The sequence below is a fragment of the Arenibacter algicola genome, assembly GCF_000733925.1.
Lineage (GTDB): Bacteria > Bacteroidota > Bacteroidia > Flavobacteriales > Flavobacteriaceae > Arenibacter > Arenibacter algicola.
On record NZ_JPOO01000001.1, the window covers coordinates 1,787,815 to 2,249,187 of the forward strand.

The 461,373-nt window shown below is 39.2% G+C and carries 356 protein-coding genes, 1 tRNA gene and 1 pseudogene; 167 read left to right on the plus strand and 191 right to left on the minus strand.

The features are described 5' to 3' along the window. Positions 1 to 19: 19 nt before the first annotated feature. Positions 20 to 763 (minus strand): SOS response-associated peptidase, encoded by a 744-nt coding sequence (locus U735_RS0107650; RefSeq protein WP_031443258.1) that lies wholly within the window; start codon positions 761 to 763, stop codon positions 20 to 22. A 107-nt stretch (positions 764 to 870) separates the two neighbouring features. On the opposite strand from U735_RS0107650, the gene U735_RS0107655 reads away from it, so the two are divergent. The 3 genes from U735_RS0107655 to U735_RS0107665 all read left to right on the plus strand — a co-directional run bounded on the left by U735_RS0107655 (position 871) and on the right by U735_RS0107665 (position 4,450). Next, positions 871 to 1,128: a hypothetical protein gene (locus U735_RS0107655; protein ID WP_031443259.1), complete on the plus strand. Its 258-nt coding sequence runs from the start codon at positions 871 to 873 to the stop codon at positions 1,126 to 1,128. A gap of 469 nt (positions 1,129 to 1,597) precedes the next feature. Beyond that, a complete protein-coding gene (locus U735_RS0107660; protein ID WP_031443260.1) occupies positions 1,598 to 3,058 on the plus strand; it encodes a hypothetical protein in 1,461 nt (486 codons plus the stop codon). A gap of 153 nt (positions 3,059 to 3,211) precedes the next feature. Further along, a complete protein-coding gene (locus U735_RS0107665; RefSeq protein WP_198036620.1) occupies positions 3,212 to 4,450 on the plus strand; it encodes a PAS domain-containing sensor histidine kinase in 1,239 nt (412 codons plus the stop codon). Positions 4,451 to 4,714: 264 nt separating this feature from the next. On the opposite strand, the gene U735_RS0107670 is transcribed toward U735_RS0107665, so the two are convergent. The 4 genes from U735_RS0107670 to U735_RS0107685 all read right to left on the minus strand — a co-directional run bounded on the left by U735_RS0107670 (position 4,715) and on the right by U735_RS0107685 (position 12,043). Next, positions 4,715 to 5,437, minus strand: a complete 723-nt coding sequence (locus tag U735_RS0107670) for a head GIN domain-containing protein (protein WP_031443262.1) — start codon at positions 5,435 to 5,437, stop codon at positions 4,715 to 4,717. Between the two features lie 637 nt (positions 5,438 to 6,074). After that, the gene (locus U735_RS0107675) at positions 6,075 to 8,159 is read right to left on the minus strand and encodes a hypothetical protein (RefSeq protein WP_031443263.1); all 2,085 of its coding nucleotides are present in this window, start codon (positions 8,157 to 8,159) and stop codon (positions 6,075 to 6,077) included. Between the two features lie 123 nt (positions 8,160 to 8,282). Next, positions 8,283 to 8,915, minus strand: a complete 633-nt coding sequence (locus tag U735_RS0107680) for a response regulator (protein WP_031443264.1) — start codon at positions 8,913 to 8,915, stop codon at positions 8,283 to 8,285. Positions 8,916 to 8,986: 71 nt separating this feature from the next. After that, positions 8,987 to 12,043 carry a ligand-binding sensor domain-containing protein gene (locus U735_RS0107685; protein WP_031443265.1) on the minus strand — a complete coding sequence of 1,019 codons (3,057 nt, stop codon included), beginning with the start codon at positions 12,041 to 12,043 and terminating at the stop codon, positions 8,987 to 8,989. A 593-nt stretch (positions 12,044 to 12,636) separates the two neighbouring features. Here U735_RS0107685 and U735_RS0107695 point away from each other — a divergent pair. The 10 genes from U735_RS0107695 (at position 12,637) to U735_RS0107745 (ending at position 21,423) form a co-directional block, all read left to right on the plus strand. Then, positions 12,637 to 14,076 (plus strand): S41 family peptidase, encoded by a 1,440-nt coding sequence (locus U735_RS0107695; protein WP_031443266.1) that lies wholly within the window; start codon positions 12,637 to 12,639, stop codon positions 14,074 to 14,076. A gap of 72 nt (positions 14,077 to 14,148) precedes the next feature. Next, a complete protein-coding gene (locus U735_RS0107700) occupies positions 14,149 to 14,688 on the plus strand; it encodes a dihydrofolate reductase family protein (RefSeq protein WP_031443267.1) in 540 nt (179 codons plus the stop codon). Positions 14,689 to 14,812: 124 nt separating this feature from the next. Beyond that, entirely contained in the window at positions 14,813 to 15,691 is an 879-nt protein-coding gene (locus U735_RS0107705) for a hypothetical protein (protein ID WP_157365014.1), read from the plus strand. 210 nt (positions 15,692 to 15,901) lie between these two features. Beyond that, positions 15,902 to 16,747 (plus strand): alpha/beta hydrolase, encoded by an 846-nt coding sequence (locus tag U735_RS0107710; RefSeq protein WP_051891911.1) that lies wholly within the window; start codon positions 15,902 to 15,904, stop codon positions 16,745 to 16,747. Positions 16,748 to 16,811: 64 nt separating this feature from the next. Further along, complete coding sequence (locus tag U735_RS0107715) at positions 16,812 to 17,138, plus strand: DMT family transporter (protein WP_031443270.1); 327 nt, start codon at positions 16,812 to 16,814, stop codon at positions 17,136 to 17,138. A 65-nt stretch (positions 17,139 to 17,203) separates the two neighbouring features. Beyond that, positions 17,204 to 17,542 carry a hypothetical protein gene (locus U735_RS0107720; RefSeq protein ID WP_031443271.1) on the plus strand — a complete coding sequence of 113 codons (339 nt, stop codon included), beginning with the start codon at positions 17,204 to 17,206 and terminating at the stop codon, positions 17,540 to 17,542. A 149-nt stretch (positions 17,543 to 17,691) separates the two neighbouring features. Then, on the plus strand, positions 17,692 to 18,630 hold the full coding sequence (locus U735_RS0107725; RefSeq protein ID WP_031443272.1) for an SGNH/GDSL hydrolase family protein: 939 nt from the start codon (positions 17,692 to 17,694) through the stop codon (positions 18,628 to 18,630). Positions 18,631 to 18,651: 21 nt separating this feature from the next. After that, positions 18,652 to 19,140 carry a YqiA/YcfP family alpha/beta fold hydrolase gene (locus tag U735_RS0107730; protein WP_031443273.1) on the plus strand — a complete coding sequence of 163 codons (489 nt, stop codon included), beginning with the start codon at positions 18,652 to 18,654 and terminating at the stop codon, positions 19,138 to 19,140. A 115-nt stretch (positions 19,141 to 19,255) separates the two neighbouring features. Continuing rightward, positions 19,256 to 20,647 carry an exonuclease domain-containing protein gene (locus tag U735_RS0107740; RefSeq protein WP_034248095.1) on the plus strand — a complete coding sequence of 464 codons (1,392 nt, stop codon included), beginning with the start codon at positions 19,256 to 19,258 and terminating at the stop codon, positions 20,645 to 20,647. Between the two features lie 110 nt (positions 20,648 to 20,757). Beyond that, positions 20,758 to 21,423, plus strand: a complete 666-nt coding sequence (locus tag U735_RS0107745; RefSeq protein WP_180994023.1) for a ferredoxin reductase domain-containing protein — start codon at positions 20,758 to 20,760, stop codon at positions 21,421 to 21,423. A gap of 137 nt (positions 21,424 to 21,560) precedes the next feature. Here U735_RS0107745 and U735_RS0107750 read toward each other — a convergent pair whose 3' ends face one another. The 3 genes from U735_RS0107750 to U735_RS0107760 all read right to left on the minus strand — a co-directional run bounded on the left by U735_RS0107750 (position 21,561) and on the right by U735_RS0107760 (position 24,292). Then, the gene (locus U735_RS0107750) at positions 21,561 to 22,919 is read right to left on the minus strand and encodes a hypothetical protein (RefSeq protein ID WP_031443276.1); all 1,359 of its coding nucleotides are present in this window, start codon (positions 22,917 to 22,919) and stop codon (positions 21,561 to 21,563) included. Between the two features lie 69 nt (positions 22,920 to 22,988). Continuing rightward, on the minus strand, positions 22,989 to 23,624 hold the full coding sequence (gene folE / locus U735_RS0107755) for a GTP cyclohydrolase I FolE (protein WP_157365015.1): 636 nt from the start codon (positions 23,622 to 23,624) through the stop codon (positions 22,989 to 22,991). A gap of 2 nt (positions 23,625 to 23,626) precedes the next feature. Then, positions 23,627 to 24,292 (minus strand): ferredoxin reductase domain-containing protein, encoded by a 666-nt coding sequence (locus tag U735_RS0107760; RefSeq protein WP_034248097.1) that lies wholly within the window; start codon positions 24,290 to 24,292, stop codon positions 23,627 to 23,629. 192 nt (positions 24,293 to 24,484) lie between these two features. Between U735_RS0107760 and U735_RS0107765 the strand changes: the two genes are divergently transcribed. The 4 genes from U735_RS0107765 to U735_RS0107785 all read left to right on the plus strand — a co-directional run bounded on the left by U735_RS0107765 (position 24,485) and on the right by U735_RS0107785 (position 27,864). After that, a complete protein-coding gene (locus tag U735_RS0107765) occupies positions 24,485 to 25,174 on the plus strand; it encodes an RNA polymerase sigma factor (RefSeq protein ID WP_232233199.1) in 690 nt (229 codons plus the stop codon). A 90-nt stretch (positions 25,175 to 25,264) separates the two neighbouring features. Next, entirely contained in the window at positions 25,265 to 25,633 is a 369-nt protein-coding gene (locus U735_RS0107770) for a hypothetical protein (protein ID WP_031443280.1), read from the plus strand. Positions 25,634 to 25,946: 313 nt separating this feature from the next. Continuing rightward, on the plus strand, positions 25,947 to 26,966 hold the full coding sequence (locus U735_RS0107780; protein ID WP_031443281.1) for a quinone oxidoreductase family protein: 1,020 nt from the start codon (positions 25,947 to 25,949) through the stop codon (positions 26,964 to 26,966). Positions 26,967 to 26,985: 19 nt separating this feature from the next. Beyond that, positions 26,986 to 27,864, plus strand: coding sequence for an SDR family oxidoreductase (locus tag U735_RS0107785; protein WP_084681081.1), 879 nt, complete (start codon positions 26,986 to 26,988; stop codon positions 27,862 to 27,864). 137 nt (positions 27,865 to 28,001) lie between these two features. Here U735_RS0107785 and U735_RS0107790 read toward each other — a convergent pair whose 3' ends face one another. The 5 genes from U735_RS0107790 to U735_RS0107810 form a co-directional block, all read right to left on the minus strand. Next, positions 28,002 to 28,604, minus strand: coding sequence for a c-type cytochrome (locus U735_RS0107790; protein ID WP_031443283.1), 603 nt, complete (start codon positions 28,602 to 28,604; stop codon positions 28,002 to 28,004). Between the two features lie 423 nt (positions 28,605 to 29,027). Next, positions 29,028 to 30,149: a ThuA domain-containing protein gene (locus U735_RS0107795; protein ID WP_034248099.1), complete on the minus strand. Its 1,122-nt coding sequence runs from the start codon at positions 30,147 to 30,149 to the stop codon at positions 29,028 to 29,030. 47 nt (positions 30,150 to 30,196) lie between these two features. Continuing rightward, a complete protein-coding gene (locus U735_RS0107800) occupies positions 30,197 to 31,039 on the minus strand; it encodes a sugar phosphate isomerase/epimerase family protein (protein ID WP_031443285.1) in 843 nt (280 codons plus the stop codon). Positions 31,040 to 31,059: 20 nt separating this feature from the next. Next, on the minus strand, positions 31,060 to 32,328 hold the full coding sequence (locus U735_RS0107805; RefSeq protein ID WP_031443286.1) for an MFS transporter: 1,269 nt from the start codon (positions 32,326 to 32,328) through the stop codon (positions 31,060 to 31,062). Between the two features lie 530 nt (positions 32,329 to 32,858). After that, entirely contained in the window at positions 32,859 to 33,743 is an 885-nt protein-coding gene (locus U735_RS0107810) for an AraC family transcriptional regulator (protein ID WP_031443287.1), read from the minus strand. Between the two features lie 309 nt (positions 33,744 to 34,052). On the opposite strand from U735_RS0107810, the gene U735_RS0107815 reads away from it, so the two are divergent. From U735_RS0107815 to U735_RS0107850, 8 genes are all read left to right on the plus strand, one after another. Continuing rightward, positions 34,053 to 35,246 carry a ThuA domain-containing protein gene (locus U735_RS0107815; RefSeq protein ID WP_084681083.1) on the plus strand — a complete coding sequence of 398 codons (1,194 nt, stop codon included), beginning with the start codon at positions 34,053 to 34,055 and terminating at the stop codon, positions 35,244 to 35,246. A gap of 23 nt (positions 35,247 to 35,269) precedes the next feature. Beyond that, entirely contained in the window at positions 35,270 to 36,319 is a 1,050-nt protein-coding gene (locus tag U735_RS0107820; RefSeq protein WP_031443289.1) for a sugar phosphate isomerase/epimerase family protein, read from the plus strand. Between the two features lie 67 nt (positions 36,320 to 36,386). Continuing rightward, on the plus strand, positions 36,387 to 37,541 hold the full coding sequence (locus U735_RS0107825; RefSeq protein ID WP_031443290.1) for a Gfo/Idh/MocA family protein: 1,155 nt from the start codon (positions 36,387 to 36,389) through the stop codon (positions 37,539 to 37,541). A gap of 101 nt (positions 37,542 to 37,642) precedes the next feature. Continuing rightward, the gene (locus U735_RS0107830) at positions 37,643 to 38,755 is read left to right on the plus strand and encodes a zinc-dependent alcohol dehydrogenase (RefSeq protein WP_031443291.1); all 1,113 of its coding nucleotides are present in this window, start codon (positions 37,643 to 37,645) and stop codon (positions 38,753 to 38,755) included. Positions 38,756 to 38,815: 60 nt separating this feature from the next. Beyond that, positions 38,816 to 39,835 (plus strand): NAD-dependent epimerase/dehydratase family protein, encoded by a 1,020-nt coding sequence (locus tag U735_RS0107835; protein ID WP_031443292.1) that lies wholly within the window; start codon positions 38,816 to 38,818, stop codon positions 39,833 to 39,835. Continuing rightward, a complete protein-coding gene (locus U735_RS0107840; RefSeq protein ID WP_031443293.1) occupies positions 39,832 to 40,803 on the plus strand; it encodes a Gfo/Idh/MocA family protein in 972 nt (323 codons plus the stop codon). Before U735_RS0107835 ends, U735_RS0107840 begins: the two co-directional genes overlap by 4 nt. 18 nt (positions 40,804 to 40,821) lie before the next feature. Then, complete coding sequence (locus U735_RS0107845) at positions 40,822 to 44,031, plus strand: PVC-type heme-binding CxxCH protein (RefSeq protein WP_031443294.1); 3,210 nt, start codon at positions 40,822 to 40,824, stop codon at positions 44,029 to 44,031. A 392-nt stretch (positions 44,032 to 44,423) separates the two neighbouring features. Next, positions 44,424 to 44,630 (plus strand): hypothetical protein, encoded by a 207-nt coding sequence (locus U735_RS0107850; RefSeq protein WP_031443295.1) that lies wholly within the window; start codon positions 44,424 to 44,426, stop codon positions 44,628 to 44,630. 443 nt (positions 44,631 to 45,073) lie between these two features. On the opposite strand, the gene nhaD is transcribed toward U735_RS0107850, so the two are convergent. The 7 genes from nhaD to U735_RS0107885 all read right to left on the minus strand — a co-directional run bounded on the left by nhaD (position 45,074) and on the right by U735_RS0107885 (position 58,482). After that, the gene (gene nhaD / locus U735_RS0107855) at positions 45,074 to 46,339 is read right to left on the minus strand and encodes a sodium:proton antiporter NhaD (RefSeq protein WP_198036621.1); all 1,266 of its coding nucleotides are present in this window, start codon (positions 46,337 to 46,339) and stop codon (positions 45,074 to 45,076) included. Positions 46,340 to 46,831: 492 nt separating this feature from the next. Then, on the minus strand, positions 46,832 to 48,196 hold the full coding sequence (locus tag U735_RS0107860) for an aldehyde dehydrogenase (RefSeq protein WP_031443297.1): 1,365 nt from the start codon (positions 48,194 to 48,196) through the stop codon (positions 46,832 to 46,834). Between the two features lie 203 nt (positions 48,197 to 48,399). After that, a complete protein-coding gene (locus U735_RS0107865) occupies positions 48,400 to 49,908 on the minus strand; it encodes a parallel beta-helix domain-containing protein (protein ID WP_031443298.1) in 1,509 nt (502 codons plus the stop codon). Between the two features lie 17 nt (positions 49,909 to 49,925). Then, positions 49,926 to 51,152, minus strand: a complete 1,227-nt coding sequence (locus U735_RS0107870; RefSeq protein ID WP_083260566.1) for a cytochrome-c peroxidase — start codon at positions 51,150 to 51,152, stop codon at positions 49,926 to 49,928. Positions 51,153 to 51,283: 131 nt separating this feature from the next. After that, on the minus strand, positions 51,284 to 52,141 hold the full coding sequence (locus U735_RS0107875; RefSeq protein WP_031443300.1) for a LytR/AlgR family response regulator transcription factor: 858 nt from the start codon (positions 52,139 to 52,141) through the stop codon (positions 51,284 to 51,286). Positions 52,142 to 52,425: 284 nt separating this feature from the next. Further along, entirely contained in the window at positions 52,426 to 55,434 is a 3,009-nt protein-coding gene (locus tag U735_RS0107880; RefSeq protein ID WP_031443301.1) for a DNA polymerase III subunit alpha, read from the minus strand. 342 nt (positions 55,435 to 55,776) lie between these two features. Continuing rightward, a complete protein-coding gene (locus U735_RS0107885) occupies positions 55,777 to 58,482 on the minus strand; it encodes a putative LPS assembly protein LptD (protein WP_031443302.1) in 2,706 nt (901 codons plus the stop codon). A gap of 129 nt (positions 58,483 to 58,611) precedes the next feature. Here U735_RS0107885 and U735_RS0107890 point away from each other — a divergent pair, with 129 nt between their 5' ends. The 9 genes from U735_RS0107890 to U735_RS0107930 all read left to right on the plus strand — a co-directional run bounded on the left by U735_RS0107890 (position 58,612) and on the right by U735_RS0107930 (position 70,005). Continuing rightward, positions 58,612 to 59,922, plus strand: coding sequence for an N-acetylmuramoyl-L-alanine amidase family protein (locus tag U735_RS0107890; RefSeq protein ID WP_031443303.1), 1,311 nt, complete (start codon positions 58,612 to 58,614; stop codon positions 59,920 to 59,922). Positions 59,923 to 59,978: 56 nt separating this feature from the next. Beyond that, positions 59,979 to 60,935, plus strand: a complete 957-nt coding sequence (locus tag U735_RS0107895) for an MlaD family protein (protein WP_031443304.1) — start codon at positions 59,979 to 59,981, stop codon at positions 60,933 to 60,935. A gap of 11 nt (positions 60,936 to 60,946) precedes the next feature. Continuing rightward, positions 60,947 to 62,272: a (Fe-S)-binding protein gene (locus tag U735_RS0107900; protein ID WP_031443305.1), complete on the plus strand. Its 1,326-nt coding sequence runs from the start codon at positions 60,947 to 60,949 to the stop codon at positions 62,270 to 62,272. 16 nt (positions 62,273 to 62,288) lie between these two features. Next, positions 62,289 to 63,080, plus strand: coding sequence for a (Fe-S)-binding protein (locus U735_RS0107905; RefSeq protein WP_031443306.1), 792 nt, complete (start codon positions 62,289 to 62,291; stop codon positions 63,078 to 63,080). 180 nt (positions 63,081 to 63,260) lie between these two features. Further along, positions 63,261 to 63,743 carry an ABC transporter ATPase gene (locus U735_RS0107910; RefSeq protein ID WP_031443307.1) on the plus strand — a complete coding sequence of 161 codons (483 nt, stop codon included), beginning with the start codon at positions 63,261 to 63,263 and terminating at the stop codon, positions 63,741 to 63,743. A gap of 104 nt (positions 63,744 to 63,847) precedes the next feature. Further along, complete coding sequence (locus U735_RS0107915) at positions 63,848 to 66,760, plus strand: glycoside hydrolase family 3 N-terminal domain-containing protein (RefSeq protein ID WP_031443308.1); 2,913 nt, start codon at positions 63,848 to 63,850, stop codon at positions 66,758 to 66,760. Between the two features lie 174 nt (positions 66,761 to 66,934). Further along, positions 66,935 to 68,083 (plus strand): N-acetyl-alpha-D-glucosaminyl L-malate synthase BshA, encoded by a 1,149-nt coding sequence (gene bshA, locus U735_RS0107920; RefSeq protein WP_031443309.1) that lies wholly within the window; start codon positions 66,935 to 66,937, stop codon positions 68,081 to 68,083. Then, positions 68,083 to 68,547, plus strand: a complete 465-nt coding sequence (locus tag U735_RS0107925) for a hypothetical protein (protein ID WP_031443310.1) — start codon at positions 68,083 to 68,085, stop codon at positions 68,545 to 68,547. Before bshA ends, U735_RS0107925 begins: the two co-directional genes overlap by 1 nt. A 291-nt stretch (positions 68,548 to 68,838) precedes the next feature. After that, a complete protein-coding gene (locus U735_RS0107930; RefSeq protein ID WP_031443311.1) occupies positions 68,839 to 70,005 on the plus strand; it encodes an OmpA family protein in 1,167 nt (388 codons plus the stop codon). A 98-nt stretch (positions 70,006 to 70,103) separates the two neighbouring features. Here U735_RS0107930 and U735_RS24480 read toward each other — a convergent pair whose 3' ends face one another. The 10 genes from U735_RS24480 to U735_RS0107985 form a co-directional block, all read right to left on the minus strand. Further along, positions 70,104 to 72,677 (minus strand): PQQ-dependent sugar dehydrogenase, encoded by a 2,574-nt coding sequence (locus U735_RS24480; RefSeq protein ID WP_034248101.1) that lies wholly within the window; start codon positions 72,675 to 72,677, stop codon positions 70,104 to 70,106. A gap of 102 nt (positions 72,678 to 72,779) precedes the next feature. Beyond that, a complete protein-coding gene (locus U735_RS0107940; protein ID WP_051891914.1) occupies positions 72,780 to 73,469 on the minus strand; it encodes a fibronectin type III domain-containing protein in 690 nt (229 codons plus the stop codon). Further along, positions 73,466 to 76,834, minus strand: a complete 3,369-nt coding sequence (locus tag U735_RS25250; RefSeq protein WP_084681085.1) for a PQQ-dependent sugar dehydrogenase — start codon at positions 76,832 to 76,834, stop codon at positions 73,466 to 73,468. The genes U735_RS0107940 and U735_RS25250 overlap by 4 nt, the downstream gene beginning before the upstream one ends. A 579-nt stretch (positions 76,835 to 77,413) precedes the next feature. After that, on the minus strand, positions 77,414 to 78,205 hold the full coding sequence (locus U735_RS0107955) for a formyl transferase (RefSeq protein ID WP_051891915.1): 792 nt from the start codon (positions 78,203 to 78,205) through the stop codon (positions 77,414 to 77,416). Positions 78,206 to 78,242: 37 nt separating this feature from the next. Then, positions 78,243 to 79,493, minus strand: coding sequence for a GNAT family N-acetyltransferase (locus tag U735_RS0107960; protein ID WP_051891916.1), 1,251 nt, complete (start codon positions 79,491 to 79,493; stop codon positions 78,243 to 78,245). An 18-nt stretch (positions 79,494 to 79,511) separates the two neighbouring features. Continuing rightward, positions 79,512 to 80,564 (minus strand): peptidoglycan bridge formation glycyltransferase FemA/FemB family protein, encoded by a 1,053-nt coding sequence (locus tag U735_RS0107965; RefSeq protein WP_031443317.1) that lies wholly within the window; start codon positions 80,562 to 80,564, stop codon positions 79,512 to 79,514. A gap of 169 nt (positions 80,565 to 80,733) precedes the next feature. After that, positions 80,734 to 82,194 carry a class I adenylate-forming enzyme family protein gene (locus U735_RS0107970; protein ID WP_031443318.1) on the minus strand — a complete coding sequence of 487 codons (1,461 nt, stop codon included), beginning with the start codon at positions 82,192 to 82,194 and terminating at the stop codon, positions 80,734 to 80,736. A 19-nt stretch (positions 82,195 to 82,213) separates the two neighbouring features. After that, positions 82,214 to 83,179, minus strand: coding sequence for an NAD(+) synthase (gene nadE, locus U735_RS0107975; protein WP_031443319.1), 966 nt, complete (start codon positions 83,177 to 83,179; stop codon positions 82,214 to 82,216). A gap of 19 nt (positions 83,180 to 83,198) precedes the next feature. Next, the gene (asnB, locus tag U735_RS0107980; protein WP_031443320.1) at positions 83,199 to 85,181 is read right to left on the minus strand and encodes an asparagine synthase (glutamine-hydrolyzing); all 1,983 of its coding nucleotides are present in this window, start codon (positions 85,179 to 85,181) and stop codon (positions 83,199 to 83,201) included. Between the two features lie 26 nt (positions 85,182 to 85,207). Then, entirely contained in the window at positions 85,208 to 85,456 is a 249-nt protein-coding gene (locus U735_RS0107985) for an acyl carrier protein (protein ID WP_031443321.1), read from the minus strand. Positions 85,457 to 85,855: 399 nt separating this feature from the next. On the opposite strand from U735_RS0107985, the gene U735_RS0107995 reads away from it, so the two are divergent. The 3 genes from U735_RS0107995 to U735_RS0108005 are packed head-to-tail and all read left to right on the plus strand — an operon-like array spanning position 85,856 to position 88,759. Then, entirely contained in the window at positions 85,856 to 86,944 is a 1,089-nt protein-coding gene (locus U735_RS0107995) for a glycosyltransferase family 4 protein (protein ID WP_031443322.1), read from the plus strand. Further along, positions 86,941 to 88,167: a DegT/DnrJ/EryC1/StrS family aminotransferase gene (locus tag U735_RS0108000; protein ID WP_031443323.1), complete on the plus strand. Its 1,227-nt coding sequence runs from the start codon at positions 86,941 to 86,943 to the stop codon at positions 88,165 to 88,167. Before U735_RS0107995 ends, U735_RS0108000 begins: the two co-directional genes overlap by 4 nt. Then, positions 88,148 to 88,759 carry a sugar transferase gene (locus U735_RS0108005; RefSeq protein ID WP_031443324.1) on the plus strand — a complete coding sequence of 204 codons (612 nt, stop codon included), beginning with the start codon at positions 88,148 to 88,150 and terminating at the stop codon, positions 88,757 to 88,759. Before U735_RS0108000 ends, U735_RS0108005 begins: the two co-directional genes overlap by 20 nt. A 55-nt stretch (positions 88,760 to 88,814) precedes the next feature. Here the strand turns inward: U735_RS0108005 and U735_RS0108010 are convergent, their stop codons facing one another. From U735_RS0108010 to U735_RS0108020, 3 genes are all read right to left on the minus strand, one after another. Further along, positions 88,815 to 89,963, minus strand: coding sequence for an aminotransferase class I/II-fold pyridoxal phosphate-dependent enzyme (locus tag U735_RS0108010; RefSeq protein WP_394357437.1), 1,149 nt, complete (start codon positions 89,961 to 89,963; stop codon positions 88,815 to 88,817). Positions 89,964 to 90,711: 748 nt separating this feature from the next. Next, on the minus strand, positions 90,712 to 91,320 hold the full coding sequence (locus tag U735_RS0108015; RefSeq protein ID WP_031443326.1) for a sugar transferase: 609 nt from the start codon (positions 91,318 to 91,320) through the stop codon (positions 90,712 to 90,714). A 146-nt stretch (positions 91,321 to 91,466) separates the two neighbouring features. Then, on the minus strand, positions 91,467 to 92,534 hold the full coding sequence (locus U735_RS0108020; protein WP_051891917.1) for a glycosyltransferase family 4 protein: 1,068 nt from the start codon (positions 92,532 to 92,534) through the stop codon (positions 91,467 to 91,469). A gap of 207 nt (positions 92,535 to 92,741) precedes the next feature. On the opposite strand from U735_RS0108020, the gene U735_RS0108025 reads away from it, so the two are divergent. Both U735_RS0108025 and U735_RS0108030 read left to right on the plus strand, forming a co-directional pair. Then, entirely contained in the window at positions 92,742 to 93,740 is a 999-nt protein-coding gene (locus U735_RS0108025; RefSeq protein WP_031443328.1) for a polysaccharide deacetylase family protein, read from the plus strand. A 308-nt stretch (positions 93,741 to 94,048) separates the two neighbouring features. After that, a complete protein-coding gene (locus U735_RS0108030) occupies positions 94,049 to 94,726 on the plus strand; it encodes a hypothetical protein (RefSeq protein ID WP_031443329.1) in 678 nt (225 codons plus the stop codon). A gap of 237 nt (positions 94,727 to 94,963) precedes the next feature. Here the strand turns inward: U735_RS0108030 and U735_RS0108035 are convergent, their stop codons facing one another. From U735_RS0108035 to U735_RS0108095, 11 genes are all read right to left on the minus strand, one after another. Beyond that, a complete protein-coding gene (locus U735_RS0108035) occupies positions 94,964 to 96,067 on the minus strand; it encodes a glycosyltransferase (protein ID WP_031443330.1) in 1,104 nt (367 codons plus the stop codon). Next, positions 96,064 to 97,137 carry a glycosyltransferase gene (locus tag U735_RS0108040; protein ID WP_031443331.1) on the minus strand — a complete coding sequence of 358 codons (1,074 nt, stop codon included), beginning with the start codon at positions 97,135 to 97,137 and terminating at the stop codon, positions 96,064 to 96,066. Before U735_RS0108040 ends, U735_RS0108035 begins: the two co-directional genes overlap by 4 nt. A 47-nt stretch (positions 97,138 to 97,184) precedes the next feature. Beyond that, the gene (locus U735_RS0108045; RefSeq protein WP_031443332.1) at positions 97,185 to 98,393 is read right to left on the minus strand and encodes an O-antigen ligase family protein; all 1,209 of its coding nucleotides are present in this window, start codon (positions 98,391 to 98,393) and stop codon (positions 97,185 to 97,187) included. After that, on the minus strand, positions 98,390 to 99,460 hold the full coding sequence (locus U735_RS0108050) for a glycosyltransferase family 4 protein (protein ID WP_031443333.1): 1,071 nt from the start codon (positions 99,458 to 99,460) through the stop codon (positions 98,390 to 98,392). The genes U735_RS0108045 and U735_RS0108050 overlap by 4 nt, the downstream gene beginning before the upstream one ends. A 61-nt stretch (positions 99,461 to 99,521) precedes the next feature. Then, positions 99,522 to 100,862, minus strand: a complete 1,341-nt coding sequence (murJ, locus tag U735_RS0108055) for a murein biosynthesis integral membrane protein MurJ (RefSeq protein ID WP_034248104.1) — start codon at positions 100,860 to 100,862, stop codon at positions 99,522 to 99,524. A gap of 439 nt (positions 100,863 to 101,301) precedes the next feature. Continuing rightward, complete coding sequence (locus U735_RS0108060; protein WP_031443335.1) at positions 101,302 to 102,846, minus strand: IS1182 family transposase; 1,545 nt, start codon at positions 102,844 to 102,846, stop codon at positions 101,302 to 101,304. A 131-nt stretch (positions 102,847 to 102,977) separates the two neighbouring features. Continuing rightward, on the minus strand, positions 102,978 to 104,639 hold the full coding sequence (locus U735_RS0108065; protein WP_031443336.1) for an Ig-like domain-containing protein: 1,662 nt from the start codon (positions 104,637 to 104,639) through the stop codon (positions 102,978 to 102,980). 945 nt (positions 104,640 to 105,584) lie between these two features. After that, positions 105,585 to 106,865 carry a nucleotide sugar dehydrogenase gene (locus U735_RS0108080; protein ID WP_031443337.1) on the minus strand — a complete coding sequence of 427 codons (1,281 nt, stop codon included), beginning with the start codon at positions 106,863 to 106,865 and terminating at the stop codon, positions 105,585 to 105,587. A gap of 24 nt (positions 106,866 to 106,889) precedes the next feature. Continuing rightward, on the minus strand, positions 106,890 to 108,218 hold the full coding sequence (locus U735_RS0108085) for a UDP-glucose dehydrogenase family protein (protein ID WP_031443338.1): 1,329 nt from the start codon (positions 108,216 to 108,218) through the stop codon (positions 106,890 to 106,892). 9 nt (positions 108,219 to 108,227) lie between these two features. Continuing rightward, positions 108,228 to 109,226 carry an SDR family oxidoreductase gene (locus tag U735_RS0108090; protein ID WP_051891918.1) on the minus strand — a complete coding sequence of 333 codons (999 nt, stop codon included), beginning with the start codon at positions 109,224 to 109,226 and terminating at the stop codon, positions 108,228 to 108,230. 197 nt (positions 109,227 to 109,423) lie between these two features. Beyond that, positions 109,424 to 110,455, minus strand: coding sequence for an NAD-dependent epimerase (locus U735_RS0108095; RefSeq protein ID WP_031443340.1), 1,032 nt, complete (start codon positions 110,453 to 110,455; stop codon positions 109,424 to 109,426). 700 nt (positions 110,456 to 111,155) lie between these two features. Here U735_RS0108095 and U735_RS0108100 point away from each other — a divergent pair. From U735_RS0108100 to U735_RS0108110, 3 genes are read left to right on the plus strand one after another with little or no spacing between them, the layout of a single operon-like run. Beyond that, the gene (locus U735_RS0108100; protein WP_031443341.1) at positions 111,156 to 113,093 is read left to right on the plus strand and encodes a polysaccharide biosynthesis protein; all 1,938 of its coding nucleotides are present in this window, start codon (positions 111,156 to 111,158) and stop codon (positions 113,091 to 113,093) included. 55 nt (positions 113,094 to 113,148) lie between these two features. Then, positions 113,149 to 113,910, plus strand: a complete 762-nt coding sequence (locus U735_RS0108105; RefSeq protein ID WP_031443342.1) for a polysaccharide biosynthesis/export family protein — start codon at positions 113,149 to 113,151, stop codon at positions 113,908 to 113,910. A gap of 21 nt (positions 113,911 to 113,931) precedes the next feature. Then, positions 113,932 to 116,310, plus strand: coding sequence for a GumC family protein (locus U735_RS0108110; protein ID WP_031443343.1), 2,379 nt, complete (start codon positions 113,932 to 113,934; stop codon positions 116,308 to 116,310). Positions 116,311 to 116,488: 178 nt separating this feature from the next. Here the strand turns inward: U735_RS0108110 and U735_RS0108115 are convergent, their stop codons facing one another. Beyond that, a complete protein-coding gene (locus U735_RS0108115) occupies positions 116,489 to 117,229 on the minus strand; it encodes a tyrosine-protein phosphatase (RefSeq protein ID WP_031443344.1) in 741 nt (246 codons plus the stop codon). 1,381 nt (positions 117,230 to 118,610) lie between these two features. Between U735_RS0108115 and U735_RS0108135 the strand changes: the two genes are divergently transcribed. Further along, on the plus strand, positions 118,611 to 119,921 hold the full coding sequence (locus U735_RS0108135) for a phosphoribosylamine--glycine ligase (RefSeq protein WP_232233200.1): 1,311 nt from the start codon (positions 118,611 to 118,613) through the stop codon (positions 119,919 to 119,921). 36 nt (positions 119,922 to 119,957) lie between these two features. After that, positions 119,958 to 120,425: a GNAT family N-acetyltransferase gene (locus U735_RS0108140; protein WP_031443346.1), complete on the plus strand. Its 468-nt coding sequence runs from the start codon at positions 119,958 to 119,960 to the stop codon at positions 120,423 to 120,425. Between the two features lie 221 nt (positions 120,426 to 120,646). Here U735_RS0108140 and U735_RS0108145 read toward each other — a convergent pair whose 3' ends face one another. Beyond that, complete coding sequence (locus U735_RS0108145; RefSeq protein ID WP_031443347.1) at positions 120,647 to 121,918, minus strand: MFS transporter; 1,272 nt, start codon at positions 121,916 to 121,918, stop codon at positions 120,647 to 120,649. A 102-nt stretch (positions 121,919 to 122,020) separates the two neighbouring features. Beyond that, positions 122,021 to 122,599 (minus strand): PhnA domain-containing protein, encoded by a 579-nt coding sequence (locus U735_RS0108150; protein ID WP_031443348.1) that lies wholly within the window; start codon positions 122,597 to 122,599, stop codon positions 122,021 to 122,023. A gap of 202 nt (positions 122,600 to 122,801) precedes the next feature. Between U735_RS0108150 and U735_RS0108155 the strand changes: the two genes are divergently transcribed. Next, a complete protein-coding gene (locus U735_RS0108155; RefSeq protein WP_031443349.1) occupies positions 122,802 to 123,155 on the plus strand; it encodes a hypothetical protein in 354 nt (117 codons plus the stop codon). A 199-nt stretch (positions 123,156 to 123,354) separates the two neighbouring features. Here U735_RS0108155 and U735_RS0108160 read toward each other — a convergent pair whose 3' ends face one another. Together U735_RS0108160 and U735_RS0108165 are read right to left on the minus strand one after the other, a co-directional pair. Next, entirely contained in the window at positions 123,355 to 125,553 is a 2,199-nt protein-coding gene (locus tag U735_RS0108160; RefSeq protein ID WP_031443350.1) for a xanthine dehydrogenase family protein molybdopterin-binding subunit, read from the minus strand. A 29-nt stretch (positions 125,554 to 125,582) separates the two neighbouring features. After that, positions 125,583 to 126,047, minus strand: coding sequence for a (2Fe-2S)-binding protein (locus U735_RS0108165; RefSeq protein ID WP_031443351.1), 465 nt, complete (start codon positions 126,045 to 126,047; stop codon positions 125,583 to 125,585). Positions 126,048 to 126,791: 744 nt separating this feature from the next. Between U735_RS0108165 and U735_RS0108175 the strand changes: the two genes are divergently transcribed. The 4 genes from U735_RS0108175 (at position 126,792) to U735_RS0108190 (ending at position 129,911) form a co-directional block, all read left to right on the plus strand. After that, positions 126,792 to 127,160, plus strand: a complete 369-nt coding sequence (locus U735_RS0108175) for a hypothetical protein (RefSeq protein ID WP_031443352.1) — start codon at positions 126,792 to 126,794, stop codon at positions 127,158 to 127,160. Positions 127,161 to 127,302: 142 nt separating this feature from the next. Continuing rightward, positions 127,303 to 127,938: an MCP four helix bundle domain-containing protein gene (locus U735_RS0108180; RefSeq protein ID WP_031443353.1), complete on the plus strand. Its 636-nt coding sequence runs from the start codon at positions 127,303 to 127,305 to the stop codon at positions 127,936 to 127,938. 607 nt (positions 127,939 to 128,545) lie between these two features. After that, complete coding sequence (locus tag U735_RS0108185) at positions 128,546 to 129,307, plus strand: hypothetical protein (protein ID WP_031443354.1); 762 nt, start codon at positions 128,546 to 128,548, stop codon at positions 129,305 to 129,307. Positions 129,308 to 129,365: 58 nt separating this feature from the next. Beyond that, positions 129,366 to 129,911 carry a hypothetical protein gene (locus tag U735_RS0108190; protein WP_031443355.1) on the plus strand — a complete coding sequence of 182 codons (546 nt, stop codon included), beginning with the start codon at positions 129,366 to 129,368 and terminating at the stop codon, positions 129,909 to 129,911. A 542-nt stretch (positions 129,912 to 130,453) separates the two neighbouring features. On the opposite strand, the gene U735_RS0108195 is transcribed toward U735_RS0108190, so the two are convergent. Beyond that, complete coding sequence (locus tag U735_RS0108195) at positions 130,454 to 131,044, minus strand: RNA polymerase sigma factor (RefSeq protein ID WP_031443356.1); 591 nt, start codon at positions 131,042 to 131,044, stop codon at positions 130,454 to 130,456. Positions 131,045 to 131,162: 118 nt separating this feature from the next. On the opposite strand from U735_RS0108195, the gene U735_RS0108200 reads away from it, so the two are divergent. The 8 genes from U735_RS0108200 (at position 131,163) to U735_RS0108235 (ending at position 145,509) form a co-directional block, all read left to right on the plus strand. Continuing rightward, entirely contained in the window at positions 131,163 to 132,323 is a 1,161-nt protein-coding gene (locus U735_RS0108200) for a FecR family protein (RefSeq protein ID WP_034248107.1), read from the plus strand. 172 nt (positions 132,324 to 132,495) lie between these two features. Then, positions 132,496 to 135,855: a TonB-dependent receptor gene (locus U735_RS0108205; RefSeq protein ID WP_051891919.1), complete on the plus strand. Its 3,360-nt coding sequence runs from the start codon at positions 132,496 to 132,498 to the stop codon at positions 135,853 to 135,855. Positions 135,856 to 135,873: 18 nt separating this feature from the next. Beyond that, positions 135,874 to 137,325, plus strand: a complete 1,452-nt coding sequence (locus tag U735_RS0108210) for a RagB/SusD family nutrient uptake outer membrane protein (RefSeq protein WP_031443359.1) — start codon at positions 135,874 to 135,876, stop codon at positions 137,323 to 137,325. 99 nt (positions 137,326 to 137,424) lie between these two features. Continuing rightward, on the plus strand, positions 137,425 to 139,050 hold the full coding sequence (locus U735_RS0108215; RefSeq protein WP_051891920.1) for an arylsulfatase: 1,626 nt from the start codon (positions 137,425 to 137,427) through the stop codon (positions 139,048 to 139,050). Between the two features lie 7 nt (positions 139,051 to 139,057). Next, on the plus strand, positions 139,058 to 140,743 hold the full coding sequence (locus U735_RS0108220) for an FAD-dependent oxidoreductase (protein ID WP_031443361.1): 1,686 nt from the start codon (positions 139,058 to 139,060) through the stop codon (positions 140,741 to 140,743). Positions 140,744 to 140,753: 10 nt separating this feature from the next. Continuing rightward, positions 140,754 to 142,334, plus strand: coding sequence for a sulfatase family protein (locus U735_RS0108225; protein ID WP_198036623.1), 1,581 nt, complete (start codon positions 140,754 to 140,756; stop codon positions 142,332 to 142,334). Positions 142,335 to 142,387: 53 nt separating this feature from the next. Continuing rightward, positions 142,388 to 144,052 carry an FAD-dependent oxidoreductase gene (locus U735_RS0108230; RefSeq protein ID WP_031443363.1) on the plus strand — a complete coding sequence of 555 codons (1,665 nt, stop codon included), beginning with the start codon at positions 142,388 to 142,390 and terminating at the stop codon, positions 144,050 to 144,052. A gap of 11 nt (positions 144,053 to 144,063) precedes the next feature. Then, positions 144,064 to 145,509, plus strand: coding sequence for a carbon starvation CstA family protein (locus U735_RS0108235; protein WP_031443364.1), 1,446 nt, complete (start codon positions 144,064 to 144,066; stop codon positions 145,507 to 145,509). Positions 145,510 to 145,833: 324 nt separating this feature from the next. On the opposite strand, the gene U735_RS0108240 is transcribed toward U735_RS0108235, so the two are convergent. Next, positions 145,834 to 146,079, minus strand: a complete 246-nt coding sequence (locus U735_RS0108240; RefSeq protein ID WP_031443365.1) for a hypothetical protein — start codon at positions 146,077 to 146,079, stop codon at positions 145,834 to 145,836. Positions 146,080 to 146,468: 389 nt separating this feature from the next. After that, positions 146,469 to 146,624 carry a transposase gene (locus U735_RS25255; protein ID WP_316933011.1) on the minus strand — a complete coding sequence of 52 codons (156 nt, stop codon included), beginning with the start codon at positions 146,622 to 146,624 and terminating at the stop codon, positions 146,469 to 146,471. Between the two features lie 397 nt (positions 146,625 to 147,021). Between U735_RS25255 and U735_RS0108245 the strand changes: the two genes are divergently transcribed. Next, positions 147,022 to 147,336: a cupin domain-containing protein gene (locus tag U735_RS0108245; RefSeq protein WP_051891922.1), complete on the plus strand. Its 315-nt coding sequence runs from the start codon at positions 147,022 to 147,024 to the stop codon at positions 147,334 to 147,336. 110 nt (positions 147,337 to 147,446) lie between these two features. Continuing rightward, positions 147,447 to 149,813, plus strand: coding sequence for a glycosyl hydrolase family 95 catalytic domain-containing protein (locus U735_RS0108250; protein WP_232233201.1), 2,367 nt, complete (start codon positions 147,447 to 147,449; stop codon positions 149,811 to 149,813). 670 nt (positions 149,814 to 150,483) lie between these two features. On the opposite strand, the gene U735_RS0108255 is transcribed toward U735_RS0108250, so the two are convergent. Then, positions 150,484 to 151,077 (minus strand): RNA polymerase sigma factor, encoded by a 594-nt coding sequence (locus U735_RS0108255; protein ID WP_031443368.1) that lies wholly within the window; start codon positions 151,075 to 151,077, stop codon positions 150,484 to 150,486. Positions 151,078 to 151,183: 106 nt separating this feature from the next. Here U735_RS0108255 and U735_RS0108260 point away from each other — a divergent pair, with 106 nt between their 5' ends. The 5 genes from U735_RS0108260 to U735_RS0108280 all read left to right on the plus strand — a co-directional run bounded on the left by U735_RS0108260 (position 151,184) and on the right by U735_RS0108280 (position 164,321). Then, positions 151,184 to 152,335: a FecR family protein gene (locus tag U735_RS0108260; protein WP_051891923.1), complete on the plus strand. Its 1,152-nt coding sequence runs from the start codon at positions 151,184 to 151,186 to the stop codon at positions 152,333 to 152,335. 202 nt (positions 152,336 to 152,537) lie between these two features. Further along, positions 152,538 to 155,876, plus strand: coding sequence for a TonB-dependent receptor (locus U735_RS0108265; RefSeq protein WP_180994040.1), 3,339 nt, complete (start codon positions 152,538 to 152,540; stop codon positions 155,874 to 155,876). Positions 155,877 to 155,901: 25 nt separating this feature from the next. Further along, complete coding sequence (locus tag U735_RS0108270) at positions 155,902 to 157,383, plus strand: RagB/SusD family nutrient uptake outer membrane protein (protein ID WP_031443371.1); 1,482 nt, start codon at positions 155,902 to 155,904, stop codon at positions 157,381 to 157,383. Between the two features lie 119 nt (positions 157,384 to 157,502). Further along, positions 157,503 to 160,973, plus strand: coding sequence for a VCBS repeat-containing protein (locus tag U735_RS0108275; protein ID WP_198036624.1), 3,471 nt, complete (start codon positions 157,503 to 157,505; stop codon positions 160,971 to 160,973). Between the two features lie 12 nt (positions 160,974 to 160,985). Next, positions 160,986 to 164,321, plus strand: a complete 3,336-nt coding sequence (locus tag U735_RS0108280; RefSeq protein WP_051891924.1) for a VCBS repeat-containing protein — start codon at positions 160,986 to 160,988, stop codon at positions 164,319 to 164,321. Between the two features lie 365 nt (positions 164,322 to 164,686). Here the strand turns inward: U735_RS0108280 and U735_RS0108285 are convergent, their stop codons facing one another. The 14 genes from U735_RS0108285 to U735_RS0108355 all read right to left on the minus strand — a co-directional run bounded on the left by U735_RS0108285 (position 164,687) and on the right by U735_RS0108355 (position 179,125). Next, positions 164,687 to 166,942, minus strand: a complete 2,256-nt coding sequence (locus tag U735_RS0108285; RefSeq protein ID WP_034248111.1) for a carbohydrate binding family 9 domain-containing protein — start codon at positions 166,940 to 166,942, stop codon at positions 164,687 to 164,689. A gap of 336 nt (positions 166,943 to 167,278) precedes the next feature. Continuing rightward, positions 167,279 to 167,656 carry a PH domain-containing protein gene (locus U735_RS0108290; RefSeq protein WP_031443375.1) on the minus strand — a complete coding sequence of 126 codons (378 nt, stop codon included), beginning with the start codon at positions 167,654 to 167,656 and terminating at the stop codon, positions 167,279 to 167,281. Positions 167,657 to 168,438: 782 nt separating this feature from the next. After that, on the minus strand, positions 168,439 to 168,801 hold the full coding sequence (locus tag U735_RS0108295) for a helix-turn-helix domain-containing protein (RefSeq protein WP_031443376.1): 363 nt from the start codon (positions 168,799 to 168,801) through the stop codon (positions 168,439 to 168,441). Between the two features lie 4 nt (positions 168,802 to 168,805). Beyond that, on the minus strand, positions 168,806 to 169,102 hold the full coding sequence (locus tag U735_RS0108300) for a type II toxin-antitoxin system HigB family toxin (RefSeq protein ID WP_031443377.1): 297 nt from the start codon (positions 169,100 to 169,102) through the stop codon (positions 168,806 to 168,808). Between the two features lie 88 nt (positions 169,103 to 169,190). Next, positions 169,191 to 170,078, minus strand: a complete 888-nt coding sequence (locus U735_RS24945) for a restriction endonuclease (protein ID WP_051891925.1) — start codon at positions 170,076 to 170,078, stop codon at positions 169,191 to 169,193. Positions 170,079 to 170,096: 18 nt separating this feature from the next. Then, positions 170,097 to 172,079: a DUF4365 domain-containing protein gene (locus tag U735_RS0108310; RefSeq protein WP_031443379.1), complete on the minus strand. Its 1,983-nt coding sequence runs from the start codon at positions 172,077 to 172,079 to the stop codon at positions 170,097 to 170,099. Between the two features lie 25 nt (positions 172,080 to 172,104). After that, on the minus strand, positions 172,105 to 174,108 hold the full coding sequence (locus U735_RS0108315; RefSeq protein WP_031443380.1) for a DUF4365 domain-containing protein: 2,004 nt from the start codon (positions 174,106 to 174,108) through the stop codon (positions 172,105 to 172,107). Between the two features lie 175 nt (positions 174,109 to 174,283). After that, entirely contained in the window at positions 174,284 to 174,739 is a 456-nt protein-coding gene (locus U735_RS0108320) for a DUF6730 family protein (RefSeq protein ID WP_031443381.1), read from the minus strand. A 4-nt stretch (positions 174,740 to 174,743) separates the two neighbouring features. After that, positions 174,744 to 175,604, minus strand: coding sequence for a relaxase/mobilization nuclease domain-containing protein (locus tag U735_RS0108325; protein ID WP_232233202.1), 861 nt, complete (start codon positions 175,602 to 175,604; stop codon positions 174,744 to 174,746). Positions 175,605 to 175,609: 5 nt separating this feature from the next. Beyond that, entirely contained in the window at positions 175,610 to 175,906 is a 297-nt protein-coding gene (mbpA, locus tag U735_RS0108330) for a mobilization protein MbpA (protein ID WP_031443383.1), read from the minus strand. A gap of 183 nt (positions 175,907 to 176,089) precedes the next feature. Next, the gene (locus U735_RS0108335; RefSeq protein WP_031443384.1) at positions 176,090 to 176,947 is read right to left on the minus strand and encodes a toprim domain-containing protein; all 858 of its coding nucleotides are present in this window, start codon (positions 176,945 to 176,947) and stop codon (positions 176,090 to 176,092) included. Further along, the gene (locus U735_RS0108340) at positions 176,944 to 177,231 is read right to left on the minus strand and encodes a helix-turn-helix transcriptional regulator (RefSeq protein WP_031443385.1); all 288 of its coding nucleotides are present in this window, start codon (positions 177,229 to 177,231) and stop codon (positions 176,944 to 176,946) included. Before U735_RS0108340 ends, U735_RS0108335 begins: the two co-directional genes overlap by 4 nt. A 534-nt stretch (positions 177,232 to 177,765) precedes the next feature. Further along, entirely contained in the window at positions 177,766 to 178,212 is a 447-nt protein-coding gene (locus tag U735_RS0108350; RefSeq protein WP_031443387.1) for a GNAT family N-acetyltransferase, read from the minus strand. 187 nt (positions 178,213 to 178,399) lie between these two features. Beyond that, on the minus strand, positions 178,400 to 179,125 hold the full coding sequence (locus tag U735_RS0108355) for an NUDIX hydrolase (protein WP_031443388.1): 726 nt from the start codon (positions 179,123 to 179,125) through the stop codon (positions 178,400 to 178,402). A gap of 188 nt (positions 179,126 to 179,313) precedes the next feature. On the opposite strand from U735_RS0108355, the gene U735_RS0108360 reads away from it, so the two are divergent. The 6 genes from U735_RS0108360 (at position 179,314) to U735_RS0108385 (ending at position 189,980) form a co-directional block, all read left to right on the plus strand. Beyond that, positions 179,314 to 181,437, plus strand: a complete 2,124-nt coding sequence (locus U735_RS0108360; RefSeq protein ID WP_198036625.1) for a hypothetical protein — start codon at positions 179,314 to 179,316, stop codon at positions 181,435 to 181,437. Positions 181,438 to 181,717: 280 nt separating this feature from the next. After that, entirely contained in the window at positions 181,718 to 185,506 is a 3,789-nt protein-coding gene (locus tag U735_RS0108370) for a ThuA domain-containing protein (protein WP_031443391.1), read from the plus strand. 47 nt (positions 185,507 to 185,553) lie between these two features. Next, positions 185,554 to 186,672, plus strand: coding sequence for a beta-galactosidase (locus U735_RS24950; RefSeq protein ID WP_083260649.1), 1,119 nt, complete (start codon positions 185,554 to 185,556; stop codon positions 186,670 to 186,672). Further along, positions 186,672 to 187,286, plus strand: a complete 615-nt coding sequence (locus U735_RS24955) for a DUF5597 domain-containing protein (RefSeq protein ID WP_051891927.1) — start codon at positions 186,672 to 186,674, stop codon at positions 187,284 to 187,286. Before U735_RS24950 ends, U735_RS24955 begins: the two co-directional genes overlap by 1 nt. A 291-nt stretch (positions 187,287 to 187,577) precedes the next feature. Next, complete coding sequence (locus U735_RS0108380) at positions 187,578 to 188,381, plus strand: SDR family NAD(P)-dependent oxidoreductase (RefSeq protein ID WP_031443392.1); 804 nt, start codon at positions 187,578 to 187,580, stop codon at positions 188,379 to 188,381. Between the two features lie 45 nt (positions 188,382 to 188,426). Further along, a complete protein-coding gene (locus tag U735_RS0108385) occupies positions 188,427 to 189,980 on the plus strand; it encodes a glycosyl hydrolase family 79 N-terminal domain-containing protein (protein WP_051891928.1) in 1,554 nt (517 codons plus the stop codon). 265 nt (positions 189,981 to 190,245) lie between these two features. On the opposite strand, the gene U735_RS0108395 is transcribed toward U735_RS0108385, so the two are convergent. Together U735_RS0108395 and mnmE are read right to left on the minus strand one after the other, a co-directional pair. Next, complete coding sequence (locus U735_RS0108395; protein WP_031443394.1) at positions 190,246 to 191,379, minus strand: tyrosine-type recombinase/integrase; 1,134 nt, start codon at positions 191,377 to 191,379, stop codon at positions 190,246 to 190,248. Positions 191,380 to 191,571: 192 nt separating this feature from the next. Further along, positions 191,572 to 192,969 carry a tRNA uridine-5-carboxymethylaminomethyl(34) synthesis GTPase MnmE gene (mnmE, locus tag U735_RS0108400; RefSeq protein WP_031443395.1) on the minus strand — a complete coding sequence of 466 codons (1,398 nt, stop codon included), beginning with the start codon at positions 192,967 to 192,969 and terminating at the stop codon, positions 191,572 to 191,574. Between the two features lie 314 nt (positions 192,970 to 193,283). On the opposite strand from mnmE, the gene U735_RS0108405 reads away from it, so the two are divergent. Further along, a complete protein-coding gene (locus tag U735_RS0108405) occupies positions 193,284 to 193,736 on the plus strand; it encodes a hypothetical protein (protein ID WP_051891929.1) in 453 nt (150 codons plus the stop codon). 130 nt (positions 193,737 to 193,866) lie between these two features. Beyond that, positions 193,867 to 194,205 carry a DUF4870 domain-containing protein gene (locus tag U735_RS0108410; RefSeq protein ID WP_031443397.1) on the plus strand — a complete coding sequence of 113 codons (339 nt, stop codon included), beginning with the start codon at positions 193,867 to 193,869 and terminating at the stop codon, positions 194,203 to 194,205. Positions 194,206 to 194,318: 113 nt separating this feature from the next. Here the strand turns inward: U735_RS0108410 and dnaN are convergent, their stop codons facing one another. From dnaN to U735_RS0108435, 5 genes are all read right to left on the minus strand, one after another. Further along, positions 194,319 to 195,437, minus strand: coding sequence for a DNA polymerase III subunit beta (gene dnaN / locus U735_RS0108415; RefSeq protein WP_031443398.1), 1,119 nt, complete (start codon positions 195,435 to 195,437; stop codon positions 194,319 to 194,321). Between the two features lie 146 nt (positions 195,438 to 195,583). After that, the gene (gene gldG / locus U735_RS0108420) at positions 195,584 to 197,248 is read right to left on the minus strand and encodes a gliding motility-associated ABC transporter substrate-binding protein GldG (RefSeq protein ID WP_031443399.1); all 1,665 of its coding nucleotides are present in this window, start codon (positions 197,246 to 197,248) and stop codon (positions 195,584 to 195,586) included. Then, positions 197,248 to 197,979, minus strand: a complete 732-nt coding sequence (gldF, locus tag U735_RS0108425; RefSeq protein ID WP_031443400.1) for a gliding motility-associated ABC transporter permease subunit GldF — start codon at positions 197,977 to 197,979, stop codon at positions 197,248 to 197,250. Before gldF ends, gldG begins: the two co-directional genes overlap by 1 nt. 5 nt (positions 197,980 to 197,984) lie before the next feature. Then, positions 197,985 to 198,281 (minus strand): putative quinol monooxygenase, encoded by a 297-nt coding sequence (locus U735_RS0108430; RefSeq protein ID WP_031443401.1) that lies wholly within the window; start codon positions 198,279 to 198,281, stop codon positions 197,985 to 197,987. A 13-nt stretch (positions 198,282 to 198,294) separates the two neighbouring features. After that, positions 198,295 to 199,125, minus strand: coding sequence for an SAM hydrolase/SAM-dependent halogenase family protein (locus U735_RS0108435; RefSeq protein ID WP_031443402.1), 831 nt, complete (start codon positions 199,123 to 199,125; stop codon positions 198,295 to 198,297). A 130-nt stretch (positions 199,126 to 199,255) separates the two neighbouring features. Here U735_RS0108435 and U735_RS0108440 point away from each other — a divergent pair, with 130 nt between their 5' ends. Further along, positions 199,256 to 200,209, plus strand: a complete 954-nt coding sequence (locus U735_RS0108440) for a PhoH family protein (RefSeq protein WP_031443403.1) — start codon at positions 199,256 to 199,258, stop codon at positions 200,207 to 200,209. Positions 200,210 to 200,219: 10 nt separating this feature from the next. Then, positions 200,220 to 201,176, plus strand: a complete 957-nt coding sequence (locus tag U735_RS0108445) for a phosphoribosylaminoimidazolesuccinocarboxamide synthase (protein ID WP_031443404.1) — start codon at positions 200,220 to 200,222, stop codon at positions 201,174 to 201,176. Here U735_RS0108445 and U735_RS0108450 read toward each other — a convergent pair whose 3' ends face one another. Together U735_RS0108450 and U735_RS0108455 are read right to left on the minus strand one after the other, a co-directional pair. Further along, a complete protein-coding gene (locus U735_RS0108450) occupies positions 201,177 to 201,842 on the minus strand; it encodes a 3'-5' exonuclease (protein ID WP_031443405.1) in 666 nt (221 codons plus the stop codon). After that, positions 201,839 to 203,761: a DUF294 nucleotidyltransferase-like domain-containing protein gene (locus tag U735_RS0108455; protein ID WP_031443406.1), complete on the minus strand. Its 1,923-nt coding sequence runs from the start codon at positions 203,759 to 203,761 to the stop codon at positions 201,839 to 201,841. The genes U735_RS0108450 and U735_RS0108455 overlap by 4 nt, the downstream gene beginning before the upstream one ends. An 808-nt stretch (positions 203,762 to 204,569) precedes the next feature. Between U735_RS0108455 and U735_RS0108470 the strand changes: the two genes are divergently transcribed. Together U735_RS0108470 and U735_RS0108475 are read left to right on the plus strand one after the other, a co-directional pair. Then, positions 204,570 to 206,387 (plus strand): SLC13 family permease, encoded by a 1,818-nt coding sequence (locus tag U735_RS0108470; RefSeq protein ID WP_031443407.1) that lies wholly within the window; start codon positions 204,570 to 204,572, stop codon positions 206,385 to 206,387. Between the two features lie 165 nt (positions 206,388 to 206,552). After that, positions 206,553 to 208,130: an FG-GAP repeat domain-containing protein gene (locus U735_RS0108475; protein ID WP_031443408.1), complete on the plus strand. Its 1,578-nt coding sequence runs from the start codon at positions 206,553 to 206,555 to the stop codon at positions 208,128 to 208,130. Positions 208,131 to 208,274: 144 nt separating this feature from the next. Here the strand turns inward: U735_RS0108475 and U735_RS0108480 are convergent, their stop codons facing one another. Further along, positions 208,275 to 208,871: a YdeI/OmpD-associated family protein gene (locus tag U735_RS0108480; protein WP_031443409.1), complete on the minus strand. Its 597-nt coding sequence runs from the start codon at positions 208,869 to 208,871 to the stop codon at positions 208,275 to 208,277. Between the two features lie 58 nt (positions 208,872 to 208,929). Then, positions 208,930 to 210,153: a peptidase T gene (gene pepT, locus U735_RS0108485; RefSeq protein WP_031443410.1), complete on the minus strand. Its 1,224-nt coding sequence runs from the start codon at positions 210,151 to 210,153 to the stop codon at positions 208,930 to 208,932. A 241-nt stretch (positions 210,154 to 210,394) separates the two neighbouring features. Here pepT and U735_RS0108490 point away from each other — a divergent pair, with 241 nt between their 5' ends. Next, positions 210,395 to 210,811 carry a hypothetical protein gene (locus U735_RS0108490; protein WP_031443411.1) on the plus strand — a complete coding sequence of 139 codons (417 nt, stop codon included), beginning with the start codon at positions 210,395 to 210,397 and terminating at the stop codon, positions 210,809 to 210,811. An 81-nt stretch (positions 210,812 to 210,892) separates the two neighbouring features. After that, positions 210,893 to 211,936, plus strand: a complete 1,044-nt coding sequence (locus U735_RS0108495) for a quinone-dependent dihydroorotate dehydrogenase (RefSeq protein ID WP_031443412.1) — start codon at positions 210,893 to 210,895, stop codon at positions 211,934 to 211,936. 108 nt (positions 211,937 to 212,044) lie between these two features. Here the strand turns inward: U735_RS0108495 and U735_RS0108500 are convergent, their stop codons facing one another. Continuing rightward, on the minus strand, positions 212,045 to 212,467 hold the full coding sequence (locus tag U735_RS0108500) for a Dabb family protein (RefSeq protein WP_031443413.1): 423 nt from the start codon (positions 212,465 to 212,467) through the stop codon (positions 212,045 to 212,047). Positions 212,468 to 212,607: 140 nt separating this feature from the next. Here U735_RS0108500 and U735_RS0108505 point away from each other — a divergent pair, with 140 nt between their 5' ends. The 7 genes from U735_RS0108505 to guaB all read left to right on the plus strand — a co-directional run bounded on the left by U735_RS0108505 (position 212,608) and on the right by guaB (position 219,849). Beyond that, the gene (locus U735_RS0108505) at positions 212,608 to 213,234 is read left to right on the plus strand and encodes a LysE family translocator (protein ID WP_031443414.1); all 627 of its coding nucleotides are present in this window, start codon (positions 212,608 to 212,610) and stop codon (positions 213,232 to 213,234) included. 30 nt (positions 213,235 to 213,264) lie between these two features. Then, the gene (locus U735_RS0108510; protein WP_031443415.1) at positions 213,265 to 214,128 is read left to right on the plus strand and encodes a hydroxymethylglutaryl-CoA lyase; all 864 of its coding nucleotides are present in this window, start codon (positions 213,265 to 213,267) and stop codon (positions 214,126 to 214,128) included. Between the two features lie 132 nt (positions 214,129 to 214,260). Further along, positions 214,261 to 215,841 carry a cupin domain-containing protein gene (locus tag U735_RS25265; RefSeq protein WP_069858965.1) on the plus strand — a complete coding sequence of 527 codons (1,581 nt, stop codon included), beginning with the start codon at positions 214,261 to 214,263 and terminating at the stop codon, positions 215,839 to 215,841. A 170-nt stretch (positions 215,842 to 216,011) separates the two neighbouring features. After that, positions 216,012 to 217,190 (plus strand): hypothetical protein, encoded by a 1,179-nt coding sequence (locus U735_RS0108520; protein WP_031443417.1) that lies wholly within the window; start codon positions 216,012 to 216,014, stop codon positions 217,188 to 217,190. A gap of 84 nt (positions 217,191 to 217,274) precedes the next feature. Beyond that, positions 217,275 to 217,811, plus strand: coding sequence for an FMN-binding protein (locus U735_RS0108525; RefSeq protein ID WP_031443418.1), 537 nt, complete (start codon positions 217,275 to 217,277; stop codon positions 217,809 to 217,811). Further along, positions 217,811 to 218,311: a hypothetical protein gene (locus U735_RS0108530; RefSeq protein WP_031443419.1), complete on the plus strand. Its 501-nt coding sequence runs from the start codon at positions 217,811 to 217,813 to the stop codon at positions 218,309 to 218,311. Before U735_RS0108525 ends, U735_RS0108530 begins: the two co-directional genes overlap by 1 nt. 65 nt (positions 218,312 to 218,376) lie before the next feature. Continuing rightward, positions 218,377 to 219,849 (plus strand): IMP dehydrogenase, encoded by a 1,473-nt coding sequence (gene guaB / locus U735_RS0108535; RefSeq protein ID WP_031443420.1) that lies wholly within the window; start codon positions 218,377 to 218,379, stop codon positions 219,847 to 219,849. Between the two features lie 96 nt (positions 219,850 to 219,945). Here guaB and U735_RS0108540 read toward each other — a convergent pair whose 3' ends face one another. Both U735_RS0108540 and lysA read right to left on the minus strand, forming a co-directional pair. Beyond that, the gene (locus U735_RS0108540; protein ID WP_227020869.1) at positions 219,946 to 220,407 is read right to left on the minus strand and encodes a thioredoxin family protein; all 462 of its coding nucleotides are present in this window, start codon (positions 220,405 to 220,407) and stop codon (positions 219,946 to 219,948) included. Positions 220,408 to 220,539: 132 nt separating this feature from the next. Further along, positions 220,540 to 221,781, minus strand: coding sequence for a diaminopimelate decarboxylase (lysA, locus tag U735_RS0108545; protein ID WP_031443422.1), 1,242 nt, complete (start codon positions 221,779 to 221,781; stop codon positions 220,540 to 220,542). Positions 221,782 to 221,939: 158 nt separating this feature from the next. Between lysA and U735_RS0108550 the strand changes: the two genes are divergently transcribed. Further along, a complete protein-coding gene (locus tag U735_RS0108550; protein ID WP_031443423.1) occupies positions 221,940 to 222,578 on the plus strand; it encodes an LON peptidase substrate-binding domain-containing protein in 639 nt (212 codons plus the stop codon). A 244-nt stretch (positions 222,579 to 222,822) separates the two neighbouring features. Beyond that, complete coding sequence (gene sucC, locus U735_RS0108555) at positions 222,823 to 224,016, plus strand: ADP-forming succinate--CoA ligase subunit beta (RefSeq protein ID WP_031443424.1); 1,194 nt, start codon at positions 222,823 to 222,825, stop codon at positions 224,014 to 224,016. A 220-nt stretch (positions 224,017 to 224,236) separates the two neighbouring features. On the opposite strand, the gene U735_RS0108560 is transcribed toward sucC, so the two are convergent. Then, positions 224,237 to 224,605, minus strand: a complete 369-nt coding sequence (locus U735_RS0108560) for a DUF1456 family protein (protein ID WP_031443425.1) — start codon at positions 224,603 to 224,605, stop codon at positions 224,237 to 224,239. Between the two features lie 124 nt (positions 224,606 to 224,729). Here U735_RS0108560 and U735_RS0108565 point away from each other — a divergent pair, with 124 nt between their 5' ends. Then, complete coding sequence (locus U735_RS0108565; RefSeq protein WP_031443426.1) at positions 224,730 to 225,131, plus strand: hypothetical protein; 402 nt, start codon at positions 224,730 to 224,732, stop codon at positions 225,129 to 225,131. 125 nt (positions 225,132 to 225,256) lie between these two features. Next, positions 225,257 to 225,682, plus strand: coding sequence for an Hsp20/alpha crystallin family protein (locus U735_RS0108570; RefSeq protein WP_031443427.1), 426 nt, complete (start codon positions 225,257 to 225,259; stop codon positions 225,680 to 225,682). A gap of 141 nt (positions 225,683 to 225,823) precedes the next feature. Here U735_RS0108570 and uvrB read toward each other — a convergent pair whose 3' ends face one another. From uvrB to U735_RS0108590, 3 genes are all read right to left on the minus strand, one after another. After that, positions 225,824 to 227,812 carry an excinuclease ABC subunit UvrB gene (gene uvrB, locus U735_RS0108575; protein ID WP_031443428.1) on the minus strand — a complete coding sequence of 663 codons (1,989 nt, stop codon included), beginning with the start codon at positions 227,810 to 227,812 and terminating at the stop codon, positions 225,824 to 225,826. A 210-nt stretch (positions 227,813 to 228,022) separates the two neighbouring features. Next, positions 228,023 to 228,856: an ABC transporter permease gene (locus tag U735_RS0108585; protein ID WP_031443429.1), complete on the minus strand. Its 834-nt coding sequence runs from the start codon at positions 228,854 to 228,856 to the stop codon at positions 228,023 to 228,025. 29 nt (positions 228,857 to 228,885) lie between these two features. Then, on the minus strand, positions 228,886 to 229,785 hold the full coding sequence (locus U735_RS0108590; RefSeq protein WP_031443430.1) for an ABC transporter ATP-binding protein: 900 nt from the start codon (positions 229,783 to 229,785) through the stop codon (positions 228,886 to 228,888). A gap of 77 nt (positions 229,786 to 229,862) precedes the next feature. On the opposite strand from U735_RS0108590, the gene U735_RS0108595 reads away from it, so the two are divergent. Further along, positions 229,863 to 230,942: a hypothetical protein gene (locus U735_RS0108595; protein ID WP_031443431.1), complete on the plus strand. Its 1,080-nt coding sequence runs from the start codon at positions 229,863 to 229,865 to the stop codon at positions 230,940 to 230,942. A 141-nt stretch (positions 230,943 to 231,083) separates the two neighbouring features. On the opposite strand, the gene U735_RS0108600 is transcribed toward U735_RS0108595, so the two are convergent. The 8 genes from U735_RS0108600 to U735_RS0108640 form a co-directional block, all read right to left on the minus strand. Further along, positions 231,084 to 232,142: a nucleoid-associated protein gene (locus tag U735_RS0108600; protein ID WP_031443432.1), complete on the minus strand. Its 1,059-nt coding sequence runs from the start codon at positions 232,140 to 232,142 to the stop codon at positions 231,084 to 231,086. 112 nt (positions 232,143 to 232,254) lie between these two features. Then, positions 232,255 to 232,752: an IS1096 element passenger TnpR family protein gene (locus U735_RS0108605; protein ID WP_031443433.1), complete on the minus strand. Its 498-nt coding sequence runs from the start codon at positions 232,750 to 232,752 to the stop codon at positions 232,255 to 232,257. Between the two features lie 26 nt (positions 232,753 to 232,778). Continuing rightward, a complete protein-coding gene (locus tag U735_RS0108610) occupies positions 232,779 to 233,813 on the minus strand; it encodes a COX15/CtaA family protein (protein WP_031443434.1) in 1,035 nt (344 codons plus the stop codon). Positions 233,814 to 234,078: 265 nt separating this feature from the next. After that, on the minus strand, positions 234,079 to 235,503 hold the full coding sequence (locus tag U735_RS0108620; protein WP_031443435.1) for a CCA tRNA nucleotidyltransferase: 1,425 nt from the start codon (positions 235,501 to 235,503) through the stop codon (positions 234,079 to 234,081). A gap of 2 nt (positions 235,504 to 235,505) precedes the next feature. Then, positions 235,506 to 236,075, minus strand: coding sequence for an L-threonylcarbamoyladenylate synthase (locus U735_RS0108625; RefSeq protein ID WP_031443436.1), 570 nt, complete (start codon positions 236,073 to 236,075; stop codon positions 235,506 to 235,508). 6 nt (positions 236,076 to 236,081) lie between these two features. Beyond that, entirely contained in the window at positions 236,082 to 237,905 is a 1,824-nt protein-coding gene (locus tag U735_RS26125) for a CDP-glycerol glycerophosphotransferase family protein (RefSeq protein ID WP_031443437.1), read from the minus strand. Continuing rightward, positions 237,902 to 238,588 (minus strand): phosphocholine cytidylyltransferase family protein, encoded by a 687-nt coding sequence (locus U735_RS0108635; protein ID WP_031443438.1) that lies wholly within the window; start codon positions 238,586 to 238,588, stop codon positions 237,902 to 237,904. Before U735_RS0108635 ends, U735_RS26125 begins: the two co-directional genes overlap by 4 nt. A 17-nt stretch (positions 238,589 to 238,605) precedes the next feature. Continuing rightward, entirely contained in the window at positions 238,606 to 239,514 is a 909-nt protein-coding gene (locus U735_RS0108640; RefSeq protein ID WP_031443439.1) for an ATP-grasp fold amidoligase family protein, read from the minus strand. Between the two features lie 64 nt (positions 239,515 to 239,578). Here U735_RS0108640 and U735_RS0108645 point away from each other — a divergent pair, with 64 nt between their 5' ends. Then, a complete protein-coding gene (locus tag U735_RS0108645) occupies positions 239,579 to 240,406 on the plus strand; it encodes a glycosyltransferase family 2 protein (protein WP_031443440.1) in 828 nt (275 codons plus the stop codon). Here U735_RS0108645 and U735_RS0108650 read toward each other — a convergent pair. Then, positions 240,385 to 241,179 carry a glycosyltransferase family 2 protein gene (locus U735_RS0108650; RefSeq protein WP_031443441.1) on the minus strand — a complete coding sequence of 265 codons (795 nt, stop codon included), beginning with the start codon at positions 241,177 to 241,179 and terminating at the stop codon, positions 240,385 to 240,387. The genes U735_RS0108645 and U735_RS0108650 overlap by 22 nt on opposite strands. Before the next feature lie 331 nt (positions 241,180 to 241,510). On the opposite strand from U735_RS0108650, the gene U735_RS25705 reads away from it, so the two are divergent. After that, positions 241,511 to 242,206 (plus strand): adenylyltransferase/cytidyltransferase family protein, encoded by a 696-nt coding sequence (locus tag U735_RS25705; RefSeq protein WP_198036626.1) that lies wholly within the window; start codon positions 241,511 to 241,513, stop codon positions 242,204 to 242,206. On the opposite strand, the gene U735_RS0108660 is transcribed toward U735_RS25705, so the two are convergent. From U735_RS0108660 to U735_RS0108670, 3 genes are read right to left on the minus strand one after another with little or no spacing between them, the layout of a single operon-like run. After that, entirely contained in the window at positions 242,203 to 242,787 is a 585-nt protein-coding gene (locus U735_RS0108660; RefSeq protein ID WP_031443443.1) for a LicD family protein, read from the minus strand. The genes U735_RS25705 and U735_RS0108660 overlap by 4 nt on opposite strands. Positions 242,788 to 242,800: 13 nt before the next feature. Next, positions 242,801 to 243,181, minus strand: coding sequence for a hypothetical protein (locus U735_RS0108665; RefSeq protein ID WP_031443444.1), 381 nt, complete (start codon positions 243,179 to 243,181; stop codon positions 242,801 to 242,803). 10 nt (positions 243,182 to 243,191) lie between these two features. Continuing rightward, positions 243,192 to 244,007, minus strand: coding sequence for a 2,3,4,5-tetrahydropyridine-2,6-dicarboxylate N-succinyltransferase (locus U735_RS0108670; RefSeq protein ID WP_031443445.1), 816 nt, complete (start codon positions 244,005 to 244,007; stop codon positions 243,192 to 243,194). 102 nt (positions 244,008 to 244,109) lie between these two features. Here U735_RS0108670 and ruvX point away from each other — a divergent pair, with 102 nt between their 5' ends. The 4 genes from ruvX to U735_RS0108690 all read left to right on the plus strand — a co-directional run bounded on the left by ruvX (position 244,110) and on the right by U735_RS0108690 (position 248,392). Beyond that, complete coding sequence (gene ruvX, locus U735_RS0108675; RefSeq protein ID WP_031443446.1) at positions 244,110 to 244,520, plus strand: Holliday junction resolvase RuvX; 411 nt, start codon at positions 244,110 to 244,112, stop codon at positions 244,518 to 244,520. A gap of 4 nt (positions 244,521 to 244,524) precedes the next feature. Further along, a complete protein-coding gene (gene def / locus U735_RS0108680; protein WP_031443447.1) occupies positions 244,525 to 245,115 on the plus strand; it encodes a peptide deformylase in 591 nt (196 codons plus the stop codon). Positions 245,116 to 245,173: 58 nt separating this feature from the next. Further along, complete coding sequence (locus U735_RS0108685) at positions 245,174 to 245,602, plus strand: DUF5606 family protein (protein WP_031443448.1); 429 nt, start codon at positions 245,174 to 245,176, stop codon at positions 245,600 to 245,602. Between the two features lie 210 nt (positions 245,603 to 245,812). Then, positions 245,813 to 248,392: a carboxylesterase family protein gene (locus tag U735_RS0108690; RefSeq protein WP_034248114.1), complete on the plus strand. Its 2,580-nt coding sequence runs from the start codon at positions 245,813 to 245,815 to the stop codon at positions 248,390 to 248,392. Positions 248,393 to 248,606: 214 nt separating this feature from the next. On the opposite strand, the gene U735_RS0108695 is transcribed toward U735_RS0108690, so the two are convergent. From U735_RS0108695 to U735_RS0108715, 5 genes are all read right to left on the minus strand, one after another. Beyond that, positions 248,607 to 250,112 carry a S10 family peptidase gene (locus U735_RS0108695; RefSeq protein WP_034248116.1) on the minus strand — a complete coding sequence of 502 codons (1,506 nt, stop codon included), beginning with the start codon at positions 250,110 to 250,112 and terminating at the stop codon, positions 248,607 to 248,609. A 113-nt stretch (positions 250,113 to 250,225) separates the two neighbouring features. Then, complete coding sequence (locus U735_RS0108700; protein ID WP_031443451.1) at positions 250,226 to 251,845, minus strand: family 20 glycosylhydrolase; 1,620 nt, start codon at positions 251,843 to 251,845, stop codon at positions 250,226 to 250,228. Between the two features lie 46 nt (positions 251,846 to 251,891). After that, the gene (locus tag U735_RS0108705; RefSeq protein ID WP_031443452.1) at positions 251,892 to 252,536 is read right to left on the minus strand and encodes a GDSL-type esterase/lipase family protein; all 645 of its coding nucleotides are present in this window, start codon (positions 252,534 to 252,536) and stop codon (positions 251,892 to 251,894) included. Positions 252,537 to 252,649: 113 nt separating this feature from the next. Further along, positions 252,650 to 253,537 (minus strand): alpha/beta hydrolase, encoded by an 888-nt coding sequence (locus U735_RS0108710; protein WP_031443453.1) that lies wholly within the window; start codon positions 253,535 to 253,537, stop codon positions 252,650 to 252,652. Positions 253,538 to 253,548: 11 nt separating this feature from the next. Further along, on the minus strand, positions 253,549 to 254,799 hold the full coding sequence (locus tag U735_RS0108715) for a serine hydrolase domain-containing protein (RefSeq protein ID WP_031443454.1): 1,251 nt from the start codon (positions 254,797 to 254,799) through the stop codon (positions 253,549 to 253,551). Positions 254,800 to 254,912: 113 nt separating this feature from the next. On the opposite strand from U735_RS0108715, the gene U735_RS0108720 reads away from it, so the two are divergent. Further along, positions 254,913 to 257,123: a DUF5916 domain-containing protein gene (locus U735_RS0108720; RefSeq protein ID WP_232233204.1), complete on the plus strand. Its 2,211-nt coding sequence runs from the start codon at positions 254,913 to 254,915 to the stop codon at positions 257,121 to 257,123. Positions 257,124 to 257,145: 22 nt separating this feature from the next. Here the strand turns inward: U735_RS0108720 and U735_RS0108725 are convergent, their stop codons facing one another. From U735_RS0108725 to U735_RS0108740, 4 genes are all read right to left on the minus strand, one after another. After that, positions 257,146 to 257,469: an EthD family reductase gene (locus U735_RS0108725; RefSeq protein WP_227020864.1), complete on the minus strand. Its 324-nt coding sequence runs from the start codon at positions 257,467 to 257,469 to the stop codon at positions 257,146 to 257,148. 130 nt (positions 257,470 to 257,599) lie between these two features. Next, on the minus strand, positions 257,600 to 258,496 hold the full coding sequence (locus U735_RS0108730; protein WP_031443457.1) for an SMP-30/gluconolactonase/LRE family protein: 897 nt from the start codon (positions 258,494 to 258,496) through the stop codon (positions 257,600 to 257,602). A 70-nt stretch (positions 258,497 to 258,566) separates the two neighbouring features. Next, complete coding sequence (locus U735_RS0108735; protein ID WP_034248118.1) at positions 258,567 to 259,595, minus strand: DUF3500 domain-containing protein; 1,029 nt, start codon at positions 259,593 to 259,595, stop codon at positions 258,567 to 258,569. Between the two features lie 59 nt (positions 259,596 to 259,654). Further along, positions 259,655 to 261,145 (minus strand): TolB family protein, encoded by a 1,491-nt coding sequence (locus tag U735_RS0108740; RefSeq protein ID WP_031443459.1) that lies wholly within the window; start codon positions 261,143 to 261,145, stop codon positions 259,655 to 259,657. Between the two features lie 105 nt (positions 261,146 to 261,250). Here U735_RS0108740 and mazG point away from each other — a divergent pair, with 105 nt between their 5' ends. Beyond that, on the plus strand, positions 261,251 to 262,024 hold the full coding sequence (gene mazG, locus U735_RS0108745; RefSeq protein WP_031443460.1) for a nucleoside triphosphate pyrophosphohydrolase: 774 nt from the start codon (positions 261,251 to 261,253) through the stop codon (positions 262,022 to 262,024). Between the two features lie 91 nt (positions 262,025 to 262,115). On the opposite strand, the gene U735_RS0108750 is transcribed toward mazG, so the two are convergent. After that, positions 262,116 to 264,722: a PAS domain S-box protein gene (locus U735_RS0108750; protein ID WP_031443461.1), complete on the minus strand. Its 2,607-nt coding sequence runs from the start codon at positions 264,720 to 264,722 to the stop codon at positions 262,116 to 262,118. A 381-nt stretch (positions 264,723 to 265,103) separates the two neighbouring features. On the opposite strand from U735_RS0108750, the gene U735_RS0108755 reads away from it, so the two are divergent. The 3 genes from U735_RS0108755 (at position 265,104) to U735_RS0108765 (ending at position 267,366) form a co-directional block, all read left to right on the plus strand. Beyond that, entirely contained in the window at positions 265,104 to 266,492 is a 1,389-nt protein-coding gene (locus U735_RS0108755; protein ID WP_031443462.1) for an MATE family efflux transporter, read from the plus strand. Positions 266,493 to 266,565: 73 nt separating this feature from the next. Further along, a complete protein-coding gene (locus tag U735_RS0108760) occupies positions 266,566 to 266,793 on the plus strand; it encodes a hypothetical protein (RefSeq protein WP_031443463.1) in 228 nt (75 codons plus the stop codon). A 3-nt stretch (positions 266,794 to 266,796) separates the two neighbouring features. Then, positions 266,797 to 267,366: a phosphatase PAP2 family protein gene (locus U735_RS0108765; RefSeq protein WP_031443464.1), complete on the plus strand. Its 570-nt coding sequence runs from the start codon at positions 266,797 to 266,799 to the stop codon at positions 267,364 to 267,366. A 43-nt stretch (positions 267,367 to 267,409) separates the two neighbouring features. Here U735_RS0108765 and U735_RS0108770 read toward each other — a convergent pair whose 3' ends face one another. The 7 genes from U735_RS0108770 to U735_RS0108800 form a co-directional block, all read right to left on the minus strand. Then, the gene (locus U735_RS0108770) at positions 267,410 to 268,090 is read right to left on the minus strand and encodes a hypothetical protein (RefSeq protein WP_232233205.1); all 681 of its coding nucleotides are present in this window, start codon (positions 268,088 to 268,090) and stop codon (positions 267,410 to 267,412) included. Further along, positions 268,087 to 269,730, minus strand: coding sequence for an ArnT family glycosyltransferase (locus U735_RS0108775; RefSeq protein ID WP_031443466.1), 1,644 nt, complete (start codon positions 269,728 to 269,730; stop codon positions 268,087 to 268,089). The genes U735_RS0108770 and U735_RS0108775 overlap by 4 nt, the downstream gene beginning before the upstream one ends. After that, on the minus strand, positions 269,711 to 270,349 hold the full coding sequence (locus tag U735_RS0108780; RefSeq protein WP_031443467.1) for a lipid-A-disaccharide synthase N-terminal domain-containing protein: 639 nt from the start codon (positions 270,347 to 270,349) through the stop codon (positions 269,711 to 269,713). The genes U735_RS0108775 and U735_RS0108780 overlap by 20 nt, the downstream gene beginning before the upstream one ends. After that, positions 270,350 to 271,063, minus strand: a complete 714-nt coding sequence (locus U735_RS0108785) for a glycosyltransferase (RefSeq protein WP_031443468.1) — start codon at positions 271,061 to 271,063, stop codon at positions 270,350 to 270,352. 183 nt (positions 271,064 to 271,246) lie between these two features. Continuing rightward, positions 271,247 to 272,287: a methylmalonyl Co-A mutase-associated GTPase MeaB gene (meaB, locus tag U735_RS0108790; protein ID WP_034248122.1), complete on the minus strand. Its 1,041-nt coding sequence runs from the start codon at positions 272,285 to 272,287 to the stop codon at positions 271,247 to 271,249. A 2-nt stretch (positions 272,288 to 272,289) separates the two neighbouring features. Next, complete coding sequence (locus tag U735_RS0108795; protein WP_031443470.1) at positions 272,290 to 272,850, minus strand: DUF2911 domain-containing protein; 561 nt, start codon at positions 272,848 to 272,850, stop codon at positions 272,290 to 272,292. Positions 272,851 to 272,879: 29 nt separating this feature from the next. Next, positions 272,880 to 273,788: an aldose epimerase family protein gene (locus U735_RS0108800; RefSeq protein WP_031443471.1), complete on the minus strand. Its 909-nt coding sequence runs from the start codon at positions 273,786 to 273,788 to the stop codon at positions 272,880 to 272,882. A gap of 142 nt (positions 273,789 to 273,930) precedes the next feature. Here U735_RS0108800 and U735_RS0108805 point away from each other — a divergent pair, with 142 nt between their 5' ends. Genes U735_RS0108805 through U735_RS0108815 form a run of 3 tightly spaced genes read left to right on the plus strand, consistent with a single transcriptional unit; the run spans position 273,931 to position 276,612 of the window. After that, complete coding sequence (locus U735_RS0108805; RefSeq protein ID WP_031443472.1) at positions 273,931 to 274,473, plus strand: RNA polymerase sigma factor; 543 nt, start codon at positions 273,931 to 273,933, stop codon at positions 274,471 to 274,473. Continuing rightward, on the plus strand, positions 274,457 to 275,053 hold the full coding sequence (locus U735_RS0108810; RefSeq protein ID WP_031443473.1) for a hypothetical protein: 597 nt from the start codon (positions 274,457 to 274,459) through the stop codon (positions 275,051 to 275,053). The genes U735_RS0108805 and U735_RS0108810 overlap by 17 nt, the downstream gene beginning before the upstream one ends. Positions 275,054 to 275,091: 38 nt before the next feature. Beyond that, a complete protein-coding gene (locus tag U735_RS0108815) occupies positions 275,092 to 276,612 on the plus strand; it encodes a BAR domain-containing protein (RefSeq protein WP_069858961.1) in 1,521 nt (506 codons plus the stop codon). A 75-nt stretch (positions 276,613 to 276,687) separates the two neighbouring features. On the opposite strand, the gene U735_RS0108820 is transcribed toward U735_RS0108815, so the two are convergent. The 3 genes from U735_RS0108820 to msrA all read right to left on the minus strand — a co-directional run bounded on the left by U735_RS0108820 (position 276,688) and on the right by msrA (position 280,290). Beyond that, positions 276,688 to 278,016 (minus strand): Gfo/Idh/MocA family oxidoreductase, encoded by a 1,329-nt coding sequence (locus U735_RS0108820; protein WP_031443475.1) that lies wholly within the window; start codon positions 278,014 to 278,016, stop codon positions 276,688 to 276,690. Beyond that, positions 278,017 to 279,408 (minus strand): 3-keto-disaccharide hydrolase, encoded by a 1,392-nt coding sequence (locus U735_RS0108825; RefSeq protein ID WP_031443476.1) that lies wholly within the window; start codon positions 279,406 to 279,408, stop codon positions 278,017 to 278,019. Positions 279,409 to 279,627: 219 nt separating this feature from the next. Further along, on the minus strand, positions 279,628 to 280,290 hold the full coding sequence (gene msrA / locus U735_RS0108830; protein ID WP_031443477.1) for a peptide-methionine (S)-S-oxide reductase MsrA: 663 nt from the start codon (positions 280,288 to 280,290) through the stop codon (positions 279,628 to 279,630). 582 nt (positions 280,291 to 280,872) lie between these two features. On the opposite strand from msrA, the gene U735_RS0108835 reads away from it, so the two are divergent. Then, entirely contained in the window at positions 280,873 to 281,109 is a 237-nt protein-coding gene (locus tag U735_RS0108835; protein ID WP_031443478.1) for a hypothetical protein, read from the plus strand. Positions 281,110 to 281,580: 471 nt separating this feature from the next. Next, entirely contained in the window at positions 281,581 to 281,817 is a 237-nt protein-coding gene (locus U735_RS0108840; RefSeq protein ID WP_031443479.1) for a hypothetical protein, read from the plus strand. A gap of 50 nt (positions 281,818 to 281,867) precedes the next feature. On the opposite strand, the gene U735_RS0108845 is transcribed toward U735_RS0108840, so the two are convergent. After that, a complete protein-coding gene (locus tag U735_RS0108845) occupies positions 281,868 to 283,181 on the minus strand; it encodes an APC family permease (RefSeq protein WP_031443480.1) in 1,314 nt (437 codons plus the stop codon). A 482-nt stretch (positions 283,182 to 283,663) separates the two neighbouring features. On the opposite strand from U735_RS0108845, the gene U735_RS0108850 reads away from it, so the two are divergent. Together U735_RS0108850 and U735_RS0108855 are read left to right on the plus strand one after the other, a co-directional pair. Continuing rightward, entirely contained in the window at positions 283,664 to 286,306 is a 2,643-nt protein-coding gene (locus tag U735_RS0108850) for a PAS domain S-box protein (protein ID WP_031443481.1), read from the plus strand. Positions 286,307 to 286,313: 7 nt separating this feature from the next. Continuing rightward, entirely contained in the window at positions 286,314 to 286,724 is a 411-nt protein-coding gene (locus tag U735_RS0108855; RefSeq protein ID WP_031443482.1) for a response regulator, read from the plus strand. A 24-nt stretch (positions 286,725 to 286,748) separates the two neighbouring features. On the opposite strand, the gene U735_RS0108860 is transcribed toward U735_RS0108855, so the two are convergent. From U735_RS0108860 to U735_RS0108925, 12 genes are all read right to left on the minus strand, one after another. Next, positions 286,749 to 287,132: a DUF3037 domain-containing protein gene (locus U735_RS0108860; RefSeq protein WP_031443483.1), complete on the minus strand. Its 384-nt coding sequence runs from the start codon at positions 287,130 to 287,132 to the stop codon at positions 286,749 to 286,751. Then, the gene (locus U735_RS0108865; protein WP_031443484.1) at positions 287,122 to 287,901 is read right to left on the minus strand and encodes a HipA family kinase; all 780 of its coding nucleotides are present in this window, start codon (positions 287,899 to 287,901) and stop codon (positions 287,122 to 287,124) included. The genes U735_RS0108860 and U735_RS0108865 overlap by 11 nt, the downstream gene beginning before the upstream one ends. 490 nt (positions 287,902 to 288,391) lie before the next feature. Further along, positions 288,392 to 290,299: an acetate--CoA ligase gene (acs, locus tag U735_RS0108875; RefSeq protein WP_031443486.1), complete on the minus strand. Its 1,908-nt coding sequence runs from the start codon at positions 290,297 to 290,299 to the stop codon at positions 288,392 to 288,394. Between the two features lie 216 nt (positions 290,300 to 290,515). Continuing rightward, positions 290,516 to 292,213, minus strand: a complete 1,698-nt coding sequence (locus U735_RS0108885; RefSeq protein ID WP_031443488.1) for a sodium:solute symporter family protein — start codon at positions 292,211 to 292,213, stop codon at positions 290,516 to 290,518. A gap of 105 nt (positions 292,214 to 292,318) precedes the next feature. Next, positions 292,319 to 292,579 carry a DUF4212 domain-containing protein gene (locus tag U735_RS0108890; protein ID WP_031443489.1) on the minus strand — a complete coding sequence of 87 codons (261 nt, stop codon included), beginning with the start codon at positions 292,577 to 292,579 and terminating at the stop codon, positions 292,319 to 292,321. Between the two features lie 78 nt (positions 292,580 to 292,657). After that, positions 292,658 to 293,734: an anhydro-N-acetylmuramic acid kinase gene (locus tag U735_RS0108895; RefSeq protein ID WP_031443490.1), complete on the minus strand. Its 1,077-nt coding sequence runs from the start codon at positions 293,732 to 293,734 to the stop codon at positions 292,658 to 292,660. A gap of 44 nt (positions 293,735 to 293,778) precedes the next feature. Then, a complete protein-coding gene (locus tag U735_RS0108900; RefSeq protein WP_031443491.1) occupies positions 293,779 to 294,441 on the minus strand; it encodes a class I SAM-dependent methyltransferase in 663 nt (220 codons plus the stop codon). 5 nt (positions 294,442 to 294,446) lie between these two features. Then, complete coding sequence (locus U735_RS0108905) at positions 294,447 to 296,012, minus strand: glycoside hydrolase family 3 protein (protein ID WP_232233206.1); 1,566 nt, start codon at positions 296,010 to 296,012, stop codon at positions 294,447 to 294,449. Beyond that, positions 296,002 to 297,276, minus strand: coding sequence for an MFS transporter (locus tag U735_RS0108910; RefSeq protein ID WP_031443493.1), 1,275 nt, complete (start codon positions 297,274 to 297,276; stop codon positions 296,002 to 296,004). Before U735_RS0108910 ends, U735_RS0108905 begins: the two co-directional genes overlap by 11 nt. 72 nt (positions 297,277 to 297,348) lie before the next feature. Then, the gene (locus U735_RS0108915; protein WP_031443494.1) at positions 297,349 to 298,860 is read right to left on the minus strand and encodes a glycoside hydrolase family 10 protein; all 1,512 of its coding nucleotides are present in this window, start codon (positions 298,858 to 298,860) and stop codon (positions 297,349 to 297,351) included. 79 nt (positions 298,861 to 298,939) lie between these two features. Continuing rightward, positions 298,940 to 300,283 carry a RagB/SusD family nutrient uptake outer membrane protein gene (locus U735_RS0108920; RefSeq protein ID WP_031443495.1) on the minus strand — a complete coding sequence of 448 codons (1,344 nt, stop codon included), beginning with the start codon at positions 300,281 to 300,283 and terminating at the stop codon, positions 298,940 to 298,942. A 17-nt stretch (positions 300,284 to 300,300) separates the two neighbouring features. Continuing rightward, complete coding sequence (locus U735_RS0108925; protein ID WP_069858969.1) at positions 300,301 to 303,210, minus strand: SusC/RagA family TonB-linked outer membrane protein; 2,910 nt, start codon at positions 303,208 to 303,210, stop codon at positions 300,301 to 300,303. 258 nt (positions 303,211 to 303,468) lie between these two features. On the opposite strand from U735_RS0108925, the gene U735_RS0108930 reads away from it, so the two are divergent. Both U735_RS0108930 and U735_RS0108935 read left to right on the plus strand, forming a co-directional pair. After that, positions 303,469 to 304,218: a DeoR/GlpR family DNA-binding transcription regulator gene (locus U735_RS0108930; protein ID WP_031443497.1), complete on the plus strand. Its 750-nt coding sequence runs from the start codon at positions 303,469 to 303,471 to the stop codon at positions 304,216 to 304,218. A 294-nt stretch (positions 304,219 to 304,512) separates the two neighbouring features. Next, on the plus strand, positions 304,513 to 305,328 hold the full coding sequence (locus tag U735_RS0108935; RefSeq protein ID WP_031443498.1) for an N-acetylmuramic acid 6-phosphate etherase: 816 nt from the start codon (positions 304,513 to 304,515) through the stop codon (positions 305,326 to 305,328). A gap of 1 nt (position 305,329) precedes the next feature. Here the strand turns inward: U735_RS0108935 and U735_RS0108940 are convergent, their stop codons facing one another. Both U735_RS0108940 and U735_RS0108945 read right to left on the minus strand, forming a co-directional pair. Continuing rightward, entirely contained in the window at positions 305,330 to 305,734 is a 405-nt protein-coding gene (locus tag U735_RS0108940; RefSeq protein ID WP_031443499.1) for a c-type cytochrome, read from the minus strand. Positions 305,735 to 305,779: 45 nt separating this feature from the next. Next, positions 305,780 to 306,901 carry a PQQ-dependent sugar dehydrogenase gene (locus tag U735_RS0108945; RefSeq protein WP_031443500.1) on the minus strand — a complete coding sequence of 374 codons (1,122 nt, stop codon included), beginning with the start codon at positions 306,899 to 306,901 and terminating at the stop codon, positions 305,780 to 305,782. Between the two features lie 134 nt (positions 306,902 to 307,035). On the opposite strand from U735_RS0108945, the gene U735_RS0108950 reads away from it, so the two are divergent. The 5 genes from U735_RS0108950 (at position 307,036) to U735_RS0108965 (ending at position 316,693) form a co-directional block, all read left to right on the plus strand. Next, positions 307,036 to 315,477 carry a T9SS type B sorting domain-containing protein gene (locus tag U735_RS0108950; RefSeq protein WP_031443501.1) on the plus strand — a complete coding sequence of 2,814 codons (8,442 nt, stop codon included), beginning with the start codon at positions 307,036 to 307,038 and terminating at the stop codon, positions 315,475 to 315,477. A 273-nt stretch (positions 315,478 to 315,750) separates the two neighbouring features. Next, entirely contained in the window at positions 315,751 to 315,990 is a 240-nt protein-coding gene (locus U735_RS0108955) for a GIY-YIG nuclease family protein (RefSeq protein ID WP_031443502.1), read from the plus strand. 79 nt (positions 315,991 to 316,069) lie between these two features. Beyond that, complete coding sequence (locus tag U735_RS24495; protein ID WP_198036627.1) at positions 316,070 to 316,225, plus strand: GIY-YIG nuclease family protein; 156 nt, start codon at positions 316,070 to 316,072, stop codon at positions 316,223 to 316,225. Positions 316,226 to 316,388: 163 nt separating this feature from the next. Next, on the plus strand, positions 316,389 to 316,628 hold the full coding sequence (locus U735_RS24960; RefSeq protein WP_051892030.1) for a GIY-YIG nuclease family protein: 240 nt from the start codon (positions 316,389 to 316,391) through the stop codon (positions 316,626 to 316,628). Next, positions 316,619 to 316,693 (plus strand) — tRNA-Pro (locus tag U735_RS0108965). The genes U735_RS24960 and U735_RS0108965 overlap by 10 nt, the downstream gene beginning before the upstream one ends. A 158-nt stretch (positions 316,694 to 316,851) precedes the next feature. Here the strand turns inward: U735_RS0108965 and U735_RS0108970 are convergent. Both U735_RS0108970 and U735_RS0108975 read right to left on the minus strand, forming a co-directional pair. Continuing rightward, positions 316,852 to 317,820: an ISAon1 family transposase gene (locus U735_RS0108970; RefSeq protein ID WP_455550045.1), complete on the minus strand. Its 969-nt coding sequence runs from the start codon at positions 317,818 to 317,820 to the stop codon at positions 316,852 to 316,854. A 7-nt stretch (positions 317,821 to 317,827) separates the two neighbouring features. Then, complete coding sequence (locus U735_RS0108975; protein WP_031443504.1) at positions 317,828 to 318,214, minus strand: ISAon1 family transposase N-terminal region protein; 387 nt, start codon at positions 318,212 to 318,214, stop codon at positions 317,828 to 317,830. 173 nt (positions 318,215 to 318,387) lie between these two features. Here U735_RS0108975 and U735_RS0108980 point away from each other — a divergent pair, with 173 nt between their 5' ends. From U735_RS0108980 to fsa, 7 genes and pseudogenes are all read left to right on the plus strand, one after another. Beyond that, the gene (locus tag U735_RS0108980; protein WP_084681088.1) at positions 318,388 to 319,704 is read left to right on the plus strand and encodes a site-specific integrase; all 1,317 of its coding nucleotides are present in this window, start codon (positions 318,388 to 318,390) and stop codon (positions 319,702 to 319,704) included. Positions 319,705 to 320,683: 979 nt separating this feature from the next. Further along, positions 320,684 to 322,843: a family 43 glycosylhydrolase gene (locus tag U735_RS0108985; protein ID WP_031443506.1), complete on the plus strand. Its 2,160-nt coding sequence runs from the start codon at positions 320,684 to 320,686 to the stop codon at positions 322,841 to 322,843. Between the two features lie 151 nt (positions 322,844 to 322,994). After that, positions 322,995 to 323,711 (plus strand): annotated as a pseudogene (locus tag U735_RS25950) (glycoside hydrolase family 27 protein). Further along, positions 323,681 to 324,247, plus strand: a complete 567-nt coding sequence (locus U735_RS25955; RefSeq protein ID WP_232233209.1) for an alpha-galactosidase — start codon at positions 323,681 to 323,683, stop codon at positions 324,245 to 324,247. The pseudogene U735_RS25950 and the gene U735_RS25955 overlap by 31 nt, the downstream one beginning before the upstream one ends. Positions 324,248 to 324,293: 46 nt before the next feature. After that, the gene (locus U735_RS0108995; protein WP_051891931.1) at positions 324,294 to 325,322 is read left to right on the plus strand and encodes a glycoside hydrolase family 43 protein; all 1,029 of its coding nucleotides are present in this window, start codon (positions 324,294 to 324,296) and stop codon (positions 325,320 to 325,322) included. Between the two features lie 54 nt (positions 325,323 to 325,376). Beyond that, positions 325,377 to 326,381 (plus strand): glycoside hydrolase family 43 protein, encoded by a 1,005-nt coding sequence (locus U735_RS0109000; protein ID WP_031443508.1) that lies wholly within the window; start codon positions 325,377 to 325,379, stop codon positions 326,379 to 326,381. Between the two features lie 44 nt (positions 326,382 to 326,425). Further along, complete coding sequence (gene fsa, locus U735_RS0109005) at positions 326,426 to 327,082, plus strand: fructose-6-phosphate aldolase (RefSeq protein ID WP_031443509.1); 657 nt, start codon at positions 326,426 to 326,428, stop codon at positions 327,080 to 327,082. A gap of 54 nt (positions 327,083 to 327,136) precedes the next feature. On the opposite strand, the gene U735_RS0109010 is transcribed toward fsa, so the two are convergent. Then, positions 327,137 to 327,832, minus strand: a complete 696-nt coding sequence (locus tag U735_RS0109010; protein ID WP_371514387.1) for an NUDIX hydrolase — start codon at positions 327,830 to 327,832, stop codon at positions 327,137 to 327,139. 998 nt (positions 327,833 to 328,830) lie between these two features. On the opposite strand from U735_RS0109010, the gene U735_RS0109015 reads away from it, so the two are divergent. The 12 genes from U735_RS0109015 (at position 328,831) to U735_RS0109070 (ending at position 351,345) form a co-directional block, all read left to right on the plus strand. Beyond that, the gene (locus U735_RS0109015; protein ID WP_031443511.1) at positions 328,831 to 330,180 is read left to right on the plus strand and encodes a vanadium-dependent haloperoxidase; all 1,350 of its coding nucleotides are present in this window, start codon (positions 328,831 to 328,833) and stop codon (positions 330,178 to 330,180) included. A gap of 816 nt (positions 330,181 to 330,996) precedes the next feature. Continuing rightward, entirely contained in the window at positions 330,997 to 332,661 is a 1,665-nt protein-coding gene (locus U735_RS0109020) for a ribulokinase (protein ID WP_031443512.1), read from the plus strand. An 11-nt stretch (positions 332,662 to 332,672) separates the two neighbouring features. Continuing rightward, positions 332,673 to 333,374: an L-ribulose-5-phosphate 4-epimerase gene (locus tag U735_RS0109025; RefSeq protein WP_031443513.1), complete on the plus strand. Its 702-nt coding sequence runs from the start codon at positions 332,673 to 332,675 to the stop codon at positions 333,372 to 333,374. A gap of 21 nt (positions 333,375 to 333,395) precedes the next feature. Next, positions 333,396 to 334,892, plus strand: coding sequence for an L-arabinose isomerase (gene araA / locus U735_RS0109030; RefSeq protein WP_031443514.1), 1,497 nt, complete (start codon positions 333,396 to 333,398; stop codon positions 334,890 to 334,892). A gap of 30 nt (positions 334,893 to 334,922) precedes the next feature. Further along, positions 334,923 to 336,107, plus strand: coding sequence for an aldose epimerase family protein (locus tag U735_RS0109035; RefSeq protein ID WP_031443515.1), 1,185 nt, complete (start codon positions 334,923 to 334,925; stop codon positions 336,105 to 336,107). A 59-nt stretch (positions 336,108 to 336,166) separates the two neighbouring features. Next, on the plus strand, positions 336,167 to 337,732 hold the full coding sequence (locus U735_RS0109040; RefSeq protein WP_031443516.1) for a solute:sodium symporter family transporter: 1,566 nt from the start codon (positions 336,167 to 336,169) through the stop codon (positions 337,730 to 337,732). A 384-nt stretch (positions 337,733 to 338,116) separates the two neighbouring features. Next, complete coding sequence (locus U735_RS0109045; RefSeq protein WP_031443517.1) at positions 338,117 to 341,185, plus strand: SusC/RagA family TonB-linked outer membrane protein; 3,069 nt, start codon at positions 338,117 to 338,119, stop codon at positions 341,183 to 341,185. 11 nt (positions 341,186 to 341,196) lie between these two features. Beyond that, complete coding sequence (locus U735_RS0109050) at positions 341,197 to 342,846, plus strand: RagB/SusD family nutrient uptake outer membrane protein (protein ID WP_083260621.1); 1,650 nt, start codon at positions 341,197 to 341,199, stop codon at positions 342,844 to 342,846. A 126-nt stretch (positions 342,847 to 342,972) separates the two neighbouring features. Next, a complete protein-coding gene (locus U735_RS0109055) occupies positions 342,973 to 346,359 on the plus strand; it encodes a VCBS repeat-containing protein (protein ID WP_083260622.1) in 3,387 nt (1,128 codons plus the stop codon). A 723-nt stretch (positions 346,360 to 347,082) separates the two neighbouring features. Beyond that, positions 347,083 to 348,489 carry a group II intron reverse transcriptase/maturase gene (gene ltrA, locus U735_RS0109060; protein ID WP_031443520.1) on the plus strand — a complete coding sequence of 469 codons (1,407 nt, stop codon included), beginning with the start codon at positions 347,083 to 347,085 and terminating at the stop codon, positions 348,487 to 348,489. Positions 348,490 to 348,980: 491 nt separating this feature from the next. Further along, positions 348,981 to 350,387 (plus strand): group II intron reverse transcriptase/maturase, encoded by a 1,407-nt coding sequence (ltrA, locus tag U735_RS0109065; RefSeq protein WP_031443520.1) that lies wholly within the window; start codon positions 348,981 to 348,983, stop codon positions 350,385 to 350,387. A 601-nt stretch (positions 350,388 to 350,988) separates the two neighbouring features. Continuing rightward, positions 350,989 to 351,345: a hypothetical protein gene (locus U735_RS0109070; RefSeq protein ID WP_031443521.1), complete on the plus strand. Its 357-nt coding sequence runs from the start codon at positions 350,989 to 350,991 to the stop codon at positions 351,343 to 351,345. 92 nt (positions 351,346 to 351,437) lie between these two features. Here the strand turns inward: U735_RS0109070 and U735_RS0109075 are convergent, their stop codons facing one another. The 4 genes from U735_RS0109075 to U735_RS0109090 all read right to left on the minus strand — a co-directional run bounded on the left by U735_RS0109075 (position 351,438) and on the right by U735_RS0109090 (position 357,408). After that, a complete protein-coding gene (locus U735_RS0109075; protein WP_034248126.1) occupies positions 351,438 to 352,589 on the minus strand; it encodes an AEC family transporter in 1,152 nt (383 codons plus the stop codon). Between the two features lie 125 nt (positions 352,590 to 352,714). Further along, positions 352,715 to 353,908, minus strand: coding sequence for a pyridoxal phosphate-dependent aminotransferase (locus U735_RS0109080; RefSeq protein ID WP_031443523.1), 1,194 nt, complete (start codon positions 353,906 to 353,908; stop codon positions 352,715 to 352,717). A 34-nt stretch (positions 353,909 to 353,942) separates the two neighbouring features. After that, positions 353,943 to 354,443, minus strand: coding sequence for a hypothetical protein (locus U735_RS0109085; RefSeq protein ID WP_083260630.1), 501 nt, complete (start codon positions 354,441 to 354,443; stop codon positions 353,943 to 353,945). A 28-nt stretch (positions 354,444 to 354,471) separates the two neighbouring features. Continuing rightward, a complete protein-coding gene (locus U735_RS0109090) occupies positions 354,472 to 357,408 on the minus strand; it encodes a TonB-dependent receptor (protein WP_034248346.1) in 2,937 nt (978 codons plus the stop codon). 1,594 nt (positions 357,409 to 359,002) lie between these two features. Between U735_RS0109090 and U735_RS0109095 the strand changes: the two genes are divergently transcribed. Next, on the plus strand, positions 359,003 to 359,461 hold the full coding sequence (locus U735_RS0109095; RefSeq protein WP_031443526.1) for an Lrp/AsnC family transcriptional regulator: 459 nt from the start codon (positions 359,003 to 359,005) through the stop codon (positions 359,459 to 359,461). A 255-nt stretch (positions 359,462 to 359,716) separates the two neighbouring features. Here U735_RS0109095 and U735_RS0109100 read toward each other — a convergent pair whose 3' ends face one another. From U735_RS0109100 to U735_RS0109110, 3 genes are read right to left on the minus strand one after another with little or no spacing between them, the layout of a single operon-like run. After that, positions 359,717 to 361,096 carry an NAD(P)(+) transhydrogenase (Re/Si-specific) subunit beta gene (locus U735_RS0109100; RefSeq protein ID WP_031443527.1) on the minus strand — a complete coding sequence of 460 codons (1,380 nt, stop codon included), beginning with the start codon at positions 361,094 to 361,096 and terminating at the stop codon, positions 359,717 to 359,719. Beyond that, entirely contained in the window at positions 361,096 to 361,404 is a 309-nt protein-coding gene (locus U735_RS0109105; protein ID WP_031443528.1) for an NAD(P) transhydrogenase subunit alpha, read from the minus strand. The genes U735_RS0109100 and U735_RS0109105 overlap by 1 nt, the downstream gene beginning before the upstream one ends. A gap of 11 nt (positions 361,405 to 361,415) precedes the next feature. Beyond that, the gene (locus U735_RS0109110; RefSeq protein WP_031443529.1) at positions 361,416 to 362,516 is read right to left on the minus strand and encodes a Re/Si-specific NAD(P)(+) transhydrogenase subunit alpha; all 1,101 of its coding nucleotides are present in this window, start codon (positions 362,514 to 362,516) and stop codon (positions 361,416 to 361,418) included. Positions 362,517 to 362,668: 152 nt separating this feature from the next. On the opposite strand from U735_RS0109110, the gene U735_RS25710 reads away from it, so the two are divergent. Further along, the gene (locus U735_RS25710) at positions 362,669 to 362,818 is read left to right on the plus strand and encodes a hypothetical protein (RefSeq protein ID WP_198036628.1); all 150 of its coding nucleotides are present in this window, start codon (positions 362,669 to 362,671) and stop codon (positions 362,816 to 362,818) included. A 318-nt stretch (positions 362,819 to 363,136) separates the two neighbouring features. Here U735_RS25710 and U735_RS0109120 read toward each other — a convergent pair whose 3' ends face one another. The 6 genes from U735_RS0109120 to U735_RS0109145 all read right to left on the minus strand — a co-directional run bounded on the left by U735_RS0109120 (position 363,137) and on the right by U735_RS0109145 (position 370,640). Then, positions 363,137 to 365,023 carry a monovalent cation:proton antiporter-2 (CPA2) family protein gene (locus tag U735_RS0109120; protein ID WP_031443530.1) on the minus strand — a complete coding sequence of 629 codons (1,887 nt, stop codon included), beginning with the start codon at positions 365,021 to 365,023 and terminating at the stop codon, positions 363,137 to 363,139. Next, positions 365,020 to 365,625: a glutathione-regulated potassium-efflux system oxidoreductase KefF gene (gene kefF / locus U735_RS0109125; protein WP_031443531.1), complete on the minus strand. Its 606-nt coding sequence runs from the start codon at positions 365,623 to 365,625 to the stop codon at positions 365,020 to 365,022. Before kefF ends, U735_RS0109120 begins: the two co-directional genes overlap by 4 nt. A gap of 79 nt (positions 365,626 to 365,704) precedes the next feature. Next, positions 365,705 to 366,973, minus strand: a complete 1,269-nt coding sequence (locus U735_RS0109130) for a mechanosensitive ion channel family protein (protein ID WP_031443532.1) — start codon at positions 366,971 to 366,973, stop codon at positions 365,705 to 365,707. Positions 366,974 to 367,221: 248 nt separating this feature from the next. Further along, positions 367,222 to 368,115 (minus strand): sugar phosphate isomerase/epimerase family protein, encoded by an 894-nt coding sequence (locus U735_RS0109135; protein WP_031443533.1) that lies wholly within the window; start codon positions 368,113 to 368,115, stop codon positions 367,222 to 367,224. A gap of 63 nt (positions 368,116 to 368,178) precedes the next feature. Then, positions 368,179 to 369,591, minus strand: coding sequence for an alkaline phosphatase D family protein (locus U735_RS0109140; protein ID WP_232233210.1), 1,413 nt, complete (start codon positions 369,589 to 369,591; stop codon positions 368,179 to 368,181). Between the two features lie 137 nt (positions 369,592 to 369,728). Then, positions 369,729 to 370,640 (minus strand): LysR family transcriptional regulator, encoded by a 912-nt coding sequence (locus U735_RS0109145; protein ID WP_031443535.1) that lies wholly within the window; start codon positions 370,638 to 370,640, stop codon positions 369,729 to 369,731. Between the two features lie 93 nt (positions 370,641 to 370,733). Between U735_RS0109145 and U735_RS0109150 the strand changes: the two genes are divergently transcribed. The 4 genes from U735_RS0109150 to cls all read left to right on the plus strand — a co-directional run bounded on the left by U735_RS0109150 (position 370,734) and on the right by cls (position 374,639). After that, positions 370,734 to 371,369, plus strand: a complete 636-nt coding sequence (locus U735_RS0109150) for an NAD(P)H-dependent oxidoreductase (RefSeq protein WP_051892035.1) — start codon at positions 370,734 to 370,736, stop codon at positions 371,367 to 371,369. A 246-nt stretch (positions 371,370 to 371,615) separates the two neighbouring features. Beyond that, positions 371,616 to 372,161 carry a hypothetical protein gene (locus U735_RS0109155; RefSeq protein WP_146032800.1) on the plus strand — a complete coding sequence of 182 codons (546 nt, stop codon included), beginning with the start codon at positions 371,616 to 371,618 and terminating at the stop codon, positions 372,159 to 372,161. Positions 372,162 to 372,413: 252 nt separating this feature from the next. Beyond that, positions 372,414 to 372,965, plus strand: a complete 552-nt coding sequence (locus U735_RS0109160; RefSeq protein WP_031443538.1) for a hypothetical protein — start codon at positions 372,414 to 372,416, stop codon at positions 372,963 to 372,965. Positions 372,966 to 373,226: 261 nt separating this feature from the next. Continuing rightward, positions 373,227 to 374,639 carry a cardiolipin synthase gene (gene cls / locus U735_RS0109165; protein WP_031443539.1) on the plus strand — a complete coding sequence of 471 codons (1,413 nt, stop codon included), beginning with the start codon at positions 373,227 to 373,229 and terminating at the stop codon, positions 374,637 to 374,639. Here the strand turns inward: cls and U735_RS0109170 are convergent. The 10 genes from U735_RS0109170 to U735_RS0109215 all read right to left on the minus strand — a co-directional run bounded on the left by U735_RS0109170 (position 374,634) and on the right by U735_RS0109215 (position 383,096). Continuing rightward, positions 374,634 to 375,641: a 2-hydroxyacid dehydrogenase gene (locus tag U735_RS0109170; protein ID WP_031443540.1), complete on the minus strand. Its 1,008-nt coding sequence runs from the start codon at positions 375,639 to 375,641 to the stop codon at positions 374,634 to 374,636. The two genes, cls and U735_RS0109170, sit on opposite strands and share 6 nt — an antisense overlap. Next, positions 375,622 to 376,278: a hypothetical protein gene (locus U735_RS0109175; RefSeq protein WP_031443541.1), complete on the minus strand. Its 657-nt coding sequence runs from the start codon at positions 376,276 to 376,278 to the stop codon at positions 375,622 to 375,624. Before U735_RS0109175 ends, U735_RS0109170 begins: the two co-directional genes overlap by 20 nt. 100 nt (positions 376,279 to 376,378) lie before the next feature. Beyond that, positions 376,379 to 376,807 carry a hypothetical protein gene (locus U735_RS0109180; protein WP_034248129.1) on the minus strand — a complete coding sequence of 143 codons (429 nt, stop codon included), beginning with the start codon at positions 376,805 to 376,807 and terminating at the stop codon, positions 376,379 to 376,381. Positions 376,808 to 376,876: 69 nt separating this feature from the next. Continuing rightward, positions 376,877 to 378,247, minus strand: a complete 1,371-nt coding sequence (locus tag U735_RS0109185) for an MBL fold metallo-hydrolase RNA specificity domain-containing protein (protein WP_031443543.1) — start codon at positions 378,245 to 378,247, stop codon at positions 376,877 to 376,879. Between the two features lie 3 nt (positions 378,248 to 378,250). Then, a complete protein-coding gene (locus U735_RS0109190; RefSeq protein ID WP_031443544.1) occupies positions 378,251 to 379,096 on the minus strand; it encodes an ATP cone domain-containing protein in 846 nt (281 codons plus the stop codon). 1 nt (position 379,097) lies between these two features. Next, entirely contained in the window at positions 379,098 to 379,997 is a 900-nt protein-coding gene (locus tag U735_RS0109195) for a mechanosensitive ion channel family protein (protein WP_031443545.1), read from the minus strand. A gap of 71 nt (positions 379,998 to 380,068) precedes the next feature. Next, positions 380,069 to 380,482 carry a hypothetical protein gene (locus U735_RS0109200; RefSeq protein ID WP_031443546.1) on the minus strand — a complete coding sequence of 138 codons (414 nt, stop codon included), beginning with the start codon at positions 380,480 to 380,482 and terminating at the stop codon, positions 380,069 to 380,071. A 13-nt stretch (positions 380,483 to 380,495) separates the two neighbouring features. Then, on the minus strand, positions 380,496 to 381,341 hold the full coding sequence (locus tag U735_RS0109205; RefSeq protein ID WP_031443547.1) for a universal stress protein: 846 nt from the start codon (positions 381,339 to 381,341) through the stop codon (positions 380,496 to 380,498). A 62-nt stretch (positions 381,342 to 381,403) separates the two neighbouring features. Continuing rightward, positions 381,404 to 382,249, minus strand: coding sequence for a universal stress protein (locus tag U735_RS0109210; RefSeq protein WP_031443548.1), 846 nt, complete (start codon positions 382,247 to 382,249; stop codon positions 381,404 to 381,406). A gap of 10 nt (positions 382,250 to 382,259) precedes the next feature. Further along, positions 382,260 to 383,096, minus strand: a complete 837-nt coding sequence (locus U735_RS0109215; protein ID WP_031443549.1) for a universal stress protein — start codon at positions 383,094 to 383,096, stop codon at positions 382,260 to 382,262. Positions 383,097 to 383,275: 179 nt separating this feature from the next. Here U735_RS0109215 and trxA point away from each other — a divergent pair, with 179 nt between their 5' ends. After that, the gene (gene trxA, locus U735_RS0109220) at positions 383,276 to 383,575 is read left to right on the plus strand and encodes a thioredoxin (protein ID WP_031443550.1); all 300 of its coding nucleotides are present in this window, start codon (positions 383,276 to 383,278) and stop codon (positions 383,573 to 383,575) included. 44 nt (positions 383,576 to 383,619) lie between these two features. Here the strand turns inward: trxA and U735_RS0109225 are convergent, their stop codons facing one another. The 8 genes from U735_RS0109225 to U735_RS0109260 form a co-directional block, all read right to left on the minus strand. Then, complete coding sequence (locus U735_RS0109225; protein ID WP_031443551.1) at positions 383,620 to 384,459, minus strand: universal stress protein; 840 nt, start codon at positions 384,457 to 384,459, stop codon at positions 383,620 to 383,622. A gap of 134 nt (positions 384,460 to 384,593) precedes the next feature. Continuing rightward, positions 384,594 to 385,454 (minus strand): universal stress protein, encoded by an 861-nt coding sequence (locus U735_RS0109230; protein WP_031443552.1) that lies wholly within the window; start codon positions 385,452 to 385,454, stop codon positions 384,594 to 384,596. 164 nt (positions 385,455 to 385,618) lie between these two features. Continuing rightward, positions 385,619 to 386,470 (minus strand): universal stress protein, encoded by an 852-nt coding sequence (locus tag U735_RS0109235; RefSeq protein ID WP_232233211.1) that lies wholly within the window; start codon positions 386,468 to 386,470, stop codon positions 385,619 to 385,621. After that, positions 386,470 to 387,333: a universal stress protein gene (locus tag U735_RS0109240; protein ID WP_031443554.1), complete on the minus strand. Its 864-nt coding sequence runs from the start codon at positions 387,331 to 387,333 to the stop codon at positions 386,470 to 386,472. The genes U735_RS0109235 and U735_RS0109240 overlap by 1 nt, the downstream gene beginning before the upstream one ends. Before the next feature lie 17 nt (positions 387,334 to 387,350). Beyond that, entirely contained in the window at positions 387,351 to 388,196 is an 846-nt protein-coding gene (locus tag U735_RS0109245; protein WP_031443555.1) for a universal stress protein, read from the minus strand. 95 nt (positions 388,197 to 388,291) lie between these two features. Next, complete coding sequence (locus U735_RS0109250) at positions 388,292 to 389,128, minus strand: universal stress protein (protein WP_031443556.1); 837 nt, start codon at positions 389,126 to 389,128, stop codon at positions 388,292 to 388,294. A 101-nt stretch (positions 389,129 to 389,229) separates the two neighbouring features. Further along, entirely contained in the window at positions 389,230 to 390,282 is a 1,053-nt protein-coding gene (locus U735_RS0109255) for a response regulator (protein ID WP_031443557.1), read from the minus strand. A gap of 7 nt (positions 390,283 to 390,289) precedes the next feature. Then, positions 390,290 to 391,801, minus strand: coding sequence for a sensor histidine kinase (locus U735_RS0109260; protein ID WP_031443558.1), 1,512 nt, complete (start codon positions 391,799 to 391,801; stop codon positions 390,290 to 390,292). Between the two features lie 92 nt (positions 391,802 to 391,893). On the opposite strand from U735_RS0109260, the gene U735_RS0109265 reads away from it, so the two are divergent. Next, positions 391,894 to 392,298, plus strand: coding sequence for a hypothetical protein (locus U735_RS0109265; protein ID WP_031443559.1), 405 nt, complete (start codon positions 391,894 to 391,896; stop codon positions 392,296 to 392,298). A gap of 33 nt (positions 392,299 to 392,331) precedes the next feature. Here U735_RS0109265 and U735_RS0109270 read toward each other — a convergent pair whose 3' ends face one another. Continuing rightward, entirely contained in the window at positions 392,332 to 393,156 is an 825-nt protein-coding gene (locus U735_RS0109270; protein WP_031443560.1) for a universal stress protein, read from the minus strand. Between the two features lie 382 nt (positions 393,157 to 393,538). Here U735_RS0109270 and U735_RS0109275 point away from each other — a divergent pair, with 382 nt between their 5' ends. From U735_RS0109275 to upp, 6 genes are all read left to right on the plus strand, one after another. Further along, complete coding sequence (locus tag U735_RS0109275) at positions 393,539 to 394,177, plus strand: WG repeat-containing protein (RefSeq protein ID WP_031443561.1); 639 nt, start codon at positions 393,539 to 393,541, stop codon at positions 394,175 to 394,177. Positions 394,178 to 394,179: 2 nt separating this feature from the next. Then, entirely contained in the window at positions 394,180 to 394,941 is a 762-nt protein-coding gene (locus tag U735_RS0109280; protein ID WP_031443562.1) for an SDR family NAD(P)-dependent oxidoreductase, read from the plus strand. A gap of 3 nt (positions 394,942 to 394,944) precedes the next feature. Continuing rightward, on the plus strand, positions 394,945 to 395,460 hold the full coding sequence (locus U735_RS0109285; RefSeq protein WP_031443563.1) for a hypothetical protein: 516 nt from the start codon (positions 394,945 to 394,947) through the stop codon (positions 395,458 to 395,460). A 231-nt stretch (positions 395,461 to 395,691) separates the two neighbouring features. After that, positions 395,692 to 396,780, plus strand: a complete 1,089-nt coding sequence (locus U735_RS0109290) for a site-2 protease family protein (RefSeq protein WP_031443564.1) — start codon at positions 395,692 to 395,694, stop codon at positions 396,778 to 396,780. A 175-nt stretch (positions 396,781 to 396,955) separates the two neighbouring features. Then, positions 396,956 to 399,520 carry an alpha-glucan family phosphorylase gene (gene glgP / locus U735_RS0109295; RefSeq protein ID WP_031443565.1) on the plus strand — a complete coding sequence of 855 codons (2,565 nt, stop codon included), beginning with the start codon at positions 396,956 to 396,958 and terminating at the stop codon, positions 399,518 to 399,520. 101 nt (positions 399,521 to 399,621) lie between these two features. Then, positions 399,622 to 400,275 carry a uracil phosphoribosyltransferase gene (upp, locus tag U735_RS0109300; RefSeq protein ID WP_031443566.1) on the plus strand — a complete coding sequence of 218 codons (654 nt, stop codon included), beginning with the start codon at positions 399,622 to 399,624 and terminating at the stop codon, positions 400,273 to 400,275. A gap of 28 nt (positions 400,276 to 400,303) precedes the next feature. Here the strand turns inward: upp and U735_RS0109305 are convergent, their stop codons facing one another. After that, positions 400,304 to 402,814 carry a cation-translocating P-type ATPase gene (locus U735_RS0109305; RefSeq protein WP_031443567.1) on the minus strand — a complete coding sequence of 837 codons (2,511 nt, stop codon included), beginning with the start codon at positions 402,812 to 402,814 and terminating at the stop codon, positions 400,304 to 400,306. Between the two features lie 220 nt (positions 402,815 to 403,034). On the opposite strand from U735_RS0109305, the gene U735_RS0109310 reads away from it, so the two are divergent. Next, a complete protein-coding gene (locus U735_RS0109310) occupies positions 403,035 to 403,499 on the plus strand; it encodes an Hsp20/alpha crystallin family protein (protein ID WP_031443568.1) in 465 nt (154 codons plus the stop codon). Positions 403,500 to 403,606: 107 nt separating this feature from the next. After that, positions 403,607 to 406,282, plus strand: a complete 2,676-nt coding sequence (locus tag U735_RS0109315) for a cation-translocating P-type ATPase (RefSeq protein ID WP_051891935.1) — start codon at positions 403,607 to 403,609, stop codon at positions 406,280 to 406,282. Between the two features lie 269 nt (positions 406,283 to 406,551). Here the strand turns inward: U735_RS0109315 and U735_RS0109320 are convergent, their stop codons facing one another. Then, entirely contained in the window at positions 406,552 to 407,391 is an 840-nt protein-coding gene (locus tag U735_RS0109320) for a patatin-like phospholipase family protein (RefSeq protein WP_034248132.1), read from the minus strand. 261 nt (positions 407,392 to 407,652) lie between these two features. Here U735_RS0109320 and U735_RS24965 point away from each other — a divergent pair, with 261 nt between their 5' ends. Continuing rightward, complete coding sequence (locus U735_RS24965) at positions 407,653 to 410,406, plus strand: PAS domain-containing sensor histidine kinase (protein ID WP_051891936.1); 2,754 nt, start codon at positions 407,653 to 407,655, stop codon at positions 410,404 to 410,406. After that, on the plus strand, positions 410,384 to 411,451 hold the full coding sequence (locus U735_RS0109330) for a response regulator (protein ID WP_031443572.1): 1,068 nt from the start codon (positions 410,384 to 410,386) through the stop codon (positions 411,449 to 411,451). Before U735_RS24965 ends, U735_RS0109330 begins: the two co-directional genes overlap by 23 nt. Positions 411,452 to 411,485: 34 nt before the next feature. On the opposite strand, the gene U735_RS0109335 is transcribed toward U735_RS0109330, so the two are convergent. The 3 genes from U735_RS0109335 to U735_RS0109345 are packed head-to-tail and all read right to left on the minus strand — an operon-like array spanning position 411,486 to position 412,389. Then, positions 411,486 to 411,704, minus strand: coding sequence for a DUF6327 family protein (locus tag U735_RS0109335; protein WP_031443573.1), 219 nt, complete (start codon positions 411,702 to 411,704; stop codon positions 411,486 to 411,488). 4 nt (positions 411,705 to 411,708) lie between these two features. Then, positions 411,709 to 412,053, minus strand: a complete 345-nt coding sequence (locus U735_RS0109340) for a hypothetical protein (RefSeq protein ID WP_031443574.1) — start codon at positions 412,051 to 412,053, stop codon at positions 411,709 to 411,711. A 6-nt stretch (positions 412,054 to 412,059) separates the two neighbouring features. After that, complete coding sequence (locus tag U735_RS0109345; protein WP_031443575.1) at positions 412,060 to 412,389, minus strand: YtxH domain-containing protein; 330 nt, start codon at positions 412,387 to 412,389, stop codon at positions 412,060 to 412,062. Positions 412,390 to 412,552: 163 nt separating this feature from the next. Here U735_RS0109345 and U735_RS0109350 point away from each other — a divergent pair, with 163 nt between their 5' ends. The 4 genes from U735_RS0109350 (at position 412,553) to U735_RS0109365 (ending at position 414,787) form a co-directional block, all read left to right on the plus strand. Next, a complete protein-coding gene (locus U735_RS0109350; RefSeq protein ID WP_031443576.1) occupies positions 412,553 to 413,044 on the plus strand; it encodes a hypothetical protein in 492 nt (163 codons plus the stop codon). Positions 413,045 to 413,182: 138 nt separating this feature from the next. After that, positions 413,183 to 413,950, plus strand: a complete 768-nt coding sequence (locus U735_RS0109355; RefSeq protein ID WP_031443577.1) for an RNA polymerase sigma factor — start codon at positions 413,183 to 413,185, stop codon at positions 413,948 to 413,950. Positions 413,951 to 413,977: 27 nt separating this feature from the next. Then, on the plus strand, positions 413,978 to 414,373 hold the full coding sequence (locus tag U735_RS0109360; RefSeq protein WP_031443578.1) for a hypothetical protein: 396 nt from the start codon (positions 413,978 to 413,980) through the stop codon (positions 414,371 to 414,373). A 48-nt stretch (positions 414,374 to 414,421) separates the two neighbouring features. Next, positions 414,422 to 414,787, plus strand: coding sequence for a hypothetical protein (locus tag U735_RS0109365; protein WP_031443579.1), 366 nt, complete (start codon positions 414,422 to 414,424; stop codon positions 414,785 to 414,787). Here U735_RS0109365 and U735_RS0109370 read toward each other — a convergent pair. From U735_RS0109370 to U735_RS0109380, 3 genes are all read right to left on the minus strand, one after another. Further along, positions 414,784 to 415,548: an exodeoxyribonuclease III gene (locus U735_RS0109370; RefSeq protein WP_031443580.1), complete on the minus strand. Its 765-nt coding sequence runs from the start codon at positions 415,546 to 415,548 to the stop codon at positions 414,784 to 414,786. The genes U735_RS0109365 and U735_RS0109370 overlap by 4 nt on opposite strands. Positions 415,549 to 415,686: 138 nt before the next feature. Further along, a complete protein-coding gene (locus U735_RS0109375; RefSeq protein ID WP_031443581.1) occupies positions 415,687 to 417,369 on the minus strand; it encodes an ABC1 kinase family protein in 1,683 nt (560 codons plus the stop codon). Positions 417,370 to 417,374: 5 nt separating this feature from the next. After that, a complete protein-coding gene (locus tag U735_RS0109380) occupies positions 417,375 to 417,761 on the minus strand; it encodes a hypothetical protein (protein WP_031443582.1) in 387 nt (128 codons plus the stop codon). Positions 417,762 to 418,043: 282 nt separating this feature from the next. On the opposite strand from U735_RS0109380, the gene U735_RS0109390 reads away from it, so the two are divergent. Next, positions 418,044 to 418,253 carry a YgaP family membrane protein gene (locus tag U735_RS0109390; RefSeq protein WP_031443584.1) on the plus strand — a complete coding sequence of 70 codons (210 nt, stop codon included), beginning with the start codon at positions 418,044 to 418,046 and terminating at the stop codon, positions 418,251 to 418,253. A 110-nt stretch (positions 418,254 to 418,363) separates the two neighbouring features. Here U735_RS0109390 and U735_RS0109395 read toward each other — a convergent pair whose 3' ends face one another. Together U735_RS0109395 and pta are read right to left on the minus strand one after the other, a co-directional pair. Continuing rightward, a complete protein-coding gene (locus U735_RS0109395; RefSeq protein WP_031443585.1) occupies positions 418,364 to 419,545 on the minus strand; it encodes an acetate/propionate family kinase in 1,182 nt (393 codons plus the stop codon). A 24-nt stretch (positions 419,546 to 419,569) separates the two neighbouring features. Further along, a complete protein-coding gene (gene pta, locus U735_RS0109400) occupies positions 419,570 to 421,663 on the minus strand; it encodes a phosphate acetyltransferase (RefSeq protein ID WP_031443586.1) in 2,094 nt (697 codons plus the stop codon). A gap of 247 nt (positions 421,664 to 421,910) precedes the next feature. On the opposite strand from pta, the gene U735_RS0109405 reads away from it, so the two are divergent. Beyond that, positions 421,911 to 422,771, plus strand: coding sequence for a universal stress protein (locus tag U735_RS0109405; protein WP_031443587.1), 861 nt, complete (start codon positions 421,911 to 421,913; stop codon positions 422,769 to 422,771). A gap of 101 nt (positions 422,772 to 422,872) precedes the next feature. Here the strand turns inward: U735_RS0109405 and glk are convergent, their stop codons facing one another. The 6 genes from glk to U735_RS0109435 form a co-directional block, all read right to left on the minus strand. Further along, complete coding sequence (glk, locus tag U735_RS0109410; protein ID WP_051891937.1) at positions 422,873 to 423,949, minus strand: glucokinase; 1,077 nt, start codon at positions 423,947 to 423,949, stop codon at positions 422,873 to 422,875. A 195-nt stretch (positions 423,950 to 424,144) separates the two neighbouring features. Next, positions 424,145 to 425,092, minus strand: a complete 948-nt coding sequence (locus U735_RS0109415; RefSeq protein WP_031443589.1) for a 1-phosphofructokinase family hexose kinase — start codon at positions 425,090 to 425,092, stop codon at positions 424,145 to 424,147. A gap of 96 nt (positions 425,093 to 425,188) precedes the next feature. Beyond that, complete coding sequence (locus U735_RS0109420) at positions 425,189 to 426,178, minus strand: 2-hydroxyacid dehydrogenase (RefSeq protein WP_031443590.1); 990 nt, start codon at positions 426,176 to 426,178, stop codon at positions 425,189 to 425,191. 212 nt (positions 426,179 to 426,390) lie between these two features. Continuing rightward, complete coding sequence (locus tag U735_RS0109425; protein ID WP_031443591.1) at positions 426,391 to 426,957, minus strand: cupin domain-containing protein; 567 nt, start codon at positions 426,955 to 426,957, stop codon at positions 426,391 to 426,393. Between the two features lie 229 nt (positions 426,958 to 427,186). After that, on the minus strand, positions 427,187 to 429,595 hold the full coding sequence (gene ppsA, locus U735_RS0109430; protein WP_031443592.1) for a phosphoenolpyruvate synthase: 2,409 nt from the start codon (positions 429,593 to 429,595) through the stop codon (positions 427,187 to 427,189). Between the two features lie 101 nt (positions 429,596 to 429,696). Continuing rightward, the gene (locus U735_RS0109435; RefSeq protein WP_031443593.1) at positions 429,697 to 430,149 is read right to left on the minus strand and encodes a pyridoxamine 5'-phosphate oxidase family protein; all 453 of its coding nucleotides are present in this window, start codon (positions 430,147 to 430,149) and stop codon (positions 429,697 to 429,699) included. A gap of 273 nt (positions 430,150 to 430,422) precedes the next feature. Here U735_RS0109435 and U735_RS0109440 point away from each other — a divergent pair, with 273 nt between their 5' ends. The 4 genes from U735_RS0109440 to U735_RS0109455 all read left to right on the plus strand — a co-directional run bounded on the left by U735_RS0109440 (position 430,423) and on the right by U735_RS0109455 (position 434,335). Further along, complete coding sequence (locus U735_RS0109440) at positions 430,423 to 430,932, plus strand: nicotinate-nucleotide adenylyltransferase (RefSeq protein WP_031443594.1); 510 nt, start codon at positions 430,423 to 430,425, stop codon at positions 430,930 to 430,932. A 377-nt stretch (positions 430,933 to 431,309) separates the two neighbouring features. Then, the gene (locus U735_RS0109445; RefSeq protein WP_031443595.1) at positions 431,310 to 432,392 is read left to right on the plus strand and encodes an efflux RND transporter periplasmic adaptor subunit; all 1,083 of its coding nucleotides are present in this window, start codon (positions 431,310 to 431,312) and stop codon (positions 432,390 to 432,392) included. Further along, complete coding sequence (locus U735_RS0109450) at positions 432,389 to 433,651, plus strand: ABC transporter permease (protein ID WP_031443596.1); 1,263 nt, start codon at positions 432,389 to 432,391, stop codon at positions 433,649 to 433,651. Before U735_RS0109445 ends, U735_RS0109450 begins: the two co-directional genes overlap by 4 nt. Positions 433,652 to 433,660: 9 nt before the next feature. Beyond that, positions 433,661 to 434,335 carry an ABC transporter ATP-binding protein gene (locus U735_RS0109455; protein ID WP_031443597.1) on the plus strand — a complete coding sequence of 225 codons (675 nt, stop codon included), beginning with the start codon at positions 433,661 to 433,663 and terminating at the stop codon, positions 434,333 to 434,335. Positions 434,336 to 434,373: 38 nt separating this feature from the next. Here the strand turns inward: U735_RS0109455 and U735_RS0109460 are convergent, their stop codons facing one another. The 3 genes from U735_RS0109460 to U735_RS0109470 form a co-directional block, all read right to left on the minus strand. Further along, on the minus strand, positions 434,374 to 435,750 hold the full coding sequence (locus U735_RS0109460; RefSeq protein WP_031443598.1) for a Gfo/Idh/MocA family oxidoreductase: 1,377 nt from the start codon (positions 435,748 to 435,750) through the stop codon (positions 434,374 to 434,376). A gap of 121 nt (positions 435,751 to 435,871) precedes the next feature. Further along, a complete protein-coding gene (locus tag U735_RS0109465; protein WP_051891938.1) occupies positions 435,872 to 437,848 on the minus strand; it encodes an amylo-alpha-1,6-glucosidase in 1,977 nt (658 codons plus the stop codon). Positions 437,849 to 437,855: 7 nt separating this feature from the next. Continuing rightward, on the minus strand, positions 437,856 to 440,492 hold the full coding sequence (locus U735_RS0109470) for an MGH1-like glycoside hydrolase domain-containing protein (RefSeq protein ID WP_031443600.1): 2,637 nt from the start codon (positions 440,490 to 440,492) through the stop codon (positions 437,856 to 437,858). A 194-nt stretch (positions 440,493 to 440,686) separates the two neighbouring features. On the opposite strand from U735_RS0109470, the gene U735_RS0109475 reads away from it, so the two are divergent. After that, complete coding sequence (locus U735_RS0109475) at positions 440,687 to 441,196, plus strand: hypothetical protein (RefSeq protein ID WP_031443601.1); 510 nt, start codon at positions 440,687 to 440,689, stop codon at positions 441,194 to 441,196. A 254-nt stretch (positions 441,197 to 441,450) separates the two neighbouring features. Next, positions 441,451 to 442,767 carry a Gfo/Idh/MocA family protein gene (locus tag U735_RS0109480; RefSeq protein ID WP_031443602.1) on the plus strand — a complete coding sequence of 439 codons (1,317 nt, stop codon included), beginning with the start codon at positions 441,451 to 441,453 and terminating at the stop codon, positions 442,765 to 442,767. 102 nt (positions 442,768 to 442,869) lie between these two features. On the opposite strand, the gene U735_RS0109485 is transcribed toward U735_RS0109480, so the two are convergent. From U735_RS0109485 to U735_RS0109505, 5 genes are all read right to left on the minus strand, one after another. After that, positions 442,870 to 445,488, minus strand: a complete 2,619-nt coding sequence (locus tag U735_RS0109485) for an alkaline phosphatase D family protein (RefSeq protein WP_031443603.1) — start codon at positions 445,486 to 445,488, stop codon at positions 442,870 to 442,872. A gap of 15 nt (positions 445,489 to 445,503) precedes the next feature. After that, on the minus strand, positions 445,504 to 446,898 hold the full coding sequence (locus U735_RS0109490) for a sulfatase-like hydrolase/transferase (RefSeq protein ID WP_031443604.1): 1,395 nt from the start codon (positions 446,896 to 446,898) through the stop codon (positions 445,504 to 445,506). A 204-nt stretch (positions 446,899 to 447,102) separates the two neighbouring features. Then, on the minus strand, positions 447,103 to 448,884 hold the full coding sequence (locus U735_RS0109495; RefSeq protein WP_031443605.1) for a RagB/SusD family nutrient uptake outer membrane protein: 1,782 nt from the start codon (positions 448,882 to 448,884) through the stop codon (positions 447,103 to 447,105). Positions 448,885 to 448,894: 10 nt separating this feature from the next. Continuing rightward, complete coding sequence (locus U735_RS0109500) at positions 448,895 to 452,059, minus strand: SusC/RagA family TonB-linked outer membrane protein (RefSeq protein WP_051891939.1); 3,165 nt, start codon at positions 452,057 to 452,059, stop codon at positions 448,895 to 448,897. A 407-nt stretch (positions 452,060 to 452,466) separates the two neighbouring features. Continuing rightward, positions 452,467 to 453,831, minus strand: a complete 1,365-nt coding sequence (locus U735_RS0109505) for a Gfo/Idh/MocA family protein (RefSeq protein WP_031443607.1) — start codon at positions 453,829 to 453,831, stop codon at positions 452,467 to 452,469. 218 nt (positions 453,832 to 454,049) lie between these two features. Here U735_RS0109505 and U735_RS0109510 point away from each other — a divergent pair, with 218 nt between their 5' ends. The 3 genes from U735_RS0109510 to U735_RS0109520 all read left to right on the plus strand — a co-directional run bounded on the left by U735_RS0109510 (position 454,050) and on the right by U735_RS0109520 (position 461,281). Beyond that, positions 454,050 to 458,132 carry a hybrid sensor histidine kinase/response regulator transcription factor gene (locus U735_RS0109510; RefSeq protein ID WP_031443608.1) on the plus strand — a complete coding sequence of 1,361 codons (4,083 nt, stop codon included), beginning with the start codon at positions 454,050 to 454,052 and terminating at the stop codon, positions 458,130 to 458,132. A 69-nt stretch (positions 458,133 to 458,201) separates the two neighbouring features. Beyond that, entirely contained in the window at positions 458,202 to 459,596 is a 1,395-nt protein-coding gene (locus U735_RS0109515; RefSeq protein WP_232233212.1) for a DUF3472 domain-containing protein, read from the plus strand. A gap of 137 nt (positions 459,597 to 459,733) precedes the next feature. Beyond that, complete coding sequence (locus U735_RS0109520) at positions 459,734 to 461,281, plus strand: arylsulfatase (protein WP_031443610.1); 1,548 nt, start codon at positions 459,734 to 459,736, stop codon at positions 461,279 to 461,281. The last annotated feature ends 92 nt before the right edge of the window (positions 461,282 to 461,373 follow it).

Genomic DNA, 461,373 nt, shown 5'->3' on the forward strand with positions numbered 1-461,373 from the left:
TCTCTTATTTGTTGTAATCCTAATATTCTATCTCCAGTTCCTCATAGCTTACTTCGTCAATAATATTTGGTCTATTGGAATCTACTTTTGGATTGTATAGGTCCTTGCTTATAGGATAGGCGTTGATGGCCATATCGTCCATATCATCTTCCATAACATTACGAATTTCCTGCTCGCCGTGGTCGTTGTTCAACCATACGTCCACATCCTCATCCCTTAAGATAATGGGTCTCCTATTTTTGGTATTGTGGATTTTCTTGAAGAGGGGAGTGGCTGCCTTCGTCAAGATGGTAAAGGTGTTGTACCCATCCTTGGTCGTGGTATAGAGACCGGCCAGACTCATAAGAGCTTCATTTTTTCGTTCAAAATAAAATGGGATATTAAACTTCTTGGGAGCTGTGTGCGGTTCATAAAATCCGTTTACGGGGATTACGCAACGTTTGGTCATGGCACTGAACTTATAGATAAAATGATCGAAGAGCTTTTCTGATTGGGCGTTGAGTCCGGCCCCGAACCTGGCCGCGTCTTTGTAGTATTTTTTAAAATCGGCCCCCATAGTGTTCTGTGGCATTATACCCCACATGGAAGGGGTAATATGGTTGCTTTTTTCTTGTGGAATAATCCATAATAAGGGGTGTGCCCATCCGTTGGCGTGGTGATAGGTAAGCTCGCCTTCAATGGGGGTTTTACCCATTAATTTGGAAACATTGTAATATTTCTCCACCTCCTTGGCAGAAGTGGTTACCCTAGTACCGAAACACATAATAATAGTTTTACCCTAATTTAAGAATTTAACTTTTCTGGACCGACTTCAAAATCTAAAATTTGTAAATTTGGAAAATATCCATAAAATAGGATTATATCCATTAAATGAAAAATATTGTTTACAGAAATCATGATCGATATGCCATTAAACGCCTTTTAATGGAGATCGGTGCACACCAATTAAACAAGGAATGTGAGTTGATGAAACTTCCATTTCCAAAACGCCTCGGTCTCTTTTATATAGAAAGTTCCGATGACTGTGTGTACCTGGTGTATAAATATTATGATGGGACAAGAAAGATCATGAAATTGGACCGTTACGAACTTCCGGAGGCGGGTTGGGAACGGGTTTCATTGGAGTAAGGTTTAGTGGACAATTAGTATTGTGGTAAGAATCTATAGATTAGACTTATGGCAAGTAACAAATTCCCCTCTTGAGCGGGGTTAGGGGTGTGTTTTTGACAAGAGCTCATTGCGTATTTCTCCGACTGCCCCCATTCTCTTGTTCATAATTCAAGGATTTTTTGGAACTAAGGATAAAGGCTCCTTCACCTAGACGGGCCTACAATGCTTTTCTGTATAGGGCTTGGGGCATATGAAGTAGTCAATATTCTTCTAGGGTATGTCCATTTATAAGTGGTTTTGACCCTAGATGTGAATATGATCCGACTTCAATTTAGTTCTACCTTGTTCCACTAAAACAACGTATGTTTACGTCCGTAAAAACCGCCATCATCTTTAAACCAAATATGACACCAATATTCCAGGGATATAAAGGAATTAATTCCATTTTTCAACCTATCCTATTTAGGGTGATGTACCCATCCTGTCAATGAAAAAAAATCTTCTTTATTCAATTTTTTTATTGATAATTGCTTGTAATTCGGACAATGTTGTTCCAGAAACAAATGTAGAAGTAATTCCAACAGTGGAAGAGACTTTGCCAGAAGTTGTGGAGGAGGAAACGCCTGTGGAAGAGTTACTGGTGCCTGAGGAGGTTTTCCCGGTGGGGAGTTTGAATAGCTTTTTCTCTAACGGTCTAATCTCCGATAGATCCAATAATATAGCCAGAAGGAATCCCATACAGCTTATAGAATATGATCAGGTCAATAACAGGGTCAAAACCAATTATTCATACTTGGAAAACCTATTGGTGCAGGGCACCAATAATCAAAGTTGGTTTGTAACCCAAAATGCTGAAGCTTCAACCGTAGTGGAAATTGTAAGTGTTGATATAACGGAGGGTTGGATAGGCCTAGGCAACACCTATTTTGGAAGTTTAAATACCAGAATTGGTGCGACCTTGGAATTTTTTAATCCTTTTATCAACTACGAAATAATAAATGATAGGCCATTATTTAGTCCTTATCCTACCGTTGCATCCCAAGAAAACCTTCATTATATACAACCTGGAGGTCTCATTGAAAAATCTGATGGTACCTTTATTCTATTGACTCCAGTAGTATTCGGGCCACATGCCAAAAGAAGTATTTATTATGCCAGTAGTACCAATTTGGAAGATTGGACCTTTCATGATGACTTAATATTGGAAACCATGACCATTCCCTTTGCCAAACCAAGCGGTAACGTATTCTCCACAGGAAATCCGTATAAGCTGGATGATGGGAGTTTACTGGTATTGCTAGGGGTTCAGCAGCCTAACAATAATTATACTTCTGCATACATGATTTTGGATGAAGACCTGAATATTTTAAAGCAGCCAACCGAAATTATGATTCCGGAATGGAACGGTTTGGATCAAAACAGTTTTCCTTTGTCCATCACAAAATTTAACAATGAGTACAGGCTATTATTTCATAGAAGAAATCCTAGTTTTATTGATCGGGAAATCCATGAAATTGTAGCCACGGATTTGTTCGATGCCCTGAATTTAAATCAAAGCATTGTATCTTCCAATATTATCCACAAAGGAAATACAAGTAGCGGCTATTTAAGGGGGAAGGCGGATGATGCCTCCTATATGGAATTTAATTCGGAACTCTATTTACTCCTTGGCGGTGAGGAGTTGGGGTCTACTTATTTAACATCGAGGAATAGGGAATACGGATTGGCAAAGTGGAATGGAGGAAGTTGGGACCATGATAGCAGAAGTCCGTTATTGGTTAACCCGGTACAATTGCACAAAAAGTATCCGGCCTATAATTGGGCTTGGGACCATATGGGAGCATTTGTTTCCCCAATTATAAAAAACAATACACTTTATGTTTTTATGGCCTTTGGTACGGATAATCCGGATTATTTTATATCAGGTATAAAGGTTTCATTAAATTAAATATCAAAATTAGCAAAGCCCTATTTGGGAGTACTGTCTTAAACTTTGAAGTTAACTTTTTTTTGTCTCTTTGGGAGAAATCTCTGGCAAAATTGTACCGTACTAATTTATAGAAATCGTAGATTTACAGCCTTAGCCTAAAATTGTAATAATTTGATTTGGTATAATTTATATAACCGGTTTAAGCGAATAAAAAGAGTAAAGGAAAAAACACGTCGCGAATTGGAAAATCAGATTGCCGAACTTCAAAAACAAAATGAAATTCTTAAATCTGTTTTGGCCTTCCAAAGTGGGGATGACAAGGATGAAAGTGAGAAATACGCCAATACCATTCTCAATAATATGGGCGATGCCGTATTTGTAAAGGACAACGGGAGCAGGTTACTTTTGGTCAACGACGCTTTTTGCAATCTGTTCGATCTTCCAAGAACCAAAATAATAGGCAAAACACTTGCTGAAAATGTTCCGCCCGATGAACGGGAAAGTTTCTTGCGGATAGATAAGCAGGTACTGTTGGATGGAATAGATAATATTAATGAAGAGCCTCTAACCGTAGAGGGAGGCCAAAGGAAAATTATCTCAACTAGGAAGTCGAGGTTTATAGATGAAGACGGTAAGAAGTTTTTGGTTGGGGTAATACGGGATATTACGGAACGTAAAAAGGCGGAGGAAGATTTAAGGGAAAGCGAAATTCAACTAAGGGAACTTAATGCTACAAAAGACAAGTTGTTTTCTATCATTGCCCATGACCTAAGAAGTCCGTTTAATAATATTTTGGTATTGAGCGATATCCTAAAGGCACAATTATCCAAATCAGAAGATTCAGATACCCAAGTGTATTTGGGCCTCATACATTCTACTGCCAAAAACACCTTGGTACTCCTTGAAAATTTATTGGATTGGGCAAAATCGCAGTCCGGCCAAATCAGTTTTAAAAACGAAAAAATAAGTATTTCCTCTGTTATCAATGAAATATTGGACCTCTCCAGATCCATTGCCCAGACAAAAGGTATTTCAATAAAGACAAATGCAAAGGAGGAAGTTGAAGTCAATTCCGATAAGAAAATATTGAAAACCGTTATTAGAAACCTTATTTCCAATGCTATTAAATATAGTAGACCTGGAGATGAAATAACGATTAGCACTGTTGAAGAGGAAGATCTTGTTAGGATTATTATTTCTGATTCGGGTGTGGGAATGGATGAAAAAACACTTGAGAATTTGTTCAGTATAACTAACAATACTCCATTGCCCGGTACCCTTAACGAAAAAGGTTCTGGTTTTGGACTGGTATTGTGTAAGGAATTTATTGAAAAACTAGGTGGTAAAATATGGGTTGAAAGCGAAAAAGGCAAGGGAAGCGATTTTATTTTTACAATACCACGGAATTGATTATCTAATAAATATTCTAGGAATAACAGGAATATTGTGTAGGCTAGGTACCTTTCTTTTAATGGAAATACCACATTGATAAAGCCTATACACTTTGCTGATATTTGCAAAATGCATAGGCTTTGAATTGTGAAGATTCCTATTATGGGTCTACTCTAACCATTTGGCGGTTAGTTCCCGTTAGTTGCCAAAGACACTCTGAACTGAACATTACCAGTGGATTTCTTGCTTTTTTAATTTACATCGAATAACTGCAACCACCAATTACCCCTTTTTTACAATTTTGGAGCCAGAGGAAAGTTTTTGATGTGCAATGTTGGCACTGCCCTTATACGATAGTACACTATTGCCACTGGCATCGATTGATATGGAATTGTTTACAGTAAGATAAGCATTGCTATTACCGGAAAGGTCAATTTTTAAGGTTTCAACGCTCAAGTCGTAATCCGATAGTTCACAGTTGCCGTCAAGTTCCACTTCCATGTTTTTTACGCTGCCAGAGAAATCTATCATACAGTTTCCGCTAGAAACCAGATCAAGCTTCTCTGTAGCCAAGACACCGGTAAAGAAACCATTACCACTTAAATAGATTTTTAGGTTTTCTGTTTCCAAGGGATCTTCCAGTTCCAATTTGGCATTTCCCTTAACAGTAAAATTGTCTATACTTTTGGTAGTAATAAACACATTTAAGGTTTCCTTTCCTTTGATCCTCCGAACCTTGTCCAGTTTCACCGTTAACTTATTGCTTTCCTTGTTTACCAGGATATACTTATGAAGGTTGTCGTTGGCCTGAACCCTCAATTTCTCTTCAGTGTCCGAGAAGTTTATATAGACCTTAAAATTATCGTTTACCTCCAAAGAGGTATAAGCGGAGAATTCATAGTCTTTTGTAGTTATTTCTTCGGAAGCGGTTACAGTGTCCTTGTCACAGGACATTAATAGAATGGCAAATACAATTGCCAAGTTAAGTTTTGATGTTGTACCCATATTTTTTATTTGTTTGCTGTTAATAGTAGATAGATGAGAAAAATTGTGTAGATGACATATATACATCTTCTATAAAATTCAATACCTAGATTTTTCATTTTTCATTTGTTTTAGAGATTTTTTAAGAGGCCGTGGCATTTTTATATTATTGTTATTGGCTTGCCGTAAAGCGCCTTAAGGCTAACCATTGACTTCTTTTTCCAAATTTCAATTGAGAAAAGAAGACATGTTTATTGGATTCTGAAGGTATTCTTCGGTAATTATCAAATGCTTTCATGACTATATTTTTTTGATTAATAATGGTAACAAAGATCGTTTGGAGTTCAATGGCCCACAATCGCATAATTATGTGGAAGTTGATTGGTTCGCCATTGCGATTGGGCCATTTATCACATCTTTGATCTGTATTCCTTTTCAACCCATACTTAAAATTTATTAGTGAAATTTAATTTGGAGAAGTCAGTAAGACGCACTTAAAATTGCAAGTTGAACTAATCCCGCCTTTTTCGGCGGGATCTAGGTTTAATACCTCGACCCTTGGGTCGATTCCTATTGTTGGGTTCAGGGCCTGCCTTTGTCAGACAGGCTTGCTTTGAGGTTTAATGCCTTTTATTTATTATATGTCCTATCCAATCTTCTAGGGTAGGGAAACGTTCCCAAGGGTTAGATCTTCAAAAACATTTACCATATTATAATCCGAGTTCATGGAGGTGTTACGGTTTTCAAAGGCAATTCCGTAGCCATGACCATGAGCAATTTTCGAATTTTTTATGGTTAGATTGGCCCAGTAGTCCCCATCCAAGCCAATACTTGCTATTTTAGAGACTCCGGGCATTTCGGTTTTACCCGCATAGAGTACTTCCGTATGGTCCATTAGGTTTAATGCGCTGGTCGATTGAATTCGGATCCCGTTCCAAAATCCTTTGGTAGTACTGGCCCCAGTAAACACAATCTTATTATTTGCTGTGCCTTGGGCAATTAAATATCCATTGGGAAATACCCCGAACATCTTATCTTCGGCAAATTTGAAAATCGCTCCTGGAAGAATTTTTAATCCCGATTGAATGCTCAAATTACCACTAACCAAATAGCTTGCTTCAAAGTGTAGGGCCGGCCAAATAGTTTCACTCCTATCCGGATTTAACAATTGAGACCCAAAAATTTCTACCCCATCGTGTCCGTTGCCAATAAATTCCATTGCTGTGGCATAATTAAGAGTTTTTACCTGATTGGCAGCCATGGAAATGGCCGGACCTTGGTTTTCGTGGAACCTAATTTGGTCTATACGTACTAGTTCCGCCCCATTTTCAACGTAAATTCCGTTGCCGCCACTGGCCACAATTTTGGAGCTAAATAGCTTTAATTTTGCCCCATGGGCCCCTGCCAATCCAATGGCAGTCTTGAACTGTAAGCCGTCCATGATTTCACTTCCGGCATTATGTATTTCTACATTGTCCAATTCGTTTTTCATGTCGGCGGACATTATGGAAATACCTTTCCAATACCCTCCGTCAACGGATTCCCTTCCAAGGAACTTTATGGGGTATTGAGTGCTTCCAAGAGCAATTATATAACCATTTTGTGTAACATTTATTTCTGAATCCCTGTCCATGTATAATTCAAGGCCTTCCAAAATCCTAAGCCCGGAAACCACCTCTATAGTCCCTTTTACCACGTATTGCATGTTTTCTGAGCTATTGTATAGATCGCTCCAAACGGTTTCTCTGGTGGTAGAGATTCGGTCACCTATAACATCTATAATGTTCTCTGCATTATTTTGGAATTCCGATAAACTGGATAAACTCCCCAATTGCGATGCCGGTAACCGGAGGGTCTTGTTATTGTTCCTATAGACATTATAGGATTCCGTATTCCATGTAGCCCCTACTTCAATTGCTACTGAATATGCAGCGCTATACTGGATAATGGAGGAGACCAGGGTTAGATGTCCTCGTCCTTCATTGTCTAGGCCCAAGCTAGTGGCGACTTCCATTCCTTGGGCAATGGCCCCACCCGCATATTCAATGGTTACCCGGTCTAATTTGTTTAAAGGACTATTGGAGTTTATGATCAAACCTTTCCAATACCCAGGAACCTTATTCTTTCCGGTGAAGGTGGTAAAGGAACTTGCAGCGGCTGTGGTAATAATGGCGCCGGGGTTGTCTATATACATGGCCGTATTTTCCTCAAAGGCTATGACTACGTTCGGATCCATGGTTAGTAGGTCCGTAACATGAATGTCGCCGGTTACTAAATAATCTATTTTGTTGGGATCATCAAAGACATTGGCCAAGTGGCGACGCGCCGTAATATTCTCCGAGATGATTATGGTTTCCTGTACAGGTGGGGTTTCTACATCCTTTACCGCGATTGCCAATTCATCCGTATCATAAAATTCGGTATTGAAAATCTTTAGTTCCACAGAATAGTTCCCCGCCTTATCGGGAGTAAATTTTGGTTTGGCGGTGGTTTCTTCCGTCAACTCGGATAAACTGCCACCTGGTTTAGCCTTGAATCTCCATAGGTATTGAAAGGGTTTTCCGGCCTTGTCCAAAGACTTGGAACCGTTCAGGACAACAGCTTGACCGGCATAAATATCTCCTTGATTCTCGGTATATGCGTCCGCCTCCAAGGTGTTGGAAGGAATTTCTGTGTAGTCATCATCGGAACATCCAAGGAGCATTAAGAAAATAATTGAAAGAGTGATAAATTTTGTTTTCATTGCCTGATATTGAGTTATTGTTTCAAATTTTTTTTCAGGACAAAGGAAGTGAGCTAACGCAGTTTATACAATCGCATATGTATGTGAAATTCGAGGATTTTTTACGGTTTTTAACGGGATATGTTATAGCAATTTATCCTTAAATGCCTTGGCAACGGCTTCGCTCTTACTATTTACATGCAGTTTTTCGTAAATTTTTTTGATGTGTGATCGGACTGTATCAATAGCTATAAAAAGTTCCGAAGCAATCATTTTATAGCTATAGCCATCTACTAGAAGTTGTAGTACCTCTGTTTCCCTTTCACTTAAGCAATAGTCCTGGTTCTTGGTCTGCGGTATAACCTGGAACATTTTTAGCACTTGGGTGGCGATGGAGGAAGTCATGGGAGCTCCGCCCAAGGTGGCATCCTGAATATATTCCAATAATTTGGCAGGAGGGGTCTTTTTTAGCAAATAACCATTGGCCCCGTTCCTTAGCGCCTCGAAAACATTTTTGTTGTCGTCAAAGACGGTAAGCATCAATACCTTGACCTCGGCGTTCACTTCCCTAATTTTTTTTAATCCTTCCAGGCCGTCGGTTCCGGGCATATTGATATCCATCAAAATGACGTCTGGCGACCATTTTTTTACCTCTTCGGCAACATTGTTGCAATTCTTGTAAGACGCCAAAACGGAAAACCCATCACTACCATTGATCAACATGGTAAGCCCTTCCCGAAATTGGGGATTATCCTCATATATTACTACCCTTATCATAATTGTTGCTTTTTGTAAAGTTAGACAGGAAATCCATAGGACAAAACCACATAAATATGTTAAAATGTCCTCTAACGCACAGGAACCGTCAAACCAATTTCGGTGCCAAGATCTGGTTTACTGTCAATTTTTAGTTTTCCTCCCATTTTGGAAGCCCTTTTAACCATATTGTCCAGACCATTCCCGTTGTCGACCTTTTCAAGTTCAAACCCTATTCCGTTATCCATGATCTGCATTTGGAGCCATTTGTCCCTATAGGTTATTTGCACTTCTGCCCGCTTGGCAAGGGAGTATTTGGCAATGTTATTGATGGCTTCCTTGAAAATAAGAAAGAGATCGCGCCGGGCTTCCATATCCGGTTTTAAATCGTTTATTTTATCCTCTACCTGAAATTCGAACTCTATGTTCTTGGCTTCCAGGATACCGGTAGCATATTCCCTCATTCTGGCAATAACCCTGTGCATGTTATCGTTGTCAGGTTTAATGCTCCAAACAATATCATCCATGGCCTCCATCATTCTTTGGCTGTTGTCCGTAATCTTGGAAAGGTAGTTGCTACTGGTTACGGTATCACTGTTCATTTTGCTTTTGGCCATGGAACTCAGAATGTTGATAGTGCTCAAGGTAGAGCCCATATCATCATGCAGGTCCCTGGCCACTTTGTTCCTCAAGTTTTCAACGGCCAAGATGCGGTTTACCTTAAGTCTGTAGATTAAATAAGCTATGCCTGTTCCAGTAATGAGGACCAAGGCAATAAACCACCAGCTACGATAGAAGGGAGGGCGTATCCTAAAATCGATACTGGTAATTTCGTCCGGTTCCAATCCCTGGAGGTTCATGCATTTTACTTCAAAAGTATACTTTCCGGAAGGCATAGTGGTGTAGGTGGCGGCCATATCCCTTTCGGCTTTGACCCAGTCTTTGTTCACTCCGGGAATGCGATAGTAATACTGTAATTTTCTTTGTTGTGAAAAGCTCAGGGCGGAAAAATAAAAAGTAAACGAGTTTTGATAATGATTGAATACAATTTCTTTTTGGGCCATGATCGAATCCAGTGGCATATAAGTGTTAAAGAGCTTAAAATCCGTAATATTTACCTTGGGAGGTTTTTGCTTATAATTTAGTTTTTCGGGCGAAAAGCCAAAAACTACATCCTCGCCGCCAAACCATATCTCCCCGTTTTGCATCATCCATTTTGCACTATATGTCTTTTCCGCATAGATTACGCCATGAAGGTTGCTATAGGAACTTATTATGTTCTTTTCATAATTATAACTGCTAAGGCCATTGCTGGTTATCATCCATGCTATTCCTTCCCTATCCATCATTAATTGCAAAACCCTTGAACCATAGAGCCCTTCGTAAGAAGTAATTTTTTTTACTTCGGCCGTTTTGATGTTTAGAATGTTCAAGGCCTCGGCACCCACAAAAAAAATACTGTCGTTATATTGCTGGATATCAGAAATGGTATTGTCCATTATCCCATAACTATCATTGAACTCTGTGTTAAAATGAAAAAGGATTTTGTTGGTGTCCACATCAAGTACGTATACTCCTTGCTTGTGGGTTCCTACCCATAATCGGCCCTGTAGATCTAAATAGAGCCTGTAAATGATAGTGTTGAAATTGTGTAGTTCTTCAAAATAGTTATCGGCAATGGGATCGTTCTTTTTCCATTTAACCAAACGCCCGCCCTGTGTGCCAAACCAAAGATTTCCGTTGTGATCCTCCTCTACCTGCCGTACCGTAGAATTTTTAAATATTGGAGGGTTTAGCCAATGTAATGCCTTTTTCGTATTGGCATCAAAAACAGCCAGTCTGCCCCCCTGACAGGCAGACCAAATATGTCCCGATTCACTGTGTTGTTGAAGGTCCCAAATGGATGCATATAATTTGAAGGATTCGGTTCCCAGACCAGTAAAGGGGTTACCTTCCATTTTGTTGAATTGCTGATCATAAAATAGGATGCCCTTGCCCCATGTTCCAATCCAATTTTCCTTGGCTTTGGTTTCCAGTATGGCATTTACAGGGGAGTCCAAGCCAAGACCATCTATAACTACAAGGCTATATATGTCCTTTTGATCGGGATTCATAACAAAAAGTCCATTTTCCGTACTCAACCAAATATTGCCTTCCCTGTCTTCAAAGAGATGTCTTGCCTGATTGCATTTTATATCGAACTCCAAAGGGTTGCCTTTGAAATGTTGATAAAAACCTTGAAGGTCCTTATCATAGCTCAACAGGGAATTTTCTCCCCCTATCCATATCTGTCCGCTACTGGTTTCCAAAATTTGCCTTAGAACGGTATATTTTTTTGTCCCCTTTTGGCTTATTATGGTATCGGTTAGATACTGATTTTTTTTCGGGTCGAAATGGAGGAGAACTGGGTGTTCCCGATGTGGATTGTAATCCCAATAGGTTAGCCACCAAGTGCCGTTTTTGTCCTTAATAAAATCTCCCGAATTGGTAATGGCTATGTTGTTCAGTAAAGGTATATTCTCAGGATTGTTGAGCCGGTGAAAGACCTCGTCACTAGAACTTCGGTATACCGCTAGTCCCTGTTCACTGCAGATCCAATATTCTCCGTTCTGCTTGTCTTCATATAGGGAACCAACGCCCCAACCTCTAGGGATTTTTATAGGTAAATTGGACTCCACAAAAGCATTGGTTTTGGCATCGTACCATAAAAGACCATATTGGGAGGCGCAGAGAAATACCTGCTTTTTACTATCTATATACAGCTTGAATTCCGACCTTGGAGGAATGCTGCCGTAACTTCTAATAGGTACCGGGGTATAATGAAAATCTACTGTGTTGAATTTCCCCACCTGGCCTCCTTGCAATAACCAAAGATTGCCATTACCGGCATCCAAAATTTGGTCCACCCCCATGCTAGGTGGCAGCTGGTAATTTTCGGGACCTACAAAGGAAATGAATTTTCTCCCATCAAAGCGTTGTATACCTACCTCGGTGCCTACCCAAAGAAAACCAGTGGAGTCTTGCCAGACACATTTTACTTTATTGGTATTCAAACCATCCGCCGTTGAAAATCTGTTAAAGACGTAGGAATTCTGTCCAAATAAATAGGCTTGGAAACATAGCAAACAACAAAGAATCCTTATGCTCATGCAGCCAGGTGGTTTATAATAAAATTACGCAAAGATTGGACATCCAAAATATAAAAAATCCGAAATTTTATGTTACTGCGGAAGTCCAGTTCCTGTGCCGGTGAATCCAAGTACCTATTAAAGTATAATTGTAATCCAAAGCTCTATTAACAGGTCTATCAGAATTTGAAATAATGTTATCATGATTGTTTTTGTTTAATTGAATTTTATTGATTGATGAATAAACCCCTTTTGCATTTGATTCGGGTGCCATTTACAATGAGAATTTCGTTTAGTTCCTTTTGCTAAAATTCCAAAGGTGAATAACAGTACAAATATAATTCTGGTCGGTCATCTTGGAAATAGCATAAATATGTGAAAAAATCCACCTTTAGGGCAGAAAGGAAATTATACATACTGAGTGGGCTAGAGAAGTTGGAGGTCGTAATCCAGGAGTTGTATTAAAAATCACATTCTTGTGTGATTGTTGGGTAATCCAGATCGTTAGATCTTTGTAGACAGCTAATAATTCTAATATATACCAAAGCTAAACCTGGAAGTAAAGTCGCCCATAAGCCCTAAGTATAGGAAAGGCCCATTAAAATTTTAAAACTATGAAATCAAAAACGTTGTTACAGTTAGTGTTTAATATGGCACTATTTATAAGTACCGTGATTGTCGGAGCCCAAAATGCCTATAACCCTATGGAATTAAAGGAAGATTTTCAACTTTTCAGGACGGCATTGGAGGAGGCACATCCTGGAATCTACCGCTATGAAACCAAATCATCAATGGATGGAAGTTTTGAGGCTATTGAAAAGCAGCTTCATCAGCCACTTAATCAACAGGAGTTTTATAAAATACTGAACCCGGCATTAGCTAAAATTGGATGTGGGCATACCAAATTAATACCTTCTGAGGATAATGGTTTTATGTATTATTACAACACGGATACTCTATTTCAATTGAAACTTTTTCTGGACAAGAACAAGGCCTATGTACGTTATAGTTATGATACTGATAATAAATTGGAACCTGGTACCGAAATAACTTCTATCAATGGCATGGATATGGAGGAGATTATTCAAGGCTTGTTGAACAATCTGTTTTCTGATGGACATAATCAAACCTTCAAGTACTACGAGCTTAACAGGTATTTTAATGCCCTGTTCTCCAATTTCTATTTGGATGAGGGCAAGTCCCACAACGAATTTAACATCACCTATAAGCATCATGGGAGGAAGGGCAGTATGGCGTTACCTTCGGTTTCCTATCAAAAAGTATTGGAGCATGATGCCGCAGAGCAAAACAGCACACCTTATCAATTGGAGTTCAAGAACGCGAAGACGGCCCTAATGACCATACGTACCTTCTGGCCGGACGGGGAGAAATATAATTTTGAGGCATTTTTAAAAGAATCCTTTGCGGAGATCAACGATAAAAATATTGAAAATTTAATTTTGGATCTGAGGGGAAACGAAGGGGGAAAGGATGCCTTTGGGTCACTACTGTTGTCCTATTTGGTAAATGTCGATTTTAGGTATTATGACAAATTGGTAGTAGCCACCAATGAAAAATTTTCATTTGTAGACCATGCCCAATTACCGGAAGGTTATGATGAGTTAAGGGCTTTAATCACCCAAACCGAGGATGGGGAGTTTCGTTGGGAGCACAACGGAAACCTGGCGGTACAAACACCAAAGGAACATCCATTTAAGGGGCAAATATATGTATTGATAGACGGAGCTTGTTTCTCGGTTACTTCCGAATTCTGTGCCGTGGCAAACCATCTGGATAGGGTTAGCTTTATAGGGGAGGAAACAGGTGGCGGATATTACGGGAATAATAGTGGTGCCTTTGCCATAGTTACACTCCCGAACTCCAAAATGAAACTGGGGATTCCGTTGATGGCCTATTATACCGCGGTTAAAGATTATGAATTTACAGATAGAGGTATTATGCCCGATCATCCTATTAGGAATACCATTAAGGAAGTGTTGACGCCCGGTGATGAGGTGTTGGATTGGACCTTGGGAAGGATAAACAAAAAGTAGGTTTGGTAATGATCGAAGCTTGAAGATACTTTCCTTTGAAAGGATTTTCACCTTATTTATATATTTACAATTATGGAAAAAAGAAATTTGGTTTTTATAGGGGCCAGTTTGGATGGTTATATAGCCGATAGAAATGGCGGATTAAATTGGCTTACCGCAATTCCCAATCCCGAGCAATCGGATATGGGTTATACTAAATTTATGGGCCAGGTGGATGCCCTTGTAATGGGCCGAAAAACTTTTGAAACGGTCTGTGGTTTTGAAGGGGATTGGCCTTATGCCAAACCGATTTTTATAGTGAGCAGGACCTTGGATACAATAGCTGAGGAATATAGGGATAAAGCCGAATTGGTTAAAGGAAGCTTAGTGCAAATCTTGGAGAAAATACATAACAAGGGATACCATAGGCTATACATTGATGGAGGGGTTACCATTCAGAATTTTTTAAAAGAAGATCTCATAGATGAAATAACAATTACAACCATCCCCATAGTATTGGGAGGTGGAAGTGCTTTGTTTTCAGTACTTCCCAAAGAATTGGAATTTACTTTGGTAGCCTCAAAAGTCTTTTTGGATCAGTTAGTGCAGAATCATTACATCCGAAAAGGGTAGGGTTGTATTTGCGCCCTTGCCTCGTAAATGTATTAGAGAACAATAGTGAATTTTATGGAAGTTGGATCTGCATGGCTAGCTTACCTTATTGAAATTTAGAACAAAAATTGAAAATTATTATACAATGAAATACTTCGTTTTAATACTATTGATGGGGTCCTTGGCCATAATTAGGGCTCAAATCCCAGGCGACTGTAATGATCTTTTAATGGATTATTCGGATTTTGTGGAGACGGACAGTACTATATGGCAAATAGAACTAAAGGATGCTGCTACCATAGCAACCCTGATGTATTATGGGGCCAGTCATTCCAAGGACATATCCCACCCTCAATTTCAGGAAATAGTGGATAAATGGAATTCGGATAAATTTGATATTGCTCTATTTGAAGGGCCCAATAGGGGAATTCTGTCAACTAAGGAAGAGACGATTGCAAACTTGGGGGAATCTGGCTATGTTCGGTATTTGGCCAATGAAAAAAATATTCCGGTGTCCACCCTTGAACCAAGTCCAATATCTGAAATAGAATACCTGTCCACTTTATTTCCTATAGACCAGATTAAACTTTTCTTTTTATTGCGTGAAGCGCAACGGGTCAGGGAAACATTGGGAATGGACAAGGACCAGATCATTGATTATATGGAAAAATTGTTGGTCAAGGCAAATGCCATTCCCCAATTGGAAAATACGATAACTACGATTAGTGGCTTGGAAAAGGCTTACATTAAGTATTGGGGTGATAAGGGAGAATGGTGGCAGGCACCTTCGGCTTGGTTTACACCCTCTGGAAATTCGTTGGAAACAGGAGGGATTTTTACGAATGAAATAAATAAATTTTCAAGTGAGTTCCGTAACCTACATATGGTACAATTAATTAGTAGCCTTTTAAGTGAAGGTAAAAAAATATTCGCGGTGGTTGGTAGAAATCACGTTCCCATGCAAGCAGATGCCTTGGCTTGCGAATGGGGAAAGTTGATTAGTATATCCAATTATGGTAATTGAACTCCAATTTTATATTTAATTGGATGATATATACAAGCTAGATGCGTGGAGTTTTCTCAATAATCTTGGTTTGGTTTCAAACTTCATGAAGACGATTCTTATCTACATCATTTTTTAGCTATATGGTTTACAATGCATTTCCTATCTTAGGACCATAATTTCAATTAATGAATGTAACTGTCCTAATCTAGCCTTTCTAAAAAACAGTCAATGCGTTTGAATTTCTTTATTGTCCTAATAATTGGTACTCTCCTCAGTACCCAAATTTGTAATTCCCAAGAAGAAATACTTTATAAGAGGGTGGATACTACCCAGTTGTTTTTGGAAGTACATTATCCCCCTAATATGGAATCCTCCAGGTCATACCCGGCCATGGTTTTCTTTTTTGGCGGCGGTTGGGTAGGGGGCAACAGATCCCAATTCCTGCATCAGGCACAATATTTTGCCAAAAGGGGGGTGGTTTGTTTTTTGGCAGACTATCGTACCTCAAAAATAAATGGAACAACTCCCTTCGAATCCGTTAAAGATGCTAAGTCGGCCATAAGGTTTATCAGAAAAAATGCGACCAAATTTAATATAGATGGTACCAAGCTTATTGCTTCAGGTGGCTCTGCCGGGGGACACTTAGCGGCCGCAACGGCTTTGGTTGAAGGCTACAATGACCCAGCCGATGATATGTCCATAGATTGTATCCCGAACGCCCTGGTACTTTTTAACCCTGTTGTAGATAATGGTCCAGGAGGTTATGGTTATGAAAGAATTGGGGAGACTTACAAAGACTTTTCGCCTCTTCACAATATTAAAAAAGATGCTCCTTCTACGATTCTTTTCCTTGGAACAAAGGACCACTTGATTCCCGTAGTGACCGCCGAATATTATAAATTGGTAATGGAAAAAGTGGAGAGTAGGTGCGATCTTAAATTATATGATGGCAAGGGCCATGGTTTTTTCAATTATAAGGATTTTGAATCCTACAAAAGTACTGTTGCGGCAGTGGATCAATTTTTGGTGTCGTTGGGATATTTGAAGACCGAACCAATAGTGAATATCGAGTAATTAAATGTTGCTGTTGGAAAACGATAGAGAATTTTGATCAATAGGCAATGACTAAAGAGAATTTATGAATTGGATTTTTCTAATTATAGCCGGACTATTTGAAGTGGCTTTTGCAGCCTGTTTGGGCAAGGCGAAAGAATCAACTGGAATGGAAGCTTCCTATTGGTACATTGGTTTTTTGTTGTGTTTGGCGATAAGTATGTTATTGTTGGTCAAGGCTACACAAGAATTGCCCATAGGGACAGCTTATGCCGTATGGACAGGGATTGGTGCGGTTGGCACCGTACTGGTGGGGATTCTAGTATTTAAAGAACCTGCCACCTTTTGGAGGATGTTCTTTATTACCACTTTAATTGGTTCCATTATTGGACTGAAGTTTGTATCCAACTAATTCTAGCCGTACTCCTTTACAAGAACTAGGTATATGTTTGGAGCAATTATTTTATTAATTTTTAAATGAGTCCAGCAAATCGGCTTCTCGTAATCAAATGGGTACACACCCTGATCTGGCTATTTTTTGTAGCCGTGATTTTGTATATTTTGTATTCAGGAATTTTTGATGATGTCGATAAATATACCTGGGTAGGTATAGGCTTAATTATAGGGGAAGGTATTGTTCTTTTGATTTTTAAAATGTTTTGTCCCCTTACGGTCATGGCAAGGAAATATTCGGATTCGGACAAGGATAATTTTGACATTTTTCTTCCCAATTGGTTGGCTAAATATAATAAGTTGATTTTTACCACCCTATATGTTATCGGGCTGATTATAGTATTGGTACGAACTGTATTTTAAGACCATTTTCTTTAAGGGCTTGGATAGTTGCATTGGTTATCTTGGAATAAGATTTTAAAAGATAAAAATCCCCTTCTAGAAAAATACAACACATCCTTAGGATTGATAAAAACAGGGAGCGAATATCTAAACATACAAATGGAACACAAATGATGAATACCAAATTTTTAATAATATGTCTCTTCTTCTTAATCGGGTCTCATTTCCATGGTAAGGCACAAAATTCTTATGAAATCCCCCAAGATGTTAAGCGAATACTTTTTCTGGGGAACAGTATAACCTATTCCGGGCAGTACGTGTCTTATATAGATACCTATTTTACCTTGAAATACCCAGATCGGGATTTTGAAATTATTAATGTAGGCTTGCCCAGTGAAACGGTTTCAGGTCTTTCGGAACCAGGGCATGCAGACGGTAAATTTCCGCGTCCAGATCTTCATGAGCGCTTAGAGCGCGTCCTTTTGCATACAAAACCGGATTTGGTATTTTCCTGTTATGGAATGAATGATGGTATTTATTTGCCTTTTGATGAAGGGCGTTTCCAAAAGTATAAGGAAGGAATAAATTGTTTGAATGGGGAAGTTATAAAAAATGGTACGCCAATAATTCATATTACCCCTCCTATTTATGATGGGCGTAAGGGAGAAGCCTACGCCAATGTCTTGGATATTTATGCAGATTGGATTATAAGTAAAAGATATACAGATGGCTGGAAAGTTATTGATATTCATTGGCCAATGAAAAAATACTTGGAAGATAAACGACTTTCCGATGACGACTTTTTTTTAGCTAAGGACGGTGTGCACCCCAATGATACGGGGCATTGGATAATGGCCAAGCAACTGCTTCTATATCTTGGGGAAGTGGAAGTATCCAAAGCTAACGGCATTGAAGAAGTGGTTTCACAATTTAATCATGGTGCAGAAATATGGAAACTTGTAGAGGAAAGTCAGAAAATAATGAAAGATGCCTGGCTCACTTCCATAGGTCACCAAAGGCCTGGTATGAACGCGGGACTTACTCTTGAAGAAGCTCTGGACAAGACAGATATACTGCAGAAGGAGATACGTAATTTACAGAAGAAGTAAAGAAGATAATCAACCCATATAATGAACATACTCTATCTACATGGACTTAACGGCAGCCTTAGCGACGAAAAAAGTACAATTCTTGAAAAGTACGGTACCGTTTATTCCCCGGCTATCGACTACGAATCTGACGTTAACAGCATCGAAAATTTAAGAAGGCAATTTGTAGATGGGAAAATAGATGTTGTAATGGGTAGCAGTATGGGTGGTTTTGCAGGGTATTATTTGTCCATTGCATTCAAAAAACCGGCCCTATTGTTCAATCCGGCTCTGGTTACGCGTTCCGTTTTTCAAAATATTCCGGATTACAACAGTTCAGATCGATCCTTTAAGCGTTTGGTCCTAGGGGCAATGGATGAGGTTGTTGATCCAAAGGACACCTTGAAATTTATAGGGGAAAGAATTGCCGAAAATACGGATTACCATATTTCCCTTAGACAGGACCTGGCACATAGGATTCCATTGGACATATTCGAATATGAGGTTCGTTACTTTTTTAATCATCTATGAGCGTAACGGTCTACCAAGGACAAAGATCCAATTTGTATATGGTAAACGTTAAATACAAGAAAAGCCATTCAGTTGGCTTATACTTTTCTAATTTTATCCAAAATTCAGATATTTAGTGTACGCCATAGTTGAAACAGAAACCACAGGATTGAGGGGAGAGGACAACAGGATTACGGAAATCTGCATCCTGGTTCACGATGGAGAAAGTGTGGTGAAGGAATTCTCATCCTTGATAAATCCGGAAGTATCCATTAGGTACAGGGTATCCCGTCGTAATGGGATTAGTAATGATAAGGTGAACAACGCACCTAAATTCTATGAATTGGCAATGGAAATTGTAGAACTCACCCAGGACTGCATTTTTATTTCACATCATGTCAATTTTAACTTTAACGGTATAAAAAATGAATTGGCATCTCTTGGGGGTGAATATAAACGCAAGAAGATATCTACACTAAGATTGTCCCGAAAACTAATTCCCGGGCAACAAAGCTATAGTCTGGGGGCTATGTGCAACCATTTGGGCATTAATGCAGGTCATGTGCAAACCGCAAAGGACAAGGCGGAGGCCACGGTTGGCTTGCTGGAAAAACTTTGGGCAATGGACACGGACGGGGTCTTTAATTTCATGCTGGGGCCAAAATCGGGGCAGGCAGGCGTACCTCCTCAATGGCCTAGATCTGTAGTAACCTCCTTGCCCAACGTTACTGGAGTGTATTATTTTAAAAATGCCCAGGGAAAAATCATTTATGTAGGCAAGGCCAAGGATATTAAACAACGGGTGTTGAGCCATCTCTACAGCAAGGCGCATAAGGAAATGCGACTGTGTTTTGAAACTGCCCATATAGATTATACCCATACGGGAAGTGAGTTGGTGGCTTTATTGTTGGAATCCGATGAAATAAAAAAACACCTACCAAAATTCAATCGCGCTCAAAAACGAATCGGATACCGATATGGGATAGGCGCAAGGATGGATAAAAACGGAATTACAAATCTGTTTTATGATCGATTGGGAAACATAAAATCACCTTTGGCCTGTTTTTACAACCAAGGGGAATGTAAGGCCTTTTTGGAGGAACTGTGCGAGACCTATGGACTTTGTCCGCGGTTTTGCAGTCTACAGCATATTTCAGGGGCCTGTTTTCATTTTCATATAAAAAAATGCCATGGTATTTGTCGCGATTTGGAAACTGTGGAAGCCTACAATAAACGCGTTGAAAATGCCTTGATGCCTACAGCCGATGATAATAATACTTACATTATCAAGACAGCTGGAAGAAAGGCGAATGAAAAATCGGTAATAGTTGTAGAAAATGGAGTGTACAAGGGTTATGGATATATTCTCGGGAAAAAAGTATTTGGGTCCTTTACGGAATATAATAAATACATTATTCCTATGGACGATAACAATGATGTTCAAAAAATTCTTAGGCGATATTTACGGGCAGGGAATGGGGAGCCAATTTTGATTGATTATCACCAAGATGTGACATCCCTCCCTTAAACTCCATAATTTTTGGAATATCAAGTTGAAATGTAACCCAATGGGGACGTTTACATCAAATTAAGGTAACTATTTATTTTAAGAAGATGGGCTTTACATTTCCTTACAGAGTGAAAATTTTAGAAAAGAAATATCTCAACCACAATGTAATCCGGTTTCTTATAGAAAAACCTTACGGATATGTCCATAAACCTGGACAGGCCATGGAATTAAGTATTGATAAACCAGGGTATGAACTAGCGATTGCCCCTTTTACAATTACCAACTTGAATGGTGATCCTTACTTGGAATTGATTGTAAAGATCAACCCAGAGGTGAACAGTCTTACTTATGGATTGTCCGTTTTGGCAATAGGGGAGACCTTGCAAATAACCGAACCTTGGGATTCCTATAATTATAAGGGCCCAGGAGTATTCATTGCCGGAGGTACTGGGATAACTCCTTTTTTGCCAATTCTAAAGGAGCTTCAGGCCAAAGGTGGGAATTTAATTAAAGAGCATATGCTATTATATGGCAATAGGACTCAGGCAGATATTTTGTTCCAAAGGAAATTAGGAAAGGTTTTTGGGAAAAACTGTATACACATTCTCAGCAGGTCAAAATCTCCTGATTCCGTTTTTGGTAGGATCAATATTGATATTTTAAAGCAATACATCAATGACCTTCACCAGCAATTCTATATCTGTGGACCTAGGCATTTCGAAAGCGAAATATCCAAGCAGTTAGTAAGCTTGGGCGTTAAGGGGGCACGGATCCAAACAGGATATAAATTTTAAATACCCTTGTGTTTCTGGGAATCCGAGCATGCTGATATGAGTATGTTAAAGCGAAAAAATACCCACGAACATGTAGGACTAGGCCTAATGCCATGGGTATTTTCAACATGAACCAATAAGTAAAAAAACAACTGAAATTATATGGATTTTAGATATTCCTCTAGATCGATTTTATCCTGAGCAGATAATTCTAATTCAAAATGGGTATCATAATGGTTAATAACATCATTGAGGGCAGCAAATCGTCCGTCATGATAAAATCCACCTTTCATTCTGGCGAACAGACCCCTTAGTGGAGTTGTCCTATATAATCCTGTAGGCGATCTTTTAGCCTCAAAGTCGTCGATGCCAATTTCCTCCGCACTGTGAAGATTGTATCCGGCATCGGTGAATATGGGATATATATGGCAGCTTGCGCATTGAGCCTTTCCATTGAACAGGTCTTGGCCTCGTGCTGCGGCCGTAGCATCGTAGCTTCCTTCTGGAGGGGTAGGTGCCTTTAATGACAACTGATAAGCCTGAAGACCTGGAAGTTTGGAAGTTATCAAATCCGGCTCATTCACAATATTTCCAAAATTGTTTTCTGCCGCTATTGGGAATTGGGTAGCATCATTAAGTCTTGCATCGGTAAAGTTACCTTGACCGTGCATTTCCAAATTGGCTACAAAGGCATTCCAATAGACCATGTCTCCCCATCCTGTATAGGTAGCCAGGTTAACCCCCTGTAGGCCATAAGCGGCAGGAAGTAGATTGGCGGCAATACTTCCATCTGGACGTAAGGCCTTACCATCCACAAATAGGCCGGCATTGAATTTGCCTGGTCCCCATCCGTTAAGTACGGTCTCCACGGTAGGTTCATCTACATGAAGTAGATCGGCCAAAAATTTCTTGTTGTCGGTTAAATTTACAATTGCTCCTACGTTCAGGTCCCTATTGGGATAGCCGTCTAAACGTTTCCCTATGCCATCCGCGAAGGAGTTGTCCACTGTGGAGTGGCACAATGCACAATTAATCCCCACGGTGGTCATATTGCCATCTTCATCAAATGTTCCTTTAACCCCCACAACAGCGTTCAATTGAAGCAAAGCAATGGTGGTTGCCGGATCATTAAGGTCTACCTCACCCGCCTGAATCGCAGCTACCACCTCTGCCGGTAAGGCCTCCGAATCCACTTTTAATCCTACTCCCAAAGCGGTAGCCGGACTAACCCCATCTCCGTAACCGCCATTGGCTTCTCCCAATATGGCCTTGTCTATATGCAAAATACCGCTCCAAAAGACTTCGTCCCCAAAGGTGTCATATCTGAAAATTTGTTTTCCCTCTGCTACCAAAGCGGGGTCTAAATGAAGGGTTAGGGTATCCGTTCTGGTCTCAATAATGGTGTCGTTTACTATTTCTGTTTTGGTTTCGGTAATGGTTTCTGTCTTGGTGCAACTGATTAACGTATTCAGAATTATCAATAGGCTAAGTAGTTTGATTAAATTAAGTGCTTTCATTTGTCGTTATTTATTTGTTTTACCTTTGGATGTAGAAAGCACAACAGGGTTACAAAAAAATAGCAAAGTTTAATGGGCAATGGAATTTAAATATTGATTTTGGACCTTGCTCTTGCGGAACTTTCCTGAAAAAAAATTGGTATTGGTAAGGCTATTGGTATCACCAATTCCTCTGGAAGCCACACATAAGTGTTTTGCTTCAATGGCTACTGCAATGTCTTCGGTATTCAATAACTTCATAAATACATGGCCAAGTTCCATGGTTAATTTTTCTTGTACTTGAGGTTTACTGGCTATAAATTGTACAATCCTATTAATTTTGGAAAGACCTATTACGCGATTCTTTGGGAAATAGGCAATGCTTACTGTACCAAAAAATGGCACAAAATGATGTTCGCAATAAGAGAAAAGGTTAATATTCTTGATCAAAACCATTTCATCGTATTTGTAGTGGTTCCCGAAAAATGATATTTTGGGAAAATTGGATTCGTCCAAGCCTTTAAAAACTTCATTGACATACATTTTGGCTACTCTTTCAGGAGTATCCCTCAAACTGGGGTCGTCTAGGTTGAGTTCCAAGGTTTCCATTATTTTTCTAAAATAAAAGGCTATGGTATTAATTTTAACCGATTTCTTCTCACTACTCTCTATTGCTTCCTGGTCTTTGATGTCTGCCGTCATTGGTATTCTTCCGTTTGTTTTCATAGTTAATAGCCAGTTTGAATGTTAGCTTCCTTTGCCCCGCCTCGTATCAGGTCTTTTTTTACATTGTCTATAAAAGCATCTGGTCCACAGACGTAGAAATGTTGATCAAACTTGTCAATTTTGGACAATAGGTAGTTATAATCAATGGTGCCGTAATCGTAGTCTGAGTTTTTTTCGTCACTTAGAATATTGTAAAAGTTTTGCTTGAATAGGTCATGGAGTTCTGCCTGAAGAATAATATCGTTAACCCTTCGGTTGGCGTAAATCAACCTGTGCTTTCCTAGTCGTTTTTTATTATTTAGATTCCGAAACATTGGAATGAAGGGAGTAATGCCCGAGCCAGCGGCAATAAAGGTTCCCTTTCCTTTATATACATATGAATCCCAGGCACTTGTAATGATCAAAGGATCTGTAGGTTTTGCCTGGGACAATGCTTCCGTTAATCCATGGTGTTGGGGATAGATTTTTACAATAAGTTTTAACTGTTCTTCTTCCGGAGAGCTAACAAGGGTGAAAGGAGCAAACTGACTTCTAAACTTGGGGGTGTCCAGAGTTAGTTCAATGGCTTGCCCGATATTATGTGTAAATCCTTCTGGTTTTTCTAAAACCAACAAAGTTACATTATGGGTTAGCCAGGATTTGTCTAGAATTTTTATAGGATATTTCACAATTGAATTGATTTATATATTTTATAAATAGACTATTTTGTATATTGTAATAAGTTGATATTGCCCTGTTTGTATCTTGTAAAACTGATTTTTTTGGGCATTTGCCGTAAGATTTGATGTGAATATTGAGTTCAGGTTACAAAACTTTGTAACCTTTTTTATCAAATGACATCCAATACTAAAACAATGATAATGGACAACTGTAAACCCATAAGAAAGATAGACATGTCTTCACAGGGAACCATACCGGATTTCATGGTGGTTCAGAAGGTACTGGATGGTGAAACCGAATTATTCGAAATACTATTAAGACGCTATAATGAACTGCTGTATAGAACAGTAAGAAGCTATATAGACAGGCCATCGGATATTGATGATGTAATGCAGGATACCTATATTAAAGCTTTCCAAAAATTATATCAGTTTAAAAATGAATCCTTATTTTCTACTTGGTTAATAAGGATAGGAATAAATGAGGCTTTACAGAGAAAAAGAAAGTTCAAAAGGTATCAAATGTTGGATATTAGTAACGAAAAAGGTATCGTTCAATTGGCGGATAGGTCTATTATGAATCCAGAAAGAAAAACCATGTATGCGGAATCGGTACATATTATTGAAAAAGCAATAGATCTGCTACCGGAGAAATATAAAATTGTATATATGCTGAAAGAAGTCCAAGATTTAGAGATTTCAGAAATTTCGGATAGTCTGGGATTGAGCAATAGCAATGTAAAAGTGAGGCTTCACAGGGCCAGGAACATGATGAAAGAATCAGTAATGAAGTTTTCCAATGCTAAAAATGCCTTTGAGTTTGGTAATTCAAAATGCGATCGCTTGGTGGAACAAGTGATGGGCAAGATCCAAGAGCTTACCAGACATTAAACCTGCTGTCATAGGTGATATTTACCAATATTTTTGTAACCCAAACCTGGCGATTACATCTAAAGATCATAATATTTAAATAATAAAATTATGAGTGGAAATGCACAGTTTGTTAGTGGCATGCTAAAGTTTACTTTTGGATTGGTTCCTATCATTGCGGGTTTGGACAAGTTTACCAACATTCTTGTAGATTGGGCCATCTATTCATCCCCTGGATTGATAGATTTATTGCCTTTTGATGCAAATACCTTTATGGGAATTGTAGGGGTAATTGAAATAGCAGCGGGGATTTTGGTTTTGGTGAAGCCGGCGATAGGGGCATTGGTTGTTTCATCCTGGTTGGTTCTTATAGCTTTGACTTTGATAATTAGTGGTCAATATTTGGATGTTGCTGTTAGGGATGTTGTTATGGCCATAGGTGCTTTTTCCCTTGCCAAATTATCTAAGAATGCCGTGTAGCTTGTACTTATCCTTGGTAAGTTCATAATCGGCCGCACAAGCCTTTAGGTTTATCCCTCTGTTAGTTGTTACAGAGGGATATTTTTTTGGGATAATTTCCTCATTATCCATTTATAGAGACCCATTATAGAGATGGAACAATATCCTAACGAACAATGTTTAAGGGATATAAAGTAGGTCTTATTTTAAGTGCTATTCTGGTGCTAATAATATTCAAAATTTAAAGGGTTATTTAAACCCAATCTATTGTTGATAAGGTCCCTTTCCATTTTTTAATTGACTACCTTACTACTCATATCCTATAATTTAATCAATGAAGGCCGTTTATTTGGTGAAATATGGCAAGTCTAATACTGCATTTGAAATTCGGGAAGTCAATACTCCAGAAGTATCGGATGATCAGGTGCTTATTAAGGTGGAAGCTTTCGGAATTAACTTTGCCGATGTCATGGCCAGGTTGGGACTTTATAAAGGGGCGCCACCATTACCTGCTTTGTTGGGATATGAGGTTGTTGGGCATGTTGAAAAATTTGGGAGTAATGTTCAGAATATAAAAGTGGGAGACCGTGTTAGCGCTATGACCCAATTTGGAGGGTATGCGGAATATGCCGTGGCCCAAAAGGAAGTAGCTTGCGTAATACCAGAATCCATGTCTGCAGGAACAGCCGTGGCCTTGGGTACACAATACACTACGGCTTATTTTTTATCCCATAATATGGCCAATATTCAAGAAGGGGATAAGGTACTTGTGCATGCTGCTGCCGGAGGTGTAGGAACCGCCTTGGTGCAAATGGCACTGCACAAAAAATGTCTTGTTTTTGGAACCTGCAGTTCTTCGGATAAAATAGACTACTTACGGAAAAATGGGGTACATCATCCCATTAACTATTTGAAAAAGGATTTTGTATCCGAAATTAGGACGATACTGGGAACAGGAGGATTGGATGTCATTTTTGACCCTGTTGGCGGTCTTTCTGTACGGAAGGGGTATAAACTGCTAGGAGCTGGAGGAAGATTGGTAAGCTACGGGGTTTCTTCTATGAACAGGACAAAATCGATTTTAGGAAAAATAAGAGTTTTGGCCCAATTTGGAATTTATCACCCACTTCAATTTTTGAGCAATTCCAGGGGGATGATCGGGGTAAATATGCTTAAAATGGGGGAGGATAATCCAGAGAAGGTGGCCAGGGCCATGAAGGCCGTTATCGCTCTTGCCCAAAATGGCATTATTAAACCCTTTGTTGGTGGAGAGTTTAAAGTTGCTCAAATAGCCGAGGCACATGAGTATTTGGAATCGCGAAAATCCATGGGTAAAATAGTGGTAAAATGGTAAAGTGGAAAGACCTAAAGGCATGAATAATCACTCTCTAAAAGATAAGGTTGCCTTAGTCAGTGGATCTAGTATGGGCATAGGAAAGGCCATAGCTATTGAGTTGGCCCAAAGAGGTGCAAAAGTGGTTATGAACGGTCGGGAAAAGGATAGACTTGAAAATAGTCGCGAGGAATTGTCCTCAATGGGCTATGATGTAAAAGCTTTTATGGCAGACGTACGTCTTCCGGATCAATGTGCCAACCTAATTGATGAAACTATTCTTAGCTATGGACAGTTGGATATCTTGGTCAACAATGCAGGAATAAGTAGTAGGGGTTCCTTGGAGGAAATGGCCACTTCCAATTTTATTATGCTTATGGAAACCAATTTTAATGGCTCCGCCTATCTTAGCAAATATGCCCTTGAGCATTTAAAAAAGACCCGCGGACATGTTGTCTTTATTAATAGTGCCGGTGGTTTCCGGGGAATGCCCTATAATTCTGCCTATACAGCATCAAAATTGGCCCAGGCGGCCTTGGTGGATGCTTTACGGATAGAGTGGTATGACTATGGAATCCATGTGGGTATTGCCCATGTTGGCTTTACTGTTAATGATCCCGAAAAAAGAATTCTGGACGTAGATGGTTCATGGATCTATTTGCCGCAAAGAACAAATGTAAACTTGGCATCTCCACAATCCGTTGCCAAAAGCGTTTGTGATATGATCGCCAAAAGAAAAAAGAGAATCACGTTAACACGATTAGGGATTCTGGCCAATTTAATAATTCGCTATTTTCCCATACTTACTGATTGGATAGTATGGACAAATAGGGAAAAGATCAAAGAAGAATTTACTTTAATAGGGGGTGAAAAAGCGTATGAAAACACCTCGCCCTCCATCTTTCCCAAGAAAGATTAGACTTGTAATGGCCTCAAAGAACCCACTGTCGAATTAATCTTAACTTAAATGAAAAAATCATCCATTCCCAGAGTTGCTGGGAATGGATGTGATAATTAAACCCCATTTTAATTTTTTCAAAGTCGTTTAATCAAAACCTATTTGGCTTCCAATGGCTGAGGTGTGGCTAGTATGGCCGCGGGCACTACATTGTCAATTGGTTTAATTGTTTTTAAATATGCAAAAATAGCCTTAAGGTCCTCATCAGGGAAATTCCGATATTCGGTCCACGGCATGGGCGGTAGCAAAGGTCTTGTATTTTCCATTCCCTTAAATTTCCCTTCTTTTATGGCCTTTAAGAATTGAGCTTCGGACCAGTTGCCGATTCCAGTTTCATCCGGTGTGAGATTAGCGGCAAATGAGGTTCCCCAAGGTCCTACGGCGGCAGTAAGTCCCATACTGAAAAGTACATAAGATTTTGCAGTTTCCTTATCGTAAGGGGGTAGGTTCTCTTGGGAAGGATGCCCTGAGAGTCTTCTATCCGGATCAACCTCCGGACCTCTGTCGGTCATGATTTTGGGGGAATGACAATCATTACATCCAACGGAAGCAACTAATTGCTGACCTCTTGTAACCTTATCGACTATAGTATTGGGTTCTGCTTTTGCCACAACGGCTTTGGCGATTTCTTTTTGCTTGGGGGAATTACAGGAAATACATAATATTCCCAACATACTAAATACTAGATAGCACTTTTTCATATTTTTTGATTTAAATTATATTGAACGAATTATTTGTAGATATTTTTCAATCTTCTTCTGTGTAGACATACTACCTTGGATTAAGGAGGTATGTTAGAGCCAACTACCCATTTGTTGGAAGGTAATGTTGGTTAGGTCCAATTATAAGAGAATAAAAAACTGTGTACGGTCAACCGGCCTGTAGATTACGGGAAAATAAAATCAATATCTAAAAAAAAGAGAGGGGAAATACATCTGTCCAATTTAAATTGGACATAAAACACGGCCTAAAATTGCTTGCTTTGGCTTAAGTCAATAATCTAAAATTAATAAATATTCCAATATGAAATTGAAATATTTTTGGCTTTATGGAAGTATTGTAAATAAAAAAAGCCAATAGAATTTGTTCTATTGGCTTGGTAAAGATTGGTTGGTTAATTGGTGTTATTTAAAATCGGATACTTTTAGTTGTTTCTGATCCCAGTATTCGTCCTTCCTAAACTCATAGGTAGTAGGATTATAAGAACCTACCAATTCAACCTTGGTATTGGCAGGTACCGGTAGATCCAGCGCCCAATAAACGGCATTTACGACTAATCTCCTTGTTCCTTCAATCGTGAAATCTACTGCTGAAAAGGCCGTGGAGGTAAAGGCCTTTCCTTTATTTCCTCCAGGAATTTGATAGGTTTTGGTCCATGCTACCGGCATTAGTGGTGCACTTACATCTTTTCCTGTATTGTTGGTCTTGGCAGCTTCATCATCTGTGGGGCGCATTCCATAAAATATATCATTTTCGTCGAATTCGCCTTTCCTATTCATTACCTTTCCATAAATTATAGGTTGGGAATCACCGGACATTGGCAGGCGAACCTCATAGACATCGGCAGAGGCCCAGACATCCCCATCTGCAATACTATTGGTAATTCCTGTAGTTTTTCCTGCATCGGCCACAAAACCTTTGGTACTTTGGTGCTTGTGGTGCCCGTGATGGCTTACCCAATTTTCGCCTAGAACAAGCCGGCCAAATCCACCGTCCCATTCTTCCAAATCCCCCTTATAGGAGTTTCCATAATGTTTATAACTGGAGACATCCTCATCTTTAAAGTTAAAGGCATGAGTAGCCGTTCTAAGTCCAATTACAGGTTTACCAGCCATAAGATAATCATCAATGTGTTTCATTTGATCGTCTGGCAAAGCTCTAAACCTTGTAGAAATAATCATCAGGTCTGCACTGTCAAGAGCTTCCAGGCCTGGGATGTTTTTCACATAATTTGCATCAATTATACCAGGGTTGGCCGGATCTTGGGCGAACAATACGGTACAGTTAAAACCATGGTGTTCGGAAAGGATTTTAGCCAATTGCGGCATCGATTCCTCAGAGCGGTATTCTTCATCCCCAGAAATAAGGACTATATGCTTTGCATTCTTATCACCACCTTCAAAAGTTAGCCATTGCTGGGGAGTGTCCGTAGTTTCCACGGGTGCCGTTTCATTCGTTTTGGCCTCTTTTTGTTCTTTACAGGCGAACAGAAAAAGGCAGATAAGGATGGGTAATAGATTTTTCATTAATTATTTTTTAGTGTATTCATATTGGACATAATGGACTGGATTAATTATTTAATTCCCATGCCTTCTTGGATCAATTTCAAGCCTTTGGTATAGATTTCTTCGGAGGGAGAGTAATCCCGCCATACGTTTATGGCATTGGCGAACTCGGGAATAATGGTGCTAAAAGCCTCAATGGTAAGCCAGCCGTCATACTTTATCTCTTTCAGGGCGGCAAAGACCTCATCCCAATGTACTTGTCCACTACCGGGGGTACCCCTATCGTTCTCGCTAATATGCACGTGCTTTAAATGGGGAGCAATGGTTCTAATTGCTTGGCCCTGACTTTTTTCTTCAATATTCGCATGGTGTGTATCGAACATGGCGCCCAAATTTGGATGGTTTACCTCCTGGACCATACTGCCAAGGTCGGCCATAGTGTTGTATAGGTAACATTCAAATCTGTTCACGGCTTCAGGAGTAAGCACAATATTGGCTTTTTGGGCATATTCGGCCGCTTTATAAAGCATCTCATTGCTCCATTGTTTTTCTTGCAGTGTAGGTGGTTGGCGTGTAAATAGGGCAAAGGTGGAATGAAAAGGACCGCATATCACTTCAACATTGGCGGCCTCGGCCATATCTATGGTCCACTTTAAACGCTCCAGGCCTGCCTCCCTTGTTTTTTTGTCGGGACTGGCAATATTCTGCTCTGGAGATAATGCACCTACTGCAGTGACACCCATATTGATGCTGGAAAAATGCTTGCCTAATTTTGTATAATGCTTAAGATCCCCTTCTCCTAAGAACAGCTCAATACCATCATAGCCAGTTTTTTTTAGGGTATCTACAATATCAAAGTGTTGCTCTGTGACATGGTTAGTCCAGAGCAACATATTCATTCCAATTTTCATACTTTAATTTTATGTATTTTCTAATAGTCTGTTACGGGTTGGCCACTAGTAGCTTCAGCGGCATCGGTGTTTTTGCGTTTTTTGACCCAAAACCAAAGTATGGTAAATAGGACGATCAAAATAGCGGGGAAGGCTACCATAGTACCAAGGGTGGCCTGTCCGGATACCAGTTCCAATTCATCCCCGGTAAATCCTGCGGCAGCGGCTTCTGCCTTGTCAGAATCGATCCAACCTCCAATAATAGGTTGGAATATGGATGAGGAGAACATACCTACAGCACCAATAATGGACATTCCCAAGGCACCACTTTTTGGTATTTTGTCTGCAATGAAACCAATCATGTTTGGCCAGAAATAGGCTATTCCCAATGCAAAAAAGATGGCAGCAACATAAGCCATGGTTCCAGTTTGGGTACTAAAAAGATAGATACCTATTGTGGCTAGAACGGCAGAACCCAATAGGACTCCCGTTTGATCGAATTTGTGAACTACTTCCCCTCCAAAATAACGGGCTACGGCCATTAGTCCTGTAACCAGCGCTAATATAATCATTGGTTCTGCACCACTCTTGGCCAAGATAAGGCCTACCCATTGTTGTGGACCAAATTCGGAGATAGCTGTCAAAGACATACATATAATCATGAAAATAAATAGTGGGGACACCATGGCTTTTAAATTACCACTAAGGGTGGCAGCAGCTTCAATTTTGGCTTTAGGCCAAGACTGTCCAAAGTACAAATAGGCATAGATCAAGGTTGGAATCATAATCACCCAGATTTGAGTCTCCCAACTTAAGCCTGCATCGGTCATGAATTTGGATACAAGACTGCCTATTACAATACCTCCGGGGAACCACATATGGAAACGGTTCATCATTCTACTCATTCTGGTTCCGGAGTAGGCGTCCGCAATCATAGGGTTACAGGCAGCTTCGGTACAACCATTACCAAGACCTATTAATAAGGTGGAAATGAGTAAGCCAACATAACTGCCAGAATAAATGGTTAGAATAATCCCTAAGGCATGGGCAAAGAAGGCAAATTGCATAATGGCCTTTCCACCAACCTTATGGTATATCAATCCTCCGATAACCATGGATATCGGAAAGCCAAAGAACCACATGGAATTGATAAAGCCCAGTTGTTCAGCGCTTAAACTTAGTTCTTCTCCTAACTGTGGAAGAATACCGGCTCTAATACTAAAAGAAAATGCGGTAGTAATTAATGCGAAACAGCTACCGTAAAACAGTCTGTTGGCATTGGTTTTTTGTTGATCATTTGATTTTTCCATTGGATTTAATAGATTTTTAATTAGTTGGTGTATAATTTAATTTTTGATTTCAGCGTATAAGTTTAATCTCTTTTTTACAATAATCATAATTTATTTTTAATTGATTTATCAAATAACAAATTAAAGACTACCTATTTTGCGCTTTTATTATACGGCATTTACACCTTTTGTTTGAGATCCTTTCAACCAGAAAATTTAAAAGCTGATAAATTTAAACTTTAATGATTTTTTAAAGTTCCTATATCCTACTAAATAATGGTACTTTTTTGTCATTGTAATAAATTGGGTCATTGTCATTAAAACCTAAATGCATTGCAGCTTATAATATGTGTAGTATATAAGGAAGAATTATTCTGTATTATGTGGCCCGAAATTGACAGATAATATGGTGAGGGTAAAATATGCTTATAATTTATTTAGACTGAGTTTTAAACTCTGGTAAATGGGTTAGGGTTGGTTATTACCGGATTTTAATCCTAAACTTCTAAATAATAATTGCGCCAATAGGGTGTGGGCCATAATTTATTTCATTAGGATATGCTTGTTTTGATATTCAAAAACAATTTTCGGTACTCATGGGGGCTCATATGTACGATTGCCTTGAATTGTCTGTTGAAGTTTGATAGGGCATTAAATCCACACTCATAACTTATTTGCGAAATATTGAAATTATCCTCCAGCAATAACTTTCTTGAATGCCCTATTCGGATTTCATTTACAAAGCGTGTAAAAGTCTTATTGGCCCTAGGTTTAAAATACCTACAGAAAGAGGTGGTGGTCATATTGAGCATTTCCGCTATTTCTTCCAATGAGATTTTGGTCTTGAAGTTAGACATCACATAGTCGTAGACAATCCGCATTTTGTCGGCATCATCCCCTTTAAAGACATTGGTGTACCCCGGACTGGACAATAGGTGATATTCTTCACTATTGGCCAGGATATCTATTATTTCCAGTAGTTTTATGATTCTTCGAAATCCTAGTTCATTATTTATTTTATGAATAAGTTTATTTATTTTATTTCGGGTTTCGCCATAGAATTCCATGCCCCGGACCGAATTCTCCACAAACTTGTTTATATTATAAAACTCTTCCTTGCCCAATAAGGATTCACTAAAGAGATCGTGGTCAAAATAAATTACCAAGCCTCTGGTAGAGAGTTTGCTGTTTTTGTCAAAATAAGCGTCATCACTACGCCATAAATGTGGAAGGTTTGGGCCCGTAACAACCAGGTCGCCTTTTTCAAAAGATTGTACATGGTCCCCAACAAATCTGGTGCCTTTGCCCTCTGCAATCAAGGATATTTGGAAGTCCGGGTGAAAGTGCCAATTTGGATTGAAGTAGGGGCCTACCATATCCTTGAAAATAAAAGTTTCTTTTGTTGTTAGGGTTTTTTCAATGTTGGGGGTACTCATAAATTGGCGGATTAAATTTTATTTTGGCTAATTTAAGACAAAAAAGTGTCATCTTTTAGTAAGATATAGGGAATATTCATGCGGATAGTATTTTAGATTTGTAAACCTAAGTTTTTATTGTCAAATTTTATTGCTATAAATTTTAAGAATAGTGTATAAAAAGTGATAATAAATGTGGATATTGATAAACTAAATGGCTTAGTGTGCCCATTGGTTATCCGTGGAATTTTTATACTGTGATTCCCGCTAACTCTTGAGGGTAGGGTATTGAAATAGTTCATGCGCCGGGTATTTAAGATTTGTATTATTATGTTGGAATCAGTAATTTTCGGATATTCTTTTTTTGGGAAGTTCACATGGAATGCCCTATGGTCTTTCTTGGTGGCTGGTGTGCTTGTTTCTTGTGGGAATAAGGACGGCAATGCCGTTGCCGATCTAGGTAAGGAATATTCGGAACAATTGATAGCGCAGACGGACAGAGTGGAGTTGGACAATGATGGTCCCTTGTTAAATGGGCAGGCCATTAAGGGTGAAAGGAGTCCGGATGAATACCGTATAACATACAATGGCTCGGAAGGTCCTGGAAAAGGTAAACATATTGTTTTTATAGCTACGGATCATGAATATAGGGGTGAGGAAACCTTACCTGCATTGGCCAGGATTTTGGCCAAAAGATATGGTTTTAGTTGTACCGTGGTTTGGGCTTTGGACGATGACGGCAATATCTTTCCCGGAGGGTCGGACCTTAAGGGACTCGATGTACTTAAAAAGGCGGACCTTATGGTAATGTTCATGAGGTTTGCAAATTTTGAAGATGAGCAGATGCAATACATAGATGACTATCTAAATAGGGGGGGGGCTGTAATAGGCTTACGGACTACCACACATGCTTTTAAAAATGCCGACAACCCTAACTGGAATCATTATGACTTTAAATATGAAGGTGAAAACAAGGCTTGGCACGGTGGATTTGGAGAAGTGGTTTTAGGGGAAACCTGGGTAGGCCACTATGGCAAGAACCATCAACAGGCTTCCAAACTGATTATGGAAGAAAATAATAAGGAACATCCAATAATGCGCGGAGTACAAAATGCATGGGCGCAATGTGGAGGCTATAATGCCTACCCCCAAGGCAATGATTTGAAGATATTGGCCAGGGGAAGGGTGTTGAACGGAATGACCCCTGATGCGGCACCCGACACTAGCAAGGAAGAATTACCTGTTGCCTGGGTTAGGACTTACCAGTTGGAAAAAGGAAAGCCCGGAAGGGCATTTACAACTACCCATGGGGCTTCAGAGGATATCCTGAATGAAGGTTTTAGAAGAATGCTCATCAACGCCTGTTTTTGGGGATTGGAAATGGAAGATGTAATTAAAGAGGACAATCCGATAGATTTTGTAGGGGGGTATGAGCCAACTACATTTAATTTCGAGGGGTATCAGAAAAATGTAAAACCGTCCGATCTGAAGGGGTGGGAATCGGTAATAATGCCAAGAAAATAATATAACGAATAAAAACTATTGTTATGCCAGAAAACAATTATCCAAAACTCCACAACGCTTCGTGGCCCGGCGTGGTAGGGAAAGGACCTGATTCAGAGCCACCAATTTCTATAGATACCATGATAGAGCTAACCGCCAATGCGGAGGTAGATGGGGTTAAATTTGATGGATTTGACCTTTTTGCTGCCGACCCCCATTTGGATATAGATTCCAATGATGATGGTATTAAAAAAATGGCGGATAAGGCAAGGGCCAAAAACCTTGAAATTGGAAGTTTGGTAGCTCCTGTATGGGCCGGTACCGGAGGAGGCTCCGCAATGGGATCCAGGGAGGAACGCAATCAGTTTGTAACCCAGGTCCGCAAGGCTTGTATTTTAGGTAAAAAATTGCGCGATTTAGGGATACGTCCCAATGGAGTAATTAGAATAGATTCGTCCGTTGATCCACATAGCTGGGCAGCAGATCCCGTGGCCAATACAAAATTAATAGCACAAACCTTCCGTGAAGCTTGCGATGTGGCAGCAGATTATGGGGAGTCTCTAGCGGCAGAAGGTGAAATTTGCTGGGGCGGGATGCACGGTTGGAAGACCATGGTGAACACCCTTGAAGCCGTTGATAGACCTAATATTGGGTTTCAGGCCGATATGGCCCATACCTTGTTGTATCTCTTAGGTTATAATAAGGAGGACGAAAGAATATTGCCCAAAGACTTCGATTGGAACGATAGGGCAACATTAACCGAAGGCCTTAAGACCGTAACGGCTGCACTACGCCCATGGACAATTGATTTTCATGTGGCCCAAAATGATGGCACGGTGTTCGGGTCTGGATCCCATGATAAAACAGGAAGGCATTGCCAAGCCACGGATCCAAACGGAAAATTGGACATCGCTGTGGATGCGGGCCATTGGTTGCGGGATGAAAACGGTATCCTGACCAAAAAAATCAGGCATATCTGTTGGGATGGCTGTATGTTTCCCAACGATGTTATGATGCAGCCCAAAACTTGGAACGATATTTTAGGTGCCATGATCAAGGTTCGCCAAATGCATGGCTGGTACGAAGCGCCTTAAGATAATAGGCGTATTGTACATTCGATAAAGTTGGAATTTTAATTTAAAATAAAAAAATAGAGTACACATGTCAAGTAAGAAAGAATTACGAATAGGAATGGTAGGTTACGGATTTATGGGAAGAACCCATTCCAATGGATATCGCAGGGTGGGCAATTTTTTTCCCGAACTGGAATATCAACCTGTATTAAAAGCAATTTGCGGGCGAAACCTTGAACGTACCCAGGCCTTTGCCGATCAATGGGGCTATGAGTCCGTGGAAACCGATTGGAGAAAGCTTATTGCCCGTGATGACATTGATGCCATAGATATTTGTACCCCTAATAATATGCACGCCGAAATTGCCATTGCGGCGGCAGAAGCCGGAAAAATGGTTTTATGTGAAAAACCTTTGGCGCGTACCGTTGCGGAAGCTCAGCCTATGGTCGATGCCATAGAAAAGGCAGGAGTTCCCAATACAGTGTATTTCAATTACAGGAGATTGCCATCGGTAACTCTTGCCAAACAACTTATAGATGCTGGTAAATTGGGTAAAATATTTCATTATAGGGCTAATTTCCTGCAGGATTGGACCATTAGTCCAGAACTTCCACAAGGTGGGGAGGGTTTATGGCGCTTGGATAATGATGCGGCCGGATCGGGTGTTACTGGAGACCTGTTGGCACATTGTATAGATACGGCCATGTGGTTAAATGGAGGGATCAAGGATGTTTCCGCCATGACCGAAACTTTTATCAAAGAAAGAGTACATACCGGTACGGGGGAAAAACAGGAAGTAACCATAGATGACGCCTGTATGTTTCATTGTCATTTCGATAATGGCTCTTTGGGCCTTTTTGAATCTACAAGATATGCTAGAGGACATAAGGCCTTATATACATTTGAAATAAATGGGGAACACGCCTCCATAAAATGGAACTTGCATGACTTAAGTCGCTTGGAATATTTTGACCATAGGGATGAATCCCAGGAGAGAGGATGGCGTTCCATCCATGTTACGGATGGTGATCATCCTTACATGGATAAATGGTGGGTACCAGGACTGTCTATTGGGTATGAGCATAGTTTTGTACATCAAATAGCAGATTTTCTCAAAGCCCTTCAGGAAGGGAAACCATGCTCACCTACATTTAGGGAAGCTCAGGAAACACAGAAAGTTTGCGAGGCCGTTTTGGAGTCGGCAAAAACGAAGAGCTGGAAAGACACTGGTGTCAAATGGTAACCTCAAGCTTATCCAGATAAGGGAAGTTCATTGTTTATAATTGAATAATCAATTTTTAAACTTTATTTTGAACAAGAAAATAAAATTAACAATTTAATGCTATGAGTAATTCTATAAAAGGATTTTGTCTTCAATCCAACGAAAAAATATATCCGAACACCGGTCAATCTGTCCTTAGTAATTCTGCAGTGGTAGACATGGAAATGCCGCCTTTAAAGGAGGGGGAAATTTTGGCAAAAACACTGTATACGGGAATTTGTGGTTCGGACAATAGTGCAACTATTGGTAAGGCCAATTTTGATTGGGTGCAGCGTCCAAGGGTAATTGGGCACGAGTTTAGCGCCGAGGTTTTGGAATTGGGACCTGGTGACCATGGTGACCTTAAGGTGGGGGATATTTTTACTCCCTTGGCCATGTTGGGTTGCAGGGATGAGGAATGTCCGGCCTGTAGCGTTTCCAAATGGAATTTATGTCCGAAAAAGGAAATAATCGGTTTTCATAGAAACGGCGGGTTTGGACAACAAGTAGTGTTGGAGTCGGATCGGGTGGTGCCCTTAATGAAAGGCCTTACCCCGGCCCAAGGTGCCTTGGTAGAACCTTTATCCATAATAACCAATGCCCTATATAACAAATGCGACATTAAGCCGGGACAGGACGTAGTTGTAACAGGCTGCGGAATTATCGGAATGATGTCGGCCGAAGTTGCCCGTGCGGCCGGAGCTAGAGTTGCTGTAACAGGAATTGCCCACGATCGGGATATCAGATTGAAAAGAGCCAAGGAAAGAGGTTTCATTACCATAGAAGTGTCACCGGAAAATTCCTTGACCACCCAATTGAAAAACGGCATTACCGATGATAACGGTGTTCCGTTTGGATCAAATGGAAAGGTAGATTTGCTAATAGAATGTTCAGGTGTTCCACCAGTATTAACAGAAGCGATTGGTGTTGTTAAACCTGAAGGAGATATATGCGTTATTGCCACTTACGGAACGGATGTACAGATAAATGCCACTCACCTTACCCGAACCTCCTTAAATATGAGAGGCTCCATGGGGTCTTGCAGGGCAGACTATATGGCTGCACAAAAATTGATGGTAACCGGTATTTTTCCTTCTGAACACTACACGGATTACTACGATTTTAAAGACATTAACCAAGCTTTTGAAGATTCGATAAAGGCAAATAATATGAAGGCCGTTGTAAAAATGAACTGATAATTCGTTAGTCCTTGTACAGGCCTACAACCTAATATAAAAAAAACTAGCATTAAGATTATGCACAAAATATTTATTACCGGAGGTACCGGCTGTATAGGATCGGTGACGATTTATAAGCTTCTACAATCAAAAGAGGTTGGGAAAATTGTTATTGCAACCCGCTCCAATAATGTAGACCCATTAAAATTATGGCTACCTGATGATTTGGATCCCCGTTTAGAGTTCGTTACTCTGGATGTTTCCAATTACAAGGAGCTTGAAAGGGTGTTGTTCGAAGTGGATCCCACACACATTATACATTTAGGGGCATATCAAAGTCCGGATTGTTCCCGTGATCATATTGGTGGCATGGAAATAAATACTGGTGGTACGATGGCCCTTTTTGATGCCGCTGAAAAATTAACCAACCTCAAGAGGTTCGTTTTTGCAAGCTCAGCTGCCGTTTACGGAATGAGGTCTATGTATCCACAAGATATAATTAATGAGGATGTTCCCTTGGCTCCACCCAACCACTATGGGATATGGAAGTTATCTGGTGAACACTTGGCTCGTTTATTTCACGATAATACCAAAGTACCTACCGTTTGTCTTAGGTTGAACACCACCTATGGAAAAGGAAGGGACAAAGGAAAGACATCTGCACCGACCAATGCCTTAAAGGCCATTGTCTTGGGAGCTGTGGATGGAAAAGTAATTCCATTTGAAATGCCATACCAGGGTAGGGAAAACTACCATTTTGTGGAGGATGTGGGAGCACAATTCGCTGCCTGTGCTCTACAGCCATACGAAGGCTTCGGTGCTTTTAATATACAGGGGGAGACTATTCCGATTACATCATTTTTGGATATTATAAAAGAACAGGCTACCGCTTTGGGTATGGGGGAATATGTATCCCTTTCCGTTACCGACGGTGCTCCGCCCAACCTGTTCGTATGCGATTTGGATCATAGTAAAATAGCAAGCACATTCAAAGACTTGCCGTTGACAGAAATAGCAGAGGGAATACGAAGGTCGTTGATCGAGTTCAAAGCTATGGCAGAAAAGGGCACATTAAAATATTCTACGGCTGCCTCATGAAAGATATAGGAATAGGATTTATTGGAGCGGGAGATATAGCCAATTTGCATGCAGAAGCTATAAATAGTTTACCAGGTGCCCAACTTGTGGGTCTATGGAACAGAACTTTTGAGAAGGGGGCAAAAAAAGCGAAAATTTTCGGGTGTAAAACCTATAAAACGGAAGATGAATTGTTTCAGGACCCCCAAATCGATGCCGTTTTTATATTGACCAATATGGAAACCCATTGCGATTATACCATTAGGGCGGCCAAGGCAGGAAAACATATATTGGTAGAAAAACCGGCAGCCTCTAGTATTGCCGAATTGGAATTGATGCAGGCAGCTGTTAAATCTGCAGGTGTAAAATGCATGCCTGTCCATAATTATATCTATGAGGCAGGGATAAAAAGAGCAAAGTCTATGATCGAGAGCGGCAAATTGGGTGATATTTCCCAATTCTATATGATGTACAACATACATCATGCCGAGGATATCAGGGCCCGTTATCCCGGGGTCATTCGCCAGATATTGACCCATCATAGCTATACTATGCTATATTTGGCCGGACAGCCAAAAACAATTTCTTGTTTAAAACATACTGTAGATACGACCATTGCCCCGCAAGAGAATGTGGCCATGGCCAATATTAAAATGCAGAACGGTACCTTGAGCCATTTATCGGCTAGCTTTGCCAATGATGACCATGCAGGAGATCCCTGGACTTGTATTATAAAAGTTATTGGGACAAAAGGTAGTACGCGATACAGCTATAGGGATTGGGTAATAAATGATCGTAACGGAGCCCATTCGCAAACGTATCAGGCCTATCCCGAATCCATAAAGAATACGGCAACGCATTTCATAAATAATGTACTTCGGAATAATGAAGAGGCACTTTCCAGCCTAGAGGATGCCATTACATGCCAGCAAATTATAGAGGCTTGTGAAAAATCCGAAAAGGAAGGAATACACGTGAATATCAATTAATTATATACCAAAAAAAAGATGAATATTAACAAAAACGTTGTTAGCGGAAAGTTATTCCTAATGCTTTTCCTAGTCCTTGGATTCTACAGTTGTAGTAAAGAGGAAGACAACACCTTAAAAATTTCCCCCAATTCCCATATCGTTCTGGTGGGTAATAATTTGGGATCACGTATGATGAACTTTGGGCATTTCGAAACTGAAATGCAACTTCGCTACCCCAATGATTCATTGTTTATCCGTAATATGTGCGATGGCGGTAACACACCCGGTTTTAGGCCACATCCCGCAAGAAATTCGCCTTGGGCGTTTCCTGGTGCGGAAAAATTTGAGCATGAGTCCGGACAGGCTATACATTTTGAGGATGATGAAGACGGACGTCGGTCTGGCCCTATAGGCCATTTTCCTTCTCCTGATGAGTGGATTACCAGCCTAAAGGCCGATATAATCATCGGATTTTTTGGATATCCAGAATCCTTTGAAGGAGCAGACGGGGTTGATAATTACAAAGAGGAATTACGCGCTTTTATCAAGCACACGCTTAGTCAAAAATATAATGGTTCCACTCCTCCACAATTGGCGCTTGTTTCCCCAATAGCCTTTGAAGACCTTTCTGATAAGATGGATCTGCCTGATGGAAAAAAGGAAAATGGGAACCTTGAGCTGTATACGGCTGCCATGAAGGAGGTTGCGGCTGAAGAAGGAGTCTTACTTGTAGATGCATATGAACAAACCAAGGAATGGTACCAAACGGAAAGTACAGATTTAACACAAGATGGATTTCAGTTGACCGATTATGGTTATCAGAAATTTGCCAAGCTATTGGCCGATAAAGTTTTTGGAACCAAGGAAAGTAAGGCAGAAGAGAACCGTGAATTGGTACATGAAGCTGTGAATGAGAAAAACTGGTTCTGGCACAACGATTTTAAAATTCCCAATACTGTTCATGTTTATGGAAGACGTTATGATCCCTATGGTCCGGACAATTACCCTTACGAAATAGAGAAAATACGGCAGATGACCGCCATTAGGGATACGGCCATTTGGCAGGCTCTTGAGGGTAAAAAAATGGATTTGGCCAAAAGCGATGCCAAGACCAGAACATTGCCCGAAGTTGAGACCAATTATAAGCCCAGCGACAAAAATGGAACCCCTGAATATTTATATGGACAGGATGCATTGGACAAGATTAAGCCGGCGCCAGGGTACAAGGTAGAACTTTTTGCTTCGGAAGTGGAGTTTCCAGATCTTGCCAATCCCGTACAAATATCCTTCGACAACAAAGGAAGGCTATGGGTAGGGGTAATGCCCAGTTACCCACATTACAAACCTGGTGACAGTAAACCCAACGATAAGTTATTGATATTTGAGGATACCGATAATGATGGTAAGGCAGATAAACAAACTGTTTTTGCGGACGGACTTCATCTCACTATAGGGTTTGAATTTGCGCCAGAAGGCGTATACGTTTCCCAAGGGACCAACTTGGTTTTGTTAAAGGATACCGACGGGGACGACAAGGCCGATACAAAGGACATCATTTTAAGTGGTTTTGATGATCATGATACCCACCATGCCATTAGCGCCTTTACAACCGATCCATCTGGGGCTATCTATATGGGAGAAGGGGTGTTCCTGCATACAAATGTGGAAACCGCTTATGGAAATGTTAGAGGAACCAATGGTGGTTTTTATAGGTACAGCCCACAAAGACATCATCTGGAGCGTACGGCACAACTGCCCATTCCTAATCCATGGGGTATTGCTTTCGATGATTGGGGACAACCATTTTTTGAACATACCTCGGGACCGTCTGCTACTTGGATGATGCCGGGAACCATTGTACCTAGGTATGGTGTAAGTTCTCCCTTGCCTGAAAACCTTATTGAAAAGGACCACTTGGTGAGGCCCACTTCAGGATTGGAATTTGTGTCGAGTAGGCATTTTCCTGACGCGGCACAGGGCAATATGTTGATTGCCAATACAATTGGATTTTTGGGGATCAAAGAGCATTCTATGGTAGATGACCCCAAAACGGCTGGTTATGTGAGTAAACATCAAGAGGATTTAATATCTGCAAGCGATAAGAATTTTAGACCTGTTGATATGGAATTTGCTCCGGATGGCTCCCTGTACTTCATAGATTGGCACAATGTACTTATAGGCCATATGCAGCACAATGCGCGCGACCCACTACGTGATCATGTTCATGGAAGAATATATCGTATTACCTATCCATCCAGACCCTTGGTGGAACCGGCCAAAATTGTTGATGCCAGCATTGATGAATTATTGGATAATCTTAAACTTCCGGAATATCGTACCCGCTACAGGACCAAAAGGGAATTGAGGGCCAGGGATGCCTCCGAAGTTTTATCAAAATTAAAAACATGGGTGTCAAGCTTGGATACAAATGACCCAAGGTACGAACACCACGTCTTGGAAGCCCTTTGGGTTACATGGGGCTTGAATAAGGTTGATGGGCAATTGCTTGAACAAATGCTGAATGCCAAAGATTTCAAGGCTCGTGCAGCTGCAGTAGGTGTTCTAAGGTATGCCGGACATCAGATACCAGATCAGGCTGAACTTCTTATGCAGGCCGCCAAAGATGACAATCCAAGGGTAAGGTTGGAAGCCTTGGTTGCAGCTTCATGGTTGGGCAGGGACACTGGAATTCCAATTATCACCGAAGCTGGTAAAAAAGGCTTGGATAAATGGATGGAAAAGCCATATGAATCAGCTATTGCCCATTTAAACGGACACAAGGCGGGTGAAGAACCCAAAGAGGTGATAAAGACCGACCTTAAAGGCAAGGATTTGGAACTTTTGGTTGCAGGTAGGGAAATATACATGAGGGATGGCTATTGTGCCACCTGTCACCAAGCCGATGGTCAAGGGCTGGAGGCCTCAGGCTTTCCACCACTTGCAGGATCGGAATGGGTAACCGGTAATGTGGATAGACTTATAAAGTTGACCACCAATGGTCTCATGGGGCCAATTGTGGTCAATGGTAAGACCTATCCAGGTCAGGTGCCTATGACCCCTTTTGGAAATTTACTTACTGCAGATGAAACTGCAGCTGTATTGACTTATATAAGAAATACCTTTGGTAATAAGGCCACCCCAATTTCACCGGAGAAAGTGAAAGAGGTACGTGAGCAGATCAAGGATAAGCAAGGATTTTATTCGCCGGAAGAATTATTAAAAGAACACCCGCACGGTAGCAAGTAATTCGGTAAAAGTTTAATATAAATATTTGGTTCAAAGGCCGGTTGAAGGATTTTCCTCATACCGGCCTTTTTATATTTTTATGCCTCAAGGTTATTTTTGATAGGACCTTTGGGTATTTTTATTACAGTAATTAAAAGGTGGCTATCTCTAGTTCAAATCTGTTTATTTTTAGTTCCAAAAGCCGATATGAAGTTTAGAATCCGATTTAAATTTTTGCTGGGAAAAAGTTCTTTTCTGCTAAGTTTATGTTAAAAATCGTTGTTTTTTAGGTTTAATCATTAATAAGCCATATTATTCCCGATTAATGTGTTAAGTTTTCATATGTTTATGCGACTAAGGAAATTTAGTACACTTTGAATTAATAGTTGAACAGTAAAAACTAGTTATTAAATATGGGAAGGCCGGCGACAAAACCAACGGAACTTAAGGACGGATATTATATAGAAGTTCGAAATAGAAACCAGAAAACTGGGGGTATAAAAATTAGAAGGGATACAGAGGAGCAAATGCTTCTTGCCCTGGAAGAATATAAAAAGAGCAAGGACGTAACAGTACTTGGAGAATTAAAAAATGGTAAAATGCTGGATTTGGCGGGTTAACCCCGCAAAAATACAGTGTGGTAATAAAAAACCCTGCTTTCTTTTGGGCAGGGTTAATTTTTTGTAAAAAGCATTACTATATTTTAATGCAACAGTATTTCAGTCATCGGGAATATCCCCGAGCGAAAATTTATCACTGATGATTTAATATGCTGCTCCAGCATCCGTTGGGCCCCCAATAATCTTTATGCTCTAAGTTCTTGGAATTCCTACTATTTTTAATTGGGTTCAATCTATATCATTACTTAATTAACGTGAGTTCGACATAAAAATATTATCAATACATTGATTTAATGTAAGTTATAATAAATGCTACGGTCCCCTCGAGCGGAGTCGAGAGGTTATTTTACTGTAATGTATTTACAATGAGGTCTCGACTCCGCTCGACCGGACAGATGTCATATAAACAACTGATTTTAAATAAAATACATATCGAACTCACGTTAATTAATTAAAATAAATACCAGGATACCTGAAAAGTAACCGATTAAGGCCAACCAGGCTATACGGCGTAAGTACCATAAAAAATCTATTTTCAAAATGCCCATGGCAGCTACCCCAGCGGCAGATCCAATAATAAGTACACTACCGCCCGTACCCGCACAATAGGCCAAAAATGTCCAGAATTCATGATCTTGGGGAAAGGTCTCCATGGAGTACATGCCCATGGCACCTGCCACCAATGGTACGTTGTCTATTATGGAGGATAAAAGCCCCAATAAGGTATTGGTAATATGAAAATCATTAAAGGTGGTTTCCAAGGCACCTCCCATAAACTCTAGGGAGCCATTGGTTTCAATGGCAGCGACCGCCAATAGGATTCCCAAAAAGAAAAGAATACTTGGGGTATCAATTCTTTGAACCGTAGTAGCAACGGATAAATGGTGCTTTAGTTCAATAGGCTTATTTTTATGCAGTATTTCCGTGATTAGCCACAAAACACATAAGCTGAATAGCATACCCAAAAAAGGCGGTAAATGCGTAATGCCTTTAAAAACGGGTACCATCAAAAGTAGGCCTACTCCCAAAAGCAGTATAAAATTACTTTCTCTGGGACTTATCTGTTGAATCTTAGGGGCAGAGGGCAGCTCTGCCTCAATAGTTTTACCCTTAAAACTATAAGAGGCAATTAGTAAAGGAACCAATAAACAGGCTAAACTAGGTAGAAATACCTCGGTAATTATCGAGTTTGTAGAAACTTGACCGCCATTCCAAAGCATAATTGTGGTGACATCGCCAATGGGAGACCAAGCCCCACCTGCATTGGCTGCAATGATGATAAACCCGGCAAAATACCAGAGATCCGACTTGCTGGTCAAAAATTTTCTTAAAATGGCCATCATTACTATGGTAGTGGTGAGGTTGTCCAATACAGCAGAAAGGATAAAGGTGAGTAAACAAAGTACCCATAGTAGCACTAACATGCTTCGGGTCTTTATGACTCTAAGGATAATTTCAAAACCGTTGTGAATGTCTATTAATTCAACTATAGTCATTGCTCCAAGAAGAAAGAAGAGAATTTCGGCGATTTCTTCAAAATGTTCCTTAAGACTTATTATGGTTTCTGAAAAATCCACTCCCGTATGGGCAACAATGACCCATAATACTACTCCTGTAAACAGGGCAGTCGCCGCCTTATCAATTTTAACAACATGCTCTAGGGCTATGATCATATAGCCGGCAATAAAGAAAAGGGTTGTAATTAGCATGATAGAACTTTTGAAAATCTATTGTTTGTTCTCATAACATTTTCAGTTTGGCCTGAGTGGGGTCAGGGAATTAATTATTGCAAATTATTCTTTTGTTTATAAGATTTTATATCCTCGCTGAATTGACTATTGGAGGAATTAAGACTTTTGAATGGTGCAGTTGCCCATTTTTATTTCTATAAGGCCGGTTGGCACTTACTAAATGAAATATTATATAGATGCTATGTGCATAGGAGAAAACCGAATTATGTACCGGCATGGGATTAAAAGAGTAAAGGCACTGGCCAAAACTCTAGTTTATCTGTTTGCCAATTCGAAGGTATAAATAATAATCGTTAATAGATTGTTAAAAATATGTCCCGTCATATACTGCAAAATAAGGTTGCAAAGACCAAACACAGAACCCAAGAATCTCTAGTGTAGACGAACTACACGGTCCTGTCGCAAACAAACTGCAAAGGGCTTGCCTCAACGGTTTGCCTGCTAAATTACTTAAAACAGATATTTTATTTTCTTAACCAACTTCATGGGTAGGTTGTAAGGTGGATATCTAAGTGGTGCATCCAACCAATTCGCTTTTTTAACTATTGCTTTTTGATGTGAAAAAAGGTCAAACGATCGTTTGCCGTGATAGGCCCCTATTCCACTTGCGCCAACTCCCCCGAATGGGAGATTTTTATTGGTGATTTGAATTACAGTGTCGTTAATTGCTCCCCCACCGAAACTATACCTATTGATTATTTTTTTTTGGAAGGATTTTCGATTGGAGAATATATAGGTAGCCAAAGGTTTTCCATAATTGGTTAAATGCCTCTCTATATCATCTTCATTTTCGTAGGCAATAATGGGGAGAATAGGTCCGAAAATTTCGCCATGCATCAATTTACTATCCAAGTTCGGCTCATTGATCAGGGTAGGGGCCAGATAATTATCTTCATCATTGCTATCGCCGCCAAAAAGTATTTCTTCGCCAACAAGCATTTCTTTTAGACCATTATAATGGCTTTTGCTTACCGTTCTCGAAAAATCTGGAGACTGTTCAATATTTTCTCCGTAGCACTTAATGATATTTTGTTTTAGTGCGTCCACAAGTTTGTCCTTCACATTTTTATGAACAAGTATATAATCCGTAGCAATGCATGTTTGACCGGCGTTTAAAAATTTGCCCCAAACAATTCGTTTGGCGGCGAGCTTAATAGAGGCAGTTTCATCCACTATGGTGGGGTTTTTACCTCCCAGTTCCAAGGTTACCGGCGTTAGGTGCTTTGCGGCAGATTCATACACTATTTGCCCAACACGGCTACTACCGGTAAAAAAAATGTAATCCCATTTTTCCGCCAAAAGTTCTTGGGAAACTTCCACACCGCCTTCCACAACGGTAACATGTTCCGTTACAAAAACCGCGCTGACAATTTCCGAGATGATCGATGCCGTATGGGGTGTTACTTCGGAGGGTTTTACTACAACTGTATTTCCCGCGGCCACAGCTGCGATCATAGGTGCAAATGCCAACTGAAAGGGATAGTTCCATGGTGCAATAATTAGTACTGCACCATAGGGTTCCCTATATATCCAATCCGAAGAGGGCCAATTCATTAAGGAGGCAGATTTTCTCTCAGGGGCGGCCCAATGGTCAATATTTTTTAACGTCAATTTTAATTCCGCCAAAACAAATTGCGTTTCCGCTGCCAAGGTCTCAAACTTGGGTTTTTTGAAATCTTTGTAAATGGCCTCTGCAATATCATCCTCACGCGCAATTATTTCTTTTTGCAACCGCTTTAAGGCCTCTTTTCGGAAAGAAACATCCTTGGTCTTTTGCCTTATAAAAAAATCGCGCTGTTTTCCTAATACGTTCATGGCATTAAATTAATATAAAAAGCATCCCCAAACTTATCCATTTGGGGATATTATAAAATTTTGTTTTAAATCACTTCAAAATGAAAATGAATATTCAAACCATGGCAATCCCTTTAATTTGTATTGACTTCGAACTTTAATGTAGGAATGATTTCATATTTATTTAAAAATGGCCTTGTTTTCATGGAGCGGCTGTCCTTGGTTCAATGCTTCAATGCCAGGATATATTCGGCTACGGCCATTTTGGCTTCCTCCGATAAATAATCTTGGGGCGGCATTTCCGGATAATCTTCCCTCAGGTTTTTTGGAGCAGTGATATAATCTACTATACCCTGGGGGTTATTCTGGTGAATAGCCTGAAGGATTTCTGTTGGTGGACCTATCAATCTAGTGCCAAAGGCATGACAACCGGCGCAGACGCCGTAATAGGTAAGCTCGCCCAATTCTTCAGCGGAAACCGATCTTGGCGGTACCGGAGACGGGGTCATCATGGTTGGTATATCTTTGGTATCGGTTATTTGTGCCATTCCGTAATTATCCAAACCAAAGGTCCTATACCTGTTCTTGTCCCTGATAGTACTTCCGGTTCCACCTCCATATGCAAAAATATCAGGCCCTTTGGTTTCCATTTGGGTAAGCATTACCGCCTTTAATTCACCTGTTGGGGCATTCCCATTGTCGAACATGATATTGTCTAGGATAACCACCCTGTCCGGATTTCCTTCAGAATTGGGGTCATTGGCTTTAGGGTCGCCCGTAGCAAGGTCTACAATGGTAATTCCTGTATTGTTATTACCAGTTATGATATTGTTTTCCACAATTACATCATCGGCGGCCATGATTAAAATACCCGTGCCCGGCGGAATTCCGGAAACCGTTGATCCAGGGGCACCGAAGTTTTCGTGGTTGTTGTTAACCACAAAATTGTTGCGCAAGATTACATCAAAGGTTGTTTTAATAGGCAATCCCGGTGTTACAAAGGCAAGTAGTCCCCCTGTATTGTTGTGCGCATAATTGTTTTCTACCAAACAGTGCCTGGAATTTTCAATTTCAATACCCGCAACGTTGTCGAATACCTCGTTATGTAAAACGTCAACATTATCGCACATTCCAATATATATGGCGGCATCCGCAATTTTGCTTAGTACATTATGCTCCACCAATCCGTTTTTGCCATACTGTGGAAATATGCCATATACACCAGTATCTATAATCCAGTTGTTACGTATTATAAAATTGTTACCGGCTTGGCCCATTATGCCATTGCCCTTGTAGTTTATTATTTTAAAATTTTCAATTAGAATTCCATTTCCCGAATATAGGAAGGCATCGTTTATTTCCTTTTTGCCGTCCAAGGTTGGCCATTCTCCGTTGATTACCACTCCCTGCATGCTAATATTGTCCTTGTCAATATATACGTTCTCTGAATACGTTCCAGGGTAAACACGAATTAGATCTCCCGGACTAGCCTCTTTTACGGCATTTTGAATGGATGAGCCTTTTTTGACTTCAATGATCCTTCCAGTAAATTCTTGAGCGGAAGCTACTTGTGTAGTGTCGTTACTAAGCCCTGCATTTCTATATTTTATGGTGGATGGTATGGGAACAGTCTCCACATTTTTTGGTCCAAAGAAAGATTTTCCAATGAATACACCTATTCCTAGGAGCAAAATAGAGGTGATAATTTTAATAAAAGGCGATTTTTTCTTCATTTCTTAACTGTTATTTTTTAGGTTGATATTTTAAGTCCGGAAGGCAGGACCTCCGGTGTTTTGGGTTTAAACGATTCATCGGTCAAGGTTTTAAGAAAATCCACTAGGCGGTCCAATTCGTAATCGGTTAAATTGGGTTCCCATATATGCCAGTGAATTAACAGGTTTTCCCCCTCAGGTACGGCATGCCCTCTACCGTCTGTATAAAATTGAACGGTTTCCCGCAGGGTTTTGAATCTTCCAGAGTGCATATAAGGGGCAGTTTGGGCTATATTCCTAAGACTGGGGACCTTAAATGCCCCTCTTAGGCTTTTGTCATTAAAGGGAATTTCGGCCCCGGGATCCAATGGTAAACCATCTGGTTCGGGGCTGCCAATTACAGCAAATTGTTGATTTGTAAATAGGGGAGGGGTATGGCATTCTGCACATCGGGCTACGAACGACCTAAATATATTTAATCCTTCAATTTCGTTTTTATTCAACGCTTCGTCATAACCATGTGCATATTGGTCATATTTACTGTTAAGGGAAACCAAGGAAGATTGGAAAGCCGCAATGGCCTTGGTAATTTCATTGAGAGCAATTGGTTGGTCCCCATCCCTTTTGGGATATGCTTCCGCAAATAATTTTCTGTAATTTTCAATTTCATTTATAGTATTGAGTAAGTTTTCCGGAGTATTTCCCATTTCATCCTTGGAGAACAATGGTTCCAGCATTTGCTCTTCCAAAGAAGTGGCTCGACCGTCCCAAAAGAGTTTTTTTAAATAGCCTACGTTATATAGGGAAGGTGCCGCTCTTTTTAATTTATGCCCATCCTTACCCTGGCTAGTTGCTAATCCATCGCCTAATCCTTTATCGGGATCATGGCACGTTGCACAGGAAACGGTTTGGTCGGCAGAAAGAGCGGGATCAAAAAATAAATACCTTCCCAAATCAATTTCTTGGGGAGAAAAACCATCCCTAATTTCTGGTAAGGCCGATTTTAACCCTCCTACACCGGCCTTGTTGGTCGTGGCATATTGACTATAGAGATTTTTGGCAATACACTCATTATTTTCATTAAGCTTAAATCCGGGAGGGCAACTGCTTTTTAAAAGAGGAACCGGATAGTAGGCAGTAGGTCTTTGGCCGGCAAAAAATACGCCCGCCATGATTCCTAGAACCGCTACCGATATAATTACTTTTAATATGACCCTGCCTTTTTCCACCAGATCTTGTATTATCTTTTGGTTATTCCATAACATTCATATAAAGTATAAGTGAAAAATCCTGCCCACCAGGCAGTCAAATACTCTATATTGACACAAATTAACAATGGTGTTTCAACAACCCATTATGTCTTTGGTACTTTGTGATGAAATATCCCTATTTGGGATTAATGGGACATTTTTATTAGTTGGAGGGCTTTTTCGAAATCGGTCTTATAACCAAACGAAACGGGAATTTTTTCTTCTGGGATATATTGGATACCAAGGGTATATCCCTTTTTAGTTTTCTTTGCAGTGCTGATGTGTATGGTATTTACCATATAGGACCTATGGATGCGAATTACCTTAGTGTCCTTGATGATATCCTCCAATTCCTTGAAACTCATTCTTATGAGTTCTTTGTTGATTTTTTCTCCAGTGAAATAAAAGAGTTCCAGATAATTTCCTGCGGATTTGATATATAGCAACTGATTATATTTAATGGCCAATACCACCTTGTTGTTTTCTCCGTTCAAAATCAACAATTCACCGATTCCCTCACCATTTGTACCTTTTGTATTGAATTGGATTTCTTCTTTAAACGACGATATTTTTTGATTGATCTGGGCATACCATAAAAACAGTGTATAGGGTACCACCACTACAAGACCTATTTGCCAAAAGGTTAGTAGGAATTCCGAAATTTGTTCTTGAAGTGTTCGCATTGGCGGACTATAGGTAAGCTCAAATATAACGGCCATTAATCCCATCTCCATTAGGCCCCAAGGGAGTAAACTATAGATTTTAAATCTTTTGGGTCCAAATAGGGTACGCAATATAAACTGGGTGAAAATAAAAACACTAAGACCTATTAGGATAAACTCCCAATAATAATTTTCGCCCCATTTGTTGATGTTGTAAGGGGCATATATATTTATGAAAATAAAGGAATACAGGCTAATAAAGCCAATCAATAGAAGTTTGCTCCTTGCGGAATCCATATAAGGGATATCCTGTTTTAATATTGCTTCTATACGCTTCCTCATAGGCCGGACGGGTTACAAAAACAAGACATGGTAATTTTTTTTGATTTTAATGTTTGGGTTATTTAGTGACATCGAATCTAGTGAAAATACTTTTTATAGGAATGCCCTCGCGAAATTAACTTAATAAAACTTGGTGTTGGGTTAGTTTTTTTTAATCTATAATTTCATTCAAGAATTGTCCGGGTAAACTAAAAACCTTTTTCGCATCCGATGATAAATGGCCGGAAATAGATTCAATACCTAAGATTTTATGAACAATTCCAATCAGCCAAATGGGACCTGCTTTATGTATTATTGGAATTATTTCGCAATACACTTGTTTTCATGTCCGCATATCTTGGATCGGGAATATAATCCTGTTTTTGCATTTTTATGACCTCTATACTTAAGAAGCCAAATTCGCTCACCACTTTTCCATAAAAGCGATAGATACCTCTTCCCCTAAAGAAATATTTTGCAGCTACAGGTGGAAAAAGTACAGTGTCAAAAACCTCTCCGTGTTGATCCACCAAGGTGGCAAAATTCATCCGGGTGCCCTGATGGGTCCTTGTATTTTTTACGGTCACCAGATATCCGTAAATATCAATATTCTTGCCCAGATAAGATTCCAAGTCTCTTTTGCCATGTGTGTTGTTGGGAGGTTCCGCCAAAATATCGAACGGACTACAAAGGGTAAACCCCATAAGTTCCAATTGGGTAAAGGCCATTTCCAAATTGGTGGAGTATAATTTGGGGATTTCAAAATGTTGGTGATTGGCATTGAACAATTTAGGGTGGTCCAATTTGGTGTTTTTGGATAGGGATAGGTGAGCTTGCCATAAGAGTTCGTGCTTGTTTACTCCTGTAAATGCAAAGGCATCGATACGGATAAGGATACTCAATTGTTCTATGGATATAAAGACCCTATCCAGAAAATTTGTCAATGATAAAAATGAACCATTGGTTGTTCTTTCATTTATAATCTGATCTACCACCTTGCTTTCCAAATCCCTGAGGTACATAAACCCTAGGTACATTTCTTTCCCATAAATGCAGGTGGCCATAAAACTCTTGTTTATACAGGGAGAATGTATTTTGGCCCCTAGCATACGTACTTCATGGATATAGAATTCGGCACTATAGAAACCCCCTCCATTGTTTAACACGGCCACCATATATTCCAAAGGGTAATACGCTTTAAGGAATAGGGTCTGATAACTTTCAACCGCATAGGAGGCCGAATGGCCCTTGGCAAAGGCGTAGCCAGCGAAACTCGCGACCTGGTCCCATATTTCAAAAATAAGCTTATCGTCATAGCCTTTCTTTCTACAGTTGTCCACAAACTTATCCTTTACTTTTTGGAACTCTTCCCTAGAGCGAAACTTACCGCTCATACCTCGTCTTAGAACATCGGCCTCGCCAAGGGTGAGATCGGCAAAGTAGTGGGCCACCTTAATTACATCTTCCTGATATACCATTACGCCGTAGGTTTCTGGCATAATGGACAGCATAACGGGATGAGCCCTTTCCTTGGCGCGTTGTGGGTCTCGATGGCGTAATATGTATTCCCGCATCATACCACTTTTGGCCACTCCGGGGCGTATTATGGAACTGGCAGCTACCAATCCCAAATAATTGTCGACCTCCAGTTTCTTTAGCAACATCCGCATGGCTGGAGATTCAACATAAAAACAACCCATACATTGGGCGCTCTTTACCAAGTTGTTGATGATGGGGTCGTTTTTAAACTGGGCAACATCATGGATGTCTATACTGCTTATTTTCTCCGGTTGATTGTAGCTTATAATTTCCAAGGTCTCTTCAATTTTGGCCAGACCGCGTTGAGATAGGATATCAAACTTAAAAAGCCCAACATCCTCCGCTATCACCATGTCGAACTGTGTGGTAGGATAACCCTTGGGCGGTAGGTGGGTGGCAGAAAAATAATGAATGGGCTTTTCGGTTATAAGGATACCACCGGCATGGATACTTAAATAATTGGGCATTCCTTTAAGCAATTGACCGTATTTAAGGACCAACAAGGCAACCTTGTCCAATTCCGAAACATTGTATTTTTTATCGCATAGAACATCTATTTCCTCCTTGGGCAGTCCAAACACCTTGCCCAGTTCACGTACAACCCCTTTTTCCTGAAAGGTAACATAGGTGCCCAAGAGTGAAACGTTGGGGAATCGTTCAAAAATATATTGGGTCATGGCCTCGCGGTCCCTCCATGAAAAGTCTATGTCAAAATCGGGGGGATTTACACGGTATAGGTTAATAAATCGCTCAAAATACAAGTCCAATTCAATGGGGTCCACATCGGTAATGTGGAGCAAATAAGCCACTATACTGTTCGCTCCGCTTCCTCGGCCCACATAAAAGAAGCCCTGTTTTCTGGCATGGGAAACAATATCCCAATTAATGAGAAAGTAGGATACAAATCCCATTTTCTTTATCAAGTCCAATTCCTTTTGGAGGCGTTCCAGGATTACATGGCCAATTTCGGTATGTTTGTATCTTTCCGGTAGGCCTTTTTGGCACAATTCTTCCAAAAGAGCCTCATCTTTCTTTCTGTCCCCAAGGTAAGTAACAAGGTTTTGGGGCTTCCTGTTTTCTGAAAAATCAAAATAAATTTGGCAGGACTGCATTAATCGCTCGGTATTTTCCAAAATATATTGATATTCGGAAAAAGCGGTTAACAGATCCTCCATGGGAAGCATTTTCTCTTCAGGATCGGCTTCCTCGCTTTGGGACAATTTACTTAGGAGGATGTTGTTGTCAATGGCTCGAAGCAGACGGTGAGCGTTAAAATCGCGTTTATTCCGGAAAGTAACAGCTTGTTGTACTACCAATTTATCCTTAAAATCCATTATTTTGGAAAAGGGTAATCTTCTAAGATCCCTAATGGATATGCCTATAAATTCATGTTCCAAAAAAGTATCCTGTTTGTTGAGTAATACTTTTTCGAAGGGATATATTACGAAAGCATGGCTAAAAATAGGGGCTCGGGATTTAAATTTTTTGTCATGGTGCAGATGTTCGGACAAGAAATTGTTCAGCTCATGGTAGCCATGGTTATTTTTGGCCAGACCAATAAAGCACGGCTCTACCCCGTTTCTGAAGTCGATCCCCAGTATAGGTTTAATGCCTTTTTCCTGTGCTTTTCGCACAAAGTTTAATCCAGCCGATGTATTGTTGATGTCCGTTAGTGCCAAATGATCTACATGGTTCTTTTTAGCCAATTCCAGGAGTTCTACCTCGGATATGGTTCCAAAACGAAGGCTGTAATATGTATGGCAGTTTAGGTACATTTCTTGGCTTGGAATAAAAGGCACAGTACTGGCCAATTGCACAAGTGCTTAACTACGGCATCGATATAAACGCCCTACTATAAACCTGTTATAATATTTAGTCGGCATGCCTTATTGATTATATGGCAATGGGGCATTGTCAATAAATTTGAGTTTATGAAACCCTTTAATTCCTATTGTTAAAGATAAGATTAATTAACCCATCCTGCTGTCTGATGAGTGAATTTTAACTGCCCTTTCGACCTGAACAAATAGATATAATAAAGTTGAAGAATATAAGGGGAATACTTTTGGTTATTAATGGTAAAATAATAGGGTAAATTCCAATAGTCGTATTTTACGCTAGTTCCGTTTACTCCTGTTTTCCCACTTAAGATCCTGTAATATGGAGCTCTTTATTCCTATAAAGAAATACCAGCGTTTGTAGGTGCCAAAGGGTGTCCAGTTAAAGTTCATCCTAAAACTTTTAAGGTCCCTCTCAAACCGAAGTTGGGTTAGGGTGAATCCTTTGTTTTTGAAATCGTAACCGGAAGAACCTCCAATTTTCCATCTCGGGGAAAGTTGAATGTTTCCTGAAAACATTAAGGAGTGGCTGCCAATAGTGTTTTGTCTATTGGAATTGCTATAGTTTACGGCATATGCCAATCTTAGATCCCAGGGTAATTTTGTGCCATAAACTGGATTTTCCACGTCTTCGGAGTCCTTGTCCCTTTCGTCTTTCGGCCTATTTTCGTTAAAGTCATTGGCCCTTCCAAAAAGGTCGTCATCCCTACCTCCACTAGCTGCTACATAGTCATATTCATCCTTGTCATCTTCCTTCTTTTCGTCTTTCTTTTTTCCAAAAGTTTCACTGCTCAGGGAGTAACTAAGGTTGGCTCTTGCGGTTGTAAGCCTAAATAGGCTACCGCCATTATCCACATTGAAGGTGTTTATGCGGGTCCCATTATTATCAATGGCATAGGGGTCAAAACTGGCACCAAAGTTAATGGCCATTTTATTGTTGAGGATATTGGTTCCACCGCTAAGGTTCAAAGGACTTAGCTTCAAGGAATCTGCTTCAAAATTATATCCGGTAGAGAGATTGAGATTGCTTAAAAGCGATATTTTTTTCGGTTTAGTGGCCGTGGAATCTTTGTCGCGCACCTTTGCCTCAAATTGGTTGCCCAGGGAAAAACTCATGGAACTGGACTTGTTTAGGCCCGGAGCGCCGTTCAATGTACCTTCGAACCTGCTATATAGTTCCAATTCATCATCGGCGCCGATATAACTGTCATAATATTGATCGAAAGATGGAGTATAGCCATAGCTCACAGATGGTCTCATAACGTGCCTGATGGCCTGTATTTTTTTATCCTCCCCAAAGTTTACCAGACCATATAATGTGGTGCCAATACTGGCACTAAAATTATATGTACCAAAGCGGTCAAATCCATTAATGGTATCTGTAACCACTTCCCTTTTGGTATCCGGGTCATAGCCTCTCTCATAAGTTTCAATGGCCCAAACGTCTTCATAGGAACCACCTACACTTACACTAAAGTGTTTGGCTACTTTGAAATTGGTACTGAGGGGAATGGAGTTTCTGGCTCCAAAACGAGTATTTTCAAACATTCTACTGGTCAAGAAATCATCTTCCGTAGTAGAAATACTATTTCTTGCATTTAGGTTATATTGAAAGTTTACATTTTGAATGATCCCTTTTTTTATACCCTCGCGTGGAGCAAAAGGAAATATACGTTCCATACTGGCTTGTAAAGTGGGCAAGGTTACATCCACTACCCCGGTATTGGTATTTTGGTTATGCGTGGCCGTTAAACTTAGGTTTACGGACGGATATTCCGGAAACGTCTTTGAATAGGATATGGAGGATGATAAATTGTTTACCTGGGTATTTGGCAGGTTTTGTTGCAACAGGGAATTCCTGTAATAAGAACTACTCCCAAGGTTTACCGAGGCTTGAAACCTGGAATTAGGATTACTTTTGGCATCTTGCGCATGCGACACTTGGATATTGTATATGGTAGATCTACTGTAGTCACTAAATCCTTTTTGACTGGTGACCAAGTTTTCATATCTAAAATTTACATTCCCTCTATACTTATATCTTTTACTGTACACGGACTGGGTTCTAAATCCATAACTACCATTGGTATAGAGATCGCCCGTAAGGGTAAGATCCACATAATCGTTTATGGGAACATAATATCCACCGTTCTGTAAAAAATATCCCCTGTCAGGGTCGCTCCCAAAAGTTGGCATCATTACTCCTGCCGTTCTGCCAACGGTCAAGGGAAAATACGCAAAAGGTAGTGCCACAGGGGTGGGTACATCGGCTATATATAGGTTGCTAAACCCGGCAATTACCTTCTTTTGGGGTACAAATTTGGCCTTTTTTACACGGATATAATAATCTGGATTTACGGTGTCCTTGGATGTTGTTAACTTGCCCTCACTAAGGAAATAAACGGAATCGTTTTCTTTTTTGGTAATCTGGGCATAGACCTTCATTGCATCACTGCCCAATTGACCCAAACCGGCCTGTTGTTCCGTTCTGGAATTCCAAATAATCGCCTTTTGGGTGTCAAAGTTAAACCGTATGGAGTCTGGAATTACTTCATTTGTGCCCTGTTTAAAAAATGGTAATTGCGTATAATTCCCTAAAGAATCCTTTAAACGGCCTGCATAGACTTCATTTTTTACGTAGTCCATTATAATGATTCCAGCCTTTAATTCCGTGTCCTGGTAATAGAGTTCGGCTTCGTTATAAAGATATATTTTTTGATCCTTTTGACTCATTTTTACATAATCCTTGGCCTTGTATTTTATTTTGTCCAGGAGAAGCGGTTTTTTACCGTTCAAAGAGTCTACTTTTGTAGTATCAGTTACAAGGGTATCCTGTAATTTGGGATCTGGTAAAAGGGGAGCTTTAATGGTATCTCTAAAGGCAACAATGGGCAGGGGCTTAATTTGATCTTCTTGGGCAGATGCAGTAAACGCACCATATAATAGGAGCAATACGAAAAGTACATGATGTTTATTTGATTGCAAAGCTATATATCCTATTTTTGTAACGGTTTAGCTACATTTTGGGTTCAAACTTACATATATTTTTTGTTCCGCTTGTAGGGTATTGCGATAAATTTAACCTAATTAAAAGATCAAATTATCTCTAGTTATATGAATATGAAACGGTTTTATATTATTCCATTTATAATTTTAACATATTTCCTGACTTCTTTCAGCAAAGATATGGAGACCGATGACAATGACGGAAAATTTGTCGTTGTTTTGGATGCGGGGCATGGAGGGCATGATCCTGGCAATTTGGGGAACGGATATTTGGAAAAAAATATAGCCTTAAAGATAGTTCTGAAAGTAGGGGAGATTTTGGAAAGGAATCCGAATATCAAGGTCATATATACGCGTAAGGACGATACCTTTGTGGATTTGTACCGTAGGGGTGAAATTGCCAACAAGGCCAATGCGGATTTGTTTGTTTCTGTCCATTGTGATTCGCATAGTTCCGATGCGCACGGTGCGGGAACCTTTGTATTGGGATTGCACGCCAATAAACAAAACTTTGAAATAGCAAAGAAGGAAAACTCGGTAATATATCTGGAGGATAATTATGAAAGTAGATATGCGGCCTATGATATTAATTCTCCGGAATCCATTATTGGTCTTACCATTATGCAAGAAGAGTTTCTGGATCAAAGCATCAATCTTGCAAAACTGATGCAGGATAATTTTGCAAACAAGTTGAAAAGAACCGATAGAAAAGTGAAGCAAGCAGGCTTTATTGTGCTTCACCAGACCTTTATGCCCAGCGTATTGGTAGAAACCGGCTTTTTAACGAATAGGGATGAAGGCGCCTATTTAAATTCTTCAAAAGGACATAACGAAATGGGCAAGGCTATAGCCGATGCCATTTTAGCCTACCAGGGCGAGATGATATCTGGGACAGATCAGATTGCTATGAACAATACCCCTGTTTCCCAGGAACCAAAGAAGGAGGAGGTTAAGAAAGCGGCAGAAAAAGCAGTGTCCAATACAGGAGAAAAGAAATCTGAACAACTCGTCCTAGAGCAAAAACCGGTCAAGAATATACCCAAAACAGTACTAGTGGTAAAGAATGAAACGGATAATACCACCAAAGAAATAGTAAAAGAGCCTATTAAGAAGGAAGAGCCGAAGGTAGTTGAAAAGGCGCCTAAGAAATCTGAAAACATTATTTTTAAGGTACAAATTTTTGCCAGCTCAAAAAATATTCCATTGCACTCGGAGAACTTTAAAGGCTTAAATACCTTGTCCAAAGAGCCTTACAATAATTTGTACCGCTATATGTACGGCAATACTGATTCCCATTTCCAGGCCACACTTTTAAAGAGCAACGCCGATGCAAAAGGGTATACTACTTCTTATATAGTAGCCTATAAAGATGGGGTTCGTATTTCTGAAACGGAAGCGCTTAAATACGTTTCCGAATAATAGTCACTCTTCTAAAAATTATTTCTAATTTTGTTAGGAACTGAAAATAAAAGCTTTTGAAAATATCTAGGGAAATAAAAACGGGTATTATAGTCTTGGGGGGTATCCTTTTGTTCATACTTGGTTTTAGTTATTTAAAATCTACACCTCTTTTCGATAATAGCAAGACTTTCTATGCGGTATATCACCATGTGGGAGGATTACAATCCGGGACGCAGGTTACTATCAATGGTTTCACCGTTGGGAAGGTAAATGATATTAAATTCAATGATGCCTCTGGGAATCTTTTGGTAACCTTTACAGTAGACAACGGCTTCTCTTTTTCCAAAAATAGTAATGCGGAATTATATGATACTGGAATTATAGGAGGAAAGGGAATACAGATAAAGCCTGTTTTTGATGATGCCGTTATGGCCAAATCAGGAGACACCTTACCTTCGAGTACCAGACCGGGGCTTACGGAATTGGTACAACAACGCTTGACTCCACTGCAAATGAAAGTGGAAGGCGCGGTAACCAATGCGGATTCCCTACTGATGAATGTTAATGATATTTTGGATATAAAAACTAAAAAGGACTTAAGGGAAAGTATTGCAGGATTGAACCAATTGGTGAAAAGTTTTCAGGGCAGCGCTAATTCCCTAAACCAAATTCTAACGGATAACAAGGATGACCTTGACAAATCCATTAGTAATTTGGGTGTCATTACAGATAATTTTAACAAGCTTTCAGACACGTTGGCCAATGCCGGTTTGGGTGAGACCATAAAAAAATTACAGTTCACTATGGGCAACATTAACGATATGATGGCCAAAATTGAAGGAGGTGAAGGTTCTTTGGGAAAATTGGTTAACGACAAAGCACTTTATAACAATCTAGCAGACGCCTCAAGGGAACTGGATTTACTTTTACAGGATTTTCGCCTAAATCCAAAACGGTATGTAAATGTTTCCGTATTTGGTAAAAAGCAAATAGATTATGCCATTCCTGAAGAAGACCCGGCCGAAAAATAGAGAATCACAATATGGATTATATTCCTAATATTATTTTTGCAATTGTACTTTTTGCGGGAATTGGATTTTTTGCAAAAAATATTAAAAAGCTCTCCCGAAATATAAAATTGGGCAAAGCGGTAGACACCAGTGATAATAAATCCCAACGGTGGAACAACATGTTCAGGATTGCACTGGGACAGACCAAAATGGTAGTACGTCCTATTCCAGGGATTCTTCATATCATTGTCTATCTAGGTTTTATCATTATTAATCTGGAGGTGCTGGAGATTATTATAGATGGTCTTTTTGGTACCCATAGGATATTTGCCTTTTTAGGTGGATTTTACAGTTTTCTAATAGGATCGTTTGAAATTCTTGCCTTGTTGGTAATTATAGCAGTGGTTGTTTTTTGGATTCGCAGAAACCTTATTAAGTTGAAGAGATTCCTGAATCCCGAGATGAGCGGGTGGCCAAAAAAAGATGGAAATTTAATTCTGTATATAGAATTGGTCCTGATGGTACTTTTTCTGACCATGAATGCCTCTGATTATCAATTGCAGCAAATGGACGTGGCACATTATACCAAGGCAGGGGCTTTTCCTGTGAGCCAGTTTATTGCCCCCTTATTTCAAGAAATGTCTGTATCCTCCATCATTTTGATAGAAAGATCGGCATGGTGGTTACATATTGTTGGTATTCTAATGTTCCTGAATTATTTATATTATTCCAAGCACTTACATATTTTGTTGGCATTTCCAAATACCTATTTTGGAAGGCTTAAACCTAAGGGCCAGTTCGATAATTTAGAGGCGGTGACCAAGGAAGTGAGGTTAATGATGGATCCAAGTGCTGATCCCTTCGCTGCCCCTGATGAGAATGCACCTGTGCCAGAAAAATTTGGAGCTTCAGATGTCATGGATCTTAAATGGGTACAACTGCTTAACGCCTACACCTGTACTGAATGTGGGCGATGTACCAGTGAATGTCCGGCCAACCAAACGGGTAAGAAATTATCCCCACGGAAGATTATGATGGACACAAGGGATAGGTTGGAAGAAGTTGGCAAGAATATTGATGCCAATAAGGGAGAGTTCGTTGCAGATGGTAAACAGTTATTGGGAGACTATATAACACATGAGGAGCTTTGGGCATGTACCTCGTGTAATGCTTGTGTAGAGGCCTGCCCTGTTAGTATTGATCCTTTGTCCATAATAATGGATATGCGCCAATATTTGGTCATGGAACAATCCGCTGCGCCATCGGATTTAAATAATATGATGGGAAATATTGAAAATAATGGGGCTCCTTGGCCATTCAATCAAATGGATAGGCTTAACTGGTCCAAGGAATCATAAAGAAATTACCGTTATCATGGAAAATGAATTGAAAGTACCCACAATGGCAGAACTTTTTGCAGCAGGCCAGCAACCGGAAGTATTGTTTTGGGTGGGCTGCGCTGGAAGTTTTGATGATCGGGCAAAAAAAATAACGAAGGCTTTTGTAAAGATTTTGAACAAGGCAAATGTTAGCTTTGCCGTATTGGGTACCGAAGAGAGCTGTACGGGAGATCCCGCAAAAAGAGCGGGAAATGAATTTTTGTTTCAAATGCAGGCAGTGACCAACATAGAGGTATTAAACGCCTATGAGGTAAAGAAAGTGGTTACGGCTTGTCCTCATTGTTTTAATACCCTTAAAAATGAATATCCTGGCCTTGGCGGTAATTATGAGGTGGTTCATCATACCCAATTTCTAAAACAATTGTTGGATGAAGGCTGTATCAGTATGGAAGGTGGTCAGTTTAAAGGTAAAAGAATTACTTTTCACGACCCATGTTATTTGGGTAGGGCCAACAATGTGTATGAAGCACCACGCGATTTGATACGCAAGTTGGATGCCGAACTGGTGGAAATGAAGAATTGTAAAAAACGTGGATTGTGTTGTGGTGCTGGAGGGGCCCAAATGTTCAAAGAACCGGAAAAAGGTAATAAGGATGTTAACATTGAACGTACAGAACAGGCCTTGGAAACCAAACCCGAAATAATAGCCGCCGGTTGTCCATTTTGCAACACCATGTTGACCGATGGGGTAAAAAATAAGGAAAAAGAGTCCTCCGTGGCGGTAATGGATATTGCCGAGTTGATCGCCAGTGCAGAGGATTTGTAAATATGGCGAAAAAATAAACATGATATCCTAGGGCTACTTTGAATAGCTATGGAGGAAATCAACATAATAGCAAATAACCATACTTTAGATTAGACAGACCAAGATCAAGACCAGGTAGAATAGAACCGAACGATATATTAAATAGAAAAATCGTTTGGGTGAACATTAAAAATTTAATAAATGCTCGTAGAATTTAACACATTACCGGATGAATCTAGAGTTTGGATCTTTCAAGCTAGCAGAAGTTTTTCTGAAGAGGAATTACAGCAGTTGAGGAAAGAATTGGATGCCTTTATAGCGGATTGGACTGCTCATGGTAGCGATTTGCGCGCCGGCTATGAAATTAGGTATAATAGATTTATCATCCTAGCCTTGGATCAGACCCTTAACGCTGCCAGTGGATGCTCTATAGATGCTTCTGTACGCTTTATTCAGCAGATGGAGCAAAAATACAAGGAGGAATTGTTGGACAAAATGAATGTTTCTTATAAACAGGGCGATTTTGTAGCTTACAAATCCTTGGTCGACTTCAAGAAAATGGCCAAGCAAAAAGCTGTTTCCAAAAACACCATTGTCTTTAATAATTTGGTTACCAATAAGCACGAATATCAGAATCATTGGGAGGTGCCGGCAGAAGAGAGTTGGCATGGTCGTTTTATGTAAGCTTAATCGGATTAAAAGACAGCTAAACTATAGGTTTGTGTTCTTTTTCGGATAAGTACAATAATTCAAATAATTCTTAGTTACCATCAAAGATGGATTTTTTTATGCGCATTAATTACCTCGTATTACTATTTATAATTTCAATATACACTGTTCAAGGTCAAATAAACCCTTTGGTTACCAAGGATACTTTGGTTCAACGCAATTGGGTAGAGACGACATATAGTCAAATGTCCCTCGATGAAAGGTTGGGACAGTTGTTTATGGTTATGGTTACTTCGGATCAGGATAAGGCCAGTACAGAAAAAACAAAAAGGTTGATCAAGGACCATCATATTGGCGGTGTCATTTTTTCTACAGGGGGTCCGGTACGTCAGGCAAAATTGACCAACGATTTTCAAAGGAATTCGAAAGTTCCCCTAATGATAGGCATGGATGCCGAATGGGGTCTGGCAATGAGATTGGATTCTACCTATGCCTTTCCATGGAATATGACCTTGGGGGCAATTAAGGATAATGCCATTGTGGAAAAAGTTGGGAATAGGATAGGTAAACACGCCAAAAGATTGGGCGTGCACATTAATTTTGCCCCTGACATTGATATCAATATTAATCCGCAGAATCCAATAATTGGGAATCGTTCTTTTGGTGAGGACCGTGAGAATGTAGCCCAAAAAGGGATTGCCTATATGAAAGGTATGGAAAACGCCGGAGTTTTATCAAGTGGGAAGCATTTTCCAGGACATGGGGATACCGCTGTGGATTCGCACAAAGCTTTACCGGTAATCGATTTTACAAGGGAACGTTTGGACAGTATTGAGCTATATCCTTATCGGAAGTTGATCAAGGAGGGCCTCAGCAGTGTTATGGTGGCCCATTTAAGTGTACCTAGCTTGGAAATCAAAGAAGGCTATCCATCGTCCTTATCCGAACAGATTATTGGAGATGTTTTGCAGGAACAGCTTAACTTCAAAGGATTGGTATTCACCGATGCACTAAATATGAAGGGAGTATCCAATTTTGCCAAGGAAGGCGAGGTAGAACTTTCCGCGTTTTTGGCAGGGAACGATATTCTATTAATGCCTTTAGATGTTGCCAAGGCGAAATCCAAACTTTTGGAAGCCTATAATAAAGGTAGGATTACGGAAAATAGACTGGCTACTTCCGTAAAGAAGATTTTGATGGCAAAGTATAAGGTGGGACTTAATGACTATAAACCTATAGACACCAATAATCTTTATGAAGATTTAAATTCATTGGACGATGATGTACTTTATGAGGAGGCTATCGAGAACGCCATTACCGTGGTTAAAAACGATTTTTCTTTGATGGCGATCAAGAAGTTGGAAAATAAGAAAATTGCCTATGTAAAATTCGGGGATGCAGATAGTGATCCCTTTCTCAAAGAATTGAACAAATACGCTACAGTAACACAGATTAACGGTAAGGATATAACCACCTTAAAACAGAAGTTAAGTGATTATAATTTGGTGATCATTGGCCTGCACAAGAGCAATGAGAGTCCATGGAAAGCCTATAAGTTCACTAAAAATGAACTTTCCTGGTTGGGGGAAATAGCGAGGGAGCGCACCTCCAATCTTATTCTGGCCGTATTTGCAAAGCCCTACGCTCTTTTGGATGTGACGTCTTTCGAAAGTATCGACGCGGTGATCGTGGGATATCAAAATAGTGAAATAGCCCAGGAAAAAACGGCGCAGGTAATTTTTGGGGCCCTTCCTGCAAAAGGGGTTTTACCCGTTACTTCCCATCCCGATTTTCCTGTCAATACAACTATTCCATTGGAATCTTTGATGCGTTTGGGATATAGTTTTCCGGAGAGGGTTGGTATAAGTTCCAGTAAATTGGCAAGGGTAGATCAAATGGTCAAAAATGGAATAGACTCCTTGATGTTTCCAGGAGCACAGATTGTTGTAGCGAGGAAGGGAAAGGTAATTTACAATAAGGGGTTTGGAAAGCCAACATATGATTCTGACGAAAAAATAACACCGGACCATATTTATGATTTGGCATCCATAACCAAGATTTTGGCAACCCTGCCCATGGTCATGAAGATGGAGGAGGAGGGGAAAATTGCCTTGGACAATACCTTCGAGGAACTTATACCGGCCTATTCCAATTCCGACCTAAAAAATGTCACTGTCCTAAAGGCGCTATCGCACTACGGTCGGTTGCCCGCTTGGATCGCTTTTTATATCGATACTTTGGATGACAAACGAAAACCTTCCAGCGAATTTTACAGACAGCAACCAACCAGCGGTTATTCTTTTAAGGTGGCGGATCAATTGTACATAAAGGATGTGTATAAGGATTCTATATATAACAGGATTGGGAGACAACATCTAAAATCCAACAGGTATCGCTATAGTGACATAGCCTATTATGTGATGAAAAAGTATATTGAGGATACCTATAAGGAGCGGTTGGATGGTTTGGCAGAAGAGTTTTTGTATAAGCCAATAGGCGCTACACGTACCGGTTTTAATCCTCTGGATAGATTTCTAAAGGGGGATATTGTTCCTTCGGAGGAGGATAATTATTATAGATACCAGACGGTACAAGGGTATGTGCATGATATGGGGGCAGCTATGCAGGGCGGAGTAGGGGGGCATGCCGGACTTTTTAGCAATGCGAATGATGTTGCCAAGATTATGCAGATGTATCTTCAAAATGGTTTTTATGGGGGACAACAGTTTTTGGAGGCCAGAACGATCAAGAAGTTCAATACCTGCTATTTTTGTGATAGAAATGTAAGGCGTGGTATTGGTTTCGATAAACCAGAACCACATGGGGGTGGCCCCGCCTGCAGTTTAGTTTCAAGGAAAAGTTTCGGACATAGTGGTTTTACCGGTACTTATACCTGGGCCGATCCCGAAAAGGATTTGGTATATGTTTTTTTGTCCAACCGTACCTACCCCTCAGCTTCAAATACACTATTGGTTAAATCTGGGTTAAGAACACGGATTCAGAAGGCCATTTATGAAGCGATTATAAATTAAATCTTTACTTTGTATAAATATAAACTGAGGTTTATAGGAGGAAATTATCATTTTGTTTTAGTATTCTGAAATTTTATCCATATTCGTCCGACTAAGGTTTTTTAGGCCAATAGCTGAGGGATCCTTGAGGCATGCCAAGTCATACAACCTCTAAAATGAATTAAAAATAAACAGATGAAAATAGCAATAGTATGTTATCCCACTTTTGGAGGTAGCGGGGTAGTGGCAACAGAATTGGGAATTGCCCTGGCAAATAGAGGGCATGAAGTCCATTTCATTACTTACCGCCAACCAGTGCGTTTGGAGTTGCTGAGCAATAAGATTTACTTTCATGAGGTACACGTACCTGAGTACCCCTTGTTCCATTACCAACCGTATGAATTGGCTCTTTCCAGTAAGCTGGTAGATACTATTAAGTTGTTTGGCATTGAGTTATTGCATGTGCATTATGCCATTCCGCACGCCTATGCCGGGTATATGGCCAAGAAGATGTTGGAGGAGGAGGGAATTTATATCCCTATGGTTACCACCTTGCACGGTACGGATATAACCTTGGTTGGCAAACATCCGTTTTATAGGCCAGCAGTCAATTTTAGTATAAATCAGTCCGATGTGGTTACCTCGGTTTCCCAAAACCTCAAGGAGAGTACGCTGGAATTGTTCGATATAAAAAATGAAATAGAGGTTGTCCCGAATTTTATAGATAAAAGGAAATACAGCATGCACTTCACAGACTGTCAGCGATCCCTGATGGCCTCGGAAGATGAAAAAATTATAACCCACATCAGTAATTTTAGAAAGGTAAAGCGCATTCCTGACGTGATACATATTTTTAATAAGATTCAAAAACAAATACCCGCCAAGTTGATCATGGTGGGGGAGGGGCCTGAAAAAGAAGGTGCCGAACGTTTGTGCGAGGAGCTTGGGATTGCCAGTAAGGTAATCTTTTTGGGTAATAGTAATGAAATTGATAGGATTTTATGTTTTTCGGATCTCTTCCTTTTGCCGTCGCAGACTGAAAGTTTTGGACTGGCCGCTTTGGAGGCAATGATCAATAGGGTAGCCATAATTTCAAGTAATACAGGGGGAATACCGGAAGTTAACCGTCAAGGCATCACTGGCTATTTAAGCGATGTAGGCAATGTAGAGGAGATGGCCGAAAATGCACTCAAGATATTGAGCGACGACCAAACTTTAGAGAAGTTCAAGAACAATGCGGCCAAAGCCGCTATGGATTTTGATATCTTGAAAGTGCTACCATTGTACGAGGCAATATATGAAAAGGCCTTATTGGCGAGACACGAAAGTTTACAGCAAAATTAATGCGATTATTAATATTACTTATATGCCTTTTGGGAATTTCCTGTTCTGGGCAAAAAGGGGCGTCCAAGGATAAGGCAGATAGTACCATTCAAAATTCAAAGTACCTGCAACTGGTTTTAAAGGATAATTATAGTGGGGTTGAAGAATCGGAATTTCAAGTTGTAAGGGACCCAAAGGCATTAAGGAATTTTTTTATTCAAATAAACAAGACCAGAAAGCCAGGTCTTTCAATTCCAGAGGTGGATTTTAGCAAGGAACTACTCTTAATATATTGTGCAGGTACTACTAGGGGTGTCGGCGGATCGGAGTTGCTTCTTATTAAAAATTCCCAGGATAGTATTGTATTTGGTCCAAAAGAGCGGACACCTTCCAAGAAGGAATTCACCGAGGTAACTACCACTCCCTTTAGCATTTATAAAATGCCCCTTACCCCTAAAGAAATCGGTTTCCACAAATCAGACTAAGGTTCATCAACCTTTGTTCTCCATTAAAAACGAGACTTCAATATATTTTAAACTCCTCTTAATTATCTTAGGGACATAGAAATTCCATTAGGTAATATATTAGGCCCATTCTGTCGGTTAAAATACCGTTTTCTTGGATGAAAAAATATTGGGATTTCGAAATCGTAATTACAGGTTTTGTAGGAAACCGCTTAACGATTTTTAAGGCTTTTTGTAGAATTTAAATGGTCTCCATTTAACATTGCCATAGCTTTGGACAAAGATTATAAAGAATCCCAAAATTACATTGTTATGAAAACCTACGCGCTTGGTATTGCTATTTTTTGTGCTCTCTCATTTAATTGTATTAGTGGCCAAGAACTACAATTGAATTCCAAAGACAGTATTGTGTCCAGTTCATGGATGATTGGCTTGGGTTATAATTTTGTGGATGATTCGGGGGATATGATTAAAGAATTATTCGATTTCAAAGATCAATGGAATGCAGTTGCTTTTCCGTCCCGTCTAAGTTTGGGTAGATATTTTAAAAATGGTTTGGGGGTCGAGGCCATTGGGACGTACAATAAATATAAAGTTGGCAAACTAATAGATGGCAGCATTAACTCAACTGAAATGGACTATTTTGGTTTAGACGCCAGATTAAGTTATGATCTAAATAAGTTAATAGGTGAAACTAGTTGGTTTGATCCTTATGTAGGGGTAGGGATTGGTTATTCCGAAGCAAGTAATGAAGGAAGAGGAACTTATAACGCAGTGGTGGGTTTCAGGACATGGATTTCCGATAGATTTGGTTTAGATTTCAGTTCCTCGGGTAAGTGGACCATGGACAATTCTTTAACCAATCATTTGCAACATTCTGCTTCATTAATGTATCGCTTTGACATTGAAAAGGGTTTAAGTAAAAAAGGACTTGAAAAGCTTGCCTTAATCCAGGAAAACCAAAGAGTTTCCGATTCCATTGCTGCTGCTAAAAAGGCCGAAGAAGAGGCCAGACTTATGGCCGAGCGTTTGGCCCAAGAGAAAGAAAAAGCAAGATTGGCTGCAGAAGAGCAGGCTAGAAAAGATGCAGAGAACAAGAGAAGGACAGATTTGGAGAATAAAATCAAAGATCTGGGCAATGTATACTTCAGTCTCAACTCTTCGAACCTTAGCAAGGAATACAAGGAATTGTTGGACAAGTTGGCCATGTTAATGGAAGAAAATCCAGCATTGACCTTAAAAGTCGGATCACATGCCGATTCCAGAGGAGCGGAGAAATACAACCAATGGCTATCTGAAAAGAGGGTAAAACAGACCTTGGATTATTTGATCGGTCAGAAGGGAATAGATGCTTCAAGGTTAACTGGTGATGGATATGGAGAAACCCAATTAACGAACGAATGTGACAATAACACCTACTGTCCTGAATCCAAACATAAACTGAATAGAAGATCTGAGTTTGAGATTGTTGAGTTTTAAATATAAAGTAAACATAAAAAGGTCTAAAGGGAGTCCTCCACTTAGACCTTTTTTTTAGTATACTAGTCAGGGAATTATTTATTAATACTCTCGTAATATCATCTTTTAATAACTTTATACGCCTTATCCGTATCCTCATTTTGTATTTTCAGGTAATATAGACCACTGGATAAGATGGGGAACTCCAGTGTAACTAAATCATTTTGAATTGGGTAACTCTTTGAACTTACCAATATCCCAGAAATTGTATAGAGTACGGCATTTATTGTGTCTTGTGTAGAATTTTTCACTTCTACATTTATTAAATGCTCGAATGGATTTGGATAGAGTAATTCTGTAGCCTCAGGATTGATTGGAGGAAGGACTAATGTTTCAGACCAAATGGCAATGTTATTTGCACTGTCTTCGCCTGCACTGTCAAAAGTACCGCCCACATACAACCTGGATTTTGTGCCGTCGAACGTCAAGGAGTTTACGATGTTGCCGACCCCAACATCGGTTCCGTTGCCCAGAGCCTCCCAGCCTTTGTCCTCGCTCCATCGGGCAATATTGTTTACGATCATGTTGATGTCCGTCTCATCGGAGGCCGTTTCGAAATTTCCCCCTGCATACAGGTAGTCGCCATCTATGGCCAGTGCGTTCACATTGCCGCTAAGCCCCTGTCCCATGGCTTCCCATAGCATGGACGTACGGTCCCATCGCGCGATCCTGTTCACGGTATTGTTTCCGGCAATGGCGAAGTTTCCCCCCGCATAGACATGTTCCTGTGTAATGGCAATTGCCTGGACGAAGCCGCTAGTTCCCTGGCCCAAAGTACTCCAATCGGTGCCGTCCCAAACCGCGATCCTAGGAGCCGATTCTCCTCCCGCCGAGTCGAAATTCCCCCCGATGTAGATATGGCCGCTTTGATCTATTGAAATAGCGCGCACCTCATTATTGGTCCCCGCTGTCCCGGTAGTGGCGTCCGTCAAAGGCAGCCAAGAGCCGTCGGACCAAAGGGCAATGTTGTTTACAGTGGTGCCGCCGGCGATTTCGAAGGTGCCGCCAACGTACACTTTATTGTCCGGCGCGATTGCGATACTAGAAACGGGGCCGTTGGTCCCTTGGCCCAGTGCGGACCAACTTCCGCTCCAAACGGCAATGTTGTTTGCAGGGATCCCGCCTATTTGGGTAAAATCGCCTCCCACAAAAACGTTGCCCTCACTATCTATGGCAATACTTTTTATGTCCCCGTTGGCGCCATTGGCTAATTCATTCCATTCCAATTCTGGGTCGTACAGGGCGATATTGGACGGGGCCATATTGCCTGCTGCGGTAAAACCTCCGGCAACAACGATAGCATCGTCGCTCGTGGCCGCCATTGCACCAACGGTCCCATTGGTCCCTTCCCCCATGCCGTACCAATCGCCAACTCCGTTGACCGCAATGGTCTGGGGGCCATTGTTGCCTCCGATTATTTTGTAGAGTTTTGATGATGTTCCATAATCGCTAAAGTAAAGTTCTCCCGTTTCATCCAGGCCAAAGGATGAGATGTACTGCCCGTTGGTCCTAAAAAGCAGCTCGGATGTGGCGTCCCCTGAAGAGGGGTCGTAACCAAGGGCCCATACCCTGCCAGTGATATAGTCGCCAAAGATATACTTGTCCTTTATCTGGGGATTGTTGCTTGCGCCCCTGTATACATACCCCCCGGTTATGGAGATGTCCCCATTGCCCCTGCCATATTCGAAGATGGGCTTTAAATCCGGGGTGGTGGCCAGTACTGTGGATCCGTCTTCAACAGTATTCCCCTCGAACCTGTTCCATCCATAATTCCCTCCTTTTACGATAAGGTTGATCTCCTCCATGTCCCCTTGTCCCACATCGGCTCCCCACATGCGCCCTGTAGGTCGGTCAAAGGAGAACTTCCAAGTGTTCCTTATTCCCCAGGCAAAGAGTTCGTCCAATCCATTTTGTCCCACCCTGGGATTGTCGGAGGGTATCTCATAATTGCCGTTGGGCTCGTCTGGGTTTGATTCAACGGTGTTATTCCCATCGAGGTCAACATCTATCCTAAGGATGCTTCCAAAGACGTTGTTCAAATTTTGTGCGTTCTTGTTGGGGTCGCCGCCACCGCCTCCGTCCCCTATGGAGAGGTAAAGGTAGCCGTCCGGGCCAAAGGCGATCTTACCGCCATTATGGTTGGAATTGCCTTGGTTCTTGTCGAAGCTTAAGATTTCCAACCGGGTTGAAGCATCAGCAAGGTTTGGATTGTTGGCCATTACGGTGTACCTGGCCAAAACGATCTCTACGTTGATACCGGAGACACTGCTCTGTCGTGTGTGGTAAACATAAAAATATCTGTTTTGTCTGAAATTAGGATGAAAGGCTAGTCCTAAAAGTCCAATTTCCTGCCCAGAGGAAAAACTGACGGTACTCTGGATGTCTAGAAAAGTATTCACTACGGTAGTGCCTTGGTCGTTCTGGAAAACCTTTATTCGTCCGGCTTGTTCCAGAACGAACAACCTGTTCGTGCCATCATTGGCATTCATTATTTCCGTGGGATATTCGAAACTAAGGTTTGGAAAGGCATCTTGATAAGTTACTTGGGAATGGCAATAGATTATTCCAATGAAGAAAACCAAACATATTAGAGATGTTCTTTTTCCTGATTTTGCTTTTAAGTTTAAAGCCATAATTGTCCTTAATTAATTCATAATATAAATATATCGTTTATCTTCTTGAATCTAAATTGTATCAGGGATTAAAATAGAAGGATAATATATTAGGATGCCATTCTATTCGACTTCAAAGGTAAAAATATTTGAGTTGGATTCATTGCCCAATACATCCCTTGTGGAAATTCTCCAATAATATTTTTTACCTGAAGATAAGGTAACTATGGTAATGCTGTTCTTATTGTATTTCTCCTGATAAATGGCTGGAGGAGTTGTTTCGTCGAAATAAACGTCATATTCCAAAATATCTGAATCCAGATCATTTCCAATCCATTCCAAGATAACTGAATTTAGATTGGTGGTCAGAATGGTCCCATTTTCTGGTTGAATGTATTGGGCCGGAAATGGGATATAATATTCCGTTTGGTTACCTGAATTATAGAAGGACCAAGTATCGCTAGGTATTGACATGGGATTATTTGGAGAGGAAATGTACCAAGTATAGGGGGTACCTCTTTGGATGGTAATGGGCAATTGTGTATTTTGGGTTGAATAAGTTCTTGTTTCAGATAAAAATAGGTTTGTGATATGTACCTCATAGGTGTCCGTGTTCTCCAATGGCGCCCATCTGAAAACTACTTCACTTTGTGTTACCGAAATAACACTTCCCTCTATACATTCGGAAACGTTTTCAGGAAAAATCAATTCGATTTGCCTCGGGGTAACCTCTACATTCTCCTTCGAATTATTGTCCTTGCTACATGAGGCTGTCAAAAGGAATATGAATCCTGAAATTAATACTATTTTCATTGTTTGACTATTTTGTGGGTATCTATGGATATCCCGTCATTGACTAATAAATAATAAGTTCCTGATGAGAGGTTGGGAATTTCTAGTTGTGCCGTACCATTTTGGTACTTGAAGGAAGAAGACATGATTAATTCGCCTGCTGTTGAATAAATAGAAATTTCGATTTCCCCATTGGTTTCCCTAAAAGCTGATAGTATTACATGGTGGTCAAAGGGATTCGGGTGTATGAACGAATTTTTTAATGTAATTATCTCTTCATGTAAACCTTGACAACTTAAATCTGTTGAGACTTGAATGATGTTGATATTTTGATCCAATATTAATTTAAATGTATTTTCACTGGTGTTAAAATAGGATCCGTTATGGGTTATCTTATAATTATTGGCACCGCTCATTTTTAGTGTTAGAATATGGTTTTTGGTATCCAAGGCTGTTGTCACCAACAATTCTTCCGGTTGGGTAATTACAATATTTGAACAATTATTATAGTTGGGGAAACCTTGATTAGTCAAGCATATTTCATATAGTCCTGATTTTAAATTAGTTATTTCAACATTTTCTGTAAAGGTATAGGTGTTATTTACATCTTGTCCAACTAACATAGCCGATGAATCAAAATTTTTGTTTTTGGATGAAACAGTTATTATGCCGTTGTCAGAACCATTGCAGCTGAGTCCTGATGCCGTAATAGTATAATTATCAATTGGTAATTCAGAAATTGTGCATCCAAGATTGTCTACAGCTTCATCAGGTGCTGTATTGGGGCATTGGTCAAGATTGTCGGGTATGCCATCATTGTCGCCATCCTGAATTATGAATTCTACAATGATTTTTAGAGTTTGTATACAACCGTCGTCAGTTTCGAAAGTATAAGTTCCTTCATGGGATTTGTTAATATTGTTTATAGTAAGGTCACCTAAAACCAAAGAGCCATCCATTAGTTCGATTGTGAATCCAATTTCATTTGGTAGCATACTTAATATTAATTCCGAACCTTCCTGGACCGTTATTTCGTTAAGGCCACTATCTGCTGTTCCATTAATCGTATATTCTGTACTTGTAGATGGCGGGCAAATTAGATTTAAACTCCATTGGCTAATATTATTTGCACTGTCTTCTCCTGCACTGTCAAAAGTACCTCCGACATACAACCTGGATTTTGTGCCGTCGAACGTCAAGGAGTTTACGCTGTTGCCGACCCCAACATCGGTTCCGTTGCCCAGAGCCTCCCAGCCGTTGTCCTCGCTCCATCGGGCAATATTGTTTACGATCATGTTGATGTCCGCCTCATTGGAGGCCGTTTCGAAATTTCCCCCTGCATACAGGTAGTCGCCATCTATGGCCAGTGCGTTCACATTGCCGCTAAGCCCCTGTCCCATGGTTTCCCATAGCAAGGACGTACGGTCCCATCGCGCGATCCTGTTCACGGTGTTGTTTCCGGCAATGGCGAAATTTCCCCCTGCATATATATGTTCCTGTGTAATAGCTATTGCCTGGACGAAGCCGCTAGTTCCCTGGCCCAAAGTACTCCAATCGGTGCCGTCCCAAACCGCGATCCTAGGAGCCGATTCTCCTCCCACCGAGTCGAAATTCCCCCCGATGTAGATATGGCCGCTTTGATCTATTGAAATGGCGCGCACCTCATTATTGGTCCCCGCTGTCCCGGTAGTGGCGTCCGCCAATGGCAGCCAAGAGCTGTCGGACCAAAGGGCAATGTTGTTTACAGTGGTGCCGCCGGCGATTTCGAAGGTACCGCCAACGTACACTTTATTGTCCGGCGCGATTGCGATACTGGAGACGGGGCCGTTGGTCCCTTGGCCCAGTGCGGACCAACTTCCGCTCCAAAGGGCAATGTTGTTTGCAGGGATCCCGCCTATTTGGGTAAAATCGCCTCCCACAAAAACGTTGCCCTCACTATCTATGGCAACACTTTTTATGTCCCCGTTGGCGCCATTGGCCAATTCGTTCCATCCCAGATCTGGGTCGTACAGGGCGATATTGGACGGGGCCATATTGCCTGCTGCGGTAAAGCCTCCGGCAACAACGATAGCATCGTCGCTCGTGGCCGCCATTGCGTTAACGGTCCCATTGGCCCCTTCCCCCATGCCGTACCAATCGCCAACTCCGTTGACCGCAATGGTCTGGGGGCCATTGTTGCCTCCGATTATTTTGTAGAGTTTTGATGATGTTCCATAATCGCTAAAGTAAAGTTCTCCCGTTTCATCCAGGCCAAAGGATGAGATGTACTGCCCGTTGGTCCTAAAAAGCAGCTCGGATGTGGCGTCCCCTGAAGAGGGGTCGTAACTGAGGGCCCATACCCTGCCAGAGATATAGTCGCCAAAGATATACTTGTCCTTTATCTGGGGATTGTTGCTAGCGCCCCTGTATACATACCCCCCGGTTATGGAGATGTCCCCGTTGCCCCTGCCATATTCAAATATGGGCTTTATGTCGGGCGTAGTGGCCAAAACGGTGGCCCCATCTTCCGTGGTCTTCCCCTCGAACCTGTTCCACCCATAATTTCCCCCCTTTAGGATCAGGTTTATCTCTTCCCTGTCCCCTTGTCCCACATCGGCCCCCCACATATTTCCCAAAGGCGTGTCAAAGGAGAATTTCCATGTGTTCCTTATCCCCCAGGCGTATTGTTCGTCCAAACCGTTTTGTCCCACCCTGGGATTGTCCGCGGGTATTTCATAGTTGCCGTCCGGCAGGTCCGGGTTGGACTCCACGGGGTTATCCCCGTCCAGGTCCACGTCTATCCTCAGAATGCTCCCGAAGACGTTCTCCAGGTTCTGTGCGTTCTTGTTGGGATCTCCGCCCCCTCCGCCATCGCCTATTGAGACGTAGAGGTATCCGTCTGGCCCGAAAGCGATCTTGCCCCCGTTGTGGTTGGACTGTCCCTGGTTCTTGTCGAAACTTAAGATATCCAATCGGGACGAAGGATCCGCCTGGTTGGGGTTGTCCGCCCTAACGCTGTAACGCGCCAAAACGATCTCCACATTGACCCCCGAAACACTGCTCTGCCTGGTGTGGTAAACATAGAAAAGACCGTTGCTGGCATAATCCGGGTGGAAGGCCAGTCCCAACAGTCCAATTTCCTGACCGCTGGAAAAGCTCACGGTTGAGGTAATATCCAAAAAGGTCTCCGCGACCGCAGTGTTTTCATTGTTCAGGAAGACCTTTATCCTTCCCGCCTGTTCCAGGACGAATAATCTGTTGGTACCATCACCTGGGTTCACTATTTCCGTGGGATATTCAAAGCTAAGGCCGGGAAAGGCATCCTCATAGGTTACTTGGGCTTGGCCTAATGCCGATATGAGGAAAATTAGGAAGTATGCCGCGAAAGCTTGAATTCGTAGTTTCATAGAAAATAAAATACCAAGTTGAAAAATTAAGGGGAGACTATATATAAATGTACGTTAATACAGATTGATTACTAGCTCTTTAGCTTAAAAAAATGACGCTATTACATTAATTATAATTTAAAGGAAGAAAAGTTAAATAACAAATAGAGAAATTACATACAATTTTATGAGCGTATGCTACTTGGAATGGTACAAAGGGATGTTATATGTAATTTTAGCAATCTTTATAGTACTATAGTGATCCAATTTAACCTCGTAATGTTCATAATATAGAACTTAGATATTTCAGTCCTAAAATAATGTTTTTTCATTTCAATTGGTTAAAAATTTAAAGGAGCCAACTATGAATGGACTTTGATCGTGTAAGGACTTTGATTCTGGGAAATAAAATGGTGTTCAAAATTATAAGTTCATTATTCCATCTTCCTATAAAATTGTACGAGCCCAATCCTATTTCCAATATCTTACCCAGTAAAAAATTACATAAAAAGGTCCCGACCTAAGTTTAGAATAGTTAAGGTCTTAAGAAGATATAAAGCTAAAAAGAACTCAAATTTTAATGGACTTAACAGAAGTGGATTACTTAACTTTTTTATTTAACCGATTAGAAATGTATTCCCAAATAGTTGGGTGGTAATATAAGTTTCCTTCATGATTTTTATTCCATATTTTTATTTCATAATTTTCATTTAATATATCTTTAATCGCTTTTTTTAAAATTGGTAAACCGGCAATAAGTTGAAGAAATGGATAGGTGTAGTAATTATCTTGATTTGTTGGGTTGATTTTTTTTTGGTACAACACGCCTCCTGTATCTATCCCATTATCAACCAAGTGAATTGTAGTTCCACAATTGGCACTATCGTTATTTACAAGAGCCCAGTATCCACCATGCCATCCTCTGTAGTTTGGTGTAATCCCCGCATGAATATTAATAAATTTTCCTTGGATGGAAGTTAAGGTTTTATTACCCAAAATTCTGGTATTAACAACTACTACCACCTCTGGATTTAGTTGTTGTAAGATATTTAAACATTCCGTGGAATTGACAGATGGGACTTTTGAGATAATGTCATTTTTAGCAGGTGTGCTATTAAGTTGCCCCAATTCCTTGATTATTAGCAATCTTTTTGTTGCCTCTATTTTTAGTAGGGGAACAATTAGTACGCGATTTAAGACTTGACCTAGAACATTTAATACACCTAATTTTTTAATTCTTCGCTTTAGAAAAATTTGAGTATTTACAGGTTGCTCAATAATTAGCCGCTCAATTTGAAGGCCGTTTTCAATTAAATAGTTGTACACCATTATAGGATACTCTCCAGGGCCACAAATCATTACTATTTTTTGGGACGGATTATTGATATCCATGTACCAATTCTTTGGAAATTTTATAATTTTTCATTATCTAATTGGATTTTGACATAGTGAGAATCACCCTCTTGTCTTTACACTCGAGTACAAATCTGTTTTTATCCAGAGTACTTTTTTTGACCTTCAAATCTTTTTCAGATGAGTTGTTCAGATATAAAAACTCAAAAATATTGGACTTTAAATCCTGCCATTCATCACTATCCCTGTTTATTTCAATAAATTTTTCCAAATTCATCTCACCCTCTATGGGTATAGACAGGTACCTTTCCCTTTCATTCTTCTTGACTTGTAGGTTTCTAAACCAAAAAGTCAACTTATGAATTTTGGCATTCAGATTCTTATCCCTGAAATATTGTTTAAGATTAAAATATAATGCTATGGTATTACCTAATACAATTGATATTATAGATGATTTATCGTAATACAGGTGATATTCAAAATAATACTCCTTAGTAGCCCATCTTTTTTTATAGTCGAAATAACCCTTTGAGAAATCAAAATATTTAAACTTTTGATTTATGGACCATTCAATAAGCTTCATAATAGTAACCGATCCCAAATGAAACTTTTCATAATCAATATCAAAAACGGTTATAGCGTCGAAAACAATAGTATCTGAAAAATAGTTTAAGGTTACACCAATGGGGGTATCCCCATTATAAATTACAAAAAGTGAGGCTTTCTTTTCAAGGATCATTGGATATGCCACCTCGGTATAAAAGTTCCATTCCTTTGGGTCTAGATTATTGTTGGTAGTACCTTTGTCCAAAAATCGTTTTTCCAATAGTTGCTTAAAATACACAAAAATGGTCCTGTATTGATCGGGATCTATGGCGCCATAATACATTTTATATGAAATATCAAAACAACTCTCCAGCCGTTTTTTGTATTTGTTCAGTTTGTATCTGGAACTTTTGCTAAATGAGGTTGAAAAGTATTGGTTAAAATCCGTGTAATTCCCAAGATCTACCAAATAACCAGGGTATTGTAGTATTTTAGTTAGTTTTAATTTAGTGTTGGAACTATTCAATTCCAAATCCAGGAATGTTGGGACATCATAAATTAAAAAAACTTTGTTTTCTACTCCTTCAGTCCGGTCATCAAAAAGTGAATAGGAGATTCCTTTGGTATAATTTTTACCGGTATTGACATAGATAGGCCACCTAGAAGATTTGACGAAGGATAATGGGTTAAAACATGGAAAAGAATAAGTGGGCTTATCTTGGTTGAAATGTCTTAACCAAATCTTTGTGAAAGTATCCGAAAGAAACGGATTGTCGATCATGAGTTGTATTTTAGGGTGTTATGCCTGACCTTCCCATCTATATGCCGGGAAATAGGCGTTTATATTGTCGTTATTGGAAGAGTGTAGCCCTTGTTGGTTCCGAATGGTCAGCTCTGTGTAGACAGAATCATTTACTATGTATTTCCATAACTTGAATTCTTTAAAATTTTTGGAAAATCCAGACTTAAAGCGAAATAGTGAATCTTCACTGCTTCCTAAGCCCCCACCCAAATTTAGGTATTTAAAATTTTCTTTGGTGGCCTTAATGCGCATTTCGTCAATAAGCATTTTAATTGGGTTTAAATGTAGAAAATCCTCAGAAGCCCCTGATAAATGATATTGAACAATATTATTTTTTTTTATAAACATGGCGCCTGCAATAATTCTCTTGGATTTATTGTCTTCTGCAATTAGGACTTCGGTTTTAAAATCACTACAATTAAAAAGATTAAAGAAGTAATCACGGCTAAAGAAGTAACCTTTTGTTGCATTTACTCGGCTCATATTTTCATAATACAAGTCGATAAACGCAATAATTTCACTATCGGTGGTGGCTGATTTTGCTGTATAATGATTTCTGGATTTGTTGATATAGGATTTAAGTCTACGATTATAACATTTCTTTTGTGTCTCAAGATCCTGGGTTAGATCTATATTCACAATTTTTCCAGCAATGGAAATTTTGCCAAGATTTTCCAAGACCGTGGACTGTAAAGGAATAAATGGATTTAATCGCGAAAAAATTGCAACTATATTAATTTTAAGAAAAAAATTCTGTAGTAGTGTCCTAAAATGAAGGTTGTCGTATGTAACACCCAGGTTTTTGGTCAATGGCCCAGCATAACCGTAAACAGAAGTTGCATCCTTAAATGAAGAACCGGGGATTTCCCTTATCAATAAAGGCAATGCAATTGTTTTATCTTCCTCAATATACTTAATGAGTATGGGGCGATCGTTATTATTTTTAGTTATTATGTGGTAATCATAAGTATGATAGAAGTCCGAATGTTCAAAGGATGCTACCAAGTCATCCCATTCCCCTTTCTTTTCTACAATGCTAATGTGCGGCATGGATCGAGTAATCTTTATAAAATAAACTAATCTAAAGTGAATCTTCCCCTTGCAAAGTACTTTCAGAAAGGTAAGAATATCCGGCATTCAATCTTACTGAATATAATATATATGGTGTTTGTTTTTCCATTTAATTTATAGTCCAGTATTGTAATTGGAACGGAATATTTTATTTTTTTATTTTCTTACCGGTAGAATTAACCGATATATTACTCTCGAATTCAATTTGTTGGGGGATCTTATATAGTGATAATTTCTCAGAACACCTCAGTAGGATTTTATCCTTCATTGCTTGTTGGTCCATCGGGCCGTTAAGCACAATAACAGCTTTTATTGCCTCCCCTAGTATATCATCTTCAACGCCAGAAATGGTGCAATCCACTACCTCCGAAACGGACAGAATAACCTCTTCTATCTCCTTAGGGCTAACGCGCTTTCCACCTACTTTAATAATTTCCTTTTTACGGGCCATAAGATAAAGGTAGCCATCGTTGTCGGCAACGGCGATATCCCCAGTACAAAGCCATCCATCTATTATGGCTTTTTTGGTTTCCTCCGGATCTTTATAATATCCTATCATAATATTTTCCCCTTTCGCCATTAGTTCTCCTTCTTCTCCAGAATTAACCACGTGCCCATAATTATTTACAATTTTTAATGATACACCTGGGATACCTTTACCAATAGATCCCTTTTTTTTACGGATCATACTTGGCGGTAAATAAGATAAACGTGCCGTTGCTTCGGTTTGTCCGTACATGACAAAAAATTCAATTTTGGGAAAGGCTTCGACAAATTCGTCAATAAAAATATTGTGTAATTTGCCTCCGGCCTGTGTAACATACCTTAGATCGGGAAAATCAGTATTCTTGAAATTTTTGGACTTTTTTAGCAAAATTTGGAAATGGCTAGGAACTCCGGCAAACCCTGTACATTTATATTTTTTTAAGTCATTTATTACCGACCCTAAAAAAATAAAGCTGTTATTTAACACTATAGATCCTCCCACCCGTAAATGGGTATGTAACAAGGAAAGACCATAACAATAAAAAAAGGGTAAAACAACTCCAATTACGTCCTTGGATGATAGGCTCAAGTATTCAATTATTGATTGGGTATTGGCTATAACATTTTGATGACTGATCATGACCCCTTTTGGTGTCCCTGTTGATCCAGAGGTAAAAATAATTTCCGCCAACCTATTTTTATCAAATTTAGGATCGAAGAAAACGGATTCCTGGCTGTTGATAATTTCGCCAAGGGCAGTTTCATCAAAAGGTTGTACACCGTTTGCCACTTGTTGTTGGGATTGTAAGCTCTTGGCCATAAAAACAGTGGTACAATCCGTAGCCTTTACAATAAAATCCAAATTTTCCTGCTCAATTGCGAAATTAAGAGGCACACAAACGTTGCCGGATTTAAGTATACCGAGGTAAGCGGTAATGAAAAAAACTGAGTTGGGACTGATCAAAATTACGTTTCGATCTTCGCCTATATTGTGTTTTAGATACGCGGCAACCTTTAAACTATCTTCATGAAGTTTTTTATATGAAATTGTTTCTTTAGGTCCCAACACAAAATCCTTTTCAAGATTTTGTGTTGAGGCAAATAAATAATCAAAAACATTCATAAATAAAGTGGTTATAGATTTAGAATATTGGTTTCATTCTCAAATATTCAGTGGTTTTTTTCTTTCTTTCAAAACTCTTATAAATATTTTCGATTTCTTGGGTCGTTTTGCCCATTACCTTTCCAACTTCTTCTGCTGGATAATTATTCTCCCAACCGTACCATACTAGATCCATTTCCTTAAATGGCATTTGGTAGAAAAAGTCTTCCTGAGTCTGTTCTGCGGTATAGGTATCGGTAGTTGGGGTTCTATCAATTATTTCCTGAGGAACACCCAAGTGTTTGGCCAACTGATATACCTGTGTTTTATATAAGTGTCCAATTGGCATTACATCTGCACCACCATCACCGTACTTTACAAAAAAACCTTGTTCAACCTCGTGCTTGTTTGGTGTTCCAATAACGGCACAATGAAGTCTTTCGGCATGATAGTATAACATGGACATCCTGCTGCGTTGTTTAAAGTTGGTGGAGGCAACAATTTGCAGATATTCCTTGGCAGGTAGCAACTTGCTGATTACTTCCCCATTGGGCTTTATAACAGTAATAGAAAATATAGCTGGAATGTTTTGACCTATATTTTGCTTGATCTCAATTTTGGCTTTATCCACTTTTGGGTCAAAATTGGTTATTACGTTGGCAATAGCCTCGTCCCTTCTTTCATAACAACCAAATCCGTCAAGAGCTTTTGTAATGTTTTCTTCCAATGTTTTAACATTGAATTTATTTGCTAGTTTCAAGGCAAGATTTTTACTGTCATCACTGGAATCTTGCTCGGGCAACATTATAGCTGTTACGTTCTGCGGACCAAAAGCTTTCGCCGATAAGGCCATACAAACAGATGAATCGATGCCACCGCTTATGCCTATCACGGCTCCTCTACGCTGTAATTTTTGGGCGACGTCTGTCTTTAATTTGGCGATGATATTATTGCAAACTTCATCAATGTTTTCAATGTGTAGAATGTCTTTTGAAAATGGTTTCATAAAAATGTTTTATTTAGGTTTAAAAGTCTAATATGATCTTGTCGAGTTCAACGAGTTCATCTTCGTTTAATTCTTGTATAGATCTGTTTATGAAAAGGTCATTTAGTATTTGTGTAGACAAAATTGCGGTAATCGCCATATTGTCTATTTCCGATACTTGATTTTTACTTTTCATTTTGTTAAGCAACTGGTTTACGTGATCTGGATTAAATATTCCCGCCTGTACAATTGCCTTTTCGGAAAGCATGTCTTTAAGGTAGGCTGGCAGGTTGTCGGAAACAAACGAACTACGTATGGGAGCCCTATAGGCTTGCTTGGGCCGGTTTAAAATAACATCGGGTAAGCGATCTTTCATTAATTTTTTTAAGAGATACTTTTCGTTTAGCCCATTAAGCTTTAAATCGGGATGTAAGCCCATACAAAATTCTATCACCCTGTGATCTAAAAATGGATACCTTCCCTCAATGGAATTTGCCATGCCCATCCTATCGCCTTGAGATGATAAAAGGTAGCCCGACATGAATATATTTAGCTCTAACCACTGTGCTTTGGCCAAAGAATCAAGGCCGTTAAGTTTTTCGCTAAATTTTTGTTCAATGATATTTATTGGATTGTAGTCACCTATGGCCTCCCTGTATTCCTTGGTTAAATAATTATTAATTCTAGAGGTGTTGTTCCATCTTAATAAGTGTGAATAGATAGGGGAGGAGGTTTCTTTAAGTTTGTACCCGAAGAACATTTTAAGGACATTGTTGTTCGCATTGTTCATTTGGGGCAAGTAGGGGTACAATTTCTTTAGCAAAAGTGGACGATATTTTGATGTGGGGTCCTTTGCCCAAAATCGCCTGATTTTAGTTTCCTTAAATATATTGTAACCGCCCAAAAGTTCGTCAGCACCTTCACCAGTTATGACAACCTTAATATTTTGGTCGCGCACACTTTTGGCCAATAGACTCATTGGAGTAGGAGCGGTGCGCAGTAAAGGCGCTTCTGAATGCCAAACTACCTCTTTAAAGTTATTGGCAATGTCATTTGGACCACAAACTACACTGGAATGCTGCGTTTTAAAATAGTCGGCTGCTATACTTTGATAGGAGGATTCGTCATAATCTTTTTCTGTAAACCCAATGGAAAAGGTTTGTAAGTTATCAGGGGATATACTTTTAATAAAAGAGGTTGTTACACTGGAATCCAGACCTCCACTAAGATATGCCGCTACTTGCACGTCTGCCCTTAACCGCAGTCTTACGGCATCGGAAAAAATTCTTTCAAATTCCTTAGCTGCTTCTTCAACTTTGGTATACTTGTATTCACCGGGTTTGTATAAGGGCAATTCCCAATAAGATGTGATGTTTTTGGAATGTTTGTTGATAGTCATGTAACTTCCAGGAGGAACTTCAAAAATACCTTCAAAAGCAGTACCCGGGGAAATAGAAGTCCAGAATGTGAAATATTCCGAAACGGCCATAGGTGAAAGTTTTGGTTTAAAACCTGGAAATTCCAACATACTCTTAATTTCAGAGGCAAAAACAAATGAATCTCCCACCTCGGTATAATAAAGCGGCCTAATGCCAACCCTATCTCTCGCCAAAAACAATTCCTCTTTATTTTTATCCCAAATGGCAATGGCAAATTGACCGTTTAGTTTATGGACGAATTCTGGCCCATATTCCTCGTATAAATGAACAATTACCTCGGTATCACTATGGGTTTTAAATTTATGGTTTTTAGATTCAAGTTCCTGCCTCAATTCAATATGATTGAATATTTCACCGTTAAAGACAATCCATAATGAATCGTCAAAATTGGAAATTGGCATAGTACCACTACTCAAATCCACAATGCTTAATCTAACACTTCCCAAACCAACGGAGTTGGTCAGGTATACCCCACTTTGGTCTGGCCCCCTATGTTTGATACGCGTAAGCATTCGGCGCAGCGTAGCGGTTGGCTGATCCTGCTTACCAGTTTGGAAATTATAGAAACCGGCGATACCGCACATATCTATTGATAATTGTTAATTAATAATTATAGTTTGCCTTCAATGAACTTTATAATACTGTTGACAGATTCAAAATTTTCCGGTAATAGCTCTTCATCACTCACTTCAACGTTAAATTCTTCTTTCAAATACTCAATAAGGAATAATAGTCCCATAGAATCTAATAGACCGGTTTCAAAAATTAATGTATCATCAGCAATGGCCTTGTTGTCGGATAGGGTAGCGTTGATTATGTAATCCTTTATTTTACCCTTGGTTTCAATTTGTGTTATCATTTTATAAAATAATTTATGTTAATTTCGTAGAATTACCTTTTCGGCTTGTAAACTTAATTGTTATTCTTAAAACAGAATATTATTGTGCCTATAATTCGGCCAAAAGCAAAATTATGGGGGTTAAATGATTGTTGGTGGGAGAAGTTTTGGATTTTGGTGCTATTGTCACAGCAATATAGTAAAATCCAATTACAATACTATTGGATATCATCGAAATACATAGTAAAAATAATGTCCAAAAATGGTATAGGACAATTGGGATAATCTGCTTTTCAATTCCAAACTTTAGCCATAATTACTATTTAACGTTTAAAATTGTAGTTTTACCTACAATATATTATATGGCAACAACTAAGTGGTTTCTTTGTAGTGGATAGAAATTTATAGGAATCCCTTTTGATGAATAAAAAAGTAAGTATTTGTTTGGTTGGAAGTGAGGATGCCCATAAGAGAATAGGGTTGGCGCAGTGTTTAATTCGCAATAATTTTGATGTAACCATTTTGGGGACCAAGGATTATGCTTATCCTGAAGGTATTCGTTATTTAGGTTATAATTTAAATAGAAAATTTAATCCCATTTCCGACTTTAAGACCATTTTGGCATATAGAAGAATTCTTAAAAGCAATAACTTTGACATTGTCCAGACATTTGATACGAAACCGGCCTTTATCCTACCGTTCGCAACATTTGGCCTTAAATCCAAAATAATTAGGACGATTACGGGCATGGGTACCATCTTTATGTCCAATGCCCTAAAATTTAAAATATTTAGAATTTTTTATAAAACGTGTCATTTTCTGGTTAGGGGCAGAGTGTACCATACCACATTTCAAAATGAAGACGATAGAAAGTATTTTATAGATAATAAGTTGGTCAATACTTCCAATAGTTCCTTAATTTACGGCAGTGGCATAGAGCTTACCAATAGTAAGGAAAGAACGATAAATAAGGATAGGGATTTTACTTTCATATGTGTGTCAAGATTGGTCTATGAAAAGGGAATTATTAATTATTTGGAAGCGGCAAAAATTTGTAGGGACAACAATCACAGGTTTAAATTTTTATTGGTAGGTCCATTGGAAGAAGAGTCTAAAAGATTAAATTTACAGATTGTTGAACAGTACAGCAATGTTGTTGATTGGTTGGGCCCAAGAAAGGATGTTCAAGAATTAATGCTGGATTCGGATGCATTTGTCCTGCCTACTTTTAGAGAGGGATTTTCCAGAGTGTTATTGGAAGCTTCTGCTTTGGGGTTGCCCAGTATTACGACCGATGTTCCTGGAACGAATGAAATTATCAGACATTTACAAGAAGGCCTCCATATTGAAGTGGATAATTCGGAGGATTTGGCAAACGCCATGATCCAATTAGCTTCGGATAGGGAATTTGCGGCTGAGTTGGGAAAAAACGCAAGGCTGCATGTTAAGCAATTTAGTTTGGACGTTATTAGTGATAAGTATATAGAATTATATAAAAAAGCAATATGAAAATTCCATTTTCTCCCCCCTTTATCAATGAATCTGTAAAAAATGAGGTATTGGATTCTCTTGAATCCGGGTGGATTACTACCGGTCCTAAAGTGAAAAAATTGGAGGGCCAGATATGTGAACTAACAAAGGCTCCACAAGTTCTATGTGTAAATTCGTGGACCTCCGGTGCTTTGCTAATGCTAAAATGGTTTGGGGTGCAACCAGAGGATGAGGTTATTATCCCGGCCTATACTTATTCTGCTACGGCACTTGCTGTCATACATGCCCACGCCAAACCGGTAATGGTGGATGTCTCTGATGATGATTTCAACATATCCTTGGAAGCAATTGAAAAAGCTATAACCAATAAAACCAAGGTGATATTTCCTGTTGATATAGCAGGGTGGCCTTGCGACTATCGCCAAATTAATGAATTGGTTCGTCAAAAAAAGCAATTATTTCAGGCCGATAACGAAATTCAGGAGACTTTGGGCAGAATCTTGGTGGTATCGGATGCGGCCCATTCCATTGGGGCAGAGTATGAAGGCAAACAGACCGGAGTGTTGACAGATGTTACCATATTTTCACTTCATGCAGTAAAAAATGTTACTACTGCGGAAGGCGGGGCAATATGTTTAAATTTACCACTTCCATTTAACAATGAGGAATTGTACAATACACTAAGATGCTATTCCTTAAATGGTCAAACAAAAGATGCCTTTACAAAGAGTAAGGCCGGGGCATGGAGTTACGATATTATTTATCCAGGTTTAAAAATAAATATGCCCGATGTATTGGCAGCTATAGGAATAGGTCAAATGGAAAGTTATACTAGTATGGCACTCCCGGAAAGAATAAGAATTTTTGAAGATTACAATGATCATTTCTCCAATAAGGATTGGGCAATTACTCCTCAATATAAATCCAATATCAAACGTTCCTCGTGCCATATATATGCGTTACGGATCGAAGGAATAAACGAGGATGAGCGTGATCAAATCATAACACTTATTGCCAACTTTGATGTTGCTGTAAACGTTCACTTCAAACCACTGCCATTGCTTTCCTTATTCAAGGAAATGGGTTATTCTATTAACGACTATCCAAATGCCTACAAGCAATATGCCAATGAAATATCCTTGCCAATTTATCCACAATTATCCAAAGAGGACATTGCCTATGTCATTAAGGTGGTGTGTGAATCCGTAGAACAAGTGCTTTATGCTCAAGAGAAGCTTTGATATACTAAGTTCCGGTCTAGGCCTATTACTTATTTCCCCCATCCTGTTAATTGTTTCACTGGCCATAACATTATCTTCCAAAGGTGGTGTTTTTTATAAACAAAGTAGGGTAGGTTTAAATGGTGTAAACTTTAATATTTTGAAGTTTAGGACCATGTTTACAGGTTCGGATAAAAAAGGACTTTTAACGGTTGGTGATCGCGATCCCAGAGTTACTCCCGTAGGGTATTATCTTAGAAAATACAAATTGGATGAATTGCCCCAATTGATCAATGTCCTTTTAGGTGATATGAGTCTGGTAGGTCCCAGGCCCGAAGTTTCAAAGTATGTAAATTTATATTCCAAGGAGGATAGGGTTGTTCTTTCCATTAAACCGGGAATTACCGATTATGCTTCTATTTACTTTAGAAATGAAAACGAAATTTTAAATTCGTCCAGTAATCCTGAGAAAAAATATATTGAAGAAGTAATGCCATTGAAATTGGAATTGAACAAAAAATATATTAGGGAAAAGGGCTTGTTGACCGATTTGAAAATCATATTTATGACCTTAAAATCGATATTCCATAAGAATGAAAATTCCGTTACTTAATAGTACTACGTTTACACTATTTTAATGTAAAAAATGGGTGGGCATTATTACCTGCCTATGCTAATTTAAGTGCTCTACGGGAAATTATACTCGAAATGACAGAAATAACTCGCTCTTGATCAGCCTCTTCAAGATTTGAGCCGCTCGGCAAGCATAATCCCCGATTAAAGATATCTTCTGAAGTTCCATCTATATAACTTGGAAATTTAATGAATACGGGTTGCAGGTGCAGTGGTTTCCATAATGGTCTGGATTCTATGTTATTGGCTTCCAGGGAAAGACGGATTTCCTCTCTAAGCTCATAGGATGCGGTTAAAATGCAACTTAGCCATCTATTGGAAAAATGACCCTTTGGTTCATTTAAGAAATCGATATTTGGAAATCTCTCCAATTTATTCTTGTAATTATCATATATATTCCGCCTAGCTTCAATTCTTTTGTTCAAAACTTCCATTTGCCCCCTGCCAATACCAGCAAGAATATTACTCATTCTATAATTATATCCAATTTCCGAATGCTGGTAATATGGGGCATTGTCACGTGCTTGGGTTGCCAAATAGATTGCTTTTTTCTTTATGTCCAGATTTTTGGTAACCAAGGCCCCTCCGGCCGAAGTAGTAATAATCTTATTGCCGTTAAAGGATACAATGCCCAAGTCTCCAAAGCTGCAGCATTGAACACCCCTAAAGGTACTTCCCAACGCTTCTGCGCTATCCTCTATAATTGGAATTCCATATTTATCGGCAATTTTTCTAATTTCGTTGACCTTATATGGCATTCCATACAGGTGTACTGCAATTATGGCCTTAGGTTTCTTACCCAGTTTTATTCTATGGTTAATGGCGCGCTCCATTAAAACTGGGGATATATTCCATGTGTCCGATTCACTATCTACAAATATGGGAGTGGCACCAAGGTATCTAATGGGATTCGCAGAGGCGGCAAAAGTTAAGGTTTGGCATATAACTTCATCACCTTTGGAAATGCCTAGTATTATGAGGGCCAAATGAATAGCCGCTGTTCCAGAATTTAGGGCAGTGACGTAAACCCCTTCCTTTATAAATTTCCCCAAGGAGTTTTCAAAAAGGTCAATATTGTTTCCTATGGGGGCAATCCAATTATTGTTGAATGCCTGAGCGATATAATTTTGCTCAGAACCACACATATGTGGGGGGGAAAGATATATCTTTTTAGGGGAGATCAATATATTCTATAATTTAAAAACCTAATAATGGTCTACAATTTAAACTGTTTTAAATTGAATTATTTAATTGTAAAGGTAATGTAAAATCTCTGGTTCAATATAAAAAGAACTTAATAATTCGATGAATAGACGAAATATAGGCTGAGTTCATTAATTGTACTCCTTAATTGGATTGTGTTTTTTACACTTTAATGTTGTAGAAGAACAGGTTATATAGTTTTGTTAGCTTCATTACGTGGGTATATGGACTATCATAATTTCATAATCTATTCTATGAATTAATTGTACAGGGATTGTGGTCATTATAAGGGTTTCCCAATAGCTTTGTGTCTTGCTTCTCTGATGAAACTAATTATGCAAATATGGAAAAGGTTATTTTTTTGAACAGATAACGGTTAAGGCCAAAACAAGCACAATGCGCCTTTGTAGGGCCACTTGCCCCATCGGGCCAAATGACGTGGAAAGTAATAGGCATAGGCTCTAGTTTATAATAACTATGGTTTGATTAATTCTTGATTTTCGGCCTTTTTTCCTACCTTTTAGGGCCGGGGCAAGAACAAAAGGTAGAAAATTCGCTTATTCTTTCCCTAGCCCTAAAGGGAATAGCCGGATTTTCTACCTCTGAACCAATTTAATCCTTCGTACTCTTGATCTATAGCAAAATATCAACGCGGATCTAAACTATAGCCTTAGATATATTAAAAAACCCTCATAGCTGACCTAGGTGGTGGTAGTTTCAACCCAGTGATTAGGGGTCTGTTCCTCTAAATTTTTCCATAGTTATATCTGGGCTAGCCGATATACCTTCGCTCCCCAACACTTTTTTTATTGTTTTCAAAATGATTATTAAATCTGTTTTAAGACTTATATTATGGATATACCAAACATCATATTCAAATTTTTGTTGCCAACTTATCGTATTCCTGCCATGTACTTGTGCCCATCCTGTAATTCCGGGCCGAACATCATGGCGCTGTGCCTGTATGTTGTTGTAAAGAGGTAGGTATTCTATTAATAAAGGCCTAGGTCCAACGATGGACATATCGCCCTTGAGAACATTTACCAATTGCAGGAGTTCATCTAAAGAGGCTTTTCGCATCAGCCCCCCAATTTTTGTAATTCTTTCCGTATCTGGCAATAGATGCCCATGATCGTCCCTACTATCGTTCATGGTCTTAAACTTGAGTATGGTGAAAATTTTACCCTCCTTACCGGGTCTCCTTTGTAGAAAAAACGGGTTGCCTTGGGTGGCGGGCATAAGGATTAGTATACACAATAAAATTAAGGGACTTAATACAACTAAGCCTATAAGTGCAAAAAAAAAGTCAAATAATCTTTTGAAAAAATTGTGGTACATAGCAAATTTCAATTACTAATTCCTATATAAAAAAATGGTTGGTTCGTATTTATACATTTTTATGACTATGATAACGTAGAATAACAGTTAATGATAAAAAGATAATCTTACCATAATATAAACCTAATGGCCTGTTATGGCAAATTTCAAAGATTATTATTTATGATTTTAAGAATCATATCATTTATAATATCCACATTAAATCTTTTTTCTGCCAATTTCCTACTTCTGTTTCCCATAGGGCCTATGGCCGCCGGATTTTCTAAAAAAAAACGAATGCCCAAAATCAATTCATTCAATTGTTTGGGTTCTACAAGTATTCCATTTTCATTTCTTAATACTGTTTCCTTACAACCTGGTGTATTGGTGGTGATGATGGGCATACCAATGGAAAGGGCCTCCAATATAGATCTTGGAATTCCTTCCCTATAGTACGTTGGTAGCACAAAAACATCGGAGTTGGTTAAATAATTCTCAACATTCTTTTTAAAACCGTGATAAGTTATAATTTTTCTTTCATTAAGTTCCGATAATCTATTGGGGCTGATGGATGATGGTGAGTTATCAATGTTGCCAATAATATGAAATTCAGCTTTTGGAAATTCAGTCTTCAGTTTTTGTGCCGCATCCATAAATAAGTCTGCACCTTTTTCGCGAATCAACCTAGCAACAAATACAAAAATTATTTTATCGGAAACCTTGTTGTTTTCCCTGAAGGGATATCTTTCCAAGTGTATTCCCGAGCCATCAACAATATGTGTATTTTGGTTTTTGTTCAATATGCCTTTTTCCCTAAATAGGGCTACATCATCTGAATTTTGAAATATTATAGCTTTGTTCTTGGAAAGTGCTAATTTATAAAGAACCTCTGTGACTTTTTGCAATACCCGTGCTTTAATTGAACTTTTGCTGAAGGTGAAACCTAAGCCCGTTATCAGGGAAATTACGGGTGTGCCTGTAAATCGGCCTGCTAATGAGCCATAAATCACTGGTTTTATGGTGTATGGAAATAATAGGTCAATTTCATTTTTTATGATGATATTTCTTATTTTGAGAACCGACAGTAGGTCTTTCCAAGGATTCAATCCGGTTCTTTGCAGTGGGAACTCAATGGTGACTACTCCTAGATCGGACAAAGCTTGGGACGTATTGTCTTGAAAATTGGGGGCGCCGGCAAATACTTTATAACCGTTGGCCATAAATGATTTTATCATGTCAAGTCTGAAGCTAATCAATGATTGGTCTAGCGAGCACAAGATTAAGATGCTGGGGCACTTTTTGGAAGGCATTTAATAAAATAATTTATATAGGATTATCATTATTAAAACAACGGTTTGTCTTTTTTAATTGTCGTATAACGTATGAAATATCAATATTACGTAGATAATGTTAATTTTAATCCATATACATATATTTAATTTATGAATTCTGGAGGACAGTTTGTGATATCGTTGGATTTTGAACTTTTTTGGGGTGTTCGTGATAAACGAAAGATTGGGGACTATTCGTCCGCATTGGAAAAAGTCCATGCTTTGGTCCCAGAGATGTTGGCCATGTTCAGGGAATATGAGGTCAATACAACTTTTGCCACCGTGGGATTGTTGTTTGCCCAGGACAAAAAGGAACTTATTAAGTATAGTCCAGCTTTAAAGCCGAATTACAAGGATTCCAATCTGTCTCCGTATACGGATGGTTTTGGAATTGTAAAGGACAATGCGGTAGATGATCCTTATCATTTTGCCCTGCCTTTGATAGAGATGATAAAAGATAAGTACCCGGAACATGAAATTGGCACCCATACCTTTTCCCATTATTATTGCCAGGAAGAGGGACAGACTTTGGAAACGTTTAAAGCTGATTTAGTGTCTGCAATTGAAATAGCAAAAGCCAAGGGAATAGAATTATATAGTTTGGTCTTTCCAAGAAATCAATATAATCCTGAATACTTACAGGTGTGTAAGGAATTGGGGATTTTGACTTATAGGGGTAATGAGGAGGCCTGGTATTTTGCCCCGGATAGCAAAGAAGGTACCACCCTAAAGAAAAAAATATATAGGACCTTGGATTGTTACATTAACATTTCTGGTCATAATACTTATAAATTGTCAGATTTAATTTCAGAGAAGCCTTATAACATTCCATCCAGCCGTTTTTTTAGACCCTATATGGCAAAAGGGGGGATGATATTGGAAGAATTGAAATTGAGGCGGATAAAAAATAGTATGACCTATGCCGCAAAGAATAATTTGTTATACCATTTGTGGTGGCATCCCCATAATTTTGGGCAAAATACATATCGAAATATGGAAACTTTAAAATCTGTTTTGGAGCATTACAGGAAATTAAAACTTCAGCATGGCTTTGAGAGTTTTACCATGAAGGATTGTGCCCTGTCGCTAAACACAATGGAAATGAAGTAGTCATTAATGTTGAATTATGCGTTAATTCTTTGACTAGTATTAAGAAATTACAAATTAAGTGTTTCTACAGTCTAGGAATTTGAAAGCTTAAAATGGTAAGTCATGTACAAGTCTGGGCAATGTTGTACATTTCATATATGAGCCATTATCCTCTTATGTAATCCTTTTTTGGAGAAACATAAATAAATAGATAGAATTGAATTTTAGAATTGTTCCCCATTTTTTAACACAAAAAAAAGTATCAACAACTTTAAATCAATCTGTGCAAATGTGCTGCACTTTTTCGTTTTAGTTAATTTTAGTTTATTATGTTTGGTAAAATAAGAAAAAAAATTACGTATGCATGTAAATTGATCCAAAGTGGGGAAATAAGGGACGTATTTCAAGCTTTGGTCAGACGTTTAAGATCTGAAGAAATAGCCTACGGATTTAAAAGAGATTTAAATATAAAGTTCTCTAAACCTAGAAGTTTGGTTAAAGTTAGTATTCGCGTTTATCAACCTGATGATGGACAATATTTTACGGAACGAAAAAATGATGGTCTAATAAATGAATTTCATACCTGTTATGTGGGCATTACAAAGGAGGGAATTGCCTGTTGCCATGTGTGGCTAATAGATGCTTCCCAAAATAAGAAGCTAAAAAAAGCTTGGGGAAATATTTTTCCTACTTTAAATGCGGATGAATTGTTGGCCGAGAATGTATATACTGTTCCCAAGTATAGGGGGATGGGAATTTTTCCGACAGTGCTCGACCAATTGGTTGAAAAAGGTATTGCATTAGGTGCCAATTATATTATTTCATTTGGTGAGGCGAATAATATTAACATGTCCCGATCATTTGTTTACGCCGGGTATCAGCCTTATATATTGAGAAGGAAAAAGTGGTTTTTATTTTATAAGTCCATTACGTTTGAGGAAATATCAGCGGAAGATATGGATGTCTTTAATAAACAAACCAAAGCCTATAGGGCCAGGCCATTATAAAATAAGGTACTTACCTAATCAACGTAATGGGTTTAATCAATGGTTGTTAGTTTTGTTATGTATTTAAAATAAATTCTACGCAGCTGAAACGCACCAAAATCTTTGGTTTTCCTTTTCAATCTTACTTACAAGGCCGGAATACATGGTTACATGTTTTAGCGATCTTGGAGAAAGCAAAATTTAATTCCAAATTCTCTAGCAATAGAAAAAAGTGAATTTTAGGCATGCCATTTTGAATTATTCTATTTCTTTTAGAATAGCATTCATAAAGCTGTGTATGGTACGTTTTTCTAAAAACTCATCAAATTGTATTCGATTATCTGAGTTATTGGAATCAAGGCATTTCGCCATAGCGTTAGCCAATGCGGTTACATTTTCAGTTTCACAGGTATATATACCCTGAATTTCTTCGATTCCCCCAGCACTTAGAGTAGAAACAATATTGGTGTTCAAGGTCATCATTTGTAATAGTACATTGGGAAAGCCTTCGATACGTGAAGACAAAACACACATTCTCGCCTTTTTAAAATATGGAAATGGATTCTTTGAAAAGCCCGTCAATTTAGCCCTATTCCCTAAATTAAGATCGTTGATTATGGCTTGTAAGGATTCATGCTCAGCTCCTTCTCCAAGTATCCATAATTCCAATTTAGGAAACTTGTCCTTAATTTCATTGAATGAATGAATCAATACATCAAACCCTTTGGCAGGCACCAACCTACCAGCAGCAACTATGAATTGGGACTGTTCATCAAATTTGATTTTTTTGAGGGCATTGGCCTTAACTAGATCAAGGTTTATTGGATTTTTTTGTACAAAGACCTTAAGCTTCTTTTTCATCCAAGGTATTTCCTCTATTAATTGATTTTTCATGAACTCCGTTTGACAAATAAGTAGATCCACTTTGGAATACCCTATTTGATAAGCTATTTTGTATCTCAGCAGCTTTAGGCCTGTCAATAAATGAAAGATAGAATTAGATTCCCTTACTATCACCTTCGATTTTCTCAAAAAACCAATACGTTTCATTAACCCTAGCATTGCGTTGATGAGTGTTTGGGAAGAGAGTGTGTGTTTAATGGAGTTTTTTAGTGAGAATTTGATTATAAAAAAAAATAGCGCAATATATCCCAGAAAGTAACTCGGAAAAGGGGAGTAGATTAATTTACATCTATTATCAAGATATTTCCACCCGTCCAATCTTTCTGAGTTTAGGAAGTAAATGGCGCAGTTTTCACCAGAATTGCTTAAATAGTCTGCAAGATTCATTAATAGTTGTTCGGCGCCTCCGCCAAGTCGGTCATTGGGCACTACAATCAACCAATCAATACTATTTTTCATTTTATTATATTTAGGAATAACTGTTCGTATTTTAATAATATTTCTTCTTTACTAAATTTTTTGAAAACAGATTTGTTTATGGTCTGTGGATCTAATGGGCTTGAAACTAAGTAATTTATTTTGTTTAAAAACTCACGTTCATTTTGAACAATAAAACCATTTACCCCATTTTCAATTATTTCCTTGGTCCCTCCTGGTGCATCATAGGCTATTACTGGAGTGCCAACAGCACAACTTTCCAATAAAGCATTGGGGAATCCTTCAGTAAAGGAACCTTGCAAGAAGATATCGCTATCCGCAAGATATTTAGCTACTTCGTCCGTATAGTCAATGAATTCTACACGGTTGCTAATATTTAATGAAGTAACTTTATCTATAATGGCAGACTTTTCTGGACCAACACCTATTATAGTATAATTAAAAGGGAGGTTTAAGTCGGCTAACACCTCTAAAATCCTGACATGCCCTTTTACTTTCACAAGGCGGCCAACAGTTATGAAACTAATACTACCTTTAGCTTTCAGATTAATTTTAGATTTAGAAAGGGTAAAGTTATCGGTAATTGGATTATTTATAATTTTTAGTTTTTCGGCTTTGATTTTGTATTGGTCTTTACATTTTTGTAACATGTCCGTGGACTGACAAATGATATAATCTAATTTACCAAGGCCTATTTTTGTTATGTATTTAAGCACGGAATTCTTTAAGCCTCCATCTATGTTGTCCATATTAGTATGTCTGCCAATAAATGTTGTTTTAGGGGATAAGAATGAAATTAAGCCCATTACAAGATTTAAATGACCTATTGAGCTAAGAACAATTTGTGGGTTATGCTGAAAAAGATATTGTATTAATTTGGGGATTGATGTTAAGACTCTTTTTTTATTTAAAAATACTAGGCTAATATTTCGAATGGAATAGGACTGATCCAAAGAGGATCCAATAACCAATAAAGTAACATCAAATTTATCTCTATCCAAGTTGTCCGCCACAAAAGACATGACCCGTTCGGCACCACCCGCCCTTAAAGATGGCAAGATAATGGTAGTTTTAATTATATTGTTTAACATTTGGATATTAATTTTCAGAAAATATTATTCTAATTGGGGTGCATATATTATGCTATAACTCCAGCATTAATTTCAGCATCGTATTTCGGGAAATATTCAACGGTATAGGCCAGATACATGAATATTACCATCAGATAAGCCTCCGATATTATGGTTTGTAAAGTAATCATAAAGACAAACAAAACTGTTAGAATTGAAAGACAATAGAACTTAATGGTTACTGGCGCAATCATTGATTTTTTAAAATATTGGAAAAGAAGAAATAAAAATAGCAGAAAACAAAAAATACCGGCATCTGCCCAAACCCCGAATAGTGTATTGTGTGATGAAATGTCTTTATAGAAATAAACTCCATTTCCCAGTATTGGGTTTGCGTTTATGTAATTCAGCATATTTTGAAACAATACATCCCTTCCAGAATAGGAAACTTTGTTGGTATTAAGTGTTAATATATTCACGATATCTTGAACCCTCGATTTTTGCACTAGTGATAAATGTGTACTGTTCAGTGCCGATTGAAGGGCAAAATAAAGAGATAGTGGGAGGGCAAATATCAATAATAAGATTCTGCTCGGGTTGAAAAAACGATGGAACATTAAGGCACATACAACAAAAAACACCAAAAAACCTGTTTTGGAAAAACAAAGGATTATGCCATAAAGTGTTATTCCAATAGCTGCTATTTTAAAGATTTTAGTAATTAAATTTTTAGCAATTATATGGTGTTGGATGAATACAAATGCCAATATACATACAATGGCTGCATTATTTGAGTCTCCATAAACTCCTCCAGCTCTGTCCAGTTCATAATTGAGGGTGCTATTGTCATCATATGAGAAATTAATGGCACTTAGATATATTAATAGGATAACTGAAACGAAAAATGTAACTACAGCAACCTTTTCGAATATTTTTCTATTTTCATAAGTGCTGAAAAAAAAGGCGAAGCCAATGGCATATACCAAAGGAACAGTGGTCCTTAAGAGTGAAATCTCATTGTTATGTACTACATTGGCCAGTAATCCCAAACCATAATATGCCAAATAGAAAAAGAACCATGTTTTTACTATCGAGGGAAATTTTTCCCTGTTTTTGTTATTTAAGCATAATATTGTTCCGGCTAGAACTAAACCATAATTTAGAAATGCTAAATATTGAGATAGGGATTCGGAAATGAATTTCCCAACTAAACTTTGAATATTAAGTGCACTTAAGACAAATGGTACCAAAAAAAATAAAAGACCTATTTTTTTCATAAAAGGTTAAGTTCTTTGAATAAGTTATTCCATTTGTTAATTATGGTGGTAATAGAAAAACGATCTAGGTTTTTTAGCGCATTATTACTGTAGTTTTTTCTAATTTTATCATTATTTATAAGAAAATCCAATCCTTTTTGCATTTCTTTTTGGTTCTGGTCTTCAATAAGCAGACCATTTTTATTATGATCAATGATTTCGGAAGGTCCGGTTTTGCAGTCATAGGCAATGCATACCATACCTTGGGACATGGCTTCTAATAAAACCATAGGAAGGCCCTCGTGACGGGAGGAAAGGCAAAAAATGTCATATGTTCTCATTAATTCGCTTATATTGTCCACGAAGCCAATAAACTCTACTTGATTTTGAATTTGATTGACCTGAACCATTTGGTTTAATATTTGAAATCCTTCTTCTCCTCCTCCGGCTATTTTAAGATTCCATTCAGGATTGTTATTTAAAACCGGGACGATTAAATCCAACAAGTTATCAAAACCTTTGGTTTTATACCTATTTAGGCTTCCTACGGCTAAAATAGTTTTTTCTCTATTATGACTATTGTTCTTAAGTGTATCAAAAGAGCAGGGATTGGGCATTACAACAACATTGGCTTTTTTTCTTTCAAAAAAGTTTCGGTCAAACTCTGTCAATACCGTTATCATATTTGCAAACCTATAAATATAATTCCATGTGAATTTAGTTAGTGGTTCGACTAGCCTTAAATGATTATTATGTTCGCACCCAATTATTTTTATTCCATAAAGCTTGCAAACGATAATGGAAATCAAATTCATCCGTGGCATTAGGGCAATAGCCACAGCTGGACGATTTTTTCTTTTAAAATAGTACGAGTATAGATTTATTAAACTGCGTATGGTATGATTCTTTATAAATCCCTGATGAAGATCGACGGAGTTGATTTGAGGGTGAAGATCGTAAAATTGCCCTTTATTAAACGTGATAATACTTACTTCATGCCTTAAATCAGTAAATTCATTAGCCAATAAGACCATAACCCTTTCGGCTCCCCCTCCCCTTATAGAAGATGCAATGAAGTGTATTTTCATAAATTTAATAAGTAAAAAAATTTAAATCAATATTCAAATATCTGTAAATCTTATAGATTAACTAAGTTTTCTGGTTTAAATACTTACTATATAGTTTAAATGTGTAACCTACATAAATGGTACTAGCTATTACATATACTATGGTTGTACTCAGTACCAAACCATACACGGCCAAATATTTAACCAGTATAATATTCATTATAAGGTTCAAAATCAAGTTCCAAAAAGAAGTCCAAGCCATGAATTTGTTTTGATTGATAGCAGTAAGGAATTTTACACATACCAAGGTACACAAATAAAATGGGACGTAAATCAATGTGATTTTTTGAATATTCGAAACAACATAGGTATCTTTTGATGTAAATTCATTTCTTTCGAATAAAAGTCTTACAATATCACTGGATAAAATAATCCCACAAAGTGATACTAAAAAACTAATTAGAAAAACTATTTTTAGTATTTTAAACAATTGTTTGTATGCCCTTTCAATATTTTCATTGACCGAATTGGAAAAGTGAGGTAGAAGCACATTGCCTAGTGCGAGCATCAATATACCAACCACGAAAGCTGGTATTTTTGTTCCGTAATTAATCGCGGATATTGATCCAATTACTAGCCGCGCTGCAAAAAATTGATCCACAAAAGGATTAATTCCGGTCAATAAGCCTGAAGTTACTTTTGGGGTATATTGTTGAATCATTGAACTTATGTTCTCGTTTAGTTCAGGTTTTCCAAATATCAAAACTTTTTCACGAAATGCCATGTATAACAAATGTACGAATGAACAAAAACTTCCAAGGGTTAATCCTAATACCAAAGTAATATCCCCAGAAATTGGTTTTAGGAAAACAATACATAGGATTGTGACTATGGGGAGGAAAAATTGTGATAGTGAGGTAATAAGAAATTTATTTTTTATTTCTAATAATCCACTAAGGAATCCAGAGTAACCCCATAACAATAAACAAGGGGCAACGATATAGAATTGAACCCTAATCAATTCATAATATGATCGGGTATGCCCAGGGAATACATTTTCCAGAAAAAATTGGACAAAAGTAAATACCAGCAAGGTTAAAATAACTACAAGTACGTTAATTATAATAAAGGTTATAGTTTGAAAGCTTGCGATGTTATTATTAGTTTTTTGTTCCCTGATATAGTTGGGAATAAAAAGATTTTTAAGAGAACCTATGAAAACATTTTGAACAAAAGTTGGTATTAGAATGGCGATATAATAGGTATCCAGTAGTTCAGAAAGCCCAAAGTAGGCTGCAACCAATGATTCTTTGAAAAAGGAAACTATTTTGACCAATAATGTTAAGCCACCTACAATCAGCATGTTGTAAATCAGCGGGTTGGATAGTGTTTTCTTGATTTTTCCCTTGGTTTTTAGAAACATGGATCGTAATATGAAAATAATAATTGGATCACTTATAGTGGTGTGCGTTAAGTCGGGGCTAAATTCGACAAATTTTAATTAATTTAAATCTATTCTACCAAAAATATTGTTTTATTGCCACTTACTTATTTGGCATTCGGGCTAACTGGGTAATCAATAAATATTATTGGTTTCAATTCTGTTTTATAGTTTGTCTTTTTTTTGCTGATAATGTTGTAAGCTCCCCTTGAAACCAAACTAGAGGCCGATTTAGTATTTAGCCCTGACTATAATTATAATTCACTGTGATTGGAAACCGTGAAATATAGAACCTAATAAAATGAGGTCGTCTAAAAACTATTTAGGCGACCTTTTAATTTTTGGTCTTTTAGGTTTTATTCTGATGTTGTTCGTTTAAACAGGCAATAATTGGCTGATTAAAAGTTTAGCAAAGCGACCTTTACATCACCAAACTCACTTTTTTAAGGTTATGTGCCATTGCAATGAGCCCTATTTCCGTTTCCACCTTATCAAGACCTCTTAGCATGAACCTTTTAAAGTTCATATTTTGCTTTATGTTGCCAAAAACCGCCTCCACATCCCAGCATCTTTGTTTTCTGTGGGCGATTCCTTCTGGATCCAATAATTTTTGTTTTGCCTTTGCCTTGAGTCTGGCCAGCTTGTGGTTTCTCTCTACTATGCGGTTGCCCTTTGATCTATGGCACAGGCTTCTGAGCTGACAGCCTGCACAGTTCTTGGCCTGGTACCTATTTATTTTTTGTTCATATCCGGTAGCGGTCTTTTTTAAATAGCTCCCTATGTTTTCCATGGGCTGTCCCATGGGGCAATAATAGGTGTCCGTTTCATTGTTGTAAAAGAGATTGTCCGCTGCAAATGGCCTTTTCTGCTTTCCACGTTTTTCATCCAACTGTTCTTTATGGAAGTAGTTATACTTTACAAATGCATCAATATCGTTCTCATGAAGATAGGTGTAGTTTTCTTCGCTTCCATAGCCTGCATCGGCCGTTAGTGCCCTGGGCGGTTTTCCGTAACCTTTTATAAAGTCTTCGGTATGGTCGATAAGTGTGGTGGTGTCCGCGGTGGTCTGTGCAAGGGTGTAGTTTGCTATGAACTGATTGTTGGTGGCCGCCTGTAGATTGTAGCCGGGCTTGAGCTGTCCATTGAGCATATGGTCCTCTTTCATCCTCATAAAGGTGGCGTCGGGATCCGTCTTGCTCATAGAGTTGCGTCCGCCCATCTGTTGCTCGTACCTGTTGTACTTGGCGATATTCTTTGGCCAGTTCTTCTTGGCGTAACCGAGCTTTTGTTTTACCTTTTTATCGATGTCCTTTCCTTTAAGTGCCCGGTCGATCTTGTCGATTGTCCGTGATACCTGGTCAGGGTCTATTGCTTCAAAGTTGTCCGGTCCGTTGGGCCTTTGTTCCTCTTCGGCATAGACCGTCTCCACATACCTCCATAGCTCTTTTAGTTGTTTCTCGATACGGGAACGTGAGGTCTTGACACTTTTTCCCCACACAAAAGTATAACGGTTGGCATTGGCCTCGATCTTGGTGCCATCGACATAGATTTCCTTTAAGCTCAAATAGCCCTGTTCTGCCAGCAGTATCACAACTTGGTTAAAGATCTTTTTGAACTTCCCCTTGAGTCTGCCCGAGCGAAAATTACTGATGGTGTTATGGTCGGGCCGGATACAGCCGCTGAGCCACATAAAGTGGACATTCTCGCCCAAAGCCTGTTCGATCTTACGGGAGGAATATAGGTTGCGAAGGTAGGCGTAGACCAAAATTTTGAGCAGGTCCCGGGGATGGTAGCTCGAGGTACCGCCTCCTTTATAGGTGTTTTCAATGGAGCGGATATCTATCCGGTCCAAAATGCTGTTGACGATACGTACTGGGTGATTCTCGGGAACAAGATCATCATAACTGGGAGGGAGAAGACTCAATTGCGCCTGACTATTGGTCATCCAAACGACATTGCTTTTCATACCATTAAGATAAGAAAATCAATATTTTTTTTAAAATCCTAAACAAAAAAAAGAGACTGCCTTTTTAGACAGCCTCATTTCATGGTATGTCCACATTATTTTCTATTTACACACTTTGTGGGATACTCCTATTAATTCATATAAAGTTCATATAAAAACATTTCCAGATTGGTATATCCGTTTCCATCTTGGTCACCATTGTTGTCTGCGGATCCAACATTTAGACCTTTAGCCTTTTCCCAATCGTCGTCCATTCCATCCTTGTCAACATCGGGGTAAGGTGTACCGTTCGAAATATTTGGGAAGGACCCGGAATACTTTATTGTGCCACTTTTAGCTTTGATATTGTTGATTACTTCGGTATCCACTGCATCTAATCCCTGGGATAATCCTGACCCCGCACCGGTATTCGCTAATAGGTATTCTTTCAATCCGTTTATAGATTTTGGAGTGTAACTACTTCTATATAATGGTACTGATTCTAAATAAGGGTTTCCTTTAGATGCTACTTCTCCCTTGTACATATCGCCAAGGTCATTTCCGCTGATATATAAGTAAGTATTTGCTATTTTGTTGGGTTCGTAGTTGTCAGGATTGGGTTCAGGAACATCCAATAAATTATTGCTACCGGTCGATACGTTATTGGAGTTCTCACAAACGTTATTTTCAATAGTTGCTTTTAGACCCTCGGAAGGGCCTGCTGGCCATGGAACACCATATATGTAATTATTTATCATTTCCAGTGTCAAATCTAAATGGGAAATGGTATTGGCCCTAACTACTCTTTGTTGAACAAGGCCAAAAATATTGTTCAAATACGATATATTCTTTGAATTGGCATTGATTAGATTTGATTTGGCATTTCCTGTTACGATCGAATTCTGAACGGTGGCTCCCCATGTATTCCTAATATCCAAATTCCCATCCAGTCCCCATGAAAAAGAACAATGGTCAATCATAATATCGGTAAGTGGGCTACCTCCTGTCCCATCAATTGTAAGTGCATCATCATTGGACCCAGTACTATTAGATGGGTCTTGTCTAAATCGTATATGTCTTATAATCACATTTCCATCCCTTACTTGAAGTCTAGCTCCCCTTATCAGTATACCACCTCCTGGAGCTGTTTCCCCTGCAATGGTAACATCGCCGCTTCCACGGGGAATTTGCAAATATTCACTCCCTTGGCCCTGAATGGTGCCACCTACTCTAAATATAATTGTTCTAGCTCCTGTCATTTCAAGGGCTTCCTTCAAGCTCCCCGATCCACTGAAATTGGTTGTGGTAACTTCAACAATCCTACCGCCTCGACCTCCTGTAGCGTTTTGACCGAATCCTTCGGCACCGGGGAATGCTTTGAGCTCACCCATGTCCAAGGGTTCTGTGGGTATAGGTGTCTTGTCGGTTATTGTTACCGTAATAGAACCAGTTTCTTGGGTAATTGTATCGTCCGTATTCGTTACATCAGTAGTGTAGCTAAACTCATCAGTGCCCGTTATATCGGTGTCTGGAGTGTATGTTATGGAATTATCCTCATTTATTACCGCTGTACCGATGGAAGGAGATGATACATCGGTAATGGTGGTTTTTTTTGACTTTCCGTTGGAGTCCCTTTTTGATGGTCTAATGATCACTGAACTATTACGCAAGGTAACTACGTTGTCCATTAGAGCTACTTCTGGGTTCTCAACTACATATTCCGCTAGAAGATCGGAATCTTTATTGCAGGAGGTTGTCAATAAGACAATAAAACCTAGGGCTAATTGAATGAGATTTGAGGGGTGAAATTTCATAAGTAAAAGACTTTAATTAAAAATGATAATCATTTGGGTTCAACAATATTATTTATTTTTTCAATATCATCGCTAAAACATACGTTATTTTCGATGAAATGCACAATTGAAGTGCAATGAAGGTTTTACGTTGGTAATCTATGTTTTAGATGTTGACAAGTCATTTTTTCGATGAAATACACTTTTCTTTAAGAAATGAGGTGCAATTTTAGTTATAGCTGTGAAAAATTTAACATTATTGATCCAGATTCATCGCCTTTGGTATTTAGTTGTAATTTTTTTAAAATTTGGGGTTTGAATTTCTACAATATAAAGTTTGGAAACTTATTTACCTAAAGGATTCAATGGGTATATAGTCATCTCGGATTTAAGAATTGTTCCTTATAATAACATTTGACTTTATGTCTGGGTAAAACGATACTCCTATAAATAAAGCCCACTCCATTTCAACAATAATCTATTGAATATTGACTAGTATGAGAACAGTGACTTTCCGAGATATATTGTTTGGACCTTTCCTAGGGCTTATTAAGGAGCAAGGTATGATAGTTCAATGACCATCATTAGAAATTAATGGAATGAAGGAAGAAGTTGGGAATGGTCCGGTTTCCGGACCTTAGCCTAAAATTCAATTTACAGGAATGGTATTGGGTTCTGGAATTGATTGCGGTATTTTCGGAATTAGAAATAATCAAAATACTTAGGTAAATATGTGAAAGTCCAAAAGGAATTGAACAATGTAGGTATATCAGCCTCAGATTTGAGTTATGTGGTCTTTACTATCAACGTAAGCTGACAAATACTAACGCAGGATAACATGGTAGGCGGGTTTATATAGTGCCGCCATTATGACGTAAAGTTCCTGATAACCAAAAAAACCTCTCGGCACCATAAGTGGCAAGAGGTTGGAATGCTGATCTAAATGTGGCCTTAACTTGCCGCTCCTTACAGTCTACCGTTCGCCCGATCCTGCAATATTCCTTTTACATCGTATATTACGCCATCTTGTTTTAACATGGATTTCAAATCCATATTTGAAAATTCTTTGTGGGCTACGGTAAGCACTATGGCATCAAATTTTGAATTGGGTAGCTCTTTTGTTGTGTGAAGGCCATATTCGTGATTTACCTCTTCTTGGGATGCCCATGGGTCATAGGTGGTAATGTTTGCCCCATAAATTCTTAAGTTGTTAATGACATCCACGGCCTTGGTATTCCGTACATCCGGGCAATTTTCCTTAAATGTAATTCCTAAATTTAGGATATGAGATCCCTTAACCTTAATATCATTTTGAACCATTAATTTAACGACCTCAGAGGCTACATATTTACCCATGCCATCGTTCATACGGCGACCTGCCAAAATTATTTCAGGATGGTAACCGAATTCCTGAGCCTTTTGGGCTAAATAATAAGGATCCACACCAATACAATGTCCACCTACCAAACCTGGTTTAAAGGGTAGGAAATTCCATTTGGTCCCTGCTGCTTCAAGTACCTCATGGGTGTCAATGCCCATTAAATTAAATATCTTGGCCAATTCGTTCACAAAGGCAATATTGATATCTCGTTGCGAATTCTCGATCACCTTTGCCGCTTCCGCGACTTTGATACTTGGTGCCAAATGTGTTCCTGCGGTTATGACAGAGGCATATAGGTCGTTGACCTGTCTGCCAATTTCCGGCGTTGAACCGGAGGTTACCTTTAATATTTTTTCTACGGTATGTTCCTTGTCCCCGGGATTTATCCGTTCTGGGGAGTACCCTGCAAAAAAATCCTTGTTAAAAGTTAATCCACTTATTTTTTCCAGAACCGGTATACATTCATCCTCGGTCACCCCAGGGTATACCGTGGATTCATAAACAACTACATCCCCTGTTTTAAGCACTTGGCCAACCGTTTCACTAGCTTTGTAGAGCGGGGTTAAAATGGGTCTGTTGGTACTGTCCACTGGGGTTGGTACGGTTACTATATAATAGTTGCAGTCCTTTATATCCTCTATATTGGAAGTGCAGAATAATCCAGTCTCCATTTCGGCTTTATTGGATAATACGGCTTGTAAAACGCTGTCCTCTACTTCCAGGGTCTTGTCCTGGCCAGCATTTAGCTCCTTTATTCGGGTTTGGTTTATATCGAATCCGATGGTAGGGTATTTTGTTGCAAACAAACGTGCCAAGGGCAGTCCTACATATCCCAATCCTATTATCGCTATTTTAATTGTGCTCATTGCGGTATAATATTAATTGTTTAATTATTTCTTCCCTATTTGATAATACTCAAACCCTCTTTCTTCCATTAGAACATGATTGTACTGGTTGCGACCGTCAAAAACAATAGGGGTTCTTAGTTGAACCTTTAGTTCCTCAAAATCCGGGGACCTAAACTCCTTCCATTCGGTCAGTAAAATCATTGCATCTGCATTTTGGAGGGTTTCATATTTGGAATTGTGATAGGTTACTCCATTGATGTCCTTTAGGTAAAAATGTTGTGCCTCCTCCATAGCTTTGGGATCATACGCCTGTATTTTTGCGCCGCGTTTCACTAATTCCTTAATGATATAAATGGCAGGTGCCTCACGCATATCATCGGTCTCAGGTTTGAAGGCCAAACCCCATATGGCAAAAGTTTTACCACTAAGATCCTCGCCGAATCTATTTACCACCTTATTGGCGATGACCAATTTTTGTTTGTCATTGACCAATTCCACAGAATTGATCAATTGTGCGGTATAACCGTGTTCTTCCGCTGTTTTTTTAAGTGCCTTTACGTCTTTTGGAAAACAGGATCCACCGTAGCCACTTCCCGGGTATATGAAGCTATAACCAATCCGGCTATCCGATCCAATTCCAATACGTACCTTGTTTACATCGGCACCTACAAGTTCACATATATTCGCAATTTCGTTCATAAACGAGATTTTTGTAGCCAACATGGCATTCGCAACATATTTTGTCATTTCAGCAGAGCGTACGTCCATTTGAATAAGTCGGTCAACACTACTTCTAAAAAATGGACTGTAGAGAGTCCTCATTTTTTTTGCTGCTTCATCATTATTGGCTCCTATGACCACTCTATCCGGTTTCATAAAATCATTAATGGCATCCCCTTCCTTTAAAAATTCGGGATTGGAAACAACATGGAATTCTATGGATACCTGGCGTTTGTTCAATTCCTCCTGTATAGTTGCTTCTACCTTATCGGCAGTGCCTACTGGTACTGTAGATTTATCCACAATAATTAAAGAATGGGTCATATGTTGCCCAATTTGCTTGGCCACCTGCAGGACATATTTTAAGTCGGCAGATCCATCATTGCCCATTGGTGTGCCCACAGCAATAAAAGCTATATCACATTTTTCCAGATGTGAACTTAGAGCGGTACTAAAGTGCAAACTTTTATTTTTAATGTTCCTTGCGACCATGGCCTCCAATCCAGGCTCATAAATGGGGATTATACCTTGCTTAAGATTTTCAATTTTTTTTGTATCCACATCTATACAGGTAACCGTATTTCCCATTTCCGCAAAACACGTACCACTGACCAAACCTACATAACCCGTTCCTATTACCGTTAAATTCATTTTTAATATTTATTTTAAATTAGACCAATACCATTTAACAGCCTCCATTATCCCGGAATCTATATTGTATTGTGGATCATATCCCAGCAATTTTTTGGCTTTGTCTATGGAAGCCAAGGAGTGGGGTACATCCCCTTGTCTGTTTGGGCCGTATGTAATCTCCACTTCAGAGATTTTTGGATCGAACTCGGCCAAGTATTTCTTTAACAAGGACACCAATTCGTTTAAGTTGGTACGCTCTCCGTAGGCTACATTGTACACTGTATTTACCGCCTCCGGATTGTTACTTACAATGGCCCTTAGGTTCATTTGTATAACATTATCTATATAGGTGAAATCCCTAGAATAAGACCCGTCCCCGTTGATTACAGGAGAATCATATTTCATCAATTGCATTACAAACTTGGGGATAACCGCCGCATAAGCACCATTGGGATCCTGTTTTCTTCCAAAAACATTAAAATACCGCAATCCTATAGTTTCAAGACCATATGTTTTACTGAAAATTTCTGCATAAAGTTCGTTTACATATTTGGTAATTGCATATGGTGAAAGAGGTTTTCCAATTACCTCCTCAACTTTCGGCAAGCCCACTGAATCTCCATAGGTGGAAGAACTTGCAGCATACACAAAGCGTTTTATCTTGGCATCCCTTGCGGCCACCAGCATATTTAAAAAGCCGGAAACGTTAACATCATTACTGGTAATGGGATCGTTTATCGATCTGGGAACCGAACCCAAAGCTGCTTGGTGCAATATATAATCCACACCTTTGCAAGCATTTTGACAATCCTCCAAATTTCGAATGTCTCCCTCGATTAATCGGAATTTCGGATTGGAATATAAATGAGCGATATTCTCCTTTTTTCCGGTTGAAAAATTATCCAAACAACTTACAGTGTTTCCGTTGTTCAAAAGGGTTTCGCAAAGGTTGGAGCCTATGAAACCAGCTCCTCCTGTAACCAGCACATGGTAATTAGGGTTTAATTTAGGTGACATCTTTTGCATCTTAAACTATATTATAATTTTTACGGAGGGACAAAGGTGGGTAAAAGAATTATAAATCAATATTATTATTATTTTAAGTTGCAATAAACTCGATGAAATGAAACTATAGACCAAATATTTTCCCAAAAGCTATGGATTGATAACATTTTAAGTGTACCTAAAAAGAAGTGAAATGGAGTATGTACCCTTAGAATGAATTAATTAGTATGGTAGAATTTTTTATACCATGAAACGAAATTGGAAACACCTTCCTTAATTGGAGTATTCGGTCTATAATCATAGTCCTTAATTAAATCGTCTACATTGGCCCAGGTTGCAGAAACATCACCAGGCTGCATTGGCAGCATATTTTTTTTAGCCTTGACGTTGAGATTATCTTCTATTTCTTCAATAAAATCCAATAATTTTACTGAATCGTTATTTCCAATATTATAGATCTTGTATTTGTCATTTGTATTTAGTCTGTCTTGAGTGTCTTTCTCCAGAATTCTAATGACTCCATCCACAATGTCGTCTATATAGGTGAAATCACGTTCCATTTGTCCGTTGTTAAAGACATTTATTGGTTTGCCTTTTACCATAGCCTCTGTAAACAAAAACATGGCCATATCCGGTCGGCCCCATGGTCCGTAAACGGTGAAAAAGCGTAGTCCTGTGGTTGGAAATCCATATAGATGGCTATAGGTAAATGCCATTAGTTCATTACTTTTTTTGGTGGCGGCGTAAAGACTAATGGGGTGGTCCACATTATCCGAAGTTTCAAATGGGATTTTTTTGTTCAAGCCGTAAACACTTGAACTACTGGCATATACCAAATGTATTATGTTGTGGTGCCTACAACATTCCAATAAATTTAAAAAACCTACTATATTACTATCTATATAGGTTTCAGGATTTTCCAAACTATATCTAACTCCAGCCTGGGCAGCGAGGTTGCAGACCAGATCAAATTGTTGGTCTTTGAATAATGCAGGCAGTGCTTCCCTATCTTCTAAATTTAGGCGGATGAATTTGAGGGGACTATTTGGTATATTGCTCTGACAGATTTTTCCGAAGTTCTTTGCTTCTTCCGGTGAGATGCCCAATTCTTTAAGTCGGGCATATTTTAAGGAAACATCATAGTAGTCGTTTATATTGTCGAGGCCAATAACCTCATGTCCGTTTTCCGTTAATTTTTTGGATACATGGAAGCCAATAAATCCGGCCGCTCCTGTTACTAATATTTTCATCTTTTTATAAATTTATAGATTGGATGGAATTTGTGCTAAAGTTGAACTGTTCCTATTTTTTGATTTTATTAAATTTTTAAAATCTATTTATTTTGCGGTTTACACCCAATTCCAGGGCACATAGCACAATTGATTAATTTGTTTATGGGTGTAAATATAGTATTAAAGACCAAATACATGGGGGGAATTTATTAAGAAGATAACAATACGATCATTATAAGGGTAGGGGTTCAATTTTGATTGCAATACCTATGGATAGAGGAAAACCTATTGACAATCAGGATCTTGATTGTTAAACTTTACCGCAACTAAACTACATTGATTGGTATTGGGGTTGGAATAACAGAAAAACTCGATAAAAGTTATTTCCTAAATTATGGATATTGGGAAATTTAAGTAATTAATGGGTATTCATCCGATTTTTTGAGAGTTTACCGAATTATACATGCTTCCTATGTTCTGATCAAAAATTACCTTTAATTTTATACAGTGAAATAGAATGTTATATGACTGAAATACTTTCTAGGCCATATGAAAGATAGGTTATCCTACCTTCAATTATTAATGGAAATATATGTTGATAAAAGGGTGAAATTTCCGTATCTTAGGCTGTGTAGGCATCTAAGAATAAAAATGGGCTTGCCCAATAATATTGGCGTATTTACAGATTTACAGATAAAAAATTAAATATACCTACTAAATGATACAAAATTACTTGACCAATAGAGCGCAAAAATATACTTCCAAATGGATTGTGTTGGCCATTGATTTGACTTTGATTGCAATTACTTTTGTATTCTCATATCTTATACGTTTTAACCTTACCCTAGATTTTGATATAGACGCGTTGTTTCTTCAATTGCCTGTTATTATGGTAATTGGATTGGTGTCTTTTTTGATTACGGGCTCCTATAAAGGTGTAATTAGGCATACTGGGGTTAGGGATGTTTACAATATTTTCAATGCTATTTGCTTATCCAGTATTATAACCATTTTTATGGTTATTGTGAATAGGGAGATGAATTATATGGAGAATTTTACAGTACCTTTATCTATAATTATCATTCACAGTTTGTTGGCCTTTATGGCCTTAAGTGCCTCTAGGTATGTTTTTAAAACGGCCTATTATAATCTGGTAAAACAATTTAAAATTACCAAGAATGTAATTATTTATGGTGCGGGTGAATCTGGTATTCTTACCCAAAACGCCTTGACGAGTCATACAGGAAGTGTTTCCAAAGTGGTTGGTTATATTGATAGGGATAATGAAAAGGTTGGAAAAAATATTAATGGGGTACGGGTGTATGGGCCAGAGGTGCTCACGGAGTATTTTATTAAAAATCATGATATTTCTGAGATTATTTTTTCCATTCAAAATATAGATCGTAACCGTTTGAGGGAGTTGGTTGAGGAATTGGTGGATTTTCCGGTACAAGTTAAAATTGTTCCGCCTATTGAGGATTGGATCAATGGAGAACTTAAAATATCCCAAATTAAGCAGGTTCAGATAGAAGATTTATTGGATCGGGCTCCTATAAACATCAAGAATAGCAGAATATCCAATGAATTAAGAAATAAAGTGGTTGTGGTTACTGGGGGTGCAGGTTCCATTGGTAGTGAGTTGGTGAGGCAAATTGCCAATTGCGATTACAAATCCTTAATCGTCATTGATCAGGCCGAATCGGCCCTTTACGATCTTCAGCAGGAATTGAAACAAAATGGATTTCATAATTTTATTCCAATTGTTGGTGATATACGTGATAAAAACAGGATGTCTGCCATCTTTCAGGAGCATAGACCAAATTTAGTTTTCCATGCCGCTGCTTATAAGCATGTACCTCTTATGGAGTACAATTCGTACGAGGCTATAAAAATTAATGTGGCTGGTACCAAAGTTATTGTAGATCTTTCCTTGGACAATAACGTGGACAAATTTATTTTTGTGTCTACTGATAAAGCGGTAAACCCGACCAATGTAATGGGTGCTACCAAGAGGATTGCAGAAATGTACATTAGCTGTTCCGAACAATATAAAAAGACCAAGTTTATTACCACTCGCTTTGGGAATGTATTGGGGTCCAATGGATCTGTGATTCCATTATTTAAAAAGCAGATTGAAAATGGCGGGCCTTTAACGGTAACACATAAGGATATCACTCGCTATTTTATGACTATACCAGAGGCCGCCCAATTGGTATTGGAAGCTGGAGGTATGGGACAAGGTGGTGAGATTTTTATTTTTGATATGGGCGAATCCGTTAGGATTTTTGATCTGGCCAAAAATATGATCAAACTTTCAGGCCTTAGATATCCTGAAGATATAGACATCAAGATTACGGGACTTAGACCGGGAGAAAAGCTCTATGAGGAATTGCTGGCGAATGTAGAAGACACTATGCCTACCTACCACAAGAAAATCATGATCAGCAAGTCCAGGGAATTATTGTATGAAGAAACTAAGTCCAAAATCAACGAATTGTGTGTTTCCAATATGTTTTTTAATGAAAACACCGTAAGGATGATGAAGGAAATTGTTCCTGAATATGTTTCCAATAATTCTGACTTGTGCAAATTGGATAAAAAAGATACCAAAATTGATCCCGAAACTATAATGTCCAAGAAGGTTTTACAATCCTAATTATTTACTATACTTGTATAAGAAATTATAATTTTAATTTTAAAACTCCATTGCTATGGGTAAAAAAGTTATTGTCATTACTTTATTTGTGCTTCTATTAACTTCTTGTGCCTCCAGAAAGGAAGTGGTCTATTTTCAGGACACTGGAGATTTTGAAACCGTTGTAAATAAGAATCGCTCAATTGCAAAATTTAAGGTAGACGATTTGGTATCTATACATGTATCTTCTTTAAACCCAGAGGCAAGCGTCCCTTTTAACCTGTATAGGGGAGGGGGCGAATCTACGGGATTTAGACCTGAACCTGTAGATTACCTAGTTGATGAAGCGGGGGAAATTGACTTTCCAGTCATTGGTAAAATAAAAATAGAAGGACTTTCTCCAGAAGAATTAAGAAATCTACTTAGAAATCATTTGTCAGAATATTTAAAGGATCCTATCATCAATATCCGCTTGCAAAATTTCACCGTATCAATTTTAGGGGAGGTTGCAAGACCTGGAACTTATCCTGTGAATGGTGAGCAAATAAGTATATTGGAGGCATTGGGTTATGCGGGGGATTTAACTATCCGTGGAGTGAGGGACAATGTACTGGTAATTCGTGATTTTAACGGTACCAAAGTTTACACTAGAATTGATTTAACCTCAAAAAAAATGGTAGATTCCCCTGTGTATTATCTTACCCAGAATGATGTGGTGTATGTAGAACCCAATAGATCAGGGATAACAGCTTCTAGTTTGGACCAAAGGGCGAGTATAGCCATTTCCATTGCCTCGGTACTAATTACTTCAACGGTTATCTTAATCACTAGACAATAAAATACAACTTTTCATAATAGAATGAATTCCGAATCTACCCTTATTTCACACAAAAAAATAAATTACAGAGAATTACTTAAACCTTATCTCAGGAATTGGAAATGGTTTTTATTATTTGCCTTAATTGGGATTGTATTGGCGGTTTTGAAAATCAGATATACCACTCCCGAATATGCGATCCAGGCGAAAATTCAAATTTTAGAAGATCAGAGCGCTACTTCCGAACTGGACGTTTTTAGAGATTTAAATGTTTTGGGAGGAGGTCGAAATAGAGTCCAAGATGAAATTGAGGTTTTAAATTCTAGGTCCAATCTAATCCAAGTAATCAAACAGCTAGGGTTAAATAAAAAAATTGTGGCGTTAGGAAATATCCAGAATTCTGATATGTACCATAATGCACCTTTTAAGATTAGTTTTATGTCACCCGATTCCGTAGTACATCGTTCTAAGGAAAAGTTCTTTATAACCCTGAAATCAAACACATCCTTTGAATTGTCCGAAGAAGAAGATGAGCCGGCAATAGTATATCTTTTTGGGAAAACTATATCTTCCTCTGTAGGAGATATTGTCATTACCCCAAACGTGTTGGACCTGCATAATTATGAAGGCAGAAAATACATGGTTGCCGTTGATCCACTTACCGAGGTTGCTGACGCCTATCAAAAGAATATTCAGGTGACAATAACCAATGAGCAATCGAATATTATTGCATTAGCATTAAATGATCAAGTAATTAATCGTGGACAAGATGTCATTAATGCTTTAATATACAATTATAATCAGAATGCCATTGACGATAAAAAGGCCATTGCGGACAGGACCTCTAATTTTATCGATGATAGAATTGCCAATATATATGGTGATTTGTCCACGGTTGATGAAAGTGAAGAAGACTTTAAATCCAACAGGGGATTAACCGATATTGGAGCGCAGACCAATATTAATCTTAATGTTGGTGCGGCAAGTCAGCAGGAATTACAAAATGCCTCCGTGCAATTGGATATTGCCTCCTCCATGAAGGACATCGTGGAAAATCAAGACGGATATGAATTGTTGCCTTCAAACGTTGGACTTGCCGATGCCTCTATTGCTGCTACTACGGCAAGATATAACGAATTGGCCCTGGAACGTAAGCGATTATTGGAAAGTTCCAATGAAAGGAACCCCATTATTGTTAATTTGGACCAGCAATTGGCGGGACTAAAGCGAAGTATGCAATCTAGTTTAAATAGCGTTACCAACAATTTGTCCCTACAAGTCAACAGTTTAAGTAGCCAATTGTCCAAAATAAATTCTAGAATATATTCCGCTCCCAAAAATGAAAGGGCGTTGCGCGATATTACAAGACAACAGCAGACTACCGAGGCCCTTTATTTGTACTTACTTCAAAAAAGAGAGGAATCCCAAATAACCTTTGCATCTTCTACTCCTAAATCCAAGGTTATAGATAAGGCGTTTTTGGTAAGCAATATTCCGGTTTCGCCTAAGAAAAGTATTATACTATTGGCATATTTAATTTTGGGATTATTGTTGCCGTTTTCTGTAATATACGGTAAAGACCTCTTAGACAATAAGATACATAATAAGATTGGTTTGGAGCAATTAGTACCTAATGTCCCTGTCCTTGCAGAATTGCCAAAACTGTCCAAAAAGGACAATATGTTGATCTTAAAAGATGACCGTTCTGTTATGGCAGAATCACTTAGGATTTTGAGGACCAACCTGGATTATTTAATCAAGGCAAAAACTGGGGAAGGGAATAAAAATGTGGTCTTTATAACCTCTAGTGTATCAGGTGAAGGAAAAACCTTTTTGTCATCCAATTTGGCCATGATTTTAGCCAATACAGGTAAGAAGGTGCTTTTGATAGGCGCAGATATAAGAAACCCAAAATTATACAATTTTTTTAGTAATAAGAACGTGGACGAGATAGGTAATCGTAAATCAAATCAGAATCTTGGTTTAACAGAATACCTTTATGATGGTAGCTTAACACCAAAGGATTTGGTACATTCCATGTTGGTACATAGTAGTACAATAGATGTTGTATATTCAGGCAAAATACCACCTAATCCTGCAGAACTCCTTATGAGCAGTAGAGTGAAAGGTTTATTTGAAGAATTTTCGGCCGCCTATGATTATGTGATTGTTGATACAGCACCATTATTTGTTGTTACAGATACCCTTCTCATTAGTCAGTATGCAGATCATATTATTTACGTTACAAGAGCTGGATCCACGGAAAAGGCAGTTTTGGAATTTCCGTTGAATTTAATGAAAGAAGGCAAATTGAAGGGGCTATCCTTTGTGGTCAATGATGTGAAGGATAGCAATTTGGGTTATGGTGGTAAATATGGTTATGGCTACGGTAAGTCACTAAAAAAATGGTGGCAGTTCTAATTTAATAAAAGGTATTAAACCTCAGGGCAAGCCTGTCCGACAAAGGCAGGCCCTGAACACAATAACAGGAATCGATCCAAGTGTAGAGGTACTGAACCTAGATCCCGCCGAAAAAGGCGGGATTAGTTCAACTTTCAATTTTCAGTGCGTCTTACCGACTTCTCAAAATTGAGTTTCACTAATAAAAATCACTTATAGTATTTTCAATAACCGGAGAAAGCAATTTTAGAAGTTTACTGCTCACCTGCAATTCTTTAACGCTTTGTAATTGTTGAAGGTTATGAACATCGGAGGCTAAATAGTCTATAAGTCCACTTTCCAATAACTTATGTGCCTTTTTTTGTACTTCTTTCCCATAGAATGTCCCCAATGATAAAAGGTTCATTTGAAATAGAATGCCGTTTTTCTTATATTTTTCAAATTTTGAAGAATTAAGATGTAGAAAGGAATATCTTTCCGGGTGTGCCAAAATTGGAAAATACCTGTGGGAAGCAATATTCTGAATAGCCTCGTCAAAATTGATGGGAGGTTGTAAATAGGACATTTCTATCAAGAGATATCTATTTCTTAAGGGCATTACTTTTTCTTGCTCAAGAAGGCTATCAAAATTGGCATCTATCATATGTTCGGCAGATACATCCAAGCTTATATCCTTCATCCCTTCATTTAACAGTTTGTCCTGTACTTTGCCGTGAGCAGTATTTATACTGTGATAATCATTGGGGTAATAATTATGCATGATATGGGGAGTGGCAATGAATTTTTTCACCCCAATATCCGAGAACCCTTTTATAAGTTCCATGGAGTCTTCCACAGTTTTGGCGCCATCATCAATTCCCGGTAGAATGTGATTGTGTATGTCTATAAAATTTTCAAGCGAGTCTACAACGAATTCTTTCTTCTGAAAAAAGTAAAACATGAATTTTAATTTCCGGCAAAGGTAGGATTTTATTAATTATCTTGAATTGGGTATTGAGTATTGAGAAGCTTGAGCCTGGAGCCTAGAAACTGGATAATATGTTAAGGTTCAAAGTTGTATTGAGTACATAGTATTGGTTTTGGATAGTCTTCAGTAGGCAGTGGCAGTAGGCAGGTCCACCATTAACGGTTTAAAGGCAGTAAAAGCTCCTTCCACTGGAAAAGCCTGTCCCGCGATTTCCGCGGGAGGTGAAGGTGGCTTCGACGGAGGAGAAGACGGAAGGGGTGGAAATTGCAAGGTTCAAGGTCGGTGGTCTAACATCTAGCATCTAACACAAGGACGGGTCATAGGCCATAGATGAGCCATAGATACTCCATAGATAGTCCATAGTTAGTCCATAGATAGACCGTATATGAAATGAGTATGACCAAAATTTGGTCTAACATCTTGCATCTAGTATCTAATATCTAGTAATTGAGTATTGGGATTGGATAGTCTTCAGTAGGCAGTGGCAGTAGGCAGGTCCACCATTAACGGTTTAAAGGCAGTAAAAGCTCCTTCCACTGGAAAAGCCTGTCCCGCGATTTCCGCGGGAGGTGAAGGTGGCTTCGACGGAGGAGAAGACGGAAGGGGTGGAAATTGCAAGGTTCAAGGTCGGTGGTCTAACATCTAGCATCTAACACAAGGACGGGTCATAGGCCATAGATGAGCCATAGATACTCCATAGATAGTCCATAGTTAGTCCATAGATAGACCGTATATGAAATGAGTATGACCAAAATTTGGTCTAACATCTTGCATCTAGTATCTAATATCTAGTAATTGAGTATTGGGATTGGATAGTCTTCAGTAGGCAGTGGCAGTAGGCAGGTCCACCATTAACGGTTTAAAGGCAGTAAAAGCTCCTTCCACTGGAAAAGCTTGTCCCGCGATTTCCGCGGGAGGTGAAGGTGGCTTCGACGGAGGAGAAGACGGAAGGGGTGGAAATTGCAAGGTTCAAGGTCGGTTTGGTGTAAACATCTAGCATCTAGTATTAAGTATAGGGATTCTAGATTTGGATCCAAGCCCGATTCTAATTTTCTGCCCTTATTTTTATGAGTTATTTAATTTTCATATATATTTGTCCCAAAATTATTCACTATTGGGCACTAGCTTGGTATATTGAAACCTACACTCCAATTCGGGCATATCATTGTTATGCTGAACTGTCCCAAACATTGGACGCCGAATTACATTAACGAAAATTTATTAGAATTGTTTTGTTTTAGAAGGGAAATAGCTGGCTTTCAGTCTATTTTACATTTAAAAACTTTACTTTGTACATTGTGCTTTCAAACAAATTTGCTAACTAATTCTTAAAAAATTAACATATCTCATTAAATTGAAAAAAGAGAAATTAAAAAGTCAAATAGTAGTTAAGCGAAATTTCTTGATCGTATCCCGATGGGGGGAAACATTGGATATGGCTGTAGCCATTTTGAACGAAGGTCACTCCGTTAAAATGTATATAGAAGATAAGCCTTCTAGGGAAATAGGCTATGGTTTTGTGCAAAAGGCCAAAGATTGGAAAAGCTATATCGATTGGGCAGATGTCCTAATTTTTGATTATACCGGTTATGGCAAAATTTGTTCAGAATTAAGGGCTCAAGGTAAATTGGTCGTCGGAGGAACGGAATATTCAGATCTTTTGGAACTGGACCGTAATTTTGGACAGGCAGAATTAAAGAAACATGGCATAAAAATATTACCGTCCAAGGAGTTTTTCAACTTTCAAGATGCTATCGACTATGTCAAGGCCAATCCCAATGCCTATGTGATAAAACCATCTGGTGAAACCCAGGAATACAAACAATTGTTATTTGTTGGCAGTGATGATGAAGGGCTCGATGTAATTCGGGTTTTAAAGGCTTACGAGAAATCTTGGGGTAATGATTTTGGTAATTTTCAATTGCAACGCAAGGTAAAAGGGGTGGAGGTGTCCGCGTCGGCCTATTTTAACGGGAAGGAATTTATTTATCCTATAAATATTACTTTCGAGCATAAGAAACTTTTTCCCAAAGAATTGGGCGTGTCCACGGGTGAGATGGGATCCAGTATGTTCTGGACCAAGGATTCACCTATTTTTGAAGCGACCTTAAAAAAGTTTGAAAGTTCTTTGGCCAAGGGTGGTTTTATTGGGCAATTGGATATAAATTGTATTGTAAACGGCAATGGAATATATCCCTTGGAATTCACTTCCAGGTTTGGATACCCACAGATATTCATACAACGGGCGGGAATTTTGGAACCATTAGGAAACATGTTTTACAAGTTGGCATCTGGAGAGAAATTTAGGATCAATGTTAGAAAGGGATTTCAGGTTGGGGCCTATATGGTTGTACCCCCTTTTCCCTTCGAGGATAAAAAGACCTTTGAACTATTCTCTAAAGATTCTGTCATCGTATTCAAAAAGGATATGAAAGATGGAGTACATCCCATGCATCTCAAGAAAATTAATGATGAATGGCTCATTACCGGAAATACAGGAATTGCTTTATTGGTCACCGGTACCGGCCTCACTATGAAAGATGCCCAAAAAATGATGCAGAACAGGATAAGTAATATCATTATTAATAATGTTTACTATAGAACCGATATTGGCGATAGGTGGTCCGATGATTTTGACCGCTTGTGGTCGTGGGGACTGTTATAGGGAGCAATAAGCAGTTGTAAGAGTATAGATCTTTTTATGGAATTGATTAATTTGGGACTTGAGGGGGGTAGTTTTTTTAAAATTCTTCCAGAAGATTGGAAAGATGTAATTGAATCTGTTTGGGACGATTACAAGAAGAATGCGAATATCTATGTATTTAAGAATGCCTTGGACATAACCGCAGGTGGAATTGTCTTTAGGACGGCCCCTCCAAATATGACCGATTTTGAAATAGGGGAGTGGCAAAAATACGTGACTGCCAATTTTCATTATATTGGTTTTTTATTTGTCGATCCCAAGTATCGTGGTAAGTCCTTGGGTTCAGAATGGCTTACTGCCTTAAAGGACCAATTTCCCGACCAATCTTATTGGCTGACTATAGAGGAGGAGGGATTAAGGTCTTTCTATGAGAAAAATGGATTCAAGTGCGTTTCCAAAAGCAAGGATAAGGATAACCCGGAATGGATATTTACGTATACACCAGAGGGGGCATTGAACAATTAACAATATACAATTATTAGAAGTGAGTATTTAGAAAGGAGAATCTAGATTCTGGAGCCTAGAAACTGGACTAAAGACGTCTGTTCATAGTATTGAGTACTGAGATTGAATTGTCTTCAGTTGGCAGTTGCAGTAGGCAGGGAGAAAGTTAAGTGTGCAAGTCTTAATTCCAATATCTAACTTCTAGTGTCTCACATCTAGTATCCAACTTTCCACGCCTATGCCTAATCATTACCATTTTCATGTTCCTCCAAATCTTTTCTCAGATCCAGTTTTCTAAAAGTAGGGGAGATAGCACCAGTGAATATTACCGTAATTAAGGTCATACAGCCACCAAAAACGACCGCGGTGACCGTACCCATCAATTTGGCCGTTAGTCCACTTTCAAAAGCTCCCAGCTCATTGGAAGATCCAACGAACATAGAATTCACAGAAGCTACCCTGCCACGCATATGATCTGGAGTCCTTAATTGTAAAATAGTTTGTCTAATAATCATGGATATTCCATCGGTAACACCACTAAAAAAAAGTGCTATTACGGAAATCCAGAAAGAAGTGGAAAGTCCAAAGGCAATTATACAGAGGCCAAAACCAAATATGGATCCCAGAAGTTTTAAACCTGCATGTTTATTTAACGGAAAATAGGCGGAGGTAAACATGATTATCAAGGCTCCCACGGCTGGGGCTGCACGTAAAATTCCAAATCCCTCCGGACCCACTTTTAGTATATCTTGGGCATAAATGGGTAATAGAGCTATGGCCCCACCAAAAAGTACGGCAACCATATCCAAAGTGATGGCTCCCAGAATAATTTTGGTGCCAAATACAAATTTCACCCCCTCTTTTAAGCTTTTTATTACTGGTTCCCCGATATTGGGGTTCAAAATAGGTTTCTTTTTAATTTTGGTTAAAATAAGGAGCGCCATTAAAGAAAAGGCAAAAATGAGGCACATGGACCAGTGCACCCCTATTAAATTTATGCTAAATCCGGCCAAGGCAGGACCTAGGACAGCCGCCATTTGCCAAACCGAGCTACTCCAAGTAGCGGCATTGGGATATACTTTTTTGGGGACGATCAATGCAAATAACGAAAATATGGTGGGCCCTAAAAATGCCCTTACAATACCACCTAGAAACACTAAAAAATAAATGGAATACAAAATCGAGTTTTTGGACCAATCCTGTACAATTTGTGGCCAGGTGAGCAAAAACAATCCCAAGCTTATAATCGAAAAGCCTAAAATGCATTTAAGAAGCAATCCCTTTTTTTCCTTTTGATCCACTATATGACCGGCAAACAATGCCAACGATACTGCGGGAATAACCTCCATAAGTCCTATTATTCCCAGGGATAGGGGATTTTTGGTCAAGGAATACACCTCCCATTCTATAATCACAAATTGCATGGACCAAGCAAAGACCATGGCAAACCTGACCAACAAAAAAACGTTGAATTCCTTATATCTCAGTGCGGCATAGGGGTCTCTATTTGCCATGAACCATTTTATATTAGAAACCTAAAAGTATATTCCAGTAGTGGACTTTAAGTAATATGATTGAGAATTAGGATGCACAATTCATTTATTGGTAAGCAGGTACTATATTTTCTTTACAAATTTTGTCAGGATAACAATTTGTTGGCCATCAACTTTTCCTTCTATGTATTCCTCATTTTCATGATCAAGGGAAACACGCCTTACGGCCGTACCTCTTTTGGCAACCATACTAGATCCTTTTACCGGTAGATCCTTGATAAGTACAACACTATCACCTGCTTCAATAACGGCACCATTGCTGTCACGATGTATAATTTGATTCTCGGAAGGTGCACCTTCACCTGTGGCCTTGGCCCATTCCAAATCCTCTTCCTCCAAATACATTATATCCAGCAGATCTTGAGGCCATCCTTCCTTTCTTAACCTGCTTAACATTCGCCAAGCGATAACTTTTACCGGCGTATGTTCACTCCACATACTATCATTTAAACATCGCCAGTGGTTGGGATCTGTGTTATCCGGGTTTTCAATTTGATCCTTACAAACTTCACAAACCAAAAGATTAGCTTCCAAACCTTCTTTTTTTGGTGGTTGAACTTCAAATACACTTAATTTTTCAGTACTGGTACATAACTCACATTGGTGATTGCTTCTTTTGCCCAATTCCCTTTCAATATTCATTGTAATAGATTTTATAGGGACAAATGTAAACGAATTGAATAAATGGTTGCTATGGAAATGTAAAAAATGGGTCAAAGGATATAAGTGAAAAATCAAATTATTATATATTTCTAAGTATTGTCCTAATTAGGCATTGTTTATAAGTTCTGGTAGCTAAACTTTATTTAAGTGGGATAGACCTTTATTTTTGTTTCCTTTTTTTATGGAAGATTTAAAGGTAGGGGATAAGTTATATAATGTAAGTCAAAACGGATTTGGTGATTTTTACAGGTATTCTTTTTCGGAAGTGGTTCGCCTTACCAAGACTTTGGCAATTTTGGATAATGGGGTTCGATTAAGAAATAAACCAGTAAAGTCTTTGATCAACTACGAGATAGGGTATGCGCTTGCCACAAATAGATGGGTGTATTGGCATATGGTATCCAATGAGATTTTGCGTAGAGCTGAAAAGGAGAATGAAGTGATTGCCATACACGATTGGTTTGGAGATCGTTCCTTTAATTTTTTAGAAAAAACAATGATCTATAATTTATTTAAGGAAAAGGGAATACTTTAGTTAAATGTAGCTTTTTTTGGTTGCTCGTTACAAAATGTAGCATATAATAATGGCTATAATGCTTCATATATAATAAATAATCATTGGTGGATAAGTGCTCAAATTCTGATATTAGATATTTATTTTCAAATTAAATTTACAGGCTTCCATAATAACAATTTATAAGACCGATACAGGAATTTCACCTAATCCAACTTTCTTATCCCACTACTTGTTTTTCGGTTACAAAAGGCTGATGATAGTGCCGCTGTCCCGTTGCTTTGTACAGGGCATTGGCCAAAGCCCCTATAGCAGGCGGCAGGCCAGGCTCTCCCAGTCCAGTTGGGTCTATTTCATTTTCAACGAAGAAAACCTCAATTTCCTTCGGCGCCTGCGAATGTCGGATCAACTGATATTTGTCAAAATTCATTTGGTTGGGTGCCCCATTTTCGAAGGTCAGTTGGCTATACATGGAATGTCCAATACCATCAATAACACCACCTTGAATCATATTCTTAGCTGCATCTTTATTTACCACAATACCGCAATCTACGGCACACCATACCTTTTCCACAATTGGCTGTCCATTGTTGAGGACCATATCAAATACTTCGGCAACATAGGTAGAATGGCAAAAATAGGCAGCTACTCCACGATGAACATTGGGTTTTGTTGTTCCCCAATTGGATTTTTCCTTGACCAGTTTTAAAACTCCTGCGTAGCGTTCTGCTTCGTATTCATGTTTTTCCCCTACGGGGTCTTTAATAGCACGATCAAACAATTCCAAACGAAAATCTATAGGATCCTTGCCCGCTGCTTCCGCCACTTCGTCAAGAAATGCTTGTTCGGCACCTGCGGTAAAATTGGATCTTGGTGCCCGCCAGGCCCCTGTGGTAACATTGGTTGGCGCCTTGATTTTTTCGGCCGAATAATTTTCAACTGCCCCAGCTGGGAATCGGTTTGGAAATACAGGACCTTCGGGTAATCCGGCACCCTTTACGGTGAAAGCGATTAGATTATTGTTCTCATCGAGACCTGCTTTATAGACAGAACGATAGGTAGGGCGATAGGTTCCCTGCGTCATATCATCCTCCCTGCTATATATAAGTTTAACGGGAGCCCCTATTTTTTTGGAAATGGCAGCTGCTTCAACTCCAAAATGTACATAAAGCCTTCTCCCAAAACCCCCGCCTATACGGGTCATATTTACGGTTACATTTTCCAGCGGCAGGTTTAATAATTTGGCTACCGAACCTTCTAGGGCTTCTGGTGTTTGTGTTGGACCAATAAGTTCTGCCGAATCTGCCGTAACATTGGCAAAAAAGTTCATGGGTTCCAAGGTATTGTGGGCAATGAATGGGGCACTATATGTTCGTTCTATAATTTTAGCGGCTTTTTTAAAGGCGGCTTCCGGATTTCCATCCTTTCTACTTTCCATTACCTGCCCGGATACCAAGGCTTTTTCCAGTCTTTTTAAATGCATTTCGGAACTTTCCAACTCTCCGGTAGTTTCCCAGTTAGCTTTCAAGGCCTTTTTGGCCTGCATTAATTCCCAGGTAGAATCGCCTACTATAGCAATTAATTGTTTAAAACCTTTTTCGTCGAACCCACCAGGTTCTTCAACAGTGGTATCAACAATAAAGGCATCCTCGACCCCAGGCATACTTTTTATCTCTGCTTCGTTAAAGTCTTTTATCGTCATGCCAAATGCCGGAGGGTGCTGTATCATGGCCAGTTGCATACCATCCCTATGGAAATCAAGTCCAAATAGGGGTTGGCCCGTAACTATTTTCTTCCCATCTACATTCTTGATACTTGTACCGATTAATTTGAAGTCTTTGACTCCTTTAAGTTCCACTTCCTTAGGGACTTCAATTCCTACAGCTTTGGAGGCTATCTCTCCATAGGTAACAGTTCGTTCTCCAGTGTTCTCTTTAATTACTCCATTGCTAGCGTTCAAATCCGACACCTGAACACCCCATTCTTTTGCTGCAGCTTCCATTAACATTCTTCTGCCCGTAGCACCAGCCATTCGCAGTGCATTCCAGCTTAAACGAATTGACAAACTTCCGCCTGCAAATTGATTCTGGTACCATCCTGTGTTTAGGGGTGCTTGTTCAACCACGACATTTTTCCAAGGCACATCCAATTCTTCAGCTACTATCATCGGCATTGAAGTCCGCACATTTTGTCCTATTTCCGGATTGGGAGAATAAATGGTAACTAAACCCGTATCCCCAATTTTGATATATCCGTTGATTTCGAACCATTCTTTAGGCATTGCCACTCCGGGCTCCGGTTCCGGTGTATTTGGCTTGCAGCCGTTAAGCCAACTAAAACCTATTAGCATACCACCACCGGCGGCGGCTGAAACCTTTATGAAGGAACGACGATTATATTGAGTTTTTATCCGTGTCATGATTTTTTTTTTGATGTACCTAGCAATTTTTAAGCGATTTTAGAATCTGCAGCAGTCTTGATAGCTTTCTTAATGCGGGTATACGTGCCGCAACGACAAATATTTCCGTTCATAGCTCCTTCGATTTCCTCATCGGTGGGATTCGGATTCTTTTTAAGGAAAGCACTAGCGTTCATGATCTGTCCAGCCTGACAATATCCACATTGATACACATCTTCTTCCATCCATGCCAGTTGCACCGGATGGTCGCCTTTTTCGGATAGGCCCTCGATGGTAGTAATATTTTGATCTCCTACTGCCGAAATGGGCAATTGGCAGGAGCGTACGGCATTATCATCAAGGTGTATGGTACATGCACCGCATTGTGAGATGCCGCAACCGTATTTTGTACCGACCAATTTTAGATGGTCTCGCAATACCCAAAGCATGGGTGTAGTGGGGTCAACATCCAATTGCTCGGTTTTCCCGTTGATTTTAAGATTGAAATTTGCCATGATTTTAGTGTAAGAGAATTAACTGGTATAAGTTACAAAATTAATTGGATGTTAAAAGGGTAGAAATCGAACTAATTATCAATAATTTGTTTAAGTATATTGTTAAATTTTTTAGGAATTGATGACTATATCAATTTTTACATAATGACATTGAAGATTGTTAGTCTAATACTAGAAGACATGGGATTTATCGATTTTCACTCCACTGTTTTGGTTATTGGCCGTCAAATGGGAGTCTTAATTATTAGAAAAGCAATAGAAAAACGGTAACAAAAGTAGAGCTATCATGGAATAGGGGATAGTTCAATCAACATCCTTAATTATGAATAAAAATTTATAGAACCCAAAACCATTTAAGAAGGTAAATAATCCAAGCAAATAAAGTCAGATAATCTTTATACTACTAAATCAAATACTAGGTTGAGCCCAAATTTTTGGTAAGGACAAATCGAATCCTTGCCAATGGTTCAAATACTAACTGGGGAAAAATATCCCATTTGGGGAGAAATTCCCCAATTAAATTTTCAGACTCTATACTTTACGGATGTTATTACTCCTTGTATTTCAGGTGTTTAGCATATGGGTTAAAAATGCGCCTTGCCCATGGCATAACCTTTGCTCCAGACCCATAAATATGCTATAAGCGTTTCATGATATTCTTTAATAAAACAAAAGGATATTAATGAAATTCTGAAGCTCTTATAAAAAACGAAAAAATTGATTAAAAACCTTTAAAACACAGTTATGAAAAAATTATTTTTTGCAGTCTTATTCATGGTGGCAACCTTAGGCATTAATGCGCAAAGTGGCAGTCCCGAAGTTCTAAAAGAAGTAAAGGAGGGGGATATACTTAGGATTGGGCGTCCGGACGCTCCTAGTTTTAAGCATATAGATTTTCCAAGAGCGAACACTATTATTAAAAACGGGGGTATTGCCAACTATAAAAAAATGGAAGGAATTAAAGTGGTAGTTACGTCCATAAAGGAAAAAAAGGACGGTACCTTACAGGCTAAGATCAAAAGGACTGATGGTGGACGATTTTTTGGTCTCCATACCGTTGTATCTGCAGATTTAAGGGATGCACTTGAATCGGGAGAGCTTAGGGGAATTTAGTATTTAAATGGTTGGTTTAATCCGTCCAGTTCCGAGTTATTTTAGTGGCTCAAGTTAGTTAAGGACTGGACGGATTTTTTAATTCTAAGTGTACAACTTAAAATGCATTTATAATTCGATGTAAACCCTAATAAAACAAGAAATGTATAAAAAACTGACCTTAAAACAGCGTCTTAATACTGGTTTTATCTTGGCAATAGCATTTTTATTGGTGCTTACATCCAATGTATTAAACAGTAGAAACTTCTCTACTGCGGACCATACCGTGAATTCAGTTTTTGAAGATCGGGTGGTCGCCCTTGAGTACATCTATAGACTTAACAACCTTTTTCACCAGAAAGAGTTGGAGATGACCTCAGCAGAAGGGAATGCAGCCCATGATGCTAATGGTAGAAGTATTACGGAACTTCTGGAGAATTTTTCTAAAACTAAATTAACACCCAATGAAGCGGTCCATTTTGAACTGCTTAAGGAAAACTATAATGAATTACAATCCTTGGAAAATGGATGGTCTAAGACACAAGTATCTGCGGAAATGGGACCTTCAAAAGAATTCAGTGCACTATTTACAAAAATTAGCAACAATCTTGATAAACTTTCCAAAGTGCAGCTTTCTGAAGGGCGTCAGTTGACCTATTTATCCAATAAGGCATTAAGTATGAACCTATTACTTTCTAAACTTCAAGTTGCATTTTTAATTGTCATAGGTCTTCTGATGGTACTCATTATTTTTCACGGGGAAAAACCGTTTATAAGGATGATTGGTAAGGATGCTTAAAATATTCTGGCATCTTAGTACAGCGTAGAGTTCATTCTATATTAGTAAACTTATTTTGTGAGGTTGCTTTTTTAATACAGGAATAATAGATTCCCTTATTTAATGTGTTAAATGGCAATTGAAGTAAAATAAGTAGTGGAAAGAATACGGAAATAAGTAGTAAATTGATAAAGTTTAATTGTAACTGGCTGTACTTAGTCCCATCCATTGATTTCATTACAATATATATTTATTCTTTTTAAAGGTGTAGATAATAATATTATGAGGGCGTCTAAAAAGTATTTCAACCCCTCCATAATTTGCGTATTTGAGAATAGTTCTCCGATACCTACCCGAATAAAAAAGAGGCTGTCTTGACTTTTTAGACAGCCTCATTTATTTATAATATAAAAGCCAATTATCACCTCCTGCGATTATTAGGTAACTTTCAGAATAGGAGGATGCATAAATAAATTTGAATTAGTGTATAATCATATTTTAAACAGATAGACCACTAATAATTACGATGAAATGGCAGTTAATGCATTAAATAGGTGTTAACGGGAATTTTTGTGTATCTTGAAAAGCTTTAGATATTTATTTAAACCAACCAATATTAAACCAACCAATGTACAAACAAAAATTTTCTTTCATTCTCGTTTTTTTAATGGGGTTTCAGGTCTTTTCCCAAAACGAAACTGCCTTGGGCAAGAACATCGTAAAGGTCAACTTGGCGGGCCTAACTTTCGGAAACTATCAAATTGGTGCGGAACGGGTTTTGTTCAAACCTTTTTCCGTGGCTGTATGGTATAGCACCGTTCCCATGGGCAAAGCCCCTTCTATCTATTCCACCAAATATGTATTAAGCATTGATGCACTGGCTGATTTGGTAGAAGAATCCGAAGTGGAATATAATGCATTTACGGCAGAAGTAAGAGTGTATTTGGGCAAGGGGAATGCAAAAGGGATTTATTTCGCGCCATTTTATCAAACTTCAAAATACAATTTTAAGGATTTCCCTTTTAAATATGAATCCGATAGAGGTATAACAGATCAACTGCAGGACGGAAAAGGGGCTATTTATAGGGATAACTTTGGGCTTTTGCTGGGCATACAATTCAGCATAGGCAAACACTTTGTTGTAGATGCCTTTCTTGGTCCGCAGCTTGCATCGGCAACGGGTCATTTAACAGCATTAGCGCCAAACCTAATATCAAATGATGAGCAAAATTCCTTGGCGTCCAATCTTGATGAAGTTTTTCGGGGAGAAACGGATTTGATTTCTGAAATAGGTATGATTGTGACAAGTAGAACAGGAGCACATGTGGAAATGTATCCTGATAGTTGGATTGATTTCAGGGGCGGACTGAGCCTTGGTTTTAGGTTTTAATGTATGTCCTAGTCATAAATGGTAAAACCTTTAATTACAAAACATTAAACATATAAAAATGAAAACAAGAGTTAAAAATAATTTCAAGCATGGCATTTATATAGCGCTCATCTTTATTCTTTCAGCTTGCTCAAAGGAGGATATGCATAGTGGAGCTTACGCCACTAGATACAAAGTAATAGTTACTATGACCGGAGATTTACATGCATTCCATCAAACATTGGAAGTAAGAGGTACTGACTTTCAAGGAGATTATTCTGGAGGGGATTCTTCCCCAGATGTAATTTATGAAGCACTTAATCCTGAAAATGAATTTGATTTTAGCGATACGCATTTGGAGGGATATTATAATGAAGATTTAGGCAGTCAAGAGAAATTATTGCTATTTGGAGATCATAAACACACCTTTTACGTTTCATATAGCAATATCCCAAAGCAAGATATCGGTTCATACTCAATGACCATTAATATTTCGGTCTATAAAAGTGATGAAAACATTGTGGGGGATTCTACATACCCAGAGATAGAAAACGTAACCGAAACCTTTACCACATCTAGTGAAAACACCAAATTGGAATGGTTTTATAGCTATGAGGATGAATGAAATTCACTCTTGCAACCAGAACTATTAATGAGCACAGCAAAGTGGTTGACCGTAAATTTTCAATAAGTGTATCTAGAGACCAGTTTGTAGCCATTTTAGCCTCGTCCCGATACAGAGATATTAAAACCCCGTATTTATTGGGTAAAGTGTAAAATGAGGTACAAAAAGGTGCAGAAAGTATACGGAAATTAGCATTGGGTCAAAAATTCAGAATTGTATTTGAATGTTCTGAGACCGGTCTATTAATTTCCCTGACAACGCATTAGTTTTCTTTTGAATTCTATACATTATTATGATTTGAGCCGATTAAAATAATTAATCGGCTCATTTTTTAATGATTTTTGAGCCAATGACAACTTAAATTGGATATCGTTCAGGGGTGACGGGACAAAATTATATGGACATAGTTAAACCTTCAGGGTTAACGGTCAATTTTAAGATAGTGTAAGTAACATTATATGGCGAATAAGAAGCATAAAGTAACGGCCAATTTATTTCCACTAAGTAGCCGTGGGTTATTAGATATTATTTGGTTTAATATCTTAGACTACATTTTTGGTATTAACACCAAAAATAAGCATCAAAATAGTTTCATATTTTTTGCCTAATTTTTCCCTAAGGATTCCAAAGGCCTTGGTAATTTGAGCTTCAACTGTTTTTATGGAGACGTTTAGGTGTTCCGATATTTCAATGTTGGTGAGTCCCTCTTTTTTGCTTAAGATAAATATTCTCTGGCATTTGGGGGGGAGGTTTTTTATTTCAGTATTCACTATCGTAATCATGCTTTCAATAATATTCTCATCAGTTTCCTCTACGACTTCTCCCATTGTCTCTAAATATTTTTGTTGTAATAACATCATAGCCTTATTTTTTTGATAACTGTTTATAAATTCATTGTAAACAGATTTGTATAAAAAGCTTTGTATGGAGAATTGTTTTTTTAATTTTTTTCGCGATTTCCAGGTTTTTAAGAATACATTTTGCACTATGTCCTGGGCTTGGGCCGGATCATTTACTAAGGTTAGTGCATAGGCATTTAATCTTCTATGATAAGTGTCCAAAAGAAACATATACGCTTTCTCATTTCCGTTTATGAGGTTTTCAACCAGAGCTTCATTGTCGTTAAAATTCATAAAAAGGTGTTTATATGTCAATTTTGAGGCAATAATAATGTGAATATAAAAAAATATTTAATAAAAAAGTTAGGGTATAGTAATTCTGTCTTGTATTATACAAAAGAAGGGTTTTAAAATGATTTCCAAAGAAATAGAAAATCTTATTGTTAAATATATATCCCAAGCTGCAACTGCTGCGGATTTAGATGTTCTTAATAAGTGGATTAAAGATGATAGAAATCATGTAGCATTTAAGGACTTCGTTAAAACTCATTTTGCAATTACTTTGGCAATGAATGATTCAGATATAAATAAAATTAAGGAAGAGCTCCAAAAAGAAATAAATAGGGATAAGAAGGCGAATTATAACCGAAGATTTTTATCTGTAATGAAATATGCCGCTATAGCTATTTTTTTTATTGGCGTTGGAATCATTTGGCAGCAAGGTATTTTTGAAAATACCGAAGCGGATATTATTATACCAAGAACTGATGTTATCACACTTGAATTGGAAAATGGGGATATCGAAGTCATCACGGAAGCAGGAACCACTCAAGTTCAGAATTCCAATGGAAAGGTGGTTGGTGTTCGGCAAGGCAATAAACTTGTGTACGACCAGAGTGAAGAATTGAAATTGGTGTACAACACATTAACAGTACCAAATGGCAAACAATTTAATATTGTGCTTTCAGATGGTAGTAATGTGCACTTAAACTCAGGAAGTTCAATTAAATACCCGATCAATTTTATAAAAGGGCAAAAACGTGAAGTATTTTTAACAGGCGAAGCTTTTTTTGATGTTGTCCATGACAAAGAAAATGCTTTTGTGGTTAATGCTCAGGAATTGGCTATACATGTCCACGGGACAAAATTTAATGTCTCCAATTATCCGGAAGACAGGGATACTGAAGTGGTTTTGGTGGAGGGATCGGTTGGCCTTAAAGAATCCAATTTGGAAAACGGCGACAAGGATGAAGTTTATCTTAAGCCTGGCTATATGGGTGTCTACAACAGGTCCGACAATAATATTTACCAAGAGGAGGTGAACACCTCAATATATACTTCTTGGATGAACGGAAATTTAGTTTTTAGAAATATTTCTTTTGAAAATATTATACAAAAATTGCAGCGCCATTATAATGTTGTTATTATAAATAACAATGAAAAATTGGCTCACGAGACTTTCAATGCTACCATAGAAACTCAGCATGAGACCATTGAACAGGTGTTTAATTATTTTAACAAAGTCTATCAAATTGAATATAAAATAATAGAGAATAAAATCATAATCCACTAAACCAAAAACAGAATATGCCTATGAGAATAAATTGAGTAAGTAAATTCAATCACTTGACATATTATGATTTTATATAAAATCAAAAAAAATCGGAAAATGCTGTAACATTTCCCGATTTCGTAAAGTGATTACATCTTTTAGAAAGTATAACCACCAGTAAACATTCAAAATTATGAAAAAACCACCAAAGTCTGGGGTAATTATCCCATGGCGCTTAAAATTTGATTTAAAAATGAAGTTGTCACTTCTTTTTTTAATAACCGTCTCCTTTGTAATGCAGGCCAATTCGTCCTATTCCCAGAAAACCAAAATATCCTTGGATTTGGGAAACGCCACTATGGAGGAGGTCATTGATGAAATCGAGGCCAATACTGAATTCAAGTTTATTTTTAATACTAAGACGGTTGATTTAAATCGTAGAGTTTCTATTAGTGTTAGGAAAGCTACAATTAAAAGAGTTTTGGAGATACTCTTTACAAATAAAGATATTTTATATGCCATAGAGGATCGCAAAATTCTTTTAAAAAGGAAGGAGACCACAATTGGGGTTCTTAGTGCTCCATCTTCCAATGTTAATGTGAAAAGTATACAATTTCAGCTAAGTGGAAGTATAAGTGATAGTGAAGGACAGCCTTTACCAGGTGCAAGTATTGTTGAAAAAGGCACTTCTAATGGAACCCAATCCGATTTTGACGGGAATTATACTATGGAGGTAGCAAATGGGAACGCTGTACTAATAGTATCTTATATTGGTTATGCTACCAAGGAAATATCCCTTAATGGGCAGTCCGTACTCGATATAGTTTTGGAAGAGAGTGCTGCAGGTTTGGAAGAAGTTGTGGTTGTTGGCTACGGTACAATGAAAAAGGCCGATTTAACAGGCTCTGTATCCCAAGTGAAAACGGAAACCCTTGAGGCTGTCCCCGTATATAATATGGAGCAAGCTTTAAAAGTTGGCGCTGCAGGTGTTCGGGTATCCCAAAACTCCGGTACTCCGGGATCAAGGATCGAGGTTAGGATAAGAGGTGGCAATTCTATGATTGGGGATAACCAACCCTTATATGTTGTTGATGGTTTCCCTGTTACGGGAGGTATCGATTTTTTGAACCCATCTGATATTGAATCTGTAGATATTTTAAAGGATGCTTCGGCAACTGCTATTTATGGTTCAAGAGGAGCCAATGGGGTAGTAATTATTACTTCTAAACGAGGAGCGAAAGGACAGGATAGTAAAATCGAAATAAATAGTTTTTTTGGTAATCAGGAGGCAATCAACCGTTATGACTTACTGGATGCACAAGAATATGCCATAATTGCCAACGAATGGTTGAAAAATGAAGGTTTGGATCCCTTTTTTGACCCGAACACGGTTGTAAATCCAGGTACAGACTGGTGGGATGCTGTTTTTAGGGTAGCTCCAGTTACAAACAATACCATTACATTTTCTGGCAGTTCTGAAAAAGGAAGGTATTCTATTTCAGGTAATTACTATGATCAAGAAGGGATTATAGAAAATTCTGGTGTCGTTAGGGGATCAGTAAGATTGAACTTGGACCAGCAGTTAAAAAGCTGGTTAAAAATGGGTGTCAATCTTCAATTATCGAGGAATGAGCAGAATTTAGTTTCGGTGGACAATGGTAACCGTGGGAATTCTTTGCTTTCGGCTGCAGCCTCGGCCCCGCCAACTTTACCGATTTATGATGAGAACGGCTTGCCTACACAAATTGAACAGGCCTATAATTTCGGATCCGCAGATATGCGTAATCCAATCATATGGACGCTTAGAAAGAATCAGAATTTTGCCAATAGTGTTTTAGCGAATACAAATTTAGATATTGCTTTTACTCCTGAATTATCGTTTAAGACCTTGGTTGGCCTACAATATCAAGATGGAAGAAATGAAACGTTCATACCTATTATCTACGGTAATGATAGAGGCTCGGCCTCTGAAAGCAATTCCTATTCAAATTCATTCCTAACGGAGAACGTTCTTACCTATTCCAAGGTTTTTAATGAAAAACATAGTGTAAATGTTATAGGTGGAGCTACATACCAAACCAATATAAGTAGAAATTCTGGCATAAGTGTTAGTGGTTTTGCCAATAATGTTACGGAGAATTATGAATTGGCCGCTGCGGAATCAGTAGGAAATCCTTTCTCGGGATATACGGACTGGACCTTGGCCTCTTTCCTTTCTAGAGTAAATTATTCCTTTGATGGAAAATATTTGTTCACTGCTAGTATAAGGGCAGATGGTTCTTCAAGATTTGGCGATAACCATAAATGGGGATATTTTCCTTCTGGGGCCATAGCTTGGAGGATATCCGATGAACCTTTTCTTAAAGAAAGTGAAGTTGTCAATAATTTAAAATTACGTGCCAGTTATGGTATTACAGGAAATACGGCACTAAATCCATATCAATCCTTGGATAGGCTCGGTTCTGTTAAATATATATATGGAAATCAGACAGATGTCATTGGATTCGTGCCCAGTGGAATTTCAAATAGTGATCTGAAGTGGGAAACCACGGGTCAGTTGGATGTGGGTTTTGATTTAAATATCTTGAACGATAGGCTACGTTTTGTTTTCGATTATTACAAAAAGAATACTAAGGATTTGTTGGCATCTGTGCCACTTCCACCCTCAGTAGGTTTTGGATCTATACTTAGAAATTTAGGCGAGATACAGAATTCTGGTATTGAACTGAGTGTAGACGCCGACATACTCAGGGGAGATTTTAAATGGGATATATCAACTCAATTCTCAGCAAACAAAAATGAGGTAATGGAACTTGCAGGGGACAGCGATATTTTTGGAGCTGAACAGGGCGCAGTTTGGCCAAGTGCCAACATAGCTAGGGTAGGTGAACCTTTGGGAGCATTCTATGGTCTGCTAGAGGATGGTTTGGACGAGAATGGTTTTATAAAGTATCAGGATCTTAGTGGTCCGGACGGAGTACCGGATGGTGTGGTCAATGCTTTGGACCGGGTTATTCTGGGCAGTTACCACCCTGATTTTATATATGGTCTAACTTCGAACTTTAGTTATAAAGGTATAGAACTCAATATTTCTTTGGAAGGGGTACAAGGAAATGAATTGTTTAATGCCACCAATGGTACTCATCTAAATTCGTTTCAGAGAGGAAATAATCAATTCAGGGATATATTAGGCAATTACTGGACGGAGGAAAATCCCGATCCGAATGCAAAATATCCTAAAATAAGTAGTGCTACGCAGATAACTGTGTCCGATCGTTTCATTGAAGATGCCAGTTATTTAAGGATTCGCTCATTAAGGTTGGCATATAATTTACCGGTACAGCAAATTGGATTGACTGGTTTTGATATGGCCCAAATATATCTATCGGGAACAAACTTGTTCACGTTTACCAGTTATACTGGACTTGATCCCGAAGCAAATACTCGTGGTACCGACTCAAGCAATGTGGCAGATCGATTAAGGTTCGGACATGATCAAAGTAGCTATCCAAATGCAAAAATTTATGCCATTGGTTTAAAATTTAGATTTTAACTATTAATGTAAAAAATCATGAAAAATATATTTCTATTAATAATTACGACGATACTGTTTTCTGGCTGTGAAAAGGCACTAGAAGAAGTACCTAAAGATTTTGTTTCCAAGGCAAACTTTTATAAAAATGAGGAAGATGCCGAGGCCGCTATCGCCGGGGCCTATGCAGGTATGCAAAACGATTTTTTCGGGATAACCAATTATCTAATGACCGAACTACATGGTGATTATTTATTTGGTAGAGGCTCTCAGGCTCCTATTACCATATGGAATCAAATTTTGAACCAGCAGAATATAGGGAGGTGCGCTACCAATTGGTCCTCATTTTATACCACTATCAATCGAGCCAATGCTGTTTTGGATAATGTACCAAACATAGAAAACATTGATGCCAATACCCAAAAACAGATATTGGCGGAGGCTCATTTTCTTAGGGCATTATGTTATTTCGAATTGGTAAGAGGTTGGGGGGCAGTTCCACTTAAAACTGCTGAAAGTATTGACTTAAGTGCTGTTGAGGCGCCACGGGCACCAGAAAGTGAAGTTTATGATCTCATAGTCCAGGACTGTTTAATTGCAGAAAATGATTTGGGTGAAGTTGGTGGTGAAACAGGTCGTGCCTCGAAATGGGCGGCCAAAATGTTACTGGCCCATGTTTATCTTACCATAGAAAATTGGCCGGGAGCTGCAGAAAAAGCAAATGATGTAATTACTAACGGACCGTTTTCCCTAATAAATGTGACCGAGTCCGACGATTTTTACAAAATCTTTGCGGTTGACACTAGTACAGAAGATATAATGTCAATGCATCATTCCGAAACAAAAGGCTCCACTATTCCAAACTATTTACATAGAGCCGGCAATGTTCCTTATAACTACTCTTCAGGAGGGGTTTTTGCGTGGTTGCCGGATACGAATTCATTTATAGGCGATAGCTGGGACAATAATGACCTTAGGAAAAATTTTAACCTGTACACACAATATCAAAATGCAGATGGTGATTGGGTTCCACTTCCATCAACAACTCCTGTATTGTTTAAAAAGTTCATAACCAATACATCTGGGATAAGTTTGTACAGTGTGCCTATTTATAGATTTACTGAGGCTTATTTGTTTTATGCTGAAGCTTCCAGCATGGCAGATGGTAGTCCTTCAGCTTTGGCTTTGGAACGACTTAATATGATAAAGAGAAGGGCTTACGGGTATGATCCTACCGCTGTTTCCCCTGTAGATTATCCTTCTGGAATGAGTGGAAATGATTTCAGGGATGCCATAATTCAGGAGCGCGCTTATGAATTTATTACTGAAAGAAGAAGGTGGTTCGATTTGAAACGTACTGGTAAAGTTAAAGAAGCCTTTGCAGCGGCAGGAAAAACTATTATTGATGAGCGTCTTCTATACCCTATTCCTGAAGACGAAATCAACAACAATCCAGCAATTAGTCAGCAAGATCAGAATCCTGGTTATTAATTGCAGCTTATATCAAAGGACTATTACAGGCTTTTATCCAAGCCTGTAATATCCTTATGAGATTATAAATTGCCAAACTACTAATTACCAATTAAGATAATGACCAAAAACTCATTTATATTTGGGGCGCTGCACTGGCAGTACATTGTGCTTTTTGTTTTTGGGGCAACAATATTTTCCATTAACGGATATTCCCAAAATCTAAAAAGAAATCAACCCAATATAGTCTGTATTTTTCCTGACCAATTAAGGTCGGATTATATTGGAGTAGAGGGCAATAATATAGCCTATACGCCGAATATAGACCGAATTGCAAATGAAGGAGCTTTGTTTTCCAGAGCCTATAGTGCTTCGCCAACTTGTTTGCCAGCGAGGGCTGCTTTGATAACTGGAATGGGCCCTTGGAAGAATGGTTTATTATCGTATGCTCCAATTGCAACCAAATACAAGTATGAAATGCCCCAAATGTTAAGGGATGCAGGTTATTACACTTTTGCTACTGGGAAATTACATTTTAAACCTATAGGAAGTGGTGCCCTCATTGTGAAACCTGACGAATTGGATAATAGTAAATTCATGCATGGTTTTCATGAAATCAAATTATGCGAAGGTTGGGGTCATCCGCAGAACGCCTATAACATATGGTTTAAGGAAAATGCTCCAAATTTAGAAATAGATGGCACAGGTTTAGGGCCCACCGATCATCGTACGGGTATCTATCCGTATAGTGATGAATTACATCCAACGGCTTGGACCGCCAATCAAGCTATTGAATTCATTGATAGCCAGTCCAGCAAGGAACCATTTTTTCTTAAAATCGCATTTCATAGACCTCATCCGCCATTTGACCCACCCAAGAGATGGTTGGATTTCTATAAAGACAGGGAAATTCCAAAAGCTATTGTAGGGAATTGGTCGGAAGAGAAATATGGAGGATTTAATGAAATTCCCTCACCAAGCGAACAGTTAAATGCTCCTAGAGGTAATTTTGGCGATAGTATTGTTCGTGATTCAAGAGAAGGTTATTTGGCCGCTATTAGTTTTTTGGATGAACAGATAGGGCATGTCCTCGCCTCCCTAGAAAGAAATGGTGTATTGGAAAATACTTTGATAGTCATATCGTCCGATCACGGTGATATGATGGGGGATCATCATTTATGGCGTAAATCTTATCCTTATGAGGGTTCAGCTGGTGTACCGATGATTATTAGGTGGCCAGAGAGTTTGGGGATAAAGGCAAATCGTGGTCAGGTTATTAAAGAATTGGTGGAGCTAAGGGACATACTACCTACTTTCCTGGAAGTAGCTGGTGTTGACATACCGTCTGAAATGGACGGTATGAGTATGATGCCATTAATAAATGGCAAGAAAAAGGGGTGGCGTAAGGTATTGGACATGGAGCATGGTCAATGTTATTGGAAGGAAAATAGTTGGACCGCGTTAACGGATAACAGGTATAAGTATATCTATTATTCTGTTACAGGGGAAGAACAGTTATTTGACTTGGAAAAGGACTCTGGGGAGAAGAAAAATTTGGCTGGCATTTCGAGGTATAAAAATATTCTTGCTAAATGGAGACAAAGAATGGTGGATCATTTATCGGATCGTGGCGAGGACTGGGTTAAGGATGGAAAACTGGTTATTAGGGATGAAAATATAGTTTTTAGCCCAAATTATCCAAAGGAATATTATCCAAAAGAAATTAAAAACGAATCATTTAATTAACTAGAAAATGAAAAATATAATAAGCTTGTTAATGTTGCTCTTGACGGTTCAATTAACCAACGGTCAAACTAAGAAGTATGATATTGTAATATACGGTGGAACTTCCGCGGGTGTTTCGGCTGCCCTACAGAGCAGTAGAATGGGCAAATCCGTTGTGCTCATAGAGCCGACCAATCGAATAGGGGGACTCACCACTGGAGGCCTGGGCCAGACCGATATTGGTAACAAGCAGGCCATTGGGGGGATTTCCAGGGAGTTCTATGAGAACATCAAAAAATATTACGACGATCCGAAAAATTGGAAATGGGAAGAAAAATCGGAATATATGGATAGTGGACAGACCCGTACGGAGGAAGGGGAGGCTACCATGTGGACCTTTGAGCCCTCTGCTGCCCTTACGGTCTATAAGTCCATGATGGACAAGGAAAAAATTAAAATGGTCTACAACGAAAGGCTGAACAGGGAATCCGGGGTTAAGAAGGTAAATGGCAGAATAGAGTCGATTACCATGGAAAGTGGCAAGACCTACAAGGGAAAGGTTTTCCTGGACGCCACTTATGAGGGCGACCTAATGGCCTCGGCAGGGGTTTCCTATGCGGTGGGCCGGGAAAGCAACGAAGAGTATGGGGAAACCTTGAACGGGGTACAGGCCAATAGTATAAATAGAGCCTTGACTGGATTTGTTTCCAGAAATGCGTTCAACCACAACTTTATCCCAGGGGTAGATCCATACGTTGTAAAAGGGGACCCAACATCCGGACTCCTGCCAAATGTCAATGAAAAACCGGGACTCGAAGGGGAAGGCGATAAAAAAATACAGGCCTATTGTTTTAGGATGTGTCTTACGGATCACCCGGAAAATCGTATACCTTTTCAGAAACCGGCAAATTTTGACGAGGTGAATTATGAACTTCTTTTTCGTAATTACGAAGCCAGAAAGGGGCCCATAAGGGAGATGTACAGCTATGGCAATTCATTATTGCCCTGGATCAATTCCAGTATGCCCAATAGAAAAACGGATACGAACAACAAGTTCGGCTTTTCTACCGACTATATCGGCAGGAACTATGATTATCCTGAGGCCAGCTATGCGGAAAGGGAAAAGATCATCGAGGACCATAGGAACTACCAGATGGGACTTATGTGGACCCTGGCCAATCATCCAAGGATACCTGCCGAGGTCAGGGAGGAGGCATCCAGATGGGGTACTACCAAGGACGAATTTGAAAGGGCCGATGGTTGGCAGCAACAGCTTTATGTGCGTGAGGCAAGGAGGATGGTCAGCGATTATGTTATGACCCAGAAAAACTGCGAGGCATTAACAGTGGCCGAGGATGGCATTGGTCTGGCCGCCTACGGTATGGATTCCCATAATGTACAACGATATGTGGATGCCAATGGATATGTGCAGAATGAGGGCAATGTGGAGGCCCATGGTTTTAAGCCCTATCCCATTAGCTATGGAGCATTGGTACCCAAAAAGGAGGAATGCCAAAATCTTATCGTCCCTGTCTGTGTAAGTTCCACGCACATTGCCTTTGGATCCATCCGTATGGAGCCTGTATTTATGGTCTTGGGGCAATCTGCTGCAACTGCAGCAATACTGGCCATAGATGGAGATACTGCGGTCCAGGATGTGCCTTATTCCAAATTAAAGGTGCAGCTCCTTAAAGATGGTCAAAGAATAAAATAAGGGTAGGGAAATGAATTTAAATAATTCGATTATTTCAGCAACGATGAAGCTTAATCTGATAAGGCCAGATAGTATTAGGTACCATGTTTGTAGAAGGATTTTCACCACTGGTTGTTTGGCGATATTGTACCTATTGGTCGCGTCGTGTAGGGAAAAGGAAGTGGAAACCCAAGATACCTATCCCAACGTTGTTATCATTATGGCTGATGATCTGGGCTATGGTGATCTTCAATCGTACAATAAAAATTCCTTGATTCCTACACCTAATTTGGATAAACTGGCTTCAGAAGGTATCCGATTTACGGATGCCTATTGTCCAGTTTCAGTTTGTTCCCCTTCTAGATTTGCCCTAATGACGGGAACATACCCTTTCAGAAGTTGGAAGAAATCAGGGGTAATGGCTAATTATGAACCATCTTTGATACAACCTGGCCAATTGACATTAATGCAAATGCTTCAACAAAAGGGATATACAACCGCAGGTTTTGGTAAATGGCATCTCGGTACTACCTTTCCTACATTGGACGGAAAAAAGCCTGCTGGTTACGGAAAATTTAAAGCTGAAAATAATGGGGCCAATATAGATTTGGGCAAGCCCGTAAGTGATGGTCCTATGGACCATGGGTTTGAAAAATGGCTTGGATTTAGTTGTGCCAGTGAATGTTGGGTGTTGGAGGGTAAAAAAGTTATGGGAATACTTCAGCACGATTACTATAATGTGGATTCCGCGCAAAACAAGGAGCACCTAAAAACAATCCCTCGGGACGAATATCTTTCGCTCATTACCGATAAAAGCACTCAATTTATGCAAGAGCATGTTGCCGAGCATAGGAACAAGCCATTTTTTTTGTATTACTCTCCCTATGTACCTCATATTCCTTTAGCAGCAAGTAAAGATTTCATTGGATCTACAGATGCAGGCTTATATGGAGACTATGTTCACGAGTTGGATTTTTATATTGGCAAACTCCTGAAAACCTTGGATAGCCTAAAGTTGGCCGAAAATACCATAGTTCTCTTTGCAAGTGATAATGGGTCCACTTTTACGGAAACTAGTAGAGATGCTGATTTTTCGAAGGTTAGCAACAGTTTGGGTGAGATGGATATTGAAATAAATAATTCTTTGGTACATAATCCCAATGGGGAATTACGTGGAACTAAACAAACTGCTTGGGAGGGGGGAGTGAGAACCCCGTTTATTGCAAGATGGCCTGGGCACTTTCCCCAAGGTGCCGTTTCAAAACAATTTTTTGCTTTAAGTGATATTATGGCAACTTTAGCTTCAGTGGTAAATAATAATTTACCTGATAATCAGGCAGTTGATAGTTATAATTTACTACCCGTTCTTATGGGTAATGAAGTAGATGTTAGGCCTTCAGTAGTTATCCAATCTGGAAGAGGGGATAAAGGCCTGCGCATGGGTAAATGGAAATATATTGAGCCCAGTAATGCAAACAATGGAACAGGGGAATTATATGATCTGGAAAAGGATATTTCAGAAGGGGAAAATCTTATTGGGAATTTGCCGGAAAAGGCACAAGAATTGAAAATTGAACTTGATAAAATTGTCGATGGTAAATCGTCAAAATAAATAGTTAGAGTTAAAGTATAGGGATAAATAATTCATTCATTAAAAATTAATCTATGAGACAAAAATTAAGTTACCTCGGTTATTTGATACTGGTCATGCTAGTATCAAGTCTATCATTTAGTTGCGGAAATAGTGATAAACCAGTAAATAATAACGAAGCCGATATCATTATTTACGGAGGCACCTCGGCGGCCATTTCGGCAGCAGTGGAAGCCAAGCGTTCTGGAAAATCGGTCATTGTGGTGTCCCCGGATATTCATTTGGGAGGCTTGTCATCAGGAGGCTTGGGCTATACGGATACTGGTGATAAAAGTGTCATTGGGGGTCTGGCCAGGGAATTTTATCATAGGGTATGGCAACATTACAACACTAATGAAGCATGGAACTGGCAGAAAAAAGAGGAATATGGGAACCAAGGTCAAGGAACCCCTGCCATGGACGGTGAGAACAGGACAATGTGGATTTTTGAGCCCCATGTGGCTGAAAAGGTCTTTGAGGATATGGTGGCAGAAGATCAGATTCGAGTAGATAGAAATGAATGGTTAGATAGGGAAAAAGGGGTTCAGATGAAGGATGGTAACATAGTTTCTATTACCACCTTGTCCGGTAAAAAGTACTCTGGGAAAATGTTCTTGGACACTACTTATGAAGGAGACCTTATGGCCGCGGCAGGCGTAAGTTATCACGTGGGCCGTGAAGGTAAGGAGGTATATGGGGAGGAGTGGAACGGGGTTCAAACTGGTGTATTGCATCACAAACACTGGTTCGAGGCAGATATATCTCCATATATGGTGCCTGGGGATCCTACCAGTGGCCTTCTTCCTAAGGTTTCAGGAGAACACCCAGGGGAAAAGTACAGTGGAGACGATAAAATCCAGGCATATTGTTTCCGTATGTGTATGACAAATCATCCTGAAAATAGGATTCCCTTTCCAAAGCCTGAAGGTTACGATCCAATACAGTATGAACTATTGGCGCGAGTTTTTGAACATGGTTGGAAAGATTGGTTTGTGAAATTTGATCCAATACCGAACCATAAAACGGATACCAATAATCACGGTCCATTTAGCAGTGATAATATAGGTATGAACTACGATTATCCAGAGGCAAACTACGAAAGAAGGAAGGAAATAATAAAGGAGCATGAAAATTACCAAAAAGGCTTACTTTGGTTTGTGGCCAATGACCCCAGGGTACCTGAGGATATACAGACTGAAATGCAGACATGGGGATTGTCCAAGGATGAATTTAAGGACAATGGCAATTGGCCACACCAGATCTATGTTAGGGAAGCAAGACGGATGATTGGTGATTTCGTGATGACGGAAAATGAACTGTTGAAAAAAAGCCCGACACCTAAACCCATAGGTATGGGTTCTTATACAATGGATTCGCATAATGTACAGCGCTATATTAAGCCTGATGGTTTTGTCCAAAACGAAGGGGATATAGGGGTGAGTACCAATGGGCCTTATACAATCTCCTACGGTTCATTGGTCCCGAAGAAGGAAGATTGTAAAAACCTTCTGGTGCCGGTTTGTTTATCGTCTAGCCATATCGCCTTTGGTTCTATCCGTATGGAGCCGGTGTTCATGATTTTGGGACAATCGGCCGCTGCGGCCGCAGTGCTGGCAATAAATGAAAGCACAGTAGTTCAAGATGTGGATTATAATAAATTAAAAGGAGTTCTGGTTGGTAAAGGTCAGATAGTAGAGTAAATAAATCGTATATGATCTCATTTATAGTTTCCATATTTGTTTTAATCTTAGGCTATTTCACTTACGGAAAATTCGTGGAGAAAATATTCGGAGTGGAGAAAGATCGTCCCACTCCGGCCATAAGATTACAGGACGATGTGGATTTTATGCCCTTGCCGGCGTGGCGTATTTTTCTCATCCAGTTTCTGAACATTGCAGGTCTTGGCCCAATTTTCGGAGCAATAGCTGGTGCCATGTTCGGACCTGCCGCATTTCTTTGGATCGTGCTGGGAAGCATATTTGCAGGGGCTGTACACGACTATTTTTCAGGCATGCTTTCTGTGCGCCACGACGGACTTAGTATTAGTGAGGTAGTAGGCATTTACCTTGGTCCAAAGATGAAGCATTTTATGCGCTACTTCACCATAATACTTTTGATTTTTGTAGGCACGGTATTCTTGATGGGACCGGCCAAGATCATTGATGGTATGACGGGGAATATGTGGAACCTTTGGGTATGGGTGGGCATTATTTTGGTATATTATATTCTTTCTACGCTTTTGCCCATAGATAAAATGATAAGCAAGCTCTATCCCGTTTTTGGTATGGCCATGCTTTTGATGGCGATTGGGCTACTTTTTGCACTATTATTTGGGGACTACCATATCCCGGAAATTGTACCGGCCAATTTAAGGAATATGACCACCAGTCCAACTGAAACACCATTATTCCCAATACTGTTCGTAACCATTGCATGCGGAGCCATATCAGGATTCCATGCCACGCAATCCCCTTTAATGGCGCGTTGTATGAAAAATGAAACATTGGGAAGAAAGATTTTTTACGGTACTATGATAACCGAAGGTATTGTAGCCATGATCTGGGCTGCAGCGGCAATGACCTTTTTTGGCAATGTAGAATTACTAAATGGTGCTATGTTGGCCAATAACAATAATGCTGCTTGGGCTGCCAATGAAATATCGCTAAACATGTTGGGCAGCATAGGAGGGGTTTTGGCCTTGTTGGGTATCGTAGCCGCACCTATTACTTCTGGAGATACGGCTTTTAGGTCGGCCAGATTGATTCTAGCAGACGTATTTAAAACGGATCAAAAGAAGATCAAAAATAGGCTTTACCTGAGCTTACCGTTGTTTGTGATCGCCTTTGCGCTTACCCAGATCGATTTTGGCATAATATGGCGCTATTTTGCATGGAGCAACCAGACCTTGGCTACTGTTGTACTATGGACAATTACAGCCTATCTTATGTTTAATAATAAGGTCTATTGGGTAACCCTTTTACCTGCGATTTTTATGACCATGGTCTGTAGCACCTACATCTTAATTGCTCCCGAAGGATTTAAATTGGCCAATAATCTGGCATATTTAGGGGGAGCATCCATTACGCTGTGTGTTACAATTCTGTTTTGGATGTACACAGTTAAAAGACAAAAAATAGTAGAGGGCCTTGTTCCTTAGTATAACAATTTGAGTTGAGTTAGTTTAGTTGCAAAAGGAACAATGGGAAACTATTGTTCCTTTTTTTTGTTTGTTGAAGACAAAATTTTGTATCCATGATTAGGAGTTTAGACTTAAAATGGAATGCAAAACGGGGCGATAGTAATGGAAAATTAGCAATATTTAATGAAATATAATTACGACAGACGGTCCTTATACCCCTCTTTTCGTTACGCAATCAGAAATAACATACAATAGCATTTCGTAATTTCATTCAAGTTTTTCCCTTAGAATATAAATGTCTGGGTTATTTGATTTTCAACAGTCTGTAAAACCATTACTTACCTAAAAACGATAGGTATAAACCGCCTTCATCGCCGCCCCCTGTTGTGTTGTAAAAAGCCTTCTATTCAATGTTGGGTTGTTTAGCCAGTTGTGGTTGTACACAAAAAAAATGTCTGTACCAGGGGTAATTATCCATCTAAAACGGGTATTGGTCCCAAGAATGTCGCTTATATCATCAAATTGAATGTTGGACGAAAGTGAAAATAGGCCGTTCCTTTGTTCCGTAAACCTACATAGTACCGACAAATAGTAGTGCCTAATTCAGGACTGTTGAACATTGCCTGCAAAGGCTTTTGTTTGGTCGGTCTTCTTCCGTGATGGAGATGGCATAGTCGTAAAGAATTATTGAAGCCTTGGAGATAATTTAGGCCATGGCATCGGTCCTCAAAATCCCAAGATTTTAGGGACCACATAGTGAAGAAGGATCTTTTTTCCCGCTTGCCGGCGAGGTAGGTTTGTTTAGCTCATGGCTGGTTATTTTCGTAATTAAAAAAACAATTATAACCACTTGAGTAAAATGAAAGAATAATTTGAAATTAAGCATTACTCCATTCCACCTGATAAACAAAGCTGAGGGTTTAGAAATATCACAAATAATATTAATACCAATTTTTGTGTTTATGCAATAATTGCGGTTAAGCTGTAAAGGAAAACTCCACTTTCTTCACCCCTCTGAACTGGGCCCTAAAAGCTTTTATTTTTGCGTTGAAGGATTCTGCCCATACATTTGTACTCCTGATTATAAAATAGTTCAGGATCGACCTATAATTGAGCGATATCGTATTTGCAATAGTATTGAAGGCCCTAAAGCCTTTGTTCTATACGTCTTTGTACCTATGCACCAGTTTTGTGTACGCCACTATTGCTTAATATGCGTCTATTGTGAAGGAAGTTCTAGTAAGGGTCTATAGTTTATTATATAAAAGTGCGTGGAGAATCTATAAACCCTATTCGGCAGGAAAATTTCTAAATGTATTTTTTATTAATTTCATATAATATGAACAAATGCGAGTGTTCGAAATGTTTTGCTCTAAATAATACTTAAAAATGTAAAAATAAGCGATTATTAGCAAAAAAAGTATTAGTATTTAAAATAATTAGTGTGGACAATAGCTAATTAAAAATTTAATTTTGCTGAGAAATAAATAGTTTTCAATTTCTTTTTTAAAGATTTTAAAAATAACGGGTATGATTTTCAATAATTTACTTTCTTCTTCATTAGAAAATTCAAAGGATAAAGAAGTTATTCTAAGTAAAGTAGAATTCCCTCCAAACACAATATTACCCAAACATTGGCATCCTGGCGAAGAATTTGTACATGTGCTTGAAGGATCACTGTGTCTTTGGCAGGAAGGTCAAAAGGAAACTAAGTATTCGAAAGGTGATACATTTATTGTTCCGTATCGAAAAATCCATTCGCCTTACACAGAGAAAAATGGCGCCAAAGTATTGATATTCAGAGTTCATGAAAAGGGTATTGAAGAACGTTACCTAGTAGAGTAGAAACTATAATATAAGCTAGCTGATTCTATAAATTTATCAGCATCTAAATATATTATAATGAAACAATTTAATCGCCAATATGAGGAATTCAAATATTTATCTTAATTACCTTGTTTTTCAAAATCTCAGGCTATTCACAGTCCAGTCACCTCCTCTGGTACGATGAGCCAGCGCAATATTTTGAAGAAAGCTTGGTTCTTGGGAACGGCAAAATGGGAGCATCTGTTTTTGGAGGGATTTCTTCTGATAAGATATATTTAAATGACGCCACTTTTTGGTCAGGAGAGCCTGTACAGACCATGATGAGCCCTAAGGCTTATAAAAATATTCCCGAAATTAGGGAAGCCTTAAATAACGAAGATTATGAATTAGCCAACGAGGTCTATAAAAAAGTACAAGGCTCTTTTTCTCAGTCTTACGCCCCCATCGGAACCATGTTCGTTAATTTCAAACATTCTAAAAATGCACAAAATTATAGACGGTCCTTAGATCTCAGCAACGCGACCGCTACAACCAAATATAGCGTAGGGAATTCAGATTACGAACGAGAATACTTTGTTTCAAACCCAGATAAGGTTATGGTAATGCATTACACCAGTTCTGAGGATTCGTCTTTAAACTTTAAGATTGAGTTTAAAAGTGAAATGAAATATCAAATTTCAAACGATGGCAAAACCCTTGTTATTAACGGGTATGCACCCTATCATGCAGAACCTATTTACAATGATGTTCCAGATCCCGTGTTATTCGACGAAACTAGGGGAACACGGTTTACAGTGCGTATTCAGATTACTGAAACTGATGGCACCGTAAAAATCAGTAAAAATGTCCTGTCACTTTCAAAAGGTAGTAAGGCAACTGTGCTAATGAGTATTGAAACGAGTTTTAACGGATTTGATAAAAACCCAGCCACAGAAGGAAAGGACAATGCCAGTTTGGCTGCCAGCCAATTACAACAAGCATCAAATAAAAATTATGAAGTTCTAAAAAATGCGCATATAGCGGACTATCAATCTTTTTTTAATAGATTAAGCTTAACGCTTGGCGAAACCATGGCCCCAGACATAACTACTGATGAACGTCTAATCAGATATGCCGGGGGTGCCGAGGATAAAAATTTAGAAGTGCTTTATTTTCAATTTGGAAGGTACCTATTAATCTCCAGCTCTAGGACCAAGGAAGTACCCGCAAATTTGCAGGGTATTTGGAACCAACATGTAAGACCACCTTGGAGCAGTAATTATACGATTAATATAAATACACAAGAAAATTATTGGTTGGCAGAAAGTGGTAACCTTTCCGAAATGCACATGCCCCTTATGGGCTTTATTAAAAACCTGGCGCAAACCGGTGCTATTACAGCAAAGACATTTTACGGTGTAAACGGATGGACCGCCAGTCACAATACTGATATTTGGGCAATGACCAATCCAGTTGGAGGTTTTGGTAAAGGAGACCCAGTATGGGCCAACTGGAATATGGCAGGTGCTTGGTTAAGCACCCACCTTTGGGAACATTATATCTATACTATGGATGAGGAGTTTCTAAGGGAAAAGGGTTACCCTCTAATGAAAGATGCGGCAAAATTTTGTTTAGAATGGATGGTGCAAGACAAGGATGGTTATTATATTACCTCTCCCTCCACTTCGCCAGAAAACCTGTTTAAAAAACCGGACGGCTATATTGGTGCTACTTTTTACGGCGCTACCTCAGACCTAGCAATTATTAAGGAATTATTCGACCAAACCATTAAGGCTACAGAGGTGTTAGATGTGGACCCAGAATTTAAGGAACGTCTCAATTCTGTAAGAGCAAAGCTATATCCATATAAAATTGGTAAAGACGGGAGTTTACAAGAGTGGTATTACGACTGGGAAGATGCAGATCCAAAGCACCGACATCAATCACATCTAATTGGTCTGCATCCTGGCCACCACATCAATCCTCAGAAAACACCAGAGCTTGCCAGAGCAGTTGAAAAAGCACTTGAAATTAAGGGAGATGATACAACAGGTTGGTCAAAAGGTTGGCGAATTAACCTGTGGACTCGTTTATGGAATGGCAATAGGGCTTATAAAATGTATCGAGAATTACTGAAACCTGTTAAACCAAGTGGCCTCACCTTCAAATATGACGGTGGCGGAGGAACGTATCCTAACCTTTTAGATGCACATCCGCCATTTCAAATAGATGGTAATTTTGGTGGCGCAGCGGCTGTCATAGAGATGCTGATACAATCGGGTGAGCAAGAAATAAGATTGTTGCCCGCATTACCAGATGAATGGGACCACGGCACAGTGAAGGGCATTCGCGCAAGGGGTGGCTATGAAATCGATATGGAATGGGCGAATAACCGACCGATAAATCTAACTATACGTTCACAAGAGGAAAATACAGTGAAATTGATTTTCGGTGCAACAGAAAAAGAATTCCACTTGAATAAGGGTACAAACTCAGTCCTCTTTTTCTTTTTTTAAAAAATATCATTCATAGCAATGTGAATGGTAAAGTGTAATAATTCATTCAAATTTGAAGAGAATATACTCTTTTTTATAAAAAAGAGTATTATATATGTTAATAACATTATCAACATGGAATGGTGCTTAGATTTATAAATTAATGCAAATAAACGATCGTTCAAACCTAAAATGAGGGTTAATAAAAAGAACTTTGAGAAACTGTAGTTCCTTTTTTGTTTTACTTTCCGATACAGAAATATTAAAACCCCGTATTTATTGGGTAAAGTGTAAAATGAGGTACAAAAAGGTGCAGAAAGTATACGGAAATTAGCATTGGGTCAAAAATTCAGAATTGTATTTGAATGTTCTTAGACCGGTCTATTAATTTCCCTGACAACGCATAAGTTTTCTTTTTCTTTTGAATTCTACACATTATTATGATTTGAGCCGATTAAAATAATTAATCGGCTCATTTTTTCTATGATTTTTGAGCCAATAACAACTTAAATTGGATATCGTTCAGGGCTGACGGGACAAAATTATATGGACATATTTAAACCTCCAGGGTCAACGGTCAATTTTAAGATAGTGTAAGTAACATTATATGGCGAATAAGAAGCATAAAGTAACGGCCAATTTATTTCCACTAAGTAGCCGTGGGTTATTAGATATTATTTGGTTTAATATCTTAGACTACATTTTTGGTATTAACACCAAATATAACCATCAAAACGGTCTTGTACTTTTTTCCAAGTTTTTCCCTAAGAATGGTAAAAGCCTTGGTTATTTGGTTTTCTACAGTTTTACGTGATATTTCCAAATATTCTGCTATTTCAATATTGTCCAATCCTTCTTTTTTGCTCATAAGAAATATTTGTTGGCATTTGGGAGGAAGGTCATTTATGGCAAACATTACCCTTTCCATTATTTCTTCGGTTCCTTGTTGCTCCGGTTCCATCTCAAATTTCACTAGGGTATCCATATATAATTTCTCCAATGCCATTAAGGATTTGGCACTTCTGTATTGGTCAATGAACTCATTGTGGACAGCTCGGTATAGAAACCCCTTTATAGAAAGATTATGCCTTAGGGTCTCTCGTTTTTCCCATGTTTTTATAAAAACATTCTGAACTATATCTTGTGCCTTTACGGGGTCATTCACCAAACTGTTGGCATAAACACATAATCTCTGGTTATAGTTTTCCACTAAAAAGGAAAAAGCCTTTTCATTGCCTTTCTCCAATTGACCCATCAAAATCGAATTAACACTAAAATCCAACATCCCTTCTCGCTATTAAATAAAGATTTATTCAAATATGTGATTTTTTTTTGATAAAAAATAGGGGAATGATAAAATGGCTCCGTATTAATTATAGATTTAACATGATATGAAGTCCAATCGTGCTGATAGTTTAATAGTGAAATATCTTAACCATTCAATCAATAATAATGAATTGGATGAGTTGATTTCTTGGTTGGAACAGCCAGGTAATAGTGATGTTTTTAAGGAGTACGCTAAAATTAATTATTCAATAGATTACAAATTGAACACATATAATACGGAAGAAGTAAAAAATATTTTACTAAATAAAATCCAAAAAGATAAAAGGAGGAATAAGAGAAAACGTACTTTTGGGATTGCTAAGTATGCTGCCATATTGGTTCTGGCAGTAGGGGCAATATTTATATTTCAAAAAGAAAGATCAGACTCCGTAACAGCATTGCCTTCCACGGATGATCAAACCATAACTTTGGAACTGGATAATGGGCGATCTGTTATTTTGAAGGAAGAAGCTACACAAGATATAGTTTCGGATAATGGGCAAGTTATAGGGAAACAAAGTAAGCAGGGAATTCAATATGAGGATACCGAGCTTTCCGAATTAGTATACAATACCCTCAAGATACCCTACGGAAAAAAGTTTCAAGTAACCCTATCTGATGGTACCAAGGTGTTTTTGAATTCTGGTTCTAGTATGAAATTCCCGGTTAAATTTATTTCAGGTACCGATCGGACTGTTTTTCTTTCTGGAGAGGCTTATTTTGATGTTAAAAAGAATAATGACCCATTTATTGTGAAAGCCGAGAATATTGATGTGAAAGTATTGGGAACCCAGTTTAATGTTTCGGCTTATAAAGAGGACGAGGCAATGCGTACTGTTTTGGTGGAGGGGTCAGTTCAACTTCTAGGTAATAATCCAGAACATAATACAGAAGTTTTTCTACAGCCAGAACAAGAAGCCATTTGGGATAAGGCTGAAAAAAACATGGTAGTTGAAAAAGCAGACATCACATCAGCCATTGCTTGGATGAACGGCCAGTTGATATTTAGGGAAGTAGCTTTTAAAGACATTGTTAAAAGGTTGGAGAGGAGTTACAACTGCACTATTCTTAATAAGAATCCAATGCTCAATAATGAAATTTTTACGGCCACTTTTGATGTTGAAATTGAAAACATAGAAAAAATAATGAGCTATATTTCCAAAAACACTCCTTACAGCTATACCATGAGCGAAAACAGAGTTATCACTATAAACTAAAAACGACTGCCTATGAATTAGACGACAATTCTAATTTAAATATTGTTATATCACATAAAACGGGGAATGTCCGACCATCCCCCGAATTGAGATAATGTGATTTAACGTAGACTATTGTTAAACCGATTAACCAAACAAAAATATGAAAAATATCCGTTTTAGGGGGTGGCCTAGTCCTCTTCCTTTCAAAATGTCCCTCAAAATGAAACTGACTACCATATTGCTTATAGTTTCACTTTTTAAGATTCAAGCTAATTCTTACTCTCAAAATACCAAGATCACTCTTAATCACGATCAGATAAGTATAGGAGATGTATTTAAGGAAATAGAAGGTAAAAGTGATTTTAGGTTTTTGTACAAAAACAAAGAAGTGGATATTAATAGGAAAGTTTCTATTCATGTCACCAAAGAAAATATTTATGATATTCTAAATCAGCTTTTTAAGGAAACAACTGTGAAGTATGAGGTGTTGGACAATAGACAAATTGTACTTACCCAGCAACTTCAGAACAACATTAAACATATGAAGAGTATCCCTTTTGGGGTGCTCAAGCAGCAGACAACTATCAATGGGAGTGTTAAAGATGTCAACGGAATACCGTTGCCAGGTGCCAACGTTGTTGAAAAAGGGACAACCAACGGTGTAACAGCAGATTTTGATGGTAATTTCTCCCTGGAATTAATCGAAAAAAATGCCGTTCTTGAGATTTCCTATATAGGCTATTCCACAAAGGAAATTTCGGTAGACGGGCAGTCCGACCTTACTATTATTTTAGAAGAAAGTGCAGCTGGATTGGAAGAAGTTGTCGTTGTAGGGTATGGTACTCAAAGGAAAAGAGAGGTAACAGGAGCTATTAGTTCTATCTCCTCAGATGCTATCACCCAACAGACCATTACTGGTTTTGATCAGGCGATGGCGGGTAGGGTTGCTGGTGTTCAAGTTTCCCAGAATTCTGGTGCGCCAGGGGGATCAACTTCTATTAGGGTAAGGGGTATTGGAACCCCAGGAAACAGTGAGCCATTATATGTAATTGACGGAATACCTGTATTTAATAGTAATTCCGGTGGCGGTGGTGGTACCCCTCCAAGTCCGCTTAATACGCTTAACCCCAATGATATTGAGTCCATAGAAATTCTAAAGGATGCGGCCTCAGGTGCCATCTATGGTTCTAGAGCTGCAAACGGGGTAGTTATTATCACTACCAAGAAGGGGAAGGCAGGTGTACCAAAATTGAATTTGGATTATTCCATTGGGATGCAGAGTAAAGAGAAGAATTTCGATATTTTGGACGGGCCAACTTATCAACAGTATATTACTGAATTTTCAGGGGCAGCTCCTAATTTTACTAATCCTGCAAATACAAATTATATAGATGAAATATTTCAGTCAGCCACTATTCAAAACATGAACTTAAATGTAAATGGTGGAAATGAAGTATCTAAATACTCGCTATCATTAGGATATTTGGACCAAGGGGGTATTATTAGAGGTTCTGCATTTGAGAGACTCTCTTTACGTGTCAATACATCTCATGACGTAAGCAAGCGTTTTAGAATCGGAAATAATTTTTCGGTTTCAAGATCTATCAACAATCAGACACAGGAAAACAGTGTATTTAATGCCGCAATTGGTAGGGCCGTAATACAACCTCCAGTGATACCCGCAAGAAATGAAGATGGAAGTATTGGCCAGCCGGGAGATGTTGGTACTAGTTTCATTAGATCTGGTGGACCGCTGTACGTAACAGATGAACGTTTCTACGAAGCTGAACAATTCCGTTTCCTAGGTAATGTTTTTGCTGAATATGATATTTTCGAAGACCTTACTTATAGATTAAATTTAGGAGGTGATTATTTATCAAGTGGCTCTAATCTATTTTCTCCATCCTTTAAAGGTAGTGGAAGCCCTGATATTCTGTCTACAGGTCAACGCTATGACAGCAAGGAATGGATTTGGTTGGCAGAACATACCTTAAACTACAACAAATCATTTAACGATAACCACAATCTTGATGTTCTTGTAGGTTTTACGCAACAAAAATCAAGTTTTTCATCACAAAGCACCTCTGCAACAAACTTCGCCTCAAATGATTTGATTGCTGTAGGTACTGCGGCGGAAAGAATTGGAACCGGAAATCTAGTAGATTGGTCTTTAATGTCTTATCTAGGTAGGGTCAACTATAATTTTATGAGTAAATATTTTATATCCGCATCTGTAAGACGTGATGGTTCCTCAAAATTTGGTCCAGGTAATAAATGGGGTGTTTTCCCTGCATTTTCGGCAGGATGGCAGATAGCCGATGAGGAATTTTTTAAGGTTGACTTTATAGATGAACTAAAATTAAGAGCTAGTTGGGGCCAATTGGGTAACCAAGAAATTGGAAATTTTAATTACTTAGCACTTCTTTTTCCAAATGCAGGTTACGGTTTTGGTGGTAATGTGGGTTCAGGTAGTTTTTCGGCTCAACCAGCCAATACAAATATAACTTGGGAAACTGCGGAACAAACTGACATAGGTTTCGATTTAAGTCTGTTAAATAAAAAAGTGACCTTAAGTGTAGATTATTTTAACAAACAACAAATTGATATCCTATTACCTGGAACTTTACCCTTTGCTTATGGATTTATTGTAAATGGAGTACCACAATTTCCAACAGTTAACGCAGGTATAGTTAGAAACAAAGGGCTTGAATTTGACCTAGGAATTAAAGGCTTCAAAGATGATTTTAGTTGGTCGGTGAACGCCAATCTTGCTACTTTGAACAACAATGTTGAAAGTGACAATGGTAGCCCTATTATTAGCGATGGAGAATCTTTATCTGTCCGTTTTCAAGAAGGATTGCCTATAGGGGTCTTCTATGGGTATAAAGTAGATGGGGTTTTTCAGACCCAAGCAGAAATAAATGCCCTTAACCCCGATGCTGTAAACGGAGTTTATTACCAAGCATCCAATACGAGTCCAGGAGATTTCAGGTTTAAGGATTTAAATGGTGACGGTATTGTTAATTCTGAAGATCAGACAGCATTAGGCAGTGGAGTACCGGATTTTACGTATGGTTTAACAGCGAACATTAACTATAAAGATTTTGATTTTTCTATGTCTTGGCAGGGAGTACAGGGCAATGAGATTTTTGCTAATATCCTACAACAAGCGGGTGATTTTACAAAACCAGATAATAAATTCACCACACTATACGAAAATGCTTGGCGAGGAGAAGGAACTAGTAATACGGTTCCTGCCATAGGAAGTGGTAACGGTAATTATAGAAATTCAGATTACTATATACAAGATGGTTCTTTCTTGAGATTACGTTCCTTACAAATAGGATATTCAATACCTAACAATCTTTTGGAAACAATGAAACTTAGTAACCTAAGAATTTACGTTGGTGGTCAGAACCTATTGACGTTTGACAATTATGAATATGGTCTTGACCCTGAAGTTGGCGCAAATTCTGGAAACGCTCTAGAGAACGGTGTAGATCGTGGTCGTTATCCTATTCCAAGAACCATTTCAATTGGTGTTAATATCGGATTTTAAAAAAAAATAATAAAAAAATAATAAAATGAAAAAGTATATTTTTCTTAGTCTCTTTGCGGTAGTTATACTACTCGGCTGCGAAGATTTCATTGATCTAGAACCACAGGATCAGTTGACCACTACTGCATTCTATAAAACTGCCTCTGATGCAATTTCTGCCACGAACGCAGCTTATGATGGCTTTCAGCATTTAAATTATTATGGCTTTAATTATCCTGATATCTTAAATATTGCAGGGGGAGACGCCGTAAAAGGTGGTTTTGGAGCAGGTGACCGTCCGGCTTATCTAGAATTCGAAACATTTAATATAACTGATAATAATCTCAGAATCGGTGAATTCTATGCTATGGCATGGGGTGGTGTTAACCGTGCAAATCAAGTTTTGGACAATGTATCACTAATGGAAGTTGATGGGGATTTTACCGAAGCCCTTAAAACAAGGCTTTTAGGTGAAGCAACATTTTTAAGAGCACTACACTATACAAATTTAGTACTAGGTTTTGGAGGTATGCCCATTTATACTTCCGTACCAACTATTGATGCAGAAGTGCTACCACGAGCAACAGCCGAAGATTGTTGGACTTTCATAATTGAAGATTTTAACAATGCAGCAAGTATGCTTCCGGATTCTTATGACGCCGCAAACATGGGTAGAGCCACCAAAGGTGCAGCAAATGCCATGTTAGCTCGTATATATTCATTAAGAGGAGAATGGGGACAAGTTAACACCTATGCTGACTTGGTTATTAACAGCCAGGCAGGATATGATTTAGCCCCAACCTTCGCCGAAAATTTTGACGAAAGGGGTAATAATAATGTGGAGTCTATTTTTGAGATTCAATATACCCTATCAAACACTTCTCTGGATATATGGAGTTCGGCCGGAGATTGGAACTCTAATTTTATAGCTAAATACTCTGCACCACAGGTAGGGAACGCAGGCTGGGCCACGATGTCCCCAACACAAGAGTTGGTAGATGACTTTGAAGCTGGTGATATCCGTTTAACGGAAACTGTATATCGTCCGGGTGACCCATATGGCGACGGTGTATTTGACCCCAATGACGGTTCACATTTTGAAAATGCAGGTCTTTATGGTCATAAAAAATTGACCGGTCTTGATTTTGCAAATACTGCAGGGAATGGATTTGATTACAATTATAAAATTATTCGCTTTGCAGATATTTTATTATTGAAAGCAGAGGCAGAAAACGAGTTGAATGGAGTTTCGGAAAATGCTCTGACGCCACTGAATCGTATTAGAACACGTGCCGGGTTATTGCCCGTTAACGAAACGAATAACCCAGGACTTACTCAGGCTGGACTACGGGATATTATTTTAGGAGAAAGAAGAAGTGAATTCGCTATGGAAGGACTACGCTTTTATGATGTAGTTTATCGTGGCAGAGGGACGGAATTCCTTGGAACAAGAGGATATCAACCAGGTGATGAGATATTTCCAATACCACCAAGTGAAATTACCCAGACTGGTTGGCCACAAAACTAGTTATCATATTTAATTTTAAAAGGTGGTTTGGTTATTTATACCAAACTGCCTTTTTTCCTTTTAATCATTAAAAAATGTTAGAGGTAAAAAAAATAATAACTTTCATTTTGTTAATAGGTATGATAATTTCATGCACCTACAGGAAAAATGAAGTTTTCACCAAATTGGAAGTCGACAAAACTAATCTTGACTTTATAAATCAAGTTTTTGAGACGGATTCTATTAGCTTGGCGAATAATTATTATTTCTACAATGGCGCCGGAATCACAGTGAGTGATTTTAATAATGATGGTTTACAGGATATTTTTTATACTGGGAATCATACCTCTTCCAGACTATTTTTAAATAAGGGAGGACTTTTATTTGAAGATGTAACCCTTTCCTCCAATTTAGATAATAATTTTTGGAACAGTGGCTCTACCTATGCCGATGTAAATGGGGATGGATGGCAAGATTTATTTGTTTGCACCGTCGGAAAGGACGAACCAAATTTACTGTATATCAATCAAGGGGTATCTGATAATGGTATTCCCGTTTTTAAAGAAGAGGCTTCCAAATATGGGTTAGCCGATAAAAGAATTTGCACACAAGCTGCATTTTTTGATTATGACCAGGATAATGACCTTGATCTTTTCGTTATTGTGAACTCCCAGTTAATGAACGATCGTAATCTGACCAAACCAAGGAATACTGGTCAGAATTCATATACAGTTGATATACTTTATAGAAATAATGGGGACAATACCTTTACCGATGTCTCTGAAGAATCCGGTATTACCAACGAAGGCTTCTCTTTGGGATTGGCGATAAATGATATTAATAATGATGGTTGGCCAGATATTTACGTAGCTAATGACTTTATAACAAATGACCTATTATACATTAATAATAAAAATGGTGGTTTTGATGAAAAAGCCCTTGATTACCTGAGGCATACCAGTTACAACGGGATGGGGGTTGATATCGCAGATGTTAATAATGATGGATTCATGGATATTACCGTTATGGACATGCTCCCAGAATCTAATAGGCGAAGAAAACTAATGCAAGCGCCTGTTAATTATGACCTGTTCAATTATAGAGCGGATCTAGGCTATGCCCAACAACATGTTAAAAATACACTACAGATTAACCAAGGTATTAACAATGAAGGCAATTACCAATTTAGCGAATTGGGAACATTTGCAGGGATGTACTCCACAGATTGGAGCTGGGCACCATTATGGGCAGATTTTGATAATAGCGGGACCTTGGATTTATTTATTTCCAATGGCTATTATAAGGATTTAACCGACATGGATTTCTCCCTTGGTCTTAAAGAGAAATTACGTTTTGGGTCCAATGAACATAGTATTGCGTACCAGAAAGAAACTCTTGAAAAATTGAATCCGATTAAAAAATCAAATTATCTCTATAAAAATAATGGGCATCTTGACCTGGTCAACGTTACCAAAGAATGGGGTTTGGATGAGCCTTCATTTTCACATGGTGCGGCTTTTGCAGATTTTGATAACGACGGCGATTTGGAGTTAATCGTTAATAATCTTGGGCATACTTCCTTCTTTTATAAGAACAATACTATTGAGAATAATAAGGTAAATGAAAAAAAACAAGGCTTTTTCCTCAAAGTTAAACTTCAGGGACCCGGAAAAAATAAAAATGCTTTTGGCGCTCGTCTGGAACTGTTTTCTGAAGGAAGCCTAAAACAGAGTTATTATCATTCAAATGTACGCGGATATTTATCAAGTATGAGCGATGTTATCCATCTTGGATTAGGCGCGGAAAGTAGGCTTGATAGTGTGTCCATTCATTGGCCTGATGGCACTTTTCAAACTGTGGAAGCTATAACTCCGGATACTACACTAAACATTATTTATAAGCCCAATAGAAAAAAATCAACAACATTCAGACCTAAGACGCTATTTGAATCCATCACAGATTCTTTGCAATTGGATTATGTTCAAAAGGAAAATAATTATATCGATTTTAACAACGACCCACTTTTTTACAAAATGTATTCCCGGGAAGGACCAAGTATCGCCATAAACGATATAAATAATGATGGATTAGACGATATTTTATTAGGTGGTTCTTCTGAAAATTCGATCACTTTATTTACACAGAATTCAGGGATCTTTGAAAAAAGCAACATTTTGGAGGAGGATAAACAATATGAGGATATGGGAATGCTCCTCTTTGATGCGGATAGTGATGGTGATAATGATCTTTATGTTGTTAGTGGCGGCAGTGAATTTGCGGGGCAGCAAAATGCTTGTCAAGACAGATTTTATAAAAATGAAAATGGTGTATTCGTAAAACAAGAAGGAGCCTCCCTAAACACTGCAAGTGGAGGTCCTGTTAAAGGAGCGGATTTTGATAGGGACGGAGACATTGACCTTTTTGTGGGCGGTAAAATAAGCCCCGGAAAATATCCCACATCGCCCATAAGTAGTCTGTTAATAAATAAAAATGGCAGCTTACAAGAGGAAACGCCCCAATTTTTAAAAGAAATTGGAATGGTGAACGACGCCCTCTGGTCAGATTTCAATAATGATGGTTGGGTAGATTTAATCGTTGTTGGCGAATGGACCAAGATTCAAATTTTCATCAATAAAGAAGGAACATTAGAACCATATAAGGATAATGCATTGGAAGATTCATCAGGATGGTGGAATAGTATTTCCGGGGGTGATTTTGACAATGACGGTGATATAGATTACATATTGGGGAATTTTGGTTTAAACAGTTATATAAAAGCGGATAAAGACCATCCTATTCGCGTTTATGCAGATGATTTTGATGCCAACGGTAAAATAGACCCTATCATTTCCTATTATGAAAAGGATGATAAGGGCACATTAAAGGAATATTCCTTACATACACGGGACGCACTTATTTCTCAAATTGTCGCTTATAAAAAACGTTTCAAGAACTACAAATCTTTCTCTGAAGCAGATTTTGATGAAATCCTTAAAAAGCACGACCGTAAGAATGATTTTGTTCTTGATGCCAAAATATTAACAACGACCTATTTGGAAAATAGGGGGGCCGAAGGTTTTAAGATAAGCCAGTTACCTATTGCGTGCCAGATATCCCCTGTTTATGGAGTGTTGGTTAAAGATTTCGATGGTGATGGCAATCTAGATGCGTTACTCAGCGGTAACCAAAATTCTGCTGATCCCCTTTTCGGAAACTACGATGCGTCCAATGGCATTTTATTAAGAGGGAACGGCAAGGGAAAGTTGGAACCGGTTTCTACCATGGATTCGGGACTTTACTTGAATGGTGATCAAAAAAGCTTGGTGAATCTTTTTGTGGGTAATCAGCAGGTTCTACTTGCTGGAGCAAATCTAGGAACTATTAAGGCTTATGGCAATAATGCCCAAAATAAGGAATCCAACAAGGTTATTCCTTTAGGGTCAATGGACGCCGGAGCCTTTATTACATTTCAAAATGGTGAAAAAACAAAATTGGAATTTTATTATGGTAACAGCTACCTCTCACAATCTTCTAGAAAAATTAAGCTATTGCCAATAATGAAAGAAGTGATCATTTATGATTTTAATGGGGTAAAAAGAAAAGTACTTTAAAATATTATATTAATGGTAAAGAAGTATTTGTTTGGTTGGAGTGTTTTCTTCCTTGTCCTCTCGTGCAAGGATAATAAGAAAATACTTGCCGATGAAATGGTGCCAGAGCAAGTAATACAATCTTTTAAAGCGGTTTCAGCAGATAGATCAAATATTCATTTTTTGAATAGAGTTCAAGAATCGGAAAATTTCAATTACCTAACTTATCCATTTATATACTTTGGAGGAGGGGTTTCAATCGGCGATATTAATAACGACGACCTACCTGATATATACTTTACAGGTCAAATGGGAAAAAATTCTCTTTATTTAAATGAAGGTGGAATGTCTTTTAAAGACATTACCGAGGCTGCCGGAGTAGAAGGCGTGTACAATCACTGGACCACAGGAAGTACCATGGCCGATGTTAACAATGATGGTTTTCTTGATATCTACGTAAGTGTAGCAGGACCAGGAAACACAAGGAAAAATCTATTATATATCAATAATAGGAACAATACCTTTACCGAAGAGGCCGAACTGTATGGCATAGCTGATCCAGGGCATACCATTCAATCTGCATTTTTTGATTTTGACAATGATGGGGATTTGGATTTATATGTGGGCAACTACCCTCGATCTGGTTTCAACCAAAATAATGAGTTTTTTGAAAAGCGGATGAAACAACCAAACCTGGAGGAATCCGATAGGCTATACCTTAATGATCATGGAAAATTTACGGATGTTACCTTGACTTCGGGAATTCTAAATTATGGACTTACCCTAGGTATAAGTTTTTCCGATTTTAATAATGATGGAAATATGGACATATATGTTTCCAATGATTTTAATTCAAGTGACTTCCTTTATATCAACCAAGGAAACGGAACATTTTTGAATGAGCTTAAGAAGTATACAATGCATACTTCCAACTTTGGAATGGGGACGGATGCCGCCGATTTAAACAATGATGGCCTAATAGATCTTGTTCAGTTAGATATGATGGGTAGCACCAATGAACAACAAAAATCCAATATGAGTGCTATGAACTCAGCCTTGTTTTATGATCTTGTAAATAGGGGGCTGCACCACCAGTATATGAAAAACACGCTACAATTAAACACTGGGGTAGATAGCTTTATGGAAATTGGTGAGATGTCAGGGATTGCCTATACGGATTGGAGTTGGTGCCCATTACTATTTGATATGCAAAACAACGGTTATAAGGATTTGTTTATAACCAATGGTATGCGGCGTAATGTTAACAATAATGACTTTAACGCATTGTTCCGTATCCAAAAGGCATATGGCCAAGTAAAGCCTGAACAATATTTGCAATGGGTAAAAAAAATGCCCTCTAGCCCAGTAGCAAATTTTGCCTTTTCCAATAATGGAGATCTCACATTTGAGAAGAAGACAGCAGATTACGGCTTGGGCATAGAAGGTTTTTCGAACGGGGCCGCCTATGCAGATTTGGATTTGGACGGGGATTTGGATTTGGTCGTTAATCATTTGGATATGAAATCACAAGTATTTGAAAATAGGATCATCAATAAAACAGGGTCCAACTACTTGAGATTAAAACTAAAAGGTTCAGAAGATAATAAGTATGGAATTGGCTCCAAAGTCTGGATATATACCGGTGAGCAAAAGCAATTGATAGAACTTCAAACTACGCGGGGATATGAATCTTCTGTAGAACCTATAGCACATTTTGGGCTCGGAAACATTCAAAAAATTGATTCTATACAGGTATTTTGGCCCAAAGGAGGTCTTCAAACCTTATATGATGTCGATGTAAATGAATTACTGGAAATTCAACAGGAAATTAGCATACTGCCTAAAAGTAAAAAGGCTGAAAAAGCCGATCTCCTTTTTGTCGGCCTTACGCCAAAACTAGTACCAAATTATACCCATAAGGAAAATGACTTCGATGATTTTAAAAGAGAAGTTCTTTTACCACATAAAATGTCCCAACAAGGTCCTGCGCTAGCCGTAGCTGATGTAAATGGCGATGGATTGGAAGATTTTTTTATTGGCGCTGCCAAGAACGAGACGGCTATACTCTATATACAAAGTGAACAGGGCAGCTTTAATTCGCAATCTGAAGAGGTTTGGAAATCAGATGCAGCTTTTGAAGATGTTTCAGCAACTTTCTTAGATGTAAATGGCGATGGTTATAAAGATCTATATGTAGCAAGTGGTGGCAACGAAAGCCCAGATGGTGATGCGGTATATTTGGACCGACTGTATATTAACGATGGCTTCGGTAAATTTAAAAGGGATAAGGAAGCTTTACCAAAAATATATACCAGTAGCTCAGCGGTTAAAACAATAGATTTTGATAAAGATGGAGATTTGGATCTATTTATTGGGGGAAGACAAATTCCAGGAAAATATCCAATGCCCGTAAATAGTTATTTGCTCAGAAATGATAGTAAGAATGGAGTAGTACTATTTAAAGATGTTACGGATGACATAGGAGCTGAGCTTAATAAAATAGGAATGGTTACGGACGCAGAATGGATGGATATAAATAAGGATGGTTGGCCAGATTTGATAATTGTTGGTGAATGGATGGCTCCAAAAATATTCATAAATACTCGCGGTCAATTTTTGGATAAAAGTTCATCGTTTGGTTTAACAGATTTTGTGGGCTGGTGGAATACCGTAAAAGTAGTTGACTTGGACAATGATGGCGATCTGGATATAGTTGCCGGCAATCTTGGGCTAAACTACAAATACAAAGCCTCTAGAGCAGAACCATTCAAAATATACGCCAATGATTTTGATGCCAATGGGCAATTGGATATTGTACTGGGATATTATAACAATAACAAACTTTATCCACTAAGAGGTCGTGAGTGTTCTGCTCAGCAAATACCATCGCTAAAAAAGAAGTTTCCAAATTACACCACCTTTTCTAAGGCTAGTCTTACTGAAGTGTATTCTCCAGAAATATTGGAGACAGCCCTGAAATATGAAGTCGTAACATTCGCAAATTCAGTTTTCATAAATGATTCAGGAATTTTTTTACAGAGGCCTTTGCCCCATTATGCCCAAACATCCTCGGTAAACGCCATTGCTATAGATGATTTTAATAATGATGGCATTTTGGATGTATTAGTGGCCGGTAATCTATATGAATCTGAAGTTGAAACCCCACGAAACGATGGTAGTTATGGGGGAGTATTTTCAGGAATGGGAAACGGTGAATTTAAAACCATGTCACCTTTGGAAAGTGGTGTACATATTTCTGGAGTGGTAAAGGGTATTAAGAAAATTGCTATTAAAAATGAAGGAACATGTTATCTTATTGCTAGAAATAATATGGAGCTAATTATTTTAAAGTCTTTAACTAAGAGTTAAGTTATCTCCTACAAGATTCAAATTGTAGCTGCTTTGTTTGTAATGATTTAATAATTATGATTCGGTTTTTTCCTGTAAATCCATTGATTTTATGTTGGTTTAGAATTATGCGGTACTATATAGAAAACATTAGAAGCTTAAATCATTGCCATATACGATTAAATTACATAAAGGCACTGTAAATCCACAGGAATTAGCAATATTTAATGAAATACAATTACGACAGACGGTCCTTATACCCCTCCTTTCGTTTCCCTATCAAAAAAAATATACAATAGCATTTTGTACTTTCATCCAAGTTTTTCCCTTAGAATATAAATGTCTTGGTTATTTTATTTTCAACAGTCTGTAAAACCATTACCTACCTAAAAGCGATAGGTGTAAACCGCCTTCATCGCCGCTCCCTGTTGTGTTGTAAAAAGTCTTCTATTCAATGTTGGGTTGTTTAGCCAATTGTGGTTGTACACAAAAAAAATGTCGGTACCAGGAGTAATTATCCATCTAAAACGGGTATTGGTCCCAAGGATGTCGCTTATATCATCAAATTGAATGTTGGACGAAAGTGAAATATCGGGTGTAAAATCAAGCCCAAGATCTACCTGGAATAAATTAGTGCTAAATCCACTGTTTTCAGCACTTACTTGGGCATGCGTGTACCCACTGCTTAGATTAATACCAAGTGCTGGGCGAATGGTTAGGCCCATAACCAGCCTTCTAATATTTCCGGTCCAAAATCCTCCGGCTTCATAACCAATTGATCCGGATACCTTGCGAAAGGATGCAGAAGATGCCTGCAATTCGTAACCCCAATTAACGTATTTCCCTGGAGCTACAATAACCGTACTGTCACCAAGAATATCAAAGTCTTCATTAAGGAATTCAAAGCCCCTAGAGACTTCAACACCTAAATTATCACCAGATTCAAATCTGATCGTTCCTAAGTTAAACCGAAGATTTTCGGTAAGAAGTTTATTTTCCAATGAAGTGAGATACTCATAATAAACGCCCCATTCTATTTCTCTTATAAACTGACTCTTTTCAAATAGGGGAGCATAGTTAATTGCCGGTTGCAACCTTTTAAAACCGTTACGTTGGTTAAACCCGATTGCTGGATCATACTCATCTCCAAATTCCCTATATGAAACCCAAGCAGACCAGGGTTGGTTGGGAAAATTAAAACGAACCCCCCGGACTGATCTATCAGATATGGAGGTGGAATCATCCGAGGGTAAAGCGGGGTTGTGCGCAACAAAAAAGGCTGAGAACTGTAGTGTGTTATCTCCTAGAAATTCTGAAGTACTTAAGTTTAGATCGGTACCCCATGTATTTCTATCTTGAATTGGGTTACCAAATAATATATCGTCTTCGGTGCTTCTATGGGTATATATTAGGCCGATAGAACTCTCCTTCCAAAAATTTCTTCTATATCTGGCCACTGAAAAATTTTCTGGATTCAGTTCTCCTTCCCTTCCTGTACGTACATGCAATAGTGCAATGTTGCTCTTGCCTATATTTCCTATAAGACGACCTCCATACTTAATAGGAATAGGTATCCCGTTCACCAGTCCGATTCTGCGACTAAAATAAGGGTCTACATTACTTGATGGCGCAAATTCCAAAATTGAGGATCCCTCAAGAAAAAAATCTCTTTTCTCAGGGAATCGCAAAGGAAAACGAGTAAGATTTATTTGTCGATTGTCCACCTCGGTCTGTGCAAAATCAGTATTGTAGGTTATAGATGCTTTCAATTGGGATGTAATATTGTAATTAAGGTCAAACCCAAGGTCCATGGAAGAAGCACTGCTGTACTCAGCCTTCTCCTCATCATATACTTTGCTGGATTGGGTAATGCCATAAGGGATAATTTCCAAACCTAATCCCTGCGAATGACCAACTAGCCCCGTAAGAATACCGGCATTCTGCGGTCGTAACAATCCCTGGTTACGGCGATGACCTGTCCATAATTGTTCTTCGTTTTTACGACGTATGGTTCTTTGAAAATTAATTCCCCAAACATCGCTTTTCGGATCAAAGTTTATGCTGCGAAAAGGGATTTTGATTTCTGCAGACCAACCAAAATCGCCTATATAAGTCCATGCATTCCATATACCATCCCAGTCTTTGTTCAAGGTTTGACCCTGGCCTGAAGAAATGAGACCATCTCCGCGTAATCCCAAGGGATTTATTTCGAAAAAATAGGCACTTCGCTTGTCCATGAATGTATCAAAAATCCATCTGAAACGATCATCTGTCTCTAGGGATGCGTCCCTTTTCTTTTGAAAAGTCTTTATATCGGAAGGACTACTATCATAACAAACAACTGCGATATAAATATTTTGGCTATCAAAGGCAATTCGTATTTCCGTTTGCTCTGTTGGTTTAGCCCCTTCTTTGGGTTCTTGCATTAAGAAATTGCCATTACCCGGAATAGTAGTCCAAATTTCTTCATCCACAATCCCGTCCAGACGAAGCTCAATACCATTAAGTGGATACCCAATTATTTGCTTTACATCATCTTCATTATCCATGTCCTGACCAAACCCTAGAACAGGTATAAGGTATATGGGTAACTTATAAATGACATATATCAGAATTTTCTTAAAGTGGTTCTGGAAATTCATGTGTTTTGCATCACATTTATTTTATCAATAATGTCCGTCCTAATTTTCATTATAAATTCATTTGACCTTAATGTCCACAAGAATCATAATGATTGTGCCTTTTGGGAATACTTCCTAAAGATATATAGCGCCTTGGATTGATTATTCCCAACTTGGGTGACTATTGCATAAGTTAGTAAAAAATTCCGTCACGGCCATTATCAATGGGATGAGGTCACCTTAATGAAGTATTGGAAAACAAAAACCGTTCTAATCAGGGAAGCCTAAAATTATTGATGATAAACCACTTATATGGCTAAGATAGTGTTACTTTATTATGGCTTTAATAACTATTGGTTACATTACTTTAGTGGCTAAATATTTTTGTACTTCATACACATCTATGCTTTTATTGAATTTCTTACTTACACTAGGTGTATCCTCACTGGAAATCCAAATCTTTAGCTCTGCATCTAAATCGAATGTTCCGGATGTTTCCAAGGAGAAGCGAGAGATGTTTTTATAGGGTAGAGATTTATATTCTATTTTGCTTCCCGTAAGGCCTTGAATATCAACTAAAATCAACCTTTTATTAGTGAACATAAATACATCCCTGAACAAGGTAAATCCGAGTTCTATCTGCTCATCGTTGATTAGTAATCTAGCGTATTTTTGGTTGAGTTTTTCGGATGAGACCTCACTCGCGTTTCCTAATATTTTGTTTAATAGACCCATATGTAATTACGCTTTTTCCCAATTATTTAAACTTTCAAGGTAGTTAGTAAAAATTGCGTATCACAAATAAACCTTCACAATAAGTACAATTTGTAGAGAGTTCGGATTTATTGAATTCTTTTACTCGAAAATCGAGATTTAAACCTGCCTGCCCGTATCCATTCAGGCGGGCGTCGAAAGCAAACCTGAATGACCTTTCAAAGCCTCGTGGGCCTGCCATTGTCGGCAGACTGGCTTGCCCCGAGGTTGTTTACTATTTTTACCAAAACATTGGCCCACGATCCATTTAACATTGGTAATAGCCCCGCGTTGCTTTAATATTGTTGAAAAAAATAATAGAAATTCTAACAGATCATGTATTGTATAAACAAGAGGTCGCGACTAATGCGGCCATTATATTGCACTTAATTCTGAGCACCATGATTTAATGCTTATCGAAGTAGGTTATTACACCCCTTTTATTGGCTTTGCCCACAAATACGTTAAAATATAGATTTGGACAAACGCTTACAGGAGCTTGGTAAATATGAAGTTAAAGTAATAAAAATTACGAAAAGAAGAAAGGATACACGGATAAAACTAGGTAATGCTGCAAAGTATATAACTTCACAGCGTTTTGCCTACAGTTGAGGGTCAACCTTGGTAGACGATCGGTATTTGGGCTTTACTTCCCGATACAATATCTTTTTATCCCCGTAAATAGTAGGGTGGGGGCGTTCGAGGTGGAAAATAGGTGAAACCTTTTGCTTTCTTTTGATAGTATCATGCTTTCCGCGCTGTCTTTATTGAAGAATAATATCGCTATCAATATTTAATTTTTGATGCAAGGCTTTGGCAACATTTAAAGTAATCTCTCTTTTACCATTCAGATAATCGCTTATTCTTGATGCGCTTGTATTCAAAAGCGTGGCTAAATCTTTTCTTTTAAGACCCATTTCGAACATACGCAATTCTATCATTTCTTGTAAAGTAGGTAAACCAATTGGAAAATGGATTTCTTCGTATTGTTCAATGATATCGCTTACTTCCAAAAGTTCTACCATTTGAGGAGAATCTTCGGGCATATCATTCCCAACCTCTTTAAGCAGTTCTTCCAGGCGAAGATTCGCTTTAATATACGCTTTGTGCGTTATTGATTTTCCCATAATCTTATAACTTATCGATATTCTTTATTCTATTGTAATCTTTGTGGTTGCCAACCCACCTTATATAAACTCTTCCTACTTGAAACAGAACTATGGCAACTATTCTATAATGGTTTCCTTTAATATTGAATACATATCTATTATTTCCAACATTGTCAGCTGAATTGAATGCATTTTTCAAATCAGCAAAACTTTTCCAATCAGACTTCTTTGTTCTTTTGTGCCAATCTTGCAAGGCCACTTTGGCATTAGTTTCCTTAGAAAAATAGTCTTTCAGTTTTTTAAATGAAATTATATGCACTCAATAGAATGTGTTTAATAGAACGTAAAGATAGATCAAAAATTACATATATGGTAAATATATTTCAAGAAATGTAATTTCAATAAATTTATTCTGACCGTAGGGATACAGTTGCTGTTCCGTCTTCACTCCTAATTATTCGAAACATACTTTTATCCTTAATTGGAAATCCATCGTATTCGATTACATGCGATATTGTGGAATCCGGAGAAGTATAACTGGATACTTTGCTCAATGGAATTTTTTCGCCAACTATAAATAAATCGGCAACAATTTCAATTTTTAATATTTTGCTTCTTTTTTCATTAAAAATAAATTGTAATACTCTTTCTGGAATATTACAGTCGATATTAATTCGATCCCGAGAAGCTTTTCCGTTTGGAATAAGACCGCCCCATAAAGATATTATCTGATTGCAGTTCTCTCTGAATAATTCTGTCATACTTAACAAACGATTTTCAGATTTATCCAAAATGTACTTTTCTTCAGGATTGGCAGGTACTCTAAACTTTTTGAAAAAATCTTGGTCTTCAAGATGAGGGTGAAAATGAATTATTCTAAACTGCTTGCTAATAAAATCAACGTGGTTCACTTGCCACCAAGACTCGATTATAGTTTTATCAATTTCACTAAAAGTCCTAGTTTCTATTCCATATCGTTCAGCTTTTTCCAATGCTGGTTTACTAAATCCTGAAGATGAAACGGCAATTAACTTATCTGCCTTTAAGTCTTTCAGTTTTGAATTTAACTGTTCTATCCACGTAGTATCTTGTTTAGCTTTCCTGTCTCTGCACTCAAGAATAATTGAAATATTTGAGGTGCCAACTCTACTTGCAATCAGAACGTCCACTTCCCTTAATTGACGAGTCACTTGGTCGGTAAGATACCCCGGAGAGATGATGGTACCTTCTTTATTTAGAGCATGTTTTTCAAGCGTCTCAATCAAAATTTCAAATTTTCTACCTTTTCTTGTCATTTACTTATAATTACTATTCTATTCAAATAATTGTAGTTTTTCATTAAGATTTAGCAATATCTTTTCCCTGAGAGCATCAAGCCATTTTTCGGGCAAGTGTTCAGCTGAGTCGGGCTTGTTAAGACCAGTCAATCCAGTAATGTAGCCTATTTGAGTCCCAAATTCTCTTATGACTACATTCGAGAATTCTACATAATTATGAGATACGATTGATATTGATTCCTCTTTTGAAAAGCCGTTGTTTCGTATCAATTCAGAAATTGAATTTGGGGCGTACAATAACCAGTTTAGAATTCTTTCTGTTACAAATTCAGAGTTCTCGTCATTATTGCATCCCGCTAATGCAGCACTATAGCTAGAGGCAAAAATTATATCCAACACATCCCAAAATTCAGATGAAATACTATAAAAATCAGAAATCAGGTGGTTAGTGTATCTGGATAAAGGGTACTTCTGCCTGAAATCCATATACTGATCATAAAATAATAAAAAAGATAAGTGGTGGGCTATGTTTATTTTACACTTTTGAAGGACTTCTATTGTAGCTGATTTAAATAGTGGTATGTAATCAGCCAATAGATTAAGAATTGTTTCTTCATCTCTAATTTCTCTGATTGTTATTAGGTAATATAAATTCTCAAAATTGGTTTTGACTTCAAGGCGGTACTCTAAAAACGTAATGGCTTCCTTTTTGACCCAAGAAAAGTCCTTCCAATATGAAATAAAAAGGTTAAGCTTAAACTTCAAAAGAAACATGTTTTCTGGATATTGGTCTATACCCTCATTTATCCATTTGAATGACTCACTTAAATCCCCTAATTTTTCATAAACATATGCTAACCAATAATAGCCGATTGGATAATTTCTAAATATGTTTTCTTCCAGTTCTAATGATTTCAACATCAGAGATAATCCTTCCTTGTGCTTTTGGAAAATGTGAGAAAGTGTAACTCCCTTACTAAATAATGCCGGAGTTAGATTAGGGTTTATGGTCAAAGCCTTATCATAGCAGTCCAGTTCTTTATCGTGACACTTTAAATTATAATAGACCGAACCAAGATTTTTCCATGCCTGAAAATGGTTGGGGTTTATTTTTAAGCATATTTTGTAATGATTACGGGCCTCTTTATTTTCTCCCAGACCACTTAGGGTGTTAGCATAGTTATAGTGATAATTATCTTGATTTGGAAAGTTTGAAATAAACTTGTTGAACAAATCTTTAGCCTGAACCAATTTTGCTTTTACCCCATTTTGAGTACCGTCTTCAGTAAGTATACATGCTTTGATTAAATTTTGATTTGGAGTTTCCGAAATGGCTATTGCCTTATTTATATAATGAAGTGCATCTTTGTAATAAAACAGTTGATATAAGCTATAGGATAATGCTTCCAATAAAATTGTACTACCATGATATGATTTAAAAAGTTTTTTTAAATAGAAAGCGGCATCCTCATAGTTCGCAGTAAAATAGCTCTTCCAAGCCAATCTTTCTGTATCCGACATTTGACTGTATTCCAATTGGCCAATGTCTTTGATTAACGTTTTAATGCTAAATACGTTTTGAACATATTCGAAAACATAGTCCGTATCGATTCTGCTCAATTTGTTAGTCTTTGGAACCTTAATTCTATAACTCTTTTGTAATCTGGTAAGGTCAATTTTTAAGTCATCGTACCAATACCAATAGGCTTCATTTTCATCTTTTACGTAGACTATGATTAAAACAGGCTCTAATCGAATGTTAAATAAACTTAGTGTAGAGTGCTTTATAGTTGCAAATACATAGTTCCCAGTGTTTTTGCTTTTTGTGCTTTTAAGCTGCACGGAAAAGTTTAAACCGGTAACCTCACCATGTGATACCAGATTGACTATATAATCGATTCCATAGTCATGTTCTGGTTTATCAATGTACCATTCATTTGGAATACAGTTCGCAAAATATTTGTTTGATTCTGTCTCTAAAATGTGGGTTTCGTGTCGATTTGGTAAACTTGTGCTCATATTAGCTGATAAAAATTAACATCCATTAGCGAATATCGGTTTTTATAAATTCTCTTTCAAAAAGCTCTTTTCTTCTCTCATAAACTAGTTTCCAACTTTCAATCCCTTCGTATTCAAGAATACCATTTAAAAAACCCTCCTCTATTATTTTAGGCTTAAAAAGATTAAGGCGTGGTATGACAAATTTGAACATATTTTCAAGTTGATTTATTAATCGAATATTGTCAATCTCCAAAATTTCATAGAGTTCTTGGAGCTTTTCCTTAGAAAAGGAAAAAAGTCCTATAGGTAACATTTCGATACTGTAAATGTCAGTAGTTAACAATTCTTGTCTTTTCAGATCTTTTTTATCAAGAGCGGCAACTTTATCCATATACTTTTTCACTTCTTTAATCGTATCCTCATATTTTTTTTTAGATTCATCATAGAACTCAGTAAGCCTTCTTTGCTTTGTATTTCCCTTTTTTAAAAGGTCAAACCTTCTCTTAAAATCCCTTAGCTCATAAAGTTCTAAAATACCTTCTATTTCATTTCTCAAATTTTGAGATTCATTTTTTCTCTTTAGAAATTCTAACATTTCAAACTCAACCGTCATGCAGACTACTTGATTTTCTACGTGTCCAATCTGCTTATATTTGAGTTTGATTTTTCTAATCTCGTTTAATAAGAACTTGATTTTTTTTAGATGAGATCCTTTCGTTCCACCAATAATGGCATCAATAAGAAAAGACTCAAAGTGATAGTTTATCCTATGGGTATCTAGTAGCCAATAATTAAAATAATCTTTATCCTCGATTATCTTTTTTACCGTAGTTTCATGAAAAGATTGAATTGCGTCAAGTTGGTTTAATATTTCTTGTCCAGCGTCTATTACATGTTGGTTATATACCTCCTTACTTAATAACATAGAATTTTGAAGGCTTCGAATATTAAGGTCCAGAGACCAGTATTTATAGTATTCGGTATTCGCTAAATTTATTATAGTATTTGGCACATCCTGTTTATCCAAGATTTTATCTGATTCTCTTTTATAGGCTTGTAATGAGTAATTGTCAAGGCTATCGGTATGTTTCCTCCCTAACTTATCAATTTCGATATAATATTGAATGAAACTAGATTCTTCTATCGAATCCATTACTTCTGCATATTCTTGACTATCTAGAAGTCCCAAAGAATATTTTACTGCTGCCGTAAAATATTGATGAAGGCTTAAATCTTCCTTATCAAGTTTTTCCAAATATTTCCCTGTTTCTTTTAGGTTTGCAAGGGCTGACAGCATATTACCGGTATTATAATGCGCTATTGCTAAGACGAGATTGAACTTAGGTCGCTTAGAGTAGACACTTTTTGAGATGATATTTGATCCGTTAATAACAAGTTTAGAATTACCTTCATTAATTAGTCCTAATCCAAATTGCTCTAACTTATCTCTTATTTCATTTTCTGAATAAAAGTTCAATTTTTTATCGGTGATGGATATTTTTCCAAAATTATCTTTTGTGGAGAGTGCTATTTTTTCATTAAGCTTTCTAAAATTTTTACCATAAATTAAGACTCCTTGATAAATACCTTCCAACACTTCTTTGTTGACTTTACTTTTAAATCTTAAGGTGTTTGTTAATTGAGCATCCCATGCTTTCGTCTTGCTCTCCATAGTTTTTAAAAAATCACTCATATTTGAGTAATAAAATTCTTCCGATTTTTTATGATATAAAATATAATAAGAGGGCTTTCCAGAATTTAATAAGTATTGGATATTTGCGGTGTCAATGCTTTTACTGTAAGATCCGTCGGAGTTTGCTTCGATACTATCTGTTGCCTTTAGTTGAATTATAAATCTAAAATTGGTGTGTTTTCCATTATATTTCAATTCAATATCGAGATCTATGCCTTTGTCTCGATAGATTTCTTCTCGAATTTGAAACTTTCTTAAGTCAAATAGAGGACGAAGTTTATCTTTTGATAATTGTTCAAGTTCTTCTTGCTCGTTACCTTGAGGTAATTTCATTCCGTCTAGAAAGTCCGTCATAAGAATATTTGGTAATTTATTAAATAAAGGTATCCAAATACTTATAAAATATAGCAAAATTGAAAGCTAGATTCCTGACCCAAATCTTACCCCAAAACTTTGCGCGTGGATCCTGTCCGGTTTTTGTAGTGATTCCGGCAGATTAGCGTAAAGCAAAAACCGGATAGGGCGCACCCTACTTTTTGCTTTGGGGATGTCGCCATTCTTGATAGAGAGCGCTTGCCTCTGGGCTGGCCTCGAAGAAAGACCTGAAATGCCCTAACGCTTTTTCTTCTCCCTGTCCATAAGCTTCCAGTTTTATATCTGAGATTCGTGAAACCTTATAAACTGAAAATCCCAATACCAAAATGATACTGACCAGTAACCCCGCGAACAACTTTATCGACCATTTCGGAATAGTCATGGACTTATTAATGTAGTAAACCACGTTCGCCATCAGTTTGTGTTGGTCTTCGATGGCTCTCTGTTGGTCGTCATTATATCGTCTTAAGATAAAGTCAATGTCCGTGGTGTCGGGCTTGATTTTGTAGTTCATCAAAAAAGCTTGCATCTCTTCCAAACGACTTACCGAGTTTTCGAATTCCTTGATTTCTTCGGTTATCAATTCTGCTATTTCATCTAATTTTGCCATAGTTTTATATTTCCATTCCTAATCCTATTGATTTCTTAACGGCTATCTTAATTGCCCTTTTAGTGATTGTAGCGGCCAAGTTGGGCGATAAGCCTACGGTCTTTCCTAGCATTGCTACCGTGTTTTCTTTGGCTAGTTTTTGGGCAACATATTTATCAAACCCGATTCGCTCCGCTATTCGCCCCATTGACATCGAACGATGTACCTCACTTCCTTTCAGATTTTGGCCCATGTATTCAAATCGGAAACCCCGTAACTGATTCGATTTGCTGATGCTTGGAATGACCTTTACATCGTTTTGTTTCATGTATTTGATGTACTGATTAAAATCCTGAGGCCTCATTTCGGAAATAATCTTTTCATGGATTTGCTTTATTTCCTGTCGTACATTTTTGATTTCATTCAATTTTTCCTGTTGTACTTCCCTTACCGTGGTCAATCCCATTTGTTTGGCAACCTTTTCGGCGGCCTGTTGGCTTCGTTTCCCGATATAGTTGTCTTTATATGCTTTACCGTCAAAATCGATACGGTTTACATATAAATGAATATGCCGATGGCTTTTATCTTGATGTACAAAAGCAATCCCCTGTCGTTCCTGTAGTTTCATTTCTTTAATAAACCTTTCCGTAATTTCCTTCAGATCCTTTTCTTTTAATTCCTGTCCATCTTCTATTGTGGGACTAAGGACGAAACTCAACGTGTTCTTTGTGCATCGATGATTTTGTGATTGAATGATTTTAAATTCCTGTGTAATCTCCATGGGGTTGTCCCCTGCCAAATGTTCACGATAGACCACTTTGGCATTTTTCTCCTCGTTCCACCCATAACCCATGGAGGCTCCAGTATGCGATATGGATTTTCCCATGCCTATCATTTCTTGAAATTGTAAAGATGTTTCCGTATGTCATTTGCCAACTGAACCACTTCATCTGCCAATTTCGGATTGCGTTTTCGGTACATATTCCCGATACGTTTAAAGTTGACCTGATACTGAACCAGTAATTTGTATACATCGATTTGTTCATCGGAAAACCGTTCGACAATCCGATGGTCAAAGGCAGCACGTCGACAATATTCACTTATGGAAAGTCCGCTCTTTTTGGCTTTGATTTTCAAGAGCTTCTTTTCATAAATGGAACATCGAAATTGTACGAACTCCTTTTTCACTTTCCGTATTTCTTTAATCTCAACAAGACGCTTTTTAAAATATTCACAATAGAAATCTTACTTTAAATCATACATCGAAAACTCTATTAATAGTTCCTGCCCTTTTGCGACCGAGGGGAGCAAAAGCAAGATTTGTCATGACAATGACACATCTTGAATTCTTACTCAGACGTATTTTTACACCTACCTTCCTTCATTTCTATTTCTCCTTATACTCATCTCACTTACATCTTTGTAATCACTATATAAATAGGATTTATCGACACATCCTTTATGGTTTTGCATCAACCATTCTGTAGCTTCTTTTCCCACTTTATCATTGTCGAGATATAGTTCAACATGATTGAACCGTTCGATATGTTTCATTGCTCTTTTTATAAAAGACAGTGAGTTTAAAATGAGAAAGGACATGTTATGGTGACAGAAGTTAGTGACCGTCAAAAAATCGAACATTCCTTCCGTTACCACCAACTGCATACATCCGTTTGAAAAATAGGTAATGTCCTTTGGACAGGAGGAACTCTTGTAATACATGTTGCGAAGTTCCCAACCACCGGAATCGTTTTGTAGTCCGATACCGAAGTAGTGGTTTCCCTTGCGGGAATGATGGACTTCCTTACAATATTTATTCGCGGTTTGCAGGGTTATGTTCCGCTGCTCTAGGTAAACTTTAAGTCCATAGTGCCAAATAGGGCGGGCACTTTTGATAATCAGACCATCGTTCTTAGGTGGCTCAAAAGGTTGCGGGTGAAAAGAAAAAGAGGGTGGTATGTCCGAAAGGAAGTCAAGCGCATCCAGCAAACGGCAGTCGTAAAGCCGAACGACCAGATCTGGGGTGTTCCCACCAAAACCCGACCCATGGTCGAACCAAAGGTTCTTGATTTTCGATACCTTGAAAGAGGCATGGGTTTCAGGTCGGAACGGACTTAGAAACCAAGCTTCTTTCTTCGTCTCCCTGCGGGGAAAGTGCCCTGCCTTTGCCATCGTTTTTACGATACAAACGGCACGGGCTTTTTTCCAGCTTATTTCTTCCTTTTTCATCTGCGCTTATTTTTAAAAGTGTAGTTGAGGGCTTCGGTCTGGATTTCCGATTTTGACTTCCTGCCATTCTGAAGAAGCCAAGCGTTGAGTTTGGCCTTTTCAAAAAACAGCATCTTGCCATTGGGTTTTGAATGCGGGATGTTTCCCGAGGCTGTCAGTTTGTACAGATAGCTTCTCGATATTCCGGTATAGTCACAGGTTTCCTCAAAGGTGAGTACTTCCTTATTGGCTATTAAAAGCCGTTCCAAACGATCCAATCGTTCAAGGATTAAAAAATTGTCCATTGGTTTCCTTTTTAGGATTACTAAATGAACAAAAGCGCTTTTGTTTTCTTTTGAAGAATTCTTGGGATAAAGGTAAAGTAAAGGAAGGGGCTAAACTATGCAATTCGATTTTAGTTATTCACAAAAATCTGATATACAATAAGTTATATCAAATTAATTCAAATGAAACTATATATAATGTGGTGATTTAGATTTGGATTCAAATGGATTCAAATGGTGTCCTTTGATTTTTGTTAAAAATCGAAGAATTTTGAGTTATCAACAATTTAAAATAGTTAAATATAAAAATTCCGGTTTAGAAAAGGTCGACTGTATTGCTTTAAAGGCAGTCTATTATATAATTATTGTTTGAAGAAATTTCCCATTATTATGAAGAATGCTGTCTTTTTAATCGTTGGTATTACGGGACCGACGCTAATTTGAATTTTGGAAGGTTTATCCTATAAGTCTTACTAAGTGAATGCTGAGCATGGATATTATAGCCTACGGTGCAGCGCTTTGTATATTAAATCAGTCAATAAAAACCTCTCTTTGCTATAAAAATTTTGCAAAACAGTGACAATCAGGAATGTCTTTTAGTTTACCATAATTACTAATTATACTATAACCATTTCTCTGATAAAGTTTATTTGCCTCTGGTTGTTTAGAGCCTGTAAAGAGTATGCATTTGCTTATGCCCAATTCTCTGGACCAATTTTCTAATTCCAATAAAATTTTCTCTCCGATTCTTTGACCTCTAACTTCTGGAGAGACATACATTCTTTTGATTTCTGTAGAAAGATCATCATATTTCGAGATAGCTCCACAGCCAATCGCCTTGTCTTTTTGTAAAGCCAAAACTACATGTTTTAAATAGGCAATAGAATTAAATTGAGATAACGCATGAGTTCCTCCATCTCTATTTGCAAGATCTTTATTGAGTGATTGTACTAGATTTTTAAATTTGGGATTTTGAGAATTGGTTCTTATAATCTCTATCATATTTAGCTGTGATTTTTTTTAGAACTATTTTATGCCTAAACCGTTAGTAATCCTTTCCGATCTTCATTGCGAAAATAGTAGCACCATCAATAAGTGGGACAAATCCTCTTATAAAATTTGAAATAGGTTTAAATAATATATCCGGTTTTGAGGGGTGCAATTTACGGAAGAGATTCAATTTAAAATTTCAGGTTTCTTTCATTTTGTATAAATAAGGGGCTTTGTTGGCGGCACCGGTAAACTTTTTCTCCAGTCGCTCCAAAACATCCATTTCCAAAATTTTCTTTTGGAAATTGGTCCGCACATATTCCCTCTCAAAAATGGTTTCGTAGATGACCTGCACATCTCGCATAGTGAATTTTTCGGGTAATAGATTAAAAGCGGTGAATTTGTTATTGATGTCATCCAATAGACTTTTATGGGCTTCTGACAATATCTCGTTATTATCCATTATCAGTGACGGAACCTCGTGAATATTGTACCAGGTTAGTGATTCATCAATTTCTGTAAGTTCTAAATTCACCATGTTAATATCCAATAGGGCGTAAAAGCAAATAGAAATATGCCGCTTTGTAAACCATTCATAGTCACTAATCTCGGCAGTAGATTCCAGGTTATTTATTTGAATCAGCTCATCGATAAATTCCTTTCGATGCCTGTCGACCTTACCAAAGACTTTAAACTGTTCCAAATAAATATCCTTTAGGCCAGTTCTTTCAAAAACCACTCTCTCGGCCGCCTTTTCCACATCTTCGTTGTCTTTGACAAACCCCGTAATAATTGCATGAAAAGCTCCTTTAAAATTGATTTTGGATATCAAAACCTTCAACTGTCCATTTTCAAAGCCAAAGATGACACAATCTATTGTTACCTGTTTTACGAAATCTTGCGGATTTAAAATAGTTTTTTGCATTGTCAAGGGGACTATTTGAATAAAGTATTATTTATTTAAAATCAATTTTTAAGGTAAAAGCAAATACATCGCTCCTCCTTAATTATTCACAAATATAATAATTGCAGTTATTATTGTATAAAAAAATATACATTAAAAGAATTTTATTTACCTTGCGCTATATTTTAATTTTTTAAACTATCCAAATTATGTTAAAATTGGTCGTGCAAAATTGGGGAATCAGTATATCAATCATGACTTTCACGCTGTTCATTATTTCCAAATCAAATGCTCAGAGTCTGGTTCAAGCTGATTATGCCGAATTTTTTGTCTACCAAGACACTGTTTTCAAGTCCCCTTTTATTGACATCGATGAGTGGCGCGATACTCCTGTGAGACACAGATACGTGCACGGTGGCTTTGAAGGTACGGAAACCCGTTTTTCATTTTACTTCCCTTCGAAAGAAGATTATGCAGGACATTTCTTTCAATATATCACTCCCTTTCCGGACAATGAGAATCTTTCGCAAGGGGCCAGCGGCGAAGATGATAAAATTGGCTTTTCGGTTAGTCACGGGGCTTATTTTATTGAAACCAATGGAGGCGGTAGGTTTGATTTTACGGGTCAAAAGAAAGCAAGCGATTTATTAATTGGGGCATATAAGGCCAACGCTGCCGCCGCTCAATTTTCTAAAATAATAGCAAATAGAATCTTTGATACACCCCATACCTATGGCTATGCGTTTGGAGGAAGTGGTGGTGCATATCGTACCATTGGTGCCATCGAAAATACGGAGGGAGTATGGGATGGCGTAGTACCTTACGTAGTAGGTTCTCCTATGGCTATTCCAAGTGTGTTCTCTGTACGTATGCACGCCATGAGAATTCTAAATGATAAATTCCCTCAAATTATTGATGCGCTTGAGCCTGGCGGCAGTGGAGATATGTACGCTGGATTGAACGAGGAGGAAAAAGCTGCATTGATGGAAGTAACCAAAATGGGGTTTCCGCCCAAATCTTGGTTTGGCTATAAAACGATGGGCGTACATGGTTTCAGAGCGATATATCAAGGTATGACATCGGCTGACAAAGATTATTTTCAAAACTTTTGGACGGAGGAAGGTTATTATGGTTTTAATCCTCCAGCCTCATTGTTGAAGGCACGTTTGCAAAAACTGACTAAAATCAAATCAGGAATTTCTTATGAAGAGGCTCTAAAAGACAAATTGGTCGAACCAACATCAGAACAGGAAAGAGGAACTGCCGAGGCCGCTTGGAAGAGTTTAGGCGATGTGGATGGCAGTTTGCCTGTGGCATTTCAATTCGAAGATTCAATGCCAAATGTCAATTTTCTTGGCGGTGATTTAAAGATAATAACAGGTGCCGCGGCAGGTAAAACCTTACAATTACTTTCAATTGAAGGGGATAAAGCGGTTCTTGGTGCAACTGCCCCTCAAATTTTAGCACAAATCAAACCTGGTGATGAAGTGCAGGTTGATAACTCTAATTTCTTGGCAGCTCAAACTTATCACAGACATCAGGTGCCAGGAAAAGAATACAAAGTATGGGACCAATTTAGAAACGACCATGGAGAACCTCTTTATCCCCAAGGTCCATTCCTTTTAGGGCCGATGTATACACGAGGTGCTTCAGGCGTTTTACCAAATGGTAAATTTAAGGGTAAAATGATTATGCTCGAATCATTATGGGATAGAGAAGCTTTCCCTTGGCAGGCAGATTGGTATCGTACAAAAGTCATTGAAAATTTAGGTGATAAAGCAAACGATAGTTTTAGATTGTGGTATACCGACCGTGCCTTACATGGGGATCTGTCCGAACAAGAAGACCCTACCAGAACAGTTAGTTATTTAGGAGTTCTACAGCAGGCCCTACTAGACTTAAGCGCCTGGGTGGAGAAAGGCATCAGTCCTCCAAATTCTACCAATTACCAAATAGTAGACGGTCAAGTAATAGTACCTGCATCGGCCGAAGATCGCGAAGGCATTCAGCCTACCGTGGTTTTAAAGGCGAACGGTTCGAAAAAAACAATCGTAAAAACTGGTGAAAAAGTGAATTACAGTGCGGAAATAAAAGTGCCGGCTGGTACCGGAAAGGTGGTTTCTGTAGAATGGGATTTAGATGGCGATGGAACATTTGAAAGCCAAGGTCAATTTAAAAAGGAAGAAGAAGTAGCGGTAAAATCCAAATATTCTTTTGCAAAACCCGGAACGTATTTCTCAGTAATCAGAGTAGCGTCCCAACGAAATGGGAATTCAAAAACAACGTTTACTAGAATACAAAATCTGGATAGGGTGAGAGTTGTTGTCGAATAATTGGAAGGTCTGACCAATCACGCTCAAATGAACTTAGGTCATCATAATTAACAAAGAAAATCGGAGAATATGAAAACCTTACATGCAGTAAAATCCTTAGCTATTTTCACCATCTTGATTTTACACTATCCCGGGTTCTCTCAAGACGAAAGCAAAAATGAGCAGGTGAATTATTCAATACTTGAAAACCATCCTGAACCACCTGAAAAAGTACCTCTTACGGTAACCACAATACCAACTCCCGATAATGTGTTATTTGTCAAATTTCTAAATCGTTAACATGAGATTCAACAAGTACAAATTCTTTGCCGCTTTCCTTTCAAGCATTTTTCTAATCCTGTCCTGTAAGCAGACACAGAAACAACATTTGCTGGTATTCAGTAAGACCGATGCCTTTCAACATGAATCAATTGGCGCGGGCAAAGCCGCGCTATCCAAAATGGCCGCGGAAAAAAAGTTTGAGGTCTCATTTACCGAAGATGCCGAACAGTTCAATGAAAGGGAACTTAAAAAATACAACGCAGTGGTGTTCCTAAATACCACGGGAGATGTCTTGAACGATGAGCAACAGGCCAGTTTTGAACGTTATATACAAGCTGGCGGGGGTTATGTAGGAGTGCATGCCGCCACCGATACCGAATATGATTGGCCATGGTACGGCAAATTGGCCGGAGCCTATTTTCAGGATCATCCCATGACACCAAGTAACGTTCAGAAAGGAAAATTCACGGTAACGGAAAAAGATCATTGGGCCACCAAAGGTATGCCAGATGAATTTGAGCGCGAGGACGAATTTTATAGTTTTAACAATATTTCGCCCAACATCAATGTAGTATTGACCATTGACGAGACCAGTTATCAGGGCGGTAGCAATCCCGAATACCATCCTATAAGCTGGTATCAGGAATTTAACGGGGGCCGTTCTTTCTACACCGCTATGGGCCATACCGATGAGACCTATTCCGATCCCCTCTTTCTAAATCATCTCTGGGCAGGTATCCAATATGCGGTGGGTGGCGACTCTCCGAAACCTTTGGATTATGCTATGGCCAGGCCCGAAGAGAACCGTTTTACCAAAGTAATCTTGGCCGAGAAATTGGATGAGCCGATGGAATTGGCCGTTTTGGACGAGGAACATGTGCTGTTCATTCAGCGCAAAGGGGAGGTACGCTTATATAACATAAAAACACAGGAACTAAAGACCATTGCCAAATTACCGGTGAGCTTAAAATATGTCGATAAAGAAGGTGAGGAATCTGTGGCCGAGGATGGTTTGTTAGGACTCAACATTGATCCGAATTTCAAGGATAACCATTGGATCTATCTGTATTATTCATCATTGGACGAATCTGCGAACTTTTTATCTCGATTTGAGTTGCAAGGGGAAGAATTACTAATGGAGTCTGAAAAAGTCATGTTAAAAGTACCAACGCAAAGGGAACAGTGCTGTCATACAGGTGGATCCATTGCCTGGGACAAAGATGGAAATCTCTATTTATCCACAGGCGATAATACCAGTCCCCGTGCATCCGTATACAGTCCGTCCGACGAAAGACCCGGAAGGGGCCCATGGGACGCCCAAAAATCATCGGCAAACACCAATGACCTGCGTGGCAAAATTATTCGAATCAAACCCAATGTAGATGGCACCTACAGCATTCCCGAAGGAAATTTATTTCCCAAAGGAACGCCCAAAACAAAACCCGAAATTTATACGATGGGGCACCGCAATCCATTCCGTATTTCCGTCGACAAGCATACCGGATTTCTCTATTGGGGCGAGGTCGGCCCCGATGCCAACGAACCCGATTCGTTGCGGGGTCCGGCCGGTCATGATGAAATTGGGCAGGCACGAAAAGCCGGTAATTTTGGATGGCCGCATTTCGTAGGTAACAATAAGGCCTATAACAAATATGATTTTGCCAATGAAAAATCCTTGGGAAAATGGGATGCAAAAGCTCCAAAAAACACATCACCAAATAATACAGGTTTAGAAACATTACCACCGGCGGAAGAGGCTTTTGTTTGGTATCCTTATGGGGAATCGGAAGAATTTCCTTTAGTAGGTTCGGGAGGAAGAAACGCCATGGCCGGGCCGGTGTTTTATTCAGAAGATTTTGAAGGAGCCGAACGTGCCTTTCCAAAATATTATGACGGTAAGTTTTTCGCCTATGAATGGATGCGTGGTTGGATCATGTCAATAACCATGGATGAAGAAGGGAACCTAAAATCCATGGAACGCTTTATGCCCAGTTATCGCTTTAGCAACCCAATGGACATGCAATTTGCGTCCAACGGCGATCTGTATATGCTGGAATATGGTTCTGGATGGTTTACCGCAAATGATGATGCCCGGCTTGTTCGCATCGAGTACAATGGCGGTAACCGTTTGCCACAGGTTCAAATGGCTGCCAATAAAATGGGCGGGGCCGTTCCGTTCGAACTCAAGTTAAATGCGGGGGAAACTGAAGATCCCGACCAAGATGACTTGATATATACGTGGGATATTTCCTCTGAAAATGGTTTCAAGGAAACAATCAAGACCCCACAGGTGAATATAACACTAAAAGATATTGGTGTCTATAGGGTAAACCTATCGGTGAACGATGGCAAGGGAGGTACAAACAGTCAAACGATGGAGGTCGTTGCAGGTAACGAACCACCTGCTCTCAGTTTGGAGATTCCGAACGGCAACAAAACGTTTTATGTACCGAACACTTATATGGACTATGATATAAAGGTAACCGACAAGGAAGACGGTAATTTAGGTAACGGGATAAATCCCGAGGAAGTATCCGTCACTTTTGACTATCTGTCCGAAGGTTTTGATAAGATCGAGATAGCCCAAGGCCATAGGGCCGCCGATGAATCCGCGGAATTTGCAGGAGGAAAAAAACTCATGGATGCCAGTGACTGTATGGCATGCCACAAACAACAGGAAAAATCCATTGGACCCTCCTATATGGATGTGGCCATGAAATATAAAGGAGATGACAAGGCCTTGGAATATTTATCCCAAAAAATCATTTCCGGGGGTGGAGGTGTTTGGGGCGATGTACCTATGGCCGCACACCCGCAACTATCTGCAGCCGAAGCAGCCGAAATGGCAAAATATATCCTTAGCCTGACTAATGAAAAATCAAATGCGGCCAGCTTACCCACTAAAGGATCATACGCTGCAAAAGTAGAACCCGGTGACCAGGGTAAAGGCGTTTTTATCGTAAGGGCAGCTTATAAGGATCATGGTGCCAACAACATGCCATCTTTAATGGCCGAAAAGTCGTTTGTATTGCGTTCTACAAAGGTAGCACCACACGATTTTGATGAATATGTAGATGTAAATAAAGTGTCTTTTGGGGGAAATAGATTAGCTATCCCCGCTAAATCGGGTTCCCATATGGTGCTTAGGCAAATCGATTTGTCAGGTCTGTCAACTCTAGACCTACAGGCAACGGCTCCTAAATCCCAATTAAATGCCGCTGGTGGAAAGGTTGAATTGCATTTGGGAAGTCCGAAGGGTACATTGGTAGGTGAATCGGATTTCTTGGAAGCTTCTGACCCGACTGGATCCATGCCTAGTGCGATGAGTATTCCCATAATATTGCCGAACGATTTCGATGGACAATTGCATGACCTATATTTGGTCTTTATCAATGACCGTATTGAAAATCCTGGGACTTTGATGATTGTAATTGGGGCAGAATTCAAGATGTCCGCAGATCCAAAACCTATAGTGGTGAATGAAAATAGTGCCACTGCATCAGCCTCAAAGGATGATTTCTATTCTGGAAAATGGGATTTGACGTTCAAGGGGACGCCGAACGGGGATTCTAAAATGATTGCGGATATTAAAAGAAATGGCGGAAAACTAATTGGCAATTTAATAGATCCCGAAGGTAAAAATCCGCCGACACCAATGACTGACATCCAAGATAAACCGGACGGACTTGATTTTGGCTTTACTGCACAAGGATTTAATGTCACTGTCCAATTGTTCAAGGTCGACCAGAACCATCTCAAAGGAAAAATGATGGGTATGATTGCTGCAACAGCTATTCGAATAAAATAAGGATTTGATCATGAATTTAAAAATAATACATTAAAAAAAATGAAACGATGAGAGCTATATTAATGACAATTATCCTTGGTTTTTCGCAAATTGCGATTGCTCAAAAAAAAGACATACCACATTTAGAAAATATAAACGGTAGCGTTCAGCTTATAGTAAACAATGAACCGTTCACAATGCTTGCGGGTGAATTACATAATTCCAGTACAGGAAGTGAGCACTATATGCAACCCATTTGGAAGCTTATGGCAGAGAAGAATTTAAATACGGTAATTGCGCCAATTTCTTGGGAATTGATTGAGCCGGAAGAGGGTAAATTTAATTTTTCGATTGTGGATAGTGCAATTAAGGGGGCCAGAAGGGAAGGTCTTAAACTAGTGCTGATCTGGTTTGGTTCATGGAAAAACGGGAAATCGATGTACACGCCGGAATGGGCAAAAACCAACACAAAAAGATTTCCTTTAGCGGAAGACGGTGAAGGTGGTACAATGGCTTCGCTGTCCACTTTTGGCGTCAATACCCTTAAAGCCGATTCAAAGGCCTTTGCAGCATTCATGAAGCACATTAAAGAGGTTGACTTCCAAGAGCAGACGGTAGTCATGGTACAAGTTGAAAACGAAATCGGTTCTCTTGATTACCGGGCGAGTTATGGTATGCCTAACATTTATATGCGCGATTATAGTGATGAAGCCAATAAAAATTTTAACGGACCTGTCCCGAATGAATTGATAGATCACCTCATTAAAAATAAAAACCAATTACACCCTGCCCTGAAAAAAGCTTGGGGCGACAATGGCTATTTGGAGGAAGGAAGTTGGGACGAGGTTTTTGGAAAGGGAGAAAAATATACTGGGGACGATTGGCAGAATAACTTCTCCTATTACACCGAAGAACTATTTATGGCGTGGAATTATGCCAAATATGTAGGTGAGGTAGCAAAATTAGGGAAGGAAGAATTCCCCTTACCGATGTATGTGAATGCATGGATGAAGCAGCCCAATGGCAGAGAACCTGGGCAATATCCTTCAGGGGGGGGGCTTTGCCACAAGTATTTGATATATGGCGTGCTGCAGCACCTTCCATCGATTTTTTTGCCCCGGATATTTATGAGGTCGAAATATTCGATTGGGTTTCTGAAGAATTTTCAACATCAGGCAATCCTTTAATGATACCGGAAACCAAGTCGAACCCTGCCTCCTCGGCACGAGCGTTTTATGCCTTAGGCAAATATGATGCGATCGGGTACGCCCCATTCGGTATCGATGGTAACGGAATATTAAATACTACCTCACCAAATGACGAATCACTAAAAACTGCCTATGCTAGTTTAGAGAACATATTGCCGATCATTTCAAAGTATAGAGGCACTGAAAAGATGACCGGGCTATTTATTGATTCCTCCAAAGAGAAGGATGAAGTTGTAATGGGCGAGTACGTAATATCTCTAAAAAGAAATTCATTTGCAGAGGCTCAGGGTTTACTAGGGGTCGATATAGAAAACAAAAATGAAAAAGAAGAAGAGGCTGCAGGCTTTCTCATAATACAACTTGCAGAAAATGAATTTTTAGTTGCCGGAGGTATTGGCAGCTCAATTTTGACCATATCAAAAAGTAATAACGACGCCCCAACACAGGCGGGATATTTATCAGTGGATGAAGTATCTTATTCGAATGGAGAGATGCGAACCCACAGATTGAATGGTGATGAGACTGCATTTGGAGGGCCAGTAGTGAAAAAAGGTGAATCAAAAATCTTTAAAATGAAAATGTACACTTATTGAGATATCTAACAATAAGGAAGTTAAGCTATAGCTTTTTGATAAAGTAAATTTTAATTGGAAACCTAGTGCCGACCGATATCACTATAGATAGATTATAGTTTATAAATTAAGGAAAGTATTAGGTTTTGGATAAGGCCACCCCTATATGGCATGTGTGATCAATTTGATTAAAAACTAAAAAGGAAAAGCACTATCCATACAGGGGTGGCATTATCCCTTCGAAAGTGGAATCGAGCTAACTTGCTATTAGAGAATTGAGTTTAAATTGTTGCGAACTGTTAGAATCAAAACATGAAAGTCAAAAATAAAGTAATCGTAGTAACGGGTGGTGGTGGTGGCCTCGGCCAAGCGCTCCTACTGAAATTATTGGAACTGGACGCTAAAGTAGCTGCGGTAGATATCGATGAGGGGGCGCTGAAGGAAACTGTAAAATTGGCAGGGGAATTTGGCAAAAACCTTTCCACCCATGTTTTGGATATTACCGACAGGGAAAAGGTTCTCTTATTTCCTAAAGAAGTTATCAAAATCCATGGTGAAGTAGATGGTATTATCAATAACGCTGGCATTATTCAGCCTTTTGTACATGTCAACGAGCTCGATTTTAAGAAAATCGAGCAGGTCATGAACATCAATTTTTACGGGTCTCTTTACATGGTCAAGGCCTTTTTGCCCCATTTGTTAAAACGACCCGTAGCCCACATCGCCAATATTTCAAGCCTTGGAGGATTTATGCCCTTTCCTGGCCAAACCATCTATGGGGCATCAAAGGCGGCCCTGAAATTGTTGACCGAAGGTTTATATGCGGAATTGAAGGATACCAACGTAAAGGTGACTATAATTCACCCCGGGGCGATGTCCACAAGAATTATGTCCAATTCAGGTTTGGAAGGAGTTGAAGCCGAAGATGATACGGCTAGGAATTCCATGATACTAAGTCCGGAAAATGCTGCATTACAGGTTATCAAGGCTATAGAAAAAGATAAGTTCAGGGCCATGGTAGGGAAAGATGCCCGAATGTTGGATACTCTTTATCGATTACACCCTAGAAAAGCCGTAGATTTTATCGTAAAGAAAATGGGCAGCCGTCCTATTTAACAGTATACAAACTAAGCATAATTATAAATCACAAAATTATCCGAGATGAAAAATAGTATTAAAACATGTCTAGGTTTTATTTTAATAGGAACATTTTCTATGGCCTATGCGCAAAATGGGCCAGGCGAACCAAATGGAAGAAGTACGTCAAGTATCGATCTACAAAATATGGAATATATCGGAAGTGTCGACGAACGCTATCAATCGTATAACATCGAAATGTGCGAGGTAATCGGAGGCGATTTCTGGGTGCCCTATCAAAAATTGGATTCGGTAATGAAACACTCAGATAAGAAGGGTTTTGAAGCTTTAAAATGGGAAATCCCCCCGATAGACCTCAAAGAAAAAAAATTGAGAAACCTTGCGGCCGCATTGGGACCCGCATATATTAGGGTAAGCGGCACATGGGCGAACGACGTATACTTTCAAAACAATGATTCGCCCATTCTTGAAGAGGCACCTAATGGTTTTAATAATGTGCTGACCCGTGAGCAATGGAAAGGTGTAGTCGATTTTAGCAAAGCGGTCAATGGTAAGATTGTGACCTCCTTTGCCATAAGTGCTGGTATGTATGATGCGAATGGTGCCTATCAAGTAGATCAGGTAAAAGATCTTATCGATTACACCAAATCAATTGGGGGTGAAATTTCGGCTGCCGAAATGTTCAACGAACCCACTTTTGCAAGTCACGGGAGTGCACCGGAAGGGTATAACGCCCAAAGCTACGCCGATGATTTTACTGTTTTTCATGATTTTGTGAGCGAATATTATCCTGAAATGAAGGTAGTGGGGCCTGGTTCGGTGGGTGAAGGAGGGGTGTTGGAAACAGGTGGGGTCGTCAATATAGACATAGCCACCGAAGATTTGATGGCCAAGCTCCCAAAAAATCCATTCGAAGCGTATACCTACCATTTTTATGGAGGTGTATCAAAACGATGCGGGGGCAAACAGACCCTGGAGAGCGTTATGACTCAAGAATGGTTAAGCAAGACCGAAAAAGGACTTGAATTTTATCAAAAATCCCGCGATAAATACAATCCCGAAGCGCCTATCTGGTTGAATGAAACCGCCGAGGCGGCCTGTGGTGGCGACCCGTTGGCCGCAACTTATGCAGATACCTTCAGATATCTGGAGCAGTTGGGCAGATTGGCGAAAAAGGGCGTGCAGGTAGTGATGCACAATACCCTTGCACGAAGTGAATATGCATTATTGGAACACGATACCCACGACCCTCGTCCCAATTATTGGGCAGCCCTGTTGTGGGGTAAACTCATGGGAACGCAAGTGTATGATGCAAATAACCTCGCACCCGGTGTCAATGTTTATGTTCATAACAAAAAAGGTGGTTCGGTAGGTCGCACGGCACTAATTATCAATGCTACGAAATCTGATTATTTCTTTGAAATTCCAAACAAAGCCAAACAGTATTTGCTTACTGCAGATAGTCTTGACACAAAAACAGTGCATCTGAACGGAAAAGCACTCAAATTGAACTCTGATGATTCCCTACCCAATATTTCGGGAGAAAGGATTGAGGCAGGCGATGTTCGAATACCAAGTCATGGAATTTTGTTTTTGTCGTTCGACGGAAGCAACTAAGATGAAGCCATTTCCAACCTGATATTTCTGGACCTTATGGTGAAAAGGCTATAGTAAAATACTCACTATCATTTAATGGAAAAGGAAGCAGTCTTTGGAGCTGGATTAGTTTACCATTCCCTTAAAACGGCCATTTTAAGGGACGGTTTTCTCAAAACCTAAAGGCTAAGCCCATAGTGTCCCTTTTCTGGTCTTTTTTAGTATTCCCGTTAATTAACCTTTTATGGGACATTTGATGAGCAGAAATAACCTGAAGATAATTCTATTAAATATCCAGATTAAACTCAGGAATTAAATTTGCAGCCTCCCTCATTTTTTCATCAATGATTTTCGTGTAAATCTCTGTGGTTCGTATTTCACGATGCCCCAAACGTTTTGATACCGTATAAATATCGGCTCCGTTTTCAAGTAGTAATACGGCGTTAGTATGCCTTGCACTATGAAATGTAATATGTTTGGTAATTCCAGCTTTCATACACCATCTTAGAATCTCGGTATTATAGACTGCTCCATATTTAAGACCTCTAAAAACTCGGTCGCTCTCGTTAGTTCTTTTTCCAAGTAAGGCCCTCGATTGCGCAGAAACATAGAGGTATTCTAGTCCGTCGGTTTTCTTTTGCCTAAATATAATTCGTGAACCTGTATCCTCATCTCGAACCTCAGACCATCGCAATTTATCTATATCACTCCATCGCAATCCTGTTAGGCAACTAAATATGAAAGCATTTTTTAATACAGGATATTTACATTCAGCCTGTGTTAAAGATTGTAATTCAGAATAGGTCAAATATTCCCTTGTGGATTCTCCTTGCTCAAAACCTTTGACTGATCGTAGTACATTTTCTTCCAGATAATTTTCTGTATGGGCCTCTCGCAAGGCAGCTTTGAATTTGTTGAAATAAGTATATTTGGAATTTTGGGATAGGGGCGTACCGCTCTTGGTTTTGGCCTTTGTATTCAAATATCTTTTAAAACCCTTGACAAAGTCAGTATCAATATCTTTAAGCTGTTTGTGCGGCGGACAATACTTTTCGATATGTTTTAGTGCAGCATCCCAATTCCCATAGTTTGCCTTGGTTTCAAAGCGGTCTTCTTTTAATTGTTCATAATAGTCTAAGAAAGTTACTTCGCCCTTTTTATCGTTCTTGATTTTGTATTTCCCTTGAATGTACTCAGCCTTTCTTATAGCTAATATATTTTCTGCTAATTGTAGGGTTTCTTTGTTTTCTCTCTTTTCCTCCGCATTTTTAGGATTATCAAAAACATATTGCTTTAAGTACTCAAATTTTCTAAGGTGCTTTTTGACCCCGTTTTTATCAATTCGATACCCATTATAGAATTCAAGGAATAAACTGGACTTACCGTTTTTTAATTTTTTCTGCTTAAGATTGATTTTCATATCAAAAGATTTTGAGGTGTAATTTTTCCACCTTTTAGATTAAGAAATTAAACGAGGTGTAAAAATGGTGTAATAAATGTATGAAAATAGGAGATTAAGAGAAAGAGAAAATAAAAATACTTTTCAACAACTTATTGATTTATAGTGATATGAAACCAAATAGAACCATATGAGACCAAATGAAATACTTATTTATTTCCCGATACAAAAGTTAGCAAATATATTCCCCAGAAGCTCATCGTTGGTCACTTGCCCTGTGATTTCTCCTAGGTGGTATAGGGCTTCTTTTACATCAATAGCCAACAGGTCGCTAGGAGTGTCTTCCTCCATACCAAATTGTACCTTTTCTATTTCTTCCAAGGCCTTTAGAAGGGAACTATAATGTCTGGTATTGGTAACAATGGTTTCGCTATTGCGCAACGCTCCCGTATTTACAAAATCCAATAAGCGCGACTTCAGTGTTTCGACCCCTTTTCCGGTTTTGGCGGACAGCAAGTGCAGTCCCGAAATTTGGGATTGTAGATTCTCAATTTGTTCCTTATCCAATCTATCCACCTTATTGGCAATCACCAACAAGGGTTTTTGGGGATATTTAGTTTTTATTTTGTCCAGTTCCTTTATACTTGTTTTCAACTTATCGGCATGGGTGGCCATTTCCCAGGCATCTACCAATAGCACCACCACCTGGGCCTGTTCTATTTTTTCAAAAGTCTTCTTAATACCGATACTTTCCACTACATCCTTGGTATCCCTAATTCCAGCAGTATCTATAAAGCGAAATCCTATGCCTCCTATTGCAATTTCATCCTCAATGGTATCCCTAGTGGTTCCTGCTATATCGCTTACAATGGCCCGCTCTTCATTCAAAAGGGCATTGAGCAGGGTGGATTTGCCTACGTTGGGTTCCCCTACAATGGCTATGGGAATTCCGTTTTTGATCACATTGCCCACAGCAAAGGAATCGATCAAGCGTTTAAGAATGCGCTGTATTTTGGTCAAAAGTTTTTTAAACTGTGTACGGTCCGCAAATTCTACATCCTCCTCTGCAAAGTCGAGTTCCAATTCCATTAGGCTAGCAAAGTTGAGCAGTTGGTCCCTCAATTTTTTTATCTCGTTGCTAAAACCACCACGCATTTGCTGTATAGCTATTTGGTGACTGGCCTCGTTATCCGAGGCGATAAGGTCCGCCACGGCCTCGGCCTGACTCAAGTCCATTTTACCGTTTAAAAAAGCGCGTAGTGTAAATTCTCCTGCATTTGCCATTCGGCAACCGTTACGCAAAAATAACTGAATTATTTGTTGTTGGATATAGGGCGAACCGTGACATGATATTTCAACAACATCTTCACCGGTATAGGAATGGGGTCCTTTAAAAAGGGATACCAGAACTTCATCCAACACTTTGTCGTTTTCGGTAATATGTCCCAAGTGTATGGTATGGCTCTTTTGTTTTTGTAAATCCTTGCCCCTGATCGATGTAAAAAAAGGATTGGCCAAGGCAATGGCATCCTTACCGGAAATACGGATTACGGCTATTGCACCGGCCCCTGAGGGTGTGGCTAAGGCAATGATGTTGTCGTTGGTAATCATAGAATTGTAATTGACCGTAAAAATACAATATAAAATTTTCAAACCGGTTCCACTTTTCGATGGACAAATGCAATTGTCCAAATATTTGAAATGAAGTAAGTTAAGCTTGAATCCTTTGTGAATGGCCAGTAACCGACTTTACAATAACACTCTAAAACTTCTATTTTGGGAATAGTAAAGTTTAGCACAATGATTTTGGTCATGATTATTGCAGCAAATATTGCGTAATTTTAATAGTGATCCGGTACAGTATAAAAGAGCCAATAGGGCTATATAATTTAGGTGTATCGGGACATTCAATTTAAAATTACTATATGAAAATTATCAGAATTATTACATTATTGGCAGTTGGTTTATTCTGCCTAATTACCTTGGCACAAGAAACTCCGGATCCTGTTACGCCCTTGGAAAATACGGAACAAATGATGGAGGAAAAAATTCGGCAGGAAGCGAAAGAAGCCAAAGAAGCAATGAAAAGGATAGAAAAGGCGGAAAGGGAGGCCAAGAAGGCTGAAAAAGCGCAGAAGAAGGCAGAAAAGGAACTGAAAAATCGTGAAAAACTTTCTTCCGATATAGATTCCAAGCGGAGGTCTATTGCCAAGGATGAAAAGAAAATTTCCAAGATTCAGGAAAAAATGATCAAGGATGAGAAAAAGGGTAAACTGTCACCTTTGGCCATAGAGAAACTGAATCAGAAAATCGATAAACTGAAAAAGGGCATCGAAAAGGATAGGGAAAAATTGACAAAACTGGAAAGCAAACAATAAGCCCTGAAACATATTCGGACCTGTCTATGTAACATATTCATGATTTGCTCGTCCTATTCATATAACGACTTGGTAATGGTAGAAATTTCGGTTAGGGGTTTCTCTATATGAGAACTAAGAAATATAAATTATGAAGGCAGAAAACAGACAATTATTGGTGTGGACCCATTTAAGTCAATTATTGGATATAGTAACCGGATTTGGGGGATTTATAGTTCCTTTGGTCCTATGGTTAACACAAAGGGATACCATTATGAACATGGATGAAAATGGAAAGTCGATCATTAACTTCCAGATTAGCATGTTCTTATATATACTAATTTGCATCCCGTTGATCTTACTTCTTGGTATTGGAATATTAGGGATTATTGCTATAGCAGTGCTCTGTTTCGTTTTTCCTATTATCAATGCCATTAAGGTTTCCAACGGTGAAAAACCTCATTATCCCCTGAGCATAAAGTTTGTGTAGTTAGTAAACATCTTTAGGACAAAAAAGCCGTATTTCAAATGAGATACGGCTTTTTTTTATAGTGAAAGAGTGGGGTGTATTATAAATTCAACAATTGTATTGAATCTGTATTTCTAACTGTTCAACATTACGGGCATTACCAACATGGTCACATTTTCGCCTTCGTCCAAACCGTCAATCGGAGTTAGGATACCGGCCCTATTGGGAAGACTCATTTCCAATTGCACGTCATCCGAAGTAAGGTTGTTCAACATTTCCACCAGGAACCTTGAGTTGAACCCTATCTGCATATCATCACCTTGGTAGGAACAGGTCAACCTTTCCTCCGCCTTATTGCTGTAATCTATATCCTCGGCAGAAATATTAAGTTCCGCACCTGCAATTTTTAATCTTATTTGGTGGGTGGTCTTATTGGAGAATATGGAAACCCTTCTAACAGAACTTAACAGTTGGTTTCTGGCTATGGATAGCTTGTTAGGATTTTCCTTAGGAATAACTGCTTCATAATTCGGGTATTTACCGTCAATCAATCTACAGATGAGGATGGTGTTTTCAAAACTGAATTTAGCGTTGCTTTCATTGTATTCGATCAGTACTTCCGTTTCGCTGCCCGATAAGATCCCCTTCAATAAATTAAGAGGTTTTTTGGGCATTATAAATTCGGCCACTTTGGAAGCAGTAACATCGGTTCGTTGGTATTTTACCAATTTATGGGCATCGGTAGCTACGAAGGTTAGACTTTCTGGGGAAAATTGAAAAAAGACACCGCTCATTACAGGTCTTAGATCATCATTACCGGCAGCGAATATGGTTTTGTTGATAGCTGTTGCCAATATATCCCCAAGTACTGTGGTAGAGGATGGGTTTGATAATTCAACCGATTTCGGAAATTCCGCACCGTCAGCATATGCCAAGGCATATTTACCGTGGTTAGAACTGATTTCCACTGTATTGTTGTCCTCAACAACAAAAGTCAAGGGCTGTTCAGGAAAGGTTTTTAAGATTTCCAACAACAGTTTTGCTGGAACCGCAATGGTTCCCTCATTGTCCGAATCTACCTCCAATACAGAGCTCATTGTAGTTTCCAGATCGGAAGCCGAAACAGTGAGTTCTTTTTGATTTAAATCGAAGAGAAAATTGTCTAGAATAGGTAAGGTATTGCTGTTATTGATAACCCCACCTAAAACTTGGAGTTGTTTTAGTAAATAAGTGCTAGATACTATAAATTTCATTAGTTTATTTTTTTTTAAGGAATCTACATTATTGTACAACCTAAAACAGTGTTCGAATTTCTGTTTGAATCCGTAATATTCCTTGAATCACGGTCAAAACAAAGATATTTTAAATGTCCTTTTTAAGGAAACAAACTTATCAACACTTATACCCCATATTTTTTCTTGCGAATGGTGTGTATTAGGAATCCAAAAATAAAGGTCAAACACAGGGGAAGGCCAATATTAATCAACTGCCATTTGGTTTTTTGGTCATTGATTTTTTCTTCATCCAAGAAAGGGATGGTTACTTTTTTGTTGCGAATGTTTATAAGTCCGGTATCGTCCAAGAGGTAATTAAGGCAATTAATGAGAAATTCTTTGTTGCCAAAAAAGTTGTTCGTCCATTTATCATAACCTAATTCCAAGGGTCGGCCGTTTCGGATCTGGTTTCTTATAAGATCACCGTCCGTAAGCACTATCATTTTGTTTTCAGGGCCTTGATCCAAAATTTTGTCCAGCTTTAGCGGTTTTACCCGGTTCAGGAAAGTAGATTGGAAGGCGCCTTCGACCAATACCCCCAATATCTTATTTCCATCATTATATAAGTCCTTATCCGGTGGTGTATTAATAATGTCCAACTGAATGGGTTTTGGTACTCCTTCGGTTTTGGATAAGGGCGAACTACTGAGTAAGATCTGTTTTTTGTAATCACTGGCCAGGGTATCCAAACTACCTGCGAACTGGAACCTTAGCGCTTCCAAATTGTTGTTTATAGGATGGTCGTTCTTGGAAAAGACCATTGGGTTGTAGTACCAGGGAACAGGGTTGTATTGGGAACTGTTCCCCTCACCGCTCGCCAGAACTATTTGGGTGAAATATAGGTCGTTGACAAGATCCGTATTTAATCTAATCCCATATTTGAAGAAAAAATCGTTAAGGTTAAGATTTCGTGGCAGGGCCATGGCAGTACCTTCTTCGTTGAATAGGCTATCCAGTTCCATAGCTACCTGATCTATGAGCCAAAGCGATTTGCCTCCCCCGGTAATATATTGATCCAGAATAAATTTCTCTTCATCGGAAAATGCCTCTGTAGGCTTTGCAATGAGGGCAAGATCAAAACCTTTTAGTTGTGCCAGGACCTTTTCTGGATTGGTTGCCACAGAATCCAAGGTTATGGCCCCAATATTGTAATAATCCTTTATGGTGGTCAGATAATCTGCCATGTAAATATCACCCAACTCCCCATTGCCCTTAATGATGGCTATTTTTTTCTTTTCCTTGATGTTCAACTTTGTAAAGGCATCTGCAAAGGCATATTCCAAATGTTGAACGGAATTGTTTACACGCTCTTCAGTGGTGGCACCAAGTTTATTTTTTAACAGGGGTACCTTTACGGTGCTGTTGTTGTAATTGACCATAGCCCATGGAAAGATAATCTCTTGGGAGACTTTTCCATTCTGTTCAACGGTAACGTTTGTGGGGGTAAGGCCCAAAGCCTGTAAATCTGTGATAACGCCATCAATTTGCGTGGCTCCTTCAAGCGGATTTACGAAATTGAACTTTATATTCTTATTTTCTGATGCAAATTCCTCTAATAGCTGCCTGGTTTCCAGCTTCAATTTTATAAATTCCGGTGGAAGATTTCCATCGAGAAGAATATCGATTATTATAGGGGCGCTAAAGTCCCCAACAGAATTTAATGCCGCCGTGGAAAGGGTATATCTATTGTCTTCGGTCAGATCTAATCTCGCGTAGAAAAAACTGGCCAGAATATTTAGGATCAGCAATAAAACAACGGCCTTGATTATAGATAATAAACTTCTTTTCATTATCTATTCTGATTTTTTAGTTGATTAATGGTCAGGAAGAGAAAGAATAGGGTAAGGCTTGTGAAATAAATAATATCCCTAGTGTCCAAGACACCTCTGGCTATACTTTCAAAATGGGCCTTCATTCCTATTTGTTCCACAAAAAGTATCATAGGGCCAGTGGGCAATATCGTGGCCAGACTTTCAAATCCGAACAACATAATAAAGCATAGTACCATACCAATGATAAAGGCTACAATTTGGTTTTCGGACAGGATAGAGGAAAATAATCCAATGGCGGTATAGCTTGCAGTTAGAAATAAGAGCCCAAAATAAGAGCCCAGCACCATGCCCATATCCAAATTGCCTATGGTTACACCCAATTGGGAAATGGTATATACATAAAGAAGTGTAGGCAATATGGCGATTAAGGCCAAGCAAAAGGTACCCAAAAACTTTCCTATAACCGTTTGCCATAAAGAGATGGGCTTTATAAAAAGCAGCTCCAAAGTGCCTAGTTTTTTTTCCTCCGAAAAACTTTTCATTGTAATGGCGGGTATCAGAAAAAGAAATACCCAAGGGGCAAGGAGAAAGAAATTGCCCAGATCGGCAAAGCCGTATTCAAAAATATTAAAAGGTCCCTTAAATACCCAAAGAAACAATCCGTTGAGCACTAAAAATAATCCTATGACCAGATAACCTATAGGCGAGGTAAAAAATGATTGTATTTCTCTTTTAAATATGGCAATCATGTATGTTAGTTAATCGTTTCCTTCTTTATTAGGCTCCAAGCTTCTGGTTTGTCCTCGAATAATTGTTTGGTCTTCCCCCAGACGCTCTTGAAGAATTCTGAATTTTTATAGTTTTCCAAATCGGTAGCGCTATTCCAATAACTGTATGTGAAAAATATATTATTATCTTCCTTGCTCTGCAACAGTTCTAAAAAGGTGCAGCCCTCCGCCTGTCGGATTTTCTTTTTATTGTTTTCAAAGATGGCCTCAAAACTAGCAATATTTTCCTTTTTGAAGGTTAATTTTACAATTCTTACCAACATTTGTTCCTTGTATTTAAGTAAAATTAATAATTACAGTATCCCTATAATCAAGACCCAATAGGGTAGAGGCCCCACCTACGGTATTAAGGTCGCTCTTATAAATTGCGATTTCTACATAGCCTGATGAGTTGAATAGTGCCAGTAATTCCCCAGGGGATTTACGCTGACTTTTATCCAAACTGTAATTTATGATGTCACTGTATTTTTTGTGGATCTCCTTTATTTTTTTATTACGGGCATGTAGTTCAAAAGGTCTGCCCTTGCCTATGGTTTTGAAGGTGCTTTGTTGAATGTTGGTTACCACATTGCCGTAGTTATCTATATAAATAACGCTTCCGGATATGGTCTTGCCGTCATCGGAAATTCTTGGGTTGAACTCCCTTAGGTCCTTAAGATCTTTAAAGGTCCTGCCTATTACTTCCAGTTTTCCACCTCTGGCAATATGGCTTGCCGCTTTTACAAAAACATCCATTTCAGGAAACGAACTATCAATGCTATTGGGCAATTGAATTTCTACCACTTTTTCCGGCACTATTTCGGAAATTATGAGCCCTATTACCCCATTGTTGGCCATAATAAAATAGTGGTTGTCCACCAATACGGCAATATGTTGGTTTTCTGGCGTCAATTCTGAGTCCACACCTACGATATGGATACTGCCATCAGGAAAATTTTTATATGAATTTTTGAGGATGTAGGCGCATTCCTGAATATTGAAAGGCGCAATGGAATGAGAAATATCAACAATTTTTGCATCTGACAATTCCTTGTAAATTGTCCCTTTTATGGCGCCTACAAAATGGTCTTTATGTCCAAAATCAGTAGTTAAAGTAATTATAGCCATATAGGACTGTTGATATGTTTTTGGTTTGGTAAGTTGTTTTTTTACTTAAGTTTGTTAAACAAAATTACACAAAAAATCAGCGAACCAAAATATATATTTCATATCTAATCCTTTATAACACCTCTCTTCTTTGAACGAACTTATAATAGAACTTACAGACATTAGCCCAAGGGAATTTTTTGGACAGAATAATGAGAACATAGATTTACTTAAAAAGCATTTTCCGAAGCTTAAGATTGTTGCCAGAGGCAACAAAATTAAGGTTTATGGAGACGAAGACCTATTGGACGAATTCGATAGAAGGTTCGATCTGCTTACCGCCCACTATGCCAAGTATAATAAGTTGGATGAAAATAGTATTGAGCGACTCTTGGCCAGCAATGGACAGGAAATATTGGAGTCTTCAGAAATCAGTGGTGAAGTTTTGGTCCATGGCGTAAGTGGTAGACTTATCAAAGCACAAACGGTAAATCAGCGAAGATTGGTCGATGCCGCTAGGAACAATGATATGGTATTTGCCGTAGGACCGGCGGGAACCGGAAAAACTTATACGGGAGTGGCCTTGGCGGTAAAAGCTTTAAAAGAGAAACAGGTTAAGCGTATTATATTGACCAGGCCCGCTGTGGAGGCCGGTGAAAATTTGGGCTTTTTGCCAGGAGATCTTAAGGAAAAGTTGGATCCTTATATGCAGCCATTATATGATGCCTTGCGGGATATGATTGCACCGGAAAAATTGGCCCATTATATTGAGAACGGCACTATACAGATAGCCCCTATGGCTTTCATGCGGGGAAGGACTTTGGACAATGCCTTTGTTATTTTGGACGAGGCCCAAAACACTACCCATGCCCAAATGAAAATGTTCCTAACCAGAATGGGAAAAAATGCCAAATTTTTAATTAATGGGGACCCAGGTCAGATCGATTTGCCAAGACGCTTGATTTCGGGATTGAAAGAAGCCTTATTGGTGCTTCAGAACATTGAAGGAATAGAGGTTATTTATTTGGACGATAAGGATGTGATAAGGCATAAATTGGTTAAAAAGGTCATAGAGGCTTATAAGGGAATTGAGCATAACAATTGATAGTTGCAGCATGGGTAATACAATAATTGATACAAATTTTAACTTTCCGGGACAACAAAGCTTATACAAAGGAAAGGTAAGGGAGGTATATCATCTAGAAAATAATATTTTGGTAATGGTGGCCACTGATAGGCTTTCCGCTTTTGACGTGGTTATGCCAAAGGGAATTCCTTATAAAGGTCAAATACTAAATCAGATCGCTACCAAGATGATGGCGGATACGGCCGATATAGTCCCCAATTGGCTAATGGCCACTCCAGATCCCAATGTTGCCGTTGGGTTTGCCTGCGAGCCCTTTAAGGTGGAAATGGTGATTAGAGGCTATTTATCCGGACATGCTGCTAGGGAATACAAGCTGGGTAAAAGAATGTTATGTGGAGTTCCAATGCCCCACGGGATGTCGGAAAACGATAAATTCCCATCTCCCATTATAACCCCTGCGACCAAGGCTGAAATGGGAGACCATGATGAGGATATTTCCAGAGAAGCCATTTTGGAAAGGGGAATAGTGAGCGAGGAAGATTATCTGGTTCTTGAAAATTATACCAAGGCACTCTTTCAAAGAGGAACGGAAATCGCCGCCAAGAGAGGATTGATCTTAGTGGATACCAAATACGAATTTGGGAAAACCAAGGATGGAAAAATTGTACTTATAGATGAAATCCATACCCCTGATTCTTCACGTTATTTTTATGCCGAAGGCTATGGGGAAAGACAAAATAGGGGAGAGGCCCAGAAGCAATTGTCCAAGGAATTCGTTCGCCAATGGTTGATAAGCAATAACTTTCAAGGGTTAAAAGGACAGGTTGTACCGGAAATGACCGATGATTATATACAGACCGTTTCTGAAAGGTATATTGAACTGTACGAAAATATTACCGGAGAAAAGTTTGTCAAGGCCGATATCTCGGATATACAGTCTAGAATCGAGAAAAATGTTTTGGGGTACCTGTCATCGATAAATTAGTTACCCCATTTTTAAAAGGTCTTTTAATCGTAGTTGTCCCTTGCCCTTCAATCGATTCCTTATTTTTAGGAATGCAATGGCAGTAATGTAGGCATCTCCTAAGGCGGTGTGCCTATCCTTTTTGGAGATATCAAACTTTTCCGCCAATTCGTCCAAGGAATAATGCTCTTTCTTTTTGAACACATTGGAGGTCAATAGCGTTTTTTTGTAAAGATGTGAAGTGTCCAATACTTTATTCTTTAACCTGGGAAGGCCGTTCCTTTCCAAGGCCCTGTTGATCATTGTAATGTCAAAAATGGCATGGTGGGCTACGATTATGGCATTATTTAAGAATCCCAATAATTCTTCCATAGCTGCACTTTCACTTATGCAGGAGGCCCCACCATTTTTTAGGATACCATGAATTTTTGCAGTTTCCGCATTGTAATGCTCCTGCTTCAGAAAAATTTCCAAGCTTTGGTTGAGTGCAATATTTTTGTCGACCAAACTTAGGGCCCCAATACAGAGTATCCTGTCGTTTGAATAGTCGAATCCTGTAGTTTCCGTATCCAAGACCACGAATCTTACCAAGTTGAGGTCCTCAATCGGTTTTTTCTTAAAACTATTCTCATATTCCAACCAATAATCGGGATAGTTGTTTACTTTTTTTTTAAAGAAATCTATCATCGTAACAAGTTTGAAACCTTGAATCTAACACTTACCAATTCCTGAATTTCCTTTATGGTCTTAAAAGTTCTTTTCAGTTTAATTCTTTCTTCCTTAGTCAATTTGTCTATGGCAATATACCTCCCAGAATCATTGTGAAGCAGACCTTGTTTCGTCCTGAACTTTAAAAGTGCCCTTGTGGCATAGGAGCAGGCCATAAAGATTTCCTCGTTATTGGGTTCCAACTCTGCCAGTTTTTCAAATCGCTCTGCGGTACTGTTGATGGATTTGACCGAATGCGATAAAATCAGTACTCTTGCGGCATCGGTTAAAGGCATCAATGCCCGTCTTTTAAGATCGAAGGTATCTTTGTGCTCCCCATCTTCCTCAACCAACACTTGCCTAAAAAAGCCTGTTGGGGACGGGTTTTGTAGGGCCCCACTTGCCAAGTGCAAATAGAAAATGGGATATTTTTTTGTGGTTTCAAAAATGTGTTCCGATAATTCATTCACCAAATTTACATCCCCATAGGTAATATTGTAATCGAAAAATATGGAGGAAAGCAATACCTCATCGGTCCCTGGATTTATTATCCAATGGGAAATGGTTTTTTTCCATTCATCCAGGCTTAAGCACCAATTGGGATTGGAAGCCATCATTTCTGCAGGACAATAATCGTAACCAATTTCAAACAATCCTTTGTTGATTAGTTTGGACAATTTCAAAAAAAAGTCTGTTGTTTCTATGAGCTTTTCTTCAGGAACATTTTCGAAGACCATGGCATTGTCCTGATCGGTCTGAAGGAGTTGTTCGCTCCGTCCTTGGCTACCAAGAGCCAGCCATGCAAATTTTACTGGGGGCTTTGTTGGCATTTCCTCCAAGGATAGTTTAATAATTTGCTTAACGCAGGCATCGTTAAGTTCGGATATTATTTTGGTAGTCAATTTAATGGGGATATTTTGATCCAAGTAATCCTGTAAAAGATGCGTTATACTCTTTCTTATTTGTTTTATCGATTTTATTTTCTTGGCCCTATTTATGGCCTTGATCAATACTGCCGGGTTATTTCCCAAAGCTACCATAACATCATGTTTGGATAGTATTCCAATAGCCTTGGAGTTGGGTGTGCCGTCCTTCGTGATGCATAAATGGCTAATATTACTTTTCATCATGGCCATTTGTGCCTGGGTTATGGTGAGGTGTTTGTTATAGGTTATAACAGGAGAAACCATTATTTCCTTGGCCTTTGTGGTAATGGGATATTTTCCGGTAACAATATTGTTCCGAAGATCTTTGTCCGTAATTATCCCAATGGGCATCTTATCACTGACCACCAACATGGCCCCAACCTTTTTTTCTGTCATTCTTTTGGCTATTGTTTTGGCCGAGGTGGTTGCGGTACAGGTAACCAATTTTTTGGAATACTGTACAGATTGCAAATCCAATACGTGGGTATTGGGAGCCACGGGATTTATTTCGGGCACTTCATCATACAATTTACCACGATGACTTTTGGAATAGGGGTTTCTGGTATTGGAGGCAAAACTTTCTATTAAGAAATTTCCAACTGCTATATTTTTTTGGGCGTATGGTTTAAAAATATTGATAGGAATGGCGTAAAGGATACTTTCTTCATGTGCTTTTGCAGTCATTTTGTAATTTTCCTGAGCCATCAGGGGTCTAAGTCCAAATATATCACCCTCATCGCACATGTCCATGACACTTTTATCGGACCCTTTTTTAAGGGCAACAGCACCCTTGTTTACTACATAGAAGTAGGTATGGGGTTCGTCGTTCTCGGCAAAAATAACGCTATCCTTTTCCTTGTAGACTATGGTAATTTCTTCGGCTAGGGTTTCAAGGTCAGACTGGCCCAGGACATTGAAAGGTGGGAAATTTTTCAAAAAATCGGCTACTCTATGCGAAATGGTATTTTTCATCGAATATTATATGTTGATCCTTAGCTGTTACAAAATTTATTGTTCTTTTCCCATTTGAAGTTCGTTAAAAGTAATAAGAACACAATAGCTACTTTTATTTTCCTCATAATAAATATGGGATAAAGTTAATTTTTATACGCCATCATCAAAAGAAAAGATGACACCATTTATTTTGTCTGTCCAGTTACCTTAATTGTCAATAACGATCACAATATATTGAATTGAGCTATTGCATTAAATGGTGTTGAATTAATTTAGGTATAACTTTAATTATTAATGCTATGGAATCACCTTATTTGGATTGTATTGAAGCCTGTCGTAAATGTATGGCCGATTGTCAATATTGCCTACTTCAAATGTCGGGTAAGGATAGTAAAAATGACTGCCCACTTTGTTGTATCCTTTGTATTGAATCTTGTTCGGCGGCACTACAATTTTTAATGGCAAATAGTCCATATGCCAAAGAGTATTGCAGCATCTGTGCTAAGGTATGTCAATGGTGCGCGGAACAATGCGCGCAGCATGACCATAAACATTGTGAGGATTGCGCTAATTCTTGTGTAAAATGTATGGAGGAATGTCAAAAAGTAGTTATGACCTTATCCAGTGAAATTTAAATTTCATCCATATTAAAACCACATTTGGGAATTTCAATTTTTCAATGGCTTGTGCTCCTGTTATAGGGGCATATTTAATATTATATGTAATTTGTAATGAGGTTTTGGGCATATGCTTAAAAGGGCAAGGAAGATTTTTTTTGTTTTTGGAGTGTAGATATTAAAGGAGGTCTTAATTTAATAGTTATGGGATGACGTTCGAAATGGGATTGGTATTTTTGGTATTGTTTATAACCATAATCTTATTTGCCCTGGAAGTTTTTCCGGTAGACAAGATTGCCTTTTTTATAATTGTTTCATTGACCTTACTTGGGCTGGTGAAACCGGAAGATGCCATAAGCGGGTTTTCCAATAGTGCAACTATAGCTGTTTTGGCATTGATGATATTGGCCATAGCCATGGAGGAAAATGGGGTTATTACTTGGCTTACTTCCAGTTTGGGGAAAATAAGAGCCTTCCCGTTATTTATAATAGCTCCTGTTTTTATGATCGTAACCGCAAGTATTTCTGCATTTATAAGTACCACCGCTGTCGTCATTGTCTTCATTAAGATTATTAATCAACTCTCTGATCGATTCAATATTTCCAAATCCAAATTATTATTACCTATTTCCTTTGCGGGCATATTGGGAGGGTCTTGCACCTTAATGGGTACCTCTACAAACCTTATTGTAAACTCCGTGGCACAAAACCTGGGAGCGCCGGCCCTGCGTTTTTTCGAATTTACTACCATAGGATTAATATTTTTGGCCGTGGCCATTGTCTATCTCACCCTAATGCTTAGATGGTTGCCTTGGAGCGGGAAAAGGGAATTGGGGACCGATTATAGTGTTTCGGATTATATTACCAGTGTCCGTATAAAGCCGGGGTCACAGTTGGTAAACAAAAGGCTGGAGGAGACTTTTTTATTCAATAATCCAGAGATATCAATACTGAAATTGATAAGGGACAATAGGATTCATAATTCACCGGGAAAATACATTACCTTAAAGGAGAATGATCAGTTATTGTTAATGTGCAACATTTTAAGCCTCTCCAAATTGAACGATTCCCAGAATTTGGGACTTAACGAACAAATTTTTTGGAAGGGGACGAACCACCATTCCACCGGTGAGGACAATGTAACCAAACTGGAGGAACGTGTGTTTGTTGAGCTTTTAATGCTTCCGGGAGCAGCGCTCTTGGGCAAGACTTTGGGGAATCTAAGGGGGTATATGCAGCAGGATATTATACCCGTGGCCATTAAGAAGCGCAAGACCTTGACCAATATCAAGGAGCGATTGGTACGTAGCAGTTCGGATAAATTGGCGCTCAAAGCTGGTGATCGTCTACTGGTTGATGTAAGCAAGGAAAATATTAAGTCTTTGGAAGCCATTGAAAATATAGTACTATTACAGGAGTTTGATTCGCTTAAAACCCATTCCAGATTCGGAAGAATTTTATCGCTGGCGGTTCTTGGTTTAGTGGTCGTTTTGGCAGCTACAGGAGTTCTTTCCATTATGGTAAGTGCCTTGGCAGGGGTTTCTATATTATTGCTTACCAATAACCTAAATTTGGACAGTGTATACAAAAAGGTAAATTGGCAAATTTTCTTTTTGCTGGCAGGAATGATACCCTTGGGTATAGCAATGCACAACACGGGAGCGGATATGTGGATCTCGGAAAGATTATTGGGCTTATTGGTGGGCCAATCCAAAATGATAATTATTGGCAGTCTTTTTTTTGTCACCATGGTCATGAGCGGTGTGGTCAGCAATAATGCCACGGCCATTATTATGACCCCAATAGCAATGGCACTGGCAAGCGGACTAAATTTGGATTTTAAGCCATTTATACTAGCTGTAATGTTTGCCGCAAATTTCAGTTTTTTTACACCGGTAGGATATCAAACCAATACCTTGATATACGGAATAGGCAACTACAAGTTCAAACATTTTTTTATTATAGGGGGAATTTTAAGCCTGGTCCTTTGGCTTTTGGCCACCTTTCTTTTAGTGAGGATGGCTTAGCTATTATTACTGTCAATTGAGTTTTCTATTGTTTGATTTGCACTTTGAACGATCATTGTATATGGGATATTTACATCTTACTTGAAAATTCGGCAGTATCTTCGTAGATTAGGTCACTATCAGGAGGACATTTTTTACCGAATTCCTATATTTATTTAATATCGCATGAAGATTTTTTTTTCGCTGGCCCTCCTTATAGGATTGCTGATTTCTTGTTCCGGTAACAAAAAGGAATCGCAGACTTTGGAATATAAAGAGCCAACTGCTACCAATTTGCCTGGGAATCGCTTGGCAGAAATCCACTGTTCCGGTTGTCATCTCTTTGTTAAACCAGAATTGTTGCCAAGGTCCAGTTGGCAAAACGATGTACTTCCTTCAATGGGTCATCGATTGGGGATGTACAAAGGTAATCTGCGCCCGGATAGTCTCTTTGACAATGGTAGGAGCGGAGAAGTGGTTAAAAAGGCCAATATCTTTTCAGAAAGACCTCTAATTGCCCGCGCAGATTGGAACAAAATAGTAGACTATTACCTTAACAATGCACCGGATACCATTTTACCGCCTAAAAGGGCCAATAAAATTAAAATGGGCCTAAAGCATTTTAAAATCAAGGAGTCTGGCTTTTCCCAGACTCCAGCCCTGACCACTATGGTGAAAATCCTTCCAGAAAATGGGGGAGTGGTATTTGCAGATAGTAAGCGGAATATAAATAGCCTGACATTCCTGGACAAAAATCTTAAGAAGGATATAGTACTAGGACTTAAGACGGCCCCTATCCACTATTACGAAAAATACGACACTATTTATTTGACAACCGCTGGCAAAAACATTTTCCCCAATGATGTGTCGGATGGGGCTTTACAAAAATTATTTTCTAAGGGAACTGAAGGTTCATACACTTCCAAGGAGGTGATTCCAAATTTACAAAGGCCGGTCAATATGGCTTATGGGGACTTAAATAACGATGGGTTGGAAGACGTTGTAGCCTGTGAATACGGCAATGAAACAGGGAAATTGGTTTGGTACGAAAACAAGGGGGGTGATAAATACACCATGAGGACGTTGGATAACAGATCGGGTGCCATTTCCGCAGTGATAAAGGATGCCAATGGGGATGGTCTACAAGATATTTTTGTGCTTATGGCTCAAGGGGATGAAGGTGTTTTTTATTATCAAAATCAGGGCGATGGCACGTTTACTACCAAAAGATTGCTCTCTTTTCTTCCACTTAATGGTTCCCAATATATAGAGTTGGTAGATTTTAATAAGGATGGCTTGGATGATATATTATATGTATGTGGGGACAATGCGGACAAAACGCCCATATTAAAGGAATATCACGGTATCTATATATTTCTGAACGATGGAGATCTGAATTTTAAGCAATCCTATTTCTACCATTTAAACGGGGCTTATAAAGCCATGCCCAGGGATTATGATTTGGATGGAGATCTGGATATTGCGGCAATTTCTTTTTTTCCTGATTATGTGGGTTCCCCAGAGGAAAGTTTTGTGTATCTGGAAAATAAAGGGGATATGAAATTTGAGGATTATTCCTTTTCGGAGTCGATCAATGGTCGATGGATCGTTATGGACGCGGAGGATATGGATGCTGATGGCGACATTGACTTGGCTCTAGGATCTTTTGTGTATTTTCTTCCGTTAGGAGATACCACTGGTCTGGGCCAAAAATGGCTATCCGAAGGACCGTCAATAATAGTATTGGAAAATACCACTAAGTAAATCAATTATATTAGGTCAGAATTGTAATATCCAATTCCATTTATTTTTTTTGACCATTGACTACTGACCACTGACCACTGACCACTGACCACTGACCACTGACTACTGACTACTGACCACTGACCACTGACCACTGACCACTGACTATCCTTTCCTATATTTATCATGCAGCCCCAAACCTTTTTCCAAGAGGGAAATACATTTCTCCAGTCGGGACTGCTTGGTCTTTTCCTGTTTGGCTTGAGAAATATACTCGCAATATTCCCTTTGTTTATATGGGGTTAGACTTTCATAATTTGCTTTTAAAGCCTGATTATTGTTAAGTGCTTTTTTTAACAAGGGAGGCATTGAAATTGGTTTGTTTTTTTCAGGGGCAAGGACAAGTCCTTTCTTTTGGTTGCTGATAGCCTCATGAAAATAGGCTAAAACCGTAGCCTCATCAATATCCTCCATGGTTCTAAATTTCCAGTGCCTCATGGCCTTAGTTTTTCCCTCCTGTGCATTTTCCAGTACTTTTTTCGGGTCACTTAAAAAGACGCCATTATAGAACCAGATGCCGAAATGATGTTTAAAGGCTAAAATACCTAGAACATTCTTATTGTCCATGGTGTATACAGGGATACCCCATTTGTACGTTTCAATAAGTCCGGTTTTATGGGCCAATTCCCGCAAAAGGCAAATACCTTCCCTAAAGGGCTGTTCTTTTTCGAAATAGGCTTCTATCTTTTCTTGGGTCTTCATTTTTCCTGCCAAATGAAATGTATATTGTCGCGCTGTTATGGGCACACAAATACTTAAGTTATCTTTTAGCTGTAAGTTCGCAAATTTTTACGATAACATCAACCGCTTTCTGCATACTTTCTACAGGGACATACTCATATTTTCCATGAAAATTATGTCCGCCAGCAAAAATATTGGGGCATGGCAACCCCATAAAGCTCAATTGTGAACCATCGGTACCGCCGCGTATTGGTTTTATAATTGGGGTAATGCCCAAACTTTCCATGGCCTCTTTGGCAATTTCAACAATATGCATCACCGGTTCAATTTTTTCCCGCATATTAAAATATTGATCTTTAATATCAAGGGATACAAAATCGCCGTATTCTGCATTCAAATTTTCCGTGATATATTGTAATAGTTCTTTGCGCTGCTCGAATTTTTTTGGGTCGTGATCCCGAATGATCAATTCAATTTCGGCAAGCTCAATTTCTCCTTTAAGGTGGTGCACGTGAAAGAACCCTTCCCGTCCGGTAGTTTTTTGGGGCACTTCATGGCCGGGTAATTGGGAAATAAAATCGTTGGCGATCAAAATGGCATTTACCATTTTTCCTTTGGCATAACCCGGATGTACACTTTTTCCTTTAATGATTATTTTGGCACCTGCCGCATTGAAGTTTTCATATTCCAATTCCCCAATTTGGCTACCGTCCATAGTATAGGCCCAATCGGCGCCAAATGCTGCAACATCAAAATGGTGTGCCCCGCGACCAATTTCTTCATCTGGGGTAAAGCCCACCCTGATCTTACCATGTTTAATTTCCGGATGTTGTATTAAATACTCCATGGCGGTAATAATCTCCGTTATTCCGGCCTTATCATCGGCACCCAACAAGGTGGTGCCATCTGTAGTGATAAGGGTATTGCCCTTGTATTGCAAGAGGTCATCAAAATAACTTGGGGAGAGTATTATATTTTCCGCTTTGTTCAGAACAATATCCCCGCCATCATAATTTTTTATTATTTGAGGCTTTACGTCGGTAGCCGTGAAATCTGGAGAGGTATCAAAATGGGAGATAAAGCCAATAGTAGGCACTTCCTTGTCCAAATTGCTGGGTAAAGTAGCCATAATGTAAGCTTTGTCATCTATAACTACATCCTGCATTCCTATCTGCTTGAGTTCCTCCACCAATTTATGGGCAAGTGTCCATTGCTTGTCAGTGCTAGGGGTGGTAGCCGAGTTAGGGTCGCTTTGGGTGTCTATGGTAATATAACTTATAAACCGGTCTATAATGTGTTGCATAAAACTAAATTTTAATCAAAAATACAGTTTATTATTTTTTATTTGGGCCTGTTGTGGCAACTGTATAGCCTAGGCTTGTCAGCCTTGTCTTGGGGAGTAAGGTGGAGTAGCCCGTGGACCTGAAGTTCAGAGCAAATTCTATTATACTATTAATGGATTAATTTGGAAAGATAACCTTCGGGGAAGCGCAGCTGGTTGTATTATTACTTTATATTTGTACTTTAAACCAGCACAAAAACCTATGTGTAAGAAAGTTTTTTCCACCTTGATCCTTATCGTCGGATTTGTGATATCCGTACAAGCTCAACAAGAATGTAGTTTGGGCATTGGTGCGACGGAATCGGATACTATAATACAAATATTTCAGCTTAAAGAAGAGCAGATAACCAATTTGGAGGAGTTTAAGGCAGCACTGGAAATTGAAACCCGTTTGTTGGATGAAGAGCGGAAAAATCTTTTTGAAAATCACCCGCAAAGTACCCCTGAGGATTTAACGGCATTGGGGGCGAAGTATAAGGTTCTGGAGGAGCGAATGAAACAGGTTTTTAAAAAATACGACCTCAAACTTTTAGCACTTTTCAATGAAAAGCAATACCAACGGTACGTTACCCTTTGCCAGGAAGTATCACGGCAACCCCTAGTAGTGGTACCGGAATAAGTTGTCGTAAATGTTAATAAAAAGCGTGTGCTTAGGATAGTTTAGCACGGCTAGTTTGTATTTTTGCGGAAAATAATTTAAATGTATAAGCAGCTTATCCGCCCCATCCTTTTTCAATTTGATCCAGAAAGGGTTCACCATTTCACCTTTAGAACAATTCGTTTGTTGTCCAGTATAGGATTTGCTGGAATATGCAGGACTTTATATTCTGTCAACGACCCTCGTCTCGAACGTGAATTGTTCGGTTTGAAATTTAAAAATCCGGTGGGCTTGGCAGCGGGCTTCGACAAGGATGCCAAGTTGTACAATGAACTATCCGATTTTGGATTTGGATTTATTGAAATAGGGACCTTGACTCCCAAACCTCAGGATGGAAATCCCAAAAAGCGCTTGTTTCGCTTAAAAGAAGATCAGGCCATCGTCAATAGAATGGGGTTTAATAATAAGGGGGTGTTCGATGCTGTTGAAAATCTAAAAAAAAGTCATAGGGTTTTAATCGGGGGCAATATCGGGAAGAACAAGGTGACCCCGAACGAACTGGCAGCAAAGGATTATTTGATATGTTTTGATGCCCTGTTCGACCATGTAGATTACTTTGTAGTGAATGTTAGCTCACCAAATACCCCCGGCCTTAGGGAACTTCAGGATAGGAAACCATTGACAGCCTTGCTTAAGGAATTGAAAAAGGAAAATACCAAATTGGCAAAATTAAAGGATAGGAAGGAAAAACCTATTCTTTTGAAAATAGCTCCCGACTTAACGGATAAGCAGTTGCTGGATATTATTGGCATAGTAAAGGATACGGATATAGATGGGGTAATTGCCACCAATACAACGATATCTCGCGATAATCTGAAATCCGATATTTTGTTAAAAGAAGAAGCAGGTGGTTTAAGCGGTAGACCTCTTACCAAAAGAAGTACGGAAGTTATCCGCTTTTTGTCCCAAAAAAGCAATAAGGCGTTTCCCATTATCGGCGTAGGTGGAATTCATTCAGCCGAAGATGCCCTTGAAAAATTGGACGCGGGTGCCGATTTGGTTCAATTGTATACCGGGTTTATTTATGAAGGCCCGTCACTGATAAAGAGAATCAACAAGGCCATTATTAATAGGCTTAACAGCTGAAAGTGTAGACAGTATCCCTTATATTTCAAGGAATAAAAAAGGGTTGACCATCATTGGGTCAACCCTTTTTTTGGTAGGACGTTAATCTTTATCCTTAAAAGTCTTTAACTATTTGGTCCAATAATCCACCACGGTTACATCTTCCAAATGTGGGGTCAACACCGCCCCAAAAGCCTTATGGTCCGGATGTGGAAGATATATGGCACGATCTGCTTCACTGTGGAAGGTAAGGAAAAAACAATGGGTAAATCCTTTGTCCAATCCTTCAGGACTATTGTTTATTCCCCATTCATAACCCACTATCTGCGGTATTTTGGAAGGTAGGGCGCTAAAAGCGGCCTCTACTTTTGCAATGTCCTCTTTGGAGATATTTGCTTTAAACTTAAAAAGTACTACATGGCGCAATACGCTGTCCTGCTTTTTGGAATTTTCCATACTTATATCCTCTTTCAAATTAGTAGTGTTCGGAATGTTAAAACTCATTAATAATATTGCAGCCAATAGGCTAAGGGTGTAAAAAACTGGTTTCATAATTAAATTTTTGTGGAAGATATAAAAAAGATGAATAATGATTAGTGCTCTGGTAAGATATTTATCAAGCTTTGTTTATGGAAAAGATGGCAAATAATTGGTATTTTCAAGCCCTCATTAATTTATTAATTTAATTCGACATGTATTACGATGTATTATTGGCATTCGTTATGGCTACAGCAATTCTAGCCATTACCCCTGGCCCTGACAATATTTTTGTACTGATACAAAGCATTACCTACGGCCGGAAATACGGTATTGCTACCGTAGCTGGGCTTATGACTGGTTGTCTTGTACATGCAACTCTTTTGGCCTTTGGGGTTTCTGCATTAATAAAACAAAATCCCAATGTTTACTTCTCCATTAAACTTTTTGGTGCGTTATATATGTTTTACTTAGCTTTTTTAGTTTTTAGAAGCAGTGATAAAATAGAAGTAAAAAATGATGATAAAGACCAAAAAACATTAATGGATTTATACAAAAAGGGTTTTATTATGAATGTATTAAATCCGAAAGTAGCCATATTTTTCTTGGCTTTTTTTCCTGGTTTTTTGTTTAGCCATTTTTTAAATATTGTCATACAATTTTACGTGCTTGCTGCTATATTTATATTAGTTTCCTTTACTGTTTTTAGTACAATTGCCATTCTTTCAGGAACTATTTCGAAGTATATAAAGGAGCATGGACAATTGGGAAAAGTCTTGAAATGGCTTCAGATTATCGTTTTTGTGGGTATTGCTGTTTATCTGTTGATATCTGATAAATAATATTAATTTTGATAAAGCTTAAGCAGGGGAATGTCCAATACCGTTAAAATAATAGAATGTCCAAGAGATGCCATGCAAGGTATCAAAACTTTTATTCCAACAGAAAAAAAGGTAAAGTACATTCAATCCCTTTTGAATTGTGGTTTTGATACCATAGACTTTGGGAGTTTTGTTTCTCCCAGGGCAATTCCTCAAATGGTTGATACGGCTGAGGTCCTTTCCCAATTGGACCTATCCAAGACCACAAGTAAGTTATTGGCTATTGTCGCAAACGTGAGAGGGGCAATGGATGCCTCCGAACATAATTCCATTGATTATCTGGGATATCCTTTTTCCATTTCGGAGAATTTCCAAATGCGGAATACCCACAAAACAATTACTGAATCAGTAGCGACACTTGAAGAAATTTTAAGGATTGCAGGAGACTCTGGCAAAGAAGTGGTTACTTATATTTCTATGGGATTTGGGAACCCATATGGGGATCCTTGGAATGTTGAGATAGTGGGTGAATGGACAACAAGACTGGCCGGGATGGGGGTAAAAATATTATCACTTTCAGATACGGTGGGATCTTCGACCCCGGAGGTAATCGACTATTTATTTTCCAACCTGATTCCAAAATTCCCTGAAATTGAGTTTGGAGCCCATCTACATACCACTCCTTCCAAATGGCACGAAAAAGTTGATGCTGCCTACAAGGCTGGCTGTCGTAGGTTTGATGGGGCAGTGCAAGGTTTTGGAGGGTGTCCAATGGCAAAGGATGAGCTCACTGGAAATATGCCCACCGAAAAGATGCTTTCCTACTTTACGGCGGTCAAGGCCGATACAAATGTTAATTGGATGGCTTTTGAAGCTGCATTCAATAAAGCATCCGACCTGTTTTCCAAGTATTGATTTAACCGCTTAAAACGGGAAACACCCAAGGAAACCTTAATGGCAATTTTTGTTGATTAAAGTGTTGAAATCCTCAGTTTACTGATATTTAAATTCCTATATTGTCATTTAATAAGAACCAAATATCAAAAAATGAAAATTCTTCAGAGGCTAATTACCTGCAGTAGTTTATATGTGTTGTTTGTTTTTATAGCGGCATGTCCGTCCAGAGGTACTTCTCAAGAGTCGTATACGACAGGGCCTAATTCAGATAGCTATGAAGGGATACCTCAAGGGAAGGTGAGCAAGCATCAATGGAAAAGCAAAATTTACCCTAATACCATAAGGGATTATTACCTTTATGTGCCAAGTCAATACAACCCTGCCGAGGCTAGTGCTTTGATGGTATTTCAGGACGGGCATGCCTATGTTGACCTTCAGGGTCAATTTAAGGTGCCCACCGTTTTTGATAATCTTATAGCACAAGGAGAAATGCCCGTAACTATTGGCCTGTTTATAAATCCTGGCCATGACTTGGATGCTGCTAAAGTGGATAATCCTTGGAAATCATCAAATAGAAGTCTGGAGTATGACACCGTCTCGGATACCTATGGGAAATTTCTTCTGGAAGAGATGATACCTGAAATTAAGAAAAGTTATAATATTTCCGAAGATCCAGAACTTAGGGCAATTGCGGGTATGTCCTCTGGAGGAATATGTGCTTTTTCAGCTGCATGGTTCTACCCTGAGGCGTTTCATAAAGTATTGAGCCATATAGGAAGTTTAACGGACATTAGGGGCGGACACAATTATCCTTCTATGATAAGAAAGCAAGACCATAAGGATATTAAGGTTTTTTTGCAGGATGGTAGTGATGATCTCAATAATCAATATGGGGATTGGTGGTTGGCGAATTTACAGATGGAATCGGCACTGAAATATAAAGGGTACGACTTTAAGTTCGAAAAAGGTTCGGGTGGCCATAGCGGAATCCATGGAGGTGCTATTTTGCCTGAATCATTGTCTTGGTTATGGAGCGATGTTGTTCCCAATAGAATTGAATCTAATGTATATCGTTTTCCAAGAACTCTGGCCGATTCGGTTATGATCCAAGGTGAAACCATGCATTTTGATAAAATGGAATTCAAAACGGTGCAGCTTTCAAATTCATCGGATGGTCGAAATCTTTTTAATTCCAATCAGGAACAAATCTTGATCATTAAGGAAGGCGAAGTTCAGGTGAAAGTCAATACTAGAACGGAGACCCTAGGAAAAAACAGTGTAATTGTGATTATGCCGGGGGACAAGGCTTTTGTGAAAAGTTTGTCACCGAGTAGTACTTATTACACTATGATCTATAAGTCCAAAGGTAACATGGATGTAAGGAGAGCTAGGAAGAGCGGTGGGTCTACCCTCATTAATTTTGAGGACTTGGATTTCAAAGAGCATGATAAGGGGGGTATTCGGAATTTCTTCCATCGTTCAACGGCCATGTGTCCTTATTATGAGATGCACGTAACTACTTTAAAGTCAGGTATTAAAAGTCATGAACCCCATACTCACTATGCTACGGAGGTAGTTCTGGTAATCAGTGGACAAACCGAGATGGAAATTGGTAATGGCGTTTTTAGGGCCCAGGAAGGGGATTTATACTTTCTTCCCTCCAATGTTCCCCATGCCATTAAGAATATAGGTTCCGGACCTTGTGAATACTTTGCATTCCAATGGAATTAGGGAGCTCTTTTTTCTGCTCATAACAATGCTCCTAACACTAGTTTCTGAAATGTGTTAAAATTCAATATTTATTTAGATTTAGTTTAAATTAAGTTTGTCAGTTTGGTTCTTGCCATTATATTTGCACCCGAAATTTATATTTATCCAATCTAAATAAGAACAATTTTATAATGAAAAGAATTTCTGTAGTATTCGGATTACTCTTAGCAACTGGAGTATTTGCTCAGACTGCCAATGATTCCATTACCTTGGATCCACAAAAACAATTGAATGCGGCCCAACGCTTGCTTTCTGGTAATTATGCCTCGGCAGTTACCGTAGGTGCCTATGGGGAAATGCTTTACAATCAGCCTGAAGGCGACAATGGAGAGATAGATGTACAAAGGTTGGTACTGCTTTTGGGGTATAGGTTTAACGATAGGGCTCAATTTGTCACTGAGATTGAATTTGAGCATGTTGAGGAAGTATATGTTGAACAGGCTTTTGTTAACTATAATCTTGGAAATAGCGTTAATCTTAGGGGTGGTTTAATGTTGGTGCCAATGGGTATTGTCAACGAATTTCATGAACCAACTACTTTCAACGGAACTGAGCGTCCTGCTATGGACAATGTTATAGTTCCTACCACTTGGAGGGAATTGGGAGTTGGTGTTTTCGGGAGGGTGAACGACCTATCTTTGGGTTACCAAGCTTATATATTCAACGGATTTAAATCTACAGAAGCTGACGGCGAAGGCGGAATCAATGGATTTTTGCAAGGTTCCAGTGGATTAAGGGGAGGAAGACAAAAAGGAATCAAATCTACCATCGATACTCCAACCCTTTCCGCTAAATTGGATTATTACGGAATCCCAGGCCTGCGTGTAGGGCTTTCTGGATATTTTGGAAAAACTCAGGCTGCCGATGATGTAGAAGAGCTTACAGGAGCAAACATTGGAATTTCCATGGTTGGCTTGGATGCAAGATACGCACTAGGTAATTTTACGGCAAGAGGACAATTTATATATGCCTCCCTTTCCGATACCGAAGATTACAACGCTTTAACCGGTAGTAATTTGGGTAGCGCTCTGCAAGGATGGTATGTGGAAGGTGCCTACAATCTTTTGCCAGCTGGTAATGAGCAAAAACTGTTTGCCTTTGCCAGATACGAAAAATATGATACCCATGCCGATACAGCGGGTTCTTTGGTAAGGAACGATGCATACAACAAAACGGATGTAACTACAGGCCTTACCTATCATTTAGCACCGGGAGTTGTGTTGAAAGGGGATTATCAATTTAAATCTAACGCGGTAGACAATAGTGATCTTCAAAATGTATTGAATTTTGGTATAGGAGTTTGGTTCTAATCCAGAATAAGTAAAATTTTCAATTCATAGCCCTAAATATCTTAATTATTATTAAAAATGATTCTAAATTAGTATATTTGGGGCATGAATTTTAGAAAACGGATAACGGTTATTTTAGCTTTTTTTTCTTTGATGTTTTTTGGGTTTGGAATCCCGAAAAATGTTCAAAAGAAAATGGACAAGGAAGTGGAAAAGATATTTGATACCACAAATTACTCCTTGACGTCCTTTGCTGTTTCCAAGACAGTAAACGAACAACTTCCGACCAAGATTACTACTGATAATTTCTTCCATATAAAACAGGGCAACACCTTGCTGGGATACGCCTTTGTAGATCAGGCACCCAGTAAGACTGCGCAATTCGATTATTTGGTCATCTTCAATCCCAATTTGGAAATCATCCACTCAAAGGTCTTGATATATCGTGAAGAGTACGGTGGGGAAATTGGAAGCAAAAGGTGGTTGGAGCAGTTTACCGGAAAAACAGGTAAAGATAGGGTTAGCCATGAAACCAATATAGACGGTATTTCTGGCGCAACAATTTCGGTACGTTCCATGACTACATCAATGGATAAGCTGTTGCAAACAGTTGGCATTCTTCAAGAAAAAAACTTGCTTTAATGGGTTATGACGGTCTCTTATTGACATTGCCCAAGGGAATAAAATGGTTTGTTGCCACCTTTGTTCTTGTACTGAGTATTGGCTTTTATACTGGCCTTTTATTTGTTTCTGAAACCAGTACCGCCTCTCCCCACGGCATTGTGGAAAATTATTTGGGAAATGAGGAGGATGAGGAGGCAGAGGTAATGAAGTTCAAAAAAGGGGAACGGGAAATGCTAACCATTATACATACCCATATTCTTTCCATGTCGCTCATTTTTTTTCTACTTGGTGGACTGGTATGGCTCGCCAAACTTTCTCACAAGCTTAAAATGTTCCTTACAATAGAACCTTTTTTATCAGTGATTTTAACTTTTGGGGGCATTTATTTAATGTGGTCGGGGTTACTATGGATGAAATATGTGGTTATCCTTTCAGGTATTTTAATGACCTTGACCTTTAGTGTTGCTGCATTATTGGTGCTTTATCAATTGTGTAAAAAAACGGTAACAGTCAATTAACACAATAACTGTTCATCAGTTCTTTTAAATGTAGTATATTTGCACGCAATTAATCTTTAATTGCTATGCAAGCTCACCTAAATAAAATTGTTGGCGAAGGTCTTACGTACGATGACGTACTTTTGGTTCCAGCATTTTCAGAAGTACTTCCCAGGGAAGTCAATATTCAAACAAAATTTACTAGAAACATTACGATCAATGTTCCCATTGTTTCGGCAGCTATGGATACCGTAACGGAATCCCGTATGGCCATTGCCATTGCCCAGGAAGGTGGAATTGGTGTTTTGCATAAGAACATGACCATAGAACAGCAAGCGCTGAAGGTACGCAAGGTAAAACGAGCGGAAAGCGGTATGATCATAGATCCCGTTACCCTGCCTTTAAATTCAAAGGTAAGGGATGCCAAAGCAAATATGAAGGAATTCAGTATTGGCGGGATACCCATTGTAGATGATAAGGGTAAACTTATAGGTATCGTAACCAATAGGGATCTTCGTTTTGAAAAAAATAATGATCGTCCCATTTCCGAGGTTATGACCTCCAAAAATCTAGTTACTGTAGCCGAAGGAACTTCTTTGGAGCAGGCCGAGGATATTTTGCAGGTAAACAAAATTGAAAAATTACCCGTTGTTGATAAGGACTACAAGCTTGTTGGGCTTATTACCTTTAGGGATATTACAAAACTTACCCAGAAGCCAATAGCCAATAAGGATCAGTATGGAAGATTGCGTGTTGCTGCTGCCTTAGGGGTTACCGGTGATGCCGTGGATAGGGCGGAAGCTCTAGTGAACGCGGGTGTAGATGCCGTTGTAATCGATACTGCGCATGGGCATACCAAAGGTGTAGTCACTGTTTTAAAGGAAGTAAAAAAGAGATTTCCAGATTTGGAAGTTATTGTAGGTAACATAGCCACTGCAGAGGCTGCCAAGTATTTGGTAGAGGCCGGAGCGGATGCCGTGAAAGTAGGAATAGGTCCCGGTTCTATCTGTACCACCCGTGTGGTAGCAGGGGTTGGCTTTCCTCAATTTTCAGCGGTATTGGAAGTAGCAGCGGCAATTAAGGGTAGTGGGGTTCCCGTTATCGCCGATGGAGGAATACGTTATACCGGAGATATTCCCAAGGCTATCGCGGCAGGGGCCGATACAGTTATGTTAGGTTCTTTGCTGGCAGGAACCAAGGAGTCGCCTGGTGAGACCATTATCTACGAAGGACGTAAATTTAAATCCTATAGAGGGATGGGTTCTGTAGAGGCCATGAAACAAGGTAGTAAGGACAGGTATTTCCAAGATGTTGAAGATGATATCAAAAAATTGGTGCCAGAAGGTATCGTGGGTCGTGTTCCCTATAAAGGAGATCTTTATGAAAGCATCCATCAATTTATTGGCGGCCTTCGTGCCGGGATGGGATATTGCGGGGCCAAGGATATAGAAACACTTAAAGAGTCCGGAAGATTTGTTAAGATTACCGCGAGTGGAATCAACGAAAGCCATCCACATGACGTAACCATTACTAAGGAGTCACCCAACTATAGCAGGTAAAATATACTTGCAGTAGATATATTTAGATAATAAAAAAAGCCGGTCACAGCCGGCTTTTTTATTTCTTTATCTTGGATAGATTTAATGTAGATTTTACTATTTACTTTCGCTATCGTAGGTGTTCCAGTCTTTCTCCTTGTGGATATTTTCACCAAAATACTTCGCTATTTTTAGAAAAGGTTCTGGCTTTTGATAGCCGGGAACAGGGGAAAGCATATTCATCTTTTCATCCAAGAATATGGTTGTAGGATAACTCATTTTACCCTGCATCAATGCTGCTGCAAATTCATGATATCCGTTTCTTCCCGAAGGAACAAATTTAAAGGTTTTGCCTCTGAAAACAATAGGTTCCTTACCTTCTCCATCCAACTTTACCATATAATAGTTTTTGGACATGTATTCGGCAACTTCTGCATTCTGAAAGGTATCCTTATCCATTTTTTTACACCATCCACACCAGTCGGTATAGACATCAATAAAAATTTTCTTCGGATTTTGCTCCGTTTCAGCCAATTTGGCGGCCTCATCCCAACTAAGCCATTTAACTTCCTGTGCCATGCTACCAAGGGGTAACACGGCTAAACAAAAAAGAATAGCTTTTTTGAAAAATGATTTGGAAACTAATTTCACGACCATATTTTAAGGGATTAGTCCGATGACAACATCAAAACTAACGAAATTTCGGCAATTTTATTTTGCTATTGCCTTTTCTTTAACAGTACTGAACAAGTCTTGGACATCGATCTGGTTTTTGATGAGGTCGTCAAAAGTTTCTCTTTCCCTTATAAGAATTGCTTTCCCTTTATGCCATAAAACCTCGGGCGGTCTAAATCTTGAGTTGTAATTGCTGGCCATAGTGAAACAGTACGCACCTGCATTTTTAAAGCATAGGATATCCCCTTCGGAAATCTCACTAATCCGCTTATTGCTTGCAAAAGTATCGGTCTCACAAATATAACCCACGACGGAATAATATCTTTCACGTCCTTCAGGATTGGAGATATTTTCAATACTGTGGATGGCACCATAAAACATGGGGCGAATAAGATGGTTGAATCCAGAGTCTACACTGGCAAAAACAGTTGAAGTGGTTTGTTTTACCACATTGACTTTTGCTAGGAAGAAACCGGCCTCACTGACCAAAAACTTACCTGGCTCAAAAGCCAAGGTCAATTCCCTACCATATTCCTTGCAAAAAGAGTTGAAACGTTTTCCTAATTTTTTACCCAATTCTTCAATATTGGTTTCAATATCCCCTTCTTTGTAAGGTACTTTGAATCCACTTCCGAAGTCTATAAATTCAAGATCTTGGAAATTCTTGGCTGTTTCAAAAAGAATTTCGGAGGCATAAAGGAATACATCTATATCAAGAATGTCACTTCCAGTATGCATGTGTATCCCATTTACCTTCATATTCGTAAGATTAACGATACGCAGTAAATGAGGTATTTGGTGTATGCTGATACCAAATTTGGAGTCAATATGCCCTACTGAGATTTTAGAATTTCCTCCCGCCATTACGTGCGGATTTATTCTAATACAAACAGGAATATCCGGATGCTTGCTGCCAAACTGTTCTAAAATGGATAGGTTATCAATGTTGATACGTACCCCCAATTTAGCTGCCTCTTCTATCTCCTCCAAGGACACACCGTTTGGTGTAAATATAATAGAACTTGGCTCAAAACCGGCCATGAGTCCCAATTGAACTTCTTGTATGGAAACGGTATCAAGGCCGCTGCCCAAACTGTTCATCAATTTTAAAATGGCAATATTGGAAAGAGCCTTTGTGGCGTAATTTAATTGTAATTTTTTTACGTCTTTAAATGCATTTGTCAATCTATGAAACTGGGAAATTATTTTCTCAGAATCGTATACATAGACTGGGTCACCATAAGTTTGTGCTATCTTTAATAAGTCAGTGTTTCGCATTGTTCAATATTTTGTGCAAATTTAGACTACTTATTGTTTTTGAGCAAAAATATATAGCAATAGTTGAAAAATGTAACATATTGTTATTTATATAACAATGGTTGAATGATTAGGGTTTGATTTTAGTTGAGTCCGTTGTAATTTTAAACAAAAAAAATATGTTGCTACCTATGTTTCCTTTACCGTCCGTTTTTTTTCCTGGTGAAATTGTGGCCCTTCACATTTTTGAAGAACGCTACAAACAATTGATAAGGGATGCCAGGGAAGCACCTATGAACTTTGGGGTTCCTGCTTATATTGATGGAGAAATAGCATATGGAACGGAGCTGGAGCTAAAGGAAATAATAAAGACCTATGATACTGGCGAGATGGATATTGTTTGTATTGGCCGGCGAACCTTTAAAATCAATACTTTCCAAAAAGTTATGGACGGCAAATTGTATTCGGCGGGACAGGTGGAATATTTACCATATTATGATGATAGCGTTAGGACCTTGGAAGAAAATGTCCTTGGCCTTATTATTGAACTATATGGTCTAATGGATGTGTCTATTTTGGGCCTTACGGTAGAAAATTTTGATATTTATCAATTGATACATAAGATAGGACTTTCCCTGGCTCAAGAATACAAACTCCTGAAAATGAATTATAAAAGTGAGCGTCTATTGTTTATAAAAGCTCATTTAACCAATACCATTCAAGTTTTAAAGCAGGTAAACCAATCTAAGGAAATGATCGGGATGAACGGACATTTCAAAAATTTCGATCCCATAGATTTTAGGGAATTCAAAATTTAAAATGAAAGCAAAAAGTAAGGTTTTCTGAAAATTGTTAGATTCTTTCTTTGACATATCACAGAGACTCTGCCCATGGCATATTGTTCTTATTGGGATAAAACTTAGAAGTGGTGTTTCATTTATTTTTGGCTTTAGGCGGTACAATTTACTTATACTTGGGGCCAAGTATTTTCTGTTTTATTTAATTAGGGTAAATCCGCTGTGTTTCCTATTTTTGCAACTAAACAATTAGAACCTTCAATTTATGAACCTTCACGAATATCAAGGAAAAGAGATTTTAGCGAGCTTTGGAGTACGCATTCAACGCGGTTTAGTGGCTTATAATGCCAAGGAAGCAGTAGATGCTGCCAAACAATTGACCCAGGAAACCGGTACCGGTTGGCATGTAATTAAGGCCCAGGTTCACGCAGGTGGACGAGGAAAAGGAGGTGGAGTTAAATTGGCGAAGAACTTGCGTGAGGTAGAAGATATTGCAGGATCTATAATTGGTATGAATTTAGTTACTCCGCAAACTTCTGCGGAAGGTAAAAAAGTACATAAAGTTTTGGTTGCAGAGGATGTTTATTATCCTGGGGACAGTGAAACCAGTGAATTTTATATGTCCGTTTTATTGAACAGGGCCGCTGGTAGAAATATGATCATGTATTCTACCGAAGGTGGAATGGATATAGAGGAGGTTGCAGAGAAAACACCGCACCTTATTTTTACGGAAGAAATAAACCCAGCTACTGGTTTATTGCCTTTTCAAGCAAGGAAAATAGCTTTTAACTTGGGCTTGTCCGGAACGGCTTTTAAGGAAATGACCAAGTTTGTTACCAGTTTATACAAGGCTTATGTGGAGAGCGATGCAAGTTTGTTCGAAATAAACCCTGTTCTTAAAACATCCGATGATAAGATTATGGCAGTGGACGCCAAAGTATCCATTGATGATAATGCACTATATAGAAGAAAGCAATATGCAGAAATGCGGGATTTGCTAGAGGAGAATCCAATTGAGGTAGAGGCAAGGGCTGTAGGTCTTAACTACGTCGACTTGGATGGAAATGTTGGTTGTATGGTGAATGGTGCAGGACTGGCCATGGCTACAATGGATCTTATAAAAATGGCCGGTGGTGAGCCAGCCAACTTTTTGGATGTAGGGGGAACCGCTGATGCCAAAAGGGTAGAAGAAGCCTTCAGAATTATTTTGAAGGATCCAGCTGTCAAATGTATCCTCATAAATATTTTTGGTGGTATTGTTCGTTGCGATCGTGTAGCGCAAGGGGTAGTGGATGCCTACAAAAATATGGGAGATGCCATAAAGGTGCCTATTATTGTAAGATTACAGGGTACCAATGCTGAATTGGCCAAGGAAATTATTGATAATTCTGGTTTGGCAGTACATTCCGCAGTTCAGTTTCAAGAAGCTGCTGACAAGGTGAAGGAAGTATTGGCATAATACCAAGAAAGTATAAAAATCAGAAAAGAGGGCGTCTAAAAAGTATTTCAACCCCTCCATAATTTGCGTATTTGAGAATAGTTCTCCGATACCTACCCGAATAAAAAAGAGGCTGTCTTGACTTTTTAGACAGCCTCTTTTTTGTTGAACGTATTTTACGTTGAATACCATTAGTTCTCGATAAACCAAGGTAGTCTTATCCTAGAAAAGTTCTGAGGGATCAGGATTTTTTTTTGTTTTTGTACTTTACAGGGCTAATGTCGTGATCCATTTTCTTTTTCTGTTGCTCCTTGAATCCCGGTTTTTGATGTTTTTTAAAAATAGCCTCCTTTTTTGGCTTGGGCAAAGATAATTTTGGGTCTTTGGGATTCTCCCTGGTCCCACGATAATGTATCACCAAACCATTTAAAAAATTACGTAAAATTTGATCGCCACATTCTACATAGTTTGGGTGATCTTCTTTTCTGAAAAAAGCTCCCAACTCGCTTTTGGTAATTTTAAAATCGACTAATTTTAAAATTTCTACAATTTCATCATCCCGTAATTTTAAGGCAACCCTTAATTTTTTAAGAACATCATTATTGGTCATATGATAAATTTTTTGACAAGATATTACAAAAAATAGGATGTGGGACTAGTTTGGGATTACTTTCCTGCATCCGAAGACAAGAAATCAATGCTATTTAATGTAACTTAGTGTTAAACTGTAATTTATGAGTACGTATTTGGAGAAGCTGGGCATTCTTTCCCAAATGATTTCTTTTGCAAAGACAGACAAGGAAATCAAGGATTCGGAGTATAATTTTTTGCTGGGTGTAGCCAAGCAGTTGGAGGTCGATAAGGAAACCTTCGATTCCCTTTTTCATAAGAAAGTTGGAAAGGTATTGCTTAAATCCGAAGCGGAGCGCATCCTTCAATTTCATCGCCTGGTACTGCTTATGAATGTGGACAAGGAGCAGCATCTAGTTGAAATTGAACAGCTGCATAACATAGGACTTGGATTTGGACTTCCACAGGCCGCCATAGAGCAAGTTCTTACCGTAATGCACAATTATCCTGACAAGGTAGTTCCACCTGCTGTGCTGATCAATATATTTAAAGCTTATAACAATTGATAAAAAGCGACATAATGTCCTGTTATTAGGTCGGAATAGTGACACAATGGCATTAAAATGCAATCGGTATAACATTTGCCTTTTAGATCATGAGAATTTAAAGTATAACTTAAAATATAAAAGTCATGAGTCTAGTAAAAAGAAATAATGTTATGTTTCCTTCATTAATGAATGAAATTTTAAGACCAGATTGGTTTGGTGGTATAGATAACTTCAAGGAAAGTGTACCGGCTGCCAATGTTAAGGAAACCGAAACTGAGTATGTATTGGAATTGGCAATACCTGGAAGGAAAAAAGAAGATTTCAATGTTGAAATCGATAATGACATCCTAACTATTTCCTCTGAGGTAAAAAGTGAGGAAAATAAAGAGGATGATGGATATACCAGAAGGGAATTTACTTTTTCATCCTTTAAAAGGGTGTTTAGTTTGCCTGAAACTATTTCCTTGGATAAAATTAACGCCACCTACGAAGATGGAATCCTAAAATTTGTTCTTCCCAAAAAAGAAGAGGCATTGCCTAAGCCTAAAAGATTAATTGAAATAGCGTAAGCTTAAAAGTAGTTTTGTATCCAGTCGGATACATTATAGATTGGTTGGTTGATTTGAAAAGCGCTTTGAGAAATCGAAGCGCTTTTTGTTTTGTTAAATGCCCATGTAACCATTTCTCAATAAAATGCGCAAAATGGTGTTTTATTCCTGTTCCTGAAGCGATTTAATTTCGTCCCTTAACTTTGCGGCTTGCATAAAATCCAAGTCCTTGGCCGCCTTTTCCATAGCCTTTCTTTTGTCCCTTATCATTTTTTCCTTTTGTTCATTGGTAAGGTACAATAAGTCGGGCTCCGCTGCCTTCATTTCTTCTTTCTCAAAATGATAGGTGGAGACGGAATTTTTGGCCAAAACACTGTCCAAACTTTTGTTCAGTGCCGTGGGAGTAATATTATTTTCAAGATTATAGGTAGTTTGTTTTTCCCGTCTGTAGTTGGTCTCATCTATAGTTTTTTGCATGCTGTTGGTAATTTTATCAGCATACATAATGGCTTTTCCATTTAGATTCCTGGCTGCACGGCCCACCGTTTGGGTAAGGGATCTTGCACTTCTAAGAAAGCCCTCCTTGTCGGCATCCAAAATGGCCACTAGGGAGACTTCGGGTAGATCTAGCCCTTCTCGCAATAAATTCACCCCTATAAGCACATCAAAAACACCTTTGCGCAGATCCTGCATTATTTCAACCCTTTCCAAGGTATCCACATCACTATGTATATAACGACAGCGAACATTTATCCTGGTCAAATACTTGGCCAATTCTTCCGCCATTCGTTTGGTTAAGGTGGTGACCAATGTCCGTTCATCCTTTTCGACCCTCAATTGGATTTCCTCGATGAGGTCATCAATTTGGTTCAAGCTGGGGCGCACTTCAATGATGGGATCCAAAAGCCCTGTTGGCCTAATAACTTGCTCTACATAAACCCCTTGGCTCAATTCCAATTCGTAGTCTGCAGGAGTGGCGCTTACATAGATAACTTGATTTTGAAGGGCTTCAAATTCCTCAAATTTTAGCGGTCTGTTGTCCATGGCCGCAGGCAACCGAAAGCCGTATTCCACCAAATTTTCCTTTCTCGACCTATCGCCCCCATACATAGCGTGTACTTGTGGAATGGTAACATGGCTTTCATCAACAACCATCAAATAATCTTTTGGGAAATAGTCCAACAAACAGAACGGCCGGGTTCCAGGTTCCCTACCGTCCAAATATCTGGAATAATTTTCAATTCCTGAGCAATATCCCAGTTCCCGTATCATCTCCAGATCAAAATTTGTACGTTCTTCCAAACGTTTTGCTTCCAGGTGTTTCCCTATTTCTTTGAAATAATTCACCTGCAACACCATATCCTCTTGAATAAGGTGAATGGCATTCTGCAATACATCTGGGGAGGTAACGAACATATTTGCCGGATAAATATTCAGTTGTTGGTACTTCTCCAGTATTTTGTTCTTGTAGGGGTCAAAGGCCTCTATTTCTTCAATTTCGTCCCCAAAAAAATGAATTCTAAAGGCATGGTCGGCATAACTGGGAAATACGTCCACCACATCGCCCTTTACCCTAAAATTTCCATTCCTAAAATCGGCAGTCGTTCTCGAGTACAAGCTTTGTACCAACTGATGTAAAAATTTGGTCCTCGGAATAACTTGATCCTTTTCTATACCTATTACATTTTTCTGAAATTCTACGGGATTTCCTATACCGTATAAACAGGAAACGGAGGCCACTACCAAAATGTCCCTTCTGCCCGATAACAGGGATGAAGTGGCACTCAAGCGCAGTTTTTCAATATCCTCATTAATGGAAAGGTCCTTTTCTATATAGGTACCGCTTGAAGGTATATAAGCTTCGGGTTGATAGTAATCGTAGTAGGAGACAAAATATTCAACTGCATTATCGGGAAAAAACTGCTTAAACTCCGAGTACAATTGTGCAGCCAAGGTTTTGTTATGTGCCAATACCAAGGTAGGCCGCTGCACCTGCTCTATGACATTGGCAACAGTAAAAGTTTTTCCAGACCCCGTTACCCCCAAAAGGGTTTGGTAACGTTCATCGGCCTCAAGGCCCTCTTTTAATTGTTTTATAGCTTGGGGCTGATCACCTGTAGGTTTAAATTCGGAAACAACTTTAAATTTCATGAGCAATGCATTCAGGAACTCCTATAATTGCAATTTTATCTTTTTCCTTCCTGGATAAGAATAAAAAAATCATATTCGTTTTATGACCTAAAATTAATAAATAGTGGGCAATACTGAGGTGCTTCGGCAACTATTTGTAACCATTGTCGTATTATGTATGGTATTAGACTGTTAAAGGTGCAAAGGGAGATATGTTCTTGGAAATTGGCTTTACAAATCGCGTTTTTTGAGCAGGGCGTACGAAAGATATATAAAAATTGCCGTCCAACATCCTACAATCAAAATTTCATAAAAATGAACGGCATAGTCCTTATTGAACTGTTCACCCACTTGTTCTGCCATACTTTGTACAGCCTTAAATCTGGAAGCCGGCTCTTTGATCAGGTTGCTCATAGACTCCAAGGGGAGGAATTTCATAACGTAGGCCGAAGCTTCCTTGCCGGCAAGCCACCATACCAAAAATCGGATGGCTAAATTTTCAATGGCAAACCAAATAATTAAAAAGCCCAAAGCAAAGGCCGATCGTTTTACCAATATACCAAGGAAAAGACAGAAGGAAAAGAAACCCAACAGTTTTATAAAATAAGCCAATAAGTATTCCAAATCCGAAAATATGATGGATATCTCCGTGAAATCGGAATAAAAAAGCCCTAAAACCAATGAAACTATAAAAACAAAAAGGGTAGAAATGACGGAAAATGCAAAAACGGTCAAGAATTTAGAGGCGATAAATTCCTTTTTGCTCAAGCCATCTATTAAATTTTGTTTTAGGGTCTTATTGCTGTATTCGTTTGCCATCATAGATACAATGACTATAGCAAAAAAGAGCTTCAAACCACTTGCAATCCAGGTATTCAAGTGCCATATGTAAGGAAAATTGAAAATTCCCTGTTCGGCCACATGGAACTGAATGGGACCGATATCAAATTTTATTGCGGCCAACAGTGCCATACAGAGTATAAGGACGAAATAGGAAATGATTAGGACCTTACTCGCATTATTGTTCCATAATTTTATAAATTCTATCTGTAATAAACGTAACATATTTTATGCGTTTAAGGGTATTAAAGCGGTTAATCCTTATGATTCGTCAAATTAAGGAATTGTTCCTCAAGACTTTCTTTGCGTTTTACCAAATGGGATAGCACTATACCATTATTAAATAAGTCCTGATTTAGGGTGCTAGCGTTCATTTCTTCTTTCAAAATGGCGGTAATCAAACCATTTTCCTGCTTAATAGGGCCGAAACTGGCGTGTTTACTCAGGAATGTGACCAAAGCCTCTTCATCGATTGCCCTGAGTTCAAAGAAGCCATAACTGGTCAACATTTCGTCAACCGGTCCCGAATAGAGCTTTTCACCTTTTCTTAGGATTATCACATGGCTACAGACTTTTTCTACCTCGTCCAATAAATGTGAGGCTAACAGTATGGTAGTGCCCTGTGAGGCAATTTTTTTTATGATCTCCCTAATTTGATGTATTCCCTGCGGATCCAAACCATTGGTAGGTTCGTCCAAAATTAATATTTCTGGGTCGTTGAGAAGTGCTGAGGCAATGGCCAATCGCTGTTTCATACCTAGGGAGTAGGTACTGAACTTGCTGTTTTTTCGTTCCAGTAGTCCAACCATTTCCAATTTTTCTTCAATTTTATCTTGGGGAACTTCCTTGATTTTGCAGACCAATTTCAGGTTTTGTATGGCTGTCATATAGGGATAGAAATTGGGACGTTCAATGATGGCGCCAACTTTCTTAAGGGCGACGTGGGTGGAAATGGTTCCTCCAAACCATGAAAAATCACCAGCTGTTCTATTTACTACATTCAGTACAATTCCCAAGGTGGTCGATTTTCCGCTGCCATTAGGCCCCAAAATGCCATAAACATTACCTTTTTCAATACTAAAGGAAAGGTCTTTTACCGCGGTTAAGTATCCAAATTTCTTGGTAAGGTGGTTTACGGTCAGGATAGTTTCCAAAATGGGATAGATTTTTTAATTGTTTGTACTTACTTGACGAAGAAATCGTTATTTTGTTACAAATTAAAGTTTTTTCCATGTCTGAAAGATTAATGTCCAAGAAAAAGCCTGCATTTCCAGTAAATAAAAAATTGGATGCCTATTTGGAGCACTATAGCAGAAAAATTGAAATACCAATTTTTTATGAGGATCTGTTGCGTTTTTCTGGGTCTATTGTGGTATACGACTCCAATGAGGAGGACACCCTTTGGGTACGTGTATATTACAGCGAGTTTGATAGGACCGAAATCGATATCAGTCTAAAGAAAGTATATTCCATTCTACATTCCGATGGTAGCGATAGTATATTTCCATTTTTAAATGTAGATGCGGTGGACTATTGTACTTTTGGAAACTCCAAGCCCTTTAGGATCAAGGTTAGGAATATACTGAATGACAATTTCACTTATTTTTATGTAAAAAGGACCGATGCCTCCAGGATATACGGACTGGAACTGGAGCATATGTTGTCGCCCTATAACCTTAACTTCCTGGTCTACGGGGATACTTTGATAGAGGAGCATATTGCAGGTATTCCGGGAGATGTGTTTATCAAGGATTTTTTGCCGAAATGCAACGAATCGGAAAAATCCCAGTTGGCCAAAGAATTTGTCAAGTTTAACGAACGCTGTATGATCCGCCTTTTGGGGGATATGCGTTCATATAACTACGTAATTGTTCCTACCCACGATTTTGATCACGTGGTATATAAAATAAGGGCAATAGATTTTGACCAACAGTGTTATGAAGGAAAATTAAAAGTGTACAGGCCACAGTTTTTTAAGGAAAATTATAAAATGGTCATGTTGGTCAAGGAGAAGTTACAGCGTAATTCTGTGGATCAATATAAAATAGAGGAACGCTCCATTGTGGCCAAACGAATTTTGAGTTCAGGGAACCGTATCAAACGACTCATTTCCATAGTGAAGACCGATGATATATCCAATGACGATAATATTGCGGCCCTTTCACAGCATATTTATGATCTTACGGGAGATATAGACTTTAAAAAATGTAAGACCATGGGGGAAGTGCTGGCACTTGCGCTGGACTTTGTAAAAAGAAATTACGAGGATGTTAGTATGAAACAGATTATTGAGAACAAGATCAATCTTTAATATTTACCTATTCGATACCCAAGGGTAAACCCCTATAATAATACTAAACAAAAGAAGGCCGAAGCATATAACTTCGGCCTTCATCTGTTTATGATCTTAGACGCCCATTCAATGAAGGGGCCAGGTAACTTTCGTATTTGTCTAGCTTTTCTGTTCCTTGTTAAAGTAAACCAGGTAGTAGTACATTTGGCGCTCTTCGTCCCAGCCTTTTTCCACAAATTTTTGGGCCGATTCCGGATTTATAAAATCAAGTTTGATCTGGATATTGGTATCTAGGTTAATAACGTTCTTAATTTTTTTTCTGGCATCGGAGACCGCTTTGTTGGCAATGTCAAAAGTAGAGACATCCTCAATACTGTACTTGGGGCCTTTTTCTACTTTGTAGTGCTTAAATTCTGGTATCAATTCCGGGTTTTCCATAACCTCGTTCAGGAAATTGGTCTCTTCAAAAGAGTCATTTTTTGCAAAATGATTTACGGCCCTGTTCATAAACAACACCTCCTGTTGTTTGTCCTCGGCAGGCAAAACCACATCCTTGGCAAAGTTCTGGCAGAATTTCAAGTAGTTTTTTGTCTTAAAATTATCATCGGATAGGGCGTCGACCCCAAGAAAATTTTCCAACCAGTATTTGGTGTCGTAGCGATTGCTGTCCACTGATAGTACTTTGTAACCTTCTTCTTTATCGGTATTGAAAATAAGGCATCCCTTGTCCAATTTATTGATGTTGATGCCTTGCTGCACCAAAATATCCAGGCTATTTCCCTTTTCCTGAAATTGCAGAAAATCGTGTTTAAGCTCGCTTTTGAATATGCCCACGGCATTCACCTTTACATTATCCAACATTAGATCTGTAAGATAGGCAACGTAAACTTCACCGCTTTTGATGTGTGGATGGTTCGATTGGTCGAATAATTGGGTCGCTATTTTTTTTGAATTGGCATGAAGGCTACTTGGCTCATCAAAAATATCGGAAACAATTTTGTAGACCTCATTAAATTCAACGTCGGATTCATGGGAAAAATAATAGTAATTTTCCTCCTTTTCCCTGAAAGGTTTAAAGAAATATTCCTTTAATAGTCCCGTAGTTTCATCGTTAAGTGAAAATGGTTCCTCCGAGAGAAAAATTCCTTCGCTTTTATTTTTGTTTCCCACACGATGTATGGAAATAGTTTCAATTTGGGTAGGGTATAAGTTGATCATGGATAATGGAAAATGTTTAAGGTTTATTTGTGCTTAAAGTCTTGGTGAAGCTTTAACTTGATCAATTTTTGTAATTGACCAATACTACTTTGATTTACCGCTAGTGGAATAATCAGTTCCAGTTTTCATCAAAATCCAAATCTTCGTAATTGTCAAGGGTATTGTCAAAATCGAATTCGCTTTCATCCGCTTCAAACTTTTTTTCAGGCGGGGAGTCCGGCAATTCACCAAAACTGAAAAGGGTATTGGGATAGGTCTGTGCGTCTTCTTTTTCCACTATATCCGCCAATTCAACGAAGAAGGTCCACATACTTAAAAAGTCATAAACGTAAATTAGCTTTGGAGAGTGCTCTGTTAGTATGTCCTTTAACTGAATTTCATTCATTAAACGTACATCGGAGCCATTTTCACTCATATCAAATAAGGCAATTTCCTCATCTTGTCTCCACTCTTCATCGCAGGTGTAAAAAGACGCCATTTCATTTCCCAAAAAGCCAAAAGCTTGGGTAATGGCATTGTGAAGGTCTTCCATAGAATTGTTTTCCTCTATTTCGATATCCCTAAAAATATCTTCCTCTGCATCTAGAATTATCCTTATTTTGTATATCATTGGGTACTTTTTTTGTGGTGGCAAAGTTACAAAGTTTTCATGGTTTTAAAAGCATTTAGCGCTTCCAAAACCAAATAGAATTGAAAACCGAATAAAACCGATGCAAACACTAGATGTAATGGCTGTGTAGCAAAAGGAAAATCCAGATAGTACATGGCCATCCCTGAAATAACCTCCAAAAGCAAAAGTGCCAACACCCAATTTATTTTGGAATATCCGAGGTTTAATTTATAGATTCTTATGGCCAGGGCCAAGTTCAAAAGGACAACGACTATGGAAAATGACCGGTGGATGTAAAATGATAGCGTTGCATTATTGAGCCATAGGTTGGGGGCATCTTCGCCATAAAGATCGGTTTGTACATCTACAAACTGTCTTACCTGGGTACCTAAAACTATCTGGGCCAAGGTAGTCACAAGAACAAAGATGATTAGGTTTCTAGTTATTTTATCTGGCTTTAAGGACTTGATATTATTGCTGGTGGCTTGAATCAAGTATAGGATAAGCGCTACTATCAATAAGGCCATGACCATATGAATGGTTATTTTGGCCGGAGCCAGAACAGAATAAACCACAGTGGCGCCAAGCCATGCCTGAAAACCCATGGCGAACACTACGACCCATGAAAGTATGGTGATAAATCTCTGTTTTTTCCAGTAAGTAAAAGAGGCAATGGCCATTATTAAGGTTCCCAGCCCGGCCAAGGCACCAAATAGCCTATTGATGAATTCGGTCCAGGTGTGGAAAGGATTAAAAATAGCGTAGTCATGCTTTGTATAAGGAGCCCAATTATTGGCATTATAGGAAGAGGAGGTACTAAAATTTTCTTTGGCTACCCATAAGGCTTCGTCTATTATAATAACTTGACCTTTTTTGAATTCTTTTTCCGGTTGCCATTGCAATTCCTGAATGTCTGTAGGGGGTATATAATAACCGAAACATTTGGGCCAATCCGGGCATCCCATGCCGCTACCTGTCATTCTTACCACTGCACCGGCCACAATTACCAAGTAGACCAAAACCAGACTGATCTTGGCGATTTTTGTAAATTTTTTCTGCATTTGGATGTTTGAAAGAGTTCTGCAAAATTACCACTCTTTTCTTAAAAAAACCGCTATGGATAAGGGGAATTTATTAGAAGGATCAGTATTCCAAAAGTTGTATAGGCCTTGATCAGGGAGGCTCGAAGCAATCCTTCCTTTATGTTGGGGTCCATGTCCGAATACCCGGACCATTGGCTAGGGAATCTTAGGCTTGCCCTGAGATTAATTCCGTATACTTTCACGTATTAAACTCCTATTTGTTATGCCAAAAGTAAGGGAAGGCTTATTTAGATTTGAGCCCCATTTCCTTTCCTTTTTGTAACATTAGGGTGTGGGCGGCATGGTATTCATTGGGAATATCTCCTTCCAAAATAGCTTCCTTAATAGCTTCCTTGATCATGCCAATCTCCTTGGATGGTTTTAGGTTGAAAGTCTCCATAATTTCTTCGCCACTAATTGGGGGTTGAAAGTTTCTTATGTGATCCCTTTCCTCGACCTCTTCAATTTTTTGACGGACAATTTTAAAATTGTTCCTATACCTTTTTTGTTTTTTAGGATTCTTGGTAGTAATATCCGCCTCACATAGGGTCATTAAATCTTCTACATGTTCTCCCGCATCAAAAATAAGCCTTCGAACTGCCGAGTCGGTTACAAAATCCTCGGAAAGGACTATGGGCCTGGAACTCATTAGGACCATTTTCTGGACGAACTTCATTTTTTCGTTCAAAGGCAACCTAAGTCGCTTAAAGAGTTTGTAGACCATTTTGGATCCTACAAATTCGTGCGCATGGAATGTCCACCCAATTTTTTTATCGAATTTTTTGGTAGGGGCCTTGCCAATATCATGCAATAGGGCGGCCCAACGCAGCCAAACATTATCCGTATTTTCGGAAATATTATCAACAACTTCCAAGGTATGCCAAAAATTGTCCTTATGTCTTTGCCCTTCTATTTCCTCAATTCCTTCCAGAGCAACCAGTTCCGGCATTATAAAAGGCAAAAGTCCTGTTTCGTGGAGCAAGGAAAATCCGACAGAGGGTTTGCTACTTGCCAAAATTTTATGTAATTCGTCCACGATGCGCTCATTGGAAATAATTTTAATTCTTTCCTTGTTGTCCACAATGGCCTGTAACGATTCAGGATGAATTATAAAGTTCAACTGGGTTGCAAATCTTATGGCGCGCATCATTCGCAAAGGATCATCGGAATAGGTGATCGATGGGTCCAAAGGAGTTCTGATCAATTGTCTTTTTAGATCCCCAATGCCGTCAAAGGGGTCCAAAAGTTGTCCGTAGTCCTGTGGATTAAGTGAAATGGCCAAGGCATTTATGGTGAAGTCCCGTCTTTTTTGGTCATCTTCCAAGCTCCCATTTTCAACAACAGGTTTTCTACTGTCCCTATGGTAACTTTCTTTTCTTGCCCCAACAAATTCAATTTCAATGTCTTGAAATTTGATCATTGCGGTTCCAAAATTTTTAAAGATACTGACCTCCGAACTCCCCGGTAATTTCTTGGCGACCAATTTGGCCAATTCTATTCCGCTGCCAATGGCTACAATGTCTATATCTTTGTGGGTTCCCCTTTGTAGCAAATAGTCCCTCACAAAGCCTCCGATTACGTAGGAATCTAATGAAAGTTCCTTGGCGGCATCGGAAATGGTAGAAAATATTGGGTTGTTTATGGCCTCTTCGTGGTTTCTCTTCGTCATTCTTACTCTCGGATCACTTTTACGGTACCATCATTACCGAGCATAATAATGGAAGATGGAGTACTGTTAATTTTATCGCGGTCCAAATTTACTATATAGTCCACACCTTTTAAAATCTCATTGGATATTTCTTTGAAAGAATTGGGGGTTGGTTGCCCAGCTATATTTGCGGAGGTAGACACGATGGGCTTTTTAAATTTCTTTATCAGGTACTGGCAAAATTGATCATTAGCTACCCTAATGGCCAAGGTGTTGTCATTGGCGATTAAATTTGCGGCCACCCCTTTAGGGGAATCATAGACAATGGTTGTTGGTTTGGTAGCAAGGTCTATAATGTCATAGGCCAGTTCCGGTACTTTTTCTACATGCTGTTCCAGCATAAAATCATTGGCCACCAAACAGATCATGGTCTTGGAATTTGATCTTTGTTTTAGGGCATATATTTTTTCTACAGCTGCTGCATTGGTGGCATCACAGCCAATACCCCAAACGGTATCCGTAGGGTATAATATTAGACCTCCTTTAGTTAGAATATCATAGCATTGGTTTACCTCGGCAAGCAAATCTTTCATAATACTTTATCCTCTTAAATTTCTTAATCTTTTTAATTCCTTATATCGGGAATACACTCCCAATGCATTGAGATAACATATAATTACCCCTTTTTTTCCGTCGAGTATTCCAAATCTTAGAATATAATGATTGAAAAATTTGTAAAATGGGCGGAATACAAAGTGGTAAAAGTTGGGGGCATAATTCTTTTTAAGTTCCTCTACCGCTTTCATTTGTCCATACTTTATCATTTTGCCCTTATAGTCTTCATAATTTTTGTAAGAATAATGTACTAGCTTGTTTTTGAGCACATCGGACTCTCCGTCCACAACCAATGTTTCGTGTACTATTCTTTCCTCTGTAAAATGCACTTTGCTCTTTTTGAACAGTCTATAATTTTTATCGCTCTGCCAACCACTGAAGTGCAAAACCTTATTTATAAACATAAATGTTCGGTAAAAATAATAGGCATCTGCCGTTGGTTCTGAGGAATTAACGGTTGCTAAAATTTCATTTCTAAGTCGATCCGGAATTCGTTCATCAGCATCCAGGAAAATTACCCAATCATTGGTTGCCTGTTCCAGGGCGAAGGATTTTTGATCTGTATAATTTAAAAATGGTCGCTGTATCAATTTTACATTGGGATGCTCCTTGATCTTTTCGATGGTGCCATCCGTACTAAAGGAATCCACAACGATTATCTCGTCCGCAAACTTTACATTTTCCAGAACAGCATTGATATGGATATCCTCATTATAGGTAATGAGAATGGCAGAAATTTTATTGGTTTTTTCACCAATAAAGGGGTTTTTTGTAGGTTTCCCGAACATGGAATCTATTTTAAGCCTTCTGGCTAGGGACAGCTTCCTTTCTTCTGGTACTCCATGTATTTCAATGTATTCTTTGACCGCATTGACCATGCGAAGGGCCGACTTTCCATCCTGATACGGGTGGAACTGCATGTTTATGTAAGCTCTTTCCGCAGCGTGTGGGTCTAGGTTAAAATTGTCCAAAACTTTTTGGGTAAGACCAGTGTAAGATTTTGAGTTGTCCCACAACACCTTATCGGCAATATTCTTGAAGGATATTACCGGCTTGTCCAGGAGGATGAATTCATAAATTACGGATGAGGTGTCACTAACCAATATATCTGCCTGTATAAGCGATTTAATAATGTTTTTGTCCTCTTTGAAAAGTACATTGTTCACTTCATAGGACAGTCTTTTGTATGCCTTTATCCATTTTGGGTCCATAAGGTCATGGAATTTTATAAGGATAACATATCCCGTGGTCTCGGCAAGGTTTTTTATTTCCTGCAGTAGATAGGGGGCAGAGGTAAGGCTAGGGGAGAAGGTAGGGGCATAGAGCACAATTTTATCCGTGTTGAACTGCTGCAATATGGCCTTTTTTTCAAAGTCATACCTGTTTTTTTCAGTGCTATAAACATCTAATTTTGGCCATCCGGTCTCGATGACATCAAAATTCTTGTGTACTTTTTTTAACTCATTAAATTTATCCGTGAAGTACGGACCTTGTGTAAGGTACAGATCAAAATAGTGCCGTATCCTGAAATGGCCCTTTTTTTCACCGGCAAGTCCATGAAAAACTTGTACTTTTAATCCTCGGATATAATAAGGAACTTCATTTCCAGGAACGAAAATAGCATCACTTTTATAGAGTTGTAAATCTAAAGTGCGAACCGTATAATCTTCATTTTTATATGGAAAATTGTCCAAGAGTTTCCCGGATATATACCAAAGAAAGTCATGTCCCTGTTCCTGGAGCACATCCCGGATGGGGGCAAGGATGCCAAAGGCATATGCATTTTGGCAAAATAAAATTACTTTCATTTGCGAAATAGGGTATTGGCATTCTCCAAATCTTCCTTAAAATCAACTTCCATACAATTGTAATCGGAAATGTCCACAGCACTAATTTTAAGGCCGTCCTTTTCTATGGCCATCTCCAGACCTCTTTCAAAATAATCATTGTCATCACATTGTTCAAGTCTGGTGATAAAGCTTTTTATATCCTTGGCGGCTATGAAATTAATACCTACCGCCTCACCAAGTCCATTTTTCACCGTCTTGGACAATTTGTCAATAAAATTATCCTTCAATGTATATTTCACCTCTTCATCCGCAACTTTACTCGTGTTTACTGCTACAAACGATTGATTTTTGTTAATATAGGGTATCAGGACCGATAGGAGACTTACGTCAAAAACAACATCGCCATTGAGCCAAAGCACTGATTTGTCCCTATTTTTTCTAAGGGCTTTCAAAAGGCTTTTGGAAGTATTGGTCTGATCAAAAAATGGGTTGTATATATAGGTCAGTTCCGGAAAGCGTTCCATTATTAGATCTTTTTTAAAACCAACAACAACGTTAATGTCATCCAAGTCAAAGGTGTCATCCAAATTGTTGACCTGCATCTCCATAATACATTTTCCATTTTTTAAAGGTGTTAAAGGTTTGGGAAATGGATTCCCAAGTCTTGATCCAATACCTGCTGCTAAAATGACAATTTTCATGAGTTTTTAATTAAAAGCTAGTCCGTAACTAGACTGGTTATATATTTTTGTCCTTTTGGAATCGCTGGTAGAACAAAGTAATCACCAATTATTTTATTGTATTTTTCTGGTAAAAAGCTATTCCTGGCATCGGAGGGATAAAAGGTCATTTCACCAAATAATGTTTTTCCTTGTATGGAATAAAGGTCCACTCTGGTAAACGGAAGTTTGGCCGCTAATTTTTGGGCTACTTTTTTCATTTCTCCAAAATTTTCGGGCTTATCAATTTCTCCTTCGTAGAAAGGGGTGTTTTTGGTAAATAGGTCTAGTTTCTTCCACTCCATATCATAGTAACACCTAGAGTTCGTCGTACCTCTATCCAAATCGATTTGAACGAATTTAGGTACTCCGTTAAAGCAAAAAAACTTGTAGTCGTTCAATACCTCCTTGCCCATTTCTTCTAGGTATTTTTCTGCTATTAGCCTGGGCTTAACATCTTTATAGGCCCATTCCTTGCCACCCCGGAAGTATTGGTTCTTGGACATCCATTTCTTGAATAAATATCTCGATTTAATTTTATTCAGCTTTTTCTTATCCTTAACAATTAGATTGAAGTGATAGCCATGGACTCCCTTGATTACAAATTGATCTGGCAATTTGTCAAAATCCACTTCGGAACTTCTTTCATAAACCGCTAGGGTCTCATTTAAATATTGTTTTCCAATTTTGTCTTCCACATAAGATTTAACGGCATATTTGTCTACAAGCTGATTTAATATTTTAGGTCTGAAAAAAACTTTGTACCACGATATTTTTTCATAGAATTCAACCGGATTATCAAGATCCAATTTCTTGCCCGAGTAATATTCGTAATAGATTTTTATGAACGTCTTCTGGGGAAGAAATTTAAATTTCTTTAGAAGTCCAAATAATATTTTTTTAACCATAACCTAATACAAAGATAAAGTAGGTGGGCAAAGATATGTAAATAAAGGTTTATAATTTTGCTGGGTGGACAACTGCACCCCTTCAATATCCGTTATTGTAAGTACTTATAATTCCGAAGAATGGTTGGAAAAGGTACTATGGGGTTTTCATCAACAAAGTTATCGGGATTTTGAGGTAGTAATAGCCGATGATGGTTCGGGGCCCCGAACCAAGGACTTGATTGGATCGATGGCAGATACGGTTTTTTATAAAATTCTTCATGTGTGGCAGGAGGATGAGGGATTTCAGAAATCCAAAATATTGAATAAGGCATTAAAAGCCTGCCGAGCAGAATATGTAATTATGACGGATGGCGATTGTATTCCAAGGAAAGACTTTGTTGAAGTGCATCAATGCAATAAGGCTGCTGGCCATTTTATCTCCGGAGGTTATTTTATGTTACCTATGAATATTTCCCAAATAATTACGAAGGAGGATATTGAAGAGCAAAATTGTTTTAACATTAAGTGGCTAGAGGCCCAAGGCATAGCCAAGAAGTTTAAAAGTGCAAAATTGACTGCAAAGGGACATGTGTCAAAGTTCCTAAATTCATGGACCCCTACAAATGCCAGCTGGAACGGACATAACTCATCCGGTTGGAAGGTGGATATTCTACGGATAAACGGTTTTGATGAAAGAATGCAGTACGGAGGACAAGATAGGGAACTTGGGGAAAGATTGGTAAACAGTGGAATTAAGCCAATACAATTAAGGTACAGTGCTATATGTGTGCATTTGGATCACAAAAGAGGGTATAAAACGGAAGCTTCCATACATAAGAACAAATTCATCAGGAAAGAGGTAAACAAGAAAAGAAGTTCTTGGACCGATTATGGCTTGATCAAAAAATAGCTTAATTTCTCCTTTTTGCCCAAGCGTTTTAGCTCCATATACCTTTCAAAATCGCCTAAGGCATTTAAATAACATATGGTAATCCCTTTTTTCCCATCAAGTATTCCCAATCTAATTATGTAGTGGTTAAAAAACTTCCAAAAAGGTTTAAAGATTAAAAGTAAGTAATTGAACCTTTTGTCCTTTTGATGGGCTTCTTTGGCTTTTAATCGCCCGTATTTAAGCATTTTAAATTTGTAATCCTCATAGTTCTTATAGCAAAAATGCATTAATTTTTGCTTCAATATCCCGGATGTACCCTTGACAATAAGGGTTTCATGAACTATTTTTTCCTTGCAAAATTGAGCCCTACTTTTTCTAAAAAGTCGGTAGTTCTTATCAGTTTGCCATCCACTAAAGCGAAGGCGACTGTTTTTGAACATAAATTTTCGGTAGAACCAATATGCACAATGTTCGGAATCTTTTTTGGCCTTGGCTTTTATTTCATTCCTTAACTTGTCCGTTACCACTTCATCCGCATCCAAGAAGAGGACCCAATCATGTGAAGCCCATTTTAGGGCAAAGGATTTTTGGGCCGTATAGTTTTCGAACTCGTTTTGGATAACCCTAACCTTGGGGTGATTTTTGAGATACTCGTAGGTGCCATCCGTACTATACGAATCCACCACTATAATTTCATCTGCAAACTGAATGGAATCTATACACTTTTCAATATATCCCATTTCATTATAAGTGATTATTAAGGCCGATATTTTTTCACTTTGATCTATCATGCAATCGAAATTTTTACCACTTATTAGATAGTTTTAATGGAAATAGTTGCGTTAAAATCACTAAAACTTATAACGATATTACCAAATACATAACAATTAAAAATCAATAATAGTATATCAAATAACAAGTAGTTTTTCCTAGAATGTGCCACAGAAGTTTAATTAATATTGGATATTGATTTGATTTTTAGGGCATTTCTACAAGGGATTGGGCAAATGAATAGCTGAAGAGTCTAGTGTGGTTAATAATTTATTAAGGTTTTTTTTATGATAACTTCATAAATATGGGAGTTGGGTAGGGCAATATATAATAATTGGGTTATAATAATTTATGTCTATTACCGTTTACTACCTTTACACCTTAAACGAACAATTGGATTCTTCACAAATGACTGATTCTTATCTACATATTCTAATTTCGAAATATCCAAACTGGAACTTTGTCACCGATCCGGACGATCAGGTAAAGTTGTATATAAGCTGTAAATGTGAATTTGATGATGCTTTGACAGAGATGTTGGAGATCGTTAAAAATATCGGTATTTTTTTTGACAATAAAGATTACGTCATTAAACTTAAAAAGGGGAATACCCTTGCTATAAAAGTCAAGCATAGTAAAAAGCCTAAGAAGTATAATAAAATGTATACTTCAGGTTGTTTTGATATTTTTCATTTTGGGCATCTGAACATTCTTAAAAGGTCGAAACAGATGTGCGACCATTTAGTTGTGGGTGTTTCCACAGATGAACTTATTTTAAAGGAAAAAGGGAGGCTACCTATTATTCCGTTTGAGGAAAGGATAAAACTGGTCAAAGCCATTAATTATGTAGATGAAGTTATTCCCCAGACAGATAAAAATAAGCAACGAATAGTGGATGAGTATAATATTGATGCTATTTCCGTTGGTGACGACTGGAAAGGTAGATTCCCGAAAACTACATGTCCGGTGGAATATGTGGCCTATACTGAAAATGTAAGTAGCACCATTTTAAAGGAAACATTGCACTTACAACCTCAGGCAACCTAGGCTATAGCATTGTCATCTTTGGAAGTATCCCAATTTTTAACCTGTTTTTGCCAATCACCATATCTATAAGTTAGGTATTCTTCTGTAAGCGCTGGGATTTTATAGTCGAAATCTTTAAAGGAAATATGTTTAAAGCTGTGGTAGAACTTGCTTGGAACAAATTTTGTTTTGTTGTCAATTTCCCAATAACTGTTCTGCCCATGCTGATATTTAATAAAAACGTCTAGGCAAACCGCCCCTTTGAGCAATCCAAAAAATCGCTTTTCCCTTATTTTTATCATTCGGATGTTGCCCTTGGTAAAAAACTCCGAAGTCTCATCAAAATTCCTTGTCCTTACCCTATAACCTGCTTTTTTTAATTCTGAATAAAAATGGTCCAACTTCCCCAATTGGTCATGGTTAATGGACATGTCCACATCGTTATCCCATGGTAAAAGTCTGTTTTCCCTTTTTATACCCAATAAGGTGCCTCCTTCTATCCAGTAATCAATCTTGCAACGGTCAAAAAGGGTAGCCACATTTTTGAGCATCCTTTCGGCAATAACTTTATTTTTTCCTTCTAAGGTGATGTTATATGCCATGATGCGTTAAGTTCTAATCCAAATTATTTTTTAGGAAAACGCGGAGCCCGCCCAGATTTTCCTCCTTATTGTAGGGAAAGGTATTTATGCCAACGGAGCTGGCAGAATTTATGGCTTCCGCATTGTGTTCAAAGTAGACAACTTCTGTTGGTTTTAATTTAAAATGGCTTAACATTTTAAGGTAATATGCCTTATCGGTCTTGTTGGGCTTATGTTCCAAACTAAAAACCTCATAAGGCATATTTACAATTCCATAAGTAATACATTCCTGTTTGTTGGCATTTGTTAAGATGATTTTGGGATTGGGATAGGAGTCCAATAATTTCTTTAGATCGTAATCCATTCCCTTTTCAGTAACAAAGGTGTTCCAAGCATCTACAAGAATTGTTTTCATTTCTTAGCTTTTAAACAGCAACGTCGTATTCCCTAAGGGCATCGTTCAGGGAAGTTTTTTTGTTGGTGCTCTCTTTACGTGTACCAATGATCAAGGCACAGGGCACCTGATAGTCGCCAGCCGGAAATTTTTTGGTATAACTCCCTGGTATAACAACAGATCTTGCCGGTACCAATCCTTTTCTTTCTACAGGCTTGTCGCCAGTAACATCAATAATTTTGGTTGATCCAGTAAGTACTACATTTGCTCCCAATACGGCCTCTTTTTCTACGCGTACACCTTCCACGACAATACATCTGGATCCAATAAAGGCATTGTCCTCAATAATTACAGGGGAGGCCTGTAAGGGCTCCAAGACCCCGCCAATTCCTACACCTCCGCTAAGGTGGACATTTTTTCCAATTTGGGCACAGCTACCAACGGTGGCCCAAGTGTCTACCATGGTGCCTTCATCCACATAGGCTCCGATGTTTACATAACTTGGCATTAAAATTGTTCCTGCTGAAATATAAGACCCGTGTCTGGCAACCGCATTGGGAACAACACGTATTCCTTTTTCTGCATATCCTCTTTTAAGGGGCATTTTATCGTGATATTCAAAGATACCCGCTTCCAAGGTTTCCATTTTTTGAATCGGAAAATATAGTACCACTGCCTTTTTTACCCATTCATTTATCTGCCATCCATCTGTTGTTGGTTCAGCACAGCGCAACTTACCGTTATCCAAAAGATCTATGACCTCCCTTATGGCAGTCTGAGTTGGAATTTCTTTAAGTAAGTCTCGATTTTCCCAGGCAGTTTCTATTGTTTTTCTTAATTCTTTCATCTTTAATAATTCAAATTTTAGCAAATATAAGGGCTAGTAGGTAATTAACCTTTTGTTTTTGCACTTATAACAATTTATCCCTTATTTTTGCAAAAAATTTGTGTGGGAAGGATTTTAGCATTGGATTATGGAAAGGTGCGGACGGGAATTGCCGTTACGGACGAGTTGCAAATTATAGCTTCTGGCCTGACTACCGTTGATACCAAGGAACTTTTGAATTTCCTAAGGAAGTATGTTCAAGAGGAGAAGGTAGAAAAATTTGTGATAGGGGAACCTAAGCAAATGAACAATCTTCCATCCGAATCCGAGGAATTGATCAAACCTTTTTTGAGAACTTTGGAAGGTGTCTTTCCAAAGATACCTGTAGAGCGGCAGGACGAGCGCTTTACGTCTAAAATGGCATTTCAGACAATGATAGATAGTGGTCTTAATAAAAAACAAAGAAGGGATAAGGCCCTAGTCGATGAAATTAGCGCCACTATTATCCTTCAGGCGTATTTAAATAGAAAATAGTAGTATGATTTTACCTATAGTTGCTTATGGAGACCCGGTACTTAGGAAAGTAGCGGATGATATAGACAAGGATTTTCCAAGATTCGAAGAATTGGTGGCCAATATGTGGGACACCATGTATAATGCCAATGGGGTTGGTTTGGCCGCACCCCAAATAGGACTGCCCATTAGATTGTTCCTTGTGGATACCACGCCATTTGGGGATGACGAAGAGCTTACCGAAGAAGAGCAAAATGCATTGAAAGGGTTTAGGAAAGTTTTTATCAATGCACGTATTGAGGAAGAAACTGGAACAGAATGGGCTTTTAATGAAGGCTGTCTTAGTATTCCCGATGTTCGGGAAGATGTTTCCCGGAAAGATACCATTACCATCTCCTATATGGATGAGAATTTTAAATCTTATAAGGAAACCTATGACGGACTTTTGGCCAGGGTAATCCAACATGAATATGACCATATAGAGGGCATATTGTTTACCGATAAATTATCCTCCTTAAAAAAACGCCTTTTAAAGGGTAGGTTGGCCAACATTTCCAAGGGGAAGATAAAGGTGGAATATAGAATGCGGTTTCCCAACATTAAAAAAGCACGTTAAAACTATTTCTATATATAAACAAAAAGTAGCATATTTGCCGCTGAAACTAAAATAACAGATGGGTTTAAATAAAATATTATCGATTGCAGGTAAGCCGGGACTTTTTAAATTATTGACGCAAACGCGTACAGGTTTTGTAGCCGAATCCTTGTTGGATGGCAAAAAAGTTACCGTAAGTTTTAAGAACAATGTGAGTGTCTTGTCTGAGATTGCAATCTATACGTTGGAGGAGGAAGTGCCGTTAAAGGTGGTGTTTGAAAAAATCAAGGAAAAGGAAGATGGTGGAAAAACAGCGGTGAGCCATAAAGAGGATAAGATAAAATTGGAAGAATATTTGTTTGAAGTGCTACCCAATTATGATGAAGATAGGGTTTATGCCAGTGATATTAAAAAGATCATTCAATGGTATAATTTATTACATGAGCACGGTATTACAGAATTTGCGGACGAGGAAGAAAAAGAAGAGGCTTCCAAGGAAACAGAATAGATTTTCTTTATATACAAAATTAGAACCTTCGTTTACGAAGGTTTTTTTATGCCGTATTGTAAGTCCTTTTTCCGTAAATGAGTTTAGCCATCGCCTTTATGTTAAAAATATTCTCCATTTAGCTTCGTGCTTTTGTTATTGGTCTAAATTGTTGGGCAGCGGCCTACTAATTATGGAAATTAATATTTTAATTCCGTAATCAATTATATCATGGCTAAATTTAAAAAGAAAAGTGCTGCAATTTTACTAATGTTCCTTGTTCTTCCCTTTGTCCTCCCCGGGCAACAACGTACAGGAAATATTGTGGAATATTTCGGTAAGGAAAAAGTTGAGGATATTCACGAAGGAAAAGTGATCCATGTTTTTGATAAGGCCTTGGCTCTATCAATTCCAAGTTTCGGATTTGAATCCTCATCATTTCCCGTAGATCCGGTTTTTGATAAGTTCCTAATGGAGCCCAGTACCCAGGTGAGGGAAGGTGAAGTTTTTGATATTGATCCGTTTGGAAGGGAATTAAAATGGAACTCCATAAAGGTAGACAGTACCAATAGCTTTTCCGGCAGGGACCTTAGGTCGGGTTATGTATATCTCACTTACAATTCAGGATCGGAGAAAACGGTTTTGTTCGAAGCTTCCGGACATTCCTTGGCTTCCATTAACGGTTATCCATATGAGGGTGATCATTATGATTTTGGTTGGAACCTTATTCCTGTAAAGTTGAAAAAGGGGAATAATATTTTTGTTTTAAAGGTTGGCCGTTTTCCCAGGGTTCGAGCGCGGATATTGGAGCCCAAGGCCGAGGTTCAATTTACTACACGAGATGTAACAGTTCCCGATCTTTTATTGGAGGAGGATATGGAATATAAGGCAGCCATAAGGGTGGTAAATGCTTCGGATAAGTGGATCGAAAAATACAAGATTATTGCCAAGGTAAACGGAAAGGAACTTACTACAAAAGTGAGCGACATTCCTCCTTATACGGTATATAAAATTCCTTTTTCCATTCCTTCGTCTACCTTGGATACCTCAATGGCGAAGGTGAATGTAGTTCTAAGTTTGATACAAAGTAATGGACAGCAGGTCTCTAGCGAAACTTTGACTTTGAATGTGAAGTCGAAAAATAAACACCATAAGAGAACCTTTATAAGTGATATAGATAAAAGTGTACAATATTACAGCGTGGCACCGGACAAAAGTGGAAATACAGAAGGCGCTGCACTTTTCCTTTCGGTACACGGTGCTTCGGTAGAGGCCGTGAATCAGGCAAACGCTTACAAGCAAAAAGATTGGGGGAACCTTGTTGCACCAACAAATAGGAGACCGTACGGGTTTGCTTGGGAAGATTGGGGAAGATTGGATGCCTTGGAAGTGCTGGCGGATAGCAAGAGGATTTTTAAACCGGACAATAGCAAAATTTACCTAACAGGGCATTCTATGGGAGGGCATGGAACATGGTATTTGGGGGCAACTTACCCAGACCATTTTGCTGCCATTGCACCATGTGCTGGATATCCAGATCTGTTATTGTACCGCGGAAGTAGGTCCGAAAGGCTTATGGAAATGACCGAAGAGCAGAGAATGCGGTATGGCATTAGCCCTAAAATGTTCGAACGCCTTACCCAGAAGTATGTCCCCACTGCAGTTGAAGACATCGTTGAAAGAGCGGGAACACCGAGCAGAACCTTAAAACTGATACGAAATTACTTGCATCACGGGGTATATGTGTTGCACGGCGAAAAGGACAATGTAGTTCCTACTAATTTAGCCCGGGATATGAGGGAGCGGTTGGGGAAATTTCATCCAGATTTCACCTATTATGAGTATCCAGACGGTACCCATTGGTACGGGAACCACAGTGTGGATTGGGATCCGATTTTTAACATGTTTAAGCAACGAACCATTCCCGAGATAAAGGATATTAAAAAATTGGAGTTCAGTACCGGTTCTCCTGGGGTTTCTGCATCCTCACATTTTATTACCATCCATCAGCAACAAATACCCTTTGAGGTTAGCTCGTTTGATTTTTCATTGGATAGCATTATTAAAATGGAGACCAAAAATGTGTCTTTATTGGAGGTGGATTTTTCATATTTGCCTGGTGAGATCAAGAGCATAGAGCTAAACGGAAAAGAAATTGGTATACCTTCAAAAGAGAAGATGTTTTTCAAGGAATCGGATGGGGTCTGGACAATTGTTTCCAAACCATCCTTGGGGGAAAAAGGCCCCCATAGGAACGGTGGGTTCAAGGATGCCTTTAGAAATGATGTAGTGTTCGTTTATGCTACCAAAGGATCCAAATCGGAGAACGATTGGTATTATAACAAGGCTAGGTTCGATGCCGATACATTCTGGTATAAGGCCAATGGAAATATTGAATTGGTCGCGGACACCAACTTTTCTCCCAAAGATTATCCCAACAGAAATGTTGTTATTTACGGTAATAAGTCCAACAATGCGGCCTGGGACAAATTATTAAAAAATAGTCCGGTCCAAGTATATAACAATAAATTAAATTTCGGGAATAGAAGTCTTACGGGAAGCAATTGGGGCTTATACTTTATAGTACCAAGGGCCGATAGTGATTTTGCCAGTGTTGGAGTGGTAACGGCAACGGGACCAATGGGTATGAAAGCAGCCTACGCCAACCATTATTTGGTGAACGGAACCACATTTCCCGATCTAATGCTCTTTGATGAAACTGTATTGGTACAAGGGACTTCAGCCGTCAAATGCGCTGGTTTCTTCGGAAACGATTGGTCTATTGAAAAAGGGGATTTTGAGTGGGAATAAGATCTTAACAGTAAACAAATTGATTATAAACCCCGTATGGAACATGATCCATACGGGGTTTAAATTTTACTCGATAATCGAGATTGAAACCTGCCCGTTCCGTTAAGGCGGGCCTGCCCGTTCCGTTATGGCGGTTATTAATATTTTTCTTCCGTTACCTCAAGGGCCTGTCTTTGTCCGAATACTGTCTTGTCCTGGGCAATCGATTCTGTATTTATTTGGACGCATTTAGTATAAATCGGGAAACATCTTTCTTAAATTTTTCCATTGATGGCTGGTGGGTGTACATCATATGTCCAGCCTCATAATATTCCATAATAATATTATCCTTGATCTCCTTTTTAAGACCCAAATGGTTGATTGTGTGTTCTACGCCATAAAAAACAGTGGCAATATCATAGATGCCATTTAGGATCAATACTTTCATATTTGGATCTCTAGATAATGCTGTGGCCATATCAATACCGGTGTTGATCGCCGCTGAAGCACCCCATCTTTCATTCCCTTGATGGGACCAATCCCATTTAAATCCGTCCCTTCTCCCTGCGGTTATTGAGTATAATAAATTTTTGTTGACTTTTAGGTCACCGTAAAAATAATCCAAAAACCCACTAATGTAGGCAGGAGAAATGGCCGAACTTTGCGGGTCATGACTTCCTTCCTGGGATAGTAGATCTTCATTGATTCCAGTAAATCGCGAATCCAATCGTCCCACTATTTCACCCTTATCCCTTAAAAATTCAGCAAAAAATTCACTGGCAGTAACCCTTAGGTCTGCTTTGAGCCAGTAGTTGGTTTCTGTACCGGTATAGTACGCTAACTTGGAGGCAATGTTGGCCTTTTCATTTTCAGGAAGTCGATCCCCTTTAAAGAGGGCGGGCGTATACTCGTTTTCGGTAAAGGATCGAACCGTCTCCAGGAATTCATACACATTTTCCGGCTTATCGTCTATTTTATTATGATACCAGGCCGTTGCTGCATAGGTCGGAAAATGTACTATATAGGGGAGATCATCATTTGGAGGGAACAATAAGGTACGAAGGTCAAAAACAGCCGATACCATGATAACACCGTTCATGGCCACACCTTGGCTCAAAAGGGTATTCATTAAACCGGCGTTCCTAAAAGTCCCGTAGCTTTCTCCCAGTAGGAATTTGGGACTGTTCATACGGTCGTTATGTATCAGAAACTGTGTAATGAACAAAGAAAGGCTGCGGATATCCTGGTCCACACCCCAAAAGTCTTTAAACTTGGCCTTTCCAACGGGGATGCTTAGGCCAGTACCTACGGGATCTATCATTACAAGATCTGCTATATCCAGAATTGAGTAGTTGTTGTTCACAATTTTGTAGGGGGCGGCGGGAGTAGATTTTGGGTCGTCCACTACAATTCTCTTAGGTCCCAAAATTCCCATATGCAACCAGAAAGAGGATGAACCTGGCCCTCCGTTAAAGGCAAAAACAATAGGACGCCTTTGTGTTGTCAAGCCCCTTTTGGAATCCCTGGTGTAATAGGTAAAGCCCATTAAGGCAATTGGCTTATTAGTTTCATCCTTCACTTCAAAAGTTCCTGCCTTTGCCGTTAAATAAATGGTGTTGCCATTTATGGTAACGCTTTGCATGGTGGTAGCAACCTCGGCTTTGGGTATGGAATCATTTTCCTTATTGGGATAGCACAATTGTCCCAAAAGAAGGGTCGTAATTAGAATAAAGGCTTTCATTTGTTTAGTATTTAGATTGGGTTAAATAGCTAAACGGGCAAGGATATGATAATTAGGGGCTTACAATATATTAAATATATAGATTATAGCCGATAGTATTGCTTAATGAATATTTAGTCCTTTTCAATAGTTTTATAGGTATACTTGCTTTTTTTCCACTCTATGAGTTCGGAAGGATAGTACTTTACATTCATCTTATCCAAATATGGAGCCTGGTTGCCCAACCTCACCTTGTAATTATCCCAATTTCTATTTTCTTCAACACTCCAGCTAAGTTCGGAATAACCGATCATCCTTGGAAAGGCCAAATATTCCACTTCATCCATATTGCTAACGGTTTCGGACCAAAGTGGTGCTTCAATGCCCAAAATGTTCTCCTTGTTTATTCCTTGAACATATCTCTCCGGGGTCCACACATATCCGGTATCTACAGGAATTAAACCTGCCCAATTAAGTCCGTATTTTGAAAGGGTATCATATTTCATGTCCAAATAGGCTTTTTTTCCTGGAGACAAAATAACTTTTAGCCCCTTTTCTACAGCCAGTTTGGCATTTTCTTCATTGGCCCAAAATTGGGCAATGGCACTTGTATCTATGTCAGCGTGTACAATTTCATCCCAACCTATCATTTTTTTGCCGTATTTCTTTACAATTTTGTCCACTTTGGAAACAAAATGAATAAAATCCTTCTTTTTGGTAACATGACTTTCATCGCCTCCGGCATGAAAATATGGGCCTGGAGTAATGGCTGAAATTTCCCTTACCACATCGTCGATGAAGGCGTAAACGGTATCCTTATTGGCGTCAAAGGTGCTGAAACCTACTTCGGTTCCGGTATAGATCTTAGGTGTTTTTCCATTTCCATTTAGGATAGGATACGCAACGGATGCGGCATTGGTATGGCCAGGCATATCCACTTCTGGAACTATGGTAATAAAATGTTTGGCGGCATAGGCCACAATGTCCTTATATTCTTCTTGGGTGTAAAAACCACTGGGGCCACCTCCAACTTCAGAACTTCCACCTATTTCGGTAAGCTTTGGCCAAGATTTAATTTCTATGCGCCAGCCCTGATCATCGGTAAGGTGCAAATGCAAGGTGTTAATTTTATAATAGGCCAATATGTCAATATACTTTTTTACATCCTCCACGCTAAAGAAGTGTCGCGCCACGTCCAACATGGATCCCCTGTATTCAAAATTGGGATTGTCTATAATCTTACCTGTGGGAATCAACCATATTTTATTTTCGGACAGGGTGTCATTACTGGTCTCCGGAATAATTTGCCTTATAGTCTGTATTCCCCTAAAGGCGCCCTCGGCAGTTTTTGCATTAAGAATAATGGAATCTTGGGTTATGTAAAGGTCGTAACCTTCCTTGGAGGAAAATTCAGTACTATCGGACTGATTGATAAAAATAATTCGTTGGGAGCTGGTATTGGGTGTAGAATTTACCGCCAAATCCAATTCGGTCTGCCATTTTATCTTTTCTGATAAGAACTCTCCAACCTCTGGAAAACCTTCGGCATTTTGAGAAGTATAAATGATGGTGTTCTTATCCAACCCAAAGGCACTATTGGTAGGGATTATCTTTAGCGGTTTAGGGATTAAATTTTCCGCAGTTAGATCTGTCATAGGAAAGTTGATTACTTTCTTTTTTTCCTGCTGACAGGCAACAAAGGCAGTAAAAACTATCAGTACTACTAGCGATTTGATTAGGATTGATTTTTTCATTTATATAGATTGTATTAGTATTATTAGGTTACTGCTGATCTAGGGATCAATTCATATAGGGTTGAATAACTGAAAACCAAAGGTCGTACCCTTTACTGTTCATGTGAAGTCCGTCACCTATAAAGATATCCTTTTTTACTTGTTTTCCGTCCATCATCGCATCCCATACATTGGCGAACATCAAGGCATTGTCTTCTTCACATAGCTTTTGGAAAGCCCTGTTCAGTCTAATGTATTTTCTTTTCAGGTTCCATCTGGCTATACTTGGTTTTGCTGCTATGATTACCACCTGTGTAGCACTATTTCGTTCCTTTATCTTTTGTATTATTTCACGGGTAGTATCTATAATATCTTTGGTTTTTTTCTTGGCCGCAATATCATTATCCCCCTCGTAGATAAATACCTTTTTGGGATTATATTGTAATATTAGTTCGTTGTAATAACGGAAGAGATCGGAAGATTGGGATCCACCAAAGCCTGAGTTGATAATTTGGTGATCAGGGAACATAGATTCCAGATTTTTCCACATTCTAATGCTGGAACTACCTGTAAATACTATGGTTTCCTTGGAGGAGTCCCACAGGGATTCATACTTTTTCTGTATGGCCCTTACCTCATTTTGAAAGTCGGGGGCTTTTTGGCCATAACCAAGGAAAGCTAAAGAAAGGAATAAAAAAGTGAGCTTTTTCAATGTAATTGAATTAAAGGTTTAAATTATAATATTTATTGTTCCTGTCAAATAATTTTCGACCGGGAACATTGGTTGTTCGCTAATGGTAAAATTTGGCATTAGTTGGACTTCGATTAAGGTTGATGGCGTGGAACTACAATTCCCTCCGCTACCGACCATTCGTAAAAACGTGATATCCAATTGTCCGAGGGCAAGTTCTGGGTTTTCATTCCAAAACCATGACCACCCTTGGAATACATGTGCAGTGCGGCGTTCATTCCCGACTTTGACCAGGCCGAGTACAGATCTATACTCTCATGTGCTAGGTCATATTGATCGTCCGAGGCGCAGATAATCAACATTGGCGGAGCGTCATGGGGAACACTATAGGGGCTTAAAACTGTCATCCACGGATAAACAGGAACTATAAAATCTGGCCTGTTGGATTTAACATAATTAAAAGTAACGCCCATATTTACGGAACCACCAGCAGAAAAGCCCATAAATCCTATTTTGTTGGGGTCGATTCCCAATGACTTTGCATTGCTCCTTACATAGTCCATTGCATTTAAACCATCTGATGTTGCCAGGTCAAGGACCATGGCCATTTTTTTTGTCATTGCCGAAGAAGTATTTTGATTATCTCCATTTTCATTGGGGAGGACACTTTCATTTTCTGGCAATAGTCTGTATTTAAGTACAAAGGCCGTAATTCCTTTGGAGTTTAACCATTTTGCTACATCTACACCTTCGCTATTGATACTTAATACCCGAAGTCCACCACCAGGTGCAATAACAACTGAGGTTCCATTATTTAGGGAGGGCGTTGGTCTAAATATTTGAAGGGTTGGTGTAGAAACATTGGAAATCAATTCGGTTTGCCACTGTTCGGAATAAGTTGTTTTTTCATCGCCTAGCCAAACTAACTCAGTATTGTTTTCGTTAGGAAGTAAAACAATTTCCTGCGAAATCATCATTTGGGGCAATTGCATGGCAATAAGAAAAAGTATAACTCTTTTCATTGATATGTTGATTAGTATTTTGTAATGAGCGATTGGTAAACCATTTGTCTCATTTTCTCCCCATAATAATTGTTGTAAGGTTGTAGCTGACTCATTAGGATTACTATGAGTTCTTCTTTTGGGTCTATAAAGAAATAGGTGCAATAGGCTCCGCTCCAATAGTATTGACCTACCGAGCCCAATGCTTTGCTGTCGGCTAGATCGGTGGTAACACCAAATCCTAATCCAAAACCTTGCCCTGCGGCCTCATATAAATTGCCTACTTGGTTCATGGTCATGATATCCACGGTTTTGGGACTTAGTAAATGTTTACCTTTGAATTGCCCTTTGTTTAGAAGCATTTGGCAAAATTTCATATAGTCGGAGGCACTGGAAAAAAGGCCATGCGTTCCTCCGTAAATGGTATTGCCCTCTGTGGGCAATTGGGTTTTGGAATTTATCAGATTCCCTTGTTTGTCCAAATTATGAACTGGCATCCATCTCCCCTTATTTTCTTTGGATATATTATACCCAGTGTCTTTCATGTCCAAGGGGTCAAATATCCTATCTTTTAAAAATTCGGCAGTGGTCATTCCGGAGAAATGTTCAATAAGCAAAGCCAAGACATCTGGGGATGCACTGTAGTACCATTGTTCCCCTGGGTGTCCTATAAGGGGCATTTCTAGCATAGCGTTTACCCTACTTTCTATATCCTTATGTGGTTCGGAGTAAAGTGCTTTAGCAATCTCGTTGTCCAATTTGGTTCCTCCCAGACCATGTGAAAATCCGGCGGTGTGCGTTAAAAGATGGTTAATGGTTATTTCCTTGTTGACTTGTTCCGTTTCTCCGGTTGCCCCTTGATCCACATTCTTCGCTACCTGTAGATTCTTGAACTGGGGTAAATATTTGGAGACCGGATCTGTTAGGGAGAAATATCCTTCCTCATATAACATCATAAACGCTGCAGTTACTATGGGCTTTGTCATGGACATGATATGGAACAACTGATCTTGTCGAATAGGGGTCTTATTGGCCAAACTACTATATCCATAGGCAGTTTCGTGAACAATTTCCCCCCGTCTCATAATATAGGAAACGGCACCTGGAATTCTTCCTTCGATTATTTCTTTTTTAAGAAAATCGTCATATCGGTTCAACCTTTCCTTATCAATTCCCGATATGTTTACACTTGATAGGGCATTTGAACCAGTTTGCCCATTGGCAGGAACAGCTAGGATTAATAGAAGAAACAATAGCGTTATAATTGCGTTTGTGTTTTTCATGATTTTGTTGGATTAATCTTTTAAAGATAAGATTAAAAAATTGTTCCATTAAATCCTTAATTGTTATTATATTAGAGTATTAGCCAAACCAATACCAACAAACCAAAAACACCATGCCCAACCAAAAATTTTTATTAGTTCTTTTCGCCTTTTTAAACTTTTCTACAATTGGATTTTCCCAAACGCCAGTTTTAGATAATGACACCCAAATACGACCAACCGCTGTTGCAGTTCCCATTGAAACCGATCCTTTGATCGATGGGAATATTTTAAAAGATGAAGTTTGGCAAAAGATAAAACCCTTTGGGGGCTTATTACAAAGTCAACCCAATTACGGACAAATGGCCAGCGAACGCACGGAGATAAGAATTGCCTACACTGAACACACTTTTTATTTGGCAGTAGTCTGTTATGATTCGGATCCTGATGGGCTAGTAGTTTCCGATGCCAGAAGGGATGCTTTGTTGGATAATACCGATGCCTTTCTTTTTATAGTGGATACTTACAAGGATAATCAGAACGGCTTTATTTTTGGAACCAATTCCCTAGGAGTGGAATATGATGCCCAGGTAGATAACGAAGGTCAGGGCAACCAAAATACAAATAGGCAACAAGGCGGGACCATAGGTGGTTTTAATTTAAATTGGGATGGGTCTTGGAAGGTTAGGACTTCAGTGCACGACGAAGGATGGAGTGCGGAATTTGCCATTCCATTGCGTACCATAAGATTTCAGCCAGGCAAGGATTGGGGCATTAATTTTCGCAGAAATATAAGGAAGACCAATGAAATTGTTTATTGGTCGCCCATGCCCATAGGGTTTAACTTAAATAGACTTTCCTTGGCCGGCACCCTTACGGGCCTAAATCTTAAAACTCCTAGAAATTTAAAGGTTATTCCCTATGTGCTGGGACAATTGGCCAAAGATTTTGAAGCCAATGATCCGAAGGCAAGATTTACCCCTGAGGTGGGTGGGGATATTAAGTTTAGTATTACCCCTAGTCTTACCTTGGACCTTACCTATAACACCGATTTTGCCCAGGTGGAGGTAGATGAGCAACAGGTAAATCTGGATCGTTTTAATTTGTTTTTTCCAGAGAAGCGACCGTTTTTTTTGGAGAATGCAGGCTTGTTCAGTGTGGGGAGTCCTGGGGAAGTAGATCTGTTTTTTAGTAGACGTATCGGGATAGGGGATGATGGAAACATAGTGCCCATAATTGGAGGGGCCAGATTATCCGGGAAATTGGACCGAACCAATGTTGGACTTTTAACCATGTTTACCGATGAGGTTGAGGACGCGGGAATTCAGAAGAATAATTTTACGGTAGCTCGCGTTAACCATGAATTCAAAGGGCGTTCCGCCTTGGGGGCGGCGTTTATCAATCGTTCAGGGATAGGTGTCGATGATGACTTTAACAGTACCATAGCCCTCGATGGAAAATTGGGTTTGGGCCGTAAGGCCAGAATGACCGGTTTTTATGCCCGTACCAATGGGCCAATGGATACCATAAATGAACATTCTTTCCGGCTTAAAACCGACTATATTTGGAACAGTTGGGAAATAGGAGGTGGGTATACGGAAGTTGGGGAAGGTTTTAATCCAGAAGTCGGATTTTTACAGCGATCTGCCTTTAGAAAGCCGGAAGCTCGGATTTTATATCACTACAGGCCAAAAAATGAAAACTCTGTTATCTTGGAATTAAGGCCTCATATTTCCTACAATAGTTTTTGGAATTTTGAAGGCTTCCAAGAAACTAGCTATACGCATATTGATAACCATTGGGAGTTTAAAAGTGGGATGGAAATCCATACTGGTCTAAACCTTACCACAGAGGGGGTTTTGGATCCTTTTGAAATTTCAGATGGGGTCACCGTATTGCCCGGTACCTATAGGCACTCGGAATCCCAATTGGTTTTCTTTACCAATAAAAGTAATCCCGTTTCTGTAAATATTCGTTCAGTGATCGGTGGTTCTTTTGGGGGTAAAAGATACCAACAAAGTGCCACCTTGAGTGTGCGATTGGGAGATAAGTTCAATTCTGATTTTATATATCTCTATAACAATTATCAATTGCCGGTCGGCGATTTTACCGCGAATATTTTCCGTAGTCAAATGACATATTCCTTTAGACCCAATTTATATGTACAGAGTTTGGTGCAGAACAATTCGGCCAACGAGCTTTGGGCGGTAAATTTACGATTGGGCTGGTTACAGCGTGCCAATACAGGGCTATTTGTGGTCTATAATTACAATGTACGGGAGGGCGATCCCTTAAACAATAGCATTATTATTAAATATAGCCGTATGTTCGATTTGGTAAACTAGAGCGGTTTACGATCCTAACTTTTCATATCATTACTTCACTAATCTGAACAACAGGTTCAATGTTTGTAAAATTGGGAAGATCGCCCATAATTTTTTCTGCATTCGGGCCGAAGGAATTCTGAAAAGAATCCATAGATGCAAAATATAAATTGCCCATAGCTGCATAAGTTGCAGGTGATCCAGGAATGGCTCCTCCAAGTCCTTTCTCTACAGTTGCGGCCTTTACAGAATCCCCTAATAATTCCCCAACCAGTTGTACATGTTGGTTGCAATAATAATCCATATCAAAATTTTTGCCTTCTCCGTTAGGATACAAAACGCTTACTTTAATCATTCCTTTTTTCATAATAGTTTATCTTAATTGTTTTTCCAAATGTCAATAATAATAGGAGGCTGCTTAAATGAAAGCATTTGCAAACAGGGATTTAAGAGTATAAGTTGTAAACTTGCTGCAAATACTTAAATATAATAATGTTCTATCTAATCCCCTTTACATTCATTTTTAGAGTGTACAAGGAGGTCATGGCGGTAATAAATAGGGTTTTTTGGTCTTTGCCTCCAAAGGTTACGTTGGCCGTCCACTTCTGATCAATAGGAATATGCGATATTTGTTCCCCTTTGGAATTAAAAACGGTCACCCCGTTCCCTGTCAGATATACGTTCCCCCGGTTGTCCATGGTCATGCCATCGGAGCCCATATTGGCAAAAAGGGTCTTGTTGCTTAGGCTGGCATCTGGGTTTATGGTATAGGAATAGGTCTTTTTATCTCCAATATCCGCAATGTATAAAAGCGTACCCTTCTTATTACCTATGATGCCATTGGGCTTCACAAAATCTTCACCTACAATGATTATATCCTGATGATCTGGAGTAAGATAGTAAACGCGCTGTTGTTCTATCTCCTGTTCAGTTCTTGTCCAGTATGGTCGTTTGTAGAAAGGGTCGGTAAAATAGATACCGCCCTTGGGGTCGACCCAAAGATCGTTGGGACCGTTTAATTTTTTGCCTTCAAAATCATCGATCAGGACAGTAATGTTTTTTTGGGAATCTATTTTCCAAAGTTGATTTTTATCATCTGCACAAGCCAATAGATTTCCTTGGTGGTCAAAGTAGAGTCCGTTAGATCTTCCAGAAGGCTCCATATATACCGATACGGCTTTCTCCTTGTCAGACCACTTTATAATGCGGTCGTTGGGTTGGTCCGTAAAATATACATCCCCGTTGGGGGCTACTGCCGGTCCTTCGGTAAAAAAATAATCAGTGGCAACCAAACGGACTTTAGCATCCTCGGCAATCAAAGGAGTCTGCAGTGATTTGCAGGACAAGGAGAACAAAATCGGTATTGTTAAAAATACATTTAAAACTTTTTTCATCTAATAAATTTTATTCTTAGAACTAATTGGGAATAATTATAGGTATGGGTTAAGGCCTATATTTTATCAATCAATGTTGGTGTTCTTTTTCATAGTGGGCCTTTAGAACGTCTTCCCCGTAATCATTGGTCAGATCCCTTACAACGGTGTGTACATGGTTGGCATCGTTTTGGGTGTTATCATATTCTATGAGTAAGCTAGGGCCTTGAATACGGAAGTAATGCCCTTTACCGGGATGTTGACTTCCGGCCCAGGCAAATTTTAAGTTGTCTATTCCCGCCTTATTTATTTTGTCTCGAAATCCGGCGGCAAATCCATGTTCGTAATTATTGATGTACAGGTCCAGAAGTTCCATGAAAATCTTCTTTTGGTTTTGGGAAAGGTCCGTATATGGTATTCCCAAAGACTCTAGTTGCTCTACCTTTCTTTTTGTTGTGGTGATGATATCATGTGGGGCAACATCTGTAAATACTACTGTTTTTAATTGTTCCGGGGTCATGGAGTGAAGAAGGGAAAAACTTAATTGGGCTTCTTTTTTCAATACTTCCTTGCCCTTGTATTTGGTACTTCTTACAATGCCAGGGTTGGTCCCAAAAAAAGTAGGGGTAGAGGAGCTTATGATACCTTCGGTAGAAGTAAAATTTAAGGAGAGGTGGTGTCCTTCAAATCGCCATCCCCAAGGTTGGTCCTTGGATGGATTGCCAAAAATACAAAAGTGATAATTTAAGGGGTCGCGCCTAGGCCTACCGTCAGGCATTTTATCGTTATCATCATTTTCAATAATTCTCAATACTTTTTCCAGTTCCATAATTTCCTGGGACTTGCGAAAGCCTTCCTCACTCAAGGAAGCCCTTAATAGGTCGAGTGCTGCCTTTTTTTGAGTCTCATTAAAATCATGGAATGTGGCCCCTTCCCTTGGAATGGGTACGTAATTCATATTAAAGCGTTCTGAATCATCTAAAGTAAATAGTGTTTTGGCTTTTATCTCGTCGGACAAACTATTTAAAAATGTATTGGCCTTTTCCAGTACGTGCTGAGCTGGTAGAAGACCAACAAACATAAGGAGTAGGGACGAAGCGACTATTTTTTTCAGGGTCATTTTAATTTTTAAGCACATTTTTCGGTTTTTTGATTATTTCTGTTTCAACTGTATTAATATTATTTTAGGCGATAGCTAACGAATGCCAAACGGCTACTATCGGGTGACCAAGAAGGTACATTCATAGACCCTTGTCCACCAAATAATTTGGCAATTATCTTTGTTTCGTTGGTTTCAAGATTCAGTAATCGGAGCATGACGTCTTTGTTGGTGGGGTGCAAATTTGCGGGAACCTCGGGACCAAAAGATATATAGGCCAACCATTTGCCATCTGGAGAGGGGTGGGCAAACCAATCGTTGTAATTATCCGTTGTAATTTGTTCCTGTTCGCTTCCATCTGGCTTCATGCGCCAGATCTGCATTGTCCCGCTACGGTCAGAATTAAAATAAATGTATTTCCCGTCAGGCGAGTAATCGGGTCCGTCATCCAGGCCGGCTGCGGAAGTCAATCTGGTTTCCTCCCCTCCGGTAACGGGAATGGAGTAAACGTCATAATTGCCATTTCGCGCTGCACAATAGGCCAAAGTTTTGCCATCTGGAGACCATCCATGCCAATAGGAGGGACCATTGGGCGTTATTTTTTTTGGTACTCCACCTTCAATGGGTAACGTATAGATCAAAGACTTTCCTGTTTCGGTCTGGTCACTTATGACCAACATCTTACCGTCAGGTGAAATGCCGTGGTCATTGTTTATTTTTTTCGCAAAGTCTGTCGGAATTAAACTGGGTTCGCCTCCTTCAACTGGTATTTGGTAAAGTAGTCCCATACTGTTATAGATCAATTTTTTTCCATCGGTAGTCCAGTTTGGCGCATCCAAACGTTTTTGCGATTGGAGGATTACTTTTCTGTCCAGGGAGGCAATTGGAATAATTTCCAGAGTACTTTCCAATGCTTTAATGGAATCAGGGATGGTTCGCAGTTTTTCTATGTGTACATTAGAGAATTTTGCGGTTTCCACGACTTCATTGTTATGGGAGCAAACGCCAAGGCCAATATAAAAAGGAGCTTTAAATGGCACTTTTATGGCCCCTCCAGAGGATTTTAATTCCCCATTCCCTGTGGATAAGGACATAAAGAGATAGTCGCCTACCTTGTCGATCCGTGCTCTTTTGGGAAATTTAATATTGGACTGAAGCTCCCGGGTTATATCCCCATCTACTTCCCTGTATTGTATGGCAGCCATACCATCGCCATGAACGGCTACATCCGCATAAGCTGATCCGGGTTCCAGACTTTGGCGGATAATTAGACAGGCTTTTCGGTGTGGGTCCACACCTTTGCCCAACAACTCAATATCCGCTTCAATGGCAACATCTCCGGACATCTTTCTCCAAACATAATGCAGTTGGTCATTGTTGAACCACATATTTGTTCCACTTGCCGAAATAGTATAAGTGCTGTCCAAAGGATCGAATTTTATAGAGCCTTTGTATTTTACTTCACCAATATCACCATGGCCTTGGAATACTCCCAAATCCTGTTGGACTCCCCATGCAAGGATAACCAAGCCAATCAAGGCCATAGGAAAAACAATTATTTTATTGGTCATAATAGTGTGGTGAGATATGCAAGGAAATAAAGTTAACTAAAAAACTCTAAACATACGACAGTTGAAACCATACGGTCTTTGTATTTTTGTTGAAAAGTAAATTTTATGAATTCTAGGGAATCCCAATTACAAGCCTTTGATCGCCTTCTTACTATAATGGATGAATTAAGGGCACAATGTCCGTGGGACAAAAAGCAGACCATGCAAACACTACGGCATTTGACCATTGAGGAAACCTATGAATTGGGAGACGCAATTCTGGACAATGATTTGGAGGAAATTAAAAAGGAATTGGGCGATGTTCTGTTGCATATAGTTTTTTACGCTAAAATTGGAAGTGAAACAAAGCATTTTGATATAGCGGACGTTGCCAATGATATCTGTGAAAAGCTCATTAATAGACACCCGCATATTTATGGGGATGTAGTGGTAGAAAATGAAGAGGAGGTAAAGCAGAATTGGGAAAAAATAAAATTAAAGGAGGGTAAAATAAGTGTTTTGGAAGGTGTTCCCAATGGTTTACCGGCCCTTGTAAAGGCCAACCGTATACAGGATAAGGTGGCAGGAGTAGGGTTCGACTGGGAAAAACCCGAGCAGGTATGGGAAAAAGTACAGGAAGAACTGGAAGAATTCCAAGATGAGGTTAAACAAGGAAATGCGGACGCCATGGAGTCCGAGTTTGGGGATGTTCTATTTTCTATGGTAAATTATGCCCGATTTTTAAATATTAATCCCGAAAACGCCCTTGAGCGTACCAATAAGAAGTTTATTAAGCGATTTCAATATTTGGAAAACAAGGCCAAGGAACAGGGCAAAGCCTTAAAGGATATGACCCTATCTGAAATGGATGTTTTTTGGGAGGAAGCCAAAACCATTTAAATTTCATGGACGGCTTACTCTGCCACTCGATAAATGGATCCGGTATTAGTAACCCAGTTTCGCCCCTACTAAATTTGAATTGTTGGTGCTATTAGAATATTACAGTAAATGTGGTTCCTACCCCCACTTTACTAGAAGCCGAAATAGAACCTCCCATGGCTTCGATCTGTATTTTGGTCATATAAAGTCCAACCCCCTTAGCTTCGGGATGACTGTGGAATACCTTGTTGAGCCCAAATAATTTATGACCGTGCCTTTCCATATTTATACCCAATCCATTATCACTTATGCTCAATATTGTTTTACCATCTTCAATTTTGGATTCCACGTAAATTTCTGGAACCCTATCCTCGGATTTGTATTTGATGGCATTGGAAATTAAATTAAGAAAAATGCTGTCAAGATATATATCATTATATATTACGGTAGCTGCATTTGAGAAATCACTTTTAATTATGGCCCCGGATTGGGATATCTGACTAGAGATGATTTCTTGGGTTTTGTTAAGTGTTTCTTCGAATGATAATTCCTGGGTTGCCTTGGTACTGTCATCCGTAGTCTGGATTACTTCAACCATAGTATTCAAGGTAGAAGAAAGGTGGTCTATTACGATTTCGAATTTTTCAAATAATTCACTGCGTTCCTGCTCACTTTTGGCTTCTTTGTAGAATCTGGATAAAGTTTGAAGGTTACCTACTGGCGATCTTAAATTGTGGGAAGTTATATGGGCAAAATCTGCCAATTGTCGGTTTTGGTTTTTTAGTTTTTGGGTTAAGGCTTCTAGATTTTCTTTCGTTTCAATTATTTTTTTACGATTGTACACCGTTTCGGTTATGTCCGTAGCAACCCCTAAGAACCCATTAATTTTTCCATTTTCGTCTTTAATTGCGGTGGTAATCAATTGTACGGGAAATTGTGAACCATCTTTCCGTATGTAGGTCCACTCCATGGATTCAAAACTATCCCTCCTTGCATGTTCAACAAAAACATCGAAACCGCTGATCGTTATTCCAAAAAGATCTGATAGTACCTTTCCATGCTGTTCTACCTCTTCACGGAGATGAATAATTTCCGGTGTTTTTTTACCGATCATTTCAGTGGCGGAATACTGCAACAAGGTCTCAGCTCCTTGGTTAAAATGGGTTATTATGCCATTCATATCTGTTCCAATTATAGAAATTGGACCTGCATCAAAAATGGCCCTTAATTCTTCATTGGCCTTGTTTAGGGCATTCTGCGAAACTTTTATATTGTTGATGTCATGGAAAACACCGTAAAGTCTTACACATTGACCGTTGACCATTTCCGCCTGTCCAATGGCCCGTGCCCAACGGCTTTTTCCTTTGGCAGTTATCAATTCTACTTCCACATCATAAGGGATTCCATTTTCAATAGCGTTGTTTACCACATTTTGAATCTTCTCCCTGCTTGGTCCTTCCTTGAAAAAGTTAATTGCAGTTTCAAGGTTTGGTTCATAATCATGTGGCACTTCATGTATTTCACAGGTTACAGTGCTCCAGATAATTTTGTTGTTAATAAGATCAACTTCCCAAGTTCCAATACGGGCTACTTGGTTGGTTTTGTCCAAGATTTCCTCAATTCGGAGTTTTTCATTTTCCTTCTCTTTAAGGGCTGTGATGTCTAATGTATAAATTAGAAGTCCTCCTATTTTATTTGGGGAAATATACCAAGGCCTAATGTCAAAGCTAAGCCATTGCACCCTACCGTCGGGCCATCTAAATACTGTTTCATCCTCATGGTGAACGGAGCCGGAGAGGCACTTATTATGAATTTTTTTCCAATGTTCATCTATTTCTGGAAATACCTCATAAAGGGATTTTCCTATAATATCTTGATCAACCAGGTTGTAGTCGCTTCGCCATCTGTCCGATGCCGCTAGGAACCTCATCTCATCGTTAAACATGGCCATGGCGTTGGGTGCTTGGTCTATAAATATTTTATTGTACTCCTCCTTAAGCTGCAAATCCGCTTGTAAGGTCTTTACTTGCTCCATTTTTTCCTGTATTGCCCTATTGGAATTTGCTAATTCCTCATTGGCAAGATGGAGCGATTGGGATTTTTTTCTAAGTTTCTTTATTAGGGGCAATAAAAAGAAGGTAAATTGACCAATGATTACCAGAGCAACGATTATTGCGATGTAGTAAGTTATGCTGTAAAGATTGTTCAGGTTTTTTCCCGCTATGTTTTGATATTCCGATACTATATTGTCCGTACTGGTCAAAACAGAAGATTCCACTTCCTTTATGGTGTTGGTATTGATTTTCAGTACCTCAGGGTCCCATGGATTGTTTAGGATTTGAAGGGCAGCGTTCAATAATTCTGTGGTCTTGGGTTGCGCTGCAGCGAATAGGGAATCTATTTTTTCAGAATTCTTGACCTGTTTGTTGGCCAAAATAAGGAAGTCCTGATTGTTCTGCCATTCCGTGATTAAAGCGCTAAGACTATCGAGATAAACTCTATTGGCTGTATCGCTCTGGTCCAAGCCAAAAGAAAACACCTGTTTAGATATACGTTGACTTAGCATACGTTGTTTTCCAGAAATGTTGATGATGTTTACATCCGAAATTAGATTGTTGATCCTATTCTGGAAGAATAAGACCGCAGCAATTATTATTAGAACAATAGTGGCAATAAAAAGAAGGTATCTTTTTTTTGTAGACTTTTCGAGTTCTTCCATTTTGGGGTTTTTGTATAACCTCTTGTAGGTCTATACAGGAAATGGCCTTAAGGAGTAGTAAAACTCTTTCGCAAGTCGTATTAAAAACCTAACGATATACCCTATTTGCCCTATATTGACTGATATTTTTTAAATATAGGATATTTTTTTTGCATCTTAAAATACTTTTCATGCACCCATTGTCAAAAATGTAAGGTTGGAAAATTAAAAATATAACAAAGTAGAAAAGGTGATTAATGTACTTTTATATATTTATGAATATACCCCCAATTTACTTTCCTCCCAAACTGGTCGGTTTTGACAACGATGGTTTAAATTAGAAAAATCCTTAATCTAAAACCAAAGCTAACCCTTATATTTGCCCCTTCAAATTAAAGAGTGTTGTTACATAAATATACAAAGGAGTTTCGTTACAATCTATCCCTTTCATTTCCCGTAATTCTAGGAATGCTAGGACATTCTTTCGTGCAGTTTGCGGACAATATTATGGTGGGGCAATTGGGTACTGCAGAATTGGCTGCGGTCTCCTTGGGCAACAGTTTTGTTTTTATAGCCATGTCCTTAGGGATAGGATTTTCTACGGCCATTACTCCTTTGGTGGCAGAGGCAGATGGGGCAGGCAATGTTGGGGATGGAAAAAGTGCTCTTAAACACGGTCTGTTATTATGTACGCTAATGGGAATTTCCCTATTTGGGATAATTCTATTGGCCAAGCCGCTCATGTATCTTATGAAGCAACCTCCAGAAGTGGTGGAATTGGCAATGCCATATTTGGACTTAGTAGCATTTTCTCTGGTTCCACTAATTATATTTCAGGCTTTTAAGCAGTTTTCTGAAGGATTGTCCCAGACCAAGTATCCCATGTATGCAACAGTAATTGCCAATTTTGTAAATATACTTTTGAACTATCTTCTAATTTTTGGTTCTTGGGGTTTTCCCAAAATGGGAATTGTGGGGGCAGCCTGGGGTACATTGATTTCTCGAATCATAATGGTCATTTTTCTATGGGTGTTACTCAAGAATAAAAAGAAATTCCACGATTATGTTACAGGATTCAATTTTGCAATTATAGAGAAAAAGGTCATGAAAAAAATCATAGACCTCGGTTTTCCCTCGGCCCTACAGATGTTTTTTGAAGTGGCTATTTTTACTGCTGCAGTTTGGTTAAGTGGTGTTTTGGGCAAGAATTCGCAAGCGGCCAACCAGATTGCGCTAAACCTTAGTAGTATGACCTTTATGGTAGGAATGGGGCTGGGTGTTGCGGCCATGATCCGTGTAGGAAACCAAAAAGGATTGATGGATTTTAAGGAATTAAGGCGTATTGCACAATCTATTTTTCTGCTCACCTTCATATTGGAAGTGGTTTTTGCTGTGTCTTTTGTTGTTTTGAACAACTTTCTACCAACAATTTATCTGGATCTTGGGGATGCTACCAATTTGGTAGATAACATGGAAGTAATCAAGATTGCGGCAGAACTAATATTGGTTGCGGCCGTATTCCAAATTTCAGATGGTTTACAGGTTGTGGTATTGGGAGCGCTAAGGGGGCTTCAGGATGTTAGGATTCCCACTATGATTACCTTTATCGCCTATTGGATAATAGGCTTTCCTATTAGTTTTTATCTGGGCCTTTATACGCCATTGGAGAGTACCGGGATATGGATCGGCTTGTTGTCCGGTCTAACGGCATCTGCTATAATGTTGTATATTCGATTTAATTATTTGACCAAAAAATTAATTGCCCAAAAGGCTTTACTGGAGATTGATTGATTTGAAAGCAAGTCGTTATCCCCGACCACGGAAAAGTTTTGGGGATATTGATATTTAAATAAAAAGTTGATTTATGGAATTCCCAAAATTTTTATTAGGCGACAATACGGATTACCCAACGGCCATTTTCGTGGTACACACCGAATACCCTAGATTTATAATCAATCTGGAGAACGATGAGGTAGAGTGGTTGGAGGATTTTACTCAGGAGGATGAAAAGGAGCTGGAGGCCGAAGCCGAAAATTTAATTGAACAAGCTACGGCTTTCTATGACCGGGAAATTTCCCGTTACGAAGATTAGCATATGTTGGACCAGCTGGTACATTACGACAAGGAATTGTTCTTGTTCCTGAATAACTTGGGCAGTGCCAAATGGGACGGTTTATGGCTTTTTATGACCAATAAATGGAGTTCCATTCCCCTTTATGCCCTTTTAGCTTTTTTTGCCTTTAGGGCTTTTGGCCTAAAGCGACTTTTAATGACCCTTGTGGCTATTGCAGTACTCATTTTGGTAACGGACCAATTGGCCAATTTTTTCAAGTATGGTGTACAGCGGTTGAGGCCCTGCCATGATAATGAGATAAACGGATTGATGCGATTGGTGAAAAGTTCCTGTGGTGGAAAATTCGGCTATTTCTCCGCCCATGCCGCCAATTCCTTTGCCGTAGCCATTTTCTTTACTTTTTTATTACGAACAAAGTATAAATATATTGGACTGTTTCTAATAGTGTGGGCATCAGTGGTCGCCTATAGCCGGATATATATAGGGGTCCATTTTCCGTTGGACGTGCTGACAGGAACAATTATCGGTACTTTTTTGGGAGGATTATTTCTACAGCTTTTTTTAAAGGCCGTTTCCAAATACAATCCTTGAACCCTGCCCCCATTTCTGTTTAGTTCAACGCTTAAGCCCCATCTTATTTGGGCTGTTCCGGTTCAAAGATTTCTTTGTTCAGGGGGCCTAGGAAAATCAAGAAAAATATTGCTCCAAAAGCCAGTTCGTACACTTCCCATTTTCGGCTGGCCGGATTAAGGGCAACTAAAACGGTAACCACTATAAAGGCGATGGTATGATGCCATTTTACAATGGGCACCGCAAATTTGTTGGCCAAATCCTTAAACCAACTAAATTTTCTAAAGAGGATAGGGGTAATTAATAGGTAAAGAAACATTACTAGGAACAACAATTGGCTAAAGATAATTTTGTTTATTTTCTTTTCACCTACCACCAAATTGTGTAAGTTGGTTTCGCCCTGGGCGTTGTTTTCTATAAAAAACTCGCTGGATTCCACTCCGAAGATTCGCTGTCCCCACGAGATTTCTTCACCTGCGGCAAAAAGGAATAAGACCACAAAAAGAAAGGTCCCCACTTTCCATAATATTTTTTTGGTGTTCCACAAAGTTAATAAGTGGTATAGGGAAAGCGCAAAAATGCCAAATAGCATAATGGCCGTACCCCATTCAACCGGTCCGTCTTCCTGGGCATAGTTAACATCAAAATAAATGTCGTCCCAGAGGCCTAAAATAAGACCAAACAGAACAATTGCCAATAAAATACTGTATGCTATTTTTTCAATTTTGGAAAAGATATTCATCATCGTTTTTGAACTATATACAAATTACTTATCAAACGGTTCTTATGACCTTTGGTTCCTGGGTCGGCATTATAGTTTAAATCGTACACGGTATTTATCGTATAGCTATATTCGGGGTCAAAGATACGTTTAAATTCATTTTCATCAGAGGGAATTACCAATACAGCAAATTTTTCCCCGTCGGGAATTATTATTTCTTCTTCCCCTTTAAGTACAGGAATTGCGGAGCCATAATCCCAAATCATTTCCGGGGCAATTTCACCAAAACAATAAGTTTTTAATCCTTCTTCCTGCATGTCTTGCCTTAATTGGGATATACTTTTGTACTGAGCATTTTTTTCCATAGCTCCTGAGAGTGGCATCGCCAATAATTTTATAGCGGCAACCAAGGCTATAGTTAGTAAAAAGCAGCCAAAAAGCTGTTGCTTTTTTAGTTGTACAAAAAGCAATACACCAATAGCAAAGAGTGCAAGGGATGACAACGCATAGTAGCCCCATAGCCCGTTTAAACCATCCTTAAGTATAAAATAAGCAATAAAGGGATAAGCTATACCAATAAGTCCTATTAAGGAAAAATGAAAATATACCGGTATTTTTTCTTTTGGGGTCAGGGTACTTCTAAAATGGTTAATGACATATTCCAAATAAAAACCGGTGTTGAGGGCCAGGGGAATTAAAACGGGCACAAGGTATCTCGCTTTTTTTTCTGGGATGATAGAAAGTAGAATTACCGAAAAAATAGTCCATAGAAATGTAAGTCCGTATGCCTTTTTATCACTTACCTTATTTTTTAGATAGGGATACATTAGACTCATTAGGGCTGGAATGGTCCATACTCCGCTTTGTACAAAAAAGCTCCAGTAATAATAAAAGGGGCGTACATTGTAGCTGGACCAATTGGCCGTTTCTTTTTTGGTTATTGCCAAAAATGCATTGGGATCGGCAAGGCGCACATAAAGGAACCACCATAAGCCAATAATCATTGCCATGAGGATCATAACAGCCAAGGGGATAAATTTCCTGTCAACTCCAAAGCCCTTATATTTATATACAAAGCCATAGGCCAAGAGAAAAGGCAGAAGGAGAGCATATAGTGAAACAGGTCCTTTGCTCATAAAGGATAGACCTATAAAGAGTCCGGCAAGTAGACTGTTCTTCCATTTGTCGCCTGCCAGATTGAAAAAGCTATATAAAAAATAGATGCCGGTCAACATAAATCCGTGGGTGTATATATCCCAAGGTGCTTCAACAGTAATTACAATGATATAGAATGAACTTAATAAAATTAGTGCATTTATAAGTGCTTGTAATTTACTGTCAATTATTTTTAAGGAAAAAAGATACCCCATATACCCCAAGAATATGCACATCAACATAGTAGGTAGTCTAAGAGTAGCTACATTTTCCAAACCAAAAATAAATCCAAAGAGGGCTGTAATCCAACTTGGTAAGGGGGGTTTCTCATATCTTGGAAGATCGTTCATTGTGGTCAACAACCAATTGCCATCCGTAATCATTTCCCGTGCCGTTATGAAATTCCTGGCCTCCATGATGGTAACTGGAATAACATTCAGATGAAATAGAAAAATGGAGATTCCCGCTAGCAAGATCAGCGCAATAGGATTATTTTTCAACCACGTCATGTTCTTCATTTTTAAGGATAAACAGATTTCTTAAATATACAATCATGCCCAGGGAATGGCCGGCAAATAGGACAGGGTCTTTCCTGAAAATGGCGTAGGTAAGAATTAAGGAGGCCCCGATTAAACTTAGTAACCAAAATCCGAAGGGAAGACTGGAGGTTTTCTTTTTCTCGGAATATATCCATTGGTATACAAAGCGAAAGGTAAAAATTACCTGTGCGATACTGCCCAATAAAAGCAACCAGATAGGAATGTTTTCGTTGTTAAAAAATTGCCTTAGGTCGTAGGCGTTGTTATTGTATCCATAAACAATTATGATCACAGGAAAAACCCATAGAAAGGCCCTAAAGGCCCGGGGCAATTTGGTCCACTCACCTTGTAACTGGATGTTGCGGATATAGATAAAATAGGTAATGGCCTGTCCCAACATAATGGCGAAATCGTCACGGAGCCATCCGTAAACGAATAATAGAAATGAAGCCAATAAACTCAATTGCCAGAAAAGTCTGGGGGTAAGTACTTTTTTGTTCTTTTCCGATATCACCCATTGCACCACCATTCTACTAGAAAATAGAATTTGGGCAATAAAGCCAATTGCATAAACCATCCAATCTGCCATTTACCCTATTTTATCTACTTGATAGTTTATATATTTTTTCTTCATCCACAAATAAGCAAAACAATCCATTAGTGGTCCCAATAACCTGTTCCAAAGACCAAACTTTGCAGTTCCGGCCATACGTGGAAAATGACGAACTGGTATTTGAACAATACTTCCATTTTGCAGTAGGATCATGGCGGGTAAAAATCTATGTAGACCTTTGAACATAGGTATTCTTTTGGCAAAATCCGTTTTTATTACCTTCAACGGACAGCCTGTATCGTCCATTCCGTCATGTGTAAAAGCACGGCGTATTCCATTGGCTATTGCGGAAGAAGTATTCTTAACAAAGGAATCCTTTCTGTCTGCCCTAACTCCGGTTACCAGATCGTATTGATCTATATGTTCCAAGAGAAGGTTAAAATCTTCGGGGGAGGTCTGTAGGTCGGAGTCTATATAACCTACCAAGGGGGTATCCGTATAGTCAAATCCGGCTTTGATGGCCGCACTTAAGCCTTTATTTTGTGCAAATTTCACGAAACTAAAAGCTTCGTTTCTCTGACATATAGATTCTATCAATTGCTGGCTCTTATCTTTTGAACCGTCATTTACGAACAGCACTTTGGCCTTTTTTGTGCAAATGTTCAAATAGTCCTTAAGTTCCTTTTCAACACGTTCCAAATTATCTTCTTCATTGTAGACAGGTATAATTATGGTGAATTCGTAATTCATTATATGTAAGGATAAGTGCTTTTGTATCTAAAATTTAGGGCCAAAGATAATCAACTTTGTCAACCTGTGTGGTATTGGGCCGTACAACTTATTGTAGAGGTGTAATTAGAATAGGTTCCTTATATTTATTGCGATGGAGGCCTATTTATTTTGTAAAGACCCTTTAAGGGATATAATCAAAATTTAAGTTCCCTTGGCCAGGCTCAATAGCTTTTCAGCGGCGTTGAACGGGGAGATTTTACCATCAACAACCAATTTTATCATTTTATCAAGCTGGTTTTTTATGTTTTTATTTTCATAAAACTGTTGCTTTAGCTGGTCTTCAATGGTCTGCAGTAGCCAGAATTTGTTTTGTGTTCTCCGTTTTGCGATGATTCCCTCTAGGCCAGGTTTATCGTCTGTATAGGCTTTAATAACTTCCCATATTTCCGATATTCCCGTTTTTTGAATGGCAGAACAGCTCAGGATTTTCGGGGTCCAACCATTTTCTTTTGCAGGAAAGAGGTGTAGTGCTTTAGTAAATTCAACCTTGGCCAAGTTGGCACGTTCAATATTATTGCCATCCGCTTTATTAATGACAATAGCATCCGCCATTTCCATAATGCCCCTTTTAATGCCCTGAAGTTCATCTCCGGCCCCGGCCAATTTCAATAGTAAAAAGAAATCTACCATTCCATGCACTGCAGTTTCGCTTTGACCCACCCCGACTGTTTCCACTAAAATAGTATCGAAGCCGGCAGCTTCGCATAGAATTATGGTTTCACGAGTTTTTCTTGCAACCCCTCCTAGGGAATGACCAGTAGGGGAGGGACGGATATAGGCATTCTTATCCTTCACCAATTCTTGCATACGGGTCTTGTCCCCTAAAATACTTCCCTTGCTAATGGTACTGGATGGATCTACGGCCAGAACGGCCACTTTTTTTCCCAAGGCTGTAAGGAAGGAGCCAAAAGTTTCGATAAAGGTACTTTTGCCTACCCCGGGAACTCCGGTTATTCCGATTCGTATGCTCTTGCCGCTATGCGGCAGGCATTGGTTTATAATGTCGTTGGATTTTTGAAAATGTTCAGTGTTGGTGCTTTCCACCAAAGTAATTGCCCTGGCCAAGGTAGCTATGTCGCCGTTTAAGATACCTTGTATCAGTTCCTCTGTGGACAAATTCTTTTTTCTAAAAGCTTTGGTTTTAGAATTAGCATTTCCGTCCGTGTTTTTATTGGTGGCCAAATTTACTTTTTAATGGGGAGGCTTACTTTGGTTTTGTCCCAGGCAAGACTAAGGTATAGCTGTTCGTTTTCTTCAAAGATTATGGAAAGACTTTCTATGGGTTGCGATAATTGTTGTACCGGGACACTGATTTGTAAGACATCTGCTTCGATATTCCTGGTTGTTTTTTTACCCCCACTTAAAATAGTAACTCCCCAATCAGGGATTTCGCTATTGAAAATAATGGTCCAGGTCTCTTTACCGGGTATGGTCCATAAGGAATAGCTACCGGCGGGCAGATTTTTGCCTCCAATGTTAATGTCGCTGCCGCTGGTAAAAGTGGTAGGTTCATTGGCGCCGGTTCTCCAAACCACATCATAGGGCACCAATTCTCCAAAAATTACACGATCTTTTTTAAAGGGACTACTGTAATTTACACCTAGGTCCATTCCATTATTAACATAAGTGGCGGTCTGTTCTGGGCTATTCTTTTTCGTCTGTTCCGTCAAATAGGATTTTCCAAACAAAAAGAAGGCCAAAACAAGCACCACTACAACTATTAAAAGCCATTTAAGAAATTTCATACCCTCGGATTTAATTTGTGTTAATTCTTCTAATTTACGAAACTAAACCTGAACTCGCTTTCATTGTAATAGGTTTCTCCAGGTTGTAAAATGCTATTTGGAAAGTGGGGCTGGTTAGGAGCGTCCGGGAAATTTTGGGTTTCAAAACAGATGGCGGCAAAGGCAAGAGGAGTATAGACCACAACTCCAGGTTGATTGGTAATCACCTCCATGGAAAGCCCCGATTTTTGCGATGCCAGCATAGTTTTTTCCTTTAAACTGGAATCCATTACAAATGGTGTATCCAAACGCACTTGGCCAATTTTTTTCATCTCCAGGAAATCGTATTTGGAATTTTTAACGGAAACTAGTTTTCCTGTGGGCAGGAGTTTGGCATCCGTTTCCAAATATTCCGGGCAAGATAACCTTAGGTCCCAATGGTCTATGGTTTCCGCACCATCCAGATTAAAATAGGAGTGGTTGGTCAGGTTTACCGGTGTAGCCTTATCTGTGGTAGCCTCATGAATAATAAATAAGGATGGCCCTACCAATTTATAGGTCACCGTAGATTTTAGGTTTCCTGGATAGCCCTCCTCCATATCCTTACTTATGTAGCTTAGTTTTACAAAGGGATTCTCCCCATCCTGTACCTGCTCTATGGTCCAATACCTCTTCCCAAAGCCCTTTTGTCCGCCGTGAAGATGAACCCCGTCCTTCGAAAAAATGGGATAGTGTAGGTTGTTGATATGAAAACCGCTATTGGAAATTCTACCGGCATATCGTCCTATGCAGGCCCCAAGTGACTTGTTGTCCGATAAATATTTCTCAGGTTCTTCATAACCTACCACCACGTTGGTGTCCACCCCGTTCTTATTTTTTACTATCAATTTTTGGATGATGGCTCCATAGTCCAATACGGTCAGGGTAATGAAATTGTTTTTTATTGTAACTTGATTCAAGATAGTTCTATTTATGATTTAAGATAAAAATACTATTTTTTGCAACATTACCATCATTCTATCGTCCTTTAGGTAATTGGGATTTATCGGGAATGATTTAAATGTTACCATACCCTCCCGTCAACAACAGAAACTGGCCAAAATGTTTCAGATTGATATTGTAGAACAATGTAAACGTAACGATCGCAAAGCGCAATTACAACTGTACAATCTGTATTGTCAGGGCATGTTCTGTGTTGCCATGCGATTCTTGAAAAATGAAGATGATGCGGAAGATGTAGTACAGGAATCGTTTATCAAGGCATTCTTGAGAATAGGCCAATATAAGGGAGAAGTGACTTTTGGAGCTTGGTTAAAAAAAATAGTGGTAAACAAGAGTATCGATTTTTTAAAATCCAAGCAACTTGAAACTGTGGAATTAAATGAAGTGTATATGCATGTTGCCGAAGATGAAGATTGGTCCGTAGAGGACACGGTTACGGTAAAGGAGGTTATGCAAGCCATAGCAGGATTGCCCGAAAAATATAGATATGTGGTACAGTTGTTTTTGGTGGAGGGCTACGATCACAACGAAATATCCGAAATACTGGATATTAGTTATACCGCTTGCAGGACAAGGTTATTAAAGGGTAAAGGACAATTAAAGGAATTATTAAAATCGAGTAGGTATGTCGCAAGATCTTAGAGAAATGTTCAAGAATTCCGATACGGAAATAGATCAGTCAATGAAAGATGGGCATGAACAGCGTTTTATGAAAAGAATGGAAATGGAACTTCCGGTTGCCAAGGGACCATCTTTCCCCTGGTTCAAAATTGCTGCCTCCCTAATAATTCTTATTGGCTTAGGAACCTATGTTTTCATGAATTGGAATAATCCAGAGCCTGTTAAAACAACCATAGTTGATAAGAATAAGCCTGTCCCTGAGGACAAGGGGATTTCCTTAGGTGATCTATCCCCGGATTTAAAAAAAGTGGAAGATTATTATCTGGTGAGTATAAATCTGGAGTTGTCCCAATTGGAAATTTCCGATAGGAACAAAACCCTGATCGATAGTTTTATGGAGCGCTTGGAGGAATTAAATGTGGAATATAAAAAGTTAAATACTGAGTTAAACGAGATCGGTCCCAATGACCAGACCATAACCGCCCTGATAAAAAACTTACAACTAAGGTTACAGCTGCTTCACAAACTAAGGGACAAGTTAAAGGAATTGCAATCCAGGGGCATGGAGGCAGATAATGACAACTTGATTACGAGTGTCTGAGAACACAAAATTTTAAATTAAGAAAATAAATGGTACAGATGAAAACAATATTAAATAGGATAGGCATCATTACGGGTATAATATTTTTGATGGGCACTAGTATTATTTGGGGGCAGAAAAGGACCAAGACCTTTCATGAGAACTTTAATGTATCCGGGGATGTGGTTTTGGAAGTAAACACCAGTTATGCCGATATAGAGTTTGAAACTTGGAACAGGAATCAAGTGGATATTGTAGCAGTTGTGGAATTGGAGGACGTTTCAGAGGAGGAGGCTAGCAACTTCTTTAAAAAGGAACCTGTAAAAATTGTAGGAAACAGTAAAAGTATAAGTATCAGCACGGCATTGGGACACCGGGAGTTTACCACTTACAATACCAAGGATATCGATATCAATATCGATTTTTTGGAACAATTCAATGGGGTAGGGGAAGCGTATAACATAGCTCCTTTGGTTGAACTGCCAGAGCTTCCGGAAGTGATGGAATTGCCCCCACTTCCTCCAATGAATATACAGCCATTTGATTATGAAGCTTATAAAAAAGATGGGGAAGCATATTTAAAGGAATGGAAGAAAGAATTTGATAAGGGTTTTGGAAAGGATTATGAAATTAAAATGGAAGAATGGAGCAAACGAATGGACTTAAAACGGGCGGAGATCGATAAAAAAAGAATTGAAATGGAGAAGAATAGGGAGCAGGCCCATCAAGACCGCTTGGAGAAGTTGCAGGAAATACAGAGTCAAAGAATGAAAGTCCATGAAAATGCACAAGAGCAATTGGCCAAATCCATAACTTCCAGTAAACATGTGCGGGAGATGGCAAAAGACAATAAAACCATTACCATAAAGATAGATACGGTAGGTGGGATGGACAAAGAATTTGTCTTTATAGAGGAACGGCATCCTACCGCGCCCAATGTTTTCTATTCAATAAAGAAGGGCAGGGATAAAAATTTAAAGGTGAAGAAGACCATTAAGATAAAATTGCCAAAATCAACCAAGATTAAGATGAACGTAAGACATGGCGAGGTTATTCTAGCCGAAAACACTAAGAACTTGAGTGCCACTTTATCCTATTCCAGCTTGTTGGCAACCACCATAGATGGAGACAAGACCTATATAGATGCTTCCTATTCGCCTGTAAGTGTGCAAAAATGGAACTACGGTCAGCTGAAGGCCGATTATTCGGAGAAGATAAATATCAAAGAAGTTGAAAACCTGACCTTAAATGCCACTTTTTCGGATGTTACCATTGACAATCTGTTGCATAAGGCGTTCATAAAAAATAATTTTGGTCCCTTGGCCATCAATTCGATTTCCAAAGATTTTACCGATTTGGATATCAACCTTCAAAATGCAGAATTTAGGTGCGTATTGCCCAAAACAGCCTTTAATATAGCCGTAAATGGTAGCAATTCAGAATTGATCCATCCAAAGGAATTACAAATGGTAAAAACAAAGAACGGCTATAATACTTTGAACAAGGGATATCATATAAACAAGACTAGTGGCAAGTCGATCATAATTAATTCCAAGTTTACAGAAGTTGTTTTACAGTAAAGGGAACTGTAATAAATAATAAAGCGGGGGATTTTTGATAGAAAATCCCCCGCTTTTTATAATTGAAATCCGGAACTATAATTTTGGCTCCCAGCCATCTTGGTATTCCCTTTTCCAGTAAGACATGGCTTCATCATCATCTTTAACCTTACCTGTGGTAGGGTTGATATGGATGGTCCTGCCTACATTTTGTGCAATATTTCCTAAATGACAGAGCATGGTGGAAATACTGGCATCATTGATATCGGAATTCAGGGAAGTGTCCTGACGAATGGCACTGAAGAAATTATGGATGTGGTTTACATCCAGTCCGCCCATACCCACGGTATTGGTGGTTTCACTTTCAACCCCTTCTTCCACTTTTTTGATCAGGCTGCCATCCAAATTATAAAGATTGTAATCGTTTCGGCTAAGGGTTATCATTCCCTTGCTACCATAAATGGTAATTCCCCTGCCAGGTTGATCCGGTTTAATAAGTCCACGGCTATGACCTGTCCAGGTAATAAATTTATCATCTGCATATTTATAGGTTACCTGTTGGTTGTCCACAAACTCCCAATCATCCTTGAAGGTATATTTACCGCCAAATGAGGTTACACTTTCAGGAAGGTCTACCCCTAATGCCCAACGGCATATATCAATTTCATGGGTACCATTGTTGTGAATTTCCCCTGTTCCCCAGGTACGGAACCAGTGCCAGTTGTAGGGATGAATATTGTCTCGGTAATCTTCCCTAGGGGCCGGTCCCTGCCATAGATCCCAGTCCAATGTGTTTGGAACCGCTATTTTATTCCCAATTCCAATAGAACCTCTATTGCTGGAATAATAGGCCTCACCTTTGTAGACTTCCCCAATAATCCCCTCACGGATCTCTTTAACGGCCAATGCGGAACTTTGGGCGGAACGCTGTTGGTTTCCCATTTGTACCTTTAGGCCATATTTCTTTTGGGCGGCAACCAAGAGCTCATTTTCGTGCGGATTGTGGCTACATGGCTTTTCTACATAAACATGTTTCCCTGCTTGTAGGGCCATGATGGCCATAGGGGCATGCCAATGTTCCGGTGTAGCTATGAAAACGGCATCAACATTTTTATCTTCCAAAATTTTTCTAAAATCTTTTTCTACTTTTGGGATATAACCAATATTTTTCTTGCACCATACATTGTGTTCCTCCAGGATCTTGTCATCCACATCGCAACTGTAAAGTACTTTGGCATTGGGGTCTTGGTTTATGGCAACGAAGTGGGCCTTTGCCCTACTTCTTACCCCGATTACCGCAACATTAATTTTGTCGTTGGCCCCTAAAATATTACTGTACCCCATACTTGGCATTATTAGGCCTCCCAAGCTAAGAGCAGCACTGCCCGCTGCCGTTTTTTTAATAAAATCTCTTCTAGTTTTCATTTATTCGCTTTTGTTTATTCTTTTAATTTTGATGTTTTTGAAACTTACCAGATCTCCGTGATCTTGAAGAAGGATGTGTCCTTCATCTCCCTCACCAAAATTTGGCCATTTTACGTATTTACTTTCGGATACCAATTTGCGATAGTCATCGCTTTTTCTTTCATATTCCAAAACTTTGGTCCCATTTAACCAATGTTCAACGTGGTTGTTGATCGATTTGATATGGGCAGTATTCCATTCCCCGATAGGGTTGATGGGTTTGTTCGGGTCTGCCTGTATAAGATCGTATAAGGAAGCTACCGTTCTACTGCCATCATGATTGCCCAGTTTGGCATCTGGGTGGCGGGCATCGTCCAGGATTTGATATTCCAGACCTATGGAAGAGCCTGGACCTTTGTTAATATCGGTATTTACGTAATATTTTATGCCGCTATTGCCCCCTTCGGTAAGTTTGAAATCGACTTTTAATTCAAAATCTCCATATAGGTCGGTGGTTACTATATCGCCACCAGCTGCAGATTCTTCTCCGCCAGAAGCCAATACAGTAAGCAGGCCGTCCTTAATTTCCCAGCCTATTTCTGGAAAATCATCCAAACGGGCACCTCTCCAACCTTTGGTGGTTTCCCCGTCCCATAATAATTTCCAGCCGTCCTTTTCTTCCCCTATGGTTAATTTGTTCTTGGTGTTTATGGGGGTCAAAGGAGATTTTCTGGAATAGGCTTCCAGGTTGTCCGTAAGTATTTTAACGTTTTTCCAAACAATTTGTGTTCCTTCTGTTTTGTCTTTTCCTATCCCATGCACCTGTAGGGCAATAAAGCCACTAGCAGTTTTGTCATCTATAAGATAGGCAGCAGGTACGTCATTGATCCAAGTCTTTATAGTGTCTCCAATGGCTTCGATCCTGTAGTGGTTCCAATCATTTTGTTTAAATGCCTGTTGTGCTTTAGGGTTATTGTCCAACGGATTTAACCAGCCTCTTCTCGCTTCGTCAAAGATACCGGCACTCCAAGCTCTTTCTGATGGGTCTATTTCAACCTGGTAGCCATGTACTCGGCCGTCCATGTATGTTGGAAGGCTGTTGCTTCTGATCTGGATACCGGAATTCATGGAGGGATCTACTTTATAGTCCAATTCTAAAATGAAATCACCGTACATTTCGTTTGTAGTCATAAAGGAGTTGGGAGTGTTGTGAACTGTGGTTCCAACAATAGTACCATCAACTACTTCATATTTTGCTACTCCACCTTTTTGGTTCCAACCGTTCAAGGTCTTGCCATCAAAGAGATTTACCCATGGGGTGTTGTCCTTTTCTGTTCCTGCACAACCTATTAATATGAAAGCTAGTAGTGTAGCGGAGAATAAGGTAGATGGGAGTTTTGGTCGTAATTTCATTTTTTTAATCCTATTTTTTTTAATGTTAGCTTGAAAGGTATAAAAAAGTGATTAAATATTGCCCTAATACACTAAAATTGGCCTGATTGTTATATTAAAAATGCACATAAAAAAATGGCCGACACACTTGATGCTGTCGGCCTAATTGTAAATTCTAAATATTCTTCTTGTTACAACAGTTAGTAACTACTAAGGATTGACTCCATGAAATAGTATATATTAATGGGCCTGATCTTTTAATAATTCCGGAAATTTAGCTTGAAATCGTTTCAACCTTGGTACCGATACGTTTAAGATATAGGAGTTGTTGGGATTGTTTTTTTCATAATCTTGGTGATAGTCTTCCGCATCGTAAAAAATTTTAAAGGATTTTACTTCCGTAACTATAGGAGCTGAATAGACTTTTTCTTTTTGCAGTTGTGAAATGTAGTCGTTAATTATCTTCTTTTCACTATCGTTTTTATAAAAGGCTATAGATCTGTATTGGGCACCTTTGTCCGGACCCTGCCGGTTTAAGGTAGTGGGATCATGGGAGCCGAAAAATACTTTTACCAAGGTTTCAAAAGAAACAAGCTTTGGGTCGTAGTACACTTCAACTGCCTCTGCATGTGTAGTGCGCCCGTAACCTACGTCCTCGTAAGTCGGGTTTTTTTCTTTGCCGCCAGAATAACCGGAGACCACTTCCTTTACACCCTTTACACTTTCAAAAATAGCTTCCACACACCAAAAACAACCGCTGGCAAAATAGGCCGTTTCATATTGTTGGAGTTCATTGGGGGTGAGTGCAATAATTTCTTGCTTTTGTTCCGATTTGGTTTTGGATTGACAGCTGATTGCGGAAAATCCCAAAATAGTAAATAGGGTAATCTGTAAAAGTCTCATAGATAAATTTCTTAACGTTATTATGTTCTATTTTCTTGGTAGCACCAACTTAGGTTATGCCAAAATTATACAACTACAAAAATCTTGCCTTTATAAAGGTAAGACAGTTTTACCAAAAGTATGTTTTACATATACTTTATCCTTTAGTGTTTGTTATTCAAAAATACTTACGGATTTCCTGCTTAAAAGTTTTAAAATATCAATTTTATTTTTGAGACCCATATTTAAAAGTGTATAGCCCTAATGGTGCTGTATTGGTTCATTCGACTAACGAAGGCATGCACGGATAATCTAAGAAAGGCCTTAATTCGAATTGCTAGTCCAATCTCATCCTGAATTTACTAAGATTATTACTACAATTATTGAATGAATGTGGCTTTAAGGTGCTTTAATCTTGTAAGATTTACCGATTAAATACCATTAATATCGATTAGCGTTTTCTAGTCCGGTTTTCACTCACCGAACATTTCCTGCACTTAATCGGGAGATTTGTCAGATACCGAAAAATAAGGGGGTTTAAACGATTTGTGGACTGTACAGGGGTGCATGTGGCGTTAAATTTACATAACAAAACAACGCATCATGAAAACGCTTTTAACTTTAATCTTTGTTCTTTTTATCGGAGTAGCTGCACAAGCAAACACTGTTGGACAGGAAGTGAAAGTTGAAACTGTTACCATGAGTATTGTTACTTCTACCGAAAATGAAGTTTCCCTAAAAAACGAAAACAAGGTAGCACGTTTGTACATGTTCAAAAATTCTAGGGTAAAAAAAGAATTGTCTTTCTCTACTAAATTGAACAAAGCTAAATTGGCTTAATATTTCGGTGCAACGGAATCGGTAAGGAGAGGATATCTTCTCATACCAGAATTAAATCTATCCAGTCAAACTTTTGATTACAACTCTTTTTGTTTGCTTTTAAGTTATAGCTAGTTATGAGCGGCCATGGATGATGTAACTAAAACAGCTTCAAATTCTAAGAGCATTCGGGCATCGGTTATAAATAGAGTCGTTTGGCGGGCGAGTCCACTTAAAGCTTTGTTTAAATTATAAGTTTTATACTACAAAATTTGAATGAATGTGGCTTTAGGCGGCTTTGATCGTGTAAGATTTATCGATTAAATACCATTAATATCGATTAGCGTTTTCTAGTCCGGTTTTCACTCACCGAACATTTCCTGCACTTAATCGGGAGATTTGTCAGATACCGAAAAATAAGGGGGTTTAAACGATTTGTGACCTATACAGGGGTGCATGTGGCGTTAAATTTACATAACAAAACAACGCATCATGAAAACGCTTTTAACTTTAATCTTTGTTCTTTTTATCGGAGTAGCTGCACAAGCAAACACTGTTGGACAGGAAGTGAAAGTTGAAACTGTTACCATGAGTATTGTTACTTCTACCGAAAGTGAAGTTTCCGTAAAAAACGAAAACAAGGTAGCACGTTTGTATATGTTCAAAAATTCTAGGGTAAAAAAAGAATTGTCTTTCTCTACTAAATTGAACAAAGCTAAATTGGCTTAATCAAATCAATTTCTTTTAAACGGCACATATATTCTTAATGGAATTCAATGTTATTGGGAATTTTTTATTTTTTTCCAAATCTTGTCCTTAAGTAAATAAATAAAGGTTAGGATCACCAAATAGACCCCAAATCCGATAAACTCCTGGCGTTCGAGGTTGGATAACAACCAAACAATAATAATTACCGATAGTATCGGGACTAGGTAGCCTCCGGGTATCCTAAATTCTTTTGAAGTTGGTTTCGCCTTTTTTCTTCTCTGTTTAATTACTGAAAGTGTTACTCCCAAATAGACCAGTAAAATGGATGCACTGGAAATAATGGCCATTTGTTGAAATCCACCAAAGGAGGCCAATAAAAATCCCGAGGTGGCATAGGCAATTATTGCAATGTAGGGAGTGGAAAATCTGTCGTGGACTTTAGAGAGAGGACTTAGGGGCAATACATTATCTTTAGAAGCCCTAAATAAGATTCTGGGAATGCTCAAAATTTCACTGCTTAAATTTCCGAGCATGGAAATAGCTGCTCCAATGGTCATAATAGTAAAGCCTATGGGGCCAAAAACCTGATCGGCAACAAAGCTAAGGGGATTTTCCTTATTGGTGGCCAAAGATGCCCCAAGTACACCTAAGGAAACTGCTTGAATAAGGATATAAAGAATTAAAACGCCGACAACACTTATAAATATTGCTTTGGGAATATTTTTAGCTGGATCCTTGACCTCCCCACTAATGGATAGACCCGACTCTGCACCTTGAAAGGCAAAAAATAGAATAAGTGATATTTTACCAATATCTTCAATGCTAGCAATGGAATTTATAGAAAGATGATCCAAGGATACTTCCCCCCATGAAAAAATAACCAACAGTAATAGTGGGATTAGTTTGATAATGGTAATGGTCTTTACCACAAGCATTCCTTCTTTTATTCCCCTTACATTGATATACCCCAATATGCCAAATAGGATAATAAAAAACAATATTCTGAGGGTGTTCGATTTAAAAACGGGAAACATAGTTCCAATAATATCCACAAGGGCGTTGGCTACGGCCGCATCTGCCGAAGTTGCGGATAGAACAAATAAGATAACCGTAAGAAAACCAAAATAAGGCCCGAATGAGGTTTCTATATAGGTATATGCCCCACCTGAAGAGGTTACTTTACTGCCAATTTCGGCAAAACAGAGCATTACCAACGTAATTAGTAGGCCACAGAATAAGTAAGCGAAAATACTGGAGGATCCTAGTCCGGCCGCAACAATAGCAGGTAATGCAAATATTCCGGCCCCGATCATAATATTGACAAGATTGGCACTAAGCCCCATAGCACCTACCTCCCTCTTTAAGTGTTCATTGGTTTCCTCCATTGATCTATGATTGGTTTTAAAGGAGCTATGTTTAAGTGTATAAAAAAGGGGGTATGCCAATATAGTGATTTTAAGGGTAATAAATATTAGAGTTAAAATTGTGTTACGGAATATTGATCCATCCCTGATATTCCAAAAATTCCTGAATTGATTGAATGTTACGTTTTAATGATGCTTACAGCTTAATTTTATCCTATTCACGGATTTGGACCTTGGAATCGCTTGATTTTTTAGATAACCTACTTAAAAATGGCTAAATAGCAACGCATGTTTATTGTCTTTGACGTATGTAGGAAAAATATACTAATTTTAACAAATGGGCATAAATTTTGAATCATGTGATTGAAATTTATGGCCATATGCAACTATTTTGGCCTGTAATTGGTAGGGAATGTAATGGTTGTAACAGTTGTATAAGCTAATTTGCTAGGGCCATTAAATATTAACTTTAGGAATTTTTTATAAATCTTAGGGAGTTGAATATGTCTAAAAGGGAATCTGAACAACGAGAACAGTATAATAAAATCTTTATTGAACAAGCCCCCACTGCCATTGCAATGTTGGACAAGGATATGCGCTATATAGCAGTATCCCAACGTTGGATCACGGATTATAAAATGCAAGGCAAGGAAATAATTGGCCAGTCGCATTATGATCTATTCCCGGAAATAGGAGAAGATTGGAAAGCCAACCATCAAAAATGCCTTAATGGCGCCATTGATATTTGTGAGGAGGCACCCTTTAAACGTGCTGATGGATCAATACAATGGATATATTGGGATGTTCGGCCATGGTATGTTTCGGAGGGAGAGATAGGTGGTTTACTAATGCATACCGGAGATATAACACCTCAGAAGGAAAGGGAAAAGGAGAGGAACCGTATGTTGGAGATATTGGATAAAACCAGTGAGGTAGCTCGTTTAGGCATATGGGAAGTAGACTTGAAAAGGAATTCGATTTATTGGAGTCCGGTCGTTCGTGAAATACATGAGGTGGAGGAGAATTTTCAACCTAGCTTGGACACTGCCATAAATTTTTATAAGGAAGGCGAAAGTCGGGATTTAATACGGAAGTCGGTAGAAAAGGTAATTTCGAGGGGAGTCCCTTATGATGTAGAATTAGAACTTGTGACCGCCAAGGGTAATTCCATTTGGGTGAGGTCTGTAGGCAATGGCGAATTTGAGGACGGAGTATGCGTTCGGCTTTATGGCATATTTCAGGATATAAATCATAGAAAACTTTCTGAAATGGCACTCAATAAGGCCAATGCCGAATTAAAGGCCATATTCAATTCCAAGTCGGTTGCCATAATCACAACGAATGATAAAGGGATTATAAATCATTTCAACCATGGAGCTGAGTATTTATTGGGTTATTCAGCTGATGAAATTGTAGGTGCAAAAATGCCTTTTGTATTTGTGAAGATGGAGGAGGTAGAAAGATTTAGGCAGGATATGTTCCAAAAATATGGCAAGGATTCATTTAAGGGGTTGGCGGAAAATAACGAATTTGATGTTAGGGAATGGACCTATATTAAGAAAGATGGCACTAAAATTACGGTTCAGGTAACCATATCGGCCATTAAAAATGGGGATGGGGAAATAATAGGAACTTTAAATGTAGCCTCCGATATTACTGCTATTAAGAATGTGGAGAACGAGCTATTGCGAAAAAATCAGGTTCTTAATTTTGCCGAACGTCTAACAATGATCGGGAACTGGCAATGGAATACAGTTACCAATGAGGTGAGATGGTCTTCCAATTTATATAAGATTTTTAATATTGATGAAGAGACTCTGTTGACTTATGATACCTATTTTTCATTTGTGCATCCAGAGGACAAGGAAATGGTGACAAATCATGTGCAATTTTCTTTGGAGGAAAAAAAATTTCCGGATCTATTACATCGAATCAAGTTAAGGGATGGCACGGTGAAAAATATTCAGCTATTGGCAGAAATTATAACGAATGACGCAGGTGATGTAACTGAGTTGGTGGGCACATGCCAGGATGTAACGGAACAGCGGATGGCGGAAATAAAATTTCGGGGTCTGTTGGAATCAGCTCCCGATGCCATGGTGATAGTCAATGAAGCTAGGAACATTCATATGATTAACAAGCAGGCGAAAAAATTATTCGGGTACAGCGCCCAGGAACTAATAGGTGAATCCGTAGAAATTCTCATACCTGAAGCCTATAGCGCCAAACATCTTGGCCAAAGGTCAGATTTCTTTGCCAACCCCAAAGCACGGCATATGGGGGAGGGAAAAGAATTATTCGCAATAAATAAAAAAGGAAAATCAATCCCTATACAAATAAGTCTCAGCCCACTTAAAACGGAAGAAGGGGTATTGGTATCGGCGGCCATAAGGGATATTACCTCCCAAAAAATAGCAGAGAAAAAAATATTGAAGGCCAAGGAGGAGTTAGAAGTCTTTGCTAAAAAATTGCTTGCCCAAAACACGAAACTGGCAGATTTTACCCAGATAACCTCACACAATTTAAGAGCTCCGGTGAGCAACCTTAATTCTCTTTTAGGGTTTTATAAACTTGCCCAAAGTGAGGAGGAGCGTGTGGATCTGTTCCAAAAATTGGAAAGCGTTGTCAACCATCTTACGTTAACACTCAATACTTTGGTAGAGGCTTTAAACATAAGGAAAGATAATAATGAGGATAAGCTGGAGAAAATTGAATTTCATTCGATGATGGTTAAAACACAGGAAATACTTTCTGGCGAAATTATGAGAACTGGAGCCGTAATTAAAAGCGATTTTTCAAATTTACCCGATATTGCCTACAATAAAATTTATTTAGAAAGTATTTTTCTTAACTTGGTTGGAAATGCCCTAAAATACAGGAGTGCGGATAGAGTACCTGAAATATATGTATCATCTGGAATTGAAAATGGTAAAAAATTCTTGAAGGTTACTGATAATGGGCAAGGAATAAATTTAAAAAGGCATGGCCATAAATTGTTTGGTTTGAACAAGGTTTTTCATAGGCATCCCGATGCTAGGGGAATTGGTTTGTTCATGACCAAAACGCAAGTCGAAGCGCATGGCGGGTCTATTTCGGCTGAAAGTGAAGTAAATGTGGGTACCACCTTTAATATTAATTTTAATTAGATAGTAAATGAGTAGTTCTTTAAAAGTTTGTATTGTTGATGACGACGATATATATCAATTTACCATGGTCATGACCATGAAATCACTTAATTTGACCGATAAGATTATGGTTTTTTCGGATGGTGAAGAGGCTTTGGATTTTATGTTGGATAATCTACACAATGATAAGGAGCTTCCGGATGTGATTTTTTTGGATATAGATATGCCTATCATGGACGGATTTCAATTCATGGAGGAATATGTAAAGATAAAGCCAAAACTGGGAAAGAAAATAACGATTTATATGGTCTCCTCATCGGTAGACCCTGTGGATATTGAGAGGGCAAAGAAAATAAGCGAAATCACCGATTATATTGTTAAGCCAATTACCCACGATCAGCTAAAGCATATTGTAGGAGAATTGAGACTTAATGAGTAGTTCTAAGTTGGCCTGTGGTGGCGTTTAAAGCACAAAGGAATCAAATATATATTGTAGTTCCTTTTCTGGCTCTATACAGAGACCGGAGTGGGTTTCGGAACTTTGTATAATAGTACTTCTAGAGGCTGTTAGCCACCTAAACCTGTCCGATAATTCCAATTCGCCAATGGTGCCTCCTTTTGGAGATCCAATGCAGATGTCTTCCCAAGCTTTTAAATAGTTATTCAAGGTATCGAAGTCGATTTCACAAGAAAAGGTGGCCAACTTTTTCTTGCAGATATGAAATTTTACCCTAAGAAATTTTTTCCTTTTTGAGAACAGTATAACGCCCACGTTAAAGAATTCTTCCCGCTCCACTTTGGGAACAATTCTAATAATGGCATATTCATATTTAACTCTATCTTGCATCTTCAGATTCTTTTACTAACAATTGAATCATAGAAAGTTTGGCATTTAAATATTCTATGTAGGCCGATCTCATTTCTTCTGGGGTCAAGGTATCCGATTCGCTCTGCAACCAGTCATCAGGTATTGTTGCTATAATTTCTTCAAACTTGTTGCTTTCGATCGATTGTTTTATTTCATGGGCGGCTTCAGCTAATCTAGTGGCCCTGGATAGAAGTACGTGGTCTTTTATAAGTGGAAAAGTTCTGCTAAGATGGTTTTTCCATGTATCCCAATTATGGTGAAAATAAAAACTTGCGCCATGGTCTATAACCCACAATTCCTTATTCCAATGTAATAGGTTGGTGTTTTTGGCAGTACGGTCTATATTGCTGATTAGGCTATCCAATAATACCACTTTTGAAGCAGTCATTTCATCAATTCTGGATACCAAGGGATCATAGGTAATGGCACTGGATAAAAAATGTAGCCCTAGATTTAGGCCTACGCTAAATTTTAGAAGGTCTTGAATTTCCTCATCCGGCTCTGTCTTGCTAAAGGAATCATCGAGGTTCATGAACACCATTTCAGGAACCTTAAGTCCTATGGCCCGAGCAAGTTCGCCACCGATAAGCTCTGCAATCAGCGCTTTTTTTCCTTGTCCGGCACCCCTAAACTTTAAAACGTAAAGGAATCCGTCATCGGCCTTTACAATTGCGGGAAGGGAGCCTCCCTCGCGCAAGGGCTTTATATATTGGACGACATCCACTGTCCTTATTTCAATTTTGCTCATATAGTAAAAGTTGCTCACCAAGTGAGATTTAGTTGCTCGTTCGCTTCCCCGTTCTGTCCGGTCTTGCTTCGAATTGTTATCGGAAGTTTTCTTCCGATGCCTAATGGGCCTGCCTTTTTCGGCCAGACAGGTCTACCTTCGGGTAATTGACTTAAAAATAATTGCTGGAGCCTTTAAAGTATTCATTTTCAGCTAATGAATTTCAATTATTCGGAAGCTCCAGGATGGTGGTTTTTAATAAACAGCATCTTGCTTGTTGCGCATGCCAATTTACTATTACTACATAAGCCAGCGTTTAAATATTTTACGGAAATCCACCCTCCCTGAGGCAATGGTCGGTCTCCGCATTAGTGATTGCAGCGGCATCCTTTTTTATGTCTTTGGGGGAAATAGGTTGGTGCCGGCAAAAAGTCCGCGGCATAAAAAAGATATAGCGGAAAGCACGGCCACTTTATGTTTTTATATAAAGTGGCAATGCCCCACCAATTAATTATAGTACGTTGTCCTTAATTTCTTCTACTACTTCAGGATTTAGCAGTGTACTGGTATCTCCCAAATTGTTCATGTCCCTGCTGGCAATTTTGCGCAGTATACGCCTCATGATCTTGCCGGAACGGGTCTTTGGCAGGCCAGAGGTAAACTGTATCTTATCCAGTTTGGCAATTGGGCCAATGTGCTCGGTAATGATCTGGTTAATTTCGATCCTTAAATTATCGTGGTTACGGGATTCCCCTGTTTCCTTCAATATTACATAGCCATATAGTGCATTGCCCTTAATATCGTGAGGGAAACCTACAATGGCCGATTCTGCCACTGCCGGGTGCTCGTTTATGGCATCCTCTATTGGAGCCGTGCCCAAGTTGTGGCCAGATACGATGATTACGTCATCTACGCGACCGGTAATTCTGTAGTATCCTACTTCGTCCCTTAGGGCACCATCCCCGGAAAAGTATTTGTTGGGAAATGCAGAGAAATAGGTGTCTTTATATCTATCATGATCGCCCCAAATGGTCCTTGCCATTCCTGGCCAAGGGAATTTTATACAGAGTCGGCCTTCTACTTGGTTGCCTTTGAGTTCCTTGCCCTGCTCGTCCATCAATGCCGGTTGTATCCCTATAAAGGGGAGGGTTGCATAGGTTGGTTTAGTAGGGGTAACATAAGGAATGGGCGTTATCATTATGCCTCCTGTTTCTGTTTGCCACCAAGTATCCACAATTGGACTGTTCTTTTTTCCAATAACGTCGTTGTACCAATGCCAAGCCTCTTCGTTGATGGGTTCCCCAACGGAGCCCAAGACTTTTAGCGAGGACAGATCATGGTTTTCGGCAAAGGCTATATTTTGCTTTGCCAGGGCGCGGATAGCTGTAGGAGCAGTATAAAATTGGTTTACTTTGTGTTTTTCCACAATTTCCCAAAACCTTCCGAAATCCGGATAGCTGGGTACCCCTTCGAACATGAGGGTGGTGGCGCCATTGGCCAAGGGGCCGTAAACAATATAGCTATGTCCGGTAACCCAGCCAATATCCGCAGTACACCAGTAAACATCGTTCTCCGTATATTGAAAAACATTCTTAAATGTATAGGCGGTATACACTAAATAGCCTGCGGTAGTATGTACCATTCCCTTTGGCTTTCCGGTAGAACCGGAGGTATACAAAATGAACAAAGGATCCTCTGCGTTCATTATTTCCGGGACGCAATCCAAATAGGCATTTTCCAATAAGGGCTGTAGCCACTTGTCACGCCCTTCCGTCATATTTATTTTGGCGTTGGTACGTTTTACGACCAAAACCGTTTTAACTCCAGGGCAATCTTCCAAACTTTCGTCTACAATTCCTTTCAGGTCAATAGATTTGGAACCTCTATAGGAGCCATCAGAGGTTATTAGCAATTTACAATCACTGTCGTTGATACGGGTAGCCAGGGCAGTGGATGAAAAACCAGCGAACACCACGGAGTGTATCGCACCTATCCTGGCACAGGCCAAGAGGGCAATAGACAATTCCGGGATCATGGGTAGGTATATACAGACCCGATCCCCTTTTTTAACACCTTGATCCTTTAATACGTTGGCCAGTTGACAAACGCGCTGGTGAAGCTGACGGTAAGTAATATGTTGGGCTTCCTCCTCCGGGTTATTGGGCTCAAAAATAATGGCCGTTTTTTCTCCCCTGGCAAGTAGGTGCCTATCTATACAATTTTCGGTAATATTTAATTGTGCCCCTTCGAACCATTTAATTTCAGGTTTTTCGAAATCCCAACTTAAAACGTTGTCCCACTTTTTTCTCCATAAAAAATGCTCTTCGGCCACTTCTCCCCAGAAATTTTCTGGTTCGCGAACCGATTTTCGATAAACCTGATAGTACTCTTCTAAATGCTTAATGTGATAATTGCTCATCGTATTTTTAAAATTTCTATAAATTTATATAAATCATCCATAAAAGGAAGGTTTCCTAATATGAATTTAATGTTGAAATGCCAATTTTATGAGAATGTGTTAAAACCTTGGCAAGGAGATAAGAGGTTTGTTCCATTCCCTGTTCAAAGTAGACAATTACTTCTAATTGATCTGCATTTTATTTAAACCATCAACATTTTGGTCCAGCTACTTGGATTAGTGGTCCACAGCCTCTCCTGCACCACTGGGAATCCTAATGTTCTCTACTATTTCCTGCACGTTTTCCGGGGGTTCGGGTGTAAACCTATTAATGACCAGTGCAACAATAAAATTGACGATCATGGCTACGGTTCCAAAGCCTTCCGGGGATATGCCAAACCACCACTCCGACTTATCGGGAATTTCGCCCAACCAGCCCAATTTAAATTTGGCCATATAGAACAGCATTAGACTTATCCCAACTACCATACCTCCAATGGCGCCTTCCTTGTTCATTTTTTTGTAAAAAATGCCCAGGACAATGGCAGGGAAAAAGGAGGCTGCCGCCAGTCCAAAGGCAAGGGCAACTACGGCCGCCACAAATCCAGGGGGGTTAATTCCAAAATACCCTGCAATAACCACAGCAACTGTTGCTGCACCCCTCGCCGCCCATAGCTCACCTTTTTCAGAGATATTGGGTTTAAATACTTTTTTGATCAGGTCATGGGAAACTGAGGCCGAGATAACCAATAACAATCCTGCTGCAGTACTGAGGGCAGCAGCCAAACCTCCAGCGGCCACCAAGGCAATTACCCAGGCCGGCAGGTTGGCAATTTCTGGATTGGCCAGCACCATAATATCGTTGTCTACGGTTAATTCGTTCTTATCCTTGTCGGCCACATATTGAATAATTCCATCCTTATTTTTGTCGTCGAAGGTCAATAATCCTGTTTCCTCCCAGTTTTTAAACCAAACGGGCATAAGGCTGTATTTTTCGTTGCTTACGGTATCTATCAAATTTATTTTCGCGAAAACCGAAACCGCGGGAGCCGTAGTGTAAAGGATGGCGATAAGCAACAATGCAAGTCCGGCCGATTTGCGCGCATCTTTGACCCTTTTTACGGTAAAGAACCTTACTATTACGTGGGGTAATCCTGCCGTACCTACCATAAGGGCCAAGGTAATGGCAAAGACATCGATGACCGATTTTGTACCGTCGGTATATTCGGCAAAGCCCAATTCTGTGGATAGCCCGTTTAACCGATCCATTAAAAAGGTTCCCGAACCATCATTAAGGGTAGAACCCATTCCCAGTTGTGGGATAGGGTTGCCTGTCATTTGAAAGGAAATAAAAATGGCAGGGACCATAAAGGCGAATATTAGCACACAATATTGGGCCACCTGTGTATAGGTAATTCCTTTCATGCCTCCCAGGACAGCATAAAAGAGTACAATGACCATTCCAATGATCACCCCAGTATTGATGTCTACCTGTAAAAACCTAGAGAAGACCACACCAACACCCCGCATTTGTCCGGCCACATAGGTAAAGGAAACAATCAATGCGCAGAACACGGCCACCATACGGGCGGTATTGGAATAATAGCGGTCCCCTATAAAATCTGGAACCGTAAATTTTCCAAATTTTCGCAAATAGGGGGCAAGGAGTAGGGCCAGGAGCACATAGCCTCCCGTCCAGCCCATTAGGTAAACCGAGCCATCATAACCTGCAAAGGCAATAATTCCGGCCATGGAGATAAAGGAAGCTGCCGACATCCAGTCGGCCGCAGTGGCCATTCCGTTTGCCAAGGGGGAAACCCCACCACCGGCTACATAAAATTCCTTGGTTGATCCTGCTCTGGACCAAATGGCTATTCCTATATACAGGGCAAAGGTGACTCCTACAAGGAGGTACGTCCAGACTTGAACACTCATATTTTAAGTTTTTTGGTTGATATTTTGGATTGTGTTTTTGACCAATTGGGTGGTAAGCCCAAAGGATTTCGGTATTTATAAGCCGTTTTGGAAAATTCAAAGAGGCTATTCGTTGTAACCATACTTTTTGTCCAACTTGTTCATAAGGCGTACATAAACGAATATTAGGATCACAAAAACGTAGATAGACCCTTGTTGGGCAAACCAAAATCCCAATTTAAATCCACCAATTTTTATAGTGTTCAGGGTATCCTTAAATAATATTCCGGCCCCGAAGGAAACGGCAAACCATATGGCTAAAAGAATAAATAAATAACGGACATTTTCTTTCCAATAGGCGGTTGCTTTTTTTTGTTTCTCGCTCATTATAGTTTTGGTTTTGTAAAGAGGTAATATTTATGTAACCAAGATAAGGTTTTGATTTAATATACCAAACGATATGTTTTAGGCCGGTATATAAATAACACCGCCAAAGGAATCCCTTTTGGCCCCCGTAACGGAACTGAGGCAATTAATTTTGTGTTCTTCCCGCAAGACTCCCATAAGTGCAAATACCAGGGCCTCTTTAAATTCGATCAAGGTTTTAGAGGGGGCAACAACTTTAGTTTCCTCCCCAAGTTTCTCCTGTAAACAATCCATAAGGAAGGTGTTTAGAGCCCCACCCCCGGTAACAAATAAGCTCTTATTTGTTTTATTCCCATGCCCCTTTACTTGAATGGCTATTTGTTCGCATATATGGTGAACAGCCGTATGCAGTAAATTTTCAATACTGTCCTTGGTAGCTTCAACAATGGGAACTACTTTTTCCACAAACCATTCGAATCCAATGGACTTTGGAAAGGGTAATTTATAGAATTGAAGGTCGTTGAGTTGGTCCAGCATGTCTTGGTTAATATCTCCTGTCTTTGCCAAGGAACCCCCCTTGTCATAATCGAGGTCTATTTTTTTGGTAATATGATTGAGGATCATATTGGCCAGGCCTATGTCATAGGCCAATCTTTTGCCATCTTGTTCGAAGGAAATATTGCTAATTCCGCCAAGATTTAGACAGTAATCGTACTCACCAAAAAAAAGCTGATCCCCTATAGGTACCAAGGGAGCACCTTGTCCGCCCAAAGCCACGTCGTTGGTCCTGAAATCGCAAATTACTTTTGTGGCGCTCTCATTGGCCAAATGCTGTCCAGAACCTATTTGGAAGGTGAGTCCGTTTTGTGGTTGATGATGAGTAGTATGGCCATGGCTGGCGATAAAGTCGACTTCCAGGGTATGGGCTTCAATAAAATCCTTGGCTTGCAGCCCTAGCCAGCTGCCATAGGAATTATGGAATTGTAGCAATTGGTCTGCGGGAAGGTAAATGGAGTTTTTAAGTTTTGTCTGCATTTCTTCGCTATAGGAAATACTTTGCGTTTGTTTAATCTCGAAATCCCAACCCGTGGGGGTTTCCCATATGTGGCAGTAAGCCAGGTCCAATCCGTCCAAGGAGGTTCCTGACATTAGCCCGATGACTTTATATGTTTTCATTTTTAACTATTGATGTTGTTATGATTAATAAGGTTGGCCTGGATCTATTCTGACAATATAAAAATTATCGAAATGGGTTTATGGTCATCGTTGGTCACTTCCTGTAATTGGTGTAATTGAAGTCCGGCTTTTTTAAATGCGGACATCCATGATTCGAAGGTACGGGCATACCAAGAATGGCCATCGGAGAAATTACCCGGAAGGCCTTTCCAGGAATCGTTGATCCATTGGCTCTTGTACTCCAAATTATTTTGCAATAAGAAGTAGGGGTGAAGGGTCTGTATGGCGATATACCCATTTTCGGATAGCGATTTTTTTACTTGCTTTAGAAGTTGGCTCAGCCCTTCCCTTTGATAAAGACAAAAGTTGAATACAGCCGCATCGAAAGGGGATTCAGGGATGGGTTTTCCCAATATAATATCTTCGTAGGACATTTGATAATAGGTGCCATCGCCTTTGATTTTAGCATTTTCCAATAATTCGGGAATGGCATCCAGGCCCACCACAAATTTACCCATGGTGCCAAGACTTCTAGTGAGCCATCCCTCCCCGCAGCCAACATCCACAATTTTGATGGCAGGAGAATTGCCAATGAGATCCAATATGGCCTTATTGGTGAATTTTCTGGATTCGATATCGGCATTGTCGATTACCTTGATCCATTCAAGGGCATTTTTATTCCAGGATTTGATAATGTCGTTCTCCATTGTCTTTAAGACTCTTTTAGATTAATGGTAATAGGTAATGTCCCTTTTGCATTAATTTCGGCAGTGAAATGGGCCAGGGCATTATCTTGAAACTCTATGAAATTTTGATATCCCAATACCACTGCTTTGGCGGTCTTATACTCAATGAGGTTAAGTACATAAGGGTTTCCAAACACATATAACATAACCTTCTTTGTTTTTAACAAGTGCTGCAGCTGCTCCAATTCCTCAGTTTTAAGTTCAAAATTATTCTGCGGCTTAACTTTTGGAGGATATAGGGCTATTAAAACATTATCCTCATTTTTTGGTCCCTTAGCAGCAATCTTGGAGGCGGCTTCCAAAAACGTTTTATTTGTCGGTTCCCCTAAGGAGAGGCAATTAAAGCCTTCTCTTTTAAAGTCGCTAATAATCCTATCGCTCCCTGTCAATAAAGTAAGGCTTTCCTCGGCCAGCTGTTTGTTTAAAGAGGACTGTTCCTCTTTGATTGTGTTTGGTAGGGTATAGGTGGCAAAGGCTTGTTCCTTTAATTTCCATACCCGTTTAAAACGTTCTTCTATTTCGCCTGGGTCTGCATTTCCCATTATTTTTTGAATGCCTTCCTCAGTATTCTCTGCAAAACAAAGGATATCATTTCCGGCATCAAAGGCACGCCATTCAAGTTCCCCTTTTTCCGGAAACATTTTACTAACGCTATGCATGTTCAAGGCGTCTGATATAACCACGCCATTAAAATTGAGTTCCTGACGAAGAAGGCCTGTAATAATGGTTTTGGAAATAGTGGCCGGAGTACCCTTACCATTATCCAAAGAGGGTACGGATAAATGACCCACCATAACGCTATCCACTCCATTTTTTATCGTTTCCCTAAAGGGATAAAGTTCGTTCTCGATTAGGGCTTCCTTGGATTTTGTGATAATCGGCAAGCCAAGATGTGAATCCGTAGCCGTATCTCCGTGTCCTGGAAAATGTTTGATGCAGCTTAAAACGCCAACACTCTGTGTTCCCTTTATAAAAGCTTTGGCTTTTTTGGTGACATTCAATTTATCTTCTCCAAATGACCTGTAGCCAATTACGGGATTGTTGGGATTGTTATTGATGTCCACTACGGGTGCAAGATTCCAATGAATTCCTGCCTCTCTGCAGTCCATGGCTATTTGCCTTCCCACCTTAAAAATTAAATCCTCCTTGTTCTGTATGGCCCCCAAGGTGATGGCATAGGGATATTGCGGTGTGTTTTCTATCCGCATGGCCAAGCCCCATTCGGCATCAATGCTGATAAGCAACGGAAATTTTGCCGCATTTTGGTATCGACGGATAAGGTTATTAAGAGTGGTTAGGCTTTGTTCATTGTAAACAATTTTCTTTTTTCCTTCAAAATTGGTTGCGGCACTTGCCCTACTGTGAAAGAAACAGAGGCCACCTACATGGTATTTGCCAATGAGTTTTTCCAATCCTTGTATTTCTTCTTCGGTATCATTTATAAAGGCCGCGGGCATAAACAATTGGCCAACTTTCTCGTTCAGGGCAAGCTGGGTAGCGGCGGTGTTAGAGGGTGCAATTTTAAACATCATCGGTATTGGTTTTTTTACCGTAATCGGCAGGATATTTAATAAATTTTAAAAGGAAGAACGCGGGAAGGGCAGCTATGACCACCCAGACAAAAAAGCCTCCATATCCGAGCCATTCCTGTATATAGCCACTTGCCATTCCGGGCAGCATCATTCCCAAGGCCATAAATCCGGTGGCTATGGCATAATGTGAAGTTTTGGAAATTCCCTCGGCAACATAGATCAAGAAGATCAGAAAGGCGGCAAAGCCAAAGCCATAACCAAACTGTTCCAAAACCACTGTTGCCACAACTGCCACTATGCTAGTTGTTTTTGTCAAAGCCAAAAAGGCGTACATGGCATTGGGCAGATTAAGGGACAAGACCATTGGCAGCATCCATTTTTTTAATCCGTCCTTGGAAATCAGGATGCCACCAAGTATGCCTCCCAACGATAACATAATTACTCCAACTGTTCCGTAAATGGTTCCTACCGCCTCGGTGGAATATTCCAATCCGCCCGCTGAGGTTTTGTCCAACAAAAAGGGTGCGGCCATTTTTACCAATTGGGATTCCCCGAGGCGATAACTTAAAATAAAGGCCAGGGCGATTCCAATATTTGGCTTCTTAAAGAAGGAAATAAATACGTCCAAAAATCCCTCAGGTCTTACTTGAACAATGGCTTCGGATGTTTCATATTTTGGAGTCACAAAAAAGTTGGCAATGGTCAATGCCAACATTAAAATGGCAGCGGCGATCATGGTGACAGACCATGCTTTTGTGTTGTCCCCATAATAGTTTTCCAGAAATCCTGCGAGGATAACAATGAGTCCTTGACCGGTGATCATGGCCAGGCGATAGAAGGTACTTCGCATGCCCACAAAGAAGGCCTGTTTTTTTTCTGTCAGGCCCAACATGTAATATCCATCCGATGCAATATCGTTGGTTGCGGAAGCAAAAGCTGCCATCCAAAAACAGGCCAAAGTGGTGGTAAAAAATATGGATGTCGGCACGGTTAAACCCACTCCCAGGATGGCAAGGGAAATAATTAGCTGCATGCTCAAAAACCATTTTCGTTTGGTGCCATTGAGATCCACAAACGGACTCCAAAGGGGTTTTAATACCCACGGAAGGTATAACCAGCTCGTGTACAAACCAATATCTGAATTACTGATACCCAGTTTTTTATACATTATTACCGAAACTGTAACTACAAGTACGTATGGAATGCCTTGTGTAAAGTATAAAACAGGAACCCACGCCCATGCCCACTTGTCTTTTTGAATCATTTTACCTGCTTTTTATGTTCTAAAATTAATTTTTATTTTCTTGTTCATGAAGATATCAAATCTTCTTTGACTTTAATTTAGACTGATGATTTTGGGTCTACTTTCCTGACCAAAATTATTTATAAATGTTAAGGCCAAAAGTTTTCGTCCCTTGAATCCCGAACGGTCAAAACTAAAATTACCGGACTCCGGTAAAGGAATTTTAGCGACTAATTTATCTGAATTTTCCAGGTTTAATTTTGATTCTTTTTTGGCTACATATACCAAAGCATATCTTAAATTTTGTCTTTCTGTTGATGGAATACTGAAATGTAAAAGACCATCTTTTTCCTGAAATTGTGTTTCAATACTTTCACTCTGAAATGCATTTTTTTGTAAAGGCGAAGTAGGGGGCAAAGCAATATTTTGGTAGTATTTTTTCTTCAATATTTTTAGCACATCCTCTTTGTTTGACATTAAGGATTTGGCACTAAAAAACACATTACCGATTACATTGTTAGTTTCTCTGGCGAAGCTTAATTGGTTAGGAAGTTCTTTTTTCCTATCCCACGCCTTGTCACTGTTGTTTCTAATTTTGTAGGGTCCGTTGCCAATATATAGGTTGGTATTAATACTGTTTTTGGACCACCAGTCCACTATCTTTTTGTGGGATGCTACGGGTAGATCCATGCTCCAATATACTTGGGGTGCCAAATAGTCTATCCAACCCATTTTCATCCATAACAACGGATCGGCGTATAGGTCCTCATAGGTGGTCTGCCCGGCTTTGGTGTCCGATCCAAGAGGATCGGTGCTGTTGTTTTTCCATACTCCGAACGGACTTATACCGAACTGTACCCAAGGTTTTTTAATTTTTATGGTGTTGTGTACCTTCTTGACCAAACTATCTATATTGCTTCTTCTCCAATCTTCCAAGGATTGCCGTGGTTGGGCGTATTTGGAATAGGCATCTGTATCCTCAAAGGTTTCATTGGTTATCTTATAGGGATAGAAGTAATCGTCAAAATGAACTGCATCTACATCGTAATTGGTCACGACTTCTCCCATGATATTTGTTAAATGCTGTTGTACTTCCGGTAATCCGGGATTGTAATAGTATTTTTTTCCGTATTTCAGCATCCAATCCGGGTGAAGGTTGTAATCATGGTTTTTGCTTAGGATTTCCAATTTTTCATCAAAGGTGGCCCTGTAGGGGTTAAGCCATGCGTGGAACTCCATTCCCCTGGCATGTACTTCCTGTATCATCCATTGTAATGGATCGTAATAAGGTTCTGGAGCTACTCCTTCATTGCCGGTCAAAAATCTTGACCAAGGTGCGTATTGGGATGGATAAAAAGCATCCCCGGCTGCCCTAATTTGAACAATTACGGCATTAAAATTTAAGTCATTATAAAAATCAAGGATTTTCAGATAGTCCTGTTTCTGTTTTTCAATATCATCGAGGCCGCTTTTTGGCCAGTCTATATTAACCACGGTGGCTATCCATACCCCTCTAAATTCATGCTTGGGTGTTGGTATGGAAGGTTTGAATACCGAGCAGGAGGTTAGCGCTAATGTTAGTAAAACAGCAATTCTTTTGAGCATATGTAATTGAGTGTTGAAATAAAAGGCCTAGCATTTAAACATAAATGTAGGCCTTTTGTAATCTAAAACAATAATTCCTTTAAATTGATGGGTCGGCCGGAGTATTGCTATTGTTATCCCTCTCAGTGTTTGGATAAGGATAAAAGTTTCTATTCCTTTCATCTGTAAATACCTTGGCACTTGTGCTGGGCTCAGGTCGTTCAAACCTTCTGCTGTCCTCCAAACTGGTTCCGGTCAAGAACAGTTCCAATCTACGGTTAAGGTATACCTCGTCCAATAAGGCGTCAACGGACGTGTCCCCTGCATAAGCAGAAATATTGGCGTTTACCCCAAAGACATCATCATTATCCGTCCTAACATTGTTTATGGCCGTTACGGCAGCGGTTATATCGGCTGAAGTTTTCCTAAGATTTGCTTCGGCCATAATCAGGTTCATTTCGTCCGGTAGATAAACAGGAATGGATTCAGTACCGCTTTCCTCATCAAAGAATCCTGCAAGGTCCTCTATGGGTAGTTGATTTATGTTCAGTTCATCCAAAGGAACCAAATAAAAATCAACGCGACCATCAGCAGGGTCTATAGAAAAAGAATCTGGTAAGCCAAAGCTATCCCTAGGTTTAAAATTGGGAACACCGTTTTGAAAAACCCTGCTCCAGACCGGATTCAAATTTTGTGAATCATAGGTGAATACGGAGGTAGAAGATTCGTCTACCGAGCCCGCTGCCGAAATTGCGGCGTCATAATTCCCTGCAAATAAGTTGTATCTAGCCGACATTGCCTGAAGGGTATTTTCCAAATCTATATTTCCTCTCAGGATCTCTGAGCTGAACTCTTCGGATATTGGGTTGGCCGCAATTAGGTTTTGAGCCTCATTGAGTAGGGCCACTGCAGTATTGTAAGCTTCTGTCCTAGATACGAATGCGGCATCCCCATCTTGGCTGATGGCTACAATTACCTGTTCGTAGTTCTGTGCCATACTTCCTATTGCCATTGCCTTAAATAAATTGGCGTAGGCAACCAGACCACTTTTGGTGCCGTCATTAATGTTCAGATCAGGTGCGTTTTTTGCAATATCTTCAGAAATGGACATTACTCGAAGCATAGTGGACCACAGTCCGACAATATTGGAAGTGGAATTTGGAATGTCCCCACCGTCCTCAAGATCTATCATATTCTGAAAGGTAGTGGTAATACCTGCCTCTCTGGTGGTTACGGCTGGTGTTTCTACTATCCATCTCAAGCCTGTGGTGGAATACAATTGTTGCATTCCTATGGTTGCTGCCAAAATCCCTTCCCTAGAAGAAAAAACCTGGGCGTCCGTAGCGGCATTGGGATTATCAAAATCGGTTTCGCAAGATGATACCGCCAAAACGGTCATCAATAGTGCAATAGCCTTTATATTAAAATTTAGATATTTTTTCATCGTTGTTATTTTTAAGTTTAGAAACTAACATTTACTCCAAATTGATAGGTCTTTGGGATTGGAACTGTAGCAAAATCAAATCCTCTTACCCCATTGCTTTGACCTGCGGCACTTACTTCTGGATCCCATCCGGAATAATTGTCCCATGAAACCAAGTTTCTACCTACCAAACTCAATGCTATGTTGTCTATAAAATCCCATTTAGGGTTGAAGTTATAGCTAAGGCTTACTTCCCTTAACTTAACAAAAGATCCATCTTCCACAAACTCTTCAAAGATATTGGCCTGTGCTCCTCCATAACCTTTGGGAAGGTTCCCCAACAATTCTTGACCAACATTGTATCCACCGCCAAACAATACATTGTCCAGCAATCTACGGTTCCAGTTAAATACTTCGTAACCCTGAACAGCATCCAACTGTACTCTTAATGAAAAATTCTTATATGAGACTTCATTGATCAGAGATCCAAACCAATCTGGGTTTGGGTCGCCCAATACCTTGGATGATTCACCATCCTCGGTAGTTCCTCTGTATGGATAGCCATCGGCGTCCAAGGCGATGCTACCATCTTCGTTTCTAGCATAGAATTGTCTGTAAAAAACACCTAAAGGTTCACCTTCTATTACATAATTGGTAGAGAAGCTTCCATCAAGTGTTAGTCGGCCACCGCCGGCAACATTGGTAACCTCATTCTTGTTTTTGGAGAAAGAGGCGGTTACGTCCCAAGAAAAGTTTTCATTTTTGATGGGTGCGGCCCTAAGTAGTATCTCTACACCTTTATTCTCCAAGTTTCCTACGTTTTCGAATCTAGAACTAAAACCTGTTGATGGAGCCAATACCCTTGGCAGTAATAGATCTGTTACCTTTTGATGGTAATATGAGAATTCCAAGCCTAATCTGTTATTAAGAAAACCGGCATCAAAACCTAATTCAATTTCATCCTGTCTTTCTGGTTTCAGGTTTTCATTTCCTTGAGCCGTAGAGGGTATAAGGCTTACCGCACCACCAATGGCAGAAGGAGTATATACTGAAAATCTGTCAAAGGCACCCAATGCTGTAAGGTTACCGGCCTGACCCCATGAGGTCCTTAATTTGAAAGAGTTAAAAGTGTCTGAAAAGGCATCTTTCCAGAAATCCTCATCGGATAGAACATAGGAGGCACTGGCTTTAAAATAAAGTTGATTGCGTTCATCCTTACCAAAAGTTGAAGCTCCGTCCATTCTTACTGCTCCGTTTATATATAGTTTGTCCATGAAGGAAAAGGATTGTTGAAGAAAAGCTCCCCAATATGAAATTTGGGATCTAGTTTCGCCTTGCTCCAACAAACTACCTCCTGTGGCTGTTTGAACAACAGGTGGAAGTCCGGTTGCACTGATGCCTACTCTATCTCTCTCTTCATATTGCCAAGAACCTCCAGCCGTAGTAATAGAGTTTATACTATCTGATATATCCGTTCTATAGGTTACATTAAGGTCGCTATTGTATTGAAAACTGTTCAAATCAGATCTTCTAGCAAATCCATCAGGAAGTGTAGAGGTATTGTTAATTGGAATAAAAGCAAAGGCAGATTGGTTGTAATAATCCATGCCCAAGGTATATTTTGCGGAAAGGTGCTCATTAAATTTTCCATCTAAGGCAATACTGGAGATGAAACGATTGGTTTTTTGTCCAAAATCAAATCGGTCTACCGCTTCCAATGGGTTGGTTCTGGCCACTAGGGGAGAAGTTACGGGATAAACTCCTGAAGCATCAGGGGTCGGATCTATGGAATTGTCGCTGAACAAGAATCCTGTAATGGATCCATAGGCAGAATTGATCCCACCATTGGGAACGTCGTTACTTATACTTCTTACATAGTTGAAACCTCCTGTAATATCCAACCAATCAAATGCCTTCTGGGTAATGTTGGCTTTAAATCCGTAACGTTTAAAGTCGGTATTCTTTACGATTCCCTCATTATCCAAATGTGAGGCTGAAAGAAAATAGGAGGTTTTCTCATTTCCTCCATTTACAGAAAAGTAATTCTCCAAGCCGAAACCGGTGTCGAATATAACATCTTGTAAATCATAGCGTTCTACCGCAACCGTAGCCAAATTGTTTCTGTCAGTGGCTACTTCCCAAGCTAGGGGAACCGTATTGTAGTCGATCTTTTTTCTTAGCTCGTTTAGCTTGGTATTCGTCATAAAGGTAAACTTGGGTTCACCACTCTTTCCCTTTTTGGTAAAAATTTGAACTACCCCGTTGCTGGCCCTTGATCCGTAGATCGCCGCTGCAGCTGCACCCTTGATTATTTCTATTTTTTCAATATCATTGGGGTTTAGGTCGGCCAACCTGTTCTGGGAGTTACCTCCCAAATCTATAAGCTCGTTACTGGAGTTACTTATAATAATCCCATCCACAATATATAATGGGTCGGAACTACCGGCAATGGTGCTAGGGCCTCTAAGTCTTATACTGATACCACCCGCAGGATCTCCGGAATTTTGTTGTACCAAGGCACCAGAAACTTTTCCAGCAATGGCCTGGTCTACCTGGGTTGCGCCATTATTGGTCAAATCTTCTGATTTTACAGAGGATATGGCGTTTCCTAGGGATCTTTTATTGGCTCCTGTCCCTGTCCCGGTAACCACTACTTCGTCCAGGCTTAGAAGGTCTTCTGCCAGAACAATATCCTGAGTGATATCTCCGCCCGAGGCACTGAAGGATATTTTTTGAGTGCTAAATCCAAGATAGCTAGCGGTGAGAACATAATCCCCGTTTTCAAGAGCAGCCTTAAAGCTGTAGTTTCCATCGAAATCCGAAACGGCACCGAAAGATGTATTTGCAATAAATACAGAAGCCCCGGCTATGGGTATCCCAGAACCACTTTCAGTAATGTTTCCACTGATTGTAATTGGGGATTGTTGCCCAAATACGTTTGTACTCATTACCAGAAGTAGCCATAGGAATAAATGGCTTGGTAACTTTCCTCTAATTGTTTGAAATTTTTTCATCGGCTTTTAGAGTTAATTTTTAGTAAATTGAATTAGAAATAGAATATTTAACATTCTCAAAAATATGCAAAAAACTGCAACTATTGCAATAATTTGCAATATATTGCATTAATTATTAAAATTATTAGCTGTATACGGTTTGTTTGCTGTTTTTTGCTAATATTGACTATATTCTGTTAATATGACAATTTTATGTTAAAAGCTGAGAGACAACAAGTAATCTTAAACGAGGTTAGAATCCATAATAGGGTTTTGTTTACGGATATTGCCGAACTTTTGAGTGTTTCGGTAGATACCATTCGCCGTGATATCAAGGAGCTAAGCGCTGCCAAAAAATTAAAGAAGGTACATGGTGGGGCCATATCATTAGGATTTAACAATTACAATGTTGAAAATCACGACATATATGCTCTTGAGAGTAAGTCAAGTATTGCCAGAAAGGCAATAACCTTGATCAAGAGTGGACAAGTTATACTCTTAAGTGGTGGAACTACCAATATTGAAATTGCCCGAATGATTCCACCCAATTTGAAAATTACCTGTTTTACACCCAGTTTGCCTGTTGCTGTTCAATTAATGGCCAAATCGGATGTGGAAGTAATATTGGTTGGTGGAAAATTATCCAAGGATTCCCAAATTGCTATTGGCGGTTGCGCTATAAACATGTTGAATGATATTAAGGTAGATATCTGCTTTTTGGGTATCAACTCCATCGACGTAAAAAATGGAGTAACCGACTTTGATTGGGATATTGTTCAAATAAAAAAAGCTATGATAAATGCCTCCAGAAAAATTGTGGCGCCATCAATTTCCGAGAAGTTAAATTCTACACAACGGTTTAAGATATGTGATTTGGACAGTATTGATGTTTTAATTACAGAACTGGAACCTGAGGATGATAAGTTAATGGATTTTAGGGAAGTTAAAGTAAAATTGCTTTAATGACATTTACTTATTAATATGGTTTATATTTTTCAATTGTCTTTGCTTTTTTTAATATCCACTTTTGGTTTTGTCCAATGTAAAAACTAAATTTTCCTAAGTTTGTCATATTATAAAAGTATACTATGATTTGTGAAACAGAATTTAGTCCAATTATTAGAATATTTCCATTGGAATAACAAAAGTACAGTCTTGATTTTTCAAATTGCCAAATTAACCAGTCTTATTAAGTTGAAACACTTAAGTTAAACCAAAATTTAATCCTATATAAATTTAATACCAACCAAAAAAAATATGCAAGATTATAAAAAGATAACCGAATTGCCATCAAAATATAATGATCTGGAATTGATGGATACTGCAACAATCCTTAGAAATATGAACAAGGAGGATCAATTGATTGCTGATGCGGTAGCAATGGTTATACCGGAAGTGACCAAATTGGTAGATGCCATGAAAGAAAGATTCGATAAAGGGGGCAGGCTATTTTATATAGGAGCAGGAACCAGCGGCCGATTGGGTATTTTGGATGCCTCGGAAATTCCACCCACTTTTGGGTTGTCGCACGATCATGTAATTGGATTGATCGCCGGGGGGGATGTAGCGATTAGAAAGGCTGTTGAAAATGCCGAGGATGATACCGTTCAGGCTTGGAAGGATTTGGAAGCTTTTGATATTACAAAGAACGATACGGTGGTAGGAATAGCGGCATCGGGTACTACTCCATACGTCATTGGAGGGGTAAAGGAGGCTGCCGCCCATGGATTGTTGACTGCTTGTATCACCAATAATCCAGGTTCTCCCTTGACGCAGGCTGTAGAGATTCCCATCGCAGTAAATGTGGGACCTGAATTTCTTACCGGAAGTACGCGGATGAAAAGTGGAACATCACAAAAACTAGTGCTCAATATGATTTCCACTGCCTTAATGATCAGGATAGGGAGGGTAAAGGGCAATAAAATGGTAAATATGCAGCTTACCAATGAAAAGTTGGTAGATCGTGGAACCCGATATTTGGTAGAGGAATTAAAAATTGATTATGCCGAGGCAGAAAAATTATTAAAGAAATACGGGTCCGTAAAGAATGCCATGGACGCCAGTAGGGGCTAAGCTATTTATTGACACTCATAGAAACCTCTTCGGGGGTTACTATGCTGTCGCTTTTATTGCCCCAGGAGTTTAGGATATAGTTCATTACATCCGCAATTTCCTCATCTTCCAATCCCATTGGAGGCATAATATTGTTATAGGCTACCCCGTTCACCAATATATAGCCTTGTTGGCCGTATTTTACGCCCCTTATGCTTTCCTCTCTTTTGTTCAATAAAAAATCTGACTTGGCCAATGGAGGGAATGTTTTTTCAACACCCTCTCCATTCGCCATATGGCAGTTTATACAGAAGTCTGAATAAATATCCGCACCTCTACTGATACTTTCTTCCAATTCCTTGTCCTGGAACAAAAAAAAGGTCAATAATGAAATGCAGGAAATATAGCTTAAAAGCAGAAGCTTCATATATTACTTTTTAAGATTATGATACGTTATTCAATTTAAGGGCTATTATTTCTTTGGTACCAATTTATAGATTCCCTTGCCTTCCACGGCCACATATATAAAACCGTCAGCTGCCTGTCTTACATCGCGTACACGTCCCATTTCGGGCATTAGTTTTTCTCTGTAAACAACTTTGTTGCCCTTTAGCTCCAATCTTTCCAAATATTGAAATTTTAAGGAACCTATTAATAAATTACCCTTCCATTCCGGGTATTTGTCTGAAGTTACAAAGGCCATTCCACTTGGTGCAATGGAGGGTACCCAGTAATGAATTGGTTGCTCCATGCCTTCCATTTCAGTCTTATCCGTAATGGGGGTGCCGCTATAGTTGATGCCATAAGTAATTACCGGCCATCCGTAATTCTTGCCCTTTTCAATAATATTGATTTCGTCGCCACCCTGTGGCCCGTGTTCGTTATCCCAGATTTCACCGGTCATAGGGTTTTTTACCAGACCTTGGGGATTTCTATGTCCATAGCTATATATGGCTGTTTTTGCCCCTTCGGTATTTACAAAAGGATTGTCTGAAGGAATACTCCCGTCCGCGTTTAAACGATATATTTTTCCGCCATCCCTGGTGATATCCTGAGGATTAACGTCCCGGTCCCCGCGGTCTCCAATGGAAAAGTATAAATACCCATCATTATCAAAAGCCATTCGGGATCCAAAGTGGTTGCCACTTGTGGTATTTGGTGTAGCCTTGTACAGTAACTGGGTGTCGGTAAGGCTGTTGTTGTTCAACTTTGCCCTTATAATGGCGGTATTTCCACCCTTATCATCACCTTCTTCAGAGGCATAGGATATATAGACCCATCCATTATTGGCGTAATCGGGATGTAGAACAACATCTAACAGCCCTCCTTGACCTCTAACATATACGGCTGGAACATTGTCCACTATATTTTTTTTACCATCCTTGAAATGGATCAATTGACCTGTCTTTTCCGTAATAAGCATACTGCCATCGGGAAGAAAGGTAAATCCCCAGGGTATTTGTAGTTCATCGATTATTAGCTCTGCGGTGAACGGAGGATTGTCTGTGCTATTAACTTCATTTTCAGTTTGTTGTGCGCATGATAAATTCAAAGACATCAAGGCGATAAATATAATTGAGATACTATTTTTCATAATTCAACGTTAAATAATTAATAATGTAGCTTAGAACGCTAAAGATAAATATAAAATATAAGCAAAACTATTACATCGAAAATATACTTAGACTTCCCCAAGTCCAATTATATTTTGTAAAACCTACTTAACCTATGCTTCCGAAAAAACCACGGTATATTTATTATGCCCTACTTCTGCTAGCACTAAGCATTGTGTTTAGTACCTCGAAGGCAAACTCTATAGTTTATGAGCTTATAGCGGATGTTTCATCTGCAGTCGAAAATATAAATGCAATAGAGATTGTTGTTGAACAACCCCAGGAGAATAACTTTCTGGAGAGTTCCAGAATTAATACCAACGAAGAGGTCGCAATTGATGTTACTTCCAGTCCAATGATGTTTGCTACAATCATCAACGGTGCCAATGAACAGGTGACCTGTACCAACGATGGTAGCACCTTGGCCAAATTTTTTCTTTGTGGAACTGGAGATGATAGAACGGTTTCAGTGAGTGGATCTGGCACCATTACATGGCAGAAACTTTCGTCGAGCTGCGTTTTCGTAGGAACGGACACCTGTCCCGTAAAGGACAATAGTTGTTATGGCCCGGCAGTAACAAGTGCAACTTACTTTCTTGATGCCAGTGATCCCTCCGTTGCGGGGGAATATCGCGTTAGGGTAGGGTCAGGGGCTTTTTATTATTTTAGGGTATCTTCCAATCCCTTGAATCCCCAGCTTAGTACACAGGATATAATTTGTGGCAATCCAGGAAGGGTAGAGGTTACCAATGTACCTGCTGGTTACGAATACAGTCTTAATTCTGCTGCAGGCCCCTATCAGGACAATCCGTATTTCGATATATTTACACCTGGTAATTATCAGGTGTATACGCGTTTAAAGAACGCTTCCCCAAGTGCATGTGTTTTCCCATCACAAACCGTAACCATAAACGAAGTGGATATGACTGTGGATGTTTCCATGGTAGATATCATCTGTAGTGGTGATAAGGGTAGCATAAGTATCAACATCTCGGGTGTACCCGGATTTTATAGCTATAGGTTAATAAGAAACGGTGCTACCATGAATACCTTTGGTCCCAATGGGTCCAACACCCATACCTTTAATAATCTTGGGGCCGGAACCTATTCGGTATCCGTTCAGGCGGGCAGCAGTTGTACCCAGACCATTAGTACCATTAATGGAAATCCGATTACCATAGGTGCGGGACTTGTACCTGTAGATGCTACTGCCTTTGCGACCGACAGTTTTGGCTGTGGTGCCACTTCAGTGGATATCACTATAGATGCAAGCGGTGGTACGGGACCATATCAATATAATGTTAATGGAGGTGCCTTCGGGGGAAGTTTCGCAACTTCCACCACACATACGGTTAGTAGTCCAGGTACCTATAATATAGTGGTAATGGATGCCAATGGATGTACCAAAAATGCAGCCGTTGATGTTGAGAATATTCCACCCCCAGTATACAATATCAGTTCTATAGACGCCAATTGCGGGGGTTCCAATAACGGAAGTATTTCCGTAAATGTTACCAATAGTAATGGTTATAACCTGGAATACAGTATTAATAATGGCGGTACGTTTCAGAACAGTAATGTTTTTTCCAATTTGGCGCCAGGGAATTACAATGTAGTAATAAGGTATCAGCAAGATACTTTTTCTTGTACCACTCCAGCAGTCAGTAGGACCATAGGTACCCCTTCTACTATTTTAGGAAATGCCAATGCTACCCAAACCCCAACTTGTTTAAATGAAAGTGGGGGCCAGATTACCTTTTCGGGAGTTAGTGGAGGTGTCGGTCCATATGAGTACAGCATTGGGTCTGGCTTCATTCTGAACAATACGGTCTTTAATGGAATTTCCGCAGGGACATACTCCCCGCAGATACGCGATGCCAATGGTTGTGTTTCTACCCTCCCGGCCATTGTTTTTAGTCCGTTGAACAAACCTACGGATATCGATTTTACGGTATCCAGTATAGATTGTGCCACAGGTACTGCGTCCGTTTCCTTAACGGTAACAGGAGGTGCGGCCATAAGTACTTATGAAATTATAGCCCCGACCAGTGTAAATAATGGTGGATCCAATACCTTCACCGGTCTGGGTCTTGGTAGTTATACCTTTAGGGTAACCGATTCTGCTGGTTGTAATTATACAGAAAGTTTTGCCATAACAGATATTAGTTCTATTGGGGTTACTAGTCAGTTGTTGACCAATGTAACCTGTTTTGGGGATAGCGATGGGGCAGGTCGTTTTATAGTGGACGGATTTAATGGTACTTACAGTTATCAAATAGATGCAAATCCTGTAGTAACTGGCCAGACTTCCAGTATAGTTTCTGTAGGTGGACTAAGTGCTGGTTCATATACCATAACGGTTACGGATGAAGATACCAATTGCGTTGATACGGCAACCCTAACTATTGCGGAACCATCAGCTGCTTTGACCATATCTCCTATATGGACCGATATGAGTTGCCAAAACAACAATAGGGGAGCGGTAAACGGGAATGCCTCCGGTGGATGGGGCGGATTTCAATATACCCTTACCAGACCAAACGGAACTACTGCGGGACCTAGGAGCAATCCAAATTTTACTGGCTTGACCGATGATACCGGGCCATACACTATTAGTGTTGTAGACGGTGGTGGTTGTACTGCTTCCGCAAGTTATACTTTTACTTCTTTAACGGCGCCCACTTTGGTGTTGGATACTGGAGCTTCCGATTTTTGTTTTGATAGTTCCAATGCTACAACCATGGTGGTCAACGCCAGTGGTGGGGATGGGAACTACGAGTACAGAATTGATAATGGTCCTTGGGTAGCCGGTGGTGCCAGTGCAAGTTTTGGAGGTCTTACCCCTGGTAACCATACTGTTCAGGTAAGGGATGGAAATAACTGTATGGATGATGTTGTTAGGAATATAAGGCCACAGACCACTTCTACTGTAAGCATACAAAAAGAACTTACCTGTAGCTTGGTACCTGGTGCAGGTGATGCCGATATTCGGGTAAATATTGGCAATGGAAATCCTCCTTATGCCAATTATGCCGTGAATATTAATGGAGGGGGGTATGGACTTACTACACCTATTGCAGGAAGTAGTTTTGTATACACAACCCCAAGTCCTGGTACTTACCAGTTCCAAATTACTGATGGCAATGGTTGTGTGGTGGAAACCAATGTGGTTACCATAAGCCCTACTGATGTAATTGTAGCCACGGCCGATGTTACGGACCCACGTTGTGATGATCCCAATACCGGGGTAGTCCGCTTGATACCTGATACCACGGTAGGGGTGGCACCATATGAATATAGTATAGATGGTACCAACTATACAAGTCAGGCTGTATACGGAAATCTTTCCCCCGGAAATTATACCTATTATGTTAGGGATAGCAGAGGGTGTTTTATAGATGTCGATTTTACTGTAGGACCTCCAGATCCAGGAATTGATGTCACAGTGGTGCCCAATGATGCTACCTGTGCTGCGGGAGTGGTTGAGGGAAGCATTGATGTTACTGGTAATGTCAATGGTGTAGCTCCTTATACCTATACTTTATTGGATGTCAACGGAAACGTTGTCGGTCCAGTCGTAAATACCGCCAGTGATACCCATAGTTTTACCAATTTACCTGAAGGGGAATACACGGTAATTACAAGGGATGCCTCCGGTTGTGAAGATAGGGATGCAGTTACCTTGGGCCATACAGGACTGACAATTACACCTGTACCACCACCTTTGCCAGCCAGCTGTGATCCCAGTGCAGATGGCTTTACCTATACGGTTAATATTGCCGGTGGTTCGGGAGAGTATGATATAAGGGTATTGGGCGACCCGTCAGGCTTTTTTAGTATGGCATCTGGCGCTACCTCCCACACCTTTAGTTATGCGGCAAATGGAATTATTTACGGAGTAGCCTATACAGTTGAAGTTCTGGACAGGGTAACAGGTTGTATTTATCAGCAGGAAATTCCACCAGTAAGTGGTCCATTGCCTGGTTTTATCGCAACAGCTTCTGCGACTTCATCTTCCTGTGACGTATCCGGAAACGGAATATTCTATTATGAGGTTGAAGAATATAGTGGCACACAGTTAGAAATTACGGTAATCAATGTTACAACTGGAGCTATTGTGGCACCTGCAACAATCATTGCAGTGCCAGCTTACGTTGCTGGTACTCCATATACAGGACAGATAACAAACTTGCCTCCCGGTAACTACCGTGTTCTGGTAGAGGATGTACCTACAGGATGTACCACTAGTGCACAGGCGATTATAGCCCAAGATATCCCTAGCATCAGCGTTGATAGCAATACCAATGCCAATTGTAATGATCCTTTAGGGCATTTGGTAATACGTGGTGTTGGAGGAACGGGGCCATACCAATACTCTGTGGTACCCACCACAACGGCAGTAGGTGCCTATTCGGCAACTATGGACTATGATCTGTCTCCCGGGGATTATGATGTTTATGTACAGGATGTCAGTGGATGTAGTTCTTTCACTACGGTGACCATATTAGAGGATCCAGGAGTTGCGGCACCTACCATTGATGTTACCAATCAATGCTTTGTGGTGGCTTCCTATAATGTAGAGGTTACTGGCCCGGTAAACAGTGGACCTGCCCCGGAGACTACTTTTCAGTACGATATGGGAAGTGGATTTCAGGATAGCCCTTTTTTCACGGTTCCCAATCCAGGTACTTATACCATGACCGTAAGGGATGGTAATGGATGTACTGCTACCAATACTTTTGAAGTATTCGACTTCTTCTCAATAACCGCCAGTGCAACCGCGGAGCCTTCGTGTAATAACGCAGATGGTACCATTACTGTTGTGACTTCAGGTGGTAGTGGAGATTTTGATTATGTTTTGGATGATGGCATAAATCCAACTACTTTTCAAGCTAATAATCCTGTTTTTACCGCACTTGTTCCTGGGAATTATACCATAACCGTAACAGATAGAAGTTCCAATACCACTCCATTATGTGAGGATACAGCGGTAGTAGAAATTATTACAGTGGATCAACCAATTATAGATTCCGTGTTGACAGAAGATATTTCTTGTTTCGGAAGTGCTGATGGTAGCATTTCGGTTGATTTGGTAGCGGCATCAGCAACAGACGGACCTTTTGTTTATAATTTATACGATAGCGGTAACAATTTGATTGTGAGTCAGGCCGATGCTATTTTCGATAATTTAAATCCTGACAACTATCAAGTTGAGGTGGTGTCCAGCAGAGGGTGTACATCAGCTCGAGTGCCTGCGAATATTATAGAACCTACAGCATTGATGGGGGCGGCAACAGCTCCTCCCTTTACCTGTAATCCGTCCAGCAATACCTTTAATACCACAACAATATCCGCATATGCGGATACCAATGGGGATGGTACCGGTGCACTTACAGGTACAGGACCCTATTCTTACAGTATAAATGATGGTACCCCGGTATTCGATGGGACCAATTTCCAGAGTAGCAATACCTTTGAGATTATCGATAACGGTGGGCCTCAGACCATAATTGTTACAATAAGGGATAATAATGGTTGTGAAATTACCGATACGGTCAATTTGACTCCTCCCACCGGACTAACCTTTAGTTTTAACGAACTTACCCCTATTACCTGTGACGCTTCGGGATCTGGTGTAATGGCCAGTACCGTTGAGATTATTATAGACCAGGGTCCTGGAAATTACGGGGTTGAAATATTGCCTTTGGGATCACAGCCAGAGCGACTTACCAGTGGAGCCGATAGGATTGTTTGGGACTTGGATACTCCTGGAGATTATATTTTTGCTGTGAGGGATATAGCCAATGGCGGCTGTTTGTTTGTTACTCCAACGTACAATGTGCCGGATTATAACCTTATAGAGGCTGTTATCAATGAGGTGAAACCAGTAACCTGTTTTAATGGATCTGACGGGGAAATCAGTATTGAAGTCAACAATTATACGGGTGTTTATAATTATGAAGTATTTTCCCGTGATGCTGCCGGTGTGGAAACAACCACTGGAGTTACAGGAAGTTTTGATACCGCCAATCCAATAAACACCCCAGAAATAATTGTCGGCGTACCGGCAGGTAACTTATTGGTACGTGTAGAGGCAGTGGATAGTCCATTTTGTGATACCGTTAGTAACACAACAACGGTACACGGACCGGACAGACCTTTGGATCCTTCACCAGCTCAAACTGCAGATGTAACCTGTTTTATCCCTGGAAGGGGTGAAATAACGGTTTCAGGTGATGGTGGCTGGGGAGGCTATGAATATCAATTGGAAATGGAAACTGCTCCGGGGGTATACCTTATGATTACTTCCTTCTCTACCAGTAATGTATTTAGTGATTTAATAAGCGGTACCTATCGTGTAGGTATCCGTGACTCTGGCGGGTGTGTGGTTATGGAAGATTTCATTATTAACCCACCTGTGCCCATAGCTGCCGATATTAGAATTGTGCAGCCATTGCTCTGCCCTGGATCAAATGATGGAATAATTGAAGCATATAATATTAGTGGTGGAGAAGATATTAATGGTGATGGCGAGGAATATCTGTTTCAGTTGAACAGGTTGGATACCTCTGGTAATATTTTAAACACCAGTGGTTTACAGGAATCCGCTGTCTTCCCTAACCTGCCCACAGGAAATTATACCATAGTGGTCTATGACGGCTGGGGATGTAGTTTTACGACGCTACCAGTTTTTATCCAAGATCCTCTTCCTGTAGATGCAGATCTGGTGGAGACTTTGGCTCCCGGTTGCGGGGATGAGGGCCGTATGGAATTGACTATAGCAAATCCAATTGCTGGAATGGAGTATTTCTATCGCAGATCCGGTACCACAGATCCTTTTGTTTCTTTCGGAGGAATTGGAGTAGTTACAGTGGAGATTATTATACCCGATGTAAATCTTAATCCTGGGCCTTACCAATTTGATGTACAAAATGGTAATGGTTGTCCAGAGCAGAAGTCGAATGAAATTAATCTTGATCCTGCTTTACCTTTGGTTATTGCCCTTGATTTGGTGGATGCCAATATCAAATGTGCCGGACAACCAACAGGTATTGTACGGTCTGAAGCCTTTGGAGGGGTAGGAAACTATATTTATACCCTGGTAAATAATATTTTGGATAGTGGAACACCTGGTGTTCCAAGACTCCCAATTGCGACTGATATTGTGAGGGGACCACAAAGTTCGGGTATCTTTAGGGATTTGCCTCCGGGATCTTACTATGTCTATGCAACCAGTCTGGGATGTACTGCCATTTCAGGGGAAATTTTGATTACTCCCAAGGACCCGTTGATCTTGGATCGTTTGGAAATGGTGCCTGTTAGTTGTTATGGTGATGTAGATGGTCAGGTCATTATAGAAGCCAGCGGTGGTACTGGAAAAATACGTTTTTCCATATCCGATACCTTAAGTGAATTCTTTGAAGGGGAAGACCCCTCAAATCCAAATTCTTTCACTTTTACTGACTTACCACCTGGTACCTATGAAATAATAGTACAGGACGAGCTGGGATGTAATATTTTGCAGGAAGTGACCATTACGGAGCCCGAAGAATTGTTAGTGGCCAATGTGGACACCACGCCGGAAACTTGTATTATGGCTTCTGATGGCTCGGCACAACTGACCATGATTGGCGGAACACCCTTTGTGGACACCTTAAGCGGAGCAGAGTATTACGAGACTAGAATTATTGGACCAAACTCAATTGGGGATGAAGTATTTGAAAGAAACGATGCCTTGTTTTTCGACAACCTAATGGGTGGAGAAACCTATGTAGTGTTCATTCGCGATTCTATGGGTTGCGAGACTAACGCGGTTATCCCGATCATGATAGGTGTTGATCTAAGTGCCGAGCCCATAGTTGAATATGGATGTGAGGGGATTTTCCCAAATAGCACCGTTACCATTCGTATGACAGATTCAAGCTTAATGTCTAGACTTCTATTTTCACTGGATGTTGATGATATGACCTTGGCCAATACCCAGACTACATTTGGGGATTTGGCGGCAGGCGATCATACTGTTTATATCTATCATGAAAATGGATGTGCCACCTCGGTGGACTTTACCGTGGATGCATATGAACCTTTGACCTTGACAGCCATAAAAACTGGTCCAAACGAGGTTACTGCAACTGCTACGGGAGGCTTTGGGGACTATGAATATTTCTTCCAAGGGGATTCTTATGGTACAGTGAATGTGTTTTTATCCAACCAAGATACCAATGTTGAGGTCAGGGTAGTGGATCGTATGGGTTGTGAGGCTATGATTTCCATTCCGTTCAAATTTACGGGTATGTTGGAAATACCCAATTTCTTTACCCCAAATGGAGATAACATGAATGACGAATGGTATCCGGGAAATAGGGATTACTTCCCTAATATAGAAGTTAAGATCTATGATAGATATGGTAGGGTAGTGGCGATTTTGGACCAGGTATCTGGCTGGGACGGTAATTACGATGGTAAGGCAGTACCTTCTGGAGATTATTGGTATGAAGTGAACGCCAATGACGAAGATAAACAGCAATTTATGGGTCATTTCACCCTGTATAGATAAAGGAATTATTACCTGTATTTTTCCATGAAAAGGGCACTAAAAATATTAGTGTCCTTTTTTATCTGGTATGACTTTTTATTTCGAAGGATTATACTATATTTGCAGTCCGAAAAAACAATAGTAATTTTTATTACAGTTGATTATTCAGGGTGTACCACGCCTATAGCGTGGCAGGTCTCGCCCGGTTTGTAACGCAAGGCGTTATTATTGAGCCGCGTTTGGGAAGCGGAGGTCGTCACGCTTGAGGCGTGACCACCCCAAAAATAGGATTAGATGTTCGTTTATATTTTATATAGCGAGGAACGTTCAAGATATTATGTAGGTCAGACTACGGATATCACAAATAGATTGAAAAGACATAACCTTGGAATTGTACCCTCTACCAAGAGCGGGATTCCTTGGAAATTGGTTTTGCAAATTGAAGTATTGTCGCGATCCGAAGCTATGGTTTTGGAAAAAAGGATAAAGAAAAGAGGAGCAAAACGTTTTATAGATGACCATTTCGGGGTGTAGCGTAGCCCGGTTATCGCGCCGCGTTTGGGACGCGGAGGTCGTCACGCTTTGGGCGTGACCACCCCAAAAATAGGATTAGATGTTCGTTTATATTTTATATAGCGAGGAACGTTCAAGATATTATGTAGGTCAGACTACGGATATCACAAATAGATTGAAAAGACATAACCTTGGAATTGTACCCTCTACCAAGAGCGGGGTTCCTTGGAAATTGGTTTTGCAAATTGAAGTATAGTCGCGATCCGAAGCTATGGTTTTGGAACGACGTATAAAGAAAAGAGGAGCAAAACGTTTTATAGATGACCATTTCGGGGTGTAGCGTAGCCCGGTTATCGCGCCGCGTTTGGGACGCGGAGGTCGTCACGCTTTGGGCGTGACCACCCCAAAAATAGGATTAGATGTTCGTTTATATTTTATATAGCGAGGAACGTTCAAGATATTATGTAGGTCAGACTACGGATATCACAAATAGATTGAAAAGACATAACCTTGGAATTGTGCCCTCTACCAAGAGCGGGGTTCCTTGGAAATTGGTTTTGCAAATTGAAGTATTGTCGCGATCCGAAGCTATGGTTTTGGAACGACGTATAAAGAAAAGAGGAGCAAAACGTTTTATAGATGACCATTTCGGGGTGTAGCGTAGCCCGGTTATCGCGCCGCGTTTGGGACGCGGAGGTCGCAGGTTCGAATCCTGCCACCCCGACGAACCTAGAAATAGGTAGTAGCAAAAACACTGTTAATCAATTGATTTTCAGTGTTTTTTGTTTTTACACATTTTCTTTGATATCAAATGATATCATATGTGCACACCTAATTCGGTGTACAAATCGGATCAAGTCCAAAATCTGGGTTTTTACCATTTTAAGAATATAATTTAATCAAGCGATATAAGAAGTATTCCGTATTCCTGACTCCCCTAAATTGTGATCTAAAAGCCTTTACTTTGGCATTAAAGGATTCTGCTGAAGCATTTGTACTTCTGTTTAAAAAATAGTTGAGTACAGAGCGGTAATTTAAAGCAATACTATTGGCTACCGTTTGGAAGCTCTTAAATCCTGACTCCTCTACATCTTTGTACCAGTGGGCTAGTTTGGTGTAAGCTACTTTAATATCTATGGCTTGGTTAAAAATATTCCTCAAGCCTTGAACAAGTCCATAAGCTTTCTTTAATTCTGGGTATTCATTAAACAATATCTGTCCCCTCTCTTTCTGATTTGGAGTCCATTTATCTGGGGATTTATACAGTAGATATCTACTCCTGGCCAGGAGTTGTTTTGAGCTGTCACCATTAGAAAAAGTTACAGGTTTAAATTCTTTGTCGGCTACTCTAGATAGCTTTATCTGTTCATTTTCTTGATCCAAAGCTTCCCATCGGTATTTGATACGAAGATCTTGGAGCGCCTCTATTGCCAGCTTCTGTACGTGGAACCTGTCGGTGACCTGTACGGCTTTGGGGAAGCATTTTTTGGCGATGGTCTTCATGGAGTTTGCCATATCCAGGGTGATTTCCTTGACCCTGGCCCTTTTCTTGGTGGGTATCTTCATTAGTTGTTCTATGATAGGTTCCACCTTGGTGCCGGAGAATATGGCCACTATGGACCCTTTTTTTCCCTTGGCCTTTTTGTTGGTGATTATGGTGTAGAGCTCCCCTTTGGAGAGTGCCGTTTCGTCAATGGACAGGTAAGGTCCCATATTTTCGGGAAAGACGAGCCATTGTTTGGCATGCCCCTTTTGCTCCCAGTCCTTGAACTCGCTCAGATAATCCCTGTACTGTCGCTGGAGTTTCTTGCCATTTACCCCGAAGAGAGACCCCAGTTGTTGGCCGCTCAGGGCCGTATTATCCGTTGATCTCTTTTAAAAAAGCAGCGAACTCCTTTGACATGCGGGTCCCCTGTGCAATAAAATCATCCCAATCACGGCTGGTCTTGGTCCACTTTCCATCCACCAGGACATCCCAGCGCCTGCGCTTGAGGCTCAAGCTGACCAGATTGCTGCGGATCGGATAATCATCGATGACCCTGGGCTCCATAAAGCCACTGGCCTTAAAGGTGTGCTCTTTGTAACGCTCCGGTATCTGCTTTTTCTCCTCTAAAAATACAGTCAACCGATTGTCGTACAAGGGATTCTTTATCGGTTTTTGTTCAAAGCCGACGATATCAAAAAAGTCGAGTAATCCCTCTGGTAAAAATAAGCTCAATAACGATAAATCGGTTCCTTTGTCCATCCCTTAAATTTAAAGTGCAAAGAAATAAATTATTCACTTTAGACCCAACTTTTGTTCTTGATCCTACAAATCGGTGTGCAACGGTTCACTGAAATTGTAGTAACTTGAAAGAACTTTAGGGTAGTATTTGACTTTTTTCCTTAGTGATCATTGTCTAACTAAAGCCGTTTCAAATGAAAACAAACCAGACCTTTACAGTAATTTTTTTTACAAGAAAATCCAGGAGCGTTCAAAACCTTCTATCCATTTATGTCCGCATCACCATTTTAGGCAAACGAGCCGAGATCAGTTTAAAGCGAAAGATCGATGCTGGCCAATGGGATTGCATCAAGGGTAGGGGAAAGGGCAGGTCGGAAGAGATCCGTAACCTGAATGCCTATCTGGACCAGGTACAGGCCAAACTTCTACAGTGCCATAGCCAACTTGTCCACGAGGACAAGATTGTGTCCTCCAATGCTATTAAAACACGTTTCCTTGGTGAAGATGAGGTGAGCAGGACCTTGATGGACCTTATAGAATACCACAATGGTAACATGGTCCATGTCCTCAAGCCTGGCACCATGAAGAACTATTACACCACGGAAAAATACTTAAAACGATTTTTAAAGAGCAAGTACAAACAGGAGGATATCCACCTGAAGCAGCTCAACTATCGTTTTATACTGGACCTGGAACATTATTTAAGGAGATGCACGGACAAAAAGAAACAGCTGTGCCTTAACAATAATGGGGTGATGAAACATTTGGAACGGTTCAAGAAAATGGTGAACCTTGCCGTGAAACTGGAATGGGTAAACAAAAACCCCTTTGATAGGTTCCAATTGAAGTTCAACAAATTCGATCGCGTGTTCCTGACCCAAAGGGAATTAAGGCTGATAGTGGAAACGGAATTCAAGCAGGACAGATTGCAGCATGTAAAGGACTGTTTTGTATTTTCCTGTTACACGGGGCTTTCGTATGTAGATGTAAAGGAACTAACGAGGGATAAGATCACCAAGGGGATAGATGACCGGAACTGGATCTATACCAAACGGGAAAAAACGGACGAGCTGGTCAAAATTCCTATTCTTCCCCAAGCATGGGGGATTTTGGAAAAGTACAGGGATTACCCTACCCAAAATGGATTGCTGCCTATTTGTTCCAACCAGAAGGTGAATACGTATCTCAAGGAAATAGCAGGTGCATGCGGGGTCAATAAGAACATAACCTTCCATGTGGCCAGGCATACCTTTGCCACGACCGTCATGTTGTCCAATGGAGTACCCATTGAAACGGTATCAAAACTTTTGGGCCATACCAAATTGTCAACCACCCAGATATATGCTAGGGTAGTGGAGTCGAAAATAAGCGAAGATATTGGTAATCTATTAATGAGGTTTAAGGAAAGGGAGAGCCAAAGTGCGGTTGAAAAGAAAGATAAAAATGGCGAACGGGAGATAAGGACTATCGACCCCAAATCTTACCATAACTTAACTGCGCATGGATCCTGATTCGATTTTATAGTGTTCGGGCGGATAAGCGTAAATAAAATCGAATTAGGGCGCATTGTGCTTTCGTTCAGGAGCACAATGCCAATACCTAAATTAAGCGAATATCCGATAATAAACGTTTGTACACGATTAATTCCAAGCATGAGGTATAGTTAATTTATTGTGTCCCGGTGTTCTATGAAATATGATTGGGTCAATGTATTACTTTGTTTATTGTCCCTAGTGGACGTTTTGACCCAATGAACTAAAATTTACTAAAACTCTTCAGAGCCAAGTCATTTATGACCGAAAAACAGCACTAGGATATTATTTACAGTAAAAACACCAATGTTTATAGGGGCTTAGAGCGGTTTTACTATAAAAATAGGATAGCACCTCAAATTTGATATGTCAATATAGTCCTAAAAATCAACGATTTACAAACTGTAACACCGCTTTAGCGTGTTACCCTCTTGCTATTCCCCTAAGTTTTAGAAACACACTTTGCATAAAGAATGTTTTATGATATAAAGCACTTCTATTTGGTAGTTTTAATGAAATACCATATTGGTTGTTTAATTACAGAATATCTAATTTAAGTTATGTGTACATAAAAAGTGATCTGGTTGTTGAATGTTTTTAATCAATTTAAAAAATATAGGAAATTCTTAATATGGGTAACAAAATCAATTAAAGTACTACTATTATCTGTTAAAGGTTATCTGATTTAGGCAATTGATTTGCCATAGCTACCATGAATTTGTTTTGTTTGAATTCTTATTTGTTTTAAATACTACTCATTAGATGAAAATTGATTAGCGAACAAAAGTTTGTCAAAAAATTATAAAAGTTATTAAAAATAGCTCTATATTTGACAAGTGTTAAATTAACATTTGTTAATTGTATTCTTAGCTCCCGTTATTTTAATTGTATAACGGGAGTCATTGCACAGTATTAAAGCTATTCTAAAACGGAAGAACAGTAATAAATTCAATTGTAAATGAAATACCTAAAATTAAAATATGGGCTTTTAGCGGTTGTTATTATAGTTACAACCTTACTTTCTTGTAAATCGGCTTCCATTGAGCAGGAGGAGGATAAATTCACCAATTATCTATTTGCTTATTTTACCGGAAACGGACCTGGAGAAGAAGCAATCCACTATGCCATAAGTAAAGATGGATTTAACTATGAAGCTCTTAATAATAATCAACCTATAATAGATTCCAAAAAGATTAGTTCATCAGGAGGTGTAAGAGATCCGCATATTCTACGTGGAGCAGATGGTAAGACATTTTACATGGTGGTAACGGATTTGTATGTGCCTAAACAGGGTTGGAACAACTATGCCATGATTTTAATGAAATCGACCGATCTCATCAATTGGTCGTCAAGTATTGTGAATATCCCACAAACTTATCCAAAGGAATTTAGTGACATCAAACGTGTTTGGGCTCCACAGACCATTTATGATACGGAGACAGATCAATACATGATTTATTGGTCAATGCTAGGAGATGAAGGACCGGATTTCATATACTATGCTTACGCCAATAAGGATTTTACCGGTTTGTCCTCTGTGCCAAAACAATTGTTCTATAGTCCTTCCAATAGTGCTTGTATTGATGGTGATATCATATACAAGGATGGTATGTATAACTTGTTTTTTAAGAACGAAAGCTCTGGAGGTGGTATCAGAAAAGCGGTGTCCGATAAACTGACCGAAGGATATGTTCAACAGGAGGGTTTTTTCGATCAAACAGATGCGCCCGTTGAGGGCTCTGGTATTTTTAAATTAATAGATTCTGATGAGTATATTTTAATGTATGATATGTATACTTCAGGAAAATATCAATTTACAAAAACTAAGGATCTTCAGAATTTTTCGATTGTAGATAATGAAATTTCTATGAATTTTCACCCAAGACATGGTACTGTTATCCGTATCACGGAAAATGAAACCCAAGCCTTAATTGAAAAATGGGGATACTTAGGAAAAGGATCATTCTTGGGGTTTAATTCTTATAATGTTAAAAAGAACAATGTGGTTGTCAATGACGATGACAATACTATTTATATTCCAGTTGACTTGGGAACGGACATTGAAAAATTTGATCCCGAAATCAAGACAGTTTCATGGGTAAATATTTCTACTAGCGGTGTCAAGGATTTTTCCAAAGGTGCGGTTAAGTATACCATTGTATCCGGAAGCAAACAAAAAACCTATGAAGTAATTGTAAAGGGGGATAATAATCCGGTATTGAATGGTTTTTATGCGGACCCCGAAATAATCTACTCTCAGAAAACGAAAAAATATTATATATACCCAACTAGTGATGGATTTAAAAATTGGTCAGGCACTTATTTCAAAACATTTTCTTCAGACGATTTGATCCACTGGAAGGATGAAGGTGTTGTTTTGGACCTTAAAAAAGATGTTAGTTGGGCGGATAGGAATGCTTGGGCACCCACAGCTATTGAAAGGAAAATAAAAGGGGAATATAAGTTCTTTTATTATTACACAGCAGCACAAAAAATAGGGGTAGCAGTTTCAGACAGCCCAACAGGTCCTTTTGTGGATTTAGGAAAACCTTTAATAGCATCAAAACCAGAAGGAGCAAATGGAGGACAGGAAATAGACCCGGATATATTTATAGATCCGGTATCGGACAAAAATTATTTGTATTGGGGCAATAGCTATATGGCCTGTGTTGAATTGAATGATGACATGGTATCCATCAAGGAAAATACGTTGAAAATATTGACTCCCGATAGTACGTTTAGAGAAGGAACGGAGGTGTTTTATAGAAATGGAATTTATTACTTTTTATGGTCCGAAGATGATACACGGAGTCCTAATTATCGTGTAAGATATGCAACATCGAAGAGTCCAACAGGACCTCTGGAAATACCGAAGGACAACTTGATTTTAGTAAAAGACGCCGAGAATGGTATTTACGGAACAGGTCATAACAGTGTGATCCAAACTCCCAATAGTGATGTTTGGCATATAGTATATCATCGTTTTAATCGTCCAAACGGTATTGATATGGGTGATGCTGCAGGTTTTAACCGAGAGGTGTGTATAGATAAATTAGAGTTTAACCCTGATGGTAGTATTAAACCTGTAGAGCCAACTCTATCAGGAATAAATTATTAGGAATTAATTACACACCTCTATGAAGAGAAATAGATGTTTTGCTCTATTATTATTGTTTGCCCTTTTAATTTCATGTGGAAGCACCAATAAAAAATCGAATCTTAAAACAAAAGAAGAATCCAACTTCAAAGAATGGGCACAGACTCCACCCATGGGCTGGAATAGTTGGGACTGTTATGGGCCTACGGTTAGGGAGGAGGAAGTAAAATCGAATGCAGATTACATGTCCGAAAACTTAAAAGAATATGGTTGGGAATATGTGGTTGTAGATATCCGTTGGTATGTAGAAAATCCAAAATCGCATGGGTATAATCAAAAGGATCCTATTTACGTAATTGACGAATACGGAAGGTATTTACCGGCCATCAATAGATTTCCTTCGGCTTCAGACAGTAATGGTTTTAAGGCCTTGGCAGACCATGTTCACAATAAAGGTTTAAAGTTTGGGATACATATGATGAGGGGTATTCCAAAATACGCGGTCGAGAACAAACTGCCAATAAAAGGTACTGATGGAATTACGGCAGATCAAATATATTCCAAGTAAAATCAATGTAAATGGCTACAGGATAATTACACAGTATTGGCTACGAAACCCGGGGCTCAGGAATATTATAATTCAATTTTTGAACTGTATGCAGAATGGGGAGTAGATTTTATTAAAATAGACGATTTGTCCGCACCTATTTATCATAACGATGAGATGGAACTTATTAGAAAGGCCATTGATAAATGTGGACGCAAGATTGTGTTTAGCACTTCGCCAGGCGAAACTCCAATAGAGGCAGCCAGTCATGTTAGTGAGAAAGCCAATATGTGGCGTATGGTCAACGATGTATGGATAGCTGGTGGCATGTTGAGCACTTGATGGATGTTAGTCAAGATTGGTATGGATATGGCAAGAACGGCACATGGCCAGATTGTGATATGATTCCTTTAGGGAGACTGTCTATTAGAGGTGAAGTAGGTGAAGACCGAATGACAAATCTAACCAGGGATGAACAGTATACTTTGATGACCTTTTTTACCATTTTTAAATCACCATTGTTTTTTGGCGGGGATTTGCCCAGTAATGATGAGTTTACCTTATCGCTTTTAACCAATAAGGAGGTATTAAAAATGCATTCCGAAAATTCCCAAGTTACCCAACTTTTTAAGGAAGAAGGAAAAATGGCGATTACATCAAAAAATGAAAAAGAGGGCTATATATATTTGGCTTTGTTTAATACTTCAGATGATAAAGATTTGACTATTGAAGTAAAATTAGATGGTTTGGGGTTAAAGGATGACGTCAGAATCACAAATATGTGGAGTGGTGAGGAAGTCGATCCAATTGGTGAAGTTCTTGTGGAAAAATTGTCATCACATGCCTCCGGCCTATATAAAATTGAACTAATCCATTAGTGCAATAAAATTATTTACCATGAACAACTTAAAATCAAATTGACCAATGGGCATTGTAAGGTTTAAATGTATTGTTCCAGTATTTAGCATTGCTTTTGCAGTATTGATTTCATCTATTAATGTTACCACTTGTCAAGCTCAGGAAAATTTAACTTTTAGAAAGAATATTCCACTGGATTCCATAAGATTAAGTGATCCCAGTATTATCGCGGATAAGAATTCTGATATGTACTATATGACAGGTTCCGGAGGTATGCTGTGGAAAAGTAAAAATCTAAAGCTTTGGGATGGCCCTTATAAGGTTGCAATGACCGACTCCACCTCATGGATGGGGTCAGATCCAATGATATGGGCAGCAGAAATTCACACGTTTAAGGATAAATTTTACTATTTCGCAACATTTACCAATAAAGATGTGAAAATTGATACGGTAGCGGGAAATGTTATAGAGAGACGTGCAAGTCATGTTTTGGTTAGCGATAAGCCTGACGGCCCGTATTTGCCAATGGCAGATGAAACCTACTTACCTGCTGACCAACCAACACTTGACGGTACATTTTGGATAGATTCAGATGGAAAACCTTATATGGTCTACTGTTATGAATGGCTTCAAAATTTAAATGGAACTATAGAAAAAATTGAATTAAAACCAGACTTAAGTGGTTCTGTAGGTAAAGGGGAGCTTTTGTTCAGGGCCAGTGATTCTCCTTGGAGTAGGGGAAAGGATAATGAAGGAAATATTGTTCCACATAAAGTTACGGACGGACCTTTTTTGTTTAAAACAGGTACCAATCGTTTGGGAATGCTGTGGACAAGTTGGCAATATGATGTTTATGTTCAAGGGGTAGCTTATTCTGAAAGTGGTAACCTAAGCGGCCCTTGGATTCACGAAAAAGAGCCCATTACACCAGCCAACTTCGGGCATGGGATGCTCTTTAAAACGTTACTAGGTAAATGGTTGATGGCAGTCCATAGTCATAAGGTTATAAATGGCAAATATCACAGGGTGCCACATTTATTTGAGGTAGACTTAAAAGGAGATAAATTGGTGGTGGGTAAACCGTTTTTACCATAACGACCTAATTGGGTTGCTATTTTCAATAATTTGAATATAAATCAGAAAAAGAATATGAAACTATTTAAAGTTTTGGCGTTATTAGCTTTGGTTATAGTGTGTTCCAATCAAAGCTATTCACAATCACTGGTATTTGATAACCCGATTGCCGAAAAACGAGCCGACCCTTGGGTATATAAAACTGAAAAAGGTGAATATTATTTAATAGCTACCGTTCCTGAGTATGATCGAATTGTAATAAGGAAAGCAAATAGTATAAATGGCTTAAAGGATGCCCAAGAAGTTGAGGTTTGGACCAAGCATGTAAAAGGTGTTATGGGTCATCATATTTGGGCTCCGGAATTACACAAAATAGGTAGAAAATGGTATATATATTTTGCTGCAGGCGAAGCCGAAAATATATGGAATATTCGGATGTGGGTATTATCAAATGATTCCGAAGATCCTATGCAAGGGGAATGGGTGGAAGAAGGAATGATAGAAACTGCAAAATCTTCTTTTTCATTGGATGCAACTACGTTTGAAAATAAAGGCAAGAGATATTTAATATGGGCCCAAAACGTTAGGGGTGGAGATCATGGTACCGCCTTGGTCATGTCCGAAATGAAGGGTCCTACGACGATCATTGGAAGGGAAGTGGTTTTGACCGAGCCAGAATTTAATTGGGAAAGGATGAAGTATAATGTCAACGAAGGCCCGGCTGTGTTGAAAAGGAACGGTAAAATTTTTGTAACCTACTCTGCTAGTGCCACCAACCATAACTATTGTATGGGCATGTTGTGGATAGATGAAAATGATGATCTTCTTGATGCTGCAAATTGGCACAAATCTCCAGGACCTGTTTTTTATACAAATGAGGATTTAAAAAGATTCGGTCCGGGCCACAATTCATTTACCATTGCCGAGGACGGAGAAACCGTTATTATGATATATCATGCCCGTGATTATAAGGGAATTCAGGGCCATGAATTGTCAGACCCCAACCGGGCTACTAGGGCACGGGTGGTAGAATGGACAGCAAGTGGTTTTCCCGATTTTATGCAAAACAATGAAGATTAATAACAAGGGTACAAGCGAATTATAATTTATTAAAAAAAAGAATTATGAAGTTTTTTATTGACACTGCCAATCTGGAACAGATTAAGGAGGCACAGGCATTAGGGGTTTTGGACGGCGTAACCACTAATCCATCCTTAATGGCAAAAGAAGGAATAACAGGAAAGGATAATATATTAAAACATTATAGTGCCATATGCAATATAGTGGACGGTGATGTTTCTGCTGAAGTCATTGCTACAGATTTGGAAGGGATGATAAGGGAAGGGGAAGAACTGGCTGCTTTAAATCCACAAATAGTAGTTAAGTTACCCATGATCGCAGATGGTGTAAAGGCCTGTAAGTATTTCACGGACAAAGGAATTAGAACCAATGTGACCTTGGTTTTTTCACCTGGTCAGGCCTTATTGGCTGCAAAAGCTGGAGCCACTTATGTTTCACCATTTTTAGGACGTTTGGATGACATTTCAACTGATGGACTGAATTTAATTTCTGAAATAAGATTAATTTATGATAACTATGGTTTTGAAACAGAGATATTGGCTGCATCTATTCGCAGCACGATGCATGTTATTAACTGTGCCAAAATAGGGGCCAATGTTATGACTGGGCCACTGTCATCCATCACAGGATTGTTAAAACACCCTTTAACCGATAGTGGCTTGGCACAATTCTTAGCTGATTACTCCAAAGGAAATAACTAATAGCAAATTGGCACAAATAAAATGGGACTTTTTTATTTTTATATAAATTCTACTCTAGGATAATTTTAAATAAAAGTCATTTCTATTTTTCGCGTCATATTTTTCCTGATCGAACATATAAAGGTAAGAGCCTTTTGTAGAAGAGGTCATGTCTTTTTCCTTTAGCTTGATCAAGATGTCCATAGAATTTATTTTATTTATAAAATTCCTTTTGTCTAATTTTTTGTCCAAGATGGCCTCGTACAATTTTTGTAAATGACGCATTGTAAACTTCTCAGGCAAAAGTTCAAAACCAATTGGATTTATAGAGGTTCTTCTACGTAATCTTTTGATAGCCTTATCCAACATCTGATTGTGATCAAATATTAAGTCTGGTACATCGGACAAACTAAACCATTTGGCATTGTTTTGCTCGGTAATTTCTTCGTTGTGTTTTTCAATATTGATGATTGCATAGTAGGATGTGGAAATAGTTCTCGCCAATGGATCTCTGTCAACTTCACTAAATGTATAAAGTTGTTCCATATATATATCGTGAACACCGGTTAATCTATGCAGAACTCTGGAAGCGGCATCATTTAAGGTCTCGTGGTGTTGTACGAACCCGCCCATCAGTGACCACTTCCCTTTTTCAGGTTCAAAGTCCCTCTGAATTAATAGCACTTTTAAATCTTCATTATCAAATCCGAAGATTATACAATCTACAGCTAGAAAAACCTTATCTGCAAGGTTGTACCCTTCTACCACCATTTCCTTAATTTTAGGCTAAGATATAATATTTATAGAAGACACAAAAGATAAGTGTTGGCCTAAAATTTAATATAAATACATTTGTTCATGATGGTTTATTTTTGCAATAAAAAAGGTATAATTATAAGTAAAACTTTATTTTATGTTATGACTCATTACTGAAAATTAAATAACAGGACGTAGCAGGAAATGAAAAAATGAATAACACTTTAACTGTTATAAATATAATCCTCCCATTATACTCTATTTATTATGTATTAATGGATCAAAATAATATTTGTAGCAAAATATTCTAAATATCCATCGGGTTATCGTTATTAAAACAAATGACTTATTTTAGAACAATCAATTTCCATAATTGTATACTAAAATAGGGCAAAAATGTTTGATCTTTATTTTGTTGAATATGTATTAACTTTTACGCATAGGGTAATTTACATGTACATAATATTACCCACACAAAATAGGTTTCTTTTCAGATTTAGTTCATTTTTTTGCTTGATTTCAGAGTTCGGTTTATTCAATAAAATAAGTGTGTAAATTACATTTATAAATAGTATATTTGTCCGATCTGTAAAGAAATTATTGCATTGGGAAATTGCAACTATTGCAAAATCCAAAATATAAATAGAACTCAATAGCATGAGCCAACTCAAGATACACGAACCTTTAGTTATTCTGTCTTCCTTGTTATAACAAAACGGGTAACTAATACTTTAGGGGAAAAGAAGGCTTAAAAACCTAAGACCTACTTAAGGTTAAGTAAAGGAATATATCTAAGTAGACATAGCGCAAACGAGTGTAAGAAATTACTTGTAATGACAGTGTAATACTAATATAAATTAGTTTTTTGTTATTGATTTTTGCGGTTATATTAATAAAGTTTTACGCTGGAAAGTTATATTTAAATTAATTGATCAAATGACTAGAATTTGTATTTGGTTTAATAGAAATGGTAGTATTTAAATCAGGATTTGGTAAAGTATTAAATAGTTATAATGAAACAGTATTTAAGATTATTCGCATTATTTACAATGGTCATATCATGTAATGGAAAAAGGGAAGAGCCTATAATTATTACTTCCCAGGATCTCCATAGGTCTATCCATAAGGTCACGGAAGTTATGATCCATGATATTTTTTCACCCCCAGTGGCCAGTAGAATTTTTGCTTATCCCAATATAGCGGCATATGAAATTGTGGCCCTTAACAATAGTGATTACAAATCGTTGGTAGGGCAGGTTACAGATTTGACCCCTATTCCTGTTCCAGTGGAGGATAAGCCTATCAATTATCAAATGGCGGCCCTAATTGCGCATATGGAATTAAGTAAGCGTTTAATTTTTTCCGAGGATAAAATTGAGGTACATCGCGATAGTTTATATGCCAATTGGCAGGAAAAAAACTTGACCATCTTTAAGAACTCTGAGGAATATGGTCTGGCCGTGGCAAAACATATAGGGGATTGGTTGGACAAGGACAATTACAAGCAGACTAGGACTATGCCCAAGTTTACCATTAACACGGACGATGATTCGCGTTGGCAACCCACCCCACCGGCTTATATGGACGGTATAGAGCCTCATTGGAGTAAAATAAGGCCGTTTGTTATTGACTCGGCAAATCAATTTGTACCAGCACCACCACCGGCATTTTCTATGGATAAAGGGTCCGACTTTTACAGGGAAGTAAAAGAGGTGTACGATATTAGTAAAGAGATTACTGCCAAAGGGGATAGTTCGGAAGAGATAGCTATTGCAAAATTCTGGGATTGTAACCCCTATGTCTCCGTAACCAGGGGGCATTTAATGTTCGCAACAAAGAAGATTACACCAGGGGCCCATTGGATTGGGATTACCAAAATTGCCTGCGAAAAAACAAACTCGGATTTTGATAAAACCGTATTTGCCTATACCAAAACCTCAATGGCAATAGCCGATGCCTTTATAAGTTGTTGGGACGAAAAATACCGCTCTAATTTAATACGTCCGGAAACTGTAATAAATCAGTATATAGATGAAAACTGGGCACCTGTGCTTCAAACGCCACCATTCCCTGAGTACACCAGCGGACACTCCGTGGTTTCTGGTGCGGCAGCTACGGCCTTGACCAGTATTTTTGGGGATAATTTTGCATTTGATGACGATACCGAAATACCTTATGGTCTACCTATAAGAAGTTTCACCTCTTTTAATCAGGCTGCAGATGAAGCTGCCATTAGTAGAATGTACGGGGGCATACATTATAGGGCAGCAGTGGAAGTTGGGGTGGGACAGGGCAGGAGTTTGGGCAAATTTATTGTGGTTAAACTGGAAATGAACGGGAATCAGGAATTGGTGTCCAAATAGTACAATGAATTGGCAGTGACCATACTTTGCCCAATTTTTTTTAATATACTGAGCAGTACAGTCTAAATGCCTTGTAATTAACACCTTGGTTCCGGCCAATCTTCTGCCATTGGTTCAATAGCGTTCGGTTCTACCCATTAAGGGAAAGGGTGGAGCGAACTGCGGTCTTGCGTGTTTTATATCAAGGCATGTAAATATATTGGGAGGTGGCAAGGGCAATTGAGTGTCCTATATATGACGTAGGTACCTGATATTTATATTATTCCATAAATGGGCAGCTAGCTTTTCAATAAAAGTTTTTCGGTCCCTGGCACTAAGTACGAACAGATTGCTATCATATCATTGATTTTGACGGCATTTTCAGGGCGCCTCAAGGCTTCTTTATGAACAGGTGTCTCTTGATCCAAACGAAAAAAGTCTCTACTATTAATTTAATATTTTAAAGTTTCGCAATTTCAAAAGAGTTCGCTTCAATGTTGTTGGTCAGGAGTAGAAATATCATATCGATTTCTTAGACGTGATTCAAGAGCAATGGGTTAATTTTAAATATGGTTATCACTATAACTGTTCGATTTCAGCATGCAATAGCTTACAATATATGGTAAAGTAATCGATTTACATGTTGCTTTACATCAACAGGATCGACCATTTTGTGAATTAACTTTACAAAAAATAATAGGCACTAAATAGGTGTTTTTCGAGGTTTTTTCAGATTTATCCCACTTACAGTTAAGCGAGTCGTTTAATTTAATAAATATAAGTGTGTAAATAACATTTATAAATGCTACATTTGTCAAATAACCAAATAATTGCTGTATGAAAAGTTATGTGATTGGGCTGGATTATGGTTCGGACTCTGTAAGGGCAATTTTAATTGACACAACAACAGGAAAGGAATTGGCTTCTAGTGTTGATTATTATACGAGATGGAGAACAAATAAATATTGCAATGAATCCATTAACCAATTTCGGCAACATCCTTTAGATCATATTGAAGGTCTTGAAGTTACTATTAAGGAAGTCGTTAAAAAGGGAAATGTAAGCCCATTGGAAATAAAAGGTATTTGTATTGATACAACAGGTTCTTCACCTGTTCCGGTTACTGAAAATGGGACACCTTTAGCCTTGGTTGAAGGTTTTAAAGAGAACCCCAATGCCATGATGGTTCTATGGAAAGATCATACGGCCATTAATGAAGCCAACGAAATTAATAGGTTGGCAGCTAATTGGGGCGGAGTTAATTTTACTAAATATGAAGGTGGTATCTATTCATCGGAATGGTTTTGGGCCAAAATATTACATATCATAAGGATAGATGAAGCTGTTGGGAATGCCGCCTATACCTGGATGGAACACTGTGATTTAATGACCTATTTGTTAATTGAGGATAAGGATTTAAAAACATTTAAACGAAGTCGTTGTGCCGCAGGCCACAAGGCTATGTGGCATGAGGATTGGAATGGGTTGCCTTCTGAAGACTTCCTGCATCTATTAGATCCATATCTTTCCCAACTTAGAGGAAGGCTTTATGATGAAACCTATACATCCGATCATGTTGCAGGTAACTTGAACAAAGAATGGGCAAAAAAGCTGGGCTTATCGACGGATACCATAATTTCCGTTGGCACCTTTGATGCACATGCAGGTGCAGTAGGAGCAAAAATAGATCAAAACACCTTAGTACGTGTTATGGGAACTTCCACCTGTGATATTTTGGTTTCTCCAAAAGAAATTATTGGAAGTAGAACCGTAAGAGGTATATGTGGTCAAGTTGATGGTTCTGTCATTCCTGGATCCATTGGACTGGAAGCTGGACAATCGGCCTTCGGGGATGTATTGGCTTGGTTTAAAGATGTTTTGTATTGGCCAATTGATAATTTGGTGTTGTCCTCCGATATCCTTACCGAAGATCAAAAAAATAAATTAAAAGAGGAAATAGACTTTGGCTTTATCCGTGTATTAAGTGATCAAGCCTCTCAAATTCCCATTTCAGAAAGTATCCCTACCGCTTTGGATTGGATCAACGGACGACGAACACCTGATGCAAATCAGGAGTTGAAAGCGGCCATGTCCAATTTATCCTTGGGAACAAAAGCACCACATATTTTTAAAGCCTTGATAAATGCGATTTGCTTTGGTTCCAAGAAAATTGTGGCTCGTTTTGAGGAAGAAGGTGTAAGAATAGACAGTGTAATAGGCATAGGCGGGGTGGCCAGAAAATCACCTTTTATTATGCAAACCTTGGCAAATGTTTTAAACAAAACTATAAAAGTGGCAGAATCCGATCAGGCACCGGCATTGGGAGCTGCTATTTATGCAGCAGTGGCTGCAGGTATCTATCCAACCGTCATTGAAGCAGCTAAACATATGGGAAGTGATTTTGAAGCAGAATATTTCCCTGAGCCGCATAAACTTGCGGACTATAATCTTTTAATGGATTCTTATTCGGAATTAAGTGAGTTCATCGAATCTGTTACTTAAATTAAGAAATCATGAAATCAAAATTTAAACTTTTAAAACAGGAATGCTACGAAGCCAATATGCATCTGAATGAATTAAATTTAGTTGTTTATACTTTTGGAAATGTAAGTGCCGTTGATAGGGAGAATGGTGTTTTTGCAATTAAACCAAGTGGGATTGCCTATGAGGCTTTAAAACCAGAGGACATAGTAATCGTTGATTTTGAAAACAATATAGTTGAAGGAAGTATGCGTCCTTCTTCGGATACAAAAACACATGCTTATCTTTATAAAAATTGGGAGGATGTAGGAGGAATTGCCCATACTCATGCGACTTACTCGGTCGCTTGGGCCCAATCCCAATTGGATATTCCAATTTTTGGAACTACACATGCCGATCATTTAACTGCGGATATTCCCTGTGCACAGCCTATGCGCGATGATCTTATAGAAGGTAATTATGAGCACAATACAGGCGTTCAAATTATTGATTGTTTCAAAGAAAAAAAACTTTCGTATAGGGAAGTAGAAATGATATTAATCGGTAATCACGGTCCATTTGCTTGGGGAAAAAGTGCAGCTAAAGCAGTTTACAATAGCAAAGTTTTGGAGGTAATTGCAGAAATGGCGTATTTAACACTGCAGATAAATCCAAAAGCCCCCAGATTAAAGGACTCATTGATAAAGAAACATTACGATCGTAAACATGGTGCCAACTCTTACTACGGTCAATAAACAATAACATAAATATTTGAAATGATAGATATTTCTAAAAAGGAAGTTTGGTTTATAACAGGAAGTCAGGATTTATATGGACCAGAAACATTAATGCAGGTTGCTGACAACTCCACTAAAATAGCCAGTGTATTAAATGATTCTGTATTAATTCCTGTCAATATCATCTACAAACCAACTGTAAAGTCATCAGATGAAATATATGAGACTTTGACGGCTGCAAATCAAGAAAAGAATTGTATTGGTATAATTACATGGATGCATACCTTTTCTCCGGCAAAAATGTGGATAAGGGGGTTGACCGCACTTCAAAAACCATTATTACATCTGCATACGCAATTTAATAGGGATATTCCGTGGGATACTATGGATATGGATTTTATGAACCTAAATCAGGCGGCACATGGTGACCGGGAATTTGGATTTATGGTCAGTCGCTTACGGAAAAACAGAAAAGTAGTTGTTGGCCATTGGTCAACAGACCGTGTTCAAAAGAAAATTGGGGATTGGACGCGTGTTGCAGCCGGGTGGGATGATTGGCAAGGAGCCAAATTTGCAAGGTTTGGAGACAATATGCGTTTTGTTGCCGTAACCGATGGTGATAAAGTGGAGGCAGAAACCAAGTTTGGGTTTTCTGTAAATACGTATGCGGTTGGAGATTTGGTGCAGATTATTAATTCTATTTCAAATGATGCCATAAACCAACTTGTTAAGGAATATGAGGTGTCCTATACCATGATGGATTCACTTCTTGAAGGAGGCGAAAACAGACAATCTTTAATTGAAGCAGCGCGAATAGAATTGGGGCTTGAAAAATTCTTGGTGGATGGCAATTTCAAGGGTTTCAGTGATACTTTCGAAGACCTGCACGGAATGAAACAGTTACCTGGAATAGCCGTACAACGCTTAATGCAAAAGGGTTATGGATTTGCAGGGGAAGGGGATTGGAAAACTGCCGCATTAACCCGTGCCATGAAAGTTATGGGGTCTGGTTTGGAAGGAGGAAATGCTTTTATGGAAGATTATACATATCACTTAGATCCAGTAGCTCCTAGAGTTTTAGGGTCACATATGTTGGAGGTTGATCCAGTTTTGGCAGCCAATAAACCGTCTTGTGAAATACACCCTTTAGGAATTGGAGGTAAAGAAGATCCTGTGCGCTTAGTTTTTAACGGTAGGGCCGGGGATTCGCTCGTGGCAGCCTTAATGGACTTTGGAAACCGATTCAGGTTATTAATCAATAAAACGGTCGGTGAAGAAATTCTGGAGGATTTACCAAATTTACCTGTGGCCAGAGTCATGTGGAAACCTTTACCGGATTTCGAAACTGCCTGTACGGCATGGATATTAGGTGGAGGTGCGCATCATACCTGCTACAGTGAAAATATTACGGTAGAGCAAATGGAAGATTTTGCCGAGATGGCCAATATAGAATCATTGGTAATTGACGAAGATACCACTATAAGAGACTTCAAAAGTACCATCAAAGCCAATGAAGCTTATTATATGTTTAAATAGCCTTAACTCTTCTGACTAAAATTAATTAATATGAGAATATATAAAGGTTCCTTTTTTAATGTTTTGCTGGTAGCCCTAGTGGGCTTAAATATTCAGTGTAAAAACGGAAAACAAAATAAATCCATCGAAAACATGAGCGTTAGCCCCAAAGTAAAATTGACTATGATCAAATCGGATTACGGAACAATGCCCGATGGCACTAAGGTTGAGATGTATAATCTAAAAAATGTAAAAGGTGTTGAAATGGATGTAATTACCTACGGAGGTAGAATTACTTCATTAAAAGTTCCAAACAAAAATGGTGAGTTCGAAAATGTGGTTTTAGGCTTTGACAATTTGGAGGATTACCTAAAGGAGAATCCTTTTTTTGGTGCCCTGATAGGACGTTATGGTAACCGCATCGCTAAAGGTAAATTCTCATTGAATAATAAGGAATATACCTTAGCTACCAATGACGGTCCCAATCATTTGCACGGTGGTGTCAATGGTTTTGATCGGGTTGTATGGACGGCTCAACCCATTGAAAGAGAGGATAGTGTGACCTTAAAATTAACCTATGTAAGCAGGGATGGAGAAGAAGGTTATCCCGGTAATTTAGAGGTTACAGTACTTTATACGCTTACAAATGATAATAATGTGGAGGTCACGTATGAGGCTACTACCGATAAAACAACGATAGTAAATTTGACCCAACATGCTTATTTCAACTTAACAGGGGATTTTAACAAGGATATTCTAGGTCATGATATTGTAATAAATGCGGATGCATATTTGCCAGTGGATGCCACTTTAATTCCTATGGGTGAAATTAAAAAGGTAGAGGGTACACCATTTGATTTTAGAAAACCAAAAGCAATAGGAAAGGAAATTGGAACTAACAATGAACAGTTGATTTTAGGCAAGGGATACGACCATTGTTGGGTTTTAAATGGGGAAGACGATACCATGCGTCTAGTTGCTTCTGCTTATGATAATGGCAGTGGCCGCATGATGGAAGTATTTTCGGATGAGCCAGGAATTCAATTTTATACAGGAAACTTTTTGGATGGCACCTTACCCGCGCCAAGTGGAGGGACTTTTGCCCATAGAACGGGTTTTTGCCTAGAGACGCAGCATTTTCCAGATACGCCCAATCAAAAAGACTTCCCAACGGTTGTTTTGAACCCAGGTGAAAAATATACATCAAAAACCACATTTGTATTTTCAGTAAAATAGGAACCATTAGGTTACTATTGGAGTACATTTTTAAGCCAACTAATTATACATATTGAATTATGGGATTAATTTCTTTTGCCGCTTTTACATTATTGGTTGCTGTCATAGCTTGGTGGTCTACTAGAAAGACCAATGAAAAGTCTTCAGATGGTTATTTTTTGGGAGGAAGAAGTTTGACTGGTCCGGTTATAGCAGGTTCATTGTTGCTTACCAACCTGTCCACTGAACAAATTGTAGGAATGAACGGGGTGTCCTTTAGAGATGGACTGCCAATTATGGCCTATGAAGTAGTTGCCGCTGTAGCAATGGTCTTTACAGCCTTTGTATTATTGCCTAAATATCTAAAAGGAGGTATTACCACCATTCCTCAATTTTTGGAAAAAAGATATGGTAAATCTACCAAGACCATAGTTTCTATGCTGTTCCTTTTGGGGTATGCCATTTCTATGCTTCCTACTGTTCTATACTCAGGAGCTTTGGCCATTAATTCTATGTTCGATATTCCTGAGATGATTGGATTGAACCCAGAGCCGGCACTTTGGGTAACGGTTTGGTCAATTGGCATAATTGGTAGTATCTATGCTATTTTTGGAGGTCTAAAAGCAGTGGCCGTATCTGATACTGTTAATGCAGTAGGTTTGATTATTGGGGGGTCTCTAATTCCCATTTTTGGTTTGATGAAGATAGGTGATGGCAATGTATTTTCAGGTTTAAAAATATTGACCACAGCACTTCCTGAGAAATTTGATATTATTGGAGGACCAGATTCCGACGTACCATTTTGGACACTTTTTACTGGGATGATTATAGTTAACTTTTACTATTGGGGAACGAATCAAGCGATTATTCAAAGAGCACTTGGTGCTAAAAATTTAAAAGAAGGGCAAATAGGCCTTCTATTGGCGGCATTTATTAAAATGTTGGGCCCCTTTATAGTGGTGCTGCCCGGTATAATAGCGTTTTATCTTTTCAATGGTGATCTGGCCAATGCAGATGAAGCATATCCTATGGTTGTAAAGGCTGTGCTCCCGTTGGCATTTATAGGATTTTTTGCGGCTGTACTTTTTGGAGCCATTTTGAGTTCTTTTAATAGCGCCTTAAATAGTTCGGTGACTTTATTTGGTCTTGATTTTTATAAAGAATATATAAATAAGGACGCCTCAGAGAAACAGGTAGTAAAGGCAGGTAAAATATTTGGTATTATCTTGGCTCTATTTTCGATGGGAATTGCACCGTTGCTTTATGGTGTTCAAGGTGGGATATTTACATACCTGCAAGAATTGAACGGTACACATAGCGTCCCCATTTTGGCAATTATTATTGTTGGGATTTTTTCTAAGCGTGTGTCTGGAAAAGCTGCAAACATCTCTATTTTGTTTAGTGTTGTTACATACTTGGTTACACTGTATGTCATTAAACCCAATATCAGTTTCTTACACCTTATGGGCATATTGTTCGTATTAACTATAATAATCATGTTTGTTGTTAGCCAATTTGCTCCTAGGGAAACAGACTACACCCAAGAATATACGAGGCAGGTTGATATTAAACCTTGGAAATATTTAAAGCCGGTTGGGTATACTATTTTGGCTGCGGTAATTGGGATTTATGTTTATTTATCCTAGTATATGCTTTTTTCAAGTTTATGTGATGACATTATGGATTGAAGTGTGATAGCGCTTCTCTTATTTACTTAACTCACAACAGCGAGTTACGTTTAAAACTGTGGAGGATTCAACAGATGTAGGTAAGCGAGGTATTTAATGCAAAATACTGTTTGCTGCATTTATTCGGTATACTAGATATATTTTTATAGGAAATAGGCATCTTTTCAGTAATTATTCAATTCTTGGCTACTAGAAGTTGGAGGTGGTAAATTTAATTTCATCCTGAAATTATTTATAAGTGTTAAAACTACACGTTTATTCTGAATATGCTTGGTGATGTCGATTTTATTTTATTTATTTGCTGGTGTTGTAATTACACTTGTAAAAACTAAACTAACTGATATGACAAAAAACCAATCTTTAAATTCAAAAAAAGTGAAGCCTCCAAAAAAACTTTGCGGGCTGTTGTTATTGTTTTACCTAGTTTGTGTCAATGCATTTGCACAAGAGCTAAAAACTATTGACGGGACTATAAGGGCTGCGGCCGACGGTACTCCCTTATTCGGTGTTAATATTGTGGTAAAGGGTACCACAATAGGTGCAGTTAGTGATTTCGATGGAAATTACTCCATTCAGGCAGGAAACAATGCTGTACTCGTAGTGTCGTATTTGGGTTTTGAAACCCAGGAAATTATTGTAGGTGGGCAAACTACTGTGGATGTATCCTTAGTGGAAGACTCTGCAAAATTGGACGAAGTAGTGGTAATTGGTTACGGTTCCCAGAAGAGAAGTGATATTTCTGGTTCTGTATCTCAGGTAGACCAAAAGGAAATAGCCAAAAACCCAACACCAAACCTTAGTAATGCGTTGGTAGGCCAGGCTACGGGTATTGTAGCAACCCAACGCTCGGGTGAACCGGGTAGGGATGGCTCTAATATATTTATTAGAGGTATTGGTACAACCGGTGATGCATCGCCAATTTATGTAATTGACGGAATAGTGCGTTCATCTCGGGATTTTTCCCAATTGAATGCAAATGAAATAGAGTCCTTTTCTATTCTTAAAGATGCGGCAAGTGCTGCGGTTTTTGGAATGAGGGCGGGTAACGGGGTTATCCTTGTGACAACAAAAAGGGGTAAGGCCGGAAAAATGCAAATTGATTTTTCTTCAAGTCTGGGGGTTCAGGAACGAACCCGTGATCCTGAATATTTAGATTCATATGAATATTCCGTGTTATATAATGAAGCCTTGGCAAACCAGGGTCAGGCGCCTATATATTCAGAAGAGGATTTGCAGAGATACCAGGATGGTAGTAACCCAGATACACATCCCAATGCTGATTGGTTCTCAGTATTGAACAAAGCACCATTGGTACAAACACATAATATTTCTGCAAATGGTGGTTCGGAAAAAGTACAGTATGCAGCCTCATTCGGATCCTTGGATCAGGACGGTGTTATACCGGCCGATAATTTCAAGAGGTATAATTTTAGATCAAATATTGATGCGGCGGTAACGAATACGACCAAACTTTCCTTTGACGTGTCTGGTCGCGACGAGAAAATCAACTCAATTGGGAATCCCGAAGTATTTAGATGGTTGTCTTCGATTCCTCCTAATAAGACTCCAATTAAATGGTCCAACGGAACCTATTCAAGTGGTCCTGCATATTTAACATTACCGGAAAACGGCTATAGAAAGGAAAGTAACCAGGTATTTAAGGGGCGAATTCAAATTGAACAGCAATTGCCATTGGAAGGTCTTTCTTTTAAAGGGATAGCTTCTTATGACAAGACAATTACAGACAAAAAAAATTGGTCCTTTATTGAGACACCCTTTTACTCTAGGTTGGGAGATGGTACTTTTGTAGCCAACCCTAGTGGAGCAGATGCTGCTTCTTCTCTTTACCAAGATCATAACGATTACCAATCGGTTACGTTTCAAGGTCATTTAAATTATATCAAGGAAATTGGAAATAGTAATTTATCCGCTTTGGTTTTATATACACAGACAAAGGAGACTTGGAATTTTTTAAGTGCCAACAGGGATGGATATACCTTGGCTATTGATGAGATAGATTTTGGAGGTACGGCTAACCGCAACAACAGAGGTTATTCGGGAACAAGTGGGAGACAAGGTGTAGTAGGAAGATTAAATTGGTCATTCAAAGACAAATATATACTGGAAGGGAGTTTTAGAGCGGATGGATCCGAGCAATTTGCTCCAGGTAAAAGATGGGGGTTTTTTCCATCAGGATCTGTGGCTTATGTTATTTCTAAGGAATCATTTTTAGAAGATTCTGAAACTATTGATTTATTAAAACTTAGAGGTTCGTATGGTGTATTGGGTAATGATCGTATTGGAGGCCAAAGGTTCCTTTACTTACAATCTTATAATGTAAATGGAAGTGCTGTTTTTGGAAATGGAGATGTTCAGCAGGCAATTGTTGAGGGTAATTTGGCCAACCCTGATGTAACTTGGGAAACCGTCAAAAAATTGAACATTGGTTTAGATGCTACACTGTGGAATGGCGCTTTGACCATGGGTTTTGATTACTTTTCCGATAAGAGAAGTGATATTTTAGGTTCTAGAAATCTTACTGTTCCTGGTCTTTTGGGGGTAGGGTTGCCAGTTGAAAATCTAGCGAAAGTTAATAATAGTGGATTTGAAGTGGAGCTAGGACATTTAAATCGCATTAACGAAGATTGGCGTTACTCAATGAATGCTAACTTAACCTATGCTAAAAATAAAGTCATATTTATTGATGAACCTGAAACGGACAATGCCAACATTAGAAGAACTGGACTACCTCTGGGAACCCAATTTGGATTACGTGCCCTAGGGCTCTTTCAATCACAGGAGGAAGTAGATAATGCTCCAACACATTTTGCAGATACCGCTCCTGGGGATATTCGTTATGATGATATCAATGGACCAGATGGAGTTCCTGATGGTAAAATAGACGATTTTGATAGAACGGCTATCGGTACTTCAAATACACCGGAAATTATTTTTGGATACAGGGGTAATCTACAGTTCAAGGATTTTGAATTTTCATTCTTGTTACAAGGTGCAACCAATGTAAACCAATATTATAGTGGAGAGGGAGCTTGGCCCTTCTTTTTGGGGACCTCAGGGGCTTTCAAACAGAATTTGGACCGTTGGACCCCGACAAATACAAATGCAAGTGAACCCCGTGTGCTTATTGAGGCCACCAACAATCATAGAGGGTCTTCTTTTTGGTTGAAAGATGCTTCCTATTTGCGGTTAAAAAATGTTGAATTAGCCTATAATTTGCCGGTAGATAAATTAAACCAGAATTTTATTAGAGGAATACGCCTCTATGTAAATGCCAACAATGTTGCTACCTGGACAAAGATCAAAAATTATGATCCTGAAAACAGTCAGGATAGAGGTTGGGGTTATCCTCAATTAAGAATTTGGAATGTTGGTTTAAACCTTAATTTTTAAATAAGAGTATAATGAACGTATCAATAAAAAAAATAATACAGTTAGGATGTACAATATTGTGCATCACAATGTGCATTAGTTGCGAAAAGGACTTACTTAATCAAGTGCCTAAAGATTCACTTACTGAGGAATTGGTATGGACAGATTCACAGGGAGCTATCCAGTTTGTGAATGCTATCTATGGGCGAATGCCTTCCGGTTTTGACCGTAATTATGGCGGTTGGGCGAAAGGATTATACATCTTGGATGGAGCCACGGATGATGGGGATGTAAGTATGGGTTGGACACATTCCAATCAATTGCAAACTGGGGATTTTCTACCAAGCAATGTGCCCTGGGGCGAAACTTGGGCAGACTATTACAACTTAATAAGAAAGGCCAATTCTGCAATAGAGAATTTAGATAGATTGGAAGACGAGAGCCTTCGCAACAAATTAAAGGGGGAAGCTTATTTTTTAAGAGGATTTATGTATCATGAACTTTTAAGGCTGTATGGTATTAAGTCTGAAGGAGGGGAGCCGACCGGTGTGCCACTTATAGATAGAAGTTTAACCCTAGATGATAGTTTCGAAATACCGCGTTCTACTTATGATGAAATTATTGACTTTATTGTTAGCGATTTGGACAATGCTGTGGCATTGCTTCCCAATAAAGGTGAAACTGATGCCGGAAGGGCAACGGTAGGCGCTGCCAATGCCCTTAAAAGTAGAGTGTTGCTTTATGCGGAACGTTGGTCCGATGCCGCAAGTGCGGCCAATGAAGTAATAGGTACGGAGTATAGCCTTTACCCGGATTATAGAACAATATTTCTTACCAAAAATAATGATGAAATTATTTTTGCCAAAAAATTCCAATATCCAGATAAACACCATCAAACCAATGCAGGGGGAACCCAAGGAGCAGGTTGGGATGTTTATAACACGCCCAATACGTTTAAAGGGACCAGTGATGGTGGTTGGGGAGGTAATTTGCCCACCCAAAATTTTGTCGATGCATATGATATGGTCAATGGGGAACCACAGGCAACATCTTCGTTATTTGATCCCAATAACCCATTTGAAAATTTGGATCCAAGATTTGAGGCTACCGTGGTACACGATGGGGCAATGTTTAGGGGCCGAGAAATTGAATTGTACGAAGGTGGCTTGGAAGGGAGTCCAGATGCTTTCATGAATACCGGCTACTTCCTTCGTAAATTTCATAATGAGGATTTGGTTATTTATTCCCAATCCAGTGATCAAGATTGGATATTTATGAGGTATGCCGAGGTTTTATTGAATTATGCTGAAGCCAAAAATGAGGCCTCAGGACCCGATCAGAGTGTTTATGATGCCATTAATTTAATTCGTGAAAGAGCAGGAATTCCTGATCTTGAAGGCGGATTGGGACAAAGTGAAATGCGGGAAAAAATAAGAAACGAAAGACGTATAGAACTTGCCTTTGAAGAACATAGGTTCTTTGATATCCGAAGATGGGGGATAGCGGAGAGTTTGTTAAACGGACCACTCTACGGTATGAGGATAGAAAAAGATGGAGACAACTATACGTATACCAAATTTGAATTTGAGACTAGAAGTTTTCCTTCTAAGCTTTATGTATTGCCTATTCCACAAAATGAGATAGATAAAAATCCTGCTGCAAAACAGATTTTGGGATGGTAGTTTTTATTTTGAAACATTAAAAAAAATAGCTACGGAAGTTTTTCGTAGCTATTTTTTATTTATTATAAAACATTATTAATGGGTCAGACCATTTAATGGTCTGAATTATCAATTCAATAGCGCTATATGAAACAGATTTTAAAATATATGTCAATATGCTTTTTTACCTTTTGTATGTGTTTATTGGGGTGCAAAAACAAGGAACCTACTTTATTTGTGGCTTTGAATAATAGTGAGACCGGAATTACATTTGTAAATGAAGTAGTTGAAACGGAAGCACTAAATGTAATGCAATATGAATACCTATATAATGGTGGAGGTGTTGGTGTTGGTGATTTTAATAATGATGGCTTAACAGATATTTATCTGACAGGAAACATTGTGGAAAATAAGCTATATCTTAATAAGGGAAGTTTCCAATTTGAGGATGTAAGCCATCTTTCAGGTGTTCAAGGTAGGGAAGGATGGAAAACGGGCACTAGTGTAGCCGATGTCAACGGGGATGGACTTCTGGATATTTATGTTTGCTATTCCGGATTGGCGACAGAGGAGGGTAGGTCCAATCAATTGTTTATCAATAAAGGAAAGGGAGATAATAATGTGCCCCAATTTGTAGATGAAGCTGCAGCATATGGTCTTGATGCAAAAGGAAGCTATAGTACACAGGCGGTGTTTTTTGATTATGATTTAGACGGGGATTTGGATATGTTTCTATTGAACCATTCTAAAACATTTTACTCCCCATTTTATAACAGTACCAAGCTGCGAAATACCAGGCATCCTTTTTTTGGGAATTCCTTGTACAGAAATGATGGGAATAATTTTGTGAATGTTAGTGAAAGTGCCGGGATCTATGGCAGTGGATTAAACTTTGGCTTAGGCGTGTCCATAAGCGATTTTAATCAAGACGGTTGGCCAGATATTTATGTGTCCAATGATTATGACGAACAAGATTTTTTATATATAAATAAAGGTGATGGAACCTTTAAGGATACAAGTAAAAAGTCTTTTGGGCACATTTCAAAATTTTCAATGGGAAATGACGCTGCCGACGTGAACAATGATGGGGTAATGGATCTAGTCACATTGGATATGCTCCCCGAAGATAATTATAGGCAAAAAATATTAAAGGGTTCTGATGATTATGATCGTTATCAATTGGCTGTAGACAGTAGTTATCACAAACAACAAATGCGCAATATGCTGCAATTGGGACAGGGACTGGATGATAATGAGTTGCCAATATTTAGCGAGATTGGGCAGATGGCGGGAATTTCTAATACAGACTGGAGTTGGTCATCATTAATAGCTGATTTTGATAATGATGGTAGAAAGGATTTATTTGTAACCAACGGCTACCTACGCGACTATACCAACAAAGACTTTATGATGTTCGAAGTCAATGAGGCCATGGCAAAGGCAAGCGCTAAGGGAAAGAGTTTGTTTGATGACAAGGGCAAGAAAGAATTTTCCAAGATTATTTACGAATTGGTAAAAAAAATGCCATCAACAAAAATTCCAAATTATATGTTCAGAAATCGAGGAGACCTTACTTTTGAGAATGTTTCAAACGAGTGGGGTTTTTCAGCGCCCAATGTATCTACAGGTGCCGCATATGTAGATCTCGATAATGATGGAGATTTGGATTTATTAGTAAGTAACACTAATGAATCATTGGGCGTGTACAAAAACAGGGTAGAAAATTTGAAAAATAATTTTATCAAAATAAAATTAAAAGGGAACGATAAAAACACTTCTGCCATTGGGACTAAGGTTTGGATTACCACTGATTCTACAGTACAGTTCTTGGAAAACTACCCTGTAAGGGGATATCAGTCCTCAGTAGATCCTGTACTATATTTTGGATTGGGAAAATCTTCGAAGGCAGATATTAGAATTAAATGGCCCAATGGGCATATAACAGAGAATACTGACATTGAGATCAATGCATTGCTGGAATACAATCAGTCCGATTCAAAACCTGACAACATCAATGGCAACGAGGTTTCCATAAAGTTGTTTAAGGAGGTTACGGATACCCTTGGTATAGAATATTCGCATCATGAAAATAACTTTGTTGAGTTTAAAGTAGATAGATTGGCCCTAAAGCAAAGTTCTAGATCTGGACCCAAGTTATCCGTTGCTGATGTAAACAATGATGGGGTTGATGATTTTTTTATTGGCGGTGCTTCAGGACAGTGTGATGAATTATTTATATCTGGACCCTATGGTAAGTACATTCAATCTACTTTGGATTGCGACAGAAAATCTATAAAAGTGGAAACTTTGGGTTCTGTGTTCTTTGATGTTGATGGTGATGGGGATAAAGATATTTATAGTGTTAGTGGCGGTAGTGAATATCCTTTAGGTTCAGAAGAATTAATGGATAGGCTTTATTTAAATGATGGATTTGGTAAGTTTACAAAAGCACCTGAAGGTGTATTGCCCAAGGCTTTTTCCAATGGTAGTGTTGTTGCTGCCGGGGATTACGATAATGATGGAGATGAAGATTTGTTTATAGGTGGAGGAAGTATGCCGGGGAATTATCCAAACGCTGCTTTGGGAGGAATTTTAAGGAATGATACCGACCGTTCAACAGGGGCCATTAAGTTTACGGTTGCTACAGATAACGTAAATCCAGAACTTCGGCATCCTGGTTTGATTTCTGATGCAATTTGGACGGATATAGATAATGACTCGTGGTTGGATCTTGTGTTGGTGGGGGAATGGATGCCAATTCGTGTATTTGTAAACCAAAATGGTAAATTATTGGAAAAGTCAAAAAAGTTAAACCTTTCAGATTCAAATGGATTATGGCAAAGTGTTGAAAGTGCTGATATGGACGGAGATGGAGATCTAGATCTAATAGTTGGGAATATCGGATTAAATATGCCATTTAAGGTGTCCCGGAAGGAACCATTGGAAGCCCATATTGGTGATTTCAGGGATGACGGTGTGTTAACCTCTGTATTTAGCTCATATATTCAAGGTAAGCGGTATCCAATAGCTTCCTTAAGCGAGATGCAAGAGGCCTTTCCTTTATTGAAGAAAAAATTTCTTAAACATTCCCAATATGCGTCGGCTACTTTGAGCGATATTTTTTCGAAAGAACAATTGGAAACATCCAAACGTTTAAGTGTTTATCACTTTGAAAGTCTTTATCTGGAAAATAAAGGAGATAGTTTTCAAATTCATTCATTGCCAATAAGGGCCCAGTTTACTGCGGTACAGGGAATTGTTGTTAAAGATTTTACAGGTGACAATATTTTGGATATCCTTTTGGCAGGAAATTATTATCCTCTTAGAGTACAGCAAGGACCTTCGGATGCAGGGAAAGGTTTGTTGTTGGAAGGTGTTGGGAACGGTGAATTTCTAGTTATTCCAAATGATAAATTTGGAGTTTTTATTAACGGCGATGTAAGGGATGCCAAAGCGCTGAAGCACCACAATAGCACAAATATTATCTTTTCAAAAAATAATGATAATATTCAGGTGATACAGTTAGTAAAATAATGGTAACAATTATAATTATCAGCATCTCTAAAACATATCAATTCAATGGGAGGAAATTTGAACTTAATTGAAAGATACTTAATCATGATCAACAGCTATCTATCTAAACTTCATTTTATTTGTATCTTTATGATACTAAAGAACATCAAATAATATCTTTAGGGTTCTTACTTGGTTTTGAGTGTGCAAATAGGTGTACAAAACGAAATAAAATTTCACAAATAACTGTAATACAGTGTTTTGGGTGTATGTAGTTAGGTCTGCCACCCCGACCAAGAAAATCCGATCACGAAAGTGATCGGATTTTTTGTGTGTGCCTAGCATGGGCGATATCTATAGGGTGCAAGTCCCGAACACGCTCTAGCAGTGGGAAGTGTTAGCCAAAAGCAAGGGTGTCCATCGTGAGGTGGAATCTGAAGGAAGCTGGAGGCAAAATCCTGGCCTGACGTACAGGAACTACATATAAGGCCAAAGTTGTCTGGATAAAGTTACACAACAAACCGAAGTCCAACACTGCTCGGAGACAACATGGTAAATGTAGCAGGTAGATGGGATGAAAGATATCGTTCTTACCTGGGGAGACCTCATGAACGTGTGGAAACAAAGTATGAAACGCGGAGTAAAGCTTGTCATGAGGGGTCAGCCGAGGTCATAGTACTTAAGTAGACTTCACTTAAGGAAGGACTGAACTTTAAGGAGTGAGCAGTAAATGAATGTTACCATATGAACGGAAGAACGCAGAAAATCTCAATACAAGAGACCTGCCCACAAAAGAACAGGACGGCATCCGAAGGCTATGTGGGAGGGCAGACGTATCTATGGATAACTGAAAATAACCTCACGGATACTAATCAATTAGGAGATGGACTATTAGAGCTGATTGTGTCCCCTTCAAATCTTAACAAAGCTTACCTACAGGTAAAGCGGAATAAGGGATCTGGGGGTGTGGACAAGATGGAAGTCGAATCATTAAAAGATTATCTAGTCACGCACAAGGACAAACTAATTGCATCCATTTTAAAGGGTACTTACCGCCCCAACCCTGTTCGCAGGGTACTTATTCCCAAAGACAATGGACAAAAGCGACAACTGGGTATCCCTACAGTTATAGATAGGTGTATCCAACAAGCGATTGCCCAAGTTCTCCCGCCAATGTATGAACCCCAATTTAGCGACAATAGCTACGGGTTCAGACCAAGGCGCAACGCCCACGGAGCATTAAGGAAATGTCAGGCGTATATCACAGAAGGCTACAAGTATGCAGTAGATTTGGATTTAGAAAAATTCTTTGACACGGTAAACCATAGCAAGCTGATAGAGATACTCTCCCGTACTGTAAAAGACGGTCGAGTGATATCACTGATACATAAATATCTCAATGCGGGAGTGCAAGTAGGATCCAAAATACGGACTAGTGAAGAGGGGGTTCCGCAAGGAGGTCCACTAAGTCCAATTTTAAGCAACATTATGTTGAACGAAATGGACAAAGAGCTAGAGAGTAGGGAGCATAAATTTGTACGCTATGCTGATGACCTTCTGATACTATGCAGAAGTAAACGCAGTGCAGAACGGACAATGGGCTCAATGATCCACTTTATAGAGGATAAACTGTTCTTAAAAGTGAATAGGGATAAAAGCCAAAGTGCCCACATAAGGAAGGTCAAATTCCTTGGATACTCCTTTCACAAAAGCAAAGGAGAAGGACGGCTACGGATACACCGAAAGAGTGTAGCCAAAATGAAAGCTAAAATAAAAGAGCTGACATCCCGTAGTAATGGCTGGGGTAATGCCCGAAGAAAAGAAGCCCTTCGCCAGTACATCACTGGTTGGGTGAACTACTTCAAATTGGCAGACATGAAGAATCTGCTTCTTAAAATAGACGAGTGGTACCGAAGACGAATCAGGATGGTGATATGGAAACAATGGAAACGGATACGAACCGGAGTGAAGAATCTTATCAAGCTAGGGGTTAAGAAATCCAAGGCTTGGGAATGGGCAAATACAAGGAAAAGCTATTGGCATACAGCTAATAGTTTTATCCTTAAGACCACAATCACCACGGAAAATCTGAGAAAAGCAGGCTATGTAATGCTGTCAGACCAATATCGAAAGGTTAGTATCAAAACTTAAGGAAGCGCCCAGTACGGATCCGTACGCTGGGTGCTGTGGAAGGTCGGAGCGGGAATTAATCCCGTTCCTCCTATCCGATGTGTGCCTAGCATGGGCGATATCTATAGGGTGCAAGTCCCGAACACGCTCTAGCAGTGGGAAGTGTTAGCCAAAAGCAAGGGTGTCCATCGTGAGGTGGAATCTGAAGGAAGCTGGAGGCAAAATCCTGGCCTGACGTACAGGAACTACATATAAGGCCAAAGTTGTCTGGATAAAGTTACACAACAAACCGAAGTCCAACACTGCTCGGAGACAACATGGTAAATGTAGCAGGTAGATGGGATGAAAGATATCGTTCTTACCTGGGGAGACCTCATGAACGTGTGGAAACAAAGTATGAAACGCGGAGTAAAGCTTGTCATGAGGGGTCAGCCGAGGTCATAGTACTTAAGTAGACTTCACTTAAGGAAGGACTGAACTTTAAGGAGTGAGCAGTAAATGAATGTTACCATATGAACGGAAGAACGCAGAAAATCTCAATACAAGAGACCTGCCCACAAAAGAACAGGACGGCATCCGAAGGCTATGTGGGAGGGCAGACGTATCTATGGATAACTGAAAATAACCTCACGGATACTAATCAATTAGGAGATGGACTATTAGAGCTGATTGTGTCCCCTTCAAATCTTAACAAAGCTTACCTACAGGTAAAGCGGAATAAGGGATCTGGGGGTGTGGACAAGATGGAAGTCGAATCATTAAAAGATTATCTAGTCACGCACAAGGACAAACTAATTGCATCCATTTTAAAGGGTACTTACCGCCCCAACCCTGTTCGCAGGGTACTTATTCCCAAAGACAATGGACAAAAGCGACAACTGGGTATCCCTACAGTTATAGATAGGTGTATCCAACAAGCGATTGCCCAAGTTCTCCCGCCAATGTATGAACCCCAATTTAGCGACAATAGCTACGGGTTCAGACCAAGGCGCAACGCCCACGGAGCATTAAGGAAATGTCAGGCGTATATCACAGAAGGCTACAAGTATGCAGTAGATTTGGATTTAGAAAAATTCTTTGACACGGTAAACCATAGCAAGCTGATAGAGATACTCTCCCGTACTGTAAAAGACGGTCGAGTGATATCACTGATACATAAATATCTCAATGCGGGAGTGCAAGTAGGATCCAAAATACGGACTAGTGAAGAGGGGGTTCCGCAAGGAGGTCCACTAAGTCCAATTTTAAGCAACATTATGTTGAACGAAATGGACAAAGAGCTAGAGAGTAGGGAGCATAAATTTGTACGCTATGCTGATGACCTTCTGATACTATGCAGAAGTAAACGCAGTGCAGAACGGACAATGGGCTCAATGATCCACTTTATAGAGGATAAACTGTTCTTAAAAGTGAATAGGGATAAAAGCCAAAGTGCCCACATAAGGAAGGTCAAATTCCTTGGATACTCCTTTCACAAAAGCAAAGGAGAAGGACGGCTACGGATACACCGAAAGAGTGTAGCCAAAATGAAAGCTAAAATAAAAGAGCTGACATCCCGTAGTAATGGCTGGGGTAATGCCCGAAGAAAAGAAGCCCTTCGCCAGTACATCACTGGTTGGGTGAACTACTTCAAATTGGCAGACATGAAGAATCTGCTTCTTAAAATAGACGAGTGGTACCGAAGACGAATCAGGATGGTGATATGGAAACAATGGAAACGGATACGAACCGGAGTGAAGAATCTTATCAAGCTAGGGGTTAAGAAATCCAAGGCTTGGGAATGGGCAAATACAAGGAAAAGCTATTGGCATACAGCTAATAGTTTTATCCTTAAGACCACAATCACCACGGAAAATCTGAGAAAAGCAGGCTATGTAATGCTGTCAGACCAATATCGAAAGGTTAGTATCAAAACTTAAGGAAGCGCCCAGTACGGATCCGTACGCTGGGTGCTGTGGAAGGTCGGAGCGGGAATTAATCCCGTTCCTCCTATCCGATTTTCCAACGCGTAGTGCTACCAGGCACTTAAGCGGAGGAAAACAAAAAATACGGACAGGCGCCAGCCTGTATCGGATTATCTTAAGCCCCGATCCCCAAACAGGATCACCGAGCAGAGTGAGGTAATTCTGATTGCAGTTGGCCTTGTACCAAGTATGATGCCGCCAGGCACTTAAGCTACGGAAACAAAAACTATAAATAAGTACTAGCCTATGTAAGGATTTTATAGGCAACAATCCTGTTAAAGGTTTATGGAACCCATTAAATGAATTTCTAGTAATTGCTTCAATATATTTTTAGACCCTTTTTCTCAAAATATTTATCTTCCAAGTTTGAATCTATTGACTAAGCCAAACCTAAGAAAACCTGACGATTCGTTAGCTTTTTGCCTGTATTTTGCATATTCGTATTTTGTAATGTTAAAATTTATTAAATCTATAATATTGACGGCCTTTATTGCGATATATTTAATAAGTTTGAGTAGAATTAGTTAAAAAAATATATTCAAAACATTCTTAAAATATGAAAAAGTCAGTATTTATTTTGATGGCTGCAATGTTGTTGAACGTAGTTCAAGTATTTGCAACCGATCCCCAAAAAGGAGAAGCAAAACCCGCGAAGGCGGTTACAACCCAGGTTTTCCAAATGTTGAGCGATAATATTATTCCCGATGAGATTCGTGGCGCAACGGCAGAGATACGTGTTGCCTTGGACAACGGTGATTATTTACGGGTTCTAAGTGTTAAAACAGAAAACGAAGCATTGGAAACCTATATTCGAAATAGTATCGATTTCCAAAAGGTTACAAAAGGAACTTTCGAGCAAGGGGTGATATATCGTATTCCTTTGGAGGTTAGTAAAAAAGGAAGTATCCTTTAAGCTGGTCCAATTAAATAATAGTAAAAGGCCCCTGAAGGTATTTCAGGGGCCTTTTTATTTTTAGAAAAACTCACAGTACTTATTAAGAAGTATTAATTATTTTCCGATGAATGTGCATTGGTATTTATTCCAAAAAAGGTATTGTAGTTAACAACTTCCTCGGACTTGTTGCTCCTTTTCAGTTTAGTGATCAAATAAGGAATATAGGTGACAGCCACCATTATGATTCCTGTAACCGTTAGCACTACTGGGTTCACAAAAAAATCGCTGAAAGAAAAAATACTGATGATCAAAATAGTGGAAAACGGCATGGAACAAGCCAAAATATTAACTGCAAAGTTAATATCGAAAGTAGGCTTCTTCTGTTCGTCCTTTTCCTCCAATGTACTTACTGCACTCATATGGGCAAACGGCCAAAAACTGCAGGCACTTTGTGGGAATACCACAATTAATAAAATCATTGGGGCAGCCAATGCTGGAAAAAGGAACACAAAAATAGCCGATAGTAAAAAGGTGATTCCGGCACGTCTCATCAAAAGTGAAAAGATAAAGCCGAATTCCCTAAATTTTATACGTACTGCCATACCAATAAAAAGGAGCACCAAAGGTGTCATAATCAAGCTCATTTTAACAATGGTATTCTCCAAGAACTCAGGAAAGGAGCTAAGGCTAAGTCCGAATCCCAATAGTACCAGAGCTACTATTATAACCAAGTTAATAGGTTCATTCAGCATTGAAAGAAACAGGCCTTTTAACTTGCTGGAAGTAGTTGCAACCAAATCTTTGACGGCCCTGGCATGATACCAGTGCATCCCTAACATATACAAAAGGATAAGGACAAAGATTTTGTTCCCCAAGTCTGCCAATGCGGCCAAGGCCAGATATTCATCGCCCAAGTAGACTATGATAAAGGGAAAACAGGAGAGGCCTGGTGCCAAAGAGGGGAGGAGCATTGTCAATGTTCTTTTTTTGGCTCCTTCATTTTTAGGTAATGATGATGCCAATAGGTATTTGGTGGCTATGGCCATTATAAAATTAAATACTAGGGCCATCAGGGGGAAAATCAATAATGACCCTTTGAGTTCTATTTTTAATAGGGCTACAAAAATTGTAGCTGGCAATGCCACACTCAATATCAAGGTCTTTATCCCTTTTAGGTCATCCTTAGCTACCTTTTTTTGTAGTAATAGACCCAGACCTATGATCAGTAGGAGTTCTAATGTTTTTTGTAATGCATAATTCATATTATAAGTTCTTAATAATTCGCTATTCCGTTCGGGGGTTTCCGTAATAAAAAACCCAACAGTAGTTGGATCATAGAAAGATCTTTACGGCCCTCCTATTGATCCAACCTGTGGGTAAACTCAACTTAAACCAATACTTTTTCCAACGCTTTTGTAAATAGCTTCATTTCCTCCATGGTACCCATACTTACACGGCACCAGTTCTTGCCCATGATCTCGAAGGCACGAACACCTACTTTTTGGGCAGTCATTTTTTCCAGGAATGCCTTTCCTTCCATTTCTATTGGGAAGATTATGAAACTTGTGGAAGACGGAATGTACTCAAAGCCCATTTTATCCAAGCTTTGGTAGACATATTCGCGACATTCAGCGTTAAGCTTTCTGGATTTGTCCTGAAAGGCTACATCATCCATACTGGCAGTAGCTGCAAATATGGAGGTGTAAGCAATGCCCATACCCCCGCGGGTAACTTTTTCAAGTTTTGCAAGAGTAGATTCCTGTGCCACGATATATCCCACCCTAAGGCCGGCCATACCGTGTATTTTTGAGAATGTACGGGCTATTATAACGTCTTTGCCTTCATTTATTAGAGACACCATACTTTGTTTGGCACCATCCTCTAAAAAGCCCATATAGGCCTCATCCACGAAAATGGGAACTTTTTCTGATACCCTTGAACAGAAATCCACCAATTCAGCACTATCGGTCATTGCTCCTGTAGGATTGTTAGGATTACAGATGTATACCAATTTTGTATCTGCGTCAATGGCAGCTTCCATGGCTTTTAGGTCATGTGACCAATCTGCCTTACAGGGAATTGCCTTCCAAGAAGCACCTGTGGCCTCCGCAACGCGAATCAATGACATATAAGTTGGGTCTGCGGATACTACATTGCCACCGTTTGCAAATAGGACCATGGCTGTTTTTTCCAAAAGATCTGATGATCCCGGTCCCATCATAATATTCTTGATATCCACACCTTCTTCCTTAGCAATTTTGCCCATCAGGTCAAAAAGTTCGTACCAGGCATAACGATTGCCTTTAAAGGCTACTTTCTGTAAGGCTGAGATTGCCTTAGGGGATGGACCGTAAGGGTTTTCATTAGCATTCAATTTGGCTTCCAATACCGGCATTTCGCGACTAAATGCCGGTAAAAATTCCTTAAAAAATGGAGTATAAATGGCATTTCCCTGGGCATCAAGTGCCAAAGGTGCTTTGGGCATCTCGGAAATTCCGAAACTCAAATGGGGCATTACCATTGCGCCTGCAGCTGTCAAAGCACCCCTTTTTAACCATGCTCTTCTGTCTAATGTTTTCATAATGTTATTGTATTTAAGTTTATGAGTTTAATTTTTAATTACTTTCTACCGGATCGGCATTTGCGCCTATATTTCCTGAGGCGACAACCGTATTGTCTGTTTCGCTCAGGTAAATGTTTATGTGCGCATCCAGGTCTAGGAGTCCATCATAAAAGGAAGTGTCGCTAATGACGTAAAACTTGTTGTCATTTAGTTCGCCCGTATCTCCGGAAACCGTATCCAGAGTTAGCAGGGTAGTTGTTCCCACTCCTGAGGCACCTTCTAAAATGAGTGCAGGATGTTGTTGCCCTTCAATGGTGTTATAAAGGGAAACCTGAACAAGTGTTCTGTTTAGGGTACCTTTCCAGAAAACCACGCGCCCATATACATTGGATCCACTGGGATCCGCAGCATCGATAGTATAGGCAGTGTAATTTCGTAATGTTCCCCCGCCTTCGGCGGCCTCTAATGCAGCTTCTGGCATTTCTTGCTCACATGAAGCAGTGAAGAAAACAAGAAATAGTAAACTAATTATTTTTATAGATGTATGTTTCATATCTTTTATTTTTTATAGCGTTAGCAGATTAGAATCCAAAAGTTAGTCTAGCGAAATAATATGCACCGTTAGAACCTTGCTGATAGTTGGAGTAGAGGTAGAATCCTCTTTCTTCTGCTCTCAGGATATCTGGGTACTTATTAAAGATGTTATTGCCCCCTACAGTTAATGCAAGCTTATCCGTAAAGTTGTGGGTAACTCCTATATCGGTAACAAATTGAGCAGAGAAGGTTTGATCGGAATATCCTTCAGAACCATCATTAAGAGTTCTGAAAGTGTTGTCCAATGAAGTTACCTCCCCAAAATAAGATCCCCTTAGCATCCCTGACCATTTGCCCCAAGAATAGGTTCCAGAACCAATAAAGGTGGTATTTGGTGTACCTGATTCGAATTGACCTATGGAAGACCTGTTTACGTATTTAGTTTCCAATTCCTCATCGGTCAAAACCGTATTAAGGTCTGGAACACTTGCCCCTTCAAAAGTGTTTTCACGGAATACCCCTGAAAGTGTTAGGCCTAACATGCCTTCACCCACTTTTTCTCTATAGTTGGCTACTATTTCAACACCTTTGGTGCTTATGTCTCCACCATTAATTCTAAAACTTGCCAATCCGGAACCAATAATAGGAGCCAATACAGGAGCTTCGCTAGCGTTAAAATTATCGGTTTCAAAGATCCGATCCTGAATATCAATTTTATATGCGTCTACCGTTAGATCTATTTTGTTGAAGAGACGGGTAGTAAAACCTAGACTTAAGTTGGTGGATTGTTCCTGTCTAAGAGTTTCAATACCAATTGCCCGTGCGGCACTACTTGTATTTGGGTAAAGCGTTCCATCAAAAGGATCAAGACCTACAAAGAAGGTAAAGGTGTGTGAATAATTCAATTCTTGTAGTGAAGGAGCTCTAAAGCCAGTGCTGAAAGATCCTCTCAAGGCAAAGTTGTCCAAGATGGAGTATCTAGTAGCTATTTTACCTGTAAAGACATCTCCAAAATCTGAATAGTTCTCTGTACGCAGGGCACCTGTCAGCAACCATTTTTCGGTAACATCAAGTTCTGCATCCAAATAAGCGGCGGTAACCGAGCGAAACTCGTTGGCCTCATTCTCAGGAGCAAAGCCTCTAAAACACTGACAGTTGGGGCTATAGAACTTATTTATGTTAGTACTGGCCTCACCATAAGGCAGAACTACTGGGCTGCCATCTGCATTCACAATGGGTTCGGAGTTAAGATCTTCCATGGGAAAACCATCAGGACCCAATAATGCTTCGTTGTCCGTAGTGGCGGTATAAATTCCGGCATCGCCTATAGAGTAACTTTCTGCCTGACCTGCCTCAATTTGGTAATTTTCTACCCTTAGTTCTACTCCTATAGCAACGTTTAGTCCAGATAATACATCATCAAAATATTTGGATACATCAAAATTGGTGGTGTTCTGGTAGAAACTATGTGTTCCCAAATCCATTGTTGTCGGTGACTCGGATTGTAAACTTGCATTGAAGGTATTGAACATGTCATAATTCATTTTGTTTCTTCCGAAGGTGTTGCTGAAATCAAAATTGAAATCGCCTAGGGTACCATCAATTCCACCTGTAAAGGCTATGTTGGTCTGGGTACTGGCAATTTGAGGCCTAAATCCATTCGGGAACAAGTCAAAGTTGGCACGATCGGCCTGGGCCGGTCTTCGATAAAAGCAGCTGTACCCAGCAGTGTATTTATATCCAAAATCACCAAAAGAATAAAATTCTATATCCTCATTGATGGGCAATGCCATGTTGTAGGCCAATACTCCTAGATTGGATGCTGCAGTACCTGCATAGGTAGAGAAGTCTTTATAAGTTAAGCCTCTTGCAGCCATAAGTCCGGTATCGGTCCTAAGGTCATCGGCAAGTGCGGTATTGCCTGAAGCCTGTGCCGCTACCAGTTCTGGGTTGGTTATGATAATATTCCCTTGGGCATCGGTACGCTCATTGTTTAGGTATGCATCTCCATAAGGCGTAGCATTACTTATATTGGGGCGAACTGTTGCTTCGGCCTGGCGGTAAAGTCCCGTAAGGTTTAAGTAGCCACCTTCTTCGAAGGAGATTCCATAATTTCCAGCCAATTGATAATTGATACCATCTGGCTCGGTATCTTTCAACAAAGCCTGATTTTCTTCACTTACATCGGTTCCGCTAAGATCTGGGGCGGAATTTGGGAATCCGCCCACAGTAAAATTTCCGGTAAACTCTCCAGTGCCTTTTTTTAATACAACGTTCATTACACCGGCAATGGCATCGGAACCGTATTGTGCCGAGGCACCGTCCCTTAAAATTTCTACCCTGTCAATAGCATCTGGGACAATGAAGCTCATATCCGTGGCATTTGCAGCCGATCCTGTTTGCGAACCTGCCAAAAGTGCCGAAGTATGCCTTCTCTTACCATTTATAAGTACCAACATTTGGTTCGGGGCAAGACCACGAAGCGTTGGAGGGTCGACGGCAGACGAAAGGTCACCACCCTGGGAGCGAAAGGCGCTAAAAGAGGGTGCTGAAGCGACCAGCATTTGCGCCAGGTCCATCTGCGGCATATTAATAGCCTGTTCCTTTATACTAATAACATCGACGGGGGCAGTAGTTTCCAATTTGGTCCTACCTTTACTTCTAGAGCCAATAACTATAGTTTCCGTTAACATTTCAGCAGCTTCGGGAAGGGTTACGGTAATATTGGTTCTTCCTCCTATTAGAATTTCCTTATTTGCGTAACCTAATGATGATAATAATAAAACTGCGTCGGATTCGGCGTCAATGGAAAAATTTCCGTCAAAATCCGAGATACTTCCTTTAGTGGTACCCTTGATTACTACATTCACGCCTGGTAGGGGGGTACCGACTTCATCTGTAACTTTTCCAGATACAGTAATTTGTTGGGCGTTCATCGCTAGCATACTGAATAGTGCGAGTGATAGTATTAGAGCTTTCTTCATATACAATAGTTTAAGGTAGTTAGTAAACAATGTTGTAGGCATACCAATTTCAATCGTTTCCATGGCCATGGAAATTCAACTGTACACCTGGTAAAAGGAAAGTTCCGGATACTTAACTATCAAAAAACAACTCTACTTTTGTTGTTAAATGACTTTACAAATTTAACGATACATTGGCATAAATAAAATTTTGACAGTTTTGTAAAAGCCTGTATTATAGGTAGATATAGGGATAAAACTAATCATATCGCTATTATAAATTTACTTTTCTACCGAAATGTCAGCTTTTTAAATTTTAAAGAACAAATGCTGTCATAATGATCAATTTTGCAAATAATTCATTTTTATGATTATGATAAAAAGCCTCTTATCTAGAATACATTAAAATCAGTATTTACTCACATTTCTTATCATATTATTGATGTTTTTTGCAAAATGGTAAATTAAATTTATCAGAATGGGCTGTTAAAACGATTTTATTGAATATTTTTCATCGTTATTTTTGCAAAAAACTGACACATATGTTTATTATGATCTAAAAAGTGTTAAAACGATATGATTTGATCTTGGATGGGCGTTTTTGCAAGTTTTGTACAGGGGTAGGTCTTAGTTTTCATCCACAGGGTTTATTATTACCCCCAATTCCTTGGAGATATTACTAGTCTGGTCCAATAATAGGGGTTCAAGTTGTTCTAGTATATTATAGCTAATACAATAGGAGCAACTTTCAGTGCCCGGACTATTAAAGGAAACCAGTTAAACGCATAGTGCTAAATTATCTTAATTGTTGTAAAGGATAGAGACATTGGTCCGTAATGGCAAATAGGGAATTCAAACTAAAAACGGAATGATTAATGGAATTGGGGTTAAGGGTTAACCTTTATTATAAACATGGATAATATTGTATTAAAACTAAATCAATATTGGAAAAATGTATACCTATATATATAGGAGTCGATTTTTTCTTTTGAACAACTGCTTAGGGCATGGGTAAAAGTTCCAAAAACTAAATGGATTAGGATGTTTTTGTTCTTGTCAATTATCGGGATAAAGGAAAGCTATAAAAGAGAATCCTTAATTATAGCCTATAATAGCAGCAGACCTAATTCTTACAATTGGAAAAGGAGCCTAGTTCCTGTTGCCATTAGGCAATGGTTCCAAATATTGAATATTTAAAGGTTGAGGTATTTAGTTGATAGAGATCATGGGAGTTGACCCCAAGATTTCAATAAAGGAGACTGTTTCTATACAAAACTAAATAAATGATAGTTTAATCCATTATTATATATCATATATATAGATATTATCAATTTTTATAATGATATGTTAGAATTTAAAATTCAAGGTTTAGAGGCCAATGTAAGGAACAAAAAAATGAAAAAATGATTTTTAATAATATGAAAAATCCTACTTCTGAAAAATGACATAAAATTATTTTTACATCCTTTTATTATCATATTATTAGTGTTTTTCGTTAAATGATGAATTAAATTTACTGAAACTTATAATTATCAGAATAAAACACAGCATTTCGCAGTTGATGTTATACGAATAACAGATATTTAATGGTCTAGATAATCTCAAATTGAACAATATGAAAGATAGAATAGATGAAATGGATTTCAAAATTTTAAGTTTGCTGGCAGACAATGCACAGATGCCCTATACCGAAGTAGCTAAAAAGGCGGGTATTTCCCCAGGCACTGTACATGCCCGGACAAAGAAAATGATAAATTTGGGGCTGATAAAGGGGGCAACCCTAAATCTGGACTACAGCAAGATTGGATGGAAAATGACCATTTTTCTAGGAGTTTATCTACGTGAAAGTTTTATGTACAAACAAGTTATCGAGGCCCTGCAAAAGGTGCCGGAAGTGGTCAAAATTCACCACAGTACTGGCAAGTACGATATTTTTCTTAAAATGCACGCCAGGGATAGTATGCATTACCGTGATGTATACCAAGATACTATTTTAACCATAGACGGGATAAAAGGGGTAGAGTCTTTTATGTCCGTGGAAGAAAACATGAGCCGACATATTTCTTTTGAGTGATTTGTATTTTTCCAACTATAGGTTCTCCTAATATGATAAAAATAGATTGACCATTAAAACAAATGGTTTCATTTTACCTCATTGATTGCGGTATCAGCACTTCTATTAAGTAGTTTCATGGATATTGAATCCACTAAGAACAAGGGGGCGACCAATAAATCTCGCCCTCTTGTTTATGAATTTTTAGATGCTACAGGGCCCTAAACCCACCAATTATACCTCCACTTAAGAATAACCTGAAATACTTCATAGGATTTAGATATTTTTCATTTCCGCCACCAAATCTGTCAAAGCCGCCTTGGCGTCACCGAAAAGCATGGAGGTTTTGGTATTATAGAACAATTCGTTCTCTATCCCTGCATAACCAGCGTTCATACTCCGTTTGTTTACGATGATATGTTTGGCATTTTCCACATCCAAAATTGGCATACCGTAAATAGGACTTGCCGGATTGTTGTGTGCTGCCGGATTAACAACGTCATTCGCCCCAACAACCAATACTATATCGGTATTGCTAAATTGGGGGTTAATATCTTCCATTTCAACCAACATATTGTATTCTACATTGGATTCGGCCAATAACACATTCATATGTCCCGGCATGCGGCCGGCTACAGGATGGATTGCATATTTTACATTTACCCCTCTTTTTATCAATATTCCTTCCAATTCATGAATTACATGTTGAGCCTGTGCAACTGCCAAGCCATAGCCCGGAACTATGACCACATTGTTTGCGTAATTCATCATAATGGCAGCATCGCTGGCCGTGGTGCTTTTTATGGACCCTAAGGCCTTATTCTCACCTGCTGTTGCAGCTGCTCCCCCAAAAGCACCAAAAATTACGGATCCCAAGGTCCTATTCATGGCCTTGCACATTGCCACAGTTAGGATAATACCGGCAGAACCTACCAATATACCCCCCACGAGCATTACCATATTATTATATAAAATACCTGTTATGGCCGCGGCAATACCTGTCAGGGAATTCAATAATGAGATTACCACGGGCATATCAGCGCCTCCAATAGGAAGCACAAATAGAATTCCATAGATAAGGCCGGCAGCCAATAGTGTATACAAAAGCAGTTGACTATCTACGCTGGAAGCGACCATAAATGCCGCAAAAATGATAATTCCAATAATAGTAATGTTGTTTACAATGTTGTAATAGGGTATCCTTACCACGCTTTTTAAGGAGCCGTTCAATTTGCCCCAGGCAATTAAACTACCAGAAAAAGTAATGGCCCCGATTATTATACCTGAAACTATAGTCATGGACTGGGTAGCATTGGTTACATTTTTACCGTATTCCACTAGGCCAATAAGTGCTGCGCTTGCACCCCCAAAACCATTGAATAAAGAGACCAATTCCGGCATCTTCGTCATTTCTACCTTTATGGCGATCAACCAGCCTATGATAGACCCTATAAGAATTGCTATTCCCACTAGGATATATATCAGGGGGGGAACCTCCAATTCATGAACAAAAACAGTTCCCAAAATGGCCAATCCCATACCGGCCGCCGCTATTAGATTGCCTTTTTTTGCCGTTTCCGGGTGGCCCAACATTTTTAGGCCAACTATAAATGTTACGGTTGCAATCAGATATATAATATTCAATAAAACTCCCATTATTTTTTTCTTTTAAACATTTGTAACATTCTATCGGTAACCGCAAAGCCACCTACCACATTTAAGACACCCAGGACAACAGCAATGAATCCCAATGAAAGGGCTACATAATCGGTTGGGTCTGCATGCAACATCACTAAAATTGCGCCGACAATTACAACGCCGCTCAAGGCATTTGCGCCCGACATTAAAGGTGTATGCAAAACAGCAGGAATGCTCTTTATTACCTCTATCCCAACAAATATGGCAAGGATAAGGATATATGTAATCTGTAGGTTATTCTCTATAAATTCCCAAAATTCGTTCATTGTTTAATTATTTAATTTTTTCTAATAGTTCCATTTTGGACGATCAAGGTCTCATCCGTAATTTCTTCCCCCAGATCCCATTTAAAATTGGTCCCGTCGGTTAAGTGTATAATATAGTTGTAGATGTTTTTCGCATATAGATCACTAGCATTTGTGGAAACGCTTCTTGGGTCAATACTGGTGCCAATGACCTTTACTCCATTTTTTACTATGGTCTTATTTATCTCACTTACTTCACAATTTCCCCCTTGGGCAGCGGCCAAATCTATGATTACTGCACCATTTTTCATGTGCATTACCTGTTCTTCCGTAATTAAAATCGGTGCTTTTCTACCAGGGATATTGGCAGTTGTAATAACCAAGTCCGCCTTGAACAATGATTTGTTTACTGCCTCTTTTTGTCTTTTTTGGTAATCTGCCGAGGCTTCCTTGGCGTAGCCCCCTTCTGTTTCCTCTCCCTCGTTGTCTACCGAGATAAATTTGGCCCCCAAGGATTCCGCTTGCTCCTTGGTTTCAGATCTTATATCCGTGGCTTCTACTATAGCTCCCAATCTTTTGGCAGTCGCTATGGCTTGTAGGCCTGCAACCCCAATACCATAGATCAATACCCTGGCGGGAGCAATGGTTCCTGCCGATGTCATCATCAAAGGAAAGATTTTGGTCATTTCAAAGGCTCCCAAAATCACCGCTTTATAGCCCGTCAGATTGTTTTGGGAACTTAATACATCCATATCCTGGGCTCTGGAAATTCTTGGGATGGCATCCATGGAAAATGCGCTAACCCCCTTATTGGCAATAGCCTTGATTAGTTCTGGATTGGATTTGTGGTACAATTTACTGATCAAAATCTGCCCTTTATCGACCAACTTTAAATCTTCTTCATCAAAGGGATTGATTTTTAGGAGTACCTCGGCTTCATGGAAAATGACTGCTCTTTTTTCAACAGCCACCCCAACATTTTTATAATCAGAATCTTTAAAGGACGAGTACTCTCCTGCACCTTCCTCCGCAAGGAGTTCAAATCCTGATGCAATTAATTGTTTTGCAATGTTAGGTGTAATGGCAACGCGTCTTTCTCCATCCAAGGTTTCTTTTAAAATACCTATTTTCATTTTGGTTAATGGTTTGGTTATTTATGATGTAAATTAACTTATTGGTTATGAATATTGAAAATTGGCGAAATTAGAGAATTAACAAAGTATTTTAGGTTATTCATACGAAAGATTACAATTTTTGTGTTAATTGTTTGATAATTTGTAATCGTATGGCAAAACTACTAGGCCATGCCTTTTTATTAATGTTACAATTGGCCATTCAATTCTACAATAATAAGCTTGGAGAGGGATTTGGGCATCCTGTACTGTCTGCCTCTTGTCTATACATTAACCAATTTTATGGGCAGGTCTTTCTTTAAACAGCCTATTAACCTTTTGTAATCCGTTTAGATTAGGAGTATTTTATGGGTTATTTTTAATGTTGCGTGTTTCACCATGGGAATAGGTTTTAGCTGCTGTATACTTACTAGAGTTAAAATTGCAGCTGAAATAACATTTTATGGATTTGTAGGAGACTTTGCCTTTATAGAAATGAAGTGATCTGACTTACCATATCTAAGAAGCGTGGGCAACTTAAACAAGAACCATTAATTGGAGGTTCAATTTTTGTTTTCCAGTGTTCTAGAAGAAATTATAGAGTTATATTGGATGATGTACAAGGATATCTAATCTTATGATTACCGTTCAGGACTTTTATGGGCCGCTCTCATCTGTTCACTATCCCAATGATTGTCAAATTCAATAATTCCTCTTTTAAGATCTTCTTCCAATTGTTTTTCCTGCTGTTTGATCTCTTCTTTGGCCTTAAATATATATTCCTCCTTGGTTTTGGGTCTATCGGTCATTCGTCTCAGGCCTTCCTCATCATATTGAATAAATTTTTGGGCCTGTCTGTAAATGGTGTATTTTCTAAATCCCAAATGGTTCAAAGCATCACCAGCCATCTTAACGGAGGTTTCCAAAGATTCCCTGTACACATCTTCAACACCCATGTTTAATAAATCATACGCATCATATCTATTTTTTGCACGTAACATTAGTTTAACGTTTGGATATTTCTCTTTGACCATTTTGGTAAGATGAATTACGTTATCGCTATTGTCTATAGCGGATATTAGAATCTTGGCCTCTGCTATACCGGCCGATTCCAAAAGATCCATGCGCGTGGCATCCCCGTAATATACTTCAAAACCCATTTTCCTAAGAAGATCTACCCGGTTGGAATCGTTATCCAATATGGTGGCTTCAATGCCATATGATCTGAGGAACCTTCCTACGGTACTTCCAAAATGGCCAAAACCTACCAAAATAACTTTGTGGGTCTTAGCTATATGATCTACCTGTCTTGTTTCTGCTTTTTTGGTTCCAACCCTCGGTAGGATCAATCGTTCATTTATTATTCCAAGTATGGGTGTAAGGGTCATGGTAAGTGCCGTTACAACCAACATCATATCCAACTCTACCCTATCCAGAATATTTAATTGATAGGCAAAAGAAAGTAGAACAAAGGCAAACTCCCCAATTTGGGCCAGCCCAATAGTCAGGAGCAGTCTTTGGTCGGCCTTGAGCTTAAAAATGGCTGCGACCAAGAACAGTATTAGGGCCTTTAAAACAATTACGGCGACTACCAGCCCACTAATCATTAAGGGGTTGTCCCCAATAACAATAAAATTAATGGAGGCACCGACAGCCATAAAGAACAAGCCCAACAAAAGGCCTTTAAAGGGTTCCAAATTACTTTCCAGTTCATGCTTAAATTCACTGGTAGCCAATACCACCCCTCCAAGAAAAGCTCCTAAGGCCGGACTTAGTCCAACCAATTCCATGAGATAGGCCAGGGCAATAACGATTAGCAATGCTGAGGCAGATAGGAGCTCCCTAAGTCTTGTTTTGGCCACCAGCCGCAACATGGGAACAAAGAAATATCTACCGGCAAGAACCACTGTCACTACCGATAGAAAAATGGCCAAGGCCTGAAACCCCAGGGGTAAATTTTCGAGCAGATAGATATGATCCGAATGGTCGTCGGCAATGGCAGCTTTTTCCGAGTCCGTAAGCAAGGGGATAACCGCCAACATCAAAATAACTATAATATCCTGAAAAAGAAGTATGGAAAACGATGAAGCACCGTAGGTGGTATTCATCAATCCATTTTCCTTAATGGTCTGTAAGGTTATGGCAGTGGAGGAGAGGGATACTGCCATGGATATGATCAACGAAACTTTCCAATCAAAGCCGATCGTGGTAAATAACAAGAAGGAAACAATCATGGTACCCAAAACCTGGGCCCCACCCATACCAATTATGGTTTTCCTCATTTGCCAAAAGCTTTTTGGTTCTATCTCAAGGCCTATTAGAAAAAGCATCATGACCACACCAAATTCGGCAAAGTGAAGTATGTCCTGACCTTCATCACCAACAAAGCCTAAAAGATAAGGCCCTATTAGTATTCCTGCCAAGAGGTAGCCCAGTACAGAACTTAATCCGAACTTTTTGGCTATGGGGACACAAATAATTGCGCCGGTCAGAAATACAATTGCTGCAAAAAGTATACTACCGCTCATTTGGATGTTACCTTTTTTAGTTGGGGAGTGTCATTTAAGAATTCACAGTTTCTGATCTTGTCAAAAGGCAAGCTTTGCCGTAATTCACATATTAATTGTTCGTATTTCAAGGTGTATTCTTCCAGGTCCTTATCCGAGATGTTATGGGTTCCCATAACCGTAAATGGCGGAAGATATTCCATGCCACAGAGTCTGGCGGTCTGCTCAAAAGGTCTTAAAAATTCATTTACAGAATAATTATTGCTTCCCTCCGAACAGTAAACGGCCCTGGTTCCCCCAGTGGTAATGACATTTAAACATTTTTTGGATTGTAGTGCCGTGCCATTTGAGCCATAGGCCCATTCGAATTCCAGAACAACATCCATCCATTGTTTCATTAAAGGCGGGCAACTGTACCAATAAAAAGGATGGTGCCAAACAATAACATCATGTTCGGCCAAAAGTTTTTTTTCACTGGTGATATCTATGTTAAAATCAGGATAGCGCTCATATAGGTCATGAAAAGTAACGCCTTCCTTGTTTTCTATCATTTTGACCAGGGCTTTGTTTGCTCTGGATTGTTCAAATTTAGGATGTGCAAACAAAATTAATATTCGATTCATACTATTAATTTAATGGAAAACATGGAAACTTAGGTTTCATTTACAATATTTATGGCATTCCTACCTTGTAATGAGACCCTTACTCTTCAATTTCTATCTCCTCCAAACCATTATTAAAAGTGGTTGGCAGTTCAAATACTTCCAACTCAAAATAGGGTAGCGCCGCCAACAAATGGTCAAAAATATCGGCCATAATATACTCGTAGTTTTCCCAACGCTTATCACTGCTAAAGGCATAAATTTCCAAAGGTATTCCTTGGGAAGTAGGGGGCAATTGTCTGGTCATTAGGGTCATTTTCTGGTTTATAGCGGAATGGTTCTTTAGGTAAGTCTCCACATATTTTCTAAAAACCCCAATATTGGTCAAGTTCCTTCCGTTTATGGCCAATTGTTTGTCAATACCATGCTCTTTGTTGTACGTGTCTATAGTGCTATTTCTAGTTTCTATATATTTGGCAATTATCTGTATACCTTTTAAGGTTTCAATATTTTCTGCAGTAAGGAATTTGATGCTTTTCTGTTTTATAAGCAGGGCGCGTTTAATCCTACGGCCTCCCGAAGCCTGCATTCCCCTCCAGTTTTTGAACGAATCCGAAATAAGTGAATAGGTAGGAATTGTAGTAATGGTCTTGTCAAAATTCTGGACTTTTACCGTGGCAAGTGAAATTTCGGTAACATTGCCATCGGCCCCAAATTTTTCAAAGGTTATCCAATCCCCAATGCGGACCATGTCGTTGATACTTACCTGTATACTTGCTACAAGACCCAAAATGGTATCTTTGAATATCAAAAGGATTACCGCAGAGGCCGCACCCAAGGTGGTAAAGAATTTCCAAATGGTAATGTCGGTCAATACGGCAAAAAAAGTAAGTATCCCTCCAATCCAAGCGAATATCATAAATACTTGAATATAGCTATCCAAAGGCTTGTCCTTCATATGGGGCAAGGTCTTTAGATAATCCTTAATGCTTCTGAGTAAGCTTCTAATCAGCACTAAAACCAGGATTACGGCAAGTATTTCGATTAACTTCAATATAATGCCCTCTACATTTTCAAAATCAAGAAAGGCCAAAGGAAGATAGCGGTACAACAACCATAGGGGTATAATGTGTGCCACATATCTGGGAACCTTATTGAATACTAAAAAATCGTCAAAATTGGTCTTGGATTGTCTAGCGAACCTGACCGATAGGAAACGGAATAGTTTCCAAAGGATATAATCCATTAATAGGGCCACTAAAATTATTCCTATAAAAAGAATTAATGCATTTAGGTAGGAGGCCATATTGGCTTCCAGACCAGATTGGATCAGGTAATCGTAAATTAATCGTCTTAAACCGTTGTTCATGACCAGAATGCAATGTTGAATATTTGGCAAAAATAAGGATTGAGGTTCAGTTGTGGCAGGAGATATTAAAAAAGTATGGTTTGTTGACCCTTATTTTATTGTTTGTTTTGAAAATTCGAGAGTAAGAAAAAAGCTGAATTCTATTTGTTAGAAAGTAATAAATTGAATAATGCCTACTTCATTGAATATATGTTATTCTGTTTTTTTGTGCTAAGGCAAAGGGGACTTTATAAAGTCATGAAGATGGATTATAAATATTGCCGCAGGTGTTTTTTAAAATATTCGGCACTATCCGCCGCACTTTGCATAGGATTTGTCTTAAAATTTCCACCTTGTTCCAAATAATAGAACTCCAATCCCGATTTTTTAGGGTCTGGAAGAATTGATTTGTAATCAATGGATCCATTGCCCAATTCTGAATAGTCCCTACTAATTTTATCCATGTCCTTGATATGCCACATTACGTAACGCCCAGGTTGTTTCTCTATTAATTCCTTCGGAGTTAGTGTGGAGGAATGCATTACCCAGTACATATCCATCTGGAGTTTTACCAAAGAAGCATCCGTTTCGTTTAATATGATGTCAAATCCGCTTTGGCCTCCGTAATCTTCAAATTCATAGCCGTGATTGTGATAGGCAAATCCTAGTCCAGCCTCATTGACTTGTTCCCCGATAAGGTTGAGTTTGTGGGACATTAATTTGAAGTTATCCAAAGTCCGCTGTTCCGGAGCAATATAGGGCCAAGTGATATATTTGCTATCAATAGCCTTGGCTGCCAGAATACACTGATCTACATAATATTTTAACGCCTCATTGGACTTTTCCAAGTAAGGGGAAAAGCTGTAATGTCCGCTTGTAATGGATAATTGCAGGTCATCCAAAATAGTCTTCAATTCAGAAGGGGTATAGCCATAAATAAGGCCCTTGTCAGCATCAAATCCATAGAATTCGAAGTCCTCATAGCCCATTTCCTTTAAGGCCTTAATAGTGGCAAGGGGATTTTCGGCTATATCGGTACGTACAGAAAACAACTGATAACCCATCTTGTATTTTGGTTGCCCCAATATGGAAAATGAACTTAAGGGCATTAAAGCCGATGCGCTTAGGACTGCTGTTTTACCTATAAAATTTCTCCTGTTCATTTGGCAATTTATTATGTTGGGTTAGGGGTATAGCCTTTAATTAAACTTGAAGTTAGTTAATTTTTACCTACTTATGGTTTCCTTGTTCACAATATTGCCATCAACATCATAATGAATAAACTCAATAATAGGAGTATTCCCTTCCCGATGTATTTTTACGGCCAAAAATCCACCCTTGACCCTTAGGAACTTGTGCTCGGGACGTTTATCGTTTGCATCCCATCCCTGGGCATGGGAGTCGCTTGATGGGCCTTGGCTAAATTCCATAAGGCCGGTCTCCGGATCAACGGAAACGTATTGCCAATGCCTATCCCCATTGATTACGAGCATTTTTTGATCGGAAAGGTATTTACGTAACCAATCGCCCTCTGTTTTAAAGGAAACATTGGAATGATTGTCAATTTTTCCTTTGGCCCTATCCGGACCTACCACGGGGGTGGGCGAGCTTAGTATCTTAAAAGTGGCATCCGAGGCTTCCACCGTTTGTTTAAACCACTCTATCTGCTCCTTCCCCCAAATACTTTTGTCTGCTCCGTCAGGAGCTTTATTGTCACTTCTGTAATCCCTACCTTCTACCATCCATATTTGTAGATCTTTTCCCCACCTAAAGGTTCTATAAGATTTGTCCATGATAGGGGCCTGTTCGTTCCAGATTAACAGGCCATCCTCAAAACTCAGTTCACCAAAAGGGGAGGAGGTGGGCATGGCATCGTCCTTTAACAGATCGTGGTCGTCCTTTTGTAAGTAAAGGGGAGTATTGTTGTAGAAATTGTTCAAAGAAGGCCAGGAATTAATGGCGTGCCATTTATGTCTGGCCAATTCTAAATTATAGGCCATGGGCCCGGCTTTGTCGTAATAAACATAATCTCCCGTTTGGCAGTGAAACAGCGGATTTAGTTTTAGCATATTATCATATATCTTAAAGCCTCTTTCAGGATCGTCATAGGACCAAAAGTATTGACAGGTGGAAGAGGTGAAGAGGACAGGTACCACTTCATTTGCTTTGGGAGCAGTGGTAAATCTTCCCTGTATTTCGGTAACGGGTGTTTCAGATCCTTTTCTTCCCCTAATGGTTACAGTATAGTCCGAATTGGATTTTAGACCGGAAACCTTGTGTTTAAAAGTAAAGTCTTTATACTCCGAAACATATTCCCATGGGGTATTTATCACAGTGTCTTTAGAACGGACCTCAATGCTGATTTGCCCGAAGGTACCCTCCACGGCCCCGTCCATTTCATTTACCGGCATATCATTGTCAAAATCGATAGGGCTTCTAAAGGGAGCCCCTTTCTGTTGATGTTTTATGGGTACCGGTTTTTGGGATCGGCACAATCTGGTCCATAATATGGCAGAGGAATCGGTTAATTCTCCTATCTTAAAGCCATTGGTAAAGTATACTTGGTCACTATTTTGGGCTTGTATAGCATACGTCAGAAGAAAAAAAGTCCCTAGAAATAGAATAATACGGTTTTTCACGGTGAATGTTTTTTTGATAGTTATCTGTATATGTACAAACCAAATATATGTTATTTATTCAAACTCCAGTAGCATACAAGAGCCTCCTTGCTTATCCAATATTTGTTGGAGGAATACGGCCCAAAATTTTATATTGCCTAATGTGATGGTTTCATTTTAGATATAAAAATGTCCTGTAGAATGGCCAATTCCTTTTTGTATTTTAAGTCGGTCCTAGAGGCAAAATAGAGAGTGTTTTCGGTAGGGGTGTTACCTTCCCAAACCAATTTAATCTCATTGGAAGCAATGGCATCCTTACAAAGAAAATCGGGAACCAGAGCCAATCCATTTTCATTGCTCAAACATCTGATGATCGAATTTATACTTGGCAAGATGTAATTAGGCTTAAAAGTGGGACGTTTGTTAAAGTTTTTATACCAAAATTTCCTAAAGTGTTCCATTTCATTGGAAGCACTATACCATCTGTGTTGCAAAAGCTCTTGTTCAAGTGTCTGTAGGTCCCCTTTTTTTAGCCGATCTTCTATTTTGAAGATGTCTGTTCGTTTTCCGGCAACCAATACAATACTTTCCTTGGAAAAAGGAGTGTAGTTGACCAAGGTTGTTTTGTTGGTTTGTTTTTTTGGAGTTATTACCAAATCCAATATACCATTGTTCAAGTCTTTTATCAAGTCCATATGGTTTCCAAATTTTGCCACTAGATCGAATTCTAATTTTGGTACTTCTGGCTCTATGATCATTTGAAAGGTTTCAGAACACATGCCAATATGTAATGAAGGATTTTTCTCCTGCGTTGTTTTTTTAAAATGTTGTTCCGCTATCTCCAATACATTAATAGGGTCTATAATGTACTCGTAGAGAAATTTGCCTTCCTCGGTTGGGATCATTTTCCTTGAGGTACGTTCAAAAAGTTTTTTGCCCACGTAGGCTTCCAGGGCATTTAAATGAACACTTACTCCGGGTTGCGAAGCATATAAGGCTACGGAAGCCTTTGTTAAGGTTCCGTTTTCATAGATCTCTTTAAAGGTCCTATACCATTCCAAATTTACCATAACCATTAAAATTTTAATACAAAGGTATAATTTGTATTATTTTTAATATACATGTATTCCTTTTATTTTTACACCATAATTAAAATGGTAAGCATGAAAAAGATATTTATTATTAATGGGGGACACCCATTTGCGCATTCAGGAGGCAGGTTTAATGAGACTTTGTTCAATACAACTATTGCGCACTTCCAATCCTTGGAAGGGTACGCTGTTAAATCTACAGAGGTAGGGGACAATTACGATTCCAAAGCGGAAGTGGAAAAGTTTAAATGGGCAGATTTAATTATATACCATACTCCTATTTGGTGGTTTCAATTGCCTTTTGGCTTTAAAAAGTATATTGACGAGGTTTTTACAGACGGACACCAAAATGGTATTTACCACAGTGATGGAAGAAGTAGTAAGAATCCGGCCATTAATTACGGTACCGGTGGACTTTTAAAAGGTAAAAAGTATATTTTAACTACAAGCTGGAATGCACCAAAGGAGGCATTTACCTTGGAAGGGGAGTTCTTTAATGAGACATCCGTAGATGATGGGGTAATGTTTGGATTTCATAGAATGAATGCCTTTGCCGGATTGGAAAGACTTGCGACCCATCACTTTCACGATATGGAGAAAAATGCAGATGTTGAAAAGGAGTTGAAAGATTATAGGGATTTCTTGAGCCAAACGGAGAACAGGTTTATTTTGGAGGAATGTTCTGCTGAGTTAATAAATGCCGGCTAATGTCAAGACAAAATCCTTAGGCTTAAACATTAACTATAGCTTTGGTCCACTTCAACCGATAAGGAAATTCCATTAGGATCATATGCAATGACTTGGTCAAACCCATTAAATTTTAGGGAAATGTACTAAAAAGGAACCTCTTGCTTTAATTGCGGGCAAAATAAATATTGAATAATGTTAAAAAAAGCCATATCTTGAATAAGCAAAAAAAGCTATAAAATATAGCCAACCATTAACATGCCCATTATGAAATTAAATAGATTCTTTTTAACCGTGGCCACGGTTATTGTAGTGTTCATATCCAGTGAAAATGTATTTTGCCAGACCACGGATATCGCGGTTGTGGATAGTACTTCCAAAACAGAAAATAGATTAAAATTCGGTTTAGGGTTTGGCTTGAGCTTTGTTGGGGGGACAAACATTAGTTTAGCACCCAATTTAATATATGAAGTAAGCGATAAGGTGAGTCTAGGTGGTGGAATCCAGGGCAGTTATACCTCTATCAAAGATTTGCAGAATACCACAACTTTCGGGGCGAACATCATAACCCAGTATAGGCCGATCAGACAACTTACGACCTTGTTGGAATTCGCCCAGCTCAAGGTGAATACCAAAACAGAAACATCTACTGGAAAAGTTACCGATGATTATTGGGACTCTGCACTCTTCGTTGGTCTAGGTTGGAATATTAACGAAAAAATATCCGTTGGGGCAAAGTACAATCTACTGTACAAGAAAGATGAAAGTGTATATACCAGCCCCATACTTCCGTTTGTAAATATTACTTTTTAGAAGAGCGGTAACTTAGGTAGGCCTTGAAGTTTTAATTGTACAAGCCCAAAAGCTGTCCTATTTACTAATACACCTTGTATAATTATAACACGGCTCCTAAACGGGATCAGCTCGTAATATCCCAGATATTAACATTTTTTAAGATTTATTTTAAATCTGAAGTTAAGATAGCATATAAATTGGAAAATCCTGCTGTTTCATTAAAGTACACCTACCAATAAATTTGTAAGTGTATTCTTTAATTACTTCGTTATGAAAAAAATGAATTTTTATCCCAAAACTTGGCAAGTGGTTCCTCTGCTATCCGATAGGTATCTATTGGATTCTGATGGAAAATGTATAAAGGATTTGGTGCTGCGGAATATCTATGCCACGGATATGAAAGTGTCCGAAATGGATTTGAACATTACTAAGTTTTCTGCTATAGATAGTAGAGGACAGGAGCATTTTATTGCAGACTTTCCAGGTCAGGCTTCCATACCTATCAAAGGTATGCATACCGGACTTTTTCTAAAATCCAAAAGCGTCCTTAGCCTGGAACCGGGCTCTTACAGTACGTTCAGATTCTATCTTGCCAAAACTGGGAGTAGAATTATCTATAGTGATAGATATCAAGAACGGGCGGACGGAATTAAGTTTCTGGACTTCGAGATAGTGAACGGACTGGCCATTGTAGGGGAGGAGTCGCCGGAAGCCATTCTCCGGTTCGATTTTGCGCCTTTTAAAACAATGGGAATTTTCAAGTCTATTGCACAGCTTTTTAAAGGCCCAGGCATAATTGCGGGCAAGCTTGCTCACTCATAGGACTAGAAATACATAAAAACCTTTGATTATTGGACAAAACTAATTTCCAGCAATGTTTGGAACTAAATAATAAGGACAATAAAGAATCCTCAAGACAAAACATTTATGTTTTGAGGGTTTTATATTACCATTCACTGCTACAATAGGATAGCTATATATAGCTCAAAGCTATCAATAGCTGATAATTATCATAGTTAAAACACAACAATTCCCGAAATTTGTTCATTGTACTTATCCAAGTCAACAAACTAAAAGGGAAACATGTGGAATGCTATTTTTCTTAGTCTTTATTTGCTTATTGCCTTAATCATTATCATAAGTATCCTTTTGCACGGTGCCAAACCTTCAAAAAGTTTGGCCTGGCTTCTGGCCATTTTTACCATTCCCGTGGGCGGGATGTTCCTTTATCTTCTTTTGGGAAGAAATCGAAGAAAAAATAAGTTGTTGAAATTAAAAAAGAAGGCTTTTTTAAATTTGCCGGAGCCCTTAATGCAGCACATGGCTTCCATGAGCGGGAAATACCAAAAACTCATGACCTTGGTATATCGAAATTCACATTTCCCGCCAACAGACAGTAATGAACTGCAACTATTGAAAGATGGAAAAACGACCTTCGAATCTATCTTCGAATCTTTGGAGAACGCCCAATACCGTATACATCTACAATACTACATTTTTGAAGAAGGGGAACTAACAGAAAGGCTATTGCAGCTTTTTGAGCGTAAAATTACGCAAGGGGTGGAGGTAAGAATGATTTATGACGGTATTGGCAGCTTTTCATTAAGTAAGGTCTATTTAAGAAAATTAACAACTATTGGGGTAGAGGTATATCCTTTTCTGCCTTTCAAGTTCGGGCGTTTTTTTTCGTCCTTAAACTATAGAAATCATAGAAAGATTATTGTGGTAGATGGCAAGGTGGCATTTACCGGCGGAATAAACGTATCGGATAAATATTTGAAAGGCGATCTGGAACTGGGCAATTGGCACGATATGCACCTAAGACTGGAAGGTACGGCGGCAAGTCATTTGGATTTTGTTTTTGCAATGGATTGGTACCTGGTTTGTCAAAAGACTATTGCTGTGCTACCCTTGGATACGGATAAAGCTGCAATTGATGAAAATGAAGGTAAACTTGTGCAAATCGTTTCCGGGGGACCTGATGACGATTTTCCTTCTTTGGAACAAACCTACTTTACAATAATCAATAAGGCGAAGAATTATCTGTTTATTACCAATCCGTATGTAATTCCTGGACAGGCTGTAATGCAGGCCTTGCAGACCGCTGCACTGGGAGGTGTGGATGTACGTTTAATGGTTTCAGAAAATGCGGATAACAAAATAGTAAGTTGGAGTGTGCGGTCCTATTTTGAACCCCTTCTTAAATCCGGGGTGAAGATCTATTTATTTCCCGACGGATTTTTGCACAGTAAGATCATTGTTAGTGATGATGCTATAGCTACCATAGGCACGGCCAATTTGGATGATAGGAGTTTTGAACAGAATTATGAGGTAAATGCCATTGTTTACGACACCTCTTTTGCCCAGTTATTGAAGGAAGACTTTCTTAAGGATGCATATTCAAGTAGAATGTTGGTCTATGAAGTCCATATAAAAAGACCATGGGGAGAAAAGCTAAAGGAAGGTTTTGGAAAATTGTTTAGTCCGTTGCTATGAACTAATGGTTTCAAGGACCAATTCGTTTTTGGACGGTTTACCTTCTTCCCAGCTATTCAGATTTTCAAAGGTAACTTCGGCAATATTGGTCAAGGCCTCTTTGGTAATAAATCCTTGGTGGGGTGTAAGCAGCACATTGGGAAAGGACAATAACTTCATTAATTGGGTGTCTTTGATTCCATCTTTAGAATTGTCCTTAAAGAACGATCCTATTTCCTTTTCATAAACATCTGTGCAGTAACCACCAATTGCTTTTTTTTCCAGGGCATTTATCAAGGCTTTAGTCTCCACTAAGGCTCCTCTTGCCGTATTTATCAAAATAACCCCTGGTTTCATTAGGGCCAATTTTTGTTTGTCTATTAAATAGTAGTTCTCTTGGGAGAGCGGAATGTGAAGGCTTATTATATCCGATTGTTTGCAAAGCTCGTCCAAAGAAGTGTAGGTAAGATCATATTGTTGTACAAGTCTATAATCGGGTTTAAGGTCATTGGCCAATATCTTGCAACCAAAACCGTTCATGATCTTCGCCATTACACTGCCAATTTTACCGGTCCCAACAATGCCTACGGTCTTTTTGTTCAAATCGAAACCCATCAGGTTGCTTTGCAGAAAATTATAGGCATGTACCTGCCTATCCACTAAAATAATCTTCCGGTTAAGGGCCTGTAATTGGGCTATCGCATGTTCGGCAATGGAGTAGGGGGAATACTCCGGAACATTGGCTACCTTAATCCCAAATTTATGTGCTGTTTTAAGATGCACGTTGTTGTATCCAGCCGAACGCAAGCTAATATAACGAACTCCCAGATCCGATAGGTTTTCCAATACTAAAGAGGAGGCATCATCACCGGAAAATATGGATACTGCCATATGCCCAACAGCTTGGATCGCTGTCTCGGAATTTAAGGCATCTGTTGTATAGGTTACCTTATGGATCTTGTTATTGGCGTTATTTAAAAAAGGGATTTCAAAATCTTTAGCACTATAGACCAGTAATTTCATTTTTTTCTTCTTTAATAAAAATTAGATCTTGGTCCTCCATAGCCATAACAACTAGCTTTATGTAATCTTTGATAGTTTTTTGTATGTTTTGGGGGTCGGAGATGTCTATACTTCCCCTCCAGATCATAGACCTTTCCTTGCCTTCACAAATACAATACAGTGTAGTCTCCGCATGGTATACGGTAAATTTATCGTAATATCCTTGATCGTAATAGATGTCTTGGTGACTTAGATAATCGTCATTAAATCTTCCTTGGTAATTGTTCCATCTGGAAATGGATTTCAAAAAGCTTTCCTTGTCCTCGGAACCAACTACTTTGGTAAAAAGTATGGCATCAAAGTCTTTGTCCAGTAGACTTTGTTCCACATCATCAAGTTCCTTTTCGGTCTTACGGGTATCGGTAAAGGAAACATCAAAAACATCAAGGCTGCGCATTGCATCAACATTTCTTTTGCTAAACTCTTTCAGCATGCTTGTTTCGAAATCCGTTCTGGCTTCCTCGTTTGATGCCATACCTACTATCAACACCTTATTGGCATGGAAGAGCACAATGTCCGGGTTTTTCCAGTTTTCCACCAAACTCGTGGAAGAACATCCCGTTAGTAATATTGCGAGTAGAATTAATGCTTTTTTCATGGTATAAACCTTTGTTTTAATAGTTTTTTCTAATTTCAGGAATGGTTGTGAAGGTAGTGGATGTGTTGATGAATTAATATGACGTTGGTCAGTTGTGCAATCATTTCCTTTCTGGTTCGTTCATTATAAAAATGCTCCCGGTATAATTGAAAATTTCGCCTTTCAGATTTTGGTAATCCCTCTGACATTCATCCACGTTCACTTGAAGACTATCATTTTTTTTAACGTCGTCCGCACTAATGGAGCTGTCCGCTATATCCAACTCATTGCCCAAATTGTTTTCGTGCAATGAAATTTGAGATCTTACAGCCGCATTTCTTTTTTCGATAACCTGCAAACGGGTTTTGTAATCCTGTAGACGTTCAAAGAGGTTAGGGATGTTGGGCTTAAAGGCATTGGAATCCAATAGGCGTTTTATAAAAACAATTTCGTCATCCATTAATTGAAACTTCAATTTCCATTGCTGGATTTTCCAATGCAAAAGGGCAATTTTCCTCCCGTTATCTGTGACCGTATTTTTCTTTTCCATTTTTTTTTGGATCTTGGATAAAGTTATGAACTTTTAAAAATCCCTGCTATGAGATTTGTCATCTCCATTCTAGATGAAAATTTTTTGTATTTCATTGAGTTTTGGAATCTGTACGTTCCAACCATGAACATCCCTGATCTTTACTCTAAAGGCATCAAGGGAAGTAGGTTCCCCATGGATAAGGAAAACTGTTTCGGGAATATTGTCGATTTCCTCCATCCAATGCAACAACTCGCTTTGATCGGCATGGGCGGATAGACTTTCCAAATGATGGATTTTTGCCTTAACGGGATAGTATTTTCCAAACAGCTTTAGTTCAAAGGCCCCTTCCAATAGTTGGCGTCCGCGGGTTCCTTCTGCTTGGAACCCCACTAATAAAACCGATGTAGATGCTATGTCTATCAGCTGTTTTAGATAGGTAAGTACCCTGCCTCCTGTTACCATTCCGCTTCCGGCAATTACAATTTTAGATCTGGGATCGTCGATGGTCTTCCATGTGTCGGCATAGGAGGTTATAATATTGAAGTGATTGCACATGGCATGGTACTCGTTCATAGGTAGTTTATGCCAATGTGGAAATTGTTCAAATACGGACAACACATTGTTGCCCATGGGGCTATCTATAAAAATAGGGATATTTGGGATCTTGTTTTTTTTATACAACTGCCAAAGTAGATACATTAGCGATTGTAGTCGCTCCACGGCAAAGGATGGGATGATGAGATTTCCCCTCTCCCCAATGGTTGTTTTTATGAGATCGCTGAGTTTTCCTTCTACGTCTTCTTTAGGATGCAATTTATTCCCATAGGTGCTTTCCACAAAAAGATAATCGGCCCATTTTGGACGTACCGGGGCTTCCAATAGATCATCATGTAATCTACCAACGTCCCCAGAAAAAACAAATAGTTTCCCGAAGACCTCCAATTCAATGTAGGTCGCCCCTATGATATGACCATTATATCGGTATTTGAGGCGAATGTGCTCTGAGAGCGTAATCCATTCTTCCTTTTCCATGGATTGAAACAAACTTATGGTACGTTCGGCGTCTTTTACGGTGTAAAAAGGGAGTGCTGGGTCGTGCTTGCTGTACCCTTCCTTATTGGCCTGATCGGCTTCTTCTTCGTGAATCTTGGCACTGTCCAAAAGAATTATTCGGGCAATTGCCAAAGTGGGAGCTGTGCCCAAAATTTTACCTCTAAAGCCTTCCTTTTGTAATCTGGGCAGGTATCCTGTATGGTCCAGATGTCCATGGGTCAAAAGCACCATGTCTATTTTTGAGACATCTATGGGCAAGGGATTCCAGTTTTGTTGTCGCAGTTCCTTTATCCCTTGGAACATTCCGCAATCTATCATCAGATTCAATTCAGGGGTCTCCAAATAGAATTTAGAGCCTGTTACGGTTCCGGAAGCGCCCAGGAAATGTATTTTGATTGTATTCATGTTTTAATGATTGCAAAGCTGTTTAATCTCGTTCAGGATTTTTTCTTTCCTGGTACTGGAGATTCCCAAATGATCCAAAAAAAACTTATCCTTCCAAAGCTGCCTACATAAGACCACATCCCTACTCAATAAAAACTGTTTTTCCCTATTGCTGAGCAGGGTAGAAACGGTGATGGGGTAAAGTCCTAAACGATCTATACGGTCCTTAAGACCATCATTCAATGGTAGATCCCAGCTTAGTAAATACAATCCTGCACATTTTCCATAAGTGGAGGCATCGCTGGTAAAACGCGTGTTGGTTACCACCCAGCCTTTATCCAGTTCCCTATGTTCATTTTTCTTGGTGGCCCAATGTGCTTTTACATCGTTATATCTGGAATGGATATAGAGGGGGATCTTAACATTGCAGTTACGCCCTTCTTCCGAGTGGAACTTACATTCTATAACAGTGACAGTTCCATTTTTTTCCGCAACAACATCAATTTCATGTGTTACACAGATACCGTTCATTATTTGATCTACACTAGTATGGTAGCCAGAATATTCCAGAATGGCGGCCACAAAACGTTCAAAGGGAAAGCCTGTTGGCCCCAATTCGTAAATGGCTTTTTTTAGTTTGTATTTTGAAGCAAAGATGGATTTGTTTTTTTTCAGTAGGGAATAGGCCCTGTTATATATCTCATTGGTAGATATGCCTTCATATAACTCATCCTTTACCTGGTCTACAATTTGTTCCACAAGATTATGGTCGGCCCCACTGTGTTTAAGGGATTTACGCAGTTTGTCCAAAGAAAATTTGGCCCGTTCCCCTGAGGATTTTAGAATTTCAATGTCCAATTCCTTTTTCATATCATTGCTTTAGATGAATATCCAATTCCGGTATTTTTAGAAGCTGCAAGGTGGTGGAAGCCAATTTTACTTTGTCATCCGTAGCCATAAGGGCCTGTACTATTTGCTCGAACAGTTCGTGCTTTGTTATCCGCCTTAACTTATAATCCGTAATATACCTTAGATTTATGGCTATCCAATTATCTGTTGGACTAATGGCCAAGGTTGGGGCAATAGTGGCATTTTCTATATAATAATGCTCCACCATTTCCTCCCACCTTGCTATAGAATTCTTGGTGTATTCGGAAAGGAAATCAGTGGCCTTTTCCATTACTATTTTTTTTGCCAGTGCAACATCCGAATCATAGGTTATAAGTATATTGAGTTCATCCCAAACAAATGGAAAATCCATGGAATAGTTCTTAATAGGACCTTTAAAAACAAAGGCGTTGCTGATCTTGACAATCCTACCAGAATAATTGTCACTACTTACCCATTCCCCAATCTCCATTAGGGTGGTATAGATGCTATCTATATCAATTACATCCCCTTTAATGCCATTAATTTCAATACGGTCTCCAGGTTTATAGACCTTTACAAAAAAGATATAGAAAGATCCCGCAATACTTAGGATCAATTCTTGGAGGGTAAAGGTTATTCCAGCAGTGAACAGGCCTATGATAATGGTGTAATCTTTAATGTTTTCTACCGTAAATGCCATTAGGATCAATAGCGAAATTAGAACGTAGCCAATAATTTCTACTCCTTTTTGCGCCTTGTATCTAACCGAAACATTATCTATTCTTCTTTTTAGTACCCTACGAAGAAACCCAATAAAGATTATTATGGCCAGTATCCACAACAAAAGTTTGATAATCTTCAATACTAATGGGTCGTTAAAAAAGTCCAAGAGACTGTTCATGGGCAATGGATTTAAATAAGACCGCCTAAACAAAAATTGTTTTGGCGGTCTCCCAATTAAAAATTAACCAACTATTTTTTTTGGCCAAAAAAGTCCCTTACCAAGGCTTTGGTCTGGTTCTCGGTCATGCTATCGGCTTTGGCGACGGCTTTTACTCTTTCTGCAAGTCCTTTGTGGTGTTCCAGCAGTTCTTTTCTAAACTTCTCATTGGTATCTGCCGGGCCAAAAAGCGCTATGGCATCTGCATCACCAATGGCGTCCGCGAGTTTTTTAAAATATGATTTTAATTGTGCTTTCTCCCTTTCCAGATAGGTGCGCTCGTGTGTAACATCTTGGGTTACACCGGATTTTACCCTAGGTCCAGAGGTACCCTTGCGGTTAAAAAATTCCATCTCCGAAAAAATGGTTTCCAATTTCTCTTCTTTGTTATCCAAACGGATAATATGGGCTTTTTCCCTATCCATCCATATTCCAATATTTTTCATAATACAATGTTTTTTAAGATTCGTTCAGAGCCAAAATAGGAACAGTGGCATCATAACCAATTTCCTTCACCAATGGTCTGGAAAATATACTATTGAACAAAAAATGTTTTTTGTTGATGAACGCGATCATGTCGCTGTTCCTACTTTCTACAAAAGAGGTTAATCCCCGGGCGACGTCCTTATCCGTCAGGGTATGGAAGCTATGGTCAACACTTTCGAGGATGTCGTCCAAGAGTTTTTTGCGGGCTTCTTGGTCTTCGGCGAGCGTAGTTTTTTTCGTAAAGTGTACAACGCGTATCGCCGTATTGTGCATCATGGCCATCTCTATCAAATAATTCAATTCCTTTCGGCTAAAGGTGGATTTGTAATTAGTAGGAAAGACAATTTCTTTGGGAGTGGAAAACCGAAGTTCATCTGGGATGGCCATTACTGGGCACTCCCTTATTGTCTCCATGGCATTTACAGTATTGCTACCAAAAATGATTCCTTTGGCACCCGTAGCTCCCTGTGTACCCATGATTACAAGGTCTATATCTTTGCTCGCAATGGTCTGTTTTATGGCCTCAGAAAGAAAATTAAAGGATGAAATTGTATGATAACTATGTTTTGGGTTGTCATGGTGAAGCTCCAGCATGTCCAATAGCTTGGCAAAAGCCACCTCAGATGCTTCTTTGGCAGCTTCGTATTCCGCACTGCCCGGTTCTGGCAGAATTAAGGTACTTGTGGTGTAATTATCCAAGCGGAAGATGTTCAAAAAATAGAATTCGCAGTTAAGCTTTGCATAAAGGTCCAAGGCATAGCGTGTGGCGTTCAACGCATTTTTGGAGAAATCGGTAGGAATTAGTATTCTTTTGTCCATGACAATGCTTCTTTAGTTTTATTAAATATAATAGGCTTTAGTGACAGTTTCTATGACAATGGTCATTCTTGGGAGGGGAGAATTAAGAATGGGATATCGGAATACATGCTTAAGTCTTTTACTACTGGTTCACGGGTAAGCTTTTCAAAAAGATTGCGCTTTTCATGTACCATGGCGAACAAATCCACTTTTAGTTTTTCCAAAAAAATATCTATTACCTTCGCTTTGTCGTCAAAATTTTTGATCCATTGGAATGAATGGCCAACATGACTTAGACCATCTTCCAATTTTTTTCTATTCTCCTCCTGGGTCTTGTTCAGAATATGTTGTTCCTGAACGTGTACGACCCTAATGGACGCTTTGGACAAAGAGGCAAAATATAGCAGTTGATCTATAGTTTTTTGACCACAGTCCTTTCTCAAGTCAGTTACAAACGCGATTTCCTTTATTGGGTGGAAATCCATTTCGCCGGGAATGGCCAGTAATGGGCATTTGAGATTATCGGCCACCCTAATGGTATTGCTTCCAAAAAATACATCGGTAGCTTCTGTAAGTCCTTTGTTCCCCATGGTTACCAAATGGATCTTAAGTTCCCCTATTTTTTGCGCTATGATATTTACCAAGTCCCCTTTTTGGGATATGGTCTTGAAGGTATGAAGGGGATTCTCATTGTCCAAGACTATCTTGTGCTTGGTGTGTGTTAATTTTTCCTTGGACTTAGATTCCATTTCCTTTAGGTGCTTTTTAATATTTAGTATTGGAAGTTTTTTGCCTGGGGCTATGGTAAGTTCCGAATAGGTGTTAAGAATGTAAAAGGTACATTTTTCCGATGCTAAAAGTTTTGTTACGTAGAACAGGGCACAATAGGCATTATTGGAAAAATCGGTGGCAACAAGTATATTCTTCATTATCTATGAATTAAAATTGTGGAATTACCATAAAGGGTATAGTGACGTGGAAACCTATTTTTTTGATAACAGGTTCAATAAAAAGTCGCTCCATAAAAGTATGTTTGTTCTGAACCATGACCAGCAGGTTGATTTTTTCTTTGGCCTGGAAAGCATTGATGGCGTCTATAATTTCATTGTTGGGGACATCATGGAACAATGCCTTGTTGCCCAAAATCTTTTCGAGGCCTTTCTTTTGCTTTTCTTGATCCGGAGTCAGTTTATAGCCTGTGGATACGTGTAAAACATTTATTTGGGACCCATATTCATTGGCTATGTCCAAAAGTGGAGTCAACTTCTCCTTTTTGTATACAATTTCATAGTCAGTTGGGAATAATATTTCCAACGGATTCTCGTACTCAAAATTAGGGGGTACCACTAACACGGGGCAATTGGCTTTTCTTATGACATGTACCGTATTTGTTCCAAATAGGATTTCCTTGGCCCCTGTGGCTCCTGTGGTGCCCATTACTACCAAATGTATACCTTCAGATTCTACGGTTTCCATAACTTCGTTCACCAGGGTGTTAAAGGCAGTGTGAACAATAAAGCTATGATTAGGGTTAATATATTCCTTTTCCAAGCGACTTTTGAGTTTTTCCAGTTGGGTCATGGAGGTTTCCTGCATTACATCGCCCAAGCCGATCAGACCCGGACTTCCAACCAGGTATTCCGCGTTGTACACTGGTGGCATATAGGTATGCATTAAATAGAATTTACATTTTACATTTTTGAAAATCTTCAAAGCGTAGCTAATGGCCTTAATGGAATTGTCTGAAAAATCAGTGGGAAGCAATATTTTTTTCATAGTGTTTTATACATTGGTACGGTAAATCTAAAGAGGAAGAATTTTGAAAACCATGATATTGGTCAGTTCCATATTCTCTTTGTTTAGGTAATTTTACTCGATAATCCAGATTTGAACCTGCAGACCGCCTTTAGATGCTTTCCTGCTCCGAGATAGTTTACTTTTAAAAAAATAAAATTATGAAAGATAGTTTTAGCAATATTATCAATTCTGAAACCCCTGTTCTGGTCGATTTTCATGCGGATTGGTGCGGACCCTGTAAAATGCTGGCACCTATTTTAAAACAGGTCAAGGAGGAAATGGGGAATGCCCTGAAAATTGTAAAGATCGATGTGGACAAGAATCAATCCTTGGCCAGTACTTATCAAGTAAGGGGGGTACCTACCATGGTGTTATTTAAAAATGGGAAGCAGGTTTGGCGACAATCTGGCGTGCTTCAAAAGAACGACATAGTGAGGGTTGTTCAACAGCATATTTAAAGGGCGGTAACTAGGACTCGCCCAATTATCGAAATCCAGCAGTCTTATTCGTGTACTATTAGAAATGGAATCTTGGTATGGTAACTTATTTTTTCGACAGCCGGTTTAAACAGGATGCGTTCCAAGAAGTTTAGGTTCTTGGCTACCATGACCAGCATATCCAAATCCCTGCTTTCTACAAATGCTTGTACCGCGTCGTCCAAATTCTTTATGGTAAGGGTATGAAAGGAATGTTCGTTTTCCCTAAAATAATTTTTTATAAATTCCTTATTCTTTTTCTGAAGATCGATGAGGTCTTTTCCTTTTTGGGAAACATATAGGAAGCGAAGGGCAGAGCTGTGCATTACAGCAAGTTCCTTGATATGGTTCAGGACCTTTATATCATAGCTTAACTGAAAATCTGTAGGAAACCCTATTTCTCGCGGGGTATTGTATTCTGCGTCTTCGGGCACTGCCAGAACAGCGCATCGTACTTTTGTTAGAACATTACCGGTATTGCTGCCCAAGGAAACAGCTTTAAGGCCGGTGGCTCCTTTGGTTCCCATGATGATCAGGTCAATATTTTTATCCTGTACTTCCTGCTTAATATGATCGGTAAAAAATCCGTACAACGCCGATGTCTTAAAGGTATGTTTGGTGTTAAGGGGCAGGCGTTCAATCTCTTTAAGCAAATTTTCCAATTTTTCCTTACTTTCCTTTAGGATGGTTTCCTCCAATATTTCAGGAGAAACGTACATGGCGGCTTCACCACCGGAATTGTAGGAAATGGGATTTATATGAATAATATGAAAAGTACATCTGGTTTTAGAGTACAATGCCGTACCATATTTAATGGCATTCCAAGCATTGTCAGAGAAGTCGGTAGGTATCAATATATTTTTCATAAATGTTATTTTAACGGTTCAATATGGTTTGGTTTTGTTGGTTGAATTCAGTGAACTAAAATTAATTGCTCTATAATTGTTGCCCTATGACATATATCATGTGGGCCGTAATTGTTGTAAAATGGTAGCAACGTTTAGGGTTCTATCAGGGGAAATATTAAAAAAGGTACTTCCGTATTGAAGGCTACCCGCTTTATAACATTTTCTTTGGTTAACTTCTCAAAGAAACTGTGCCAATAATTTACCATGGCAATCATTCCTATATTTTCATTTTCATGGGTATAGCCATTTATGGCCCCAGAAATAGAAGTATGTCCTTTAATCTCTTCAAAACCGTGATTTAGGCCAAAGAACCTTTTGGGCAATGTATCTTTGGCTGTTTGTTGATGGGGTTGCAATTCCTTGCCCGTATCAATATGTACGATGGTGATTTTGGAGTTCCATAATTTTGCCAATCCTATGAGCGGTACCAGTTCTACCTCACTGTAAATATGTTCAAAATTTGTGGCAAAGGCTATTTCGTCAGGAAGATCAAAATCATAATTTTCAGGAACGGCAATGATAGGGCAGAAGTCTATTTTCTGAATAATCCTTACCGTGTTGCTGCCCATAAATACCTCTTTCAGAGCGGAGGAACCTTTGGTTCCCATAAAAATATATTGTATGCCTTTATCGATAGTGGTTCTTCCTATGGCATTTACCAAGGAATCGGCGATACTTAATCCCTTAAAAGAGTGCTTAGTATTTTTATTTGCGGATTCCAGTTCGTCTATTAGGGATTTCATGTCTCTCTGGGATTCATCCTTTATTGCCCTAAATAGGCGAGTGTCCTTTGCCTTTCCCATGGTACTGCTCAAATTGGATGCCCCAACTTCAAAGGCATGCAAAATATGAAATACACAATCTACCTTTTCAAAAAGGTAAATGGCGTAGTCTATGGCATTCCGCGCGTTTGCCGAGAAGTCCGTGGGCAGTAGTATATGTTTTGCTTTCATTTGTTTGTTTTTATAGCTTTTAGTGGTCACTGCAGCTTTAGAGTTTCATTCAAGAGGGTGTAAGCTGTAATGATTAAAAGTGTTATTACCCTTAGGGTATAATAATTTTCTGAATCATGTATGTACCATCTTTTTTATAGTTAAACGGCTTTTATTTGCCCTTCCTATGACTGCTCGGGTAGGAACAAGACCGGCACCGTGGAATGAAAGGCTATTTTTTTTATTACGGGCTCATCTATAATTCTTTCCCAAAAGTTATGATGGTACCGCACCATGGTCAATAGATCTGCCCTGGTTTCAGCTACATACTGCTCAACACTTTGTGCAATATTGCCATCGAAGCCAAGTTCATGTAGGCTATAGTTATAACCGGCTAAACGCTCTTCCAAAATTTTTTGGTTTGCTTCCTGGACGTCGTTGAGTAAAAATTCTACTGCCACATGTATCACCTGTATGGTTGCGTTCCAAAGTTTTGTAAGTTCTGTCATGGGCAATAGCTCAAACTTTTCATACTTCCTGGTATAATCCGTAGGGAAGACCAGCGTCTTTAACTTTTGAAAGTTATAGTCCTTGGGAACCACTAAAATGGAAATATTATTAAGTTGTTTTAGGACTTTTACCGTATTGCTGCCCATAAAGATTTCCTTTGCTCCGGTAGCACCTTGAGTCCCCATAACAACGAGGTCTATATCCTTGGTAGAGACTAATTCCTTAACTGCGCCTTCCAAAGTATCGGACTTTGATATGGTTTCAAATTTATGGTTAGGGTTGTTGTGGTTTTCGCTTAAGTAAGACAATATTTTTTCCAATTCCTGAGCAGCATTCAGTGCCAATGAGTCGTAAATGATTCCTAATCTCTGTTGACTTTTTTGCCCTAACATGTTCAAGGCCTTTGGCTCATAGGCATGTAAAATGAGAAATGTACATTTCACATCGGCATAGAGCTTTAATGCTGTAAATATGGCATTCCAGGCATTATCGGAAAAATCTGTCGGCAACAATATCTTTTTCATCATTAAGTTTTTTTAAGGGGTTTTTCCCAACTTTCTGGTATGGCTACAAAGGGTATCCTGGAATGATATCCAATGGAGTCTATAGTAGATTTATTGATCAGCCGATGTAAAAATGTATGTTTGCGGTTCATGATGGCCAGTAGCCCAATTCTATGTTTTTCCACATATTCATGTATGGCATTGGGCATTAATTCGCCCTTGACCTGCTCAAAGCTATGGTCCATGGGCTGAAGGAAAGCGCCCAGGGCTTTTTTATGGGCATTTTGTTTCTCGTTAAGGACAAAATCCTCCTTAACATTCAGTACTATTATTCTAGCCTTTTGCAACTTGGACATTTCTGCCAGAAAACCTAATGCCTCTGGGTCATAAGGCGTGGTGTAATCTGTAGGGAAGACTATGGAATCAATTTCCTTAAAGGCATAACCATTGGGAATGGCCAATACCGGAATCTTGGCTTTTTTGATAACATGGACCGTGTTGGTTCCCAAAAAGATTTCCTTGGCCCCTGTAGCTCCCTGGGTTCCCATGGCAATGATGTCTATTCCCTCTTTTGCGGTAACCTCTTCAATTTCATCGGTTAGAATATTAAAAGATGAAATGGTTTTGAATTGATGGTTTTTGTTAGGCAGGTTCTTTCTTAAATCCCTTAGCGTCTTTTCCAAACCTGCCTGGGCCACCTCTACACCCTTGTCGGGAATGGCACTATTGACCGGACCTCCCATCATATAATCTACCCTGTAAAAAGTAGGGGTATAGGTGTGAAGTATATAGAAAAGACACTTTTCATTTTGGAAATAATTCACCGTATACACGATGGCGTTCCAAGCGTTAGTGGAAAAGTCGGTGGGCAACAAAATTTTTTTCATCCTTACATCTTTTTAAATTATCTAGGTAGATTCTGCATCACCAAAAAAGGTACCTTTAAGCGTAGCCCAATTTCGTCTACCGTTGATCTGTAAAGCATATCTTCCAAGAATGAATGGCGCGAGTTTACCATGACCAAAAGGTTTATGTTATTCTTTTTGATGTAATCCATTATGGCCTCGGCCTTATTCTTAGTGGGGCATATTTCAAAAAACAGGAAGGCGTCTGCCAAAGATTCTTTTAGGAAACGTTGGTTGTCTATCTGTCTGTTGCTTAAATCTTCAAAGTCTGAAATGTAAAGGCAATATATTTCAGATTTAAATTCGGCAGCCAAGGTATTCAGCAACTTCAATTCCCTACGTTTATAGGGCAGCATATAATCTGTGGGAAACAATATCTTTTTTGGCTGATGGTACTTAAAGTCCAAAGGAACAGCGAGTACTGGGCACTGTACGTATTTGAAAACCTGTACCGTATGGCTACCGAAAGTAATTTTTTTGTCCGCTGTCTGTCCTTTTGTACCCATTATTACTAGGTCAACATTTATTTGGTTGGCAAAGTCGTTAACGGCATCGACCAAGGTGTCGAATGCAGACAGGGTTTCGTAAGTGTGTTTTGGATTGTGCTCCCTAGCAGCTAGTTTTTGGATAAGATCTTTTAAGGATTTATCCGTGTTATTCCTAACAGTTTCCTTTTGCTCTTCAAAAGAGGTTTCCCCATTAGTCTTGAACGGACCATAAACCTCATCTGCATAAGCATGTAAAAAGCAGAAGTTGGTGCGTTCACATTTGTAAAGATTCAGTGCATAATCTATGGCATGCATGGCACTGTGGGAAAAATCGGTAGGAATCAAAACTGCTTTCATAGGTTTTCTTTTGTATACCTATCAAAGTTATTGGTAGCGACATATAAAACCTATGACATTTATCAGTAGCCCTATATCAACCCATGGGGGTGCGTTTATTCGTGAAGGACAAGTAAAGGAACCCTCGTCTGAAAACTAATTTTTTTAATGGTGGTGTCGAACAGCAGCTGTTGCAGAAAATTTAGGTTCTTGGCCACCATGATCACCATATCTATTTTCTCACTGACAACAAATTGCTCAATGGCACTTTTGGCCTTTTCATGTTTTAGGTTGTGGATACTATGCGATTTTTCATAAAGTTCCAGCAGATAGTCCTGTAAATAGACCATATTCTGATTTTGGGCTTCATTTAATTGTACACTGGGCTTCGAGACATTAACAACACTTAGGTTGGCTTTGGTGAGACGGAGCATTTTTGAAATCGCCTCCAAAATAGAATGGGAATAGAAATTATTGTAATCGGTAGGAAAGGCAATTTCTTGAGGGATGCACTGCACGGCTTTTTCTGGAATCACCAATAGATTACAGGGTACCTTGGTCATGACATTCCCGGTATTGCTGCCCAAAATGGTTTCTTTTATGCCCGAAGCCCCTTTGGTCCCCAAGACAATTAGATTTATCTTTTTGTCCGATATGGTCTTTCGAATAATATCTATGAGATTTCCATATTCATGGAGGGCGATAAAATTATGGTCCTTGTTGGTGGTAATGGTCTTAATACGTGCAAAGGTATCCTCTAGATTATCCTTAAGGGCCACATTAATACTTTTGGATGGCATAACAAAGGAATTGCTGTCCACACCGGATCTACTTAAAGCATCAACATGGAGTACATAAAAATTACAGGGAGCATCTTTAAACAGCTTTAAGGCATATTCAATTGCGTACCATGAATTTTCGGAAAAATCGGTGGGGAACAGTATATTCTTCATTCAAAATTAAATAGCTACATCCATACAAAACTAAACTTATGGCCATAACTGTAATATGACATTGGTCAGTTTCCAGTAAAAATATAGTGTTAAGAATATCCTTAATTGATGTATTGCAGGGCCTTTAATTCCTTGATACGGATATTTCTACCTTCAATGTCTATAAGCCCTTCTTTTTTGAAACCGGAGAGTGTGCGTATAAGGCTTTCCGTTGCAATGCCGGCTACACTGGCCAAATCGTTCCGGGAAATTTTAATGGGGTCCTCGGTTTTTTTGTTCATTATTTCTGCAAACTGCAACAAGGTTTGGGCGGTTTTCTTACGAACGGAACTATAGGCCATTTGCAACAATTGCTGTTTTATGTCCTTAATATTTCCAGTAAGCAGCTCCATTAGTTCCAGGGAGATATTGTGGTTCTTTTCCAATACCTGCTTCAAATTCTCCTTGGATATCCCGGCCAGTTCCACATCCTCAATGGCGGTTGCCGATTCTTGATAAGGGATATTTTCTATAAAGGAGGTAAATCCCAAAAAGTCGTCTGCCCTATAAAGCGAAGTAATCAATTCCTTTCCGTCCTCGTCCATGGTATGGCATTTTACTACCCCTTTTAGGATAAGATATATTTTATGCGAATAGGTTCCTTCTTGATAGATGGTGCTTCCTTGGAGAAAACTAGTGGGTTCGCCATTATCGTCGAAAAAATTTTTCAACTCGTTCAAGGTGCGTATCTGATCTTCCGGGTTAGCTTGGCCCAGAGATCCTTCCTTGGCCAGACGTCCCAAAAGTTCCACCTTTGCCAATCTACTTTCAATGGCATTTATGAGGTCTTCCTCTTCAAAAGGCTTGGTAAGGTAGTCATCTGCCCCTAAATCCATGCCCTTTCTTATTTCTTTATGTTCCGTTTTGGCAGATAGGAATATAAAGGGAATGTGTTTGGTTTTATCGTTGGATGACAACTCCTTAAGAACGCCATAACCATCCACCTCAGGCATCATTATGTCGCATACGATAATATCCGGCAATTTTTCCTTGGCCATTTGTATACCAATTTTTCCGTTCGGGGCTGTAATCATGGAATAACCTGAAAGCTCCAAAAGCTCTTCGGTATTTTCACGTAGGGCCCTATCGTCCTCGATTAATAGAATTGTCTTCATTGCTCTTTCAATTTATGTTTTCTAACGGGATAACTATAGTAAAAATAGATCCTTTGTTTTCTTCACTGGTAAATTCAATAGTGGCGCCAAGATTTTCCAAATGCTGTTTCGCAATGTTAAGTCCAATACCCGTACCTTGGTTCAACAATGCATTTTCTGCCCTAAAATAACGATTAAAAATATGTTTTTGGTCCTGAGCAGGTATGCCAATTCCACGATCGATCACATCTATTAGTACGGTGTCCTTACCATTGCTCACCGCTAGACTTATAGTTGTATCTTCTGGGGAATATTTAATGGCATTATGTATTAGGTTGGACAAGGCCAGTTCCAAGGTTTTTTCGTCAAATCTGATGAAAATATCATCGATATTCTCCGGATATTTAATGGTTTGGCCCGCCTTAAGGAGCATGTTGGCACCATAGACTACCTCGTTTACAATTTTGCTTAAAGGGAAAGTTTCTAACTTGTAATTTACCTTTCCAGAATCCAAACGCTCCACCGAAAGAAAATCGGTCAAAATAGTATCCAGATAGCGTACTTTGTTCTTTATGGTTTCAACGTGCTTATCCCTCTTTTCCTGTTGGTGACTTTCGGTATACTTGGACAATAAGGTAATAGAGGTAAGTATACTGCTCAAAGGGGTCTTAAATTCATGGGAAACCAAGGAAAGGAAGCGTGTTTTTAGCTCGTTCAATTCCTTCTCCTTGGCCAAGGCTTCCGTAAGTTGTTTGGTACGCTCTTGGACCTTTTTTTCCAGCTTTTCGGTATAATTCCTTCTCTCTGTAATATCAAGTATTATAGCTACAATAACATCTTTTTCACCAAATGTAGATAGTTGCAAATGTACTTCTACGGGATAGATAGACCCGTCCTTTCTTTGATGGTCGGTTTCAAACTTTACCTTGTCCCTTGGGCCGTTAAGCAAGGGTTCTATTAGCAATTGGAATTGTGGGGAGTCCATATGGGGCTTAATGTCCAATGGCTTCAATGTCTTAAATTCTTCCAGGTTATAGCCCATATTTCGCTGGGCCTCTTTGTTTACGTTCACAAAATATTTTGAGATGGCGTCGAAAACGTAGATTTCATTGAGGGATTCATCAAATATCCTTGCCCAATGGCTGAGTTCTTTTTCTTTGACCTTGCGTTCGGTAATATCAATTACTAGGGCCATGACATAGGTTTCGTCATAAAGCTTAAACGGATTTAGACCCGCCTCAACAGGAAATTCCTCACCGTTTTTTCGTACCCCATGTAAATCCCTTCCCCGGCCCATTTGCCGACGTTCACTTTTATCAATAAAGTCCTCCACATGGTGACCGTGATGCCCGTGGTACCTTCTAGGTATTAGGGTGTCCAGCGGTTTTCCAAGGAGCTCTCCCTTATGGTAGCCAAACATTCTCCCGGCCGAGGAATTAGTGGCTACTATAAGCTGTTGGGTATTGACAACTATAATTCCTTCGGATACCCCTTCCGAAAGAAGGTTGAATATTTCACTGTTTTTTTGAAAGGCCTGCATAAGCCAAAGATAAAATTTTTAAACTGATTATTGTCATATATAATACTTGGGATATTTGCTAATTTTAGCTCATTGTCTATAATGATCTAAACATGGAAAATACAAAGAAAATAGGTAAGGAACTGTATGAAAACCTGGGAAAATTATTCTACGCCATTGCCATGGCAGATTCCCGCGTACATGCCAAGGAAGTAAGTAAGTTAAGGTCCTTTATTAGAAAATATTGGTTGGAGGTTGATAAGCTGGAAGATGAATTTGGAACAGATGCCGCTTTTCAAATAGAATCGGTATTCGATTGGGCCATGGACAAAGAGAAGGATAGTGAAGTTTGCTTCGATGAGTTCAAGGAGTTCTATAAAGATAATAGCAATATGTTCAGTAAGTTTATCAAGGTACTTATTTTGGATACCGCAAACGCCATTTCCAATAGTTTTTCAGGAAAAAATAAAGCAGAATTGGTAATGCTGGGTAAATTGGAACTTTTGCTAAAAAAATAAACCTTTAGTATTATTTGGGACTCCGATCATAGATCAGATCTTAAATGTCATTACCGGCAATCTTGCGTGGTTGGCGATATCTTCACCAATACTGCCCAATAAGAAATGAGAAAGGCCTTTTCTTCCATGTGTTGGAAGTGCGAGAAGGTCAAATTTTTCGGTCTTACTAAAATTAAGTATCCCATTTTCCACACTACGGTCATTATAAATTTCAACTTTAGCTTGGGTATCCCCGGCCTTGGACATGAATTTGGCCATGCGATCGTCAGCTTCCTGTGAACTCAAAAAATCCTGATTTGGGGTATTGATGTATACCAATTTTAATTTGGCCGAAAATTTTTGAGCCATCAGCTTAACATTTTTATAGGCCATAACCATGTCCTCCGAAAAACTACAGGCGAAAAGGATATTCTTTATAGTGAAGTTTGATTTTTGCTCCTTTATAACCAAAACCGGGACATCGGAATTACGTACCACCTTTTCGGTATTGGAGCCTATAAAAATCTCGTTGAAACCAGTACTACCATGTGATCCCATTACGATCAAATCAATATTTTGTTCCTTGGCAACATTGTTGAGCTCACTGAATACCTTATAATTCTGCACTATTTTATGAATAGTGATGCCCTTTAAATAAGGTTTGTCCAGAAAGGGCTTAAATTTTTTCTTTGCAAGCCCCATAAAGTATTTGGCTTCTTCGTACTCCAATAATTCCTCTTCAGCTATTACTGCCTCGGAAATTCCCAGCATATGTATTATGGTAATATCCGCGTTCTGCTGTTTTGCTATACCAGCCGCAGCCTCCAGCGCATAGGCCGAGTGCTCGGAAAAATCAACAGGTACCAATATATGTTTCATTGTATATTTTTTTGGGTTGTAATCATCTTTGTTCCACTTTTGGCAGCCGTTTCAATTACCTAAAGTGGTGAGATAGTCCCCTTGCAAAATTGTCAATTCTGGTTGCATTGGGCCAAGGTCTCTTTAGAATGCCAAAATATTCTTAAACAAAAATATATAGCAGCCGGACTATTTAAAATGATATTGGTCACTATAGCAGTTTTAATTAAAGACACTGCAAGGAGCCCTGAAATTTGGGAGGGCTAATATTTTATATACTCTTCCAAATTAATAACAGGGATAAAAGGCCGAGCTTGGGATTTTATATTTGTACACTAATGACATTGGTCATTTTGTACTGGATTGGGATACACTATTTTAGAGGAAACTAAAATTCAAAGTCATGAAAAAATATATTATTACGGCATTCATAATGCTTATGCTTCCAAATGTATTCCATTCCCAAACCGTTAAGAACATTGATGAGATAGCTCCGTTTAGCGAAGGATTGGCGACCGTTAGACAAGGAAATCAATGGGGATTTATTAATGAAGAGGGTACAATGGTCATTAATTTTCGCAACGATATTTATTGGAACAAGGATGCCGATACCTCAAAAAAGGATATTTCCGGTGTTCAATACCCTATGTTCAATGAAGGACGGTGCCTAATTACTAAAATTGTGGAGGATGGTGTTCCCGTTTATGGGTTTATAGATACCAAGGGTAATGTAGTACTTGAACCCCAGCTATTAAATGTTTACCCTTTTAAGGATGGTTTTACCACGGCGGTCCTTTTTGAGAAATCCATGAAGGGAAAAAACGAGTTCAATCTAGATATTTATGAATTTAAGTTTCATGATGTTATGCTGGACACTTCAGGGGAAATTATAGAGTTCTTCAATAGAAGGTACAATATCCAAATGACCAAAAGAAGGTACCAGATGCCTGCAATGGGGGTAAAACAATTATCTGCTGGTCTTGTTGCGGTATATACTCAGGATCAAGGTTGGGAAGTAAGAAAGATAACTTTAAACAATTAAAAATGGGCCGATTAAAGGATAAAGTAGCCGTTATTACAGGCGGTGCGGGAGGAATAGGATTGGCTACGGCCAAACTCTTTTTGAAAGAAGGTGCCAAGGTGGTTATCGTGGATATTGATAGAGAGGTTTTGGAAAAAGCAATCCTGGCCATAGATCATGAGAATCTGTCTATTTGTGTTGCCGATGTTGCTAAAGCCTTAGACACCGAAAAATTTGTAGAAACAACCTTAGAGGTTCATGGAAAGATCGATATATTTTTCGCCAATGCCGGAATTGAAGGTACTTCCAAACCAATTGTGGAATATCCGGACGAGGTTTTCGATAAGGTAATCGGGGTAAATCTAAAAGGGGTATGGCTCGGGTGCAAGCATGTAATTCCGAAAATGCAGGATGGAGGAAGCGTTATAATAACTTCTTCTGTGGCAGGTTTAAAGGGCTTTTCCGGATTGGGAGCTTATGTGGCCAGCAAACATGCAGTAGTTGGTATAATGAGGGTTGCGGCCCAAGAAAATGCCAAACGTAAAATTCGCGTGAATACTATTCATCCAGGTCCCGTTAATAACAATATGATGCGGCGTATTGAAGTGGATATGTCGCCCGGCAGTCCTGATGAGGTAATGAAGGGCTTTGAGGCTGCCGTACCTTTAGGGCGCTATGCAGAATCTAGTGAGATTGCAGCAATGGCCCTTTTCCTGGCCTCGGAGGAGAGTAAGTATATAACAGGAACTACTAATGTGGTAGATGGAGGCATGCTAAGTTCATAAGACATGGATAAAGGAGAAATGAGAAAATATTTGGAGGGTGGAGATCTACGGACTATAGGAGGTGTAAAGTTTCTTCTACCTTTAATAAGGGACCAGAAGGACTTCGATATTTTATTCCGTTATATGTACTCCAAGGATAGGCCAATAGTTATGAGGGCTGCAGATGCCGTGGAAAAAATTACTATTGGGCATCCAGAATATCTTGCCGGTCATAAAGGAGACTTATTGGCATTGCTCCAAAGTGCCGAGGACAAGGAATTGAAATGGCACCTTTCCTTGTTGGTATCAAGACTGCCCCTAAATGACCTAGAGCTGGAAATAGTCTTGGCCAAACTTAAGGAGTGGGCGGGCAACCCTGCTGAAAGTAGAATTGTAAGGGTAAACGCTTTACAGGCCCTATGCGAAATTAAAGATCAGGATCCCGGATTGGAAAAGGATTTTAGGACTCTTATTGGAAAATTGCAAAAGGAGGAAATAGCTTCGATAAATGCCCGGATTCGCAATTTAAAAATAGGCTGATTCTCTATAATTGATAGTGTGGGATACTTTTTCTTCCGTAGAGGGGCAACATGATTTATTATTGCCTTAAAATGATTCGTTATCCTGTTCGTCTTACGCTAAACTGTAATCTTCAATTTTAAATAATTTAAGCACCCTGTCCCAGAGTATCCCTATAGGCAATTTTACCACTTATGACATTTGTCATTGTCAATGTCGTGCTGTGGAAATATCTTCAGCAAAATATTACTTATGAAGGGTTTTTTAAGGTTGGGAAAGATTGCCGGTATTCAATTGGAGGTCCATTGGACTTTTGCACTATTATTGATTTGGGCCGGTTTTATTGAATTTCAGAATAGTGGAAACTTCGAAAGGGTAGCTGTTAACCAAGGATTTATTTTGGTATTGATGGCCTGTGTGGTACTGCACGAATTGGGTCATGCCCTTACCGCTAGAAAATTTGGCATCAAGACCCAAAGAATTATACTTCTACCCATTGGGGGTGTGGCCACTTTGGATAAAATGCCGGAAAAACCTGGGCAGGAACTATTGGTAGCCTTGGCCGGTCCGGCAGTTAATGTTGTTATCGCTATTTTTTTGTCTCTAATAATACCTATCAAAAGCTATTTTAATTTTGATAATATAATGGTAGAAGAGATGCTTTATGCACCAAACCTACAGAATTTTCTTTTTTATCTTTTTATAGCCAATATAATGTTGGTAGTGTTTAATCTTATTCCGGCATTTCCTATGGATGGCGGGCGGGTACTAAGGGCCTTGTTGGCATTTAGATTGAGCCGTGTGCAGGCAACCAACATTGCGGCCAGTATTGGGCAGTCCTTGGCCGTAGTATTTTTTATCCTCGGTTTTTTCGTAAATCCCTTTCTAATTCTGATTGCCTTTTTTATTTTTTTCGGGGCGTATGGCGAGAATAAAATGGTTAGGCAAAACTTCCTTTTAAAGGGGCATCTGGTAAAGGAGGCCACCTTGACCAATATAACGGTACTACGTCCGGATAATAATGTACAAGAGGTTATAGATATCCTTTTGGCCAGTACTGAAAAGGATTTTGTAGTAGCGCTGGATAGGGAAATTAAGGGAATAGTTACCCAAAATGATGTTATTAAACATGCTAAGAATCCTTCTATTTTAGTCAAGGATATTATGGATAAGAACTTCATTGTGATTGATGAATCTACAGAAATCACCCAGGTATTGGAACTTGTAGCCAAGGAAAAAAAGAGTTTTTTCCCAGTAACAAGTAATGAAAAATTGATCGGGGCTATAGATATGGTAAATATTAGTGAATTTATATTGTTGAGAACCGTATCGTCCAGTTAGGGATTTATGATTTTAAGTACTGGATATGTTCTGGAAGGTCATAATCATTGAAGCAACTTTATTATAATTCTATGGAAGACTTCCTACCTGAAGTATATGCTACAATTGCCAATTAAAAACCTTTGTTCTTAAGATATACAACTTCCCATTATTTAATGGTATTAAATACTAACACGTGGCAGGAAAAGAAAAAAATAGTTCGGGACAACCTCTTGTAAACAACCAAGTTTATGGTTTTATTCCAACTGATATTGATGGTGTGGACAAGCTTGCGGAGTTGGCACTTGATTTGCGCTGGTCTTGGAACCATGCCGTAGATGAAATCTGGTACCAGTTGGATCCCGAACTATGGATGGAGACACATAATCCGTGGGTAGTTTTGCAGAACGTATCAAGGGACCAACTGATAAAGCAAATGGCCGACAAGGTTTTTAGGGAAAGGTTGGATGAAATGATGACACAGAAAGAAAAATCCAGTACCGATCCTGCTTGGTTCCAAAGGAGCCATCCATCATCGCCCCTTACCTGCATTGCCTATTTCAGTATGGAGTTTATGCTTAGCGAGGCACTCCCTATTTATGTAGGGGGCTTGGGTAATGTTGCTGGGGATCAATTAAAATCGGCCAGTGATTTAGGGATTCCCGTTATTGGCGTGGGGTTACTTTACCAACAGGGATATTTTAGACAGTTGATAGATCAATTTGGTACCCAACAGGCCCTTTTTCCGTACAATGATCCCGGGCAATTGCCTATTTCACCGCTCAGGTTGTCCAATGGGGAATGGTTGCGGATCAATATATCCTTATCCGGGCACACGGTTTGGTTGCGCACATGGCAGGTACAGGTGGGCCGCGTGAAACTTTACCTGTTGGATAGTAATGATCCGGTTAATATGCCGCTTCACAGGGGAATTACCAGTGCAGCATATGGTGGCGGGGCGGATCTTCGTATTCAGCAGGAAATTATTCTAGGTATAGGGGGATGGAGATTGCTCCGAGCCATGAATATTGCACCGGAAGTGTGCCATATGAACGAAGGTCACTCTGCCTTTCTTGAACTGGAAAGGGCGGCCAATTTTATGCGGGAGAATGGTGTTACCTTTCAGGAGGCATTGACAGTTACCCGCGCAGGAAATTTGTTTACCACCCATACTGCCGTGGCGGCCGGATTTGATAATTTTAGTCCGTCCTTAATGTGGCAATTTTTTGCCAATTATGCCAAAGAGGAATTACATTTAGATTTTAATGATCTTTTGGCATTGGGTAGGGAAGACCCACATAATTTATCCCAGTTTTTTAACATGGCCTATCTGGCCATTCATGGCAGTAGTGCGGTGAATGGGGTAAGTAGGCTTCACAGGGAGGTAAGTCGAAAACTTTTTGGAAATTTATTTAAAAGGTGGCCTAACAGCGAAGTGCCTATAGGACATGTTACCAACGGAGTTCACATGCCCAGCTGGGATTCGGTATTCGCAGATAAGATCTGGACTCATTCCTGCGGAAAGGAACGCTGGAGAGGTCGTTTGGAATCTGTTGAGCAAGACATTTACTGCTTGTCCGATGTTGCTTTATGGCAGTTCAGGAACGATTCCAGGCATCACATGATAAATTTTATCCGGGAAAGGTTCCAAGGACAGACCGAGGATGCGGGTCACCCCCCTGAAATTGTGGAAATGGCCAAGCATATTTTTAACAAGGAAACTTTGACCTTGGGTTTTGCACGGCGATTCGTTCCCTATAAAAGGCCAAACCTACTTTTACATGATCCGGAAAGATTTATTCGCATCCTAACAAACCCTCAGCGGCCGGTGCAATTGGTGCTTGCAGGAAAGTCTCCCCCATATGATGAGTCTGGAAAGGCATTGATAAGACAATGGGTACAATTTATTCAACAACATAACTTATATAAGCACGTAGTATTTCTAAGCGATTATGATATGTTGTTAACAGAGCATCTTGTACAAGGGGTCGATGTTTGGATAAATACTCCTAGGCGTCCCTGGGAGGCCTGTGGTACAAGTGGAATGAAGGTTTTGGTAAATGGTGGGATCAATTTATCGGAGTTGGACGGTTGGTGGGCGGAGGCCTATACTCCGGAAGTAGGTTGGGCAATGGGCGATGGTCATGAACATGGGGAGGATTCCTACTGGGACGCTATTGATGCCAATGAATTGTACGAATTGTTGGAACAAAAAGTGGTACCGGAATTTTATGATCGAAATAAAGAGGGGATACCCGAAAATTGGGTAGCAAAAATGCGTAATAGTATGTCTACCTTAACCCCTAAGTTTTCGGCAAACCGAGCCGTTCGGGAATATACAGAGAAATATTACCTTCCGGCAGCCAACAAATACAAAAAAAGATCTTCCAAAAAAGGAATGCTCGGAAAAAAAATAGTTGAGACCAAGCTTGATCTACAAAATAAGTGGTGGCAAATGCGCTTTGTCCAGGCCCAAATCGAAAATATTGCAGGAGGGTATCAATTTAAAATTATGGTCTGGTTGAACCACATAAGTCCAGACACCATTTCCGTAGAGCTCTTTGCCGAAGGCCTTAATGGGGGGGCAAATGAAATTATAAAAATGGAAATCATAGGACTTGCTAAGAATGGGTTGGATCACGAGTGTCATGGGTGTATTGGGACCAGTAGACCGGCCGGTCATTATACGGCCCGGATTGTTCCCTGCTATGAAAATATTTCGGTACCCTTGGAGAATAACCTGATTCTATGGCAGCGATAATAGTTTTAAAGAAAAAAAGGGCAATTACCTGCAGCGGATACAGAAGATTTTATAGGGTTTTATAGCGGGAATTCTGTATCTTGAAACTAAATGGATAAACAATGATAGTACATAGTCTAGGGGAAGGGAATTCACTGTTAAATAAATTTGTAGCCGAAATAAGGGATGCCAATATTCAACGCGATAGCATGCGCTTTAGGCGCAATATTGAACGTATTGGAGAGATTTTGGGCTACGAACTTAGCAAGACCCTTGACTATAGGAACCAAACGGTCGAAACCCCTTTGGGAACCAAAGAAATGTCCATGCCTATTGATGATTTGGTGCTGTGCTCCGTTTTACGTGCCGGACTCCCATTACATCAGGGTCTGTTAAACTATTTCGACAATGCGGAAAATGCTTTTATTTCTGCATATAGGCATCACCGTGGAGATGAGGATGCTTTTGAAGTTATAGTGAAATACTTTGCTGCCCCATCCTTGGAAAATAAAACCTTAATTCTTACGGATCCAATGCTGGCCACAGGAAAAACGTTGGAGAATGTTTTAAATGCCCTTAAGGACCATGGCAAGCCCAAGCAGATTCATATTTTATCGGTAATTGGTTCCCAATCCGGGATAGACCATATTAAGACAGTTTTTCCAAAGAATACCCATTTGTGGATAGCCGCCATTGATACCCAATTAAATAGCAAAGGCTATATTGTTCCGGGTATAGGAGATGCAGGGGATTTGGCTTTTGGGGTTAAACTTTAGCTATTTTACTAGCTGTAAATCCCTAGTATTATTTAAATTTCCCCTTGGCCCGTTTTATCCCTTTCACAATTTCATACCAGAGTACGGAAATCATACCAGCTATAACAGCAATACCCAGCTGATTTGTGTTCAAGGTTTCAAATTGAAAAAATCTTGTCAATGGGGGCACAAAGAGCAACAGTGCAGAGAGGATCAAAGTAATCCCTATAATCAATGGCACCAAGTTGTTTTTATATTTTAAAGTGGTCCAAATGGAATAATAGAAAGAGCGGTTTACCAGGGTCAGAAAAATATTGGAAGAAATCAAGACCATAAACACCATAGTTCTTGTTACGGATTCGTTATATCCTTCAAAAACTGCGTATTGGTATACCGATAAAGATCCTAGGGTGATTACCAGCCCCTGAATGATACTGGTTACCAATTCCTTGAACTTGAAAAAAGTTGTAGTAAATGGCCTTGGTTTTTGGATCATCGTATTTTTCTCCATCGGCTCGTTCTCATAAATAATGGAGCAGGTGGGGCCCATGATCAATTCCAATAATATAACATGGGAGGGTGAAAATATGGCGGGATAGGCCCACCCCAATGCCAAGGGGATAAATACCGTTAATATGATGGGGATATGAATGGATATGATATACTGGATAGCCTTTTTTAAATTGCCATAAATCTTTCTGCCCATCGCAATGGCATCTACCATTTTGGAAAGGTCATCGTCTACCAAGATCAAGGAGGCGGCCTGCTTGGCAATCTCAGTTCCTTTTTTTCCCATGGCAATACCGATATGCGATGCCTTAAGCGCAGGTCCGTCGTTGACCCCGTCACCTGTCATGGCCACTACTTCGTTATTAGCCTTAATGGCGTTAACAATTCTTAGTTTGGCTTCAGGAAACATACGTGTAAAGACCTGGGTGGAAATTACCTTTTGTTGTAATTCTGCATCCCCTAATTGCATTAATTCCTCCCCGGTCATGCTTTTTTCATAGCCAGGAAATTCAATTTGTTTGGCAATGGCCATGGAAGTGGCGGGATTATCTCCTGTAACCAATTTTACCTGTATTCCGGCCTTTTCAAAATCTTTAAGCACCTCGCGAATGTTATCTTTTGGAGGGTCATAAAAAGCCACTAATCCCTTGACATCAAATTGAAAATCCTGTTGTTTTTCCGGAAAGCAGGACCCTTTAAAAATGGCCTGTCCCACACCCAACATTCGGTATCCTTCTTGGCCCAAACTGGTTAAAACATCCTTTATCTGTTCTTTTTGGGCATCTGTTAGCGTGGAAGCTGCCAAAAGGGCTTCCGGAGCCCCTTTAGCTGCAATGATACGGTTACCTTTACTATTTTCGAACAAATGGGTCATCATAGGCGGTTTTCCGCTTAGCGGATACTCATGTATCATTTTATAATGGGGCCGCTGGTCTATAGAGGCAATTCTGCCATAGGCCTCATGCAAAGCCTTTTCCATAGGATCGAAAGGTATTGGTTCGCTGGCCCACATCGCTATGGTGACCAATTCTTTTTGAGAATCATTCATTGGGGCATCTACAGAAACTACCTCTCGCGTATCCAAGGTAAAGAGCTTGGCAAGTTCCATCTTGTTCTGGGTTATGGTGCCCGTTTTGTCCGCACAGATTACGGTAGCACTTCCTAGGGATTCTACGGTTTTCATTTGTTTTACAACAATGCCCATTTTCATCAACCTATAGGCACCTAAGGCCATAAAAGTGGTAAAGGCCACTGGTATTTCTTCTGGCAGAACACTCATGGCCAAGGTTAAGGCTTTTAGCAAACTCTCCAATACCTCCCGTGATTGAAGGTAATTGATTCCCCAGACCAATAGAAAAATGATCCCGCCCCAAATGGACATATGTTTTACGAAATTGGAAATCTGTTTTTCCAGGGGGGTCTTTTCCTCTTGGATACCTTCAAGACTTTTTCCAATTTTACCCAACTGGGTGCTGTTGCCAATTTCAGTTATGGTAGCGATCGCCAGGCCACTGGCTACTGTAGTGCCACCAAATATCTTATTGTCCAATTTTGATGCATCCTTAAAAACGGAAAGGGATTCTCCCGTAAGTATGGATTCGTTTACAGAAAAATCGTTGGAATGAACAATGGTCCCATCGGCAGGAATGGTGTTGCCTTCCTCAACCATCAGACTGTCACCAACTACCAACTCCTCACTGGGTATTTCTACGACTTCTCCGTTCCTAATGACCTGGCTATTGGGTTGGGTAAGACTTTTTAATTTTTCCAAGGCCATCCTACTTTTGGAATCCTGATAAAGGGATATTGAGGCTACAAGGATAATGGCAGCGACCATAAATATTCCATCACCATTATTTCCTGATATAAAATAGATTGAAGAGGCCACCATCAATAGGATGACCATCGGCTCCTGGGCAATACTTTTTAAAGCGTCCAAAAAGCTATTGTCCCTTTTATAGCTTAGGCTATTTTCACCATGTTTTTTTCTAGAATGTTTTACGGCTTCATCGGACAGCCCTTTAATGCCAAAATCGATTGGATTGATCATATGTCTAAATTAACTAAAATGTGTATAACAAGACATTACAATCCAACTTTCGCATTCATTCAAATTCGGATATGGTTAGCGCAGTTTTGTTACAGTGATTTGATACGGTAAAAATAAATGTAAAGAAATTTTGTGTGACTGACCTAAATCATTTTGTGCCAAGCTGGTTGGAAGTACTTTTAAAGTATAATAAATATATAACCCTTAAAAATACAATATTATGACACTTGTAAAATTTAAAAGAAGACCATTTAGAAACCTTATGACCCAAGATTTTTTTGATATGGACGATTTTTTCGATAATCGCGCTTGGGTAAGGGATATGCTACCTGACAGTTTCTGGAATGGGAAAAGGTCGGAGCCAGCCTTGAACATTAAGGAAACCGGTGACCATTTTGAGATAGAGCTTGCTGCTCCAGGTTTTCAAAAAAAGGACTTTGAGGTAACCATTGATGATGGATGCTTAAATATTGCTGCCGAGAAGTCGCAATCCAAAGAGGAAAAGGAGGACAAATTCACACGTAGGGAATTTAGCTATAATTCCTTTGAGCGATCGTTGCAACTACCGGAGAATGTTAAACAGGAAGAAATTAAGGCCGCCTACAAGGACGGTATCCTTAGCTTTAATCTAGCTAAGAAAGAGGAAGCTAAAAAAGCACCTCCAAAAAAAGTACAAATCGGATAGTTATTGGTTGGTTATTTGTTAGTAGCAATGCCTTCCCGTCAAAAGCCAAAATATGTCCGTGTGGGTGGTTAAGACGGGAAGGCATATTTTTTGTAAATTAAACCCATATGCTGCAAAATGCTTTTTTTTACTCCCTGCAGGAAATAATTGCCTGCACAGGCAGTGATTTGGAACGCGGTTTGGATAAAGAGTGCATTCCGGAACGTTTGCAGAAATATGGTCCAAATCGGATACCGGCACAAGACCCAAAGAAAAGATGGGCAATTTTTCTGGAACAACTCTTGGATCCCATAATTTATATCCTTTTTGCGGCAGGAATTCTTGCCTACGTTTTCAGTGATGAGCTAGAGAGTGCCGCCATTTTATTTGTCATATTTATCTCTGTGGCCATAGGATATTTTATGGAACTTAAAGCGGTTAGATCTTTGGAGGCCCTGATAAAAATGGGGCAGGCAAGCACAGATGTAATAAGGTCTGGACAAAGAATGGATATCAAAGCCGCGGATGTGGTACCTGGTGATGTCATTGTTATGAGCCCGGGTGATGTCGTTCCTGCCGATGCCCGCCTTACACAAGTAGATAATCTTTCGGTAAAAGAATCGGTATTGACAGGAGAGAGTCTCTCGATTCGCAAAGGAATAGAACCATTGCCGGAGGATACTCCAGTTACGGATCGTACCAATATGGTTTATAGGGGCACAGTGATTAGCGCGGGCTATGGGAGAGCCATTGTTACGGCAACAGGAAAGTATTCACAATTGGGGACTATTCAACAAATGGGTTTGGATGCGGACAAGGACCGCACCCCTTTGGAGAAGAAATTAAACCAATTGAGCAAATGGCTCATTTGGTTAACGCTCGGTATAGCAGGATTAATTGTGGTCATTGGCTATTTTAGGGGCAATGATCTTTTGCTGATGATAGAAACGGGAGTGGCTTTGGCGGTTGCGGCTATTCCCGAGGGTTTGCCAATAGTAGCCACTATTGCCCTTGCAAGGGGAATGATGAGGTTGTCCCAAAAACAGGTCATCATTAAAAAAATGGAGGCTGTACAAACTCTAGGGGCTACAGATATCATCTTCACGGATAAGACAGGTACCTTGACCGAAGATCGGATGGTGGTATCTACAATAATTTATGGAGAAACATGCCTGGATAATCTCAATCAAAGGGAACAATCCTATTTTTCCACCTTTAAGAACAACCTTGTATTTGATAAAATGATCATGGCTGGGATCCTATGTAACAATGTGGACCCTACAGCTATTGATGAACAGGCCGATTCCATAGAATTGGCCTTGATGCACTTTGCCATTAATTTGGGTTATGATCCCGAGCTTGTAAAACGAAATAATCCGGAAAAAGTGGAATTGCCATTTGATTCTACACTAAAGTTAATGGCAACGGCCCATCAAAGACAAGGAGGCTTTACCATCTATGCGAAAGGGGCATATGAAAGTTTAGTAGACCATTGTAATTTTGATTTGGATGGGAAAGAATTGGACCTTAATGAACACAAACTTTTATGGAAGCAAAAAGTAGATACTCTTGCCTCCCAAGGTTTGCGCACCCTGGCTTTCGCATATAAGGAAGAAGAGAAGGCCCCTGCAAGAGAAAATATTCTAGACGGACTTACTTTTTTGGGGGTCATAGGATTTCAGGATCCAGCCAGAGAAGATGTGAAAGTGGTGATTGATATTTACAAGAAGGCGGGTATTAAAGTGATTATGGTTACCGGTGATCATCCCGGCACATCAAAAAAAATAGCTCAGGAAGTTGGGATCTTGGAAATTAATGCAGGCCCAGACAGAATTTGGCATGGCAAGGACCTTACAAGGAGCTTGGATGGGACCGACGGTAATGGTAGTGTCTTGTTGAATGCCTCTATTTTTGCTCGGGTCGGTCCGGAACAAAAGTTGAATTTGATAAACTATTATCAAGAACATGGCCATATTGTTGGAATGATCGGAGATGGAATCAATGATGTCCCGGCTTTAAAAAAGGCCGACATAGGTATAGCTATGGGCATTAGGGGTGCGGAGGCAGCCCGTGAAGTGGCAGACGTGATTTTGAAAAATGATAAGTTTACGGCCATGGAATTGGGGATAAGGCAAGGGAGGGTAATATTTCAGAATATTCGCCAATTTGTCGTTTACTTATTATCCTGCAATTTGGCAGAAATACTTACGGTAGGCTTTGCCGCTTTATTAAATTTGCCATCACCTCTGTTGCCTTTACAAATACTGTTCCTGAATTTGGTGACCGATGTTTTTCCTGCATTGGCCTTGGGTTTTGGAAAGGGGGAAAAGGATATCATGGAACAACCGCCCAAAAAACCAAAGGACCCTATATTGTCACAAAGTGATTGGAATTTTATTGTACTCTACGGGCTGTCCATCAGTATTGCTGTTCTTGGCATTGTTGCCTATGCGGATAAGATTCTGAAATTTTCCCCTGAAACTATTAATAATATGGCTTTTTATACCTTGGTATTTGCCCAATTGCTCAACGTATTTAATATACCAAAGCAAAGGGAATCCTTTTTCATAAATGAAATAACAACTAATTTATGGGTTTGGGGAGCAATTATTCTGTCTTTGGCCTTGACTTTAGGTGCTAACCTAAGCACTCCCCTGGCAGCGGCATTTTCGTTGCAGTTGCTTTCTTGGGAACAATTGGGATATTCTGCCCTATTTGCATTTGGGGCACTGGTCTTGGCACAATTGTTCAAAAGGGCAAGGGTGTTATATTTTCGTGCTTACCCCAATAGTGTTATCCCTTAAATCCTTTGGATTAAGGTTTTAATGGACGCAAGATTGGTCAGTACGGGCCCAGGGCATTTTATATAGGATGTGTGTTTAAAGGAAAATGATAATTTCTTTTGCCATTTGGATAGCACTTGGAAAATTAATTATAACAGGTTAAATACACTAGTCGGTTGTTGTAATAAGCTGGGGTAAGAATTTAAAATTCCTTAATTAAGCGTTCCTCTGGGTAAATATCCAATATCTAAAATTCAAAATTAAAGGTATTAAAAGATATTCAAGAAAGTTTAATCCTGCGGATTGCCAATAATGGAAGTATCCATGGAAAAACCATTCATAGCTTCCAATTCTGCTGCTGATAGTAATTCTGAGGCAAGGTCACTGTTCTTCAGTGCGTTCATGGTTGCATTATAACCCAAATCTAGAATAATATCTAAATTTTTTAGGGTAAACATACCAAAACGATCCATGTTGGCCGGACGTATCAATATATCACAGTCTTTAAATTTCTTGGTGGTTTCATTGGCCACCATAACATGATAGGCCCTTTCCAAAACCTTGTTCACATGGTTTAGTTCCTTGATGCTTACATGGTTGAACGGATTTACATATACCCCCACAATCTGATCACAATACTTTTTTATAAGGTCCACAGGAAAATTATTCAAAGTGCCGCCGTCTACGTAATATCCTTTATTAATCTCTACAGGGGCAAATAGTCCAGGAACAGCTGCCGAAGCTAATACGGGTTTTATTAGTTCACCTTCACTAAAAACATTCAAAGTGCCATCAAGTAGGTTGGTAGCCGTTACATAAAGTTGCTTCCCCAAAGATTCGAAAGTATCATGGGATATGTAGGCCTTTAATTGATCATGGAATTTTTCTGTATCCAAAAAGCCAGGTTTTCCCATAGCATAATTGGTAAGACTGAAAATTTCTGTGGACTTAAAAAAATCCAACATTTCTTCCCAATTACAGCCGGCAGCGTACAAGGCTCCAACAATGGCCCCTGCGCTGGTGCCAGCAATATGGGTAGGATAAATACCGTATTCCTCCAATGCCTTTATGGCCCCTATATGGGCAACACCCCTTATACCACCGCCAGAAAGGACCAAGCCTGTTGTCATAATCCCTTTATTTAGAATTTGAATCAAAATTATTCCATATAAAGAAATGCACATATGACCGTTATCAGGTTTTTAGGATCCAGATACAGCTTATGACGGATATCATTTCTTTCAGCTATAGTGAACAATACATTTGTGTAACTGAGTACTAAATTATTGGAATACAGGCCTCCATGGATAGTGTGTATTCAACAAAACTCCTTAGCGGTCCGTCCTTGTTGGTGCGGCCAAGACCATAAAGTGAAAATCAGTAAAAGGGCAATGAATGAAAAAATAACAAATAGCGATCTTTTTCAATCCATTTTTGAATCTTCCTTAGCCGGACTTATTGTGGTAGACCAAAATGGATTTATTCTCACCGCCAACAAGTCGGCAGAACAAATGTTCGGTTATGTTGAGGGTGAGTTGCTACAGCAGGATATCCATTTGATTATTCCTGACTGGAAGATCAATGCTCTTGCTGCGGAAATGAATGAGATTGTAGTAGGGCCCAATCAGTTTTATGGTCGGGAAAAGACTGGGGTTAAATTTCCTATCGATATTAGGATCGTACCAACCGTACTAAAAGGCCAAAGCCTAAAAGTGATCTACTGCAAGCGAGCGGATAACCCGGTGTTTGAAAGCGACAGGAAGTTCAGAACTTTGGTCACCAATGTTGCCGGAATTGTATACAGTTGTAGTATTGCCAAGCCATGGTCCATGGAATTCATTAGCGAGGCTTCCAAAACTATTAGTGGATATGCCCCTGATCAGTTTTATGGTAACTCTAAACTTAATTGGGGAAATTTAATTCACCCAGAGGATTTGCCACAGGTTGAGTCTGAACTTGACAGGGCCGTAATGGAAAAAGGATCGTACCAGCTTCGGTATAGGATAATTACCTCAAAAAAGGAAATAAAATGGATATGGGAGCACGGTTCCTGTATTATGGATGAAAATGATATTCCTTATAGACGGGAAGGCTTTATGCAGGATTATACAGAGTTGAAGACTGCAGAACACGCCCTGGTGATGGAAAAAAAATTGCTCCGCCAATATATGGACACTTCGCCTTCCATGTTTTTAGTGATCAATAAGGACCATACCGTTCAACTTGTCAATAAAAGGACCAGTGAAATATTGGGAATTGAACAAGATGCTATTTTGAATAAAAACTGGTTTAAGGAATTTATACCTAAAAGGAAGCAAAACCAATTGATCCAACTTTTTGAATCTATTTTTGAAGATAAATTAGATCTGCCCAACTTTCATGAAAACCCTATTGTTGCCAAAGGAGGGCAAGAGCACCTAATTCAATGGAGCAATGCTGCCTTGAGGAATGGAAACAATGAAATTATAGCTGTCGTAAGTTCTGGACTGGATATTACGGAAACCAAGTTGACCCAAGAAACCTTAAAAATTAGAAACAGGGCCTTGGAAGCCGTAGGCAACGGTATTATTATTGTGGATGCCCAGCATCCCGATCTTCCCATTATATATTCTAACAAGGCCTTTACCCGAATTACCGGATATGGGGCCAATGAAGTTCTGGGGAGAAATTGCAGATTCTTGCAGAACGGCGATCGTAACCAGCCCGAAATTGCCTTTATGTCCAAAGCCATTGACCACGGTAGTTCCTGCCGGGTATTGATTCGGAATTACAGTAAGGACGGCATTCTTTTTTGGAACGATTTGTTTATTACGCCCCTATATGATCAAGATCAGAAACTGACGCATTTCATTGGGGTTCTCAACGATGTTACCGAAATTCAGGATGCCAAGAGAAAACTGGAGGAATATGCCCATGTATTGGAAGACAAAGTTGAAGAACGGACTAGGGAAGTTCAAACTACGGTAGAAAAACTGGTATCGACCAATTTAAATCTGGAAGATCAAATGATCGAGACCCAAAGAGCTCAAAGGAAGGCAAATCTCAGTAGGGCCTTGTTCACTGCTATTGCACATAATTTTCCCAATGGGGTCATCATGGTATTTAATTCCGATTATGAATTGGTTTATGTGGAAGGGGAGGAAATGGACCGAATCAACATTAAAAAGTCGGATTTTGAAGGAATTCCAATAGATGATATCCCTGTTTTTTCAAAAATACAGATCAAAAAAATAAAATCGGATATTCGAAAAACTCTAAGGGGGGGCAATATTTCTTTTGAAGTAGATTTTCACGATCAATGCTATGCTGTTAATTCTACACCGCTCTATTCTGATGAAAAGAAAATAATGTGGGCCTTGTTCGTTTATAACAATGTTACCGAGCAGAAAGAGGTACAGCATAAACTTGAAAGGACAATAATGGTGGAAAAGGAACTAAATGAGTTAAAATCCCGTTTTATTACGATAGCCTCCCATGAATTCCGCACACCTTTGAGTGCTATTCTTTCTTCGGCTATACTTATAGGAAAACAGAATGAGCCAGGTAAGGAGGATAGGAGGATGAAGCATGTCTCCAGGATTAGGACCAATGTGAGGGATCTTGTTGTTATTCTTAACGATTTTCTATCCTTAAGCAAGTTGGAAGAGGGCAAGGTATCTGTGAAACCACAGTTTTTTGAGTTGATACAATTCTTAAAAATGTTGGTAGATGAGATGGAACCAAACAAAAAAGAGGGTCAGGACATTGTTTTAAAGTATTCCCAACCTTCTATATCGGTTTGTCTTGACCCCAAATTGTTGAACCATATTATTATTAATCTACTTTCTAATGCCATTAAGTATTCCATGGAAGGACAAATTATTGGATTGGAAGTTGATGCTAATGATAAAGAGCTATTTATCCATGTTAAGGATCAAGGAATCGGCATCCCTAAGGCAAATCAGAAAAAGTTGTTCGAGCGATTTTACCGTGCGGAAAATGCCACCAATTTCCAAGGGACGGGACTTGGTCTTAATATAGTAAAACAGTATACGGGGCTTCTAAGCGGAACTGTAGGGTTTAAAAGTAAATTGGGGAAAGGAAGCACCTTCAGTCTAAAACTGCCCATAAATATAAACGAATATGAAAAGGATTCTATTAATTGAAGATAACAAGGATGTAAGGGAAAATACAGCAGACATATTGGAATTGGCCAATTACGAGGTAGCTACCGCCGAGAATGGAAAAATTGGGGTAGAACTTGCGGAAAAATTTAGGCCAGACGTAATCATATGCGATATAATGATGCCTGAACTGGACGGATATGGGGTATTGGAAATATTGGGCAAAAACAGTACAACCGCTAGCATACCCTTTATATTTTTGACCGCAAAAACAGATAGGGCAGAGGTGAGACTGGGAATGAATTTGGGGGCGGACGATTATCTCACCAAGCCATTTGAGGAAAAGGAATTGCTGGAAGCTATTTCCTCCCGATTACGAAAGAGCGACTTTCTTAAAAAGGAGATTGCCAAAAACATGGAAGGCCTAAATAAATTCCTGGACGAGGCCTCCCAATACCATGATTTGAAAAGTCTATCCAAGGATTATCCCCTTAAAACCTACCATAAAAGGGATATTGTTTTTTGGGAAGGCGATAATGCCAAATCCTTGTATTTTATAGAAAAGGGCAGTGTAAAGACCTATAAGAGTACGGAATCCGGAAAGGAATTTGTGACTGGCATATATGGTCCGGGAGATTTTGTTGGACAAATATCTTTATTGAATTCCAATAAAGTTTATGTTGAAAATGCTACTGTGTTGGAAGATGCCGAAATGTGCGCCATACCTAGGAAGGATTTTACCAAATTAATTTATGGCAACTCTGTAGTTTCACAGAAATTTATTGGAATGATATCGAATAATCTTATGCATCTGCAGGAACAATTGGTGGATATGGCATTTGCCTCGGTAAGGCAAAGGGCTGCAAAGGCCCTGTTGGAACTTTATGATAAACATGTTATACAGGACAAACCCAATGGGGGAATAGGAATACCGAGGGAGGATTTTGCCGGTATGATAGGTACCGCAACAGAAACCGCTATCCGTACCTTAACTGATCTTAAGAACGAAGGCCTGATCGCCACCGATCATGGAAGAAGGATCATTATTTTAAATGAAAAGGGGCTTAGGGAGGTAGCGGATTTTTAAGCTTGGCATGGGGGATTAACTAAAAAATACGATGTTACCTTCTTCTAAATATGGACTTTAGCTTCCTAATAGCATAGATCAATAGCATTTGTTGTATGCTACCTTTAAGGTTTCCTGCCAATTGCAGAGGTCTTAGATTTGCCTTTACCTGGTTGATATTAAGTTTGAGGCTTTCAATTTCAATTTTGCGCTGTAATTTCAAAACCATTAGCCTTTCATCAATTTCTTTAAAAGAGTTGTATTGCTTCCCCATAGTCTTAATCAAAATAATGTTTGGAAAATGTACGTAGTACTGGCCCATTGAGCCTGTTCCTAAGAAAATAACAGATAACAGCTATTAGTACATAGCTCATACCAATCAGTAAATACCCAAGGTAAGCACTTTCCAAGGCTTCGTTCAGAGCATTGGATGCGGCCCATGATAACAAAACCAATGCAAGTAGGGCCAAAGCCCCAATTAAAAGGGTTTGCGCAAATATGGTCACAAGCTCCATAAGTACTTTAAATATTTTTAGCTTGGCATACTCCTCGCTATTTTCTAGATAAGACCTTACATCGGCTTCTGCTTCTGTAAGGTCTCTCTTAAGTTCTTCCAAGGCCATACTACCTTATTTTTGAAATTGGGCGTTTTTCTTTTTTAAGTCTTCCAATTTGCGCTCCAAGGTAGCAATAATGTCATCTGCCTTATAGCTCATAGTGGAGATGGCTTCGTCCAGTTTTCGGTCAAAGGCATCTTTTTTTTCATTGGCAGTTTTGGTAAGCTCTTCCTTGGCATGGGAGATTCTATCTGTTAGGTCGTGGGTAGTTTCCCCCACCTTTTGCTTTATTTTATGCCGGGTCTCTATGCCCTTATCCGGCGCATATAGAATTCCAATACCTGCACCTATGGCAGCACCTGTCAATAAAGCTAAAAGAATATTTCCGTCGTTGTTTGTCATGATTACTGATTTTTTTGATTATTACATATTTTAAAATGATACTCAAAAATAAGTCTATTAAAATGCTTTGGAAATGATATAAATCATATCATTTACAGGCATTAGTTCTTAAATTAGGGATGGACGAATATACCAACCTAGCCATTTCATCATTCTGTATCAAATGAATACTAGGGTCAATAAAGCGGTGTATAATTTTATTTTGAGGGATTATGAGCATCTAAAGATGTTGCGTAAGGCCATTGAAATTATTCTTGATGAAGATATAGAAAGACCGCAAATATCTGTCCTGGGAAAGCTTGGAAACAATCTTGATGCCAAAGGCAACTGGGATTTTGATCAAGAATCGGAGTTGAACGCTTATTGGAATAAGGTTTTAAAAGAAAAGGTAAATTTTGGAGTATTTCCCCACACAGAGTTTGGAACCCTCTTTATTGCAGGAGCCTTGGCCTCCCAATTCCTATTTGATATATCGGGAAGACCACTGGGATCTATGTCGGCCGGACCGTATGGAATTTTAAGGGGATTGGGCATAACGGAGGATAAGGTTAATTTTTATCTCAAAGCATTAAAAAAAGGACACTTACTTCTTTTGGTTCGCCACACTTTCCAGCAAACGCAGCTGATAGAGGAAAAGTTGGAGAAATTAGGTTAAGTACTAGGTCACTTCTAGGATTACAACCAAGATTTATTTATCTGGATGGATTCGGGATAGATGATTTAAATCATTTTTTTAGATGAAGGAAGTTGGCATTTTTGGAGTATATCAATTTAAAATATAATAATATAAGGTATGAAAGAGTCAGTAAATATATTTCAAAGTCAAAGGGAGTTTCACGTGTTTGTAGCCAATTCCTTTTCTGATTTAATACGGTTAAAAAAGGAGGGAGACCTTAAGGCATTCAATCAGTTATTGTTAAAGACCATGCCCGAAGTGAGGCGATATGTCCAAAAAAATCTCAACCGTGCCGTGGTAAAGGGTAAGATAGATAGGAACAGGTATAAGGCGGACGATATTATTGATCAGCTTTTTATAGAGGTATATGACCATTTGGATGAGATAAATAATAAAAATGAGCTGCATGCATGGATGTTCAAGAAAGTGGATGATTTGCTGGAGACAATCTTTGTGGAGGAAGAATTTGATGCCTTGTTCCTTGAAAATATAGATACTTATTCGCAACCTGAATGGGAAAGCATGCAGGAAAAATTCACTACGGATGGAGACGGGGATTTAATTATGAACGAAGAATTGGATGATATTTCCTATGCCAAGGATGACTATGTACTAAACCATATTTTTGTTGGGGATGACGATCAAAAAGTATTACTCCAATTGGATAAGGAGTTGGGAGCGGAGAACATTAGAAAACACTCAGAAATGGTGCTATGTCATATGCCCGAGCAAATGAGAAGGGTATTTGAACTATTTACGGAACATCAATTTGATATATCGGAAATTGCCAAAATACACAATAGTACCGTTCAGGAGATAGAATCGATATTGAAGACTGCAAGAAATAGTCTAAGGACCAGTTTCATCAAAAGATATTTGGACTAATAACTAGGAATTTTAATTTATTGAGCTATGAGCACTGGACCAAAATCAAAAAAGGAAATATTGATAGGTGAAGGGTTGGACACCTTACATAAGGAAAGTAGGGAATGGTTGAACATTATTGCATTTTGGAAGGACGAAGCCAGGTTCTTTACGGATTTGCTGGATAAGGAACAGGTGAAAGCTTCGGAATACGGACAGATGTTACAATATCTGGACAAGATTCACGAAACCTTATTTGATTATTTGGCCGAAGATATTGTAGCCCATGAAAGTCTATTGGCCCGTTTAATGAAGGGGGAGAAAGGACTATCCGATCAGGATTTCAGGGAAAAACATGCAAATATCAGGGACCAAATGGATTTGTTTACCAAAGACTTCATGGAGTTTAAAAAAATGGTTTTTGGGTATGCCAAAAAATTATGACCATTTGCTTGCCCAATATCACTGTCTAATCTGTTAGGAACAAAATTTATGGAAATCTCTATTTATAACTCGGATAATAAGACTGTAGACAGTATAGCCCATTTTATGGATTTCTACTATAGTCTTCGATTAAAGCATTTAGCCAGCGATTTGTTGGATCAAGGATTATCGCCAAAACAAATTACCGAGGCTGTCATCAAGGCCATGACCGTAGGCAAATCTGCCGGTCTGGATATAGACCAACATTTTAGGCCGGTTTTTACTGGAATCCAAAAACAGGTTGTAAGCGACTGCAAGCTATCGCATTTGGCATATGGATTGGTACTTATGAACGCGGATGCCGAACTTAGGGTTGTTGGGGATTTTCAAATCAGTGTCCTACAGGAATATATAGGGCACTACAGGTCTTTCTAGAATTCTATTTCCAAGGCAATGGGGCAGTGGTCGGAACCAAAATAATCCGATAGGATATCTACAGATTTTATACGATCTACCAAAGACTTGCTTACCAAGAAATAATCTATTCGCCAGCCCGTGTTTCTTTCCCTGGACTTGAAACGATAGCTCCAATAGGTATATGCTATGGTATCTGGATGAAAATGCCTGAACGAGTCTACAAAACCGGCTTCAATAAAATTGTCCATGCCATCAATTTCAATTTGGGTGTATCCTGCAGTTTTGTTATAGTTGCTTTTGTCGTTCTTAAGGTCTATTGCCCTATGGGCTACGTTAAAATCCCCACAAGCAATTACAGGTTTTGTCTTTTCAAGGTTTTTCAGGTACTTTAAAAAATCGGCATCCCATTGTTTACGGTAGTCCAGACGATCCAATTGCTGTCCGGAATTGGGCACGTAGACATTCACCAAGTAAAAATCATTGTACTCCGCACACTGTATTCTACCTTCGCTATCATGTTCCGATACCTGCATATCTTTGGTTACGGCAATAGGTTCTATTTTGCTGATAAGTGCAGTACCGGAATATCCTTTTTTATCGGCCGAATTGTAATGCATGGTATAATGTTCCATTGCGGAAAGGGTCTCCTCAACCTCATGGTCTTGGGCCTTGGTCTCTTGAAGACATAGAATATCAGGTGCCATTTTATTTATGGATTCGAAAAAATCTTTTTTGGCAACGGCCCTAATGCCGTTGACATTCCATGAAATTATTCTCATTTTTTGGATATTATTTTGGACAATGCTATGAAAAATACAATTAGGAATAAAGATAATGATTCCGAACTGTATTTATAAAATGATCACTTAAAGTTTTGCCCATTCTGTCATCATCTAATGGAAGAAATGGAATAAGGTTTACTCTTCCTTATTCCTATAAATTGAGATTAGAATAACCAATCCAATAATGGCGGAAAGACTAAAACCTATTGCGCCCAATAAGGGTATTCCGCTAATCTTTGGAGGCATATCGGCCATTACCAAAAGGGCAGAGCCAATGGAGAGTGCGGCAATAATAACCGCGTAGACCAAACGGTTAAAGGCAGTTTTCAGAGACTTTCTAAAATCGTCCAGACCTTTGTGCTCATGTACAATAACCAATTTTCCATCTTTAATCTTATCTACTATTTCATTAATGTCGGTCGGCAATTTATCCAACAGCGCATTGTAATCCTGAAATCTATTCAGGTTCTTTTGAAAAAGTCGCTTTAGGCCAAATCTTTTACGGGTTATCTTGGCCATATAGGGTTGTAGATTATCCGTTATGTTGAATTCAGGATCCAATTTTAGGCCTACACCTTCAATTATTACCAGGGCCCTTATAAGGATATATAGGTAATGCGGTATAGTAATCTTATTCTCGTAAAGAACATTTTTGAACTGTTTTAAGGTAATCCCAAGTTTAATGTTACGGATAGATGTATTACTTATACCTTCAACCAATTCGTACAAATCATACTCCAGTTTTTTTTCATCCGGGATGTCAGTTTTTAAGGCTATCTTTTTTAGGACGGAGATGATTTTCCTTACGTCCTTTTTTAAAAAAGAAAGCAGTAGTTCTATAAGTGCTTCCTTGTCATTGGGCATAATGGTACCCATCATGCCAAAATCTATAAAGCAGATTTTTTGAATCTCGGGTAACACAAATAGATTTCCAGGGTGTGGGTCGGCATGAAAAAAACCATGCTCCAAAACCTGTTCCAAATATAGATCTACCCCAACTTTGGCAACGGCGCGGGAATCAATGTTGCTTTCTTTTAATTTCTCCAGTTGGGAAACCTTTATTCCGTCTACCCATTCCATACATATTATGCGGTCATTGCTCAATTCCCGATATAGAAGAGGGACATAGATAGCCTCGTTGCCCTTAAAATTTTTGGCGAAATGTTCCATATTGTCCATTTCCCTAAGAAAACTAAGTTCTTCGTTGACGCTTTTTTCAAAGGACTCCACTAACTTTAATGGCTGAAAGGCCTTGACCTGTGTGCTATATTTTTCCATAGCTTCCGCAACTTCCTTCATAATGGAAATATCAGAAGCAATGACTTCGGCTATATTGGGGCGTTGTATTTTTAACACAACCCAATCCCCATTAAGTAGCTGCGCTTTATGAACTTGGGCCAAGGAGGCCGCCGCCAAAGGTTTGGGATCAATGGAAGAGAAGTGCTGGGAGCAGTCGATACCCAGTTCTTGTGATAAAACTTTTTCTACGTCAAAATTCTGTAGGGGAGGAGCATGGTCCTGTAGTTTTTCTAGCTCCTTAACCAGGTCTGCTGGCAACATATCGTCCCGGTTGCTCATAATTTGCCCCAACTTTACATAGGAAGGACCCAATTCTTCTAGCACCATGCGGATGCGTTCAAAAGTGGATTCTGATAATTTCTTTGCCTTATCAGGATGTTTTAAAAGGTAATTTTTAGGGATAAATTTTCTTGCCTTGCTACTGGCCATTACATCCTCAAACCCATATTTGGTAAGTATTACAAATAGGGCGTTGTATCTTTTAAGATTTTGTTTTTGTGGAAATTTTATACCAAACATATAATTTATAGGTACTTGGTCAAAAAACGAAAGAATTCCCTTTTAAGAGCTGTATAGATCTCTTCCTGTATTTCCATTTTTTTTCGGAACTCCATGTGTTTTTTTACCATCATGGTATCCATGGCATCATGTGACAACAAATCTTGATCGGCCATTCGGGATTCATGGATTTCCATTTCTTCCAAAAAATCCTCGATTACTCCACCATGTAGGATAAATTCGTTCTGAAAGTGGTCCAATTGATTTAATACCTCTTTTTTGGTCCATCTAGTAACCAGCTCACTAAGCCTGTTATTGAAAATGATGAGTTCATCCTGCCAAAAGAAGAGTTCCCGCCTCCAAATTTCGTGTTCAAAATGCAGATTTGAGTTATATATGATTTGTTTTTCCATGATAATTTGCTTTAAGTACCATAATACTTGGCGTACTACAAAATTATTTAAAGGTATTGGTCCCTGAAATGACATATATCATTTGAATAGGAATACATATCCATTTACTTTGATTTATCAAATTAAAAAAATGGAAAAAGCAGAAAGTTGCCTGGATCCTTGGGAATGAAGCACCAAAGGATGCTTTTGACAGCTTAATGTTTACATAAAAAATATTCCTTAACAATGGCATTGAAAGGTCGTTTTTGGTTTTTAAAAGTTCTATAACTTAAATTTATAATCATGAAGAAAAATATGGGTAATTTGGACAGAACCTTGCGTTTTGTGATAGCGGCGGCATTGATCGCTCTTTATTATAACGGTACTATTTCCGGGGTGTTGGGTATTGTATTGGTGGTTTTGGCCATTATCTTTTTCCTTACCAGCTTTATGGGATTTTGTCCGTTGTACCTTCCTTTTGGAATTAAAACATGTAAGGCAAAAAAGGAGTAACCCTGGTTTATGACAAACGGTAATTTTGTCTGGTGATACCACTTATAGGTCATCATGGAAAATTTGATTTCTCCCAACGTTGCTTAAAATCTATACCATAATTATTGGTTCTAGGATAGACCGAAGGCCTGTTTCGCAATTTCCAGTTCTTCATTGGTAGGTACTACCAAGATTTTAACTTTGGCCTTGGTACTGCCAATTTCCCTTATATTGGAAGATTTTGATTCATTTTTGGCAGGGTCCAATGTTATGCCCAGATAATCCATATCCGTGCATACAAGGTTTCTGAGAGTACTGGAATTTTCCCCGATGCCGGCAGTAAAGACTACGGCATCCAAGTCGTTCATGGCTGCAGCATAGGCGCCTATATATTTTTTTATGCGGTAGGCATTCATTTCCAAGGCCAGGATACATTCTTTATTTCCAGTTTTGGCTTTGGCTTCAATGTCCCTTAAATCCCTATGGCCTGTAAGCCCTAGCATACCACTTTTTTTGGAGAGTAAAGCATTGACTTCCTCCAAACCATAGCCCAAATTATTTACCAAATAAAAGATAAGGGAATGATCTATGTCCCCACTTCTAGAGCCCATGATAAGTCCGTTAGCAGGGGTGAACCCCATGGAATGGTCAACGCTTTTTCCATCCCTTACGGCAGTTATACTACATCCATGGCCCAGATGTATGGTAATTATCTTGGAGGATTTTAATTTTAAAAAGGAAATTGCCTTCTCGGACACATATTTGTGACTGGTGCCGTGAAAACCATAGGCCTGGATACCGTGATCTGTATAAAATTCATTGGGCAATGCATATTTTTTGGCCTTGACTGGCATGGTTTGGTGAAAAGCGGTATCAAAAACGGCAATTTGTTTGGCCTTGGGAAAAGCTTCCTCAGCCAATAAAATTCCTTCCAAATTATGAGGGTTGTGTAAGGGAGCCAATATAGAAATTTCCCTTATTTTATCTTTAACCTCCTGTGTAATTGCTGTTGTTTCGGAAAAACTATTGCCGCCATGTACTACCCTATGGGCTACAATACCAATGTCATTAACGTTTGCGATAACGCCTTTATCTGGATCCATCAGTAGAGTGGCCATTTTCTGGAACCCGGCACTGTGGTTTGGAATCAACATCGCCTCCTCAATATCCACAGTGTTGGTTTTATACTTCACCGTAGCATTTTTTGAACCGATTCGTTCTATCAGCCCCTTCCCAATTATAAGCTCTGAAGGCATTTGAATCAATTGATATTTTATGGAAGAACTTCCTGCATTTAAGATCAGTATGTTCATAGTTTTGGATTTATTGTTTTAAAATTATAGGCCTTGTGCCTGTATGGCGGTGATGACAACTGTGTTATAGATATCCTCCACTGTACAGCCCCGGCTAAGGTCGTTAACAGGTTTGTTTAGACCTTGTAGCATTGGGCCAATGGCCAGGGCACCGGTTTCCCTTTGAACGGCTTTATAGGTATTGTTTCCAGTATTTAGATCTGGAAAAATGAATACGCTGGCCTGTCCTGCCACTTCCGAATCCGGCAATTTACTCTTGCCAACATTTATGTCTACTGCTGCATCGTATTGTATGGGGCCTTCTACTTTTAAACCGGGTCGTTTTCTTTTTATAATTTCTGTGGCTTTACGCACTCTATCCACGTCTTCGCCAACTCCCGAAGCCCCTGATGAATAGGATAACATGGCAATTTTTGGTTCAATGCCGAACGCCTGACTGGTGGCCGCGGAAGAAATGGCAATTTCCGCCAAATGTTCGGCCGTGGGGTTGGGATTGATAGCGCAATCCCCGAATATGGTGACGCGGTTGGGAAGGCACATAAAGAAGACAGAGGAAACAATGGACACCTCAGGCCTGGTCTTTATAAATTGTAGTGCCGGCCTAATGGTATGCTGGGTAGTATGTACCGCCCCTGAAACCATTCCGTCGGCATGGCCCTTATAGACCATCATGGTTCCGAAATAGGAAACATCCTCCATAAGATCTTTCGCCATGGCAAGATTAACATTTTTTTCTTTGCGCAGTTCGTATAGCGTGGTGGCGTAATCCAAGAAATTGGGGGAAGATTTGGGGTCTATAATATTGAAGCTATTGGCATCCAAACTAATATCCAATTCTGAAATTTTTGCCATTATTTGCTCCGTATCTCCCAATAATGTAATGGTAACGGCATTGGTGTCCAGAAGTTTCTTAGTAGCCTTTAAAATGCGTTCGTCATTTCCTTCCGGGAGGACAATATGCTTCTTGGTCGATTTTGCCCGTTTAAGAAGATTGTACTGGAACATTCTTGGGGTAATTCCCTCAGCATTAAAGGTAATAAGTCGCTCGGCCAATTCATTTGTGGGGACATATTTTTCAAATTCCTGTATGGAGGTAGTTATTTTTTCCTTGTTCTCGGGATAGATCCTGGGTTTAATAGTTCCAATGCGGTTGGTTACCGAAAAGGTGCCATCCGCAACCGAGATGATAGGTATAATATCGGAAAGTCCCTCAATAAGTTTAATAATGGAATCCTCTGGTAATAGACCGCCTGTTAGGACAATACCAGATAGATTGGGGTAATTACTGGAGATGTTGGCCTGTAAAGCGCCTAAAATAATATCTGCCCTATCACCAGGGGTAATGACCAAGCTATCCTTTTTTAAATGGGTTATGTAATTGCGGAGCTGCATGGCACCCACGCTAAATTCACCGGCCTGATTGTTTATGAAATCTTCTCCGAACAAAACCTTGGCCGATAGGGCCTGAGCAATTTCCTTTACGGTCGGATTTCCCAAAACAGGGTTCAAGGGGATTGCGGCTATCAATACTTTTTTTGGCAGTTTTGTCTTGAGACCCAATACTGCCTGTTCCATATTACCTGGTTGTACTTTATTGGCAACGGTCAGTAGAACTTCAACGCCCTTTTCCCTAAAGGAGTCATAGGCCATGTATATATTTCCGACCAATTCTTGAAGGGATTTGCCCATTCCGTTGGCTATTATAATTGCCGGAATTCCCAAATTTTTGGCAATAAGTACATTAATGTCCCATTCTATAATGGCGCCCTCCCCAGAAAAATCCGTTCCTTCCACCACTACAATATCGAACCTATCTTCAATGGCCTTGTACTTGTTGATGATATTGCCTATAATTTCATCATCCTTGTCCATATTTTTAAGTTGTACCACTTGGCTACGGGTATAGGCATAGGAATCTTCAAATGTTTGGTCTACTTCAAAATGTTTAAGTACAGTATCTATGTGGTCATCGATCTTGCCCTTTTCAAAGTCATCGATAATGGGGCGGAAATAACCCACCTTGGCGGTCTTTCCCAACAATAACTGCATCATGCCCAAGGATACGATAGATTTTCCGCTATTGGGTTCCGTCGTGGCAAGGTATATGGCTTTACTCATGAATTATTAATATTCTTTGAATTTATATAAAGACGATTCTTTTTCCAGTTGCGAAGTTCGGGCATAGAAAGATTACCATATATGATAGAAGTCATTTATGGATACAACATTAGGTTCTAATTTTAACCAATCGACTTTATTCCATTAACAATTTAACTTCTTAAAATAGCAAGTATCTTAGGAATTACTCCAATCGGATCTGTTGGTTGCTTGCAAGTTTTGCTGATAAATTACAATACATTATAAAATGAAAACATTGCTTTATGCCACGGATTATTCTAAAAACTCGGTCTCTGCCTTGCAGTTGGCTTATAATTTGAGTCAGACCCTGGGAACTCGACTGGTTATTACCCATACGTTTAATTTCCCTACCGTATTGGGTGTGGAGGGACAGGACGACCGGCCTATCCTTGAAGGAAATCCGTTTAAAATTCACCGTGCCCAGCTGGAAAAATTCTGCACGGAACACCTTGGAAATAAGTGGGATGATCCCAAAATACAATTGGAGCCTGTACAGAACAGTTCGGTAATCAAAGGAATTATATCGAAGGCGGAAGAATATCATGCACAACTAATTGTGGTGGGGACCAAAGGAGCAAGCGGGCTTGAGGAAATGATCTTAGGTAGTACCACAAAGAAGCTCATAGAGAAGGCACCTTGTCCCGTAATTGCAATTCCCCATGATGTATTGCGTAGAAATTTGGATACTATGGTCTATGCCACAGATTTTGAAGAGGAAGATATACACGCCATTCAAAAACTTTCGGAAATTGCCAGGCCTTTAAAGGCAAAAATTAAGGTAGTACATATTTCTACCCAGGAGGAATATGCGGGAGACTTATTAATGGAGTGGTTCAAGGACATGCTGAAATCCAAGGTAAATTATCCGGATATCGAGTTCGAACTATTGTTTTCTGAAGATGTATTTGACACCCTGAGAATTTATCTTGGGGTAGTAAATGCAGATATGGTAGTGATGCTGGAAAGGGAAAAGAAAGGATTTCTAAAAAAATGGTTCCATAGGGATCTAGTCAAAAAAATGGAGGATTACGGTGAGGTAATATTGATGAGTTTTAATGAACACAACCATAAAACCCTATTTTTCTAGGGATTTTCCATGTTGGTTAATGGGAGTAAGGCAAGGAATTCTAGATTGATGCTTTACAGGTATACATTGCTTGTATTTTGATAGCTACAGAGCATCATATTTTAATCCCCTTGCAATACTATAGCACCGTAATAAGCGGCTCCAAGGAGTGCCGTTTTTTCGTTAAGGATTACCTTTACCGGTACCATTTCCAATAGAGTGTTGAGTCGCCCTGATTGTACAAAGTTGTTATAAAAAACTTCCCTGTCAATACCGGTTAAAATTTTTGGTAAGATGCCCCCGCCCATATAAATACCACCGGTAGCCTTGAATTTTAGGGCAAGCTGAGCCGCTTCTATGGCCAAAAATCGAATAAAAATATTCAAGGTTTCAACACAAACGGAATCTTTTCCTTCCATTGCAGTCCCCGTAATTATAGCAGGGTGATTACCCTTGGACATATCATCACTTAGCCATTGTGGCTCCTTTATGCCACTTATTTCCCTCAAGAACACATATAGATCCAAGATTCCGGGACCTGATAACAACCTTTCCCAACTAACATGTCCATATTTTTTCTGGAAATGCTGCAGTATTCTTATGTCCAATTCATTTCGAGGACTAAAATCGCAATGGCCACCTTCACAGGCGAAAGGGTGGTAGTGCGATCCGTCCCAGAACATTCCTGCTTCCCCAAGTCCCGTACCAGGAGATATTAATGCTGCGTTGCCCGGTATTTTTGATCCAGGCTTTAGCGTTTCGAAGTCCTTGTCTTGGAGCGCAGCCAGTCCATAGGCATTGGCCTCCATATCATTGATCAATGAAACGGAAGGTATATTTAGTTCCCTACCAATTTCTTCACTGTCTATTGCCCAAGGAAAATTCGTGCCATATACCTTGCCCTGGGTAACGGGTCCCGCAACACCAAGACATATTCCGTTTATCTTTGGCATATCATCTGTATGGAAGCTAGACACCATCTCCAGAAAGGACTTATATTTTTTAGTGGGATATGATTTCTCTTTTAATGGGACGAGATCTCCTGTCTGGATCTGAAAAAGGGCCAAATTTGTTTTAGTACCTCCAACATCCGCGGCCAAAATAACTCCCTTGTCCCGGGATATGCTGGTAGTCATAAAAGCTAAGGGAATCTCCCCTTCATGGATGGCAGGCAAGGAAAATTTCTGAATATTATCCATAAAGTCAATCTTTTATATAAGGGTTATATTTTTTCCAGTCTAATTTTCTCAAACAAATTAAGTAATCCAATGCCTTCGTTCAATGGTATTTTGGCAAAAGCCCAAATAACGGCATATCATCCGATTAGTACTGGGTTAGGTGCATAATCTCTCAAAAGGTATTCGACATCCAATTGTTACTTCTCAAATTAGTATTTACAGCTTTGTTTTTTGTCCTAGTATCCATTTGTACAAATTATCGGCGTCCTCCTTGTTGCACAATTGGGTACCCTCATGCATGGTAGCAGCAGTACCACAGGCTACTCCGTATTTTACCATTTCGCTATAGGTTTTGCCTTTAAGCAAACTAACTACCATACCGGCCACCATACTATCGCCCGCCCCAATGGTGCTTTTTTGCAGCACTGTGGGCGCAGGAATATGTTCTATGAGGTCCTTTGTAGCCAATAGGGCCCCTTTCGCCCCCAAGGATACCACAAGTATCCCACAATCATGTTCCTCTAAAAATTTTTTGGCAAGGGGTTCCAATTCCATGGCTGAAATTGAGGTGACACCACATAAGGTGCTTAATTCCCCCAAGTTGGGTTTTAGCATAAATATGCTGGATTTTGTAGCCTTGACCAGAGCCTCCCCAGAAGTGTCCAAAACAAAGCGGGTCTTTTTTCTTTTGGCTATTTCCGCTACCAGAACATAGAAATCATCGGGCATTCCCGGAGGTAATTTACCACTGGCCACCAAGTAATCTCCTTCTTGCAATTTCTCTTCCAATTTTGTCAGTAGCATTTCCCATTCTTCCTTTTCAACCATAGGTCCAGGGACCCCAAAGCGGTATTGCAAATTGGTAATAGTATCTGTAACCGCAAGATTATCCCTCGTCCACCCCTTAATGGGCACTGCTATTTGATCGATACCCGCCTTGTCCACTATTTGCCTTAAATGTTCTCCTGTGGGTCCTCCTGCGAGATACATGCAGAGCGATTCCTCTCCCAATTTTTTGAGGGCACGTGATACATTGATGCCCCCGCCTCCTGCGTCATAAGTTGGTGATGTACAGCGCAGTTTGGTATTGGGGCTGATACCCGGTACGGACACGCTCTTGTCAATTACGGGATTTAAGGTAAGTGTAACTATTTTTTTGTGCATAATGGTCGAAATTTATAATTGTCAGCGTTTTGTATAATTGACTTTATTGAGATAAAGGTTGTACTGAATTGAATTTGTGCCATTTGTACATCAATTTTATAGGACCTCATTTTTACATTTAAAGCCCTCCTCCAGACAACCCAGATTTTCAATGGTAGTTTGTGCAATATTAGCTAGGGCAGTATCTGTTAAAAAGGCCTGGTGGCTAGTAATCATTACATTTCTAAGGGTCATTAAACGAGCTAGCATGTCGTCCTGAAGTATATCCTCGGAATGGTCTTCAAAAAACAAGCCTTCTTCCTCCTCATAAACATCCAATCCATAATAGCCAATTTGTTGGGATTTAAGGCCATTAATAACATCTTGGGTATTTACCAATCCCCCTCTACCGGTATTGATTAGCATTACCCCCTTTTTCATTTTGGCGATCTGGGCTTCGTTTACCAGATAATGTGTTTGTTCCATTAAAGGGACATGCAAGGAAATAATATCGGATTGTCTGAACAAGGTATCCAGATCGGTATAGGTCGCCTTGCATTCTTCTACCAGGGTTTGGTCTATCGTGGCATCGTATGCCAGAATATGACATCCAAAGCCATGAAGAATTTTAGCCACGATTCTTCCAATTTTTCCGGTACCTATGATACCTACCGTTTTTCCGTTCATATCAAAGCCTACCAAGCCATCCAGCGAAAAGTTCATTTCCATAATGCGGTAATGGCTTCGTATTAATTTACGGTTCAAGGCCAAGATTATGGCCACGGTAAATTCTGCTATGGCATTGGGGGAATAGTCCGGTACCCGGACAACCCTTAGACCTAAGGATTTAGCATGGGCAATATCCACGTTGTTATATCCAGCCGATCGTAATGCAATAAATTTTATCCCCATTTCATGGAGTTTGTCCAAAACAGGAGCAGAGCCATTATCTTGTGTGAAGATACAAATGCCTTCACAGTCTTCGGCCAAAACTGTAGTATCTAGGGTAAGATAGGAATCCAGCAATTTTAAATCATGTTTATTTGCATTGGCCTTGATTAAATATTCCTTCTCAAATTTGTGTGTATTAAAAACCGCTACTTTCATTGTTAGGATTACCGAACACGAATATGTGTTCTAATTGCATTGCCAAAGGAAGTAATTATGAAGGTTATCTAATATGATATTAATCATCATTCTTATGGCAATTACCATATGATTTTGGCTTGGGAGGTATAATTCTATCCTTGAATTGGCTTAGGAGCATACAGGCAATGAAACGGGCATTTCATATCTTTCAAAATGCTCTGGTAGGTTGGTCATTCAATTTGCAAAGGTGGTCCAACTACCTGCATTTCATTGTCCGCAAAAATTTGTTCAATTTCTTTTGGCCCGGGCTCATGATCTAAGGAGGACATGGCCACAAGGAAATTCTCCAATTTACCTGCTGGTTGGAGAATTACTATCATTTTACCTCTTTCTGAGACCTGAGTCCAGGCGTGTGGAACTTTCTTGGGTAAAAAAATGCTATCGCCTATGGTTAGATTATAAGTTTCTTCGCCTACCTTAAAATAGTATGCCCCCTCTAGGATATAAAATATCTCATCCTGTGTACTATGGACGTGAAATGGAGTTCCTTTCCCTTGGGAAAGGGAAGTTTGCTCAAAAATAGCAAGATCATTATCGGTATCGCTTCCGGATATTTTTACATCCAAGATGTTGGCGTTTACCCCTTTCAATTGTATATGGCCATGAATTCTACCTTCCCCGGCATTGATCTTAAATCCCTTGTCCTTTCTCTTTAAGGTGAAATTCATGGATGAGAACGATACTAAGGGAAGTGTTGCGAGCCCAGAGAGGGCTGCGATAAACCTATTTCTTTGCATAATCAGCGGATTAAAGATTAGCAGGGGAAGTAAGAACATCCTTTTTTGTTCCTATATCCAAGTTACGAAATAAGTCAATTGAATTATATAAATTCTCTTCATAATCAATAAAATAAATGAAGGCCAAAGCTAAGAAAGGAGTTCTATTTAAAGCCGGGCAAAATACTATAATTGCAACCCTACGGTACCGGTTGCAATTATGTAACCTTTATATATGCATTTTATTATTTCAATTACTACTTTCCGCCATTCCAAAACTTACCTTATGATCTTCTGCCAAATTGATATTCTTGATTCCTTCAATGAGTGCATCTGGATTAAAGGATATGGAATGGATTCCTTTTTCTACAAGAAATTGGGCAAACTCGGGATAATCACTGGGAGCTTGTCCGCAGAGTCCAATTTTTGTATTCGTTTTATGGGCGGAAGCAATGACCATAGCGATCATTTTTTTTAGTCCAGGATCATTGGCGTTAAAAATGTCGCTTAAGAGCTCTGAATCGCGATCCACGCCCAAGGTCAATTGGGTAAGGTCGTTGGAGCCGATAGAGAAGCCATCAAAAAAATGTGCGAACTCTTCGGCCAGCATTACGTTGTTGGGAATTTCGGTCATCATATAGAGCTGTAGGCCATTCTCACCCCTTTTCAATCCGTAATCTGCCATAAGGTCAACCACTCTTTCAGCTTCAGTAAGGGTACGACAGAAGGGAATCATTATCTTAACATTATTAAAACCCATGTCCTCCCTGACCATTTTCATGGCCTTGCACTCCAATTCAAAGGCTTCCTGATATTTGGGATGATAGTAGCGTGATGCTCCTCTAAAACCGATCATAGGGTTGGACTCCAATGGTTCAAATTCTTTACCGCCTATTAAATTGGCATATTCATTGGATTTAAAATCGCTTGTACGCACAATAACATCTTTGGGATAAAAGGCGGCTGCAATGGTGGCAATGCCCTCTGCCAGTTTATGCACAAAATAATTGGCTTTGTCAGGGTAGTGGTGGGTGAGTTTTTCAATAGTTTCCTTTACAGTGGGGTCCTTTAGGGTGTCAAAATGCTTTAAGGCCATCGGATGGATTTGGATGGAATTATTGATGACAAATTCCAATCGCATAAGACCAACGCCGGCAGTGGGATAAAATGATAGTTTGAAGGCTTGCTCTGGATCTGCCAAAATAAGCATGGGCTGGGTTGCTGGTTTTTTAAGTGATTTAATATCCACTGTTTTTTCATCCCATTTCAGTATTCCATCGTAAACTACTCCAGTATCCCCATCCGCACATGAAATGGTGATATCCTGGCCATTCTTTATTGTTTTTGTAGCATTAAGGGTGCCAACAATTGCTGCAGCTCCTACCTCACGAGCAACTATGGCGGCATGACTTGTGCGCCCCCCTTGGTCCGTAATGATGCCGGCAGCTTTTTTAAGGATGGGATCCCAATCGGGATCGGTCTTTTCCGTGATGAGTATTTCTCCATGCTGTAGCTTATCGGATTCTAGGGGACTATGTATAATACGTGCCTTCCCTGCAGATATTTTGTTGCCCAGACCCATTCCCCTTGTAATTTCCTTGCCTTTTTCCAGCAAGGTATAGGTACTGATTTTGAGTTTATCCTTTTTTGCACTTTGCACCGTCTCCGGTCTGGCCTGGACTATAAACAATTCATTGGTCAAACCGTCCTTTGCCCATTCTATATCCATGGGACGTCCATAATGTTCCTCAATGATTATAGACCATTCGGCAAGTTTTTTCACCTCGGCATCGGTAAGTACAAATTTTTCCTGTTTTTCTATTGTGGTGTCCAGGTTAAGGGTACCGCTGCCAGAAGTATCGTAAATCATGGTTTTTTCCTTGCTGCCCAATTTTCTTGAAATAATGGGTTGGCGAATACTATTTTTAAGACTAGGTTTATAAACGAAGTATTCGTCCGGATTAACACTGCCCTGAACTATATTTTCACCTAGGCCCCAGGTGCTGGTAACAAGAACTACCTTATCAAAACCTGTGTCCGGATCCAAGGTGAAATTTACTCCGGAACTGGCAAGATCCGAGCGCACCATTAACTGCACGCCTATGGATAGCGCTACCTTGGTCTGGTCAAAATGATTGTCTTCGCGGTATTTTATGGCCCTATCGGTGAATAAGGAGGCATAACATTTATGACAGGCAGCTATCAGTTCATCAAAACCCTTTACATTGAGATAGGTTTCCTGTTGCCCTGCAAAACTGGCATTGGGAAGGTCCTCTGCCGTGGCACTGCTGCGGACCGCCAAGGAAATTTGGGAACCGTATTTTTTTACCAGTGTATTATATCCGTCCTCAAGGGAAGACTTGATAGCTTGCGGAAAATCCGCTTTGGCTATACTTGTTCTTATAGCACTCCCAACTTCCCGTAAATTGGAAAAATCCTTCTTATCCAATTTGGAAATCTCGGCGAATATGGATTCTTTTAATTGCGCTTCTTTCAGGAAGAGCCAGTAGGCGTCCGAAGTAGTGGCAAATCCGTCCGGAACCTGAATTCCTTTTGAGGTAAGTTTCTGGTACATTTCGCCCAAAGAGGCATTTTTTCCTCCTACTTCGGGAACATCGTTTATATCTATGTCATTAAATTGCCTTATATAGTTTTCCATCTCCAATACATTATTTGGGTTATTTAAATTAGCATTATAGAGCAGTAAGGCTAATTGCTAATAACTGGAAAAATAGGGGGAACTAACCTGGGGGGATTATGCTAGGTTTCTTTCCTTTTTCCAGTAATCTCTAATATTTTGATGCGATATACCGTCGGAATTCCGCGGGAGTACAATTTGCTTGAAAATTCACTTATAAATTCAGTTTCCCGATGCTCTTTGGCAAGGATAAGACCCTTTACCCCCTCTGTAAATTGATGCAATTTAAATTTGGCATCGGTTCCTTGAAGTTCTTCATAGGTGCCATGGGCCATAACCGATTGCCAATTGTTGGATGATTTTACTTCCTCGACCAATAAGGTCACCGCTGTATTCTGGCGCATGGCATCTATCTTGTGGCCATCTGCCGAATAACTTATTAGGGAATGATCATCCTTGTCATAATAATAGGTAATAGGGAGAACATAAGGCTTATCCTGATATATATATCCCAAGTGTCCGGTATAGTTGCCCTTTAGTAAGCGAATACTTTCGCTAGTGGTCAAATTTGTCATATTCCTTTTTATAATCTTTAAACTATTCTGTGACAGTTTATGGAATTCCCTAAAAGGCATTTCGCATAAATCCTTATTAACATCAAATCTAATTCCTTCTTTTATGGTAAAATATGACATTGGTCAGTTCTGACTTCTGGGGGTGTGGGATTTCTTAATTGAATGTAGCATAATGACTTAGGTCATTGTAGAAGCCCTTAAGTTGGGATAATTTGCTGCCATTGGACAACGGAAGTCCATGTTAACACTAATTAATATTTAAACTTAATGATCATGAAAAAAATTCTATTTGGTTTATTAGCTATTGGACTAACCACCCAAGCCTTTTCTCAAATTATCCCTACGGTTGAATTATCGGAGGTAACGGTTTACGCCACCAACTATAAATATCTCAATGATATCAACACTGGAGAGTTGGCATCTGTTCCGGTGAAGCTATTGCAGGAAAAGGTGGCGACCTATGATATTAAAAGCTCAGAATATTATCAGGACGATTATGACCTTTATAATATTACCTTTTTTATTCCCGAAGGCAAAATTCTTGCCGCTTATGATGGCGATGGAAAGCTACTGCGCACTGCTGAAAAGTTTAAGGATATAAATTTGCCAACTTCAGTAAGGGAGAGCATAGCGGATCGTTTTCCAGGATGGGTTATTACGAAAGATATTTATTTGGTCTCCTTTACCGATGTTCTAGGTGCAAAGAAAACCTATAAGGTTAAATTGGAGAACGGGGATAAAATGTTGCGGGTTAAACTGGACGAAACTGGAAAATTTCTTTAGGATTAGTATAGGCCCTACCTCTTATTAAATAATGGGTAGGATCAAATCCTAAATTTGGTCAAAGGACATTGCTTTAGCGATGGTAAAAAAAAGCGCTTTAGGGGTGTCCTTTTGTTATGGATTTTATAAAATTTCCAAACGCTCCATTTAATTCGGTTATTTTAGTGATGAAACCCGCTTATATGGGTTTTACGGAATGATGGGGCCAAGCCGGGACACCCACGTAGGGCAATGAGCTATTCAATAATTATATATCGTTTGCTATATTCTTGGATGAACGGTAAAGAATACTTTTGGGATAGAAGCCTATATGATTTTTCTCATATTCTATAAAGTATATTTCCCTTTATTTTGGGCTATCTTAGTTAATATTGTCTATGAGGAATTATTTATTGATCCATTGTCTATTTCTTTTTTTATCCTGCGGAGACAAACAAGAAAAGATATTTCCCACTAAAATCTATCTAACGGAATCGGTTTATGCTTCCGTAACCGTGCAGCCAGATAGTCTGTATCAGGCTTATGCCCCCGTTGCAGGTATTTTGGACCGTAATTTGTTGGAGGAAGGGGAATTGGTAAGCAAGGGGACACCAATTATCCAGATTGTGAACAGTACCCCGAAACTCAACACGGAAAATGCGCGCTTGGCACTTCAATTGGCGCAAGAAAATTACAACGGCAGTTCGGCGGTTTTAGGTTCGTTGGAAGATGAGATCCAATCGGCAACCTTGTCCTTTAAAAACGATTCTATGAATTATATTAGGCAAAAGAGGCTTTGGGATCAAAATATTGGATCGAAAGTGCAGTTTGAGAACCGCAAACTTGCTTATGAAATTTCAGGAAATAATTTAAAGCAACTTAAAAATAAATATGTCCAGACAAAGAACGAACTTTCTACCCAAGTTCAGCAAGCGCTCAACAATTATAATACCTCGCAGCTTACCACCAAGGATTTTACCGTTAGTAGCAAGATCAATGGAAAACTTTATGCCTTATACAAAAACCCAGGAGAAATAGTCAATACTATGGAGCCTTTGGCATCGGTTGGCAGTGCTACGGATTTTATTATTGAATTGTTGATAGACGAGGTCGATATCGTAAAACTTCAGCTGGGCCAAAAAGCCCTTATTACTTTGGATGCTTATGGCAATGAGGTATTTGATGCCAAAGTAAACAAAATATATCCCAAAAAGGATGAGCGTTCCCAGACCTTTAAGGCAGAGGCCATTTTTAGCAATCCACCGCAAGCGCTATACCCTGGTTTGGCAGGGGAGGGAAATATAATTATTTCCGAGAAGGAAAGCGTCTTGACCATTCCCAAGGAGTTTTTATTGGAGGGGAACAAAGTGAGGACTCCGGACGGACTTGTTGAAGTTGTTCCCGGGCTTCAAAATTTGGAGCGTGTAGAAATTATAAATGGTATCAATGAGACCACGGAGATTCTAAAACCTGAAGAATGATCAATTGGAAGGTCATATTGAACATCGCCAAAACCCATCTGTTAACCAAGATGAAATCTACGGTAACGGCCTCCCTAGGTGTTACCTTTGGTATCGGGGCCTATATTACTTTGGTGAGTTTTATGACGGGGCTCAATGAAATGCTGGACAGCCTTATTTTGAACCAAACGCCCCATATCCATATCTACAATGAGATAGAACCTTCAGAAAAACAGCCCATTGCCCTAAATCAGGAATTTGAGGATGCCTTTAATGTGGTTAATTCCGTTAAGCCTAAGCAAAGTCAGAAGAAGATCCATAATGGTCTCCCCATCTTGAATTATCTAAAAAAGGACAAAAAGGTTTATGGTGCAACACCCCAACTAAGGGCGCAGATCTTTTATCTCTCCGGATCTATAGAATTAGGGGGGAACTTGGTAGGAGTGGATATTATGGAAGAGGCAAGACTCTCTAATATTGATGATTATATAGTGGAGGGAACGGCTCAGGATCTAAAAAACAGTGAAAACGGAATACTTTTGGGAGCGGGCCTTGCCAAAAAAATGTCGCTCAAGGAGGGTGATCGAGTACAGGTCAGTACGATAAAGGGCGATGTTTTTCCCCTAAAAATTGTAGGGATATACCAAAGCGGTATTGCGGATATAGATAATATTCAGAGTTATGCCAATCTAAAGACGGTTCAACGTATTTTGGGGGAGGCCCAGAACTACGTCACCGATATCAATGTAAAATTGTACGATATTAACGAAGCCACCGCCATGGCAAGTAGTTTGGGTAAAAAGTTTCAAGTAAAGGCCACGAGTATCAATGAGGCCAATGCCCAATTTGAAACCGGATCCAATATCCGTAACCTGATTACCTATGCCGTTTCCATAACACTATTGATTGTTGCCGGTTTTGGAATCTATAATATCCTTAACATGCTAATTTATGAAAAAATGAAGGATATCGCCATATTAAAAGCTACAGGGTTTTCGGGTACCGATGTACAACTTATATTTATGAGTCAGGCCATGATCATTGGGGCAGTAGGAGGTATTCTTGGGCTATTGGTTGGGTTTGTTCTTTCCAAGCTAATTGATAATGTGGCTTTCGAAACCGAGGCGTTGCCAACAATTACCACCTATCCCATAAACTATAATATATGGTATTATATCATTGGCATTTCCTTCGCACTGATTTCGACCTTCGTTGCCGGTTGGTTGCCTTCCAACAAAGCAAAGCGCATAGACCCTGTGCGGATTATTAGGGGAACTTAACCTAGAAAAATGGACTTCGTTTTAGAGACAAAAAATATTAATAAATACTTTGAAAAGCCTGTGAAATTTCATGTGCTCAAGGATATTTCTTTCAGCATAAAAAAGGGGGAATTTGCCTCTATTATGGGTAAATCTGGATCTGGGAAGTCTACTCTGCTTTATATTTTGTCTACCATGGATACGGATTATACCGGAGAACTATTTTTGAATAACGAGTTGATTACGGGTCAAAAACATAGCAAACTGTCCCAAATCCGAAATAAGAATATTGGATTCGTGTTCCAATTTCATTATTTGTTGTCGGAGTTTAGTGTATTGGAAAATGTGATGCTACCGGCCAAAAAATTGGCAGAGAAGTCCCTGGCGGAAATAGAACACGATGCCATGGAAAAACTAAGAATGTTGGATATAGAAAAGTTGGCCCATCAGCGCGCCTCAAGGATATCGGGTGGGGAAAAACAACGGGTGGCTATCGCTCGGGCCTTGATAAACAATCCTGCTATTCTGATGGGGGATGAACCTACCGGAAATTTGGACAGTCACAATTCCGAAAATGTCTTCAGTATTTTTAAACGGCTTAAAGAGGAGGAAGGTCTATCCCTTTTGATCGTGACACATGACGAGGACTTTGCCAAACGTACCGATCGCATCATCCAGATGGAGGATGGCCGAATTTTGGATTAAAATCCATCATTTAAAACTAGTCGTGAGCCAAGGTAGCCCTATTTAAAATCGTTGGGGTGTGGATGTTTCCAAGGGGCACGATAATCCCTTTGTAAAAGCGCCGTTGCCTCCGCATCATTTACTACCATTATATTTTTAGGGTCATAGATCAACGGTCTTCCGATGGCCATGGCCATATTGGCTAAAATACAACTTGCTGTGGATACATGTCCTTCCCGGATATCGGCAATAGGCAAAGTTCCTTTATCAATGGCCGCAAGGAAGTCCAACATATGCAATCTGGTGGCAGGGGCGGCATTTAATTCTATATCTTTTTCAGTGAGGTCCTCTGGATATTTCTCCTTTTCATAAATTACGTCCATATGGATCTTTTCCCCACCCCCATGCGGAACAAAGTCATATCTCATGGTGCTGCCGGACAGTGTGCCTTTCTCTCCATATAGTTTAAACGACCATGGGTAATCCGGGTCGGCTGGGGTTCCCCAACTTCTATGTTGCCAAACACAGTTGAGTTCCTCATATTCAAAGATGGCTGTTTGGGTATCGGCTATGTTGGATTTTCCGTCTTTTTGTACATAGATCCCCCCAGTGGAACTTATTCTTTTTGGCCAGTCCAACTCAAGCATCCACCTTACGGTATCCAACATGTGCACGCACATATCGCCCATAATGCCATTGCCATATTCCATAAAGGTTCGCCACCAACGTCTGTGGGGGATTCCGTCATAAGGACGCAGTGGTGCCGGTCCGGTCCACATTTCATAATCCAAAAAATTGGGAACCTTTTCCAAGGGAGGATTGCCATTGGCCCTCATATGGTAATAACAACACATTTCCACGTGGGAAACCTTGCCCAATAAGCCGGCATCCACTATATTTTTTTTGGCATCTATAAGATGCGGGGTACTCTTACGCTGGGTTCCAACCTGTACTACCTTGTTATATTTTCTGGCGGCAGCTACCATGGCTTCACCCTCTATTACATCAACACTTATTGGTTTTTGCACATAGACATGGGCCCCGGATTTTAAAGCCTCTATGGCCTGAAGGGCATGCCAGTGGTCCGGGGTACCAATAAGCACTATGTCCAAATCCTTTTCTGCGAGCATTTTTCTATAATCCCTATAAGTTCTGGGGGTTTTTCCGGACGGTTGCCTAAGACTGATAAGCTTTGCCGCTTCGTTAAGTAAATTGTTGTCCACATCGCAGATAGAAACTACGTCTACCTTGGTCACCTGCATTAGCCTAAAAAGATCACTTTTTCCATACCACCCTGTACCAATAAGTCCAACCCTTAGCGGTTTATCCCGATAAATAAGCTCCATACCATAGGATCCAAAAGAGGAAAGTGCCAGGGATGCTGCGGCCCCTTTTAAAAAATGTCTTCGGTTGATGTTAAAAATCTTGGTATCCATGGTTGGTTGATTTATTTGATGGGTTTTTTGGTTTTCAAAAAATACAAAATAACTTCAAGGCTTGAGGAAAATAATCTATAAAATTTTAAGTTGTGATTTATTGCCATGACCAAAACTCTAATCAAACCTTTAAAAAGGTATATTTAGGCATCGGCTCTTCTTCCTGTTCAATTTTGTCGAGCCCAAAATCTATGTACAATTTTATAATGGCCGCTACCGACCAAGCTTGTTGAATGCAGCCTTTTCCCTCTTGGGGTTCACTACCGTTAAAAATCTCGGAAATACAATGTATGCCGTTGTCCTGATAAAAATGTTTGCGCAACGGCTCCAATTCCAACATTACTTTTTTCTTGTTCTCTGTAGAGGTTCCGTAGATTTTGAAATAGGCCTGAAAATATTCATGAAGTAGGAATGGCCATACCGTTCCTTGGTGGTAAGCATGGTCCCGTGACCATTGATTACCTTCATAGTTCGGTTTATATTCCGGACTATCCGGATCCAAGGTACGCAGTCCATAGGGGGTATATAGTTTATTTTCCACGGCCTCAAAAATGCATCTTTGTTGGTCGTTGTCCAAAACGCCGAAAGGTAGACTAAGACAGTATATTTGATTAGGGCGCAGGGCAATGTCCTGCGAGATCCCAGGTATGATCACATCGAATAAGGTTCCTTGTGGATTGATAAAAAATTTGGTAAAATTGGATTCAAACTTGGCAATTAATTCTAGGTAAGCGGCTTCAATATCAACATTGAGAATTTCGCAGAAGTTTTCATAAATCTTAAGGGCGTTATACCATAGAGCATTTACCTCTACTGGACATCCCACTCTGGGGGTAATCACTTTTCCACCTACAATGGCATCCATCCATGTAAGCTGTACCTTGCATTCCCCACCGTAAATAAATCCTTCCTCTGTAATGTGAATGTTGTAGCGGGCGCCGGCAATATGCTGGTCCAATATATTTTTTAATATTTCAATATGATCTTTTACAAATGCAATATCCTCGAATTTTTTTTGGTAGTCATAGCTGGCCACAAAAAGCCAAAGTGTAGCGTCCATGGTATTGTAATGAACCGGGTCTTTGGCGTTATCTGGAAAGCGGTCCGGGATCATTCCCTGATCCACAATTTTAAAGAAAGTATTCAAAATGGATTTGGACAGTTCTTTTTTGCCAGTGGCTATGGTCAATCCGCGCATGGCGATCATAGTATCCCTTCCCCAATCCGTAAACCAGTGATAGCCGGCAATTATAGACATACTATTGGTAGACTTTCTTTGGACCATAAATTGTTCTCCAGATAACATGAGGTCTTTAAAGAACCCAGGTACTAGATTTTCTTTGTTCCCTGTGCTGTTTTTATTGTTTAAGGATAGAGTTTTTTCTATCCCTTCCGTTACAATGTTCTCCTCTATGGTGAAATACAAGATAAGATCTTCCCCTGGCTGCAGTTCATGTACAAGATATCCGATCCTATAATAGTCGCAGACCGATCCGAGGCCACGAGCTTTACCCTTGGAGAGGATAATATTTTTGAACCAACAACGGGCCTCAAAATAATGTCCTGCACTCCACCCGGTATAAACCGGATTGCTCCCATACTCGGGGTATGTCTTTAAATGGTCGTTATTGAACTCCGTAAAGAAATTATAGCAAGGGGTTTCGTGAAATGTGGTGTGAAAATCGTTGTAGGCGTAGAGGGGATGTAGCTCCAGGACCAAAGGCCTATTTCCATTGTTGGTGTAGGTAAGTACAGTGGTGTTGGACCCTGATATCATTTGTACATTTTTGCGCAAATCCCAATCACTATCGGCAAACTGCCAGGTAGGGGAGGGGTCAACATCAAAATTCTTTAAATATTTACCTCCATCAGGAAAAATCACTTTTGGATATTGGTTGGTAGAAATATTATGATATTGCCCATCTATTAGAACGCGCTCCTCAATTTTTGCCACCACCACAGTGCGGTCGGTAGGTGGCTCAAGGGCAGCAACCAATAGACCGTGATACTGTCTTGTATTGGCGCCGTTGACGGCACCTGAGGCATAACCGCCAAGCCCGTTGGTGGCCAACCATTCCTTTTTAAATAGATTTTCCAAATTACAGTTATATTTCTTCCATTAAATTTACCACCAAAGCGGTCCATCCGGTTTGATGTGAAGCTCCTACACCTCTGCCACTGTCCCCATGAAAATACTCATAAAACAAGATCAGGTCCTTAAAATGTGGGTCTCGGTATTTTTCTTCATGCAATTGGTGAATGGGTCTATTACCATTCGCATCCTTTTCAAATAGTTTTATCAGTCTTTTGCCAATTTCATCACTAATATCCTTTAAATTCATCATATTTCCATTACCTGTGGGATAAGAAAATTCCAATTTGTTCCCAAAATAGCTATGATACTCCCTTAGGGAATTTATAAATAAATAGTTCATTGGCATCCAAATAGGCCCCCTCCAATTGGAATTTCCTCCAAACATTCCGGTGGAGGACTCCGCAGGTTCATAATTTATCCCAAAGGTTTTTCCATCTATATGGATAGTGTAAGGCTTTTCGTGAATTTTGGATAGGGACCTTATGCCATATTGGGAAAGAAATTCCTTTTCGTCCAAAATGCTTCCTATCAGCTTTTGTAAGCGCTCTTTTGGTACTAATGATAATAGAACATCCTGATCTTTGGAGTATTCCTCCATTACCTGATATTTTGCATTTTCTATACGGTGTCTACGAAACCATTCCATACTTTTTCTAAACCTGGGTAGCTTGTCCAAATATTCTTTCTTTATATTCAATACCGCAGTAAGTGATAGCAATCCGGAAATGGAACGTACTTTAATGGGTACGGAATCCCCATTTGGGAATATCAACTTGTCATAGAAAAAGCCTTCACTTTCATCCCATGAACCATTATAATCCTGACTTATATTGTTTAAAGCTTCTGCGATAAAGACAAAATGGCCAAAATATTTCATGGTCATATCCTCAAAGGATTTGTCTTCCAGCGCAATTTCCAAAGCCATCTCCAACATGTTTAAACAATAAAGGGCCATCCATGAGGTTCCATCTACCTGTTCCAAGACCCCGCCTCCCGGGATATCGCGACTACGATCGAAGACCCCAATATTGTCCAGGCCCAAAAATCCTCCTTCAAAAACGTTGTTTTCAAGGCTATCTTCACGGTTCACCCACCAGGTAAAATTAAGTGCCAGTTTGTTGAACATCCGTTTTAAAAAGATAAGGTCCCCTTTACCGGTCTTATTTTTCTCCATTTGATACACCTGAAGGGAGGCCCAAGCTTGTACGGGTGGATTAACATCGCTGAAATTCCACTCATATGCCGGTATCTGTCCGTTTGGTGCCATGTACCATTCTTTGGTAAATAACAGCAATTGATCCTTGGCAAAACTGGGATCTACCAAGGCTAGACTAACACAATGGAATGCAGTATCCCAGGCAGCGAACCAAGGATATTCCCAGGTGTCTGGCATAGCCAGTATATCATGGTTTCTCAGTGTTTTCCATTCCTTGTTTCTACCGTTAAATCTATTTTGTGGCGGGGGCATCTCCTCGTGGTCTCCTTTCAGCCACCTTTCCACCTCATAATTGTAATATTGCTTGGACCATAATAGTCCGGCTATAGCCTGTTTTTTTATTTCTTTGGTTTCTTTAGAGGCTGTTTTAAATGTAGCATCCAGAAATTCTTGGGATTCTTGGATTCTTTTTGAAAAAGCAGTTTCAAAACCCTTATCGAATGGGGCTTCCAGAGAAGAGGAAGTCAGCCTCAATTTAATCGTTTTTGTTTCTCCCCCCTCAAGATTCAACCCGTACAGGGGTGCGAATTTGGTGCCTTGATTATTTTTGGAAATAATGGAATATTCGTTGTTCACCACGGAATTGTGAAAAAGATCCTTTTTAAAGGGATGATCGTTGGGCTGCGCATAGACTTTCTCCATATTGGTCTCGTTCTCTGTAAACAGCAATCGGGATGGTTTTTCAAAGTATAGGTTGTAGTTACCTACATAGATGTGGTTTATGGAAACAAAGGTCTGGTCTTTAGTGGTTTGTTTTTTTATGATAGGTTTTTCGGGCATGCCTACGAAACTCCACAAATTTCTGGTCCAAAGTGTTGGTAGAACATGTATAGGAGCAGACTTTGAACTTCTATTGCTAATAGATATTTTTATGAGAATGTCTTCATTGTCCGCCTTGGCATATTCCGTAACGACATCAAAATATTCATTGTTGTCAAAAATGCCGGTATCCAAAAGTTCGTACTCAAATTCGTTTTTTCCCCGCCTCCTGTTTTCTTCCACCAATTGTACATATGGAAATTCGTTTTGCGGATATTTGTAAAGATGCTTCATATAGGAATGGGTAGGGGTGTTCTCCAAATAGTAATAGAGTTCCTTAACATCCTCTCCGTGGTTTCCTTGTGGTCCGGTTAGGCCAAAAAGACGCTCCTTTAGAATACGGTCTTTACCGTTCCATAAAGTTATTCCAAAGCATATATTACTATATCGGTCAGATATCCCGGCAATACCATCTTCCCCCCATCTATAGGCCCTACTACGGGAATCCTCGTGTGAAAAATAGTTCCATGCATCCCCATCCGGACTGTAATCTTCCCTAACCGTGCCCCATTGCCTCTCACTTAGATAGGGGCCCCATTTAAGCCAATCCTTTCTTTTGGATCGGGAATCGTCCAATCGCTTTTGTTCTTGCGATGTTTTTTCTTTATTCATTCTATTAAGATCACATAAAAAAAGGTGCTGCGTTTAACTATTGTCGCGCGCAATAGGAACCTTTGAATTTCATAATTAAAGATAGTATATGTTTAACACATTTTTAACCTGACAACCTTTTAAATAATAACTTGGATGGCATTTTTTTTGAGGCTAATAATGAAAAAACGGAGGTTTAATTAAAATTTTTTAAGATGAAAAAATTTATGTTTACCCTTTTGTTGGGTCTAATGTTAACTGGATGCCAAGCACAAAACGACCAAGGCAAATCAAAGGAGGATTTGGCGAAAAAAAGTACGGACAGTCTTACGGTGGATAAACCGAAAATAAGTTGGAAGGTAGATAAGAAATACGATGAAGCGGGTAATATTATTGGATATGATTCTATTTATTCCTACTACTATGACAATATGGGAAAATTTGCAGAGGAAATGGATTTGGATAGTATTATGAAATCCATGAAGTTTTTTTCCCATGGTAAATTATCTTCCTTAATGGAGGACCATAATTTTAGACAGTTTATGGATATGGATTCCCTTATGAACGGTAACCAATATTTTAATGATTTCTTTGAAAGACATCGTAACAATAACTTTTCGGACATGCGAAAACTATTTCAACAAATGGACTCCTTACAAAATATGATGATGGAAAAGCATCGTAGTTTTCTTCTGGAAGACAAAGAAGAAAAATCCAAATTATAAGGAATAGTACCACTTCCCATATAACTTAAAAAATTGCTTTGATTTATAGGGTAAGGCAATTTTTTACATACTATTTTAGGATAATATTGGTTATTTAACATTTTTGGGAGTTTTCTGTAAAAATGTACATTGTACGTTTCCAAATAAATCTCTATCTTGACGACCCGTTCTTGAACTTCAATTTTTTATTGTGGTGCAATGACAAAATGATTTTTAACTTTAAAACATGAAAAACTAAACAAACAAGAAATACCATGACCAATATTAAAAATAGTAGAAGAGATTTTGTAAAAAGCAGTGCACTGGTAACAGGGGCAATGATTTTACCTACCATGCAAATGAATGCTATGGTAAACGTCGCTAATGAGAAGAAATTAAAGATAGCCTTGATTGGTTGTGGTGGTCGTGGTACAGGTGCGGCACAACAGGCCTTGAACGCGGATCCCAATGTTGAATTGGTGGCTATGGCCGATGCCTTCGAGGACAGGTTGCAGGGAAGTTTAATGAATTTGCAGAAGGAGTTTAAGGATTCCAAGAAGGTAAATGTTCCCAAGGCCAATCAATTTGTTGGTTTCGATGGCGCAGAAAAGGCTATAGACATGGCGGATGTAGTAATATTGGCTACCCCTCCCGGATTTAGACCACAGCATTTTGAATATGCAGTAAATGCAGGAAAACATGTATTTATGGAAAAACCGGTTGCTACGGACATACCAGGAGTAAGAAAGGTGTTGGCAGCGGCACAAGTGGCAAAGGATAAGAAATTAAACGTGGTTGTAGGTCTTCAAAGGCATTATCAGGACAACTATTTGGCGGGAATAAAGCATATTAAGGATAATAAGATAGGAAAAATTGTTTCCGGTCAGGTATACTGGAACAGTGGCGGAGTTTGGGTAAGGGAAAGACAGCCCGGACAATCCGAGCTGGAATACCAGATGCGCAATTGGTATTATTTCAACTGGTTGTGCGGAGATCATATTTTGGAACAGCACATCCACAATATAGATGTTGCCAACTGGTTTATTGGGGAATATCCAGTATCGGCACAAGGATTTGGAGGAAGACAGGTAAGAACAGGAAAGCACCATGGGGAAATTTTTGATCATCATTTTGTAGAATATACCTATCCAAGTGGGGCGGTAATTGCCAGTCAGTGCCGCCATATGCCAGAAACCATGAGTAGGGTAGCCGAAACATTCCAAGGTACCAAGGGTACTATAGAAACTTATGGTGACAATACATTTATTAAGGATTATGCCGGTGGGGAAATATTTACCCATCGTGGAAAGGATGATCCTAACCCTTATCAAGTGGAGCATATTAAACTTTTTGAATCTATTAGAAACAAAGGCGTTATTACCGATGCGGAGAATGGTGCCATGAGTACCATGAGTGCTATCATTGGTAGAATGGCTACTTATTCCGGTAAGGTAATTAAGTGGGAGGAAGCCATGACTTCCAACATTGATCTGGCTCCGGATAATTTAACCTGGGATTCCCCAGCACCGGTACAACCAAATGCTGATGGTACTTATAACATACCAACTCCTGGGAAGACAGTTGTGATTTAAGCTTTTAAAACAATAATAATTAATCCCAAACTTTCTTAGTTTATAGAAAGTTTGGGATTTTTTTGTTGGTCCATATGGCGTTAATAGAACTACCGAGTTTATTTAATCAAGGTTAATTTCCAATATTCGATTGTTAACGGTTTTGGCCCTAATATTCTTAAGTGTCTTTTTTCTATTGTTTTCCACATCCTGGATTACAATGGTATATTTTTCTTTATCGAATACTTTGGGGGCAAAGGTGTTGGCTGCCATACGAATGGAATAAACTAGTTGATTATTATTATCGAAAACTGAAATAACTGGTTTGCTCACGTTGGCAACCTTTATAGTGGGCAACCATGCAACAGCCTTTTTACCATAATTGTCTTCTTGTTTAATGGTGATGGGCCACCCTGGAAATTGTTCAATTGTACCGCTGCTAGGGTCGGTATATCTGGGCCAACAGGCCGTGGTTATGGTCCTGTCTTTTTTGTTGAAGGTTACCAGGCCATAACCGGTTGCCCTATTATGTATAATGGCCGGCTCAATCCCGGTATCGAAAGGATTGCCAACAGCATGTACCGATAGTTTATTGCCAAATCCGTCCACATGGTTCCCTACATAGGCCGGGTCATCATAGGTATGGGAGTCACTATTTACTTCTGGCCAGAACCTTCTGGGCCAAATATTGTTCAAGGCAGGACCTGCAAAGGCGTAACCACTGTCTCCGTGCTCATCAGTGCCATATTGGATAAAACTTCCCAAATGTTGGTCACCAGCAATATGAAATGCATAGCATTTTCTGATAGCCTCAACGGCCTTGTCCCTTTTGTTTGCTGGCCATCCATTGGAATCCATGTCCACGGTAGGGACATCACCGAGTACGTATTCTCCTTTTTTAGGAATAGGTAAGGAGGGAACCACGTCATCATTTAAAGCTGTTTTGGGCAAGGTGGCCACAGTGGCAAAATTGGTCTGCGATAGCACTACTTTTATTTCTGCCCCATTATTCCAATCCTGGGTCCAATGATCTATAAAATCGTGTTGCCGTTGCCCCAAAAGTGTGGCATCTAGATCCCTGTATTGTTTTATGTCGAAATCTTTATTTTGTATCCATCCATTCCTTACCTGGGCTTCGGGCGGTAGAACATGCTTGGGGGCGGATTTGAATTTTCGATCCTCTAGGATGGCAAAACTAATGCCCCCGTAATTCCAGTGCGTGTAGTAGACACCAATATTTTGTTTAACCGGGCTAGGGTCGAAGGGATCTGGTAAATGACTGGTTTGGGTAAATTGCACCATGTTTACCCATTCAGCAGGCATTTTGTAGCCTCCGGAATCTTGGGCCAACATACCATGGCCTTCACTGGTATCGGCCTTTTTACCGCTCTCGCCCCATACATTACCGTGATACACATCATGGTCATCCGGGATTATGGCGCAGGGTTTATGTCTAAAGAGTTCGCGGTAAGACCAACCGAACATCATCCACTTTCGCAGGTAATCCAGACATAGGTCGTCCATGTCACCACTTCGTTCTGCCCCAAATCCACCAGTACCTTCGTAAAACTGATCCCCAAGGAAAAGAATGATGTCCGGATTTAATTTAGCTACATTTTCATGAACGTCGTTATCAGGGAAACCATAGTGGAAATTACAGCTAAAAACCGCAGCCGATACGGATTCTTTATTTAATGGCTCTTGGGCTATAGTACCTTCATAGGTGTATTGGTGGATTTCATTTTTTAATGGGATTTCCACCAATATTCGGTAAGGAATATCTGAATTGGCGTTCCAATTTTCAACTACGAAGTTTACCGCTCTGCCTATATGTTCCAACTGGGTATTGGTTGTGGTTTTCCATACTCCCTGTTCCTTGAATTGGAGCTGAACGGAATTGCCTTCAATTTCTTCTATTGGCGCTAATTGTGTGGTGAGTTTTAACTTTCTATCGTGAAGGGTGTATTGGGCAAAGCAAATGGGGCCGTATAATTGGTCTTTGTTTGAAATAAGATTATCTGCAGTTATATTCCAGTTGGAATAGCCGGCCAAAGGTTGGGAGGCATGGCTCTTGTCCGTTGTTATATCGGCCAGTAGGGCAAAATTCCCTACTAGGTTTTTACCATCGACATATATATCTTCTTGGGTATGGATCAAGGTGTTTGTTATCGGCTCCAGAACATCAACCTTCAATCGGTATTTATCATTGTAAGGCTCTAAATGCACTTCCAAACGAAAGGTTTCAGGTATTTTATTTAGGCTGGTATCAAAGAGCTGTCCACTTACCTGAAGTTTTCCGTTGGGGTTAAGACCAATATCAAAACCTTTGCCAAAGACAGCCGCCGATCGGTAATCATCAAAAGGACCACTACATCCCAATTGCATACCTAGGCATCCCTCATCGGTATTGGCAATACTCTTGTTCAATAGGGTTATATCCACACTAACTTCCAATGGGGTTATGGAATCTGTTTTTTGAACCGTCAATAATTGAAGATTTCTATTTCCTGCACTTATGTTACAAACGGCCATGCCATCTTCTAGGCGCCAATCCTGGAGTCGGTTTCCCCAGTATTCCGGACCTACCCATTTCATATCGGGCCAGTTGTGCCAATTACTTTTAAATTGTATGTCTTCAAGTAATTTTTCTTGGCTTATGGTCCCAAAGGGAAATGCCGAAGCGGAAAAACTGGGCAATAGGGTTCCCAGTGCTATGGTCTTTATATATTTTCTTCTGTTCATATATCTAGATTTATACTATGGTTGTATTAGAGGATAATTAATGTTGTATTGGTAAAGCTGTTGTTTTTTCCATTCTGCTCCTTCCAAAAAAAGGGGATGGGGGAGGGAAACATCCCACTTTCCTAATTTTTCTAAGAGGTCTCGCGTGATATCCAAGTTGTCAAGGGCTATATTATGCTGCTCAGAAATATCTGAAGGAAGGTGAAACAAAAGTGGCAATCGATCTGGAAGTCGGATCAATTTATAGTCCCCTTCCCTTATGGCTGCACTTATGGTAAAGCGCCACATGAGATTGTCATGGGGTATTTGCTTGCTACCTTTCATAAGATAAGGCATTAGATTGGTACCGCTAAAAGGGTATTCTTTTACATTTCTACCAGCAAAAGCCAAAAAGGTTGGGACAATGTCAAGCGATGAAATCATGTGAGAGTAGGTTTCCCCAGAGGGCAGCGTTTTGGGCCAATTTAATATAAATGGAACATGTACCCCACCTTCCAATAAGGTGCCTTTTTTACCGTTGTACGGGGAGTTGATGGAACCGTTATCAATAGGTCCCCCATTGTCGCTTATAAAAACGACAAGAGTATTTTTGTCCAAACTATATTCTTTTAAAGCACCTATAATTCTACCCACATTAACGTCAAGCCTATGTACCATTGCCGCGTACGTCCGTCTTTTACTATCCTTTATATGGCTGTATAATGCCAAATCGGCTTTGGTAGCCTGCATAGGTGTGTGTGGGGCATTAAAGGAGGCAAAAAGAAAGAACGGCTCTTTTTTATGACGTTTTATAAAATCGACACATTCATCACCCTTGTCGTCTGTGATATAGGTGATAGGCTGTGGGATTTTGTAATTGCATTCAATGGGGGCCATGTATCCCTTTGCTTCCGGATTGGAAGTGAAGTAATCGTGTCCGCCACCACGATATCCCCAAAATTCATCGAAACCTCTATTTAGGGGATGAAATTGATCCTCATAACCCAAATGCCATTTCCCAATAATGCCACTTATGTAGCCCAAAGGTTTTAAATAATCGGCTATGGTCTTCTGTCCTATGGGCAAACCAAGGAATTGGGGGTCGAATCCTGGTTGGGAGTGAGCTAGATTGTTGTCATGTCCAAACTCTACCTGATTGATTCCAGTGATAAAACCAGCTCTTGACGGACTACAAACAGCAGAGGAAACGTAGCCCTGGGAACAAAAAATCCCCGTTTGAGCCAGTTTATCTATGTTAGGGGTCTTTATTTGTGTACTTCCGGTAAAACCTAAATCCCCATAGCCAAGGTCATCGGCAACAATAAAAACAAAGTTGGGTCTATCATCTGTTGCGTTGGTCTTATCATGGCTTTTTTGTGAGAATAATGCAAATGAGAATAGATAGATTAAAATATGGAAATTGGGTTTCATGGATTGAGAATAGCTTATTTGGAAGTTAATATTAAACTCAAAATAGTTGGGCACATATGAGTTATTTTCATAAATAGAACCTATTTATAAGATTAAGTGACAAAACTAAATAGCAAACATTCAGTATAATTAAAAATGGGATGCCCGTTTTTACAACAGGGCATCCCAAATTTAAACTAATTATAGTAACTCAAAAAGTTATATCTATTCCCATCCTGGGTTCTGTTCCAGCTGGGGATTTAACACTATTTGGTCGGAAGGTATGGGTTCCAAATAATAATGTTCGGGAACCCCTGGCGGCATTCCAAAAGGAGACACATAACCTTCTGCAGCTCCTCCTTGGACAGGTAAATTGTTGCCATAATCGGAATTAACAACCCATCTTCCCAACTTTTCCTCGGCACCATATTCTACGAGCTTTTTCCAACGCTTAATATCGAATACCCTTCCCAAGCCCTCTCCTAGGAATTCTATACCTCGTTCGCGCCTTATTTCCCACAGCGCAGGCGCTACGTCTGCATCCCTGGTAGGGTCATCGGGGATACTTGCCAAGTTCAAGGGTGCCACGGCTCCTCTGGTTCTTAATTTATTGATGGTAGCATCCGCTACTTCTTGGGTAAATTGCCCTAATTCATACATGGCCTCCGCATGATTTAAAAATACCTCTCCCATTCTAAATATTGGGGCATCGTGGGAATCCCTATTTTGTAGCCTACTTATTTTATTCGAGAATTTATAGAAGGCGTATCCGGTATAAGTTACATTATACCCATGTCCTTCATTAAATTTTCTAAAGTGAGGGGAGGTTCTTACCACAAGGCCCCGCCAATTTATTGTTGGCAGTGTTTTATGGGTATCATCACTTAGAGTGGCCATTAAATCTATATATTCCCTACTCTTTGGGTCGGAATCATATTCCCAGGTTAATTGGTTTTGTCCACCAGTGTATACCCTAAACGGTGGAGGGGTATTGAAGTACAATCTGTGGTCACGATTTCTAAATTCGTCATAGGCATCTTGTTCCCCATCAAATAAATCACTTGTATGGATCGTCTCACCGTCCAAGCACAGATATTGGTCCACGGCTTTTTTGGTAAGGTCCCGGTGACCAATGGAACTTCTGTTGTAATGGGACCATCTTCCGTTCTGGACTCCAAACTCATAGGCTTTGTACAACAAAATTCCTTCTACCCCATTTAGGGTCTCACTATTAAATACCTCGTCATAACTGGAATGTAGATTGGGATGATCGGCAATTAACTGAGCGCTGGCGTCAACGCTAGCCTGTAGATATCGAGTTTCATCACCAAGACCATGATATTTCCTCCAAGTACCTTCGTAAAGACCAAATCTTGAAATTAGGGCACGAACAACATCCGTATTTATAGTATTGGGTCCACTACCTTCAGGATTAATTATGTTTTCAGCCTCCAATAGATCATTCAATACAAATTGGGACAATTCATTTCTACTGGTTTTAGGACCGTATAGGATATCTTCGTCCACTTCGGTAAGGGATTTGTCTACCCATGGCACTTCTCCATAATTGGCGATCAACTGCACGTATTCATAGGCTCGGAAAAAAAGTCCGACACCTTTCCAGTGTTGTTTTTCACCGTCTGTTAATTCACTATTGTCTATGTTGTCTAACATTAGGTTAGCGCGCCGTATATTAATATAAGAGTTACTCCAGAGACTGGAGGAAGAGGGCACGGTCTTTCTTTGCCATAAAAGTTCATCCCCTTGTGTTCCCGCATTATTGACCAAAAGGTCACTTCCCATTTCCCTATTGATTGGAGTTAAGTCCCAATACCCAGGAAAGGAATTGGCATACATGGACCAGGCATAGGTTTCGAAATTGCTATTGGTTGTAAAGGTGGTTGATACAGTTAATTGATCTTTTGGAAGTTTTTCCAATATTTCATCTGAACAGGAACTTCCAATAAAGGTTAAAAGAATTATTACTCTTGTATATATTTTTTTCATCTCTCTGAAATTAAAAAGTTAAGTTAAGACCTATGGAATAGCTTTTGATGAAGGGATAGATTCCCCCACTTCCCTGTGTGGCCAGTTCCGTATTAATTCCGTCTGGGTAATCGTTAAAACTAAAAAGGTTCTCTCCCGCAATATAAAGTCTTAGTTTGTCTATACCATTTTTCTTCAAAATGTCCGTCGGTAGGGAATAACCAAACGTTAAATTCTTTATCCTTAAATAGGCGCCGTTTATCATATACTTGGTCTGTGTACTTCTACTAATCCCGTAATTAACGCCACCCAAGGGGTAGTTTCTAGGGAAAAATGCATCCCTATTATCTGGGGTCCAATAGTCCAACTGAGATTTATAAACTACAGAAAATTCGTCCAAATAAGGAAAGCGGACCCTATTGTTAACATAAACGTCCCGTTTTCCAACGCCGTTGGCCAGAAACGAAAAGTCGAAATTTTTATATTTAAAATTACCAAAAAACCCATATTGATAATTTCGGGTAGAATTGCCAATAATGGTTCTATCTCCAGAATCTTCCAGGGTGTTATTCCCATCAGTGATTATTCCATCTCCATCTTGATCGATATATTTGATATCCCCAGGATTTTGTGTACGTCCTTCCCAATATGGGATTCCAGCTTTTAAGGTGCCACCGGTCAAATAATTTGGACTATTGGGGTCTTCGTTAAGTGTACCAGGCTCAAAATCGTCAACGGTGTAGTAACCATCCGTGGTATAGCCCCAAATTTCTCCCAACTCTTGGCCAACATAATATTGGCTCAAAAGGCCCGCAGGATTGTCAAATTTGGTAATTTTGGAATTATAATCATAAAGAGTAGCCCCTATATTATAGCTAAACTCCCCTATTTTATCGTTCCATGAAATACCTAATTCCCATCCTTGGGACTCCAGATCCGCCACGTTTTCCAAAGGTGCCGCGGCTCCTAAAATTCCTGGAAGTTCTGAGCCAGGAGCCAACATATCCAAAGTTTTTCTGTTGAACCAATCAAAGGAGGTAGAAAGTCTGTTCTTAAAAAATGCAGCATCGAACCCAAGATTTAGAGTTTGAACCGTTTCCCAAGTAAAAGTAGAACTAACCAAATTGGGAAGTAGTAAAGTTGAATAACGAGTACCCGTTTCTTCGTTCAGCCAGTTTATTGTCCCTGTATCCCCATAGTCGGTTATACCAAGCCCAGGAACTGCAGGATATAGTGAGGGGGTGTTTTGGTTTCCTATTTCTCCCCAAGAGCCTCTCAGTTTTAGGCTGGATAAAAATCCAATAGACTTCATAAAAGATTCCCGGCCCAAGTGCCAACCTCCGGAAAAGGAAGGAAAGAAGCCAAATCTGTTACCCTCAGGAAAACGGGAGGAGCCATCATATCTGCCGCTCACTTCCAAAAAGTACTTCTCAGCGAAGTTATAGTTGAGCCTTCCGAAATAACCCAATACCGACCATTCTCCATAGGAGTCATCCGTCGTTTGAGCACCTGTTGCACCTGACAGGGATGGGAGGTCAACATTGATAAGATTGTTTCTTTGGGCATCAAATGATTCAAAGCTATTTTCTTCACTGTTTACTCCGGCTAGAATACTAAAGTTGTGCTTACCTATACCCTTATCATATTTACCGTAAAAATTTAACGCATTGTAATTGGTCTGGGTATTTTCTTTTCGGAAAAAAGTGTTCACAGGATCTACAGCGTTTAAAACAAACCTTTCTGGATTAACGGTCAAGATTTGATTGTCACTAGTTGTTCTGGTTAGGTTTTTTTTCTCAAAAGTATATTCTCCGATCAGGTTAAGACCTTTGGCCAAATTGAAATCCAGTTTTTGGAAGAACCTAATATTGTCGTTGAGAATTTTAGGAGCAACTTTTAGTAATTCTCGATTGGCCGGGGTGTCATATGGTACCTCCGTGCCATCTTCGAAGATGTGGTTGCCCCTGGCAGGGGTATAAGGGTTGAAACTTATTGAATTACTGTAGCTTCCCAGCGGTGTTCTCCTAGTACTATTCCTGTAAATGATATTGGTCGTGGACGTTAATTTGGAGGTAAGTTTACTTGTTAACGAAGCGTTTACATTATATTTTTTAAAGCTATCATTCCTTGTTATAATAATGCCATCCTCGTCACTGAAACCAGCAGAAATTCTATAGCTTGTTTTTTCGCCTCCCCCGCTAAAATCAAAATTATGTATTTGGGTAAATCCAAGATCGTTTATCCATTCCCCTATCAAATCGGTATCCGCCAATGGATAACGCAACCCATTAAATTCCGCATATCCAAGGGGATATGAAGATGGATCTTCCTGGTACTCATCCAAAAAGCCTACCCAAGCAGGAATATCTTGACCTGTCCAAAATGGATTGGTACCCCAGTCGTTGATAGCATTTATAAATGAATAGGTGGAGGCTTTGTCAGGGATATCCTCTGGGTATAAGAAACTAAAGGTAGAAGAATAATTGAATTTAATGGGCTGGTCGGTAGCCGGAGTTTTAGTAGTAATTAAAATTACACCAAATGCGGCCCTAGCTCCATAAATAGAAGTTGCCGAGGCATCTTTTAAGACGGTAATGGATTGTACATCCTGAGGGTTGATATCATCTACGGATACTGGTACATTGTTCATAAGAATTAATGGACTACCTCCGTTAATGGAAGTTGTTCCCCTAATATTGATGCCCAAACCAGAGGCTCCAGGTTGTCCTGAATTAGTGGTTATCTGTAATCCAGGAATAGTTCCCTGTATGGCCTCAATGGGGTTTGTTATAGGACGGTTCGCTAAAATATCCTCCATATCTACGGAACCTGTGGCTCCCGTTACATTAGCCTTTTTTTGTATCCCAAAACCTACAACGACGACTTCTTCCAATAAAGCAGCATCTTCTTCTAGTTTGGCATTTATGGTACTATTGTCATTTACCTGGATTTCTTGGGATAGGTACCCGAGATAGGAAAATATCAATACATCCCCTTTGGACGTATTGATACTGTAGTTACCGTCAAAATCCGCTACGACTCCCTTGGAAGTACCTTTTATCGTAATTGAAGCCCCTGATAAGGGAACTTCTGCCAAATCTGTCACCATTCCTTTAACTTCCATTTCCTGAGCTTGTATTGCACAACTGAGGAACAACATGAGTAGGAAGAATCCTTTTGTAATTAGTTTTTTCATTGATCTAGTTTAAATTAATAATCGGTTGATGTTAATGTTTGAAAAATTCTTTTCGAGCCAAGTTTTTTACAGGCTTCTGTTCACATTCTTTTTCTGTTTTACTATTGCTATTGTATCGACATTTTTTTTAAACCCATTCCATTTTCATGAAATGGGTTATGAAAAACAACTAACTCAAACAACTCAATAGGTAATTCAATATTTAAATCTTAATAAACGTTAGTTCGATATGTATTTTATTTAAAATCAGTTGTTTATATGACATCTGTCTGGTCGAGCGGAGTCGAGACCTCATTGTAAATACATTACAGTAAAATAACCTCTCGACTCCGCTCGAGGGGACCGTAGCATTTATTATAACTTACATTAAATCAATGTATTGATAATATTTTTATGTCGAACTCACGTTAATAAGTGCCTTTTATCCAGTTATAGGGCTTTCTTTTTATCCAAGCCCCCCTTGTGAAATCCGGAAAATCCTGTGGTTCCCCATTGTTTTCTATAGATAGTTCTGAAAGCGGTGTAACCGCACTCCAGGCCGCAGCGTCATAGGCATCCATAGGTGGGGCAGTATTTTCTTTGGCCGACTCTATAAAGGCATTCATTACATAAAAATCTATACCCCCATGACCAGCTTCCGTTGCACTGCTTCCGAATTTTTTCCATAGCGGATGATCATATTTTTCGAACCAGGAATCCATATTTTCCCATCCATGTCCCTCGGTGGTACCTTCAATATGGATTCGTTGGGTATGGTAGTCGAAGTCGGTAAGTCCTTGGGCTCCCTGAACTTTAAATCCTAGGGAGTAGGGGTGGGGATTGTTTACATTATGGGTAACTATGATGGTCTCCCCGTTGGAGGTTTCTATAGTAGAGGTAATGATATCTCCCTGCTTAAATTTTAATTTGGCATTGGGATGATTTTCACCTGCAGTATCTACAATGTATTTATGCAGACCAACACCTTTGGTGGCATGTGAGGTAAGTGATAGAAAACGATTGCCCCTGTTTATATCTGCCATAACAGCTATAGGTCCAAGGCCATGGGTTGGATAGACATCTGCATTTCTCAATAAAGAGTGCTGTGTCCTCCAGGCCGATTCGGAGATACCCTTGGCGCCAAATTCGGCACCTTTTCCGTAGGCCGTTTTACCGTCATTGAATTTTACCCCGCGCAGATCGTGCTGATACCCACATCTGAAATGCAATAGTTCTCCAAAGACATTCTGTTTAACCATATTTAATACGGCAAGAACATCCCTTCTATAATTAACATTTTCCAAAATCATTAGGTGGGAACCAGTTTCTTCATGTGTATTCACCAAGTCCCAACATTCTTCAAGCGTATTGGCAGCCGATACTTCAAGGCCGGTATATTTCCCTGCCTTCATGGAATCTACCGCCATCTTGGTATGCCATAACCAAGGAGTGGCAATGACCACTGCATCAATTTCTTTCAATGCCAACAGGTTTTTGTAATCCTGCTCATTTTTTCCAAAAGTCTTGGCCTTTTTTTGGCCAGCTTTTACAATATGATCCTGAGCAATATCAATTCTGTTTTGGTCTATGTCGCATATGGCGGTGACCAAAACATCCGTTCTCTTTAGTAGGTTGTCCAAGTGATTTGTTCCCCTAAGTCCAACACCAATGACACCAACCCTTAATTTTTGTGCGTTCTTGGTCAGACTATTTCCCAAGCTAAGATTTGGTAACAGCGCAATACCTGCTCCGGATATGGCTGTTTTCTTAATAAAAATTCTTCTTTGGTTCATATTTCCTTAATAATGGTACTTGTTGTTAATTTTTAGCAAATATTAATATTGTGTTAATTATTTAGGTGTTCTTTTTTGGCGTTCTAGGGGTAAATTTTCGGATAATTCGGATATTTGAAGTTTTTTTCCACCTTTTTGAGGAATATGTCTCCTTAAGGTTAGGTTTAATATTGGGTATATTTGTTGGGCAGTTAAATGACGGTTTAATAATGAGTTAAATGCATTTGTTGAATAGGCGATTTATAAAGAATGGAAAAATTGATGTGCTAATTTTGGCGCTGGTTTTTTGTTCACTTTGTTATGGTCAAAATCCTACCAATTTTGTGCATCTACCTTTTAAACTAGAAAACCAAGGAATAAAAGTGACCCATACCGTACAGGATAGTCTTGGTTTTATGTGGTTGGCCCATGTTAATGGTATTTCAAAATATGATGGGTACAATTTTAAGTTTATTCCCTCTGATCAAATTTTTGGTGATAAAATTGGTTCGGACCAGGTTAAAAGTATTTTTAAGGTTGGTCAGGGTACAATTTGGGCATTGTCCGTAAATGGTCAGTTATCTTTTTTAGAGAAAAACGGTAAATTTTCTTCTATAGACACGAGGATAGAGGGTTTTCAAAAACGGCATAGGGTCTATACAGCAAAAAGTAATGGAAACAAGCTTTTTTTAGCAACACTGAAGGGTTTAATACTTTCTTACAACCATACCAAAGTTGCAATTGACAGTATTACGACCATACCTAATATAGCCCCGGACGGATCAGTGATCAATTCCATGATTGTTAGAAAATCTGATGAATTAATTTTAAGTACCTACCGTGGGCCAATTTATACATATTCAGTAAACAAGAGGAAGTTGGATACCATCGATTTCCCCTATAATTATAACTTACCTGCCAATTTTTTTTTAACGATGGATAATATGGATAGGCTTTGGATAGCCTCGTCCTATCCAAGTTTTGGATTGCATGTTTATGATTTTCAGAAAAAATCCTTCGTGGAAAATCAAATTTTCGATAAAGAATCCAAGTCAAAATTGTATGAAGTTTTTAAGATAATATATAAGGATTATCTGGGGAATATTTGGATGGGCACAGATGGTAATGGTCTTTACAAAATTGACCCGGATGATGGTAGTATAAGTATTTTGAAAAATAATATACTAAATCGTTTCTCCCTTAGTAGCAATACAGTATTGGATATAAATGAGGATCTAAATAATAATCTATGGGTGGTCACCAATTACGGAGATCTAAATATTTTAAGGAATAAGAATAAGCATGTTAATTACCATTCCGGTTCAATTAACGAAAAGCCAACTAGGGTTCTGTCTTCCTTTAGGGCAAAAGATGGAACATTATGGATTGGTACTGATGGCGAAGGTATAACCAAAATAAGCCCTAACGGGGCAGAAGAGCAATTTTTCGAAAATTCAGACAGTAATAAGGGATATTACATTCATTCCATTAATCAGGATAGAGAAGGAAATATATGGATAGGAACCTATCAAAATGGATTAATTCTTTTTAATCCACGTTCAAATAGTTTTTCCAAAATTCGTCTAAGGAATTCAAAAAAGAACGAGGTTTCCGACGTTCGATTTATTTTCAAAGATTCTAAAGACCGATTGTGGGTAACTACCGACTTGGGAATTTATTTATTTTCAGGGAGAGATACAATGTTGGCCTATTTTGAAAATGGAACATCAGGTTTGGTCGGGCCAATTTCACAATCGGTCGTGGAAGACTCTCTAGGGACAATATGGCTAGCCTACAATCGTGGTGGGTTATTTAGGTTCGATGAAAATATGGAAAATATAACAGAATCTCAATTTACAAGGTTTACTGACCTTGAGAACGAACATATTACAAATAAGAAATATGATATTTGGTCCATGTCAGCCGATAGGGATGATACTATTTGGATGGTCTTGGTAAATGGCGATCTTACCCAATTTAATATTGCCGATCAGGAGTTTCATAGGGTAAAAATGAATGGGACTTATGATAATACTATATTTAGGTCTGTTGTTCTTGATAATGAAGAAAATGTCTGGTTGGCATCAACCAATGGTATTTGGAAATACAATTTGAAAGATTCCACAACTACTGTATTTCAACAAAGTGATGGTATTCAAGACAATACCTTTATGCAACGGAGTGTCCATAAGGATGACAATGGGAATTTGTATTTTGGAGGTTTAAATGGGGTAAATTACTTTTTTCCAGAGCAACTACAAAAAGATAGTACGGGAGTTAAAATATTAATAGAGGATATAGATATTTTAAATCAGCCGGCTATTTCAGTTATTCCGAAACAAATTACCGAGGGGGTTGAGAAGTTGAAGCATTTGGAATTGAATTATGACCAATCCTCTTTTGCCTTTCGTTTTTTGGCCCTTGATAATGTACTTTTTCCTAATTTTAATTATGCCTATAGGCTTAAAGGTTTTAATGATAAATGGATAGTTACAGATCAGGAACGTTTGGCTACCTACACTAACATTCCTCCTGGACAATATATTTTTGAAGTCAAGGCCAGTTCAGGGAACGGCCAATGGGACATCGAACCCAAATCGGTTACGATCCATATATTACAACCATTTTGGAAAACTCCTTTGGCCAAAATGTTCTATGTACTACTGGCGTTTGGATTGATATATGGAATTGTTATTTGGATAAGACTAAGAAATAAAGTTATTGCCGATCAGCTAAAACATCGACATGAAAGGGAGCTTTATGCCCTAAAAATGGATTTCTTTGCCAAGATGTCCCATGAAATCCAAACCCCTTTGACCTTGATTTTGATTCCCTTGGAAAATATGCTGGATCGGGCTTTGAAGAGCGGTAATTTGCTGTTGCAACAAAGACTCCGCTCAATATCCAATAATGCCAATCGTTTGTCAAGAATTGTTTTTGAGCTCACTTCACTTAGAGACAAGGAACTGGAAAGGTTAGTCCTTAGACCTTCCGAAAATAATCTAACCGATGATCTGAAAGCGATTACGGAATCGTTTATGGAACAGGCCAAATTTAAAGGTATTCATTTTAAATGTAGTTATCCCGACGTTAAGTTAAAAATGTGGTACGATAAGGATAAAATAGAACATATCTTTTTTAATTTATTGTCCAATGCATTTAAGTTTACCCCTAAGGGGGGGTACATAATCTTGGATGCCATAATTGAGGATTGGGAGAGAAATGTAAAAATATCTATAACCGATTCAGGGCCAGGAATTCCAAAGGAAGAGCTGGAGCATATTTTTCAATTGTTTTATCAGGCAGATTCAGGGAAGCAAAAAATGGGAACAGGAATCGGCTTGGCCCTTACCAAAGAACTGGTAGATCTGCACCATGGTAAGATCGATGTGAAATCGGACCCGGTTAAGGGAACTTGTTTTAGTGTAAGCTTTCCTATTGATAAAAATAAGAATGAAAGTGTAGAAAAGGAGCTTACCTTGGAAGAGGCTATTATGGAGGTTGAGGAGGTTGAATACGAATTGAAGGAGGAGATTATAGGTACAAGTTCAGCTAAACTGGGGAAGACCATATTGGTAGTAGAGGATAATTATGAACTACAAATATCCCTGAAAGATATTTTTAATGATTACTATAATGTTCTCTTGGCAGAAAATGGGGAAGAAGGTTATGCCTTGGCCTTGGAGCATAACCCTGACCTGATCATTAGCGATATTATGATGCCAAAATTGGATGGTATTGAAATGAGTAAAATGCTTCAAAAAAACGAGCTTACGACACATATCCCGATTATACTTCTTACCGCCAAGAAAGCAGCAAAAAATAAAATTTTGGGATTACGTGCAGGGGCGGTCGAATACATAAACAAACCCTTTAATATTAATGAACTGGTTCTAAAGGTAAATAATATCATTACCCTTAGCGATCGGTTGATTATGAAATATAAGAACGACTTGATAACTACGCCTCAAAATGGAGGAAGTAGGTCCCAGGATGAAGTTTTTCTTGAAAACCTGGTACGTCTTGTGGAAAATCAGATTAGCAATCCAGATTTTAAGACCGAAGATCTGGCTCAGGATCTAAATATGAGCTATTCTGCTATTTATAGAAAATTTCAGGGGTTAACGGGGAAGAAAATAGTGGATTTTGTTAGGACTATGCGTCTAAAAAAGGCAGCTGTTTTAATTAGCGACTGTAATTATTCCGTATCCGAGGCAGCGTTCTTGGTGGGTTTTAACGATCCCAAATATTTTTCAAAATGCTTTAAAAAAGAGTTTGGCAAGAGCCCGAGAAAGTTGAAGGGCAAAGTAGATCATATTTGAGGGATTTAAATTAAAGCGAGTAGGATAAAAAAATTAAAAATAACGATAAGAGTTACAAAGATCAAAAAGATGGCAATAACCAACGTTGGCTCCAAGTTTTTTAAAATGGTTAGGACTAGCTCTATGCCAAGCAGTAAAGGATGTATAAATTCAGTAGGACTAAGCCTATTACTCATGGTAGGCTCCTGTACAACTTTGTCCAAGCAAGATAATGCAAAAGATACATCTTTGGAAAAATTAAGCTTGACCGATAGTATAAAGCCGGGAGGCAATAGCTGGGTGGTAAATGAAGTGAGGGATAATCGCCATCTTATTTCTGATGAGGGAATAAGGAACTGGAATGATACCAATACGGTTATAAGAACCTATTTTAAAACCGACCAAGTAGGGCAATTGAATGTTGGCCTAAATCTTAAAGTGAGCGAAGGTACTTCCAAACTCAGGGTTTCCTTGGACGGAACCACCAAAGAGATCCAAGTTTCCAACCAGGATTTGGAAACCTTGGACATAGGCGTGTTTAAGCTTTCCACACCTGGTTATCACTATGTGGAACTTCAGGGAATGGAAAAATCGGCCAATAATTTTGCCGATGTCAATGAGGTGCTTATTGGCGGCCAGGCGGCCAATGGGAAGCTTACTTACGTAAAAGAAGACTTTTACTGGGGTAGAAGGGGGCCATCTGTACATTTAAGTTACACTACTCCCGAAAACACGGATATTCTTTGGTTTTATAATGAAATAACGGTCCCTGAAAAAGAGGATATTATTGGATCCTATTACATGGCCAACGGCTTCGGAGAGGGATATTTTGGAATGCAGGTAAATTCGGAGACAGAGAGGAGAATCCTGTTTTCGGTCTGGAGTCCGTTTGAAACCCAGGACCCAAAAAGTATTCCTGAAGAATACAGAATAATTTTGTTAGGCAAAGGAGAAGGGGTAACCACTGGTGAATTTGGCAATGAAGGCTCTGGAGGACAAAGTTATAAGGTATTCAATTGGAAGGCGGGCAACACCTACAAATTCTTATTGAAGGGTGAGCCTTCTGTAAATAATTCCACGGATTATACCGCCTATTTCTATGACTCGGAAACGGATAAATGGAATTTAATCGCCAGTTTTAGAAGACCACATACCTCTACCTATTTAAAAAGACCACATTCCTTTCTAGAAAACTTTAGGACAGAAGTAGGCCATATTTCCAGAATGGGAGAATATACCAACCAATGGATCATGGATACTGCAGGGCAGTGGCATGAACTTACCAAGGCTAAATTTACGGCAGACGCCACCGCAAGGAAAGGTTCTAGGGAAGATTACGCCGGAGGGGCCGTTGGAAACAAATTTTTTATGAAGAATTGTGGATTTATTAATGAAATGACCACTATTGATACCTTCCATGAAAGGATAGCAAACGGAGTGGCACCAGTGATAGATTTTTCGCTATTGGAGAAACCAATACAATAATAATTCATCAATTTGGAAATGTGTTAATTGGAAATATTTCAGAAGTGACCGATTAAAAAAAGATCTACGAAGTTGGTTGTCCCGAGTAGAATTAATTACAAAGAAATCAGAAACTAAAAACCAGAAATAAATTAATAATGAAAAAAATAACTTATTTAATCCTAATACCATTAGCCCTATTATCCTGTAAGGGGGAAAGTAAAAAGGAAGTTCTTTCCGAGGAATCCCGAAAACCAAATATAATTTACATTTTGGCCGATGATCTTGGTTATGCCGAATTGGGTGCCTATGGTCAGGAAAAAATTGAGACCCCCAATATTGATGCCCTAGCAAAGGAAGGGATGTTGTTTACCCAGCATTATACCAGTGCACCGGTTTGTGCCCCTGCACGTTATATGTTGCTGACTGGTACCCATTCCGGGCGAGCCCATATTCGTGGTAATGAGGAATGGGGAGAACGTGGGGAGGTATGGAATTATAGGGCCATGGCCAAAGATTCTGTTTTGGAGGGACAGCGTCCTATGCCGGATAGCACCATTACCATAGCTAAAAAGTTAAAGGAAGTGGGATATGGTACGGCCATGTTCGGTAAATGGGGATTGGGCGCACCCCATACTAATTCCATTCCTACAAAAATGGGCTTCGATTTCTTTTATGGATATAATTGTCAGCGACAGGCCCACACCTATTATCCATTGCATTTGTACAAGAATGAAAATAGGGTTCATTTAGATAACGATACCATTGCCCCAAATACCAAATTGACCAAAGGAGCAGATATCAACGATCCCAAGAGTTATGCGGCCTATACCTTAAATGATTACGCACCCGATCTTATGTTTAATGAACTAAAAGGTTTTGTAGATAGAAATAAGGAGAACCCCTTTTTTATTTATTGGGCAACCCCAATACCGCATGCGGCCATTCAAGCTCCACAAAAATGGGTGGATTATTATATTGAAAAGTTTGGGGATGAAGAGCCATATTTAGGGGAAAGAGGCTATTTTCCACACCAAAACCCCCGAGCTGGTTACGCTGCCATGGTTTCTTACCTGGATGAGAATATAGGAAAACTAGTGGCCAAGTTAAAGGAGGACGGACTATATGACAATACACTTATTATATTTACTTCAGACAATGGTCCCACTTTTAATGGTGGAACCGACTCGCCTTGGTTTGATAGTGCAAAACCTTTTAGAAGTGAGTACGGAAGAGGAAAAGGCTTTGTTTATGAAGGGGGAATTAGGGTACCTATGGTTGCAACTTGGCCCGGACAAATAAAAGCGGCCAGTAAAACGGATCACATTTCTGCACATTATGATGTTATGGCCACTTTGGCCGATGTTGCGGGTTATGAAAAACCAAGCTATACGGATGGGGTGAGTTTTTTACCCACTTTGCTTTCTCAGGAAAATCAAAAGGAGCACGATTTCCTTTATTGGGAGTTTCCGGAATATGGGGGACAGTTGGCCATTAGAATGGGCGATTGGAAGGTCGTAAAAACCCATCTTAAGGACAAAAAAAATGAGCCTACCTTGGAATTGTATAACCTTAGGACAGATATAAAGGAAACAACAAATGTGGCGGATCAACATCCGGAAATACTAGAAAAGGCAGCCAAAATTCTGGAAAGCCAGCATACCGAACCCAGCATTGAAAAGTTTAAGATCCCTAATTTAAAGTAGTAATTTGATGATTTGATAATTCGATGATTTAATGATTTGGAAATGGGTTAATTGTTCAATGGGGAAATGTACCAATGTACCAATAAATCAAT

What these genes read in the sequence shown, in the direction of transcription:
- U735_RS0107650 (WP_031443258.1), bottom strand. Translation starts at nt 763, where the DNA reads ATGTGTTTCGGTACTAGGGTAACCACTTCTGCCAAGGAGGTGGAGAAA.
- U735_RS0107655 (WP_031443259.1), top strand. Translation starts at nt 871, where the DNA reads ATGAAAAATATTGTTTACAGAAATCATGATCGATATGCCATTAAACGC.
- U735_RS0107660 (WP_031443260.1), top strand. Translation starts at nt 1,598, where the DNA reads ATGAAAAAAAATCTTCTTTATTCAATTTTTTTATTGATAATTGCTTGT.
- U735_RS0107670 (WP_031443262.1), bottom strand. Translation starts at nt 5,437, where the DNA reads ATGGGTACAACATCAAAACTTAACTTGGCAATTGTATTTGCCATTCTA.
- U735_RS0107675 (WP_031443263.1), bottom strand. Translation starts at nt 8,159, where the DNA reads ATGAAAACAAAATTTATCACTCTTTCAATTATTTTCTTAATGCTCCTT.
- U735_RS0107680 (WP_031443264.1), bottom strand. Translation starts at nt 8,915, where the DNA reads ATGATAAGGGTAGTAATATATGAGGATAATCCCCAATTTCGGGAAGGG.
- U735_RS0107685 (WP_031443265.1), bottom strand. Translation starts at nt 12,043, where the DNA reads ATGAGCATAAGGATTCTTTGTTGTTTGCTATGTTTCCAAGCCTATTTA.
- U735_RS0107695 (WP_031443266.1), top strand. Translation starts at nt 12,637, where the DNA reads ATGAAATCAAAAACGTTGTTACAGTTAGTGTTTAATATGGCACTATTT.
- U735_RS0107700 (WP_031443267.1), top strand. Translation starts at nt 14,149, where the DNA reads ATGGAAAAAAGAAATTTGGTTTTTATAGGGGCCAGTTTGGATGGTTAT.
- U735_RS0107705 (WP_157365014.1), top strand. Translation starts at nt 14,813, where the DNA reads ATGAAATACTTCGTTTTAATACTATTGATGGGGTCCTTGGCCATAATT.
- U735_RS0107710 (WP_051891911.1), top strand. Translation starts at nt 15,902, where the DNA reads ATGCGTTTGAATTTCTTTATTGTCCTAATAATTGGTACTCTCCTCAGT.
- U735_RS0107715 (WP_031443270.1), top strand. Translation starts at nt 16,812, where the DNA reads ATGAATTGGATTTTTCTAATTATAGCCGGACTATTTGAAGTGGCTTTT.
- U735_RS0107720 (WP_031443271.1), top strand. Translation starts at nt 17,204, where the DNA reads ATGAGTCCAGCAAATCGGCTTCTCGTAATCAAATGGGTACACACCCTG.
- U735_RS0107725 (WP_031443272.1), top strand. Translation starts at nt 17,692, where the DNA reads ATGATGAATACCAAATTTTTAATAATATGTCTCTTCTTCTTAATCGGG.
- U735_RS0107730 (WP_031443273.1), top strand. Translation starts at nt 18,652, where the DNA reads ATGAACATACTCTATCTACATGGACTTAACGGCAGCCTTAGCGACGAA.
- U735_RS0107750 (WP_031443276.1), bottom strand. Translation starts at nt 22,919, where the DNA reads ATGAAAGCACTTAATTTAATCAAACTACTTAGCCTATTGATAATTCTG.
- folE (WP_157365015.1), bottom strand. Translation starts at nt 23,624, where the DNA reads ATGAAAACAAACGGAAGAATACCAATGACGGCAGACATCAAAGACCAG.
- U735_RS0107765 (WP_232233199.1), top strand. Translation starts at nt 24,485, where the DNA reads ATGGACAACTGTAAACCCATAAGAAAGATAGACATGTCTTCACAGGGA.
- U735_RS0107770 (WP_031443280.1), top strand. Translation starts at nt 25,265, where the DNA reads ATGAGTGGAAATGCACAGTTTGTTAGTGGCATGCTAAAGTTTACTTTT.
- U735_RS0107780 (WP_031443281.1), top strand. Translation starts at nt 25,947, where the DNA reads ATGAAGGCCGTTTATTTGGTGAAATATGGCAAGTCTAATACTGCATTT.
- U735_RS0107785 (WP_084681081.1), top strand. Translation starts at nt 26,986, where the DNA reads ATGAATAATCACTCTCTAAAAGATAAGGTTGCCTTAGTCAGTGGATCT.
- U735_RS0107790 (WP_031443283.1), bottom strand. Translation starts at nt 28,604, where the DNA reads ATGAAAAAGTGCTATCTAGTATTTAGTATGTTGGGAATATTATGTATT.
- U735_RS0107795 (WP_034248099.1), bottom strand. Translation starts at nt 30,149, where the DNA reads ATGAAAAATCTATTACCCATCCTTATCTGCCTTTTTCTGTTCGCCTGT.
- U735_RS0107800 (WP_031443285.1), bottom strand. Translation starts at nt 31,039, where the DNA reads ATGAAAATTGGAATGAATATGTTGCTCTGGACTAACCATGTCACAGAG.
- U735_RS0107805 (WP_031443286.1), bottom strand. Translation starts at nt 32,328, where the DNA reads ATGGAAAAATCAAATGATCAACAAAAAACCAATGCCAACAGACTGTTT.
- U735_RS0107810 (WP_031443287.1), bottom strand. Translation starts at nt 33,743, where the DNA reads ATGAGTACCCCCAACATTGAAAAAACCCTAACAACAAAAGAAACTTTT.
- U735_RS0107815 (WP_084681083.1), top strand. Translation starts at nt 34,053, where the DNA reads ATGTTGGAATCAGTAATTTTCGGATATTCTTTTTTTGGGAAGTTCACA.
- U735_RS0107820 (WP_031443289.1), top strand. Translation starts at nt 35,270, where the DNA reads ATGCCAGAAAACAATTATCCAAAACTCCACAACGCTTCGTGGCCCGGC.
- U735_RS0107825 (WP_031443290.1), top strand. Translation starts at nt 36,387, where the DNA reads ATGTCAAGTAAGAAAGAATTACGAATAGGAATGGTAGGTTACGGATTT.
- U735_RS0107830 (WP_031443291.1), top strand. Translation starts at nt 37,643, where the DNA reads ATGAGTAATTCTATAAAAGGATTTTGTCTTCAATCCAACGAAAAAATA.
- U735_RS0107835 (WP_031443292.1), top strand. Translation starts at nt 38,816, where the DNA reads ATGCACAAAATATTTATTACCGGAGGTACCGGCTGTATAGGATCGGTG.
- U735_RS0107840 (WP_031443293.1), top strand. Translation starts at nt 39,832, where the DNA reads ATGAAAGATATAGGAATAGGATTTATTGGAGCGGGAGATATAGCCAAT.
- U735_RS0107845 (WP_031443294.1), top strand. Translation starts at nt 40,822, where the DNA reads ATGAATATTAACAAAAACGTTGTTAGCGGAAAGTTATTCCTAATGCTT.
- U735_RS0107850 (WP_031443295.1), top strand. Translation starts at nt 44,424, where the DNA reads ATGGGAAGGCCGGCGACAAAACCAACGGAACTTAAGGACGGATATTAT.
- nhaD (WP_198036621.1), bottom strand. Translation starts at nt 46,339, where the DNA reads ATGCTAATTACAACCCTTTTCTTTATTGCCGGCTATATGATCATAGCC.
- U735_RS0107860 (WP_031443297.1), bottom strand. Translation starts at nt 48,196, where the DNA reads ATGAACGTATTAGGAAAACAGCGCGATTTTTTTATAAGGCAAAAGACC.
- U735_RS0107865 (WP_031443298.1), bottom strand. Translation starts at nt 49,908, where the DNA reads ATGAAGAAAAAATCGCCTTTTATTAAAATTATCACCTCTATTTTGCTC.
- U735_RS0107870 (WP_083260566.1), bottom strand. Translation starts at nt 51,152, where the DNA reads ATGTTATGGAATAACCAAAAGATAATACAAGATCTGGTGGAAAAAGGC.
- U735_RS0107875 (WP_031443300.1), bottom strand. Translation starts at nt 52,141, where the DNA reads ATGAGGAAGCGTATAGAAGCAATATTAAAACAGGATATCCCTTATATG.
- U735_RS0107880 (WP_031443301.1), bottom strand. Translation starts at nt 55,434, where the DNA reads ATGTACCTAAACTGCCATACATATTACAGCCTTCGTTTTGGAACCATA.
- U735_RS0107890 (WP_031443303.1), top strand. Translation starts at nt 58,612, where the DNA reads ATGAATATGAAACGGTTTTATATTATTCCATTTATAATTTTAACATAT.
- U735_RS0107900 (WP_031443305.1), top strand. Translation starts at nt 60,947, where the DNA reads ATGGATTATATTCCTAATATTATTTTTGCAATTGTACTTTTTGCGGGA.
- U735_RS0107905 (WP_031443306.1), top strand. Translation starts at nt 62,289, where the DNA reads ATGGAAAATGAATTGAAAGTACCCACAATGGCAGAACTTTTTGCAGCA.
- U735_RS0107910 (WP_031443307.1), top strand. Translation starts at nt 63,261, where the DNA reads ATGCTCGTAGAATTTAACACATTACCGGATGAATCTAGAGTTTGGATC.
- U735_RS0107915 (WP_031443308.1), top strand. Translation starts at nt 63,848, where the DNA reads ATGCGCATTAATTACCTCGTATTACTATTTATAATTTCAATATACACT.
- bshA (WP_031443309.1), top strand. Translation starts at nt 66,935, where the DNA reads ATGAAAATAGCAATAGTATGTTATCCCACTTTTGGAGGTAGCGGGGTA.
- U735_RS0107925 (WP_031443310.1), top strand. Translation starts at nt 68,083, where the DNA reads ATGCGATTATTAATATTACTTATATGCCTTTTGGGAATTTCCTGTTCT.
- U735_RS0107930 (WP_031443311.1), top strand. Translation starts at nt 68,839, where the DNA reads ATGAAAACCTACGCGCTTGGTATTGCTATTTTTTGTGCTCTCTCATTT.
- U735_RS24480 (WP_034248101.1), bottom strand. Translation starts at nt 72,677, where the DNA reads ATGGCTTTAAACTTAAAAGCAAAATCAGGAAAAAGAACATCTCTAATA.
- U735_RS0107940 (WP_051891914.1), bottom strand. Translation starts at nt 73,469, where the DNA reads ATGAAAATAGTATTAATTTCAGGATTCATATTCCTTTTGACAGCCTCA.
- U735_RS25250 (WP_084681085.1), bottom strand. Translation starts at nt 76,834, where the DNA reads ATGAAACTACGAATTCAAGCTTTCGCGGCATACTTCCTAATTTTCCTC.
- U735_RS0107955 (WP_051891915.1), bottom strand. Translation starts at nt 78,205, where the DNA reads ATGGATATCAATAATCCGTCCCAAAAAATAGTAATGATTTGTGGCCCT.
- U735_RS0107960 (WP_051891916.1), bottom strand. Translation starts at nt 79,493, where the DNA reads ATGATCGACAATCCGTTTCTTTCGGATACTTTCACAAAGATTTGGTTA.
- U735_RS0107965 (WP_031443317.1), bottom strand. Translation starts at nt 80,564, where the DNA reads ATGCCGCACATTAGCATTGTAGAAAAGAAAGGGGAATGGGATGACTTG.
- U735_RS0107970 (WP_031443318.1), bottom strand. Translation starts at nt 82,194, where the DNA reads ATGAATGTTTTTGATTATTTATTTGCCTCAACACAAAATCTTGAAAAG.
- nadE (WP_031443319.1), bottom strand. Translation starts at nt 83,179, where the DNA reads ATGAAACCATTTTCAAAAGACATTCTACACATTGAAAACATTGATGAA.
- asnB (WP_031443320.1), bottom strand. Translation starts at nt 85,181, where the DNA reads ATGTGCGGTATCGCCGGTTTCTATAATTTCCAAACTGGTAAGCAGGAT.
- U735_RS0107985 (WP_031443321.1), bottom strand. Translation starts at nt 85,456, where the DNA reads ATGATAACACAAATTGAAACCAAGGGTAAAATAAAGGATTACATAATC.
- U735_RS0107995 (WP_031443322.1), top strand. Translation starts at nt 85,856, where the DNA reads ATGAATAAAAAAGTAAGTATTTGTTTGGTTGGAAGTGAGGATGCCCAT.
- U735_RS0108000 (WP_031443323.1), top strand. Translation starts at nt 86,941, where the DNA reads ATGAAAATTCCATTTTCTCCCCCCTTTATCAATGAATCTGTAAAAAAT.
- U735_RS0108005 (WP_031443324.1), top strand. Translation starts at nt 88,148, where the DNA reads ATGCTCAAGAGAAGCTTTGATATACTAAGTTCCGGTCTAGGCCTATTA.
- U735_RS0108015 (WP_031443326.1), bottom strand. Translation starts at nt 91,320, where the DNA reads ATGTACCACAATTTTTTCAAAAGATTATTTGACTTTTTTTTTGCACTT.
- U735_RS0108020 (WP_051891917.1), bottom strand. Translation starts at nt 92,534, where the DNA reads ATGATAAAATCATTTATGGCCAACGGTTATAAAGTATTTGCCGGCGCC.
- U735_RS0108025 (WP_031443328.1), top strand. Translation starts at nt 92,742, where the DNA reads ATGAATTCTGGAGGACAGTTTGTGATATCGTTGGATTTTGAACTTTTT.
- U735_RS0108030 (WP_031443329.1), top strand. Translation starts at nt 94,049, where the DNA reads ATGTTTGGTAAAATAAGAAAAAAAATTACGTATGCATGTAAATTGATC.
- U735_RS0108035 (WP_031443330.1), bottom strand. Translation starts at nt 96,067, where the DNA reads ATGAAAAATAGTATTGATTGGTTGATTGTAGTGCCCAATGACCGACTT.
- U735_RS0108040 (WP_031443331.1), bottom strand. Translation starts at nt 97,137, where the DNA reads ATGTTAAACAATATAATTAAAACTACCATTATCTTGCCATCTTTAAGG.
- U735_RS0108045 (WP_031443332.1), bottom strand. Translation starts at nt 98,393, where the DNA reads ATGAAAAAAATAGGTCTTTTATTTTTTTTGGTACCATTTGTCTTAAGT.
- U735_RS0108050 (WP_031443333.1), bottom strand. Translation starts at nt 99,460, where the DNA reads ATGAAAATACACTTCATTGCATCTTCTATAAGGGGAGGGGGAGCCGAA.
- murJ (WP_034248104.1), bottom strand. Translation starts at nt 100,862, where the DNA reads ATGTTTCTAAAAACCAAGGGAAAAATCAAGAAAACACTATCCAACCCG.
- U735_RS0108060 (WP_031443335.1), bottom strand. Translation starts at nt 102,846, where the DNA reads ATGAAAAGCAATGTCGTTTGGATGACCAATAGTCAGGCGCAATTGAGT.
- U735_RS0108065 (WP_031443336.1), bottom strand. Translation starts at nt 104,639, where the DNA reads ATGAAATTTCACCCCTCAAATCTCATTCAATTAGCCCTAGGTTTTATT.
- U735_RS0108080 (WP_031443337.1), bottom strand. Translation starts at nt 106,865, where the DNA reads ATGAGCACAATTAAAATAGCGATAATAGGATTGGGATATGTAGGACTG.
- U735_RS0108085 (WP_031443338.1), bottom strand. Translation starts at nt 108,218, where the DNA reads ATGAATTTAACGGTAATAGGAACGGGTTATGTAGGTTTGGTCAGTGGT.
- U735_RS0108090 (WP_051891918.1), bottom strand. Translation starts at nt 109,226, where the DNA reads ATGCAAAAGATGTCACCTAAATTAAACCCTAATTACCATGTGCTGGTT.
- U735_RS0108095 (WP_031443340.1), bottom strand. Translation starts at nt 110,455, where the DNA reads ATGAAAATATTAGTAACAGGAGCGGCCGGATTTATTGGCTTCCATGTA.
- U735_RS0108100 (WP_031443341.1), top strand. Translation starts at nt 111,156, where the DNA reads ATGATACAAAATTACTTGACCAATAGAGCGCAAAAATATACTTCCAAA.
- U735_RS0108105 (WP_031443342.1), top strand. Translation starts at nt 113,149, where the DNA reads ATGGGTAAAAAAGTTATTGTCATTACTTTATTTGTGCTTCTATTAACT.
- U735_RS0108110 (WP_031443343.1), top strand. Translation starts at nt 113,932, where the DNA reads ATGAATTCCGAATCTACCCTTATTTCACACAAAAAAATAAATTACAGA.
- U735_RS0108115 (WP_031443344.1), bottom strand. Translation starts at nt 117,229, where the DNA reads ATGTTTTACTTTTTTCAGAAGAAAGAATTCGTTGTAGACTCGCTTGAA.
- U735_RS0108140 (WP_031443346.1), top strand. Translation starts at nt 119,958, where the DNA reads ATGGAATTGATTAATTTGGGACTTGAGGGGGGTAGTTTTTTTAAAATT.
- U735_RS0108145 (WP_031443347.1), bottom strand. Translation starts at nt 121,918, where the DNA reads ATGGCAAATAGAGACCCCTATGCCGCACTGAGATATAAGGAATTCAAC.
- U735_RS0108150 (WP_031443348.1), bottom strand. Translation starts at nt 122,599, where the DNA reads ATGAATATTGAAAGGGAATTGGGCAAAAGAAGCAATCACCAATGTGAG.
- U735_RS0108155 (WP_031443349.1), top strand. Translation starts at nt 122,802, where the DNA reads ATGGAAGATTTAAAGGTAGGGGATAAGTTATATAATGTAAGTCAAAAC.
- U735_RS0108160 (WP_031443350.1), bottom strand. Translation starts at nt 125,553, where the DNA reads ATGACACGGATAAAAACTCAATATAATCGTCGTTCCTTCATAAAGGTT.
- U735_RS0108165 (WP_031443351.1), bottom strand. Translation starts at nt 126,047, where the DNA reads ATGGCAAATTTCAATCTTAAAATCAACGGGAAAACCGAGCAATTGGAT.
- U735_RS0108175 (WP_031443352.1), top strand. Translation starts at nt 126,792, where the DNA reads ATGAAAAAATTATTTTTTGCAGTCTTATTCATGGTGGCAACCTTAGGC.
- U735_RS0108180 (WP_031443353.1), top strand. Translation starts at nt 127,303, where the DNA reads ATGTATAAAAAACTGACCTTAAAACAGCGTCTTAATACTGGTTTTATC.
- U735_RS0108185 (WP_031443354.1), top strand. Translation starts at nt 128,546, where the DNA reads ATGTACAAACAAAAATTTTCTTTCATTCTCGTTTTTTTAATGGGGTTT.
- U735_RS0108190 (WP_031443355.1), top strand. Translation starts at nt 129,366, where the DNA reads ATGAAAACAAGAGTTAAAAATAATTTCAAGCATGGCATTTATATAGCG.
- U735_RS0108195 (WP_031443356.1), bottom strand. Translation starts at nt 131,044, where the DNA reads ATGAATTTTAACGACAATGAAGCTCTGGTTGAAAACCTCATAAACGGA.
- U735_RS0108200 (WP_034248107.1), top strand. Translation starts at nt 131,163, where the DNA reads ATGATTTCCAAAGAAATAGAAAATCTTATTGTTAAATATATATCCCAA.
- U735_RS0108205 (WP_051891919.1), top strand. Translation starts at nt 132,496, where the DNA reads ATGAAAAAACCACCAAAGTCTGGGGTAATTATCCCATGGCGCTTAAAA.
- U735_RS0108210 (WP_031443359.1), top strand. Translation starts at nt 135,874, where the DNA reads ATGAAAAATATATTTCTATTAATAATTACGACGATACTGTTTTCTGGC.
- U735_RS0108215 (WP_051891920.1), top strand. Translation starts at nt 137,425, where the DNA reads ATGACCAAAAACTCATTTATATTTGGGGCGCTGCACTGGCAGTACATT.
- U735_RS0108220 (WP_031443361.1), top strand. Translation starts at nt 139,058, where the DNA reads ATGAAAAATATAATAAGCTTGTTAATGTTGCTCTTGACGGTTCAATTA.
- U735_RS0108225 (WP_198036623.1), top strand. Translation starts at nt 140,754, where the DNA reads ATGAATTTAAATAATTCGATTATTTCAGCAACGATGAAGCTTAATCTG.
- U735_RS0108230 (WP_031443363.1), top strand. Translation starts at nt 142,388, where the DNA reads ATGAGACAAAAATTAAGTTACCTCGGTTATTTGATACTGGTCATGCTA.
- U735_RS0108235 (WP_031443364.1), top strand. Translation starts at nt 144,064, where the DNA reads ATGATCTCATTTATAGTTTCCATATTTGTTTTAATCTTAGGCTATTTC.
- U735_RS0108245 (WP_051891922.1), top strand. Translation starts at nt 147,022, where the DNA reads ATGATTTTCAATAATTTACTTTCTTCTTCATTAGAAAATTCAAAGGAT.
- U735_RS0108255 (WP_031443368.1), bottom strand. Translation starts at nt 151,077, where the DNA reads ATGTTGGATTTTAGTGTTAATTCGATTTTGATGGGTCAATTGGAGAAA.
- U735_RS0108260 (WP_051891923.1), top strand. Translation starts at nt 151,184, where the DNA reads ATGAAGTCCAATCGTGCTGATAGTTTAATAGTGAAATATCTTAACCAT.
- U735_RS0108265 (WP_180994040.1), top strand. Translation starts at nt 152,538, where the DNA reads ATGAAACTGACTACCATATTGCTTATAGTTTCACTTTTTAAGATTCAA.
- U735_RS0108270 (WP_031443371.1), top strand. Translation starts at nt 155,902, where the DNA reads ATGAAAAAGTATATTTTTCTTAGTCTCTTTGCGGTAGTTATACTACTC.
- U735_RS0108275 (WP_198036624.1), top strand. Translation starts at nt 157,503, where the DNA reads ATGATAATTTCATGCACCTACAGGAAAAATGAAGTTTTCACCAAATTG.
- U735_RS0108280 (WP_051891924.1), top strand. Translation starts at nt 160,986, where the DNA reads ATGGTAAAGAAGTATTTGTTTGGTTGGAGTGTTTTCTTCCTTGTCCTC.
- U735_RS0108285 (WP_034248111.1), bottom strand. Translation starts at nt 166,942, where the DNA reads ATGAATTTCCAGAACCACTTTAAGAAAATTCTGATATATGTCATTTAT.
- U735_RS0108290 (WP_031443375.1), bottom strand. Translation starts at nt 167,656, where the DNA reads ATGGGTCTATTAAACAAAATATTAGGAAACGCGAGTGAGGTCTCATCC.
- U735_RS0108295 (WP_031443376.1), bottom strand. Translation starts at nt 168,801, where the DNA reads ATGGGAAAATCAATAACGCACAAAGCGTATATTAAAGCGAATCTTCGC.
- U735_RS24945 (WP_051891925.1), bottom strand. Translation starts at nt 170,078, where the DNA reads ATGACAAGAAAAGGTAGAAAATTTGAAATTTTGATTGAGACGCTTGAA.
- U735_RS0108310 (WP_031443379.1), bottom strand. Translation starts at nt 172,079, where the DNA reads ATGAGCACAAGTTTACCAAATCGACACGAAACCCACATTTTAGAGACA.
- U735_RS0108315 (WP_031443380.1), bottom strand. Translation starts at nt 174,108, where the DNA reads ATGACGGACTTTCTAGACGGAATGAAATTACCTCAAGGTAACGAGCAA.
- U735_RS0108320 (WP_031443381.1), bottom strand. Translation starts at nt 174,739, where the DNA reads ATGGCAAAATTAGATGAAATAGCAGAATTGATAACCGAAGAAATCAAG.
- U735_RS0108325 (WP_232233202.1), bottom strand. Translation starts at nt 175,604, where the DNA reads ATGGGAAAATCCATATCGCATACTGGAGCCTCCATGGGTTATGGGTGG.
- U735_RS0108335 (WP_031443384.1), bottom strand. Translation starts at nt 176,947, where the DNA reads ATGAAAAAGGAAGAAATAAGCTGGAAAAAAGCCCGTGCCGTTTGTATC.
- U735_RS0108340 (WP_031443385.1), bottom strand. Translation starts at nt 177,231, where the DNA reads ATGGACAATTTTTTAATCCTTGAACGATTGGATCGTTTGGAACGGCTT.
- U735_RS0108350 (WP_031443387.1), bottom strand. Translation starts at nt 178,212, where the DNA reads ATGATAGAGATTATAAGAACCAATTCTCAAAATCCCAAATTTAAAAAT.
- U735_RS0108355 (WP_031443388.1), bottom strand. Translation starts at nt 179,125, where the DNA reads ATGCAAAAAACTATTTTAAATCCGCAAGATTTCGTAAAACAGGTAACA.
- U735_RS0108360 (WP_198036625.1), top strand. Translation starts at nt 179,314, where the DNA reads ATGTTAAAATTGGTCGTGCAAAATTGGGGAATCAGTATATCAATCATG.
- U735_RS0108370 (WP_031443391.1), top strand. Translation starts at nt 181,718, where the DNA reads ATGAGATTCAACAAGTACAAATTCTTTGCCGCTTTCCTTTCAAGCATT.
- U735_RS24950 (WP_083260649.1), top strand. Translation starts at nt 185,554, where the DNA reads ATGAGAGCTATATTAATGACAATTATCCTTGGTTTTTCGCAAATTGCG.
- U735_RS24955 (WP_051891927.1), top strand. Translation starts at nt 186,672, where the DNA reads ATGATACCGGAAACCAAGTCGAACCCTGCCTCCTCGGCACGAGCGTTT.
- U735_RS0108380 (WP_031443392.1), top strand. Translation starts at nt 187,578, where the DNA reads ATGAAAGTCAAAAATAAAGTAATCGTAGTAACGGGTGGTGGTGGTGGC.
- U735_RS0108385 (WP_051891928.1), top strand. Translation starts at nt 188,427, where the DNA reads ATGAAAAATAGTATTAAAACATGTCTAGGTTTTATTTTAATAGGAACA.
- U735_RS0108395 (WP_031443394.1), bottom strand. Translation starts at nt 191,379, where the DNA reads ATGAAAATCAATCTTAAGCAGAAAAAATTAAAAAACGGTAAGTCCAGT.
- mnmE (WP_031443395.1), bottom strand. Translation starts at nt 192,969, where the DNA reads ATGATTACCAACGACAACATCATTGCCTTAGCCACACCCTCAGGGGCC.
- U735_RS0108405 (WP_051891929.1), top strand. Translation starts at nt 193,284, where the DNA reads ATGAAAATTATCAGAATTATTACATTATTGGCAGTTGGTTTATTCTGC.
- U735_RS0108410 (WP_031443397.1), top strand. Translation starts at nt 193,867, where the DNA reads ATGAAGGCAGAAAACAGACAATTATTGGTGTGGACCCATTTAAGTCAA.
- dnaN (WP_031443398.1), bottom strand. Translation starts at nt 195,437, where the DNA reads ATGAAATTTATAGTATCTAGCACTTATTTACTAAAACAACTCCAAGTT.
- gldG (WP_031443399.1), bottom strand. Translation starts at nt 197,248, where the DNA reads ATGAAAAGAAGTTTATTATCTATAATCAAGGCCGTTGTTTTATTGCTG.
- gldF (WP_031443400.1), bottom strand. Translation starts at nt 197,979, where the DNA reads ATGATTGCCATATTTAAAAGAGAAATACAATCATTTTTTACCTCGCCT.
- U735_RS0108430 (WP_031443401.1), bottom strand. Translation starts at nt 198,281, where the DNA reads ATGTTGGTAAGAATTGTAAAATTAACCTTCAAAAAGGAAAATATTGCT.
- U735_RS0108435 (WP_031443402.1), bottom strand. Translation starts at nt 199,125, where the DNA reads ATGGCTATAATTACTTTAACTACTGATTTTGGACATAAAGACCATTTT.
- U735_RS0108445 (WP_031443404.1), top strand. Translation starts at nt 200,220, where the DNA reads ATGGGTAATACAATAATTGATACAAATTTTAACTTTCCGGGACAACAA.
- U735_RS0108450 (WP_031443405.1), bottom strand. Translation starts at nt 201,842, where the DNA reads ATGATAGATTTCTTTAAAAAAAAAGTAAACAACTATCCCGATTATTGG.
- U735_RS0108455 (WP_031443406.1), bottom strand. Translation starts at nt 203,761, where the DNA reads ATGAAAAATACCATTTCGCATAGAGTAGCCGATTTTTTGAAAAATTTC.
- U735_RS0108470 (WP_031443407.1), top strand. Translation starts at nt 204,570, where the DNA reads ATGACGTTCGAAATGGGATTGGTATTTTTGGTATTGTTTATAACCATA.
- U735_RS0108475 (WP_031443408.1), top strand. Translation starts at nt 206,553, where the DNA reads ATGAAGATTTTTTTTTCGCTGGCCCTCCTTATAGGATTGCTGATTTCT.
- U735_RS0108480 (WP_031443409.1), bottom strand. Translation starts at nt 208,871, where the DNA reads ATGAAGACCCAAGAAAAGATAGAAGCCTATTTCGAAAAAGAACAGCCC.
- pepT (WP_031443410.1), bottom strand. Translation starts at nt 210,153, where the DNA reads ATGCAACACATTATAGACCGGTTTATAAGTTATATTACCATAGACACC.
- U735_RS0108490 (WP_031443411.1), top strand. Translation starts at nt 210,395, where the DNA reads ATGTGTAAGAAAGTTTTTTCCACCTTGATCCTTATCGTCGGATTTGTG.
- U735_RS0108495 (WP_031443412.1), top strand. Translation starts at nt 210,893, where the DNA reads ATGTATAAGCAGCTTATCCGCCCCATCCTTTTTCAATTTGATCCAGAA.
- U735_RS0108500 (WP_031443413.1), bottom strand. Translation starts at nt 212,467, where the DNA reads ATGAAACCAGTTTTTTACACCCTTAGCCTATTGGCTGCAATATTATTA.
- U735_RS0108505 (WP_031443414.1), top strand. Translation starts at nt 212,608, where the DNA reads ATGTATTACGATGTATTATTGGCATTCGTTATGGCTACAGCAATTCTA.
- U735_RS0108510 (WP_031443415.1), top strand. Translation starts at nt 213,265, where the DNA reads ATGTCCAATACCGTTAAAATAATAGAATGTCCAAGAGATGCCATGCAA.
- U735_RS25265 (WP_069858965.1), top strand. Translation starts at nt 214,261, where the DNA reads ATGAAAATTCTTCAGAGGCTAATTACCTGCAGTAGTTTATATGTGTTG.
- U735_RS0108520 (WP_031443417.1), top strand. Translation starts at nt 216,012, where the DNA reads ATGAAAAGAATTTCTGTAGTATTCGGATTACTCTTAGCAACTGGAGTA.
- U735_RS0108525 (WP_031443418.1), top strand. Translation starts at nt 217,275, where the DNA reads ATGAATTTTAGAAAACGGATAACGGTTATTTTAGCTTTTTTTTCTTTG.
- U735_RS0108530 (WP_031443419.1), top strand. Translation starts at nt 217,811, where the DNA reads ATGGGTTATGACGGTCTCTTATTGACATTGCCCAAGGGAATAAAATGG.
- guaB (WP_031443420.1), top strand. Translation starts at nt 218,377, where the DNA reads ATGCAAGCTCACCTAAATAAAATTGTTGGCGAAGGTCTTACGTACGAT.
- U735_RS0108540 (WP_227020869.1), bottom strand. Translation starts at nt 220,407, where the DNA reads ATGGCACAGGAAGTTAAATGGCTTAGTTGGGATGAGGCCGCCAAATTG.
- lysA (WP_031443422.1), bottom strand. Translation starts at nt 221,781, where the DNA reads ATGCGAAACACTGACTTATTAAAGATAGCACAAACTTATGGTGACCCA.
- U735_RS0108550 (WP_031443423.1), top strand. Translation starts at nt 221,940, where the DNA reads ATGTTGCTACCTATGTTTCCTTTACCGTCCGTTTTTTTTCCTGGTGAA.
- sucC (WP_031443424.1), top strand. Translation starts at nt 222,823, where the DNA reads ATGAACCTTCACGAATATCAAGGAAAAGAGATTTTAGCGAGCTTTGGA.
- U735_RS0108560 (WP_031443425.1), bottom strand. Translation starts at nt 224,605, where the DNA reads ATGACCAATAATGATGTTCTTAAAAAATTAAGGGTTGCCTTAAAATTA.
- U735_RS0108565 (WP_031443426.1), top strand. Translation starts at nt 224,730, where the DNA reads ATGAGTACGTATTTGGAGAAGCTGGGCATTCTTTCCCAAATGATTTCT.
- U735_RS0108570 (WP_031443427.1), top strand. Translation starts at nt 225,257, where the DNA reads ATGAGTCTAGTAAAAAGAAATAATGTTATGTTTCCTTCATTAATGAAT.
- uvrB (WP_031443428.1), bottom strand. Translation starts at nt 227,812, where the DNA reads ATGAAATTTAAAGTTGTTTCCGAATTTAAACCTACAGGTGATCAGCCC.
- U735_RS0108585 (WP_031443429.1), bottom strand. Translation starts at nt 228,856, where the DNA reads ATGTTACGTTTATTACAGATAGAATTTATAAAATTATGGAACAATAAT.
- U735_RS0108595 (WP_031443431.1), top strand. Translation starts at nt 229,863, where the DNA reads ATGTCTGAAAGATTAATGTCCAAGAAAAAGCCTGCATTTCCAGTAAAT.
- U735_RS0108600 (WP_031443432.1), bottom strand. Translation starts at nt 232,142, where the DNA reads ATGATCAACTTATACCCTACCCAAATTGAAACTATTTCCATACATCGT.
- U735_RS0108605 (WP_031443433.1), bottom strand. Translation starts at nt 232,752, where the DNA reads ATGATATACAAAATAAGGATAATTCTAGATGCAGAGGAAGATATTTTT.
- U735_RS0108610 (WP_031443434.1), bottom strand. Translation starts at nt 233,813, where the DNA reads ATGCAGAAAAAATTTACAAAAATCGCCAAGATCAGTCTGGTTTTGGTC.
- U735_RS0108620 (WP_031443435.1), bottom strand. Translation starts at nt 235,503, where the DNA reads ATGACGAAGAGAAACCACGAAGAGGCCATAAACAACCCAATATTTTCT.
- U735_RS0108625 (WP_031443436.1), bottom strand. Translation starts at nt 236,075, where the DNA reads ATGAAAGATTTGCTTGCCGAGGTAAACCAATGCTATGATATTCTAACT.
- U735_RS26125 (WP_031443437.1), bottom strand. Translation starts at nt 237,905, where the DNA reads ATGAAAGTAATTTTATTTTGCCAAAATGCATATGCCTTTGGCATCCTT.
- U735_RS0108635 (WP_031443438.1), bottom strand. Translation starts at nt 238,588, where the DNA reads ATGAAAATTGTCATTTTAGCAGCAGGTATTGGATCAAGACTTGGGAAT.
- U735_RS0108640 (WP_031443439.1), bottom strand. Translation starts at nt 239,514, where the DNA reads ATGGTTAAAAAAATATTATTTGGACTTCTAAAGAAATTTAAATTTCTT.
- U735_RS0108650 (WP_031443441.1), bottom strand. Translation starts at nt 241,179, where the DNA reads ATGATAGATCAAAGTGAAAAAATATCGGCCTTAATAATCACTTATAAT.
- U735_RS25705 (WP_198036626.1), top strand. Translation starts at nt 241,511, where the DNA reads ATGTCTATTACCGTTTACTACCTTTACACCTTAAACGAACAATTGGAT.
- U735_RS0108660 (WP_031443443.1), bottom strand. Translation starts at nt 242,787, where the DNA reads ATGGCATATAACATCACCTTAGAAGGAAAAAATAAAGTTATTGCCGAA.
- U735_RS0108665 (WP_031443444.1), bottom strand. Translation starts at nt 243,181, where the DNA reads ATGAAAACAATTCTTGTAGATGCTTGGAACACCTTTGTTACTGAAAAG.
- U735_RS0108670 (WP_031443445.1), bottom strand. Translation starts at nt 244,007, where the DNA reads ATGAAAGAATTAAGAAAAACAATAGAAACTGCCTGGGAAAATCGAGAC.
- def (WP_031443447.1), top strand. Translation starts at nt 244,525, where the DNA reads ATGATTTTACCTATAGTTGCTTATGGAGACCCGGTACTTAGGAAAGTA.
- U735_RS0108685 (WP_031443448.1), top strand. Translation starts at nt 245,174, where the DNA reads ATGGGTTTAAATAAAATATTATCGATTGCAGGTAAGCCGGGACTTTTT.
- U735_RS0108690 (WP_034248114.1), top strand. Translation starts at nt 245,813, where the DNA reads ATGGCTAAATTTAAAAAGAAAAGTGCTGCAATTTTACTAATGTTCCTT.
- U735_RS0108695 (WP_034248116.1), bottom strand. Translation starts at nt 250,112, where the DNA reads ATGAAAGCCTTTATTCTAATTACGACCCTTCTTTTGGGACAATTGTGC.
- U735_RS0108700 (WP_031443451.1), bottom strand. Translation starts at nt 251,845, where the DNA reads ATGAAAAAATCAATCCTAATCAAATCGCTAGTAGTACTGATAGTTTTT.
- U735_RS0108710 (WP_031443453.1), bottom strand. Translation starts at nt 253,537, where the DNA reads ATGAAAAGAGTTATACTTTTTCTTATTGCCATGCAATTGCCCCAAATG.
- U735_RS0108715 (WP_031443454.1), bottom strand. Translation starts at nt 254,799, where the DNA reads ATGAAAAACACAAACGCAATTATAACGCTATTGTTTCTTCTATTAATC.
- U735_RS0108720 (WP_232233204.1), top strand. Translation starts at nt 254,913, where the DNA reads ATGCCCAACCAAAAATTTTTATTAGTTCTTTTCGCCTTTTTAAACTTT.
- U735_RS0108725 (WP_227020864.1), bottom strand. Translation starts at nt 257,469, where the DNA reads ATGAAAAAAGGAATGATTAAAGTAAGCGTTTTGTATCCTAACGGAGAA.
- U735_RS0108730 (WP_031443457.1), bottom strand. Translation starts at nt 258,496, where the DNA reads ATGAAAAAAGTTTTAAATGTATTTTTAACAATACCGATTTTGTTCTCC.
- U735_RS0108735 (WP_034248118.1), bottom strand. Translation starts at nt 259,595, where the DNA reads ATGACCCTGAAAAAAATAGTCGCTTCGTCCCTACTCCTTATGTTTGTT.
- U735_RS0108740 (WP_031443459.1), bottom strand. Translation starts at nt 261,145, where the DNA reads ATGACCAATAAAATAATTGTTTTTCCTATGGCCTTGATTGGCTTGGTT.
- mazG (WP_031443460.1), top strand. Translation starts at nt 261,251, where the DNA reads ATGAATTCTAGGGAATCCCAATTACAAGCCTTTGATCGCCTTCTTACT.
- U735_RS0108750 (WP_031443461.1), bottom strand. Translation starts at nt 264,722, where the DNA reads ATGGAAGAACTCGAAAAGTCTACAAAAAAAAGATACCTTCTTTTTATT.
- U735_RS0108760 (WP_031443463.1), top strand. Translation starts at nt 266,566, where the DNA reads ATGGAATTCCCAAAATTTTTATTAGGCGACAATACGGATTACCCAACG.
- U735_RS0108765 (WP_031443464.1), top strand. Translation starts at nt 266,797, where the DNA reads ATGTTGGACCAGCTGGTACATTACGACAAGGAATTGTTCTTGTTCCTG.
- U735_RS0108770 (WP_232233205.1), bottom strand. Translation starts at nt 268,090, where the DNA reads ATGATGAATATCTTTTCCAAAATTGAAAAAATAGCATACAGTATTTTA.
- U735_RS0108775 (WP_031443466.1), bottom strand. Translation starts at nt 269,730, where the DNA reads ATGACGTGGTTGAAAAATAATCCTATTGCGCTGATCTTGCTAGCGGGA.
- U735_RS0108780 (WP_031443467.1), bottom strand. Translation starts at nt 270,349, where the DNA reads ATGGCAGATTGGATGGTTTATGCAATTGGCTTTATTGCCCAAATTCTA.
- U735_RS0108785 (WP_031443468.1), bottom strand. Translation starts at nt 271,063, where the DNA reads ATGAATTACGAATTCACCATAATTATACCTGTCTACAATGAAGAAGAT.
- U735_RS0108795 (WP_031443470.1), bottom strand. Translation starts at nt 272,850, where the DNA reads ATGAAATTTCTTAAATGGCTTTTAATAGTTGTAGTGGTGCTTGTTTTG.
- U735_RS0108805 (WP_031443472.1), top strand. Translation starts at nt 273,931, where the DNA reads ATGTTTCAGATTGATATTGTAGAACAATGTAAACGTAACGATCGCAAA.
- U735_RS0108810 (WP_031443473.1), top strand. Translation starts at nt 274,457, where the DNA reads ATGTCGCAAGATCTTAGAGAAATGTTCAAGAATTCCGATACGGAAATA.
- U735_RS0108815 (WP_069858961.1), top strand. Translation starts at nt 275,092, where the DNA reads ATGAAAACAATATTAAATAGGATAGGCATCATTACGGGTATAATATTT.
- U735_RS0108820 (WP_031443475.1), bottom strand. Translation starts at nt 278,016, where the DNA reads ATGAAAACTAGAAGAGATTTTATTAAAAAAACGGCAGCGGGCAGTGCT.
- U735_RS0108825 (WP_031443476.1), bottom strand. Translation starts at nt 279,408, where the DNA reads ATGAAATTACGACCAAAACTCCCATCTACCTTATTCTCCGCTACACTA.
- msrA (WP_031443477.1), bottom strand. Translation starts at nt 280,290, where the DNA reads ATGAGACTTTTACAGATTACCCTATTTACTATTTTGGGATTTTCCGCA.
- U735_RS0108835 (WP_031443478.1), top strand. Translation starts at nt 280,873, where the DNA reads ATGAAAACGCTTTTAACTTTAATCTTTGTTCTTTTTATCGGAGTAGCT.
- U735_RS0108840 (WP_031443479.1), top strand. Translation starts at nt 281,581, where the DNA reads ATGAAAACGCTTTTAACTTTAATCTTTGTTCTTTTTATCGGAGTAGCT.
- U735_RS0108845 (WP_031443480.1), bottom strand. Translation starts at nt 283,181, where the DNA reads ATGGAGGAAACCAATGAACACTTAAAGAGGGAGGTAGGTGCTATGGGG.
- U735_RS0108850 (WP_031443481.1), top strand. Translation starts at nt 283,664, where the DNA reads ATGTCTAAAAGGGAATCTGAACAACGAGAACAGTATAATAAAATCTTT.
- U735_RS0108855 (WP_031443482.1), top strand. Translation starts at nt 286,314, where the DNA reads ATGAGTAGTTCTTTAAAAGTTTGTATTGTTGATGACGACGATATATAT.
- U735_RS0108860 (WP_031443483.1), bottom strand. Translation starts at nt 287,132, where the DNA reads ATGCAAGATAGAGTTAAATATGAATATGCCATTATTAGAATTGTTCCC.
- U735_RS0108865 (WP_031443484.1), bottom strand. Translation starts at nt 287,901, where the DNA reads ATGAGCAAAATTGAAATAAGGACAGTGGATGTCGTCCAATATATAAAG.
- acs (WP_031443486.1), bottom strand. Translation starts at nt 290,299, where the DNA reads ATGAGCAATTATCACATTAAGCATTTAGAAGAGTACTATCAGGTTTAT.
- U735_RS0108885 (WP_031443488.1), bottom strand. Translation starts at nt 292,213, where the DNA reads ATGAGTGTTCAAGTCTGGACGTACCTCCTTGTAGGAGTCACCTTTGCC.
- U735_RS0108890 (WP_031443489.1), bottom strand. Translation starts at nt 292,579, where the DNA reads ATGAGCGAGAAACAAAAAAAAGCAACCGCCTATTGGAAAGAAAATGTC.
- U735_RS0108895 (WP_031443490.1), bottom strand. Translation starts at nt 293,734, where the DNA reads ATGAAAACATATAAAGTCATCGGGCTAATGTCAGGAACCTCCTTGGAC.
- U735_RS0108900 (WP_031443491.1), bottom strand. Translation starts at nt 294,441, where the DNA reads ATGGAGAACGACATTATCAAATCCTGGAATAAAAATGCCCTTGAATGG.
- U735_RS0108905 (WP_232233206.1), bottom strand. Translation starts at nt 296,012, where the DNA reads ATGATGTTTAAAATTGCACCCTCTAACACCGCCGCTACCCAGCTTGCC.
- U735_RS0108910 (WP_031443493.1), bottom strand. Translation starts at nt 297,276, where the DNA reads ATGATTCAAAAAGACAAGTGGGCATGGGCGTGGGTTCCTGTTTTATAC.
- U735_RS0108915 (WP_031443494.1), bottom strand. Translation starts at nt 298,860, where the DNA reads ATGCTCAAAAGAATTGCTGTTTTACTAACATTAGCGCTAACCTCCTGC.
- U735_RS0108920 (WP_031443495.1), bottom strand. Translation starts at nt 300,283, where the DNA reads ATGAAAAAATATCTAAATTTTAATATAAAGGCTATTGCACTATTGATG.
- U735_RS0108925 (WP_069858969.1), bottom strand. Translation starts at nt 303,210, where the DNA reads ATGAGTACAAACGTATTTGGGCAACAATCCCCAATTACAATCAGTGGA.
- U735_RS0108930 (WP_031443497.1), top strand. Translation starts at nt 303,469, where the DNA reads ATGTTAAAAGCTGAGAGACAACAAGTAATCTTAAACGAGGTTAGAATC.
- U735_RS0108935 (WP_031443498.1), top strand. Translation starts at nt 304,513, where the DNA reads ATGCAAGATTATAAAAAGATAACCGAATTGCCATCAAAATATAATGAT.
- U735_RS0108940 (WP_031443499.1), bottom strand. Translation starts at nt 305,734, where the DNA reads ATGAAGCTTCTGCTTTTAAGCTATATTTCCTGCATTTCATTATTGACC.
- U735_RS0108945 (WP_031443500.1), bottom strand. Translation starts at nt 306,901, where the DNA reads ATGAAAAATAGTATCTCAATTATATTTATCGCCTTGATGTCTTTGAAT.
- U735_RS0108950 (WP_031443501.1), top strand. Translation starts at nt 307,036, where the DNA reads ATGCTTCCGAAAAAACCACGGTATATTTATTATGCCCTACTTCTGCTA.
- U735_RS0108955 (WP_031443502.1), top strand. Translation starts at nt 315,751, where the DNA reads ATGTTCGTTTATATTTTATATAGCGAGGAACGTTCAAGATATTATGTA.
- U735_RS24495 (WP_198036627.1), top strand. Translation starts at nt 316,070, where the DNA reads ATGTTCGTTTATATTTTATATAGCGAGGAACGTTCAAGATATTATGTA.
- U735_RS24960 (WP_051892030.1), top strand. Translation starts at nt 316,389, where the DNA reads ATGTTCGTTTATATTTTATATAGCGAGGAACGTTCAAGATATTATGTA.
- U735_RS0108975 (WP_031443504.1), bottom strand. Translation starts at nt 318,214, where the DNA reads ATGGACAAAGGAACCGATTTATCGTTATTGAGCTTATTTTTACCAGAG.
- U735_RS0108980 (WP_084681088.1), top strand. Translation starts at nt 318,388, where the DNA reads ATGAAAACAAACCAGACCTTTACAGTAATTTTTTTTACAAGAAAATCC.
- U735_RS0108985 (WP_031443506.1), top strand. Translation starts at nt 320,684, where the DNA reads ATGAAATACCTAAAATTAAAATATGGGCTTTTAGCGGTTGTTATTATA.
- U735_RS25955 (WP_232233209.1), top strand. Translation starts at nt 323,681, where the DNA reads ATGGATAGCTGGTGGCATGTTGAGCACTTGATGGATGTTAGTCAAGAT.
- U735_RS0108995 (WP_051891931.1), top strand. Translation starts at nt 324,294, where the DNA reads ATGGGCATTGTAAGGTTTAAATGTATTGTTCCAGTATTTAGCATTGCT.
- U735_RS0109000 (WP_031443508.1), top strand. Translation starts at nt 325,377, where the DNA reads ATGAAACTATTTAAAGTTTTGGCGTTATTAGCTTTGGTTATAGTGTGT.
- fsa (WP_031443509.1), top strand. Translation starts at nt 326,426, where the DNA reads ATGAAGTTTTTTATTGACACTGCCAATCTGGAACAGATTAAGGAGGCA.
- U735_RS0109010 (WP_371514387.1), bottom strand. Translation starts at nt 327,832, where the DNA reads ATGGTGGTAGAAGGGTACAACCTTGCAGATAAGGTTTTTCTAGCTGTA.
- U735_RS0109015 (WP_031443511.1), top strand. Translation starts at nt 328,831, where the DNA reads ATGAAACAGTATTTAAGATTATTCGCATTATTTACAATGGTCATATCA.
- U735_RS0109020 (WP_031443512.1), top strand. Translation starts at nt 330,997, where the DNA reads ATGAAAAGTTATGTGATTGGGCTGGATTATGGTTCGGACTCTGTAAGG.
- U735_RS0109025 (WP_031443513.1), top strand. Translation starts at nt 332,673, where the DNA reads ATGAAATCAAAATTTAAACTTTTAAAACAGGAATGCTACGAAGCCAAT.
- araA (WP_031443514.1), top strand. Translation starts at nt 333,396, where the DNA reads ATGATAGATATTTCTAAAAAGGAAGTTTGGTTTATAACAGGAAGTCAG.
- U735_RS0109035 (WP_031443515.1), top strand. Translation starts at nt 334,923, where the DNA reads ATGAGAATATATAAAGGTTCCTTTTTTAATGTTTTGCTGGTAGCCCTA.
- U735_RS0109040 (WP_031443516.1), top strand. Translation starts at nt 336,167, where the DNA reads ATGGGATTAATTTCTTTTGCCGCTTTTACATTATTGGTTGCTGTCATA.
- U735_RS0109045 (WP_031443517.1), top strand. Translation starts at nt 338,117, where the DNA reads ATGACAAAAAACCAATCTTTAAATTCAAAAAAAGTGAAGCCTCCAAAA.
- U735_RS0109050 (WP_083260621.1), top strand. Translation starts at nt 341,197, where the DNA reads ATGAACGTATCAATAAAAAAAATAATACAGTTAGGATGTACAATATTG.
- U735_RS0109055 (WP_083260622.1), top strand. Translation starts at nt 342,973, where the DNA reads ATGAAACAGATTTTAAAATATATGTCAATATGCTTTTTTACCTTTTGT.
- ltrA (WP_031443520.1), top strand. Translation starts at nt 347,083, where the DNA reads ATGAACGGAAGAACGCAGAAAATCTCAATACAAGAGACCTGCCCACAA.
- ltrA (WP_031443520.1), top strand. Translation starts at nt 348,981, where the DNA reads ATGAACGGAAGAACGCAGAAAATCTCAATACAAGAGACCTGCCCACAA.
- U735_RS0109070 (WP_031443521.1), top strand. Translation starts at nt 350,989, where the DNA reads ATGAAAAAGTCAGTATTTATTTTGATGGCTGCAATGTTGTTGAACGTA.
- U735_RS0109075 (WP_034248126.1), bottom strand. Translation starts at nt 352,589, where the DNA reads ATGAATTATGCATTACAAAAAACATTAGAACTCCTACTGATCATAGGT.
- U735_RS0109080 (WP_031443523.1), bottom strand. Translation starts at nt 353,908, where the DNA reads ATGAAAACATTAGACAGAAGAGCATGGTTAAAAAGGGGTGCTTTGACA.
- U735_RS0109085 (WP_083260630.1), bottom strand. Translation starts at nt 354,443, where the DNA reads ATGAAACATACATCTATAAAAATAATTAGTTTACTATTTCTTGTTTTC.
- U735_RS0109090 (WP_034248346.1), bottom strand. Translation starts at nt 357,408, where the DNA reads ATGAAGAAAGCTCTAATACTATCACTCGCACTATTCAGTATGCTAGCG.
- U735_RS0109095 (WP_031443526.1), top strand. Translation starts at nt 359,003, where the DNA reads ATGAAAGATAGAATAGATGAAATGGATTTCAAAATTTTAAGTTTGCTG.
- U735_RS0109100 (WP_031443527.1), bottom strand. Translation starts at nt 361,096, where the DNA reads ATGGGAGTTTTATTGAATATTATATATCTGATTGCAACCGTAACATTT.
- U735_RS0109105 (WP_031443528.1), bottom strand. Translation starts at nt 361,404, where the DNA reads ATGAACGAATTTTGGGAATTTATAGAGAATAACCTACAGATTACATAT.
- U735_RS0109110 (WP_031443529.1), bottom strand. Translation starts at nt 362,516, where the DNA reads ATGAAAATAGGTATTTTAAAAGAAACCTTGGATGGAGAAAGACGCGTT.
- U735_RS25710 (WP_198036628.1), top strand. Translation starts at nt 362,669, where the DNA reads ATGGCAAAACTACTAGGCCATGCCTTTTTATTAATGTTACAATTGGCC.
- U735_RS0109120 (WP_031443530.1), bottom strand. Translation starts at nt 365,023, where the DNA reads ATGAGCGGTAGTATACTTTTTGCAGCAATTGTATTTCTGACCGGCGCA.
- kefF (WP_031443531.1), bottom strand. Translation starts at nt 365,625, where the DNA reads ATGAATCGAATATTAATTTTGTTTGCACATCCTAAATTTGAACAATCC.
- U735_RS0109130 (WP_031443532.1), bottom strand. Translation starts at nt 366,973, where the DNA reads ATGAACAACGGTTTAAGACGATTAATTTACGATTACCTGATCCAATCT.
- U735_RS0109135 (WP_031443533.1), bottom strand. Translation starts at nt 368,115, where the DNA reads ATGAACAGGAGAAATTTTATAGGTAAAACAGCAGTCCTAAGCGCATCG.
- U735_RS0109145 (WP_031443535.1), bottom strand. Translation starts at nt 370,640, where the DNA reads ATGGTAAATTTGGAATGGTATAGGACCTTTAAAGAGATCTATGAAAAC.
- U735_RS0109150 (WP_051892035.1), top strand. Translation starts at nt 370,734, where the DNA reads ATGAAAAAGATATTTATTATTAATGGGGGACACCCATTTGCGCATTCA.
- U735_RS0109155 (WP_146032800.1), top strand. Translation starts at nt 371,616, where the DNA reads ATGAAATTAAATAGATTCTTTTTAACCGTGGCCACGGTTATTGTAGTG.
- U735_RS0109160 (WP_031443538.1), top strand. Translation starts at nt 372,414, where the DNA reads ATGAAAAAAATGAATTTTTATCCCAAAACTTGGCAAGTGGTTCCTCTG.
- cls (WP_031443539.1), top strand. Translation starts at nt 373,227, where the DNA reads ATGTGGAATGCTATTTTTCTTAGTCTTTATTTGCTTATTGCCTTAATC.
- U735_RS0109170 (WP_031443540.1), bottom strand. Translation starts at nt 375,641, where the DNA reads ATGAAATTACTGGTCTATAGTGCTAAAGATTTTGAAATCCCTTTTTTA.
- U735_RS0109175 (WP_031443541.1), bottom strand. Translation starts at nt 376,278, where the DNA reads ATGAAAAAAGCATTAATTCTACTCGCAATATTACTAACGGGATGTTCT.
- U735_RS0109180 (WP_034248129.1), bottom strand. Translation starts at nt 376,807, where the DNA reads ATGGAAAAGAAAAATACGGTCACAGATAACGGGAGGAAAATTGCCCTT.
- U735_RS0109185 (WP_031443543.1), bottom strand. Translation starts at nt 378,247, where the DNA reads ATGAATACAATCAAAATACATTTCCTGGGCGCTTCCGGAACCGTAACA.
- U735_RS0109190 (WP_031443544.1), bottom strand. Translation starts at nt 379,096, where the DNA reads ATGAAAAAGGAATTGGACATTGAAATTCTAAAATCCTCAGGGGAACGG.
- U735_RS0109195 (WP_031443545.1), bottom strand. Translation starts at nt 379,997, where the DNA reads ATGAACAGTCTCTTGGACTTTTTTAACGACCCATTAGTATTGAAGATT.
- U735_RS0109200 (WP_031443546.1), bottom strand. Translation starts at nt 380,482, where the DNA reads ATGAAAAATATTGGAATATGGATGGATAGGGAAAAAGCCCATATTATC.
- U735_RS0109205 (WP_031443547.1), bottom strand. Translation starts at nt 381,341, where the DNA reads ATGGACAAAAGAATACTAATTCCTACCGATTTCTCCAAAAATGCGTTG.
- U735_RS0109210 (WP_031443548.1), bottom strand. Translation starts at nt 382,249, where the DNA reads ATGAAGAATATACTTGTTGCCACCGATTTTTCCAATAATGCCTATTGT.
- U735_RS0109215 (WP_031443549.1), bottom strand. Translation starts at nt 383,096, where the DNA reads ATGAAAAAAATATTGCTTCCCACTGATTTTTCAGACAATTCCATTAAG.
- trxA (WP_031443550.1), top strand. Translation starts at nt 383,276, where the DNA reads ATGAAAGATAGTTTTAGCAATATTATCAATTCTGAAACCCCTGTTCTG.
- U735_RS0109225 (WP_031443551.1), bottom strand. Translation starts at nt 384,459, where the DNA reads ATGAAAAATATATTGATACCTACCGACTTCTCTGACAATGCTTGGAAT.
- U735_RS0109230 (WP_031443552.1), bottom strand. Translation starts at nt 385,454, where the DNA reads ATGAAAGCAAAACATATACTACTGCCCACGGACTTCTCGGCAAACGCG.
- U735_RS0109235 (WP_232233211.1), bottom strand. Translation starts at nt 386,470, where the DNA reads ATGATGAAAAAGATATTGTTGCCGACAGATTTTTCCGATAATGCCTGG.
- U735_RS0109240 (WP_031443554.1), bottom strand. Translation starts at nt 387,333, where the DNA reads ATGAAAAAAATTTTGTTGCCCACCGACTTTTCCACTAACGCTTGGAAC.
- U735_RS0109245 (WP_031443555.1), bottom strand. Translation starts at nt 388,196, where the DNA reads ATGAAAGCAGTTTTGATTCCTACCGATTTTTCCCACAGTGCCATGCAT.
- U735_RS0109250 (WP_031443556.1), bottom strand. Translation starts at nt 389,128, where the DNA reads ATGAAGAATATACTGTTCCCCACCGATTTTTCCGAAAATTCATGGTAC.
- U735_RS0109255 (WP_031443557.1), bottom strand. Translation starts at nt 390,282, where the DNA reads ATGAAGACAATTCTATTAATCGAGGACGATAGGGCCCTACGTGAAAAT.
- U735_RS0109260 (WP_031443558.1), bottom strand. Translation starts at nt 391,801, where the DNA reads ATGCAGGCCTTTCAAAAAAACAGTGAAATATTCAACCTTCTTTCGGAA.
- U735_RS0109265 (WP_031443559.1), top strand. Translation starts at nt 391,894, where the DNA reads ATGGAAAATACAAAGAAAATAGGTAAGGAACTGTATGAAAACCTGGGA.
- U735_RS0109270 (WP_031443560.1), bottom strand. Translation starts at nt 393,156, where the DNA reads ATGAAACATATATTGGTACCTGTTGATTTTTCCGAGCACTCGGCCTAT.
- U735_RS0109275 (WP_031443561.1), top strand. Translation starts at nt 393,539, where the DNA reads ATGAAAAAATATATTATTACGGCATTCATAATGCTTATGCTTCCAAAT.
- U735_RS0109280 (WP_031443562.1), top strand. Translation starts at nt 394,180, where the DNA reads ATGGGCCGATTAAAGGATAAAGTAGCCGTTATTACAGGCGGTGCGGGA.
- U735_RS0109285 (WP_031443563.1), top strand. Translation starts at nt 394,945, where the DNA reads ATGGATAAAGGAGAAATGAGAAAATATTTGGAGGGTGGAGATCTACGG.
- U735_RS0109290 (WP_031443564.1), top strand. Translation starts at nt 395,692, where the DNA reads ATGAAGGGTTTTTTAAGGTTGGGAAAGATTGCCGGTATTCAATTGGAG.
- upp (WP_031443566.1), top strand. Translation starts at nt 399,622, where the DNA reads ATGATAGTACATAGTCTAGGGGAAGGGAATTCACTGTTAAATAAATTT.
- U735_RS0109305 (WP_031443567.1), bottom strand. Translation starts at nt 402,814, where the DNA reads ATGATCAATCCAATCGATTTTGGCATTAAAGGGCTGTCCGATGAAGCC.
- U735_RS0109310 (WP_031443568.1), top strand. Translation starts at nt 403,035, where the DNA reads ATGACACTTGTAAAATTTAAAAGAAGACCATTTAGAAACCTTATGACC.
- U735_RS0109315 (WP_051891935.1), top strand. Translation starts at nt 403,607, where the DNA reads ATGCTGCAAAATGCTTTTTTTTACTCCCTGCAGGAAATAATTGCCTGC.
- U735_RS0109320 (WP_034248132.1), bottom strand. Translation starts at nt 407,391, where the DNA reads ATGACAACAGGCTTGGTCCTTTCTGGCGGTGGTATAAGGGGTGTTGCC.
- U735_RS24965 (WP_051891936.1), top strand. Translation starts at nt 407,653, where the DNA reads ATGAATGAAAAAATAACAAATAGCGATCTTTTTCAATCCATTTTTGAA.
- U735_RS0109330 (WP_031443572.1), top strand. Translation starts at nt 410,384, where the DNA reads ATGAAAAGGATTCTATTAATTGAAGATAACAAGGATGTAAGGGAAAAT.
- U735_RS0109335 (WP_031443573.1), bottom strand. Translation starts at nt 411,704, where the DNA reads ATGGGGAAGCAATACAACTCTTTTAAAGAAATTGATGAAAGGCTAATG.
- U735_RS0109340 (WP_031443574.1), bottom strand. Translation starts at nt 412,053, where the DNA reads ATGGCCTTGGAAGAACTTAAGAGAGACCTTACAGAAGCAGAAGCCGAT.
- U735_RS0109345 (WP_031443575.1), bottom strand. Translation starts at nt 412,389, where the DNA reads ATGACAAACAACGACGGAAATATTCTTTTAGCTTTATTGACAGGTGCT.
- U735_RS0109350 (WP_031443576.1), top strand. Translation starts at nt 412,553, where the DNA reads ATGAATACTAGGGTCAATAAAGCGGTGTATAATTTTATTTTGAGGGAT.
- U735_RS0109355 (WP_031443577.1), top strand. Translation starts at nt 413,183, where the DNA reads ATGAAAGAGTCAGTAAATATATTTCAAAGTCAAAGGGAGTTTCACGTG.
- U735_RS0109360 (WP_031443578.1), top strand. Translation starts at nt 413,978, where the DNA reads ATGAGCACTGGACCAAAATCAAAAAAGGAAATATTGATAGGTGAAGGG.
- U735_RS0109365 (WP_031443579.1), top strand. Translation starts at nt 414,422, where the DNA reads ATGGAAATCTCTATTTATAACTCGGATAATAAGACTGTAGACAGTATA.
- U735_RS0109370 (WP_031443580.1), bottom strand. Translation starts at nt 415,548, where the DNA reads ATGAGAATAATTTCATGGAATGTCAACGGCATTAGGGCCGTTGCCAAA.
- U735_RS0109375 (WP_031443581.1), bottom strand. Translation starts at nt 417,369, where the DNA reads ATGTTTGGTATAAAATTTCCACAAAAACAAAATCTTAAAAGATACAAC.
- U735_RS0109380 (WP_031443582.1), bottom strand. Translation starts at nt 417,761, where the DNA reads ATGGAAAAACAAATCATATATAACTCAAATCTGCATTTTGAACACGAA.
- U735_RS0109390 (WP_031443584.1), top strand. Translation starts at nt 418,044, where the DNA reads ATGAAGAAAAATATGGGTAATTTGGACAGAACCTTGCGTTTTGTGATA.
- U735_RS0109395 (WP_031443585.1), bottom strand. Translation starts at nt 419,545, where the DNA reads ATGAACATACTGATCTTAAATGCAGGAAGTTCTTCCATAAAATATCAA.
- pta (WP_031443586.1), bottom strand. Translation starts at nt 421,663, where the DNA reads ATGAGTAAAGCCATATACCTTGCCACGACGGAACCCAATAGCGGAAAA.
- U735_RS0109405 (WP_031443587.1), top strand. Translation starts at nt 421,911, where the DNA reads ATGAAAACATTGCTTTATGCCACGGATTATTCTAAAAACTCGGTCTCT.
- glk (WP_051891937.1), bottom strand. Translation starts at nt 423,949, where the DNA reads ATGGATAATATTCAGAAATTTTCCTTGCCTGCCATCCATGAAGGGGAG.
- U735_RS0109415 (WP_031443589.1), bottom strand. Translation starts at nt 425,092, where the DNA reads ATGCACAAAAAAATAGTTACACTTACCTTAAATCCCGTAATTGACAAG.
- U735_RS0109420 (WP_031443590.1), bottom strand. Translation starts at nt 426,178, where the DNA reads ATGAAAGTAGCGGTTTTTAATACACACAAATTTGAGAAGGAATATTTA.
- U735_RS0109425 (WP_031443591.1), bottom strand. Translation starts at nt 426,957, where the DNA reads ATGCAAAGAAATAGGTTTATCGCAGCCCTCTCTGGGCTCGCAACACTT.
- ppsA (WP_031443592.1), bottom strand. Translation starts at nt 429,595, where the DNA reads ATGGAAAACTATATAAGGCAATTTAATGACATAGATATAAACGATGTT.
- U735_RS0109435 (WP_031443593.1), bottom strand. Translation starts at nt 430,149, where the DNA reads ATGACAAATTTGACCACTAGCGAAAGTATTCGCTTACTAAAGGGCAAC.
- U735_RS0109440 (WP_031443594.1), top strand. Translation starts at nt 430,423, where the DNA reads ATGAAAAAAATTCTATTTGGTTTATTAGCTATTGGACTAACCACCCAA.
- U735_RS0109445 (WP_031443595.1), top strand. Translation starts at nt 431,310, where the DNA reads ATGAGGAATTATTTATTGATCCATTGTCTATTTCTTTTTTTATCCTGC.
- U735_RS0109450 (WP_031443596.1), top strand. Translation starts at nt 432,389, where the DNA reads ATGATCAATTGGAAGGTCATATTGAACATCGCCAAAACCCATCTGTTA.
- U735_RS0109455 (WP_031443597.1), top strand. Translation starts at nt 433,661, where the DNA reads ATGGACTTCGTTTTAGAGACAAAAAATATTAATAAATACTTTGAAAAG.
- U735_RS0109460 (WP_031443598.1), bottom strand. Translation starts at nt 435,750, where the DNA reads ATGGATACCAAGATTTTTAACATCAACCGAAGACATTTTTTAAAAGGG.
- U735_RS0109470 (WP_031443600.1), bottom strand. Translation starts at nt 440,492, where the DNA reads ATGAATAAAGAAAAAACATCGCAAGAACAAAAGCGATTGGACGATTCC.
- U735_RS0109475 (WP_031443601.1), top strand. Translation starts at nt 440,687, where the DNA reads ATGAAAAAATTTATGTTTACCCTTTTGTTGGGTCTAATGTTAACTGGA.
- U735_RS0109480 (WP_031443602.1), top strand. Translation starts at nt 441,451, where the DNA reads ATGACCAATATTAAAAATAGTAGAAGAGATTTTGTAAAAAGCAGTGCA.
- U735_RS0109485 (WP_031443603.1), bottom strand. Translation starts at nt 445,488, where the DNA reads ATGAACAGAAGAAAATATATAAAGACCATAGCACTGGGAACCCTATTG.
- U735_RS0109490 (WP_031443604.1), bottom strand. Translation starts at nt 446,898, where the DNA reads ATGAAACCCAATTTCCATATTTTAATCTATCTATTCTCATTTGCATTA.
- U735_RS0109495 (WP_031443605.1), bottom strand. Translation starts at nt 448,884, where the DNA reads ATGAAAAAAATATATACAAGAGTAATAATTCTTTTAACCTTTATTGGA.
- U735_RS0109500 (WP_051891939.1), bottom strand. Translation starts at nt 452,059, where the DNA reads ATGAAAAAACTAATTACAAAAGGATTCTTCCTACTCATGTTGTTCCTC.
- U735_RS0109505 (WP_031443607.1), bottom strand. Translation starts at nt 453,831, where the DNA reads ATGAACCAAAGAAGAATTTTTATTAAGAAAACAGCCATATCCGGAGCA.
- U735_RS0109510 (WP_031443608.1), top strand. Translation starts at nt 454,050, where the DNA reads ATGCATTTGTTGAATAGGCGATTTATAAAGAATGGAAAAATTGATGTG.
- U735_RS0109515 (WP_232233212.1), top strand. Translation starts at nt 458,202, where the DNA reads ATGGCAATAACCAACGTTGGCTCCAAGTTTTTTAAAATGGTTAGGACT.
- U735_RS0109520 (WP_031443610.1), top strand. Translation starts at nt 459,734, where the DNA reads ATGAAAAAAATAACTTATTTAATCCTAATACCATTAGCCCTATTATCC.